Source organism: Gordonia polyisoprenivorans, assembly GCF_017654315.1.
Taxonomy (GTDB): Bacteria; Actinomycetota; Actinomycetes; order Mycobacteriales; family Mycobacteriaceae; genus Gordonia; species Gordonia polyisoprenivorans_A.
This window is the reverse complement of sequence record NZ_CP072203.1, coordinates 1,552,991-2,014,363: the sequence shown is the minus strand read 5'-3', so window position 1 is coordinate 2,014,363 and position 461,373 is coordinate 1,552,991. Positions and strand designations below refer to the sequence as shown.

Sequence of the window (461,373 nt, the reverse complement as noted above, 5' to 3'; positions counted from 1 at the left end):
CGCAGCACGCTGATCGCCAGCGGGAACAAGCCGAAGCTCGCACCCTGCAGGACTCGTCCGACGATGAGCACGTCGATCGAATCGGCCAGCGCGGCAACGAGACTGCCGGCCAGAGTCAACGCCAGCGCGGCCAGGATCACGCGCTTGTGACCGTAGACATCACCGAGGCGACCCAACAGCGGGGTGAACGCCGACGCGGCGAGCATCGTCGCGGTGGTCACCCAGCCCACCGTGGTCAGCGAGACGTCGAGTTGCTCGCCGATCTGCGGCAGTGCGGGCACCGCGAGGGTCTGGATCATCGAGAGCAACAGGACCGACGCCGCAGCGGCGACGATCACGAGCGCCGGGGACACCGGACGCCGAGTGGTCGAAGAAGACATGCCGACCACCATAGAACAAAAATCGACATGGTGTCGATTCTGATCGACGTGACGTCGATTATGTTCCGTTCCCTACGATGAACCCATGAGTTCCGCCAAGACCGCGCCTGCGGGGCGTCGGCGCGGCGCCCCGACCAAGGGCGACCGACGCGAGGAGCAGATCCTCGACGCCACCCGGCGGCTGCTGTCGCACCGGCCGATCGGCCAGGTCACCATCGATGAGATCGCCTCGGCGGCCGGGATCTCCCGCACGAGCTTCTACTTCTATTTCCCGTCCAAGCAGGCCGTCCTGGCCACACTGATGGAACAGACCTGGAACGAATTCACCAGCACCCATGAGTGGTTCGACTCCGACGGCCCCGACCTCGACGGCCTGCGCGCCCAGCTGGCGGCGGTCGCCGCGATCTGGCGCGACAACGGTCCGATCCTCGCGTGCGCGGCACAATCGGGGCAGTCCGACTATCCGCCGCTACAAGAATTCCTCGGCCGCGCGAGGGAACGCTTCGTGGCCAGGCTCGCCGCCAAGATCGAGCGCGACCGCGCCGCCGACCTCGCCCCGGACGGGCCGGCCGCCGCCGAACTCGCCACCCTGGTCGCCATCGTGCGTGACGGGCGGCTCGCCGAACTCGCACAGGGCGACCCCGACGACGCGCGTGATGCGCACGCCCTCGACGCACTCACCCAGACGATCGGCCGGATGATCTACGGGCGGGTGGGCTGACGCAGCGTTCGCCTCAGTGCCCGCCGCACTGCCAGGGCTTCCGCGGCTTCTCGCCGCGCTCTTTGCGTTTCACATCCACCCCACCCATCAGTGCGAAGCCGGTGACGTGAATCGTGGGTGCACCCGGCGCACCCGGCCCCGATGCCTTGTTGCTGAATCCGCCCATGATGGCGCCGCCGCCGACCTCCACGGCCACATCCGGCGGCACGGTGATGTCGATGCCGCCCATGATGGCGACGCACTCGACCGTCAGATGCGGTGCGGTGAACTCGACCTCCCGCAGGTCGATCTCCACGCCGCCCATGATTGCGGTGGCCGAGAGCTGATCGGCGACGGCCGCCTGCCCCTTGAGCTCGGTGCCCGACATGATCGCCAGACGGCTGCGGATCGGTTCGCGGCCGCTTCCGGTCGTCACCGTCGAGGGATACGGCGCGTCGGGCTCCGGTAGCGCCACCCCGAGCTGGGTGACCGGCAGATCGTCGGTGAGAGCGTCGAGCTCACCGAAGGTCTTGGCCATCAACGCTTTTCCCGCCCGCTCCTCGTACTCGGCGGGGGTCAGGCTCCCCTGCTCCATCGCCGCCGACAAGATCTCGTGCACCAGTTCACGATCGGCGTCGGCGGCGCGCATCCGCGATCGACGGTCGTCGTCGTAGGTCGGGTCCTCTGCAGTGCTCACCGGTTCAGACTAGGCCGGTCGAGCCGGCCCCGACATTGGTGAACACCCTGAGATCCGACCCTGAGATCGCCACCGGAGTGCCCGCGGTCTGGCACGATCGGGCCATGCGGCGAGTGGGCAAGGTCTTGATGTGGCTCGGCATGATCGCGGTGGTCGTCAGCCTGGGCGCGGGCATTCCGATCGCGGTGATCGGGCTGTCGAAGGTTTCCGACACCTCGGCGCGGGCCTTCGAGATCCGAGGGTCGGCGACACACAACCTCGACGCCGGCGACACCCTGGTGCTCTACGCGCCGGGAACACAATCCGACGCGGCCGAGGACGCCTTCCCGTCGTGCGCCGTCAACGGCCCGGGAGCCCAACGACGACAGTCGACTTCGACGTACTCGTTCACCTACCGGAACACCACCGTGCGGTCCTTCGCCCAGTACTCGATCACCAGCGGCGGTGTGTACGCGCTCGATTGCGGCGACTCCTACGTCGTCGGTGCCCCACCGGTGTCGGTGGGCGGGCTGTTCTCCGGCATCGGCGGCATCCTGCTCGCGGTGTTCGGCGGCGTCTTCGGTCTGGCCGTCGCGATCACCGGTCTCGTCCTGTGGCTGATCGGCCGGCGGCGTATACCCCCGGGCGCATCACCCACTGCGCCGTCAGCCCCGCCGTGGCCCCCGGCGTGAGCGCAGATAGTCGCCGACGACCGCCGCGCCAAGACCGTCGACGTCGGGGGCGATGACCCGGCCTCCGATGCGACGGGCGATCTGATCCATGAAATGCGCCAACCCGGGATCCTCGCCGAGCCGGAAGAACGTGACCTGCGCGCCGAGACGGGCAACGTGATCGAGCTCGCGGACGGTCAATGCGATGGTCTGCGGGTGCGGCGGATAGAAGAAGAACGGCTCACCACTGGGATCGAGGTGCGCGGTCGGCTCACCGTCGGTGACGACGAGCACCACCGGTTGCGCATTGGGGAACCGACGCAGATGCCGACCGGCCAGCAACAGCGCGTGATGCAGGTTGGTGCCCTGCTCCATCCGCGGCTGCAACCCGGTCAGTTCGGCGATGTCGATCGACCGGGCGTAACGGCCGAACGCGATGAGATGCAGTTCGTCGCTGCGGAAACGGGTCGAGATCAGATGATTGAGCGCAATCGCCGTGCGCTTCATCGGAGTCCAGCGGCCCTCCATCTCCATGGAGAACGAGGTGTCGACGAGCAGCACCACCGCGGCCTGTGTGCGCGCCTCGGTCTCGGCGACCTCCACGTCGCGCACGTCGATCCGCACACCCGGATGCAGGTCGCTGGTCGGATGTCCTTCTGCGGCAGTGCGCAACACGGCGTTGGCGACGGTGCGTGACACATCCCAGGGGTCGGTGTCGCCGTAGGCCCATTCGCGGGTCGAGCCGGTCGGCTCGCCGAGCAGACCACTGTTGCGGGTCTGGCGGTCGCCACGCGCGCCCATCTGGTCGGCGATGTCCCGGAAGATCGCCTGCCCGAGTTGACGCATCGCCTTGGGGCTCAGGCGGAGTCGGCCGTCGGCGGTGCGGTCGAAGAAGCCCTCCTCGCGAAGCGCCTTCTCCAGTTCCTGCAGGGTGCGGGCGTCGACGCCGGCCTGCTCACCGAGTTGCCGTTCCAGTGCGTCGATGTCGATGTCGTCCATCTGCGCGCCGGCGTACTGCTGGGACAGTTGTTCGGAGAGCGCCTCGAGTTCGGAGATGTCGCGCAGTGCCGCGGCCCCCTCCCCCAGGCCCATCTGCTGATCACCGGAGAACTCCTGGGCGTTGTCCCAGTCGAGCCCCGGCCGCGCCTGCCGCAGCGCCGAATCCATTTGTGCGAGTTGACTCATCAGATCCGGCGACCCGAATGCCTGCTGCGCGAGCTGATCGAGTTCGGCCCGCTGCTCAGGCGTCAGCGAGTTGTAGAACTGCTGGGCCGCGGCAGCCCGCTGCGCCAGCGAATCGATGAGTTCCTCGGTGTTGCGCGGGTTCTCGGGAAAGTACTCGCCGTGTTTGTCCATGAACTCGTCGAACGCCTGCGACGTGTCCTCACCGCGGTTGTGGGCGTTGAGGAGGTCGTTGAGGTCGGAGAGCATCTCCGACACCCGCTGCCGGTCGGCGTCGGTGGCGCCCTCGAGCGCCTCCTTCATCCCGGCGAAACGCTGATCGAGCAGTTCGCGGCCGAGGAGGTCCTTGATCTTGTCGTAGTCCTGCTGCGCCTCGGGGCTGCGCCACCGGTAATCGGAAAGTTCCTCGACGGCCTGCGCCGTGGAGGCCGGGAGACTGCCGATCTGCATCTCGGCGAACCGTGCCTCGTCGTCGAGGTCGCGGGCGAGTTGTTTGCGCTCGTTGAGCACCGCCCGGTCGAGGAGTTCACGGATCTCGGTGAAGGTGCCGTCGAGGTTGCGCTTCTTGAGCAACTCCTGACGCCGCCGGTTCACCTGTTCACGCAGTTTGTCCAGACCCCGCATGTCCTGCGACCCGCGTCGCAGGAACTCCTGCAGCGCCCGCTGCGGGCTGACGCCGGCCATCACGTCGTCGCCGATCTCGCTCAGCGCCTCCCGCAGATCCACCGGCGGCGCCAACGGATCCGGCCCACCGGTGTAGCGCTGATACCGAGATCGGTGAAAGTTCTTCTGCACCATGGGTTTCTCCGGAGTTGGTCGAATCCGCCGGGACGGTGCCCGGCCGTAAATCGCAGGAATGCGTGGATCGGCGGTTGATCAGCCGTAGATCGTCTGCCCCGACTCGTCGGCCTCTTTGCCGATGCGTCGCGCGAGGAACAGCCCCTCCAGGGCGAGTTCGACGGCGCTGGCCCGCTCCCCATCTGAGCCGGCCTCGAGTCGTTCGGCGATCTCGTCGATCACCGGTGCGGTGGTCTCCGGCGACGGCAGGGAGCCGAGGAAGTCCGCGGCGGGCACCCGGTCACCGGTGACCACGAGCTCACCGGCCTCCAACGCCGACACCAGCGGCGCCATGTCGATGCCGCCGAGATGGGCGCGCACCGTGTCGGCGACGGACTTGCGCATCAGGTGCTCGAGGATCTCGAGTTCACGCCCCTCTTCGCCGGACTCGAACTCGATCTTGCCGCGCAGCACCTCGATCACCGATTCCAGGTCGACGACGCGGGCCACCGGCACCTCTTCGCCGGTGACGGCCGCGCGATGCAGCGCCGCCGCGGCAACGGTCTCGGCGCCGGCGATCGAGAACCGCGCCGAGACACCCGAACGCTGGTCGATCGACGGGTGGTCGCGGGCATAGCGGGTGAACCGCGCGAGGATCTCGGTGATGAAGGTCGGCACCGTGGCGGTGAGGTCGGCCTCCTGCTCGATGACGGCGACCTCGTCGTCGAGTTCGATCGGGTAGTGCGTACGGATCTCGGCGCCGAAGCGGTCCTTGAGCGGAGTGATGATCCGCCCGCGGTTGGTGTAGTCCTCGGGGTTGGCGCTGGCCATGACGAGCACGTCCAACGGCAGCCGCAGCGTGTAGCCGCGGACCTGGATGTCGCGTTCCTCCATCACGTTGAGCATCGAGACCTGGATGCGTTCGGCCAGGTCGGGGAGCTCGTTGATGGCGACGATGCCGCGGTGTGCGCGCGGGATGAGCCCGAAGTGGATGGTCTCCGGGTCACCGAGGCTGCGGCCCTCGGCGACCTTCATCGGGTCGATGTCGCCGACGAGGTCGGCCACCGAGGTGTCCGGGGTGGCGAGTTTCTCGCTGTAGCGCTCGTTGCGGTGACGCCATTCGATGGGCAGGTCGTCGAGGAGGTTGGCGGCCTTGCGGATCGATGCCGGGGTGATCGGCTCGTAGGGATGTTCACCGAGTTCGGAGCCGGCGATCACCGGCGTCCACTCGTCGAGCAGGCCGACGAGAGTCCGCAGGATGCGGGTCTTGCCCTGACCGCGTTCGCCGAGCATGACGACGTCGTGCCCGGCGAGCAGCGCACGTTCGAGCTGCGGGATGACCGTCGCCTCGAACCCCACGATGCCCGGCCACGCATCGCGGCCCTCGCGCAGCGCGGTCAGCAGGTTGTTGCGGATCTCGTCGCGGATGCTGCGCTGCACATGACCGCTTGCGCGCAGTTCACCAAGGGTGCGAGGAGAGGGATGACGGGTTTCGGTGGTCGTTGAACCGCCGGTCGGGGCGTCGGTCGTGAAATCCCCGGATGTGAAGTCTTCTGCCACCTCCCCCACGGTACGCCGGAGAGCCGCGGTCGCGCCCGGTTCGCCGACAGCGCCCCTGCTTTCGCCGACAGCGCCCGCCAGCCCGCCGACAGCGCCCGCCACCTCGCCGACAGCGCTTCGGCGAGCGCTGTGGGCGGTGGGAAGAGCGCTGTGGGCGGTGGGAAGAGCGCTGTCGGCGGTGGGAAGAGCGCTGTCGGCGGTCGGAAGAGCGCTGTCGGCGGTGGGAAGAGCGCTGTCGGCGAGGTCCGGCTACCCGGTGGTGGCGGTGTGGTGCCGGCCGGTGCGGTGGCCGCCGAAACCGGCGCTCGGGGCGGTCGAGCCGGGAGTCGCCGACCCGGAGGTGGCCGACCCGGTGGTCGTGCTCGCCGTTGTCGTCGTCGACGCCGGCTGCGGTGACGGCGCCACGGTGAGGTTGTAGACCGTGTAGTCGCCGATCGTGGTGCCGTGGAAGTTGGCCTCCACCCACTGCTGGATCTGCGTGGTCACCGAGGACCGTCCGCCGCCGAAACCGGTGCTGCCGAAGGCTTTGGTGATGGCGCTCATCAGCTCCGCATTGGCGCTGCCGTTCTGCGACGAGGTCTCCGGGGCGAGGTAGTAGCCGATGTCCTTGGCGGCGACGTACTTCTGGAATTGCGCGAGGCTCGGCGCCGGGTCGTTGGAGAATCCGCCGACACCCATCACCGGCACGTGTGCGGCGAGTTCGACCCCGGCCGCGGAACTGGTCCGCGACACCGCCGCCGCCCAGCGTGCATGGCTGCTCTGCAGCATGGTCTGGAGTTGGGTGGGCAAGGTCGTGGAGCCACCGCCGAATCCGCCGAACCCACCGAATCCGCCTGCACGGTTACCCGTCGTCCCGGTGCCCGAGGACCCGGTACCGCCGCGGCCGGAGTGTGTCGTGCCGCCGAATCCGCCGTGCCCGCCCGCGGTGCTGCGTTCGGGCAGCACCGACGGGCTGCCGCCGGTGTGGGAGATGGTGTCGCCGGTGATCGCATATGCCGCCGGCGCCGCGAAGATGCCGATCACGCCGAGCACCCCCACCGCCAGCGCGATCCGACGTCCGAAGGTCGACGGCAATGCGACGAGCACGGCGGCGACGATGCCCGCGACCAGTACCACCCACCGCAGCCAGGGCTGCCAGTTCGGCTCGTGATCGAGGAGCACAAACGACCAGATGGCTCCCGCGGCGATCATCGCGGCCAGACCGAAGCGCGCGGTGTAGCGCTGCCAGCTCACCGAAGCATCACGCGCAGTCCAGGTTTGGTGGACACCAAGACCGATGAGACCGGCGATCGGCGGAGCGATCGCCAGCGAGTAATACGGGTGCGCGATACCGCTCATGTACGACAGCACCAGTCCGTCGACGAGCAACCACAGACCGAACAGCAGGGTTGCCGCCCGCACGAGGTCGGTGCGGGGACGACGCCCACGCAACGCCAGGACGACGATCAGCGCAATGAGCGCGGTCGGCAACAGAAACGAGATCTCGGCACCGAATTCGCCGCTGAACAACCTCGTGATCCCCGGCTGGGCACCGAACATTCCGCCGCCGAATCCGCCACGGCCGCCGCCACCACCACCGAAACGCTCTGCCAATTGCGGGTTCTCACGCGCGAAGTCCGCGATCGCATTGGCCGGGTTGCCGTGGGCACCACCGCCACCGCTTCGGCCCTCGACACGTTCGAGCCCGTTGTAGCCGATGACGAGGTTCATGAAGTTGTTGTCGGTGGAGCCGGCCAGATAGGGCCGCGACGAGGCCGGCCACAGCAGCGTCAGCACCACATACCAACCCGCCGAGAGCACCAGTGCCACAGCGGCAATCACCAGATGCCACATACGCCGCCAGAACGTCGGCGGGGCCGCGATGAGGTAGACCGCGCCGAGCGCGGGCAGCACCATCAGACCTTCGAGCATCTTGGCCAGAAACGCGAATCCCAGTGCGACACCGGCCAAAGCGAGCCACCGCGCCGACCCTCGCGCGGTCGCGCGCAAGGTGCAGTAGGCCGCTGCGGTCATCAGCAGCACCATCGCGGCGTCGGGGTTGTTGAACCGGAACATCATCGCCGCAACCGGGGTGATCGCGAGCGCGAGGCCCGCGATCAATCCGGCCGACCGGCCGGCGACGCGGGTGACCATCGCATACATCAACGCGACGGCGGCCACTCCCATGAGGGCTTCGGGGATCAGCATGCTCGCCAAGGAGAACCCGAAGATCTGGCCGGACAAGCCCATCACCCACTGCGACACCGGCGGCTTGTCGACGGTGATGAAGTTGGACGGGTCCACCGAACCGAACAGCAGCGCCTCCCAGTTGCGCGACCCGGCCCACGCCGCTCCGGCATAGAAGGTGTTGCCGTACTGATTGGTCGTGATGTTCCACAGGTAGAGGACGGCCGTGGCGATGAGGAGTGCTGCCAGCCACAGCCGGTCGCGCGCGGTGGCCGGAGGCAGCGTCGAATCCGCGGAAACCGACAGATCGGATCCTCGATGGCGGCTGCTCGGAGCATCATTCGCAGTGGTGTCGAACGGAGCGACACCGGGTTGGGTTGCGGTCACGATGATGATCGTGCGCCGGATGCACTGGCTTTCCGGTGTGGGCAAGCTGTCAGCTTGCTGTGAGGCACCTAGTTCCTTTGCGGGAGTTGAGAGAATGTCGTATTCGCCGGGGATGCCGTGTCGGTTTCACCCGATTGGACGCCACGCCGGGTCGCGCCCGATGAAGCCCGCGAGCCGGGTGACGGGATCGGCGTCGGCGGGTACCGGCACCGCCGGACCGTACTGTCCCGACGACCGGAGCATGTCCTCGATGCCCTGCATGCCCGAATGGACCTGGGCGGCGAAGTCGGTGTCCAGCTGCGGATCCCGACCCGCGGCGGTGGCGAGATCCCAGGTGTGCAGAAAGATGTCGGTGGTGTAGAACCGGTCGACGGCATCGGCCAGACGCAATTCCCCGACCATCGGGTGGGTGAAGGTCGCCTCCGCGTCGGGGCCGTCGAGGAGTTGCTGTACCGCCGCACACCGGGCATCCCATGCCGCTGCGGGATCGTCGGCGACCCGTGGGCCCGCGGGCAACTCGACGTCGCCTGCCGCCAGGAACGCCGCGAACCAGTCGACGAGGTGCGCCACCACGTCTCGGGCCACCCACCCGTCCACCGGCGTCGGCGCGTCCCAGTCCTTCACCGCCGCAGCGTGTTCGGCGAACACGGCAGCCACGTCGCGGTGGCGGTCCGAGGCGCAGAGTTCGGCGAGTCCCCTGCTCACAGCTCACCGGCGGCGAGCATGCGGTCGAGGCCGGCATAGCCCTCGTTCACGCCGACCTCCATGCCGGAGGCGAGCCAGCCATCGCGCGCTTCGAAGCTGTCACACAGGGATTGGGCATGCAGCCGGGTGTGGCCGTCGCCGAGGTCCTCGAACCACAGGGTCTCCAGCGACACCTGGTCGGGCATCCCCTCGAAGGTGAAGGTCTGCACGATCTTGTCGTCCGCGACGGTGTGGAAGCAGCCGCGGAAGCCGAATTCCTGGCCGTCGTGGGTGGAGACGTACCGCCAACTGCCACCGTCGCGAGCATCCCACTCGATGATGCGGCTGGAGATCGCGTCGGGGCCGACCCAACGCACGAAGAGGTCGGGATCGATGTGCGCCTTCATCAATTGCGCAGGGGTACCTCGGAAGTCGCGGGTGATCCGGATGACGGGGACCTTCGGGTCCGCCTCGATCGCGGCTTCGGGATAACGGGTGCTGGTGGTCATGATGCCTGTCCTCTCGTGTCGGTGTTGATTCTCTTCGGGTTGCTGTTCCGGGTTTTCTCGGTGCCGCCGGCGGTTGCCGCCGGACCGTCGTTCATCTCCGCCAGCACGGCGTCGAGGCGCGTATAGCGCTCCTCCGCACGTCGGCGATACCGCTCGATCCACTTGGTCATGAGGTCGAACACTTCTGCTTCCAAATGCACCGGGCGCGTCTGTGCCTCACGGGTTCGGGTCACCAGCCCGGCGTCGGCGAGCACCTTCAGATGCTTGGACACCGCCTGGATGCTGACGTCGTAGGGTTCGGCGAGTTGACTGACCGTCGCGTCGCCCACCGCGAGCCGGGCCACCATGTCGCGCCGGGTCGGATCGGCCAGCGCCGCAAAGATCTTGGACAACTCGTCGGACACCGGAGCCAATCCCCTTTCTTCAACCGTTCGGTTGAATACGAGCATGCTCCCCTCCGCAACCGCTGTCAACCCATCGGTTGAATATCGGCCCGGGTCTGCGCACCGCTGCGTGCGCCGCGACGGCGTCGACCTCGGGTTTCAGCGTCCACACAGCAACGCCGGCGCACCGTCGGGGTCAGGGGGTACGAGGTGAAGCAGGCGCCGCGGCAGAGGTGAGACGCACCAAGGAGTGAGAGGGCATCATCATGAAGACCACAGCAAGAACACGTGTGCCGCTGGCATCGGTCATGGCGTTGGCGGTCACCCTCGCGGTCGGCGCACCCGCACTCGCCGATACCCCGGCGGCACCCGCGTCGTTGTCGATCCAGGGCGACCTGCACCTGACGCCGACGATCAGGGTCCTACGGATCGACGCCCAGGGATCGCGCACCGCAGGCGCAACCACCGGCACCTACACCGCGACCCTGCTCGACGGTATGAATCCCACCCCGATCCAGGTCCGCGGTCCGGTGACCTGCATCAGCGTCGACGGCAACGCCGCCTCACTGATCTATCCGATCAGCGACATCCGCCCCTTCGGGCTCCCGGCCGCGGTCAAAGATGCTGCCGCGATCCAGATCTCGGTGCGCAAGGGCGTCAACGGAGGGCAGTCGATGGTCGGCGTCAACGGCCCGATGCCCACCGGCAGATTCCACGGATGTGCCCCGGCCGCAACGCCGTTCGCGTTCGAAGGAACGATCAGGACCAGCGGCTAGGGCGTGTCTCCCAATTCCTCTGCGATGGATTTGCGAGGTCGATGGTTTCCTGGCAAGGCGGAGGAGGCGCCGTCCTGAGGTGCGAGGCACGAGCCTCGAAGGGGAGCGATAGCGGAGCTATCGTGACCGACGACAACGCCGCCAGGGGGCCATCGAGCCGCAAAGACGCGCAAAGGGAATTGGGAGACATGCCCTAGCTCGCTCGCGGCCCGATCGGCTCGTCACCGCGCAGCGTGATGCGGTGCATCACACGGCGATTGTCGCCATAGTCACGGTTGGCGTAGTGCAGGGTGTTCCGGTTGTCCCAGAGGACCAGATCACCCAGGCGCCACCGGTGGCGGACGATGTGTTCGGGCTTGGTCAGGTGCGCGTAGAGCAGGTCGAGGATGCCGCGGCTCTCGGCATCGGAGACACCCTCGATATGTGAGGTGAAGCCGGGGTTGACGAACAGCGACTTGCGCCCGGTCTCGGGGTGCACGCGCACCACCGGGTGGGTCACGGGCGGAAGGTCGGTGACTTCCTTTCCGTCCCAGACATTTCCGCGTCCACCGCGCCGCTGCTTGAGGTAGTAACCGAACTCACGGCTGCCGTCGTGGACCGCCGACAGCTTGTCGACGAGTTCGCGGATCGGCTCCGACAACGACCGGTAGGCCAGCTCGGCGTCGGCCCAGTTGGTGTCACCGCCGTTCCGCGGCAACACCACCGGGCGCAGGATCGATCCCATGGGCGGGCGCGGCATGAAGGTGACGTCGGTGTGCCAGACGTCGGCGAAACCGTTGTCGGTGCTGTCGAGCGAGTAGACCTCGGCGGGCACGTCGCCGCTGTTCCAGACGGGATGCCCGGTGGTGAGGTCGCCGAGGCGCCGGCCGAATTCGATGTGTGCGGCGTCGTCGAGGTCCTGACCGCGCAGCACGATCACCTTGTAATCGATGAGGGCGGCGCGGATGGCGCGGACCTCGTCGTCGGTGGCCGACGCGACGTCGACACCGCGGATCTCGGCCCCGAAATGAGGACCGAACTCGTCGATGTCGAATTCGACGCCGGAGGCGACGGTACCGGTCGGGACGGGCGTGGACAGTACGGGAGTGGTCAGAGCGTGCTCAGGCGTGGCGGGGCCGGAAGTGGAGATGGTCATCGGTGGTGTTCCTACTCGGATCGTGGTGTGAGATGCGGGGTCCGAGTACCACCGGCGGGGAACCATGGTGCGAACCGTCCGAGAAGCTCATCGAGTGGCCGACGAGGCGGGCGGTGGCGGTTCCGGTCATGTGACCTGTGTAGTCGCCGACGACCCGCTCCCCCAGGGTTTGCCGCACGGTGAGTACAACCTCGGCGAGTACAGCCTCGAGTACCAGCGCGCATCGCTCGATCACCCCGGCACCGGCCGCCCGGTCGGTCACGCCGGCGCGGCCCCGGCCACCGCGGCCTCCTTGACCGCCGCGGCGACCTGCGCGCGTAACACCGTGTACTCCGGGGAATCGCGGATCTCCTCGGGGCTGACACCGTGTCGCGGGATCGGCGAGGTGATGTCGAGGGCGACCCGACCCGGCCGCGCTGTCAGGACCACGATGCGCGAACCGAGGAAGGCCGCCTCGTCGGCGCTGTGAGTGACGAAGACGTTGGTCCGGCCGAGGTCGGCACTCACCGACCGCAGGTCCTCCTGCAGCGTCTCGCGGGTGAGAGCGTCGAGGGCGGCAAACGGCTCGTCGAGCAACAGCAACGACGACTCCCCGGCCAGCGCGCGGGCGATCGCGACCCGCTGCTGTTGCCCTCCGGAGATCTCCCAGATCCGCCGATCTGCGGTGTCCCCCAGGCCGACCCGACGCAGCAGTTCGTCGCGTCGGGTTCTGCGCTGCGCCTTCGGTACTCCGGCATATCGCAGCGCGAGGTCCACGTTGCCACCGACCGTGCGCCATGGGAACAGCCGCGGTTGCTGGAACACCACCCCGGCGCCGACCCCGGGAGTCGGGGACTTTCCGGCCACCGTGACCCGGCCGGAGGTCGGGGTCTCGAATCCGGCGATCAACCTCAGCAGGGTCGACTTGCCGCACCCCGAGGCGCCGACCAGAACGAGGAACTCACCCGGATCGACGCGCAGATCAACCGGCCCCACCGCCGTGACCCGGTCGGCCTTGCTGCCATAGGTCTGCACCACCTTGCTCAGCGTGATTGCCGCCGACGACTCCGAATTCGGAGTCGACACCGCAGGGCTGTGTTCGACGACGGCGTCATTGCGCGGAGAAAACACCGGGTAGCCCCTTCGTGTAGATGGCCTGCTGGAAGGTCGACAACGGCGGAGCGCTCGGGATCTGCTGTTGCGCGGCGAGGAATTCCGCTGCGCTGTGCAGGTTCTCGGCGAGATTGCCCGGTTGTCCGTCGACGCCCAGCCAGGTCGGTGAGGTCAGCTCGGCAGCGGTCAGGAAGGTTCCTTGCTTGAGTTGGTTGGCGGCGTCGGTGGGCGTGGTACCCAGTTGCGCCGCAACGGCGTTGGCTGCCGCCTGCGGATCGTCGTGGATCAGCGCGAGAGCGCGGGCCTGCACCTTGCGCCAGGTGTCGACAACCGAGGGGTTGTCCTTGGCGAATTGGGTTGCCACGACACCGAGGTCGAGGGTCGGCTTTCCGGCGGTGGCCAGTTGCCGGCTGGCGATGAGTGTCTTGCCGGTCTTGCGGAGCTCGTCGAGCGTGGGAAGCCAGGTGTAGACGGCGTCGACGTCACCGCGCTGCCACGCGGCCAACGACGCCTGCGGCTGCAGGTCGATGATGTCGACGTCGGCGGGGTTCACCCCGGCCTGCGCGAGTGCCGCGAGCAGACTGTAGTGCGCCGTCGAGGCGAACGCCGTGGCCACCCGCTTTCCGCGCAGGTCGGCGACGGTGTTGATGCCGGTGCCGTTGCGGGCCACGAGGGCCTCGTTGTCACCGGCGACGTCGAGGACGAACGCCACCTGATACGGGATGTTCAGTGGTGCCGAGAGTCCTCGTGCGACCGGACTGGACCCGATGGCGCCGAAGTCGATCTGCTTGGCGATGAACGCGGTGTTGATGTCGGCGCCGGAGTCGAACTTGGTCCACTTGATATTGTAGTTCGGCAGGGCGTCCTCGAGCCAGTGGTTGTTCTTGACGATCAGGTCGCCACTCGGGAACGACTGGTAGGCAATACGAATGGTGGGCTTGTCGGAGTCCTGACCGGAACGGTCGACCGAGCAACCGGCCACCGCCAGCAGCGCGGCGACGAATGTCGCGAGGAGTACGGACGCCGCGCGCAGCGGTCGTCGACGATCAGATGTCATGTGTAGTCAGGCCTTTCCACGCCAGGGCACCGCGCGGTGCTCGATGACCCGCAGGACACCGTCGATGACCAGACCGGAAAATCCGATCAGGGCGATACCGACGAGCACCACGGGAGTGTTGTTGTAATTGCTTGCGTCCTTGACGACTCCACCGATGCCCGGGATGCCGTTGAACAGTTCGGCGGCCACCACCGACGAGTAGGCGATGCCGACCGAGAGCCTTATGCCGGTGAAGGTTTCGGGGAGGGCTGCCGGGATGATGACGTCGCGCAACACCTCACGGCGCGAGGCCCCGAGCGCACGAGCCGCCTCGACGAGCGCCACCGGCGCCGCGCCGACCGCCGCGGTCGTGGCAACGGCCGCCGGCGGCAGTGCCGCCAGGGCCAGCAACGTGATCTTGGGTGCCTCGTCGATTCCCAGCCAGATGACGAGGAGGAAGAAGTACGCCAGCGGAGGTAGCGCGCGCAAGAAGGTCAGCCACGGCTCCAGAACTCGCCGGATCACCGGCACCGAGCCCATCACCAGCCCGAGTACGACGCCAACTCCCACGCCGATGATCACACCGACAACGACCCGCCGCAGGGTCATGTAGAGGTGCTCCCACCAGTAATAACCGGCGTAGCCGATGACCCCGTCGTGCGTCGTCGACATCTCGACGAAGGCGTGCCACACGGTACCGAGCCGGGGCACGAACACCTCGCTCCACACACCACTGACCGCGACGATCTGCCACAGCACCAGGAACACGACCAACGACAACAGCGGCAGACCCACGTGCAGCCCCACCGCTTTCCAGCGGGATCGGCCGGCGCGTCGCCCGATCTCGGGTTCCCCGCCCTGCTCCTGCGGGGTGATGTCCACGAACAAGGTCATCAGCATTGTGTAATCGCCGCCCGGGGGCCGGGCGAGAGATTCCCTCACGCTGAGGAGAAGTGCCGAGCGAATTGTCCGACAACCGGCGCCGTGGTCTAATCCCGGCCGAGATGCCGATTCTGAAGTATCGCATTACCTCCGTGCACGAATGGCGAACCTCGCCTGCTACGAAGATTCGGCGCGCGGTGAGTGCGACCCCACGCTGCCCTCCCCGGTGGCGCAATGGCGGTCCGAAACGCCGACAACGCAGGTGAACCCGCCGGCAATGACCACCGCGGTGGCGCATTCCGAACACCCAGACCATCGCACGTCCCAGGCCTCTCGGGGCCCTCTGAACAGCGGTTATCGTCTGTACTCATGCAGTCCGAACCCCTGCCGTCCCGACGCCCGGCGCCGCCCGGTCGCGTCCGCGCCGACAACGCCCGCGTCGTCGCCGACGTCCTTCGGCGAGCCATCCATGACGGCGCCATCGGTGAGGCGCTCGACGAGCGCGCACTGATCGACGAGTTCAACGTCTCCCGCAACACCATCCGCGAGGCACTCGCCGCGCTCACCGACGAAGGACTGATCCGGCGGTCGCCTCGGGTCGGAACGCACGTCGTGGCGCGCAAACTCGATCACGGCCTCGACGCCCTGCTGGGCCTGCAGGAGACCTTCCGCCGACACGGCGCGGTCCGCAACGTCGTCAAGATCGCCACACTCGTCGATCCGCCGCGGCTCGTCGCGCGCCGACTGCGTCTCGACGATGCCCAGGCCGTCTACATCGAGCGTCTGCGATACCTCGACGACGAGCCGATCAGTCTCGACATCACCTACCTCGTACCGGATCTCGGGATCGCCGTGCTCGACCACGACCTCGAATCCCAGGATGTCTTCACGGTGCTCGAGGAGGTCGCCGGGGGCCGGCTCGGCCGCGCCGACATGACCGTCGAGGCCGTCGACGCCGACCCCCACTCGGCCGCACATCTCGAAATCGCCTCGGGGAGTTCACTTCTTCTCCTCGAACGACTCACCCACCTCGCCGCCGACGACCGGCCCGTCGATCTCGAGTACATCCGCCTGCGCAGTGACCGGGTCGTTCTGCGCAGCACCGCCTACCGAAACGAGCAACTCCCATGAGCCCAACTCCCATGAGTCAGGTCACCTTCCGCGCCGACGTGCCGGTCACCATCGACGAATCCCTGTGCATCGAGGGCTGCACCCTGTGTGTGGAGGTCTGCCCCCTCGACTCGCTCGCGATCAATCCCGACTCGGGCAAGGCGTACATGCGCGTCGACGAATGCTGGTACTGCGGGCCGTGTGCCGTGCGGTGTCCCACCGGAGCGGTCACCGTCAACATGCCGTATCTGCTGCGCTGAGCGCCGCGTGCACTCGCCCGCATCATCCTCGACACCCGGAGAACCGATGGAGCCCATGGACATTCCCGACCTCGCCGACAGCACCCGGCGCGACTGTGACGTGTTGGTGATCGGCGGCGGCACCGCCGGAACCATGGCGGCGTTGACCGCCGCGGAGCACGGCGCGTCGGTGCTGCTGCTCGACAAGGCACATGTCCGTCATTCCGGCGCCCTCGCGATGGGGATGGACGGCGTCAACAACGCCGTCATCCCCGGCAAGGCCACACCGGAGGACTACGTCGCCGAGATCACCCGCGCCAATGACGGCATCGTCAATCAGAAGACCGTCTATCAGACGGCCACAAGGGGTTTCGCGATGATCGGACGCCTCGAGCGCTACGGCGTGAAATTCGAGAAGGACCGGTACGGCGAGTACGCGGTGCGGCGGGTGCACCGCTCCGGGTCGTATGTGTTGCCGATGCCGGAGGGTAAGGACGTCAAGAAGGCCCTCTACCGGGTACTGCGCAAACGCGAGATGCGCGAACGGATCACGATCGAGAACCGGTTGATGCCGGTGCGCGTGCTCACCGACGACGGACGGGCCGTCGGCGCCGCCGCATTGCACACGCGCACCGGCGAATTCGTGGAGATCGCGGCCAAGACCGTAATCCTCGCGACCGGACCGTGCGGCCGGCTCGGCCTTCCCGCCTCCGGCTATCTGTATGGCACGTACGAGAATCCAACCAACGCCGGTGACGGCTACTCGATGGCCTACCATGCCGGAGCCGAGCTCAGCGGCATCGAGTGCTTTCAGATCAATCCACTGATCAAGGACTACAACGGACCGGCGTGCGCGTACGTGGCCAATCCGTTCGGCGGCTACCAGGTCAACGCTGCCGGCGAGCGCTTCGTCGACTCCGACTACTGGTCGGGCGAGATGATGGCGGAGGTGAGCAACGAGATCGACTCGGCGCGCGGCCCCATCTACCTCAAGGTCAGCCACCTGCCGGAGGAGACCCTCGGCGCCCTCGAATCGATCCTGCACACCACCGAACGCCCCACCCGCGGTACCTTTCACCGCAATCGCGGACACGACTACCGCACCCACGACATCGAGATGCACATCTCCGAGATCGGTTTGTGCAGTGGGCATTCGGCGTCGGGGGTGTGGGTCGACGAGAACGGTCGCACCACCGTCGACGGCTTGTACGCGGCCGGAGACCTGGCGTGCGTGCCGCACAACTACATGATCGGCGCCTTCGTCTACGGCGAACTCACCGGCACGCATGCCGCCGAGACCGCACGGGAGCTGCCGATGCCTACCGACCTGCCGTCCGACCAGCTCGCCGCAGCCCACGAACTGATCTACCGCCCGTTGCGCAACCCCGACGGGCCACCGCAACCCCAGGTCGAGTACAAGCTCCGACGCTTCGTCAACGACTATGTGGCGCCGCCGAAGACGTCGAACAAACTGGCCATCGCCATCGAGACCTTCGAGCGTATGCGCGCCGACATCGAGCAGATGGGTGCACGCACGCCGCACGAGCTGATGCGGTGTGCCGAGGTGACGTTCATCCGTGACTGCGCCGAGTTCGCGGCCCGCAGTTCCCTCACGCGCACCGAAAGTCGTTGGGGCCTCTACCACCAACGCGCCGACCTGCCCGACCGACGCGACGACACGTGGGGTTATCACCTCAATCTCCGCAAATCGGCCGACGGCACAATGGAGTTCGTGGGCCGCCCCGTCGAGCCCTACCTCGTCGGCGTCGAGGGTCTCGACCACATTCCGCCGACGGACCGGTCGGTGATCGCCATCGAGGAGCCCCCGATCGTCAGCGGACCGGGATATCGGGGAGTCGAGAGCCCGGTGCGTCCACCGGTATCGCCACCGCCGGCCGCGGCCTCACCGCGCATCGTCGAACTCCTGGCACTGTCCCCCGCGCACGCCGCCGACCTCGACACCTACCTCGACGATGACGACGCGACCGTGCGCCGCACCGCGATCTCGGTGCTCGGCGAGACCACACCCGAGGCGTTCGACACCGCCCTCGTCGCGGCGCTCGCCGACGGTTCGCCCGACGTCCGCGCCGCGGCCGCGCACGGGCTGCGCGAGCTCGTCGAGATCCTCGAGCCCACCCCGCAATTGCTCGGCGCGCTGCGAGAACACGTCGGCTCGTCGGACCCCGTGGTGCGCGCCACCGTCGTCGACCTGTTGCGCGCGTTGCGTTCCGGTGATCGTGACCTGTTCACCCGCGCTCTGTCCGACGCCGACCATCGCGTCCGGATCGAGGCCATCGGCGCCCTCGTGTCCTTGGACGCGGCCGCCCCCATTGCCGAACTGGTCGTCGACGACAACCGAGAGGTCCGTATCGCGGTCGCCGAGGGGCTCGCGACCATCGGGGTCGGCGGCAGCGGGGTTGGCGTCGAAGCCATCCGCATCCTGGCGGGCGACCGGGATCCGCTGGTGCGCGCCGCCGCGCTGGCCGCGATGGCTCACCTCGGCGACGCCGACATCGACGGGCCGCAGCTGGTTAAGGCGTTGCGCGACAGCGCCTGGCAGGTCCGTGTCGGCGCCGCGCGCGGGTTGGCCGCAGCACGTACCGAGTCGACCGTTGCGGCATTGTCCGGCGCGCTCGACGACGTGCATCACGACGTCCGCAGAGCCGCGGCCCTGACCCTGTCGCTCTGGGCCGACGACCCCGACGTGCGGACGATTCTCGAAAGTGCCGCCCACGATTCCGACGCCGATGTCCGCGCGGCGGTGCGTCGCAGTACGGTTCGGCCCAGTACGGTTCGTGCGAGTACGGCAGGTGTGTGAGGCGTACCCACGTCGAGGCGGTGTGCCACCCGCGTGCCGGCGAGACTATCCGTTGACGCCCAGCCACACCGCGAGGCCGAGCCCGGCGATCCCGACGGCGATCCGCAACGGCGCCGCCGGTAGACGTTTGACGGTCGGCGGCCCGCACCAGCCACCGGCGAGGCAACCGATCGCCATGGCCAGCGCCGCGGTCCAGTGCACGGGCCCCGAAACGGCGAACAGCAGTGCCGCCACGAGGTTGGCGATCCCAAGAAACAGAGATTTCAACAGCGTTGCCCGCCAGAGTGATTCGCTGGTGAAGATGAGTGCCAGTGCCAGCAGCATGATTCCGGCGCCGGCACCGAAGTAGCCGCCGTAGATGGAGACGACCGCCAGACCGACGTACCAGATCCAGGGCCGGTCGACGTGGTGGGATGCCAGGTCGCGCAGCCGGGGTTGCAGGAGCAGCGCGATCGATGCGATGGCCACGAGGTAGGGCACCGTGACCTTGAAGCTGTCGGCGGGCGCGAGCAGCAGGACGACCGCGCCGATGGAGCCGCCGATCAGCGCGGCCACACCCCCGCCGACGAGGCGTCGGCGGTCACCGTCGAGCAGGATGCGACCGGACTGACCGAGGCTGCCGATCCCGACGGACACCAGTGCGACGGTGTTGGTGACGTTCGCCGCGATCGGCGGCAGGCCCACCGCCAGGAGTGCCGGATAGCTGACCACGGAAGCCAGGCCGGTGACGTAGCCGATGAGGCCCGCCCCGAATCCGGCGACGACGAGCAGGAGATAGTCGAGGATGCTCATCGGTCGCTGCGCACGGTCGACGAGATGAAGCGCCCGATCGACGCGATAGAGCGCACGGTCGACGGGATAGAGCGCACGGTCGACGCGATCTGGCGCCGACCGGGCGTCATGTCAGTGCGCGAAATGCCGTGCACCGGTCAGGTACAAGGTGATGCCGGCCTCGTTGGCGGCCTCGATGACCTCGTTGTCGCGGATCGATCCCCCCGGCTGCACCACGGCACTCACGCCACCGGCGATGAGGACCTGCAGGCCGTCGGGGAACGGGAAGAACGCATCGGAGGCGGCTGCGCTGCCGGCTGCCCGCTCGCCCGCGCGAGTGACGGCGAGGTGCGCCGAATCCACCCGGTTGACCTGACCCATGCCCACGCCCACCGAGGCGCCGTCCTTGGCCAGCAGGATCGCGTTGGACTTCACCGAACGGCACGCACGCCAGGCGAATTCGAGATCGCGCAGGGTGTCCTCGTCGGCCGGGGCGCCGGCCGCCAGCGTCCATGCGGCCGGGTTGTCACCGGCGGCGTCGAGGATGTCGCGGTCCTGCATCAGCAGGCCACCGGAGATGGGCCGCGTCTCGATTCCGCCGCGCTTGGGCGGGACGGCGCGCAGGATGCGAATGTTCTTCTTGCGCTGCAACACCGACAACGCGCCGTCGGCGAATCCCGGGGCGATGAGCACCTCGGTGAAGATCTCGGCGACCTGTTCGGCCATCTCGACGGTGATCTCGCGGTTGGCAGCGATCACCCCGCCGTAGGCGCTGACCGGGTCGCAGGCGTGGGCCTTACGGTGCGCTTCGCCGATGTCGGCGCCGACCGCGATGCCACAGGGGTTGGCGTGCTTGATGATCGCCACGGCCGGAGCGTCGAAGTCGTGCGCACTGCGCCACGCCGCATCCGAGTCGGTGTAGTTGTTGTAGCTCATCTCCTTGCCGTGCAGCTGTTCTGCCGACGCCAGACCCTCGTGGTCGGCGGTCGACAGGTACAGAGCCGCGGCCTGATGGGGATTCTCGCCGTACCGCAGCACCGCCGAACGCGCCCATGTGGCGCCGGCCCACTCGGGAAATCCGGTTCCGGTGGGCTCGTGTTCACCCTGAGCGGTCGACGCGGGCGGGGCCACCACGTTCGACATCCACGAGGCCACCGCCACGTCGTAGTCGGCGGTGTGCCGGAAAGCCTTGGCTGCCAGTTCTTGTCGCTGCCGCAACGAGAACCCGCCGTCGGCCACGGCAGCGCGCGCGGCGTCGTAATCGTAGGGGTCGACGACGACGGCCACACTGGGATGGTTCTTGGCCGCGCCACGCACCATCGACGGACCGCCGATGTCGATCTGCTCGATGCACTCGTCCGGGCCCGCACCGGAGGCGACGGTATCGGTGAACGGGTAGAGGTTCACCACGACGAGATCGAAAGCCGCAACGCCCAATTCGGTCAACTGATCGACGTGCGAGGGTTTACGGGTGTCGGCGAGGATACCGGCGTGCACCTTGGGGTGCAGCGTCTTGACCCGGCCGTCGAGGCACTCGGGAAAACCGGTCACCTCCGACACCTCGATCACCGGGACACCTTGTGCGGCGATGGTCTTCGCGGTCGACCCGGTGGACACGATCTCCACGCCGGCGCCGTGAAGCGCGGTCGCCAGCTCCGCCAGCCCGCTCTTGTCGTAGACGCTCACCAGAGCCCGGCGAATGGGGCGGCGGGAGGCGTCGGTGCTGGGTGCGTTCACGGAATGTGGGCCTTTCGTCCGTCGATGACAACTCCTCGGGTGACGAGATCCGTCACCACGTCGGCGAGCAGCACGCGCTCCACCGATTTGATACGTGCGTGCAGGGAATCCGTGGTGTCGCCGTCCTCGACGACAACCGGGACCTGGGCGAGCACGGGACCGGTGTCGACACCCTCGTCGACCAGGTGCACCGTCGTGCCGGTGACCTTGACTCCGTAGTCGAGGGCGTCGGCGACGCCGTGCGCACCGGGAAATGCCGGCAGCAGCGCGGGATGCGAGTTCACGATCCGCCCCCCGAAGCGTCGAAGGAATTGGGGACCAAGGATTTTCATGAATCCGGCGGTCACGATCCACTCCGGGGAGAATTCGGCGACCTGCGCGGTCAGCGCCGCATCCCACTCGCCTCGATCGGCATACCCGGCCATCCTGCACATGACGAGCGGAATGCCCTCACGCGCCGCGATCTCGCCGGCGCGACACTCCCGGTCGACCGCGATGGCCGCGACGACGAACGGCGCGCCCGGTTCTGCGGCGCGGGAGAGCAAGGCCTCGAGCAGCGATCCGGTCCCCGACGCCATCACGACGATCGCCACACGATCGGCGGTCGGGGTGTCGGAGAGAGCGCCAGTCACACGTGCGAGCCTAGTGGGCCGGTCACCGACCGACGGCGTCGGGGCGGCAACTGCCACCGCGTTCGGTCACGTCACAAACCCACGCCGGAAGCGACGGTCAGCGTTTGGTACGGGTCACGGCATCGGAGCGGTCGAACGTCCAGGCGTCCTCGGGATCATCGACGTCGTCGGGGTCGATCCGGGCCGCCCCGGGCCGGCGCGGGCGTGCTGTGGGCGCCGCGTCGATGTCGTCGCCGCCGTTGTCTGCGGGGTCGGTGCCCGCTGCATCATCGGCGCCGGCTGCATCGTCGCCGTCGTATTCGGCGCTATCACCGTCGAGGTCGCCGTCCACGTAGTCGTCCTCGGCGTAACCGTCATCGACGTAGGCCTCGTCAGCGTCCTCGCCGGCGGAGTCTGTGCCCTCGTCGGCATAGCCGTCATCGATGCCGTCGGCCAGATCGTCCTCGGCCAGATAATCATCGATGTAGTCGTCTGCCGCGTCGTCATCGTCTGCGTCGACGGCGTCGATCCAGTCGTCGGCGTCGGTGCCGGATGCTGCCGATGTCCGGGACCGCAGCGATGGCAGGAAGTTGAGGAGGAGGCCGATCACGAGTCCCGACAGCCCGATCCACCCCAGCGTGTACACACCGGCGGTGACCAGCGTGATACCCGCGGCGCCGATCTCCCCGAGGGTGCCGCCGGCCAGCCAGCCGAACACCACCATGGTTGTCGCGGCGACCGCGGCAGCCATGCCGATCGAGCGCGCGTACCGCAGTGGGTCGGCGGTGCGGCAACGCCAGGCCACGACGCCGGCGATCGCGAGCGGAACGAGCAGACCCCACACCGCCCACCACACCGTGTGGTCGGGCAGGACGGCCAGTGCCGGCAGAGCGGGCACCGATCCGCCGCGGGCGGCGAAGAGGTCGACGGACGCTGCGCCGACGTGCGCCTCGGACCCGACGAGGACGGCGGCCGCTCCGATGATCAGATTGGGCAGATACAGCACCGAGAGCAGCGTGAGCCCCAGGTAGCCGTCGAAGTCGTAGCCGCCGGAGACGAGGTCGCGCAGCGCGTCGAATCGCAGGATCAACCGCAGCAGGATCAACAGGCCACCCGCGGCGAACAGCGCGAGCACGGCCACGAATCCGTAGCGGATGCCGCGGCGGTCGGCGGCGCTCAGACGGCTGGTGACCAGCTCACTCCGGCCGAGAACGACCCCGGCGGTGGCGGCGAGACCTTGCACGACGAGGGTGAGGCCGAACGCCTCGAGGGCGTTGGGGCTCTGGATGGGCAGCACCGATGAGCCGTCCATGACGACGGCGAGTGCGATGGCCGTCATGAGCAGCGCACCGGCGACGGCCGACGCGCCGACGGCGACGTACTCGGAGAGGGTGTGCCGGGACCGGCAACTCGACGCCACCACCGCTGCGGTTCCGCCCGCGACGAGCAGGGTCGGCAGCAGCGGGAGTATGCCGATACTCACCCCGGCGATGCTGACTGGGACCTGATTGATGGCGAGCCAACAGGTGGCGACGGCCGTTCCGATTCCCGACAGTCCGCTGCCGGCCATCGCCAGCACCGCGAACACGATCACCAGCGTGACGAGGATCGTGATGACCGGTACGGCGAAAGCGATCAGGATCAGCTCGCGCGGGCCACGTTCGGGTCGGTCATGATGGGCGCGACGGGCCTGCCGAGCGTCGCGAAGTCGGGTCGCGAGGTTGTCGGCGGAGGCAACTGTTCTCAGCGTGGGCATTGGTTCGAGCGTGGCACGTGGGGCGTGTGAGGTGTCGCAGACGCGCCGCAGTGGAGTCAGAAAGCGATCAAACGCACGCTCTGCGTGCAGACGTAGCAGAAGGTCACGCTCAGGGCGAACGTTCTGCTACGTCTGCACGAGACTGCTGAAGTCAGCTGTTGGCCTGCGGGGGCTCCGGCTTCTGGAAGATCGAGGTGCTCTCCGATCCGGAGACGGCCTCGGATCCGGCCTGCGGAATCGCCGCGGTCGCCCCGGGAGCCGCGCCGGCCGACGGAGCGGCGTGCGCGCCCTGCCCGTATCCGGCATACGACGACGGGTCATAGCTCGGCGCAGCGGTCGGCTGGGCGCCCGACGGTTGGGCGCCCGACGGTTGGGCGCCCGACGGCTGCGCGGTGGTGGCCGGGGCACCCGACGATGCGGTGCCCGCGGTCGGGTAGGCGGTCGTGGCCTGGGTCGCACCCGGGATCACCGCGGTCGCTCCCGGCACAGAGGCGACGCCCTGCGCCTGCGAGGTGACCCCCGGAGTGGAGGCGCCGTAGCCGTAGGCAGTGGCAGCCTGCGCCGAGGCGGCCGCGGGGTCGGTGGCCTGCGCCGCGGCACCGATCTCGGGAGCGGCAGCGGTCTTGACGACACCGAGATCGAGGAGCAACCAGCCGACGGCGAGCAGGAAGATCAGGATCGAGAGCACCAGCAGGATGATTGCGCCGGCACCGTGGCCGAGCGAGTAGTTGCTGGACTCGTCAAGATCGGCACCGGCGTACATGATGATGGTGAGCAGCACGCCCGCGGTCGCACCGGCCGCGACGAGCGGAGCCACCCGGTAGGACTTGATCAGCCCGGTGAACGCGAGGAACCCGGTTGCCACGACCAAGACGTATGCGGCACTGAGATCAGAAGCGAAGAGCTTCTGCGTGTCGTTGACCACGTTTCCCTCGATGGTGTATCCGGCCGCGAACCCGCAGAACAGCAGCACGACGCCGAGCACACCGATGGTAGCCGCGAGGACGGGTGCGACGATCGGCGGAACGCCTGCGAACGGCTGCTTGGGTGCGGCGGGCTGGCCATACCCCTGCTGGCCGTAACCCTGTTGCCCGTAGTCCTGCTGGCCGTAGCCCTGTTGCCCGTAGCCCGATCCGTAGCCCTGTTGGCCGTACCCGGACTGCTGTCCATACCCCTGTTGACCATAAGCGGACTGGTCACCGTAGCCCTGCTGGCCGTAGCTCGGCTGACCGTAACCCTGCTGGGCGGAGGCCTGTCCGTAGCCCTGACCGTAGGTCGACTGCTGCGGGTAGCCCTGCGGCGAGGATGCCTGGCCGGGCTGCGAATAGCCCGCACCCTGGCCCTGGGTCTGTCCGGACTCGGGCTGCTGCCCGTAGCCGCTTCCTGGCTGGTAGCTCATGAGATTCTCCTACCGAATACGGTTTATGTCGCTTCTCCCCCGGCGCGCACAGTTGTCGCACCCCGAGCGCACTCTCCCGACCACGCTAATACATCGCGCGGACACGCCACAGGGTCCCACGCCCGGTTGTGGATGACGCCGAGGTGCCGGACGGCCGGTTGTCGGTTGGATGAATGACGGGGTCGGCGGGGTTCAGTCGGGGTTGCGCGATGCGGGCTGTGGGTCGGAACCAGCTGTGGCGCAGGGGGTCTCGAGGCTCGTCGCTAGCGCTCCTCGCACCTCGACCACCGATCCAAAGGAACCAGCGCTACCGAAAGCTCGACCACCAATCCAAAGGAACCAGCGCTACCGAAAGCTCGACCACCGATCCAAAGGAACCGACGCTGCCGAAAGCTCGACTACCGACCAAAACAGAATCGACGGTCCGGAACCACCGACCAACCCCCGTTACCAGGCGTGTTTCGCTCCTTGCTCTTCGTACCAGGCGATCAGCGAGTAGTCGTCGACCGATCGTGGATCGATGTCGACCGACCGGCCGGCGAGGACCGAGGTGACCGGCACCTCGAGTTTCTTGCCGGTGCGGGTGTGCGGAATGGCCGGGGCGACGATGAGCTCGTCGGGCACGTGGCGTGGCGAGAGCCGGGACCGGATCTCGCTGACCACCCGGGTGCGCAGGTCGTCGTCGAGTTCGGCTCCGGGGACGAGGGTGACGAACAGCGGCATCCAGTACGCGCCGTCGGGGCCGTCGACGCCCAGGACGAACGCCTCGGCGATCTCGTCGATGCTCTCGACCACCTCGTAGATGTCGGCCGACCCCATCCGGATGCCGTGTCGGTTCAACGTGGCGTCGCTGCGGCCGTGGATGATCAGCGATCCCCGGTCGGTGACGGTCACCCAGTCGCCGTGTCGCCAGACCGGCGTCGTCGGCCCGACCGAACTCCATTCGTGCTCGAAATAGGCGGCACGATAACGAGATCCGTCGGGGTCGTTCCAGAATCCGACCGGCATCGACGGCATCGGGGTGGTGATCACCATCTCGCCCACCTCGTCGATCACCGGCGTGCAGTCGGGTGCCCAACTCTGCAGCGCGACACCGAGATAGCGGACAGACAATTCCCCCGGAACCACCGGTTCGCCGACGGAGCCGCCGGCGAAGGCGGTCACCACATCGGTGCCACCACTGATCGAGGACACCGGGAGTCCTTGTGCCACATTGTCGTCGATCCACTCGAACAGGTCGCCGGCCAGCGACGACCCCGTGCTGCCGATGGTCCGCAGTGCCGACAGATCATGATCGCGCCCGGGCACGAGCCCGGCCTTGCGGGAGGCCTGCAGCTGTCCGGGGCTGGTACCGAAGTAGGTCACCTTCTCCGCGGCGACGATCTGCCACAACCGATCTGCGTCGGGGTACAGCGGAGAACCGCTGTAGCAGACGATCGTCGAGCCGCACAGCAGACCGGCAACCTGGAAGTTCCACATCATCCAGCTCAACGCCGTCTGCCAGAAGAACACATCGGACTCATCGAGATCGGCATGAAGCGCAGCAGCTTTGAGATGTTCGACGACGACCCCGCCGTGGCCGTGCACGATGCCCTTGGGCCGACCGGTGGTACCGGAACTGAACAACACCCACAGCGGATGATCGAACGCCACCGGCACCGGCTTCACGGTGGCCGCACCGCTGATGGCGCTCGCGTAGGACAGAACCCGCGGACCCGATTCCGGGCGGTGGTCGGTTCCGCCGACCACGATGTGCCCGGTGAGCTCGGGCAGCGCTGCGGCGAGCTCGGCACTGTCGGCGGTCTTGTCGATGTCCTTGCCGTTGTAGCGATATCCGTCGGCGGAGAACAACACCTTGGGATGCAACTGCCCGAGCCGGGCCGACGCCCCCTCGGGGGCGTAATCCTGTCCGCACCCCGACCAGATCGCACCGAGCGACGCGGTCGCGAGGAACGCGATGACCGCCTCGGGGACGTCGGGCAGGTACGCGGCCACCACATCGCCGGCGCCGACCCCGAGATCGGTCAGGGTCGCCGCCAGCGCCCCGACCATCTGCGGTAGCTCCGACCATGCGATCGCCGTCCGGTCACCACTCTCGCCGATACCGACGACGGCGGCGCGATCGGCGGCTGCTCCGGTCTCGACCGCGCGGGCGTGCCGCAACACCTGATCGACGTAGTTCAGCCGAATCTCGGGAAACCAACGCGCGCCGGGCATGTCGGCCGAGGCCAGCACCGCGGCATCACCGGCCGCGAGCGGCGCGGCGATCTCGGAGAGCTCGACGAACTCCCACAACGACCGCCAGAACGCGGCCGGCTCGCTCGTCGACCACGCCCACAACGCCGGATAGCCGGACACGTCGATGCCGTGTTGCCGTGAGACCGCGTCGACGAATCGAGCCATCTGCGAACGCTTGTCGGTGGTGATCACCGACCCGACGCCATCGGTCATCGCAGCGTTCCGAGGATCTCGATGGACTCCTCGCGCATCTGGACCTTGCGGACCTTGCCGGTCACCGTCATCGGGAACTCCTTGACCACGTGGACGAAACGCGGGATCTTGTGGCGGGCGATCTTGCCGGTCGCGAACTCGCGGACGTCGTCGGCGGAGAGTTCGGATGCGCCGTCACGCAGCTGAATCCACGCCATGAGCTCCTCTCCGTACTTCTCGTCGGGGACACCGATCACCTGCGCATCGAGGATGTCGGGGTGGGTGTAGAGGAATTCCTCGATCTCGCGGGGGTAGATGTTCTCCCCACCGCGGATCACCATGTCCTTGATGCGCCCGGTGATCCGGACGTATCCGTTGGGATCCATCACCGCGAGATCACCGGTCCGCATCCACGGTGAGCCCTCCGGATCGGTCGGTTCGGGGATGAGTACCTCGGCCGACTTGTCCGGCTGATTCCAGTAGCCACTCATCACGCTGTAACCGCGAGTGCAGAATTCACCGGTCTCGCCGCGTCGCAACGTCTCTCCGGTGACCGGGTCGATCACCTTGATCTCCAGATGCGGACCGACCCGACCGACGGTGCCGACCCGCAGTTCCAGCGGATCGTCCATTCGGGTCTGTGTCGACACCGGTGAGGTCTCGGTCATGCCGTAGCAGATCGACACCTGCCCCATGTGCATACGGTCGACCACCTGGCGCATGACGTGTTCCGGACACGGCGAGCCCGCCATGATGCCGGTACGCAGCGTCGACAGATCGAATTCGGCACCCGAATCGAGCAGGGCGAGTTCGGCGATGAACATCGTCGGCACGCCGTAGAGGCTCGTGCACCGGTACTGCGCGACTGCGCGCAGGGCGGCTTCGGGGTCGAAGGTCGGCGACGGGATCACCATGGTCGCACCATGACTGGTGGCAGCCAGATTGCCCATCACCATGCCGAAGCAGTGATAGAACGGCACCGGAATGCAGATCCGGTCGTCGGCACTGTAGTCGAGGAGCTCGCCCACCAGGTACCCGTTGTTGCCGATGTTGCGGTGCGAGAGCGTCGCACCTTTCGGGAATCCCGTTGTCCCCGAGGTGTACTGGATGTTGATCGGGTCATCGGCGGTGAGCCCGGCGGCCCGATCGGCAACCGCGGCGAGTTCGTCTGCGGTGGGTGGCGCGGTGAGCTCGGCCCACTGCGAACTCTCTAACAGCACGACCTCGCGCAGGTCGGGCGCGGCCGGACGAGCGGCGGCGAGCATGCCCGCGTAGTCGGAGTCCTTGTACCGTTCGGCTGCCACCACCACACTGGTGCCCGATTGCGTGAGCGCGTACTCGATCTCGTGCTGGCGATATGCGGGATTGAGGTTGACCAGGATCGCACCGATCTCGGCCGTCGCATACTGGGTCAGCACCCATTCGGCCCGGTTGGGCGACCACAGGCCGACCCGATCTCCTGCGGCGACGCCGAGTCTGCACAGTCCGGCGGCGAGCGCGAGGACGTCGCGGCGGAACTCGGCGTAGGCCCACTGGGCGCCGGTCGGGGCGTCGATGAGGGCCATCCGGTCACCGTGGAGTTCGGTGATGCGCGCCAGCGTCGCCCCGATCGTCTCGGTCAGCAGCGGCGGCGCAGCGTCGCCCCGGGCGAAGCTGCGCTCGGAGTCGTCTCTCGTGGAAGCCGATTCGGTCATGGTGATCACTTTCCTCCGATGTGGCGGGAACTTACGTGGTCGGTGCGGGGGAACTCTCGGTGCTCGACATCTCCGAGGCGGCCGCACGCGAGAGGACGGCCTCGGCCTGGCGGAACACCGGGCCGTCGATCATCTGTCCGTCGATGCTGAACACGCCGCCACCGAATTCGGCGGCTCCGTCGATCACCCGTCGCGCCCACTGCACTTCCTCGTCGCTCGGCGAGTAGCCGGCGCGGATGATGTCGACCTGGGAAGGATGGATGCAGGCGGTGGCGGCGTATCCGAGTGCAACGGCGTCGGTCACCTCGTCACGAAGCCCGTCGATATCGCGGAAGTCGATGTGTACGGAGTCGACGGCGAACTTGCCGTTGGCCGCCGCCGCGAGTCGCACCGCCGAACGCGCGTAACGCGCCACATCGCGATAGGTACCCGAGCGCGGCTCGTCCGGGCCGAATCGGCTGGACTTGCCGCCGAGCCCGGCGACGAGATCCTCGGCGCCCCACATCAGTCCGATGCAGTTGACGCTGGCCGCGATGTCGTTGACGCGCACCACCCCGGTCGGGGTCTCGACCAGTGCGATGGTCTGCAACGCGGTCTCGGTGATCGACTCCGCCGTCTCCGCCTTGGCCTGCATGACGACCCGGTAGTTGGTGTCCGCGAGCGCGGCGAGGTCACGCCGGTAGTCACCGGTACCGGCCGGATTGATCCGCACCACGGTCCGATCGGGGTCGAGCGGGTGGGCGATCAGCGCCTCCCGTGCGGCGACCCGGTTCTCCGGGGCGACGGCGTCCTCGAGATCGAGAATGACCACATCAGCACGGTCGGCGGCCTTCTGGTAGCGCTCGGGTCGATCCGCAGGACAGAACAGCATCGCAGGTCCTGCGGGCGCCCAGGCATTTCCGAACGATTCCGCCACTGGCAAGGTCATGATCTCCATCGACTCCTTCGTCGTCGCTACGCTGGCTTCTCGACGCCCTTCTCGGACTCAGGTCGCGGACGACTCCGTCGGGCGCCTGCGTACCAGTGTCGCGCGTGCCGCCCTCGCGACGATCACCCCGTCCTGGTTGCGGCCGATGTGGGTGAGGTGCACCACCCCCTCACCGGGCCGCGACCTGGACTCGCGTTTGCCCGTGCACTCGGTCTCGGCGTAGAGGGTGTCGCCGGCGAACAGCGGTGCGGGAAAAGCGACTTCGGAGAAACCGAGATTGGCCACCAGGGTGCCCTGGGTGAGCTGCGCGACGGACAAGCCGACGATCGTGGAGAGGGTGAACATCGAATTGATCAGTCGCTGCCCACCGAATCCCGGTTGCGTCGCCGACCACGCCGCATCGAGATGCAACGCCTGGGTGTTCATCGTCAGCGTGGTGAACAGGACGTTGTCGGCCTCGGTCACGGTGCGACCCGGTCGGTGCTCGTAGATCGTGCCCTCGGCGAACTCCTCGAACCACAGTCCGCGCTGCACCACCCGGACCGGCGACGACGACGCGTCGGTGGTCTCACTCATGAGAACCCCAGCTCGCGGGCGATCAGCATGAGCTGGACCTCGGTGGTGCCCTCACCGATCTCGAGGATCTTCGAGTCGCGGTAATGGCGGGCCACCGGATACTCGTTCATGAAGCCGTATCCACCGTGGATCTGGGTGGCGATGCGCGCATTGTCCATCGCGGCTTCGCTGGCGATCATCTTGGCGATGGAGGCTTCCTTCTTGAAGGGTTTGCCCGCCAACATCTTTGCCGCCGCGTCGTAGTAGGCGGTGCGGGCGACGTGGGCGCGCGCCTCCATCCGGGCAATCGCGAAGGACACCGACTGGTACTCACCGATCGGTTTGCCGAAGGACTGACGTTCCTTGGCGTACTTCACACTCTCGTCGACGCATCCCTGTGCGACGCCGGTGGCCAGTGCGGCGATCGCGATCCGCCCCTCGTCGAGGATCGACAGGAAGTTCGCGTAACCGCGGCCGCGCTCGCCGAGGAGGTTCTCCTTGGGGACCCGGACGTCGGTGAAGGTCAGCGGATGGGTGTCGGAGGCATTCCACCCGACCTTGTTGTAGGCCGGCTCGGCGACGAAACCGGGTGTGCCCGAAGGCACGACGATCGTCGAGATCTCCTTGCGGCCGCCGCCTTTCACACCGGTCACGGCGGTGACGGTGACCAGCGAGGTGATGTCGGTGCCGGAGTTGGTGATGAATTGCTTGGCGCCGTTGATGATCCACGAGTCCCCGTCGTCCCGCGCGGTGGTGGCGGTGGCACCGGCATCCGATCCGGCGCCGGGTTCGGTGAGCCCGAAGCCGGCCAGCGCCCGGCCTGCGGTCAGATCCGGGAGCCACCGCTCCTTCTGCTCGGGGGTGCCGTACTTGTGGATCGGCATGGCGCCCAGACTGACCCCCGCCTCGAGGGTGATGGCCACCGACTGGTCGATCTTGCCGAGTTCCTCCAGCGCCAGTGCGAGCGCGAAGTAGTCGCCACCCATGCCGCCCTCCTCCTCGGGGAAGGGCAGGCCGAACAACCCCATCTTGCCCATCTGGGCGATCACGTCGTACGGGAAGCTGCGCTCGGCATCGTGTTTCGCCGAGACCGGGGCGACGACCGATTGCGCGAAGTCGCGCACGGTGGCGATGAGGTCGGTGTATTCCTGTGTCAATTCCATGGGCGGGAGTCCTTTTCGTGCGTCAACGTCTGCGAGCTTGTCATGCGGCGTCGGGTGTGGGGGCCGGGCTGTCGATGTGGGCGAGTTGCTGACCGGCGGAGACCTTGTCGCCCACGGCGACCGAGACGGTGGCGGTCCCGTCGATCGGTGCGGTCAGGGTGTGTTCCATCTTCATCGCCTCGACCACCACGATCGCGGTGCCCGCACCGACCTCGTCGCCGGTGGCGGCTGATACCGCGACGACGGTGCCGGGCATCGGGCTGACGATGGTGCCTGCTGTTTGCCCGGCGTCGGCGTCGAGGACGGTGCGGGTCAGTTCGACGATCCACGTGCCCGCGGGCCCGGAGGCCCACCACTGGTCGCCGATCTCGGCGAGCGACCACTGCTGACTGATGCCATCGACGATCAGCCGTGCGGTCCGGCCGCTCGTGGTGGCGTGCTGGGCAAGGTATTCCACGTGCGCGGTCCACGGCTGTGTCATGTTCTCGTCCGCGCCAGTCTCGTTCGCGCCAGTCTCGTTCGCGGCCGGGGTGCCCTCGTCGGGATCGGGTGTGGTGGTGATCGTGACGTCGGCGGTGACCCAGCGTTCGTCAGCGCTGTGGACCTCGGCCGACACCTCGCGGCGGTGGGTGCCTGCACTGAGCCTGCTGACGACCGGCGCGTGCGCGCCGAGCCGGAAACCGACCTGACTGTCCCACACGTCGTCGGCGCGCCGGTTGCCGACGCGGGCGAGGCCGACCAGCGCCAGCGCCTCCGGAACGGGCTCGGGCGCAGCGTAGTCGGCGGCCAGCCGGTCGAGCAGCTCGGTGTCGAGGCGAGCCTCGCGCACCTCCGGGCGGGCCAGCACGAAGCGGCAGAAGTCGATGTTGGTGACCACACCGAGGACACGGGTTTCGCTCAACGCGTGGTCGAGACGTTCGATGGCCTCCGCGCGATCGCCGCCGTGGGCGATCACCTTGGCCAGCATCGGGTCGTAATCGCTGCCGACGACGAGGCCGGGCAGCATCGCCGAATCCACACGTACCCCTTGGCCGGCCGCGGTGTCGGGCTCGGCGAGCGAGACGATCTCGCCGCCGGTCGGCAGGAAGCCGTTGGCGGGGTCCTCGGCGTACACGCGGGCCTCGATCGCATGACCGACCAGCGTCATCTCCTCCTGCGCAATCGCGAGCACCTCGCCGCGTGCGACCCGAATCTGCTGTTCCACCAGATCGATTCCGGTGACCATCTCGGTCACCGGGTGCTCGACCTGCAGGCGGGTGTTCATCTCCATGAAGAAGAACTCGTCGGGCCGGTGGGCGGACACGATGAACTCGACCGTCCCCGCACCCGTGTAGCCGACGCTACGGGCGGCATCGCAGGCGGCCTGTCCGATCCGCTCCCGCGTCGCGGCATCGAGCAACGCCGACGGCGCCTCCTCGATGACCTTCTGATGACGGCGCTGCAGCGAGCACTCGCGCTCGCCGAGATGGATGACGTGGCCATGGGTGTCGGCGAGAACCTGCACCTCGATGTGACGCGGGGTGTCGACGAAGTGCTCGAGGAACAGCGCGTCGTCACCGAAGGCCGCCGACGCCTCCCGCCGGGCCCGGGCCAGCGCGTGGGGCAGGGCGTCGGGGTGCTCGACCCGGTGCATGCCCTTGCCGCCGCCGCCCGCACTCGGCTTGATCAGCACCGGGAAGCCGATTTCCGGTGCGGCGGCGATGAGATCGTCATCGGTCAGTCCGGGCCGCGACAACCCGGGTACCACCGGCACCCCGCGTTCGGTGACCGCCGCGCGTGCGGTGATCTTGTCGCCCATCGTCGCGATCGCCGATGCCGGCGGTCCGATGAACGCGATGCCGGCCTTGGCCAGCGCGTCGGCGAATTGTTGGTTCTCCGAGAGGAATCCGTAGCCCGGGTGCACGGCGTCGGCACCGGTGGCCTGCGCGGCGCGCACGACCGCGGCGATGTCGAGATAGTTGCCTGCCGAGCGCGTTTCTCCCGGGGCCACCAGCGATCCCAGATGCACGGCGGTGTCGGCCTCGCGGACGTGGCGGGCGTGCGCGTCGGGGTCGGTGTAGATGGCGACGCTACGCAGGCCCAACCGGCGCAGCGTCGCGATGACCCGGCAGGCGATCTCGCCGCGATTGGCGACGAGAACGGTCCGGATGGGCGTCGCCACGGCGGCCGCGGGGTCGGCCGATTCCGTGGTCGGCGTGGACTCCGTGGTCGACGTGGACGGTGTTGCGCTGGAACGGATGTCAGAAGTCGTGGTCATGTGTATAGCCCTCACATCCGGAAGACGCCGTAGCGCGGTTCGGTCAGCGGCGCGTACCGGCACGCCTCGAGCGCCAGCCCGAGCACAGTACGGGTGTCGGCGGGATCGATGATGCCGTCGTCCCACAGGCGCGCGGTCGAGTAGTAGGCGTCGGATTGTTGCTCGAACTGCTCCCGGATGGGTTGTTTGAAGGTCTCCTCCTCGTCGGTCGACCATTCGCCGCCGGAGCGTTCGATCTGGTTGCGGCGCACGGTGGCCAGGGTGTCGGCGGCCTGCGGACCACCCATCACCGAGATCCGCGCGTTGGGCCAGCTCCACAGGAACCGTGGCGAGTAGGCGCGGCCGCACATCGAGTAGTTGCCGGCCCCGAAGGAGCCGCCGATCATCACCGTCAGCTTGGGCACCCGGGCACAGGCGACCGCGTTGACCATCTTGGCGCCGTTCTTGGCGATTCCGCCCTCCTCGTAGGCGCGTCCCACCATGAAGCCGGTGATGTTCTGCAAGAAGATCAGCGGGATGCGTCGCTGGTCGCACAGTTCGATGAAATGTGCTCCCTTGAGCGCGGATTCGCTGAACAGTACGCCGTTGTTGGCGATGATGCCGACCGGATGACCGTGCAGATGCGCGAACGCGGTGACCAGGGTGGTGCCGTAGTTGGCCTTGAATTCGGTGAATTCGCCTGCGTCGACCAGGATCTCGATCACCGAACGCACGTCGTAGGGGGTGCGCGGATCGGTGGGCACGACGTCGTAGATGTCGGTCTGCGGTCGTGTCGAGGGGCGGGCGGCGGTCAGCTCCCACTGCGCGGGATCGCGAGGACCGAGGGTGGCGACGATCTCGCGTACCTTCGCCAGGGCCTGCTCGTCGTTGTCGACGAGGTGGTCGGTCACCCCGGAGACCGACGAGTGCATCGCGCCGCCACCGAGATCCTCGGCCGACACGTCTTCTCCGGTGGCCGCTTTCACCAGCGGCGGGCCGGCCAGGAAGATGGTGCCCTGGTTGCGCACGATTACGGTCTCGTCACTCATCGCCGGCACGTAGGCGCCGCCGGCCGTCGACGAACCCAGGACCGCCGAGATCTGCGGGATACCCGCGGCGCTCATGGTGGCCTGATTGAAGAAGATGCGACCGAAGTGCTCACGGTCGGGGAACACCTCGTCCTGTTGCAGCAGCATCGCGCCACCGGAGTCGACGAGGTAGATGCAGGGCAGGCGGTTGGCCGCGGCGATCTCCTGGGCGCGCAGGTGCTTCTTGACGGTCATCGGGTAGTACGTGCCGCCCGAGACCGTCGCGTCGTTGGCGATGATCATGCATTCGCGCCCGGCGATCCGCCCGACCCCGGCGACGACCCCCGCCGAGGGGACCTTGCCCTCGTACATGGCCTGCGCGGCAAGCGGGGCCACCTCGAGGAACGGCGAACCGACGTCGAGCAGGCCGTCGACGCGGTCACGCGGGAGGAGCTTGCCGCGCGAGACATGCCGTTCGCGGGCCCGCTCGCCACCGCCGCGCGCGGCCGTGGCGAGGGCCTGCCGCAGGGCGGTGACATTGGCCAGGTGTTCATCGCGCGACGTGGACCGGTTTTGCGGTGCGGTCTGCGCCGGGCTGGTGACTGTGGAACCCACCGACCCACCTTTCAGTTAGTGGCAATTAACTGAACTCACTGTAACGCACCCGCCTGCGCGGTGTCACGCAGATGCCATTGTCCCAGCCGACGTGACGACGATCACGATTTTTCGTATCGTGATGGTGAGCCCACCACCCACGGGCCGCAAGCACCTGCGTCTCCCCACCCATGGGAGTCGCGCGCCACAACTACAGAAGGCCAGGTAGAACCCATGACCCTCGCCCCGCATGCCCCCGCGACCAGCGGTCTCGAAGACCGCTACGTCCGTGAATCGGGCACCGTCTTCCTCGGCGGCATCGCTGCCCTCGTCCGCATGGTGCGCGATCGAGCGCTCGTCGATCGCCGCATGAACCAGCGCACCGCGTCCTTCATCTCCGGATACGAGGGCTCTCCCCTCGCCGGTTACGACCTCGAACTCGCCAAGCGTCGCGGACTGCTCGAGCCCCTCGACATCGTTCATCGCCCCGGCCTCAACGAGGAGCTCGCCGCGACCTCGGTGATGGGGTCGCAGGTGGCCGCCCAGGTGACCGGACTCGCCCCGGACAACGCCGGCAAACCCCGCTCGGGCGTGGTCGGTTACTGGTACGGCAAGGCCCCGGGCCTCGATCGCGCCTCCGACGCACTGCGGCACGCGAACATCATCGGCACCCACCCCGACGGCGGCGCGGTCGCCCTCGTCGGCGACGACCCCGGCGCGAAGAGTTCGACCGTGCCGTGCGCCTCGGAGATGGCACTGGCCGACCTCTACATTCCGATCCTGTATCCGGCGGACTCCCAGGACATCCTCGACCTCGGTGTCCACGCCGCCCACCTGAGCCGCGTCAGCGGACTGTGGACGTCGCTGAAGATCTCCGCACATGTCGCCGACGGCGCCTCGACGGTGCAGCTCGACCCCACCCGCATCACCCCGGAGTACGGCGGCCTCGGACGTAGCCCGCACGTTCCCTCGGGGCGTCTTCTCGGCGCGAATCTGATGGAGCTCGAACAGAATCAGCTCACCATCCGGATGCCGCGCGCCCACGAGTACGCGCGCCTCAACGGCCTGAATCGGATCACCGTGCGCTCGGGCGACGATCGCATCGGCATCGTCGCCGCGGGCAAGACCTACCTCGATGTGCGCGAGGCCCTGCACCTGATGGGTCTGACCGAGGCGGATCTCAACCGCCTCGGAATCCGCATCCTCAAGCTCGGCATGGTGTACCCGCTCGAGCAGGAGATCTTGCGGCGCTTCATCACCGACACCGCATCGGGACGCCTCGACGAGGTGATCGTCGTCGAGGAGAAGCGCGACTTCATCGAAACGATGATGCGCGACATCTTGTTCCGTGACCCCATCGCCCCGCACATCGTCGGCAAGGTCAACGAGGACGGGTCCACCCTGTTCTCGCGCTTCGGCGAACTCGACGTCGACGCGGTCACCCGGGGTCTGGCCATGCGGTTGGCGCGACACCATCACGTCGACGCTGCGATCGACTGGCTCGACCGCTGCAGCCGCCGTCGCACACGGATCGAACTGCCGCTGGCCGTGCGCACCCCGTACTTCTGTTCCGGATGCCCCCACAACAGTTCGACGCACGTGGCGGAGAACACCCTCGTCGGCGCCGGAATCGGTTGCCACGCCATGGTTCTACTGATGGACCCCCACCAGGTCGGCGATGTCGCCGGGGTCACGCAGATGGGTGGTGAAGGCGCGCAGTGGCTGGGCATGGCCCCGTTCGTCGAGGCCGATCATTTCGTGCAGAACATCGGCGACGGCACCTTCACCCATTCCGGGTCACTGGCCATCCGCGCGGCGGTGGCCGCGGGTGCGAACATCACCTACAAGTTGCTCTACAACGGTACGGTCGCCATGACCGGCGGCCAGAATCCCGTCGGCGGCTTCAGCCTGACCGAGATCACGAATCTACTTCTCGCCGAGGGTGTCGGGCGCATCGTCATCACCTCCGACGACCCGTCGCGCACCAAGGCAAACGCCTTGCCGTCCGGGGTGCGCGTGCGTGATCGCTCCGAACTCGCCGACGTCCAGCGCGAACTGGCGGCCGTCGAGGGCGTGACCGTCCTGATCCACGATCAGGCGTGCGCCGCGGAGAAGCGCCGCAAGCGCAAGCGCGGCACCCTGGACACCCCGACCACTCGGGTGATGATCAACGAGCGAATCTGTGAGGGTTGCGGCGACTGTGGCACGAAGTCCAACTGTCTTTCGGTGCATCCTGTTCCGACGGAGTTCGGCCGCAAGACCCGCATCGACCAGAGTTCGTGCAACCTCGACTACTCGTGCCTGAAGGGCGACTGCCCGTCGTTCGTCACCGTCACTCCCGGAACCGCCGATCGCACACGTACCGCGACGGCGGCCGAGCTCACCGGCGATTCCTTGCCGCGCCCCTCTATCGCTCGGACACTCACGGGTCCGGGCACCGATGTGGCGACGCTGCGGATCACGGGCATCGGCGGGACCGGCGTGGTCACCATCTCCCAGATCCTGGCGACCGCAGCCACTCTCGACGGCCACGCCGCACGCACCGTCGACATGACCGGGCTGGCCCAGAAGGGTGGTGCGGTGGTCAGCGACGTGAAGATCTCCAACCGGCCGATCGAGCTGGCCGCCAAGGTCGCCTCCGGGACGTGCGACCTGTACCTCGCGTGCGACTCTCTGGTGGCTGCCGACGCGGTCAACCTCAAGGTCACCGCTCCTGACCGGACCACCGCCGTGGTGTCGACCACGCGTATCCCGACCGGTTCGATGGTCGTGGACACCTCGGTCGGATTCCCCTCGGACGCACAGATCCACGACGTGATCGACTCCCGGGTGGCACGCGCGGTCTACCTCGATCCGGGAGCGCTCTCGACAGAGCTGTTCGGTCACGAGCAGTATGCCAACATGCTCGCTGTGGGCGCCGCCTATCAGGCCGGCGCGCTGCCGATCAGCGCCGAATCCGTGGAGCGCGCAATCTCTCTCAACGGCGTCGCCGTGGCGGCCAACACCCAGGCCTTCCGCCGCGGGCGTCAGGTCGTGGCCGACCCGGATGCCGTGCGCACCGAAATCGCACGGCTGCATCCGGTGGTGACCGCACCCGAGCCGAGCGCGTGGGCGCAGACGCAGGTGGCCGCTCTCGGCAGCACCGACGACGAGTTGGCACACACCATCGCGGTGCGCGTCGACGATCTAGCCGGTTACGCCGACGAGCGTTACGCCCGTGAGTATCTCGACGCCGTCGCACGAGTACATCGCAGCAGCGCTGGCGACGAGTTGACCGACGCGGTGGCTCGCAATCTGTACAAACTCATGGCCTACAAGGACGAGTACGAGGTGGCTCGGCTCACCGCCGACCCGACGTTCGCCGCGCAGGTAGCCGACCAGTACGGCGCAGACGCGAAGGTCGCGGTGCGTCTGCACCCGCCGACCCTGCGGGCCGTGGGCATGAAGGAAAAGATGTCGCTCGGCGCGTGGGCCAAGCCCGGTCTCGGCACCCTGGCGAAGATGAAGCGGCTGCGCGGCACCCGCCTCGATCCCTTCGGCTACAACGAGATCCGTCGGACCGAACGCGCCCTCATCGGCGAGTACCGGTCACTGGTCGATTCGATCGTCGCAGCCTGGGAATCGGGTTCGGTGACACCGCAACAGTATTTGTCGATCGTCGAGCTGGCGGCCCTGCCGGACATGGTTCGCGGCTACGAAGGCATCAAGATGGCCAACGTCGCGCGTTATCGCGAGGCCGTCGCCCAGATGCGTTCCACCCTCGGACTGTAACCTCATCGGCCACGGGTGCCCCTCGCTCCTGCGAGGGGCGCCCGTGGCGTCTGCATCTCCTCTCCGCCCGATAGCCGAACACCCTTCCCCCGACGGTCGACCAACCCACCCAACCCGACAGCCGAACGCCCCCCGATGGTCGAGGTGCGAGCCGCGTGCGGCGAGCCTCGAGACCCGGTGAGACAACAGATCTCCCAACCACATCCGCCGTCCGCGAGCCGAACTCGCAGACGCCCCCGCTGCACCAGCCGCGTCCGCAAAGTGAAGCCGCGAACTCATCACTCCCGACGGCCAAGCCCGCCCCACCCGATGGTCGAGGTGCACGGCGCCCCAGGCGCCGGGCCTCGAGACCCGGCGAGACAACCAGCCTCCCAACCACATCCACCAACCACAGCGAAACCCGCACCCCCTAACCACACCCCACCGACAGAGAACTGCCGCCAGCCCACCCCCGAAACCCGTTGTCCACAAGCACCTTTCCCTCCCCAGAATTATCGAACACCCTTGCCTTACTTCAAATGTTCGAGTACCATGGAGGCATCGCACCGATCAGCCACCGGGGAGGGGCCATGATCGACACCACCACAACTCTTGACATCAAAGATGTTGACGCCGAATCATTCTTCGCCGCCATCGTCACCCAACTCAGCGACCTGCAATGGAATCCCGACATGACCGGACCCCAAGCCTTCGGCGCCATGAAACAAGTCCTCCTGCTCCGCAATCTGGTCGATCACCACGCCACCACCCTCACCGGCGAAATGGACCGGTTAGGGGTGGCCGACCACAAAACCACCCGACTTCGAGAACTGTTGATCAGCATGGGCTTCGCACCCGCCGTCGCAGGTCGGTATGTGCGGATGGCCGGCACCACCGATATCGATCTGTTGTTGGCGCATGCCGCGGACGGGTCCATCTCCTCCGAACACACCGACGCCATCGTCCGCGGACTGGCCCACATCGACACCCGCTCCCCCGAACCCCTCGACACCGTCCAACGGTGCGAGCTTCTGCGGAAACTGCTGTCCCACTATTTCGCCGGCTTCACCCCCGCCGAGATCAACCTCTACGCACGGCAGCTGGGCAACGAGCTCGCCGCGGAGACGCCCGGCGGGTTACCTGCCGCCGAAGACAAGAACATCAACTCCTACACCGACCGCATCACCGACGACGGACGGCTGGAAATCTCGGCGAACCTAGCGCTCCTCGGCACCTCGACCATCGGGATGGGGCGGCCATCGGGCACGAAACCCGGGGTGGGAACGCCCCCCCGATGGTCGAGGTGCGAGCCGCGTGCGGCGAGCCTCGAGACCGACTGCACTGGTGCTGGATTCGGTCCACGGTGGCCCGGAACCCGAGTTCAGATCACCGTTCGACGCAGCGACTCGCGAAATCGATGATCTCTCCGGCTACTTCGTCACGGATCTCGGGCTCGTTGTGAACCTCGTGCCGGAAACCGGTGTAGATGCGTGTCCGGACGTCCGGATGTCCGCTCAGCGCAAGCTGATTGGCCACATGGTAGGCCCCCTCACCGAAGTTGGTGACCGGGTCGCCGTCGCCGGCGAGGATCAACACCGGAAGATCAGCACGTATCGACCGGTACCAGTCGGCAGCATTGGCGGCGTCGTAGAGGTCGACGAATCCGCGGAGAAACCGCACCGACATCGGGGCGCCGAAGTTGTTCAGCGGGTCGACGGCGTGATCACGGACGACGTCGTGGTCGCGGGCCACCCACGCCGTCGGGCCGGATCCCGGCTCGTAGCGGGAGATGAACCCGTCGAACATCGACACCACGTACGCCTCGGACGCCGGCGCAGCAGTATCGGTCTCGGCGGCGAGAGCCTGACGGTCGAGCAGATTCTCGATGCCGTGAATCCCTGCGGCGATTCCACACAGAATCAACCCGTCGACCTGATCACTGTCCCCACTCACCAGTCCGCGCGCGATCATCGACCCCCACGAGTGCCCGAAGATCACATACGGCAGATCGGGATGACGTTCGCGCACAATCGAACGCAGCGAGCGTTCATCGTCCACGACCACCTCATCGGCCCGATCACCGGCGTCGGCCCAGATGCCCGACGACATCGCAGTCTTGCCGTGCCCGGCGTGGTCGTCGGCCGCCACGACGAATCCCGCATCCAGCAACCGGGTGATCAGCGGGAGATAGCGTCGCGAGTGTTCGCCCAGACCATGGATCAGCTGGATGATGCCCCGGGCCGGGCGTACCGGTTCGTAGATCCACCCGTAGATCGTGTCCCGTTGATTGCTCGAGGTGAACTCGACTTCGCGGAGTGACATCGTTGGCTCCTTCGGCGCGTGATCGGTGACGTCGTAACGCTAACTGACAGCGTCGCCGGACGTGCCGGCGAAATCGCTGGCGCAGCGCCGCAGCGAATGACAACAGCTCACACGACAACACCCCCGATCGCCACCAGAGCGATCAGGGGTGTGGGATGTCGAACTCGCTCAGGCCTGCGCAGGCTCGGCGAAGTTGCGGGTCACCGCCGGGTCGACCGGGATACCCGGACCCGTGGTGGTGGAGACGGTGACCTTCTTGATGTAGCGGCCCTTGGCAGCCGACGGCTTGGCTCGCATGATCTCGTCGTAGGCGGCACCGTAGTTCTCGGCCAGCTTGGTGGCGTCGAACGAGGCCTTACCGATGACGAAGTGCAGGTTCGCAGCCTTGTCGACGCGGAAGTTGATCTTGCCGCCCTTGATGTCATTGATGGCCTTGGTCACGTCCGGGGTGACGGTGCCGGTCTTCGGGTTCGGCATCAGACCACGCGGGCCCAGGACGCGCGCGATCCGGCCGACCTTGGCCATCTGATCGGGGGTGGCGATCGCGGCGTCGAAGTCCAGCCAGCCGCCCTGGATCTTCTCGATGAGATCCTCGGCGCCGACCTCGTCGGCACCGGCGGCCACGGCCTCGGCGGCCTTGTCGCCGGTGGCGAACACGATCACGCGGGCGGTCTTACCGGTCCCGTGGGGCAGATTGACGGTGCCTCGAACCATCTGGTCCGCCTTGCGGGGGTCGACGCCCAGCCGGATCGCAACCTCGACGGTCGCGTCGGTGTTCTTCGACGACGTGTCCTTGGCCAGCTCGGCAGCCTCCAGCGGGCTGTAGAGCTTGCTCTTGTCGACCTTCTCGGCCGCGGCCGCGTAGGCCTTGCTCTTCTTGCTCATTGCTCTGTTCTTTCTCCGTGAAACGATTCGGGTTGGTGGTGCGGGCCGAGCCGGCCCTCCCACTACATCTGAAGACTCTCAGCCTTCGGTGACATCGCGAGATCGGGAGCTCACTCGAGGTGATTCTCGCGAGATCGCAAGCTCACTCGACGGTGATGCCCATCGACCGAGCAGTACCGGCGATGATCTTCGCGGCCTGATCGATGTCGTTGGCGTTGAGGTCTTCCTGCTTGGTCTTGGCGATCTCGCGGACCTGGTCCATCGAGACCTTGCCAACCTTCTTGGTGTGCGGCTCGCCGGAGCCCTTCTGCAAGCCGGCAGCCTTGAGCAGCAGCTTCGCCGCCGGCGGGGTCTTCAACTTGAAGTCGAACGACCGATCTTCGTACACGAAGATCTCCACCGGAATGACGTTGCCACGCTGCGACTCGGTCGCGGCGTTGTACGCCTTGCAGAATTCCATGATGTTCACGCCGTGCTGACCAAGCGCCGGACCCACGGGCGGGGCCGGGTTGGCCGCGCCTGCCTGGATCTGGAGCTTGATGATCCCGGCAAGCTTCTTCTTCTTGGGAGGCATCTCTAGTTCCTTGGTTGTTCTCTTGCTGATCCACGTCCGCTGGAGGCGTGGAAGTTGTGGTGGTCAGCCTGTCGGGGCTGACGGGCGAATCAGATCTTCTCGACCTGATTGAAGCCGAGCTCGACGGGCGTCTCGCGACCGAAGATCGACACCAGCACCTTGACCTTGCGCTGCTCGGCGTTGACCTCCGAGATCGAGGCCGGCAGCGTCGCGAACGGTCCGTCCATGACGGTGACCGACTCGCCGACCTCGAAATCGACCTCGATGGTCGAGGTGACCGCGGCTGCGGCGGCCTCGACGCTCTCGCCGGCCGAGGCGGCCTTGGCGGCGGTCTTCTTGGCCTCGGTGCGCGGCATCAAGAACTGCAGCACCTCGTTGAGGCTCAACGGCGACGGCTTGGAGGTCATTCCGACGAACCCGGTGACACCCGGGGTGTTGCGCACCGCGCCCCACGACTCGTCGTTGAGATCCATGCGCACCAGGATGTAGCCGGGCAGCACCTTGCGGTTGACCTTCTTGGGCTGGCCGTTCTTGATCTCGGTGACCTCTTCGGTCGGCACCTCGACCTGGAAGATGTAGTCGCCGACGTCGAGGTTCTGCACGCGGGTCTCGAGGTTGGCCTTCACCTTGTTCTCGTAACCGGCGTAGCTGTGGATGACATACCACTCGCCGGGCGCGCGACGCAGTTGCTTGCGCAGTTCCTCGACGGGGTCGGTCTCCTCGGGCTCGGCGGGAGCGTCGGCCTCTTCGGTCACCTCGTCGGTGGCTGCCTCGTCGGCCTCGACCGCGGCCTCGCCGCCCTCGACGGCAGCGGCCTCGTCCTCGGCAGCCTCGGCCTGGGCCTCGACACCGGGGTCGTCGGTCTCGTCCACGAGGGTCTCGTCGGTGACGGCCTCGTCGGTCACGACGCCCTCGACGTCAGCCGCTTCGGTGTTCTCCGGGGTGCTCACTGCAGCCCACGCTCCTCTTTCTCACAGTTTCGGTCAGGTCTCACGTCGTTCGCCCGGTCGTCACTCGACCGTGCCGTCCGCCGTGCGCCGACGACCGGTTCGTCGGGCGCCCCGAGATGGTCGGTGCGCTCACTCGAGGTGAACCGCTAACCGAACAGCCAGAGGACGCCCTTGGCGAAGCCGAGGTCGATACCGAAGATGAAGGCGGTCATGATGATCACGAACACCAGCACGACGGCCGTGTACACGACCAGGTCGCGGCGGCTCGGCCAGATGACCTTCCTCAGTTCGGTGACGACCTGCTGCAGGAACAGCCAGATCCGAACCAACGGATTGCGGCTCTCCGCAGGCGACGCCTTCTTCTTCTTGCGTTCCTTGACGGCAACCGCGGTTCCGCCTGCGGAATCCGAATCGCCGTCGGAGGTGCCGGTGGCAGACGCCGAACGGCGACCACGACCCGAACGCTTACCGGACGGGCGGAGCTCGGTGTCGGCCGACTTCGTCAGTGACGTCGTGCTCTCGCCGTCGGAATCGTCGGTGGCATCGGAGACCTCGAGCTCATCGGCCGCCGACGCGGCGGTGTCCCCCGCGGCATCCTTGGCACGGGCTGCTCGATCTCGCTTGCTCAACTTCGAGGTCCTCTCGTCAACGTGTGCCCTCACCAGGGCAGGGGCGACAGGACTTGAACCTGCAACCTGCGGTTTTGGAGACCGCTGCTCTGCCAGTTGAGCTACGCCCCTTTGCGGCCGTCACCTCCCGGCGAGAACTCCCGCCGGGCCACTCGGGCCACCATCTCGATCCACCCTACGGACCGGTGCGTCGTCACCGTCCGGCCGAGGCCGTCGGGTACCGATATTCCGTCGTTCCACGGATCAACCGTCCGACAAAACCAACGCGCCACCCTATGGGTAGCGCGCAAGTCAAAGTCAATCGAGACACTTCAGTGTAGAACATGGGCCCCGCCGAACCCAAAACGCCCCAAGAACACCCCCTCGACGTCAAAGACTTTCCGAGAGAATCTAGAGGCTGTCCGAGAGAATCCGGACGGCGTCATCGTATCGATCCGGGGTGACCGCCGAATAAGTGAGCCGGACGAACAGGCCGGTCGGCTCCGCGGGAAACCACTCGGCACCCGGCGAGATCGCGAGACCGTTGCTCAGCGCCCGCGCGACGACGGTGTCGGCGTCGGGCAGCGCGTCGCCCGCCCTGCCGACGCCCAGGTCTACCCAGAGATGCAAGCCACCGGCCGGCCGGCGCGGATCGAAGCCGGCACCACGCAGCGCGGCCAGCAGGGCGTCGCGCCGGTCCCCCAATGCGCCGGCGAGCGTCTTGCGATGTGTGCGCCATGCCGGCCTGCTCACCACGTCGAGGGCGGCCCACTGCAGTATCGGCGAGACGAAGAGATCCGAATGCGCCAGCGCCTGCTCGATGCGCACGCGTGCCGGTCCGCGCGCGAGAATCCCGGCCACCCGCATCGACGGCGACATGCTCTTGGTCAGCGACCTGACGTAGACGACGTGCCCGTCGCGGTCGGCCACGGCCAGCGGCCGCACCGGCTCGTCGATCCCGAGGTCGTGCGCCCAGTCGTCCTCGACGAGGAATGCCCGGTGCGCGGTGATCACGTCGAGGATCGCCGATCGCTGTCCGGCATCCCAGCGGTCGCCGGTGGGGTTGGCGTGGTTGGGCTGGGCGTAGAAGACGCGTGCCCCCGACGACGCCAGCGCCGCGTCGAGGTCGTCGGCCCGGGGTGCGCCGTCGGACCGGGGCACCGGCACGATCACCAGACCGGCCTGCCGGGCGGCACCGATCGCACCCCAGTAGGTCGGCGATTCCATGACGATCGGCTCGCCGGGGGCGGCGAGCGCGCGGAACGCCGCGGCCAGTGCCGCCTGCCCACCCGAGGCGACCATCACATCGGAGGAGTGCCAGGATTCGGCGGGCACACACCCGGACGTGTCGGCCCCCGGAGAGTCACTCCCCGAGGAGTCGGTGGTGGAGAGCTCGTCGGCGAACCAACGCCGCAACTCCGGAATCCCCGCTATCGGCGGGCGGCGATAGCACTCCGGCCGACGTGCCACGCGGCCCAGTGCCGCACCGACCTCCCGGATCGGGAGCAGCGACTCGTCGGGGTAGCCCGAATGCATGGCGATCGTGTCGTGCGGCACCTGCCGCAGGGTCGAACCGACCGGCGAGGCCCCACCTCGTCGGGGTCCGAGCGCGGCCGTCTGCCACGCCACGTCCGCGCCTCGCCGTTGCGTCGGACGTGCGCGGACGAAAGTGCCACGGCCGGGTCGGGTGTCGACGAGTCCGTCGGCCACCACCATCGCGAGCGCCCGCTGCACGGTCACCGGCCCGGCTCCGAACCGGGCCGCGAGTTCACGGGTGGACGGCAGCTTGGCCCCCGGGCTCGCCGCTGCGGCCAGCGACCGCAGGTGACGGGCAATCTGCTCACTGCTATCGTCGGACATGAGAACACATAGTAGCGCTATCGGATCAACGACGCGTCCGCTATCGGCGCAGGGCCCGACGACCGTCCACGGACTCGCCTGGGGGCTCGTCGGGGTGATCGCCTTCTCGTTCACCGTCCCGCTGACGCGCATCGCGGTCGGGGGCACCGGCGGTGCGGGACTCGACCCGCTGTTCGTGGGCTGCGGGCGGGCCGTCGTCGCGGCCGCTCTCGCCACGGTGGCGCTGATCGCGTTCGGCGCTCCGCTGCCGACCCGCCGGCAGTGGTTTCGGCTCGTCCCGGTGTCGGCGGGCGTGGTGGCCGGCTTCCCGATCCTGACCTCCCTGGCCATGCAGCGCACCACCGCCGGACATGCCGCAGTGGTGATCGGCCTGCTGCCCGCGGCGACCGCGGTGGTCGCGGTGCTCCTGACCGGCGAACGACCGTCGTCACGTTTCTGGTTCGGTGCGGCCCTCGGGGTGGGAGCCACCGTCGTGTTCAGCCTGCTCGCCCACGGCGGGTCCGTCGGTAGCGGACCAGGGGTCGCCGACGCCCTGCTCGCTGCGGCGGTGGTGCTCGGCGCGATCGGATACGCACAGGGCGGGCTGATGTCACGGGAACTCGGTTCGTGGCAGACCATCTGCTGGGCACTGGTGCTCGCAGCGCCGGTGATGGTGGCGGTGTCGGCGTTCAGCGTGGTCACCCATCCACCGCACGCCGGCGCCGGCCAGTGGACGGCGTTCGCCTACCTGGCCGGCGTCAGCATGTTCCTCGGATTCTTCGCCTGGTATCGCGGTCTCGCGATCGGACCGATGACCACGGTCAGTCAGATCCAGCTGGTGCAACCGGTCCTCAGTGTCTGCTGGGCCGTCGTCATGCTCGGCGAGCACCTCACCGCGCCGCTCGTCGTCGGCGGGTGCGCGGTGATCGCTTGTGCCGCTTTCACCGTGCGCTCCCGCGTCGGGGCAGCCCCGCATCAGCGCGAGTGTCCCGAAAACGAGTGCCCAGCCGACGAGTGCACCGACATCTCGACGACGTGACCGATTTCGTGGCGCCCGTGCGGGGCCGAGTCGTTCGCCGCGTCGGCCTCATCGGCGCCGGCGGTGTCACCGTGTGCCGCACCGTCGATGCCGATGACCTCGTCGATGAGTTCGTCGTCCTCACTGACGTCGGTCTGACGCCACAGTGCGATCGCGTAGAGACCCAGCCCGGCCACCAGCCACACCGTGAGCACCACGATCGGATGAATGATGTTGTGGCCATTGAAGAATCCGACGTTGCGCAGCAGTGTGCCGGTGGCCCCGGGCGGGAGGAGCTGACCGATCGCACCCCACGGAGAGGGCAGCAGATCCGGTGAGCTGCTCAGCCCGGACAGCGGATTGCCCAGCACCACAAGCAGAATCGCGGCGATCCCGAGGCCCGCTCCGCCGAGTAGTCGCCGCAGTCCGATCACCCCGAACGCGGTGGCGGCGATGCCCAGGATTCCGCTCAGCACCAGATACCCGAAGGCGGTGTCGAAAGTACCCAGCACGTAACGCATCAGGAGGTTGATCGCGAGCCCGGCCAGCACGGCGAAGCCCAGTGTCGCCAGCACGAGGTTGCGTGGCCGTCGGATCATCATCATCAGTGCCACACCACCGATCCAGCCGCCCAGGGCGAGCGGCAATGCTCCGGCGGCCAGCCCGACGCCCTTCGGGTCGCCGGTGCCGAACCCGCGGACGTCGACGACGGTGACCGGCGAGTGCATCTGCGTGCCGATCTGTTGCCCGATGGTCTCGATGAGCGTGGCCACTGCCGGACTGCCCGCGGTGGTCACCAGCACTCGCGTCGAATCCCGTTGCACGACAAGCGCTCCCTCGACCTCGCGGTCGAGGATCTGGCGGCGCGCCTGCGCCTCGTCGCCGACGGCGGTGACCTCGAAGCCGCCGGGCTGACGCTCCTCGAGTGCATGGGTGATCTGCTCGGTGGCCGCGGCGGGCGCGACCACCGCGAGCGGGATGTCATTGGGCTTGGAGTGCACCCCGGGGAGCGCGAACGCCAGCAGCAGGATCGATACCACCGCGGTCAGGCCCAGCACCAGGGCGAGGGCCTTCCCTTCGTCGGACATCATCATCACATTCCCCTTAAGATACGTGGCGTTTCTTACTGTCTGCGATGCTAGTCTGACCCAACAAGAAACGCAACGTTTCCTATCCGGGCCGGCTCGATCGGCCGACTGTCGGAAGGTGGCAACAGATGGCAGCGACCCGACGCCGCGGCGCCGAACTCGATGCGGCGATCTTCGACGCAGTGCTCACCGAGTTGCGCGACGTCGGATTCGCCGACCTCACCGTGGAAGGGGTCGCGCGGCGTGCGGGAACCAGCAAGGCCGTGCTGTATCGACGATGGGCGACCAAGCTGGAGATGGTGATCACCGCCCTGGCCAACACGCGCCTGGCCGACATCACTCCCCCTGACACCGGCTCTCTGGCCGGTGATCTACGGGGCACGATCCACGAGTTGCTCGAGCGGCTGGCCGCACAGGGTCGTGAGGTGGCGCTCGGCATCATGGCCGGCGCCGCGTCGGAGCCCAATCCCGCGGCCATGACGGTGCTGCGCACCAAGGCCGAGGATCTGTCGGGGGTGATCATCCGACGGGCACGCGCCCGCGGTGAGATCGGCGCGGGGCCGGTGCCCGCGACGGCCGCCACGCTGGCGTTCGACCTCGTGCGCTACCGATTCCTGATGGAGGGCTCACTGTCGGCCGAGGCGATCGACGACATCGTCGAGACCGCGGCGGTGCCGCTCATCCGGGTGCACGCCGCCGGCGCACAAGGTTCTGGCGCAGAGGGATCCGGCGCAGCGGAATCCGGCACTGGGTGATCCGGCACTGGGTGATCCGGCACTGGGTGATCCGGGAGCGCCCCGACCTCAGTTGAACTGGATGACGGCCTGTGCGCGGCCGAAGATCTTGCGGTCGCCCTGCTTGGCGACGATCGCGATCGTGCCACGGCGGGTGTTGGGGTCGAGGGATTTGATCTTGCCGGTGAAGTCGACGGCGGCGCTGTCGTCGGCGGGCACGTAGACGGGGCTGGTGAAGCGAACGTTGTACTCGCAGAACGCCGCCGGATCGCCGATGTGCTCGGAGATGAAGGTCGCGCCGAGGCCCATCGTCTGCATACCGTGCGCCACGACGTCGTCCATGCCCGAGGCCTTGACGAGGTGGTCGGAGAAGTGGATCGGGTTGGGGTCTCCGGCCACACCGGCGTAGTTGGTGAGGTTGCCGCGCGTCAGCAGGAAGCGCTTGGCCGGTAGTTCCTGGCCCACGGTCAGGGTGTCGAAGTCCACCGCGCCGTAGGCTCCGGGACGTTCGGTGGGGTCGGGGCGGTCGTAGCGTCCCGGCTCGGGCTCGACGGTGCGTCCGACGGTGCCGGTGCGGTCGACCTTCATCATCACGTGGTCGAGCGATTCGGCGAGCTCGGGATCGATCTCCATGCCCGGCCGCGCGGCCAGCGAGGTGTAGGTGGTCATCACCGGCTCGTTGCGCTGATTCCAGATGACGTTCTTGGTGACCATCAGATCGATCGTCTCGGGGCTGGTGACGTGCCGGAACGAGTCGAGCGACACGTCACACACCAGCTGATCGCCGACTTTCATCGGCTGGTGGTAGATCAGCCGCTGGTCGGTCTGCATGATCTGCCACAGGTCGTATCCGGTGATGACGTCCTCGAACAGTTTGCGCTGGGCGACGATGCCCAGCACCGACACATAGGTCGGGGCGGCGATCAGGGTGTCGTGGCCGAGGCGGCGCGCTGCGGACTCGTCCCAGTGCGTCGGGTGCGGGTCCTGCACGGCCAGGGCGTGTTTGCGGACCTCTTCGCGACCGATTTCGTAGTAGTCGTCGACGGTGTAGTTGAAGCCGACGAGCGACTTGGTGTGCTCGGCGATCTCCTCGGGGGTGAGCTTCTCGCCCGCGGTCTTCAACTCCGAGGTCCGCTGCTTGATCTCGGCGTCGCTGATCTGTGACGACATGCGGTTCGCTCCTTACCTGTGCCACGTCCCGGTGGCGTCGATCCATGACTGCCGATGGCTGGTGCCGCGCGGCGCGCGAGACGAGTCTTGCGCGGGCGCCGCACATACCACTGCGGACCGCCTCGTCGAGGCGGTCCGCAGGTATGTCTGTATGTCGCCGGTCGCCGACGACGGCGTCAGCGAGACTCTTTGTGTGCCTGGTGCTTGCCGCAGTTCGGGCAGAACTTCTTGATCTCGAGACGATCGGGATCGTTGCGACGGTTCTTCTTGGTGATGTAGTTGCGGTGCTTGCACACCTCGCAGGCCAAGGTGATCTTGGGCCGCACATCAGTTGAGGAAGCCACTGTAATCCTTCTTTCACGGGGGTTTGCGTGTTCTCGGCGCTCGTGCCCCCGTGTCCCGGGCCGCCGCGGGCGCTGCGTGTTGTGTAGCGGTGGAGGGGCTCGATCCCTCGACCTCACGATTATGAGTCGTGCGCTCTAACCAGCTGAGCTACACCGCCTTGGCGGCCTGAGCACCCGCGGGGGCGATCAAGTCCTCCCGAGCCCCCTGACGGAATCGAACCGTCGACCTTTTCCTTACCATGGAAACGCTCTGCCGACTGAGCTAAGGGGGCGTTCACCCGTGCTGCCCGGTCATGTGTCCGGGCGGCTCGAGAGCCTTAACGAGATTACACACCGACTCGGCGGCGCACCAAATCGCCTGTTACAGCGGTTTGACGGCGCGTCGCGAACGACGATTTTCCTCGTTTGTGGCAGGTATAGGATTCGAACCTATGTAGCTTGCGCGACGGATTTACAGTCCGCTCCCTTTGGCCGCTCGGGCAACCTGCCGTGCCATTCTCTCGACCGTTTCGGGCCGCGTGAACAACGCCGTGAAGAATACAACGACTACCGCTGGTTCACGCAAACCCGCTGGTCAGCGACGCCGCACCGAGCGCGCTCCCCTCCTCGCCGACAGCGCCCGTCTCCTCGCCGACGGCGCCCGTCTCACCGCCGACGGCGCTTGCCCTGGCGCCGAGAGCGCCCGTTTCACCCGCGAGCGCGCCCACTAGGCTGTACCCCATGGCTGATTCATCGTTCGACGTCGTGAGCAAGGTCGACCGCCAGGAGGTCGACAACGCCCTCAACCAGGCCGCCAAGGAACTGTCCCAGCGCTACGACTTCCGCGGCACCAACACCGGTATCGCGTGGTCCGGCGAGGAGGCGATCGTCATCACCTCCGACGCCGAGGAGCGTGCCGTCGCCGGCCTCGAGGTGTTCAAGGAGAAGCTGATCCGTCGCGACATCTCCCTCAAGGCATTCGACGCCGGGGAGCCCGCCGCGTCGGGCAAGCAGTTCAAGATCACCGGATCGCTCGTGCAGGGCATCGATTCCGAGCACGCGAAGAAGATCTCCAAGAAGATCCGAGACGAGGGGCCCAAGGGCGTCAAGGCTCAGATCCAGGGCGACGAGTTGCGCGTCTCCAGCAAGAAGCGCGACGACCTCCAGGCCGTCATCTCGCTGCTCAAGGGCGAGGACTTCGGCATCGCGCTGCAGTTCGTCAACTACCGGTAAGCGGGTGGGGTGACGGCGGCCCTCAGCTGATCCCGCGCCGCGCCATCTCCTGCAGCCGGGCGATGCGCTCCTCGGTCGGCGGGTGTGTGGAGAAGAGCTTCGCCATCCGGTCGGTCGCGCGGAACGGGTTCTCGATCATCGCGTGGCTCTGGGCGGCGATGTCGGGCTGCGGCGGCAGGGGCGCGGCCTGGATGCCGCTGGAGATCTTCGCCAGCGCCGACGCCAACGCCAGCGGGTCCCTGGTGAGTTCGGCGCCCGAGGCGTCGGCCTGATATTCGCGTGAACGTGACACGGCGAGCTTGATCAGCGTCGACGCGATCGGCGCCACGAACGCGACGACGAGCATCAACAGCGGGTTGGCGTTGTTGCGGTTACCGCCGAAGAACAGCGCGAAGTTCGCCAGGCCGCTGATGATGGCTGCCATGGCGCCGGCGATCGAACTGATCAGGATGTCGCGGTTGTACACGTGCGACAGTTCGTGGCCGAGGACCGCACGCAACTCCCGCTCGTCGAGCAGCCGCAGAATCCCGGCGGTGCAGCACACCGCGGCGTTCTTCGGATTGCGGCCGGTGGCAAACGCATTCGGCGACTCCGTCGGGCTGATGTAGAGCGCGGGCATCGGCTGATGCGCCGAAGTGGCCAGCTCGCGGACGATGCGATAGAGCACCGGCGCCTCGACCTCGGTCACCGGCTGCGCATGCATCGCCTTGAGTGACATCTTGGCGCTGTTGAAGTAGACGTAGGCGTTGACCGCCACGGCGAGGATGACCGACCCCCACAGGATGACGGGGCTGCGGAACATCGCGCCGATGCCGACGATGATCGCCGACATCACGCCGAGCAGGAGCGCGGTCTTCAATCCGTTGAAATGCATCAGGTCCTCGTTCGAGTCACGGCGTCGGTGTGCGCTCCGGCAGGCTGCCGGGCGGGGGACGCCCTGTAGTTTCTCAAACGATCCAGACCCCGTTTCGGTTTCCGGGCGGGGTGTGAGCCATCCGACCGCTCGACTATCCGGTTCGGTCGATGGTGTAGCTGACCAACGAGCTCAATGCCCCGTGCGCAGGCCCGGTCGGCAACTGGGCGAGTTCGGCGCGAGCCTGCTCGGCGAATTCGGCCAGCTTGTCCTTGGCCTGCACCATGCCGCCCGAGGCATTGAGCAGATCGAGCGCCTCGGCGACCTCGGCATCATCGGTCAGCGGCCGCGCCGATCCGTCGTCGGCGAGCAGCAGCGCACGCAGTCGATCCGACGACGCGTCGTCCTCGCGCAGCGCGTACAAGACCGGCAAGGTGTGCACACCCTCACGCAGGTCGGTACCCGGCGTCTTGCCGGAATCGCCTGTGACAGAACTGATGTCGATGATGTCGTCGGATACCTGGAAGGCGGTACCGACGATGTCGCCGATCCTGGAGAGTCGCTCGATGTCGTCGGCGGTCGCGCCAGAAGCCATCGCGCCGAATCGGCCCGCGGCGGCGATCAACGACCCGGTCTTCTCCCACACCACCTTCAGGTAGTGGTCGATCGGGTCGGCGCCCCGCGTGGCACCAACGGTCTCACGCATCTGCCCGGTGACGAGTTCGGCGAAGGTCTCGGCGATGATGCGCACGGCGTCGGGGCCCAGCGTCGAGACCAGCCGGGAGGCACGGGCGAACAGGAAGTCACCGGAGAGGATCGCGATGCTGTTGGTCCACCGGGCGTTGGCGCTCTGCGCACCACGGCGCATCGGCGCCTCGTCCATGACGTCGTCGTGATAGAGCGTCGCGAGGTGGATCATCTCGACGACGGTCGCCGACGTGATCACCTCGTCGGCGTCGGCGTTACGCCCGAACTGCGAGGCGAGGATCGCGAACATCGGCCGGAATCGCTTGCCGCCGGCGCGCGCGAGATGTGTCGCGGCCTCGGTCATGACGTCGTCGCCCGAAGCCAGCTCCGTGAGCAGCAGGTCCTCGACACGGGCCAGCGAGGACCGCACGGTCTCCGCGAACTCATCGGTCCCGAGGTCTACTCCGGTGAATGTCGACTTCACGTGTTTGCGCCGCTCCGTTTCGAGAAGGTCCGTTTCGAGAAGGTCAAGGCCATCGGCGTGACGCATCGGGCGCCACACCCCAGGGCACTACCTCTGTGCAGCCTAGCGTCTGGCACCGACGCTGCCCGAGCAGCATCGCCCGACGGTGCGCCGACATACTGGTCGGGTGAGCAGCCAAGTGCCCCCCGTCGAGGTCCCCGACGCCACCGACGTCCTGGTCGTCGGCGCCGGACCCGCAGGTTCGGCGGCCGCCGCCTACGCCGCAGCGGCCGGTCACCAGGTGGTTCTCGTCGACGCGGCGGTGTTCCCGCGCGACAAGACCTGCGGCGACGGGCTCACCCCACGCGCCGTCGCCGAACTCGATCGCCTCGGTCTGGGACATCTCCTCGACACGCGGCCGCGTCTGGACGGTCTGCAACTCAACGGCTGGGGCCGCAGCGTGTTCGTGCCGTGGCCGTCGGGCCGGTTCCCCGCCTACGGCAGCGCCGTCGCGCGCCTCGAACTCGACGACGCGATCCGCGAATTCGCCGTCTCGCGTGGCGCACGAATGGTGTCGGGCGCCAAGGCCGTCGACGTCGAGCGCGCCGGGGACCGCATCAGCGCAGTGGTCCTCGACACCGCCGATGGTCGGCGGACGATCCGCGTCGGGCAGGTCATCGTCGCCGACGGTGTGCGCTCGGGACTCGGCAAGATCCTCGGCCGACAGTGGCACCGCGACACCGCGTACGGCGTGGCCGCGCGCGCCTACGTCCCGTCCCCGCGTGCAGACGCCACCGTGATGGGATCGCACCTCGAACTCCGCGGACCCGACGGTGAACTGCTGCCCGGATACGGTTGGGTGTTCCCACTCGGCGAGGGGCTGCTCAACGTCGGCGTCGGCGCCCTGGCCACATCAAAACGACCGGCGCACATGGCACTTCGGCCGATCCTCGAGCATTACTCGCACATGGTCGCCGGCGAGTGGCAGATCACCGGCGAGCCGGTGCGCATCGCCTCGGCGCTGCTTCCGATGGGCGGTGCGGTCAGCAATGTCGCCGGCCGCAATTGGATGCTCATCGGCGACGCCGCGGCGTGCGTGAATCCCCTCAACGGGGAGGGCATCGACTACGCACTGGAGACCGCCCGGCTGGCGGTTGACCTTCTGCCCGGCGACGACCACACGCACGCCTGGCGCACTCTGCTCGTCGACCATTACGGGCTGGCCTTCTCCGCTGCCCGTCGGCTCGCCGGCCTGCTGACGATGCCGCAGACCGTCCCCGCCCTCGGCCGCCCCGGAATCCGGTCGGCCCGGCTGATGTCTCTGGTGGTCCGGGTGATGGGCAATCTCATCACCCCCGACGACGCCGATCTCGTCGCCCGCGCCTGGCGTGGCGTCGGCCATCTGTCGACCCGCATCGACGAGCGTCCGCCGTTCAGCTGAACGCTCCCGACAGCGCCCGCCCCGTCGCCGACAGCGCTCTCCTTGGTGTCGACGGCGCCCTCCATATCGCCGACGGCGCTCTTCCCCACGCCGACAGCGCCCTCTGAATCGCCGACAGCACTCCGCGCGCCGCTCGTCCACATTGGATTGAGACAAAACCGATGGTATGTTTCAAACATCTGATAACGGCCACCTCAGGAGCGTCATGCCGTCCGTTTCGTCCGTCGCCTCGTCGGTCTCGCATCGCATCAGTACCCGCCGCGCGGAGCGCTATCAGCTGCGCGACGACCTCGCCCGTGTCGACCCCGCGGCCGATCCAGAGCAGTTTGCCCGCAGCCTCGGCACTCTCGAATACCCGTGGGGCATCACGATGGCGCTGAGCTTCGCCCTCTTTCGCACCTACGCCGTACCGTCGATCGGCGAGTTGCTTTATGAGACCGGAGAATTCACCGAACGCACCCAGAAGCGTTACGACGACACCGTGCTGCTCCTCGACGCTCCCGTCGAACACGGCTTCGCTGACCCACGCGCCCGCGATGCGGTACGGCGGATCAACCAGATGCACGCGATGTACGACATCTCCAACGACGACATGCTCTACGTACTGGCCACGTTCGTGGTGTGTCCGGTCCGCTGGGTGGCCGACTACGAGTGGCGCCCGCTGGGACGCAACGAGATCGACGGTCTCACCGAGTACTACCGCAAACTCGGCAAACACATGGCGCTCAAAGACATCCCCAACACATACGAAGCCTTCGAGCGCTTCCTCGAAGACTACGAGCGAGAACATTTCGCCTACTCCCCCGGATCACGCAAGGTCGCCGACGCCACCCTGGATCTGCTCACCACCTTCATGCCGTTCCACCTTCTCCCGGCGTGGCTCGTCCGACGTCTGTCGTTCGCCCTCATGGACGACCGCTTGCTCGACGCCTTCGGCTACCCCAAGCCCACCGCCGTCGAACGTGTTGTTGCCCGCAACGGGCTCAAGGCTCGCGGTCTGGCCATCCGGTTCTTCGCAGGCCCCCGTACCGTCCCCCAGTTCGGGCGCGACATGCCGCAAATCCGCTGTTATCCGCGCGGCTATGAGGTCGACGAGCTGGGCACCTTCGCCCCTGGATGTCCCGTCCGCCACGCCGGCTGACCCTTCATCCACAACCTTGACGCCAACCCTCCCAAACCCGACGATCCTGGCTACAATCCTCTACACGCTGTAGATCTGGCCGGGGCCAGAAGGGGGAGGGATGACGGAGTATTTCGTACAACCGGGCACGCGTGTGCCACTCGGCAGTGACTCCACCTCCCCACCCGACATCTCGGTTCCCCGCGGGAACCCCGAACTCGGCGACGGTGGAGTCGTACAGGTCATCGACGCCGAATGGAAGCGGCGGGCTGGGGTGGCGCGCAATCTGGCGGCGGAGTTAGCGGAGGTCTCGTCAAGGCTCGGCATTGCGGGACAGAGGAACCATTATGGCACCGTTCCCGAGGGAATCGAGTTCAGCGCCCGCGCCATCGAGTTTATTTCGATGCTGTCATCCGCCATTACAGACTTCCATGAAGAACTCGATGCTTTAGCAAATAGATGCGAGAGCGCCCATGTTGAGCTGGAGACGATCGACGATAGCAATGGCCGTGAGTTCCGAGCATAGAATTTCCCACCTGGCACGCTATTGCATGGCTTCATTCACCACCTTGGCAGTTATCGGCTGCTCGACCCAAGTAACGGGCACAATTGAATCGACCAACATTGCGTCCGCGACCGCACCATCAACTATCCGACAAACCGACTCGTCAGGAAATCCCCTACCTTTCGCGACAAAATTTGAGGACCGATGGAGTGACTTGAATGATGGGTCACCATATGAGCCGTGCACCGCGCTAACCGGGCAAGAGCTGCTTTCAATGGGCCTCGCCCCAGATTCCGTCGATGATGTCGCGCTCGCGAACCATCAAACCGCAAGGGGCTGCCTGTGGCGATTCTCAAACTCCCCGACCTCGAACCTCAGCCAGGCCGTCGGAAACTACTCGTCGCTGGCACGCTACAAAGAAGAGTATGACAGCACGATTGAGTGGCAGCCGGATCTCACCATCGACGGACGAATGGTGGCAATCGGAATATGGCTCGGACAGAAGAGCTGCGTCACCAACGTACAGTCAGGAACCGCGATCGTAACGACATCGGTGGCCGTTGTCGGCGCTCCGCTATCCGAAAAGTGCGCCAAAGCCATCGCCTTCACCAAAGCTACGATCGACAAAATGCCACCCTGACCCAGCACCACAGCGGCCGGTCTCGAGGCTCGTCGCTATCGCTCCTCGGCACCTCGACCACCGATCTGGCGGGCCACGTCAAAACCGATGCGATGTCGCTCCTCGGAACCTCGGCCCACGTAGGTGTGAAGTCAGACGCGAATACCGGAGTGTATTGCCGCGATGCCGCCGGTGAGGTTCTGCCAGCGGACGTCGGTGAATCCGGCGTTGCGAATGAGGTCGCCGAGGCCGAACTGGTCGGGCCAGGCTCGAATCGATTCGGCGAGATACACGTACGCGGCTGGGTTGCTCGACACCTTGGTCGCCACCGCGGGCAGCGCTTTCATCAAGTACTCCATGTAGACGGTGCGAAATGGTCGCAGCGTCGGTGTGGAGAACTCGCAAATGACCAGGCGGCCACCGGGTTTGAGCACGCGATGCAGCTCGGCCAGGGTGGTCGGTACGTCGTGGACGTTGCGCAGACCGAACGAGATGGTCGCCGCGTCGAATGATCCATCGGCGAAGGGCAGGGCCATGGCGTCGGCGGCGACCTTCGGTACGTCTCGCTCGGTGCCGGCCTTGAGCATGCCGAGGGAGAAGTCGGCGGCCACGCACATCGCCCCCGACGTCGCCAGCTCGACGGTGGATACGGCGGTGCCGGCGGCCAGATCGAGCACCACGTCGTTGCGAGTGAGCGCGAGCGCTTTGCGGGTCGCCTTACGCCACCGCCGGTCCTGCGCAAACGACAGCACGGTGTTGGTGATGTCGTAGCGCTTGGCGACGCCGTCGAACATCGCCGCGACCTCGGCCGGGTCCTTGTCCAGACTCGCACGATCGGGGGTAGCCATGGCGATAACGCTACCTGCCCGCCAACGCCGCCCGACCAAGCGTCCGGCGGGCCCGGTGGCCCAACTCACATCTGCGCGAAACCGCAGGTGACACCCGGTCATCGCGGCACATTCACCGACCGTTCGCCACGACGGGGTTTCTTCCTCACCAACCGGGGAACACCGTGGACACGAGAGCTCGTCCCCAACATCTGGAGGGAACATGACCGTCTCCACCACCACCATCCACCAGCAACTGCGCGCGATCCTCGCGCTCACCCACACCGAGATCCAGATCGCCGAAACCCGGCAGGCACAGGCCCGCACCGAGGCGGTTCGTGCCGAACTGGCCGGCAATGCGCGCAAGGGCCGCGACCGCGCTGCAGCCATCGAGAAGGCGCTGCGCGAGCGCGACGGCTTCGCCGATGTCCTTCGGCCGGCGCTTGGCCGCGTGGCCGCGTCGGTCAAGACCCTCGCCGAGCAAGCCCAGCCACTCGATGAGGCACTCCTCGGCGACCTCGCACTCGAGCAGCAATTGCTCGGCCGCGCAACATATCTCAAGGCCCTGGCCACCGGTGCCGACGACACCGACCTCCTCGCTCTGGCCGAGCGCCTCATCGACGCCCACACCGAGACCGTCGACTGGATCAGCACGGTGCTGGCCGAAGAAGCCCTCGGCGGGCCGGCCGCACTGCGCCGCAGTCCCACCCAGTGGGCCAGCGGCCTCGCCGCCCGCGCGGTGACGCTGCCGGCAATCGCCGCATCGCGCGGCGCCGACCGTGTCGCACACGCACTGCGTCAGGTCCCCGACGCCGTCTCCGGTCTGCGCAGCCGCATCGGCAACACCGTCGACGACGCCACCGAAGCCGCAGAACAGGCCGGGCAGAGCCTCGTTGAGGCAGGAACGGCAACCCTGCGCACAGCGACCGCCGCCCGTGACGCCGCACTCGAGGCCATCGAGGACAACGCCCGGATCAACGGCGCCACCGGTGTCGCCGACACCGTGGCCTCGGTCCGCGAGGCCACCGGCACCGTCGACCCCGACGACCTGCCCATCCCCGACTACGCCGACCTGAACATCACCGACGCCGTCGCCGCCATCAAGGAGCTCGACGAGCCCGCCGACATCCGCGTGACGTTGCACTTCGAGGAAGCCCACAAGAACCGGCAGCGCGTCGTCAATGTCGCCGAGGCGCGCATCGCCGAGATCGCCAAGGATGTGGTCGGCGTCGAGTAACCCTCGCCGCCGGCACCACAGCGCCGTTCGCCCCACCACCCCGGGGGCGGACGGCGTCGTCTCTCCGCAGGGTTTCAGTGACGCCCCACGCGGGAACACGACCTCCGACGACAGGAGACAACCATGGCCGACCGAGACAAGAACTCCACCACCGACGACGACAAGCTGCATCCCGGACCCACCGACAACCACGGGTCCGGCGGCATGGCCACCCGCGAGGTGACGCCCGAACTCGTCGGTGACGACCACACCGACAGCACCCCCGACACGACCGACGACGGCGAGGACACATGACCGGAGACAACACCCCGCACACCGACGAGTCGCGTGCTGCCCGCGAGACCGTCGACGACCTCGAACGCAAGATCACCCACAACCCCGCCGAGGACGACGACACCGTCGTCGACCCGGAGTCGGCGACCGAACAGCCCGGCACCGGCGACCCCGACTCCCCCGCCGCCGGCGACGCCGAGCCCGCCGATTAGCGGTTTACCCAGCTCACCGAACGGGTACACCGGACCTATGCATACGCGCATTCCCACCGCGACCGTCAGCCGCGCGCTGCCCTCATCCCGAGGTCTGCTCTCGGAACGTCTCCTCACCGCGCTGCGTGACGGCACCGACGTCGCTCCCGACCTCGTCGCCGACGTCGACCCCTTTGGCGACGACCTCCAACTCGCCCTCTACGTCGCCTACGAGTTGCACTACGCGGGCTTCACCGACGTCGTCGGCGACCGCGAGTGGGATCCCGGCATCATCGCCCTGCGCACCGCACTCGAACGGCTCTTCCTCGACGCGGTGCGCGCCGGCCTCGATACCGCATCAACGACGGCCGAAGCGTTGATGGACGAGTTGAGCGTCGAGCCCGTCCACGGCGACGGCCTCTCGTTCCGGTTGCGCGACAACGGAACCTGGCAGCAGTACCGCGACCTGTTCGCTCTGCGGTCGCTGTATCACCTCAAAGAGGCCGATCCGCACGCCTGGGCCATCCCGCGCCTGCGGCGCACCGCCAAGGCGGCGTTCGTCGCGGTGGAATTCGACGAATTCGGTGGCGGCCGTGGCGAATCCGTTCATCAGGAGCTGTTCGCCGACCTCCTGGCGGCTGCCGACCTCGACCCCGCTTACCTGGCCTATCTCGACCGCGCTCCGGCGTGGGCGCTCGCCCCGGTGAATCTGATGTCCTGCTTCGGTTTACACCGATCGCTGCGCGGTGCGACCGTCGGACACCTGGCCGCCACCGAGATCACGTCGTCGCCGGGATCGTCCCGGCTGCTCAGCGGGCTCGAACGGCTCGACGCCCCCGAGCCGTGCCGGCTGTTCTATCGCGAACACGTCGAAGCCGACGCCGTCCATGAGCAGGTCCTGCGCCGCGACGTGGTGGGCTCACTTCTCGCCGAGGAGCCCGAACTCGAAGACGATGTGATCCTGGGCATCCGAGGATTCCTGTTCGTCGAGGACGCATTCGAGGCGGGGCTGACCGCCGCATGGGGGACCGGGCCGGTACTGGCCGGAGTCGCATCTGTGCCGGTCTGACCGGCCCGACGCACTCTCACCCAGAGCGCACTATTCCCGCCGACGACGCCGATGACTGGTGTCGCACAACGGATATGTGCGGCTGCGTCCACAGGCACACACCGCCACCATGAACCGATCCGAGCGCACGTGGGTGCCGTCGGGGAGTTCGATGTCGACGGGCCCGGGCACCATCACCGGTCCACCGCGTGTCACCCGGATGGGGGTCGCGTCACTCATGCCGCACCTTTCCTGGTCGCTCGTACCACGGCGAGTTCCTCTGTCCGCCGACCCTTTTCGAGCAGTCCGAGACCTTCGAGCCACTCGGCGCGCGCGGTCATCACGGGCCCGAACGGCACCCACCGCGCCGCCATCAGGTGCGCGTCGAGGCCGTTGGCGCGCAACGCATTCACCGTGGCGTCGACGTCGGCGAACTCCGACTGCACCGCCAACAGGGTCCCGCCGGGCTCGAGGAAATCAGATGCGTATGCGCACAACGGATCCAGGACGTCGCGCCCGGTCGGACCGGCGTCCCATGCATGTCGGGGGCCGGGACTGATCGCCACGCCGTCGTCGATGCCGGGAGCCGGCACGTACGGCGGATTACAGGTCACCACATCGAACCTGCCGCGGCCGACGAGGTCCTCAAACCGCCCGTGGTGCACCCGAACCGGACACGGGGCGTCGGCGCAGAGACGTCGCGCGTGATGCACCGCCAGGTCGGAGGCATCGACGGCGGTGACCGACGCAGCTCCCGCATGGGCCGCCGCCAGCGCCAACACGCCGCTGCCGGTGCACAGATCCAGTACCCGGCCACCGACGACCTGCGGAACCCGGCGCAGACAGTCGGCCAACAGCAGCGAATCCTCTTGTGGCTGATACACACCACCGGCGTACGACGGTTCGGGACTGATCTGCTCGAAGCTGAGGGTCATGTGCGCCTTCCGGGGCCGATGAGCGGGCGAAACACGTGCTCACGCAGCATTCCCCGATCATGCCCAGGTCAAACCACCGTCCCGGCCCCGGCCGGCAGCAGCCGATCGACTCACCCGGCGAGCCGTTGCCTCCCCAACGCGATCCGCGCGTCGCCTCCACGCTCGGCAATGACCTCGCCATAGTGGCCCAGTAATTCCTCACACAGCGCCGGCCAGGTCCGCGCGCGCACCGCGGCCAACCCGGCCCGGCCCATCGCCGCTCGTCGCGCGGGCTCCCGCAGCGCGGCGACGGTGTCGGCGATGCGATCGGTGTAGGTCGCCGGATCGAGGAGGAATCCCGTCGACAGCGGGGTCACCAGGTCCCGTGGTCCACCCGCATCCGGGCCGATCACCGGAACCCCGCTGGCCATCGCCTCCTGGATCGCCTGGCAGAAGGTCTCGTGCTCGCCGGGATGGGCGAACACGTCGAGGCTGGCATAGGCGCGCGCCAGCTCTTCGCCGCGGAGTTCGCCGGTGAACACCGCATTCGGGCAGAGTCGTTGCAGGCGTGCACGTTCCGGGCCGTCACCGACGATCACCAACCGCACCGACGGGTCGCCGTCCAGTGGGGCGAGTCGCTCGACATGCTTCTCCGGCGCCAGCCGGCCCACGAATCCGACGATCAACCGGTCCGCACCCCAACGCGCGCGCAGGTCGTCGTCGCGTCTGGCGGGCGAGAACTGGGCGGTGTCGACGCCGCGCGCCCATCGATGCAGTCGCGGAATCCCGCGGGCGGCAAGTGCTTCCATCGTCGCCGTGGACGGCGCGAGGGTGCGGTCGCAGGCCAGGTGCACCATCCGGGTGTATCGCCACGCCGCGCGACCGGCCACCTGGAGCCGATACGCCTCGGCGAATCCGGCGACGTCGGTCTGGAACACGGCCACCGTCGGCACCCGTAACCGCTTGGCCGCCAACGCACCAGCCCCGCCGACCACGAAGGGCGAGGCGAGGTGCACCACGTCGGGGCGCACGTCGCGCAGGGCGCGATACATGCTGGGCATCGGCACCCCGACGGGCAGCGACGTGACGCCGGGGAATCGCATCGAGGGCACCGTGTGCACGGGGGTGTGCCGCCCCACCAGCCGGGGTGCCCGCAGACCGTCCCGCTCGGAATCCGGTGCGATCACCACGGCATCATGCCCGGCGTCCTCGAGATGCTCGACGACTCGTAGAACCGAGTTGACCACCCCGTTGACCTGCGGAAGAAAACTCTCGGCGACGATAGCCACGCGCATGGCGCCAATGGTCGTTGTCTTCGATGACCTCGGCGACGACCGCATGTGACCTACGCGCGAACTCCGCGCGAACCTCTGGTCGCCGCAGCGTCCTCACGCATCGACGGTTGCCCGGTCGTCGGCGGGACGCGGTGACGGGTCGTCGTCGGGGTGATCGCCGCCGTCACCGTCGTCGGGGCCGGAGTCGTCCTCGTCGGCGCGACGCGCGGCCCGGCGCAGCAAGCGGCGATTGGCCTCGGCAATCAGCACCATCACGGCGAGAACGATCAGCCACGTCAGCGCGGCCACCGACAACGCCGGGATGATCGCCAGCGTCGCCCCTCGCCCGGCTGGCTTAGCCAGGTCGGGGTTGCTCTGGTCGTATTCGACGCTGATGCGTTGTCCAGTACCGAGTTCGGTCGGATACAGCAGCCCAAGCCGCGGGCTGTAGATCTGCCCGTCCGGCGTCTGGAAGTAGGCTACGGCGTGCAGGCGGTCGGCCGAGACGATGTCGGCCATCACGGTGCCCTTGTCGCGGTTGATCGCCGCGTCGTTGCGGAAGGCCGCCACGACCATCGCGCCGGCCATCACGGTGACGATCAGCCCGATCACCAGCAGCGTCTTCTGCACGCGCCGCAGGATGACCGGATTCATGCACCTCAGAATACGTGCCCGCTACCGCAGTCGGCCCACGATCCCCGCGTGCACCGATCGCAGGCGCTCGCGGTCGGTGATCACCTCGACGACCTCCACCCCGTCGGTGCCGGGCTCGGCCAGCACCGCGGCCAGGTCGGCCAGCTCGACGCGGCGGTGCGGCAGATGGAATCCCGCACACAGCGAGGCCAGGTCGGTGCGATGCGGCGTGCCGAACACCCGCTCGTAGGCGCCGGCATACGGGCCGGAGTTGAATCGCGGATCGCCCTGCTCGAGCAGCCCGAAGATCCCGCCGCCGTCGTCATTGGCAACGACGATCCGCAGTTGCCGCGGCCGTGGCTCCGACGGTCCGAGGATCAATCCGGTGGCGTCGTGAATGAAGGTGAGGTCCCCCATCAAGGCGACGGTCCGCGAACCCGGATGGTCGACGTCGTGGGCCAGTGCCGCGCCGATCGCGGTCGAATTCGTCCCGTCGATACCGGCCACGCCACGGTTGGAGAGCACCCGCACGCCCGGCGAGACGCGCCCGGCCAGCGCGACGTCGCGGATCGGGTTGCTCGCGCCGACGACCAGTTGCTCGCCGGGCACCATGGCCGCGCTGACCGTCCGCGCGACGTGCAGGCCGGTCGCCGGGCCGCCCGCATCGAGTTCGGCATCGACCGCACCGAGGACGCGTTGATGAACCTCGGCACACCTCTTGAGCCAGTCCTCGGCCGCCTCGCCGGTCGCCTCCACCCGGGTGCCGGTCGCGAACACATTGCCCGACACGTCCGGCCACCGCGGTCCGGTGGTCACCGCGTAGACGCGGACCTCGGGGTCGGCAAGCAGCCGCGCCACCCCGCGGTGCAGGGTGGGCCGACCGCAGATGATGGCCTGTTTCGGGGCGAGCGCATCGAGTGCCAGCGGATGCAGCGGGGTCGCCGCATGCGGTGCGGTCGGCTCGGCCACCGTCGGGATCCCGTCCAGTTCCGGATAGCGACCGGCCCCATGACCTGCGACGACGACGGTGTCGACGGACAGGTCGATGGGCAGTGGGATGTCGAGTTTGCCGACCGGGGCCTGCGTCCACGGCAGCCCACCTGGGCGTCCGGCGAAGACCCCGAGGTCGGACTCGGGGCCGGTCTGCGGACCGGGGACGAGCGGCTCGCGCAACGGGATGTCGAACTGCACCGGTCCGGCGTTGCCGGTCCGCGCACCCCGCGCCGCCGCCAGCACGCGACCGACCGCCGAGCGCCACTGACTGTTGGTGTCGACGTCGGCCTCGGCCAGGCCCAGACTGATCGCCGCACGCACCTGCGTACCGAAGATCCCGAACTGTTCGACGGTCTGATTGGCCCCCGACCCGAGCAACTCGTACGGCCGATTCGCGCTGACCACCACCAGCGGCACCCGGGCATAGTTGGCCTCGAAGACCGCCGGGCTCATGTTGGCCACGGCGGTACCGCTGGTCATCACGATCGGCACCGGCCGCCCCGACGACGCCGCCAACCCCAGGGCCAGGAATCCCGCCGACCGCTCGTCGATCCGGACGTGCAGCCGCAGCGCACCCGCGGCGTCGGCGGCATGGAGCGCGAATGCCAGTGGCGCATTGCGTGATCCCGGGCACAGCACCGCGTCACGGACGCCGCCGCGGACGAACTCGTCGACGATGACCCGCGCCTGCAGGGTGGACGGGTTCGGCGGCGCGGATTCCGGGGAACAACTCATGGTTTCCACACTACGATGCCGCTTTTCCGCACCGATCTCCACCGATGGATGCGCCGTGGCACCCCGGCTCGCCTGTTTTCAGTCATTCCGGGAGTAGAGATTCGACAAAAGCCCAGGTCGGAGGATGCGGTGTACTCGGCGAATGACTGAAAACAGGCGAACGGCACCATCATTCGTCGTCGGGAGGCGGCAACCGGTGCCGATCGTCGTCGAGGGTGCGGGTGATGTCGGCCAGTGTGTCGTCCCAGCCGTAGAGAACGTCGTCGTAAGTCAGGCGCATCGTCGAGTAGCCCCTGGCCAGCGATTTGCGGTCGCGGCGACGATCCTTGCGGTAGTTCTCCAGGCTGGTGTGATGAAGCTTGCTGTCGCACTCGATCAGGAGTCGGCCCACTCGCAGGTCGAACCAGCCCAACCCGATGAGATTCGGTTGGACCACGACGTCGTCGCCCCGTCGTCGTAATCGGGTCCGCACCATGGTCTCCGTGCCCGACTGGGATCGGGGATCGCACTCGGTCAGGAGCATCTCGATGGTGGCGTTGGGTCGCGGCAACATCGCCAGCAGCAACTCCACATCGAGACCCTGACTGTTCAACACCGAATCGGCGACGACGATCCAGTCATCGGGACTCATGCACCCGACTGCACTGCACAGGGCCAGCGGAACCGGGTCGAGGATCGAGTGCACCGGCAGCGGCGGACCCGGCGGTCGACAACAGGCACCGCCTCGCCTCATCGCATCCTTGCCCGTCCGGATGTGCACCGCCTCGTAGCCCGGCGGAACCCAGATCCCGTGTTTGTCCAGCGCGGTCGGACCCGACAACGCGCCGTAACCCCGTGCGGCCAGCAGTGCGTCGGAGTCGGCGCCAGGTGTCGAGTACCAGCCTCGACGTTCGACGAAGAGTTCTCCTCGGCGCACCATCCGCCGCAGGTCGTTGTCGGTCAGCCCGCCCGCGATCAGCTCCGTGCGGCTCTTCACACCCAGCTCGATGATCCTGTCCACGGGAATTGGACGCAGCGGGACCCGTTCTGGCTCCCTATCGCCTGTTTTCAGTCATTTCCAAAGTAGAGATTCACCAAAAGCCCAGGTCAGCGCACCTTGTGTATCCGGCAGATGACTGAAAACAGGCGAGCACCCGGGCCGGCGGACCTATCCTCGGCTCATGGGCTCCGGTTTCTACGACCGCCACCTCCTTCCGCGACTGATCAACCTGACCTGCGGGTCGTCGCTGATGGTCCCGCTGCGCAGACGCGTCTGCGCACCGCTGACCGGCCACATCGTCGAGGTCGGGTTCGGCTCGGGCCACAACATCGAGGCGTATCCGCACACGGTGACCCGGGTCAGCGCCATCGAACCCGCCGACGACGGCTGGCTCCTCGGTGCCAACCGCATCGCGGCGTCGACGGTCCCGATCGATCGCGCAGGGCTCGACGGACAGTCACTGCCCTTCCCCGACAACACCTTCGACGGCGCCTTGTCGACGTTCACGATGTGCACCATCGCCGACCTGCCCGCCGCCCTCGCTGAATTGCGCCGGGTCCTCAAACCTGCTGCCTCCCTGCGATTCCTGGAACACGGTGACGCGCCCGACGCCCGGGTCCAGCGGTGGCAGCGCCGCCTCGAGCCCGTCCAGCGTCGGGTCGCCGGTGGCTGTCACCTCACCCGCGACATCCCCGCCGCCCTCACCGACGCCGGATTCGAGATCACCGACCTCGACCGCTTCTACCAACGCGGCACCCCCAAGACCTTCGGCGCGATGAGCCTGGGAGGCGCCCGCGCCCGCTGACCCGGGCCCGCCTACGCTGGGGCCAGTGCGTCGTTGGATCGGATTGGCCCTCGTCACCGCGATCGCCGCATATCTTCTCGAACTCCTCGACGTCGACGCCGCCGCCCTGTTCGCCGGCCTGGTGGTCGCCGCCGTCCTCGCCATCGGCGGACTCGCCCCGCGCGCTCGTACCGATGACCCCGACGCCCCCGTCGTCCCCCGACCCCTGTTCCTGGCAGCGCAGGGGGTGCTCGGTGTCTACATCGGCACCATGGCCGACCCGAGCACACTGTCGGGACTGGGATCGGCGTGGTTACCGGTACTCGTCATCGGGCTCGGCACCTTGGCCCTGTCGGTGGCCGGCGGAGCCCTGCTCGGACTGCACCGACAAGTCGATACCCTCACCGGCGCACTGGCTCTGGTCGCCGGCGGCGCGTCCGGACTGGTGTCACTGACCCGTGAACTCGGCGGCGACGAGCGGGTCGTCGCCGTCGTCCAGTACGTGCGCGTGGCGTTGGTGACCCTCACCATCCCGCTGGTTGCATCGGTGGTGTTCGGTGCGTCGGCGAACGGCGTGGCGCAAGCGTCGCCGAGCTGGTCCGATCAGGGCTGGGGGCTGGTGCTGCTGGCGGTGTGCGCGGGCATCGGCGTGCCCGTCGGCCGGCTCATCCACCTCCCAGCGGCCGGCCTGCTCGGTCCGATGGCGTTGTCGACGACAGCCGAACTGACCGGACTGGCCGGCGACGCCGCGATCTCACCGATCCTGCTCGCGATCGCCTACGCGTTGATCGGCTGGCAGGCCGGGCTGGGGTTCACGATAGAGCGGCTCAAGGCGATCGGGCGCATCCTGCCGCCGGCGATCGGTCTGATCCTCGCGATCGGGGTCGGCTGCGGACTGCTCGGCGTGCTGTTGTCGTGGTGGACCGGCGAATCGATGTTCGACTGCTATCTGGCGACCACCCCGGGCGGCATCTACGCGGTGCTCGCCGCGGCCACCGCGGCCGGCGGCAATGTCGCCTTCGTGGTGGCCGCGCAGATCCTGCGAGTGCTGTTGATGCTGTTCGTGGCACCGTTCGCCGCGCGCTGGGCCGCCCGACGGCGCCCCGGACCAGCCGCGCTGTGACCGATCTCGCACGACGATTACCCTCGACGCCATGAGTGGGGAGAATTCGTCCGAGTCCGGCACACCTGAACCGACAACCACCACGCCCGCCCGCGAGTTCGACGTCGTCGTCTTCGGCGCCACCGGCTTCGTCGGCGAGCTGACCGCCCGCTATCTCGCCGAGCACGCGCCCGCCGGCACCAGGATCGCGCTGGCCGGCCGCACCGAGACCAAACTCGCCGAGGTCCGCCGACGCCTTCCCGCCACGGCTTCGAGCTGGCCGCTGATCGTCGCCGACGCCTCGTCGCCGAGTTCGCTCGACGCGATGGTCGCCCGCACGCGGGTGGTCTGCACGACGGTCGGCCCCTACCTGCGCTACGGCGAGTCGCTCGTCGTCGCGGCCGCCACCGCGGGCACCGACTACGTTGACCTCACCGGCGAGGTACCCTTCGTCCACTTCTCCATCGACAAGGCCCACGAGACCGCGCAGGCCACCGGTGCGCGCATCGTCCACTCCTGCGGATTCGATTCGGTCCCTTCCGATCTCGGCACCTATCTGCTCTATCGCAAGGTCGCCGACGACCACGCGGGCACGCTCACCGACACCACGATGGTGGTCAAGTCGATGCGCGGCGGCGTCTCCGGCGGCACCATCGATTCGATGCGGGTGATCGCCGAGGAGGCCAAGGACCCGCAGAAGCGACGACTGCTGCTCAATCCGCAAGCACTGTCCGGGGATCCGGGCGACACCCCGAAGGTCAGCATGTCCTCGGAGCCCAGTGACATCGCGGTGGTACGCGCCCGCACCGTCGACCCGTCGTTGTCGGGGACCCTCGCGCCATTCTTCATGTCGTCCTACAACACGCGCGTCGTGCGACGCTCGAACGCGTTGCTGAACAACGCCTATGGCCCTAATTTCCACTATGCGGAAACCATGAACGTCGGCGGCATCCCGGTTCTGTCGGCGTTGATCGCCGGCAGCGTCAGCGTCGGCACCGGAGCGTTCCTGGGCGCGATGAGCTTCGGCCCGACGCGCCGGCTCCTCGATCGCGTGCTGCCCAAGCCGGGTAGCGGTCCGAGCGAAAAGACCAGGGAGAAAGGCTTTTTCGTCACCGAAACCTACACCCGCACCAGCACCGGCCGTCGGTACCGCTCGCAGATGAGGCTGTCGGGCGACCCGGGATACAAGGCCACCGCGGTGATGCTCGGCGAGAGTGCGCTGACCCTGGCCCTCGACCGGGGTCAGCTCCCCGCCCGCAGCGGCGTCCTCACCCCCGCCGCCGCGATGGGCGATGCGCTCGCCGACCGTCTGCGGGCCGCGGGAGCGAGCTTCGACGTCCACGAGTTGACGTAACCGAGACGCCTACGGCTGCCCCGGCTTCAGCGCGATGAACAGCGCGTCGAGGTCGGCACACAGCCGGTCTCCGTCGTGCAGTGTGCCCTTGACGAAAGCCTTTCGGCCGTCCAGGTTCTCGACCCAGGTGTGCATGCGCAGCGGGGTCCGCAGCGGCGTCAACGACCGGTAGCTGACGGTGAGATAGGCGGTGCGGGTGATGCCCTGCACGGCCAGTGCCGACGCCATACCGCCGAGGTCGTCGAAGGCCACCGCGACGTGACCGCCGTGCGCGGCGTCGTTGCCGCCGAGGTGGAACGGACGGAAGGTCACCGAGGCAACCACGCCGTCGGGGCCGCCCTCGCTGATCTCGTACGGCGGCAGCGTGATGTTGCCTCGCGCGGGCAGATCGATGCGGGTGCCCGCGGGCGAGCGCCATTCGTCGATCTGCACGTCCTCGAGGCGCTTGTTGAGCGCCCGCACCTGGTCGATGAGTTCGTCGGTGATCTCCGGCGTCGGGCACGCGTAGCGCGCCAGGTCCATCAGCCGCCGGATCTCCTCGCTGAATTCGCCGTAGCGCGGGCCGCCGCGGTCGGTGGTGATGTCGATGCGGGCGCGGAATCCGCCCTCGTGCGGCGAGTCCGCGTCGGCGGGCACGGCCCAGCCCGATTCTGGCGAAGAAGTCATGCCAGACACCGTATCGGCGCCGGTCATCGGCGTCGCAGTCGGCGCGGCCTAACGGTGGTGGTGACGGGTGCTGCCGACGGCGTGCAGATCCACGTGCGCGGTCGCGGTCGGCGCCTCGCGACGGTCCCGGAGTTTGATGATCGCGCCGATGAGCAGGGCGAGCACGACCGACAGCGCCACCCACACGGCGACGACGATCAGCACGATCTCCCACACACCCACGTCGCCAATATGCCAAAAAGCGCTGGTGGGTGGCCACTCATCCGAGAAGAAACCCGCCAAATTCTAAGAAACCGGCGTTCGGGCGCCCCGAACGGCCGCCGCCGAGGTGTTCGCGGGCGGCCCGAGATCGGTGTCCTAACCTGAACTCCATGAGCACCGATGCCGCTTCCGCCACGCCGACTCCCTTCGATCCGAGCCAGTGGCGTCCAGTGACCGACCTCGGCGAACTCACCGACATCACCTATCACCGCCACGTCGGTACCGCCCGCGCCGACGGCATCGTGCGCATCGCCTTCGACCGACCCGAGGTCCGCAATGCGTTCCGGCCGCACACCGTCGACGAGCTCTATCGGGCCCTCGACCACGCACGGCGCACCCCCGACATCGGCACGGTGCTGCTCACCGGCAACGGACCGAGCCCCAAGGACGGGGGGTGGGCGTTCTGCAGCGGCGGTGATCAACGCATCCGCGGTCGGTCCGGCTATCAGTACGCGACCAGCCACGACACCGACGTCGCGGCGGCCGGTGCCGAGGGCGTCGACGAGGCGCGCGTGAAGGCGGAGGGCGGCCGCCTGCACATCCTGGAGGTCCAGCGCCTCATCCGCACGATGCCCAAGGTCGTGATCGCCGTCGTCAACGGTTGGGCCGCCGGTGGCGGTCACTCCCTGCACGTGGTGTGCGACCTCACCCTCGCCTCACGCGAGCACGCCCGCTTCAAGCAGACCGACGCCGACGTCGGTTCCTTCGACGCCGGCTACGGCAGCGCATACCTCGCCAAGCAGGTCGGCCAGAAGTTCGCGCGCGAGATCTTCTTCCTCGGCGAGGCGTACGACGCGAAGACGATGCATCGGATGGGTGCGGTGAACCGGGTGGCCGATCACGCCGACCTCGAACGCACCGCCATCGAGTGGGGGCGCACCATCAACGGCAAATCGCCCACCGCGCAACGCATGCTGAAGTTCGCCTTCAATCTCACCGACGACGGGCTCATGGGCCAGCAGGTGTTCGCCGGTGAGGCCACCCGCCTGGCATACATGACCGATGAGGCCGTCGAGGGCCGGGATGCGTTCCTGCAGAAGCGCTCTCCGGAATGGGACGCTTTTCCGTATTACTACTGAAGCACCGCCGATCCCACCGGCTGATCACCACAGATGACAGCGGCACAGATCACTACGTCGGTACGGTGCGCGATCACCGATCCGCGGCCACAATGGGTCGGGTGAACCCGAGGACACCCGAGCCCACCGTGTCCTCGTCGGCGACCGATCCCGATCCCACGGCCACCCGGCACTCCGACTCGCCGGACCGGCCGGTCCGTCGACGCCGACTGCTGCGCCGTGTGGTGATCGCCGTGGTGATCGTCGCCGTGCTCGCGGGAGCGGCGTTCTACGGGTTGGGCTATCAGCTGTTCTACCGCGACCATTCCGACCCGCTGCGCAAGGTCGACGCCATCGTCGTGCTCGGTGGGGAGCACGACGGCCGTGAGGATTACGGTCTACAGCTCGCCCGCGAGGGATACGCCTCCACGGTCCTCATCTCCGACCCGTACATGAACGACCACTATCACCGCACCGGCGCCGAATTGATGCAGCGGGTGTGTTCGTCGAGCACCGCATCGATCGAGGTGATCTGTTTCGACCCCGATCCGTCGACGACGCGGGGCGAGGCGATGGAGACCCAGCGACTGGCCCGCCAACGCCACTGGCACAGCGTGATCGTCATCAGCTGGCGGTTCCACCTGGTTCGCGCCCGCTACATCTTCGGCCAGTGCTTCGACGGCGACGTCGTCATGCGCCCGGTGCCGCGGTCATATCCGTCGTCGCTGCGGTACTGGAGCTTCCAGTTCGCCTACCAGTTCGGTGGTCTCGCCAAGGCCGCCGTCCTCGGCTGTGACAAGTAGTCCGGGAGACGACGCTCAACCGAACAGCGCCGACGACGACGCGGGCCGCCCGAAGTGGTATCCCTGCGCATAGTCGAATCCCAGGTCGACGAGCAACGGTACGACAGCCGCGTCCTCGACACCTTCGGCAACCGTCTTCGATCCCGTCGCACGGGCGACGTCACAGATCGCGCGGACCACCGCCACCGTGGTCTCGCTCTCCTCCTGACAGTCGCTGTCGAGGGAGTTCACCAGGTCTCCGTCGACCTTGAGGACGTCGACCGGCAGATCGAGCAGGTAGCTCAGCGCGGAGTACCCCGACCCGAGATCGTCGACGACGATGGTGCACCCGGCCTCGCTCAGCGCGGTGACGGCGTGGGCGGCGTCGCTGGCGATGCGGATCACCTCGTCCTCCCGCAACTCGATCCAGAACCGCGCCGGATCGGCTCCGCTGGCGCGGACCTGCTCGATGGTCGACTCGACGATCGCCGGGTTGAGGAGTTGGCGCTGGGAGAAGTTGATCGACACGAAGGAGTCCGATCCGGCCGCCGTGGTGATCCCGCGTGGGAGTTCGGCGACGGCCGTCGCGATCGTCGAGGTGCTGATCGGCCCCAGCAACGCGGTGCCCTCCAGGATCGGGAGGAACTCACTCGGGCCGGCCTCGTTGCCGTCCCGCCAGCGCATCAGCGACTCGTACCCGGCGACTTCGTGCGACGGTAGATGCACGATCGGCTGATAGTGCGGCGCGAAGTCGGCAACCTTGGCCCGCGAGAGCCGCAGCACGGTGGTGCGCAACCGGTCGACGGTGGCGAGCATCTCGTCGTCGCACACCTCCAGTGGTGTCTGCCGATCGATCGCCGCCGTGAACGCGCATTCCGCGCACCATTTGCCCACGCCGTTGTTGAGGTCGCGGGACAGATAACGGGGGGAGGCCACCCCGGTTCGCGTGTCCAGGAAATACCGTTCACCGCCCAGTTCGACAATGTGGGCGCCGCCGCGGAGTTCACCGATGAGGATGTCGAGTTTCTCGTCGCCGGATGCGGTAGGAACCAATTCATAGTCGAGGTCGGCCACCCGCAGCATCGCGATCGCGGGCCCGACACGCGCCATCAAACCCTCGATGAACCGAGCGGCCACCGCTCCGGCCAGCTCTCGGCCGAATGCCCCGGTCAGTCGGCGGAATGGATCCGCTTGGACAACGATATGTCCGTGTCCCGGCACGCCCAGACCACCCTTGCTTCGGTTTGCGTTCGACCCGGAGTTCCGGATGATCGGATCATAGACGCTGGACATAGCCGGGAGTCGCTTTGGCTGCGCACGTTACCTCCACGACACCTCACAACATTACCGGCCGTGACCAGCCTCACCGCACCATAAAATAGGAAATATGCGGTTGCCGAGCCGGGTTCACGAATACGACTATTCCAATAGGTCAATGCCAACGCCGAATTGTTTCGCCTGGCCCGAATTCCGACTGTTCCGTTCAGACCGATTTCTCAGATTCGCCCAATCCGCCATCTGGTATCTTCCTCCTACGGGGGTTGCACACAGCGTCGAGAGTTCGCCTGGCGAAAGATCGAATCCACTGCGGCGGATCTCGATCAATCTCGACCAGACCAAGTGGAGTGGAGTGACTTTGCGGCTCGTCGGTGCGTTAACCCCTCATCACCGTCCGGTCACATTGCGATCCGCGTAACCCCGTCTGCGCCCTCCACAACGACTGGTCGACCCCACTCCCCGATGAGACTTCAGCCTCCCGACAATTCGAACACCGGATTCCGCTCGTCCGAGCTGGTCCCGGCCACCAAGGGTGTCGACGGCCCCTCGTTCGCCCGAAGCTTCGACCAGCGCACCATCGGCGTGCTGGTCAGCGAGACCGGAGCGATCCCATTGATCCTCCTCGGACTGCTCTCCTCGACGTTTCTCAAACCCCATTGCCAATGGGTGCTCGTGGTCATCGGCATCTACACCCTGCTTTCGGTTGCGATTACCGTCTACGCCCGACGCCTGTCCGACCGCGGATTCGCCCTTCTGAGTTTCGGCGGCATGCTCGGTGTGGCGGGATCCGCACTCGTGATCGCCGACAACGGGGCAGCATTGGCGGTGCTCGTCCTGCTCGCGGCGATCCCCGCGCTGTCGGCGATGGATTCCTCGTTACCCGTGGTCCTGGGGTTCGTGCTCACCGCAGCGGTCCTGGTGTGTGTGGTCGTCTCCGTCCGGGCAACCTCGACGACCGCATTGATCGTGGGTGGCGGAGCCGCACTGATGGCCATCGCGGTGCCGACCTATCTGGTCACCAGCCTGCGCCGGCGACTGACTGCGCTGCTACACCAGCAGGCACAACTGAGCGTGACCGACCCGCTGACCCTCGCACTCAACCGCCGCGGACTGCTCGATGGTGCGATCCATCTATTCCGTAGCGCGGCCACCGCCGGCAAGCACGTCGCGTTCTTGGTGGTCGCCGTCGACTACTTCAAGAAGTACAACGACACACACGGACATTCGGCGGGTGACGCCATACTGGTCGAGATCACCAACGCCATCCAGAACGCAGTCCCGCCGATTTCTCTGGTCGCCCGCTCCGGCGGCGAGGAATTCGCGATTCTGACCACCACCGACGACGCCGTTGGATTGTCACGGCTGGCCGAAGAGGTTCGACTGATGGTGGCTTCCACCACCGATGCCACGGTGAGCGTGGGCGGGGTCTGCGCGACGATCATCGAAGCGACCCACGACTCCGACCATCCGACGCTGTCCGAGCTGATGGACCGTCTTTCGGCCCAGGCCGACCAACTGCTCTACGCCGCGAAGGGTTTGGGCCGCAACCGCGCCGAGACCGCGTACGTGGCCCCGTCTTATTGGCGACATCTGCATTCGTCGCCAGACGAGCCTGATGACGGCCGCTGACCCTCGAACAGCCGACCTGCTGTCCGTACCCAGCATGACCCTGTCCGGGGATCAAACCCGGCCGATCCCGGAGGTGCCCGTGGTAGAAATTCTCGATCCGACCGACGACCGGCTTCGAATCACCGAGTTGCACGAATCGCCGACCATCTCGTTCGTCGATGGATGGACACACGCGGGTCCCGAACTCTCGGTACTCGATCGACTCGATCACGTCGATCCTGAGGTGGCGGCACCCGAGCCGGTGAACCTCTCCGACGAGCACTCTCGCGAACGCCTCAGTCGCTACATCCTGTTCCCCTGGCGCGCGACGTTGGTACGGCTCCCCGACGCCGACATCTACCACCGGCTCAAGACCGCCCGCAACCGACATCTGTTGACCGGCCGCGAACAGCAGCTCTGGGGCAGCGCAGTGATCGCTGTTGCCGGCCTCAGCGTCGGCTCGTCGGCCCTGACCGCCGCCGCGCTGACCGGGGCACGCCGATTCCGCATCGCCGACTCCGACGAGCTCGCGCCCACCAACCTCAATCGCATCGTCGGGTCGGTGACCGATCTCGGTGTCAGCAAGGTCGAGCTCGCGCGCAGGCGCATCCTCGAGGGCGACCCGTATGCCCAGGTCACGACGTTTCCCGACGGTTATCGTCCCGACCTGGCCGAGGCGTTCCTGGGCTCGGCGGCCTTCGCGGGTTCCACCGAGGAGCTACCGGCCTCGGTGATCATCGAGGAGATCGACGACGTCGCGATGAAGATCGACATGCGGCGACGCGCCCGTGCGGCCGGGGTGCCGGTACTCAGTGCCACGGATATGGGCGAGGACGTCGTCCTCGACATCGAGCGCTATGACCTCGACCCGGACTATCCGATCTTCCACGGCCGCGGTGAGGGCTTCTCGGCCGGCGACACCGCCGACCCCGCTCAACGACTCCGGATGGCACTGGCCATCGTCGGTGACGAGGTCACGCCTCGGATGGCGTTCTCCGCAAGCCAGCTCGGACGCAGCGTCGCCTCGTGGCCGCAACTCGGGTCGACCGCCGCGATGGCCGGGGCACTCGTGGCGACCGCTGCACGCAACATCGTCTGCGGTCGGCCCGTCCGCTCCGGCCGCTATCGGTTCGGCATCGAGGAGATTCTTCTCGGTTCCGATGCGGGGGCGAGCGAAGGATGGAACGAGCTCGGCCGGGCCGAGTTCGCCTCAGCGGCGCAGGCCATGGGCGAGGGCACCGGAACGAGCTGACGCCGAACGGTCGTGGTGACGCACCGGCGGGCGGGCGCCCCACGCCTGCGAGTTCGGGTAAATCGCGGCCAGCCGGTCGGCCTCGTCGCGCATCCGGTCCCAGACCTCCGGCGTCGTCGCCGACTCCAACGTGGCCCGCTCCCACCACATCAGCTGGGTGCGATAGCGCTCGTCGGGGAACGGGGTGGCGGGCACGCTCGGGTCGACCCGGCCACCACCAGAGGTCCAGCGCTTGAGAACGTGGTCGGCGGCCGTGGCCATCATGTGCTCGACGCCACACATCTCCATGATCGGCAGCCCCAGCCGGGAGAGCTGTCCGACGACCTCCTTGGCGATGGGTGACCGCTCATCGGTCCAGGCCGTCTTGACCTCGACGATGCCGCCGTCGAGACGTTCCTCGATGGCGTTGACCAGGTGGACCTGCCCCGGTTGACCTGCCCACTCCTCGAGCGCGTGCGTCTGTGCCGCGGCGGCGAAGCGGGGCTGCACACGCAACCCGCCGACCACCTGATGCGCGTTGTCGAGGACGACGAAGAACATCACCGTCTCCTCTCCCCCCACCACCCGCTCGTAGTCCAGAGCGGCCGCACAGCCGTACCGCGTGTAGGCGTTCTCCGCACCCCGCAGGTACTCCCGCCAGAGCGCCGGATGCATGGCCGGGGTGGCCGCCCGCAGGGTGTAGTTCGGTGTCACCATGCCGCGGATCGCGGAGTCGTGACGGGGAGTGATGGTGCGCAGAGATGCGTCCATGAGGCGTGCTTCTTTCTGAGAAGGTCGACCACGGCGCTGTCTCTGCACGACGCGGTCTTGATTATGGTGAATACAATTCCCGTTCGGGGGACGTCGAACGGAAAATGGACCATCACAGATCTTTTAATGCATCCGGTGAATTCCCCGCGCTTCACAGGAGGCGTCTGTTGTGGCGCCATTCGGTCAGAATACGGGTACAGCCGCGTTCGGAGAACTTTAAGCTGAGCTAAAGATGCCCGTCAGGGTCGGTAGGAACCTCAGTCCTGCGACCGAAGAGATCGGCGGCTGCCGCGGGACGGCCGAGCAGATAGCCCTGACCAAGGTCGAAACCGAGGTCGTTCACCTCGGCGAGTTCGGCCTCGGTCTCGATTCCCTCAGCGACGACGCGCAATCCGGTGGCTTTCGCCATCGTGCAGATCGCATCCACCACAGCACGGTCGGCGGTGCTATCGGCCAACGGGGTCACCAGGGTGCGATCGACTTTGAGGATCTCAATCGGCAAATCCCGGACATACCGCAACGCCGAAAATCCCGAACCGAGATCGTCCACGCAAATCGTGCATCCAAGATCATGCAACGCAAAGAGCGTGCGCGCAGCAGCCCCGGCGGGCCGAATGACATCGATCTCGCTGACCTCGATCCACACCCTGCGAGGATCCACTCCATAGTCGTCGACGAGTTCGGCGAAGTACGTGGGTAGCGTCTCGTCCCACAATTGCTTGGCGGATAGGTTGATCGAGACGAATGCCTCATCGCTGTGCGCGCCACCGATCCGACTGCCGAGGTCGGCAAAGACCGCCCGGATGGCACGGCGACCGATTGGAATGATCAGTGAGGTCGCCTCGGCGACCGGCATGAAGACATCCGGACTGCGGACAGTACCCGCAGTCGTCCAGCGCAGCAACGACTCCCAGCCCACGGTGACGTTATCGGACAAGCGGACGATCGGCTGGTAATACACCGGGAAATCGTCGTCACCGGACGCAATGAGTGCGTTCGCCACGGAGATCTCACGCCTAAGTGATTGGGCCAGAGAAGGACTGGCGATCACTGCACTGAGACCCTCGACGAGCGCCCGGGACAGTGCCGCGTCCGCGGCGGAGACGATCTCCTCCTCGGTAGCGGCCGCGGGGAAGTCCGCGGCGCGCACGATCCCCATGGCGACCTCCAGGAAATGCGCCGAGCCATCGACATCCACAGCGTGCGAACCGTAACTCCACGGCTGGTTCAGCAATTGTGAGGCGGCGTCGTCGGTGTCGTCCAAGTAGGCGAGCCACTCAAGATCGGCACGGCGAACATACTCGACGGCGGCCCCTATCCGAATCGAAATGTCACTTATGAACGCCTCGGCGATGTCCACCGAGCGCTCCCGGCCGTAAGCCACAGCGACCCGGTGATACGGGTCGGCCGAAATCGCCACTACCAGGACGGTCCGGGTCACGCGTCATCACCGCGACCCCCTGGTCCACCCCCAGACCGGTCAGCCATCATGGACCCAGCCTACGGGCCGGGGTGATCTCCAGAAAGCATTCCGGACCGCCACAGTGTCAAGGTGGTGTGAAATCTGACGGGCCGGACGATGCCGGACCCACCCGAGATATGTCCGCTCAACTGCACAGACGGCGCGGCGCCGCACTACGCCGCATCGCGGGGGCGACCGGGCGGCCGCGGAGAAATCTGTCCACTGAGCCCGCTTCCAACGCCCGCGAATATATGGGCAATGCCCCGCACACCGCCTCGATCGTCGCATCCACGTCGGCGTCGGTATGTGCGGCAGAGGTCACGAACGACTGGCCGAGCACTCCGCGTGCAATTATCTCCTGCAAGAACAAGGTGCGGTACTCCTGCGACGGCAGACCGTCTGGACCCCGGGTGACGAACACCAGGCACGACGGCCTGCCAATCACCGACACTGCCTCTGCTACGGAGTATTCGGCGGCGGCCGCATTGACCCCGTCGGCAAGTCGACGGCCCGCCGACTCCATTGCCGCCACAGGATCTGTATCACGATAGGCGGCCACCACGGCCCGGAAGGCGGCGAGCGACGCGGTCTCGGGACCGTGCGTCGTCGACAACAGGAACACGCGATCGGCGTCGGTGTTCAACCCGCCGAGCTCCATCAGTTCACGCGAGCCCGCAAGCGCAGAGATCGGGAACCCATTGCCCATCGCCTTGCCCCAGCACGACAGATCCGGTGTAACGCCGTACACCGACTGCGCACCGTGCTCCGACCAGCGGAATCCGGTGATCATCTCGTCGAACACAAGGACCGCGCCGTGTCGGTCGCACAGCTGACGAACGCCCTCGAGAAAGCCCGGCTTCGGTTCTGCGGTGGCCGTGGCCGCCTCAAGGATGACCGCCGCGATCTCATCGGGGTGCTTGTCGAACACCTTGCGCAACGACTCGAGATCGTTGTAGGTGAATCGCGGGTTGTTGGCATAGGCGTTGTCCGGGACACCCGCGGACATCTCGGTGGTCCCGATGAACCAGACGTCCACCGAGAAAAAGGGGTGCGAGCAGATCGCCACGCGATCACGACCGGTCGCCGCCCGCGCCAGCCGGACCGCCGCGGTGGTGACATCGGAACCGTTCTTGGCGAACTTGACCATGTCAGCACCCGGGACGAGCGCCAGAAAGTCCTCGGCGGCAGAAGCTTCCAGCGTTGTCGGGCGGCTGAAATTCATACCGTTCAGGCTCGCGGCGTACGCCGCGTCGACCACTGGCCGATAGCCGTGACCCAAGGAGACCGAACGCAGCCCGATACCGTACTCCACGTAACCGTTACCGTCGGCGTCCCATACCCGCGCGCCGGAGCCGCGCACCAGAATCGGAGCCATGCCGTCGGGATATTGATCGGCTCCCCGGGCATAGGTGTGTGCACCGCCGGGGACCATGTGATGCAGCTGTGCCTGCAGACGATTCGATTCGGTGAAGACTCGGCGCTCGATCATGTGGACGTCCTCTCACCAACTCCAGGCGGTATGTCGTATGCATCCGGCCCATCGACGACCCATCGGCCCGCCAGTGCCGGATACCGGCCCGACACCTCACCCAACAGGTCGGGCACGGTGAGCAGCACCTGGTCCGGAGCGGCGGCCACAAGATCATCGGGCGAGATGATCGGAATGTTGCAGCCGGGCATGCGCCGGCCCTGCTTGTCAGGCGAGGCGTCAGCGATCGCGCTCAGCAATGACGAATCGACCCCGGCCAGGCTCAGCAGAGCCACCACTCGCGACGACGCACCGTACCCATATACGCGCACCCCCGCGGTGCGTTGCGCCCGAAGCCATGCAACAAGACCATCGACATGACCGTTGATCGCCGACTGCAGGGTTCGCACAATCGCGGGTTCGGTCATGTCGGCTTCACGTTCGAGGATCTCGGCGGCCTTGCCGTCCGGCTTCACATCGCCGGGCACTGCGGCAACCATGATGGTGCCGCCGTAGAGGTCGTAGGTCCACGCGGTGGCCACACTCATCCCGACTGCTCCGAGGAGGCGCTGCAAGGACGGCAGCGAGTAGTAGGCGAAGTGCCCGTGCCGTAGAGCATTCCACTGTCCTTGCGTGACGATCGTGTGCAGCGAATGGAATTGCAGCAGCAAAACCCCGTCTGGAGCAGTGACCGCGGCGCGACGAACGAACGCCGCCGCTTGGTCAGCGTCGTGCATGATGCCGAGCGAATCGATCACCACGTCCGCCCCGCCCGGATGATCGTGGGGCACCTGGGCGAAACCCCGATCGGTCAGATGGGGTATCCAGGTCCCGCCGTGCGGGCTGCCGAATTCGGTGACCGTCCGACCACGGAGGAATCCTGCGGCCGCAGCGTCGGCCACCGCTGCAGCCGCTTGATCGATCAGGGCCTGCGGTTCGATGCCGCGCGCCTCCTGGACCACGGTGTCATCGTCCACCAACTGCGCCAGACCGCATCGGCCGCACAGCGCCATCGCCGCCGGATGAGCGGCCTCCGCGGGCGACACCGGTTGCGCGGCAGGCGGAAAGTGGTCGGCGGCGGGCACCGACCCCAGTTCGAGTACTCGCGTGAGTTCGGTTCTGGCACACGCCCGGCAGCCGCTCATGCGACGATGACCTCGTGCGAATCGATACCACCGAGTTGGCAGATGTGCTTGTGATGACGCCCGATGTGCATCGCGACGATCGAGGACTGTTCACTCGCACCTTCGACGCCGAGATCTTCGACGCGTACCTCGACCGTCCCGGTGCTGCAGCGACTTTCATCCAGGACTCGCAGTCGCGCTCGGCGGCCGGGGTGATCCGAGGAATGCACGGGCGTTCCGGCCGCGGCGAGGCCAAACTCGTCCGCTGCGCTCACGGAGTCGTTCACGACGTGGTGATCGACATCCGGCCTGGCTCCCCGACATTCGGCCATCATCAGTCCTTCCGTCTCGACGATGAGGAGTTCGCTCACCTCTACATCCCAGCGGGATTCCTCCACGGATTCCAGGCTCTGGTGACCGCCGACGTGTGTTATCGCATTGACCGCCCGCACGATCCCGCCGAGGACATCGGCGTTGCCTACGATGATCCCGATCTCGTGATCGCCTGGCCGGCACCGGTCACCATGATCTCCCCGCGCGATCGGTCGGCGGGCAGCTGGCATGACTTGCTCACGCACCTGCGGTGATCCGGCGCATCGTGGGATCGAGATGGCCGCCGTCGCGCAGCGACTGCAGGCGGGCCAGCCTGGTGAACCGTCGGGTGAACGCGTCGGCGGTCAGTCCGTAAGCGGTGTATGCCTCGAACAATTCTTTCGCGCCCGCCGGGATCGTCCACTGCGCCTCGAAGCCGAGTTCGTCACGGGCACGCGAGAAATCGACGCGATACGACCGCGGATCCGGCCCGCTTTCACCGGTGATCAGCAGGGTCGAACCGGGCACCGTCTGTGCCACCCCCTCGGCGATCTCGGCGACGGTCAGGTTGTTCGCCTCAGTGCCGACGTTGTAGGCGCGGGCACCGACCACCTCGGCCGGCGCGGTCAGACAGACGATGAATGCCCGCGCGATGTCCTGTGCATGCACCAGCGGACGCCAGGGCGTCCCGTCCGACAGCACGCGCACGTCACCGGTGAGGACCGCGTGGCCGACCAGATTGTTCAGCACGATGTCCGCGCGCAAGCGCGGGGAGAAACCGAAAGCCGTTGCGTTGCGCAGGAAAACCGGAACAAAGCTCGAGTCGGTAAGAGCGGCGACATCGGCCTCGACACGCACCTTGCTCTCGGCGTACGGCGTTAATGGGTGCAACGCAGCGTCCTCACCGACGAGTCCCGCACCGGCCGCGCCGTACACCGAACACGTTGACGCATAAAGAAATCGTCCGACACCGGCATCCTTGGCCGCGCGTGCCAGTCGCACCGATGCGTGATGGTTGATCTCATGAGTGACGTCCGGTTCGAGCGCGCCGAGCGGATCATTCGATAGTGCCGCAAGGTGGACCACCGCATCGAATCCGATGAGCTGATCGGGCGTCACGTCGCGCAGGTCGGCACCCACCAGCGGCGGGTCGGCGGGCACTGGCCCCAGGATACAGTCGGCGAAGTAGCCGTTGTCCAGGCCCGCCACCTCGTGTCCGGCCGCGATCAGCATCGGGACCATCACGGTACCCAGGTATCCCTGGTGTCCGGTCACCAGAACACGCATGTCATTCTCCTATTCGCAGGATCGCTTTGTCGAGGACGAAGGCCTCGGCATGATCGTTGCGACACTGGACCCCACGCAGCCGTGACAAACCCAGGAAGGACGCCTCGTCGAACCAGTCGTGCGGCAACTGCGATCGATAGTGTTCGTGCAGCAGCCGAACCTTCTCGCGGGCAACATCTTCGGCGATCGGAACGAACACGGTCGGGGTCGGGGTGTCGGTCTCCCATTTGAGGATCTCGTATCCCAGTGTCAGATGATCACGGAACTCGGTCGGCACGAGTTCGGCGAGTAGTCGGTGATCCTGGTGCGCGTCGCGGCGTTGCGGCGCGAATACCAAGCTCGGATCGGTATCGCGCCGGAACGCTCCGAGAGCATCTTTCACCTCGTTCCACTGTGCCGGCGTGCGACCGTCGGGGAAATCGAGGATCGTCAGATCGATGTCTGCGCCCGGGCAGAACGCCGCGAGCGCCGCACGTTCCTCGACTTCCCGCGCAGTACCCGCACCGGTGAGGACCAATGCGCGGACACGCAGACCCGGGTGGGCGCGCGCCATGGTCAGCAGCGTTGCGCCCATCCCGATCGGGATGTCGTCGCAGTGCGCGGCCAGCAGCGCGACCTCAGCAATGATTCCGGTACGCACGTCGATCATTGCGCCGCCGAAATGTCCTCGGGGAGATCCTGATCGGACTCCCGACCCTCCCAGAGCATCCACGGGCAGTCGCCGCGGTGGTAGCGGGCATCGAGTTCGGCTCGCTCCTTGAACGTGTCGGCGGGCTTCCAGAATCCGGTGTGGCGGTATGCGAACAGACGGGCTTGCCGGGTCAGCGCACCACACACGTCGGCGACCAGGTCGCCCCCCTCGGGAAGGTGATCGAAGATCTCCGGCGTGAGTACGAAGAATCCGCCGTTCTCCCAGATCGGGAACTCCGACACGGGCGTGATCGCCGTGACGACGCCGTCCTCGGTCGCCTCCACGCAGTGGAAGGACGACTGCGGCGGGACAAGCATCATCGATGCCGCCGCACCACGGCGTTTCACCTCGTCGATCATGTCGTTGAGCGGCGCATCGGTGAGCACGTCGGCATAGTTGGCCAGGAAGTACTCGTCATCACCGAGAAAACGGCGTACCCGACGCAATCGCTCACCGATAGCCGAGTCGATCCCGGTGTCGACGAAGGTGATCGACCAGTCACTGATGTCGGCGTCGAGTAGTTCGACCTCACCATCGCGCATGACGAAATCGTTGGAGGCGGTCTCCCGGTACTCGAGGAAGTACTCCTTGATGTGGGTGGCTCCGTATCCCAGGCACAGGATGAACTCGGTGTGCCCGAAATGCGCGTAGTACCGCATGACGTGCCAGATCAGTGGCCTCGGACCCACCATCTGCATCGGCTTGGGGACGAAATCGTCGACGCTGTTGCGCATGCGCATTCCATGACCACCACAGAACAACACGACCTTCATGAGCAACGACCTCCGGCGGACTCGGCATCGTGGGAAACTCTTCGAAGCTGCGGTAGCGGGTACACCAACTCGGCGCCCCAGTCGGCGACGTGGCGCAGTTGTGCGGTGATCTCGGTCTCGAGGTTCCACGGCAGGACCACCACCACATCCGGTTTATCCTCGTCGATGCGGCCAGGCGGATGAATCGGAATCCGGGTGCCCGGTGTGAATCTGCCGTGTTTGTAGGGGTTTCGGTCGACCGTGTACTCCAACAGGTCGGGACGGATGCCGCAGTAGTTGAGAAGGGTGTTGCCCTTGCCCGGCGCCCCGTACCCGACGACCCGTTTGCCCAGCGCGCGCTGATCCAGAAGGAACCGCACCAGTTCCTGGCGAATCGACTCCGCCTTGTTTCGCAGTCCGAGGTATCCCGCCACCTCGTGCAGGCCTGCGGACCGCTCGATCTCGAGCGCGATCGCCACGCTGGTCTGCGGCACCGCGCCGACGGCATCGGGTCTCGCCCACAACCGGATCGAGCCACCATGGGTGCTCAGCATCTCCACGTCGACGACGACCAATCCGGCGGTCGCCAGTGCCCGCGAGGCGCTGAGCACCGTGTAGTACTGGAAATGCTCGTGGTAAATGGTGTCGAACTGCCCCAGCGACACCAGGTTCAGCGCGTGATGGACCTCGATGCTCACCCACCCGTCATCGGCAACCAGGGCACGTAGCGAGCGGGTGAATCCCAGCAGGTCCGGGACGTGCGCGTAGACGTTGTTGGCGACCACGAGATCGGCGGGCCGGCGCTCGACCCGGAGACGCTCGGCGAGTCCCTCATCGAGGAACGCCGTCTCGGTCGGCACCCCCTTCGCGCGCGCCGCCTCCCCGACATTTGCCGACGGTTCGATTCCGAGACAGGCGATTCCGTCGTCGACCACGTGACGTAGCAGATAGCCATCGTTACTCGCGACCTCGATGACGAACGAATCGCGGTCGAGTCCGACGCGCGTCGTCGCCGCATCGACGAATGAACGAGCATGTGCCACCCAGGAATCCGAGTACGACGAGAAGTACGCGTACTCGGTGAAGGTATCCTCCGGGGTGATCAGAGCGGGTATCTGCAGCAGCAGGCACTCCTCACACAGGCGCAGGTGCAGCGGGTAGGTCGGTTCCATCTGGTCGAGACCACTTGCGGTCAAGAACCGTTCGCAGGGCGGAGACGCCCCCAGATCGAGGATGCTCCGCAGGCGGGAACTGCCGCACAGCCGACAGATCATGGGACCATCGGTGAGCTCATGCATCAGCCACCGGTTCCCTTCAACACCGATCCGACCGTGCGGACGATGATCTTGATGTCCAGCCAGATGCTCCAGTTCTCGATGTAGAAGTTGTCGTAGAGCGCCCGGTCGGCGATCGAGGTATCACCCCGAAGCCCGTGAACGGCAGCCCAACCGGTCAGACCGACGGGCACTCGGTGCCGGTCGGCGTAGCTCGGTACGGCGCCTTCGAACTGTTCGACGAAGTGCGGCCGTTCCGGACGAGGACCGACGATCGACATGTCACCGCGAAAGACATTCCACAGCTGCGGGAGCTCGTCGAGAGATGTCTTGCGCATGAATCGTCCGAGAGTGCCGATCCGGTCGGCATCGGCGGGCTGCCACTCCGAATCGGATGCCGCGGCGGGGACCGGCCGCATGGACCGGAACTTGAGGACGTCGAAGGAACATCCGTTGCGACCGATCCGGTGCTGACGAAACAGGATCGGCGCCTTCGGGTCGGAGATCTTGACCGCACAGGCGATACCGGCGAGGAACGGACTCGCGACAATCAGTGCGACGCTCACCAAAGTCAGGTCGAAGACCCTCTTGAGCTTCCAATACCACGTTCGGACGGCGTCGCGGCGCAGTCGGATCAACGGGATCGTGTGGATGCGGTCCATATCCTTGTTCAACGCGGTGAACTCGAAAAGTCGCGGTACCACGAAGATTTCACAGTCGAGTTCGTCACACTCACGCAGCGGCGACACGAGGGACGAATCCGGTACCGAACTGAACGACACGAACAACGCGTCGATGTCGTACTCGTCGACGAGTTTCCGTATCCCGGTGCCCGACTGCTCGATAGCAACGCCGGTCGCCGCGAGCTCATCCATCGGGTCGACACTGACCGCCAACACCAGATCGACCCCGAGACCGGGTTGCTCGCGAGTCGCCTCGATCAGTTCGACTGCGATCATGCCGTCCCCGATCACGGCGGAACGCATGCGACGCGAGCCACTGCGGCTGCGCCGCGTGCGGACGGCGGCGTAATAGAACACCCGCAGGGCGAACAGGACGAAACAGATCGCGGCGGTGTAGAGCATCGCGCGCCCGATCTCGACTCCCGGTCGGATCACCGTGACGATCAGTGCACACGCGACGATCGACCAACCGGCCAATCGCGGCAGGTCGTCGAGGGCCGAGAGGGTCAGGCGTGGCCGGTACAGTCCGGCCATGTCCAGAGCCGCGACAACGGCCGCCGCAGCGGCAATCCCCAGACCCAATTCCGTTCCACCCGAATGGAGGCCGGCGAGTACCGCCAGCGCGATCAGCACAAATGCATCCAGGGCGGCGAGGACCGGATCATGGCGGTGGGGAGCCAGCGCCGAGATCCCACGACGGCCCGCGCCTGCGGTGTTTCGGGACATGCGGGAAATCAATTCTCCCGGCTGAACCGGGGCAGACAGATGTGGGTTATTCAGATGTTCGTGCATAGCCTTTACCCGTTGATCGGTCCGATGCCTGTCGGCGCCAGGTGGGCTCGATGATCGCCCAGAGTTCATGGTCTCCGTGTCGTCCTCGCAGATCGATGCTTGCGTGGGCCGATCCCTCGCGAGTCATCCCGACGTCGTCGACGGCTACGAGTTCCGCGGTATCGGACGGCAGGAGCAGGAGGGCAGCACGGTGCATGCCGAGATCGTCGAACACGTGACGCAGGAGGATACCGAGGACACGTGCGTGGAGGGGCTGCGCAGCCTTCTCATTACGCGCCGTCTCATCACTTCCCACCGCATCACGCTCTGCCGCTTCGATGTCCGCGTTTCGGGCCCCGGACGAGATCGACAACCAGAGTTCGGCGGTCGACCGCACCCAATCGGTCGTGCGTAGACCGCACCGACCGACGAATCGGCCGTCGACGAGCACGTCGTAGTCGGTCCCCGTCGCGTTCCCCCCGCTGGTCCGGCGCTGCGCACGCAAGATGATCGGGTCCACGCCGGGACGTCCGAGGTCGGGCGCGGTGGGTTGCCTTCGGTCGCGCCACTCGCGCCGCAGTTGTCCGGCGAGGTACCGAAGTCGTTCCCGCGCAATCAGCATGCCGACTCCGAGATGCGCGCGGCGAGGACTGGGCGCAGGGTGCTCTGAGCTGCTGCGAGTGGGCGCATTCTCGTACATGCCGAGCACCGTGTTCGCCAAGCCGTTCGGCGGTAGGTCGTCTGAACGCAGCGACCACACAGTGTGGTCGCTGCGTTCGCCGCCCACGTGAAGGGCCTCGGCCATCACCGCCTCGACCCGAGCACCGAGCCGTCTACATTGGCGTCCCGCGGGGGACTCCGCACCGCGATTGATGGCGATGACCCGAGTAAGACCGCACTCCCGCGTAGCGTGATCGATGAGCATGGCCACCGCGAGCGCACCGGCACCCGGCAGTTCGGCATCCACCCACGCACCGAGTTCTGCGCTGGACTGATGGAAGTCGACCTCGCTCAGGCCGCATTGCCCACGAAGCCGCCCGTCCACATCGATGACGAGCGACAGTGCGTTCTGTTGTTTTGCCGCGGTGCGTGATTCGAGGCACTCCCGCACCCAGCGACGCCGGGTGTGGCGCTCACTCCAGGGTGCCGGGTCGGTGATCCAGAATGGCTCGATCCGTGACTGGTCCCGGAGCCGGATACACCGCCAGTCATCGAAATCGTCGAACCGAGCCGACCGCAGGGTGATCTCGTGTCCGGCGAGCACTCGCGGACCGATCCGTACGTTTACAAAATCTCGAAAGTCATTGTGCGCCATGATTCACCATCCTTGCCACGCGCGCCCCCACACGCGTCAACCCAGCGTTGAACAATCGAAGATCCCCGAGTAACACGTCCGCCGCGGACACCAGATCGGGATGCTCCGCGCGCAGACGACGATTGCCGTGGAACATCTCGGCCACCTTCGACTGCGACGTCGTCTGCGCGCAGAGATTGAACCTCGAGTTGCGCCACGAGGCGAGCGCGCCCGGATCACCGTAGAACCGGCCGAACGCTGCGATCCGTGCGAAGAGATCGACATCCATCGGGAACACGAGGTCACCACGGAATCCGCCAACCCGATCGAACAGTTCTCGCCGGAAGATGGCGCTCGCCGTCGGGCCGAAACCGGCCGGTCCCTCACGGACGACGGTGCGGAACACCGCACGTGCGTCGCGATGCCCTTCGAGCCCTTGCAGTCCGAGTCCCGATTCCTCGAGGTTCCCGAACTCATCGATGACGTCGTAACGCGACGCGGCCAAGGTGACCGAATCGTCGGCCATGACCGACGACTGCCGGTCGAGGGCATCGGGCTCGATCAGGTCGTCTGCGCAGACGACCTTCACGAGGCTGCCCGTCGAGAGCGACACCGTTCTGTTCCATGAATGGCCGATGCTCAGGAACTCGTCGGTGGAGTGGACGACGACCCGCCGATCCGACACCGACCTGGCGATCTCCTCGGTGGCGTCACTGCTGGCGTTGTTGACGACCACCAACTCGAACTCCGCATCATTTTGCAGGACGGAGTCGAGCGTGGCCTGCAGGGTACGGGCAGCGTTGTGAGCGGGTATACACACCGAGAGTGACATCAGAACCTCGCCGACCGATCGACTATGGCACGCATCTTGTTTCGGAAATTGCGCCGCGAGAAGCCCTCGGCCCATCCGCGCACGCGGCTCGGGTCGTAGTCCGACGGACGAAAAGTGGTGAGTGCGTCAGCGAACGACTCGATCACTTCGTCATCGGTACCCGGAGCGACGAGTTGACCGCTGAGCTCCGGGATGACCGAGTCGAGGGCGCCACCTGCGCCGAGTGCGATGACCGGTGTGCCGGTGGCCATCGCCTCGACCGGCACGATCCCGAAGTCCTCGATCCCCGGCATGAGCAGGGCACGAGCCGAGCGATGAAGACGGAGGAGTTGCTCATGGCTGACCCGTCCCAGGAACGTGGTGTCGTCGCCGGCGAGCCGCCGACATTGTTCGGCGGCCCGTCCGTCTCCGGCAACCACGAGTCGCACCCCGGCACGCCGCGCAGCGGTGATCGCGATGTCGGGTCGCTTGTAGGGCACCAGCCGGCCTGCGAGAAGGAAGAAATCCTCGCGGTCGACACCGGGATCGGGAGTGTAGCCCTCGGTATCGACGGGCGGGTGAACCACCTCGGACTCCCGGCCCCACCAGCGCGAGATCCGTTGTTGTACCTCATGGGAATTGGCCACCAGCACCGTCGCGCGATCCCGTGCGGACAATTCCCCCTTGCGCGCCGCAGCCGCCAAACCCGCCAGGACGGCATCCGCGACGCGCCCACCGGCCTCCTGCTTGCGGAACTCGACGTCCCAGGCCCAACGCGCGGGGCTATGGACATAGGCGACGACCGGCGCGGAGGTGGCCAGTGCCGCCTGGACGGCGAAAGCGTGATGGCTGACCACGACCGCGTCGAAGCCCTCCAGTGGCAGAGTTCGAAATGCCTTGCCCATCAAGGGCATACACGGCGCATATGACCGCTCACCCAGTGCTCGGTAGGCCCGCTCGAGCGCGGTCGTCGTGAGTCGGTCACGGATCGGTTCGGGTACGCCGCCCGGTCTTGACAACGATGCGAACACCGGGGCATCGGGCCATTGCAGCGCCAATTGCTCGACGACGTGCTCGGAACCCGCGATCTCGGTGAACCGCTCGTGCACCAGCGCGACACGTGGCGTGCCCGTTCCGGCGCTCATCGTGGCCTCACCGATCCCAGGGAGTCGGTGGTCATCCGTCCATCCGGCGTCACGACAAGGCGCCAGTAGCCACCCTTGGCATCCTTGAGGACGATGCCGGCGCTCGGATCATCGGACAGCCACGTGCCATTGGACAGGACCGCAGCTTGCACACCGCCGTCCGTACCCCGCACCTGGACTGCGTCCTGACCCACTCGACCACCCTGCGTCACCAGGGTCCCACTCACCGGTGCAGGCGAAAAAGACCTGCGTCCCAGCACATTCCACCCACTGGGAAACACCGATCCCGCAATGGTGTCCGACGACGACGAGATCAGATTCACCGCGGTTCCCTCAGGGCAGTCACCGGCGTCGATGCGCAATTCTTCGGGTGCGGTGCGGTCGTCGCTGTCGAAGATGACATTCGCGAGATAGGGCTGACGACAATGATCGAGCTCGATGCAGCGGGTCCGAGCTGCCACCTTGCAATTGACCATCCCGAACTGGCTCGGGCCACCCACCCCCGATCGACCGATCGAGAGGGCGATGTCGGCGCCCTCGAACCACACGTTGGTGAACCACCAGTCGTTGGCCGCCCCGTCGACGCGCACATGGTATTGGGTCGTGTTCGCGCCGGTATCCGAGACGAACTCGGAGTTGGTGACCGCCATCCCGGCGTTGTCGTCGTTACCCGTACCCAGGATTCCGGTGTGATTGGTGGCCAGTTTGGACGACGTGAGGTAGTTCTGAATGCACGAGGTCTCGATGCCCACCCCGAAGTTGTTGATGTCGCAGTCGATGAGAGCGGTGCCGCCAGTGTTGCCGCTCAACACAATTCCTCGCTGTCCGAGATAATCCGGATAGGTGTCGCCGGTATGGCCGCCGCGAACGACCACCCCGGTGAAAGTGCAACGGAAACACCCGTCGAGTTGTAACGCCGTCGCCTTGGGGTGGGTCACCCAGATCCCCATCCGGTCAAACCGGATCCGCTGCTTGCCGGACATGGAGATCAATGTCGAAGATCCCTCGTAGAGAACGAGACTGAGGTCCCCGCCGTCCCCGACGATCGAGAGATGGTCCGGCATCTCGGGCCAGGACGTCACCCGGTAGGTCCCGGCCGGGAGATACACGGCGCCGGGTTCGCCCGACGCCACGGCCTTGCCGATCGCCGCGGTGTCATCGGCCTTTCCGTCGCCGACGGCACCGAAACTCTTGACATTACGCAACGCCCCCACGACCGGAAGATCGGCGGGCTCGGCGCTGCTCACCCCGGTGTCACCGTCGGCACACCCGGCGAGGCCGGTCGCCACAGCGCCGGCGATCACGGCACCGAGTACACGTCGGCGTCCGAGACCGCGGTGCTGTTCTTGATCAGCGTTGATCACCGAGTGCTCTCTTCACATACCTCGGCGGAGTTTTCGAACTCCTCCTCAACCGGCGACTCCCGATCGACGGAGTCTTCGTCCGGGACGATCTTTGCTGCGGCGTCGTCCTGGACCGCTTCTGCTGCGGCATTCTGTGGTTCGACGTGATCCTCCACGGGCGACGTCACCGCGTCGGGGTCGTCGGCCGCAGGCGCCGTCGCCCGCTGCGGGCCGGCGGAACGCTTCGGCGCGGCGGCGGCCACCACCAGGGCACGCAACGACACCCCGGACTCGACGAGTTGCGTATAGGCGCGACGGAGTGGGCCACGCCGCGCAGCCGTGGCGGGTACCACCCCGATCACGAAGTCGCACAACGAGGCCGGCGGTAGCTCGATGACTCCGTCACGTACCCGCGGCGTCACCATCAGCACGATGTCGGCACGCTCGGCCAACCCGGCGACGGCATCGGCGAACGCCCGTCCAACGATGACGTCCGCGACCTCACCGCGGTCGACATCGAGTCGGACGATGGTCACCTCGGACTCGGGAATCCGTTCCGGCAGTGCCGCTCCTGCGTCGGGCGCCCACGTCACGGCGTCCCGATGATCATCGTCGGCAGCGTGGTCGGCGACGCCCCGGTCGGCGTCGATCACCACCACCGCCTTGCCGGATCGGGCGAAGGCCTCCGCGGTGTCGCGCGCCACCCACATCACATCGGCGTCGGCGAGACCGACGATCCCCACGCAGGACGTGGCGCCGGTGCCACCCCGGGAGATCAGATCGCGGAGACGACGCGATTGGGTCCGCTCCGCATCGTCGGAGGACGGCGTCATCGTCAGCGCGATCGGCGCGGAAAGAGCCTGCTCGGCCGCGGATGCCGTCCGTATGCGGTTGTCGAATCGATACGCGAGCAGCGCCAGCAGAGCGCCGAGGAGCAGCCCGACGAGACCACCAGCACCGAGCGCAGGCCCCAGGCCGGAGGCGCTCGGTCCGGACGGCTCCAGCGCCGGATTGACGACCTTGATCTGCGCCGCAGGCGCCGCCCCCGCCACCGTGCGCTCCAATTGCCCGACGAGGGCGCGGAACTGCGTGACCACGGCGTCATTGACCGCCTTCGCCTCTGCCGCGCTGTCTTCGGTGACGTTGATGGTGATCAACGCCGTACCCGGCGTGAACGATGCACTGAGGTGGCCCTGCAATTCCGCCGGCGTCTCCGGGAGGGACAGTTCGTTGATGACCGCTTCGGCGACGGAGGTGCTGGTGACCAGTTGTGTGTAGCCGACGACGCGCTGTTGCGCCGCGAGTGCACCTTGGTATGCGTCGTTCACCGACGTTCCGGTCGCCATCGTCACATAGACCTGACTGGTGGCCTGGTAACTCTTCGGTGTCGTATGCGCGTAGCCGTAGCCGGCGACCAAGCCCACCAGGGTCGTCGCTGCCACAATCCACCAGCGGCGCCGCACGATACGCCAGATTTCCACTCCACTCACAGCTTTACTCCTTCGCCGACCCTTTCGGTCAGCGCATCGCAATCGGAGACGAACCCACTCCCGACGTCGTCGGTGGGATGGTGTCCGTCGTCAAGGTCATTCGGACCGAGGAGTCCGTCGATGTGTGGCACCGATGCCGGTCGGGTCAGCAGCCGGACCCCGATGCCGATGATCCAGACCGCGATGCCGGCCTGCAACGTCTTGCCCAGGTTCTCCATGATCCCGAGGTAACCGCGCTCGAACAGGATCGGATACTCGACCATCGCCATCCCCACGGCGACGATGAGCACAATCCGACCCGAACCGAGGCTGTACACCCCGAATACGAGCAGGGCGAAGGTCGCCGTCATCACGAAGACGATGCCCGGATAACCTGCGACCGCGTATCCCTCGTTCACATTGCCCTCGGCCAGGGAGACCGAGATATCGGTCATGTCCACCGACACCCCGCGCACCTGCTGCGCCCACGCCGTGCCGGACTGCAGTTTTTCTGCACCGAGCAACTGACTGGGGATCAGACTCTTCAGTCCGGTGCTCAGATACAGACCCGGCGTCAACCAATGTTCTCCGGCGAGATAGTAGGTATCGGTCGCCGCCTCGAGGAGATCGAATCTCCGAAAGATGCTGAGATACGGTCGGACCGAGGCCGGGTAGGCGGCATCGACCATCGTGGCGGCCAGGCGGTCCTCCGGCGTGGCCTTGAACGACTGCAGCCAACCGAATCCACCGATACCGAGCACCGCGATGACGAGGATTCCCACGGTCTTACGCCAGTTCCAGCCCTGAGCAGCGAATCGCACCGCAATGGCCAGCGCCGCACCGAGTACCGGGGTCTTCGATTCGGAAAGCACCGACCACAACAGTTCGCCCGCGGAGAGCCCGCAGATGACCGTCACCGTAACCCACCGCCGCGGTGAGTCGACGTACACGATCAAACCGAGCGCCCCGACTGCAGCGAAGAAGCCGACGAGATCGAGAACCGGGTTGCTGGACTGTGTTTCACCGGCGCTGCCCGCTACGCCGCTCGCCCACGCCGAGAGTCGTGCGGCCGAGCCTATGCCGTAACAGACCCACATGGTGAGGATCAGATTCCGGTTGCCGGTCAGCGGTCGGGTCAGAAACGCCCACATATTCGGCCGCAGGCGCACCCAGAGGGCGAATGCAGCGACGAGCAAAGCGTAGAACCACATCCCGAATGCCACGGGCCGCAACGCGTGCGCGATCCCGAGGTCGTATCCGATCGAATAGAGACGCGGATCGGCGACGTTGTCGCCGAATTGCGGCTGGGGCGCCACGACCAGCAACAGGACCGGCCTGGCGATGTAGGACATGCTCCAGTACAGGACCTGCGCCAGGAGAAAGACCCGAGTGATACCCGGAATGGCGAACGCAGCACCGGCCAGGACGGCAAGTGCGGACGCCACGATCCAGACCTCTGCCACACCCCCGGGAAGCCACGTCATCATGTGACCTCCTCGACGATACGCCGTGCGCGGTCGAGGTACCGATGGCCGCCCTCGGTGATCCGCCGATGCCCTGCGCGGGCGATACCGCTCGCGCGCTCCGGGTGTTCCCTGACCAAGGCCAGCTGCGAGTGCAACTCGTCCTCGTCGGAGAAGAGCAGACACTCTGTGCCGTCATCGAGCAACTCGGCGTGTTCGTCGGTCCGCTCGCCCACGAAAAGTCCACCCGCCGCGGGGATCTCGAAGGTGCGGCACGTGTGTCTATCCCGGTTGTCGGAGTTCAGGAGGACGAGGTTGGCCTCGACCTTGGCGACGGCGACGGAGAACTCCTGCCCGTAGGCGGGACCGGTGACCACGGCTTGGGTTGCCTGCAGGGCGGCCACCCTTCGCCACCCCGGACCCTGCACCAGCAGGTCGTCTCCGTAGCGGCGCCCGAGACGAATCATCAGGTCCCGCCGGTCATCTCGACACGCGCCGATGAAGCCGATGCGGTGGTGGTCTCGGCCCCTTCGGGCGGCCGGAAAGTGCCACGCCGGATCGTATGCGCTCCAGACGAAGAGGGCGGCCTTGCCACCTCGACCGAGCACTTCGGGTACGTTGTAGCGCTTGGTGGTGACGATCAGGTCCCACAGGTGTTCGGACTTCAGATAGGCGTCGGTGATGTTGTACGGGTTGGCGACGTCGTCTGCGCTGTAATGAACACGAAGCGCCGCCGGGATATTGAGCAGCCGATCCTGGTCGAGGTGGACAGTCTTGTAGCAGAACAGCATGTCAGGCCGGAAATCGTGCGCCACCGAATCGATCTCGTCATGGAGACGGTCGACCACCCACGGCGCTCGGCGTCGGGCCGCCTTCGAGTAGGTCCAGGACGCGGAGAGGCGGGCGGGCAGGGTGACGCGTGTGCTGTCGATGACGACCACGTCGTGGCCTGCGGCACGGAAGCCATCGGCGAGCGAACGTGCGTTGCTCCCGATCCAGTCGTCACCGACGAAGAGGATTTTCATGCATTCCTCATTTCGCCCGGTGCCACTCCGGCGGGCTCCACGGGCTCTGTGACCACCTGCCGCGGAGTTCGGTTGTTCGCGGCATGACGCCACAGTCGGAAGGCAAACCACGCCGCGACACAGCATTCCGCGGTGATGGTTCCGTAGACGAGTGTCCACACCGACCGCGTCTGGATCGTCATCAACACCGAACAGATCGTGATCACCGTGCCGATGACAGCACCGATGAGAACGCCGATGGAATCCTCGAGCACCGAGAGCACCGCGGTCGTGGAGAACGAGGTGATCGCGGTGGCCGGGAGAATCAGCGATTCGAATCGCATGATGGGTATCGCGCCGGCGAACTTGGCACCGAACACCACGTTGACGATCAGCGGCGCCGCCACCCAGACGCATACCGTCGCGGCCGTGGCCACGCCGACGATTGCCGCCAGCGCGCGCATCGATCGGCCCCAGAAACGCTCCTCGCCGGTCTGCGCCATTCGCGGCAACAACGCCAGCCCGATCGGATCGAGCATCGCCTGGATGGCACGCACCACCCGGTCCGACGCCGAGTACAGTCCCAGCGACGCCGCGTCGAGCACCGATGAATACACCGCGGGTGCTCCCTGCCCATAGGTCGACACCAGCAATCGGGAGGCGAACACCGGTCCGCCGATCCGCAGGATCCACCCGACGTCGCGCGGTCGCGGGGGAAGACCGAAGTGGCGCAAAGAATCCCACCAGGTCAGCGAGACCGACAGGATCGATGAGTAAAAGAGGCACATCAGGGCGGTGGTCGCCGTGGGGAACTGCGGGAGGAGGGTGAACAGCAGGACCAGATACACGATGCGTCCCGACGCCTGATACAGGATCGACGATCCGAAACGTCCCGCACCGATCAGCAACCAATCCTCGGAGATCGCCGAGAAGCCTCCGACGAACAAGCCCAGCAGGATCATCCAGACGTGTGTCCCCGCGTGCATCATCAGGCCCACCAACAGGCTGATGCCCACCGCGGACAGCACAGTGGCGCGAATCGCGAAGTAGTTGCCCCGGATCTGGTTGATGTCGTCGTCGCCGACGCGCGCGGCCAGGAACGAGGTGATGCCCAGGTCGACGACGAGTGAACCGATGAAGTATCCCGACATGCCGATCGCGAGGTGGCCGACTCCGGTGGTGCCGAGAATCCGGGCCGTCAGGGGCAGCGTGACCAGGGTGACCACGTACTGCCCGTACTTGCCGAGCATCACGAAGATGATGTCGCGGGCGATCGCGAACACGCTGAATCGAGCGCGGACGCGCTTCTCTCCGGTCATCGGGCCACCTTCGGCGTCGCGATCCAGGCAAGGAATTCGGTGACCTCGACGGCCGATCGGCGAACGTCGAAACGCTCGGCCCGCCGGCGGCCGTTGGTACTCAGCGTCGTACGCAGACCGACGTCTGCGATGAGCCTCGCCAGGGCGTCGGCCAGCTGCGAACGGTCACCCGAGTCGACGAGGAGTCCGTTCACACCGTCCTCGACGATCTCGGTGGTGCCTCCCGGCCTCGACGCGATGACCGCGCATCCCGCGTTCATGCCCTCGACGACGACTTGGCCGAAGGGCTCGACCATCACCGAGCAATGGACCAGGATGTCGGCTTCGCTCATGTACTTCTCCGGATCGTCGACATGTCCGGTGAACTCCACGGGTATCCCTGTCGACGCGACGTACTGCTCGAGTTCGTGCCGGTACTCGGGCTCCTCGAAGAACGTCCCACCGACCAGCAGCACCCGCCGAGGTTCGATCGGCTGGTCACGGATCGCCCGCAAGAGCAGATCCTGGCCCTTCCATCGCGTCAGCCGGCCCACCATGGCAACCACCACGTCGTCGGCCGGCCGCTGCGGTGAACGCTCGAGATCGTCGCGCAGGGTGACACCCGGGTAGGCGACCGCCGTCGGCCGGCGCCACCGCGCGAGGGTGTTCGCGGTGCCTTCGCTGTTGGCGATGTAGGCCGAACTCACCAGCCATCCGAACAACCGGACGACCACGGCGAGCGGCGCCCCGAAATACTCAGCCGTCACTCGGTCGTGCACGTGCCAGACCACCGGAATCCCGGCGCGACGAGACGCGATCGCGGACATGATCAGCGCCTTGGTCGTCTCGGCCACGAGGACCGAGGCGCGCTCTTCGCGCGCCAATGCACCGAGTTCCCATCCGACGCGTGCCAGGCCGAGGGCACCGACCACCAGCCGGCGGATCGACCGGCCCGCGATCGTCATGGCGCCACTGTTGTGCTCTGTAGCGAGCAGGTGCGTACGAATCCCCTTGGCCCGCATACGGTCGGCCACGTCTCCGTCGGCGGCGAAAGCCGCAGCGACCTCGACGGTGCCGGCGGCCGAGGACGCGGGGGCCGCGGACATCTCGTGCATCGCCACGGCCAGGCGCAGCGCGGCCAGCTCGGCCCCGGAGGACTCGGCGGTATGGAGGACGAACAGTGCGCGGGTCATTCAGCACAACTCCCGATACATCGCGATGTGCCGGTCGACCGCCACATCCCAGGTGAACTTCTCTGCCTGCGCACGGCATCGTGCGGGGTCCGGCAGATCACCGGTCAGCGCTCTACACAGCCGGTCGGCGAGGGCATCGGCATCACCGGGTGCAACGATCAGCGACGGATCGAAGTCGCGGACCGAGTCGGGCAACCCGCCACAATCGGTGACGATCGGCGCCCGCCCGGCGGCCATCGATTCCAGGGCGATCAACCCGAAGCCCTCCAGCGAAACCGTCGGGACCACTGTCGCCAGGGCCTCGCGGTACAGCTCTGCAAGCCGCTGATCACTCGCATTGCCCTCGAAGGTGACCGACCCGGTGAGCCCGTGATCGTGTACCTGGCCACGAAGCGACGATTCCTCACTTCCGGTTCCCACGATGACGAGCTGGGCGTCGGGGTATCCGGCGACCACTTGCCGCCAGGCATCGATGAGCACATCGATACCCATGCGCTTCTCCAGCCGACGCACGCACAGAAACATCGGCCGCCGCGACGACGGGGCAGGAACAAACCGGGTGAGATCGACCCCCGGCGGCACGACCCGAATGCGCTCGGGACGTACGTGGTAACGATCGGCGAGAAGGGCTCGGAAATGCTCGGAGAGAACGACATACCGATCGGCACCGGAATAACGAAGCCGCTCGAGAAGATACTTGGCCCGAACAGCCCGCTCACTCTCCCCCGACATTCGACTCTCGTCGGCCCAGGGACCATGGAAGTGCACCACCAGTGGTCGTTTTCCGCCGAATCCGCGACGCGGCGGACCGTAGAGCGCGAAATGCCGGTCCAGAACCGCGTTCTCCGACGCCCCGATCCGATCACCGAAGGCGGTGCGGACCCGCCGGAAGGTGGACCCGGTAGCAGGTCCGAGAGAATTGCCGCCGTCGCTCGGGGCACCGAAGGCACTGCCGCTGACGTCCACGCCGGGATGACGCTTCATCGCGTCGAAGAGGTCCGTGAAGTAGCGGTTGAGCCCACCCCTGGTCGTTGCGAACCACTCCGCGCCGGTCATGTGAACCCGGACCGGCGCGACGGCCGAGTTCGGGGTCGCCACGCTCTCGGTGGTCGCCGCATCGCGTGATGAAGCGGCCACAGGGTGGGGGGTGTGTGCCATCGGGGTCCATTCCGGATCGAATCCAGAGATGAGACCCCCGTCCATCCCTCAAGATTCCATTGTTCTATTGCCGTCTTTGCCTACATCTAATTGATGAGTCCTCGTAGACTCTCGCATTTTCAGTGCAGAATCGGCAACCCAAGAGAGCAAATTCATAGCTGATCGCATTGCAGAATGGCGCGCCGAGTGGACTGCGGAGCGCGATGCACGGTATCCAGCGCCCACAACCGGACCGCTGATGTGTTATACATCACAGTTCCGATGTTCGGTGCGAATAGTCCGATCAGGTGATCCAGACAGAGCTGCCCCTTTCCCGCTGGTGCGGAAAAGGGGCAGGACGAATATGCGCTCGGGCCTTCTTCGAGCTCGGGCTCGAGGTCAGCCGGCGAGGATCTCCGACAATCCTTCCATGGTCGCCACCCGCTCCGCGTGCGTGGGCGCCAGCGGCCCCGCGAGGACGACGGTGACACCCGACTGGGCGAACGCCTCGACGCGTTCGGCCACCAGCGAGCGCGGACCGATCAGGCTCATCGCCCGCACCAGGTCGTCGGGCACAGCGGCCGCGGCCTCGGCCTTCTTGCCGTCGAGGTAGAGATCCTGGATCAGCTTGGCCTCGTCGGCGTAGCCGTAGCGCACCGCCAGGGTGTTGTAGAAGTTCTTGCCACGCGCACCCATGCCGCCGATGTAGAGAGCGGCGTGGTTGCGCACATGCTGCATCGCCACCTCGATCTGCTCGGTGTCCTCGGAGATCAGTGCGCTCGCCTGTACCACGATCCCCAGTTCGCCCAGCGACGGATCGCGCTTGGCCTTGCCGGCCGCAAGCGGCTCACCGAAGGCTGCCTCGACGTACTCGGGGTGGAACAGGAACGGCTGGAACTCCTCGAACAGCTCGGCCGCCAACTCGGTGTTCTTCGGGCCGATCGCGGCAAGGAGCATCGGAATGCGATCGCGCACAGGGTGATTGATGATCTTGAGCGCCTTGCCCAATCCGGTGCCGCCGTCTTCTTTCGTCAGCGGCAGGGTGTAGTGGCGGCCCTGGTAGTCGGTTTTCTCCCGGCGCCAGATCTTCCGGCAGATCTCGGCGTTCTCGCGGGCCCGGCCAACGGGGTAGTCGTACTTGACACCGTGGAAGCCCTCGATCACCTGCGGCCCCGACGCCCCGATGCCCAGGATGAATCGTCCGCCGCTGATGTAATCCATTCCCGCGGCGGTCATCGCGAGATTCGATGGGGTACGCGAGAACATCGGCAGGATGCCGGTCTGCAGTTCCATCTTCTCGGTCTTGGCGGCGATGTAGCCGAGCTGACTGACCGCGTCGAAGCTGTACGCCTCGGGGACGGTGACCCGGGCGACGCCGGCCTTCTCGAAGTCGGCGAGATTGTCCATCGTCTCGCGGAAGTCACCGGCGTAGTTGATCGGCATGCCCAGTTTCATCGACGTCATGACGGCGAATTCTTCCACATCGCGACGCGCACCCAGAGCCCCGTCCGATCGTTCGTTCGCATCGGTTTAGATGTACCGGCGGGTGCAGTTGGATGAACAGTAGATGAATAACCCGACGAAGACGGCAAACATGCAGGTCATGATGCCGATCTGCACAATGGTTGGCAGAGCGGAATTTATGCGGATCGGCACCCTCGGACGCATGATATTGCCCATGAGCGGAGAGATGCTGATTCTCGTGCTGTTGATCATCACAGCACTGGGCTTCGACTTCACCAACGGATTCCACGACACCGGCAACGCCATGGCGACCTCCATCGCCACCGGCGCACTCAAGCCCAAGGTCGCCGTCGGGTTGTCGGCGATACTGAACCTGGTGGGTGCGTTCCTCTCTGTCGAGGTCGCTGCCACCATCACCAAGAACGTCCTGCACCTGCAGAGCAAATCGGGCGGACTCGTCGGCGGCATCAGCGCCAACGAAGCCCTGCTGATCATCTTCGCCGGCCTCATCGGCGGCATCCTGTGGAACCTCTTCACCTGGCTGTTCGGCCTGCCGTCGAGCTCCAGCCACGCCCTGTTCGGCGGACTCATCGGCTCCGGTATCGCAGCCATGGGCACCAGCGGCATCGACTGGCACGGCGTGCTCTCCAAGATCATCATCCCGGCGCTGGCATCGCCGTTCATCGCTTGCGCGGTGGCCGCGGTCGGCACCTGGCTGGTCTTCAAGATCACCGCGAAAGTGCTTGTCTCACGCCAGGAAAGCGGTTTCCGCTCCGGCCAGATCGTCACCGCCTCGCTGGTCTCACTGGCCCACGGCACCGGTGACGCACAGAAGACGATGGGTGTCATCGCCCTCGCCCTGATCTCCACCAACCACCTCGACGCCTCCTCGGTCAAGCACGGCCTGCCCATCTGGGTCGTGTTCAGCTGCGCCGCGGCGATCGCCCTGGGCACCTACCTGGGCGGCTGGCGCATCATCCGCACGCTGGGCAAGGGACTCGTCGAGATCACCTCCCCGCAGGGCATGGCCGCCGAAGCCTCCTCGGCCGCGATCATCCTGACCTCGAGCGCCGCCGGCATGGCCCTGTCGACCACCCAGGTCGCCACCGGCTCGATCCTCGGTTCCGGTGTCGGCAAGAAGGGCGCGCAGGTCCGCTGGTCGGTCGCGGCCCGCATGGTCGTCGCCTGGGTCACCACGCTGCCGGCCGCCGGCATCGTCGGCGCCGTCTGCTATGGACTGGGACATCTGCTCGGTGACGTCACCGGCGCGATCGTCATCTTCCTGCTGCTGGTGGCCGCGTCGAGCTACATGTACTGGCGCGCACAGCAGAACAAGGTCGACTCCAACAACGTCAACGCCGAATGGGACGAGTCCACCAACTCGATCATCCCGGCTGACGACACTTCCGCCGACAAGCCCGCCACCCTCGCCTGACGGCCGGGAAGGACCTCACTCTCATGGACATCCTCGAAGCCATCCTCAAGGTTCTCGTCATCGGCATGATCTTCGGTGCCGGACTGCCCGCCCTCTTCGCCGTCGGCATGCGGTTGCACTCGGCCGGCGCCGGTGACGCCAATGCCGACGGCACGATCATCGCACCCAATCCGGCGCTGAAGGCCCTGGGCTATCTGTTCTTCGCCATCGTCATCGCCGCGATCGTCGTCGGTCTGCTGTGGGTGACCCGCCAGACGCTGTCCTATTACTTCGACTGGCAGATCTTCCCCGACTGGGCCTACAGCTGATCCTCCCGACATCTCGTCCACATCGCGAAAGGCGATCATGTCCTCACTGTTCGACTCTGCCGTCAACTGGATTCGCAAGGGTTATCCAGATGGCGTTCCGCCCACCGATTTCCCGCCCCTGCTCGCCCTGCTGATGCGGACTCTCACCGAGGAAGAGGTCACCAACGTGGCGCTCGTCCTGGCCAAGGATCGCGCCGCCGACTCCCCGGTGACGCCCGAGCGCATCAAGCAGGCGATCCTCGAGGTCACCGAGACCCAGCCGACCGATGCGGAGATCAATCAGGTGGCCTCTCGACTGGCCGCCGTCGGTTGGCCACTGGCCGCCTCACCGGCAACGGCCTGAGTTCCATCCAGCGCCCACGCGGCGCCGAACAACCCGGACGACCTGCTCGCCAGGCGCCGGGTTGTTCGCTGCATATCCATCAATCGGCCCACGCGCCTTGCGTCCTACAATCGGCGAAGGGTTGGGCCCGCAGACGAGAAGGGGGTGTGTGATGTCCGATCGACCGCTGGTCGCCAGGATCATCGCGTGGTTGCGCGCCGGATACCCGCAGGGCGTGCCCGACCACGACTACGTACCGCTCCTGGCCATCCTCCGACGCCAACTGTCCGAGGACGAGGTCGAGCACGTGTCGGGTGAACTGATCAGCGAGGCGGCCCCACCGCCGGAACCCATCTCGAAGATCGACGCCGGGGTGAAGATCTCCGCGGTCACCCAGGAACTTCCGCACGAGGCCGACCTCGCCCGCGTGCAGCAGTACCTCGAAGAGCACGGCTTCCCCTTCGACGACTCCCCGCTGAATCCACCCTCCCCGACCGACTCCGATGCTCCCCGTTCCAGCGACGAGCCGTTCCCCGATGGTCGAGGTGCGAGGAGCGCCAGCGACGAGCCGTTCCCCGATGGTCGAGGTGCGAGGAGCGCCAGCGACGAGCCTCGAGACCCACCCACCCCCGATGAGGACCAGCCCTGAAACCCCTGCGTCCCCTCCCCCTACCGCCCGGCCCGCGGGTCCTCGACCATCTCGACGACCTCCGCGCCATCCTCGACGGTTCGGCGGCCTTCGCTCCGGTCCCGGCCTCAGATCATGAGTCGCGAATCCTGCACGACGCCTTCGGAATCGGGGCCGACGTCGCCGACGACGTCTCGCTGATCATCGCCACCTCCGGCAGCACCGGCACCCCCAAGGGCTCGCAGCACACGCCCGCCACCCTCGCCGCCTCGGCCCACGCGACCGCCGACCATCTCGGCGGCGAGGGCAATTGGCTGCTCGCGCTGCCGCCGCACCACATTGCCGGACTGCAGGTGTTGTTGCGCGCGTTGGCCGCCGGGCACATCCCCGCCGTCCTCGACCTGTCGGCGGGTTTTGATCCGGACGCCTTCGCCGACGCCCTCGATCGTTTCGAGGGTCCGCGCCGCTACACCTCGCTGGTGCCCACCCAACTCGTCAAGGTCCTCGACTCGCCGCGCGCCGCTGCCGCGCTCGCCGCCGTCGACGCCCTGCTCGTCGGCGGCGCGGCCACTCCACAACCGTTGCTGCACAGGGCGATCGAGGCAGATATCCCGATCGTGCGCACCTATGGGATGAGTGAGACAGCGGGCGGTTGCGTCTACGACGGCATTCCGTTGCACGGCATGCAGATCACCCTGGACGGGGCGAGCGCCGACGGCATCGGGCGCGTCGAACTCACCGGACCGATGGTCGCGCACGGCTATCGCCTGCTCCCCGACCATCCGGCCTTCGCCACGCCAGGCACCTTCCGTACCGACGACCTCGGACGTGTCGACGACGGCGTCCTACGGATCATCGGCCGCGCCGACGAAGCCATCTCCTCCGGCGGGCTCACGATCCTCCCGCAGGTCGTCGAGGCAGTCATCGTCGAGGACCCCGCGGTCGCCGAATGCGCTGTGATCGGGCTGCCCGACGCTCGTCTCGGCGAGAAGGTGGTCGCCGTCGTCGTGGAGTCCGATTCGGGTTCGGTGGACGCACAACGCCTTCAGGACGCGGTCACCGAGCGGCTCGATCGCTACGCCGCACCGCGCGAGGTGATCGTCGTGGCAGAGTTGCCCACCCGCGGCCCGGGTAAGGTTGATCGCAGGACGCTGCGGCACCGATTCGAGTAGGCCTCGTTCTCCGACCATTCACCCACGAGAGCACTCCATGCCACAGCGAACCAACGACGGATCGCGTCCGAGACGCCGACGAGTCGCGGCATTGTCGGCATTGGCCCTGGTGGTGGCGCTTGTGGTCGGCTATCTGGGGGTAGGTCACCGTCTCTTCGACGTCGACCACAGCGATTCCCTGACCCGGGCGGACGCGGTCATCGTCCTCGGTGGCGAACACGACGGTCGCGAGGAATATGGTCTGTCCCTCGCTCGCGAGGGCTACGCGAAGACCGTCGTACTGTCCGATCCCTATCCCGCGAACGATCCGGTCATGCGCACCGCCTGTCGCCCGCAACCCGACATCGACATCATCTGCTTTCGGCCGTCACCGTCGACCACGCGCGGCGAGGCGATGTTCACCCAACATCTGGCCGACCAACACGGCTGGACCCGGGTGATCGTCGTGACCTGGCGCTATCATCTGGTGCGGGCGCGCTACATCTTCGGACAATGCTTCAACGGCGCCGTCACCATGCGCTCGGTGCCCAGGGAGTATCCGGCCGGGCCGTCCGACGTGATGTACAACTACGCCTACCAATTCACCGGTATCGCAAAGGCTTTCGCGCTCGGCTGTCCGGCGTCGACGACATCGACGAACCCACGCACGTAACCGCGGACTGGGATCGGTGGATCACTCCCGAACGAAGCCCATCACGACCGCCATCGCCTGTGAGCCCGTGTGCGACAACGACACCGACGAGCCACTCCAACCACATGCGTCGGCCCACCGCGCGACGCCACCGGAGAGCACGACCGAGGGCACGCCGGCGCGCGACACCACTTCGATCTCTCGAAGCGGCGTCGGGACGTCGACCATACGCAGCGCCTTGATCACGGCTTCTTTCGCCGCGAACCTCGCAGCGAGCCGCTCGGCGAACGCCGGACCCTCACAAGCAGCGACTTCCTGCTCGGTGTAGACACGGTGGAGATAGCGGTCCCCAAACGTGTCGACGGACTCCGCGACATCGGCGACGTCGATGAGGTCACAGCCGACCGAGATCCTCATGACTCCACCGCATCGATGAGCACAGCCGTCTCGCGGGCGTCCACGGAGGTGACCTTCCCGTTCGGCACGCGCCCCGAACCATCCTCGGCTCGATCGCCCGTACCACGCGACGGCGCGGCCGGCATGGCCTCGATGAGATGAGGTTGCCCGGCGGCGAGATGAAAACAGTTGTCCGACAACACCCAGCCCGGCGCATCGACACACACGTAACGCACACTCGCCTCGGCACGCACCTCGATCTGCCAGGTATCCGAACCATACAATCTGCGCCGAACCGCCGTCAGGCCAGATCGTATCGGGGAATCGGATGGGTGGAGGACCAGCACGTCATTGCAGATCAACTGCTCGTCGACGACGAACTCGGCGAGCAGAGCCGTGGCGACCGGTGGCCCGAAACGATAGGCGTGGGACAGATCGGTGAAGTGTCCGATGAGATCGGTATCGACTCGTGTGACCGAGGCGTGGGGCTTGATGACGATCGCAGCCTCGCCCTGCGCAACGACAGTGCCCGCGTCGTCGACAGCGCGCAGTTGCAGGGCACCACTGAGTTCGGCCCCCGTGTCGTTGTACAGGTCGATCCGGATCCCCTGCTGCCCAGCGTCATCGAGCAGCAGAGCGACCGGCGCCCAGACGCGGGTGAGAGCGGCGAGCGGCAGTTTTGCGGTTCCCCGGTGGTCGAGCAGACCCCATCCCGCCCCGGGGCGCAGGTCCTTGGCGTTCAGGACCAGTGCACCGGCGCAGCCGGAGTCGCGACGGCGCCAAAAGCGATAGCAGGCCGCCATCGCCTCGGCAACGGCCAAGCGGCCGAGTTGCAGATAGCGGGCCGGGTCGGTCCGACGGACCTGCAGCGGGTCCACGCCGAAGACCTCGCGGACGTAGAAGTCGCGGACGTCCTCGAAATCCCATGTGGCAGTGCGATCTCGGGGTACCCGACGCTTCCAGTCGGGGTGGTGCCCCGCGACGGCCAGCGACCCGAAATCCGCCTCGATGGCGTCGTCGGACGGTGGAATGGCGAACGCCAACGATTCGGCGGCAAACCGCACCCCGGCGGTACGGACCGCGTCGAGTGGGTTCAGGTATCCGCCGACACCGAACCAGTGAGCGATTCCGGTATCCGATCTGATCGCGAGCGGCGTTGTGTCGTCGGTGTTCTCACCCCATGACGATGGACTCGCCACGACATAGGGCACACCCGCGAGCCGGCCGGCGACGTCGCGCAGCATGGTGTCTATCAACGGTATCGACAGCGAACCCGCGTCGAGTCCCATCATTTCCGGTTGCTGCAGGCTCTCGCTGCCGCCGCTGACGACCGCCAACGCGGGATTCCCGGAGATCCCCGTGAGCAAGTGCTCCATTTCGGCGCAGACCACGTCGTCGAGTTCTGCCGGCGGGTCAAAGGTGGTCAGCATGGCGTCCTGCCACACGAGAATCCCGAGTTCGGCGCACAGATCGTAGAACTCGGGCTGTTCGGGAACGAAGCCGCCCATGACGCGGACCATGTTCGCGCCGGCGTCGCGCAGCACGAGCAGTTGATCCTCGATGTGCTGCCTCGACGCCGTCATCGTGCACGGTTCCGGCGGCACCCAGACCGCTCCGCGGCAGAAGACGTCGATACCGTTGACCGACAAGGCGAAAGCCCCGTCGTGCTGATCCGCCGTGATTGTTCGGAAGCCGATGATTCGTTCGCTGCTCACTCCCCCGGCGGTGATCCGCACGCGGTAGGTGATGGGTGCGCCATGACCGTGCGGATACCACCGGCGGTGCCCACCAACGGTGACCTGTCCCGTGAGGTCGTACCCGGAGCCGTCGAAGAGGTCAACCGACAGTCCCGACGCGGCCAGCACGGTCCCCGAGTCGTCGAGGATTTCCACGATGGCTCCGGCCATCTCGGGTACCGCGTCCGTGGTCAGTAGGCGGCCGCGTATCGCCACCGCTCCCGAGTCCGCATCGACCGACAGCGAGATCTGATCGAATCGCCCTGCGGGAGCAAAGGTGAGCGGCCTCCACGCTCCCACCACCGGCGGGACACCGCCGTAGACCGGAGCACGCCCGAGCAACGAGGTCCGCGCCCATCGCATGCCCTGGGCCGCCACCAGCGTCGAGCGCCAGCGTCCGCGAGGACGTCGGCGCGACAACCACTTTCGCAGCGATCCGGACCAGATCGCGATCTCATGCACGCCGACCGGCACGGTGACGCGTACCGGCAGGAACATCGACTCGACGTCGGCGGCGTGCTCCCTGTCGACGAATACCGCGCCCGGGGGCGTCAATCCCGCACAGTCGAGGACGACCGGCGCTTCGACAACGACGTCGGCGACCAGCCACCAGTCGAGGTCGTCGACAGTGTCGGGCCCGGTCGGCTCGAGAAAGGTGCCGGCCACCATGTGGGCGACCGGGCCGGGCGCGGTCACCTCGATCGACGACGACATCTCGTCGTCGAGAACTCCCGGGTTCGGGTCGGCGGTCGGTGCACACCGAACCAGCCGCCACCGCGCCTCGACCATCAGCGGCGCACGCTGGTGTCGATGATATCGAGTGCGGCCTGCCAGTTCTCGGCCATCGCGGTCATTGTCGCGGCCACGTCGACCGTACGGCCGCGAGCGGCACGCGCCATCTTGAACTGCACCGCCTTCGCACTGGTCGCCACCTCACGCAACAGCGGGGCGGCGGACTCACCGCCATCGGCGCCGAAACCCGGCAGCCGTTCGGCGAGGTCCGCGGCGATCTCGGCGGTCGCGCCGCATTGACGCAAGGTCGCGAACGCCCAGACGTGGAACACCTCGACACCTGCCTCGGGAAGCCACTCCACCGCTGCCGCCACACTCCGGCCGAGTGCCTCGACGGGATTGACCGACGGGCGACGGTTCAGATGTGCGCGGACGATCGTCAACGGGTCGACCACGGCACCGGCGGGGACCATCCGGCGCACCTGCTCGACGTAGGGCAACAGCACCCACTCCGAGGTCGGACCGAGATTGAACACCCCGGCGAAGTCGTCGCCCTCGAGCCGGTGCACCCCACCGTTGTGGACGTAGGTCATCTGCGCCGCGGCACGGTCGACGCGCAACGGAACGATCGTCGTCTTGACGTGGCCCGACCGATAGTCGGTGCCCGCGGTGTCCGGCAACCACCAGCTGTCGACCTCGACGGTGTGCAAAAGCCCCCGCGCACGGCCGCTCTCAACGGTGTCGAGGACCGGGCGCCACAGGGTCTCCTCGGCGACCTGCAGGCCGTAGAGGTCTCGAAGGTCGGCGGGGTCGGGCTTGACGAAGGTCCACTGCTCGCCGTCATGATCGGCCGACAGCGCACACGCGTACATCGGCACCGGATCGTGCCCGAGCGTGTGCAGGAGTTCGATCCACAGATCGAGATAGCAGTTGGTCTCCGGCCAAATCCGGTCACCGGAGTGACTGGGGTGCGAACCGCGATCCTCGATGATCTCGAGAAGAGCGGGTGCCTCGGCGGTCATGCCGCCTCGGCCACCAACTTGCGGACGACCGCTGCCATCGAGTCGATCGACGTGAAGGTGGCCTTCTTCAGCGCTTCGTCGGGGAACTCCACATCGAACTCGTCCTCGAGCGCGAGCATCACGTTCACACTGGCGTGTGAGGTGAAGCCGAGTGTGAACAGGTCGTCGGCGGTTCCGAATGAATCCGCGGCCACGGCAAGTTTTCCGTGTGCCGCAACGATTTCGCGGATCTTTTCTTCCATTGATTTGGTCCTCAGGGTAGGGAGCGAGGCTGCGCTTCATCTGTCGATTCGGCGGACGATTACGTTACTTTCTGCGCCGCAGCAGAAAACAATTCCAACCAAAACACAGTGCCGAAAGTCCCCAAAACCCTTCGTCACCTTGGCAATCGTTGCCGATGTCGCAGGTAGAAGATACACTAACCCTCGCTGCGTGGTTCTACTCGCGCCGTGACGACGTCCGCGACGTGGGGATTGCCGGACCGTTTCTCATCCATAACCATTTTCTCTGGAGTACAGCTATGCCCGCGCGCCCATCCGCCCTTCTCGACGCATCCGCCGTCGTCAAAGCCGCTGCTCCGGCAGCGGCCGACGTCGACCGGAACGCCCGATTCCCCCACGAGGCCGTCGAGGCCATGCGCGACGCGGGGCTCCTGTCGTGTTCGCTGCCCACCGAACTCGGCGGTCGGTCGGCGTCGATCACCGAGCTCGCGGCCGTCGCACGCGCGATCGGGGCCGCCTGCAGCTCTGCGGCAATGATCTTCGCAATGCACCACACTCAGGCCCTTACGCTGCGCTTTCACGGTGCTCAAGGCGACATCGCCGAGCTGACGAGGCAGGTCGCCACCGACGAATCGTTGCTGGCTTCGGCGACCACCGAGATCACCACCGGCGGCGATGTGCGGTCGTCGACGTGCGCTGTCGAGGTCGATGGCGAGCGTGTCCGTTTGGAGAAGAATGCTCCGGTCATTTCGTACGGGGAATACGCCGATTTTATCTGCACCACCGCACGCCGGTCCCCTGACAGTCCGCCGAGTGACCAGGTTCTTGTGGTCTGTCCGAAGGACACGACCGTCCTCGAACCCACATCTTCTTGGGACACTTTGGGATTCCGAGGCACATGCAGTCCGGGCTTTATCCTGAAAACCGAGACATCTGTAACGAATATTGTTCCGGTTGATTACGCCACAATATCCGCGCACACCATGCTCCCCGGTTCACACACCCTCTGGTCGTCGGTCTGGCTGGGTATCGCCGACGCCGCGATCGCCAAGACACGCGACCAGGTGCGCGCGGCAGCCCGCAAGAGCGCGGGCTCCCCGCCGCCCCAGGCGCTGCGCTTTGCCGATCTCCTCGTCGAGCATCAGTCGTTCGAAAGCGCGGTGAGCACCGAAGTCCGTCGCTACCAGGCATTTCTCGACAGCGACGAAGACGAGACGACGATCGGTTTCGCGCTCGCGATGAACAATCTCAAGATCATGGCCTCCACCCGCGTCGTCGATGTGGTGGCCGGCGCGCTGGCGATCTGCGGGATCAACGGCTACCGCGAAGACCACCCGGCGTCGATGGGTCGGCTGCTGCGTGACGCTTACGGTCCGGCACTGATGGTGTCAAATGAGCGTATTCGAGCCAATAACTCGCAGCTCGTTCTGGCATTGCGCAAATAGCGGTGCAACGCCCATGATGTGTTTTGATCCAAACGGGCAGAACGCACATGTCCCCCCAGTACTGAAAAAAATGGAGCACGACAGGTGAATGACCTCGACAATGCGCGGACCGAGTTTCGCGATCGACTGATCGCAGAGGGGTTACTCATCCCGACCGGTGTCGACGGACTCTACGGCCGTAGCGGAACGTTCGAAGACATCATCGACGGTATCGACGGCGTGGTCCGGCGCACCGGCCGGTCCGTATACGGCACCGACGGCGCGAAGCGACTGCGATTTCCCCCGGTGTTTCCGCGGACGTCGTTCGAGAAGACCGATTACATCGCGTCATTCCCCCAATTGACGGGCGCGATCTCTACGTTCCTCGGCGACAACAAGGAGCATCGGGCGCTGTTGGCCGACCGTGACGAGGGTCGGCCCTGGGACGGACACCTGGCATCCGCCGGAACGATGTTGGTGTCGGCGGCGTGCCATCCGCTCTACAACACCATCTCCGGCGAACTCCCCGACGGCGGTGCACTCTTCGACGTCTACGGCTACTGCTTCCGACACGAGCCCGCCATCGACCCCGCGCGTATGCAGGCCTTCCGGATGCACGAGTACGTTTACGTCGGCGACGCTGAAACAGCTGCCGCGCACCGTGATTCGTGGATTCCACGTGGACTCGACGTACTGGCGCGGCTCGGTCTCAAACCGGAGGCGGTGCCCGCCAACGACCCGTTCTTCGGTCGTGCCGGACGTCTGCTGGCCACCAACCAGATCGAGGAGAACCTGAAGACCGAACTCATCGTGCGTCTCTATGACGATCTCGACGACGGCACTGCTGTGGTGTCATGCAACTGCCATCGCGAACACTTCGGCGAGAATTTCGACATCCGGACGGCCTCCGGCGACGTCGCACACAGCGCGTGCGTCGGATTCGGCATGGAGCGAATCGCCCTGGCACTACTGGCCAATCATGGGACCACCGTGGCGAATTGGCCCTCGGACGTCCGCCACGAACTCGATCTGTGATCCGATGGACATCGTCAACACCCCCGGCTACATCGATGGCGCCCACGGACCGCTGTTCGTCGTCGCGTCCATGCCGAAGTCGTCGTCGGTCACCGGGGCGGTCATCATCCTCCCCTCTCTGGCTAAGGAAGCCGGGCACACCGCCCGCGCCCTGAAGCAGCTCGCCGAGCGGCTTGCATCTCGAGGTCTCCTCGCCGTCCGCATCGACTACGCGTGCACCGGCGAGTCGGCGGGAGACCAGCGGCACCCGGGGGCAACCGATACATGGCTGGACAGCATTCGGTCCGTCATCGGCTTCGTCGGTGACCTCGGTGTCGAACGGGTCGCACTGGTCGGGCACCGGGCGGGCGCTCTCCTGGCACTGCAGGACTCGTCCGTGATCGGCGGGGCCGACGCAATGGTGTTGTGGGACCCGGTGATTCGTGGTCGCCACTTCGTTCGCGCGCAGAAGGCGCTGTATTCGGTCATGACGGCGACCCACGATGAGGTCCCCGCGAACGTGACGGCTCGGCCTGCCGAGCAGCACGTGCACCTCGTCGGTCTGACGCTGCACGACGCCGCGGCCAAGTCCCTCTCTGCGATGGCGCTCAACGCCGACACGGCGGGCGCGCTCGCCGGCACGGCCGCCCTGGCGCTGCTGCGCGACTCCGAACGGGAATCCGATCTCGGTCGTATGTTGACCGAGGCGCCGTCGGTCCGGGTCGAATCCCTTGGAGATCAGACCGATTTCCTGGAAGCGGCGAATCCCTGGGTCATCACCCTTCCCGACGAGGTCGACACCATCGTCTCCTGGCTCGGCGAACATCTCACGGGCCCAGCGGTTCCCGTGAACGTCGATCTCTCGCCTCAGGCAGCGGTCTCGACCTCGGCCGATGGCCGCGAGATCGTCACGCGAGTTCGCGTGCTGGCCGGCGACCGCCTCGTGTGGGATACGGCAATGGCCGGTCGGCACGGGCAGGCCCGCGAAATCCTGGTCACGCACTCGATCGGCCACGACATCCGGACCGGACCCGGGCGACTCTTCTACGAGCTCGCACTCGACATCGCCGAACGAGGCGGTCGCGTGATCCGATTCGACCGTGCAGGTGTCGGCGAATCCGGCATCGTCAGCACCGATGACACCTATATCCAGCTCTACAAGCGCGACTACGTCCGCGAGGGCAACAGGATCATCGACGCGATCGACCCGCCTGCCGGCGCAACGATCGCCCACGTCGGTATCTGCCTGGGCGGGTGGATGGCGTCACACGCTGCTCTCGAGACGCACCGTAGGAGACCAGATTCAATTCGGTCGCAGGCAGTTCTGGTGAATACGCTGCGATGGCGGCTGCGTCCCGCCAGATTCACCGGGGTGGTTGAACGCCGACACCGGACTGGCTTCTTCAGCGCCGGCCCCGACGACGCAGCATCCGCGGAACCAGCAGCGTCGTCCGCGAGGCGCCTCGGCAAACTCGACAAGAAGATCACCCGCCTCGTCGTCGGCGCCCTGCCTAAGTCGCTCTACACCTATCTGAGCCGAACGGTGATGGCACGCAACCCCGACGCGCTGGTCGGTTCGCTTCGCCATCAGGGCACGGGTGTCCGGATCGTTCTCGGCCCGGAGGATTACCGCACGTTCGACAAGTGGGGCGGCCCTGCGGGGTTCGCGAAACGCGGCTGGAAGGTACCGCTGTACGTGACGTCCTCCGGAGATCACGTCGCCTATCACGCCGACGTCCAGCAGGCCACGAAGGCGGCGTGTCTCGATGCGCTCGACCTCCCCGAGGTCGTGGTTCGTGTCGAGCAGGTTCCTCGCCGGATCGTCACGACGACGACGTAGGAGATGGTCTCGCCCACAGCGAACCGTCTACCACGTTTGCCGAGGGGATGGGGAACGTGACGGTGCTCGCGTGCGTCCAATGACGCATGAAATTGCCTCCCGGGCTCCTTTCCGTCGCGATGCGCCATGACGGAGTACTCACCGCTGCCGACTTCCGGGCCTTCGGGCTCAACCGCGCTGCGGTCCACCGCATGGTGGCTGCCGGCCAGCTGATCGGTGTTGCCCGCGGTGTGCACCGGCTGGCCGCTCATCCGCTCACCGCCCGCACACGTCTGCGGACGACGGTGCTACGCGTGGGTATGCAGCCCGTCCTATTGGGGGTCTGCGCGGCATGGTGGTGGGGACTCGTGGATCGGCATCCGCCGGTCATCACACTGACGATGCCGTCCGGGACTCGGCGAAAGCGGGTGCCCGGGAAGCGGATTCGCTACCGTGAGCTCGACACCGACGACGTGACCGTGCACTCCGGTCTGTCGATCACCGCGCTCCCGCTGACGGTCCTCGAGGCAGGGGTCGAGCAGGGCATCGAGATCGTCGACCGCGCGTTGCTCCGACGTCGGATGAGTGAGCAACAGTTGGTCGACGCATATCGACGGCGGCGCGGTCGTCGGAACGCGGCGACGATGGGAACCATCGTCACCTTGATCGGCGCCGGCGGCCGTTCATACGCCGAACGCATGGCGATCGACATCTTCACCGCACATGGCATCACCGGCTGGGTTGCGGGTCATCCAGCACCTCCCTACGAGATCGACTTCGCCTTCCCCGTGCATCGCGTCGCCGTCGAGATCGACGGGATGGCCCACCACAGCGACGCGGAGGCCTTTCAGCGAGACCGACGACGCGGCAACGACCTCAGCGCCGCCGGCTGGAATGTTCTGCACTTCACCTACAACGACCTCCTGTTTCGGCCCGACTACGTCGTCGAGCGGATTCAGCGGGCGTTGGCCGCCGCAGACGTAGTAGAAGGTATCGCGTAGGGCGAACCTTCTACTACGTCTCCAGCTGTGGTTGGCTCCGCACTCGGGGCCTCGGCTGGGGTGGTCGGCTGGGTGGTGGTCGGCGCTATCGGGGTGGGCTGGGCAGCCGGGGTCTCGGTGGCCGCTGTGGTGGGCTGCGACGTCGCCACCTCGACAGCGGGGGCCTGAGCGAGAGCCGGGGTTGGCTGGGACGTGGTCACCTCGGTGGCCGCCGCATCCTGTTGCACCTCCGCAGTAGATTTCTGCGCTGCCGACTTCTGCGCTGCCGACTTCTGCGCTGCCGACTTCTCCGCAGCCGCCGCCAGATCCGCTTCGATCTGGGCGGTGTCCGATGGCTGGGTCGACGCCCAGGAGAACCAGTTGTGCCCGCCGTTGGAGTAGGTGAACTCGACCGGCAAGTCCATCCGCTGGGCGGCGGCGTTGAGGATCACCGTCGAGGTGAGCGCACCGACCTCCAGTCCGACGCCGAGTAGCTCGGTGACGAGGGCGCCGGGAATGAGGATCGGCCACAACACAAGTGGTTGTTGTTGCAGCGTTTGCCAGGCGAGTTGGAGTTCACCGACTGACGGGATGCCGTTGCCGGTGGAGATGATGATGGTCTGCCCGTGGGCCTTCGCCTCGGCGATGCGGCTCAGGACGTCGTTGTCGGCCCAGGTGTTGCCCGCGCTCAACGGGAGTCCCCACATCGCCGACAGACCGTTGTCGATGTCGGCGCGCGCGGTCTGGATGATCGGGATGAGCACCCACCCCAGCGGGTTGTTGGTCTCGTAGAAACCCGAGTACGAGCGCGCCACGGCGAACACCTCGGGGTGGTTCAGCGCGACGATGACCGCCGGCGCCCCGGACATCGAGACACCGACGATCGCGTTGTCCGACGTCCCGATGTCGAAGTTCTCGTTCAGGTAGGCGGGCAATTCCTCGCCGAGGAAGGTATCCCATTGCGGTGCAGTGGTACTGCCGGTCGGCGCCGACTGCCAGTTGGTGTCCCACTCGCCCTTGCCACCGGCGGGCATCACCAGGTTGTAGCTGGTGCTGTAGGCGGCCAGCGCACCCGAGGTCGGCGTCGCCCAGTTGTTGTACTCGTCGTTCGACCCCAGGCCGTCGAGGAAATACACGGCCTGCTCGGTCTGGCCCGGTGCCTGATCCGATGCCCGCACCTGCACGACGACGTTGCGACCCAACGCCTCCGAGTAGAGGGTGCAGGTCTGGATGTGTTGGGCCTCCTCGTCCGGGGTCCGCCACTCGCATCCCGGACGAAGGGTGTCCGGGTCGACCGCACGCGCCTGTCCCGCCACCCCGATCAGCGCTCCGGCCGTCGAGGTCACCACCACCAGTGCGGTGACCACACGACGCCGCACACCGAATCCCCCACCACGCATGACTGAGCCTTCCGAGATCTCCCCCGACCCGGATCGACGACAACGATCTGCTCGTCATCGCAGAAAACAATACGGACAGCACACCCTCTACGCAGCACAAACGTCGACTTTGCTGTACCGATGCTCCTGGTCGCGTCGGCAAAGACGCGAGCGGTGGGTCGGGACTCAGCGCCCTCGGTCGGCGGCACGGTCCGCGACCAACTGCGCGACCCGCGCCATCACATCCGGCTCCCCCAACTCGGCGTGGGAGACGTCGAGCCGCGCCACCCGCGGCGTCGTACTCACCAACGACTCCCACCCGGAGATGTCACCGGTCTGTGCCGACGCGACGTAGAGCACCTCGTCGACGTCGACGCGACCGGTCCGATGCGCACGCACCGCAGCGATGAGAGCTCGCAACCGTTCGGCGACAACCACATCGGTCGTCGTGCCCTCCTGCGCCGGAGCCAGTGCCAACTCGTCGGGAGTCCGTGCGTCCATCAACACCAGCAGCTCGACCCGCTCACCGAGGTGGGTGAGTTGGCGGGCGATCTCATGGGCCAGGTTCCCGCCGATCGACCACCCGATCAGCCGGTAGGGTCCCGACGGCTGCCGACTGCGGATCGCGTCGACGTGACGCCGCGCGATGTCGGCCATACTGCCGGGCATCTCACCGGAAAGCAGTTCGGGGAGCTGAAGTCCCACGACCCGATGTCCCGACGTCGCAGCCAACGGGCGGAACGGTGTCGGCATGCCGCTCACGCCGTGCACCGCCCACAGGAGCGGCCGTCCGGGATCGTGGCCGGCACAGTCGAAGTCGACGACGCGCTCCTGGTCGGTGCCGACGCGCGCGAGTGCGGCGGCCACCCCGCGTGGGGTCGGATGGGCCACGAGATCGGCCAGATCCGGACACAGTCCGGTGTGATCGACAATCTCGGCATGCAGCCGCAGCAGCAGGAGCGAATGCCCGCCGAGGGCGAAGAAGTCGTCGTCGACGCCGGGTTCGCAGCCCAACACCGCATCGAACGCGGCGATCACCTGACGCTCCAGATCAGTCGCGGCACTGCAGCTTTCGACATCGATGCCACGCGATGAAGGCCCGGCGGGGTCAGGCAGCCGGGAGGTGTCGATCTTCCCGGTCACGGTGCGTGCGATCTCGTCGACTGCGATCACCTGGGCGGGCACCATATGTCGCGGTAGTCGCTGCCGGCAGGCTCGGCCCGCCTCGGCACCGCCCACGCCCGCCACATAGGCGACGAGCATCGGCCCCGCGGGTCCCGGCCGCATGACGGCCGCCGCCTGGGTGGCGCCCGCACCCATCAGGACGGCCTCGATCTCCGACGGCTCCACCCGCTGGCCCCGAAGCTTCACCTGCCGGTCCGTCCGGCCCACATACGTCAGCGCACCGTCGCCCTCGAGACGCACCCGGTCGCCGGTGCGATACATGCGGCCGCCGCCGGGGCAGGCCACAAAGCGCACCGACGTCAACGCGGTGTCACCCAGATAGCCCTGTGCCAGGGTATCTCCCGCGAGATACAGCTCGCCGTCGACGCCGGGTGGTACCGGTCGCAGCCAACGGTCGAGGACAACGACGGTGGTGCCGTCGACAGGCCTGCCGATCCGTACCGCCCCGTCCGGACGCACGGGTGCGAAGGTTGCCGCGACCGTGGCCTCGGTCGGGCCGTACACGTTGACGAGGTCGCAGCGCGCAGCCCACGTACGCGCGATCGACGGCGACAGCGCCTCACCCCCGACGAAGACCAGCCGTACCGATGTGAGGCGCTCGACGTCGACCGTCGCGAGTACCGACGGCGTTGCGATGAACACCGTGATCCGTTGCGTGACAAGCCACTCGGTCAACTCCGTCCCGGCGGTGATCCCGGCGGGTGCGACCACCAACCGCGCAGCGGCCGCCAGCGGCAGTACCATTTCCATGATCGACGGGTCGAAGCCGACGCTGACCATCGCCGCCACCCGGTCGTCGGATCGGATCGGGGCGATGGTCGCGAGCCGCCGTAACCCGCGGTGCCCGACGACCACCGCATTCGGTGTGCCGGTGGTACCCGACGTGGTGATCACATACGCCGCGGATGCCGGCGACACCCGCGCGACCGGCACCTCGGTCACCGACGCTCCCGACGTGGAGGGGCGCGGCGGAACATCGTTGTCGTACAACGGATATGCGCCGGTTCGCTCGAGAACTGCGCCGATCCGCGCCGGCGGATGTGCCACGTCGACGGGGACGGGCACCGCGCCGATCCGGGTGACGGCACGGAAGGCGACCTGCTGGCGTACGGACCGTTCGATGAGAATCGCCACCCGCTCACCACTGCGGATACCTCGCGCGCGCAACGCGTGTGCGGTCACCGCCACCCAGTCGTCGAGGTGCCGATAGCTCAGCTGCGTCGTGCCGTCGTCGAGGGCGATGCGCTCCTGCTGATGTGTAGCGGGTTCGGCGAACATGTCACCGAGTGTCGCGGGATCGGTGTACGGCGCTCCGTGCGCACTCGCCTCGATCAGCGACTGCTCGTCGGGCAACAGCAGATCGACCGAGGCCATGCGTGTTTCGGCCTCATCGACGAGGACCTGCAGCGCCTTCTCCATGCGCGCCATCAGGGTCTCGACGGTCGCACGAGCCGCCCACTGCGCCCGATGCGCGCAGAGGAGCATTCCGTCATCGACGATCACGCGCAGCGCGAAATCCCCCATCGGCGTGAGGGACTCGTCGACGTCACCCATCGCGGCAGGATCGAGGAGCGTCTGATCGGACGCGTCGGCACCCACCGTCAACGCCACCTCCGCCAACGAAGGAGCGGCCGACCCGGCGGTGACCCCGATCTCTCGCATCACCTCATCGAACGGAACCCACGAATGCTCAAGCGCCGCGATGTCGTCGTCTCGAACCCGATTCGCCCACTCTGCAAACGTCATTCGCGGGTCGAGACGTGTCCGCAGCACGACGGTCGCGACCAGCATCCCCACCACCTCGGACAGATCGGGGTCCCGTCGCAGGGACGTGGTGGTCGCGACGACGACGTCGTCGGTGCCCGACTGCACGGCCAGCGCCCACGCCAAGGCTGCGTGGACAAGGTGGAATCGGCTGACCCGCAGGCTCTGTGCGGCCACGTCAAGCTGCGGCCACAGCTTCGCCGGGAGCGCGCGCCGAGTGTGGACGATCCCGCCCTCGGCGTGAGGCAGGTGATCGAGGACGAGGGGCGCGGGCGGATCGGCCAGCACACGTTGCCAATACGCCAGTTCGCGGTCACGCGCAGCGGACTCGGCGGCCAGCAACCGGCGGCTCACCCACGCGGACGACGGAGCCGCCGCAAGCGTTCTGCCGGTGCAATTCGGCCCGCTCGCTGCGCTCCCGGCGCCGGGATGATTCGGCCCGCTCGCTTCGCTCCCGGCGCCGGGATGATTCGGCCCGCTCGCTTCGCTCCCGGCGCCGGGATGATTCGGCCCGCTGAGCAGCGCGGCCAGTTCCCGCTGCAACACCACCGCGGACTCACCGTCGAGCGCGATGTGATGCGCCACCACCAGCACCGCAGACACCGTCTGCTCATCGGAGGCGATCAGGCCCACCCGAACCGGTGGAGATGTGGCGAGCGAGTCGAACGGAGTCGCGAGCATCTCGCCGACCGCACCGGCGTCGAGCAGATCGATCGTCGGCTCCCAGGTGTCGAGCACCCGCTGGCGCGGCCCGTCGTCGAACATCGGATACACGGTGCGCAGCGCGCCATGCCGACCGATCAACGTACGCACCGCAGTTCGCACGTCCAGCACGCAGGGAAAATTCGGCCCACTCGCTTCGCTCCCGGTGCCGGGAAAATTCGGCCCACTCGCTTTGCTCCCGGCGCCGGCCCCACCGGGGATCGGCAAGAGCACCGGCACGTGATAACCGGGTTTGCCGAGTTCCGCGGCCATCCACATCCGTCGTTGCGGCCCGGTCAACGGGACGTCGCCGCCCTCGGTCGCACTCTGTTCAGTGTCGGGCGCAACACGCACCTCGCCGTCGTTCGCCGTCTCGGCGATCCGGCGATCCAGGCGCGCGGCGAACTCGCCGACGGTCGGATGATCGAACAACCACTTCGCCGACACCGTCCACCCGAGCTCCCGGGTGAGCAGCGAGGCCACCCGCGCCGCCGACAGCGAGGTACCGCCGAGATCGAAGAAGTCGGTATCCGCACGCACCGACGCGCGATCGACGGCCATGATCTCCGCGAACGCCGCGGCCACCGACTCCGAGGTGTCCGTGCCGCCGACGGTCTCCTCGCCGACGAGCTCACCACCCGCGCCCGCGAAGCCGACCAGTCCGTCGACGAGTTGGTCGGCCACCTCGTTCGCCGTCCGGGCACTCACCCGGGCCGAATACACCACCGTGAGCACCAGCGCCCCGTCACGGTCGCCGACAATCACCTCGAGATCATGGCCGGCGGCCTCGCGCTCGGGTACCACCTGCACCGGCTCGGCGCGCACCACTTCGCTCCCGGCGCCGGCCACACTCGGCCCGCTCGCTTCGCTCCCGGCGCCGGCCACACTCGGCCCGCTCGCTTCGCTCCCGGCGCCGGCCATAGCCGCGTCGGGCTCCGGCACCACGTCTTGCCCCACCAACAAGATCGACGTCAAGGGATCGTGAGTGGACCGGGCATTCGGGCACACCGCACGCACCACCGACTCGTACGGCACTTCCTGATGGCCGGCGACCCGCAGATGCGCCTCCCGCGCACACGCCACCGCGTCGGCGACAGTCGCACCCGGCTGCAGCCGGGTGCGCACCGCGACGGTGTTGACGAACATACCGACGACGCGCTCCCACTGCGGCGCCGAGCGCCCGTGCACGGGGACACCGACCACGACATCCCACTCCCCGGTCAGTCGCCCCAGCGTCGCGATCAGTGCGCCGTGGACGGCGTGAAAGACGCTCGTGCCCAACGCCGACGTCCGTTCCCGGAGCGCGAGGATCACCTGCGCGTCGATGTCCCGCACCACCCGGCCCCCGGTGTGGCCGGGCGGGCCCAGCACGACGGGTGCGCTCGCATCACCGAGTTCGGTGGTCCAGAAGGCGATGTCGCGGGTGAAGCGACTGGTGGGATCGTCCGGGTCGCCGAGGATGTCGCGCTGCCACCGGGTGTAGTCGGCATAGTCGGGTGCCGCCTCGGCGGGTAGTTCCGTCCGGTAGGCCGTCATCAGGTCGTCGAGCAGGATGCGCATCGACCATCCGTCGACGGCGATGTGGTGCAGGGTCAGCACCAGGTAGCCGCCGCCGAGGCCGGTCTCCCCCTCGTCACTGTCGTCGCCGCTGACGAACAGCCGTGCCCTGATGGCGGTCTCGCGTTCGAGGTCGAAGGGACGTGCGACTTCCGCCGCGATGGCGGCGCGGACCGCCGCAGTGCTGACCGACTGCACGACGAGGTCGGGAACGTCGATGGTGAGACGTTGTTCCGGTCCGCGACCGGTATCGGGAAAGACGGTGCGCAGCGACTCGTGCGCACCCACGACCGCGCGATACGCCCGGACGATCCGCGCGGGATCGTAGGATCCGCGAATCCGAAGGACGAGCGGGATGTGGTAGGTGGTGTCCTCGGGATCGAAGCGGTGGTGAATCCACATGCGCCGCTGCGGATATGCCAGCGGAAGATGCTCGGGACGCGGCGCGTGGTGCGGTATCGGGCCGGTGAGGTCTGCCGCGCAGTCGATCCGTCGGGCCAGCTCGCCGACGGTACGCGCGCGGAACACGACGTCGGCGTCGAGGTCACGAGAGGTCCGCGCGATGAGTCGGGACCGGACCCGGGCCGCCGACAGCGAGGTTCCGCCGAGCGCGAAGAAGTCGGTGTCCGAGCCGACCTCGGCGACCTCGCACTCGAGAACCTCGGCGAGCACCTCGGCAACCAGAAGCTCGTTCCGGGTTTCCACCGAATTCGCAGGCATCATTCGCTCCGCTCCCGGCGCCGGCTCCTGCGCGGCAACCGGATTCGGCAGCCGGTGGTGATCGATCTTGCCGCTCGGTCGGGTCGGGAAGCGGTCGACCACCGCGATCGCGGACGGAACCATGGTGCGCGGCAACACCGCGCGCGCTTGTTCACGCAACCGCTCGGGACGCGGCCGGTCGCCGGGCGCCGGGATGACCCACGAGACCAGCAGTGGCTCACCGGCCCGGTTGGTGCGCACCGCACTGGCGGCGGCCGCCACCCCAGGCAATCCGGCGAGCACGGCGTTGATCTCCTCGGCCTCCATCCGCACACCACGGATCTTGAGTTGGTCGTCGGCGCGACCGTGGATCACCAACGAGCCGTCGCCGCGCCGGTGGACCAGATCGCCGGTGCGATACATGCGGTCACCGTCGCCGAAGGGGCGCGCGACGAATCGCGAAGCGGTGGTGGAGGTGTCGGCGAGATACCCGCGCGCCAATGCGGCTCCGGCGACGTACAACTCGCCGACGGTGTAGTCGGGAACCGACTGCAGCGACGAATCCAACACCAGCGCTTCGATATTCGGGACGGGTGTGCCGATGCTCACGGCACCGGTGGTGTTCTGACGGTAGGTGGCGCTGCTGATCGCGACGGTCGTCTCGGTGGGCCCGTACTCGTTGGTCACCGACACCGACGACGTCCACCGGCTCAGGAGCGTGCGCGGCAACGCTTCTCCACCCACCACCACATGCCGCAGCCGCGCCACCTGGGCCGGGTCGAGGGTGCTCAGCACCGATGGTGTGGTCATCAGCACCGTCACCGCCAACCGTATGATCTCGGTGGCGAGTTCGGTTCCGGCCATCACCTCGGGTGGGCAGATGACGATGCATGCGCCCACCGCGCGCGCCGGCACCACACCCATCAGGTGGGCGTCGAATGCCGTGGTGTGGGTGTGCATCACCCGGTCGGTGGCGTCGAGTCCGAGTCGTTCGGCGGTGGTCAGCGCCCACGCGGCCAGCCCGCGATGGGTGATCTCCACACCCTTGGGTGTCCCGGTCGTCCCGGAGGTGAACGCGAGGTAGGCGACGTCGTCGAGTTGCAGTGTGCGGGTGCGATGTCGGGGTTCGAACTCGGTGACGCGGCGGGAGCGGTAGAGGTCGGGGTCGTCGAGTGCCACAACCGCGATCCTGACGGGCAGTCGGGGCGGACGATCGGCGCGCAGCGTCAGGATCGTCCGCGCCCCGGACCGCTGGATCAGTCGCTCCCGGCGTCGGGGTGGGTCCGCGGGGTCCAGATTGACGAATGCGGCGCCGACACGGGCCAGCGCCATCGTCGCGATCACATCGAAACACGATCGCGGCAGATGCTTCGCGACGACGTCCCCGGGGCCGAGGCCGCGATCCCGCAACGCCCACGCGAGAATCCGCACCAGCCGCTCGACGTCCGCGTGGTACAGGACCTCGCCGTATCCGGGAAAGCTATGTGTCACATCGATGATCGCCGGCCGCGTGGCGTCCGGCACGGGCTGACGATCGAGGAGCTCGGCAAGAGTGTGCGGCGCACGGGAGTGGGCAGAGATGACCGGCGTCTCCACGCTCGGCTGCGGCACCGGCGCGCGTGTCAGGGCGCGTACCGGCAGCGCGGGGTCGGCGGTGCCGTTTTCCAGGGTCTCGGTGATGGCGGTCAGGAGCGCATCGAGACGATCGCAGTCGGCGACCGAGTCCCGGCATGCGGCAACGAGATACGTCCGATCGCCGTCACGGCCGAGCATGATGTCCAGTGCGGCCTGAGTTCTGCCGGTCGTATCCAGCCCAGTCGTATCCAGCCCGGTCACGCTCAAGTCCGGTGGTATCTCCCCGACCACGACGTCGACGAGGGATCGGCCCGCACGTTCACGCTCCGGGTCGGCGATCGCGGCGATCTCGGACAACGGCAGATCCGAATGGTCGATCGCCCCGAGAACGCCGAGGGTGTTGCGGCGCAACAGTGTGGCGAAGGTGTCGTCCGGTTCGATGCGGGTGCGCAGCGGGACTGCCCGCGCGAAGAGCCCGCAGACCGTGCTCCATCGAGGATCGGTCCGTCCCGACACCGCCGTGCCCACGGTGCATTCCGACGCACCGCCGGCGGTCATGACGCGTTCCGCAGCAGCGGCCTGCCGAGTCAGGACCACGGCGATCGCGGTGTGCACCACGATGAACGGGGTACTCCCGACCGCGGCCGCGCACCGATCGATCCGCGTGGTCAGCTCCGTCGGAAATACCACTCGCCCGTGATGTGTGGCTCCCGATCCCGTCGCGGCGAGGTCCATGTCGGTCACGGTGAGCGGCACGATGGGTTCGGCGAACACCCGCGACCAGTAGCCGGTGAGACGGTCGCGGTGGCTGCGCACCATCGCTTGTCGCCATCTGCTGTACTGCCGGTAGTCGAGACGACGCGCGGAGTCGGTCGGTGGACCGGTTGTGAGTTCTCGGCGCAGCATGCGTGCGGTCTCGCCGTCGGCGCTGATGTGGTGGATCACGCACACCAGCCGATACCCGCCCGGCGTGTCGACGAGCCGCGCCCGCCAGGGCAGGGACACGGTGAGATCAATGGGGCGGCGAGCGATCTCGGCGAGGACCTCGTCGGCGGTGACGTCGGTGAGGGGATCGAGCGCACCGAGGTAGGCGTCGACTTCGTCGTCGGTCCACAGTCGTTGATAGGGCACCCCGTCGAGTTCCGGGAAGCCGGTTCGCAGGCCGTCGTGTCGGCGGACCAGTTCGGACACCCGACGCCGGATCTCGCGGGCGTCGGTGCCGGGTACCGGGACGATGCCGGCGAGCACGTAGCCGGGTTGGTCGGGGTCGGCGTGCCAGCGCAGCCACAGATCGAGTTGCTCCGGTGTCAGCGCCGGGTGATCGGGGTCGGTGCTCTCCTCCTCGACCTCCCACAGGTCCGGGACCGCGTCGTCGTCGACGATCGGCGAGGTCGACAACAACTGCGCCAGCCCGGCGATGGTGGGATGGGAGAACACCTCGGTAACACCGATTCTGCTGCCGTGCAGAGACAGTCGGGCGGCCAGGCGCGCCGCGGTCAACGAGTTGATGCCGAGGGTGACGAGGTCGGTGTCGGGGTCGAGCGGTGCCGATGCCGCTGGGTCGTCGCCGCTGTCGAGGCACTCACGAATCGCGGCGGCCACCATCTCCTCACGCGGTGTCAACGGCCGGCCGATACCGCTGGAGGAGTGCATCTTTCGGAGGAGTTCAGTCTGGTCGACCTTGCCGTTGGCGATCAGCGGCCACTCGTCGACGACGAGGATGCGGCTGGGCACCGCATAGGCGGGCAGTCGTTGCGCACACCACGAGATCAGGGCCGACTCAGAGGGTACCGCCTGCGCTGCGGCGCCCACGCGGACGGCCGCCAAGAGACGCGCTGCACTCGCGACTCCGTCCTGCAGCACCCGGCAGTCGAGGACGCCGGGCGCCGCGGTGAGCGCGGCAACAATCTCGGCCGGTTCGATGCGGAATCCGCGGATCTTCAGTTGGTCGTCGACGCGCCCGAGGAAGGCGATCCGCCGATCGGGCAACAGCCGCACCTGATCACCCGTGCGGTAGCGGCGGATGCCGTCGGGGCCGGCCACGAATCGCGTCGCGGTCGTCGAGGGGTCACCGAGATAGCCAAGCGCGAGTTGCGGCCCGGAGAGCTGGAGTTCGCCGCGTCCACCGAGCGGTACGGCCCGCCCGTGCCGATCGCAGACCTCGGCGTGGACGCCGTCAAGTGTTGTGCCGATGATCGGGCGGTCGTCGTCGAGGTCGATCTCCCCGCAGAGCACCTGCACGGTGGTCTCGGTGGGCCCATACATGGTGACCAGCCGTACCTCGGGGTACGCCGACGCCCATCCGCGCAACCGCGCCGGGTCGACGGCCTCACCCGCGAGGATCACTGTTCGCAGCGACGCCAGTGACACGTCGGCAGTGCCGGCGAGCGCTTGGAGCACCGAGGAATCGGTCAGTCGCGCAAACGCACTCGGGGTTTGCGCGCAGTGGGTCACGCGATGTCGGGTCTGGCCGGCGGCGAAGCGCGCCGGGTCGCGGACGTCGTCGTCGGAGAAGACGACGACCCGTCCGCCCGCGGCGAGCGGGCCGAACATCTCCCACACGGAGGCGTCGAAGGACAATGCGTGCGACCAGCTACCCACCATTTCACCGGTGCACCCGAGACGGGAGAGTGAGGCGCCGAGCATCGCGGCCATCGCGGTCCGGTCGACGACCACGCCCTTGGGTGCGCCGGTCGATCCCGACGTGTGGATGACGTAGGCGGCGCCGGGCACCGCGGGGCCGGTCCCGCTGTGGGCGGGGCTGATCTCGAGGCCCTCGCGAATCGTCGCACCGGGCCCGATTCGGCGGTACAGCAACCGTTGTCGCGCCGGTGGCAGGTCCGGGTCGACGGGCGCGAACACCGCGCCCGCGGCGAGCACACCCAGCGCGGCGACGACCGCCTCACTCCCCCGGCGCAATGCCAGCACGACCGTGGTCCCCGGGCGGGTCCCGGCCGCAAGCAACTTCTCGGCCACCTGCTCGGCACGACACCACAGATCGCGGTAGGTGAGCACATCCTCGGAGTCGACGATCGCCACGCCGCCGGAGGCGACAATCGCCACAGCGTCGGGCTGACGCGTCGCCATGGCGCGGACCGCGTCGACGGGATCGATCGACTGCGCAGAAACATTGGGGTGAACAGAAGTGGGCTGGGCGAGAACACCGGCAGGCAGACACTCGGCCACACACCGCACCGACCCGTCGGCCAAGCCGTTGAGGGCGGCGACGAAATACTCGAGCATCGGTTCCACCGCTGCGCCGTCGACCCAGGCGGGTGACGCCGTCACCTGCACCGACAGCGCTCCGTCGTCGACCGTACGCACCGTGAATTCGAGTGCGGTGCGGGTGATTCCCACATTGATCGGTGTGATGTCGGTGATCAGCGGTCCCGGTGAGTCAGGCAGCGCGGCGGCATGGTCGAGCAGCACGTCGGGCAGGGTCGCCGGCGCCGACGCGGCGTGAGCGGCAGCATCGGCGATCGTGCGGTGTGCGTGCGCGAGTGCCTCGTCGATCGGCAGCGCAACGACGGGGCGCCGGTCCGCCGTAACTGCCGACCACCGCACCGGAACAGTGGTGGCGCGCATACCGACGCGGGGTCCGCCGGGCAGGGCAACCGGGATCGCCGCGACGACGTCGTCGGAGTCGGTGACGGCGGCGAGTGTCGCGGCCAGTGCCACCCACAGTGCCGAATACAGAGTGGTGCCGGCTCCGGCCACCACCTCGTTGACCGCGGCGGCGGTGTCGGCGTCGATACGGCCCTCGTGGACCACTGCGGGTTTCTCGGCCGCCGGGCGCCGTCGGGGCGGTTCGGGGAGGGCGAGGTGTGCGGGTGCTCCGTCGAGAACCGTTCTCCAATAATCGGTGTCATCGTCGCGTACCGAGACCTGCAGCTCGTCGGGCTGCTCGACCCAGCGTGGGCTGCGACCGCGCAGGCGTGCCGTCAGCGCCGTGTGCAGGTCGTCGAGGAGTATCGGTACCGAGGCGCCGTCGACGGCGATGTGGTGGGCGACGAGCACGATGCCGGTGCCCACGGGTGAGTCGGCGAGCACCGCGCGCCATGCCGGGCGGGTGGTCAGATCGAAGGGGGCATTGACGATCTCGGCGGCCTGACTGGTGTCGGGGACCGTATCGCGTTGGTTGATCGGCGGATTCCCGGCGAGGGCGTCGGCGTGAAGGATGACGACCTCCGGAGTTGCGTCCCCGCGATCGGGAAACACCGCGCGCAGCATCGGATGCCGGTCGGCGAGATCGAGCAGCGCCGCCCGCACCACGGGCGCCTCGGCGCGAACCGTGAGTCGCAACGCCAGATGGTAGGCGGCCGAATCAGGCTGTCCGCGATGGGCATCCCACAGGGCGTGCTGGGCCGGCCACAGGCCGTCACGTGACCGTCTCCGTGGTGTGAGAGCGTCGGCGGCGATGAGTTCGGCCAGTCCGGCGATGGTCGGCGCGGCGAGGATGTCGGCGACCGTGACCGGCGTGCCCGGGCTCGACAGGCGTGCGGCAAGTCGCGCCGCCGACAACGAGTTTCCGCCGACGGAGAAGAAGTTGACATCGGGTCCCCACTGCTGAGGTCCCCACTCGAGCGACGCCTGCCCACCTGCTTGCGGCCCGGGTTCCCCGATGATCTCTGCCACCACCTCGGCGATGCGACGCTGTGCCGCGGTCAGCGGCACCGGGGTACCGGTGATCGTGGGCAGTCCCGCGATCAGCGCGTGCTTGTCGAGTTTGCCGTTGTCGGTGAGTGGCCAGCGCTCGACGACGCCGATGCGTGCGGGCATCAGATACCCGGGCAGCCGAGTGGCGCACGCGCGCTGCAGAACTGCTTCGCGCTCGTCGGCCGACACCTCGCCGGCGGTGGTGCCGTCGTCGGTGGTGTCGTCGTCGGCGGTGGTGCCGTCGATGACGAAGGCGAGGATCTGCTCGTCACCCGGTCGTGGCCCGCCGGCGATCACCACGCGTGCGTCGCGGACGCCGGGTGCCTCGACGAGGGCCGCGGCGATCTCGGCGGGCTCGACGCGATGGCCGCGCACCTGCATCTGATCGTCCGACCGGCCCAGGTAGACAAGCCGATCCGGTGCGATCAGCCGCACCACGTCGCCCGTGCGGTACATCCGTGTGCCGCACCCGTCGGGGTCGGCGACGAAGCGGCTCGCGGTCAGGGCCGGCGCGTGCAGGTAGCCGTCGGCGAGTTGCGCACCGCTGACGTACAGTTCGCCGAGTCCGCCCACCGGCACCGGACGCAGGTGCCGGTCGCGTACCGACCATCCGACACCGGCGAACGGGGTGCCGATGATGCTGCGGGCGTCGGCGGTGTCGACGTCGGCGGCGGTGAGGTGCACGGTGGTCTCGGTGATGCCGTACATGTTGATCAGGCGCACATGCGGATTGGCCTGCGCCCAGTCGTGCAGCGCGGGTGCCTGCAGCGCCTCGCCGCCGAACACGACGCACCGCAAGGCCGGCAACCGGGACCCGCTACCGTTCGATGCACCGGGATCGTCCGGTGCGGCGAGCCGAGCGAACGCGGTCGGGGTCTGCGAGAGAATGCTGACGCCACAGTCGTGCAGGGTTGCACTCAGCAGCACCGGATCCCGGCTCACCGGGCGGTCGACGATCACCACGCGGCCACCGGAACAGAGTGCGCCGAAGATCTCCCACACCGAGAAGTCGAAGGTGTGCGAGTGCGTCGCACTCCACACATCGGCGGGGGTGGCGTCGACGACGTCGAGGGCGGCACCGAGCATGGCGGCCAGCGCGGTACGCGACACCGCAACACCTTTAGGCCGTCCGGTCGATCCGGACGTGTGGATGACGTAGGCGATCCCCGGTCGGCGGGGCGCGGTCCCGAGGCCCGGGCCGGGTTCGATCAGCAGGTCGTCGCCCACGATCGCCGCCGGGGAGGTTCCCGCGATGAGTTCCACGGTGCGCGCGGGCGGATGCTCCGGGTCGAGCGGAACGTAGGCGGCGTCGGCCATCAGGGTCCCGACCATCGCCACCACGGTCTCGGCGCTGCGACCGAGTAGCAGGGCCACCCGGTCGCCCGCCCGGACCCCGATACGACGCAGGTCCATCGCCATCTCGAATGCGCGCGTGGACAGTTGCTCGTAGGTCATCGACGTTCGGGCGTCGGTGACGGCGATGGCGTGCGGGGTGGCGCCGACGTGTGCGAGTAGTGCGTGGATCGGGTCGGTGCCCGCCACCGGGCATTCGGGGGCGACGGGATGTCCGCTCGGGGTGCACGACCCGACGAGGGTGTCCGGGTCTGCGAGTGCCAGCCGGGTCAGGGTGCCGACCACGTGGTCGAGGAGAGTCGCGGCGCCGTCGGGGTCGACGCGGTCGGGTGCCACCGTCAACGACAGGCGCAGAGCGTCTCCGCTCTCGTCGACGACGAATTCCAGTGCGGTGCGGGCTTTCCCGGTCCGGATCGGCGTGGCCGAGCGGATCAGTGCGCGCCGCGACAGCCCGGTGTCACGGCCGAGTTCGGTGCCGTCCATCGTATTCGCCTGCGCCAGCACCACATCGGCGAGCTGTGCGGGCGCGGTGTCGGCGTGGCGCATCCCGGCCTGCAGTGCCGCCACCGATCCCGCGAGCGCCTCGGCGACGGTCTGCGAGCCGAGTGCGCGGGCCCGTACCGGGACCGTGCGGACAAACATGCCGACGCGCTCGAGATCGGACGAGCTGGAACGTCCGGAGGTCGGCACCGAAATGACGACGTCGTCGGCGCCGGCAACACCGGCGAGAACGGCGGCCACGGCCACCCGGACCAACGCCTGCAGCGTGGCGCCGGCGCCGGCGGCTTGGGCGGTGGCCGCCACCGAGAGTCTCGCGTCGATGACCCGTTCCAGATGAACCGCCTCGGTATGCCCCTCACGGGTCGTGCGGGCCTCGGGCAGTGCGAGTCGCGTGGGTGCACCGGCGAGGGCTTCGCGCCAGTAGCTGTGTCCCGCATCGGAATCGGTGACGGCTCGCCCGCTTCCGAAGTCGCCCGGTCCGGGGAACTCCGGCAGCCGGCGGCGGGTGCGTGCGGTGACCGCGATCAGCATGTCGCGCACCAGGATCGGGATCGACCACCCGTCCACCGCGATGTGATGGACGACGAACACCATCGACACCGCGCCGCGGCTGTCGTCGAGGACGGCGCGCCACGGCGGATCGACGGTGAGGTCGAAGGGGGCGGCCACCACGGAGCGAACAGTGCTCGGGTTCAACGTATCCCGGGTGATCGGCATCGCGTCGACCATCGCCTGGGTGGGTAGTAGACGCATGGTCGGGGTGCCGTCGGGCCGGGCGGGGAAGACGCGGCGCAGCGCCTCGTGATGCAGGGCGAGATCGGTCAGCGCCGATGTCACAAGATCCGCGGTCACGGGATCCGCGGTCATGGGATCCGCGGTCACCGGCCCGGTTGCCGTACCCGGCGCGAACTCGACGCGCACGGCGAGGTGGTACACGTGGTCGGCCGGGTCGGTGCGGTGCAACGCCCAGATCTGGTGCTGCACCGGCGTCACGACCGGCGTGGTCGCCGGCGCGGTGGCGGCGGTGAGGTCGCCGGCGCCGACGCGTGCGGCGATCTCGGCCAGGGTGGTCGCCGGGGTCAGCTCGCCGATGCGCAGCGGACGGCCCACCCGTGTGCCGAGGCGCGCCATGATCTCCAGCATTGTCAGCGAGGTGCCACCCAGGTCGATGACCGCGGCGGCCATCGACACCCGTTCCACCCGAAGCACATCGGAGACGATCTCACCGAGCGCGCATTCGACGTCGGAGGTGGCGGCCACGAATTCCGGTTCGTGCAGCGCGATCCCGGCCACGACACGTGCCACCGCGTCGCGATCGATCTTGCCGGTCGGTCCGGTCGGCAGCCGATCGAGCACCAGCACCCGCCGCGGCCACATGACCGACGGCAGGGTCGCGATGAGATGCGCCCGTACCGACCGCTCGAGACCGTCGTCGCCCGGTACGGCATCGGTTCCCACACAGGCGATGTCGAGAGCCAGGTCGCCATCGGGTGCGCGGTGGGCGACGACGACCGCGGCACCGACTCCGTCGACCTCCGTGGCGGCGTTCTCGATCTCGGCCGGTTCGACGCGGACCCCGCGGACCGAGAGTTGGCCGTCGGCGCGGCCGACGAAGACGAGATCGCCGGTGGCCGGGTCATGGCGGGCGAGATCGCCGGTCCGGTACATCCGGACGCCGTCGCGCCACGGGCAGGCGAGGAATCTCGTCGCGGTGAGGCCGGGACGACTCCGATATCCCTGCGCGAGTTGCGGTCCGCACAGATAGAGTTCGCCGATCACTCCGTCCGGCGCGGGGCGCAGCCGGTGATCGAGGATCAGCGCGGACATCCCCGGGACCGGCCGTCCGATGGACACCGGCCGGTCGAGGTGGACGTCGGCGGTGATCGGCGCGGCCGTCGCATACAGCGTCGCCTCGGCGGGACCGTAGGTGTTGAACACCCGGCGCCCACCACCCGGGCCCGTTTGTCCACCCGTGATGCGGGCCGCCAGCGCCGGTGAGAGCACTTCCCCGATCGCCGAGACCGTCTCCGGGAGCGTGTGCGCGGGAATCCGGTTCAGGAAGGTCGGGGTGGCCATCAGGTGGGTGATGCGGTGATCGAGCAGCGCGCGGCCGAGGTCGGCGTCGAGTCCGGCGGCCGGGATCAGGGTGTGCCCCAGTGCGGCACACACCAGCATCTCGAAGTGGGCCATGTCGAACATCGGTGATGCCACCGAAAGCCAGCGCGCCCCATCCTTGTCAGCTCGATACCCGAGGTCACCGGTCCCGAATCGGGCTCGCATGTCGCGCGCGATGGCGGCCGGCCCGGTGTGCGGGACGACGACGCCCTTGGGTTCGCCGGTACTGCCGGAGGTGAACACGATGTAGGCGGCGTCGGCCGGATGCGGTGCCGGTAGCCGGCCGGCGCGTGGGTTGACGTGGGCGAGGTCGTCGAGGGTTATCGACGGAATGCCCGTCCGCGCACCATGTTCGGTGTTGGTGGCGAGGATGAGGACCGGAGTGGCCGTCGCAAGCATCCGGTCGATCCGCGCGCTCGGCTGCGCCGGGTCGATCAGCACGATCGTCGCACCGCTGCGCGCCACCGCCCACCAGGCGATGACCTGATCGACGCCGCGGCGCATCAGCACCACCACCCGGGTGCCGGGCCGGGCCCCGAGCGCCGAGAGCCGGGGCGCGAGGTCGGCGGTGCGCCCGTCGAGATCGGCGAAGGTCACCACGGGCTCGCCCAGGAGGCTGCCGTCGACGGCCACGCCGTTTCCGGCGCGGGCGACCGTGGCGGCGATGAGGTCCGGCATTGTGTCCGTGGGACTTTCGGTGCCGGGCACCTCGGGTGTACGCGCGGGCAGTGGCAGGTCATCGATGATGACGCGCGCGGCCCCGGGGGCGGTCAGTGCGTCGGCGAGTGCGCCGAGCATCGCGAGCAGTCCGTCGTGGAACGCCGTCACCTCGGCCGGGTCGTAGCGGCGCGGGTTGGCCTCGATCTCCACTATGAAGGTGCCGGTGTCGGTGGATTGGGCGAGAGTTCCAGACGGGAACACGTTGATGGCCAGGTCTTCTGCCGGCCCGGTGGTCACCGAGGAGAATCGGACGGTCGTCTCGCCGAATCGCATCTCACGGTCGAAGAGCATCAGGTTGAGGACCGGTCCGCCGGTGTGATCGCCGTGTTCGGTGACGATGTCCTCGAACCGGTACCGCTGATGACGTAGTGCGCCGAGCATCGCCCGCTCGGTGGTGCGCACGGCGGCGTGGATCTCGGTGCGTCGGCCGACGCCGGCGCGTAGCGGCACGAAGTTGATGGTCGGCAGTGGTGTGGCGCGCAGTGCGGCCGTCGTCCGTGCGGCCACGGCGAGGGTCAGCGCCCCGTCGGCGTCGCCGGTGCGGCGGCTCAGATAGCCTGCGGCGGCGGTCGCGATCAGTGTCGGCAGACTGGTGGGAATGGCCGTGATAAGCTCGCGGATCGTGTCCATCGTCGCCATCGGGATCGGTGCCGCCACCGTGTGATTGCGGGAGGCCGGGCCGCCCGAACGGTGCGCGGGCGAGGTCGCGGGGTCGCGGCCGGCGAGGGCCTCACGCCAGTAGTCGGCGTCGCGGGCGCGGCGCGACGAGCTCTGGTAGGCGTGGTCGGCGGTGGGTGCGGCGGCGAGGTCGGCGACGGGCACCGGCGGTGCGCTCGAGTCGCGGGTCAGGCAGCGGCGCAACGTGATCAGGAGGTTGTCGCGGGTGGCGACGCCGTCGGTGGTCAGGTGGTGGGCGCGGTTGTAGAGCAGGTGGCGATGGTGCCCGAGCCGAAACAGGATGGCCCTTGCGAGCCGGTCGGCGGTGACGTCCACCGCGCGGTGTAAGTCGGCGTCGATGATCTCGCACGCGGCGGCGCGCGGGTCCGACTGGTCACCGACGTCGACGTATTCGGTGTGATCGTGTAGTGCCGGATCGTAGACGCAGCGGGGTCCGTCGGGCCCTTCCTCGAAGCGCAACTGCATCATCCGCATCCGGCGGGTCTGCTCGGCGAGTTCGGTGAGGAAGTACTCGCGGTCGAGCGGACCCTCGATGTCGGTCACCTGCGCCATGTTCAACGGCACCGACGGCATCGCCTGCTGCCGCAACCAGAAGAAGCGTTGCGCCGCGGTCAGTTCGGTCACCTGGATCTTCTCGGTCATGGCGATCCCTGTGCCCTCTGCCCGGTCGCTGCACCGCACGACGGCACCGACACATGCACGAGCGGGGTGTCGACGAGCGGCTGCACCGGCACCTGTGCCTCGCCGCGGGCCGAGGTGGGTTCGGTCAGTGTCACCTCGAGGACACTGCGCTGACCGGGTGCCAGTGGTACGCGGGTGCGGACCATCGGACGACCGTGGAGTTCGCTGGTGCCGTAGAGCACCGATTGTCCGTCGAGGGTGACCTTGCGGACCTGCGCGCCGCGCGTCAGCGCGATCTGCACGCCGGCCGCATTGGTGCCCGGTGGCAGGCCGCTGCCCACCGCTCCCATCGAACCGATCACGTACTGCGGCAACGAGAGATCGGTGACGGTGTTGGTCAGCGTCACCCGTGCGGTCGCATCACGCATGTCGGCAGAGCAGTCACCTGCGGCGTAGCTCAGTTCGCGGCGCAGGTAGTAGTCGAGTTTGTTACCCGCCGCATTGGTGATGGTCGCGTCCATCAGCGGGGCCGAATCGTCGGGTAACTGATGTGCCAGCGGAGTGGAAGCGATGATGTCCTGCTCATCGGATCTGCTGCTGTAGAGCATGATCCGACGTTCCTCCACGCCGCGGCCGAGTGCTTCCAGGAGCCGTCCCGCATCGGCGTGGGCGCCGAGGACGTCGGCGACGACGGTGCGGGAGATGGTCTGCAGGTAGGCCTTGCGTGCGGTGTTGTCATCGGCGAAGCGGGTGTAGACCTGCGACAAGGTGAGCGGGACGACGTTGTCGGCGGTGATCTGTTCGCCCGACGGCAACCGCACCGGCCCCGTCACGCGGAGTACGTAGCTCAGGGCGATCGGGTCGAGTGCCGCTGCCCCGTCGAGGGCCATGCCGGTCTGTGCCTGCCAGTTGGCCATCCAGATCTTCGCGGCGTCGGTGAAGTCGGGGCTCAGGTTGCTGTTGCGGAAGTCGGTGTAGGGCTCGACCGTCGAGTACAGGGTGTCGAAGCCGTCACCGAGGTCGATCTGCGGGCTACTCGGGCGGAACATGTCGATGTTGCGGCCGGTCTCGGCGGCGCGCAGGTGCCCGTCCTCGGCGCGGATGACGATGAATCCGCCGACCAGTCCGCCGGTTCCGCGGGCCTCCGACGGTGTTTGCAAGGCCACGAAGTAGTTGCGGGGGCCGTCGGCGCCGAGCATCGCCGGGGCCAGTCGCGCCGCGACCGAGGTGCCCTGCGCGGTGCGCGCGGCCGAGTCCAGTTGCGCTGCGAGGTCGGTGCGCGCCTTGGCGACCGGCCCGAGCCAGCTGCCGTCGATACCGTGGGCGCGCTGCGCGAGACGGGTGGCGTCGTCGGCCATCGCGGTGATGCGCGGGGCGGCGCTGCGCAGGGCCGTGACGTCGACGCCGTTGTCGGCGGTGCGCAGCGTCGACGGTCCGATCGTGCCGGCCAGTGCAGCGCTCGGGACGAGCACCTCGTCGCTGAATCGGGTGACGGTGTCGGTCATCTCACGCACGCTGGCCAAGGGCCGGCCCAACCACGGTACCGCTGCCGTGGCCCGCCAGAGGGGGTCGTTGGTGGCGGCGTAGGCGTCGGCCGCCGAGTCACGTACGGCCGACGCCTCCCCCGACGCCTTCCGCGAATCACCGGACAGCAGCGACGCTTTCGCGGTCACCGCGTGATCCTGCGCTTCGTGGAGGGCCGACCGCGCCTGTTCGGCGCGGACACCCAGATAGCAGCCCACCGCGACCAGTGCGGCCAGCAGGAGCGCGCTGCCGAGCCAGACCCGCCGCGATGGCCGCAGCCGATGAACCCTCGTCTCGGGTGCGCTCATCTCACCGCCGTGCACCCAGCCGGCCGCGCGTCGCCGAGCCCGCGGCGGGTGCGGTGGAGTTGGGCTTGCCCAGATCATTGCTGTAGTAGGTGTAGCCACCGGAGTAGGCGCTGGTGCCGCGTCGGACACCGTTGAGCACGAAGCCCAGCAGCGCGACACCGGCCACCTCGAACTGGCTGGTCACCGCACGCAGATCGGGTGCCAGTGTCTTTCCCGAACGCACCACCAGCGCCACGCAATCGACCCATTGCGACATCACGACGGCGTCGGTGACCGGCAGCACCGGCGGCGAGTCGATGATGACGAAGTCGAAGCGTTCGCGTAGTTCGGCGATACCGTCGGCGGCGCGGCGGGAGCCGACGAGTTCGGCCGGGTTGGGTGGCACGGATCCGGCGGCGAGAATGCTGAGCCGCTCGGTGCCGCTGGGCTGGACGAACTCCATGATCGAGCCCTCGCCGCCGAGGTAGTCGGTGAGCCCGACGTGCGGGTTGATCTCGAGGGCGGTGGCCACCGCCGGGCGCCGCAGGTCGGCGTCGACGAGGATCACCGTCTTGCCGGCCTCGGCGAGGCAGCGTGCGAGGTTGACCGCGGTGGTCGTCTTGCCCTCGGCCGCACCACCACTGGTGATCAGGATGGCGCGGACCGGGTCGTCGACGTTGGCGAACGCGAGGTTGGTGCGCACCATGCGGAACGCCTCGGCCAGTGCGGAGGCCCCCTTGTTGAACGGCACCAGGCTGGTGTCGCGCAGGTCCGTCGAGTACGGCAACGACCCGAAGATCAGGCTCGACCCGATGTCCTCGAGGTCGGCGGTGGAGCTGACGGTGCGGTCGAAGCGGTTCTTGACGAACAGCACCACCAGTCCGAGCACGATACCGATCAGGAAGGCCAGCAACGTATCCCGGACGGGTTTGGGTGAGACGGCCTGGGTTTTGCTCTCGGCGTGGGTGACCGGGGTGACCTTGGCCAGTGGTTGACCGCCGGCCGCCGGACTCTCCAGCGTCGCCACATATCCCGACAGGCTGTCGGCGACCGCGTTGGCGATCTGCGCGGCCTTCTCCGACGAGCCGGCGTCGGCGCTGATGTTGAGCATCACGGTGTCGGGTTTGGCGGAGGTCTGCAATGCCTCACGCACCTGGTCGCGGGTCATCCCGAGGTTGCCCTGGCTGATGGCCCGGTCGATGACCTCGTCGGAGGAGGCCAGTTCGGCGTAGGAGGCCACGCGCTGTTGGGAGGCCAGCGATCCCTGATAGGCGGTTTGCGCCGAGGCCTCCGATCCGGATGTCACATACACCGCAGCGGTGGCCCGATAGACCGGGCTCTGCAGCATGGAGTACCCGAAGCCGCACAGAGCGACCACGATTCCGCAGGCCAGGACGATCCACCAGCCGCGGCGTACCGCGTCCAGCACGGGAGCGACCCGTCCTGGGTCATTCGTGTCCACCGACACCGACTCGACTCGCATGGTTGCTACCTCTCTTGTTGAAGCTCTTGGGTGAGCGACCCACCGCGTCATCGCGGTTGGGCTGCAGGGATTGTGGGGATGGCGGCGATGCGGGCGCACCGGCGGGCACGCGGGAGAACAGCAGCGCGAACAGCGCCGCGATCAGTACCCACGACATGACGATCATCGCGACGAATGCACCGGTCACCGAGCCCAGCCAGGCGCCGAGGGGGCAGACGATCAGGGCGAGCGCGCCGACCATGGTGCGTACCCGCACCACCGACCAGGTCTGGCGCGCGGCACGCACCAGCACTCCGGGGACGGCTTCCATCGCCGCGGAGAACCGGGCCAGGCCACCGATGAGGATGAAGGGTGCGGCGTACGCCCAGGTGTCGCCGAGCAGCGCACGGCCCAGCGAGTCGGGCAGCATCAGCAGGATCAGCATCGAGGTGCCGATGGTGACGGCGATGGTCGCGGTCATGCCCACGGTGTCGGTGCCGATGTCGGCGCGGGTGAGCCGGCCGCGGGTGACGATGTGCGACAACACCACGCTGCGCAGGTAGTTTGTGACGACGTTGGTGAGTCCGAAGATGACGATGACGCTGCGGAAGGCGGCGACGTCGGCGACTCCGGATACCGCGGCGATCACGAACACCAGCGCCCATTGCAGCAGCGCGCCCCACACCGACTCGTAGAAGAAGCTACCCAGGTACGGGCGCGCCGTCGTCACCCACCGGCGCAGCGGGTGCACCGGTAGTCCGCCGCGGATCAGGTGGATCACCAGGGGCACAACGGGTGCGGCGAACATCACCAGGATCGCCTGATCGGCGCTGCCGCCGCCGGCGAGGGTCGCGGCGAGCAGCGACAGTTGGGCGACCGCGACGACGACGTCGAGCAGCAGCAGAGAGGCGGTGTCGAGCCGGGAGATGTAGACGAAGCGCAGGGTGTCGTAGCCGAGGATGATCGGCGAGACCACCAGGCACAGGCAGCAGATCTGCACCAGCCGGTTGTCGATGACGGCGAACCCGATCCCACCGAGCACGGCCAGGATCAGCGGAACGATCAACGAGACCCACACGACTGCGCGGCGGAGCTCGCCGGCGTCGATGTCGTTGTCGCCGTTGCCGTTGCTACCGCCGCTCTTGTCGCCACACAGGACGACGAGCGGTTCGCCGGTGACCGAACGCGCCATGGCCGTGAGCGCCTGGTAGAACACCATGGCTCCGGCGAACAAGCCGAGTTCGGCGGTGTCGAGGTAGCGGGCGGCGATCACCAGGAACAAGAAGCTGGCCAGACTGACCACGGCCTGGTCACCGGCACCGAAAACCATCGCCCGGGCCCGTGGGCCCGGCCGGGACAGCTTCTGCCGCAGCGACTTACCCGGAGGCATGGATCTCCCGGCGTTTCGGCCCGGGCAGCAGGACAGCGATCACCAACAGTGCCAACAGGATCGGGATGAACCGGCCCTGGGACCAGTAGATGATCCGGGACACCTCGAGCAGACCCATGATGGTCAGCGAGTAGGCCAGCAGCGACACGAGGCTGCCCTGGGTGGCGCGGTAGAACAGGTAGCCGACGGCGAGGCCGAGGAGAAACCAGTACAGCATCGACAGCGGTGTGCCGAGGTCGGCGTCGGTGATCAGGAAGGTGCCCTGGTTGTTGAACTCGGGGTTGGCGCTGTTCTCCAGCATCATCTTCCACCACTGTTGGGGGTCGAGTCCGGCGATCTCGGGTCGTCCGGCGATCATCGACATCCCCGGCCCGTCCCACACCGCGGCGAACGAGTAGTACGGGTCGTGTGGTTTGCCGGCGACAGCCGCGTGGTACATGGCGCTGTTGTTGGCGGTGGTGACGTAGTAGCCGGCCAGTCGGGTGGAGATGTATTCCGTGAAGCTCGTCGTCACGATGTTGCGGTAGTACAGCCAGCTGCGGGAGTATTCGAACACCGCGAACAGACCCCAGATGGCCGGGATCGCGAAGAATGGTGCGGTCTTTCGCATCACGCGTTCGATGGGTCCGCCCCGCGCGATCTGTGCGCCCGGCGCCGTGCCCGTGCGCATCGGTTGCACCGCGAAGTACAGGAAGATCAGCGGCAGACCGACCTCGATGATCGCGAGGCGTTCGCCGTAGAAGAACGAGCGGTAGACGGCCAGGGCGACGAGGACCACCATCTGCCAGGTGTAGGCGCGCACACCCATGCGGCGCAGCATCATCATCACCCCGGCGGCGACCGGCCCGAGCTGGGTGAAGGTGGTGATCCCGGCGACCGGCGGGTTCATCTTCTTCAGCGCGCTGATCGCCCCCTGCTGCAGGGTGATCACGTTGACGAAGTCGGTGACGGTGGTCCCGCGCAGGAACGACAAGGCGATCCAGATGCCGTATCCGAAGAGCGCCAACACGAATGCGCCGACGGCGATCGCCCGCAGGCGGGCCACGGCCGAGGCACTGACCCGCACGATCGTCACCCCGGGCCGCACCCGCAGCGTGAACACCGCCAGACCCACCAGCAGGCTCAGGCCGGACAGGAAGCCCGTCATCCCGATGGTGGCGTCGATGTAGCGCGGGGTCTTCCACAGGGTGAACGCGCTCGTCGGGATCAGTGCAGCCGAGATGGGTAGCAGCGCAACGAAGATCGTGGCGATCCAGAGCGGGTGGAACCACCACGGGATCATCAGCCGGAAGCCGTGTTCGCCCGGCGCCAACCCGGCCGGTGCGCTGCGCGACTGCTCTGCCCGCCCGGGTGGGCCGGCCTGCGGTGCGGCGAGGTCGGGTGCCGTCATCCCGGATGCCCCGCCAGTGCGTGTAGCTCGGGGGTGAGGCCGACGCTGGTGCGCAACCGGTCTCGCAGTTCGCGCCACCGGGCGCGGTGGGCGTCGGCGCGCTGGGCGAGCAGTCGGTCGTAGGTCGCGCGTTCGGCGGGATCGTCGAGGAGTCGGGCGACCTGTTGTTCCACCACGGCCGGGGTGAAGCTGCGGAAGTGGTGGACGTAGGCGTCGAGCCCGAGGTCGGCGAAGGCTCCGAAACCCTTGCGTTCGTAGGCGAGGTGGATGACGTAGTGGCCGGCTTCGAGGGCCATCAACGCCGCGTGTAAACGCATCGCCACCACCACCCGCGGTTCGGCGCGCGGGTCGAGGAGTTCACGCGGGGTGAGGATCTCGGCCGGGCCGAGCGATTCCATCACGGTGGTGTCGTTGTTCCCGGCGACCGCGCTCTGCACGTAGCCGTCGAATTTGCCGAGCATCCCGGCGAGTTCGGTCACCGGACGCGGCAGCGTGCCGCGTACCGAGCGGACCGAGAGCACCACCCGCGGCATGGTCGTGCGGCCCGGGGCCGCGGCGTCGTCGGTGCCGCGGTCGGCGACCGAGCCGCTGATGATCGCGACGTCGGGGATGCGCGCGATGTTGGGGGCGGTGCCGAGTTCCTCGATGCTGCGGTCGTCGCGCAGGCACACGGCGTCGAGTGATCCGATCATGGTGCGCACCAGGCGTCGTGCGGCGCCGCGGCTGGGTCCGATGCTCTGCGGGAGGTACACCGTCGGGGTGTGGGTGCGGCCGGCGGCCAGCAGTTGTGGTCCGTGCACGATGGCGGTTTTGGCGGATTCGACGCTCGACCCGAATCGCAGGTAGCCGCCGCCGACCCCGACGACGAGGTCGTAGGCGTCGAGGTTGCGCAGTACCTGCAGGTAGCGGCGTGCCTCGCCCAGTGATCCCGGTTTACTCGACACGCACCGAAGGCCCAGATACTGAAAGGATTCCGGGTATGCCGCGACGAGGTCGATGTCGGTGTCGGGGCCGAGTGCCTCGGTGATCAGGTCCACGGCCCGGTCGACGAGCATGCCGTCGCCGAGGTTGTCGGAGCTGTAGCAGTGCAGCAGAACGACTTTCATGTCAGTAACTCCTCGTAGACAGCCAGGTGCGCCTCCGCGCTGCGCTGCCAGTTGAACTGTCGGGCCCAGTCACGTCCGGCGTCGGCGAGCCTCGTGCGGGTGTCGTCGTCGGCGACTGCGGCCAGTGCGTCGGTGATGCCCGCGGCGATGGCCGACTCGTCGATCTCGGCGAGTTCGAAGGCGGGACCGGCGACCTCGGCGAGCGCGCCGCGCCGCGAACACAGCACCGGGCAGCCGTGTGCCAGCGCCTCGAGGACCGGTAGCCCGAAACCCTCGTAGCGGCTGGGGAACACGAACAGCCGGCAGTGACGCATCAGGTGTTCGCGCTCGGAGTCGCTGACGAATCCGAGGTGGATGACCCGGGGTGAGTTGGCGACCTCGGCCATGATCGCGTCGGCGGCCCACGCCGGTTTGCCCGCGATCACCAACGTCACCCCGGCGGGGACGTCATCCATGGCCCGGATGAGCGCGGCGACGTTCTTTCGGGGCTCCAGGTTTCCCAGATACAGGATGTAGGCGTCGAGGTCGCGGACGGTTGTGCGGACCGGTGGGTCGTTCTCGTCGGTCTGCGCGGGCGGCGGGTCTTCTGTTCCGGTGTGTTCGGTGCCCATGTGTTGGATGCCCGTGTGTTCGATGCCGTGGTAGATGACGTCGATGCGCGATGGGTCGACGTCGAAGACTTCCGCGACGTCGATGGCACTGGCCTGCGAGACGGTGATGATCCGGTCGCAGGAGTCGATGGCACGCGCGACCCGGGTGCGCCAGATCCGTTCGGCCATCGGGGTGCGGCCGGTGTCGATCCATCTGCTGGCCACGCCGTGGACGGTGACCACCGACGGCACGCGGGTGCGCACCAGCGGACCGGTATCGGCGACGTAGTGGACGAGATCGAGTTCGGCGGAACGGATTCCGGCTGCGGTCTCACGCACGGTGTTGGCCAGGGGGTGGCCGAGTCCGCCGAATCCATCGACGGTGTGGCCGCGGTCGCGGAGTTGCCCGGCCAGTGATCGCGCGTAGGTCGTGTTGCCGCCGACGTGGCGGTCGAGGATGCGCCTCGGCATACCCACCCGCACCGCTAAGCCCCCTCGGCGAGGCAGGCGTCGTAGCAGTCGACGAAGGCCTGACGCTGCTTGGTCTTGTTCATCGTCGAGAGCACGCGCACGGTACGGTCGACGACCTCGTCGTGGTAGTCGTTGTCGGCGACGATGTGGTGGATCTGTTCGGCCACCTCGGTGACCGTCGATTCGCAGACCAGTGGGGTGCCGTCGAAGCAAGGGATGTCGCGGACCACGGTCGGGATGCGGTAGCTCGCGGCGTCGAGGACCGACAGCGGAAACCCTTCGTACAGTGCGCTGTGCACGTAGACGTCGATCGATCGGAGTAGCGCGTCGAGTTCGTCGTCGCCGACCCAGCCGGTCACCGTCACCCCGTTGTGTTCCAGCAGGCGCTTGGCGTCGGGGTCGCCGTCTCCGATCCAGATGAGCTCGGCGTCTTCGTGTTTGCGCTGTAGCGCCTTGGCGAGCTGGGCGAAGAACCGCGGGTCCTTCTGTGGGCAGATCCGGCCGATCATCGCAACCCGGGCCCGCTCATGCCACGGCTGCGTCGCGGTGCGCAGCGGGTCGGCGGGTTCTCGGTGCGCCGCGTTGGGTACACGCACCACCTGGGCGCGGCCGAGACGGACGCCGATCATGCTGCGCGCCACCGACTCCTCCTCGGGGGTCAGCACCACCATGGTGTGTTTGCGCAGACTCAGCAGTTGCTCGGCGGCGCGGAACACGCCTTGTTTCCAGCCGGCGCGTTGCGGGTCCTGCAGCACAAAGCAGTGTGGCTGGTAGATCGTGTGCACCGGCAGGGCCGCGGCGCGACAGAAGAATCCGGCCCAGCTGGAGTGCGCATGCACGAGATCGGGTTGCAGTTGATGGGCCCGGGTGCGCAGGTCGCCGATGGCGCGCAACGGGTCTCGGGAGAGTTCGGTGACCGACGCGAACTCGGCGGCACCGGAGCCGACCGATCCGCCCGCGGCCAGCAGATGATGCTCGTATTGCGGGGTCAGTGAGACGATCTTCTCCACGGCCCGGCTGATGCCGCCGTCATAGACGTTGGTGGTGTGCAGGATTCGGGGCGTGTGGGTCGGGTACGACATCGGGTTCTCGTTTCTCGAAGCGTCGGTCTGGATGTCGGTGGTGTGCGTCTTCTGGGGGTGTGGAATGGACCGGACGGCGTCGGCGGGTACTCGCGGGGGTGGGGTTACTCAGCACCCGACGGCGCCGTCCGGGGTCTTGGGGCGTCCAGGTTGGGGGGCGATCAGTAGGCGCCGGTCTTGTCGAAGACCGCCCGGACGGTGCGCCACAGGATCAGCACGTCTTGCATGATCGACCAGTTCTCGACGTAGGAGAGGTCGAGGCGGATCGAGTCCTCCCAGGACAGATCGGAGCGGCCCGACACCTGCCAGAGCCCGGTCATCCCGGGTTTGACCAGCATGCGTCGTGCGATCCGCCCGTCGTACTGCTCAACCTCGTCGGGCAGCGGTGGGCGCGGGCCGACCAGGCTCATCGTGCCGCCGATGACGTTGAACAGCTGGGGCAGTTCGTCGAGGCTGTAGCGGCGGATGATCTTGCCGACCCTGGTGATTCGCGGGTCGTCACGCATCTTGAACAGGACGCCGTTGCCCTCGCTGCGGGCGCGGAGATCGGCTTTGACGCGGTCGGCGTCGACCACCATCGACCGGAACTTCCACATCTGGAACGGCGCATTGTTCACCCCGATCCGGGTGGCGCGGTAGAAGATCGGGGCGCCGGTGTCGAGCACGATCGCCAGCGCGACCAGGCACATCGCCGGCGTTAGAGCCAGGATCAGTACCGCCGCACCCAGCCTGTCGACGAGCGCCTTGCGGAACCGGTTGGCGCCTTCGTAGCGGGGTTTGTCGATGTGCAGCAACGGAAGTCCGGCAACCGGGCGCACCGTCAGTCGGGGGCCTGCGACGTCGGCGACGCCGGGGGCGACGAGCATGTCGACGTCGACACGCTCCAGACCCCAGGACAGTTCCTGCATGGCGTCGGGGCCGAGGACCTCGGCCGAGCTGACCGCCACCACCGATGCGTCGGCGGAGTCGACGGCCGCCAGTACGTCGTCGAGGTCACCGTGGACCGGGATCGCATGCTCCCCCACCTCGATGTGTGGGGGCAGCGGCGCGACGGTGCGGGGGAGGCACACCCCCACGACGTCGTACCCGAGCTGGGGTGTGTGGGTGAGCCGGCGCACGAGCGATGTCGCGGTGTCGTGGCTGCCGACGACCAGGAGCTTTTCCATGTTCAGCCGGTTGCGGCGTTGACGAGACAGGTTGCGACGCCACAGATATCGCGACACGAGCAAGGCGACGGTGCCCAGCGGCAGCGCGAGCAGTAGGAAGCCGCGGGCGATCTGCAGCCGGAAGATCTGGTCGACGATCGCCAGTGCGCCGAAGACGGCGAAGCAGGCCGTGGCCACGCGGCTGTACTCCTGCGGGCCGGAACCGACGACCCGACGATCTAGCGCGTGGTTGACACGTAATGCCATGAGCCACAGGATGATCAAGATGAGGGCCACGCTGGTGGCCGGGATCTCGACTTGTCCGCGCTGACCGAACGGGTTGCCGGTGCCGAACCGGAGAAGGTGCGCGGTGGCGACCGCGGCGATCACGATGACCGCGTCGGAGATGGCCAGCCGGGCCAGGTACTTCTTGCTCCATTGGGGGCGACTGCGACGTGCGCCGATGTCGGGATTGCTGTCTTGTGTTGCGCCTGAACTCCACACGTTCAGCGCCGATGCTTGCCCTGACGGACTCACCACACCTCCCACGATCAGATCTCGGTGGGGCGATGTCGGCCGAACGGTCGCGTCATCGCCACCGCCGGCCTCCTCGCGGCCCAGCCTCTTCGCCGAGCCAACCCGCACGCTTCTTGCGCGGGCCCATGACCGCCCCGAAACACTCTTCGGCCATGTTCACGTGGATCAATCAATGCGGGACAGTTGACAAGCTCCCGTTGATCTTTAACACGGGTCAACATTAACTCCCGTTTACCCGGACCACAACGCCGGATTGGAATTCTTTTGTGACTTCCCTACCATTTGACAGCCACAGCAATCGGGATTACCGAGGATTCTTCGCTTTGCTCAATAAATATCCGTCCGCCGGCCGCCGGCAAGTCCGTGACCAGCACGCACAGACCAGGTGTTCCATGTGGTCACGAACCCGCGGACCAGAGTCCAGATTGCTTCACCAATCCAAGTGTGACGGCCTTCACAGTACTTTCCTGCAGGCTGTCACGAGTATTTCGGGAATGTAAACCAGCAGATGAAGGCACCTTCTGGCGTCATTCCGCCCAGATCCAGAATGCCTGATTTGCGAGATTGGATTCCGGATTCTCGTGAATCCACCATTCTGCGATTCCGTCTCATTCAAAGAATGCCCAAGAACCCGGCATGAATGACGAGGATGCCATCAAAGAATGTCGTCAAGAATGCATAGACCCCCGCCGAGCGCCCCTCCTTCGATGGTCGAGGAGCGTCACCTTTGATCCGCCGAGCGGGATCCCCCTTTCCCGACGGTCGAGGAGCGCCACCCTTCAATACCGCCGGGCGCCTCCCCTTCGCTCGTCGAGAAGCGCCACCCCTCGATACCGCCGAGCGCCGCCCCCTCCCGTTGGTCGAGGAGCGCCGAGCGAGCGCAGCGAGCACGACGCGTCTCGAGACCACCGCACGCCAACACCGCAACCCGGCCGGACTACGAATACAACATCCACCGCAGCGGACCACCGACCCCGAAAAACACGGTTTTCGGCCCGATTCCGTGGAAGTTATATTCGTACCGGGCCGGCACCCAGCACCGGGTCGCCACGTCTCGAGGCTCCTCGCCTAGCGGCTCGTCACACCTCGACGACCGGGGGAAAGGGCCGACCTTACACCCGCACCGAGCACGATCCCCCTTGCCCGCTGGTCGAGGAGCGCCGAGCGAGCGCACCGAGCACGACGCGTCTCGAGACCACCGCAACATGACGCTGGAAATTCATACCCAGCACCGGGTCACCGCGTCTCGAGGCTCCTCGCCTAGCGGCTCGTCGCACCTCGACGACCGATCATGGGAGTCGCCCAGAACGGGACCACTCGACGACCGAGGAAAGCCGGGGCGATCACCGGCAGGCCGGGACATCCACCTTTACCTGTGGGGTGTCGACGAGGGGCTGGATGGGGACGTCGGCGGGGCCGTGCGCCGACGTCGGCTCCTCCAGGTTCATGGTGACGGTGACCTTCTGACCGGGCGGCACGCGCACCAGAGTCGAGACGTAGGGGCGGCCGTTGAGGGTTTCGTTGGTGTAGAGCGGGCCGACGCCGTCGACGGTCAGGGAGGTGACGGTGGCGCCCTTGGTAGTCAGCATCGCGACGTTGACCAGGTTCGTCCCGCGGGCCACCGACAGGTTGGTGCCGTTGGGTGCGACGACGTAGTCGGGTAGCGACAGGTTGTCGAGGGTATTGGTGAGCGTGACGGTCACCGTGCTCTTCCGCGAGTCCCCGCTACATCCGGCGGCCTGATAGGAGATCTCCCGGCGCAGGTAGTAGTCGAGCTTGTTACCGGCAGCATTGGACAGGGCGACCTGAAGATACGGTGCCGACGTATCGGAGATCTGGTGTCCGAGGTCGGTGGACTCCAAGATCTTCTGCTCGGCGGGATCGGCGCTGTACACCATGATCCGACGTTCATGCACCCCACGACCGAGCGCCTCGAGGAGTGCGCCGGTGTCGCCGCGGAAACCGGAGATCTGGCCGACGACGGCTCGGGAGATGCTCTGCAGATACGCTTTTCGCGCATCATTGTTGTCGGCAAAGCGCTGATATGCCGTCGACAGCGTGATCGGAACGATGTTGTCGGCGGTGATCTTCTCCCCGCTCGGCAGCGTGACCGGCCCGGTCACCTTCAGGACGTAACTCATCGCGATCGGGTCGAGGGCTACGGCACCATCGAGTTGCTGACCGGTCTGCGACTTCCAGTTGGCGATCCAGATCCGGGCGGCGTCGGGAAAGTTCGGGCTCAGATTGGAGTTGCGGAAGTCGGTGTAGGGCTTGAACGAGTCGAACAGCCAGTCGTACTCCTGCCCCAGATCGATCTGCGGACGCGCCGGATTACGGAAGTCCGAGTTGGCACCCAACGTCGGCGCGGTCACCCGGCCGTCGCTGGCGTCGATGATCGCGAACCCGCCGACGAGCCCACCGGTCCCCCGAGACTCCGACGGTGTCTGCAGGGCGAGGATGTAGTTCCGCGGCCCGTCGGCGCCGAGCATCGACGGAACCAGTTGCGCAGCAACATCGGTGCCCTGCACGGTGGTGTTGGCACGGTCGAGCAGATCGACGAGCTGGTTGCGGGCGTCGGCGACCGTACCCGACCAGCTCGGATCGATTCCGGCTGCACGGGTGGCGATCGCGTCGGACTTCTCCGCGATCGCCGCGAGCTGTGGTTGCGCCTGCCGCAGCGGGGCGGTGGAGATGGTGTCACCGCGGCGCAACTGCGACGGCGAGAGCACCGACGACAGATCCGCCGACGGCACCAGTACCTGCGAGGCGTAGTCCGACACCGCGGAACTGATCTGCGTCACCGAGTCGAGTGGTTTGCCGAGCCACGGGATGGCCGCGGCCGCAGACCACACCACCCCGTCGGTGCGGTCTGCGGCACCACCCGCCTCGTCGGCCGCCGACTGCGCGGCCTGCTTGGCCGTCTTCTGGTCGCCGTCGAGGATCGCGGTACGCGCGCGTTGCGCGTCGGTGCGCGCCGACTCCAACTCCCCCTTCGCCGCGAACGCCGAATAGGCAAGCCACGCAACACCGATCACCACCACAGCGATGAGCACACCGATGATGATCCACAGCCACCGATTCCGCCACCACCGGGCGCGCGGTGTCTCGTCACCCGACGAGGCCGACCCCGGGTCCTCCGGCGGCGGACCGTCGCCACCCTCCGGCTCGACGGGTACCGGCTCCGGCACGCGACCACCGGGCAACTCGACGGCCGCACCGCCGGCCAGCCATGACGCCACGTCGAGCACCCGCGGTTCGATCTCGGCGAATACCCGCTCGAACGCCTCCTTCGGCTGCCCCATCGGGTCGACGATGTCGAGGCGCTCGGCGTTGGTGTCGATCCGTGCTCGCGAGTCGATCACCGTCGACAGGCCGGCACTGTCGAGTTCACCGACCAACTCCACGAACTCGTTGAGCGTGAACATCCGCTTCCACCGCGCGGGTGTCGTCCGCTGGCATGCGGCGCGGTGTTCGCGGGTCATCGTCAGCACCAGGTCGGCGCCGTCGAGGATCTGCGGGCGAAGGTAGTGGGCCTCGAATCCGGCTGCGTCGTAGCCGTGTTCGTCGAGCACCTCGACCGACAGCGGATGCATCGGCGCACCGTTCTGCGCGCCGACACCCGCGCTGGTCACCGTCACCGACACCCCGGCGGTACCGGCGAGTGTCCGCAGAATGCGCTCGGCGATCGGCGACCGACAGATGTTGCCCGTGCACACGAACAGAATCGACTGGGGCCGGTCGACCACTCCCGGACTGCTCTGTCCTTCGCTCACCAATGCTCCTCGAGTAGTTCCGCGATCTGCCGCATCGACGCCGGGCCACCAAGATCGGCGTGCGCGCGACCGGTCTCGATCACCTCGACGTCACCGTCGAGATAGGGCGCCCACGCCTGCTCCTTCACGTCCACATCCACGTCGCCGTCGTTCGACGCCAGGTACAGGACCCTACCTGCGGTCACCGACGACGGCTGATGTCGGCGTAACCCGTCGACGACGATCCCGATGCGGTGGGTGACGGTGGCCGCCAGGTCGGGGTCGGCGGCGGCGAGCGGCTGCAGCAGCGCGTGGAGCCGGGCCGCATCGTCGTCGGCGACGCGTGCGAGTTCGGCGGCGTCGACTTCGGCCGGGGTCCGCGGGTCGAGAAGCACCAGGAGCGCGATCTCACCGCCACTCTCGACGATCTGCCGGGCGATCTCGTGGGCGAGCACCCCACCGTACGACCAGCCGATCAGTCGATACGGACCGTCGGGCTGGCGCTCGCGGATCGCGGTCACGTGACCTGCTGCGATGGCGGCCAACGACTCCGGCATCGGGTGCGCGGTGTCGAGGAGCTCGGGCAGCTGGACGCCGAGCACACGGCGATGCGGCATCGCGTGGGCCAGCGGGGCGTAGTCGGTGACGATTCCCGTCACGGTGTGCACCACCCACAGCGGAGCAAAGTCGGACGCACGCTCCCCCGACAACTCCACCACCCGGTGATCCAGCAGTCGGTCACCGCCGGCGACGACACCCGCGGGTGTCGCGTGCGCGAACAGCTCGGCAACCGACATCCGCAACCCGGTACGGTGCTCGATTTCGTCACGTAACGCGATCAGTGCCAACGAGTTTCCGCCGGCGTCGAAGAAGTCGTCGTCCATGCTGACCGGCACCCCGAGGACGGACTCGAACGCCGCGCACACCGCGTGTTCGTGGGCGGTGGCCGGTGGTCGACCGGATCGGGTCCACTGGGGCGGTGGGAGCGCAGCGTCGTCGAGTTTGCCTGCGCTGGTGTGCGGTAACGCGGCGACGGCGATGATCTTCGCGGGCACCATGTGCCGCGGTAGCGTGCGGCCGGCCACTCGGCGCATCTGCTCGACGTCGACCGCGTCACCGACGACGTACGAGATCAGGGCGGCGCCGGCCGGACCCGGCCGGACGACGGTTGCCGCCTGTACCGCCCCCGATCCCAAGAGCACGGCGTCGATCTCGGCGGGTTCGACGCGTTGCCCGCGGATCTTGATCTGCCGGTCGACGCGCCCCACATAGATCAGGCCACCGCCGCGCCGATCCCAGCGCACGAGATCACCGGTGCGATAGAGCCGTTCGCCACCGGGGCCGGCGACGAACCGTGCGGCGGTCTTGCCGGGATCACCCAGATATCCGCGCGCCAATCCGGTTCCGGCAACGTACAGTTCGCCGACCACGCCGGGGGCGACAGGCCGCAGACGCCGGTCCAGAATGATCGTTCCGATGCCGGGCAGCGGGTATCCGATCCGATTCGGTTCGTCGGATCGATAGGGGGCGCCGGTCACCCAGACGGTCGCTTCGGTGGGGCCGTAGACGTTGTCGACCTCGGTGTGCGCTGACCACTCGTCGGCAAGGGTGCGCGACAACGCTTCTCCCCCGATGAAGACGCGACGCATCGACGGCAACACCGCGGGGTCGACGGTTTGCATCACCGACGGAGTCCCGAGCATGACGGTGGCGCTGACCTCCCGTAGCCACGCGGTCAGTTCGGTGCCGGCGCGCACCGTCGACGGCGCAACCACCAGTGCCGCACCCGCCCCGACCGCCGACAGGATCGTCATGATCGACGCGTCGAAGGCCGGTCCGGTGGTGAGCGCGACCCGGTCCAACACCGAGATGCCACTCACCCTGGTGCAGCGGTGCAGCCCACGATGGGTGACCGCGAGCGCACTGGGGGCGCCCGTGGTGCCGGAGGTGGTGATGATGTAGGCGAGCGCATCGGGTGAGACACGTTGTGCTGGAACATGTGTAACCGGACCGACGGGTTGGGGTGGGATATCGTGACGGGTCACCGGTCGGGCCTGCGCGAGAGCGAGGGTCTTCTCGATGCGGGCGGCCGGATGATCCGCGTCGACGGCCACGATCACCGCCCCGAGCCGGCTCACTGCCCACCACGCCACCACCCATTCGACGGATCGGTCGATGAGCAGCCCGACCCGATCCCCGACGCGCACACCGCGGTCGGCGAAGCTGCGGGCGGTCGCCGAGACCCAGGCGTCGAGCTCGGCGAAGGTGAGATGGCGTGCACCGTCGTCGACGGCCATCACGTTCGCATGCCGACGCACGGCCGCGTCGAGAATGTCGTGCAGCAGTGGCGGTTCGATGCTATCGGGGGTGGCGCCCGCATGCTCGAGGATGAACTCCGACTCGCGCCGGCTCAGCAGACGGGTGGGGTCGAGGCGCTGTGTGCCGTCGCCGGTGACGATCTGCAGTGCGGTGCCGATTCTCCGGACGATCGTGTTGATCTGAGCCTCAGAGAACAGTTGTCGCGCATAGATCACGTCGATGCGATGTCCCTCGGGGTCGAGTGTGATGATCACCTGCAGATCGAATTCGCTTCTCGGGCTGAACTCGTCGATGCCGGGCACGGTGCCGGCGGCTGCCGCCGCACCCGACGCCATGGCTCCGTCGACCACGGAGAACATGATCTGCACCAGGGGATGTCGGCCGACGACGCGGGTGACGCCGAGATGGTCGACGACGTCGTCGAAGGCGACGAGGGCGTGGTCGGTGGCCGCGAGGTCGTCGTCGCGCACCATATCGATGAGTTCCTCGACGGTGCCGACGGCTCCGATCCGGGTGCGCAGCACCACGGTAGAGACGAGCATGCCGACCACCGAGCGCCACCGGTCGTCGCCACGCAGTGAGACGGGGGTGGCCATGGCGATGTCGTCGGCACCGGCCTGCACGCTCAACGCGAATGCTGTGGCCGCGTGCAGGATGTGGAACTCGGAGGCGTGGTGGGCGCGCGCGGTGCTGCGGATCTTGTCGGTGAGGTGGCGGGTCAGGGTGCGACGCACGGTTGCCGTCGAGAGGTCACGCACGACGGGCCGGTGTTCGACGAGGCCGAGGTCGTCGGCGTATCCGTCGAGCGCTTGCTCCCAGAACTCCAACAGGTCAGCACGTTCGGTACGTTCTCGCGCGTCGAGATCTGCTGCGGCACCGAGGAAATCACCCGTCAGGGCACCGAGCGGGGTGCCCATCACCGCGGCGGTGAGGTCGGCGGCGATCATGGCCGCGGATTCGCCGTCGATGCTGATGTGGTGGGCGAGGATCCCCACCGCGAGGGGCCGCTCGCCGGTGTCCGTGAGCACGCTGACGACGAGCGCCCGCACCGGCGGTGTGCCGGCGGAGTTGGCGGGCGAAAGGTGCAGCAGGCCGGTCAACACATCGGCGTCGAGTGAGTCGGCGGCGAGGTTCTCGACATCGGGTGACCAGCCCTCGACGACCCGCTGGCACGGGCCACTCCCCGTATCGCCGTAGGCCAGACGCAAAGCCGGGTGGCGGGCGATCACCGCGCGCAGAGCATCGGCCGCCTGTTCGACGGTCACGCCCTCAGGTACCGGCACCACGACGGGTACCGCATAGAGGGGTGCGGCCTCGGCCATGAATGCCGCGGTCCACAGTCGCCGTTGCGTCGGCGCCAGCGGCACCCACTCCCCGCCGACAGCGCCCTCCCCACCCGCGACAGCGCTCATTTCTCCGCCGACAGCGCTCTCCCCAGCGCCGACGGCGCTCACCACACCCTCGACAGCGCTCGCCAGGGCACGCGGCGTCGGATGGTCGAAGACGAGGGCGGTCGGCACCCGCATCCCCAGGCCGCGTCCCAACCTCGACGACACCTGCGTCGCCGACAACGACGTCCCGCCGAGCGTGAAGAAGTCCGCGTCGGCCGCGACGTCGTCGACGCCGAGGATGTCGGCCATCACCGCGCGCACCGCGTCCATATCGTGCGAGTTCGCCTCGCCCACAACCACAGTCGGCAGCGGCGTCACCTCGGCCACCACCCCGGTCGGTAGCGCCATCAGCTCGGGGAACGGTCGGTCGAGGTCGTCGGCCATCGCCGCGAGTGCCGCGCACACGTCGGTGAGCAGCGCGTCGGCCACCTCAGCCGGCACCCGTGGTGAATACACCGCGGTCGCCTCTAGCTGCCCGTCGACGACGGTGATCACCAGTTCGGCGTCGAGTTTGGCGGCCACCGCATCTCCGTCGAGTGGCACGGGCTCCGCGCGCACCCCCTCGGCGAGGACCCCTGCGTTGAACACCCCTGCCCCGTCGAGCGCGGGCACCACGTCCTGGCCGACGAGCAGGATCGAGGTGAGCGGGTCGATGCCGTCGCGAACACCGGGCCGGACGGCTGCGGCGACCGCCTCGTAGGGCACCTCGGCGTGGGCGAGGGCGTCGAGCGCGACGTCGCGCGCCTGCTGCACCGCCGACCGCATCGACGTGGTGGCGTCGATCCGGATGCGCAGGGCGACGGTGTTGACGAACATCCCGACCACCGACTCCCACTGCGGTGCCGACCGCCCGTGCACGGGCATCGCGATGACCACGTCGTCGCGTCGTGCCCAGCGGCCGAGTACCGATGCCAGCGCCGCGTGGGCCGCCTGGAACAGGGTTGCCGATTCATGTTGTGCCGCAGCGGTGATCGCGGTGGCGACCTCGACGTCGAGGCGGTGGGTGATACGGCCGCCCGGTCCGATGTCGCCACCGACACCGGGCGTGCGGAACGGGGCGATACCGGCCAATGTCTCTTGCCAGTGCCGGATCTCTCGGGCGTATCGGCTCGACGGATCGTCCGGGTCGCCGAGCAGCGCGAGGTGCCACTGGGTGTAGTCGCCGTAGGTGAGTGCGGGCGGGGCAGGCTCGGTGCCGGTGTAGGCCTGGGCGAGCTCGCCGAGGAGCAGTCGCACCGACCAGCCGTCGAGCGCGATGTGGTGTGCGGTCATGGCCACATCGATGTGGTCGGCGCTCTCGAACACGACTGCGCGGACGCCGATCTCGTGTTCCAGGCCGAAGGGCCTGGTGATCTCGTCCCGAATCGCCGCGCCCACATCACCGTTCACCTGGACGATACTGACGTCGGCGCCGTCGGCGAGTCGCTGCCACGGTCCGTCGTCGATGACGGTCCGCAGGCTCTCGTGGCGCCCGAGTACCGCGACCATCGCCTTGACGAGCCGGTCGACATCGACGGCTCCGGTGAGCCGCACCACCAGCGGCACGTGGTACGCCGTCGACAAGGGTGCGCGCAGGTGTTGAATCCAGATGCGCCGCTGCGGGTATGCCAGCGGCAGCCGCTCGGGTCGTGCCAAGTGGCGTGGCACAGCGACCGGCGCATCGGAGCCCGCCGGGATCGCCGAAGCGAGGGCGGCGACGGTCCGGGTGTCGAACAGGGTGCGGACCGCGATGTCGGAGCCGAGGCGTTCGGAGAGCCGTGAGGCGACCTGTGTCGCCGACAACGACGTACCGCCGAGGGCGAAGAAGTCGGCGTGCGCGTGCACCTCGTCGACGCCGAGGACCTCGCCGTACGCGGCCGCCACCATCCGCTCCACATCGGTGCGTGGGGCGACAATCTCTGCGACATCACCGGCAAGGTCCGGGGCGGGCAGGCGGCTGCGGTCGATCTTACCGGTCGACCCGAGCGGCAGCCGATCGACGAGTGTGATCGACGCCGGAACCACGCTGCGCGGCAACACCGTACGCACCTGTTCCCGCAGGCTCGCACCGTCGACAGGGGAACCCGGTGCCGGAATGACCCACGCGGCGAGCACCCGCTCACCGGCCGGAGTGCGACGGGCGGCGACGACGGCTTCGCTCACATCCGCAAGACCGGCCAGCGCGGCCTCCACCTCGGCCGGTTCGATCCGGATGCCGCGCACCTTCAGCTGATCGTCGCCGCGTCCGTGGATGACGAGGTCGCCGTCGGCGCGCCGGTGGACGAGGTCGCCGGTGCGATACCGGCGCGTCCCGTCGGGGCCGGCCGCAAAGGCGGTCGCCGTGCCGGCCGGGTCGTCGAGATAGCCTCGCGCCAGAGCACTTCCGCCGATGTACAGTTCGCCGATCGTGTAGTCGGGTACCGGCCGCAACGCGTCGTCGAGGATGACGGCGTCGACTCCGGGTATGGTGGCGCCGATGGTGATCGGACCGTCGGGGCGGCACCGCGCGCTGGTGACGGCGACCGTCGTCTCGGTGGGCCCGTACTCGTTGCTGACGGTGTGCCCGTGCGCCATCCACGTTCCGGCCAGCCGGGCACTCAGCGCTTCCCCACCAACCGCGACGTGCCGAACCTCCGGCACCTGCGTGGGGCTGATGGTCGACAGCACCGACGGCGTCGTCAGCAGCACGGTGGTCTCGGTGTCGGCGATGTGGTCGGCGAGGTCGTCGCCGCCGATCACCTCCGGCGGGCAGATCACCACGCAGGCTCCCGCGGCGAGGACGGGCACGATGCCCATCAGGTGCGCGTCGAAACCGACGGCGTACGTGTGCATCACGCGGTCGAGGGACGTCAGCTCGAGGCGTCGGACGGTGTCGCGGGCCCAGCCGGCGAGTCCGCGATGGGTGACGACGACGCCCTTGGGCCGGCCCGTGGTCCCCGAGGTGAAGGTGAGGTAGGCGGCGTCGTCGATGTGCAGCGGGCGCACCCGGTCGGCGCGGGTGAATCGTCGCCGTTCGACCGGATACAGGTACGGATTGTCGACAGCGATCACCGGCACCGCACCCACGTCCGGCACCTCGTCGGCGACGAGTGTGAGAACCACGGCAGCGCTGGCGCGTTCGAGGATGTCGCGGCGTCGGGCTGCGGGGTCGGCGGGGTCGACGGCGACGAATGCCGCGCCGGTCCGGGCGATCGCCACGGTGGCCACCACCCCGAATACCGACCGCGGTAGGTGACACGCCACCACCTGGCCCGGTCCGATCCCCTGCTCGCGCAGCCGCCACGTCAGCGCGTCGGCGAGACGGTCGACGTCGCCGTAACGCAGCGCGGCACCGCATCCGGGGATGCGGTGCGCGGCGTCGTCGACGGCGATCGCCGACGGTGTGGTGAGCTGCGCGTCGAGCAGCTCGGCCAGCGTCTCCGGCGGTGGTGGCTCCACCCGCCGCACTGCCGGGCCACCGAGGAGGTCGGCGCCGGTCCGTTCGGGTTGTGCCACAGCCTGTTCGAGCACCGACCCGAGGAGCGAGGCGAGGGCGTCGAGTCGAGGTTGGTCGGTGACACGTTCCCCACAGGTGAGATCGAGGTGCGCGCGTCCGTCGCTGCGATGGCTCATCACGTCGATGCCGAACAGTGGTGCGGTGGCGCCGGAGTAGCGCGACGCCACGTCGTCGGGGACGGCGCCGAGGACGACGTCGAACAGTGGGCGTCCGGCGCGGTCGCGGCCGGGGTCGGCGATGCGGCCGATCGCCGACAGCGGCAGGTCGGCGTGGGCGAGCGCACCGATGTCAGTGGCGGTGACCCTGGCGAGGAGGTCGGTGAACGGGATATCGAGGTCGATGCGGGTGTGCAGCGGGACGGCGCGGGCGAAGAGTCCGGGGACGTCGGCCAGGCGCGGGTCGACCCGCCCCGACAGTGCGGTGCCGATGGTGACGACGTCGCTGCCGGACTGTCGGGCGAGGATCATCGCGAGGACGGTGTGCAGCACGATGAACGGGGTGCTGCGCGCATCGGCGGCGAGCGCGTCGAGTTGCGCGGTGGTCTCTGCCGAGAGCACCACCGCGCTGTGGCGGGATCGGCCGCCGGCGGGTGCACCGAGGTCGATTTCGGGGAGTTGCAGTGTGGCAACGGGTTCGGCGAACACCGACGTCCAGTAGGCGGTGAGTTCGGCTCGGCGGGCGGCGAGGGTGTCGAGCCGCCACTGGGTGTAGCGCCGGTAGTCGACGGCCGGACGGGTGGGCGCGGTCAGCGCCGACCGCAGGATCGGCAGCGTTTCGCCGTCGGCGACGATGTGGTGGACGACCACGAGAATCCATGTGGTGGCGTCGTGTTCGACGAGGGCGAGGCGCCACGGGAGGTTGGTCGTCAGGTCGATGGGCTCGGCCAACGCGGCGAGTGCCTCGCCGACATCGGCGACCTCGGTGACCGCGAGCGCACCCAGATGGGCGCGGACGTCGGCGTCGGCCCAGCGCTCTTGGTAGGGCGTGCCGTCGTCGGCGATCGGAAAGCTGGTGCGCAGCGCGTCGTAGGTCAGGGCCATGGAGGTGAGTGCGCCGCGCAGGTCGTCGATGCTGCCGTCCCAGATCTCGGCGACCGGGATCGCCATGGTCATGAGGTATCCGGTGCGGTCGGGTTCGGCGCGCCACCGCAGCCACAGGTCCTCTTGCTCGGGTGCGAGCGGAAGCCGATCGGGTTCAATGCGAACACCATCCAGATCGAGAACGCCGTCCGTCACCACGGCATCCAGCGCGGCCAGATCTCGCACGGTGGGTGCGGCGAAAACGTCGGTCACCGAAATCGCGAGTCCGGCTCGGGACAACCGGCTGGCCAGGCGTGCCGCCGACAGCGAGTTCCCGCCCACGGCAAAGAAGTTGATATCAGCGGTAATGGGCGGTGCATCGCCGAGGGTGGCGGCCATCGCGTCGGCAATCACCTGTTCGCGATCGGTCAGCTCTCCCGGCTCACGCACCCCGGTCGCTGTGAGGCTGAGCAGCAACGCTTCCCGATCGAGCTTGCCGTGTGCGGTCAGCGGCCACAGGTCGACGACTCCGATCCGCGCGGGCATCTGATGCGCGGGAAGCGCTGCGGCACAAGCATCCAGAAGGGTTGTCTCATCGGTGTCGCCGATCACGAATCCGACGAGCCGCTCATCGCCGGGCTGCGCACCCGAGTCGACGACGACCCGCGCGTCATTAACGCCGGGCACGGATCGGAGTACCGCCACGACGGCGGCGGGTTCGACGCGGTATCCGCGGATCTGCACTTGATCGTCGGTGCGGCCGAGGTAGGCAAGTCGGCCGTCGAGCAGGCGACGCACCAGATCGCCGGTGCGATAGCGGCGTGTGCCGTCGGGTGCGGCGACGAAGCGTGCCGCGGTTTCGGCGGGGTCGACGTATCCGCGAGCGAGTTGTGTTCCGGTGAGGTACAACTCGCCGCATCCGCCGACCGGGACCGGTCGGCCCCGGGCGTCGAGGACTTCTGCGCCGACGCCGGCCAGGGGTCGGCCGATGAGGGGTCGGTGGTCCCCGACGTCGAGGTCGCCGCCGGTCACCTGGACGGTGGTTTCGGTGGGCCCGTACATGGTGACGAGCCGGACGTCGGGATGCCGAGCCGCCCACTGCTGCAGCGCGGTTGGGTCGAAGGCTTCGCCGCCGAGCACCAGGCACCGCAGCGTGCGTAGCCGGTGTGCGCCGATCGTCGGGTCGGTGAGCCGGACGAACGACGTGGGCGTGTGGGCGAGGATGGTGACGCCGTGGTGGTCGAGGGCGTCGACGAAGCGCTCGACGTCGACGACGTCGTCGCGGCGCACGATCGCGATGGTGCCGCCCGAGGTGAGCGCCCCGAAGATCTCCCACACCGACACGTCGAAGGTGGGGGCATGGGTGCACGCCCACACGTCGCCCGGTCGGGGGTCGATGAGGTCGCGGGAGGCGGCGAGCATGGCAGCGAGTCCGGCGCGGGTGGCGATGACGCCCTTGGGTGTTCCCGTCGAGCCGGAGGTGTGCATGACGTACGCATCGCCCGGGGCCGTCGCCGTCTCGCATCGCGCGAGCATCGCCGCGACCCGCTCCTGCGGTGCGGCCGGGTCGATCGGCACGACCACCGCGTCGGCCATCAGCACGCCGACCATTGCGACGACCGCATCCACCGACGGCGGCAGCGTCAACGGCACCCGATCACCGGCCCCCACGCCGCTGTCCGCAAGATCCGCGGCATACGCGCTCGCCCGCGCCAGCAGGTCCGCATACGTCAGCGAATCATGTTCGTCCGCAACGGCGGTCGTCTCCGGGTGACGTGCGGCCGCATCACGCAGGAGGTCGAGCACATCGGCAGGTTCGGCGATGTGGGCAGACGACTCGATCGGCTCGGCGGCAGGCAACAGATCTTCGACGCGAGCATCCGTGGCCGTCGCCAGACCGCGTATCACCGCGACGAATCGTTGCAGCAGAACAGGTCCCGCGGAGGGATCGACGTGGTGCTCCGCGACTGACAGCGCGATGGTCATGCCGGTGCCGGTGTCGCGGACGGTGACTTCCAGTGCGGTGCGCGCCTGCCCGGTGGGCAGAGCCTCGTACTCGGCGATGCCCGGCGGAACCGGCGGCGTGACGTCGTGGTCGAGGAGCACGGGTGGCACGGTGAGCGGTGCGGTCTCGGCGTGCGCCATGGCCGCGGCGAATGTTGTGTGCGCCTGCGCCAGCGCGTCGTCGACATCCGACGATCGAATGCCGCTGGCGCGCAGCGGAACCGTGCGTGCGAGCATCCCGACGAGGCCGTGAGTGGCCGGGTCGTCGCGGCCTGCGACAGGGATGCCGATGACGGTGTCGTCGGTGCCGGTGATCTCGGCGAGCGTGGCAGCGAGGGCCACCCAGAGCAGCGCGTACACGGTGGTTCCGGCGTCGGCGGCCCGCTGTGCCAGGGCGGCGGCGGTGGCCGCGTCGAGCGTCGAGTGCACCACCACCGCCGGTCCGGCCGTCAGCCCGGTGGGATGCGGGTCGGACGGCTCGGGCAGTGCGAGGGTGGTGGGGGCACCGGCGAGGTGCGTGGTCCAGTAGTCGGCGTCGGCCGGCACACGCCGCGCGGCCAAGAGCGGTTGCGGCTCGGTCCAGTGCGGCGCCACGCCGTTGCGTCGGGCGTCGAGGGCGTGCAGGAAGTCGGTGACCAGCACCGGCACCGACCATCCGTCGACGACGATGTGGTGGGCCACCAGGATCAGCTCGGCGCCGTCCGCGGAGATCACGGCCCGCCAGCCGCAGTCGGTGCTCAGGTCGAACGGTGTGTGCACCGCCGAGCGCTCATCGAGGTCGGTGATCGGCGTGATCTGTTCCGCCGAGAGCACCCGTGGCACAGGCTCCCCGTCGACCTCGGGGTAGATCGTCCGCAGCGCCTTGTGCCGGTCGGCGACGTCACGCAGCGCAGTCTCGAGCACTCCCCGACTGGTGCTGCTGGTCAACCGGATGCGCACGGCGAGGTGATACGCCGCGGACGGTTCGACGCGGTTGAGAATCCACAGCGCCCGTTGTGCCGCAGTGAGTTGCGCCAGCGGCTCACCCCCCGCCACCTCGGCGGGCCGGCCCATCAGCGTGGTGAGCGCCGACACCGTCGGATGGGCGAACACGTCGCCGACGGTGACCCACCGCTGCGGTCCGCTGAGCTTGGCGGCCAACCGTGCCGCCGACAGCGAGTTGCCGCCCAGCACAAAGAAGTTGGCGTCGGCGTCCACGGCGTCGAGGCCGATGACCTCGGCGATCACCGCGGCCACCTGCTGTTCGGCGTCGGTGAGTGGTCGCGCGGGTGCGGCTGTTGCAGTGATCGCCGTGAGGAGTGCTGCGCGGTCGAGTTTCCCGGTGTCGGTGACGGGCCACGAGGCGACGACGCCGATACGCGACGGCACCGCATAGGCGGGCAGGTGGGCGGCGCACTCGGTGCGGAGGACGGCTTCGTCCAACGGGTCAGGGCCGGTGACCGCGGCGACGAGCCGTTCGTCGCCGGCAAGATTGCCGGGTTCGACGAGGACGCGGGCGTCGGTGACGCCGGGTAGTCGGCGCAGGACGGCGGCGATCTCGGCGGGTTCGATGCGGTGGCCGCGCAGTTGGATTTGGTCGTCGGTGCGGCCGAGGTAGGCGAGGCGTCCGTCGGGCAGGATGCGCACGAGGTCGCCGGTGCGGTACATGCGTGCGCCGGTCTGTTCGGGGTCGGCGACGAAGCGGGTGGCGGTCGCCGCGGCCGCGTTGAGGTAGCAGCGGGAGACCTGCCGCCCGGAGACGTACAGTTCGCCGCGTCCGCCGGCGGGGACGCGGCGTCCGCGGGCGTCGCGGACCGAGAGGTGCACTCCGTCGAGCGGTGTGCCGATGATGCTGCGGGCGTCGGTGGTGTCGACGTCGGCGGCGGTGAGATGCACGGTGGTCTCGGTGATGCCGTACATGTTGATCAGGCGTGTACCGGAATGGGCTGCCGCCCAGTCATGCAGCGCGGTGGGGTGGAGGGCTTCGCCGCCAAAGACGACGGACCGCAACGCTGGCAGATCGCCGTCGTCGCCGACGATCTCGGGGTCGGTGAGCCGGGCGAAGGCGGTGGGTGTCTGCGACAAGATGGTGACGCCGTGGGTGGCGAGGGCATCTAGGAGTAGGCGTGGGTCGCGGACGGTGGTGCGGTCGAGCACGGCGATGCGCCCGCCGGAGGCCAACGCCCCGAAGATCTCCCACACGGAGAAGTCGAAGGCGTAGGAGTGCGCCCAGCTCCACACGTCTGCGGGGCCGGCGCCGACCGCGTCGAGGGTGGCGCCGAGCATGGTCGCGAGGTTGTCGCGGCTGACGCTGACGCCCTTGGGTGTTCCGGTGGAGCCGGATGTGAAGATGACGTACGCCTCGCCGGGCGCGCGGCGGCCTGTGCTGCGCGCGCTGGTCGAGGGGCCGCGGGCTTGGACGTGCAGGTCGTCGCGGATGATCGCGACTGGGGTTGCGGCGTCGAGGAGTTCATCGATGCGTGACGGCGGGTGGTCGGGGTCGATGGGGACGTAGGCGGCGCCGGCCATCAGGACGGCGACCATCGCGATGATGGTGTTTGACGATCGGCTCATCTGTAGGGCGACGCGATCGCCGTCGCGGACCCCGTTGCGCAGCAAGGTGATTGCGAGCGAGCGAGCGCGGGCGGCGAGTTGGCTGTAGGTGAGGTCGCCACGTACATCCGTCACGGCGATGGAGTGCGGGGTGCTGCGGGTGTGCGGGATGAGTGCGCGGATCGGGTCGAGGGTGGGGGTGCGTCGCGGAGTCGGTTCGGGCGTGGCGACCGGCGGTAGCTGATGCCCGATCACCGCGTCGGCGGTCGCGTCGGCGAGATGGGTGACGGCCTCGACCAAGGTGTCGAGGAGTAGCACTGCACCGGTCGGGTCGACGCGGTGCTCGTCGACGGTCATCCGGATGTCGATGCCGTCGGTGGTGTCGGTGATGGCGAATTGCATCGCGGTCTGGGCGAATCCGGTGTCGAGGGGGCGGACGGTGCGAATCAGCGTGCCGGTGGTGTCGGTGACGTCCGGGAGTGTGACGGCTGTGGTGAGGAGTACGTCGGCCAGGCCGGCGGGTGCGGCGTCGGCGTGACGTACCGCCTCGGCGAGGGTGGCGTCGGTGCGCGTCAGTGCCTCGCCGAGCCGCTGGTCGAGGGTGGCGGTGTGTCGTAGGGGCAGGGTGCGCACGAACATGCCGACGCGGCCGAGGTCGGCGGTGGTGGCGCGGCCGCTGGTCGGCACCGACAGCACGACGTCGTCGAGTCCGGTGATTCGGGCGAGTACCGCTGCCAGCGTGACCCGCAACAGGGCTGCGACGGTGCCGCCGGCTGCAGCGGCGGTCTGCGCGAGCCGTTCACGCGAGGTGGTGTCGAGGTGGCGGTGGTGATAGCTCACCGGCCCGGGCCGCGCGGGTTCGGGCAGTGCAGAGTGGTCGGGTGCGCCGTCGAGGTGGGTACTCCAGAAGTTCTGCGCCGCAGCAGTATCGGTGGGGTTGGAGGTGATCGACGCGCTGAATGGTGCTGCCGGACTGGGCCAACTGGGTGCGTGGCCGTCGCGGCGGGCGTCGACGGCGGTGAGGAAGTCGGTGACGAGGATGGGGAGGGAGGCGCCGTCGACGGTGATGTGGTGGGCGACGAGGACCACCGAGATGGCGTCGCCGGAGTCGTCGATGGTGGCTCGCCAGGCGGGGGCGGCGCTGAGGTCGAACGGCGCGGTGGCTGCGGCGTGGATGCCGGCGTCGTCGAGGGGTGCGGTGGTGACCGGTAGGTGGTCGGCGAGGTGCGCGGCGGAAAGGACTCGTGCGGTAGCTATTCCGTCGTCGGCGGCGTCGAAAACGGTACGCAGCGCCTCGTGTCGGGTGGCGACGTCGGTGAGCGCTGCGGTGAGGACGGATGTGGTGATCGCCGGCGCGAATTCGAGGTGGACGGGCAGATGGTAGGCGGCGTCGGCGGGGTTCAGGCGGTGTGCGAGCCAGAGTTCTTGTTGGGGGGGGGTGGGTCGGTAGTGGTCGTGGGCGGTCTGCGGGGTCAGTGCGGGGGCGGTGTGTGTCGGTGCGGCGGCGAGTCGGGCGGCGATGTCGCGCAGTGTGGTGGCGGCAGTGATGTCGGCGATGGTGAGGATGCGGCCGGTTGCGGTGGCGAGGCGTCCGACGATCTCCATCACCGACAGCGACGTTCCGCCGAGGTCGATGACGGAGGCAAGCATCGACGGCTCGTCGACGTCCAGCACAGCAGATACCGTTGCAGCGACCAGAGTTTCGTCAGCACCGGTGGGTGGCTCGTAGGCGATCGGTGCGATCGGGATCTGCGCGAGGAGGGTGGCGACGGCTCGTCGGTCGAGTTTGCCGGTGGTGCCGAGCGGGAGTTGTTCGACGGCGACCACGCGGCGTGGCCACATCATCGACGGCAGTGTCGCGAACAGTTGCTGGCGCACGGTGGCGGCGAGTGCGGTGGGGTCGTCGGCGTCGGTGGTGATCGCGACGTCGATGGTGGTGCCCTGTGTGCTGTGGACGGCGATGGCGACGGTTGCGTCGACGCCGTCGACATCGGCTGCGGTGCGTTCGATTTCGGCGGGTTCGATGCGGACGCCGTGGACGGAGATCTGGTCGTCGTTGCGGCCGTGGAATTCGAGTAGCCCGGTGGTGGGGTCGATGCGTGCGAGGTCGCCGGTGCGGTACATGCGGGTACCGGGCTGCCAGGGGCAGGCGACGAATCGGGCGGCGGTGAGGTCGGTGCGGCCGAGGTATCCGAGCGCGAGTTGCGCTCCGGCGAGATAGATTTCGCCGATCATCCCGGTCGGTTGTGGGCGGAGCCGGTGATCGAGGAGGTAGGCGGCCATCCCGTCGACGGCGGTGCCGATGGGGGTGGGCCGGTCGGTGGGGATCGGTGCATCCAAGGTGGCGACCGTCGCGTACAGCGTGGCCTCGGCCGGCCCGTAGGTGTTGCGCAGGATGCGTTGTGGCGAGACCTGATTCGCGACGGCCGGCGGTAGCGTCTCGCCGATGGCGCCGACCACCCACGGCAGTTGATGGGTGGGGATGCGCGCGATGAGCGACGGGGTGGCGTACAGGTGGGTGACGGCGTTCTCGACGAGTGCTGCGCCGAGGTCGGCATCGATCGACGGGATCGGCACCAGGGTGTAGCCGAGTCCCGCGCAGGCAAGCATCTCGAAGTGCGCGATGTCGAAGGCCGGTGACGCCACCGCCGCCAGCCGTCCCGGCCCGTTCCCGTCGTCGAGAAGCGACTCCGCATCCCGAATCAGGTTCGCCAGTCCCCGATGCGGTACCGCAATACCTTTGGGCTCCCCGGTCGTCCCCGACGTGAACACCACATACGCCACGTCGTCCACCCCCGGCTTATCGCCGCTGCCCTCCCCTCGATGGCCGAGCCCTTCCCCCCGATGGTCGGCGCTATTTGATCGATGGTTACCAACCCCCCAATCGCCGACGCCTTCCATCCGATGGTCGAGGTGCGAGGCGCCCCCAGGCGCCGAGCCTCGAGACCCCCGCAGCCCACCGCTGGAACCCGCCGAATCGCCGACACCCTCCCCCCGCTGCTCGGCGCTACTTGATCGATGGTCGAGGCGATCGCCTTGATCGTCACCTTCCCCCCGCTGCTCGGCGCTACTTGATCGATGGTCGAGGCGATCGCCTTGATCGTCACCTTCCCCCCGCTGGTCGGCGCTATTCGATCGATGGTCACCATCCCCCAAGTCGCCGACACCTTCCATCCGATGGTCGAGGTGCGAGGCGGCCCGAGGCGCCGAGCCTCGAGACCCCCGCAGCCCACCACCAAACCGAAACCCCTCCTCCGACACCACACACACCGGCTCCGCTACCCGCAGAATCGTCTCCACTCGCACCCGCATGAGCGAAGGATCAACGAGCAGTATCGCCGCCCCAGTCCGCGCGACCGCCCACCACGCAACCACTTGCTCCACCCCGCGCGGCAGCGTGATCGCCACGGTCTCTCCCGGCCGCGCCCCATACCCGCGCAACTCCTCCGCGAACTCCTTAGCCCGCTCATCGAGTTCGGCGAACGTCAACGCGTCCTCGCCACACGCTTCGCCGTCGACGGCAATCCGATCACCGAACCGCTCGACGGTCTCATCGAGAATCTCCGTCCACACCCGCGGCCGCGCCGGTATCGACACCGCAGTCGGCTCCTCCACCACCAGAGGCAGATCGTCGACAGCCACCTCCCCACCGTCGACAAGAGCCGTCGCCACTTCCCCCAACAGCGCGACGATCTGCCGATGGTGTTCAACGACGTCGGCGTCGTCGTACCGATTCGGGTTGGCTTCGAGTTCGACGACGAGCGAACCGTCCACGCTCGGGTCGCCTTCAGTGTCGGGATAGATGTTGAGCGACAGGTCGTCGACGGGTCCGGTGGTCAGGGAGTGGAAGGTGGCGGTGACCTTTCCGAACTGGATCTTCCGGTCGAACATCATGATGTTGAGGACGGGGCCGGTGATGGGGCTGCCGTGGTCAGCGACGATGTCGTCACGCCGGTACCGCTGATGCCGCAGCGCTCCCATGAGCGCGCTTTGCGTGGAGCGTAGTGCACCACCGACGGTGCTTGCCGAGCCCACCCCGGTCCGTACGGGAACGAAATTCAGCGTCGGCAGCGGGGTATTCCGTAGAGCAGCGACAGTTCTCGCTGCAACCGCGAGATCGATGACGACGTCATCACTGTCGGTGATGCGCGCGAAGTACGCGGCCAAGGTGGTGGCGATGACCGCTGGGAGCGTGGTGGAACGCTCCTCCGCGACAAGCCGCAACATCGTCATCGTGCCAGCGGGAATCGGCGCAGACAACCTCCGGTTGATCGGTGCCGGCGGTCCCATACGCAGCGACGAGGAGGGTGTTCCGCCGCCGACGCCGTTAAGCACGTTGCGCCAATAGTCACGGTCGGTCTGGAAGCGGCGTGAGGCGCGGTAGTCGGCGTCCGCGCGGGCCGGGGCGCGCAGGTCGGGAATGACTCGCGAACTCACATCTGCAACTCCATCGAGAATCTCACCGATCCTCGCGAGCCCGCGGATCATGTAGTTGACGGCACCGAGACCGTCGGTGACGATGTGGTGCGTCCGCTGGAAGAGGACGAATCGAGTGCTGCTCAGCTCGAACAAGACTCCGCGAGCAAGTCTGTCGGCGAATGGATCGACAGGTTTAGACGCGTCCTCGCGCATAGTTGCCAGCGCGCTGCCGAACGGATCTGTCTCGCCTCGAAGGTCGACGTACTCGACAAAGTCGTGCAGAGTCGGGTCGTACACCCCGGTTGGGCCGGATGTGTCTGACCGCAGCGTGATCTGCAGCGATCGGCCTGCCCGAACCTCTTCGCGCAGTGCACCCAGGAACCGAGGGACATCGAGCGGTCCGTCAAGAATGATGTAGTTCGCGACACTCAGCGGGACGCCCGGCATCGCGGATTGCCGCTGCAGCAACGATTTCTGTGCATCGCTGAGCGGAAAATCGTATCCAGACTCGGGGTAGGCGGTGGTCATGCGCCACCCCTGCAGGGGTTCCGGATGGACGCGATCGTCATCAGTAGCGCGAGGCCACTCGTGCTGCTGTAAGGCCGCAAGTGCAGTGCCCAGGTTCGTGGACGGCACGAACTCACCGTTACCTTTCCTAACGTGCTAGCTAAGACGACCACGGGCGTCAGACCCTCGGCCAGCCATACCCCAACCTCATCGAACAAGTGCCTCGACGACACCGCAGAAACGACTGGAATGCCCACGCGCACAATCTCCAGAAGACCTGAGCCGCCCTTGTGTTCGCTTTCCGCGCCACACACCCCGCGGGCCACGTATGCACGCAACTGAAATTGATACGCCGCGACGGCTGCTCGACTGGCTCCTGGAGGCTCGGCAAAGCTCAGGTGGACGGCATCGGAGCCTAAGTCGTGTCTGAGGCTGCCAGCACAGCTACCCACGCATAGCTTTCCACCTACCCTGATCTCGAGCCGATCCGAGAAATGTTCGACCACAGCGAGGTACTGGTTGGCCGACAGCCGAGCAAATCCTTTATCTTCCCTTTCGCGGATCAAGCACAACAACAGTGCGGCCAGGCCGACAGGGTCGAGGCCGGCCCTCGGATCATCGCGGCCGTGGACCGGCGGACCGCTCACAGCACCACAGATGACACCAAAGCCAGGAAAACTACGTCCTGCGAGTGCCTCCAAAATACGGATGCCGTACTTCACGACTTCACCGACAAGATCAACACAACGTCCCACACAGCACCGGCGATAACATAACCGCAAACATAGTCAACCCAATTCTATCCACTAGCTCGTCCGTCTATAAACGCATTCATCAAGTCTACTATCCGGCAATATCGGATATATAAGTTACGCCGTGTCCGACGATCTCAAGAATCGGGAAAACTCAAAGCAACAAAGAGCTAATAACGGAACCCACTCATACGATCGACAAGCACGCCACCTCAGGAGGGGGACCTCGATTTGCCGGGATCAGCGTACCTATTGTAGTTTGAGTACAATGTCCGGCCAGGATCAATACTGTTCAATACGATCCTTGTATCGAAGTCACCAGCTTCCCTAAACGAGTCAACCGTAGCTAGCAACTCGTCTTTGCGCGTTCGATCACACCGAACTACTACCAACGCAAAATCGCACCACTTCGATAACACAAGCGCGTCGGCAAGTCCCAATACAGGCGGAGTGTCAACCACAACGACGTCAAATCGGAGCCTTAACGAGGAGATCACATCGGCACAACGTTCTGACCCAAGCAATTCGGTCGGATTCGGAGGAGTATCTCCAGATGAAACACAGTATAGATTCTCAGTGCCAGTCTTCTGAACAACATCATCCAAGCCCACCACACCTTTTAGGCAGTCGGTCAGCCCCGGCAGGCTCCTTACGCCAAGCGCAGCACAAACGGCTGGCCTCCGCAGATCGGCATCAACGATGACTACAGACTTACCGTCCTCAGCGAAAGCAGCAGCAACATTAAGGGCAGTTGTCGTTTTCCCGTCACCAGGGCTCGAACTAGTCACGAGGAATGTATTCACAGTCGAGTCCACATTGACGAAGCCGATATTTGCACGAAGGCGCCGGAAGTCTTCGCTTGCGGGGCTAGAACCCGAACTAAAATCCAATAAGGACCGCTTACCGAGGGAAACATCGCGCGAAATCACTCCCAGGACAGAATTTCCTACCTGGTGCGGCAGATCCGCAAGCCGTCTTATCCTTGTATCCCAGCGTCTCCACAAGAAAAGCGCACACAACCCCAATATCAAACCACCGGCCGCACCCAAGAGAAAATTAAAACGTATTCGGGGGGAAACTGGATCTGAGCTAGGTGTGCCATACGAAATTACCGTCAATTTAGCCAACGGCTCCGAGGATGCATCAGGCTTTTCGAGTAATCTTACGTACTTCACCATTGAAGACGACACCGCGTTAACTAAAGAGGCAGACTTCTGCGGATCGTCTGTCTTGGCGCGTATCGTTAGCAAGACTGTTTGAGGAGTTGGCGCCGAAGATAGCTCTCTCCGAGCCTCGTCCATAGATATCCGACCCCCGAAATTCGAAAGGGCATCTCGCAAAATAACGTCAGATGTGGTAAGTCTGGAATACGATCCCACTCGTTGCTGCGACGCAAGCGATCCTTGATACGCAGACTGACTATTCGAATCAGTACTCGAGGTCACATACAGAGTCGCCGCAGATGAGTAAACCCGTGTCTGTACCTCACTAATCGCAAACGCAACGACACTGCCCACAAGTGCACATACGACAATCACCCACCAACCCTTCACAAACGTTGGAATGTAGGCTTGAGCCACAGGTCTGTTCTCAATCAATTACATGCTCCAATCAATCATTCCTCGCCCACTCTAGGGCCGAGAAGTACGGCGATCATGTTCCATTTGGTCACGTGCAGCTGATCATGTCCGAATCTCATTTTCATCTCATCGGCCCAACAACCCCTCTTCGCGGAGTTTGTCAAATCGCCGCGCGGCGCCGTCATGGAACTCAAGGTGGCCTGAACAGGACAACCTCGCCGTTAGTTCTCGGTAATCCTGAGGTTTCGATCGAATATCGATCACATATCGTTCAAGCTCCATATCGCGCATCAAAGCAAAGTGCTTCTCTTCATAGGCCAGGAGGCCAACTCTCGCGCCACGGCAAAGCGCGGCAATACCGGCATGCATTCGCGCGGATAGAACTATCTCAGCAAAGTCGCAAACATTGCACACATCAGCGTACGACCCAGCGTCGACTATCGATACGGTCGAAATCCCTTCATTCCTAAGGCGTTCCACTATCGATAAAGACATGGCCAAGTCGCCCCCTATATTTGATGAGTCTATCCTTCGATGCATAGCCAAGAACCGTACCGGCCGGGGCACCAGTGAGTTCTTCACCAACTCCACTATTGTGCTTTCCAACTCACGTTGCTCCACCACCGATAGGTAATCGGCCCCCACCAGGCACAACACCGATCCCACACGTGATTCTGCCGCGGTGGCACAATAATTCGCAAAAGCAAGGTCGGGAACTAGGGCCGCATTCACGCCGAGGCGAGCCAGTGAATCAACCGTCGAAGAATCTCGAGCCCGCCATGATACATTCCGTGCCGTCAGCCGAACAATTATGCCCAGAAACCACGACCGTATTTCGACACTAACCGGCATAGTCTCGACTGAGACTCCAATTCGCGAAGCCCACCACCAAGTCCAAACTGTCAACAAAGTCTCTTTAAAGTATTGATCACCCAGATAACCACCGCCAACAGCAATTACACTCGAGGCGCGAGTATATAGTTCCGCAGACGAAGGCAGCAGTCCGATTCGCACTAGCCACCGCACTGATCGAGCCTGAACTCGCCTCGGCGCGAATGCGAGCGTAGATAGAGCAATCCACCGAACCGCCCACGCCAAGTAGATCTGGACTCTCTTGCTCCCCCGCGTCTCACGCAAGTCCAGCCTCGAAAACAATTTCGGGAAGAACGATACGCCAGGTATCTCAAATGACTCAGGATCGACAGCCAAACACACGACCTCTACACTCGCGCGCGCACTACGCGCGTAGCTCAGGGTCCGCTCAACTAGCTCCAGATCACCCAGATTCCTCGCACTGTAAGCCTCCGTAACCAGCACAGTTCGCACGGGTTCACGGTTCTCCTTGCCAGGTTCGTAAATCAACGCGCATTCCTTTCCAGAAGTACCAGAAACAGCATGAAAACTCCGGCCGCCAAACACGAACCGAAGAACGAACCGATAGCTGCTCCCCTCGCACCACCTAATACAGCCCCCGAAACACCAAGAGTAAGGGTGATCGGAGTGCTGACAAACCGCGCGTAGAGCAACACCCTCGAGTGCCCCGAAGCTTTAATCGCCAAACTACAAATGAACGTCACAGTTATAGGAGCCAGCGATAGCACCACGAAAGGGAGCACCGGCGATACAACCGACCAGCTCTGACCTAGCAGCGCAACTCCGGCCTTCGCTGGCAGTGCCCATGCGCAGATCGCTCCTAGCGAAGCACCTATCCATAACACACCTCCGAACTTGGCTATCGCACCCGCGCGAGACTGAACGCTATCTGACCATCGGCGCAAGAGCAGCGCCGGCAGAGTCTGGAGTACTACCCTTGCGGGCCCTATCAGGGAATCAGAGCCGCGAAGTGCGGCTGACGCCGCGGGGCCAGCAAGCGTTGTAGCTGCCCAGAATGTCCCCTGCAGCGACAAAACGCCAAGTAAATAGTCAGATCCAAACGGTAAGTTGAGCCTTCCGTAGCTTTTCAGATCATCGGCCGAATTCGCTGCCTGGCACTTCTTGGCGACGGAGCGGCTCATGAAGATCGGACCTGCGATTGCAGCCAGAGCGAAGCCGCACATGTAAAGATACGCATCGCCAACGTGCGCAGAAGACAGAATTATTAAAGTCGATACTTGGCAGGCTCCGCTAACTCCATCTGAAATCACCATTTTCAGCGATTCACTCTTGAGATACAGAAGGTATCTCACGAGGTCTTGCATGAACGGCCCCGCCAGCGAGGCACCCAGAGTTGCTACGGCCCAGTCCCCCGTTTCAATCCACACCCAAGTAGCACCACAGACGGCAGCCGCAACACAGAACCCCGCAGAACGCCAGCACGCTGCGCGCAACAACTCAGGAGACGGGCCTCGACTACCTAGAACAACAATTAGTGGCTCGACTACCGCCGCTCGCTGTAGTCCAACAACGAGCACGATAATAGTGAATACTATAGAGAACTGCCCAAACTGATCGATGCTGCTAGCTCGAGCCACGATCACCGTAGCCAGAAAGCTAGAGATCGAGTATACCGCCTGGTCCACCCCGACGCTTATTCTGTGGAGATTTGTCGCGGTTACTCGGCGCCGAAAAGACGACGGTTGGATGATGCGGCTTCGAATTCGAGATTGACGTTCAGCATTTATGTGACCCATTCGCAGCCCTTCAGCAGGTTCCTCCGCGGCAAGAGTAGATCCGCAACTTCTGTATCACACCTTGCCAGTTGATCTCTCGGTTCTATTTCTCGATCCACTTGCCAAGCGAGAAACTGCCCATACCGCGACGGCCAACCAAACGACGGTCATTGAGACGTTTCCAATCCCACCTCGAACCGCTACAAACAAATAGTAAATGAGAAGTATCGAGATGATAAGAACATCTACCCTGCCCGTTATCTTTAATAGCGCATGGATAAGAGTAGCGAATGCACCTATAATCACCATACCAATGGCTACGCCCGAAGTTCCGAAATTTAAGTACAACTCGCCGATCAACGTCGGCGGGAGCCCTCCCCCTGCAAACCCCTGACCGGCCGCATCCTTCAATACGAAATCGAAGGGCTGCCGACTTTCGCCCGGAAGCAACGCCAAGTAATTCCAAACTATGGTTTCGCCACCTTTGAACGGTATTATATCTGGAAATAGCGAGTAAACAGCGCCGATGTTAAGTCCGAAGGCGTTAAAGTATGTGGTCAGATATTTTGATATCGCACCGCCGTAGTTTCCGGTTGAGAGTAGCTGGAATGTCTCATAGTTCGCGAGACCTGAGCTGTAGACACGGTACAGCCCAATTGCGACCGCACCCAGAATCGCCAATATTCCCGCTACCAGAATCGATATCGTCCTTATCGGCCTTGTATATTGCCGGATCATCAGGAGCACCACAATGAACGCAAAAACCGTGTTTCGCCAGCCCGTAGAAGTTAATAGCAGAACGGTCATCAGTACCAAAGTGCACCTTACGCCTGTGCTTGTTCTAGTACATGCAGGCGAGCACAACAACCAAACTGAGACCATCATCAACATCGAGAGGTAGAAGGGCAGACCGCCACCTGTCAGGGCCGCCAATCTTGCGTTCTCTACATCTGGTTCAAGAATCGGTATTCCTCCAGCACGGTACCAATACCAGATCATCGCGAAAGCGCCAGTGCCGTATACGGCATACAGTATCCCGGGATCGAGTTCGCCTCGAATTCTCCGGCTCCCAACGTCAGGCGGCCTAGGCGTTGGAATAGCAAGCGAAGCTGCCACGGCGCCTAGTAAGTACGCGAGCATCCCCCAAGCAAGACCACGACCTACTTCAGATGCTGTTTCCGAGTATCCCATGAAAGCAAGAAGAGACGGCGCCGAGCCGAAGACGATACCCATTGTGAGCGGAACAAGAACGAATGGTGAAAGCGGGTCGAGCTCACGAATTCCGCGCTCCGTGGCAACAATAGCGATGACGGGGGGCCCGAACGATCCAGCAATGAACACCAGGTAGAAAGTGTCTGCAGCATCAACGCTGGCGGCGATGAAAATGTACGCGCAGACTATTATCGCGACGAGAATAATCGCGGTAACCGGTAGCCAACGCCTTGCAACGTAATCGAGAACTAATCCCACGCGTGTCTCAGGACTCAACATCCGCTGATATGACGATCCAACACTCATACGCTGACGCCTGCTACACTGAAGGCCTCCACCATATTCCTCTCCCAGGCTTTGAGAGACCATGCTGTGGCAGCATGCTGCCGAGCCCGCAAACTTCTTGTTCGCGCTTCCTCTGGGTTAAGCATGATTGCACGAAGCGTATCGGCCAAGTCGCCAACCGCGCCTGGGCGTACCAGGTACCCCCTCGATCCGCCCAGCTGGTCAACCATTCCACCAACTTCACTTGCCACGACCGGTAAGTCTTGCCTGATCGCCTCATATACGACGAGCGGGCTGACCTCATGCCATATCGAAGGAACGATCAGAGCGCGAGATTCTCTCATAAGTTGTTCGATTCGCTTCCTGTCAACTTGCCCCAGGAAGATGGCGTCCACACTTAGCTCATAGGCCAACCTTTGCAGTTCGTTCCGGGATCGCCCATCGCCCGCGATCGTTATTGACGACCGTGACTTGGCAGCCGCCCTGATCAAGACATCTACGCCCTTCTCAGGCACGAGGCGTCCGACGTATAGAAACCGCGCACCGTTGTCAGGGCATTTCTGATTTCCATGTGATAGTGGCACCGCATGCGGAACCGCCATTATTCGACTTTCGGGCACCCCCGCTCGAAGCACTGCCGTCCGCTGTAGGCTATTTAGTACCGTTACGACATCCGCCAGCTTATAGCTTCGTTGCACTTTTGTCGATATTGCCTCGATGGTGAGCGCAGCTCCCGAAGCTACACTCCCACCCCAGCAATTTTCGCGGACGGGAGCGATAAGAAATCCCATCCTTCTGTCGAGACATTTCGTGCATATCCTATTAGTCTTCTCCGAGAAGAGACGATAGTTGGGACACGCTATTTTATAGTCGTGCAGGCTTAGGACAACTGGCACTCCGTGACGTTTCAGTTCGTTAATTATCCCCATTCCCAGCTGATGATAAACGTGTAGTACGTATGCAGCGTCGGGCTGCTCTCTTTTGATAAGATCCCGAAGGGAATCCCGAGAGTCAAGCGAGATGGTGGCCCGGATAAGTCCTTTTAGCGCAGGCCCGAGCGAGCCGCCGCGAAAATCGACCTCCGGCGGAAAGTTCTCGATTTCATTGTTGGGTAACGTGTCCTTTTCGCGCATAGCAAATGGAATCACCTCATGGCCACGAGCTGCGAGCCAACGCGCCACTTCGAATGCGTGTACTTCAACACCTCCGGCGATCCGCCAGTACTTATTGATAAGAAGGATCTTCATGCTGTCAACCTTTTTCCATTGAGGCTGTCTGAGCGATGGTAGGTATATCTCGGGTATCGTAGATTCTCGAGTATCGGAGCTAGTACGCTCCGGTCTTGTTGGCGGTTGCGCGGATGGTTCTCACAAGAATGGCGATATCCTGCATGATCGACCAGTTCTCGACGTACGAGAGATCCAGTCGCACAGATTCTTCCCATGAGAGGTCGGATCGGCCAGAGACTTGCCAGAGACCAGTGATGCCCGGCTTGACCAGCATCCGACGGGCGACACGCCCATCGTACTTCTCCACTTCGTCCGGCAGCGGCGGGCGCGGCCCGACGAGGCTCATGCTTCCCGTCACGACGTTGAAGAGCTGGGGAAGCTCATCAAGGCTGTAGCGCCGGATGAACTGGCCCACTCTTGTCACGCGCGGATCGTCGCGCATCTTGAACAGCACACCTGCCCCCTCGTCGAGGTGTGCCAGTTCGTGCTTGCGCTTGTCGGCGTCCTGCAGCATCGAGCGGAACTTCCACATCTCGAACGGCTTGTTGTTCAGCCCGATACGGATAGCTCGGTAGAAGATCGGGCCGGCGGAGTCGACTTTGACGGCGACGGCGACGGCGACCATGATCGGCGCAAGCAGCAGCAACGCGGTGAGTGCCCCCACCCTGTCGAGTGCAGCCTTTCGGAACCGGTTGGCACCCTCGTACCGAGGCTTGTCGATATGGAGCAACGGCAAGCCAGCGACAGGTCGGACCATCATGCGCGGGCCGGCCACATCGGTGACTCCGGGCGAAACGAGCATCTCCACGTTCATGCCCTCGAGGTCCCACGACAAGTCCTGCATCGCTTGATGTCCCAGCGCCTCGGTGGAGGTCACCGCGACGGTGGTCGCGCCAGTGTGTTTGACCGCCAACGTCACATCGTCGAAGTCGCCGAACACGGGGACATGGCGGTCGTCGATGCGCAGTTCCTCGGGTGTGCCCCTCCTACTGGGCGGCAGGCACACACCCATTACGTCGTAACCCAGGGTGGGTGTGTTCAGCAGTCTCTTGACCAAGGGAGCGGACGCTCCGACCGAGCCGACCACGAGCAGTTTCTCTAGGTGGCGTGCCCGTTGGCGCTGACGTGTGAGTCGCTTTCGCCAGTACCAGCGTGCTGCGACAAGGCTGAGGGTGCCCACCGGCAGCGCAATCAGGAGGAAACCGCGTGCGATGTTAAGCCGGAACAAGAGGTCCACCATGGCCAGCACGCCGAACACCGACAAACACGCGGTGACGACCCGGCTGTACTCGTCGGGTCCCGAACCAATGACCCGACGATCGAGCGTGTGGAACACGCGAAGCGCTGCCAGCCACGCGGCTGCGAGCACCACCGAAACAAGCGCGGCGGGAATACCCAACTCGCCGTTGGCTTCCAGGGGATCGTCGGAGCCGAACCGCACCAGCTGGGCCACCACGATCGATGCGACCACGATGGCAAAGTCACCCCAGGCGACAGTACGCAGGTAGCCGAGCACCCATGACTGTGGCGTGCGGACGTCACTGTCGTCGCCCGCTCCCAGCGGCCGACGACCAATCCTCAGATCGCGATTAGCGGTCACGACTTCCCCCGAAAAGTCCAACCGAACGCGCTGACAGTACACACAGTGCGCACCTTCTGTCGTGTTGAACTGGGGACAAGCGTAGGCAACTAGCCCATTCCCATACGCCGATGTCCCTGCAAAGTGATCTCAATTTTCCGCGAAAGCGTCATGACGCTTCGGACATGTACGAAAAATATAGCTTGCTCTCAGGTTTCGCACAATCTGGAAGCGGAAGAACATTAGCAGAAGAGATGTGACCAATGTCATAGGTTGCGTGAAATCGTCCTGCCCCGTCTCGAAATCCGCTGTTGCGCGGGCTATTCATCGTTCACCCGGACGACCGCGCGCCACAGCCACTGGAGCGTTCACGCCGTTTTCGGGCATGCGAATGTGGACGAAATAATAACCCGTCGTCCTCGTCATTGCGCGAATTCCCCCTACCGAACTACAGCACTTTCATCTTCTGCGCATTCCACACCTAAATCAGACTTCCGTCTCGCAAATTAAAAGTTTACGATCTCGCAAGGTCGCTTATATGAGATAGCGCCAAGATCGAGTGAGTAGACGCACACACGCGCTCATGCGCAGGTACGGGGGGAGTCCCGATTGGGCTGATCACCCGCGATCGATCAGGGCCCGCAAGTAGTCGCCGTACCCAGACTTGCGCAGCTTCTCAGCCCTGGCGACGAGCTCATCGTCACTGATGTAGCCCTGCCGCCACGCAACCTCCTCCGGCACAGCAATCTTCAGTCCTTGCCGCTGCTCCACGGTCCGCACAAAGTTTCCTGCATCCAACAGCGAATCGAAGGTACCGGTGTCGAGCCATGCAGTGCCACGGGGTAGCACCCGGACTGCCAGCTTGCCCTCAGCCAGGTAGTGAGCGTTGACGTCGGTGATCTCGTACTCGCCGCGTGCACTGGGCTGAAGATTGCGCGCGATCTCAATCACGTCATTGTCGTAGAAGTAGAGGCCGGGCACAGCAAAGTTCGACTTCGGTTCACTCGGTTTCTCCTCGAGCGACACCGCAGTGCCAGCGTCGTCGAACTCCACGACACCATACGCGGTGGGGTTGGCAACCCAATAGGCGAATACGGCACCGCCGTCCAGGTCATCGAAGCCTTGGAGCTGGGTGCCGAGTCCCGGTCCGTAGAAGATGTTGTCGCCAAGCACAAGTGCAACCGACTCGTTTCCGATGTGGTCCGCTCCGAGGACAAACGCCTGTGCGAGTCCATCGGGCGATTGCTGCGGCACGTAGGTGATGCTGATCCCGAACTGGTCCCCACTACCCAGCAGGCCTTGGAACGCCGCGGCGTCGCTCGGGGTCGTGATGACCAGGACGTCTCGGATGCCCGCGAGCATGAGCGTGGTCAGCGGGTAGTAGATCATCGGCTTGTCGTACACCGGCACCAGCTGTTTGCTGACGCCCTGAGTGATCGGATGCAACCGAGAGCCGGTACCACCGGCAAGAATGATGCCGCGCATTGCCAGAGGTTAAAACGTGGAGTTGTCGATCGCACCCTGAGGGACGTCGATGTGTTGATGCCCACGAAGATTGGTCCGAACGGAGGACTATTGAAGCGATTGGGTGGTTTCGTTTCGCCAATCGCGGACGATGGCTCCATAATCACCTTCATGCCAGCTTCCTCATCTTCGCCGGCTCGCCGTCTGCATGTTGCCCTCATCGGTACCCGCGGTGTGCCAGCCGCATACGGTGGCTTCGAAACAGCCGTCGAAGAGGTGGGCCGACGGTTGGTGTCACGCGGTCATCGTGTTAGCGTTTACGGCCGCAATGAAAGTCAAATCGGCAACGTGTATCTCGGAATGCGACGCGTAACCCTTCCGGCTATTCGCAAGAAGGCGCTTGAGACACCCACTCACACAGCTCTCTCCGTCGTTCATGCTATCTCTCGCCGATGCCCTGATGTCGCCATCGTATTCAATGCGGCAAATTCACCTTTTATCCCCGCGTTGCGATTTCGCGGTATCCCAACAGCACTTCACGTCGACGGACTTGAGTGGAAGCGGAGCAAGTGGGGTGGCGCCGGAAGACATTATTATCGAATCGCAGAGTCCTTTGGAGTGCGAACTTCTGATGCATTGATTGCAGACTCACCGGGCATTTCGGACTATTACCGTCATCAGTTCGGAGCTACTACTGAGCTCATCGCGTACGGAGCGCCTCACATCGAAGCTATGGATAGTGCACGTGTGGCAGAGTTGACGCTCGCCCCAGGTGCCTACCATCTGGTTGTCGCGCGCTTTGAGCCAGAGAATCATGTCTTGGAAATCGTGGAGGGCTACCATGATTCGGCGGCATCCAAGCCTCTGGTGGTTGTGGGCTCAGCACCGTACTCAGAGGAGTACACCAAGAAGATTCAGGCGATCGCGGACAACGATTCGCGCATTAGACTCCTGGGAGCCATCTACGACCAGGAGCAGCTCGACTCGCTCTACTACCATGCTTGTTCCTACATTCACGGACACTCTGTGGGTGGCACCAATCCGTCACTACTTCGCGCGATCGGCGCCGGTACCGCTGTCGTCGCCTACGACGTGTCATTCAACAAGCACGTACTGAACGGCCACGGCTGGTTCTTCTCCGACTCTAACGATGTCGCCAAGTGCGTTCAGACCGTCGAGGAGTCAACGTCGAGAGTCGCCGAAGTCGGAGCGCAACTGCAGCAACACGCACGCGAGAACTACACCTGGGAAGACGTGACCAACGAGTACGAGGCTCTCGCGCTTCGTTTGGCCGACGGTTACAGCCACCGCTCCTCGCATCGGCGAGCCCGGCGGAAACTGGTGGAATGGACAGGCTGACGGACCCGATCGCTCGACCAATCGATCATGGCTCGTTTTGCGTCGAACCATCAAGACACTGATATCTGCATGCAGGCGTAGCAGCTAAACCTGCGGTCGTCCCGGCGCGGATACAGTTGTCGAGCGATCCATAGGACCGACTCAGAGGCCACCGAAGGCTGGCTGTCGGCCAAAACCTGGAACGCCATCCAGAGCTCGAAGCCGATCTGCTGCGTCCGAGCCCTGAGCAAGCAGAACAGTTCTTGATGGCCCGCCACTAATTGCGCCTCGACGCCGCCGAGCCGTTCGGACTTTGGCGCTCCACCTGGCTCCTCGTCGCGTCGGAGTTGAGTTGATGAGCAGAGCACAGCCCCACAGCACGCCGACCGGTGAAAGCACAGCACCAGACTTCGCCTCCGAGGAATTGACCGATCGTCCGCTGGCGGCACACTTCTTGGAGGCAGTGGGACGAATTGCGCGACACGTACTCCATTGCACCGCACATTGCTACATTGATCGATGGCGCAGTGAGTCGGTCGAACGAGCCGTCACGATCCCCACAGTTCCGATCCCGTGTATCACTCCGCCGATCCACGAGCTGGACGTCTCATAGTTCTCGGATCGTGCTCGCCAGCATCATCATTCAGCGATTGCGAGTATCGAGAAAGTGATCGAGTTCACTCCGGAGAATTTGTTTCACGCTTCCGCAAGAGCCTCTGTGCCATACCGACTGGATTCGTCCGAGATAGTTGCAGGTTGGTATGCATTTCCTTAGTCAAATAAACAGTATCGGGACCTTGGTCCTACTCGCTATTGACCGAAGCGTCGTTAAGAATGGCAAAGATGGACGGCGCGAACATCGAACGACGGCAGCACATCGTGGACGTGGCGATCCGCATTCTCAACGAGGACGGGGTCGACGCCCTCAACATGCGCCACCTCGCCGCCGAGCTACACCTGCGACCCATGGCCGTGTACTACTACGTGCCCAACAAGAGCGCCCTGCTCACGATGGTGCTCGGTGAAGTCGTCCAGCGCGTCGTGTGGTCGCGCTACTCAGGTCCCCCGCGAGAGCGACTGCTCAGCCAGTCGGTGGACCTCTACGACAAGCTGAGTGTCATCCCGTGGATCTCCGACGTGCTGCACGAGGGCACCAGCGTCGGCATTCCCTCACTGTCCCAGGCCGAGAACTTCCTATCCGCCTGCTAGGAACTGGGATTCGACGACGACGAAGCCTTCGGGTTGTGGCGCACGACGTGGTTCGTCATCTCCTCGGAACTGCAGTGGAACGGCGAGGCACGCGTGCGCCGCGGCGATCGCATGCCCACCCCCGAGTTCACCGACGCAGTTATGGACGCCCACCCGTCGGCGGCACGCGTCTTCGGGCAATGGGAATCGTTGTCCGAGGGATACAGCGTCGTCCCCTACCTCGCCGCGCTCATCGACGGCGCCATCGCCAACGCGCGCACCACAGTTCCGGCCACCACCCGCAAGGCAATTCGCGCGCAGGCGGGGCGGAAGGTCAGCGGGTCGGCGGAAGTGGCGTCGGCCTGAGGTCGCGCTCGACTGACTCGGCGGTGCGTACCAGCTCAACGGCATCCAGTAGCACGGTCCGGTGGCGAGAACTTCGAAGATCCCGTCGGCTACATCCTCTGTCGATGTACGCGCGATCAGCCAGGTGCCCAAACGGAAGCGCACGCATGCTCAAGTCCAGGAGCAGCAGATCCGGGCGTATATGGGGCGGTAGCTTCCATACTCACCCTGTTCTGAATTTGCCTTTCGCGACAGCTGCGGCGAGCAGCGCGATAGCCAGACTGGCCGCGCCGGTGATCGCAGCAGGCAAAGGCCACTCCCAGATCACGAAGATGGACAGTGCAACGATCGACACCAAGAGTGCAATGCTTGAAACGACTAGGGCTAGAACTCCTTTGGGTGTTCCCTGTTGCTTGGCGCGAGCGACACCCGACTCCGCCGCCGAGCGCTTCGATATCCACTGCGACAGTTCCGTTCGTGTCGCGGGGTTCTGCTGGATCACCGGCCGGAGTTCCGGGGTGTGCAAGGCGATCTGGGCCAGCACGAAGTCAGGTGTGTGTGGGTCACGCGCGAGGGCCGCAGCTTCGGGAGTAGCCCGGATATACGCCGGAGCATCTCGATCGGTGCGCATAGGAACCGTCCCTTCGGTTGACAGTGGACTCATTTGACGCCATCGCGGTGCATCGAGTCTGTAACCCGAAGAGATGAAAAAGTCGCAGAGGCGTTCTGGGGCGAAGACTTTCCCCGATTCGGCTTTACTCTTTACGGCTATGGACAGCGAGCGTTACGAGGGGCCGGTGTCGAGCACGCCTCCGTTCTACAAGCCTCTGCCGTCGACCATGACCGCACACGCACCGCGGGTACGCCAGCGCCGGCCTCGAAGCGGATGGATTCCGGTGGTCGTCACCCTGACGCTGGTGCTCTTGCTGGGCGGCCCTCCGATGGTGCTGTTCGCGCTGGGTGTCAGCAAGGAATCGGCCGAGCAAGCCGTCAGAGGGTTCTACGATGCCTACAATTCTCGGGATCGCGATGCTGCGCTGGCGGCCACGTGCGGCATCGAGCACGACGTCATCAGCAACGTCGGTGGCGCTTACACAGATGACCCGATCCAGCAATGGTTCAATCCTCCGCCGCAACAGCCTTCACCCGACCCCGACGACGACTCCGGGCCTGGTTTGGGGATCAACGACGATCTCCTGCGCAGTCAGACGTCGCTGGATATCGTGCAGCGCGTCAACCCTTCGATCGACCACTCAGAGATCAAGGGGTCGGCAACATCTTCGTGTGGTTGAACGCCTCGGAAATCGGAGACCCTCACCTGATGGTGGTCCACCGAGACGGCGGCGAGTGGAAAGTATGCAATATCAAGACGTAGTACCCGCGCTCGAGTACCGCGCCCCGCTGAAGGAGCTCACAGTGGCAAGTCCGCCGCCAACCGCCGACCGTCCTCCTACGACACGGCGAGGAATGCCGATCATCCCGTTGATAATGATCGGGCTTGTGGTGACCGCGGTGCTCCTCGCGATTGTCGATGCCGCGAGAGCGGATTCGGGTTCGCGCGTGACCAATGACGGAATCTCGATACCTGAATTCGGCCGTCCCGGCACGGGACAGCCCGTCTCCAGTACCACCGAACTGTGCAGTGCCTTCGATGAGGCCCGCGACTACTTCGATGAGCGAAATACGGTCAACTTCGCCACTGGACTGAACGCGATCAGCTACTACGTCGACGTTGCGCGTCTTTACCCGGCCGAGAGCATCCAGTGGGGTGCCCGCAATATTGGTACGGCCGTCTCATCGGGGGCCGTCAGCATCGAAACCTGGTATTCCAACACCCGCGACGTCCGGGTGGTGTGCCGGTGATACCCGACCATGGGGCGGCTCCCCGGCCGGCACGACCCAGTATTGCGGCCACGATCGCCGGGCCTCTCGGCTTCGCATCAGCTGTTCTCGTGGGCTTCTTGTGGACACCGATCGCGGGGATAGTCGTCGCGGCACTGACTTTGCTCTACACCGCGCTGCTGCTCGCGGGCATGCCGGCAATGTCGAGCGGCTCCAGCGTCGATCCGTATCTCGCGCAGGTGATGCGATGGAAACTCGTCATTTTGCCACGACCTTCTGGTGCACCGGGGATCGCCGCGATCGGCCAGGCTGTGCGGCGGATCATGTTCTCGGTGCAGACGTGGATTCTCGCGGCCGGAGCGGTGCTCTTGTTTGGTGCGATCGCACTGTTTGCATTCGACAAGATTGCTGGAGAGCTGTCCTCAGCAGCCCTGTATGTCACGTTGGTGATCCTCTATACAGCATTTGCGCCTCCCTTGATCGCCGGGTCACTCGCTGAGCTCGAAGGGAAGCCATTGTCTGCGGCCGCGTTCATTCCGTCACGAGGCTGGCCGGCAGCAACGATGTGCTCACTCATTACGATCGTCTGTCCGTCGGTCGCTGCGTATCTGGCGCTCGACGTGTATGCGTCCCTATTTGACTTCCACATCGCCTGGGAGCAGCGGCTAACCGGTAGCACAATCGTCATCGTCCTTGTGGGACTTGTTGCGGCTCTCGTCGCCGCGACGATGTTCGTCCCGCTTCGGTGGGCGGCGTACTTCGCGATCAAGTACGACATGCCGATCGGTGGATGCATCGTGGAGAGTATTCGGGCTGCCCGTGATCACAGGTGGCGTCAGGTGCTCCAGGTGGCGGCGGTCACGATGATCACCGTCATTCCAGTTCTTATCGGCCGCGCACTCGATCAATCGGCAACTTCTTGGATGATCTTTTTCGCCGGACTCGCTGTGGTTCCGCTGGCTCTGGTGATATTGACGCTCGCCGGGGGCATCGACTTCAAGAACCTTTGTGCAGAGGAGTCGGCGCCAGTCGACAGGCAGAGGCATCCCGTGACGTACCCAATCCCTGGCGTCGCCGACGCTGTCCCACAGCCGCCATTGTCCACAGTGCAGGTCCCACGTTCGCGCCCGGCGCCCCGTGGATCGCTGTTGGCGATCGCGGCGCTGATTCTGTATCCGGTGCTCAATACAGTGGCGTTGAATGTGAACGCGCAAATCCAGACGAGAGCAACCCGTTTCACGGCATCGCTCGCACCCGACACCGCTCTGTTGCTCAGCATCGCGATGGGAGTCGTATCCCTGGTTCCCGTGGTGTTTGCCACGATGGCCGTACTTCGGTCTCGCCAGGACTTCGAAGCACCGCAGGGATGGATCCGAACCTTGATGACGCTTGCAATACTCGCTCAAGTCGGTGGTGCCATCGCGCAGGCGGTCACAACGGGCTCACTGGCGGCCGCAGACGCCGGACCGTACTTGTACCTCGCTGATTTCATCTCCGCGAGTTCATTACTCGCTGCGTGGCTACTCGGTCATCGGCGTGTCCGCCCGACCGCTGGTCTTGCGATCGTCGGCGGATTCGTCACAGCGCTGGTCCTGGCGCGACTGAACGAACAGCTCGGCATGGTCGATGCTCGGTTCCCCAACACTTTCGTGGAGGTCACGACCATCGACGCCGCCGTTCATTTTTCGGTGGTGTCTGTAGTCTTCGCGCTGACCGCATGGATCGCATACGCTATCGAGCTGGCTGCGCTCCGACACACATCCTCCCGGGACACCTACTGACCAGGTGCCACACAACCACTCTCAGAACGGCGGCGGATGCGCGTCATCCCAACGCTTCAGGGCACGCTGGTCCGCGGCGCGTGCCTTGGCGTGGCGCGCGTCGATCGCTTTGCGGGCGGGATGATCGGGTGGTTTGTTCTTGAGGTACCTCAGTTTGTGGGCACCCTTCAGCCCGGGGAACATGTCGACACCGCGGAAGGCGTTGCCGACAAACCAATGCCCGGTCGGTGACTGGAACATCGCGGTCATCATGGTGTCCTGGAAGTCACGCCACCGGCCGAAGGTCTTCATCCGATGGTGAAAACGGCATAGTGGCTTGATGTTCCACGCTTCGGTCGGACCACCACGCTCGGGATGCTGATGGTCGAACGGCTCGCTGTGGTCGAGATCGGTCTTCCAGACCGGCTCGTTGCAGCCCGGCCACGTACAGCACAGCTCACCCACCCGGACGAAGGCCTGCAGACGCTTACCCGGTCGATACTTCAGCCCGTCAATGCCCTTGAGCGCCGACTCCCGTGAGATCCCTACCTTGCGGGTGAACTCTGCCTCGGCGAGTTGACGGACGGAATCGGCGTCGATCGGACCGTATCCGTCGATGAGCGCGTCATCGTCGTCCTCGCCGGCCAGCGTCGACTCGTTGGCCACGACAAAGATCGTCCCGCGGGGGCCCGCCGGATCGTGGCGATGGTCGGCGCACTCGCAGGTACACTCCGCCTGCGCCTCCTCTGGGGTTTGATCTTGCTCTGCGAGGTGCTCCGCTTCTGGAGCGTGCGCCTCATCGGTATTCGGATCATTTTGCGGCGCTTCGGCATCGATCACTGCTGAGTCGTCGGGTGCGTCGTCACTGTCGCTGTCATCCGCGACCGCGGTGCAGTCCTCGCACTCGCAGGCGAGGCGATCGCGTCCCTGGGTCAGGGCGATCAACGCGTCGGCTCGCCGCTGCTTCTTGGTGCGCGGGTCACCCTTGTGAACGCCCTCGGCCATCGCATCGAGTTGCGAGCCCACCAGAGCGCCGTCGGCGGTGGGCAACTGCGCGGTCATCCGCGCCTGGCCCGGCCGGAATCGATCGGGCCCGATCGCGACGCCCCGGTCAGATTGTGCCCGCTCCCGATGACGCCGAGACACCGACCGGTCGACCTTGGAGACCACCCGCTTGACCATGTTGGTGAACCGTTGCGTCGACATCTGATCACGGGACCCGATCATGTCGGACAACTTCACGTCGATCTCCGGAAGCAGCTCCGGATCACACAGTTCGGTCACAGCAGCGACAATCTTGAAACGCTGCAGGTCAATTCGACCGAATCCGAGCATCGCACCGGTCGACGGCAGCCGATAGCGGGCAACCTCGGCCAGCTTGATCATCTCCTTGGCGGCGGCCGGAGACATCGACAGTACGGCCCCGACGTCGGCGACCGTCCGGTCCAAACCGTCCGGACCGAACTGCTCGCGCGGATCGACTCCGCAGACCGCCTTCGCCGCCGACTCGGCGATTTCCGCAAGACTCGACTCACCGGAGGTCTTCTCGGCGACCTCGCATCCGTACTCCTCCTCGTGCGCCTCATGAAGCAGCGAGATGCCCTGCAGCATCCGGTAGTGCGCCGCCGAGATCGTCGCGGCGCTATGCGCGATGACCTCCACCAGATCTCTCTTCGAGAGGTCCTCATCCTCGGGAATCTGCTCCAAGAACGACTTCGGCTGCTCGTCATGCGCGCCCGCAAGCCACAAATCCGTTGCGCTCGGCACGCCGACGGCATCGGCGTCGGCGTCGCGATCGAGCGGGATCTCGGAGGACATGAATCGAACATACCGTCGGGGTCTGACAAAGCTGATCGGCACTGGTCAAAGGGACTTCTCGCGATTCTGGGCAACGAAGGGCGTGTCCACAGGACTGGCGTCTGCACAGCCAACAACTCACGACGAAGAACGCCGGACCCGATACACGGAGTTTTCGCCTGGCAATCAGCCAGAAACACAGACGGTATACCGTTTTGCCTCATGAGCTTCCCCGGACGCGATCGCACCATCGCGCGCCCACCCCAGCAAAGCAAGGGGACCAACTGCCGACCTGCCACTCCGGCCGGCCTGCAGACACGGCCCTCGATCATGGTGGTCAACCCCAACACCTCGACAGCGATGACTGCGCTGTGCCTCAAGTCCTGTGAGCTGACGTTCGGCGAGAAGCTGCAGTTTATTGGCAGTTCTGGCACTGAGAGCGTGGCAACCGTCGAGAGCTGTGTCGACGAGGTCCACGGCGCAATGTCGGTGATCGATCAAGTACGCGCCGGTGAGGCTTCCGGCGTCGACGCCTACGTCATCGCCTGCTTCGGTGACACCGGCTTGTGGGCCGCGCGGCAACTGGCGTCGGGTCCGGTGATCGGCATGAGTGAAGCCGCACTGTATACCGCTTCAATGGTCGCGGCACGGTTCAGCATTGTCACGATGCCTGTGCGGACCCGAGAATCTGCTGTTCGCGTGGTTCACGAAGCAGGGCTCGCCCATCGCTGCACCGTGCGGGCCATCGACGAGCCCGTCGCCGCCACACTGGTCGACAGCAACTCCGAGCTCCTTCACCAACTCACCGCGGCAGCTAAAGCCGCCATCGCCGAGGACTACGCCGAAGCCATCATCCTGGGATGCGCCGGACTCGGCGATCTGGCAACTGCGCTCGAAGCCGATATCGGGGTTCCCGTCATCGACGGCGTCGTCGCCGGTGTGGCCCTCGCCGATGCCCTCCTCACTGCTCGGATCACCACCTCCCGCGCAAACACGTTCGCGCCCGAACCCGATGCAGGAGAGCAGCAATGACGGCGGCAACTCTGTTCTCAGGTGTCTCGGTGTGGGACGGGCACTCCGTCATCGGGCCAACCGACGTGCTCGTCGAAGCACCGTTCATCCGATCCATCGGGTCGGCAGCACACACGTCGGCACCGCTGGGGTGCACCGTCATCAGTGGCGCGCGCAAGCTACTCATCCCCGGTTTGATCAACGGACATTTCCATTCCTCCACCAACCATCTCAAGGGACGGTTCCCCAGTCGACCACTGGAGACGTTCATGCTCTTCGAGTCTCCACTGGACACTGTCAATCCGCCCACACCGCGCGAGGTATATCTGCGAACGGCTTTGGGCGCCATCGAAATGCTGCAATCGGGAACCACCGCGGTCGCCGACGACGCGTTCTTTCTCCCCCACCCGACGCCGGAGCTGATCGACGCGGTCATGCAGGCGTACGCCGACACAGGAATCCGGGCAACGGTGGCCCTCGACCAGCCAGAGCTGCCGGAAGTCGAGAAGCTTCCCTTCCTTGACGCGCTGGCCACCGGAACACCGTACGACGACCGGCTTCGGACACGCGGCGCGCCCGCAGAGCAGCTGCTCGACGCCTACGACCACCTGTTCTCGCGATGGCACGACACGTCGGACAACCGACTCCGCGCGGCAGTCTCCGTCTCAGCGCCCCAACGTGTTTCGCTGGACTATCATCGCGCTCTGATCGACCTCAGCGAACGGCACCGGACGCCGCTGTACGCGCACATCCTGGAAACCAGGACCCAACGCGTGCTCGGACACCAGAGCAGCCGGTTCAGTAGCGCCTCACTGATCCGGTACTGCGCCGAGCACGATCTGCTCACCCCACGGACCGACATCATCCACGCAGTCTGGGTCGACGACGACGACATGGATCTCATCGCAGCATCCGGCGCAACCGTTGCACACAACCCGGTCAGCAACCTCCGGCTGGGAAGCGGCATCATGCCGTTGCGGCGCATGCTCGATCGCGGCATCCCTGTCGCGCTCGGCGTCGACGAGGCGGTCTGCAACGATGCCATCGACATGTGGAGTGTGGTGCGGATGGCCGGCCTCATCCACAACATCACAGACGCCGACCCCGCACGGTGGCCGCAACCGCAGGAGATCCTCGACTGTCTGTGGCGGGGCGGGGCACACGCCTTGGGACTCGACGGTTCTCTCGGCCGCATCGAAGCCGGCGCGCTGGCTGATCTGGCGCTTGTCGATCTCAGCGGACCGGCGTTCACCCCACTCAACGATGCGGCCGGTCAACTCGTCTACTGCGCATCCGGAGCCGACGTCACACTGACGATGGTCGCCGGACGGGTGGTGTGTGCCGACCGGCATCTGACGCTGGTGAATCAGGGAGACCTCCTCGCGGAGTGCCGGGAACTCTACGCCGCCCGCGCTGCCGAGCAGGAACACATGGATAGCCAAGCTGCGCAGTATCTTTCGATCTACTCCGCGATGCTTGATCGCGCCCGGCACACAGAAGTGGGAATGAACAGGTTGGCCCTATGAACGACGACGACACCACGAACCGCACACAGCGGTTGACTCCATGGCCCAACGGGGCCCGCCTCGCCGTCTATTTCATTGTCGCCGTCGAGGACTATCGACCCGACGACGGCCTCACCGAGGATATTGTGCCCGGCGTCCCGGCGCCCGATCTCGTCAACCGCGCGTGGCGCGACTACGGGAACAACGAAGGCGCGCAACGGCTCATCGATGTCGCCACGACCGCCGGCATACCGGTGACCACCATGCTCAACACCATGCTCTACGACTCGATGCCCGACGTTCTCGAGGGTTTCCGGACCGTGGGAGCCGAGTTCGTGGCACACGGACACTCCAACTCCGACACCCTCGCCGGAATGTCCCCGGACGAGGAATTACGTTATGTCAGTGGCATTTCCGAGCTCATCGAGAAATATGAAGGCCAGTCCCCACGCGGGTGGTCGAGCCCATGGCTCACCCACACCCCCAACACGACCACGCATCTGGCGCAGGCGGGGTACCAGTATCTGCTCGACCTACGCAGCCACGACCGCCCGGTGTGGATCACCACCGAACAGGGCCCGCTGCTGTCGATTCCCTACTCGACGGAGATCAACGATTCCACGTCGATGATCGGCCGCCAGGTCGGGGCTTCGGATTTCGCGGACATGATCATCGACGAGTTCGATGAACTGCTCACCACCGGCGGCGAGGGCCCGTTGGTGATGAGCGTGATCAGTCACGCCTTCATTTCCGGTGCACCTTTTCGCACACGACACCTGCGCCGGGCTCTCACCCACATCACCGCACACGCCGGCACCGACGTGTGGTTGACCCGGCCGGGCGAAATCTACGACGCCTTCAGCGCCCTGTCACCGGCACCCGACACGAACGGAGTTCACCCATGACCGAGCATGCCGAACCCGTCGCCACCGTGACCGACCTGCGGGTCACGTTTGGTTCGGGCCGCAGCCAGGTCGCCGCTCTGCAAGGCGTCTCACTCGCCATCGACCGGGGCGAGATCCTCGGTGTCGTCGGTGAATCCGGCTCCGGCAAAAGCCTCCTCGGGCTGAGCCTGCTGGGACTCCTCCCCCGCACCAAGACCATCGAGGTGTCCGGATCAGTGGTCGTCGCCGGCACCGACATGGTATCGGCCGACCCGAAAACCCTTCGGAACATCCGCCGCAACCATCTCGGCGCGATCTTCCAGGATCCGATGACCTCACTCGATCCGACGATGCGTGTCGGCAAGCAGATCGCCGAAAGTGCCTCCGACAAGGTCGATCCGGCCGAGCTACTCGCCGCCGTTCATGTGCCGAACCCGGACCTTCGCGTCCGCGCGTACCCGCACGAACTGTCCGGGGGGCTTCGGCAACGCGTCATGGCGGCGATGGCCATGAGTTCACGTCCCGCGCTGATCATCGCCGACGAGCCGACCACCGCGCTGGATGTCACGGTTCAGGCCCAACTGCTTGCCCTTCTCGCCGATCTGCGTGCGGATTTCGGTTGCAGCGTCTTGTTCATCACCCACGACCTCGGGGTGGCCGCACAGATCACCGACCGCATCGCGGTCTTCCACCAGGGCAGCATCGTCGAACTCGGTGCGACCTCCGAGGTGCTCAACACCCCGCAGCACCCGTATACCCGCACGTTGCTGGCCGACCGGTTGTCGCTCGACACGTCGCTCCAGAACGGCGAGACCACCAAATCACCCACCGGCACATCACCATCGGACCAGCGGCGCATCGTCCTCGAACTCCACCAGGTGTCCAAGCATTACGCCACCCGCCGGGGATTCGGCAAGCGCACGGCCCTGCACGCCGTCGACGGCGTCGACCTTCAGGTCACCGCCGGTGAATCGATATCGATCGTCGGCGAGAGTGGTTCCGGCAAATCGACATTGCTGCGAATGATGGCCGGTCTCGAAACACCCGACGACGGCCGGATCACGGTCGACGGTGACGTACAGATGGTCTTCCAGGATGCCGGGGCATCGCTGACGCCGTGGCTGACCGTGGAATCACTGCTACGCGAACGCCTTCGACGCGAAACCCTCACCAAGACCGAGAAGGTGACGAAGATCAACGAGGTGCTCGCGCTGGTTGGGCTCCCACAGTCGGTCCGGGGACGCAAACCCGCCGAACTCTCCGGCGGTCAACGTCAACGAGTCGCGCTCGCGCGTGCGCTGATCATCGCGCCCGCCATCCTGCTGTGCGACGAACCCACGTCGGCGCTCGACGCCTCGCTGGCCTCGGTGGTGTTGACGTTCCTCGCCGAGGTCCGCGCCCGCCTGGGATTGACCATCGTCTTCGTCACCCACGACCTTGCCGTCGCACGGCTCATGGGCGAACGCATCGTGGTGATGGCGGGGGGACGGATTGTCGAATCCGGTACCGCCGAGCAAGTGATCTCCACTCCGACAAGCGACTACACCCGCACGCTCATCGACTCGGTGCCCCGGTTGCCGCTGGACGAGGCGAGCTGACATGGCGACCTCCGTGGTGCCGCGCCGCCGATACTTTCCCACATTGCTCCGCCCCCGTGCCGGTTACCGCAGTGCCGGATTCACCACCGTCATCGCACTTGTCGGACTGACCGCACTGATCCTCCTCGGCCCGATTCTGGCACCACACGACCCGGTGCAACCCATCGGTGCCGCCAACCAGGGACTGTTGTCACCGAACGCTCTGCTGGGTACCGATGCCGTCGGACGCGACGTGTTGACACGCACGCTCTACGGGATGCGTACCAGCTGGCTGGCTGCCCTGACCATCGTGGCCGTCGGGTTGACGGTCGGGGCCGTCATCGGCGCCGTGGCCGGCGCGATCGGCGGGTGGGTCGATGCCGTACTCATGCGGACGACGGATCTATTCCTGGCGTTACCAGGTGCGCTGGTCGCCATCGCCGTGGTGGCCGCACTCGGTCCGAGCCTGAGCAACACGATCATCGGAATCAGCCTCGTGTGGTGGCCGTACTACGCCCGGGTCATTCGCGGTGAGGTCCGAGCGCTGGCCGGGCGACCGCACGTCGCAGCGGCACAACTGGCCGGAGCCGGCCGGCTGCGGGTGATCACCCACCACATCGCGCCCGGCGTTGTGCCGACCGCGGTCGTCGCCGCCAGCCTCGACATCGGCAATGCAATTCTCCTACTGGCCGGGCTGTCGTTCCTCGGCCTCGGCCAACGCCAACCCGCGCCAGAGCTCGGCGCAGACACAGCCACCGGGATGCAGCAGATCCTCACCGAATGGTGGGTGCCAGTCGTCCCCGCCGTTGCGGTTCTCGTCCTGAGTCTGATCGCCAATCTCGCCGGCGACGCACTCAGCAAGTCGGTCAGGAGTTCCCAATGACCACATTCGTCCTGCGCCGACTCGTCTCGGCCACCGCCCTGCTCATCGTGCTGACCGCAGTGGTGTTCACCCTGCAACAACTCAGCCCAGCCGACGGGGTCAAGGCCTACCTCGGGACCGGGGCGTCACCGGCAGCGGTGGCCGCGGCACGCCACCAGCTGGGCTACGACCGCCCGCTGATCGTGCAGTACCTGCACTACCTCGGCGGAATCGCACACGGCGATCTCGGGTTGTCGCTGCGGACTCGCGACCCGGTGACCACGGACCTGGCGTCCGCGGCACCGGCAACGCTCGAATTGGTGTTCACCGCTTTCATTCTCGCGATCGTGGTGGCCCTGCTGTATGTGGTGTCCAGCGCTGTCCTCGGCGGCTCGGTCTTTCGCACCCTGCTGCTCGTGGCGGCCTGCGCACCGCCGTTCCTGCTGGGTATCGCCGGATTGATCACCTTCTACGCGCATCTGCGCTGGTTGCCCGGCGGTGGCCGCGGGACCGTCGGCGGCCCCACCGGCTTTACACTCGTCAACGCGATCCTGCACGGCGATCCGGCGCAGTTCGCCTCGGGCGTAAGCCATCTCGTGTTACCAGCGCTGACTCTGGCAATCGCCCCCGCCCTCGCGATCGGCCGCGTCTTGCACAACAGCGTCGATACGACGATCCGCGCCGACTACATCAGGACCGCCAACGCGACCGGTATCAGCCCTTGGCGGGTCTACACCGGGCACGTCGCCCGTAACTCGATCGGCCCCGCCCTGTCGATGGCCGGACTCCAACTCGGTTTCATGTGCGCGGGAGTCGTTGTGGTCGAACAGGTCTTCAACTGGCCGGGCGTCGGGAACTACCTGGCCGAGAGCATTCCCGTCGCCGACTTCAGCGCGATCGCCGGAGTCACACTGCTGCTCGCCACCGTCTACATCGTCGCCAACGCCGCCGTCGACATCCTCCAAGCACTCGCCGATCCCAGAATCGCTCTGTGACGTTGTCCCCCAACACCCCTCGAAGGAGTACTCGGGTGAAGAAACTCATCACACCACGCCGCGCGACCGCCATGGCCGCCACCGCGGTCGCAGTCGCGCTCGGACTGTCTGCGTGCAGTTCGACCACGTCCGGCGGCGGTAGTGCCGCACCAACCGACGGGACCCTTGTCCTCGGACTCAATGGTGACATCGGACAGCCACCCGACCCCGACATCTACTACGCGAACAACGGTGTCGCGATCATCCAGAACGTCTACGAAGGGCTTGTCAAGTACAAGGACGGTGCCGACAGTCCCCAGATCGCACCGTCTCTGGCCACCTCGTGGTCGGCTGACCCCACCAACACCGTCTTCACATTCCACCTGCGGGACGGGGTGACCTTCCACGACGGCACACCGTTCACCGCGGACGCAGTCAAGGCCTCGTTCGATCGGCGCCTTGCGGTCAACGGCGGGCCCGCATACATGGTGGCCGGTGTCGAGTCGGTGGCCACGCCTGACGCGCATACCGCCGTGATCACCCTCAAGGCACCCAACTCGGCGTTCCTGGACTATCTGGCCTCACCGTTCGGTCCGCGGATGGAATCTCCCACGGGGCTCACCGCGCACGCCGGAACCGACCACGCGCAAAGCTATCTGGCGAAGAACGATCTCGGTACCGGCCCCTACCGGCTGACCAAGGCCACCACCGGTACCGAGTACGAGCTGTCGGCCTACCCCGGTTACTGGGGCCAGAAGTCACCGTTCACGACGGTCAAGCTCCCCGTCTACAACGATGTTTCTTCGCTCGAGCTGGCCATCGAGCAGGGCGATGTATCCGGTGCGGTCAACGCGTTGCCCTCGTCGGCATTGTCGCGGTTCGGCTCCAACGCGCAGCTGAACAGCTACTTCCTGCCCACGCTCGGTGCGGCACTGCTCACACTGAATCCGCACGGCTCGTTCTTCTCCTCACAACAAGCTCGAGTGGCGTTCCTGCAGTTCGTCGATCGTCAACAACTCGTGAGCAGCGTGATGGGCAAGACCGCCGACCCGGCGACAACGATGTACGGCCACGGGATGATCCCCAACGGCGCCGACAAACAAACCATCACTCATGACCCGACGGTGCTCACCAACTACGCCAAGACTCTGCCTGCGGGCACGCCGATGACCGTCGGCTACGCAACATCCAACGACAACGCGCAGAAGATGGCCAATATCGTTGTCGCACAGCTGCAAGCGATCGGCATCAAGGCCTCCGCGCAGGGCTACACCACCGCGACCGTCTTCTCCTGGCCCAACGACCCGACCAAGGGACCCGACGCCTTCATCGACGGCTCCAACGGACCCGACGGCGGCAACCCGTATATGTGGGGCCACGTCTTCTGGGACAAGTCCGGAGGGATCAATTACTTCCTCTGTGACAGTCCCGCTGTCGATTCCCTGCTCAACTCTGCCGTCGCCACCGGTGACACAGCACAGTACGTCACTGCCGGCCAAGAGTACGAGAAGACCGGCTGCTACATGAACCTCGCCAACAACAAGGACTGGGTCGTCACACAGAAGTGGTTGACCAACGTCCCGGCTGCACACAACGTCGGTTCCTTCGAACTGAACTTCAACCAGCTGGGTATCAACTCCTCGAACTGATCGAACACCACACCAGAAAGAGAACCATGAACACCTCCGATCACTCATTGGCGCCGAGCGCCGAATACCGGACCACCGCCGGGGTGGACGACACGCCCAGCGAGGGTGTCTTCGAGGTCGAGGTCGTCGACATCTCCCTCGCCGTATCGCCCACTGCCAGTGCCGCCGACGTGCATTCCGTCGCAACCACGTTGCTGAACTCGTTCACGCAAACCGGTTTCGCCGTGGTGACCGGTCACGGGATCAACGAGTCCGCGTTCGCCGACATGTGCACGACGTCGACGGAGTTCTTCGCACTGCCCCGCGAAGAAAAGATGAGCGTGGGATTCCCGGCGCCGGAGATCATCCGCGGCTACGAGCCGGTTCCCGAGGCCGCCGAGGGCGCACGAACCTTCAACGCGATGGAGTCGTTCCTGATCAACAGGATTGATCCGGTCGACGACTTCGCCACCGACACCGGGCAGGGCCGCCTCTGGCGGTGGCCGAACCTGTGGCCCGAGCGTCCCGAAGACATGCGGCAGGTGTGGGAGACCTATTACCGGGCGATGGACGCACTCGGCGCACGCCTACTGGAGCTGATCGCCGACGCATATGACCTGCCGCAGAACACCTTCACCGCCATGTTCGACCGGCACTTCAGCAATCTCGCCTACAACAACTACCCGCCGCGTGATGCGGTGGCCCACGACGACATCATTCCCAACGGCACCCACACCGATCACGGAGCCCTCACCCTGCTCTACCGGCCGTCGGAGCCCGGCGGCCTAGAGGTGTACGCCCAAGGACACTGGTGGGTGGTGCCGTGGATCGAGAACTCGTTGGTCCTCAACGTCGGCGATGTCCTCGAGTTCTGGACGGGCGGCCGACTGACGGCGACCCCGCATCGCGTCACGTGGTCGTCGGGCGCGAACGCGGGCGCCGGGCGGCAATCGGTGGTCTTCTTCCAACAGCCCAACCCCGACGCCCCGCTGACCCCGGTTCCGGGTCTCGCCGCGACGCAGACCCCATCCACAGCGAATACGTCGGCGGGAATGCACATCTCACGCAAGGAGCTCGGACAGCATACGCTTGATGCCCTCGGAGTCTGATCCCGGGCGAGATGTGTACCGACCGAGCACGGAAGGAAGGAACTGACCCATGCCGAGGGGACACAATGGTGTGGACCAGACGGATTCGCTTGCCGCGCAGATTTATTCGACGCTGAAGGAATCCATTATCCGGGGTCGGCTCCCTCAGGGATCGCGGCTGGCCGAGCAACGACTCGCCACCGAGCTGAAGGTCAGCCGCGTTCCGTTCCGTGAGGCGATACCCCAGTTGGAGATCGACGGTTTCGTCCGGACCGAGCCGAGACGCAGCGCGATCGTGTCATCGTGGACAGTGACCTCGGCCCACGAGTTGTTCGATATGCGGCTCTGCCTCGAAGTGGGTGCGGCTCGCTATGCGGCGCGGCAGATCGCCGGCGGAGCGTCATCGGATGCGCTCCGCCGCGCGCTCGAAGACGCCGACGCAGGCCTCACGACCGGCGACGCCTACCTCGTGGCACAACAGAGCACGGAGTTCCACGAGACGATTGCCGACCTCACCGGCAACGCACTCATGCGTTCGATGATGCGCTCGCTCGCCGGGCGCATGATGTGGCTGTTCTACATGACCTCCGACCTCGACAGTGCTCGTGCGCACTGCGATCACGGAGAGATCGTCGAGGTCATCGAGACCGGCAACGAGCGTCTGGCGGAGAGCGTGGCCTACGCCCACATCGAACGCGATCGTCAGGAGTCGATCGAGATGCTGACCCGCCACCATCTGTTGACCGACTGACTACTGTGAGTCCTCGTGGACACCCTCGGACTTGGCACCAACCGCACGGCCCGACTCCTCACCGGTTCGGTGTGGACCCAACTCACTCCCCTCATCGCCGCTCGACAGCATTCGGTGACCGCGGCGATCGCTCACGTGGGCGCCGACGCACACACCCACCTTCCGCTGCGATCCGGGTCGTCGATCATCGTCGACGCCACGGTCCGGGCCGTGGAACAGAAGTCGACCAACCCCCATTCGCTGTTGGCGTGGCTCAAGGCCGACGTGCGGGTGTATTCGCTGCCGCATCTGCACGCCAAGATGCTGCTCTGTGAGGCCACCGACGACTCCGATGCCTTCGTGGCCGTCGGGTCGGCCAACGTCTCGGACCGCTCGCAGGCCGTGCTGCAGGAGGCAGTCGTGCTGACCGACAGTCCCGACACGGTCGACGAAGCGCGCTCGTGCCTCGCCGACTGGAAACAGCGAGCCACACCGCTGACGATCGCCCGGGTCCGCGAGCTGTGCGACATCTTCGATCAGTCGACCGTGACCCTCCCGGGCGACGAGGAGTTGCCGGACGAGCAGGCGCCCGAGGAGCACACCCACGAGGTCCACCAATGGCCTCGACCGTCGACACTGTTCGTCACGCAGGTGTCAGCGGTCGACGACATGTCTGCCGAAGCGGAGTTCGAGCGCGACCTGCTGGTCGAAAAGCACGACGCGACAACCGAAGAGAACGCCACCGTCGGCAAGCCCTACATCGCAGTATTCTGCAATGACGGCGACCGCACGACGGCTCAGGACGTCTACGCCGAGGGCAACCACGTGGTGCTGGTGTGGAAGGTCCGCGGCCGGGCAAAGCGGCGCTGCATCGCATCCGAACCCGGGCAGGTGATCCACAAGTGGATCGACTACGACGCCTCACCCGCGCGCACCTACTACTACGTTCTCGTGCCGCATTCGACGGCGGAAGTGACTTACGGCGACATCGCCGACGGACTCGACACCATCGGCGTCACGCTCGACGACGACATCGGGTATCTGCGCCGCAGCGTCATCGACGCGATCCTGGCGCAGTGGCCGGATCTGGAATTCGTTGCCGGATAACAGCCTTCGCTGGTGACCCCGACCGGCTCAGCGGTGCGTCGAGGTGATCGCCGGCGCCAGATGCGGAGCCAGCGACCCGATGGCCGTGGCCGCAGTATCGACCGCGTCGCGCACGGGTGCGGGAAGCGTCGCGGGCAACAACGAGAGCTCGCGCTCGACGTTGGCCGGGCTCACCAGACTCGCCGGCGTGGGCGAGGTGGGCGCGACTGACGGGGATTGAGTCGATGTCGTCGAGGTACCGGCCGCTGCCGCATCCAGCGCGGCGTCGACCTCCTCTGCGTCGGCGTGCGCGTCGTCGCCCCACGCGAGCCAGTTGTGACCGCCGCTCGAAAAGCGGTAGCGCACCGGAAGCCCGACAGCGGTGGTCGCTGCCTGCAGCAGCAGTGTGGAGCCGAACGCCGCCGATTCGAGCGCTCCGCCGACGATCACACCGTCGGCCGAGGAGAGCAGGAATGCCGGGAGTTGTTCGGGATGCTCACGCAAGACGGTGGCCGTGGCAGCGTTCTGCGCGGCGATCTCGGCCGGTGAGAGGGTGCCGTTGCCGGTCGACACGATGATCGTCTGAGGTGGGGCGGGCTCGGTGACGAGTCGGCGCGCCACACTGTTGTGCGCCCAGCTGTTGCCGGGGCTCAACGGAGCACCCCACATTCCCCACAGCCCGTTGGTGATGCCCGATCGGCTGATCTGGATCAGTGGGATCGCGAGCCAGCCGAGCGGACTATCGGTCTCGTAGTAACCGGAGTAGGCGCGCATCACCGAGAACGTCTCGGGGTGATCGAGTCCGGTGATGATCGCCGGTGCCGCCGACATCGACACCCCGACGATCGCGTTGTTGCGCTGTCCGACATCGAAATTCGAGTACAGGTAAGACGGGAGCTCCGAACTGAGGAAGGTCTCCCATTGGGGCGCGGACGCGGCACCGGTCGGCGCGGTGCGCCAGTTGGTCATCCACTCCCCCGACCCGCCCGTCGGCATCACCAGATTGTCTGCGGGACTGTAGTTCTCGACCGCACCGGCGATCGGCAACGACCACGAGCTGTAGGCCGGGGTAGAGCCGAGCCCGTCGAGGAAGTACACGCCTCGTTCGGTCTGGCCGGGTTGCTGATCGGACGGACGTACCTGCACGGTGACCTCGCGGCCCAGCGACTCCGAGTGCCAACTGCAGGTCTGCACATGATTCGCCTGATCCTCGGCGGTGCGCCACACGCATCCGGACCTCAGCCGATCGGGGTTGACCGCGTGCGCCGCTCCGGCACCGACCACGGCCGCTCCGCTCGACGCGAGACACACGGCAAGCACCGCGGCGGCCACTCGGCGCGACGTGGATCGCTTGGTCGTGGCGTGTCGCCTCATGCGGAGCCCCTCACTTGTCGCATCAACTCCACCGTACGGGCCCCGACGCAACGGGCGGCGACAATGCGACATCGGTCCCCCAAAAGGTGGACAGACGCGCGGGTGATCTCACTCCGCCGACAACGGCACCGACCGCACGATCACCTTCCTCGCCGAGTCGAGCGCCTCGGTCTGGTAGTAGCCGGAAGCTTTCTGCGGCAGCGTGATCGGCGTCGACGCGCCGTTCCACGCGGCGGTCGTCAGCGGTGTCAGGTTGGCGGCGGTGCTGCCGTGCAGCACTCGCCACTGGGTGACGCGGGTCGCGCCGTTCCAGGCGGCGCGGATCGTCATGCCGTCGTGGCCGATGACGGCCTCGGGCACGCCGGTCGGCTCACCGGTCCACGGTTGGTAGTAGGCGCGGTAGCTGCCCGTCGGGGCCAGGGGGTGAATTCATCGCGCAGGCACGCGTCGAGCAGAGTGTTGATCCGCTTCAGTAGTCGCCGGTCAGCGGTTTGCCAGTGCACATAGTCTTCCCACGCCGATTGGTCCCAGACCAGACGCACTCAGCCGTCCTCGTCAGTCCGGTCGAGGTCATGCACCTCGGTCTGCCCCACGGAGGCACGTGTGTAGGACTCCAACAGTCGGCGGGCGTTGGCCGGGGACCTGATCAGGTAGGCCGTCTCCTGCCACGCCGCGTACTCGTCGGCCGACATCAGCACCGCATTGCCCTTCCGAGACACGATTTCGATCGGACTCCGATCGTCGTTGACCTGCTCGATCACAGCGCTTACCGGGTGGTGCACCAAGCGCGTATCTCATGGACGAAACAGGTTGGTGGCCAGAGTTATCCACAGGCTTCGTCACGACCCGCCGATGGCCGATGTGCGCGTTATAGGCTTCCGGCACGCATTGCTCGGCACCGGGGGGACGACATGACTGTGGCAGCAGATCTCGACAGATTGCGGTCGCTCGGAGGTGAATTACACGGTCTGGCGGGTGCGGCGATGATATTGCCGGCCACGTCCGGGCAAGACGCCGTCAGCGCGGCCCGCCCGGGTCTGGTCAAGGCCGTCGACGAGGCGCTCGACATCGCTCACGCCGTCGTCTCCGGTGTGCTGATACCGGGAATCCGGGAGCGGCTCAGCGAAACCGGTGACGTGATGATCAACGTGGCGCGGCAGTTCGAGGCTTCCGATGAGCAGAACGCGGAACAGATCGCGGCGCTCTACACCGCGGCGACCGGCGAGTGGGATGTGACGGACCCGGCATGATCTGCTCGCTGACGAAATCCGAGGTCCTCGCCTACGACGCGTCGGCACTGCTCGACCTCGCCGGGGCCTGGACGACGATGGGTACGGGTATCGAGGACCTGTTCACCCGCTACCGGTCCACGGTCGCGATGAACAACGGCACCCACTGGACCGGCGCTGCCGCCGATGCCGCGGTCGCTCGCGCCGAATCCGATCTGCGGGCTTCGCGTACCGCCGCCCAGACGTTGACCGATCTGGCCGATCGAGCGACACAGGGGTATTGGAGTATCGACGCCCCGCTCCGGCGTGCACGCGCCGCGATCGCGACCGCCGAGGCGTCCGGGTTCACGGTCGACGAGCACCTCACGGCGCACCCACGCGCCGCCGGTCCGATGACAGTGGCGATCCGGGATGCGATCGTTGCCCACACCCAGGCGATCACCAGCGCCGTCGCCGATGTGATCACCGCCGACACCGACGTCCGAAACGGCCTCGCGGGCATTCGATCCGGTCTCATCTCCGGATTCACCAGTGCCGACTCGATCGGCAGCACCGAGGGCGGCGTCGACGGCCGAGCACTCGCGACCGATCCGTCGACGCTGTCGCCGGAGGCGTTGCGCCGACTCGTCGAGGCCGGAAGGCTCGATCCGCAACAAGTCACCGCACTCGAAGCCGGAGCGCCGGTGACCATTTCGGCGTCACACATGGAGTACATGAACACGCTGTTGCGGGGACTCGACGGGAAGTCACCGCAAGAAATCGAAGCCATCCTGGGTGCCCTCCCACCCGAAGCCCAGAGCGGGTTGGTCAACATCATGCAAATCTCGTCGCATCACGATGTGACGGCAAGTGTCACCGGCGATCCGGAGGTTCCGACGACCGGCGGCCTGGCCGTCCTCCCCGCGCAGATGCGCGCCTCGCTCACGCGCAAGGATCTCCTCGTCTTCGGGACGAAGAGCACTCCGGGACTCCCTGGTTCCAGCGTGGGCGGCAACTCCTACAGCCTGAACGGGGTCGCCGACAATCAGGCGATCAGCCGCATCGTCGGCATGGGCGAGCGGCAGTACGGGATGGGCACCGACCTCGACCACGCGCTGATGCACGCCACGAAGACCTATCTGCACGGACAGGTTCTCGCCGAACAGGATCCGAACAATCCGTCGTACACCGTCGACGGCCGTGGCCGCATGCGCGACGAGTCACTCACCACGGGAATGATCGGGGCGCTCTCGTCCGACACGATCGCCATCAACGCCGCTGTCGCCGACCCGCAGACGGGCATGCAGTTCGTCACCGACGTCCTGACCCACCAGTGGGATGACGACGGCCGTAATGCCGCGCTGATGTTCACCTTCGCCGACACCGAGATGCGCGTCGAGAACGCCGACGATCCGCTTGACGTGATCCGCGCGACCCGGGCCGGCGACATCATGGAGTCAGTGGCCCGCGCCACCGCCAGTGATGCTGCATGGAAACTGATGTCGGCGATCCCGGGCACCGACGGGCAATCCCTCGGCGAGGTGAACCCGGCACTGGTGCGCGGCCTGGCGCTCAGCATGGGTGAATACCTGCCCGATCTTGTTGGCACAGACGAGCATCCGGGGTTCGATGTCAAGAGTCTCGATCGAGACACGTTGCGGGGCGCGTCGAACATCATCGCCGCCCTGAACACCGATCCACAGGCCGGCGAGGCCATCAACAGCCGCGTCATGCTGACGCAGCTCGAGCTCGAACGCGACTTCGGACAGAACCCTGACGCCAACGAAAAGCTCATCACCGCAGGGCGTCTGGAAGGAATCGTCGATCGTGGGATCAAGCTGGCCACCCTCGACGAATACGGCCGCGAGGCCGCAGCCGAAGCCTATCAACGCAAGTCCGAGTCCGTTGACCAGATGTTCACGCTGCTGTCCACCGCGGGTGGGTATGCGCCGTTCGGCGAAGACGCCACCGGTCTGGCCGACGCCACCGGCCTCACCGGGCGACTCAAGGACCTGCTGATCGGTCCACCGACCGATACGTCGGTCACGATCAACCCCGACGGGACCGTGGCCCATCTCCACGGCGACAACAGCAACACCGCCTTCTACAACGTGCTCAGCGGAGTCGGTCCGCTGCCTCCGCACGTGGCCGCGGCTTACACAGACTTCGTCGATCCCGAGAGCGGGTGCATCAAACCGTATGCGGTGATCGCGAACGGCGAGAACGACGTTGCCGTCACCAGCGGGCTGGCGGCGATGATGCGAGCCCTCGCCGGCGAGGACGCGATCGCCGACTTCATCGCCGGCTACGGAAAGGTGATCGTCGAGTAGGTCAGTGAACATGAACAGTATCGAGAGTCGAGTCTCCTCGAGTAGATTCAGACCACCGCCGCTCCACTGAGGAGGCACCATGTCGATACGCCGAACGGCCACAGCCACTGTGGTCGCACCGATCGTGGCTGCGACCGCCGGGCTCGCCGCGGTGGTGGCCACGGGAGCGCACCGCCGGCTCGGCGCAACGGCTGCCGAAGCCCGGGCAGCGTTGCCAGGCGACGACCTCCTGCCGGGCGCGCAAGTGCAGAACGACCGCGCGTGCACCATCGCGGCGCCACCGTCGGCGGTGTGGCCGTGGATCGCCCAGCTCGGACAGAACAAGGCAGGCTTCTACTCATTCGAAGGGCTGGAGAACCTCGTTGGCTGCCAGATCACCGGCGCCGACCGCATCCATCCGGAATGGCAGGACGTGGCCGTCGGCGACCGATTCACACTGCACCCCGACGTCGCCCTGCGCGTGGCCGAGGTGCAACCCGGACACGCGCTCGTCGTGTCCTCCCAGGGCGCGGATGCCCCGGGCGACATGGACTTCGAGACCACCTGGGTGTTCTGCCTGAAACCCGTCACCACCACGACCGGATCGTCCGCAACCCGCCTGCATCTGCGGGAGCGTTACGCCACGAGCAACCGCGCCACGCGGGCCATCATCGAGGTCACCGGCGTCATCAGCGCGGTGATGACCTGGCGGATGATGACCAACCTGCGGGCCCTGGTCGGCCGAAGCGTCGATGCCCCAAGATGATTCCGGTCGTCGGCCTCAGCCCCGCGCCTGCGCCGCGGCCTCCCGCCGCTGGTCGATGACCGCTCCAAGACGGCGCGCGAGCTCGGGATGCTCACGCACGGCGGTCTCCACCACCTCACGCGGTATGGCGATCACCGCGGTCTGGGTGACGGCCAGCGCCCGAGTGAGCACCGGCTGACGGGTCAAGGTGGTGACGCCGAGGAAGTCGCCCTCGGACAGTTGCGCCACGGGTAAGGTCTCGCCGCGCGCGTCGACGACGAGATCGACGGTGCCGTCGATGATCACCAACAGTGCACCCGGAATCTGTCCGACCGGTTGGACGGTCTCACCGGCGGCGTGGCGCAACATCTGCGACGCCGCCGCCAGCGGCTCGGCGGACTGCACCGGGATGCCGAGGCTCACCGCGATCCGACGGACACCGGTGACGGTGGGTGGTTCCGGGTAGACGTACTCGGCCTCGTCGAGGTGCAGCCCGTGACGCCTGGCGGCGTACCACACGCGTTGGCAAAGATCGGCTTTGACTCGGCCGGCGTCGGCGGGCCCGCTGATCGGCAGTGTCACCCGGAACTCGCCAGCGGCGTCGGCGCGGACCGTCGGTGCGGCGTCGGCGGTGGCGATCTCGGCGGCCACGGCCATGAGCATGGCGCACACCTCGTCGGGACGATCGTTGACGGCAAAGGTCAACGTCTGCGCGGTGGTGTAGCGGGCGCCGGTGGTGCGGGACAGGTTCTTGAACGACTCGGTGGCCAGTTGCGCGTTGGGGATGATCTGCAGACCGGTGCCGGTATCGATGTGTACCGCACGCCAATTGACCTCCACCACACGCCCGCTCGCGGCAGCGGTCTCGAGCCAGTCACCGATCTTGAACGGCTGCTCGAACAGCAGGAACAAGCCTGCGATCACCGGCCCCACGGCACCTTGCAGCGCAAGGCCGATGACGATGGAGGTCACACCGAGCGCGGCGAACAAGCCACCGATGTTGGTGCCCCACACCGTCGATAGCAGAACACCCAACCCGATGACCACCAGGATCAAACGGGCGATGTCGATGAAGATGCCCGGCATCCGGTCGCGCCACGTTCCCGGTTCCGGGTTGCCGAAGAGCACGGCGTCGATACCGTACAGCAGCAGCATGATCACCGCGAACCCGAAGACGGTTGCCACGATTCGGGTGAACGTCACATCGACGTCGGCGCCGTCGATCTCACGCAACAGAAGCCATAGGGCGAGAACCGGAATGACGAATCCACGCAGCCACGCGACCGGTCGGGCAAAGGCGCTCTGCCGTCGCGACAGCGCACCATGGAGCTCACCGAGCAGGATCAGGCTGATCGGTAGTCCGACGACGATGACGACCGCGGGCCAGAACCAACTCTGCCCGGTGATGCCACTCATCGCGCGGCGTCCTCGTCGAGAGCCCAGACGGGTTGGCCATCGGCGGTTCCAGCTTCGGTGAACGGGTAGATCGCGGCGAGGGCTTCGTGGACCCGATCGCTGACGAAGATGCCCGGCGATCCGGTGACCCCGTGCACCCGGTACGCCAATTCGAGTGCTTCACCCCATAATTCGTAGACCATGGACTTGCTGCCGACGAGTCCGGCCGAGACCGGACCGGAGTCGATGCCGGCGCGTAGGGCGAATTCGGTACCGAACTGGGCGTTGAGACGCCGCACGGTCTGCTCGACGTCGAGGGCGAAGCGGATGCTGCGGTCGATGTGGTCCACCCGTGAAACGGTCAGCCCGCAGCAGGTGAGGAATCCGCCGCGCAGGGTCTGGACGCGTTCGAGGCCATGGGCGCGCGCGGCGGACTCCACGCTGTCGGCGAATGCCGAGCGGATGGCGACGGCGTCGTCGGCGGGCAGAGCGTTGGTGTAGTCGTCGAGACCGGCGAGCTCGGCGAACACCACCGTCACGTCGCGATGGTCCTCGGTGATCTGGGTTTCGCCCTCACGATAACGTTGCGCGACGGTCTCGGGCATGAGGGTGGCAAGAAGTTCGTCGTTCTCCTCGCGCTGCTTGTCGATGAGCGCCTGCTTGGTCTCCAGACTGCGGCTCATCGCGTTGAACGACGCTGCCAGATCACCGAGTTCGTCGCGGCTGCGCAGGGCGACCGTGCCACCGTAGTTGCCGGCACTCACCTCACGCGCGGAGGCGTTGAGGGTCCTCAGCGGTCGGGTGAACACGCGCGCCAGCAGCAACGACAGCAGGCACACGATGACCACGATGGCCGCGGTGGCCAGCGCGATGTTGCGGGCGAAATCGTCGACCGGGGCAAGTGCCTCGTCGGTGGTGATGGTCGCCACCAGCACCCAGTTGAGGCCGGCGATGCTGACCGGCCGATAGGCGGTGAGTACCTGGTTGCCGAGATAGTCGGTGGTCTCGGTGAGTCCGGTCTTGTTGGCGAGCGCGGTCGTGGCCGCACCCGAAACCGGTTGCAGCAGAACCGGATTATTACTGGCCACGATGCGGTCGGCAACGCTCGCGGGGGTGCCGGCATCGATCACCTCGGAGCGGTAGCGCTGCGGGTCGGTCACGAGCATGCGTGAAGTGGAGCGCATCAGATGATCGGAGCCGACGAGGAAGGTCTCACCGGTCTCACCGAGCCCGTCCTGTGACCACTGGCCGTCACCCGTCATCACCGCGTTGATCCCGTCGAGCGGGATCTGCACGGCCATCACCCCCTCGACGTCGTTACCCGCGCCGACCGGGGAGAGCACCCATGCCACCGGCTTGCCCAGTGCCGGTGGGTAGAACGAGAAGTCGGTGACCACGGTGGAATCGGCGGAGGTGGCGCTGAGAGCCTTGGCGAATCCGGCGGCCAGCGTGCTGCTCTGGAAGGGACCCGAGCGCAGGTCGGTACCGAGATCGACGCCCTTGTAGGCGCTGTAGACGACGCGGCCCTGCCGGTTGATGAGCAGGGTGTCCTCGTACTCGAAGCGTGTCGTCAGATCCTGGAAGTAGGGCTGGTTGCGGGCATGTACCTGCGACCACTGGCTCGCATCACCGGCCGACTGCACCGCGATCGCCTTGTCCCAGTCACCGGCCGGCGGAACCGTGTACCTGGACTGCAGGTAGGCCTGCGCCGGATCGGTCGGGAGGAACATCGCCGGGTCGACGGTGCTGCCGGTCGCCTTCTGCAGCGTCGGGGCGAACACCGTGCGGTAGTAGTCGGCCAGGCCTGCCTGATCGGCGGACGAGAGTGCCGGCGGGTCGGATTCGAGCTGGTCGAAGGCGGCGCTGAAGTCGCGGGTCGCGGCGATGACGGTCTGCCCGTGGGACACGGTCGCGACGGTGTCGGTGGTGGTGCGGAAAAAGGTCTCGATCTGCGAGGCCCGCGACTCACGGACCTGAGTGAGGTTGTCGTTGACCGACTTACGCAACGACGACGTCCCCGACAGGTAGCCGATGATGCCGCACGCCACCACCGAGGCGACCGACACCGTGAGCAACATCACCAGGAGCTTCGACTGGATACTCAGGGACCGTGCGCCCCATCCGCGTATCCGAGCACCGATACCGTTCGACGCAGCCGCCACCGGGCCACCTTTCCAGCTCAGGCCCCCGCCACTTCACAGAATGCGTCGAGCATATCGGCGGTGAGCCCGATGCGCAGTTCGATTGCCCTCATTGCGGAATAGCAGGATTCCGCGCGCACCGGACATTCCCTCGTTTGGAGGAATACCTCCGCAGAACGCGCAGCACCGTGCGAGAATCACTGTCACTCGTGCGACGAAAGCAGACCACCTTGACAAACTCGCTGGTACCGCCGCCCGGCTGGTATCCCTACGGTGCCGCATCGACCACCGCACGCTGGGACGGAATGGGATGGACCGGCGAATCCACGTCTGATTCCTCGGTATCCTCGCCACCTGCGTGGCATCGCCGTCCGTGGCGTTTTCTGACACATCAATGGTTCTGGTGGATCGTCGCCGGAATGGTGGTCGCCATCGGTTTCGGAATAATCGGCAATTCGGGTTCCGGGCATTGGTGGGTGTGGCCCGCGGCGATCGGCGTCGTGCTGGTGATGACGGGCATCGTCACACTCCTCGCGCCACATCTGCGGTTCACCGAGCTCAGTCGGCTCCCCCTGACGATCGTCGTCGGCGTGGTGTCGGGGGCGGTGGCGATCGGCGTCGCGACGGCCATCGAGGGGCTCCTCGAACCGCACCTGCACCTGCCCTTCGCGGTCGACCTGTGGCTGTCCGGGCCCATCGAGGAAACCTGCAAGATCGCGGTGCCGCTGATCCTGTTGATTTGCGCACGTTCGGTATTCGGCGACCCTCGGCGTGGGGTGCTGATGGTGCTGATCAGCGGGTCGGTGTTCGGCATCGGCGAGGCCATCCAATACATGGGTGGCGGCAACGGCACCAACTCGCATCTGCTGCAAGCGGTCACGCGTCCGCTCACCGAGATCGGACATCCGCTGTGGGCCAGCATCGCCGCCGCAGCCATCTGGCTCGGAGCACACCGATCCGGGCGGGTGCTCACCAAGATCGGCTTCCTCGGATGGCTCACCGCTGCAGTGCTGCACTCGGTGCACGACGGCATCGGATCATTCGGCCGGCACGGGTCGACCAACACCGTCACCGACCAGGACTTCACCCTCACCGACGTGGTTCAGGAGGGCGTGGCGCTCAACGTCTTCTCCATCCTCGTCGCCGTCGTCTCCTACCTGATCCTGCGCCGTGTGCTGCGCGAACTCGTCCCCCCGACCGCAATCGCCACCAACGCGCCGCGCTGGCGGCCCCGGCTCGTGCAGTGGGGTGTGCCGGAGGGGCGGGTGACGCCGGTGGGGTCGGCGGCGGGCTGAGTGGGCGAAGGTCACCTCGACCATCGGAGGAAAGGGCCACCGGTATCGGCAAGCGGCTCACCGCCCGATGGTCGAGGTGCGAGCCGCGTGCGGCGAGCCTCGAGACTGCCTGTGCCGAAGCTGGTTTCGGATCGCCTCCTACACCGACCACCGGCACAGACATGACGCGACGACGGGGACGTCGGCGACTGTTTGGGCGAATTCGAGTTGCTGCCGGATATTCTCGGCGTCCCCATGGTGACCGAGGCGGGTCAGGCACTCGTGGTATCCGTGCAGCGCCCAGATGTTGCCGGGGTGACGCAACGGCCGCGGAAGGGTGTCGTCGAGGCCGAGATCGGCGCGGTACACCGCGGCCGCTTCGGAGACGTGATCCTGCTCGAGCAAGAGTGCACCGTAGGCGTGCCGGGTGGGTTGCATCCAGCCCCACGGCTCGTCGTAGGGCAGGGTGTCGTCGAGTTCGATGGCTCGTCGAAGATGCGCGAAAGCATTGTCGTGGTTTCCCTTACGGTACTCCAGCTCACCGTCGAGCATGGCCCCGGCGACGGCGAGGATGTCGCTGCAGGTGTTGTTGAACAGCGTGCGGGTCGGGGCAACGCGGCTGAGGGCCGCGATGAACCGCTCACGCTCGCGCTCGGCGTCGTCGACGTGCCCGAGCGCCGAATGGGCGACGCCCTTGCCGTAGTGGACCATTGCGGTCGTCGCGCAGTAGAGGTCGGGGTCGGCGGGTAGCGCCCTGTTGATGAGGTGCTGCCATCTGCCGAAGCGGACGTCGACGTGGATGCCGACGCCGAGGAATCCCTCGAGCCAGTCGGCCATCGGCGGATTCTCCTCGCGCAGCAGCTCTTCGGGGATCGTGGCCTCAAGCCGCGCCGCGACGTCGAGCGCCACCTGTAACTGCGCGGAGAACATCGCACCGTACACCTGAAAGTGATAGTCGTGGCAGCGGTATAGGGTGTAGAAGTTCATCGGGCCCTCGCGGCGCAGGAACTTCTCGTCGGCGAGCACGGCGCGGGCATTGGAGGTGACCACGCGTCGGTAGTCGCCGCACAGTACGTCGAGATGGGTGGGCATGTGCTGCAGGTGCCCGGCGTCAGGGACGAGGTCACGCAGGGCATCGGCGTGGGCGAGGCCCGACTCCGGACTCGCCGACATCTCGACCAGATGAATGTACATGTGCAGCAACCCCGGATGTGTCGCACCACCCGGTAACTCGAGGGCGGCATCGAGCACCTGCTGCGCCTCGACGGCATGTGAGCCGGGTGCCGGCTCGCCGGTCCGGATGTCCCATAGTTCCCACGGCGTGAGGTTCATCAGGGCGTCGGCGAACAGTGCGGCGACGTCGAGATCCTCGGGGAAACGTCGGTGGACCTCGCGCATCGCGATCGCGTAATCGTGGTTCCACACGCTGCCGGTGTCTGCATCGCCGGCAGGACCGTCGAGCGAGGCAGCCGGATAGCGGAACTGCAGGGCGCCGATGAGCGCCGCCTCGACGGCCGTCGCCGACGACGCCAGCTCTTGCGCCCTGGTCACCGCCCGGTGGGATCGTGCGACGGTATCGGTGAGGTCGTCGGCGTCGAAGAACTCCCATGGTTTGTTGTAGTTCGGTCCCAGTGCATAGGCGATGCCCCAATGGGCAAGCGCGCAAAGGGGATCGGCGGCCAGGGCGCGCTCGAAACAGGCAACCGATTCCTCGTGATTGAAGCCGTAACTCCAGATCAGGCCGCGATCGAACCACAGTTGCGCGTCCGGCGACGTGGTGGTCACCGCCCGGGTGTAGCTGCCGAGGTCGTAGTAGTCGTCCATCTGTCGCTCCTCATCGCTCGCCGCACCGCTACACACTCACCACCCGCTCCACCAGGCCGTCGGCGGCCAGGCTCTCACGGCCGACGACGGTGTTGGTGGCCGCGACCAGCCGCACCCGATCGGCGCGGAACAGGTCGTTGCCGTACTCGAAGGGCTGTCCACGCTGGTCACGGGTGACCCGGCTGACCGCGAGCAGCGGCCGATTCCGCGGGATCTGCAACCAGTGCGCCTCCCGCGGATTGGCCATCACCACCTCGATGGTCTCGCATGCCGTCGTCGGACGGAACCCATAACGCTCGTCGAGAAGCGAATACAGTGATCCCCCGAGTGGCTGGTCCAGCAGATCGGGCACCAGTCGGGCGACGACGCAGGCGGTGTCGACGGACAGTGGCACGCCGTCGGCGAAACGCAACCGCCGCACGAGAAGGACCTCGTCGCGTTCGTCGATGTCCAGCGATCGCGCCTCGACCATGGTGGGCGGGCGCCGTTCGGTGGCCAGCACCTGCGATCGGCTGGTGTGCCCACCGGTGAGCAGCCGCTCGGGCAGGCTGCTCAGTTCGCCCGCGACACGTTCGACCACTCCGGCGCGCACGAAGATGCCGCCGCTACGCCCTGGACGGCGTTCGACGATGCCGGCTTGGGACAGGGTGAGCAGGGCACTGCGCAACGTCGACCGCGACACCGAGAATGCCTCGGCCAGATCACGTTCGGAACCGAGTCGCGAGCCCGGACCCATCTCACCGCGCCCGAGCATGGCGAGGATGCGGCGTCGGACGTCCTCGGCGACCGGGCCGCCTTTCGTCTCCTCCATCAGGAGGTCGCGGAGTCGAGGGACAGCACCGCTTCCGGGGTTTCGGGCAGCACCTGTCCACCGTCGACACTGATCGCCTGACCGGTGATGTAGGCGGCCTCGTCGGTGGCCAGAAATGCGGCGAGATATCCGATGTCGTCGGGGCGGCCGAGGGTACCCGCAGGGATGCTGCGAGTCATCGACGCGATGTAGTCCTCCCCCATCTCGACGAGCCCTTCAGTCAGGATATTGCCCGGCAGAACCGCATTCACGGTGATGCCGTGTGGCGCGAGCTCAACGGCGGCGGTCCGCATGAAACCGAGTTGCGCAGCCTTGGAGGCACCGTAATGCGACCACCCGGGAAAGCCGGTGAGCGGACCGGTGATCGACGAGGTGAGGATGATCCGGCCCGCCGACGAGGCTCGCAAACCGTCCAGACAGGACTGCACCGTGTAGACGGTGCCCTTGACGTTGACGTCGAGAACCTCGTCGAGTTGCTGCGGGGTCATCGTCGCCAGCGGCGCTTCCGGAAAGATCCCGGCGTTGGCGCACACCACGTCGATGCCGTCGAATGCGTCGATCACTGTGCCCGCCATGGCTATACAGGATTTCGGATCGCACACGTCGGCTATGACCCCGATCACTCGTCCGGTGCCGAGCGCGTCGAGCTCGGCCGCGCAGGTAGCGACCTGCTCATCATTGCGGGCGACAACGGCGACACTCGCGCCGGCGCGGGCGAACACCGACGCGATACCTTTCCCGATCCCCTTGCTGGCTCCGGTGACCACCACGGACTTACCCGCGAGCGAGAACATCGGCTACTCCTTTCGCTCGCCACCCGGGACGAGGGTTGTTCGAGAAAACAATCGTCATACCAACTGACACGGCTCGGCCAACCACGTACGATCTCGGCAGTAGCGGTCGGCGATCTCCGCTGTGCCCGAGACGAAGTCGCCTGCGGCCAACGCGGAGTCGGCCTCCGGATGGCTGCCGATCCAAGCGGTGAGCATGACGCGGCGCAGCATCACAAAGGTCGGGATCATTGCGCGATGCTCGGCGTCGAGTGCCCGCACCGACCGGTAACCGCACACCCACTCGCCGATCATCGTCTCGGCCTGCGGAGTGTGTTCAACGAAGGAGACCACCGCGCCGAGATCGGCGAGATACCAGGACCATCCGGAGTCGTCGAAGTCGATGACGGTGATCGTTGCGTCGTGCACCATGAGGTTGGCAAGCCGGAGATCGGCGTGCACGAGTCCGAAGCGGTCGCGGCCCATACCGTAGGCGTCGAGCCGGGCCGAGAGCGTGTCGACCGCGTGGCCGATCCGGATCTGTTGATCGCGGGTGAGACCGGGTGCGGCACGCCAGTCACCCCAACGCGCTTGCGGACCGAGCGTGGCGTCGAGATCCCATCGGAATCGGGTGAAACCGGCCGGCATCCGCCAGGTTTCGACATGCTCGTGCAGCTGGGCGGTGATCACCCCGAGGTCTCGGAAACCGACGTCGGCGGTCGGGGCCTCGCCATTGACGCCCTCGACGAACTCGAAGGCACTGACGAAGCGCCTCTCGGCCCCGAGTTGAATCGGCGTCAACAGTGAACCATCCAGCCCAGCAACCACTCCCGGCGTGGAGATCGGCGTCGACTCGGCGAGCGCCGCCATCCACGCCAGCTCCGACTCGATGGCCTCACGCGAGTGATAGCCCGGTCGGTGCACGCGCATCACCAGCTTCCGGCCGTCCTGGTCAAGAAGAAAGGTGCCGTTCTCGCTGATGCTGAGCAGCCGCACATCCGCCCTGTCGAACCCGTACCGCGGTGCCGCCGCCACCGCGAACGCACGGTAGCCGTCGGCGAGTTCGGTCCGCTCACGTATCTGAGCCGTCGCCTCCTGCATCGGCTCAGGATGAGCGAACCCGCGGTCTTCAACAACCGGAGAACAGACCAAATAGTGAGCACTTCACCGAATCGTTTCATCAACCCGACATCGGCAATCTACGTGTAACACACGTTGTCTCCGCGGCGATCTCAGCACTTGACCAGCGCCGACTCGTGTGCCAATAATTCGTGATCGTGTCGATCGACCTCGTGCACGACAACCTCCAATCGGTCCGGTCATCACAGTCGCTAACCAGACCAATTCGACTCCCAGCCCTCGCCCTGCCACCAGGCAGCCAGTTGCGAAAGACCCTCAGATGAGCGACACCGTCGATTCCTCACCCACCTCTACGACACCCACCGACGCGAGCGCCGTCCAGCGACTCAAACCCAACGCCGTCGGGCTCGTCGGCGTACTGTTCATGGCGGTCGCCACCGCTGCACCAATCACCGCCATGGTCGGCAACGTGCCGATCTCGGTCGGATTCGGCAACGGCGCCTATGCGCCGGCCGGATACATGGTCGCCACCATCGTGTTGACCCTGTTTGCGGTCGGCTATGCGGCGATGTCACGTCACATCACCGCCACCGGCGCGTTCTACGGCTACATCTCGCACGGGCTCGGAAGAATCGTCGGACTGGGAGCGGGATTCCTGACGGCGTTGGCGTACATGGTGTTCGAGGCATCGTTGGTGGGCATCTTCTCGTTCTTCGGGGAGGATCTGCTCAACACGTTCTTCGGTGTGCACATCCCGTGGATCCTCCTGGCGTTGGCGATGCTCGCCGTGAACGCCATCCTCAGCTACTTCGACATCAACCTGGCCGCCAAGGTGCTGGGCATCCTACTGATCACCGAGATCGCCATGCTGACGCTTCTCGCGGTGTCGGTCCTCGCCACCGGCGGCGGACCACAAGGCTGGTCATGGGGATCGCTCAACCCACTCAACGGCTTTCACAGCCTGAGCGGCATAGTCACCGGCGCCGGCGGATCACCGATCGCCGTGGCCGGATCGGCCGGCGTCGGACTGTTCTTCGCGTTCTGGTCATGGGTGGGCTTCGAGTCGAGCGCGATGTACGGCGAGGAGTCCAAGGACCCGAAGAAGATCATTCCGATCGCGGTGCTCAGTTCGGTGATCGGCATCGGCGTGTTCTACGTGCTGGTGTCCTGGTTGGCGATCGTCGGCACCGGACCCGACAATGCCGTAGCCCTGGCTCAGGATTCGAACACGGCCGGCGAGATATTCTTCCTACCGGTGCGTGAGCACCTCGGAGTGTGGGCCGTCGACATGTTCCACATCCTGCTGATGACCGGATCGTTCGCGTGCGGCTTGGCTTTTCACAACTGCGCGGCCCGCTACATCTACGCGATCGGCCGTGAGGACGTCATCCCCGGCATGCGCAAGACGTTGGGCGCGGCGCACCCGGTGCACGGCTCACCGCACATCGCCGGATTCCTCCAGACCGGAGTCGCGACCGTGATCGTGGTGTTCTTCGCCGTCACCGGCCGCGACCCCTACACCGGGCTGTACGGTTTGATGGCGTTGCTCGGGACGACTGCCATCATGATCGTCCAGGCACTCGCAGCATTCGCAGTCATCTCGTATTTCCATGTGCAGAAACAGCATCCGGAGACCGCCAACTGGTTCCGAACACTGGTCGCCCCACTGCTGGGCGGGCTGGGCATGCTGTACGTGATCTATCTACTCGCGAAGAACGCGTCGTTCGCCGCCGGTACCGCGTCGACCGACTGGGTGTTCCATGCGATCCCGTACATCGTCGGCGTCGTGGGTATCGGCGGGATAGCGCTGGCGGTGATCCTACGGGTCCGCTCCCCGCGCCGATACTCCCAACTCGGGCGGGTCGTCCTGCAAGAAGCCCACGAACGCTGAACACCACCCAACCGCTCCACCATCCGAAAGGCACGGCGATCGTGGGCTACTCGAACATCATGGATTCCAACAGTTTTGACGGAACCCAACCCGTCGATCCCACGATCGCCGAGCTCATCACCGACCGCGAGCGAGTCCTCGGACCCGCCTATCGACTGTTCTACGACGATCCGGTACATCTCGTCCGCGGTCAAGGCACCCGGCTGTTCGACGCCGACGGCCGCGAGTATCTCGACGCCTACAACAACGTTGCCTGCGTGGGGCACGCCCATCCACGGGTCACCAGCGCCGTCGCAGAGCAGATCGGCACCCTGAACACCCACACGCGATACCTGCATTCGGGAATCGTCGACTATTCGATCAGGCTGCTGGAGACGTTGCCCGGCGGGATCGATCAGATCATGTTCTGTTGCACCGGTTCCGAGGCCAACGACCTCGCCCTGCGGGTGGCCGCACAGTACACAGGGGCACGCGGGGTGATCATCACCGCCAATGCCTACCACGGCAACACCGCTGCGGTGACCGAGATCTCGCCGTCACTGAGCTCGACCATCGGCGTCGGCGAGCACGTCCGGACCGTGCCCATCCCCGACACCCACGTGCTCACACCGGTGGATGCGGCACAGTACTTTGCCGCAAACGTCGCCGCGGCCGCCGCAGATCTACAGCGGGCCGGCTTCGGGGTGAGCGCGCTGATCGTCGACACGCTGTTCTCCTCCGACGGGATCTTCGTCGACCCCCGTCTGCTCGGACCCGCGGTGGCAGCGGTCCGTGCCACCGGAGGTGTATTCATCGCCGACGAGGTGCAGCCCGGATTCGGACGGACCGGCGCAGGAATGTGGGGCTTCGACCGGCACGCGGTGGTCCCCGACCTCGTCACCATGGGCAAACCCATGGGCAACGGCATTCCCGTGGCGGCAATGGCCGCATCGTCGAGAGTGCTCGCGCCCTTCGCGACGGCGGTCCCCTACTTCAACACCTTCGGTGGGAGTCCGGTGGCGGCAGCGGCCGCCACCGCAGTGCTCGACATCATCGAGGAGGACAAGCTCATCGAGAACGCAGCCACCGTCGGCGGCGAACTCCTCGATGGCATCCTCGACGTCACCCGTGACGACGAGAGGGTGGGTGACGTGCGCGGCAGCGGACTGTACATCGGCGTCGAGATCGTCGCCGACGAGCGCACCCGCAGCCCGGACCGCGTATTCGCCCGACGCCTCGTCAACGATCTTCGTCGTGAAGGCATCCTGATCTCGGTGTGCGGAGCGGACTCGAACGTACTCAAAATCCGCCCACCACTGGTGTTCTCGTCCGCCGACGTCGACTGGCTGTGTGCGGGGCTGGGGAGGGTGTTGGGGTGAGGGGCGTTTTCGTCTCACCGGGTCTCGAGGCCCTCGCCCCAGCGGGGGGAAGGGCGCGGCTGCGATCGGGGGATCATCATCCGATGGTCGAGGTGCGAGCCGCGTGCGGCGAGCCTCGAGACCGCCTGCGCCGAAGCTGGTTTCGTCAGTTCGCGGTGGTTGCGGAAACATTCGACTCACCGGGTCTCGAGGCCCTCGCCCTGGCGGGCTCGGGCACCTCGACCATCGGGGGGTAAGACGCGGCCGCGATCGGGGGGAAGGGCGCGGCTGCGATCGGGGGATCATCATCCGATGGTCGAGGTGCGAGCCGCGTGCGGCGAGCCTCGAGACCGCTTGCACCGACGCTGTTTTCGTCGGTCAACGTGGCTGCGGAAACATTCGACTCACCGGGTCTCGAGGCCCTCGCCCTAGCGGGCTCGGGCACCTCGACCATCGGGGGGGTAAGACGCGGCCGCGATCGGGGGGAAGGGCGCGGCTGCGATCGGGGGATCATCATCCGATGGTCGAGGTGCGAGCCGCGTGCGGCGAGCCTCGAGACCGCTTGCACCGACGCTGTTTTCGTCGGTCCGCGTGGCTGCGGAAACATTCGACTCACCGGGTCTCGAGGCCCTCGCCCTGGCGGGCTCGGGCACCTCGACCATCGGGGGGTAAGACGCGGCCGCGATCGGGGGGAAGGGCGCGGCTGCGATCGGGGGATCATCATCCGATGGTCGAGGTGCGAGCCGCGTGCGGCGAGCCTCGAGACCGCCTGCGCCGACGCTGTTTTCGTCGGTCAACGTGGCTGCGGAAACATTCGACTCACCGGGTCTCGAGGCCCTCGCCCTGGCGGGCTCGGGCACCTCGACCATCGGGGGGGTAAGACGCGGCCGCGATCGGGGGAAGGGCGCGGCTGCGATCGGGGGATCATCATCCGATGGTCGAGGTGCGAGCCGCGTGCGGCGAGCCTCGAGACCGCTTGCACCGACGCTGTTTTCGTCGGTCCGCGTGGCTGCGGAAACATTCGACTCACCGGGTCTCGAGGCCCTCGCCCTGGCGGGCTCGGGCACCTCGACCATCGGGGGGTAAGACGCGGCCGCGATCGGGGGGAAGGGCGCGGCTGCGATCGGGGGATCATCATCTGATGGTCGAGGTGCGAGCCGCGTGCGGCGAGCCTCGAGACCGCCTGCGCCGAAGCTGGTTTCGTCAGTTCGCGGTGGTTGCGGAAACATTCGACTCACCGGGTCTCGAGGCCCTCGCCCTGGCGGGCTCGGGCACCTCGACCATCGGGGGAAGGGCGCGGCCGCGATCGGGGGACGATCACGGGAAGGCGTGACCGCCATCCGCAGGGAAGGCGCGATCGGGGGAAGGTGTGGCCTATGCGGAGCGGCAGGCGGGCGGGCTGATCGGTTCGGTGATGACCACGCCGTGCTCGGCGGACATATCCAGCTGACGCAGGATCGAGGCCACGTGGTCGGGAGTCCAGGTTGGTCGAGCGGAGTGGGTGAGCGAACGCCAATCAGCGTCGCGCAGGTACAGGACGACGTCGGTGTCGCCGGCGATCGTGCTGATCAAGGCGGCGTCGAGCCGGTCGCGGCAGTCACAGCCGAGCGCGCCGAAGGTATCGGCCACCGGGCATTCGCGGTGCACCACCACCCTCATCGGACCGGCATTGTCTGCACGCGCACCGCAGGCGAGTAGCGCGAGGTGTTCGGCACGGTCGGCGCCCAGGGTGAAGCCGATGCCGCGGAACTCGCCGTGCGGCAGCGGAAGCCGCACGTGCACCGCGGTTCCCACCACGCCGTCATCCGCAGCTGTCAGAACATCGTCGTCGACAACGCACACGTCGCAGCCGAGATCGCCTGCGATCTCGCGGAGTTCGCTCCCCCGGGCCGGCTCTCCCGGATACCTGCGACTGCCGAGCCTGCTCACGACGACCGCATCGGATTTCCAGCGTCGGCGACCGACGATCAGGGCGGCACGGTCGGACCACGGACCGTCGTGGCGCTCGCCGTGACGGACCCTCACGTAACCGTGTGTCGAGAACCGCACGTCGCTCCCACCGCCGGCGATGGCGCTGATCGTCGCGGCCCGGCCTCGCACGGTATCGGTCTCCCCCGACTGCACGAGATCGATCATGACGCCGGCGATGTCGAGGGAATGGACGCCGGCCACGGCGGACATGATCTGCTGCCACCGCACATCGGTCACCACGACGCTGACGCTGCCGGTCCCCACGGCACCGACACCCATCAGCGTCTGCGCCGACACCTCACCGGCGTCGACGACGAGATGACCGCCGCCGGTGGCGTCGTCGTCGGCGACGACCACGACCGCGTTCTGCCCGACATCCATTCCCTCTCCCTCCTCACAGCGGCTGGACCACCGCCGACCGGCTCAGAACGCGCGCAGATTCTCCTTGAGCGTGGAGCCGGTGTATTCCTCCCGGATCAGTCCGCGGCGCCGCAGCTCGGGTGCGAGACCGTCGGCGACCAACGCGAAGTTGTGGCGGGTGGTCGGCAGGTAGAACAGGAATCCGTCGCCGCCGGCCTCTTCCATGATCTCGCCCATCTTCGCCGCGACCGTCCCCGGAGAGCCGATCAGTCCCATGTCCTTGACCTGGTGGCTCTTGGCGACCACCTCACGCAGCGTCTCGTCCTCGTGACCCTCGAAGAGTTCCTTGATGGAGGTGTACTCCCCGTTCTGCTTCGACAGATCGATGTCGCGAATCTTGGTGTCGGGATCGATCCCACCGAAATCGATACGCCCACCGGACGTGTAGGACATGTTCCACAGGTTGTATTCGATCGCCTTGTCCGACGCCCGGGCCGCCTGATACGCCGCATACTGTTCCTGCGCTTCGGCGTCAGAGGCGGCGATGGTGGGTGTGGCGATGAACAAGAACTTGACGTCGTCGGGGTTGCGACCCAGTGCCGTCACCCGAGACCGCATGTCCTCTCGATACTTTCGTGCGGCCTCGGCGTCACGGACGATCGCGATCTGGGTGTCGTCGTAGGCTGCGGCCAACGCGCGGCCGGCGGGTGAGCTACCGGCCGAGCACACCGGGGTGGTGCGCTGCGGGCCGGGAATGGTGTTCAGCGGTCCACGGCACTTGAAGTACTTGCCCACGAACTCGATCGGCGTGACCTTGGTGTGATCGGCGTAGACGCCGCCGTACGGGTCGGCGATGACCGCGTCGGGCTCCCACGATTCCTGCAGCTGCTTGACGACGTCGATCCACTCCATCGCCATGTCGTAGCGCTCGTCGTGCTCGAGATGCCGCTCGTATCCGAAGTTCTGGGCGACCCGATCGGTCACGCTGGTCACCACGTTCATGCCGACGCGGCCCTCGGTGAGGTGATCGAGGGTGGTGAAGGCACGGGCCGCGAGGTACGGCGGGTACTGGATCGTCGACACGGTGGGAATGATCCCGATGTGCCGGGTGGCCTGGGTCATCAACGGCACCAACGGCATCGGGTCGTTCTTCGGCGCCATGAACCCGCGGCGCAGTGAGGTCTCCGCGGACTGCTTGTAGGAGTCCTCGACCATGGACGTGTCCTCGATGAGGATGTAGTCGAAGCCGGCGCGTTCGAGGCTGCGTGCCATGTCGATGTAGATGTCGGGGCGCATCCAGTCGGTCGCGTTGGAGCCGATCCACGGGCCGTCGCCGTTGGCGGGACTCCATGCGTGGATTCCGAATCCGTCTCCGAGGAACCATCCGAGATGAAACATTGCCTACTCCTTTACTTCTGCGGTGTGTGGTGGGTGCCCGGTCGGGGCGACGAGCGAGATCATGCGGCGCTCATGTCGATCCGCCGGTAGGACTCGACGAGTTGTTGGGTGTACGGGTGCTGCGGATGATTCAGAACCGTGGCGGTCGAACCGGATTCGACGATCGTCCCGGCGTTCATCACGAGCAGCTGCTCGGTGAGGAAACCGGTCGCCGGCAGGCCGTGGGAGATGAACACCAGACCGAGGGAATGGGTGCGCACGTAGCCTTTGAGGAGGTTCAGCACCACCGCCTGCGCGGAGATGTCGAGTGCACTGACGGCCTCGTCGCACACCAGGATCTCCGGGCGCACCACCAGTGCCCGCGCGATCGACAGTCGTTGGCGCTGACCACCGGAGAGCTGATCGGGGTAGCGATCCAGGAGTTCGGCGTCGATGCCGAGTTCGTCGACGATCTCCTCCACCGCGGTGTCGGCGGCCCGTCGGTCCATCCCACCGAGCAATTCGGCGGGCCGCCGGACTGCGTGGCGCACGCGGTGGCGCGGATCGAACGTTGTGGTGGTGTCCTGCGCGACGAGCTGAACGGTCTGCAGATACTCCGTGCGTCGCGTCCGCCACTTCAACAGATCGGCGAGATCGTTGCCGTCGACGAGCACCTGACCGGCACTCGGCTCGGACAGGCCGACGATCATCCGGCCCAATGTGGATTTGCCCGAGCCACTTTCGCCGACGATCCCGGTGGCGACACCGGAGGCGAACCGTGCGTCGACACCGTCGAGTGCGCTCACCCCGCCGTAGCGTTTGGTGACGCCCACCAGTTCGATGGTGGTGCTCATGCGACCATCTCCGCTCGGATGAGGTCGTCCACGGTGGGCAGCCGGTCGCGGTCGCACGACTGAAGCGTCGGCATGCACGCGAACAGCCCGCGGGTGTACGGGTCGGTGGCGTCGGTGACGTGATCGGGATCGAGGTGTTCGACGATCCGCCCGGCGCGCATCACCAGCATCCGGTCGCAGTACCTGCGGGACAGCGGCAGATCGTGGGAGATGAAGACCAGCGCGGCTCCTTCGTCGGCGGCCAGACCGGTCAGCAACTCCATCACGGTGATCGCCAGGGTGACGTCGAGCGCACTGGTCGGCTCGTCGGCGATGAGCAGTTCCGGCTCACCGGCCAGGGCGATTGCCATCATCACCCGCTGGCGCATGCCGCCCGAGAGTTGTTCGGGCAGAGCGCCCATGACGCGCCTCGGATCAGTGATCCCGACCTGCCGCAGCCGCTCCTCGGCGATGCCGCGCCGCGCTCGCCGCGACCCGTGCCTCGCCGACGGCAGTACGGCCAGGAGCTGGCTACCCACACTCCACACCGGGTCGAGGCTGCTCATCGCGTCCTGGAAGATCATCGAGATCCCCTCCCGGCGTACCGGAATGCGCTTGGCGGGCGCGTCGAGCAGCGAACGGCCCATGCAGGTCAGTGTGGTTGCGCTGACGGTGCCGGCCTCTGGGCTGATGAATCCGCCGATCGCGTTGGCGATGCTGGACTTTCCCGATCCCGACTCGCCGACGATCGCGAGGCGTTCACCGCGCCGGACGGTGAAGCTGGTCGGCTCCACCTTGACCGCACCGTGGTAGGCGACGGTGAGGTCGGCGACCTCGAGAACCGGCATGTCGGGTCGGGCTTCGGCGATATACGTTGTGCCGGAGTCGGTGTGCGGCGTGTCGGCGGCCAGGCGGGGTGCGTGATCGAGTGTCATTGTTCGAGCTCCGAGTAGTCGATGACGTTGTCGGTGCGGAACACATAGCCCTTGAGGTTGTTGGCGAATGCGTTCAGCGGCTGGACGTATCCGACGTAGACCGTCGGCATCTGGTCGGCGAGGATGCGGGTGGCGTTGTTCCATTGGGTCCACGCCGCCGTCGAGAGCGGATCCCCGGCGGCGTTGCCGGCGGCGATGGCGTCGTTGAGCGGTGCGTAGTCGAAGTCGGGCCAGTTGATGGGCGATCCGGGGGTGTAGAACAGCGACAGCACATACGGCGGCGACTGGACGACGGCGTAGTCACGGCCCATGGACGCCTGGAAGGTCTTGTTGGCCAAGCCCTCCTGGAACACCGCGGAGTTGACCTCGTTGATGGTGACCTCGAATCCTGCACTGGCGGCTGCGGTTTGAATCTGGACCGCGGTCTCCTCCAGGTCGGGCACGGCGTTGTTGACGGTCAGTGCGAACTTGACCGGTGTGCTGATTCCCGCGTCCCGCAACAGTTGCAGGGACCGTTGCGGGTCGGTGCTGTTGGGCTGCAATCCGGACGCGTTGTAGCCGGGCAGCGTGCCGTTGAGGATCGACGTCAGCGGGCCCAGGCGACCGTGATAGACGTTCTTCATGATCGACTCGTACGGCACCGCCGAGGCGAACGCCCGCCGCACCGCCGGATTGTCGAACGGCGCCTTGGTGGTCAGCAGCGGGATATAGACGTAGGCGTTGGTGGGCACGGTGAACACCTGCGCGGCGTTGGCCTGCTGGAGCGCGACCTGATCGGCCGGCCGCAGCTGCGTCGCGATGGACGCGCCGCCGCTCTTGACGAGGTTGCTGCGCTGGCCGGGGTCGGCGACGACGCGTTGCACGATGCGCTTGACCTTGGGTGCGCCGAGCGCGAATCCCGGATTGGCTTCATAGACCATCTGCTGGCCGGGGGTGTAGTCGGTGAGCTTGTAGGCACCGAACCCGAAGCCGGCGTTGGTCTTCGACCATTCGACGCCGTACGGGTCGGCGGCGGTGGCGTGGGACTTGAGGACCTTGGCGTCGTAGATGGTGTACGGCGTGTTCGCGAGGAGCGAGAGCAGCGTGAAACCGAAACCGGGGTCGGCGATCGAGATCTCGACAGTGGCGTCGTCGATCTTGCGGACCTGGGTGTCGGGGTCGGTGAGGACGGGTTTGCTGATGAACGGGATGATGCTGGTGTCGACCTTGAACTTGCGCTGCAAGGAGAAGATGACGTCGTCGGCGTCGAGGGCACTGCCCGCCACGCTCTTTGCCGCGGTGTTGAGATGGAAGGTGTAGACCTTCTTGTCGGCGCTGACGTCGTAGCTCTTGGCCAGCTCCGGCTCGAATTCGAACAGCTGCTGGTGGGCGGCCATCCCGTTGTCGCCGGCGACGTAGGGGTTGCGGATCAGCGTGGCACCGGTGTTCATGAAGAACTCCGCCGACTCATACCCGGTGGCACTGGTCTCGTAGCTGAAGCTCTGCGGCTGAGCGGCCGTCACCAGGACCAGGCCGCTCTCCTCCGAGGACCCACCGCCGCATGCGGTGAGCACCATCGCCGAGGCGAGCATGGCGGTCAGGCCGAGTACCACCTTCTTGGGAATCTTCATCTCAGAACTACTCCGTTTTCTCTCAACAGGGATATGACGCAACGTGATTCGTGGACTCTGGTCGGTGTGGGAGGTCAGCGGCGGCGAAGGGCGCCTGCCGCGGTGGTGAACGTCGAGGCGGCCCAGACGGCGTAGGCGAGGGCCAGCGCCGGGAACAGGGCGGGCCACCAGCGGCCGACGGCGGCGTCGGGTGCGCCGGAGGAGAGCATGTTGCCCCATTCCGCTTCGGGGAGTGGGATACCGACGCCGAGGAAGCCGAGCCCGGCGCAGAAGATGATCGCCATGCCGAAGATCGCCGAACTGTTCTCCAGCATCGGCCCCCACGAGTTGGGGATCACGTGTCGAAGCACGACGCGCAGTTCGGATTCGCCGCTCATGCGGGCGGCGGTGACATAACCGTCGGTGCGGGTGCGCATCACCTCGGTGCGCATGAGCCGCGCCTGGAACGGCATCACCACGATGCTCAGTGCGATCGTGATGACGACGGCGTTGCGGCCGAAGAACGACACGATCACCAGTCCCGCGATCATCACCGGCAGCGCCTGGATGAGATCGATGAGACGTCCGACCGTCGAGGCGAGGAACCCGCGGACGCCCGTCGAGGTCGCGTACATCCCCGAGAAGGTGCCGATGAGCACCGCCACCGCGGTCGCGAGGACGGTGACCGCGATGGCGATCATGACGTCGAGGCGGAAGCCGGTCAGGGTGCGGGAGAACACGTCGAAACCGTTGGAGTCGGTGCCGAACAGGTGCGCTCCCGACGGACCGACCGACGGTGGGCCGACGACCATCGTCGCCGATTGCGGCGCGAGCAGCGGTCCGATCACCGCCAACAGCACGAGCACGCCGAAGGGCAGAAATCCCCAGTAGCGACGCAGGATTCCCGTGGCGGCCGCGGTGGTACGTCGACTCTCGGTGGCGGCCGGGATGACGAGATCGGCGGTGGCGTGGGTGCCGGTCGTGGGTGTGACAGTGGGGTCGGCGGCGGTCATCAGATCTCCTGGTTTCGGGCGGAACGGCGTCGCGGGTCGAGGAGGCCGGTGGCGATGTCGGTGAGGAAGTAGGCGGCCAGACACAGCCCTGCGGTGACGACGAGGAACGAGCGCAGGGCGTAGACGTCGGAGGCCTTGACCGCGTCGACGGCGTATTGGCCGAGGCCACCGAGGCCGAACAGCGATTCGAGCACCACCGCCCCGCCGAGCAGGAGCCCGAAGACCATGCCCAGCATGGCGACCGCGGTCGGCAGGGCGCGACGATAGATGCTGAGCAGTACCGTTCGACGTGGGGCGCCGGAGGCGATGCGGAAACGTGTTGCCGGGCTGTCGATCTCCTTGTCCAGGGACAGGATCAGGGTCTTGACGAGGATCGCCGAGTGCGCCACGACCATCACGACGACCGGTAGGAAAAGGTGGGCCACATAGGAACTCGCGGCCGGCATGTCACCGGCGATGAGTGCGTCGAGGATCGGGAAGCCGGTGACCTGCGGCGGTGGCATCAACAGCGGGTCGAGCCGTCCCGACGGCGCAGGCACCCAGTGCAGCGTCGCGAAGAAGATGAACAGGAATGCGATGCCGATGACGTACTCGGGGACGGCTCCGGCAGCTCGGGCGTAGCCCCGCACGGCGCCGGCGATGAGGTTCTTGGGCCGTGTGACAACGAAATACGAGAGTACAAGGCTCACCAGCGCGCCGAAGAACAAGCCTGATCCGACGAGTTCGATGGTCGCCGGTACGCGGGTGGCCATGTCGTCGGCGACCGGCCGGCCGGTGGCGATCGAGCTTCCGAGATCGAAGGTGGCGAGTCCGTGCAGGTAGGTCCCGAACTGCGAGATCCAGGAATCGTTGAGGCCGTAGCTGTCTCGTGCGGCCTCCAGTGCCGCCCCGGACAGCTGACCACCCGAGGCGGACACGAGCGGATCGCCCGGGATCATCTTGACGAGAAAGAACGCGAGGACGACGAAGATGAGGAAGTTGACGATCGCCGTGCCCGCCGCACGTGCGATCCACAGGTTGGAGCGCAGGCGTGCGATCACTGCCCCGGAGACGTCGCGCGACGGCGCATTCTCGTGCGTCTCAGTGATGACGATGGTGGTTTCGGCGGTCACCGGCACCCTCCCGATTGATGTTGCCAAGGACGATGCGACGATCTTCGGGGCGCTTTGTTTCGGTTCCTGCGCGCTTTCGTGACTCGGCTATTGCGCCGCTGACACACCGGCGTCGGCGTGCATCGGTGCAGTTCAGAGTGTTTCTGTGGGAAACCTGAACGCAATTCCGCCGACTGTGACCCCGACTACTTGACAACGCAAGGACTCGGGTTCGGCCCTAAACTCCCTGCAAGGGGCCAGCACAACCGGACCGGAGTCCAGAGCTTTCGAGGGACTGTCATGACACGATCGACCGAATACCATCCACGCGCACGCGGCGGGTCCGCCCGAGGTCGGCAGGTGTCGTCCCGGCGTGTGCGCGACCTCATCTTGGCGTCGATTCGCGAGGGCAGCCTCGATCTCGACACCCAACTCGTCGAGGAGGACCTCATCCGGATGTTCAATTCCAGTCGCGCAGCCGTCCGTGACGCCCTCAACGAATTGAGCGACGCCGGATTCCTGGTACGCAGGCCGCGGCTCGGCACGCGGGTTCATCGTCGTGACCTGGGCCTGGAGCTCACCGCGATCTCCGGGATCGGCGGAGAATCGGTGGAGATCGTGATCCGCGAACAACGACTGGTCCCCAACCTCCCCCTGGTCCGGACCCGACTGAACATCCACGACGACCACGTTCGGCTGGTGGAGAACACATTTCACGCATTTGGTGAAACCATCGGTTTGCGCAGCGCCTATTTCTCGGCGTCCTATGATGCCGACCCCACCGAACTGGCCGGCATACCGCTGACCATGGAACGGACCGCGGCAGAGTTCTTCGGCACCGATCCCGGCGACGCCTGGGTGTCGATCGGCGCGGAGCGCTGCGACGAGCGGACCGGACAGATTCTCGGTGTTCCGGCCGGCAGCACACTGCTCATGCGCGAGATCACCTACACCACCAGTGACGGCGCCCCGTTCCAGATCGTGTTCGATCGATTCCGCGCGGACTTCGTACGGTTCGAGACCCGCCACGATCATCGGGGTCTGGCGTGATCGTCCGCGGCGCAATCGGGTCCGCGCCGACGTCGATGACGCGGTGACCAGCGCCGTCATCGGTGTCGGTGGAGGTGTCGTCGGCGCGAAGTCGCGCAATGGGGGCGTAACGATCAGGTGACCGACGGTTAATCGTCGGCTCGCACCCTTCGTCTCGGAGTAGTTGTCCGTCACGAAGATTGGAGAGGTGTCACGTGATCGTCACCGTAGTCGCGGGGAATCCGAAACCGGCCTCGCGCACCCTGCATGCGGCCACTCGACTGGCCACCGAGCTCACCGGGCAACAGCCGGACCACGTCATCGACGTGGTGGACCTGGGGCCGGGGTTGCTCGGGTGGGGTGATCCCGCTGTCGCCGAGGCGGTGAGCACCGTCGCCTCCAGCGATCTGGTGGTGATCGCGTCCCCGACATTCAAGGCCACCTACACCGGGCTGTTGAAGCTGTTCCTCGACCAGTTCTCCACCGACGACGGCCTGCGCGGGGTCACCGCCATCCCGCTGATGCTCGGCGCCGGACCGGCGCACTTCATGGCACCGGAACTGCTGCTCAAACCCGTTCTCGTGCAATTGGGTGCCATCACCCCCGCGGCCGGGCTTTACGTGATGGACAAGTCCTACGACCAGCCCGACGCGTTTGCCACCTGGATCGAACGCTGGGGCCAGGTCGTCCTGCGCTCTGCCACCACCCTCGCCACGGAAGGACGATGACCATGATCCCCACCACCGACCTCGACCCCACCGAACTACGAAAAGCGTTCTCGGCCTTCCCCACCGGAGTGGTCGCACTGGCCGGAACCGTCGACGGCGAACCCACCGTTCTGGTGGCATCCTCGTTCGCCGTCGGCGTCTCCCAGGACCCGCCGCTGGTCATGTTCGCCGTGCAGCACTCCTCGACCACCTGGCCCGTTCTGCGCGAGGCGCCGGCGCTGGGTGTGTCGGTGCTCGGCGAGCAGCAGGCCGACGCGATTCGGCAGTTGTCATCGAAGGACAAGGCGGCTCGCCTCGCCGGCGTGAGCACTCGCGTGTTGCCCACCGGCGCAATCCTTCTCGATGCAACACCAGTGCACTTCGAGTGCACCATCGAGAACATTCACCGCGCCGGGGACCACGACATCGTCGTGCTGCGGATCGTCAGCGTCGGCAGAGACCACAGCATCCGTCCGATCATCTGGCACATGTCGTCGTGCACGACGATCGTTGCCTGAGTGCGAGACGACACTGGCTATCTCACCGGGTCTCGAGGCCCTCGCCCTGGCGGGCTCGCGCACCTCGACCATCGGGGGGGAGAGATCGGCACCGCGATCGGGGACCATCATCCGATGGTCGAGGTGCGGGCCCGCCAGGGCGAGCCTCGAGACCCCTTGCGCCGATGCTAGTTTCGTCAGATTGCGGTTTCTCTACCGACAGACGCGCTCGTTGAGCCTGACCTTGTGCAGGATTTCCGCATCCCACTGCACGTACTCGATCACGGCTCCGTCGGGGTGACGAACATAAGCGAACGTGCCCGTCGCGCTCCGCGACGGTCCGCCTACCACTTGCGAGCCCAAGTCTCGCAGGCGATCCATCGTCTCGGTCAGGTCATCAACAACCAGCGGACCGACCGTATCGCGGAAGCGATCCGTCACCTCAGGCGGACCGCCGATCAGCAGGAGATCTCCCACGGCGGCGAGCGACGCTCCCTCGAACTCAAAGCGAAGGTCGGCGGTCTGCCCGACGAGCGTCTCGTACAACGAAAGCGCCGAGTCCAGATCGTCAACGAAGCATCGTGCATAGGTTTTCCGAATCGACATACTCTGAGGTTAGGAACACGGCCACCCACCGGGAAGTACGCACTTGAAAGTAACCACACTTACAGACGTCGAGAGCAACCCCGACGTGCTCGCCGCCCAGACGATTGCCCGCGAGGTGTTCGCCGCCGTCTCCACCAAATGGGGCCTGCGAACCCTCGAATACCTCGACGGCGCGCCCAAACGCTTCGCCGATGTATGCCGATCGGTCGGTCCGGTCAGCCACAAGGTGATGACTCAGACTCTGCGCACGCTTGAGCACTCCGGCCTGGTCGCGCGGCGGGATCATGGACGTGCCAGTCCGCACGTCGACTACTCGCTCACCCCCGCCGGCGCAGAGCTGCTCGCCCTTCTACACACCATGTGCGCCTGGTCCAGGGCACATCTCGATGAATTGATCGAGGGCGGCGCGGCTCACGCATCACGTGACGTCTGACGTTGATGCCGAACGAAGCACGCTGGATTCGCCGGAGTTGACGTGGTTCCGATTCCCATCGTCTCACCGGGTCTCGAGGCCCTCGCCCTGGCGGGCTCGGGCACCTCGACCATCGGGGGAAAGAGCCGGCCCACGGCAAGGGGCAAGGGGCAAGGGGCAAGGGGCAAGGGGCAAGGGGCAAGGGGCAAGGGGCAAGGACGGCCCCGCAATCGGGGGGCATCATCCGATGGTCGAGGTGCGAGCCGCGTGCGGCGAGCCTCGAGACCGCCTGCGCCGATGCTGGTTTCGTCAGTCCCGCGGTGGATACGATACCTCTCATCTCACCGGGTCTCGAGGCCCTCGCCCTAGCGGGCTCGGGCACCTCGACCATCGGGGGAAAGGCCGGCCCACGGCAAAGCGGAAGGGCAGCCCCGTGATCGGGGGCCGTTATCCGATGGTCGAGGTGCTAGCCGCGTGCGGCGAGCCTCGCGACCGCTTGTGCCGACGCTGGTTTCAGGCCATCGGCCGCGCGCACACCCGCGTGACGAGCGCTGCGGTGTCGCGCCGCAAGACATCTTCGAGATCATCGGCGCGTCCGGCGGAGAGGAGACGTGAGCGGGCTGTGGCGTCGGGATCGGGGATGACGACGAGCACGTCGTCGGTGGCGGTGAGGCCTTCGACGTAGTCGGTGATGGCCTCGACGATCGAGTCCTCGTCGACGGCGTACAGGGTTTCCAGCGGCACCATCGGATGCCGCTCGCGCCAGCACGTCGCGAAACCTTCCTCAGGGGACACCGCGACCTCGACGTGCACCACCCGGACCTCCCGCCCGAAGGATCGGGCCCGGCGCAGCGCGTCCTCGACCGCGATGCACGGCTGCGATACCGGCACCACGGCGATCCCCTGCCCGGCAAAGGAGCGGTGGGTGAGCGTCTTTCGTACGAGATCGGCGTGATGGTCGGCGGCAGCCGCGGCGATCCGGCGCTTACGGTATGCACGCGAGACCGCCGACATCGACGCAACCAGCACGACGAGCACCACGATGACCCACAGCGACCCCTCGTCGGCCTTCATCACGGTCACCACCACGGTGGCCAGGCCGGTCGCTGTGGCGCCGATCGCGTTGAGCGCCAGACGCCATCGCCACCCGCGAGTGCGCGCTGACCACCAGTGCCGCACCAAACCCAGTTGGGCGAGCGTGAATCCGATGAACACGCAGATCGCGAACAACGGCACGAGCAGATTGACGTTGCCCTCGGTCACCGCGATCAGGATGCCGGCGGCAACAGCGAGTACGAGCACGCCCTCGCGGTAGACACCATGGGTGGCGCGGGTGAGCCGATGCGGCAGGTAGTCGTCGGCGGCGACCACCTTCATCAGCTGCGGCAGTCCACCGAAACTGGTGTTGGCGGCCAACGCGAGCAGGATGACCGTCGCCGCCTGAATGACGTAATACAGTGCACCACGCCCGAAGACGCCCTCGGTGATCTGCGAGAGCACGGTCACCCCGTCGCGCGGTTCGATGTGCAGCACCTCCACCAGCGCGGCCACCCCGAGCATCATGGCACCCAGCAGCACACCGAGTGCCACCTCGGCATGCTGGGCACGTCGAACCCGGTTCTGCCGGAACTGCGGGGTGGCGTTGGCGATGGCCTCGACACCGGTCAATGCGGCGCATCCGTTGGCGAATGCCTTGAGCACCAACAGGAGTCCCACGGTGGTGAGGGTGCCGGTGGTGTGCTCGACCGAGGAGTGGGTGGGGTGCCCACCGGTGATCAGTCCGACGACGATGAGCGAGAGGATCGACACGATGAAGATAACCGTCGGCGCCATGAACACCATTGCGCTGCTGACGATGCCGCGGAGATTGACCGCGGTGATGAGCACCAGAACGCCCAGACCGATCCACACCGTGTACGGCCGTGCCGCGGGGATCGCCGACGTCAGCGCAGCGGTCCCGGCCGCCACCGACACAGCGACGTTGAGCACGTAGTCGATGACCAGGGACGCCGCCGCCACCAGCGCCGGACGCCGGCCGAGATAGCGCTTCGACGACGCATACGCCCCTCCCCCGTCGGGGAAGACTGCGATCAGCTGCCGATACGATGCGATCAGGATGGCCAGCAGCGCAACGATGGCCGCGCTGACCGGCAGCGTCAGCCCGAGGGCGTGGCTACCCGCGGCGGCCAGGACAACGACGATCGCCTCCGGGCCGTAGGCCACTGACGCCATCGCATCCAGCGATAATGCGGCGAGCCCGGTGGTCGCGGTCAGACGCCGTTTCTCGGCAGGGTCGGGCGGTTCCGGGGTCTCCGGTGTCGGTCCGGAATCCGTCGGGGCGGTGCGGGTCGCGATGTTCAGCACTGTGCCGTTCTACGTCCGCCAAGCGAGCGATACCGCGTTCCATACGATCTTTTGACGCTGCGCCGGTGATCGTTCACGGCAGCATGACGGTCAGCCCACCCGATACCGCGTGAAGCCTTCCCGGGCCAGGGTGAAGCCGTAGCCGTTCGGGTTCTCGCAGGCGAGACCGGCCGACCGCGAGTAGCAGACGATCGTCAGGTTGGGGCGGGGCTGCCAGGTGACGGCGGTGCCATAGGGCAACGTCGCTCCGACCTGGCGATAGGCGCCCTGCAATAACGACGCGCACACCGGTTTGTCGAAGTCCGCCCAGCCGAACATCGTCGCATTCGTCTCGTCCTGTCGGTCGTACACACCGCAGGTGTCATCGAGGGGTACCGGCACGCTGAACTTGGTCTCACACAGCAGACTCGTCGATGTGCCGGAGCAGATGACGTTTCCCGACGGCAGGGCGAAGCCGAACGTCGAACCCGGTCCGCCGTCGGCGAACTGGGATGCGGGCAGCATTCGGTAGCTGCCTCGATCGAACACCGGACCGGCTGCGGTGGTTGTCGTGGTGGCTGGTGTCTGTGGGCTCAGTTCCAGCCAGAGCCTACCGTCGGCGATGGTATCGAGATCCGGAGTGGCCGTGACAGTTCCGCCCGAGACGGTGAACGTGGCGGACTTCCACGCGGGTTGCTCGACACCGCTGGATCGGGTGTCGACCGACGCGACGATGCGATCAGGGGTGGCCGACGAGATCCGGATCTCGCGGAACTCGTACGGGCGGATCGTCGACAGTTTGCCGTCGACGAAGATCGCGAGTGCCTCGAACAGGCTCGAGCCGGTACCTGCGGGCCGGTCCCGGTCACCGTTCTGGCCGGCCAGGATGGCGTAACCCAATCCCTTTTGGCAGGCATCGAAGTTGGTGGCCTTCGGATGGGTGTCGAGATGGCCCCATGTGTCCGGAGACGGCCCGCCGGTGGGCACCACGCTGCCGGCCAGCCAACTCGGTGTGGGCGCACACGACGTGCTCGACGACGCGGTGGCGGTTGCCGTCGCAGTGCGAGTGATCGTTGATGGCTCGGCCCCTTGCGAGCTGTGACAGCCCGCCACCAGCACGACAGCCGCGACTATCACGGCCATGACACTGAGTCGCCGGATCACGGGGCCTCTCCTTCATCGACGCGTGTGGTCACAGTAGCGCCATTTCGCGCGGGCGTATTCTCGATTTGGTTTCTCGCGTGTCGCCCGTCGATCTCTCCGGACGGCAGCGACGGTCCAAACCAGCCCTGACACAAGCGGTCTCGAGGCTCGGCGCCAGCGCGCCTCACACCTCGACCAGCGAGAAGAAGGGCCCGGCAGACAAGTAGAAGTCAGACAACCGAATGACGCTCATGATGCGGAAACAGCAGCGGCACAGGATGTCTCGAGGATAGTCGCTGCCGCAATGGCAACGTTCAACCCGCATCCTTGCGACCATCACGGCGTCGACGCTTCTGGGACAACATTTCGCGGTCCGATTCGGCAAGCAGACGCGTCAACGTGGTCGTGGCACCCGGCTCCGGCGCAGCCCACCCGATCGACGCCGACTGCGGTAGCGCGGAAATCGATTCCACGACCCGATTCTGCAACTGCCGGACGCCTGTGTCACTGTCGCTGACGATCAGGACGACGAACTCGTCACCCCCGATGCGAGCGGCGAGCTGACCGGCGTCGAGCAGCCACCGCAGCGACCCGCCGGCGGCCTGGATCATCCTGTCGCCCTCGGCGTGACCGCGAGTGTCATTGAGGTGCTTGAGTCCGTCGATGTCGATGCTGCCGACGACGACCGGTCGAGCGCGGGTGAGTGCTTCATCGAGCAGAACGTGGCCGCGGGTCGTCAGTCCGCGGCGGTTCAGCAATCCGGTGAGGTCGTCGGTGATGGCCAGGGCCCGAATGGTCTCATTGGCACGGTGCAGTCGACGCTCGGTCCGCTGCCACGTCAGCGCGATGATAAGCGCGAGTACATCGGCCTTCACGAGTTGCAGAATGACCGAGCCGAAACTGACATCGGTGGTGAAGTGGATGGCGTATGCAGCGGCGGCGACATTGACCAGCGCGATGAGGACCACGGCGATGCGCGGATAGGGAACCAACGCACCCAAGGCGACGATCACCAGCAACGTACCGATTGCGGGGTAAGCGATACCAGTGAACGCGATGTACACGAGCGGGTTGATTGCCACCACGACAGCGGTCGCGGTCACCACAATCGGTGCGCTGACACGTTTGATCACGTCACGGCGGCGCCACAGCAGCAAACCTTCGGCACCCAACACGGCAGCGGTGAAGATCGCGACCCACGACGGTGCCCAGACATTCGGTGCCGTGTCAAACAGAAACTGTGCCACGCCGACAGCCAAGAACAGCAGAGCACCGAGTCCGACCGTAAGCGCAAGTCGATCGTCAACGAGCGCGTGGACACGCTCTGTACTCGACATCGTGATCACACTCCCGACAATCGTCGCAGATGCGACCCAGTGTAGGCCCGTGCACAAGCTCCGGCATCGTGCAGGTTGATCGTCGGTGGCTACGATCAGACACGTCTGCGCATCCATTGCGCCGAGTCGACCGAGCCACACGCACGCGCTCAGCGCGGCCGATGGCGCCGAACGCAATGTTCCGAGCATCGCGGTGGGTGGGTCGATTCCCATTACCACCTGGATCACGCTCTCCACCACATCGAGATTCCCCGGTGTCTCGCCGATGAGAGGCAGAGCTTTTCCGCCGATGGTCGAGGTGCCCGAGCCCGCAAGGGCGAGGGCCTCGAGACCCGGCGACACGACAACGGGAGTACGGAACCAGCAGCGGCACAGGAGGTCTCGAGGCTCGGCGCTGGCGCGCCTCACACCTCGACCAGCGAGAGGAAGACGCGGCAACCATACGGCGCGACAGCGGGAGTACGGAACCAGCAGTGGCACAATAGGTCTCGAGGATCGACGACCGATTATAGGGGACGGGGTCAGTGACCGGGGGTCGGGGGGCGACGGAGGATGAGGGATTCGACGGCCTCATGAGGGACGCGGTCGTGCCATCGGGCGGCGTTGGTGTCGTAGAGGCGTTCGCCCTCTTTGCGAGCCATCTCGGCGTCGAGGAGGTATTCGCGGCAGCGGGCCACGAATTCGGCATCGTCGTCGTACGGGGTGAGTCCGAAAACCGGGCCCAGGGAGCCGATGGCGGCCGAGGTTCCGACGACGGGCAGACCGATGCTGGCGGAATCGAGCAGCTTCACCCGCACTCCACCGCCGGTGCGCACGGGGGCGACGAGCGCACGACACGTGCTCAAGAACGCGGTGATGTCGTCGACGAAGCCGAGGTCGCGGACGCCGTCGGGCAGCGGCGGTTGTTTCGCGCCGGCTTTCGGGGCGCCGATGACGCAGAGTTCTGCGCCGTCGATGCCCTTCGAGATCTCCGGCCACAGACGCAGCGCCTCGAGGAAGGCCTCCTGGTTCGGCGGCCATCCTCGAGTACCCATGAATGCCAGTCGTGGGGGCGCGATGTCACGATGAGCGGGAACACCGGGCGGCAGGGTGAGATCGATCCATCGCGCGTTGGGTACGCCGTTGTCGCGGTAGTACTGCGCTTCCTCGAGGTCGTAGCCGCCGAGGGCGTCGGCCTTGCGGGCAACCCGCAACTCGTCGGCGGTGATGCGCGGCGCCTCGAGCCTGCCGATGGTGCCGCGGGTCAGCTTCCACACCGACGACTCCGGGTTGACGGTGCTGATGACGAACGGTGCCGACACACTGTGTCGCGAACGCAGAAATGCTTCTGCCATATAGGAATGCTCGGCGACATAGACGTCACTGCAGGTGGTGTCGATGGCGTCGACCAACTCGTCGACGTCGTAGCGGACGTGGCACAGACTGCGACGCGTCGTCACACTTCGCCACGCCAGCGACGGCCCTTTCACTGCCGGCTTGGGTACCCGCACGACGCTGCCGTCGGCGTTCGGGCCAACCCCGTTGCCCGACAGGCACACCGCACGCACATCGAAGTTCTCCCGTGCGATGTCCATCACGACCCGCGACAGGGCGATGTCTCCGCCGTGCTCGTGCTCGGGGTCCTTCGACAGCAAGAACGTCACCGACGTCATCTCATTCACCCTCTCTGACAGTCTGTTCCGGAACCATCGCAGCCTGCTCGGCTTCCACCGCGGGAATCGGACGGCGCACCGCGACGAGATAGATGACCAGCAGCAGCGCATCGGTCACCACCGACGCGATACACGCACCGATCGATCCCCAATGCGCCAGCGCGAACACCAACAGCAGCTTGATCGGGGCGAGCACGCCGGCGGCGACGCTGCGGACGATATCGCGGCGCTGCACGTACAACACCGTCATCAGAACGAAGTTGACCACCCGCATGGCCACGAACACCCCGATGATCACCAACGACCACGCCAGCTGCGTCGAGAACGGTGTGGCGAGCATGATCAGCCCGGCGGCGATCACCGATCCGGACGTCGTCACCGCCACGGCAGCAATGTGTTTGGTGGGTGGGCCGGCACTCAGCGCACCACCGGCTGCACGGAGCGGCTCGTGATAGGTGTTGCCCAACGCCATCCCGAGTTGGGCTGCGGCCCAACCGACGGTGCTCGCGATCGCGTAATACCCGGCGATGTCGGAATCGGTGAGGGCACCGAGCAGCAGGATGTCGCCCTGCATGTACGCGGCATTGGCCAGGTGCTCGGCGAACAGCACCGCGATCAGCCGGGGATGGCCGGGAATGCCGGGACGGTTGCCCGGCACCAGCATCAGCCCACGCGCGGCGACCACCACGTACGGCAGGGCGTAGAGCACACTGGCAGCGGTCAGGTTCGGATGCGGTGCCACCAGAAGGTATCCGGCGCCGAGGACGATGCTGGAGAACTGGCGGATGGTGTCCATCCGCATCACCCGATCGGGGTGTCCGTCGCGCAGCGGGGCGCTCTTGACCGCGTTGAACACGATCTCGCCGCCACCGACGACCAGCGCGAACCATGCGAGATAGGAGAACGGCGAGCACGCCGCGCCGGCGATCATCAATCCGATACCGAGCAGGGCTCGGGAGGCGCGCTCGGTGAGGAAACGTTCCCTGGACTCGCGGATCGCGCGGACGTTGAACGGATTGTCCAGTGGAGCAGCGATGATCGCGCCCAACGCGAAGCCCATCGCGTACTGCCCGTAGGACCCGACGCCGAGATGGGCGACGACCACGATGGTCCACAGCAACCCGGAGGCGCGGCCGCCGTAGGCCCAGCCGGCGGCGACCACCGCTTTGATCACATTGCGGCGACCATCGACGGGAGTCGGGGCGTCGGTCACCGTCACCGCGACCCCGCAGGCTTCGTTGAACTCTCTGACACCGACGACGTCCCCAACACCGACGACCACACCGAGACATAGCCCCCGATCACGGTGTCGGGTTCGCGCAGCTTGCGCATACCTTCCACGCTCGCGGCCATCATCGCCAAACGCTCCGTGTCATCGACGATCTCGACGATCGTGCCGGCGAGCGCGGCCGGTGTCTGCTCGGGACTGACGCCGTCGTCGATCGCCACGGCCCCACCCTCGGCCCCCAACTCGCGCAGCGCACCGTGACCGGTGGTGACGATCGGCGTCAGATGACTGATGGCATCGGCGACCACACCCGAGGACGGATAGGCGGTGCCGTACGGGCTGCGATCGCCGTAGGGCACCACCAGCGCCCGAATCGAGGCGAAGTACCCGGCCATCTCCTCCTCGGCCAGCCCGCCGAGGATCTCGATGCCGTCACGGCTCGGCAGGTTCTCGGTGCCGCGGCCGGCGATCCGAATGGCGATGTCGTCGGGTAGTTCGTCGCGCAGTCGTTCGACATGCTCGAAACCCTTGCCCCGGTATACGAGTCCGAAAAGCCCGACGGCTCGCGGACGGTCGGGGGCCGGCGGCATCTCCGGCATCGCCCGCACCGTCAGGGGCGCAACGTGCACCGTGGCGTCCGGATAGCGCTCCCGCAGCGATTGTGCGCCGATCACGCTGGTGCCGAACAGAATCCGATCACCGAACACCCCCCGCTCGACGCGGCGGGAGACCGCACGCATCGGGAAGTGCAGGCCGTGATTGAGTAACCGCCGACGCTGCAGGAATCGCGTGCGCGCGGGCCACCACACCAGTCCGGGCGGATCGTGCACCGTCGCGGAGATCGCAAGCTTGTCCGATGCCACGAGACCGGCTGTGGGCCAGAAGGATTCCACCGATCCGCCGGAGAACTCGGCGTGCAGCACGGTCGGCCGGTCGGACGCCGCGATCAACTCGGTCAGGTGTCGACGCCGCCGACGCAGGTCGGCCACCGTGTCGGACCCGGGGCTCCCGTGTCGAACCTCGATCACCTCGGCCACATGGCCACGTAACGTCTCAGCAAAACGCACCGAATAGGAGCCCACCCCGCCACATTCGGCGCGCGGGCCCACGTGGATCACCCGTAGATCCGCCAACTCTGCCATCACTGTCGGCGTCAGTAGAACAGCGGCCGGTACTTCGGCCGGTATCGGAGTGCGGTCTCGGGACGTTTGGAGATGACGCGAGCGGGCACCCCGCCGACGATGTCGAGATCGGCGACATCCTTGCCGACCATGGCACACGCGGCGACCACCGCACCGCGTCCGATGCTGACACCACTGACAATGGTTGCGCGACTGGCGATCCACACGTAGTCGCCGATGTAGACCGGCTCGATGACGGGCACGAACTCCGGGCTGGCCGGGTCGTGTTTGCCGGCGATGATCTGGGTGTCACTGGCGATCACCACATTGTCACCGATGCAGATCCCCGACCGGGCGTCGAAGAGCACCCGGAATCCGATGGAGCAGGCCTCACCGATCCGGATCTGATCGATGTCGAAGACCTGGCAGCCCCGCAGGATCGAGGTGTCCTTGCCGATCTTGGCTCCGAACAACCGCAGGAAGCCCTGCCGGATCGTATGCGACGGGATGAAGGTGATGAGGTTGTTGTACAGCAGGATTCCGACGCGATTGCGCGTCTTGGCGATCGTGGAGATGTCGTTGAACGAATACCTCGGCGTGAAATCGTCCCGTTCGGGGACGGTGACGCTCGCCGGGGCGGCCACGGTCTCGTTGTCGCTCACACCATCTCCTTTGCCGATGCCGCCGGTCCTAGGTCGGTCGTTCCGGGTGCTGCCGATCTGTAACCTGGCGCACTCTCGTCGATCACCCGTCGGATCTCGCCGATGAACGCGCTCTCGTCGAACTTGTGTACGTGATGGCGGATGACGTCGGTATCCCAGTCCATCGCCACCACCCGGTCCACCGCATCACGGATCTGCTCGGGTTCGGGCTCGTCGAAGAAGTCACCGTTGATGCCCTCCACGACGGTGTCGAGGAATCCGCCCCATCGCAACACCACACACGGTTTGCCGTACATGCCACCCTCGAGCGGGGTCAGCCCGTAATCCTCGTAGCTCGCCGCCACGACCGCGGTGCAGTGCTGATACAGCCACGCCATCTCGGTGTCGGCGAGATCCTGGAGCATGGTCACATTGTCGGGGCAGATCGCTTGCAGCGCATCTTTTTCCGGACCACGGCCGACGACGACGAGGCGACGCCCGCTACCTCGGAAGGCCTCGATGACCTTGTCGACGTTCTTGTAGGACAGCAGCCGGGAGATACACAGGAAGAAGGGGGCGTCGGTCAGCGACGCGTCCGGCGATACCGCGCCCTCGACCGGGGCGGGTGCGGTCACCGGTGCGGAGACCACGGTGGAGCTGAGTCCGTAGGTGGTGCGGATGCGGTCACGGACCGCGTTGGAGATCGCCAGGTACCGATCGCAGTCGTAGGCGGCCCGACGGTCCCACCGCTTGAGTCCCGGTCCCATCGCCGCCATGGCAAACCGTTTGAGTCCGCTCGGCGACTCCCCAAGGTACACGTCGGTCTGGTAGAGCCATCGCGCAGGCGAATAGCAGTAGACTATCTTGGTTCCGGTCGTGGAGAAGCCGTGCGCCCACCCGCTGGTGCTGGTGAGCACGATGTCGGCGTCGATGACCATCCGTGATGCAGCAAAGGGCAAGAGCGGCAACGCGGCCCGGTGGTTCTTGCGCAGGAATCCGACCCGGTTCACCGGCGAGGTCACGACGGTCTTCTCGGCGAACTCCGGATAGGTCTGATCGGGTTCGAAGAGCAGTGTGTGGATCACCGCCTCCGGGAAGGCCCGGCTCAGCGACAGCACCACCTTCTCTGCTCCACCGCGTTGGGTCAGATAGTCGTGCGCAATGGCGATCCTTGGACGTGGAGCGTCATCAGTAACCACGGGTCCATCCATTCTCTGTGAGTACGCAGCCCGAAGATCGCCGCGGCAAGACCAGACAGAGGCACACGACCGCCACCTACGGCCACGTGCACAATTCTCACCACGGAATCAGTCAGAGCGTGCTGGGAATGCCACCGCATCCCTGGGACAGGGAAACGCTAACACCGCTTCCTGAAATCGGCATCTCGAGTGCATTGTGACCGGGATCTCGCGCGCATTCTGTAACACTGCTTACACGATGATCGAAAACCATTCTTTGTTTCGCATACGGAGTCGGAAGAATCCGACGGTCACCCCGCGAGAACCGAGGCGGCGTATTTCGGTGCCCAGTCGTAGGTGAACAGCGCCCCGAAGTTCTGCTCGCGGTCGGTGGTGCTGGTCCCCGAGTCGCGGATCGTGTAGATCAGCGTCGGACCGGCGAACCCGCAGTTGGCGGCGTACCAGAGCATGTCGGTGATCTGTTTGGCCTGCTCGACCTGGCTCACCCCGTCGGGGGAGGCGGACGCGGTGGGTGCACCGATCTCGGTGAACCAGATCTTCTTGGCGCCGTCACCCCGGGCGATCATCAGATTGCGCAGGCCGACGGTGTCGCTGATGACATTCTCCGGGTTGGTCGTGATTCCGCCGGGAAAGACATACGGGTGCATCGCGGCCGCGTCGAAGTAGCCCTGCGCGCCATTGTTGTACATCGCGGTGTAGTACGAGAGCGGCGAGTACGGACCGACCGAGCGCGCCAGACCCGCGCTGATGACGGTCGCGCCGGGCTGGGCCGCCTTGACCGCCGTGTATGCGGACTTCAGCAGCGAGGTATACCGCGCGGCGTCGACACTGCCGCCGAAGAACAGCGGCAGGTTCACCTCATTCCAGATCTGATAGTTCGACACGTTGGCCTTGTACCGAGCGATCAGGGCGCGCAGGAAGGTCGAGAGGTCACCGTTGTCGGTGGGCGGCGCGGTGAAGAAGCTACCCGCCGGACGCGACCACGCCGGCGACGACACCACCGTGGCCAGCACTTTCAGACCGTGCGCCCGGGCCGAGTTGATCAGTCGGTCCGGCGTCGACCAGTTGTAGGTGCCCTCGGTCGGCTCGATGGAGTTCCAGTCGATGACCACTCGCAGCCAACTCGCCTTGGTCTTGACGACGCCGTCGAGCTCGCGGTTCAGGTCGGCCTGCGACAGCCACAACAGGTCGCTGCCGCCGGCGAACCCGTAGCCGTCCGGCGGCATGGACACCTCGGCGCTCGCGCGGCCCGGTTCGGCGCCGACCATTCCCACACCGAGAACAGCGAACACGACGAGAACGATCGAGAACACCCGCAAACGGCACACCGCGCTCGGCAAGACATGTTTCATGCACGCATCGTAACCAGAGCTTCTTACATATTCTCCCTCGGAGATGAAATGCGTGTGAATTGCGTGACAATCGCCCCAATGATGTCCAATTCAGGTGTCTCGACGCGCCAATTCTCGCGGCCCATGCGAACATCTCTTTGTCGGACCCGAGGCACGGGCTCGCCGACGATGCTGCGTCCACGGCATCCACTCTCATCAGAAAACGGGGTTGGCATGAAAACCGCGCTCATCACCGGTATCACCGGTCAGGACGGCCTCTATCTGTCCGAACTGCTGCATTCCAAGGGCTACCGAGTCGTGGGACTGGTTCGGGGGCAGAACAACCCGAAGGCCGACGCGCTGGCCATCTCACATCCCTTCGTGGAGATCGTTTCCGGGAATCTGCTCGATTTGTCGAGCCTGATGCGAGCGATGGCCTTCGCCGATCCCGACGAGGTGTACAACCTCGGCGCGGTCTCCTTTGTCGCGTACTCGTGGCAGAACGCCCGCCTGACCAGCGACGTGACCGGTACGGGCGTGCTCAACGTGCTCGAAGCCGTGCGCCTGCACCAGGACACCACCGGCAAACAGATCCGCTTCTACCAGGCCTCGAGCTCGGAGATGTTCGGCAAAGTGCAGGAGGTTCCGCAACGCGAATCGACGCTGCTGTGGCCGCGATCGCCGTACGGGGTGGCCAAGGTCTTCGGTCACTACATGACCATCAATTACCGCGAGTCCTACGGAATGCACGCCAGTTCCGGCGTGCTGTTCAATCATGAATCACCGCGTCGCGGACCGGAATTCGTCACCCGCAAGGTCAGTCGCGCGGTCGCACGCATCCATCTCGGCATCCAGGATTCGCTGGCGCTGGGCAACCTCGACGCCAAACGCGATTGGGGTTTCGCCGGCGACTACGTGCGTGCGATGTGGCTGATGCTGCAGCAACCCGACGCCGACGACTACGTGATCTCCACCGGCGAGACCCACTCCATCCGAGAACTCCTCGACGTGGCCTTCGACGAGGTGGGCATCAGCGACTGGGAGCGCTTCGTGCACATCGATCCGCGCTTCTTCCGGCCGGCCGAGGTGGACCTGCTGATCGGCGACTCCAGCAAGGCACGTGCACAACTCGGCTGGAAGCCGGAGGTCGACTTCGACGCCCTCGTCCGGATGATGGTGCGGTCGGATGTCGCGGCCGAATCCGGTTCCGTGACACGCGAAGTGGCGTGATGCCCCACCGCGCGCTCATCACCGGCGCGAGTGGCCAGGACGGTCGGCTGCTCATCGCGGCACTCACCGAACGCGGATGGTCGACCACCGGCGTCATCGGGCCGGGCCGCAGTCCGGTGCGCGACACCGACCTGCACGCAGACGCCGAGCTGGTGACGGTCGACCTCGGCGATGTCGATGCGTGCGCATCGGTGGTCGAGATGGTGCGACCCGACGTCATCTTCCATCTCGCCGCCGTGTCATCGGTCGGCCAGAGCTGGCAGGACCCGGTGCACACCGGTCAGATCAACGCCCAGGCGACGGCCGCATTGCTCACCGCGGCCAGGGATCTGGTGCGTGACGGCCACCCGGTGCATGTGGTCAACGCCTCCAGCGGAGAGATCTTCGCCGGCACGTGCACTGCACCGCAGGACGAGACCACCCCGCTCTGCCCGACATCGCCGTACGGGGTGTCCAAGGCCTACGGCCATCTGCTTGCCGCGGCGTTTCGTGCACAGGGGGTGGGCGTGTCTAACGCGATCCTCTATCCGCACGAGTCGCCGCTGCGGGCCCCGCACTTCGTCACCCGCAAGATCACCCGGGCGGTCGCCGAGATCGCGGCCGGCACGAGAACCGAACTCGCGCTGGGCAATCTCGCCGCCCGACGGGACTGGGGCTGGGCGCCGGACTATGTGGAGGCGATGATCTCGATGGCCACCGCGCGGGTCGACGACGATTTCGTCGTCGCCACCGGCGTCTCGCACAGCGTCGCCGACTTCGCCGGCGCAGCGTTCGCGGCCGCGGGCATCACCGACTGGCATCATCACGTCCGCACCGACAAGTCGTTGTTCCGGCCCGCCGACAGCATCGACCTCGTGGGTGACAGCACCCGCTTGCGGACCACGCTGGGCTGGCGCCCCACCAAGACCTTCAGCGAGGTGGTGGCGGCGATGGTCGAGCACGACATGGCGTCGGTCGACCATGACGTCGCCACGGCTCAGCCCGCCGGGTCGAGCCGGACCGTGGCGTAGGCACGGAACATCCGCTCCCCCAACACCTGGGCGCCGGCCGCGTCGTAGTGGATGGCCTCACCGGGAATGTGCATCCCCTCGGGGCCCTCGACGAAGGCGCACATCTCATGCCGGGACGGTGTATCGCGGTGTACCGCATCGATTCCGGGATAGCGGTCGTGACCGGTCGTGATCTCCTCGGGCACCATCTGCCCGAGGAGGAACGGCACGGTGCCGAATCGGTCACGCAGGCGCCGAATCAGGGTGTCGAGGCGGTCCCGATAGACCTCCGGTGCCGTCAGCGGTACATCGCTCTCCCCCTGATGCCACAGCACCGCAACGAGTTCGGATTCGGGACCGGCGGCCCGGAGCGCGCCCGCGATCTGGGTGACGGCCCGGTCGAAGAGGTTGACGCGCACCGAGCGCTCGTCGGGGTCCCAACTGAACCCGTTCTTCGGGTGGAAACTCGTGTCGCCGCGCGCCGCGGGGACGAGCAGGACCGCGCTGCCGGTGTCCTCGGCGAGCAGCCGACCGAAGGTGGTCCCGAATCCGACTCCCGCACCGGGAATTCCGTGCAGGAGCGGATCCTCGGCGAGCAGAATCCGTCCACGGCGACGTCCGCATCCGGGCCACTGATGCACTCGCGGATCGACGACGGGTGCGGCCGCGGCGTCGACGAGCCGACCCGCACCATGGGCGTTGGACTGGCCGAGGACGGCAACGACCTGATAGGGCGGGGTCGGGGTGACCGGTGTTCCGGACGCCAGCGCCCGTTTGACGATGTCCTTCGCCCGGATACGCCACTGCACGGCTTTCGCGGCGTCACCGTGGATCCGCAACTCGGCGGCCGACGGCGCCCACTCGGTCTGATCGGTCATGTGGTCATCCTCCTGCGCAGGTATCGGGAGCGGTTGCGCCCGTGAATCTCTGGCCGATCCATCCCAGTACGGCATCACCGTTGAGGTCGCCGTGCCCCTTGTCGGGCTGGAAGTCGGCGTCGACGACGGTGCCGGCGGCGCACAATTCACCGATGTAGGCGCGGGTCCAGTCCGGATCGATGAAGGTGTCCTTGCCGCCGTAGGCGATGAGCATCGGCACCGGTGTGCGGGTGACAGGCACGCGGGAACGCATCAGGCGGGCGACGAGACGGTTCTGCGCGTCGGTGGTGCGTGGCGCGATGTCGGTGGAGCGCAGCTGTGCGGCCACCGCCTCGCGGCGGGCACCGGCCGAGGGGGCACACTGCGACAACGCATCCCAGCCCGCCACGGCGGCGCCGGCACGGTAGTCGTCGAGGGCAACACTGTGGTCGGCACGCGCCCACGATTCGATCACCCACTGCAGCATCAGTCGCTGATCGGGGGTGGCGGTCCCGGCACGCGCCTTGCCCACGACACCGACGACGTCGGCGGCCGGGGCGAGCGCGGCGGCACCGAGCATCTCGAGCCCCGCACCGTAGGTGGGGAATTCGGTGGCGGCGGCGACCACGGCCCCGCCACCCTGGGAGCCGCCGTAGGCGACGAACCGTGACGAGGTGTCGGCGAGTACCGCGCGCGCGGCACGCACACTGTCGATGACGTTGAAGCCGGCCGTCGGCGCGTCGAGATACGGGTGTACCCCCGGCGCTCCGAGACCCTGATAGTCGGGCAGCGTCACCACATATCCCTGTCGGGCGAGATTGCCGGCGAGCGCCCCGAGACCGTACATGCCGGTGGCGACCGACGGGGCACACGGCGTGTTGATCCCGGTGGTGCCGTGGGCGAAGGCGATCACCGGCCGGCCCCCGCGCGGTGCGTCACCGGTACCGGCCACGACGACGGCGCTGACCACCGTGGGCGCGTTCGTGGTGGCGTCGGTGGAGCGGTAGGTCACGCGAAAGGCCTTGACCCCGGCGAGTTTCGTCGAGATCGGCAGACCGTTGAACGTCTCGGCCGACACCACCGATCCCGGACCCTGCCCGGGCCGGAATCCCACCGCCTCCTTACCGACGACGAGGACGGCGGCCAGACGCACCGAGATCACCACCACCAGCACGAGGAGCACGATCACCGCGAACGCGAGCAGACCGAACAGCACCCGGTGCCGACGGATGACTCCCGTCCGGCGACCACGGATCACTCCCGTCATCGCACCTTGAACCGGCGCGCATAGGTCATGGCGGGTTTCTCCACGAAATGGAAGGTCACACTGGCCAGGGCGAAGCTCACCGCACTGCATGCCACGATGTTGACCGCCAGTCCGGCCCAGGAATCCCCCTGCAGCACACCCAGTCTGATCAGCACGATGATCACCGGGAAATGCCACAGGTAGATGCTCAGCGAGATCCTTCCCAGATACTCCAGGGGTCGCCAGTCCAGGGCGCGGGCGAAGACGCTGTCGCCGCCCGCCGCCATCGGCAACACGATGATCAGGATGAGCAGACCGGAGGCGAGTGCGGTGAACGTGGACTGAAAGTTGGAGCCGGCGGCGATGAGTACCAGCATGATCAGCAGGCTCGGAACGATGGCGATGATCGCCGCGACCCGGATCGGTCGCACCCGGCGGGCGTCGATCATCCCGACGCCGACGGCCACGAACACCACCGTCGCCAGCATCCCGAAGGCGAAATTGTCACTCGAGGCCACAAAGCTGCGCAGAACCACCGCCGCCCAGTTCGGTCCCCAGTTGGCCTCGATGGTGGTGGTGATGCCCGCGCGTTCGGTGAGCCAGGCGGCCAGGACCTTACCGGCGATCCCGAGCACGATGAGGATCGCCGGTGGTGCGAGGACGAGCGCGGCGAGGTTGGTGCCGAATCGCCGCCGCAGGAACCACATTGCCGCGCCGAACACCGGAAGGCAGGCGTAGAAGACGAGTTCGAGGGTCAGCGACCAGGACGGGCTGATACCGGTTTGCAGGTAGTGCGGGAAGTAGGACTGCAACAGGGTCAGGTTGGTGGCGAGTTGCCCGGGATCGGTGATCATGCCGGTGCCCGCGTCGGTGCCGGTGTGGCTCGACGCCCACTCGTTGTGCAGGAACGAGGCCTGCAGCGCGAAGTTCACGATGAGGAAGATGACGAGATAGCCGGGGAACACCCGCAGCAGCCGATGGATGACGTAGGCGCGGGTGTCGGGCTGGGTCTGCTTGTGCTGCAGCAGGGCTCGCACATACGGCAGGTACAGCAGGAAACCCGAGAGTGCGAAGAAGAAGATCAGTGCCTGACCGAGCAACGCCAGACCGCCCTTGGCCATCGTGTCCGGGGAGCACTGATTGGCCACGTGCACGATGAGCACCGCCCAGCACGCCACACCGCGTGGTCCGTCGAGCCCGCGGATGCGGCCGGCCTTGTAGGCCGGGGGGCTCGTGGGGGTCGGGTCCGCCGGTGTCGCGGCGGGCGTGACTGGTGGTTGCCGTCGGTCGGCGAGTTCTTCGGTCATCGTTGCTCACTCCCGGGGGGCGGTACCGCATGTGGAGAACGCCGGCTCGTCGTCGAACCTGTTGAGCATCCAGCCGACGACGATGTCGCCACTGACGCCGCCGTGGTCGGCGTTCGGCTGGAATTGCGATTGCAGTGTGGCGCCGCCGGCACACGCCGATCCGATGGCCGCGGCGGTCCACCGGGAGTCGATCAACTGATCGCGCCCGCCGTAGAGCACCAGCATCGGTGCGGCCGGGCGCTGGTCGGGCACCCCGCGACGGGCCAGCAACGCGGTGAGCGAGGCGGCGTCAGCCGGTGAGTCCGGTGTCAGATCGTCGGGACTCAACGATCGCAGGATGCTCGCACGCGCTTGTGCGTGCGCCGGAAGGCATTGGGCCAGTTCATTCCAATGGCTCTGGGCCGCGCCGCGTACGTATTTGCCGATGTCGAATCCGGGGTTCTCCTGTTGCACGGCGAGGATCAGCCACGTGTAGAGGCCGTACTGGTCGAGGGTCAGTTGTCGGCGGGTCGCGAGATCGACCAGACCGGAGAACTGCGCGGCCGGTGACAGGCTCGCTGTCCCCCGCAGATCGAGTCCCGTTCCGTAGGTGCCGGCCAGCGTGTTGGCCGCCCATACCGCTTGTCCGCCTTGGGAACCGCCGAGTGCGGCCCAGCGGGTGGAAACCCCTGGCACCAGTGCCCGGGCTGCCCGGACTGCGTCGATGACGTTCATCCCCTCGGTCCGCGCGTCGAGATAGGGGTGGGTGGGATCGCTGCTGCCGGGGTAGCCGAGACCCTGATACTCCGGCACGACCACCACGTAGCCCTGCTCGAGCCACGCCGCGGCGGTGGCGGCGAGGTCGCCGAGAGCCGGGTCGAGGGTCACGCCGCATTCGCCGAGGAGTCCGGTGGTCCCGTGGGCGAGAACGACGGTATCCCACCCGTCGGCCGGTCGGGCCGAGGACGGGACGAACACCGCGCCCCACACCGTCGTCGGGGCTCCGGTGCGGCCGTCGGTGGACACATACCGGATGCGCAGGGCGGTGCTCGCCTGTGCGGTCACGCGGCGGTCGAGGTACGGCATGGTCTGGGCGGCGCGCAGTGCGCCCGGTCCGGTGCCACTGGTGTTGACGTCGTAGGCCACACCGAGGTCGTCGGAGCCGGTGGGAGCGGAGTCCGGTTTCGACGAACATCCGGTGGCGACGACGGCGACGATCACCAGGATCGCCAGCCACCATCCCGCACGTCGGCGCGATGGTGGTGCCTCGGCCGCCATCCGAGGAGTCGGTTCGTGAGTGTCTGTCATCGGTCGGCCCCCATCGCCGGTTCACGCACGCGGACAACTGCTTCCCGCGGCGTCTCGATGACGTCGCGGGAGATCCCGACACCCACGACGCACACGCTCGAGAGCACCACGCCGAGCACGAGCGCGGTCAGCAGCGTCGTCGAGATCCCGGGAGACACCGATGCCACCGACGAACCGGCGTCGATGACCTCGGCGTCATACTGCGGCATGCCGTCGGTGCGGCTCCATTCGAGTTCGGTGACCAACGCGGCGAGGTTCGTGCCGACCCCGCGGGCCAGCGTCTGCGCCGCGTCGGCGGTCGGGCCCTTGGCGACGATCGTGATCACGGCGCCGTCGCCGTACGGCAGCACCGTGATCCGGCTGCGCAGCGCGGCGATGTCGGCGCCGCCGAGGGCGCCGGTGGCATCGGCGAGGCTCGTGCGTCCCAGTACCTGGTCGGAGACGGCGAGGTCGCTGTAACTCGAGATACGCAGTCGCCCGGCCAGATCGGAGGCCTGTGCCGCCGACACCGTCGCCGGGCCGGTCGCGGTGACCAGCAGCCGTGCCTGCGACTCGTAGGCGTGCGGCAGGAAGATGAAGGCCACGAGTCCGGCCACGATCGCCCCGAGGGCGGCGGCGGCGATCACCGGCAGACCCCGGACCCATAGTGCGGCGTAGTCGGCGGGTGTGCGGTCGCTGGGTGACCTCATGGAAGGTCACCGCAATTCTCCGGTGGGGTGGGTCCGCCGTTCGCGAGACTGCGCATCCAGGCGACCGACTGGCTGGAATCCAGGGTGGAGTGGGATTCACCGATACGTTTGATGGCCTGTACGTGACCGCCCTGCCGGCAGGACTGCGCGATCACGCGGGCGGTCCACGGCCAGTCGATCAGCGGGTCGTCGGAGCCGTACATGATGAAAAACGGTTTGCCGCCGAAGTTCCCGGTGCCCAGCGGGAGGCCGGTGCGATCGAGCCAGTCGTAGAGGCGTTGCCCGGCGGCGGCGGTCCTGGGTCGCAGATCCTGCGGTCCCAGCGATGCGGTGGCGCGGAGCTGACCCTCGAAATCACCTGCGGGGATGCAATTCAACACGTCTTCCCACACCGACTTGGCGTACGGCGAGCGGTAGTCGTCGGCGTTGAACTCGTCGGGGAGCACCCGCGACAGCGCGTCGATGAGGTACGCGAGCAGCGGGTACTGGTCGCGGGTGAGGGTGCCCGCCTCGGCCTTGGTGACCAGATCCCGCATGTTCGACACCGGAACCAGCCCGACCGTACCCAACAGGTCCAGGCCGCCGCCGTAGGAGTCGGCGAGATCGCCTGCGGCCCAGGCGGCCATCCCACCGAGTGACACCCCGTAGGAGATCCACTTGTCCGACAGCGACGGGTAGGTGGCGCGGGCCGCGCGGACCGCGTCGATCATGTTGTACCCGTAGGTGCGCGCATCGAGGAACGGGTTGTCGACGTCGTTCATGCCGAGACCCTGATAGTCGGACATGGCAACGGCGAAACCGTTGTACAGCAACGCCGCGATGATCACGTCGTTACCCAACAGGTTGGTGTAGAGCGACGGAGCGCATTTGTGGCGGACGCCGGAGTTACCGTGGCCCAGTGCGACGGTCACCCATCCCCCGGCGGGGGGTCGGCCGCCGGGAACCGCGACGACCCCGGACACGACGGTCGGCCGGCCGGTGATCCCGGAGGTGGAGCGGTATTCGACGCGATGTACGACGGCACCGAGTTCGGTGATGGGTGCGATCTCCTCGGAGCCCGCCATGCCCACGGTCAGCACCGAGCCCGGTGCCGATCCGCCGGCCGCACGATCAACACTCGGGGCGGGCAACGGGGTCACCAGTGGCGACCCGGAAACGTCGGGGGCCAGGGCGATCGCCCCGGGTTGGTCGTCATGGGCGGCGCACGCCGACGCACCGAGAATCATGGTGGCCGCCAGGACGATCACCGTCCTCCATCGACGTCGCGGCCCGCCCGAGGTGCTGTGCGGCCGGTGCTGTTTCACCGCGACTCACGCAGCGCGGGTTCGGGCAGACCCGACCCGGTTTCCCCCGAACCGGATACCACCGACCCGGATGCCGTGCCCGCGGGCGTCGGCTCCTCGGAGTCCGCGGACGATCGGGCGGCGTCGGTCCTCGCCGGGGTGCCGGCGTCCGCGGACGACGCACGGCGGGCCGGGGCGCCGAAGGTCAGAACCGTGCCGATCACCGTGCCGACGGTGCCGACGGACTCCACCGCGGTGCGCAGCGCGGAGCGCGTGGTGCGGCCACGACGGGCGACGACGACGACACCGTCGGCCAGACCGGCGATGGCGCGCGCGTCCGGCCCGAGCGCCCCGGCGTCGACGACCACCACGTCGAAGTGCTGACGTGCTTGTGCGAGAACCATTTCCAGCCGACGTGACCCCAGGAGTTCGCCGGGTGCCGGCGGGACGGGGCCGGCCGGCAGGAAGGCCGGCGTCGTGGTGGTCTGGACCTGCCCGAGCAGGTCGGACTCCCCGGTCAGGATGGTCGAGAGGCCCGCGCTCGCACCACCGCCGAGGCGCGCCGTGAGGGACGGGTCGCGCAGGTCGCCGTCGACGAGCACCACCGATTGGCGCGACCCGCCGATCTCGGCGGCGAGATTGGCGGCAACAGTCGACGTGCCGACCTCGGAACCGGCGCCGACCACCGCGACGAGCCGCGGTGCCGTGCCGTCGGGAGTACGTTTCGCGCCGATGAATCTGACATTGTTACGCAGGTCGCGGTAGCCGTCGCCCTGCGGATCGTGCGCGAGGTCGGTGATGAGAACGGCCTCGGCTCGGGCAGGTTCGTCGGCGATCACCGCGAGCACCGGAAGATCTGTGGTATCAGCAAGTGCGAGTGGATCATTGACACGTCGGCGCGCCCGCAATCCGAGGAGCAGTGCGACGACGACACCGACGATCAGACCCACCACGGCACCGAGGGCGGTCAGCAACCACCACGCCGGCCCGGAGGGGGCACCGGGAAGCGACGCCTCGTCGTAGACGATGGCGGTGGCCGCGGGTTCACCACCGCGCCGCGAGGTCTCGAGTTCCTGCACGACGGCGACCGTCTCGCGGGTCACCGCCGCAGCCTCCGACTGGGCACGGGCGGCCGAGCCGGCGCTCACCGAGATGTCGAGGATGACGGTCTTGTCGACCGGGGTGGCCGTCGTCGAGGCCTTCAGGTCGGCAGCACTCACCTGACCGTTGAGGGCACGGGAGGCGCGTTCGGCGACCTGGTCACTGGTGGCGACCTGGGCGTAGGAATTGACCCGCGCCTCGGCGAAGAGGTTGTTCTGGTAGGACTCCCCGACCGATGTGCCGCCCTCCGCGGACACGAAGAGCTTTGCCGTCGACACATATTTGACAGGCTGGATGAACATTCCGTAAACAAATCCGGCAGTGGCGAGAATCACCATTCCGGCAATCAGCACCCACCAGAACTTCACGAGAATGTGGACGTATTCCCGAACAGCCACCGGGCAAACTCCTTTCAGTCGGCCGGACCCACCTCTAAGCCTCAGCCGCAGTGACCTTTTCGGGCCTATCCGGTGAACTCAGACATTCGCCGACCCTGATGGCACTTTCGCAGACCATAGTCGACAACCGCCGCCAACGCACTCGGAGAGTTGAATGCCCAAGAAAACGCACTCACCGATGCGCCGGGCGCCATTGGTTCGGCATTCTTCGGCGTGTGACCCGGGCCCGGTCATGTAAAGATGCTCACCGTGGGAACAGTGCGCGCAGCGACAATCGTGGGTGCGGTGTCGGCGATCACTTTTGCCGCCATCTTTGCCGGGCCGACGCCGACCCAACTGGTGATGCTGCTCGCCATCGTCATCGCGGGCACCTACATCGGGCTGGCGCATCCCACCTGGCTGTTGTGGACGCTGGCCGCCGTGATCGCCTGCCTACCCGCCGGGTATGTGCCCGGCGTGCATCTGCCCCTCATCTTCGCCATGACCTCGGCGGTGTTGCTCGCCACCGTCATCCACCCCCCAGCAGGGCCGTCCCCAGCTCGGTCGTCCACAGCCGGGTCTTCCGTTGCGCGCTACCGCAGTTCGCTGCAGCCGCTGGACCGGTTGCTGATCCTGTTCGCGCTGATCGCGATTCCGTCGGTGGTGTTGACCATGACCGGCCTCGCCGACATCGTCGAGTACGCGAAATGGGCGACGGCGGTGTTGTTGATCGTCGCCCTGCGTCGGCTCACCGGATCGCAACTGGCCACCTTCGGGCGGGTGTTCGTCGGCGCCACAGCTGTGTCCGGCCTGATCGGCCTCGTCATGCTGACCGTCGACAGCGGCGGCAAGACCTTCAGCCTGCTCTCACCGTTCGGGTACACCCCGGCATCGGCGGGACGTTTCGTCTACACCGGCGCCACCGCGATCCCGCGCCTGTCGGGGACGTTCATCGACCCGAACGCCGCGGGCATCGGACTGCTCGCGGCACTGATGATCTGCCCACTGGTGTTTCGCGGACGCACCCGCTGGCTGTTGGGACTGTTCCTGCTGGTGTGCATCGCCGGCACCCTGAGCCGGGCGGCGTTGTTCTCGGTGGTGCTCGGGGTCATCCTGATGCTGTTGTTCCACACCATGACCGGGCGCGCCCGCGGATACATCGCCGGATCGATGGTCGCGGGAATGGTGGTTCTCGCCGCCGTCCCGGCCTCGCGGCACCGGATCTTCTCGTCGTTCGGTTCCGGTGACACCGGATCGTCGGCACGTGGCGACGCGCTGCGCGACTACCCGGCCAACATGGCCGGCCACTGGCTCCTCGGGCACGGATGGGGCATACCGGAGTTCAAGGATCCCTCGTTGGCGTTCACCATCAACTACGTCGCCAACGCACCACTGCTCGCGATCTATCGTGGCGGTCTGTTCGTCGGGGTCGCCTTCACCGTCGTCATGCTGTACTGCTGCTGGCTGGCGTATCGCTGTCTGCGACACACCCGCTGGGAGCCGGCCTTCTTCGGCGGATGTTTCATCGGGTTCTTCGTCCTGGGCATGCAACTCGACTTCAGTACCGTCACCATCCCGGTGTCGGTGACCGATTTGTCGGTGATGATCGCGTTTCTCGTGTTCGCCCAGCGGTTTTCGGCGTCCGATGAGCCCGCCTCGGCGCACGCGACGGTCCGGCCGGCCCCGGTCGGCGCCGGCTAGGGCCGAATGCGCGCATACCTGCGGCGGCATCGCACCCTGCGTCGGGCGTTGATCGTCGGTGTGGTGACCGCGCTCCTGCTCGGGTCGGCGTTCTGGGTGGTCGGGTATTTCCTGTTCTACCGGTCCCACGAGGACGCCCTGCGCCGCGCCGACGCCATCGTCGTCCTCGGCGGCGAGCACGACGGGCGCGAACAGTACGGCATCGACCTCGCCCGACGCGGCTACGCACCGGTGGTGCTGCTCTCGGACCCGTACAACCGCTTCGACGGGAAGGTCCCCGACCCGGTCATGGATCGCGCGTGTGCCTCGAGTACCGCTGCGGTGCAGGTGATCTGTTTCGTTCCCCAGCCGGGCACCACCGTCGGTGAGGCCATGTTCGCGACCCGCATGGCGCGCGAGCGCCGATGGCATTCGATGATCGTCATCAGCTGGCGCTTCCACCTCGTGCGCGCCCGGATGATCTTCGACCAGTGCCGTGCCGACGGGGTGGTGATGCGGGCGGTGCCCCGCGATTATCCGTCGTCGGTCCTGTACTGGGGTGCCAATTTCGCGTATCAATACGCGGGTCTGGCGAAGGCTGCGGCCGTCGGGTGCGATCGGTGAAATCACACCCACACCCATCACGAGTGGTGAGATCACGAGCAAGGGGATCAGTCATGCGACGACGACGCACATCCAGCGTGTCCCGACGAGTGCTCCGGGCCGGCACCGCCATCGCGGTCTGCGGCGCCGCGGCGTTCGCGGCGGCACCCCCGGCCGCGGCGGTCAGCCCGGATCAGTTGCGCCCCAACTGCACCTGGGCGAGCGCCGCCGACGAGGCCGCCACCGTACAGACCTGCGCGGTGTACTCGGCAGCGATGAACCGGATCATCCTGGTGCAGATACGGCCGTCGGCGCTGGCGGCCGGGTCCGCCGAGCACGCCGTCTACCTGCTCGACGGCATCAGTGCGCCCGATACCCGCAGCACCTGGGCCGACGCCGACAGCGGCGCACTGGCCGCCTACAGCAGCACCTACAACCTGGTGATGCCCGCCGGCGGGGCCGGAACGTGGATGACCGACTGGCAGAGCACACCGGAGGGCACGGGCGGCACCCCGGGGGCGTCGGCCGAGTGGGAGACCTTCCTGTCGACCGAATTACCCGCCTACCTCGCCGACGACTTCTCCGTCGAGCCCGGCGGCAATGCGATCGTCGGCCTGTCGATGTCGGGTGGGCCCGCGCTCACCCTCGCACTCGATCACCCCGAGATCTTCACTGTCGCGCAGTCACTTTCCGGTTTCTACCAAACCGATAATCCCATCGGGTGGTTCGTGATCCCGGCCATCCAGAGTTTCGTCACCGGCATCGCCAACGGCAACACCGCGATGTGGGGTGATCCGCTCGGCCCGACGAGCACGTGGTCGGCGCACGACGTCTCGGCCCGAATCGGCGAGATCACGGCCTCGGGTCAACGGATACTCATCAGCACCGGAATTGGAGTGCCCCTGCCGCAAGACTTTCTGATCATGGCCATCACCGGCAATCCCGTGGCCTTCGTCAGCGGCGTGGCCATCGAACTCGGGTCGCTCGCCTCCACGCTGGCCCTCAACGCCCAGGCCGTCATCTACGGGCTACCCGTCGACTTCTCCTACCACGTCGGGCTGCACAGCTGGACCCAGTGGTCGGCGAACGCCGGGGCCGATGCGACGGCGGTGGAGTCCGCTCTGGCCGCGGCGGATTCACCGAAATCGCCGGGTACGTCGTCCCGGACATCAACTGCGGGCATCGCGGCGATCGTGAGCACCACGGCCGAGACCACCGTGCAGACCGGTGAAGCGAACAGTTCCGCGGGGACCGGTACCACGGGGAGCCGGGCGTCGACCGACGACACCAGCCCAGCGGTGACCTCGGAGTCGTCGGAACAGTCGGAGCCGTCGGAGTCGGCCGTATCGACCACGGCGAGACAGACATCGACGACACCCTCGGTACCGACCGTCGCTCCGACCGCCGCACCCGGCGCCGACTCCGCGTCGGTCCCCACGGCTTCGGTGGCCCACTGATCCCACCGGTTGGGGCGCACCGGCATTCATTTCCTGTTCACGAAAAACAACAGCAATGGGCGGCTCTCGATACCGCACATCAATTCGCAGCAATCCGTGTGGCACATTCCGACGCCATTTGATATCAATTGACATCAGAGGCGGACCGTCAGTCCACGAACGGTCCATTCATTTGAGGACAGTCCATGCGGAATCGTAGTCCAGTCATGTCATCGACACGTGTTGCCGCATTGTGCGCGACCGCAATTCTCGGCCTCGGAGCCGCGTCGAGCGCGCCCTTCCTCACGATCCCACCCGCGGCGTCGGTGATCACCCAGGCGTCACCGGTACCGATTCACCTGGTGGCGGTGATCGATCAGAGTTCGACGACCATCGGCGTCGCCGATTCCTCGCTGTACGGCCTCGACTCGTCCACGTTGAACACCACGCTGGACCACATCGCGTCACTCGGGGTGACCAGCGTCCGGGTGGCGATTCCGTGGATGAGCGTGGAGGCCAGGGAGGGGACCTACGAATGGACGCAGCTCGATGCGCTCGTATCGGCGGCACAATCGCGCGGAATCAGTATTGTCGCCACCCTCACCGGAACGCCGGCGTGGGCGGGAAATATCATCAGTGGTCATTTCGACCCGGACGAGTACGCCGATTTCGTGAGTGCGGTGGCCACCCGGTACAAGAATGAGATCAGCGGCTACGAGATCTGGAATGAGCCGAATGCTGCTCTGTTCTACAATCCGATCGACCCGACGTCCTACACCGAATTCCTCAAAGAGGCCTACACCGCGATCAAAGCCGCCGACCCGAAGGCCCTCGTGATCGCGGGAGTTCTCGGTTCGACGACCACCACCGGCGCCTCACTCGATCCCGTGACATTCGTCCAGGAGATGTATGCGGCCGGGGCCGCGGGCTACTTCGACGCGTTGTCGTTTCACCCATACCAGTTCTCCGAGGAGTACAGCGAGAACGATCACGCAGACTCCCCCGCCAGCCAGGTGACCGCCATCCAGGCGCTGATGGCCCAGTACGGCGATGCGGCGAAGAAGATCTGGATCACCGAGTACGGTCAGCCGACCACCGGGAGCTACACCCAGGCCCAGCAGGCGGCCTTCATCCAGGACTTCATCGAGGCCTGGCAGAACCAGACCGGTGCCGGACCGATCTACATCTACACCACGCGCGACGCGGATACCGGCTCGTCGAACATCGAGGACAACTTCGGGTTGTTCGAGACCGATTGGACCCCCAAACCTGCCGCCCAGGTACTCGCTGATCTGATCGCCCAATACTCCGGAAATGGTTCGCCCACCCTGAATCTCGGACAAGCGCTGGCGACCGCGCTGCAACAGTGGGTCACCCAGCTCGCACAGGCACAGCTCGCCGCGATACAGCAGCTGTGGCAGGACCTGACCAGTGCACTCCAGTCGATGTTCGGTGTCTCCGCGACGACCACGACCCAGGCGGTGGCCACCGCCGCCGCCCTGAGCACCACGGCCGGAGCCACCGCAACCGATGCTGCGGTGGCGCGGACGTCCGCCACGACGGCGTCTGCGGCCCCGACAGCGACGTCCGAGGCATCCACTGCGGCATCGACTGTGGCATCGACGACCGAGAGTTCTGCACCGGCCGCCGGCGAATCGTCGGCGGCTTCATCGGCGCCCACGACCACGAGCTCGGCGCCGGCCACGACGACCGAGGCCGCCACTCCGGAGACGACCGTTCCCGAGACGACTGCGCCGGAGACCACCGTTCCCGAGACCTCGGCTCCGGACAGCTCGGCGCCGGATACCTCGACCCCGGCTGTCGACGCGGCCCCCTCGGCCGCCGACAAGACCTCCGTTACAGGCGAAACGACCTCACCCACAGGAGGTTCGGCGGCCGTGCCCACCGCGTCGAGCGCGTCGTAGGGGCGCGTCGGCGGCGGGCGCGCGTCAGCAGGCGGGTGTCCGTCGTCGGGCGATGACCCGGTTCAGCGGGCGGGCGCGGCGACGGTGACGATCGCCGACGGTTCGCTGTTCGTGCACAGGGCCGAGGTCATCGTCCGCTGATTCGCGGTGCCGTGGATCGGACCACTGAAGCACAGCCACGAACCCGTTTTGTGTCGGTGATCGCCGTCGCCGCGAAGTGCGGCCGCGAAGACCCCGTCCATCAATCGGTTGGCCTCGTCGCACGTCACACCATCGGCGACGACCACATGCCCTGCGGGATCGCCGTGTAGCGGGTTACAGGTCGTGGGCGTGCCGACCGCGATCGTGGAAATGGCTGTGTCGGAGGCATCGTCGGCCCTCGTCGGCGCCGAACACGACGCCACGGCCAGAGCCACGGCCGCCGCCGCCGTCAATGCGGCGACGCTCCGCGATGCCGTGGAGACGGGCGAGGAACGTCGCGACATGTCAGCGTCGCAGCACCGTCGCCGCATACTTGGGCTTCCAATCGACCGTGAGCAGGGCACCGAAGTGATCCTCACGATTGGCCGGGGAGGTACCGGTGTCACGCACCGAATAGATGAAAGCCGGTCCGCAATAACCGGTTCGGGCAGCCGCGGCCAACACGTCGGTGATCTGGCGGGCCTGCGCACGCTGCGTCACCATGTCGGTCACCCCGAATCCGATCGGCGCGGTGCCCCCGGCGGGCAGGGTGGGTGCGCCGATCTCGGTCAGCCAGATCTTCTTGCGGGCGTCGCCGTGGCGCACCATGATCGCGCGGATTCCGCCGACCTCGGTCCACCCGTTGGGTGTGGCGGCGATGCCGCCCGGGAACACATAGGGGTGCATGGCAAGTGCGTCGAAGAATCGTTGCGCACCGGCGGCATACATCGCCGAGACGAATCCCGTCGCACCGGCAGCCGGGCTCAGGCCGGCCGCGACGACCGTCGAATTCGGTTGCACCGCTTTGATGGCCACATATGCCGCGCGCAGGAGCGCGGTGTAGCGGGCGGGATTGGGCGCCTGCGCACCCCAGAACAGCGGCAGGTTCGGCTCGTTCCAGATCTCATGGTCGGTGACGTCGGGATATCGCGCGATGAACGCCTTCATGAACCTGCCCAGAGCGGCCGGATCGGCGGGCGGGGCATAGATGCCGAGCGGAGCAGAACCACGGGCCCACTGCGGGGTGGTCAGCACGTTGGAGAGCACCCGGAGATGATGCCGGCGGGCTGCTCCGATGACGCGGTCGGGGACACTCCAGTCGTACTGTCCACGAACGCGTTCGATGGTGGACCAATCGACCATCACCCGCAGCCAGACGGCACCGGTCCGCGATACCGCGTCCAACTCCCGGTTGGTGGTCGGTGCGGACTGGGTGAGGGGCGAACTCCCCTGCGCGAAGCCGTATCCGGCGGCCGGTGCGAGCACCGAGGCCTGCGCGCGAGGCGCGCCGGAGACCATGCCGGCCACGATCACCAGGACCGTGGCACAGACCATCAACGGGGCAGCGATTCTCCGAAGTCTCGACGTATGACGCGGTCGACACGATCCTCTGAGGTGTGGCACGCCGGACAGTGTATCGGCGACGAGATGTTTCGTCGCGCCGGGACGGTGTCACCAGACCGATATCGGCGAGACCTATCTCACTGGATTTCCTCACTCATTCCCGTAACGTTCGCACCCCCACCGACGAATGCCCCGCGCGGTGGCCGCCACCTGTCTCCGGTTTGGCCGGTTTTTCCTGTACAGGGACCGCATTTTCGGCGTCGGCGTCCGAGCTGGCGTTGTTTTTGGGGTGGCCGTGGATCGGCAATCGAACATCATATTCGGCGGCCCGCCGGTTGCATTCCCGAGAATCGATTGTCCCGGCTTTTTCCATCCGCGTTCCAGCGGTTGAGGAAACCCCGTGCCCCTCGTAATCTTCACTCGTAAGGCGGACGTCGCGGGGTGACGCCGCATCCGTTTCTCCCGCACGACTCCACCTGCACCAAGGCGCATGGTGGCGGCTGTCGGGAACCGACTCGCACCCGGAGGTCGTCATGGCTGGTGATCCCGCACTCGAGTGGCCGGCACCCGACCGGTCCTCACGCGAGGACGTCGCTCGTCGGATTCGGTTCGGCATGCGCAAACGAGAGACCTCACGGTCGTGGGCTCACCGTTACCAGCGACTGCTCACCATCTCCGATGTGCTCATCGTCTGTGCCACGGTGACCGGCGCCCAGGCGGCCCGATTCGGTTGGGGCAGTGGCCCGGTGCTCAACGGCGTCAGACTCTCCGCCGACGCCGTGTCACTGTTCCTCATCGTCGCGTGGGTCGTGGCGCTGCGGGTGTTCCAGACCCTGGACCGCCGGATTCTGGGTGCGGGAGCGCAGGAGTACAGCCGGGTGATCACCGCATGCCTGACGGTGTTCGGCACGCTCGCGATCGTCGACCTCCTGTTCCGCCTCAGCGTCGCGCGCGGATATGTGGCCGTCGCCCTACCCGTCGGGACAGCCGCCCTGGTGCTGTCACGGTGGTTGTGGCGACGACGTCTGGTCTCGGCTCGCAAAGCCGACCCCGATACCGCGCACGCCTACCTGGACCGGCTCCTGGTGATCGGTGAGATCCCCTCGGCGACAGCGTTGATCGGCCGACTCATGCGCAATCCTGCATTGGGGTACACGGTCGTCGGATTGTGCTCTCCGGACAACGGTCGTCTGGGCAAGCCGGGTGTGGGGGCATCGGTACGTGTCGACGACCACGAGGTTCCCCGGTGGGGCGACTTCGACGACGTGGCTGCCGCCGTGGACGAATGCGGCGCGACCGCCGTCGCGGTGACCTCCGCGGAAGCTCTCGGACATGAGGCGATGCAGGAGTTGTCGTGGGACCTCGAGGGACGTGACGTCGAGATGCTGGTCGCGCCCGGCGTCACCGACGTGGCCGGGCCGCGGATGATGGTGCGACCGGTTGCCGGACTTCCCCTGCTCCATATCGACAAGCCGAGATATGAAGGGGCGAACCGCTTCCGGAAGGCCACCCTCGACCGCATCGGGGCATTGTCGGCGCTGGTGATGTTGCTGCCCGTGATGGTGGTGATCGCGATTGCCGTGAAGCTGGATTCGCGGGGGCCGGTGTTCTATCGCGCCACCCGCATCGGGCTGAACAATGCGCCGTTCCAGATGTGGAAGTTCCGATCGATGGTGACCGACGCCGACGCATTGCGAACACAGATCGCCGCCTTGAACGAGGGCGCTGGTGTGCTCTTCAAGGTTCGGGATGATCCGCGGGTCACCCGGGTCGGCAAGATCATCCGGCGCTACAGTCTCGACGAACTCCCGCAGCTGTTCAATGTGGTCGGCGGATCGATGAGCCTGGTCGGCCCGCGACCCCCACTACCCGACGAAGTGGAGCGCTACGACGGCCGCGTTGCCCGGCGAATGCTCGTCAAACCGGGGATCACCGGGCTGTGGCAGGTGTCGGGGCGCTCGGACCTGTCGTGGGAGGAATCGGTGCGGCTGGACCTCTCCTACGTCGAGAACTGGTCCATCATGCAAGATCTCACCATCCTGTGGCGGACCGTCTGGGCGGTGGCCCGCAAGGACGGGGCGTACTGACCGGGTCCCGGCACCAGCACCGGCGCACCACGTCTCGAGGCCCCCTCGGCGGCTCATCACACCTCGACGACCGGACAGGAAATCGCCGAGTACGAATACAGATGACACCGGAGCGGGCCTGCGACCCCGAAAATCGCGGTTTTCAGCCTGATTTGGTGGAAGTTATATTCGTACTCGTCGGGCAGTGGGCCCGCGACCCCCACTACCCGACGAAGTGGAGCGCTACGACGACCGCTTCGCACGGCGAATGCTCGCCAAACCGGAGATCACCGATCCATGTGGCATGTGGGCGGCGGCTCGCAAGGACGGGGCGTACTGACCGGGCCCCGGCACCAGCACCGGCGCACCACGTGTCGAGGCTCCTCGCCTGGCGGCTCGTCACACCTCGACGACCGGACAAGAAATCGCCGAGTGCGAATACAGATGACACCGGAGCGGGCACCCGACCCCGAAAATCGCGGTTTTCAGCCTGATCCGGTGGAAGTTATATTCGTACTCGAGGGGCTACGCGGCCAGCGGCTCGTGCCTCGCCTGTTTTCAGTCATTCAGGATGTAGCACCCGGCTCGCGACCTGGGGTTTTGCCGTCAAGCTACTTGGGAAATGACTGAAAACAGGCGAATGGTCACTGCGCCGGGCTTACCTGCCCGCCGGACAACACGCGGTAGGCGTAGGTCGAGGCGATGAGGGTGACCGGACCGGTCACCAGGAGTCCGATGCCGCACAGGAGGGCGCCGACGAGGTTCAGGACAATCACCACGATGGCCAGCAACAGCAGACTGCCGACGTTCTTCGACGTCAGTTCGAAACTGCCCTTGATCGCATCGGTCGCTGACAGATTGCGGTCGATCGCGAAAGCCAGCGTGTACCAGAGCAAGAACGTGGCGATGAGTCCCGGGATGATGATGAGGATGAAGCCGATGGTCGTGATGACCCAGACGAGAATCGCGGCAATGAACACCTGAGCCAGGTTGTTCCAGGTGAAGAAGTCCGCGAAAGACGGCTTGTTCCCGTCGAGTTCGTTGAGCGCACCTCGGGTGAACGCCGCCTGCACGAGCACGCCGAGGATGCCGGAGACGAGTGACCCGATGATGCCCGGCGCGCTGAGCACCGACGCGTCGTAGTTGAACCCGCGCGCCGCGCTGTCGATCAGCCCGACAACCACAAACGTGACGATGGCGAACAGAATCCAGTTGAGCGCGTTGGCCTTGTACTTGTTCCAGCCGTAGCTCAGAGCGGCGCCTAGGTCGAGTTGGGCGGGCGCAGGCGCGTAACCGGGTGCGCCACCCGACGGCGGATACTGGCCGGCCGGCGGCGAATACGCCCCTGGCTCGGGTGGCGGAAAGGAGCCGCCCTGGGGCGCCTCGTACCCACCTGGAGGAGGTGTGTAGCCCTGATTCTGCGGGTCCTCCCCTGGATACGGGGGTTGGCCGGGTCCGCCTGGCGTACTGGTCATGACACTCCTCGCGTTGATCAGTGACTGACAGCGACAGTGACACGAGCCCGAGGAGAAAGCAATGACATGGGCAAGAAATGCCCATGACGAAATAATCAAGAATGCGCCACAGGTGGTAGACCTGCCGGTCTGTTACGGCGACAACGATTCTCGTTCGTCTACCTAAGGAACGGGGCTGCGGGAACGGAATCCGCGCTAACCGGTCCCGAGTATTTCGCGGCACTCATCAGTGGTGTGTGTCTGAATGCACTCGGTCCATTCGCGTTGATTGTCGGCCCACGGATGTTGGGGTGTCTGACCGGTGTCGGGCACCCATTGGTAGTCGTCACAGACGATCGCTGTGCCGTTGGGATCGGTGGCGGTGCGGCCGATGTCGGCGCCGATGCACGACTGACCGATGGTCGGTGCCGCGGCCGTCGTCGGCGTCTGCGTCTGGGGTGGAGCGGGATTCGGCGTGCCGGGATTCGAGGCCACAGGGGTGGTACCCGTCTCGACCGTGGTCGGCGGAGCCGTGGACGGGACGGAACTGCTCGGCGTTGTGGAGGCCGTCGCGTACACCGTGACCGTCTTGCGTGGTGAGGACGGCGTGGGCTCGCCCGACGTCGCACATCCGGCCGACGCCGACACCACCATCGCGAGACATACCGCGACGACGACCCGTCTCATGCGCTCTGTTCCCTGCCCATCTCCACACCGTAAGCATGACGACCGCGGATCGTCACGACACGTCAGATGGCCGAATGGTGCGTCCACCGACCTGAATCGACATACTTGTTCACGATGCGTTCACCCGACCTTTTCCACGCCCTCGTCCTGCTCAACCTGCTTTTCGCCTGCGGATTGTGGACACTGCTGCGTCCGACCGTGCGGGCGGCGGTGGTGTTGGTGGTGGTCGGCGCGGCCTGGCTCTACTGGAACAAGCCGTTGGAGGGGGCCACGCTGATCAGCATCACCGGACGCCACGGCATCACCGAATCGGATCTGTTGTCGTTCCTCGCGGTCGGGATCGCGGTGTGGGCTGTGGCGCGTTCGCGCAGGCGAGCACCGCTATCTGGCGAGGATTGACGCCGTGATCTTGGGTTTCCAGTCGTGGGTGAGCAGTGCGCCGAAGTTGTCCTCGCGGTTGGTGGCCGAGGTCCCCCAGTCGCGCACCGAGTAGATGAACGCGGGTCCGCAGTAGCCGGAGTCGGCGGCGGCGCGCAGCACGTCGACGATCTGCGTGGCCTGCTGTTGCTGGGTCACCATCTCGTTGACCCCGAACCCGACGGAGCCGGTCGACGCCGACGCTCCTTCCGGAATCGTCGGGGCACCCATCTCGGTGAGCCAGATTTTCTTCGCGGCGTCGCCGTGGGCGACCATGACCGCGCGGATCTGTTGGGTTTCGGTCCATCCGTTCGGGATCGTGCCGATCCCAGCGGGAAATACGTAGGCGTGCATGGCCGTGGCGTCGAAGTAATTCTTGGCGCCGGCCGCGTACATCTTGGTGTAGAAGTCGGCGGCACCGGCCTGCGGGCTCATCCCGGCGGCGACGACCGTCGAGTCGGGCTGAACCTGCTTGATCGCGGTGTAGGCAGCCTTCAGCACGTTGGTGTACTCGATGGCGTTGGCCGGGGCAAAACCCCAGAAGGCGGGCAGATTCGGTTCGTTCCAGATCTCGTGATGAGTGATGTCGGGATAGCGCTCGACGACCTTCTTCATGAACGCACCCAGGGTTGCCGGGTCGGCGGGTGGGGCGTACATGCCCAGTGCACCGGGTGCTGCGGCACGTCGCGCCCAGGTCGGGGTGGTGGTGACCAGCGACAGGATCTGGAGGTGGTGGGCGCGGGCAGCGTTGATGACCTGGTCGGGGTTGGACCAGTTGTAGGTGCCCTTCGACGGCTCGATGCTCGACCAGTCGATGCCCACCCGCAACCACCGGGCGTCGGTTTTGGCGACGGCGTCGAGCTCGCGGTTGAGGTCGGCGGAACTGAGGAACAGGGTGGCTCCACCTTGGGCGAAACCGTATCCGGCAGACGGTGCGACGACGGCGGCTCTGGCCGGTCCGGCCGTGCCGAGCGCCGCGGCGATGATCGCCACGATCGACGACAGCACGACCAGCGTGCGCAACGACCTTCTCGAATCCATGAGTGTCTCCCGATGACGCCAGGTGGTGCGGTACCGGAGGAGTCTATCGAGGTGGCGGCCGACTCATGGCCGGGTTCGCCGGTCCGGCACACACAGCGTGCATCGGTCGGTTCGGCTTAGCATGACCGGGTGACCCTTCCGGCGCTCTCGCGACGCGACGTGCTGCGGCTGGCACTGCTCGGGTCGGCAGGTGCGCTCGGCGCGTGCACGTCGACCGAACCCGCGACGGCGCCGTCCCCGTCGCCGGTCTCGCCGGACGATCGGCGGTGGGGCGCGTTCATCCCATCGGTGACGCCGGTGCAGGGTGCGACACGCACTCCACTGCAGCAACTGACGAATCTCGCGGGTACGGCACCGAGATACGTCCACCGCTTCTGTGCGCTCGGCGATCCGGTGCCCGTCGACGACCTCGACACCGTCGTCGCCTTCGGCGCCACCCCGCTGCTGACGTTGGAGCCGTGGAAGCCCGACGGCGGGACCGAACAACCCGAATTCGCGTTGTCGCGCATCGCCTCCGGTGACTTCGACACCGAATTCGCTCGATGGGGAACAGGACTCGCGTCGTGGGGAAAGCCGGTGCTGTTGCGCTTCGCGCAGGAGATGAACGGCACCTGGTACCCCTGGGCGGTCGGGGTGAACGGCAACACCGCCGCCGACTATCGCGCCGCGTGGGCGAGGATGCGTTCGGTCATCGCCGACCGACACCCCGACAAGGTACGTTTCGTGTGGGCACCGAACGCACTCACCCTGGGCACCAACAATTTTGGAGACTATTACCCCGGGCGTGACCAGATCGACGTGCTGGGTCTCGACGGCTACAACTGGGGTGAGGCGCCCGGCCACCACTGGCAGTCGGCCACCGACCTGTTCGTCCCGAGCCTCGAAACGCTGCGCGCGCTCGACGCCACGCACCCCATTCTGCTCACCGAGGTCGGATGCGCCGACGGACTCACCGCTCAGGACAAGGCGTCGTGGATCCGCGACTTCTTCTCCATCGTCGGAAACCAGTCGCGCGTCGAAGGTTTCGTCTGGTTTCAGATGGACAAGGAGCGTGACTGGCGATTCAACTCCACCACCGCGAGTACGGCGGCGTTTCGGGCGGGGGTGGCAGGCTGGTGAGGGGCCTGCCCATCCTGCGGACACCGCTCAGCGGGCGTTGTAGTCGAAGCGGCGTTTGTCCAGCTGACGGGTGAGGGCGGGTTCGAGAACATGTGCGGCGGTGGCGGTCAGGTGGGATTCGTCGCGGTAGAGCAGGATCTTGTTGCGGGCCGGCACACAGGTGTCGTTCTCGCAGAGCAGGTTGTTGACCGACAGGGTGATGATGTCCTTGTCGCGGCCGCGGGCCTGTTCGGTGAGGATCGGTTCGTGGCGGGTGACGTCGTCGAGGCGGAAATCGCATCGGGCCCAGTCGTCGAGGGCACCGGACATGCAGTCGGCGATCTGGAAGTTCGGGTACGGCGTGTCGGCGATGTAGACCAGTCGGGCACCGGTGGCGCGCAGTGCGACGAGTGTGTCGTCCCACGCGCGTGCCGACTCGGCGTAGTCGGGAACGTAGGTCGACAGTGACGAGAAGATGATGATCTTCGGTGCGAGCGCAGCGATCTGGTGCAGCGCATCCTCTCGCCACCGGACACAGTCCTCGGCGTTGAACGGGTCGGGGCGACCGGTCCTGGGCCGGAGGTTCTGCGCCGGACACGCCGCCTTGGTGAACTGGTAGATACGCCAGCCGTGCGCATTGCCGATGTCGCGCACGGTTTCCGACCATTGTTCGGCATGCGAGTCGCCGAAGAGGACGACGGGGATGCCGTCGCCGGGGCCGAAGGCGCACTCGCGTCCGGGCCCGTACTCGCCGACCCGGACCAGGCAGTCGTTGGGCTCGGGTCGATCGTCGTAGGCCTGGAATGGGTTGGGCACCACAGGCCCCGACGTGGCCGTATTCTCCTGCCCGAACACCGACTGATAGCTCAGCGCGGCGTTGCTGACGGTGTCACGACTGGCGACCTTCACGGTGATCACCCCGGCGGTCATCGCCACCGCGAGGCCGACGACGAGTCCGGTGAGCCCGACCGACAGCGACGCCGAATGATTGCGGCGCAGTTCGGTATTGGCGATGATCGGTTCCTCGAAGAACAGTGTCGAGGCGGTGGCGATTGCCAGTGACACACCGCTGACACCCAACAGCGCCGGCCACGACGTGATGCCGGTCCGTGTTTCGAACAGCACCAGCGCCGGCCAATGCCACAGGTACCACGCGTAGGAGATGCGTCCGAGGAAGCGGATCGGCGCCAGCGACAGCAGAAATCCCGGGGTGAACATGTTGCCCGCACGGGTACCGATGTCGGCCGGGATCACCTGTCCGGACGCGATGATCAGGGCCGTCGACACGGTCGGGAGCAGAGCGGCGGTGCCCGGGTACGGGGTGCTCGCGCTGATCGTCACCACCGAGACGACGATTCCCGCGAGCCCCACCCAGCCCAACGCGGCCGCCGGCCATCTCGCGGGGCGGGCACGTCGGACCACACCGATCAGCAGCGGCTCGGCCACGGCAAGCAGGCCACCGACACCGAACTGCCACACCCGTGTGTAGGTGGCCATGTAGGCGGTGGCCGGGTCGACCGGGGTGAGCCGGATCGCCCAGACGAGTGAGCCGACGGTGACCGCACCGACCACCAGCAGGATCGACCAGCGGATCGAGACATGATTGCGCAGTGGGGTTCTCGCGACGAGAATCGCGGCACCGAAGATGGTCAGCGGCCAGACGAAGTAGAGTTGCTCTTCGATCGCCAGGGACCAGAAGTGGGTGGCGAGGCTGCCGTCGATGGCGCCCGAGAGATAGTCGGCATTCTGGGCGATGAAGTGCCAATTGGCCAGATTCGCTGCCGCGGCAAGCAAATCGATCGACTGTTTGAACACCCGGAGCAGCGGCATCGTCAGCGCAGCACCGATCAACGACACCACGATCACCAATGCTGCCGCGGGAATGATGCGTCGGGCGCGGCGTGCGTAGAACCCCTTGAACGACAGGGTCCCCGACCGCTCGAACTCGCGGATGAGCAGGCCGGTGATGAGGAAACCCGAGATGACGAAGAACACGTCGACGCCGACGAAGCCGCCGCCGAAGCCGGGTACCCGGGAGTGGAAGACGACGACGAGAAGTACCGCCACGCCCCGCAATCCGGCGATGTCGGTGAAGAACGCCGAGGTCTGGGGTCGGGTCACGAGGCGGTCCACGGCAGCATGATGTCGAAGACCCCGAGCGCCACGGCGGCGAGAAAGACGATGGCCACGGTATAGCCGACGACCTCCCACGCGGTGATCCGGTTCCAATTCGGTACGCTCGGACGGCGTTCGGTGATCGGTGGGCGCGGCAGGCCGTCCGGAACCGGCAGACGATCGGTGGTGGGACCGCTCGCAGGACCGGGATCCAGGGTGCTGAGATCCGGGGCGCTGGGGTCCGGTGGGCGCACATCCTCCGGAGACGTCCACTCCCCTGTCATGCGAGGGTCCTTCGGTCGCGCGCGATGAGTACCCGCAGGAATTCGACGAGCAGCGGCACCGCCAGATAGCTGTAGACACCGGCGAACCCGATCATCATCCAGAACATCGGCAGTCCGCGGTCGGCGACGTCGATGATCGCGAACACCCAGAACGCGACGAGCGAGACGCCCAACGACACCGCACCGAGCGCACTGATGCTGCGTGCGAGCGTGTTGCTCACTCCGACGGCACCGGTGGGGACCCAGCCGATTTCGCGTCCGAGGAGCTTGTGCACGATGGCCACCGCGTGCGCGAAACTGTAGGCCATCTGGATGCGCAGCACCTCCAGACGCCAGCGTGTCCGCGACACCAGCGGGAACACCACCAGATACACCCAGAAGCCGACGAGGAAGGGAACGAGCTGAGCCGGCCGGATGTCCTCGGGGAATGCCGCCAGCATGATGATGCCCGGCACGAAGAACAAGAAGACATTCAGCGCCGTCGTCAGATAGTAGAAGACACCCGCCCAATGGGCCATCGACTGACCGAGGGTCATTCGCCGACGATCCTGCGCCAGAGCGGGATTGGCGATCCGCGACAGTGACCCCATACACCAGCGGTACTGCTGGTTCAGGAAGCCGGCGAGATCGGTGGGACACAACCCGCGCGAAAGCACCACCGGCACATAGCGAATCCGGAATCCGGCCTGCTGCAGGTGTCGGCCGGTGTGGAGGTCCTCGCTGTGTTCGATGGGCGCGAAACCGCCGATACGCTCCAGTGCCGAGCGGCGATAGAGCGCCGAGGTGCCCACACAGTTGGCGGCGTCGAGACGATCTCGCGACGGCAACACCCATCGGTAGAAGAACTCCTGGGTCGCGCCGGCGGTCCGCTGAATCCAGCCCATCTGTTCGGTGGTGGCAAAGCTCTGCGGGCTCTGCACGACAGCGACCAGCGGGTCGTCGAGATAAGGCATCAGATGTGCGAGAAAGTCTCGGCGCGGACAGAAGTCGGCGTCGAAGATGACCACGACGTCACCATCGGTGCGGTCGAACGCGTGTCGCAGATTGCCCGCCTTGCGCAGATGTCCGCGGTCCCCGCGCACGTGGTAGCCGAAACCGAACTCGGCCGCGAGACCGGCGACCTGCGGTCGATCGGCGTCGTCGAGGACGTGGACCGCGAGAGTGCCCGGCCATCCGAGTCGACGGACGTGGGTGTAGGTGTTGCGCAGGATGTCGAGGCTCTCGCCGCAGGTCGGCAGGAACACATCGACCGAGACGAACCGTCCGCCGTCGGGAACCCATGTGGCAGCGAGCCGTTGGTGTGTGCGCCAGGTCACGCGTCGGGTGCCGAGTCCGGTGACCAGGGACGCCACGGTGCCGACGACGTTGACGGCGAGGACGATCAACGCCGGCCACAGCATGGGGTGGGCCGTGGCGAACGCGGTCAGCGACCACGCTGCCAAACCGAACGCGACGAGCATGACGAGGTGAATCCAGCGCATCTGCGGGCCGAGATACTCATAGACCTCGTTGTCGGCGGGCGGGGTGACCGCGTGCGGCGGCGCGGGGTCGGGTGGCGTGCCGGCGCGGCGACGCGTGGGCGCGCTCGCGGCGGCATCGAGTGTCGCGGCGTCGACGTCTGTGCCCCCGAGCGTGAGTCCCACGCCCAACAGAATCGGTTACCGGCAACACCAATGCAATCCGGGACGCCTCCGGGCGCTACCGTTCTCGTGTGGTGTGGCCCGTTCCCCCGATTCGACGCCGAGCGATCCTCGGCGTCGTCGCCGCGCTGTGCGCTCCGGCGCTCGGTGCGTGCACGCCCACCGCGACGACCGTCTCGTCGGCATACTCCTCGCCCGCGCCGAGCGCCGACGCGCTCGCCGTCCGCGGGCAGGTCGTGAGCACCACCGAGGCGCCGACCGAATGGGCGACGAGTCTTCCGTCGGGAACACGGGCGAGCCGTATCGTCTATCGGTCGGTGTCGGGTGTCGACGGGACGACCGCGACGGTCTCCGGTGCGGTGTTCGTGCCCGGCGGGGCCCGCCCGGCCGGCGGCTGGCCGTTGATCGCCTACGCGCACGGCACGACCGGGGTCACCCGCGACTGCGGGCCCTCCGACCGGCCGGACATGCTCGGCGATCTGAACACGGTTGCGGCATTCCTCGACTCGGGCTACGCGGTGGCGACTACCGACTACCAGGGACTCGGGTTGCGGACCACCACGGCACCGCATCCCTACCTCGAACCGCGGACCGCGGCCTTCAACGTGATCGACGCGGTCCGCGCAGCCCGGTCCAAGGAACCGACGATCGGTGCGCGCTGGGTTGCCGTCGGCGCGTCGCAGGGCGGCGCGGCGGCGTGGGCGAGCGCCGAACAGTTCGCCGGGTACGGCCGCGGCAGCGGTTCGATGCTGGGCGCGGTGGCCTCGGTCCCGCTGCTCGACGCGGGCTACCTCGTCGACCGTGCCCAATCGGGTGAGCTCACCCCCGCTCAGCGCTGGCTGTATCCGATCCTCATCGAAGGTGTGGCACAGGCGAATTCGCGAATCGACCCCGACGACTACCTGCACGGCGTGGCCGCCGAGCGGGAGGCCACGCTGGTGTCGTGTACGGCGAACACGTCGTCGTTGACCGCGCGAATCCAGGCCGCCGACACCTCCGTCTTCACCGCGAGTACCACGGCAGCCGCGAATCTGCGTGGTGCCCTCGAGTCGATGTCGTTGCCCCACAGCCACACTGACGTTCCCATCCTGGCGATGTACGGCAGTGTCGACGAGATCATCCCGGTCGACCGCATGGAGGCGACGTTGCGGAAGGGCTGCACACTCGGCGACTCCGTGCAGCGCGTCCGGCGCGAGGGCGCCGGCCATTCCCTGGACCCCGGTCCACTACTGGGCGAGTGGATCGCCGACCGCTTTGCGAATCGTCCGGCAGCGGGGAATTGCTGAGAACGAATTCTTCCGACCGGACGACAATGTGGTCGGAGCACCGATCGCGACGCGCGAGCGGCCGCGGTGGCCGCTATCGTGATGACCACTTGTCGTGAGTTGTGGGTGTGAGTGGAGTCAATGCGCGGATGAAAAACCTGGTGAAGCGAATTTACGACTCTGCACCGTTGTGGGCGTGGATCGTGATGATCGTATGCGTGATCGTGTTGGTGGTCGGCCTGGTGATCTCGTCGAATCGCACGGCACCGGCGTCGAGCGCTGCGAGTACCCCGGCGGTCCCGAGTGCCACCGAACCGGCCGGCACCGCGGCGACCGTCGAGTTCATCGACTCCGCCAAGGCCGATCAGAAGCAACCGAAGACGCTGCTGCTCCTCGGTGATTCGACGAGCGGCTCGCCCAACGGATGGGCACCCCAACTCGGGCAGGTGATCAGCACATCGCTCGACCGTCCCGTGGCGACCGCCTACTGGAACACCCAGACGGCCAAATACGGCGCTCCGGTCGGACTCGGTTCGGGCCCCAACGGCGCCGTCGGATACTGGAACGGCTCCGCCCTGGGCAAGAACGTGCAGTATGCGGTCGACAACCTGACCGCACTGACCACCTCGCCAAACGGTACGGCGATCACCCCGGACCTGATCCTGGTGAACTTCGGGCTCACCGAGGACGCGAACGCGCCGTTGGCCACGAAGGTGCAGCCGCTGATCGCGGCGTTGCAGAAGAAGTTCCCCGACGCCGGCATCGCCGTCGTCAAACAGAACCCACCCCGCGACTTCGACAACAGCGATCAGGTGTCGGGGTATGCGTCGGCGATGGATGCGCAGGGCATTCAGGTGATCGACGTGTATTCGGCGTTCCCCGCCGATCCGGCGGCTCGGGCGTCGCTGATGTCTGACGGCGTCACCCCCAACGCGGCGGGCCAGAAATTGTGGGCCAAGTCGGTGCTCGCGGCGTTCGGTCTCCCCACTCCCACCTGAGAAAATTCGGCGGGGCGTGCATTTCCCCCGGCCGAAGGACACCCTGTCACTTCCGTGGCGGGCGCTTTTACGGAACAATTCTGAGGAACGTCCACATCGAACCTGAGAAAGTCCTGTCATGCACGCGCTCGCCACGCCTCTTGCGCGCCGGACCGGCGCGGGTGTGTTGGCGGTCGGCATCGCCGGGACGATGGTCGGGGCGACAATGTGGTCACTGCCGAGTGCCGAGCCGGCGACCACCACGAACCTGCAGGTGGCGCTGTCCTCGGTGGCCGAGGAACCGACGCAACTCGGCATCACCGACGACCAGATCTATCGCATGTCCGACGCCCAGCTCAACGCCACGCTCGACGATCTGCAGGCTCTCGGCGTCACCGACCTGAGGGTCGGAGCCCCGCTGAGTTTCCTCCATCAGGACGGCGACGGGTGGGCGCGGCTCGACGCGATCGTTGACGGGGCACACGCGCGCGGGATGACCGTGGTGATCGTGGCCTCACTGAACTCCCCGTGGACTCCGTCGTCCGGCCCGGCGGCATCGTCCACCGCCGACTTCGCCGACTTCGCGAAGCTGCTGGCCAGCCGATATCGCGGCAAGGTCGCCGGGTACGAGGTCTGGAACGAGGTGGGCACGACGATCAGCGCGTTCGTGCCGGCCGACGTCCTGCAGGATCTGCTCGATGCGGCCAGTGCCGCGATCCAGGCCGCCGACCCCGGCGTGCTGGTCCGAACCCAGCAGGTACTCAGCCTGCTGTTGCCCTCGGCGCCGGTGCCGGACATCGCGCACACCGTCGTACCGATGCCGCCCAGCGCGCCGGCGGTGCCGTCGGTCGCGCCCGCGCCTACCCCGGAGACCACACCGGACACCGATGCCACCGAGGCGCCGGTCGGTGGCGGTGGTGACAGTGCCGGGGGTGTCGGTGCCGGGGGTGACGATGCCGGGGCCGCGTCGACCACGACCGCCACGACGACGCCGAGTGAGACCTCACAGACGCCCGCGGCGAGTTCACCGGTGACGAATTCCCCGGCGCCACAGACCATTACGCCCGACAACGACCCGCCCGACGGCCAGTCCGGCAACGATCCCGGCGACACCGCAACGCCGAACGGCACAGTCGTCGACGGTCCGACCCCCGAGGTGGCGGCCGCGCAATAGCGGGTGCGAGACAGAGCGGCAACACCAGCGGCGCAAGACATCGCGGCGCCCAATTGCTGCGCTCGGCGATGTCCTCGGGTGATGATTCTCGACAGGCACGGCGCGCACCGTGGACGTACCGAGAGCGAATGAGGCGAGATGACCACATCCCGAGACCGCCGCGTCGACCTGCTCGCCGGGTGGGAGCACCGCGCCGAGTGGCCCCTGGCGATCATCGCCACGATCTTCTTGGTTGCGTACTCCTTTCAGATCCTCGGCCATCCCGACAGCGTGTGGCTGACGGCACTGCACGTGGTGCTGGTGGTGTCGTGGCTGGCCTTCGCCGTCGACTACGTGGCTCGACTGGTGATCGCTCCCGAACGAGGACGCTGGTTTGTCCGACATCTGTTCGACCTCGCGGTGGTCGTCCTGCCGATGCTGCGGCCACTGCGACTGGTCAGTCTCGTCGTGTTGGTCGGGGCGTTGCAGAAGGCGATCGGCGGGGCCATCCGCGGAAAGGTGATCGTCTACACCGCGGCGAGCTCGGTGTTGCTGATCTACGTTGCCTCCCTTGCCGTTTACGACGCCGAGCGTGGGCACGCCGGTGCGACGATCACCTCGTTCGGCGATGCGGTGTGGTGGTCGTTCGTCACCGTCACCACCGTCGGCTACGGCGATTTCGCGCCGGTCAGCATCACCGGGCGAATCGTGGCCGTGCTGTTGATGATCGGCGGGATCAGTCTCATCGGCGTCATCACCGCCACCATCGCCTCCTGGATCGTGCAGCGGGTCGCCGAGGAGGACGACGCCGAACGCGCGGCGACCGCCACCGAGATCCGGGAACTGCGGGATGAGATCCGTTCGCTGCGTGATGCTCTCACCGAGGGCGGCGGCGCCGACCGCGGATGATCCGCGTGCGGATTTCCCCTGATCGACGGACACGGATAATGCCGACAGACCGCCCACGGCGCGGCACAATGACGACGACATCGCCTTTTCTCGAGAGTGGACACATGAGCAGGATTCGTCGAATCATCATCGGTGCGAGTCTCATCGGTGCCGGAATCGCAGGTTCGGCACTCGCCGCCGGCCCCGCCCAGAGCGCACCGTATTACTCGAATTGTTCTGAAGCGCGCGCGGCCGGGGCCGCACCGCTCTATCGCGGTGACCCGGGCTACCGCTCCGCGCTCGATCGAGACAACGACGGGATCGCCTGTGAGACCGGCTCCGGGTCGGGTTCACGTCCGCCCGCCACGCCGCCTGCGCCACCAGCACCATCGGCCCCGTCGGCTCCGCGTCAGGCACCTCCGCAATTACCGCCGCAGCCTGCCCCGCGAACCTCTCCGTTCGCGTCGGTGGACTGGTGGCCACCGTTCATCCCGGTCCCCGATGTCCGATTCGGCGACTATTGCAGCTCGTTCAAATGGCAAGAGGGCCATACGATCACCAACAAGCGAGCGTTCTGTGTCCAGGTCCGTGGTACCGGCACATATGTGTGGGCACCGGAACGCCGTGTGACGCCGCAGAATCCGAATGTCGTGCTGGCGGCGTCCGGTCAATCCTGTGTCAACACCGATGCGATGGCGCGTGACTCGAGGGCTCGGACCCTGTTCTGCAACGCCGCGCGCGGCGGCAGCCGATACTCGTTGCAGCCGTACTGACGTCGAGATGCGCTGACCCGGCGGAATTCACCTGATCGGCCGAGTGTGCCGTGCGGGCCGGGCTTCTATGCTGGGCGGATGCATCGGAGGATCGGCCTGGTGATCGCCCTGATCACCGTCGCACTCGGCGCCGCCGCATGCGCCTCCGACGACGAACCCGTGCTCGGAGCAACGACATCGGCTCCCGCGGTCACCGAGATCGTGCTGGCGCCCCAGCGCGACAGGCTCGCGACGACGTCGGTGGCCGACCTGTGCCGGGCGTATGACGCCGCGGCGGCGGTGACCGTCGAGAACGGCGGTGCCGATCGGGCCGCGATCGGTCCGGCGCTGCGTCACCTGGCAGACCTCGCCTACGCGTTCCCGGATGCTGCGGTGCGACAGGACGCCGGATATGTGCAAAGCGTCGCCCACAACGGCTACACCTACCCGCGCGACTTCTACGGCAGTACGACCGCGATCAGCACGAGATGCCGCTGAGGCGTATCGGATTCAGCCGACGGCCAACGCGATCGCGGCGAGGATCGACCACACGAGCATCGCGATGCCGGTGGCACCCAGGGAGGGAATGAGACCCGGGCCCAACGCCTTTCGCAGAACCGGGCGGGCGGCGAGCCAGATGACGGGCGCGACCGCGACACCGATCAGTGACCACGGGGTTGCCAGGGCGAGAACGCAACTGGCGACGAGTGGTACCGCCAGCAGGCCGACGTAGAGGCCACGGGTACGCCGATCGCCGAGACGCACGGCGAGGGTGATCTTGCCCGACTCGGTGTCGCTGGGGATGTCGCGCAGATTGTTGACGACGAGCACCGCCGTCGAGATCGAGCCCACCGCGATCGCGCACACCAGACCCACCCAGTCGACCCGGCCCGAGGTGACGTACTGCGTGCCGAGTACGGCAACCAGACCGAAGAAGGTGAACACGGCGATCTCACCGAGGCCGTAGTAGCCGTACGGTTTGGACCCGCCGGTGTAGAACCACGCCCCGGCGATGCAGATCGCGCCGAGGACGACCAGCCACCAGGCCGTCGTCACCGCGAGGACCAGTCCGGCGATCGCGCCGATCCCGAAGCACACGAAGGCGGCGGCCTTGACCGCCGACGGCTGGGCGGCCCCCGACCCGACGAGCCGCATGGGGCCGACCCGCTCGTCGTCGGTGCCCCGGATACCGTCGGAATAGTCGTTGGCGAAGTTCACGCCGATGATGAGTGCGATCGCGACGACGAGCGCCAACGCGGCCTTCCACCAGACGACATCGGCCGACGAGTCGCCGCCGGCGTAGAGCGCGGCGCCGACCCCGGCGACCACCGGGGCGATCGCGTTGGGGAGGGTGCGCGGACGGGCGCCTGCTATCCACTGCGTTGCGGTTGCCACGCACTCGATCGTGCCATGCGGATCACGGCGCGGTACTTGCGACCTCATGCCGCGGCAAGACCGCCCAGGCGACGACGCTGCCGGCGAGCAGGAAGGCGGCCCCGACGGCGAATCCGAGGTGATAGCCGTCGGCCGGGACGGCCTGACTCGCCGCGATCGTCACGAGCACCGCCAGCCCGATCGTGCCGCCGAGTTGCCGCGAACTGTTGAGCACGCCGGAGGCGACACCGACCTCTGCGGAGTCGACGCCGCTCGTGCCCACCGCGCCGACGAGGACCATCGATCCGCCGATGCCGATCGCCGCGACGAGCGACGGCGCCAGGATTCCACGCCAGAAATCGAACTCGTCGGGCATCACTGCGAACAACCCGAGTCCGGCGGCGCCGAGGAGGCCCAGGACACCGATGCTGTTGCGGGCACCGATCTTCGGCGACAGCTTTCCCGAAAGGACAATTCCGACAACGACTCCGCCGCAGAACGGGAGGAACAGCAGCCCGGCGATGTCGGAGTCGACGTTCCACACGGTCTGCACGTAGAGCGAGGCGAAGTAGAAGGCGGCGAGCTGACCGGCGGCGAGCATGAACCCGAAGATGTTCGCGCCCACGATGCTTCGGGTCGTGAGAAGCCGAGGCGGCATGAGCGGATGGTCGGCGGTGCGCTCCACGATGGCGAACCCCACGAGCAGTAGTGCCGCAGCGGCGAAGCCGATCAGGGCGCGCGCCGAGGACCACCCGTGGTCGCCGGCGGCGGCGACCGCGAACACCAGACAGGCAACTCCGGCGGTGACGAGGACCGCACCGGGCACGTCGAGACGCCCGACACTGCGCCGATGCCCGGCGTCGACACCGCGCAGAGCGGCGAGGAGTGCGATGACGACGATCGGCACGTTGACGAAAAGCACTGCACGCCACGACCACCAGTCGGTGAGCAACCCGCTGAGAACCACACCGACGGCACCTCCGGCAGCTCCGGCACCGCCCCAGAACGCCATCGCGGTCTTGCGAACGGCCGGGTCGGCGCTCGAGGCGAGCGCCAGTGATGCGGGCGCGAGCAGGGCGGCCGCGACTCCCTGGATCGCTCTGGCAGCCACGAGAATGGCTGGGTTGGTGGCGAATCCGCCAACGATGCTCGCGACGGCGAACACCGTGAGTCCGGCGAGGATGACGGTCCGGCGGCCCCAGAGATCGCCGAGGCGGCCGCCGAGGAGCATGAACCCGGCGAAGGTCAGCAGGTAGGCGTTGACGACCCACTGCAGCCCCGAGGCGGTGAACCCGAGGTCGGCGCGCATGGCCGGCAGGGCGATGTTGACCAGCGACATGTCGAGCGCGACCAGGAACTGCAGGGTGAAGATGGTCCCGACCAGGGCGCGGTGATGGGTGGGTGTCGTCGTCGGCGTGAGGGTCATTGACGGTGAGGCCTCTCGACTAGGATTAAGTACGCGTACGTTTACGTACGCGTACTGAAGGCTAGCCTGGGTACCCGTGGATGTCGAGAGCGCTCTGGTTGGCGTCGACAGCGCCCTGGTTCGCGTCGACAGCGCCCTGGTTGGTGCCGACAGCGCCCTGGTTGGTGCCGACAGCGCCCTGGTAGGTGCCGACAGCGCCCTGGTAGGTGCCGACAGCGCCCGGAGATCCGGCCGGTCGGGTCAGTCGTTCAGATGGGACAGCACGCCGTCGATCTGCGCCGCCACCGCGTCGCGAACCCGGAACTCGCGCGAGTACTCGATCAGATGCGGCAGCAGCCGCGCGATGGTGGGCACGTCGGTGAGGAGGTCGGGGTCGATCGTTTGATGCCACGACTTCTCACCCGGCCGGCGTCGGGCCAGAGTGTCCTGCCACTGCAACTCGGAGGCGACGATGTACCAGACCGAGCGCCACGTCGACATCGCGGTCACCTCGTCGACGCCGAGTTCGATTGCGGCAGAGACGAAGGTGTCGGCAAGGACGAGTGCAGGCGCACCGACTGTGGTGCCCTCACGCAGGATGGGGACGATCCAGGAAATCGCGGCGAGCTCGTTGTACATGTCGACGGCGACGGCGATCATCCGCTCGCGTGGTGGCCCCTCGGGACGGGACCACGGGATGCGCGCGGCGACCTCGGTGAGAACGAGCTGCAGCAGTTCGGACTTGTTGTCGACGTAGTTGTAGAGCGTCATCGGTTTGGACCCGAGTTCACTCGCGAGCCGCCGCATGCTCAGGCCCTCGACTCCATCACGTTCGATGAGTCGGATCGCGGCGTCGACGATGTCGTCGAGCTGCAGGGATGGTGCGGGCGGCATGATGACCAGTTCTACCAGCCTCCGCCGAACCGGGCGCTGTCGGCGAGGTGAAGGGCGCCGTCGGCGTCTGGGAGGGCGCTGTCGGCGTCAGGGAAGCCGCTGTCGGCTAGATCGGCGTCAGCCGGGCTGGGTCGGCGACAACTCGAGACACTCGACGCCCCAGCCGAGAGCAGTGGCCGAGGCGACGGACCAGCCGGCGGCGCGCGCGAGGCGTTTCAGGTCGGCACCGGTGCGCGGCGGCGCCCCGACGGCTCCGAGCGCCACCACCGCCATCTCGGCGGCCCGGGCGTTCAGGGCGTCGGCTTCGGTCGACTCGATCAGCAACAGGGTGTCGGCGGCGGCACGCACGCTGTCGAGATGGTCGATGATCTCGTCGTCGGTGCGATGCTCGACGGCACCTGCAAGCACGACGGCATCCGGGGTGCCCCAGTCATCGGCGAAGTCGACGCCGGGCGGAGGGTCGTCGCTGCGCAACGCGGCCAGCGGCGCCGGTTCCTCTACCACGGTCAATGCGGCGCGAACCCCGCCGGTGCGCAGTCCGTCGGCGACGACGAGCGCGGCCGGGCCGCCGATCGAGATTCGAGAATACTTGGACCACAGGGGAAGTGCGGCGAGTGCGGGCATCAGGAAGACAAGCCCCTCGGCTTCCTCGACCAGTTCTGCATAGTTCTCCGCCGACGTCGCCACATGTGTCCTCAGGGTGTCACCCGTATGCTCCGCCCAGGCCGGTCGCCCGGCTTGCAACGCGTCAGCGAGTCCGCCGAGGGCGAGCACCTGCTCGGCGTAGAGACCGTCGAACTCCTCCCGGGCGTGCTCGTCATCGAGGAACCGCTCCCCCACCGGGCCGAGGACGACCTCGTCGTCGCGAACTCCCAGGACACCGCAGGGAACGAGAACACCCAGCAGCGAATCCAGGCTCGCCGCAGGGATTGTGGCGGCCGAGGCGACCGCTCCGCGGGAGCGGCCCCCACCGGCGAGTGCGTCGATCACCCCGAGTCGCAAGGCCGCGCGCGTGGCCATCCACGCCACCGGCGACCCGATCGGCATGACGGGTACACCCGCAGTGGGTGATTCGCCGTCTGCCGCAGCATCGGCAGGTTCGTCACGGATGTGCCAATAGCCGGTGATGTCGGTGTGCGACTTGGGGATACCCCAGTCCCGGGTCACGAGTCGGCGCAGCGCGAGCAACGCCCGACTCTCCGCCGACGCCCACACATAGGCGGGTCGATGCACCGGCGCAGCCTCGGCTACCGCGGCCAGCAGCGCGTCACGGTCGCCGGGCGCACCGATCACCCAGTCAAGTCGGTCGCCGTCACCGATCACGATGTCCTGCACAGCATTCCGTGACGCGACGACGAGGATCGCACGAGTCGGCACATGCAGCGGACGCTCGGCGAAGAAGCGGGCAATCGCGGGAATCGCCGTCTCGTCGCCGATGAGCAGCAGTTCGGCGACGTCGTCGGGAATCACGCTGGAGGCCTTGGGGCCGGCGAACCAGAGATCGTCGCCCGGCTGCGCCGAGCGCACCCAGTGTTCGGCTGGACCCGACGCGTCGCCGTCGGTGTGGACGACGAAGTCCAACTGCATCTCGAGCGCCTGCGGATCGTGGTGGTGCGGAGTGTAATCGCGCGTCACACGATGCTCCGACGGCAGCCAGTCGATGCCGTTCTCCTGCTGGCGCGGCAGCGCATCGGTGATGTCGGCGCCTGGAGCGAAGATGAGCTTGATGTGGTCGTCGAACGCGGGAGCGGCGAAGGCGGGGAACGACATTCCGTCGCGGGTGAAGGCGCCGAGTTGCTCACCGCCGACGGTGACGCGCCGCATGCGCGGGGTGACGTCGGTGACCGCGCGCACCTGAACGCATCGCAGGACGAGCGGGTGGGCGCGATATCGGGACCGGCTCATCGGTGGTGCTCATCTCCTGGTGTGGGGTCGTCGGATTCGGGCGTCGGCGTGACCGACGAGTCCGTGCGCCCATCACCGTACCCGCGTGCGCAGGCGTCCGATACGCCCGGTTCCGGCGCAGCGGACACCGAAAGCCGGCCGTACGCGTGGTGCGTACGGCCGGCTTTCTCCTCGGCGCGGCGGGGATCAGACCCCGGCCGGCGCCTCCGGCAGGCTCGCGAGGATCGCGGCCTTGAGATCGTCCGGCGTGGTCGCCGAATTGATCACGGCCACCGACGCGGGGTCGGCGACCTCGATGATGCCGAGCAGCAGGTACTCGGCACGCAGCCCACGATCGTTGCGTTCACGGGCGATACCGACCGCCGCCTCGAGCGCCTGACGCGTCTCGGGGGCGAAACGCGGGCGCATGCCGCGACCGCGCGGACCGCGTCGGCCGCGTCCGGGCTCGAAGGGTCCGCCGGGGCCGAATCCGGGTCCGTCCCAGCCACGTCCGCGGCGGTCGGGGCCCCAGCCCTCGGACTGTCCGTCCTCGGCGTCGGCGTCCTGCGGGGTCCAGGGCGTCGGACCCCAACCCTGCGGTCCGTACCCCTGCGGCCCGAAGCCCTGGGGTCCCCAGGCTTGCGGCCCCCACGGTTGTGGGCCCCAGGCCTGCGGTCCGAAGCCGCCGCGTCCGCGACCACGACCGTGGCCATGTCCACGACCCCGGCCTCCTCGGGGGCCGCAGTCCCCGCGTCCACGCCCGCGGCCTCGTTGCGGGCGCTCGGCCCAGCCGTCGGCGAGGTCGTCGCCGAAGCGGTCGCGGACCGCGGCACGTACCTTGTCCAGGTCGATTCCAATGGAGCGCAACGCTTCTCGGTCTTCCTCGTAGCGGTCGGCGGCGCTCTGCTCGGCAGCGGCGTCGTCGTCGGTGTCGTTCTCGTCGTGATAGGCGCGGGAGGCGTCTCGCGCGTCGATCAGGTTCAACCCCGCCTCGGTGAGCACGCCGTACAGCGGCGTACGTGCGTTACACAGCATCCCGAGGATGAGGTGGTCGTTGCCGAGCCGGTGGTGTTCCAGGTCGGCGGCTTCTTGCGTGGCGAATGCCAGCAGCATCTTGTCGTCTCGAGTGAATCGACCGAACATGATGGTTCTCCTTACGAAGTCGTGCGGCCCATCACTGGGCATCGCGTTGTGAGTGCTTCTGGTGCACGGCCTGCCGGCTGATCTGCAGAACATCTGCGATCGCCTGCCAGCTCCAGCCCTGGTCACGGGCGTTGGCGACCTGAACTTCCTCGAGGCGGTCGGCCAAGGTGCGCAGGGCGCGTACCGCGGCCAGACCTCGAGAAGGGTCGTCGCTCGCGGCGGCCCCGGCGAGGCGGTCGGCCTCGGTGGGTTCGTTGGTCTGTTCGTCGTGCATGTTGTCAGGTTATGTTGACGTCGTGGTGTTGTCAAGAATTATTGACGAGAAGTTTGACGGGGTGGCGACGTCGGCGGCGGTGAGGGCGCTGTCGGCGATGGGGAGGGCGCTGTCGGCGATGGGGAGAGCGCTGTCGGCGATGGGGAGGGCGCTGTCGGCGCGATGGGGAGAGCGCTGTCGGCGCGATGGAGGGCGCCGTCGACGGGGTGACGAGCGCTGTCGGCGGTGGGAAGGGCGCTGTCGGCGGGGTGGCGAGCGCCGTCGGCGGGGTGACGAGCGCTGTCGGCGGTGGGCAGGGCGCTGTCGCGAGAGTGGGGCGCTACTCGTTGGCGATGGATTCGGTGATGTTCATGCGTGCGGCCCGGCGGGCGGGCACCAGCGCGCCGACGAGACAGAGCACCACCGATACCCCTACGAACACGAGGGTGATCGGCCGGGGCGAGTAAGCGATATCCAATGAGGTGGTGGCACTGAGTATCTCGTCGCTCAGCACGTGCAGGACCACCCCGATGACGAGTCCGAGGAGGGCGCCGACGACGGCGACCGCGCCGGCTTCGGCGAGCACCATCTGGGAGAGGAAGCGTCGGGAGGCGCCCATGGCGCGCAGGACGCCGAGTTCGCGTCGGCGTTCGATCACCGACAGCAACAGGGTGTTGAGCAATGCCACGGCGGCCGCCACCGACACGATCCACTGGATGGCGACGGTGAAGCCGCCGGCCTGCTGGGCTTGGCGTTGGGTGGCGGCGAGCGCCTCGGCCCCGGTGTAGACGTGGGCGTGCACTCCGCCGTCGAGCGGGATCTGTGCAGCGATGCGGTCGAGGGCCGCGCGCACCTGCGCCTTGTCGGCGCCGGGCGCGGTGATCACCTGGAGGTAGGTGTCGCCGGGCCGGTCGAACCAGCGGCCGAGCACGGCGCTCGACACCGCGGCGGTGCCGGAGTCGATGGCGACGTAGTCGACGGTGTCGCGCACCACCGTCTGCTGGAAGCCCGTCGGCGTGGCGATGCGCAGGACGTCGCCGGTGTGGACGCCGAGGGCGCGGGCCAGCACATTCGACAGGATGATCCCGTCGCCGGCCAGGACCTGCCGGACCGCGTCGGGGCTCGCCTTGCGCATGAACGGGGCGCGTGAGCCGGGCACCAGGCCCTGGACGAGCGCGCGGTCCTCACCGATGTTGACGTTGGCCCATTGCCCGCCGATCACCGCGCTCACCCCGGGTACCGCGGCGACCTCGGTGGCGATCTGCGGCGGCAGGACAGGGCCCAGCGGCACCTCGTCCTCGGTGGAGGAGGAGACGTAGAAGTCCGGATCGCCGAGGCCGTCGAGGGAGGTGGAGATCGACGAAACGAGATTGTCCAGGGCTCCCGAGGTTCCCATGCCGACGGCGATCGCGACGGCCACCGTCATCAGGGTGGCCCACGCACGGCGCGGGGCGCGCCCGGTGTTCACCGAAGCCAGGCGACCCGGGCCGCGGAATACCTTGGCCAACAGCACGACTGCGGTGACCAGCGGTCGGGTGAGCGCGAAGCAGATCAGCAACGCGCCGACGGCGTAGACCGCCCCGGCGACGATGGCCGGCCTACCGGGGACGGTGAGCACGATGATCCACGCGCCGATCACCGCGGCGACGCCGACGATTCCCGCCGCCCACACCGCCACCCCTCGGCGGGGCACACCGTCGGCTACCTCGCCGGGACTCATCGCCTCTACCGGGGACACCGAGAACACCGACCGCGCAGCCAAACTCGTCGCACCGACGCAAGAGACGACGCAGGCGAGGATCGCGACGACCGGTACATACGCGGGCAGATGGTAGGTGATCGCGATGGTCACCCCGTCGCGGGTGGTCTCCGGGACCCGAGAGACCGCCCAACGTCCGGCGAGAACGCCGACGGGTACCCCGATCGCACCGCCGACAATGCCGAACAGCGCTGCCTCGCCGAGCATGTCGCCGACGAGGTGGGTGCGGCGGGCACCCAATGCGCGCACCATCGCCAGAGACCGGCGCCGGGAGGCCACCGCCATGTTCATCGTGTTGAAGACCAGGAACGCGGCGATCACCAGCGACACCAACGCCACCAGCAGCGTCGAGTCGCGGGTCACCGAGCTCGCCAATTCCGCTTGCTTGGCCCGGAAGTCGGGGTTCACCACGACAGCACGGCCGTCGACGACCCGGGTGGCCTCCGCGCGCAGATGTCCGACGTCGGCTCCCGGCTTGGCGACGAGGAGGATCGAGGTCACCCGCCCCGCGGTGCCCGCCGGGCCGGCCAGGTCGGTGAGACGTTGCGCCAGCGGCAGATACGCGAACGCGTACCTACCCTCGTTGAGCTTGTCGGCGTCGGGTCCGGTGACCACCCGGGCGACGCGTACCTCGTCGTCACCGATCGTGAGTTGTTGTCCCTCACGTAGTCCGGCGGCGGGTCCGGCGATGATCCCGTTCTCCAGGTCGGCCGGTGAGATCGACACCCCGCCCTGCGCGGCCGCGAGATCCCCCGACAACGCCGTGACCCGAAAGTCGGAGCCCAGCAACGGGATCTGCGTGCCGCCCACGGTGATCGACCCGCGGATCAACGGGACCACGGCCTTGGCGTCGGGCAGGTCACGACGCAGTTCGGCGGCCAGACCCGCGTCCACACCGGAATCGGCGATGGCCGCGACCTCGAGGTCGGCGGCACCGGAGATCGCCGAGTTGAATGCCCGCACCGAGGCGGTGAACGAACCGTAGGTGCCCAACACCGCGACCAGCAACGCCGAGGACACCACGACCACACTGAGCGAGGTGACCACGCGCATCCGGTGGGTCCGGATCTCCCGCAGATTGAGCACCCGGATGCGGGTGAAGCCGGCGAGGAAGCCGGCGACGAGACCACCGGCGCCTGCGCTCACGCGATCTTTCCGTCCCGAACGGTGATCGTGGTGTCGGCGACCGCCGCGGCGTGCTCGTCGTGGGTCACCATGACGACCAGCCGGCCACTGTGCTCATCATGGGCGCCGGAACCGTGGGCGACGTCGGAGAGCAGTTGCAGCACAGACTGACCGGTGGTGGAGTCGAGATTGCCGGTCGGCTCGTCGGCGAGCAGGATCGCCGGCTCCATGATGAGCGAGCGGGCAATCGCCACGCGCTGCATCTGCCCGCCCGACAGCTCCGACGGCCGGTGGTTGATGCGGTCACCGAGACCGACCCGCTCCAACAGCTCGACCGCGCGGGGTTTGGCCCGGCGCAGCGACTTGGAGTCGAGAAGTTGGGGCAGCGCAACGTTTTCCCACGCCGACATCGTCGGGACGAGATTGAAGAACTGGAAGATGAAGCCGACGCGATGCCGCCGGAACTCGGAGGCGGCGTTGTCGTCGAGGGCACCGAGATCGACGCCGTCGACGCGGATGGAGCCCGATGTGGGGGTGTCGAGTGCGCCCATCACGTGCAGCAACGTCGATTTGCCGGCGCCCGAGGGGCCGACGATCGACACGAACTGCCCGCCGGGCAGTGTCAGGTTCACCCCGTCGAGGGCGCGTACCCGCTCCTGTCCCAACTGGTATTCACGGACGACGTCGACTGCCTCGACGAGGTTGCGCTCCCCCACGGCCATGGGTCGATGGTAGCGAGCGCGGTGGCGCGGGCGTCGGTGTACGTCGGCCCCGGATCAGCCGGTGAACCGGCCGGTGGCGAAGAACTCGTCGAGCACCGTGGTCGGTGCGGTGAGGTCGAGCTGCTGAGCGGTGAGCCAGTCGTCGTCGAAATATGTTGTGCTGTAGCGCTCTCCGGGATCGCACAGCAGGGTGACGACGCTGCCGGACTGTCGTCCGCCAACCATCTCCGAGACCAGTTTCAATGCGCCCCACATGTTGGTGCCGGTGGACCCGCCCACGCGGCGGCCCAGACGTTCGCTGACGCAGCGCGCGGTGGCGATGGAGGCGGTGTCGGGAACCCCGATCATGCGGTCGATGACCTGGGAAACGAAGGAAGGCTCGACACGCGGGCGGCCGATTCCCTCGATGCGCGAACCGATCTCGGAGGTCAGGGTGCCGTCGCCGCTCTCGTAGGCGGGCAGGAACACCGAGTTCTCCGGGTCGACGACGGCCAGCCAGGTGGGGTGACGGCGGTAGCGCAGATAGCGGCCCAGGGTCGCCGACGTGCCGCCGGTGCCCGCGCCGACGACGATCCACGTCGGGATCGGGTGCTCCTCGTCGGCCATCTGCGCGAAGATCGACTCGGCGATGTTGTTGTTGCCACGCCAGTCGGTGGCGCGCTCGGCCATCGTGAACTGGTCGATGAAGTGTCCGCCGAGTTCGGCCTCGAGACGCAACGCCTCGGCGTACACCTGCGCCGGCCGTTCGACGAAATGGCAACGGCCGCCTTCCCTTTCGATCAGGGAGGTCTTGGCGGGCGAGGTCGACGACGTCATCACCGCGAGGAACGGCACACCGATCAGATGCGCGAAATAGGCTTCGCTGACCGCGGTCGATCCCGACGACGCCTCGATGACGGTGGTGCCCTCGGTGATCCAGCCGTTGCAGATCGCATACAGGAACAGCGATCGCGCGAGTCGATGTTTGAGCGAGCCGGTCGGGTGGGTGCTCTCGTCCTTGAGGTACAGGTCGACGCCGCCCGGCGTGCCGTCGGCGTCGGTCCAGCGCGACCACACGGGTAGCTCCACCCGCAGCAGATGGGTGTCGGCGCTACGGCGCGCGTCGGCCTCGATCAGCCGGACCGCGTTGTCGGCCCACGAGCGGTCGGCGCGACGATCGATGTCGATGGTGCGTGCGGGGCTCATCGTCTCGGGTCGGCTCGGGTCAGCTGCCACGCAGCTTCGACTGCAGCTCGTCGTGGCGCTTGCGGCGCTGCTCGTCGACGGCGGAGATCTGGGTGTTGACGCGGGTGCGCAGCGACTTGAACACGACCATGCCCAGCGGCAGCGCGATCAGGACCCCGAACACCGCGGCCACCAGCAGTGGGACGTTGACGCCCGCGAGCTTGCCGATGCCGATGATGATCGCGGCCACCGCGACCACCAACACGAGACGGGCCAGGGTGTACAGGCCGATGGACGCCAGGAGGCTGCCCATACCGACCTGCGGTTTACGCTCTTCACTCACGGCGACCAGCGTACGTTGTGGCGCGGCCCGGCGACCCGCCGCGGTCTGCCCGCTCGGTGAGGGGCGAGCGCCCGATCGACGCGAATCGACGCACAGTCGGCGCGAATGAGCGCACGGTCGACGCGAATGAGCGCACGGTCGGCGGGATTGAGCGCACGGTCGACGGGATTGAGCGCACGGTCGACGCGAATGAGCGCACGGTCGACGCAAAAGTGCACCCGGTCGGCGTGCACGTCGAGGAGCGGTCGAGGGCCCACTTTGTACCAAGGGTGTCACCGGGGTCGGCAAAGGGGACGTAAAAGGCACTGGTCGGACGTGTGCGCAGGTCACAGGCTTCTTTGCACTCTCTTTACCTACCGCTGACGGTTCGAGTACCTGGGCGTTTTGCGTGTATTCATTGAGTCAGCGCGCGACTGCGCGCGAAGGGTCCGAGAGCGTCAGGTTCTCGGCACGGACACACGAGGGAGTCCTCCCATGACCGCAATTCACTCCAACCCGCTGTCGATGATCACCCCGGGCATGGCGAGCCAGCACACGCTGACCCCCGGACAGGTGGCGTCGATGTTCAATGTGAATCCCAAGACCGTCGCGCGGTGGGCCAGCTCGGGAATCCTCGGCTCGATCCGTACCCCGGGCGGGCATCGTCGCTTCCGCGAGGAAGACGTCGTCGCCCTGCTGAACCGCCGCGTGCCCTGAGAGACAGCACAGCCTCGGCAGGCTCGGTCGGTGTCGCCGTCCACACGACGCCGACCGGGCCACGCCATCGGCGCATACGTGCGCACGCCGTACCACCTCAGTGCCGCCCAACACCTGCACTTTTGACGTCGGTCGGACGACGCATCTCGCGTCTACCGTCGCGTAATGTGGTGAGTGGGAGGTTGCCATGGCATTTCTGCTCACGTTGGTCGGCATCATGGCCGTCGGTTTTCTGTTGTGGCGCGTTTTCGGTTCCAGCCTGATCGATGACGACGGCACACGCGTACCGGCCGCCAAACGCGGTCCGGTCGGCCCCGACGACGATCCCGAGTTCCTGATGGATCTCGACCGTCGCAGCCGCGGTACCAACGGGTCCGACCCAGACGATCACCAGCACTGACGATCACTGATCGACCTCGTCCCGATACAAACAACGAACGCGCCCCCGGAGTTCTCCGCTCCGGGGGCGCGTTCGTGTATGCGTGTTGCAGAAGTGCTGCGCTACTCAGTCTGCGCTACTCACAGGCCTGCATAGGAGTGCAGACCGGAGACCACCAGATTGATGATGAACAGGTTGAAGAGCATCGCGACGAAGCCTGCGACGTTGATCCAGGCGGCTGCGGTGTTGCGCCAGCCGGCCGTGGCACGCGCGTGCAGGTAGGCCGCGTAGATCACCCACGCGATGAACGAGACGGTCTCCTTGGGGTCCCAGCCCCAGAAGCGTCCCCACGCGGATTCGGCCCAGATGGCGCCGCAGATGACGCCCAGGCCGAACAGCGGGAAGCCGAAGACGACGCATTTGTAGGCGAGGCGGTCGAGGGCGTCGGCGCCCGGGATGTGCGCGACCAGCCGCATCACCGCACCCTTGGCACCGGTCTCGGTGCGTTCGAGGGACTCGGCCTTCTCGCCCCACTGCATTTTGACGAGATAGAGCATGCTCGACACCCCCGACACCAGCAGGACTCCGGAGCTCACCGAGATGATCGAGACGTGGATGGCCAGCCAGTACGACTTGAGCGCGGGCACCACCGGGGCGGCCTGGGTGTAGAGCTCAGTGCCGGCGATGAACATCAGCAGCGCGACCGGGACCAGCACGAACGACAGCAGCGGTCGGTTCGCGGGTTTGCGGAGCACGACGACACCGGCGACGACACCGGCCGCACAGGTCAGCGAGATGAACTCGTACATGTTGCCCCAGGGCGCGCGATCGACGGCCATCCCGCGGCAGACGATGGACGCGATGTGCGCGGCCAAACCGACGAAGACCACCGGATAGGCCATGGCGCCGAGGGTCTCGGAGAAGGTCCGGCGGCTCGCGGTATCGGCGATCTTGCCGGGGGTGCGGTCCCCGGAGGCACCGGTTGCGCCGGCACCCGATCCGACGCCCGCCCCGACGAGTTCTTTGGACGCCAGACGCCTGGTCCGCGCGCCGGCGAGGGCCGCGAGGAACAGCAGCATCGCCAGTACGTAGACGGTGATGGCGGTTCCGAACAGCAGGTCGGAGTACCGGGCGAGCGTCTCGTCGACGTGCTCTGTACCAGTGTTCATCGATTCACCTCATCAGTCCTGCGGAAGAACATGCGGCCGCCGTGGGTGCGCCCGTGTCAGAGTTTGCGCCATCTCGACATGCGTTTCGCCGAGCCAGCGCCGGGCTCCACCAACCCGGCCGCCTGCTCGTCGAAACCCTCGCCCCAACCGGCCTGATCGGTCCGGGCGAGGCCGCCGATTTCTACTACCGTACGTCGTTTGCCGTTGTCGGTGCCCGTCCGGTCCGGATCGGCCGGCACCAGCCGCACCCAGATCCGGCGTCGGCGCACCAGCAGCGACACCAGCAGACCGATCAGCATCGCCACCGCCGACACCAGCACCCAGTCCTGGGCGGGGTCGTGCGAGACCTGCACCGACACCCAGCGCTGGTAGCCGTCGAAGCTGACGACGGTGCCGTCGGCCAGGGTCGTGCTGGCGCCCTTGGCGAGGTTCACCTGGGCCTGTCGTTGCAGCCTGCCCTGGTTGATGAGGCTCTGGTCGAGCGAGTAGGCGTTCTGCGGGAGGCCGGTGTCGAGTCCGGTGTCGCCCTTGTAGATGCGGATCGCGACCTGCGGGTCGTTGGGCACCGGCGACGACGAACTGAGCAGGGTCCCTTGGTAATCCGCGGTCGGGGCGAAAAGTCCCTCGATGGCGATCTGGTTCTTGCGGCGCACGTCCTCGTCGGGGTAGAGGCCGGCCGGGGTGTCGAAGCGCACCGCGCCCGAGGAGAGCATCGTCTGCAGCTCGTCGGGGATGAACAGGGCGGTCTGGGTGCGCTTCTCCCCGTTGGGAAAGGTGACGGTGAACGTGGGGGCGAATCCGTTGCCGAGGACGTAGACGCGGTCGCCGGCGACCCGCAGCGGGTCGTTGACCTTCACCGACCTCTGATGCCAGTCGCCGGCGGAGGTGCCGGCGCCCTTGGTATAGGACATCTTCGCGTCGTACATGTCGGGCTGACCGTTGGGCAGGAAGGTCGCCGAGAACGCGTCGACCTTGAAGCAGAAGTGGTTGAGGTCGGTGCCGTCGACCATCGCGCCGGCCCGGAAGGAGTCGTACACCGCGGTCGAGGTGTTGCACAGGCCCTCGCCGTCGGCGACGAGACTGCGGGTGCCCTCGTAGCCGTAGAGCTTGCCGAGCGCGATCGACACCAGCAGGGCGAGGAGGGCGAAATGGAAGACCAGGTTGCCGAATTCGCGCAGATACCCCTTCTCCGCCGAGACCTCGACGACCTTGCCTGTTGCCGCGTCGTCGCCTGTTGCCGCGTCGTCGCCCGCTGCTGCGTCATCACGGACGACGATGTTGCGGCGCCAGCCCCGCAGGTTCGACGAGACCCGCTCGGCGATCTCCTCGGGATCACCGTCGACGGTGGTGGTGAGGTGACGCGGCAGGCGACTCAGATTGCGGGGCGCGGCAACCGGTTTGGCGCGCAGGCTCTTGGCGTGCTCGATCAGTCGCGGGGTCAGGCAGCCCACCAACGACACGAACAGCAGCACATAGATCGCGGTAAACCAGGCGCTGGAGAACACGTCGAACAGCTGCAGCTTGTCCATCCACATGCCCAGGGTGCCGTGGTCGGAGATGTACTTCAGTGTCTTCTGCTCGTTGAGTTCGCGCTGTGGGAGCAGGGCTCCGGGGATCGCGGCGAGCGCGAGCAGGAACAGCAGCACCAGCGCGGTGCGCATCGAGGTCAGCGACCGCCACAGGTTGCGCAGCGGCCACAGCACCCGGCGCAGCACCCAGTGCGGGCGGCGCGGCGGGGTGGGTTGGGCCGGGTGGTCGGCGAGCGCGGTGTCGGCGCGGGTCATACCGGCAACACCTGATCGGTGATGAAGGCGTCGCGCACCCAGACGATGAACTGATCCCACAGTCCGGTGACCAGCGCGATACCGACGAGGATCAACATGACACCTCCGAAGACCTGGATGGCGCGGGCATGGTTGCGCAGCCAGCCGAGGCTGCGCAACGCCCACGCCGAGGAGAACGCGAGCACCACGAACGGGATGCCCAGACCCAGGCAGTACGCGATGATCAGGGTGACGCCCTTGGCGGCGGTCGCGCCCTCGGTACCCGACGCGGTGGCGATGACCGCGGCCAGCGTCGGCCCCAGGCACGGCGTCCAGCCGAGCGCGAACACCGCACCGAGCAACGGGGCACCGACGATGTTGGACACCATCCGCGGGGCCATCCGGACCTCGTGCTGCATCATCGGGATCAGACCGATGAACACCAGCCCCATCACGATGGTGACCACCCCGCCGATGCGTTGCAGCAGTTCGTGATTGACGATGACGGTGCTGGTGAAACCGATCACCGTCGCGGTGGCGGCGACAAAGACGACGGTGAACCCGAGGACGAACAGCAGGGCGGCCACCGCGACGCGCGAGCGACCGCGTTTGGCCGGTTCGCCGACGGTGACCGCGGGGGCCTCGGCACCGACGAGTCCGGCGAGATACGACAGATACCCCGGGACCAGTGGCACCACGCACGGCGAGGCGAACGACACCATCCCGGCGACCGCCGCCGCGGCCACCCCGAGCAGCAGCGGCCCGGAGGACACCGTGTCGGCGAAGGTCTGTCCGATACCGCTCACTGGGGCACCTCGGCAGACGACGGAGCGGCAGACGCAGGGGTGGACGACGCGGGCGCCGTGGAAGTACTCGATGCCGGGGAACCACTGGGTGCCGGGTCCTCGGCGATCACCTTGCCGACCATCGCGCCGAGTTCGTCGGCGCTGACCGCGCGCAGGAACACCGCGGCCGGGCGATGCTGCCGGTCGAGCACGATGGTCGTCGGCACCACCGACGTCGGGGTGGTCAGCGCGGCCAGCGAGGCCCCGGCAAAGTCGTAGATCGACGGATACCCGACGTGGCGGTCGTCCACGAAATCCTGTGCCGATTGCTGATTGTCACGCAGATTGATGCCGAGGAAGTTGACGCCCTGGTCCTTGTACTGCTCGTAGACCTGCTCGAGGGCCGACGCCTCACCGCGGCACGGGCCGCACCACGAGCCCCACACATTGATCACGACGGCTTTGTCGGCGAACTCGGGGTCGCTGAGCGACAACGGCTTTCCGGTCGTCAGGTTCTCGCCGGAGACGTCGGCGATGTGTTTGCGGTCGGCCTGATCGTAGGTGATGACGGTCTGCCCACCGGGTGAGACGAACTGGAAGGTGTCGCCCTGCGAGACCGCGTCGTCGCCGGTACCGCACGCGGTCAACGCCACCCCGAACGCCAGTGAAACCAGCAGCGCGGCAACGATTCTCACGATCGGCGCGTTTGCGACAAGTCGGGCGCGGGGTCGCGAGGGGTGCCGGTGGCCTCGTTCCGACGGGGTCGGACACACGTCACGACCACCACGATCTCGCACCCTCACGCGTTCAACACTCTCCTGCTCAGGCCCCGGTCACGAGTGGATCCGACGCACCGGCCGGCTCGGAATAGATGATGTCGACGAGGGCGTCGTCGTCGTAGATGAGGCTGGTCAACGACGCGAGCGAGCACTGGCGACGACGCGGATCGTGCCAGAGGCGCTGGCCCTCGAGGAAGCGGCGCAACGTGTACACCGGCAGCTGATGACTCACGCAGACGGCCTCGTGGCCGCGGGCGGCGTCGCGGGCCTTGTTGGCCGCGGCCAGCATCCGGTGCGCGAGCTGGATGTACGGCTCGCCCCACGACGGGGTGAACGGGTCGCGCAGCTTGGGCCAGTGCCGCGGCTTGCGCAACGCGCCGTCGCCGACCGAGACCTTGAGTCCCTCGAAGATGTTGTCGGCCTCGATGAGTTCGTCGTTGGTGAGGATCGGCAGGTCGTGGGCGGCGGCGATCGGTCCGGCGGTCTCCTGTGCGCGCTGCAGCGGGGAGGCGAACACGGCGGTGATGTCGTGGTCGGCCAGCGCGTCGGCGACCTTGCGGGCCTGCGCGCGACCGGTGTCGGAGAGATGGAAGCCGGGCAGCCGTCCGTAGAGGATGGCGTCGGGATTGTGCACCTCACCATGGCGCATCATGTGAACGATCGTGTGCATCAGCTCTCCCCGGGAGTGGGCGCGGTTGCCGCGGCCCGCGCAGCGGCCGGCAACGCGTCGGCAATTCGAGTGAAAGCATCCTCGTCCAGCGCCGCCGAGACAAACCAGGCCTCGAACGCGCTGGGCGGCGGGTACACACCGGCGTCGAGCAGGGCGTGGAAGAACGGTGCGAAACGCCAGGTCTGGGTGGCCTTCACGCCCGCGTAGTCGACGATGCTGGTGTCGGCGGCGTCGTCTGTGGTGAAGAACACACTGAGCAGGTTGCCGGCCTTCTGTACGCGGTGGGCGACCCCGGCGGTCTGCAGGGCGTCGGTGAGCAGGCCGGCGAGGCGGTCGGCGTTGGCGTCGAGGGCCGAATAGACCGCCGCGTCGGCGGTTCGCAGCGTGGCCAGGCCGGCGGCGACGGCCACCGGATTCCCCGACAACGTGCCCGCCTGATAGACGGGGCCGGTCGGGGCGAGTCGCTCCATGACGTCGGCGCGACCGCCGAAGGCGGCGGCGGGCAGGCCACCGCTCATCACCTTGCCGAAGGTGTAGAGGTCGGCGCCGACACCCTCGAGTCCGTACCAGCCGGCCGGGCTGACCCGGAATCCGGTCATCACCTCGTCGATGATCAGCAGGGCACCGTGACGGCGGGTCAGCTCACGCAGGCCTGCGTTGAAACCGTCGACCGGGGCGATGGCGCCCATGTTGCCCGCGGCGGCCTCGGTGATCACCGCGGCGATGTCGTCACCGAACTCCTCGAAGGCCTTCGCGACGGCCTTGAGGTCGTTGTAGGGCAGCACGAGGGTGTCGTGGGCGGCGGCACCGGTGACGCCGGGGCTGGTCGGCAGGCCGAGGGTGGCCACACCCGAGCCGGCGTCCGCGAGCAGTGCGTCGACGTGGCCGTGGTAGCAGCCGGAGAACTTGATGATCTTGGGGCGGCCGGTGAAGCCGCGGGCCAACCGGATCGCCGACATGGTCGCCTCGGTGCCGGAGTTGACCAGCCGCACCCGCTGCACCGGGTCGACGCGGTCGATGATCTCCTCGGCCAGCTCGATCTCGGACTCGGTGGGCGCGCCGAACGACAGTCCGCCCGCGGCGGCTCGCTGCACGGCCTCGACGACGGCGGGGTGGGCGTGACCGAGGATCATCGGCCCCCACGACGACACCAGGTCGACGTAGTCGTTGCCGTCGACGTCGGTCAGCGTGCAGCCCGTGGCCGACGCGATGAACCGGGGATCGCCGCCGACGGCGGAGAACGCACGCACCGGCGAGTTGACCCCACCGGGGATCGCATGTTGCGCCCGTTCGAACAGCTCACTGGACTTCACGGCGACGTCGGCGGATCTGCTCACGGCCTCCAGTGTTCCAAATGGCACCGAGTGAGAGAAATTCGGCCTGGTCAGGGCGCTGCCGGGACGTGCTCACCGCCCCAGCGCAGCCTCGATCCGCGCCGCGATGGCCTCGTGGCCACGGGCGTTGGGATGCACCGTGATCCGCGCCGTGGTGCCCTGCTGCGGTTCGATCCAGCGCGCCGCACCCGCGCACGCGTCGTGGCCCTGCGACACCTGCGACATGTCGACGAAGGTGACGCCGGTCTTCTCGGCGGCGCGACGCACTGCGTCGTTGAGGTCGGCCTGCAGTCCACGCAGATACGGCACGTCGCCGGGCGCGACACGCATCGCCGGGTAGCAGCCCTGCGTGGCGGGCAGAATCCACGGATAGCCCACGATGACGACGCGGGCGTTAGGGGCGCGGGCGCGAATCCGGGCGAGGCCGTCGACGAGAGCGGGGTAGATGTCGGCGTCGATGGGTGCGGTCAACTCCGAGCCGTAGCGATCCCGGCACGGCGAGCCCGTGGGGACGCCGGTGCTGCCGGCGATCGCGTCACCGCACTTGCTGATCGCGCCGCCGAAGGTGTTCTCGTCGTTGCCGCCGAGCATCAGCGTCACCAGGCGGGTCTGCGGCCCGAGTGCGTCGAGTTGTGGTGGTATGCCGAAGTATTGGCTCGTGGTCAGGTCGGCGGTGTCGGCACCCGAGCAGCTCACGTCGGTCAGCGGCAACCGGCGTTGCGCGGCGACGAGGTGGGCGAAATTGATCGCCGACCGCTGACACAGGAACGGTGAGTCCGCTTGCACCGGAAGCGCTCCGGCGCCCGCGGCGTAACTGTCGCCGAGGTTCACATATGGGGTCGCGGCCGGGGCGGTGCCGGTCGAACTCGGGGACGACGAGGACGACGAGGACGGCGCGGGAGATCCGTCGTCGGCGCCGCAGCCGACGACGAGGATCAGCAGCGCCGCGAGCATCGTGGCGAGCACCCCGCGCCTCATGCGTCGGCCCCGAGCATCATCAGCAGCAGTTCGGCGCGGGTGCGGGCATCGGCGAGGTCGATGGCGAGCATGTCCTCGACGCGCTCGATCCGGCTGCGCAGGGTATGTCGGTGCACGCCGAGTGCGGTGGCGGCACTCCCCCAGTTTCCGTTGGCCTCGAGATACGCCAGCAGACTTTGATGCAGCGTTGTGCCCTGAAGACGATCGTGGTCGAGGATCGGCGCGAGACGCCGATCGTGGTTGTCGGCCAACGCTTGTCGGACCGGGTCGACCGCCAGCAGCGACTGCGCGTCGTCGAGGTCGACGAGTTGCCCCACCGCGGCCGATCGACAGGCCATGCGGGCCTGCGTGACCGACGCGGCGACCGCGGTGGTGTCGGGCGTCCCCGCCGCGTCGGCCAGGCGGACCGGCGGGCCGATCCCGCCGCGCACCGTCGCCGCGGTCGCGAGCACGCTCAGCAGGCCGATCGCCACATCGACGGGGTCGTCGCCGCGCAGCAGGGTCGCCACCTCGGCCCCGGCGCGGTGCACGAACACCGGGCGCCACCGGCGTTCGAGTTCGTCGGTCAGGCGTGCCTGCCCCCGCTCGGCATCGGCGTCACCGGCGAAGGTGAACACGACCGCCCGCACCGCGTCGTCGGGGCTTGCGGCGCGCCGCAACACCCGCAGCGCGGTGGGCCCGACGACTCCGTCGAGTGCCGATCCGAGCACGTCGGTTTGCAGCAGGGCCATCTCCCGACGCACCTCCTGCGGTTTGGCGTATTCGATGGCCAACAACGAGGTGGCGTGGCCGACCAGCATCCGGTTGACCTCGTCGAGCGGCGCACCGACGACGCCGAGGAATCCGAATGTCCTTGTGGCCGAGCCGATCCGGGTGACCATGAAGGTGACGTCGTCGGCGACGAACACCGCACCCGCCGACGCCGGGTCGCGGGCGACGAGGGCACGGACCCGGGCGAGATCGTCAGGGTCGGGCGGGGCGGGCGCGGACGCCACCTCGGCGTGGTTGGCGTCGAGGAGCAGCACCCGACGCTCGATCGCGTCGCCGAGTTCACCGACCACCGCGGCCGGGCCGCGAGCCACCGCGGCACGTGTCATGCGGGGTTGCGCGCGTGTCGCCGACACCAGGCGGGCCGAGCGGCCGGCGGCGATCTGGTCGAGCAGGGCGCGGGTGATCGCCGAGAACGGGATGTGCAGCGGAACCTCGAACAACGGAAGGCCCACGTCGTCGGCGGCACTGATCATCGCCTGCGGTATCGCGTCGAAGCCCAGGCCCACCCCGAAACCGAGGGCGGCGACCCCGACCTCATCGAGGGAGCGGACATAGCGTTGCTGCTCGGCGGGGTCCTCGGTGAGTCGGAGTCCGGTGGTGAGCAGCACCTCGCCGCCCACCATCCACTCGGCAGCAGTGAGCAGCTCGGAACTGACCGCGCTGTCGATGGGGCGTTCGAGGCCCGCACCGCCGGCATGCAGCACCAATTCGAGGCTGCGTTGGGCGATCAGCCAGCGAACGGACGTCGACACCCGTTCACCGTACGCCCGGACTGGACATCGTGGAGTGTCACCAGGAAATCGATGGACATATTGTCAGGCGCGTGAACCGGGTCACTGGGCGAACACTGATCACCAGCAGCGCCCAGTGCGGCCGCACACTCCAGGCCCCCACACAACAGGCCCCCACACAACGAGCACGAGGTGACACCCGATGACCGCTTCCGCCACCGAAATCGTCTACCGCCTGCCCCAGGAGCGACGGCTGGTGACCGATCTGCCGGGCCCGCGGTCGATCGAGCTGGGTGCTCGCCGCTCCGCCGCGGTGGCCGCCGGGGTGAGTTCGATCCTGCCGTCCTACGCCGCCGACGGTGACGGTGGCGTCCTCGTCGACGTCGACGGGAACTCGCTGATCGACCTCGGCTCGGGTATCGCGGTCACGTCGGTGGGCTCGGCCAACCCCGCGGTGGCCGCAGCCGTCGGCGGCCAGGCCGCCCACCTCATCCACACCTGCTTCATGGTCGCGCCCTACGACAGCTACGTCGCGGTGGCCGAGAAACTCAACGCGCTCACCCCCGGTGATCACGACAAGCGCACCGCCCTGTTCAACTCGGGTGCCGAGGCCGTCGAGAACGCGGTGAAGATCGCGCGCCTGGCGACCGGGCGTGACGCGGTGGTCGCCTTCGACCACGCCTATCACGGCCGCACCAATCTGACGATGGCGTTGACCGCGAAGAACATGCCGTACAAGGCGCACTTCGGTCCGTTCACCCCCGAGGTGTACCGGATGCCGATGAGCTACCCATTCCGTGACCAGTTCGGCGCGGACGGCAAAGCCGCAGCCGAACATGCGATCTCGGCGATGACGACACAGATCGGCGCCGACTCGCTCGCCGCCATCATCATCGAACCCATCCAGGGCGAGGGTGGATTCATCGTCCCCGCACCGGGATTCCTGACCACCCTGGCGCAGTGGTGCCGCGAGAACGGCGTCGTCTTCATCGCCGACGAGGTGCAGGCCGGATTCGCCCGCACCGGAACGTGGTTCGCGTGTGAGGACGAGGGCGTCGTCCCCGATCTGATCACCATGGCCAAGGGCATCGCCGGCGGCATGCCACTCTCGGCAGTGACCGGCCGCGCCGAACTGCTCGACGCGGTGCACGCCAGCGGACTCGGCGGCACCTATGGCGGAAACCCGGTCGCGTGTGCCGCGGCCCTCGCCGCGATCGAGCAGATGGAAACCCTCGATCTGGCCGGGCGGGCCCGCACCATCGGCGAGATCATCACCTCCGTCCTCTCCGAGACGGCCGATGAGCTTGCCGCGCAGGGCAAGCCGGTGATCGGCGAGATCCGCGGGCGGGGCGCCATGATGGCGATCGAACTGATCCGCCCCGGAGGGCGGGAAGCAGACCCGGACCTCACCAAGGCGGTCGCCGCGGCATGTCACGCCCAGGGCGTCATCGTCCTGACCTGCGGCACCTATGGCAACGTGATCCGGCTGTTGCCGCCGCTGGTGATCGGCGACGACCTGCTCCGTGAGGGCCTCGGCGTGCTGAGCGACGCCATCAAGTCCCTCGTCTGATCGCCCCCGCCCGATACGCCCCAACCGTCCACTTCCGAAAACCGCTGCGAGACAAAGGACACCGTATGCACCCGCTCGATCCACTCTCCGCCGACGAATTCCGGGCCGTTTCCACGGTTCTCTCGCGCGAGCAGGGCGTCGGCGACGGATGGCGGTACGCCTCCATCGAACTCGCCGAGCCGGGTAAGGCCGAACTCGCCGCGTACGAGGCCGGCGGCACCGTCCCCGCACGACGGGCGATCGTCATCTGTCTCAACAGTTCCGAGAACCTGACGTACAAGTCGGTGGTACGCCTCACCGACGAGACCGTCGAATCGTTCGATCTGGTCCCGGACGTGCAGGCAAACTTCACCGTCGATGAGTTCGAGGAATGCGACCGGGTGTTGCGAGCACACCCGGAGGTGCAGGCGGCGCTCGCGCGACGCGGGATCACCGATCTCGACCTGGTCTTCATGGACACCTGGACCTACGGCGGCGCGCTGATCCCCGAGGAGTTCAAGGGCCGGCGACTGGGCTGGTCGGACACCTGGGTGAAAAACGCCGAAGGCGCCAATCCGTACGCGAATCCCGTGTCGGGGCTGCACTGTGTGATCGACGTGAACACGATGGAGTTGCTGCGCATCGAGGATGCGGCCGCCGAGAGTGGGGCCGATGGCTCCGGCAGCTTCGAGCGTCCGCAGGTGATGGGCGAGTATGTGCCGCGCCATATCCCACAACGCATACGCGACACCTTCGAGCGCCCGCCGCTCAAGCCACTGGAGATCACCCAGCCCGAGGGGCCGTCGTTCACCCTCGACGGCAACCGGCTGACGTGGCAGAACTGGTCGCTGCGAGTGGGTTTCAACTACCGGGAGGGCATGACCCTGCACTCGGTGACCTACACCGACGCCGGGCGCGAGCGGTCGGTGGCGCATCGCATGTCGTTCGCCGAGATGGTCGTCCCCTATCGCGACCACTGCGAGGACCATTACCGCCGTACCGCTTTCGACATCGGCGAGTGGGGTCTGGGCTTCATGACGACCTCGCTGGAACTCGGCTGCGACTGCCTCGGCGAGATCCGCTACCTCGATGCCGTGTTGCACAACAGCGCCGGTGAGCCCTACACCATCACCAACGCCATCTGCATCCACGAGGAGGACAACGCCGTCCTCTGGAAGCATGTCGATCACGATGCCGGGGCCGAGGTCCGGCGTATGCGGCGACTCACGGTCAGTTTCCATGTGACCGTGGCCAATTACGAATATCTGGTGTACTGGCGGTTCTATCAGGACGGCAACATCGAGTGCGAGGTCCGCGCCACCGGCATCATGGTGACCACACCGATGCCGCCCGGGGTGACCAGCAATCCGCACGGCACCGTCATCGACGATCGCACGTATGCACCGTTCCACCAGCACTTCCTCGTCGCGCGCCTCGACCTCGACATCGACGGCACCGACAACACCGTGTTCGCCTCGGAGACCGTCGCCGAGCCGATGGGTCCGGGAAATCCGCTCGGACTGTCTTTGACGCAACGCAATACGGCACTGCGCACCGAGAGCGAGGGCATGCAGGACCCGGACTTCGCGACGCAGAAGAGCTGGAAAATCGTCAACACCAACCGCACCACCGAACTCGGTCACCATCCGGCCTACAAGCTGTCCCCGACCGGCGCGTTCCCGGCGATGTTCGATCCCGCCTCGCCGGTCTTCCAGCGTGCCACCGTCATCGGCCACACCCTGTGGGTGACGCCGAACAGTACCGACGAGCGTTGGCCCGCAGGGGAATTCGTCAACCAATCCGAGCGCGACACGGGTTTGGCGGAGTGGACCAAGAACAATCGGTCGATCGAGAACACCGACGTCGTCCTCTGGTATGTGTTCGGCATCCACCACATCACCCGTCCCGAGGACTGGCCGGTCATGCCGGCCGACGTGGTCTCGTTCTGGCTCAAGCCTTTCGGCTTCTTCGACCGCAACCCGGCACTCGACGTCGAGCCGTCGCCATCGGCGCACTGCCACGCGTCGAACACCGAGCACCACTGAATCGGCAAACACCACCGAACACCGGCGCATCCAGCATCGCAGCGAGAGGACCTTCCATGAGCACCACCGAGATCATCGACACCCAGGCCGTTCTCGACGGCGTACCCACCGGCTTGTGGATCGGCGGTGAGTCGGTCGACGCGTCGGATGCGGGCACGTTCACCGTCTACGATCCGGCGACCGAGGAACCGTTGACCCAGGTGGCCGATGCGACCGTCGAGGACGCCCGCCGGGCACTGGACATCGCGACCTCGGTTGCCGACGACTGGGCGGCGACCCCGGCTCGCGAACGTGGCGAGATCCTGCGTCGCGCTTTCGGTCTCGTGGCCGACCGCACCGACGATCTCGCGATGCTGATGACCCTTGAACTCGGCCGCGCGCTGCCCGACAGCCTCGCCGAGGCGCGCTACGGCAACGAGTTCCTGCGGTGGTTCGCCGAGGAGGCGGTACGCATCGACGGCCGGTTCACCCATTCGCCCGCCGGGACCGGCCGGATCGTGGTCACCCACGCCCCGGTCGGGCCGTGCCTGGCGATCACGCCGTGGAATTTCCCGCTGGCCATGGGAACGCGCAAGATCGGTCCCGCACTCGCCGCGGGCAACGTGATGCTGGTCAAGCCGGCCCATGAGACGCCGTTGACGATGCTGGCGCTCGCCGAGATCTTTGCCGAGGCCGGCCTGCCCGCGGGCGTGCTGTCGGTGTTGCCGACGATGCGGGCGCGGGAGGTGTCGTCGGCGATCATCGGCGACGACCGGATTCGCAAGATCAGCTTCACCGGCTCGACCCCGGTCGGCAAGAACCTGCTCGGCCAGGCCGCCGAGCGGGTACAGCGCACGTCGATGGAGCTCGGCGGCAACGCGCCGTTCGTCGTGTTCGACGACGCCGACGTCGACAAGGCCGTCGAGGGTGCCTTCCTGGCAAAGATGCGCAACGGCGGCGAGGCGTGCACAGCGGCCAATCGCTTCCTGGTGCAGTCCGGTGTGGTCGAAGAGTTCACCGAGAAGCTTGTCGAGAAGATGTCGGCGGTCCGGATCGGGCCCGGCTACGACGACGGCGTGACCCTCGGCCCGCTGGTCAGCGCGGCGCAGCGCGACAAGGTCGCCGAGGCCGTGGAGACCGCCGTCGCGCACGGCGGCAGGGTTCGCCTGGGCGGCAAGGCTCCCGGCGGAAAGGGCTTCTTCTACCCGGCCACCGTCGTCGACAACGTCGACGCGTACGCGCCGGTCACCCGCGGCGAGATCTTCGGCCCGGTGGCCGTGATCAGCTCCTTCGACTCCGAGGACGAGGCGATCAAGGCCGCCAACTCTACCGAATTCGGTTTGGCCGCATACTTCTTCACCCGCGACCTGGATCGGGCACTGCGCGTGTCGACGGCGCTGGACTCCGGCATGGTGGGGGTGAATCGCGGAGTGATCTCCGACGTCGCCGCACCGTTTGGCGGCGTCAAGGAGTCCGGCATCGGTCGCGAGGGCGGTTCGGAGGGCATCGAGGAGTATCTGACGGTCAAGTACGTGGCCTTCACCTGATCCGCGCGAAGTGATCATTCGAGGCCAAAGAGACAATTAGTACGGCTAATAGTCTGCGCTATGCTACATCGCATGCGGCTTCGGGTGGTGGCATTAATCGTGGCAGTGGTTCTCGCGGTGACCGTCGGCGGCCTGGTGTCGTCGCCGGCCCGCGCGGACAACGGCTCCTCGGATTGGAGCAGTTCGGGTCTGGGCAGCTCGGATCTGCTCTCCCCCACCAGCCTGTTCCTGTGGCAGAGTCCACCGACCCGTTACATCGTCGTGCTGGGGGCCAAGATGGGAACCTTCGGTCAGACGCCGACGATCCTGAATGAGCGCCTCGACACCGGCGCGGCCTTGGCTCGTTCGCATCCGTTCAATCGGGTCATCGTCTCCGGCGGCGATACCTGGTGGCTGCCGGTGTCGGAGGCACAGTTCATGAATCTCGGGCTGATGAGGCGCGGTGTGCCGATGTGGCAGATGGTCAACGAAGGCCGCTCCACCGACACCGTGGAGAACGCCACCTACACCGTCGCCATGCTCAAGGCCATGGGCGCCACCGGCGCGCTGATCGTTACCAACGCGTTCCACATGCCCAGGGCCATGCGCGATTTCCGGGCGGCCGCGGCCAAAGAGCACGCCGCTCTGCAGTTCCAGCCGAGCTACGCCTGATCGTCTTTCGCCGACCGGGCGCTCGAATCCATCGACCGTGCGCTCATTTTCGTCGACCGTGCGCTCACGAGTAGTAGCCGCCGCGTGTGCGGATGGCCTCGGCGATCTCGTTCACCACGCCCATGGGATGGGTCCTCATCCGATGCTTGTTCGCGCGGATGACCTTCCAGCCGAGTCTCGCCGACTCCGCGTCGCGCGCGGCATCGCTCGCTCGTTGTTCGGGACTGGAATGGTATTCCTCACCGTCGTACTCGATGCCGATCTTCAGCTCAGGGTAGGCCCAGTCGTGGCGGGCAACGAGGATGCCGTACTCGTTGAAGACCTCGTATTGCACGACCATCGTGGGAAGTCCGGCGTCGTCGAAGAACAGGCCGCTCGAACTCTCCTGCGGCGACTCCGAGCGTGAATTGATCCGCGGGATGAGACCTTTCAGCTGGCGTACGTATCGGACGCCCTTCTGCGTCTCGGCGTAGTCGGCGAGTTCACCGAGGTCGTATGCGGTGGCCGCGGCGAGCGCGTCGAGATGGCCGATCGCGCGCATTCTCGGCTGAATCCTCCCGACGTCGAAGGCGGTCCGGATCGGCGAGGTGACCGCGATGCCATCGATGACCTCGATGTGTTCGGGCGGCAGATCCACCCTGCGGGGGATGGAGCCCCGCGCCGCACGGCCAGAGGCGCTGGCACCTCGGATGAGCAATATCGGGAAATCCGAATCGAACCACCGGGAACCGTGCATGACCATGGCGGCCTGACCGCCGACCACGGGATCTCCCTGCGCCGCAGAGGCGATCGCGATCACCCGCTGACGTGCAGTGAGCATCTCGCCGCGCCCGATGTGCGCTTCGCCGCGAAGGAGCCGGAATTCCGCGGCGAATCGTTCAGGCGACATTCCCGGTTCCGAGAGGGCGTCGCGTCGAAGTACGAGTTCGGGTGTCGCTGTGGGTTCATCGATGGTCATGGGAGATTCGACGCAGCCGTCGCCTCGATGGTTCCGTCGAAATCGGCACATGTGCGGAAGAGTGGGCTCGGGGGACGCCCGGTCGGTGAATTCGAGCGCACGATCGACGCGTTTGAGCGCACGATCGACGCAATTGAGCGCACGGCCGACGCGAAACGGCGCCCGATCGACGAGTCGATGGGGCGCCGTTTCGGCCGGGACGGGCTCAGCGCAGCAGTGCGCGGCTCATCACCACACGCTGAATCTGGTTGGTGCCCTCGTAGATCTGGGTGATCTTGGCGTCGCGCATCATCCGCTCGACCGGGAAGTCACGGGTGTAGCCGGCGCCGCCGAAGAGCTGCACGGCGTCGGTGGTGACCTCCATGGCGACGTCGGAGGCGAAGCACTTCGACGCCGAGCTGATGAAGCCGAGGTTCTTCTCGCCACGCTCGGCGCGGGCGGCGGAGGTGTAGACCATCAGCCGCGCGGCCTCGACCTTCATCGCCATGTCGGCGATCATGAACTCCACGCCCTGGAACGAACTGATCGGCTTGCCGAACTGCTTGCGGTCCTTGACGTAGGCGATGGCGTTGTCGAGCGCCCCCTGGGCGATGCCGACGGCCTGCGCACCGATGGTCGGGCGGGTGTGGTCGAGGGTCTGCAGCGCGGTCTTGAAGCCGGTGCCCTCGTCGCCGATGATCCGATCCTCGGGAATGGTGCAGTCCTCGAAATACAGTTCGGCGGTGGGCGATCCCTTGATGCCGAGCTTCTTCTCCAGCGGGCCGACGGTGAAGCCCGGGTCGTCCTCGTGGACCATGAACGCCGAGATGCCGTTGGCCTTCTTCTCGGGGTCGGTGACCGCCATGACGGTGTACCAGGATGACTTGCCGCCGTTGGTGATCCAGCACTTGGAGCCGTTGAGCACCCAGTTGCTGCCGTCCTTGCGGGCGCGGGTCTTCATCGACGCCGCATCCGAACCGGCCTCACGCTCAGAGAGGGCGTAGGACGCCATCGCCTCACCGGAGGCGATCGACGGCAACACCTTGGCCTTGAGTTCGTCGGAACCATTGAGGATCAGTCCCATGGTGCCGAGCTTGTTGACGGCCGGGATCAGCGACGACGACCCACACACGCGCGCAACCTCTTCGATGACGATGCAGGCGGCCACCGAGTCGGCACCCTGTCCGTCGTACTCCTCGGGGACGTGGATCGCGTTGAATCCGCTGGCGACGAGCGCGTCGAGGGCCTCCTGCGGGAAGCGCGCATTCTCGTCGACGTCGGCGGCGTGCGGTGCGATCTCCTTCTCCGCGAGCGCACGGATCGCCTCACGGAGCGCGACATGCTCCTCGGGCAGTTCGAAGACGTTGAATCCGGGATTTCCAAAGGCCATGGGGGCTCCTCCTCGATGCGCGCGAAGTGGCGCGCGACGGTGATCGATGCTCGTCGGGGTACCGGTCGTGCGACGGATGCGGGCACCTCAGACGACGACACTGAGTGCCAGGATACTCCGTCGGTAGTGCGGATGTCGACACTACGTGCCACTCGCGTGAAGGGAGCGCGTCGGTGGAGTGCCGTCACGTCCGGCGGGATCGGTGGGCCCGGATCTCCTCGGCGACCGCGCGGGCGATCTGATCGGCACCCGCGTCGATCGGGTGCGTGACGACGGTGATCGCGGTCGCGGCGTGCTCGTCGCCACCGGCGTCGGCACCCAGTGCCAGCCGGATGCGGCGGAGTTCGCGCCGGAGCGTGGTCACCGTGGCGTCGGCGTCGCCACGAATCATCGACCGCAGCAGGTAGTTGTGCACCGAGGTCACCGCGGCGGCGAAGGCGACGATGCGCTCGGGCGACTCGTCGGGCAGGCGCCGGCGCAGAAACTCCTCGAAGACCCGCTGGTAGCGGTAGGTGGTGACGAGTTCACGGTCGCGCAGTGCCGGTACCCGGGTGACGACGTGGAGCCGCCGGACGGCGAGGTCGCGGGTGGCGAGGAAGTGCGTGAAGACGATCTCGGCGGCATCGCAGACGTCCGTCCACGGGTCCGGGCCGTCGGCCGCCTCGTCCGGCGCGAACTCGTCGGCACCGAGACGCTCGGCGACCTGGGCGATCAGCGCCTCGTGATCGGCGAAGATCATGTCCTCCTTGGAGCGGAACTGCCGAAACAGCGTGCGTCGGGAGACCCCGGCGTCCGCGGCGATCTGATCGACGGTCGTCGACTCGTACCCGTACTCGCTGAAGAGCCGGATCGACGCCGCGACGACCTGGGTGCGCAGATCAACCGGATCGACCGTCGTGTCACTCGGTGCCATCTGTTCAGTATGGCGCGCGATGCCGCGAGTGCGACAGTCGACGGCTTGCGGAAGCGGAAGCCGGTAGTATCTTTCCCATGTCAAATCCTGAGTTCGTCGTACGGAATCCCGGGCAATGGGATACGCCGGCGATCCCGGCCCACCCGTCGACCATGGCGCCGCCCACCTTCCACGCGACGATTCCGGTGGACTCCCAGGTGCGCCGGCGCTTGACACGGGCGACGTTGCTGACCCGGACCCGCTGCAACGTCCTGGCCGCCCTGGCCTTGGTGATGCTGATCGTGCTGATCGGCCTTGCCATCGCACTCCCGACCTCGGCGGACCCGCTGGGATTTGGACCCATGCTCGTCGTGGCCATCGTCATCGTGCTCCTGGGGCCGGGGGTGAGGTGGCGGCGAGTGCTCCCCGATGAATCCGCGCTGTCGTCGGAGATCACGCACAGCCGGATACTCGTGGACTATGCGGGCCTGATCAACGGCGTGGACATGACACAGATCAGCGACGTCACCTATCGCTGCGGCATCGTCGTGCTGCGCACCGATCGCGGACTTCGGTTGACCGTGCCGGTGGAGTTGCTGCCACCGCATCTCGCGACACAGTGGGCTTCCGGCGCCCGGTGAAGTCGGGCGCGGCAGGGTCATTCAGACCGCCGACCGGGGCGGCTTTTCGGGGCGGAATGCGGTCCAATCGTGATGTGGCCTACCAGTTCTCGCCGTCGTCGTTCTCACCGACCGCACCCCCGCCGTACGCGGGGGCCGGACCCGACGGGGTGCTGCGCACACACCTGATCGCCGACGACTCGCTCGGTCCCCGACTGTGCCGGGGCGCCCTGCTCACGCCGGGATGGATGCTGCGGCAATCATTGCCCCTCGTCGTCGGTGCGTTCCTCGCGGCGATCGTCGCGTCCTCCACCGACTCCTGGCCGTTGGCCTTCGTCACAACGGTCTTCGTCCTCGGGCTGGTCCTGCTCGCCCAGGCCACGATGCTCACACTGGGCATCGTGCTGGGCCAACGCCGGATGCGTCGCATCATGCCCGCCGGGACACCGGTGGGCGCGGAGTTCACCCCGTTGTGGATCGGGCACCGGGTGGGAGCGACGTACTCGCAGATTCCGCTCGAACGGTTCGATCGGGTCGTGATCAACTCGCGGGTGGTGCTGCTCTGCACGGGTCGGCGCACCGTCGTACTACTGCCGCGGGAACTGGTGCCACCGCAGGTGATCGCCGATTACCGGGCCCGTTACGGGCGGCGCCGGCCCCGTTGACCGGGATGCTCAGTCGTGCTGGGCGTCTTGACGCAACTCGAATTTGAGCACCTTGCCGGTGGAGGTGCGCGGTAGCTCGTCGGCGAAGACGATGTCGCGCGGCACCTTGTAGCCGGCCAGCAGGGTCCGGGCGTGGTCGATGAGCTCTTCGGCGCTCAGCTGCGCCCCGGGGTTGAGCAGGACGTAGGCGCGCGGACGCTCACCCCACTTCTTGTCGGGAACGCCGATGACGGCGACGTCGAGGACCGAATCATGGCTCACCAGAGCCTGTTCGACCTCGATGGTGGAGATGTTCTCGCCGCCGGAGATGATTACGTCCTTGGCTCGATCGCGCAGCTGGATGTATCCGTCGGGATGCATCACCCCGAGATCGCCGGTGTGAAACCAGCCACCGGCGAATGCCTCCCGGGTGGCGGCCGGGTCCCGGAAGTAACCGGCCATCACGTTGTTGCCGCGTAACACGATCTCGCCCATGGCTTCTCCGTCGGCGCGCACGTCGACGAGCGGCAGGACGTCACGTTTGACGACGCGCGCCGCCTCGGCCTGCACCATGCCCACGCCCTGTCGGGAGAGCTTGGCCGCGCGCGCATCGGCGGGCAATTCGGTCCAGGCGTCCTGGAATTCGCAGATCGTGTACGGGCCGTAGACCTCGGTTAGACCGTAGACGTGGACCACGGTGATGCCGAGCGCCTCGAGCTGACCGATGACGGTCGGGCTCGGTGGCGCGCCCGCGGTGGTGATGTGCAACGGCCGGTCGAGGCGATGTGCGCGAGGCGATCCCGCGATCGTCGTGCACACCGTGGGCGCCCCGCACAGGTGGGTGATGCCGAGATCGTCGATGGCGTCCCACACGGCGTCGGCACGCACCGCTCGCAGGCACACATGGGTCGCCGACGCCTGGGTGACCGCCCACGGGGTGCACCAACCGTTGCAATGGAACATTGGCAGCGTCCACAGGTAGCGGCTGTGACCGGTGAACTGGTTGTGGAAGGTCTCGCCGAAGGAGTTCAGGTACGCCCCGCGGTGGGTGTACATGACGCCCTTGGGTTTTCCGGTGGTCCCCGAGGTGTAGTTGATGGTGATGACGGTGTCCTCGTCGTCGACGGTCCACGGGATGGGATCGCTCTCGACGTCGGGACCGTCGGCCAGTGCCAGGAAATCGGCATAGGTCTGCAGGCCGGTGATCCCCGACGCGCCGACATCGCCTGGCGTAGGACCGAATTCGGGGTCGGTGATCTCGACGGTGGTGGCCATCTCGGGCACCTCGTCGGCGATGAGCGAGACGGTGTGCCGGAATTCGGCGTCGAAGAACAGCGTGGTGACGCCGGCGTGATTGAGGATGTAGACCAGTTCGGGTCCGGCCAGGCGGGAGTTGAGCGCGACGAGCACACCGCCGGCCAGCGGCACCGCGTAGTGCGCGACGAGCATCTCCGGGATGTTGGGTGCGAGATAGGCGATCCGCTCCCCGCGCGTGATCCGGCTCTTGAGGACCCGGGCGAGGCGCTGCACCTCGTCGGCGAACTCCGCGTAACTCGCACGACGACGCCCGTAGATGATGGCGGTGCGGTCGCCGAAGACCGTTGCGCTGCGTTCGAGAAACCGCAGCGGACTCAGTTCGGACCGGTTGGCGGTGCCGCAGTCGATCCGGCCGAAGTCGGCGTCGAGGGCCAGTGCCTCGGCAAGGGTCGTATCGGTGTCCGAGACAGACATCGTCTCCTCCAGATCGTCGTGCCGCGGCCGGTGCGAACACGGGTGAGGGCCGCGACGTTTGTCGTCCCGCAAGCGTATGAATCACACTAGTGCCGGTACCACCCCCGAAAGTAGGTGGTTTCGGCCCCGGTGGCGATATCGAACCGACAGGTGCGGGCGGCAACGAGAAGGGGTGAGGAGGCAAAGGACGGAGGAGGCAAAGGACGATGGTCACCGACCCCCGGCGTCCCAACGACGCCGACGCCGTGCGTGCCGAGCTGCGCCGGGTACATCGCACAACGGGCCTGCCGGTGCTGTTCGGCGGGCTCGTGGACGGTCCGGGCGCACTGCTGTCGGGTTTCGTCGGAACCCGCACCGGGCTGCTGCGTGATCTCCTGATCGGTTCCGATCGTGGACTCGGCGGCCGGACCATCGTCGAGCGCCGCCCCGGCGCCGTCGCCGACTACTTCCACTCGACCGAGATCACCCACGACTACGACCGTGAGGTGTCCGGGGAGGGCATCGAATCACTGGTGGCCGCCCCCGCGGTGGTCGGCGGGCGCACCCGGGCGGTGATCTACGGCGGCCTGCGCGCACCCGAGCGCATCGGGGATCGGATCGTCGCACGGGTCGCGGTGGCCGCGCGTCGGCTCGCGCACGAGATCGAGGTCCGCGACGACGTGGATCTGCGCGTGAAACAGATTGAGACACATTCTGATCCGACGACGATGCCGGCGTCGGTGGCCGACGGGATCATCGAAAGCTATCTGGCGCTGCGGGATATCGCCGACACCACCACCGATCCCGCACTGGCCGAACGGTTGCGCGGCGTCGAGCAGCGGCTGCGCGGGCTGGGATCGGAGGCCGAATCGAGAACGTCGGTCTCGTTGTCGACCCGCGAGACCGACGTGTTGGCGCACCTCGCACTCGGCTGCAGCAATGCCGAGATCGCCGATCGGCTGTCGCTGCGGCCGGAGACGATCAAGGGGTACGTCGGCAATCTGATGCGCAAACTCGACGTACACAATCGTCGCGAAGCGGTGGTGCGGGCGCGGCGAATCGGCTTGTTGCCCTGAGGCACCCATCGTTGTACTCCACATCGGCGACTGTCGGTTTCCTGGCAATGTGGCCCAGGGGGGTGGCCGGAACCGGCTGCAGTGCCTACGGTGCGAGGAGGCCGGGGAAGGCACGAGGGGGCACACGTGGGGTACACATCCGCGGCCGGAGATCGATCGGGTCAGGCGGCCGGGCGCATACTGGCGGCGGTGTCGACGGCGCTGATCGGCGCGGGAATCGCTTCCGCGGCAACACATGCTGCGCCGCCCACACCGGTCGCCGAAGCGACACCCGCGGCGTCGACCGTCGCGATTCGACTGTCCGCGGACTCGGTGGCCAACATTCCGGTGAACCTGGCGCAGACGATCGCCAACATGCCGGCCTACGAGTATCAGGGCGTGAACCTGACCACTGCGGCACTGGAGGATTCGGGCAATTGGTGGCTCTACATCCCCACCAACGTCGTCGGCTTCGACGAGCAGGACAAAGAGAAGCTCAAGGGCATGACCCTGATGATGGTGCCGATTCCGTTGGTGGCACAGGCGAATGACGATCAGTGGTGGCTGTCGCTGGCGGCGTTTGCGCCGATGACCCCGGACTGTACGGGCATTCCGGGCCCCTGCTCGGACGTCTTCTATTTCACCCAGTACGGTCAGGTTCCGACGTGGCGACTGGTCCTCGGCTACACCTTTCCGACCGTCCGCAACACCATCGACCCGACGGATCAGACATACACGACCGCAGACGGCCGGGTCGTCGACATCCAACCGGACTGGTCGGGCAAAACGTACCGACTCGACCCGTTCGGACCGTGGAAGGCCGTCTGGCAGACCCTCACCCAGACCCCGACCGGCTACGTCGCGGCGCCGTCGGGTGGCCAGTGGGCCACGGCGTTGACCGCGTTGGGGGCGGCAACCTGGCAATCGCTCGACCCGATGGTGCCGGGCACCTACTGCCTGCCCTGCCAGATCGGCGGCGCCGCGGTCGGCGCACCGGACTCGCTGCCGAAGATCTATCTGTTCGGCAAGTACTACACGTTGTTCGACTTCGGGCAACCACTCACCGCGCACGACTGGGTGACCCATCGGCCCGACTACGACGAGACGACGCGCCCGGATCATGCGGTCACCGACAACATCTGGACCAAACAGTCCCAACAACAGATCGGCACCGACCTCGCCGCTGCCACCACACCGCAGGCGTTGCGGGCCAGTGTCGCGCAGTTCGACGCGACCCTGCAGGCGGTGCGCGTCCAACTCGGGGAGAACATCGGCGCCAACATCAATGGACTCGAGCAGGCCCTTCCGGTGGCCGCGGGGTCGGGACGGCAACTGCTCGACTCGATCGCCGATTCATTTGCGCCACAGACACCTGCGCGCACAACGGCCACGCACGTCACGGTGACCGCGAACCGGGCGCTGCACGGTACCGATACCCCGACCACTCCCGTCCGGGTCGCCGCCGCGGGCGGCAGGCATCGGATGCCGGAGACGGCCACGCGGACCACACGCACCGTGGGAGCGTGAGAGCGCACACCAAATCACCCCTCTCGGGTGCGCCGGGTCCGTACCGTGGAGTCATGTCCACACCCACGCAATCGCCGACCGCGAACCCCGACGACACCACCAGCAGTCGCAGCACCGCGGAACCGACGGACATCGACGTCCCCGGCCGCGAGGGATCGACCGAACTCGATGAGGCGACCCGAGAGTTACTCGTCGAGGGCCTGCGACGCACGCTCGACGGCCGCTGGCGGGCCACCCGCGACAGCGTGCGCGAACGCGCCAACCGCTCCGACCTGCTACCCGACCCGTCCCGCACACTCGACGAGGCCCGCGCCCGCGTGCTCGAGGAGATGCGCGACCTGTCGTCGCAGGGATTCGCGGCGGCCGGTTTCGCGAGCGATCACGGCGGCACCGGTGACGTGGGCGCATCGATCACCGCCATCGAGATGCTCGGCTACGCCGATCTGTCACTGATGGTGAAGGCCGGCGTGCAATGGGGTCTGTTCGGCGGGGCCGTGGAGAACCTGGGCACCAAGCGCCACCACGACAAGTACGTCTCCGACATCATCAGCCTCGATCTGCTCGGCTGCTTCGCGATGACCGAGACCGGCCACGGCTCGAATGTGCAGGCATTGGAGACGACGGCCACCTACGACCCGCAGACGCAGGAGTTCGTCATCGACTCCCCCACCCCGTCGGCACGCAAGGACTACATCGGCGGTGCCGCACAGCACGCGCGGGTGGCCGCGGTCTTCGCCCAGCTGATCACCGCCGGGGCGGGCCAGGAGCCGGAAAGCCATGGGGTGCACTGCTTTGTGGTGCCGATCCGCGACGACAACGGCGACGACCTACCGGGTGTGACGACCAGCGACTGCGGCTACAAGGGCGGCCTCGCCGGCGTCGACAACGGACGAATCCTGTTCGACCACGTCCGGATTCCCGCGGAGAACCTCCTCAACCGCTATGCCGACGTCGACGCCGACGGCACCTACCGCTCCCCCATCGAGAACCCTAATCGGCGGTTCTTCACCATGCTCGGCACCCTGATCCGGGGTCGGGTCTCGGTGGCGGCGACCGCAGGCGCAGCCGGACGCAAGGCACTGGCGCTCGCCACGAAGTACGGGACGGTCCGCAAACAGTTCGAGGCACCCGGCGCCGACGACGAGATCACCGTGCTCGACTATCTGGGCCATCAGCGAAAACTGTTGCCACTCATCGCGAAATCCTATGCCATCACATGCACCCAGAACGAGCTCGTCGCCGAGCTACATGAAGTGCAGTCGGCCGCACCCGACGATTCCGACGCCGGACGACAGCGCCAGCTCGAGAGCTCGGCGGCCGGGTTGAAGGCCTACGGCACCTGGCACGCGTCGCACGCGATCAACGTCAGCCGCGAAGCCTGCGGCGGCGCAGGCTATCTCGATGAGAACCAGCTCTCGATCATGCGCGGTGACATCGACGTGTTCACCACCTTCGAGGGTGACAACACGGTCCTCACCCAGCTGGTCGCCAAGGAACTGCTCTCCGCCTACGCCGACGACGTGCAGGGCCTCTCGGCCGGCGGGTGGGTACGATTCATCGCCGGTATGGCGCGCGACGTCGTCGTCGAGAAAACCGCTGCGCGCCAGGTGATCCAAACCCTGCTGGAAAGCTCCGACGAGGACACCGAGAAGTCGACGCTGACCGATCGCGGCACGCAGATCCGCTTGTTCCGCAACCGCGAGGATCATCTCGTCCGCACCTGCGCACAGCGGCTACGACGGGCCACCGACGACGACAACGACGCCTTCGAGGTGTTCAACAACGCCCAGGATCACCTGTTGAAGGTCGGGCGGGTACACACCGAACGCGTGGTACTCGAATCGTTCATCGAGGCGATCAACGACTGCGACTCGAAGGCCGCGGCCGAACTGCTCGGCAAGGTCTGCGATCTGTTCGTGTACTCGGCGCTCGAGGACGACCTGGCATGGTTCCTCATGCACCGACACGTGTCGGTGGAGCGCGCCAAGGCGATCCGGCGCGGCGTCAACGAACTGTGTCTCGAATTGCGGCCCTACGCAGACATTCTCGTCGATGCCTTCGGCATTCCGGAGAACCTCCTGGTGGCGCCGATGATCGAGAACGGGTAGTCGTGATGTCCCGGGAGGTTGGTCGTTCGGGTGACGTGCGGCCGGTGTGACGTGTGCGCCACGGCGGGGTGATCAGCCGGGGTGATCAGTCTGTGCCGGAGGCCCGCGGCGGCAGGCCGAGCGCGACCGCGGTGTGGGCTTCGGTGAGCTCACGCCGGAACCTCTGCACGTCCCGCGCCCACGCCTGGGCGAGCGAACCGTCGGCGAGTTTGAGTCCGATCCCGCGCCGACGACGAGGGACGCCGTGGAGTTCTCCCAGGGCGCGAGCACTCTCCCAGTCCTTGGCGTCGGGGCCGTTGTTCTCGGGATAGATGGTGTCGATCTCGTCGAGTGCGATGATCCGAACACCTTGTCGCAGAGTCAGTTCGGTGAGTTCGACGGACACATGCCTGCGCGCGGCGATCACCTGCACGACCGAGAAACCGAGGATCACCAGACCGAAGATGCTCAGCACCGGCCAGTGCACCTTCCCGGGGCCACTGATCTCCATCGCAAGCACCGCTCCGATCAGCACCGGCCCGATGGCCACCACCCACCAGCTCCCACCCGGCTCGGAGAAGAGCACCTCGCCACGGTCCTCGGGGATGGGATGGGGGTCGGGGGTGGGGTTCTCGGTGTCGGCGGACTCGGTGTCGGGGGTCGACTCGATGGCATCGGCCTCGGTGTCCGGCAGGTCGGGCTCGGTGGGGTCGTCGTCGGGCACCGGCGGTCGATCGGTCACCGCCTCGACCGTCCACGCTTCTTGCCCGCAGGCTTTGACATCGGAGTTTTCTTCGCCTGCCCCTTCTTGGTATCCACCGGGCCCTTGCCGGTGAACCAGGCGTCGCCTTCGGGTCGGTAGGCCAGCAGGGAGCCGAACAGGCCGATGACCGCAGCCAACAGTGCGAACGCGAGCAACGGCACCAGGAAACTCAGGATGAGCAGCATGATGACCGCCACGAGAGTCAGCGCGGCGAGCGAGGAGCGCCAGCGTTCGTCACCGGTGTAGGCCTTGGTGCCGATGAACGCCTCGGCGGCACCGATCGCCGCGATCAGGACGCCGATGCCGACCGGCAGCAGCGTCGGACCGGTCACGATGACCGCCAGCACGGCGTAGACGACGCCCAGGGTCACCAACAGCGCACCGGCCAGCAGCCAGCAGCGATACGCCCAAACAACGACGCGAGGGCGTTGGGCGGGATCAGGTTTCGTCACGGTGGCGCTGTCCTTTGTCGAGCGAGACGGTGTCGTCGGGGTGGCTGTCGTTGTTGCGGTGGTTGTCGGATGTGCTGTCGGGCGTATCGACGTCGCGCTGGGCGGAGTCGGGCGGCGAGGGGTTCGGGGTCGAGGGGTTCGGCGGGTAGCCGGTCGACGGCGGGTACGGGCCCGGCGTCGGATAACCCGGAGGCGGATACCCCTGAGAGGGCGGATAGCCCTGCGTCGGTGGATAGCCCTGCTGGGGGTAGCCCGGTTGGGTTGGATAACCAGGCGTCGGTGGGTACGGACCGAACCCCGGCACCGGTGGATACGGCGTACCGACCATCCGGGGTGCGCGGCGGTACTGCGCCATCTTCTTGCAGTAGGTGTCGGACTCGCGGCGCAGCAACAGCACCACAGCACCCAGGGCGGCCACGCCACCGATCACGTTGGGGATCATCGCCCAGCGCGGCGCAACATCGCCGAACAGGGAGAAAAACGTGCTGATCACCAGGTACAGGCTGATCGCACCGAGGATGAAGCGCGCCCAGTTGTAACCCTTGCGGGTGAGGATCAGCAGCGCCACCGCGACACCGATCTCGACGATCGTGGTGACCACGACCAGGCCGATGATCACGCCGCCGGAGGTGATCATGTCGTACTCGGCGGAACCCGGGGTGTAGCTCTGCTTCGCGACCTGGTGATACATGTCGCGCGTGGCCCCGAACGTGGCGATGACGGTGACGACGTGTGCGACGATCACCACGAGCCACAGCTCGGAGGCGATCACAATCGACTCGACGAGCTTCGGTTTCGCACCCTCCGGCGAGTCGGGCTGCGGCCCGGTGCCGTGGCCCGGGTCGATGGATGCTGACATGGGTACCAGGGTAATGAACTCGGTGCCGACAACGCCCTCCCTCCTCGTCGACAGCGCCCTCCTCCTCGCCGACAGCGCCCTTCTCAACGCCGACAGCGCCCTACCTCCCACCGACAGCGCCCTCCTTTCCGTCGACAGCGCTCTCCTCCTCGTCGACAGCGCCCTCCCTCCCGCCGACGGCGCTCCCGCTGACGCCGACAGCGCCCGACGCGCTCCGACCACGTCAGTAGGCTCCCCGAGCATGGAGGGCGGCGGCGATCTCCCTGATGATCCCCATCGGGTCTCGGAGCCGAACCTTGTCGATGTAGATCATGATCCATCCGGCCGCCTCCAGCATCCTGCGGCGCCGTTCTCCGTACGCCACCTGGTCCGGCGTCGAATGGAACTCCTCGCCGTCGTACTCGATACCGATCTTGAGTTCCTCATAACCCAGGTCGATTCGCGCGTAGACAATCCCATCGGCGTCGGACACCTCGATCTGGATGTCCGGAGTGGGTAGCTGCCCGCGGACGGCGATCAGAAAGAGCCAGGCCTCGGGCGGGGACTCGAATGCCGGATTGATGTACGGCAACATTTCCCGAAGCTGACAGACACCACGTCGTCCGGGCCGGTCGTCGACGTATCGACCCAGCTCGGCAACAGAGAAGTCGGTTGCACGGGCCAGGGCACAGAGATATCCCAACGCGCGCCAGTCGGGAGCAACGCGCCCGATGTCGAATGCGGTTCGCACCGGCGAGGTCACGAGCACCCCGTCGACGTCGACGATGTCGTCGTCGGTGAGGTCGGTCCGGGTGATCTGCGTGAGGCCGGTCCCACGGTTGCATCCTGTGGGATGACGGATCAGTTCGATGGCGAAATCTGCGTCATACCAACGACTTCCATGCAGAATCGTGGCGGCCGTCACACTGACGATCGGCTGACCGCCGGTGTTGGCGACGACTGCAGCGATCCGCTGCGTCGCTGTGAGAAATGTGTCGCGCGGAACCAGTGCGTCACCGTGCAGTCGCCGCAGGCCGACGTCGAGTTCGTCGGCTGTCAGCCCGGAGCGTGTCAGCGCCTTCTCTATTCGTTTGTCCGAGGTGCCCGGTGTCGTGAGTCTTCGTCGCATGGGGGTTCGACGCACCGCAGGGGCAAATAGGTCCATCGCATGGCCGATCTGTGGAAAAACTTCAGCGCGGTCGACAGGAACGCGGGCGCTGTCGGCGAGAGGGAGGGCGCGGTCGGCGATGAGGAGAGCGCTGTCAGCGTTGAGACGGGCGCTGTCGGCGTCGAGGAGGGCGCTGTCGGCGGGGGCGAGAGCGCGCTCAACCCAATCGCGCGGCGACCTCCGCGGCCCAATAGGTCAGGATGATCTTGGCGCCCGCGCGTCGAATCGAGGTGAGGGACTCCAGAATCGCGGCATCGCGGTCGATCCAGCCGCGTTCGGCGGCGGCGGTGATCATCGAGTACTCGCCCGAGATCTGGTAGGCGGCAACGGGAACGTCGGACATCTCGGCGATGTCGCGGACGATGTCGAGGTAGCTCATCGCCGGCTTCACCATCACGATGTCGGCGCCCTCGTCGAGGTCGAGTCGCACCTCGCGCAACGCCTCGATCCGGTTGGCACCGTCCTGCTGATAGGTTCGCCGATCACCTTGCAGTGACGACCCGACCGCCTCACGGAACGGCCCGTAGAACGCCGACGCGTACTTGGCGGCGTAGGCGAGAATGCCGGTGTCGGTGAAGCCCTGCGCGTCGAGCGCCTCACGGATGGCTGCGACCTGACCGTCCATCATCCCGCTCGGCCCGAGCAGATGAGCACCGGATCGCGCCTGCGCCAACGACATCGACACATACCGGTCGAGCGTGGCGTCGTTGTCGACGCGACCCGCCTCGTCGAGCACACCACAGTGGCCGTGATCGGTGAACTCGTCGAGACACGTGTCGGCCATCAGCACGGTGCGATCACCGAGGTCCGACCTCAGCACCGACAGTGCGCGGTTGAGCACACCGTCGGGGTCGTCGGCGCCCGAGCCGACGGCGTCCTTGTCTTCGGCCGCGGGCACCCCGAAGAGCATCAGCCCGCCGACGCCGGCGCGCACGGCCTCGTCGGCCGCCTTGCGCAACGAGTCCAGAGTGTGTTGGACCACGCCCGGCATGGACGTGATCTCGCGCGGGGCGTCGATGCCGTCGGCGATGAACATCGGCAGCACGAGATCGCTTGGGGCCAGCGTGGTCTCGGCGACGAGACGACGCATGGCCGCACTGGTGCGCAGTCGGCGCGGACGGATCACCGGGGCCATCGTCACCCTCCTAGGACCGCGACCGCCGCGACTTCTTGCGCGGCGGGGGCAACGCCCCCTCGGCCCGCAGTCGGGCGGCATGCTCGGCGAGGGCATCCACGAGTTCCGGGATGGACGCATTCTCCGGCTGCACGTCGACGCGAAGCCCGAATTCCGTTGCCGTTTCCGCGGTCTTGGGGCCGATGCACGCAACAATGGTGCGCGCGTGCGGCTTTCCGGCGATACCGACGAGATTGCGGACCGTCGAGCTCGAGGTGAAGCAGACCGCGTCGAAACCACCGGTCTTGATCATCTCGCGGGTCTCGGCGGGCGGCGGGGCCGCACGCACGGTGCGGTAGGCGGTGACGTCGTCGATCTCCCAGCCACGCTCACGCAGCCCCTCCGAGAGGGTCTCGGTGGCGATGTCGGCCCGCGGCAACAGGATTCGGTCCACCGGATCGAACACGTCGTCATACGGCGGGAAGTCCTCGAGCAGACCCAGCGAGGACTGCTCCCCCGACGGCACGAGTTCGGGGTTGATCCCGAAGGCCCGCACCCGCTCGGCCGTGGCCTCTCCGACGCAGGCGATCTTGACCCCGGAGAATGCTCGCGCGTCGAGTCCGAACTCGGCGAACTTCTCCCAGACCGCGCGCACCGCGTTGGTGGAGGTGAACACCACCCACTGGTAGCGTCCATCCACCAAACCCTTGACAGCCCTTTCCATCTGGGCCGGGCTGCGCGGCGGCTCGACCGCGATGGTCGGTACTTCCTTGGGGATCGCGCCGTGTCCGACGAGGCGTTCGCTCATGTCGGCGGCCTGGTCCTTGGTGCGTGGCACCAGCACCGTCCAGCCGTAGAGCGCGCGCGACTCCCACCAGGAGAGCTTGCCGCGCTGGCTGACGACCTTGCCGACGGTGAGGATCAACGGACCGCTCAGCGCATTGCCCTGCTCGTTGAGCGTGGCCAGCGTCGCCTCGATGGTCCGCTGCGCGCAGGTGGTGCCGTTGATGGTGATCGCGACCGGTGTCTGCGGGGCCAGCCCGTGCTCGGTGAGCGCGCTGGCGGTCTCGGCCAGGTGCCCCGACGTCGCGTGCAGCACCAACGGCCCCGGCGAAGCGGCCAGCGCCGCCCAGTCGACGCCCTCGGCGCGGACGTCGGCGACGGTGTGGCTGGATCCGAGCGGCATGCCGGCATAGCTGGGCACCACCGACGCGGCGGGCAGGCCCGGCAACACCTCGAAGGTGACCGACGTACGCGCAACGGCATGGACCTCGGTGAGTACCGAGTCGGTGGTCAGCGGATCCCCGGAGACCACGCGCACCACGTCGTCGCCGGCCTTGGCGGCCGCGACGAGGGTCTTGGCGACCTCACCGGGATCGCCGAGCGCCGGGCGTACCACCTGGTCGGCATCGGTATCGGCGTGGTCGGCCTCGCCGTGATGGTCGGCGGCCGACTCGGAGTCGGCGGGCTTGGAATCGGTCGCGGCGATGTCGGTGACACCGTCGGCGACCGCGTCGGAACCGGGCTTGTCGGCGCCCGCTTTCTCGGTGCCCGACTTTTCCGAGCCCGACTTTTCCGAGCCCGACTTTTCCGCGCCGGCTTTGTCAGCGGTCTGTTTGGCCGGTTTCCGCCGGTCGTCGGCGGGCTCCTCGCGGTGCGCGGCACCGATCATGGCGACCACCGCGGCCGGTACGTCGGGGTCGACGTAGGCAGTGGTCGCAGAGGTGATGACGCTCCGTGCCCGGACGGTCAGCAGGTCCGGGTCCCCGGGGCCCGATCCCACGAAAAAGATCCGCCCCGGATTGGCCTTCTTGGTCGTACGGCTCATGCGTTCGCACTCTCCTGCCCTCATCCGCTGAGAGCTGTGTGTTCCTCACCGGAACTAGGGAGAGTAGACGAGCTCGCCCGCTCCCAGTTCCAGCAGTTCGGCCGCGAGATCCCTGCCCAGTTGGTCGGCACGATCCACCGGACCCACCACCGAAGCGCGGATCACATCGGATCCGTCCTCGGCCGCCACCGCCGCCCGTAGCGACAGTTCGACGAAGATGCGCCCGTCGTCATCGAGCGACTCGACCACCTCGGCGATCGCCCCGACCGGAGCGGTGCACCCGGCTTCCAGCGCCGCGAGCACCGCGCGTTCGGCGTCGACCGACGCACGGGTGGACTCGTCGTCCAACTCGGCGAGAGTTCTCACCAGTTGGGCATCGTCGGAGCGACACTCGACGGCCAGCGCCCCCTGCGCCGGTGCCGGCAACAGGACCACCGGGTCGAACGCCTCGGTGACCTCATCGGCCCTTCCGATTCGAACGAGTCCGGCACGCGCGACGACGACCGCATCGAGTTCGCCGCTGGCGACTTTGCCCAACCGAGAATCAAGGTTGCCTCGTAGGGGGCGGATTTCCAAACCGAGACCCAATGCTTTAAGCTGTGCCGCCCGCCGCGGGGCCGAGGTACCGATCGTCGATCCCGGCGGCAGCTCCCCGAGTACCTGCCCCCCCTTGCTGACCAGGGCATCTCGCGGATCCTCGCGGGGCGGGACGGCCGCGATGACCAGCCCCGGATCGGGTGCCGTGGGCAGATCTTTGTAGGAGTGCACGGCGACGTCGATACGCCCGTCGTGCAGGGCGTTGCGCAACGCGGTGGTGAACACGCCGACACCGATCTCGGCGACCGGGGCCGCCGACGCGTCACCCGCGGTCTTGATGATCACCGATTCGGCCGGATGCCCGGCCGCGATGAGGGCGTCGATGATCGTCTGGGTCTGGGTGCGGGCCAGCAACGACCCCCGGGTGCCGACGCGAATGACGGCCCGGTTCTGCGAATCGCTCAACGTTCTCCCTGGTTGGGGGTGGAATCGAGACCGGTGTGACGTGCATCCCCAGCTTGGCTCGGATTCCCGGTCTGGCCCGAGTCCCCGGTCTGGCCCAGGTTCCCGGTTTGGCCCAGCCCGGTCTCGGGGGCACTGACGGCCTCGGCCGAGCCCGGCTTGAGCTCGAACAGCTCCCGCAGCGCCTCGGCGTAATGATCGCCACCGGGCGTCGAGGCGAGCTGCTTGACCCGCACCGTCGGCGCGTGCAGCAACTTGTCGACGACCCGGCGCACCGCCTTGGCGACCTCGTCGCGCTGCGGATCGTCGAGCCCGGGCAGTTTGGTCTCCAGGCGCAGGATCTCGGCCTCCACCACATCGGCGGCCCGCTGCCGCAGCGCCGCGACGGTCGGGGTGACCTCGGCCTGGCGCTGCGCGGTGAGGTAGTCGGCGAGTTCGCCGGCGACGATCGAGCGGGCGGCGAGGGTGTCGTCCTCGGCGGCCTTGGCCTCGGCGTGCCCGCGGAGTCCGGCGATGTCGACGACGTGCACGCCGGGCAGACGCGCGGCGGCCGGATCGACGTTGCGCGGCAGTCCCAGATCGCAGATGACCAGCGGGTTGTCGGCGTCGGCTCCGCGCGCGGCGAGGGCCGAATGCACGTCACCGACCCCGATCACCGAACCGACCGAACCGGTGCACGCTACGACGACGTCGGCCTCGGCCATCACCGCGGGCAGGTCGTCGAACCCGACGCCGTCCACATCGATGCCGTGGTTGGCGGTGACATTGCCGGCCAGGTGCTCGGCATTGGCCACGGTGCGGTTCACCACGGTCAGGTGGGTGACGCCCTCACGGGCGAGTTGCGCGGTCGCGAGTCCGCCCATCGCCCCGGCGCCGACGACGACCGCCGAGGTCATGGGGCTGTTGAGCAACGACTGGGCACGGTGCAGGGCCACCGACACCACCGACGCACCGGCCCGGTCGATACCGGTCTCGGTGTGCACGCGCTTGCCCACCCGCAGCGCCTGCTGGGCCAGTTCGTGCAGGACGCGGCCGGTGCTGCGGTTGGCGTCGGCATCGAGGTAGGCGTTACGGATCTGGCCGAGGATCTGCTGTTCGCCGACGACGAGCGAGTCGAGACCGGCCGCGACGGTGAACAGGTGCTCGACGGCGGCCTCGGAGTAGCGGACGTAGGCGTGGCGGGTGAGGTCGTTGACGCTCATGCCCGAGTGGTCGCCGATCACCTTGCCGACGGCCTCGAGCGCGGGGTGGAAGGCGTCGACGACGGCGTAGATCTCGACGCGGTTGCAGGTGGAGACGAGCATCGCCTCGGAGATGGCCAGCGAACCGAGCAGTTCGTCGACGAGTTTGGGCCGGTCGTGGTCGGAGACCGCGATCCGCTCGAGCACCTCCACGGGTGCGCTCCGATGCGAAACACCGAACAACAAGACACTCACGCCGTCACCGTTTTCATATCCCCTACCGGTCCGCCACTGCGCGCAACTGATCGGCGTTGCGCGCGCCGAGGGGGCCGCGCGACGCCGTGAAGGCCAATACCTGCAACTCCAAGGCTAGATCAACCTGACGGACGACGACATCGGAGTCGACGACGAGACCGACCGGCGTCACGTTGAGAAGCTGTCGCACGCCGACCGCGGAAAACGCGTCGGCGACGCGTTGTGCATGCTCATCGGCGGTGGCGACCACGCCGATGTCGACCGATCCGAGCGACGGATCGGCGCACACGGTCTCGATGTCGTCGAGCGCGGCCACCACCGGCGTGTCGGCGGTCAGGCGCCGACCGATGGTGTCGGGATCGTCGTCGAACAACGCGGCGACGACGAAGCCGCGTCCGACACCGGTGTGGGCGAGCAGCGCGCGGCCGAGACGGCCGGCGCCGGCCAGGACGACCGTGGCGATGGTGTCGGTGTGCAGCGCGATGGAGATGCGGGCGGTGAGCTTGCCGACGTCGTATCCGACGCCACGCACCCCGTTGGCCCCGACATAGGACAGATCCTTACGGAGGATCGCCGGATTCACACCCGCAGCGGTGGCCAGCTGGCCACTGGAGGCGACGAGAACGCCGCGCCGGGAAAAGGACCGCAGAACGTAGAGATAACTCGCGAGACGGGCGACGGTGGGGTCGGGGATGTCGCCGGACTCCGAACTGACGCTCACTGCCGCACACCCACTCCCACACACCCGGGCGGGCGGCCGTCGTCGCCCGCGTCGATGCCGATCAGCGTATACCCGGGTCACGTCGCGGCCGGGCACGACCCCGCCGATCTCCCCGCCCGCGCCGCGATCAGCGTCGGGCGAGATCGGCACGCAGCCGGGGCTCGTCGACCTCCCAATACCCGTGTTCCTCCCCGTCGAGCAGGATCACCGGCAGCCGATCGCCGAACTCGGCACGCAACTCGACATCGCCGTCCGCCGCGGCGGCATCGACGTCGACGATCTCGAGATCGGCCCCCTCCTCCGTGCAGATCCGCGCCAGATCGTCGGCGGCGCGCGCACACGCCGCACACCCGTCGCGGCTGAGCAGGGTGATCGTCATGATGGGCTCCTTCCGGCACCGGCCCCCGGCAGGGACGACATGCCTCTCATCATCGACCCCGCGGGTCGATGACCACCAGTCTGCCGTCGTGGCGCCGCGGCCCCCCGCTAGGCTGTACCCGTCGAGCCCCAACCGCCCGTACGGGCCGTCGCGGAGGTGTGAACTGTGGGTGTGACCGCTGACGGTGACACGAATTCAACCGGGGACACGAATTCCACCGGGGACACGAATTCCAACCGGGACACGAACCCCACCGGGCTGCCCGGTGCCGACACGAGTCCCGCGGAGCCGTCCGGCGACGATTGGGAGGCCCACGCCGACCTCGTCGACGGTGGTGTACACGCCGAGGACGATGATCACGGCGACGATCCCGACGACCACGACGCCGACGACGAAAGCCATCGGGTCACCGCGTGGCTCACCGAACGCGCCAGTGCCGCCGGTGGCCGCTTCCGGCAGACCGCACAGGAGTTGCGGCAGTCACTCGCCGGTGAGGCCAGCGCGAAGGCCGCCGTCGACTCACTGCGCGCACGCCCACCGGCCGACGACAGCCCGGAGGCACCGCGCGATCTCACCGCCGCCGCATTCTTCGACGTGGACAACACGCTGGTGCAGGGCGCCTCGATCGTGCATTTCGCGCGCGGCCTGGCGGCCCGAAAGTACTTCTCCTACAGTGACATCGTCGATTTCGCGTGGACCCAGGCGAAGTTCCGGATCACCGGCAAGGAGAACGCCAACGACGTCGCCGAGGGGCGCGAGAAGGCGTTGAGCTTCATCGCCGGACGCCCCACCTCCGAGCTCGTCGAACTCGGCGAGGAGATCTACGACGAGTACATCGCCGACAAGATCTGGCCGGGCACAAAGGCTTTGGCGCAACGCCACCTCGACGCCGGTCAGCAGGTGTGGCTGGTGACGGCCACACCCGTCGAACTCGCCCAGACCATCGCCACCCGACTCGGACTGACCGGCGCGCTCGGCACCGTCGCCGAGAGCCACAACGGGGTGTTCACCGGACGCCTCGTCGGCGACATCCTGCACGGCCCCGGCAAGGCGCATGCGGTGCGCGCGTTGGCCATTCGCGAGGGCCTGAACCTCAAGCGGTGCACCGCCTACTCCGACTCACACAACGATGTCCCGATGCTCTCGCTGGTGGGCACCGCGGTCGCCATCAATCCCGACGCCGATCTGCGTGACGTCGCCAAGGTTCGCGGCTGGGAGATGTACGACTTCCGCACCGCCCGCAAGGCCGCGAAGTACGGCGCCGGAACGGCGTTGGCCCTCGGGGCGGCGAGCGGCGGGGTGGCCGCGGTCACCCGGCTGTGGCGGCGGCGCTGAACCCTCCGGGGCCACTCGACCCCCGACCACCCACGGCCCCGACCCCCCTTGCGGTCAGAGTGCAGCGGTCAGAGTGCGACGACCTCGCTGGCCGGGTCGATGAGGACCTTCGCGTGATGTTCGGCCGAGCCGAGGGCATCGAAAGCCGCTGCGACACCGTCTAATCCGATGGTGGCGGTGACGAGCGGGGTGACGTCGACGTCACCGCCGGCGATCATCTGCAACGTGTCGTGGAACTCGGCCGGGTCGTAACCGAAGACGAACCGCAGCTCGAGTTCCTTGTTGATGCCCATCGCCGGGCGGAAGGCGTCGGATTCCATACAGACCCCGACGACCACGATCCGCGAGCGCAGCGGCGCGCCGGTCATCACGTGCTCGATCATGCCGGGCACACCGACACATTCGAAGACGACCGGCCCCTTCGGGGTGGCCCCGAGTTTGTCGGCGAGATGAAACACCGAGGCCCACGGCACCACCGGGATTCGGCGCAGCGTGCGCATCCCGTCGAAGGCGGCACCGAACAGATCCGAGGCCCGCGACATGTACCGGCCCTTCTCGACGACGGCGTCCCACGGCGAGTCCACGGTCGGGTCGATGACGACGTCGGCACCGACCTGTCGCGCGAGATCGCGCCGGCCCGCCGAGAGATCGCTGGCGATGACGGTCCGCACCCCGGTGGCCTTGAGCATCAGGATCACAGCCAATCCGATGGGGCCGCAACCGATCACGACGGCGACGTCACGACGGCCAACCTCACCGCGGCGCACCGCGTGATAGGCGACGGCCATCGGTTCGGTCAGGGCCGCCTCATCGAGAGAGACGTTGTCGGGGACCTCCATCGTCATGTCCTCGGACACGATGACAAAGTCGGCGTACGCGCCGGGGGCGTGTTCGGACAGACCCGTCAGGTGCGGATCCGAGCCGTGGCGCACCATCGGCAGCGAGACCACGGCGGTGCCCGGCTCCCATTTCTTGCGGCACTTGGGGCCGTAGGCGACGACCTCGCCGACGAACTCGTGGCCCATGATCACCGATTGTTCGGACCGCATGAACGCGTCATAGCCGACGGCGGCGGCCACGTCGGCGGTCTCGTCACCGTGCAACCGGGCGTGCAGATCCGACCCGCAGATGCCCGCCCGGCGGACCCGCAGCAACACCTCTCCCCGACCCGGCTCGGGTGCACTCACGTCCTGCACACTCAATTGCCCCTGGTGACAGACGACGGCGCGCATCAGGCGAAGATCCTTCCGGAGATCGCGGCGAACTCGGCGTCGGTGACGACCCCGGCGTTGCGCAGTGCGGTCAGCGACACCATGAGTTCCGACCGCGCATCGCCGGCCGGTGCCGGGGGCGCTGGTGCCGGGGGCGCTGGTGCCGCGGCCGGTGCGGGTGCCGGGGGCGCGGGCGCGGGTGCGGCCGGTGCTGCGGCACCCTGGGCAGCCCAACGCTGCTGCTGGCGGCGCTGGACGCGCCCGTGTACCGAACTGGCGACGGCCGCCCGGCCGGCGGTCCTGAGCAGACTCATGTCATTTCCCTTCGGTGGCTTCGAGTGAGTCGGTGGCGTCGAGGGTATCGGGGGTATCGGTGGCGTCGAGGGCATCGAGGAGTTCGTCGACGACGATGGGCCCCTCGGCGACGACGATCCCGCCGTCGGCCTCCCAGCGGCGCACCGGCTCGACGATGGACAGGTCCTCGTAGACGACGACCACGGCCACGCCCCCGGGTCGCAGGGTCTGTGCCGCGGTCGCGACATCGTCGGCATCGATGAGTCCGGTTGTGGCACCGGTGAAGTCGGGCATTCCGGCCTCGGCGGCATCGATCACCGCAACCGCACCGTCGGCGGCGCGCCGGACGAACTCCACGTCGAGGATTCGGATGCGCCCGGCGTCGGCGAGACCGGCGAGCGAGGTGAATCCGGCGGCCGGAAGCGGAAGCGATTCGAAGGTGACGACGACGTAGTTGAGCGGACCCAGTTCCGCATCGAAGGACATGCGCCCAATCTATACCGGCCCGCATACGCCCGGATGCGGGCTTCGAGGGACCGCGTCAGCCGAAGTAGACGCTGCCGCGCCGCGAGAGCATACGGAACAGCGTCTGCTGGATCTCTTCGCGAACGTGGTCGGTGAGGTCGAAGACCACCATCGGGTCGTCGGCGGAGGAGGCGTCGTAGCTGTCGGTCTCGATGGGCCGACCGAAATGGATGTGCCACTTGGACGGCAGCGGGATCAAGCCCAGCGGGCCGAGCCACGGAAACGTCGGTGTGATCGGCACATAGGGCAACCCGAGCACCCGTGCGAGCGGCTTGAGGTCGCTGATCATCGGGTAGATCTCCTCGGAGCCGACGATCGACACCGGGACGATCGGCGCGGCATTGCGCAGCGCCGTGGTGACGAAACCCCCACGGCCGAACCGCTGCAACTTGTAGCGATCCTTGTAGAGCTTGCCGATGCCCTTGTATCCCTCCGGCCACACCGCGGTGAGCTCGCCCTGGCGCAGCAGGCGGTCGGCGTCGGCGGTGCACGCCAGGGTGGCACCGATCCGGCGTGCCACCTCACTGACGCCCGGCGAATCGAATGCCATGTCGGCGGCCAGGATTCGCAGATACCGGCCGGTCGGATGATTGTCGCGAACGGCCAGCGAGGTCATGATCGCGTCGATCGGGATCGACCCGGCGTGGTTGGCCACGAGCAGCGCCCCGCCGTCGACGGGCAGATTCTCCACCCCGGTGACCTCGACCCGGAACCACTTCTCGTAGACCTGCCGGATCGCGGGGAACCACACCGACTCGGTGAAGTGCGGATCGAAACCGAAATCGTCGACCTCGTAATCCCCGGTCATCCGTTCGCGGATGAAACCCGCTGTGGCGGTGAGGGAATCGGCGACGGCGTTGCGGATGCCGCCGAGACTGAACAGCGGCGAGGGCCGCACGCGCCCGTGCTCGACGCCGAGACTGTCGTCCACGGCGATCTCGTCGCTGATGGGTGTCACCGACGCGGGCTCCCGACCGAAACCGTCGGTGTTGGGATGACCCGGAATGTCACGACGTGCCGGCTCGGCCGGACGGACCGGGCCCGGCTGCTGACTGGGATGGCGTCCCTTGCCGGCGTCGAGACCGGGCTGCCGCTCGGACGAGGGTGCCGAACTCGCATAGAGCTGAATGACCTTCGCGGTGCGCGTATCAGGTACCGAACCACCCGCCACGCTCTCACCCCACAACCTAGATTTCGACATGCCCAACGGAAATTGTCTTCACGGTCTACCCGACAACGATAGCCCTGCCACGGGCGGTGCGTTCGACGCCCGACGAACTGCTGACCACCCATGGTACGCGGGTTGCGAAGGGGTTGCATGTCCTACGCGGACACTCGCCGAGAATCGTGACATCGCTTGTCACACCGGACTTTCCCGTCACATCCATCACCTCCGGCGCGTAGCCGACCCGACGGTCACCGCAACTGCAGGGCGGTCCGCACGACGCTGCGTTCGAGTCCGCGCCACCGGTCGGCGCTGATGACCGGGGTGACCCCGCTGCGCGCGATGTAGTCATCGAGGGTCTCCAGGGTCGTGTAGCGCGGCGCGAATCCCAGTTCCGATCGCATCCGGGTGGTGTCGAGCACCCGCCCGTAGGTGAGGAACTCGGTTTGCGAGCTACGGAGTTTGGCCGACCGGAGATCCTGCAACACCCCGGTGATCGGTGCGAGCAGACGCCCGGGCACGGGCAGTTCGAGATGCCCGGTGCGCCGCACCGCCTGCGTCAGGGTGACCACGCCGTCGCCGGCGACGTTGAACGTGCCCGGCCGGCTCGCCAAAGTCGCGTGTTCCATCGCCGCGAGCGCATCCTCCTCGTGCAGGAACTGCAGCCGTGGCTGGAACCCGAACACCGTCGGCACCACCGGCAACGAGAGATACGAACTGATCCGGGTGTTGATGCGCGGCCCCAGCATCGCCTGCAGCCGCATGATGGTGACCTCGATGTCCTGGCGCCTGCGCCCGAGGCCGCGGAAGTAGCCCTCGACGTCGAGCAGATCGCGGCCATAGCTGCGGGTGGGTTCACGCTTGGCGGGGATCTCCTCGGATAAGTGCGACGGATCGCTCGCGCTCGCACCGTAGACCATCGCCGTGGACCGCAGGATCACACGCTTCACCGACGGACTGCGCTGACAGGCCGCGCACACCTGCATGGCGCCGACGACGTTGAACTCCTTGATCGCGGCGGAGTGCGGCGCGGTGTCCATGATCGACGTCGCGGCATGGACGACGGTGTCGACGTCGTAGTTGGCGATGGCCTTGGCGATCGCCGGCCTGCGGATGTCGAGGCGTAGGAACTCCGCGCGACCCATCCGTCGCATCAGGTCCTTGCGCGGCACGCGCGAATCGACGGCGATCACCCGGCGGATCTCGGGGTTGGCGGCGAGCCGGGCCACCAGGTAGCCACCGAGGAAGGTCGAGGCACCGGTGACCAGTACGGTCCGCGGCGTCGGATCGGTCGCGTCGGTCATGGCTTCAGGCTAACCCGAGAGACCAGCAGTCCACCGGGCGAGCAGTGCACCGGGCGAGCGGTTTGCCGGGCACGGTGTCGCGCTGCCCCGGTCGCGGAACGACAAGAACCCGCGCGAGGCGGGTTCTTGTGGTGCGTGGCCGGGCCACACCGGATGCTGCGGCGCCGAAGCCCTCGAGAGGGCCCGGCGATCAGCTCACTTACCGAGTTTGCGACGCTGCACCCGGGTACGACGCAGCAACTTGCGGTGCTTCTTCTTCGACATGCGCTTGCGGCGCTTCTTGATCACTGAACCCATGGGGTGCTTCCTCACTTCACGTGCAATGTTCATCGAGCCCGCAAGTGCTGCGGGACGGTCGCCGTGCGTCGTGACCGCCGTCGTGGTGAATCTCGACGGATATCCGACGCGGACGGGCGAGCCGGTGCGGCGTAGCCGAAGTCCCACCTTACCGGCCGGACCCCGTCAAACCGAAATCACCGGAGTCCGACCATCGCGGCGTGGAGCGGGCCGCACGCCCGAGGGTCTAGCCGGCGTCGAAGTAGGACGTCTCCAGGTAGTCGTGCACAGCCTTGGCGTGCACACGGAACGACCGGCCCACGCGTACGGCAGGCAGCTCACCGTTGTGTACCAGGCGGTAGACGGTCATCTTCGAGACCCGCATCAGTGATGCGACCTCGGCGACGGTCAGGAACTGCGACCCGGAAGCCGCGTTGCCGACCGACGCCGACCTGTCTCCTGGAGTCTCTGCAGGTGCCATGAAATTCTCATACCTCCGGAGCACGCGTCGCGGCCGCCGGCTTCCCCTCCGGCGGACACCAGACACGCACGTGCTTAAAGGAGCTTAGCGTGGCTGATGTGAAAAAAGCGACGTGAGTGGCCAGGAAATTACCGTTTTGCCGTACTCAACCACAACATACTGGGGTTTTTCGAGGAACAACCACTAATCGTGGGGCCGACGGGTCGGCGTGTCAGGACTATGAACCCTCAACGTCAGCTCGACGTCCAGCGCGCGCGCTGGCCTCGGCGGCCGCTTCGGTCGCCTCGTAGAACGCCCCGCGCAACCCCTGCATCTCCAGTGTCCGCACCGCCGCGGCGGTGGTTCCGCCCGGCGAGGTGACCGCCGCGCGGAGATCCACCGGGGAGAGCCCGGAGTCGCTGAGCAGTACGCCGGCACCACGGATGGTCTGCACGACCAGGGTCGTGGCCTGTGCGCGAGTCAGGCCCAACGAGACCGCGGAATCGATCATCGCCTCGGCCATCAGGAAGACATAGGCGGGCCCGGACCCGGAGATCGCGGTGACCGCATCCATCTGCTTCTCGGGCACCACCGCGACGCGGCCCACCGACTCGAGGAGCCCGACGACCGCCCGCAGTTGCTCGTCGTCGACGTGGCGTCCGGCCGCGACCGCCGACATGGCCTCGTTGACCAGCATCGGGGTGTTGGGCATGACCCGCACGACCGGCGACCCCGCCTGCAACATCTTCTCGTATCGCGCGAGCGGAATGCCCGCGGCGAGGGTCACCGTCACGCGTTCGGACTCCGCGTCGTCGTCGGCGGCGGCGAGTTTGCGCAGCACACCCTCGACATCGTCCGGCTTGACCGCCAGGAAGACGAACTGCGCCGAACTGACGGCGGTGGTGACGTCATCGGTGACGAGGACCCCGTACTCGTCGGCGATCTCGGTGGCCCGCTCGGGGACACGTTCGACGACGACGAGGTTCTTTGCTTGTTTTCCGGCCGCGATCAGCCCGGCGAGCAGGGCCTCGCCGATCTTGCCGCCGCCGACGATCGCGATGCGCTCGGTCACTGGTGGGGTGTGCCTTTCTCGTTCACAGGTCTGCTGGGGTCGGGTCTGGTGCAGTCGGGTCTGGTCAGAACTCCTCGGCATTCACCCGGCCGGGATCAGGGCGAGCTGGCGCGACTGCGCCACGACCGCACCCGTCGAGTCCACCACGAGGTGGTCCTCCTCGAACATCCCGGGGCCCACCTCCAGGCTCGTCGCGGCGAATCGCAGCCAGCCCGGGGCCGGCTCGCGACGGATGTAGGTGGTCAGCTGCACGGTCGGCGCCCAGCCGAACACCGCGAGGTTCATCACGACCGGCGGCGAGATGTCGCACACCAGCACCGCGAAGTCCGCGTCGGGTTCGGCGCCCTTGGGACGGCACCAGCCGCGCACCACCGGATCGCCGGTCTGCCCGCGGGCCGCCGGGAAACTGTGCGTGTCGAGAGCGGTGTCGAGCGCCGCCCCGAGATGGATGATGTCGGCCATCGGCGAGTCCCGGATGTGGAGGGCGTCGGCGGCCGGGGTCGGGGCGAGGTCGTCGAGCACGTGCGGAGACGAGTGTCGCGAGGCGCCGGTGTCCGGGCGGGCCAGCGTCACCGACGACGACACCATGGTCCGGCCGTTCTGGGCGAGATCGACGTGCAGCAGGGTCACGGTGCGTCCGCGTTTGCGGACGGTTGCGGTGACCTGCACCGGCGCCGGGTCCGGCGCGGCGAGATAGTCGCTGGCGATGGCGACCGGCACGAGGTCGGCCGCGTGCAGCGAGGTGTCCGGGCTACTCGGTGCGAGATCGTCGAAGGCGCGTGAGGCCGCCCGCGCGATGATCATCTGCATGGTCCCGCCGTGCACCTTGGGGCCGATGGTGAACGCCGGATCGATCGAGGTGGTGTAGGTGATCGACGGTTGGTCCGCCGGTGCCGTCGGCGCCGCGACCGGACCGCCCATCGCGGTGAGGTCGAGCAATTCGGTCAGCTTCGGGCTCATGTCACCTTTCCGGCAGTCACCGGGTCCGGCTCGTCTCACGCTTGAGGTGCTGCCGGGCAAAATCTAGCGAACGCGCGAGCATCGCCTGCCGTTCGGGTTTGGTCCGCGCAGAGGAGGTGGTGACCTCGAGGATCACCGCGCCGGAGAAATCACTGCGGGCGATCCGGTGACACACCTGCGCGCACGGTTGGGTTCCGTCGCCGGGGATCAGATGCTCGTCGGTGGCGGCCCCGGAGCCGTCGGCGAGGTGCAGGTGCGTGAGGTTGGCACCCATCCGCTCGTACAGGGCCACGGCGTCGGTACCCGCGGTCGCGGTGTGCGAGAGGTCGAGGGTGTAGTGGTCGTAGCCGTCGTCGGTGGGGTCGATGGACTTGCCGAACGCCGACGCCGCGGGGCCCGGCGTCCCGCCGCGGCGGACGAGGCGGCGCGCGGAGCGTTCACCCGACCCGAACACGCGGTCGGCGCGCATCGGGAACATGTTCTCGACCGCGACCGAGACGTCCGACTCCGACAGCTCCCCCACCAGATCGTCGAAACCCTCGACATAGGCGCGCTGCCAGCGGAACGGCGGATGCACGACGACGGTGGCGGCACCGAGCGCCTCGGCGGCATGCGCGGCGCGGGCGAGTTTGCCGAGCGGATCGCGTCCCCACACCCGCTGGGTGATGAGCAGGCACGGAGCGTGGATCGACAGGACCGGCACCTGATAGCGCTCGGAAAGGTGCTCGACGTGCCGGATGTCCTGGCTGACCGGGTCACCCCACACCATCAGCTCGACACCGTCGAAGCCCAGGTCGGCGGCGTAGGCGAAAGCCGCCTCGGTGTTCTGCGGGTAGACCGACGCCGTGGAGAGTCCGATCGGGATCTCCCCGGCCACCTGCGAGGGACCGAGGGCTTCGCGCGACTCGCTCACGTCGACAACAGCACCAGCGGGCCGATCGTGACGATCAGCCCGACGGCGAGCGCGAGCAAGGTGGTGATCAGATCCGACGTCCGGCGCACCAGATGGGTGAACGTGACGATGCCGAAGATCACCAACACCGCGAGCACCAGAGCGAAATACGGGTTCCACTTCCACAGCTCGGTGAAGCCCCAGAACAGACCCACGCCGATCGCCAACCCGGCGACGACCTCGGCGATCACCGCGAGCCACGCCAGCACCGGCTTGCGTTCGGCCCACGACTCGCGTCCATCGTCCTTGGCGGGCTTGGCTTTTCGTGCCTTGCGCGCCTTCGAGGCGCGATCGCGGGTCTCCGGGTCGGCGGTCTCGTCGGCGACGGGCCCACGCTCGGCGGGGTCGGCGTCGGTGGGGTGGGCCGCGGCATGGTCGGCGTCGGCATGGTCGTCGAGGACGTTTGCGGCCACGGTCTCGGCGGGCTCGTCGGTGGAGTCGGTGTCGCGGCCGGCCCGGCGGCTCGCGGCGACCAGCCCACCGAGTCCGGCGGCTGCGGTCACCGTTCCTGCGGTGTCGGCGGCGGAGTCGTCGTGGCCCGCCTCATCGCGGTACGACTCGTCGCGGTACGACTCGTCGCGGTGCGGTTCGGGCTCGTCGGCCGGGTCGAGGACGTTCGCGGCCACGGTCGGGGCGGGCTCGTGATCGGCCTGATCGAACGGACCGTGCTCGGCGCCGAATGACCCGCTGGGTGCGCCCAGGTCGGCGCCCTCGACGTCATCGGCGTCGAGAACGTGCACGTCGTCGCCGAGCTCGCTGTCGTCGACGATCGGGATGATGCCGGTGACGGCATCGGCGGCGACGTCATCGGGCTGGTGGGTGATACCCGCGCGGCTCCCGGTGTCGGTGGGCTCGTCGGTGTCGGCGACCTGCGAGGTCGCAGAGCTCGTCGCGGCGGCCGCACCTGCAGCGGCCGCGCTCGTTGCCTCGGCGCCCTGTTTCTTGCCGCGGCCGAACCAGCGGCGCTTCTTCTTCGGTTCCTCGTCGGTGTGCTCGACGTCGGCGAACGAGCGATAGGCCTCGAAGTCCTCGTCGAAGACCTCCTCGAACCGCCCGCTGCGGGGCGCTGTGTCCTCGGTGTCGTCGCCGGTGCCGGCGTCGGCATCGTCGACGAGCGGGATGATGCCGGTGACCGCGTTCGCGGTGGCCGGATCGTGGCTGGTCGGATCGGGGCCGCCGGCGGCCGAACCGGCGGCGGCCGGGGCGGGATCGGCCGGCTGGTCCCGCAATCGACGCGATACGTCACCCGAGGTGAAGTCCCGGGTCGGGGGCGGAGCGAAGCTCGGCATGCCGCTCGCCGCTCCCGAACTCGCGCCACGACTGACCCGTGGGCCGGGCTCGGTGACCGGACCGGTCGCCGGGCCGCGTGCGGCGAGCGGACTCTGCGAACGGGGGAACGCGCCCGAGGTCGGTGACGGTGACCAGGGTGCTGTCTCCGGGCCGTCCGGCGTGGGGGCGCTCGGTGCTGGCGCACTCGCGGCCGGGATGCTCGGGGCCGGGTTGCTCGGGGTAGCAGTGGTCGGAGCTGGGGTGCTGGTGGTGTCGGGAGTCGTACCGGGGGTGTCAGACGCGGCAGGCCCCTCGACCCGGGGGATCTCACCGGTCAGCTCGGACACCGAGACGGCACCGGCACGCCCCGCGCGCCGACGTCCCCGGTCCCGGCGCGAGCCGGTTGTGGCGTCCGCCGCATCTGCGGCCTGCGTGCGGGCGAGCAGCTCCGACACCGAGATGGGCCGGGAGTCGGTCGCCCCGTCGGGGTCGCTGCCACCGGGGTTGCGGCCGCCGGGCTCGTTACCGCCGGGTGTGTTCGCCATCGAAGTGCGCTCTCCGTCCTCACCAATCTCGCCGCGCCGCCGGGAGTGGCGGTACGGCGACTCGCGTCGTTCGCGTGTCAGTGGACGTCGCGTGCACCGATGCCTGATGCAGCCGGATCCGAGGTGTCGGCCGGCTCCGCATCGAGGCGACGAAGGATGACCCCCTCCCGCAACGCCCACGGGCAGATTTCCAGTGTATCGACCCCGAGTCCGCGCATTGCCGCCTCGGCCACAAGTGCCCCGGCGACGAGCTGTCCGGCCCGATCGGCGCTGACGCCCTCGAGTTCGGCCCGGTCGTCTCGGGTCATGCGCGAGATGAAGGCGATGAGCTGCCGCAGTCCACCGGCGGTGAGGGTCCGCTTGACGCGGGGACCTGCCCCCGACGGGGCGGCTCCGGTCAGGCGGGCCAGGCTGCGGAAGGTCTTCGACGTGCCGACCGCGATATCCGGCTTACCCGGTCCGAGGAGTTCCTTCGCGGCCGGCCGCATCTCGGCGTCGAGCCAATCACGCAGGACCCCGACACGGCGCCGGTCCGGCGGATCGTCGGGTAGCCAGTCGCGGGTGACGCGGCCGGCACCCAGTGGCAGCGACAGCGCGACGTCGGGTTCCTCGTCGACGCCGTTCGACATCTCCAGCGAGCCCCCGCCGATGTCGAGCGCCAGGATGCGTCCGGCGCTCCAGCCGTACCAGCGGCGCACGGCCAACGACGTCAGCCGGGCCTCGTCGCGACCGGTCAGCACCTCCACCTGGACGCCGGTCTTGGCCGCGACCCGCGCGAGGACGCCGTCGGAGTTGGTGGCGTCGCGGACCGCGGAGGTCGCGAACGCCATCATCTGCTCGCAGCCGGAACTCTTGGCGATGAGGGTGAACTCCTCGATCGAGTCGACGAGCCGTTCGGCGGCACCGTCGGTGAGACGCCCGTCGGCGTCGATGTGCTCGGCGAGGCGCAATACCGCCTTCGTCGAACTCATCGGGGTCGGATGTCCTCCGCGGTGGGCATCGACCACCAGCAGATGAACTGTGTTGCTGCCCACGTCGAGGACTCCTAAACGCACGGATACACGGTAGTGCGTCGCGGGTTCGGTTGTCTGCGGCGGGTCGCTGTGGTGCGGCGATCGGGCGGTGGCGGTTACCGTTGGCGTGTGCCCAAGCCCAGCGCAGCCCCGCGGATGACGCCCACTCCCGAGGTCGATCTCGACTTCCCCCGGGAATGGTACGAATTCGCCGATCCGGCCGATCCCGAACACGTCATCAACGCCGACCTCACCTGGCTGTGTTCGCACTGGACGTGCGTATTCGGCACGCCCGCCTGCCAGGGAATCGTCGACGGCCGCGAGACCGACGGATGCTGCACACACGGCGCGTACCTGTCGGACAAGGACGACCGCAAACGGCTGGCCAAGGGTGTGGCGATGCTGACCGCCGACGACTGGCAGTTCCACAAGAAGGGGTCGGGCAAGGACCCGCTCGGCCCGCGCGGGTATCTCGTCGAGGACGAACTCGACGACGAGCCCGCCCTGAAGACCCGCCAACACAAGGGCGCGTGCATCTTCTTGAACCGTCCGGACTTCGAGCGGGGTCCCGGCTGTGCGCTACACGCAATGGCGCTGCGGCGCGGTCTCGAACCGCTGACCGTGAAACCCGATGTGTGCTGGCAACTTCCGGTGCGTCGCGAGCAGGACTGGGTGGAACGGCCCGACGGCACCCAGATCCTCAAGACCACCATCACCGAGTACGACCGCCGCGGCTGGGGCGAGGGCGGTCACGACCTGAAGTGGTACTGCTCGGGGTCCCCCGACGCGCACGTCGGGGCGACCCAGGTGTGGCAGTCCTACGAGCCCGAACTGGTCGAGCTGATCGGCCGTCCCGCCTACGAGGCACTCGCCGATGCGTGCCGACGCCGAAACGGACTCGGGCTCATCGCAATCCACCCGGCGACCCGGGCCGCGACCAGCCGCCGCGACACCGACATCAAGTACGAGCTGCTCGACACCGACGCCGACGCCGCGGGCTGATCACGGCTCGAACTTGTAACCCAATCCACGCACCGTCACAAGGTGTTTCGGCGATGCCGGATCGGGCTCGATCTTCGAGCGCAGCCGCTTGACGTGGACGTCGAGGGTCTTGGTGTCCCCGACGTAGTCCGCACCCCACACGCGGTCGATCAACTGCCCGCGGGTGAGTACTCGCCCGGAGTTGCGGAGTAGGTACTCGAGGAGATCGAACTCCTTGAGCGGCAACGTGATCGACTCACCGTTGACCGCGACGGTGTGGCGTTCGACGTCCATCCGGACCGGTCCGGATTCGAGGACCGCCAAGGCGAGGTCGTCGTCGCCGACGTCTCCCCCACGACGCAGGACCGCCCGGATGCGTGCGATGAGCTCACGCGCCGAATACGGTTTGGTGACATAGTCGTCGGCACCCAGTTCGAGTCCGACGACCTTGTCGATCTCGCTGTCGCGGGCGGTCACCATGATCACCGGCACGCTCGACCGGGCGCGCAGTGATTTGCAGATCTCGGTCCCCGACACCCCGGGGAGCATGAGGTCGAGCAGGACGATGTCGGGGCTGATGCGCTCGAACACCGAGATGGCCTGCGCGCCATCGTTGACGACGCTCGCCTCGAACCCCTCCTTGCGCAGGAGGAAGGCCAGCGGATCGGCCAACGACTCCTCGTCCTCGACGATCAGTACATGCGTCACTCGTGAAGCTCCTTATTTCTCAGACGTTCTCGTAGTTGCGTGGTCACGTGACTCTCGTCGTCCTCCTCCGAGGAGGTCACGCGATCTGGGGGTCGGCTCGGTGGGACTCCTTCTCGGATTCCCCGGACGCATGTGCATTCTCGGCGTCGAGGTCCTGGGGAATCGAGAGGGTGAACGTCGACCCGGTACCGGGTTGACTCCACAGGTTGATGGTGCCGTCGTGGGTGGCCGCAACGTGTTTGACGATCGCCAGGCCCAGACCGGTGCCGCCGGTCAGGCGTGAGCGCGCCTTGTCGACACGGAAGAAACGTTCGAAGACGCGCTGCTGATCGGACGGGTTGATGCCGATACCGCGATCGGTGACCGCGATCGACACCATCGGCACGCCCGCCGACTTCGTGACCCGTCGGCTCACCGAGACGGTCGTGTTCTCCGGCGAGTAGGCGATGGCGTTGACGATCAGGTTGCTCAACGCGGTCAACAGCAGCATCCGATCGCCGCGCACCCAGGTGTGGATGGGTTCGTCGGCACGCAGGACGATGTTGGCGGCCTCGGCGCTCACCGCGGCCCCGTCGATGGCGGAGTCGATGAGTTCGTCGACGTCGACGGCCGCGAAGTGCGGCTTCTCACCGCCCTCGAGTCGCGACAGCGCGATCAGTTCGGACACCATGTTGCCCATCCGGGTGGCCTCGGCGACGACGCGGTGCCCGAAGTGCTCGACGGATTCGGCGTCGTCGGCGGACTCGATCAGTGCCTCGGCCAGCAGACCGATCGCGCCGACCGGGGTCTTGAGCTCGTGGGACACGTTGGCGACGAAGTCACGGCGGGTGGCCTCCACCCGCAGGTTCTCGGTGTCGTCGGTGCCGTAGATCATCGCGTAGCGCTCGTCGCCGTGATAGCCGAGTCGTGCCAGGCAGCGCACCGATTCGGCGTTGCGCTTGGTGGCGCGCCCGGTGGAGAGGAATCCCAGCGTGGAGGTCGGCGGGACGAAGTCGAAGCGCGCCTGCTCGCCCGTCTCGAGCACGGTCAACGATTGCTCCCACACCGGTTCGGCGAGCAGATGCTCGGAGACGAGCCCGAGTTCGACGGCCCGATGGTTGTAGAGCACCACGTCGCGGAACTCGTCGACGACGGCGACGGCGACCTCGGAATTACGGACGATGAGGCTGAGCAGCCCGGCCTTGGTCATCTGACCGTCCGGGGTGACCACGGGGAGATCGGATTCGCGCAGGGCCGCCGAATCCGGGACCTCGCGGGGACGGTCGGCGACGACGGGTGCGCCGCTGGGGATCACGTCGGCGTCGGAGTGGACGGATGCGGGCTGGACGGATTCGGGTGGCTCGGGCGCGGCAGCGCGGGTGAGTCTCCGAAACCACCGACCTCGTACGTCGCCACGACCGAACTCGTACCCGAGCAACAACGCGAGCACAGCTGCCACGATGGCCCCGGCAATGAATGCAGCGGTCACACTGGCAGCTTACGGTCCCGGAAACTTCGCGAACATTCCCGACGGCACAATTCGACTTCCGTTCACGCGGTGTTCCACCGAAACGTGACCTGAGGCACCGAAATGGCCTACGAACGGGTCCCGACCGGGATCGCCAGGGCACCACCAGGGCTCACCAGCGCCGAGCCGGGGTGGCATAGGCGCATTCTCACTGCGGAACCGGTACCGCCATATCGGCGTATTCCGGGTGACGATCGATGAAGCGCCGCACATACGAACACACCGGCACGACCTGCTTTCCGGCTTTGCGGATGTCGTCGAGAACCGCTTGCACGAGCTGTCCGGCATATCCGCGACCGGAGTACGCATCCGGGATGACGGTATGGGTCAACACCACCTGGTACGGCTCGGAGACGTAATCGACATATCCCACCGTGATCTCGTCACCGTCGGAGTCGGTGGTCAGGATTGCTTCGTATCGCTCGCGCGCAGCCGAATGAGCAATGCGCAGGTGCCCCGGATCTGCCATGCACCCAATGTAGCGCCTGTCACACAAGCGTCGCCATGACGATTGTGTTACAGATCACAACACGCGGCTATTTCTGTCCCTGCGCCGCGACCGCTGCGGCTCCCGCCGCGGCGGCCTCAGGGTCCAGGTAGGTACCCCCGGGATTGAGTGGCTTGAGGTTCTCATCGAGGTCGTAACGCAGCGGATTGCCCGTCGGGATGTTGAGACCGGCGATGTCGGCGTCGGAGATCCCGTCGAGGTACTTGACCAGCGCGCGCAGCGAATTACCGTGCGCCGCAATGAGAACGGTCTTGCCGGCGGTGATGTCGGCGGCGATGGTCTCGGTGAAATACGGGATCAGCCGATCGACGACGTCCTTGAGGCATTCGGTCAGCGGCACCTCGGCGAGGTCGGCGTACCGCGGATCATGGGTCTGGCTGTACGCGGCGTCGGGGTCGATCGGCGGCGGCGGGGTGTCGTAGCTGCGGCGCCAGAGCATGAACTGCTCCTTGCCGTACTTCTCGAGGGTGTCGGCTTTGTTCAGGCCCTGCAGAGCACCGTAGTGACGCTCGTTGAGACGCCAGTCGCGGACCACCGGAATCCAATGCCGATCGGCGGTGTCCAACGCGATCTGCGCGGTCGCAATCGCCCGGCGCAGCAGTGAGGTGTAGAGGACGTCGGGCAGCAGATCATGGTCGACGAGGAGCTCGCCGGCGTGCTTCGCCTCGGCCTCGCCCTTGTCGGTGAGCGCGACGTCGACCCAGCCGGTGAACTGGTTGGACGCGTTCCACTCGCTCTCGCCGTGCCGCATCAGGATCAGGGTGCCGTTGCTCATGGTCGATAGTTTGTCACACCGGTCGGGTGGGTTCAGCGCTTGCTCGGCCGCATTGCGTCGAGGCCGTCGACGGCCCAGATCGTCAGATAAGCCAGCCCGAAGAACAGGGCGACGGCCACCGCGACACCGGTCGATTCGACGTGGGAGAACGGCGAACCCACCCATCCCAGGGTCGAGCGGACGACGTATCCGGGCCGGGTCAGCAGATCCCAGGAGTTCCAGCGCTGGAACCGCCCGATCACGACGCCGATCGCGCAGAGCCCGACCGAGCACACCACCGCCAGCCAGCCGAAGATCGGGCCGAACTCCCGACCGAGGCGGCGGTGCACCAGCAGCAACGACACCACTCCGAGGATGATGCCGGTCCACGCCGCGAAGCCGTACTGCAGGATGTGCCGCCACAGGTCATAGCCCTCGCGCAGATGCACGAGGTCGGTGACGAGGTAGGGCGCGTTGGGCAGGAACGCCAGCCACCCGACACCGAGCGGGATCAACCACACGCGCCGCCGGACGACGGCGAATCCGACCGCGAAGATCATCGGAATCCAGGCAAGAAACAGATTCCACACCAGAAACCGCGTCGGATAGTAGAGCGGCGTGGCCGGGTCGGTGACGCCGAGACCGACGGTCAGGGCGGTGGTGGCGATCAGCGACGCGGCGAGCACGAGGTGGCGGATGGGGATCACCGCAGCGATTGTGCCCGATGACCCGCCGGTCGCCTACTTGCGCAAGTCCTTTCGGAGGATCTTGCCCGACGCCGACTTCGGGATGGCGTCGATGAACTCGACGGCGCGAACCTTCTTGTGCGGCGCGACCTTGGCGGCGACGAACTCGATCACCTCGTTCTCGTCGAGGTCGGCATCGGGCTGGGTGACCACGAACGCCTTCGGGATCTCCTCGCCGTCGGCGTCGTTGACCCCGATCACCGCGGTGTCGGCGATCTTCGGATGCGTCAACAACAACGCCTCCAACTCCGCCGGCGGCACCTGATAACCCTTGTACTTGATCAGTTCCTTGAGCCGATCGACGATGTACACACACCCGGTCGGGTCGACCTGCGCCATGTCACCGGTGTGCAGATAACCCTCGGCATCGATCGTGTCGGCGGTGGCCTGCTCGTTGTTGAGATACCCCAGCATCACGTTCGGGCCCTTCACCCACAGCTCACCGGGCTCGGACAACCCCTCGACGGGAAGCTCGATCTCCGCACCGGTCCCCGGATCGACGATCTTGTTCTCGGTGTTCGGGATCGCCCACCCCGTCGACGACAACGGCGGCTCCTCCACACCCAACGCCGCAGTCGTGTCGATCGGGATGAGGTGACTGACCGGCGAAAGCTCACTCATGCCGTAGCCCTGCAACATGTGCAGATCCAAACGCTTGGCCACCGCCTTGCCCAACTCGTCATCAAGCGGGGCCGCCCCCGACATCATCACCGTCAGCGACGACAGATCGTAGTTGTCGACGATCGGGTGCTTGGCCAACGCCACGGCGACCGGCGGCGCGATATAGGCGCTGGTCACCCGATACTTCTGGATGTTGTCGAGGAACTCGACCAGATCGAAGCGCGGCATGATGACCAGACGACCACGGTTGTACAACGCCGCGTTGAGTAGCACCGTCATCCCGTAGATGTGGAAGAACGGCAGCACCGCGATCACCACGTCGTCTGGTGTCATCCCCTGCAACGGCTTGATCTGCGCCACGTTGGCCACCAGGTTGCGATGGCTCAGCGCAACACCTTTCGGATTCCCGGTGGTGCCCGAACTGTAAGGCAACGCCGCGACGTGGGTCGCCGGATCGAAGGTGACGTCGGGGGCAGCCAGATTCGGTGCGAGCAGATCGGCGGCGTTGGGATGGCCGGTCGCGTCCTGCCCCTCACCGTCGAGAACGATCACGTTCTCCCCGGCGATACCGACCTCGGTCGCCGCCGCGAGCGCCTGCTCGGCCATCGGCGAGATCGTGACCAGCATCTTCGCACCCGAATCCCGAAGCTGCTTCGCGATCTCGGTCGCGGTGAACAACGCATTGATCGTCGTCGCAGTACCACCGGCGCGCAGGATGCCGTGGAAGACGGTGGCGAACGCGGGGATGTTCGGTGACAGCACCCCCACGACGTCACCGACGGCGATACCGCGCGCCGCGAGCGCCCCGGCCGCCGCGTTGATCTGACCGATCAGCTGGCCGTACGTGGTCTCCGCGCCCGACTTCGGATCAACAAGCGCCACCCGCTCCAGATCGGCGTCAGCAATCGACCCGAACAGAAACTCGTAGAGGCTCACATCGGGGATCTCGACATCGGGAAAAGGACTCGCGAAGCTCATGGCACCTCCGTTGGACAGGATGATCAGCGCAATCGTATCAACAGTCATTGCCACGTTGTGACGCAGACCTCGGTCCGGTATGTCGCTTTCGCCGAAGCTGGAACAGATCCCGAAAGATGTTTCTGATAACGTCTGTTTCCACATTTGAATCACTCCGTGGATCGAGGCGTCATGCAGCGTGAATCAGCCATCCGTAAGACGGTCGCGGTGGCGGCGGCAGCCGCGATCATCGCCGGTGCCGGCATGGCATCGGCGGACCCCAACATCCAGACCCCCGGCGTGGATGACGGCGTGCCGAACTGCGCGGTGCTCAACGCGCGCGCCGCCGCCGGCTACATCGGCACCGGCGCGCCACAACCCTCTCGCCCGATGGACGAGAACTTCGCCCATCCGCCTCGCGACTGGTGCAACACCGACGTCGGGTACAGCCGCCTGTCGTTCGGCCCGAAAGGCGCCACGTTCTCCGTCCCACCGACGGTGCAAGGCCTGTTCCCCTACAACAACGCCGAACTCCTCGCCAAACCCGTCTTCGAGCCGGGCCAGACCATGACGATGAGAGTGACCGGCGCACAACAGATCCCGACGTGGAACGGCACCACCGGTTGGGGGATCTCGAATCGCTCCATCGATCCGCTGGGCCTCGAGGTCGCGTGGTTCATGTGGAACGGTTCGGCAGGATTCATGGGCCAGGCCAGCCAGCTCCTCACCACGCCGCTGTTCCATGCGTTCGCGCAGGACATGCCGCGCGGCTTCTTCATGATGGTCAAGAAGGCCGGAACCCTGCTCCCGCAGATCGTCCTCCTCGACCCGAAACTACTTGCCAATCCGCATTATTACTCCATCAAGCTGGACAAGGAGTATGTCAACTTCTTCGTCGACGGACACAATGTCGGTACGTTCCGGGATGCTCCGATCGGTACGTGGCACGACATCTCCGGTGGTCCGGTCCCCCTCCTCGGCCAGATGTGGCTCGACTCGAGCTATTGGTTCCCGCTGCCGATCCCGGAGTTCAACGGACGTTGGCAGTCGGTCGACCTCGCCCGATATCGCCAGGGCCCCAGCACCACCACACCACTGACCTTCTGACGCTCCTCCCGCCCGGCGACCCTCCCCGTCCGGTGGTCGAGGTGCCGAGAAGCGTCAGCGACGAGCCTCGAGCCCCCTTGTGCCGAACGGATTCCGGGCCACCGTGGTCCGAATCCAGCACCAGTGCAGTCGGTCTCGAGGCTCGCCGCACGCGGCTCGCACCTCGACCATCGGGGGAGACGGCTCGCCGTGGAAGGATGCTGGCGCTCATCCCGCACGGCCACCCTCCCCGCCCCGGCGGCCCTTCCCACCTGGTGGTCGAGGTGCCGAGGAGCGCCAGCGACGAGCCTCGAGACCCCCTGTGCTGACGACTTTCCGAGCCATCGTGATCCGAATCCAGCACCGGCGCAGTCGGTCTCGAGGCTCGCCGCACGCGGCTCGCACCTCGACCATCGGGGGATGACGATGCCATCGAAGGACGCTCCGCCTTCTCGCCCGGCGACCCTCCCCGTCCGGTGGTCGAGGTGCCGAGGAGCGCCAGCGACGAGCCTCGAGACCCCTTGTGCCGAAGGCATTCCGGGCCACGGGCGCGACCACCTCGACCATCGGGATGGGACTATCACTATGGAATTCTCAAACAACAGATGCGGTCCCGGCCACGCCGGGTGCAGGGAATCAGGTAGTGGGCAGCGCAGGTCAGGCTGCGGCGTCGTCGAGCCGCATCGTGCGTCGGTGATACGACGGCACGGGTCGTCGTTTCGGATCGACGCTGGCGGGTGGGATCAGCCAGGGGTGTCGGTCGAATCCCATGATGATGTCCCATCCGTGGTGGTGCACATCGTCGTGGCAGCTGGTGCACAGCAGGCAACCGTTGTCGAGGTCGGTCGGACCACCATCGGCCCAGTGATGCACATGGTGTGCTTGGCAGCGTCCGGCGTGTGCTCCGCATTTGATGCATCCGCGATCGCGGAGGAGTAGTGCTTTGCGTTGTCCTGGGGTGAAGAAGCGTTCTTTGAGTCCGACGTCGAGGGGTACGCCGTCGGTGTTGAGGATGATCTTGGTGATCGTGGTGTCACACGACAACATCCGCGCTGTGGCTTCGGTGATGGCGCCCATGTTCTGCAACTCGCCGCCGAGTGCCGGGTTGTCCGCCGACCAGGTCCACAACAGGCCGTTGGTGGGTTTGGCTGAGAAGGTGGTGTCCGCTAGTCCTTGTGCCGCCAACTCCACGATCGTTTCGAACGCGGCAGCACAGATCTGTTCAGGTGTGCGGGGGTCGGGCGAGCCGTCGGGCTGAGGCTTGGGCGTCGACAAGGTTTCCATCAAAGTTCTGGTTTTCTCGCCGGCGACGATGTCGAGGTTCGCCGAGATCTCCAACCGTCCGTCGTCGGTGATGCGGTCGGTGTAGGAGTTGATCTTCTTGTCCTCGGCGGCCGGTAACCCGCCCGGTGTTTCGGCCGCCAACTCGTTACCCAGCTGCCGCGCGTAGAGGTTGATCTCGGCGGGAGTGAAGCCGGCGAAGTAGTGCGACAGCAGTTTCCGCAGGAACCCACACCGTTGGACGGTGTCCATAGGTTCCGGGCATCGGGTATCAATGTGCGCCAACCCACGCACGATGGCATCGGTGTGTTCTGAGGAGATGGACCCGTCCGCAGCATGCGCCAACAACAGATCAATGTCGCTGGTGGCCGAGATCCGCACGTACCGACCTGCGACCGAGGGTGCGAAACCCATGCTGATCAACAGTTCTCGCAGTCGGGTGGTTTTGTGGTCAGCCACGCCCAGCCGGTCCATTTCACCGGTGAGGGTGGTGGCGTGATGATCAACCAGATTCCGCAACAACAGGACTTGCTTCATTGCGCCGAAAGCCTGCGGTCCGGTCATCTCCGGATCCCATTGCAGGTCGCTGAGTCGGGTGACGATGGCGGCGAAAACTGCTTCGGCTTCGACAGTTCCAGGGTCGAGAGTTTCAGTGGTGTCGATCATGGGCCCCTCCCCAGTGGCTGATCGGTGCGATGGATTCAGTCTACATCGCCAGCGTGTTCGATGCAAGGGGAATATTGATCAATTCTGCTTGTGGACAACGTGTTTCGGCGCTGATTTTCTGTCGGTGGGGTGTGGTAGGGGTGCGGCTCTTGTTTGTCTTGCTTTCGATGTGGTTGGGGGGCTTGTTGTCTCGCCGGGTCTCGAGGCTCGCCGCACGCGGCTCGCACCTCGACCATCGAGGGGGAACAGTTCTCGACCATTGAGGGGAGGGTTCTCGATCATCGGGGAGGGCGGGTTGTTCAACCTTCGGGGGCAAGGGTTCTCGACCATCAAGGGGGAACAGTTCTCGACCATCGAGGGGAAGATGCTCGACCATCGGGCGAAGGGGCGCTCGTCCGTCGGGAGTGATGAGTACGCGGCTCCACTGTGCAGACGCGGCTGGTGCAGCGCGGGCGTTGACGAGTTCGGCTCGCGTTCGGCGCTGCCGGGAGCGGATGTGGTTGGGAGGCTGGTTATCTCACCGGGTCTCGAGGCTCGCCGCACGCGGCTCGCACCTCGACCACCGGAGGGACCTCGACCAGCGGGGATCGAGCGGAACGCTCAGCTACCGGACGCGTCGTCGATCACCGAGGTTTCGCCGGGAACGTACCTGTCCGGCAACGGTTCCCCGGGTTCGGGCAACGAGTCCTTGTCGATGAGGTGCTCGAAGGCGAGTAGGTTGCGCAGCGATTCGCCGCGCGAGACGCGCCACGCCCATTCGCGACGGATCGAGGTGGCGAAGCCGATTTCGAGCAGAGTGTTGAAATCGCCGTCGGCGGCCTCGAGTACCTGTCCGAGAACACGGTCCACCTCATCGGCGGTGAGCGCATCTCCGGAGATCCGGCCGATCAGGTAGATGTCGCCGATGTTGTCGATCGTGTACGCCACGCCATAGAGCCGGCGATTGCGTTTGAGCAGGAACTTGAAGACCTCTTCGTGTTTCTCGTCGGGGTGGCGGCAGACAAATGCCTCCACCCGCACACCGTAGGTGCCCGCGGTCAGCAGCACCGTCGTCTTGAGCTTGCGCTCCCCCGGCAGCTCGAGCACGATGTGCTCGGCCTGGGCTGCGCCGGAACTCTTACGGGTGAACGGGATCTCCCGTTCGGAGAGCACCTTTTCGAGTAATTCGATGTGGTCGGTGTGACTCATCGTCTTCCTTCCGCTTCGACGGTTGTGGCCTCGAGAATCTCTCAGGACACCAACATTCAGAGGGGCATCCGCGCCCGACGGCGTCGCCAGCGGCGGGTCGCCCGCACCAGCGGGGTCACCCCGACGGCCGGGACACGGTTACCCGCAAAGGAATCCATCGCTCGCGCGTAACTCGCCAGCAGCGCGTCGGTGGTGTGCTCCCACGAGAATTGTTCGGCATGCTCGCGTGCGCGGCGTCCCATCGCGGTCAGTTGATCTGGACTGCTGAGCATCTTCTCCAGCGCGGTCGTCCAGTCCCCGATCTGATGACCGTCCACGAGCATCCCCGACCTGCCGTCGGCCACGGCCACCCCGAGTCCGCCGACGTCGGCGGCCAGCACCGGGACGCCACACGCCTGCGCCTCGATGGCGACAAGACCGAAGCTTTCCGAATAACTGGGCACCGCAACGAGATCCGATGACCGATAGACCTGCGCCAGGCGCGTCGCGGGCTGCGGAGGCAAGAATGTCACGGCGTCGGAGATGCCGAGTTCGGCGGCCAGATCGATCAGCGCGGTCGGCCGGTCGAGTCCACTGCCCGACGGTCCGCCGACGATCAGCACGTGGACCGGCCGACGGCCGGTCGCCCGCTGCCGCTCGATCAGCGGCGCCGCGGCGGCGAGCAAGACGTCGGGAGCCTTGAGCGGCTGGATACGACCGACGAATGTCACGATGCTCGCATCGGCGGGCAGCCCGAGTTCCGCGCGCGCATCGGAGCGCGAACCCGGTGTGTAGCAGTCGAGATCGGCACCGGGCGTCACGATGTCCACTCGGCCGGGGTCGGCGTCGTACATGGTGATCAGCTCGTTGCGTTCGGTGTCGGTGTTGGCCACGAGCCGATCGGCCTCCGCGACCACCTGCTGCTCGCCGATCACCCGCAGCCGCGGTTCGGCCGCATCCCCCTTGGCCAGCGAGGCGTTCTTCACCGCGGCCAGCGTGTGCGCGGTGTGCACCAACGGCACGCCCCACCGCTCCCGGGCGAGCCACCCCACCTGCCCCGACAACCAGTAGTGCGAATGGATCAGGTCGTAGTAGCCGGGCCGCTGCATCGCCTCGGCGCGCAGCACCCCCGCGGTGAACGCACAGAGCTGGGCGGGCAGATCCCGCTTGTCGAGCCCCTCGAACGGACCCGCCACGATGTGTCGGACGGTGATCCCGTCCGCGGCCGCCACCGTCGGCGCATCCGCCGAGGACGTCGCCCGCGTGAAGATCTCGACCTTCACCCCACGCCGGGCCAGACGCTGCGCCGTCTGCCAGACGTAGACGTTCATCCCGCCCGCGTCGCCGGTACCGGGCTGCGCCAACGGCGAGGTGTGCACCGAGATCAACGCGATGCGCCGGGGCCGTGACGAACTCATCCCTTCAGCTTAGAGAAGCACACGGCAATGGTTCGGGTCAGCGCCCCGGTCCGGACGGCCCCGACCGCCCACCATGTTTCACCCGCATGCCCCAGACCTCTCGACTCGGACATTGACACTCAAGCAATAGTGTCTCACTATCACTACATGATGACCACCACGTCTCATGAGTCGCTTTTCCATCTGCGCTCGGGCGCGCAGTGGCGCGACCCGTTCGGCATGTACGCGCGCCTGCGAGCGGAGTCACCGGTCCATCACGTCACCGACGATCCGTCGGGCGCGGACTTCTGGGTGCTGACCCGGCATGTGGACGTCATGGCCGCGGCCACCGACCCGTCGACGTTCTCCTCGGCGGCGGGACTCACCGTCGTCGACGGGGAGATCGAGGCCATCGGCATGGCCGACAACCCGCCGATGGTCATGCAGGACCCGCCTGGTCACACCGCCTTCCGCGCACTGGTCGCGCGCGGCTTCACTCCTCGTCAGGTGCAGTCGATCCGGCCTCGGATCCAGGACTTCGTGACCAGCCGCCTCGACGAGATCGCCCATCGCGGACCCGCCACCCCGGTCGACATCGCACACCTGCTCCTCAAGCCGTTGCCGAGCATGCTGGTCGCGCATTATCTCGGTGTGCCGGAGAGGGATTGGGCGCGATTCGACGAGTGGACCGAGGCCATTGTCGGCGCAGTCGGCGGGGCCGCGGACCCGGGTGCGGGGACCGCGGGCGCCGCGACCGGCGAACTGCTCGGTTACTTCGCCGACCTCATCGCGCAGCGCCGCACCGAAGGCGCCACCGGCTCCGACACCGTCTCCACCCTCGTTGCCGCCGGACGCGCCGACGACGACGCCGGCCTCGTCTCGATCCTCGCATTCGTGTTCACCACGATCGCCGGCGGCAACGACACCACGACGGGCTTACTGGGCGGCTCGCTGGCGCTACTGTCCGAACATCCCGATCAGCGTGCACAACTCGTCGCCGAACCCTCCCTCATCGGCGACGCCGTCGAGGAACTGCTACGACTGACCTCCCCGGTGCAGGGGCTGTGCCGCTCCACGACACGACCGGTGCGTTACGACACCCCCGACGGCTCGGTCGAGATCCCCGCCGGCCGCAAGGTGCTGCTCTGCTACGCAGCGGCCAACCGAGACCCGGAGGTCTTCGGCGCCGACGCCGAGGCCCTCGACGTCACGCGTCGTCCGCGCGGCATCCTCACCTTCAGCCATGGCGACCACCACTGCCTCGGCGCGGCCGCCGCGCGGATGGCGGCCGACGTCACGCTCACCGAACTCCTCGCCCGCTTCCCCGAGTTCGAGGTCGATGTCGACGGAATCGAATGGGCGGCAGGACATTACGTCCGACGACCGACCCGCGTCCCGTTCCGGGCCGGCCCGGTCCACCGATGACCTCGCCCACCGACTGGCTGGCCGCCGACCGCGCCGATCTGGCGGCTACGCGCATCCTCGACACCGCCGAGTCGCTGTTCGTCGCGCGCGGGGTGGCCTCGGTGACCATGCGCGATGTGGCCGACGCGGTGGGCTGCTCGCGCGCCACCCTGTACCGCTACTTCCCCGGTCGCGACCGCCTGCTGGCCGCCTTCGTCGAACGCACGGCGACGATCATCGGCGCCGACGTCGCCACAAGTATCGGCGAGGTCGGCGCACCGGCCGATCGGCTGGTCTCCGCCATCGAGACCGCACTGTCCGGGGTGCGCCGGAACCCGGCGCTGTCCGCATGGTTCGACGCCGAGATGGCCGGCACGTCCACCCAGCTGGCGTTGCTCTCGCCGGCCATCGACGCCCTGGCCACCGGCATCCTGGCCCGGCTGGCACCCGAGCCTGCCGACACCGAGCCTGCCGACACCGACCTCGCCGATCGCGCCGGCTGGCTGGTGCGGGTGATGGTCTCCCTACTGGCCGCCCCGGCGCCCGACGCCGACACCGAACGCGACCTGCTCACCCGCTTCGTCGTGCCGGTCGTGCTGCCCGCGCACTCTCCCGCATAACACGCGCTCACCGGCGAGTGAGCGCCGATTCGTCGCGAAGAATGACGTCCCCTACACTGCATTCGGTAACGATTGTCGTTTTCGCGAAGGGTGCTACTCCATGAAGCGTGCATTGGTCGCCACCGCCGGTCTACTGACCGCCGCGGCGCTGGTCCTGTCGGGTTGTTCGGACGACGGCGGCGACTCGTCGAGTGGCGGTAAGCCGACCGTGGTCACCTCGACCAATGTGTGGGGTTCGGTGGCCTCCGCGGTCGCCGGGAACGACGCCGAGGTCACCGCGCTGTTCACCAACAGCGCCGACGACCCGCACGAATTCGAGCCGTCGGCGTCGGACACCGCGAAGGTCGCCGACGCCTCGGTGATCCTCATGAACGGTGGCCACTACGACGAGTACATGGAGCAGGCCGCCAAGAACAGTTCCGGCACGGTGATCAACGCCTTCGACATCATGGAGGGCGGCCACGAGGAGTCCACCGAGGAGACCGGCACCGAGGAGGGTGAGGGTCACTCGCACGAGGTCAACGAGCACGTCTTCTACAACCTGGCGGTCGTCGGACAGGTCGCCACCGAACTCGGTGAGGCGTTGGCCGCCAAGGACTCCGCCCACGCCGAGACCTACCGCGCCAATGCGCTGCGCTTCAACACCGAACTCGCCGCCGTCCGCAATCAGGTGAGCCAGATCAAGGCCGCCCACAACGGGACCAAGGTCGCCCAGACCGAGCCGCTGGCCGGCTACCTGCTCACCGAAGCCGGACTCGTCGACGTCTCCCCCGCAGGCTTCACCGCAGCCGTCGAGGAGGGCCAGTCGCCGTCGGCCGCCGACCGCGCCGCCCTGCAGGACCTGCTCACCTCCCGCACCGTGAAGGCCTTCATCTACAACACCCAGGCCGTCGACTCGGTGACCGAGGCGTTGCTCACCGTCGCCCAAGGTGCGAAAGTACCGGTCGTGAAGTTCACCGAGACGCTGCCCGACGGTGTCAGCGATTACGTTGTCTGGCAGCGCGGTCAGGTCGAGGCCCTCGCGAATGCGTTGAACTCGTCCGGAGTCTGATGACCACTCCGATCCCGGCCACCCCGAGCCCCGCCACACCGAGCCCGGTCGCGTCGTTTCGCCACGCGCGGCTCGCCTTCGGTGAGCGGGTGCTCTGGGATGAGCTGAACCTGACGATCGAGGCCGGCGAGTTCGTCGCCGTCCTCGGTCCGAACGGTTCGGGCAAGACGTCGTTCCTGCGCGCCCTGCTCGGCCAGTACCCGTTGAGCGCCGGTGACCTCGAGGTCACCGACGCCGTCGGTTACATCCCGCAGCAGCACGCCGACGACGCCGACACCATGGCCCTGCGTGCTCGCGACCTGGTCGGATTCGGCGTGGACGGGGCTCGGTGGGGTATCGGTCTGCGCGGGCGGGGCGAACGTCGGCGCATCGTCGACGCCGCGCTCGCCGAGGTCGGGGCAACCGCCTACGCCGATGCCCCGGTCGGGGTGCTCTCCGGTGGTGAACAGCAACGACTGCGGGTGGCGCAGGCCTTGACCACCGATCCGCGGTTGCTGCTCTGCGACGAGCCGCTGGCCAGCCTCGACCCGGCCAGCCAGGAACGTGTGGTCGAGCTCATCGATCGCCGCCGGCGCACCGCGGGCACCGCGGTGGTGTTGGTGACGCACGAGATCAACCCGGTGATGCCGTATGTGGACCGGGTGCTCTACCTCGTCGGCGGCCAGTTCCTCGCGGGGCCGCCGGAGAAGGTGATGACCACGGCGACGCTCTCGGCGCTCTACGGCAGTCACGTCGAGGTGGTGCGCGTCAACGGCCGCCTCCTCGTCGTCGGCGGCGAAGAGGGCATCGCACACTGCCACGCCGACGAGGAGCATCCGGCCCTGTGAGTACCGTTCCGGCCACCAGTACCGTCTTGGCCGCCGATGTCGAGCTCCGCGACTTCTGGGACTTCGCCGAGACCGCGCGGCTGCTGCACTACGACTTCGTCTGGCAGGCGCTCATCGCGCTGGCCCTGCTCGGCGCGCTCTCCGGCGTCCTCGCCCCGCTGATCGTGTCGCGGCAGATGTCGTTCGCGGTGCACGGCGCCAGCGAACTGTCGGTCACCGGCGCCGCCGCCGCGTTGCTGGCCGGTGTCAGCATCAATCTCGGCGGGGTGATCGGCGCGGTCCTCGCCGCCGCCGTCTTCGGATTCATGGGAAATCGTGCCCGCGAACGCGATTCGGTGATCGGCGTCGTGATGGCCTTCGGGTTGGGCTTGGGCGTGCTGTTCCTGGCGCTCTACGGCCGCATCGGTGCCGGTTTCGCGTTGCTGACCGGGCAGGTCGTCAGCGTCGGCGTGCACGGGATGACCGCCATCGCGATCACCACCGCCGTCGTGCTGGTCGTGCTCGCCGTCATCTACCGTCCGCTGTTGTTCGCCTCGCTGGACCCCCGGGTCGCGCAGGCACGCGGCGTGCCGATGCGGGCGCTGTCGGTGGTGTTCGCGATCCTCGTCGGCCTCGCCGCCGCGCAGGGCGTGCAGATCATCGGCGCGCTCCTGGTGATGTCGTTGATGATCACCCCCGGAGCCGCCGCCGCGCGTCTGAGCGCCAACCCGACGGTCGTGCTGGCGCTGTCGGTGCTGTTCGCCGAGATCGCGGCGGTCGGCGGACTGCTGCTCTCGTTGGCGCCGCAACTACCGGTCTCGGTGTTCGTCACCACGATCTCGTTCGTGATCTACCTCGTGTGCCGGGCGATCGGGTCGCGACGCCGCCACGCCACCCGCGCCTGACCCGGCCCCGGCACCGGCACCAACGCCGGCGCCGGGGCGTCACTCCTCCGGACCGCCGGGATTGCACATCGTATTGATCATCTCCTGCTGCGACACCACCGAGCGGTCGGGTTCGATGTTCCAGCTCGGCTTGTCGGGCGCGACGATCCGCGCGTAGGTCCAGTGGCAGTCGAACTGGGCGCGCATACCCGGGGTGTCGGCGTTGGGCGCCAGCGCGAGCACCTCGGCCCACGCGACGTCGGCGCCGTTGTCCGAGGTCGTCTTGCGACCCGAGGGCGTCGGATAGATCTGCAGGCTCGGCCCGACCTGCGTCTGCACCCACTGCACGTGATCGATATAGGGCGGGACGTGCACCGGATCGAGCGTCGGGGACGCCGTCGGCTCGATCCACGACGACTCCGTGGGCGCAGCGGACGAGGACGCAGCCGACGAGGCGGATGGCGACGGGGACGCGCTCGGCTCCGAACCCGTCGCAGAGGACGACTCGTCGCCGCAGCCGGCCACGCCGACGAGCAGGACGGCGCAGGCAACGGCGCCGACGACGGAAGCGAGTATTCGGTGCCACGGTTCACGTCTCACCTCCGCGACAATAGTCACCGGAGTAGGCTGCGCGGTGTGCCGAACGGTCGCACTCGCGTACGAACCACGGTCATCAGCATGGTGCTGGCCGTGGTCCTGTTCGGGCTCAACGCCTGCAGCTACCTCAACCCGGGTTCCGAATCCGGTGCCGAGACCACACATTTCGCCGGACGTGTCGACACCACTCCCACCGGTCTACACCTCGACGGAACACCCTGGTGGCCTTCGGGTTTCAACGCCTATCAACTCGGCACCAACTGGGCGGTGAACGCCGGGTGCGGGGCCGAGGTGGATCTCGATCGCTACTTCGGCGCACTGCCGCCGCGCGCACTCACCCGCTTCAACCTGTACTCGATGTTCGCGGTCAACAAGCACACCGGCGGACTCGATTTCGGGCCTCTCGATGCCGTGTTCGCCGCAGCCAGGCGGCACCACCAGATGGTGCTGCCGGTGCTGACCGGTTCGTCGGGCGATTGCGAGGACGGGGTGTTCAAGGACCGTTCGTGGTACGCCGACGGCTGGCGCACCACCCGCGCCGTCGGTGGGATGACCTACGCCGAGTGGATGTCGATCGCGGTCAAGCGTTGGGCCGGCGAAACATCGCTCGCCGGTTGGGAACTCGTCGGCGAACCGGAGACCAGTAGCTGCGGCACGGGCGGTTGTGACCTAGCGCATCGCACCTGTCAACCCGGGGCGGCACAGGTCCTGCGCGACTTCTTCGACTCCGCCGGGGCCGCGTTGCGCGACATCGATCGGCGCCACCCCATGTTCGCCGGCTTCACCGGCGGCGACCAATGCGGCACCACCGGCACCGACATGGACATCGTCGCGCAGTCGCCGCATCTCGACGTGCTCGACTACCACGACTATCGCAACGACGAGGGCATCCCACCGACGGGCAGCGACCTGCGCGCGCGAATCGCGTTGGCGCAACGCCTCGGCAAGCCGATCGTCGTCAATGAACTCGGCATCAAGGCCGGTTCGTGCTTGTCGACCTCGACCCGCGCCGCCGAATTGCGGACCCGTCTCGCCGACATCCGACGAGAAGGCGTCGCCGGGGTGTTGTTGTGGGCGTTCGTCCCCGATCCGCGTCCCGACGAGTGCACCTACGACATCGGCTACGACGACCCCGCGTGGCAGGTGGTCGACGACACGATCGTCTGAGTCCCCGGCCGCGTCGCGCCGGCGGGGCTGACCTCAGCCCGACCGACTCCCCGTCACCCGATACACCCGCCAATCGGGCAGATCGGCACCCTGGTTGCGCACGTCGAGGACCCGCACGGCGATCTGCGCGCCGCTCTCGTACAGCGTCGGATAGCGTTGATTGAGGGCGTCGGACAGGCCGCGCCCGGACGCAGGTACCGCCAGCATGTACTGCACGCCTGCGGCTTTGGGATCGTTGAGGACCTCGACGAAGTCAGAGTCGGACGGGATGACGAACTGTTTGGGCCGTCGCGACTGCACGACGACCGCGAATCCGTAGACGGTGTCGGTGAGCACGCTGCCATCGGGTAGGTCGAGTGAGTCGAGATAGCGCGCCAGGGTACGTTCGGTGGAGAAGCTGCGCACGATCCGTCGTTCGTCGAGATAGCGCTGCGAGACCGAGTCGGGGCGCGGCCACACCACCGAGGACAGCGCGAACTCCTGCGGCGCGTATTTCGGCGAGGTCATCCCGAATGCCGTGGTAGGCAACGACACCAGCATCACGATGACCGCGATGGTGCCGGAAAAGACGTACCGGGTGATCGGACCGCCGGTCCAGTGGGCCACCACAGTGGTGCGCGGCCCCTGCCTGCGATACGGCGACTGACGCCGGGCGGGCACCGCCAGCAGCGAGACCAGTGCGGCCAGCAGGATGACCGTCATGTAGAACCGCAGGAAACCGAAGGTCGAACCCTTTGCGTAGGTGTAGATCTGAAACGCCAGCACCGCGCCGATCATCGCCAGCGGCACCAGCACCGCGTACACACGGCGGTGCCGGGCTCGCACGACCAGGACGAGCACCGCCAGCAGCGGCAACAGGGGCGCGAGGATCGCCAACTCGGTCATCGAGAATCGCAGGGCCTCGCCCGCACCGCTGGATCCACTGCCACCGGATTGCTCGATGATGGCCGCATTGCCGTATTCGGAGGAGAACTGCGCGAACGCATTTCCGGTAATGAGCCATCCGGTGATGGCCCATGCGATGAACGCCACCCCGGACGGCGCGGCCACCAGCACCGCGTCGAGGAAGGTACGGCTGACCCGTTTCGTGCGATCGGCCCGGAAGAAACTGACCCAGGCGACCCCGATCGCGCTCGCCAACGCCGCCGCACCACCGTCGTAGCGGGTGAGGTAGCTCAACGCCAATGCTATTCCGGCGACCGACAATTCGTGGACGTCGTCGGTGTCGACCCACCGCATGAGCCGCCGTGCCGCCCACGCGAGGCAGAACAGGTACGGCGCCTCACTCATGCCGTTGGCGGCGTAGAGCACGATCATCGGGTTCAGCGCGTAACACGCGGTCGCCAGCGTCGCCACCACCGGATCGAGGCCGCGGTCGCGGGCGACGCCGGACACCTGGACAACCGATCCGGCCATGAACGCCGAGGACATGATCACCGCCGAGACCGCGTCGGTGGTCATCTGCGGAATCCACGGGGTCAGCGCGGTGAGCGGGAGTTGCACGATCGCCGTCAGCGGCGTGAAGACGAATCCGATGGCCGCCAGATGCGGACTGCGACTGAACAACACCGACTGCGCGGACTGCACCCGCGAGAGCGCGTCACCGAAGTACAGGTGCACATCGACCGCCAGGTACAACCCCACCCCGCAGTAGAGCGCGAACATTGCCACGAACAGCACCAGCACCCGATTGCGGGTCATGCGCCACCGCCGGTTTCGGGACCAGCCACACCGGTACCACTCGCCGGCCCGGTCTCCTCACCGCCGGAAGCCAACCCGTGCACCGTCTTCTCCCAGTACGACGGATTGAACAGGATCTGCCACATCCCCTTGATCGCGGCGATACTCATCAGCACCCAATACGCCGGCACCAACAGCGCGGAGACCACCAGCTCGCTGCGGTCGTCCTCCCGAATGGCCATCAGGTTCATGTAGAGCGCCGAGCCGTTGCCGAAGATCAGCGAGATCAACGACAGATAGTAGATCGGACCCCAGAACAGGTGCGCGACAACGGGTGGCTGGCCGGCGATCCACATGATCAGGATCAACCAGAAGATCATGTTCATGCACGCGATGAGGGGGGTGCCCGCGATCAGGAAGGTGAACCGGGCCCACGCCACCGGACCGAGGATGTGCCACAACGTGATCGGGTGGCGCATGTGCACCAGCCACGTCTGCATGTAGCCCTTGTACCAGCGTGATCGCTGCCGAACCCAGTTGATCGCATCGACATTGGCCTCTTCGAGGGTCACCGAATCCAGGACGGCGGTGCGGTATCCGCTGTCGGCGATGCGCACGCCGAGGTCGGCGTCCTCGGTGACGTTGAACGGATCCCACGCGCCGATGTCGTCGAGCACGTCCCGCAGGAAGTGATTGGACGTGCCGCCCAACGGGATCGGGGCGCGGCTGACCATCATGCCGGGCAGCAGGAACCCGAACCAGATGCCGTAGTCGGCGGTGAACCAGCGGGTCAGCAGGTTGTCGGTGGCGTTGTGGAAGCTGAGCTTGCCCTGCACGCACACCACCGAGTCGTCGCCGATGGTGCGGAAAACCCATACCGCCCTGCGTAATTGGAGCGGGTCGGGTTTGTCCTCGGCATCGAAGATGGTGACGATGTCGCCGGTGGCGAAGTGCAGACCGTAGTTGCACGCCTTGGGTTTGGTGCGCGGCTGCGCCGGCGGGGTGAGCACCACCGTCACCACGCCGCCCTCGTCCTCCATGGCGCGCGCAGCCCGGATGGTGGGTTCGTCGTCCTCCTCGAGCAGCAGGAGTACCTGCAATTTGTCGCGCGGATACTCGATCGATTCAACCGCCTTGATCAGGTCGCCGACGACCTCGGGTTCACCGTAGGCGGGCACGAGCACGGTGTAGGGCGGCAGGTCGTCGTCGGACAGGGCGCGGGCCTGCTCGTCGGAGACGGCGATGGCCCCGTTGACCAGGCCGCGCCGGAAGATGACGAGGCGGTCGATCAGCGTGACCACGTAGGCGACGGTGGCGATGCCGATCAGGGTGGCCAGCGTCGGGATCGGGAAGAAGCCGACCAACACGACGATGACGAGCAGCAGGGCCAGGCCGCCGTACTGCTGCGGCCGGGAGAACGCGGTGGAGGCCGAGGCGTCGGCGTCGGCGTCGCGGAGTCGTTCGACCGCGTCGTAGAGGGCCTGCTGCCGATAGTCCTCGTCGACGAGCAACTCGGCGACCGGACGCGTCGGCCGGGTGCAGCGGCTCCGCGGGTCGACGTCGGAGCGATGCCGGGCCCGCACGGGCGCTCCGGTGTCCTCGGCACTCACGTCCCGGCCTCTCGTCGGGCCGCCTCGACCTGGGCGTCGACGATGCCGGCGGCCAAGCCCACCAACAGATCCCGGTCCTTGTAGGTGGGGGTGGTGTCGCGGATGGCCGCGTTCCCGCGGAACAGGACGGTGAACATGGTGTTGACGTTGCCGGTGACGGTGTAGGTCGGCGCCGGGAAGTAGGCGTCGGTCTCGTGGTTGTCGACCGACCACAGCACGACCTGCTGGGTGAGACGACCGTTGTTCCACCACCACGACACGACCGTGTAGCTGAGGTAGCGGGCGTCGTCGATCACCGTCCACATCCAGGCACGCACACCGTGCGGCATGGGCACCTCCACCGAGGGACCGAACCGGTCGCCGACCATGTCGTAGCGAAAGATGTAGGGATAGGTCTGCAGCGACAGCGGCCGCCCGGTGTCCACGGAGTCGACGGCCACCCGCCGCGACCGGGACTGCTTGTCGAACCGGGGACTGCCCTGCCGCTGCACCACCATCTGCCGGTACATCACCGATCCCGAGCTGTAGAAGCGCTCGGCCCAGTCGTACCGGGTGACCGACTCCTGCCGCCAGTCGGTGGGCAGGGCCAGCGGCACACCCACGGGCATGCCCGGAATGGTCGCGCTCGGCCAACTCGCCGCCGTCACGGGAACCGGGATGAAGGCGATGACGACGGTCGCCAGCAGCAACAGCAGCCCGGGCCTACGGACCCGGGCCAGCGTCGGCGGATGGACGTTGCGTCCCAGCGGCGACCAGCCCAGCCGATGCCGGTTGCGGTAGTCGAAGTACATGACGAGCGAGGACATCAGCGCCGCGGCCACCGCCGGCACCACCACCAGCAGAACACGCTGCAGGCCTTCGACATAGACGTGCATCACGATCAGGATCACCAGGCCGGTGACCAACGACAGCGCGGCGCCGATGAAGGCCCGTCGACGGTTGCGTCCGACGGCGATGAGCGTCGCGATCGCGGCGACGACGACCATCACCGCGCCCGCGGCGACCGGGCCGCCACCGGCGGTGAGGATCACCACCCGCATCGGCACCGGCCAGATCAGCAGCGCCAGCGCCCAGGTCCATCGGAAACGCATCACCGGGCGCAGACCGAACATCACAATCGCCCCGCCGAGGACGAACAGCCACAACGCCAGCAGGTCCATGTGGGCGGTGATGTAGGCCTGCGAATACCGCGGATTCACCATGAACTGCACCGACACCGACACCAGCAACACGATCGACCCGACGATCGTGTCGGTCTGCCGGTCGTAGATCGGCGGTTCCGGGGTGGGACGCCAGGACTTGCCGATCCCCGCGATCAACACCAGCGCCAGCAGCACGGGAACGTAGATGATGAGCGTCAGCGCGTGCATCTCCGCCAGCACCGCGAGGAGGGTGACCCGGAAGGCGATGACGGTGAGCGCGGCCAGGACCAGCCAGCGCACCGCGAGCACCACCGACGGGTGATCGGCCATGCGCAGGGCCACCGCACCCGGGCGGGCGGACGCGGGTGTGGTGGTCGGCTCGGTCACCGTCATGGTGGGACCATCACCGCTCGTCCGGGGCGCTGTCCGCGTCGCCGCCGGACCGGCGGCGACGCAACACCAGGATCACCGCACCGGCCACGACGACCGCGGCGACGAGCACGCCGACGATGATGCCGATCGTCGCCTCCGTACCGGGCCCCGACGATGCCGACGGACGCGGGGTCGACGCCGCGGCGTCGACGTAGACCGGGTCCTGATCACGCACCTTGATCAGCGCGTCACCGGCGATCGAGGTCCACCGGTTGTCGTCGTCGAGCCAGCGCAGCAGGTCGTCGAGGTCGGAGCCGTCACCGGTGGACGTCGCCACCAGAACCGTCCGACCACCGACCTGCGTCGCCTGCAACGATCCGTACCGCAGCGCCGGGTTCAGCGTGATCTGCGCCGACGAACCGGTCGCGGCAAGCACCGTCACCGTGCCGCCCGATGAGCTGACCGGCAAGGTCAAATCGGGCAGGCCCCGGCCGTCGGCCGAGATCAGCACGGCCGGCTGCTGCGACGACGCGGCGTCGGCCATCGACACCACGTCGAGGCCCAGCGGGATGACCGACAGCCTCTGCAGACCGGCGGCGATCTCCACACCGCGACCGACATCGCCGACATCACCCCTGGTCCAGGCCAGCTTGGCCCACGGCATCAACGATTCGGGGACCGACCCGAGTCCGGCCGGCTGTGGCGGATCGGCGACGTCGCTGGTGATCTCCCCGGCCGAACTCAACGACAGACTCGAGCGGGAACCGTTGCCGCAGCCCTCGTTCACCCCGCCGCGCTCGAGCGTCACGGTGAGTTGGGTGAAGCGGGTGACCGCGTCGTCGGGCAGGTCGACCCAGCTGTTGAAGGTGCCCGAGGAGTCCGTCGGCAGCGTCGAGATGACCCGCCGGCCGATGCGCACCGAGATCACGGCATCGTTGCCGCCCGCCGGCGCATACGAGCCGATGAGCTGGACCCGGATGCTCTCGGACGGACGGCCCAGACGGGTCTGATCGATCCCGACCGAGATCGACGGCCAGGTGTTGGAGACGATCTGCTGATCGCCGATGCCGAGGTCGGCGAGGGTCTGCACGTCCGGCGCGAGCTGCGGGGCGTCGAAGAGGGGGCCGCCGACCGCCGACGAACTCGCGGCGATCGAGGCGAGATTGCTGGTCAGCAGGCGCGCCTGGGCGACGAGCTGATCGGCGGGACCCCCGACGACCAGGTACGCCGAACCCTGCGGGCCGCCGCGCAACGACAGCCCCGCCGGCGCCGAGGAATCGATCACGATCTGGCGTTCGAGTGGTCCGGGAGCCGTGGGCGGCGCGAGATCCGCGCGTGGACGCGCGACGGTGGTCACCGGGACCGACGCGGTTCCGTAGTGCGCGACGACGGCCGCGGCGAGGTCCACGGCCGCCGCACCCTCGGCCTGCTTGACGTCGTCGGGAATGACGAGGGTCAGTTGCCGAAGAATCGGGGGCAGGAATTGTGCGACGGTCTGCGGAATGGCTTCTCGCCCGGTGAACGAGACCACCGCATCGGAGATGGTGAATGCATTGTCGGGGTCGAATTGGCATATTCCCTGAACGGTCAGATAGGCGCGCAGGGTGATGTCGGCGGCGCCTGCGCTGACCGTGACACCGCCCAACGGCAGGACGATCTGCGCGTTCGGCGCGGTCGGAATCGGGGTCCGCGAGATCAGCCGCGAACCCTGCACGACGTCGACCGTGCCGCCGGTGACGAACGACGGCAACGACACCGCACCGCGGAGTTCGTCGGGATTCAGATTGTCGGGCACCGGAATCGACAGCGACACCTCCCCTTGCTGGCCGGGAAAGGTGATGGTCGGCGACGACCCGATCTGTTCGAGGGACATCGGCGGAGGCGGGTCGCCGGGTGCCGCGCGGACCAGTGCTGCGGGGCCGCCGGCGAGGCCGAGGACGAGCAGGCACACGGTCACCGCGCGGACAATGGGGGTGACGCGCACACGAAAGATCATGGTTTCCTTCGACCGCCGGTATTGGACGATGGCGCGATCATCCGAGAATTCTCGCGGTTATCGAGACTGGTGAAGTCACCGTATCGGTAAAGACCGCCGCATGTGCACCTTCGGTCGGGTCGACATACGTGGCGGGGCGCGGCGCGCGGCGGTCCCGACTCGTGCGCGAGAGGACCGATGCCGTTTCGACTCTCAAACGTTCTCACCGCGCTACGGGGACTCTGGGAGCATGGGCGCCATGCCCTCCGAGTCCCGCATCCGACACAGCGCGCCATGTCCCCGACGGCCGCGATGACCCATCCCGGGATCCGGGTCGGCGACCGCGTCGATGCCGGCTGCTACATCGACGTCGACGGCACCTTGATCTGGCATTCTGTCGGCGGTGATCCGGCCGGGGCGCCGACGGTCCTGTTACACGGTGCGTTCGCCTCGGCGGCGACGTGGGGTGCGCAGATCGCGGGTTTCACCGACGCCGGCCTGCATCTGTTCGTCCCCGAGCGCAGCGGCCACGGCCACAGCCCGGATATCGCCGGGCCGTGGTCGATGGACGCGATGCTCGCCCAGGTCATCGGCTATCTCGAGACGGCGGTCGGGGTGCCGGCCAACCTGGTCGGCTGGAGTGACGGCGCGATGCTCGCGCTCCTCGTCGCGCGGGTGCGCCCCGATCTGGTGTCCCGGGTGGTCCTCACCTGCAACTACATCAACTCCGCGGGACGCGATGCACCGGAGTTCTTCGCCCGGATGACCAACCGGGACCCGGATCTCGTCGACTTCCTGCGCGGCACCTACAACGAGGAAAGTCCGGACGGCCCAGAGCATTTCGACGCGGTGTACGCGAAAACCGAGGACTTCCTGATCAACGGACCGGATTACGCGGTCACCGAGTTCGCGGAGGTCGACGCACCGGTACTCGTCGTCGCCGCCGACCGCGGCGTGGTGCACCTCGAGCAGAGCCTGGAACTGTCCCGCACGTTGCCCCGCGGGCGGCTGGCGATCCTGCCGGGCACGCACATCCTGCCGATCGAGTCGCCGGAACTGTTCAATCCGCTGGTGCTGTCGTTCCTGATGTCGGACCCGCCGCGTCAGTGGACTCCGTGAAACAGCGGACTCCGTACATCACCGGACGCCGTGACCGCTGGGTGAGCCGGTCCGCTCAGCCGGTCCGCTCAGCCGTCGAGCGCGGCGACGTCGGACGGTGCCTGCGGTGAACCGCCGGACGCGACGAGGAGTTGGCGCCCCCGATCCCACGCCTGCCGGCGCGACGCGTCCGGGTCGGACTCGACGTGGCTGGTGCGGTCGAGGACCATCACCGGCCGATGCGCCGCGTCGTAGACCGGCCAATCCGGCCCGGGACGCCGCCCGCGGGCGAAATCGCCCCACCGGGACTGCATCTCGTCGACCATCGCGCCGGCGGCACGCCAGTCGGCCGTCGCCAGCCCGGCGAACACCGGCATCCGGTAACCGCCGAACACCGCGAACAGCTCGGTCGCGTGCGTGGCACCGAGCCCGGCGCGCGCGAGGGCACGTGTGTGGAAGTCGAAGCGGTACACATACGTCGGTGCCACCTCGCGATGCGCGTCGGCGAAGGCGGTGACCGGAGCCCAGAAGATGCTGTCGGCGCTCAGCCGCAACTGATCGTCGGCGCCGCCAGCGTACTGGTTCATGATCTCGTCGCGCGCGGTTTCGTCCTCGATGGCCAGCAGTGTCCGCTGGGTGTCGGGGAGCAGATTCCAGAACTTGTCGAAGAGTTTGCCCTCGTCGCGGTTGGTGCCGATGATCAGCGGGACCGGCGCGGTGTTGCCGTCGCGGGCCGCGGCATACGGCGACTGCGGTAGGGACGGCACGCCGTAGACCGGCCCGAACGGGGTCGGTTCGACGCTGTCGGCGTGGCGGGCGAAGCCCATCAGCCGCCCGCCGGCGCGGTGGAGTTCCTCCGGTGAGGCGGCGTCGAGAATCCGGGCCGCCTCGTGCGGGTCGATCGGCTCACGCACGCTGGTGGTGTCGGTGCTGCGCCGCTTCGGGTCGAGCAGCAGTCGCAGGTACTCGTCGGCGAACAGCGCGGCGCTCTCGCGGGAGATCGCCAGGTCGGTGGCCGGGCTCTCGGCGATCGCACGGTGGAACAGTCCGCGGGCGCCGGGCGCGGCGAGCAGGCACAGCACCGAGGTCCCGCCTGCGGACTCGCCGAAGATGGTGACGTTGTCGGGATCGCCGCCGAAGGCCGCGATGTTGCGCTGCACCCACTGCAGGGCGGCGATGTGGTCCTTGAGACCGGGGTTTTCGTCGAAGTGCCGCTCCGGCGTCGAATAGCCGCTGAAATCGAGCATCCCGAACGGCCCGAACCGGTACTGGATGGTGACCACGACGACGTCCTGCGCACGTGCGAGGTGCGTGCCGTCGTAGAGCGGGGTCGCGGCGGTGCCCAGGATGTAGGCGCCGCCGTGGATGAACACCATCACCGGTCGTGGAGTGCTCGCCACGGTGTCGGGGGCGACGACGTTGAGGGTCAGGCAGTCCTCGCTCACCGGCTGAAATCGTCCGAGGCCGGTCGCGGTGAGCAGTTTGTCCTGGATCGCGGCGTCACCGAAGTTCTCGCAGCGCCGCACGCCGGGCCAGGGAGCTACCGGCTGCGGCGCGTCGAACCGCCCACCGCCGACCGGCGGCGCCGCATACGGAATGCCCCGCCAGGCGACGGTGCCACGCCGTGAACGCCGGCCGCGGACCCCGGACACGATCCCCTCCGCGGTCGAAACCCTGGTGTCGGCCACTGCGGTGTTCGGAACTCCCATGGAGTCGAATCTACAATGCGGCAGTGACGTCGAACACTGCGCGTGTGGCCGCCGGGCAAGAGGTCGGGCGGTCGGTCGACCTCAACGCCGACCTCGGCGAGGGCGTCGGCGACGACGAGGCGATGCTGGCGATCGTGACCAGTGCCAACGTCGCCTGCGGCTTCCACGCGGGCACCCCCGCCGAGCTGCGCGCGACGTGCCGCGGGGCCGCGGTGTCCGGGGTGCGCGTCGGTGCGCAGGTCTCCTACCCCGACCGCTCCGGATTCGGGCGGCGCTTCATGGACATCGCCCCGGCGGAGCTCACCGCCGACATCCTCTACCAGATCGGCGCACTGCAAGGGCTCGCGAGATCCGTCGGGGTCGAGGTCACCTACGTCAAACCCCATGGGGCGCTGTATAACTCGATCGTGCACCACACCCGGCAGGCCGATGCCGTCATCGACGCGTTGCGTGAGCTCGGCGCCACCCTGCCGTTGATGGGTCTCGCAGGATCGCCTGTCCTGCACCGCGCCCGCGACGCGGGGCTCCCCGTCATCGCCGAGGCGTTCGCCGACCGCGCCTACACCCCCGACGCCACCCTGGTACCGCGCACCGAACCGGGCGCCGTGCTCACCGACAGTGGCGAGATCGCGCAGCGCGTCGTACGGCTCGTGTCCGAGGGCACCGTGGTGGCCGTCGATGGTTCGGTGCTGCGCGTCGACGCCGAGTCGATCTGTCTGCACGGCGACACCCCCGGCGCCGTCGGACATGCCCGCGAGGTGCGGGAAGCGTTGCGGCTGGCCGGGATTCGGGTCAGCGCCGGGTCATAGCGCGTTACGTCAGGCGCCGCTGCCGTGCGAATTCGGCGAGCACGACGCCCGCGGCCACCGACGCGTTGAGGCTCTCGACGTCGCCGGCCATCGGGATGGACAGGATCGAGTCGCAGGTCTCGCGCACCAGCCGCGACAGCCCCTTGCCCTCGGAACCGACGACGATGACGGTGGGCCCGGTGCCGTCGTAGGCGTCGAGCGTCACGTCCCCCTCCGCGTCGAGACCGACGAGCTGCGCACCCGACTGCGCCCAATCCTTGAGCGTACGAGTCAGATTCGGCGCCTGCGCGACGGGCAGCCGGGCCGCCGCACCCGCCGAGGTCCGCCACGCCACCGCGGTCACCGAGGCGCTGCGCCGCTGCGGGATGAGCACCCCGTGGCCGCCGAAGGCGGCGACGGATCGGATGACCGCACCCAGGTTGCGGGGGTCGGTGATGTTGTCGAGTGCCACCAGCAGCGGCGGGGTGCCGCTGTCGAGGGCATCGCGCATCAGATCGTCGGGGTGGACGTAGCTGTATTCGGGGACCTGCAGGGCGATGCCCTGGTGCATACCGTTGGCCGACAACCGATCCAGCTCACCCTTGCCCACCTCGAGGATCGAGATGGCGCGGTCGGCGGCCAGCTTGACCGCCTCGGCGACCCGGTCGTCGGGATCACTGCCGGTGACGACGTAAAGGGCGGTCGCCGGCACGTCGGCACGCAGGCACTCGACGACGGGGTTGCGACCCAGGACGTACTCGGGTCCGTCGTCCTTGCGCGACCTCGGTCGTCCCGCAGTGGTTTTCGCGGCTGCCTTGGCACGCTTGTGCGCCGGATGGTACGGACGGTCCACGGCTTTCGGGGTGGCCCCACGCCCTTCGAGTCCGCGGCGTCGCTGACCGCCGGAGCCGACGGTCTGCCCCTTCTTGCTGCCGTCCTTGCGTACGGCGCCTTTGCGTTTCGAGTTGCCCGCCATCTACTCCCGGCCTTTCAAGCTCCATTGTGCCCCGTCGGGGGTGTCGGTCACCTCGATACCGGCCTGCGCCAGTCGATCCCGTACCGCGTCGGCGGTGGCCCAGTCCTTGTCGGCGCGCGCCTGCGACCGTCGGGCCAGTTCGGCCTGCACGAGCACGTCGAGTGCCGACGTGGCCGCCGAGTCGTCGGCGGCATCGGAATGCCAGTGCGGGTCCAGCGGATCGACACCCAGGATGCCCGTCATGGCCCGCACCGCCGATGCCGCGGCCAAGGCCCCGGGCCCGTCGCCGCCTTCGAGGGCGGTGTTGCCCTGGCGCACGGTGTTGTGCACGACGGCCAGCGCCGCCGGCACACCCAGATCGTCGTCGAGGGCGGCCGCGAACTCGGCGGGCACCTCACCCACACCGACCTCGGCCACCCGCGAATGTACGCGCTCGACAAAGGATTCGACGCGTCGATAGCCCGCGGCCGCCTCGGTCAGGGCGCCGTCGGAGTATTCCAACATCGAGCGGTAGTGCGCGCTACCGAGGTAGTAGCGCAATTCCACCGGCCGCATGCGCGCGAGCATCGCCGGGATCGACACCACGTTGCCCAACGACTTGCTCATCTTCTCCCCGCCCATGGTCACCCAGCCGTTGTGCAGCCAGTACCGGGCGAACGGGTCGCCGGCGCCGTGTGCCTGCGCGATCTCGTTCTCGTGGTGAGGAAAGATGAGATCCATTCCGCCGCAGTGGATATCGAACTCCGCGCCGAGCAGCGAGGTGGCCATCGCCGAGCACTCGAGGTGCCAGCCCGGACGCCCGGCACCCCATGGGGTGGGCCAGAACGGCTCGTCGGGTTTGGCCGCCTTCCAGAGCGTGAAATCGCGCGGGTCGCGTTTGCCGGTGCCCGCGCTCTCGCCCTGATGGACGTCGTCGAGTTTGTGACCCGAGAGCGCGCCGTACTCGGGCAGGCTGCGCACGTCGAAATAGACGTTGCCGTCGGCGGCGTAGGCGTGGCCGCGTTCGATGAGACGCTCCATGTAGGTGACCATCTGCGTGACGAATCCGGTGGCCCGCGGTTCCCCCGACGGCGGCAGCACGCCGAGCGCGTCATAAGCCGCGGAGAACTCCCGCTCGTGGGTGGCCGCCCACTCCCACCACGGGCGTCCGGCCTCGGCGGCCTTGCGCAGGATCTTGTCGTCGACGTCGGTCACGTTGCGGACGAACAGCACGTCGTCGCCGCAGTGCAGCAACCAGCGGCGCAGGATGTCGAAGGCGATGCCGCTGCGGACGTGACCGATGTGCGGAACTCCCTGGACGGTGGCGCCACACAGGTAGATCGACACGTGCCCGGTGTGCAGGGGCACGAAGTCGCGTACCTCCCGGGTGGCGGTGTCATACAGGCGCAGGGTCACGACGTGCGATTCTACCCGGCGGCGCGAGCCGAACCGTCGTCGACCAGCGCCGTGGCCACCGCGGCGATACCCTCGCCCCGTCCGGTCATGCCGAGCCCGTCGGTGGTGGTCGCCGACACCGACACCGGTGCGCCGAGCGCGGCCGAGAGCACCTCTTGCGCCTCGGCGCGCCGCGGGCCGATCTTGGGACGATTGCCGATGATCTGCACGGCACCGTTGACGACGCGCAACCCCGCCTGCGACACCAGCTCGGCGACATGGGTGAGCATCTGCACACCGGACACGCCCTCCCATTCGGGGCGGCCCGTCCCGAACACGGAGCCGACATCGCCGAGTCCGGCCGCCGAGAGCACCGCGTCGCACAGCGCGTGGGCGCCGACGTCACCGTCGGAGTGGCCCTCGCAGCCGGCGTCGTCGGGGAAGTGCAGCCCCACCATCCAGCATGGCGCGCCCGACTCGACGCGATGGGCATCGGAGCCGATTCCGACCCTCATGTGACGACCTCTCCGGAGTCCAGGATCTGACGGATGACCCGTAGGTCCCAGGGGGTGGTGATCTTCATGGCCATCGGATGGCCCTCGACGACACACACCGGGATCCCGATGCGTTCGGCCAGACCGGCGTCGTCGGTGGCCAGGCCCTCGTCGTCGGCATGTGCGGCGACGAGCGCCTCGCGGGTGAAGCCCTGCGGGGTTTGGATCGCGCGAAGCAGATCTCGATCGACCGTCGTGGTGACCCGTGCGAGATCGGTGTCGAACTGCTCGATCTGTTTGAGCGTGTCGGCCACCGGAATCCCGGGGATCACGGCGCGATGTCCGGCACGGATCGCGTCGATGACCCGACGGAATACGCCGGCCGGGGTGAGTGGACGAGCGGCGTCGTGCACCAGGATGATCCCGGCGTCACCGGCCGCGGCGAGTCCGGCACGCACCGAGGTGGAACGATGCGCACCTCCGGCGACCACCTCGACGTGCGGCGGCAAAAGCAATCGTGCCCGACCGACGAGGTCGGCGGGCACGACAACCACCACATGAGCATCGAGATCGAGAACCTGATCAACACACCGTTCGAGAATGGTGCGCCCATGGAGATCCACAAAAGCCTTGGGAATCGACTCACCGAGCCGAGTTCCCGAACCGGCGGCCGGAATGATCACGCAGACCTGCGAGTTCACACGGCTGTCCTGGGCCGACGACGCCGACCCGGGTGTTGCGGTCACAGCAGACGACGTCTACGACGCCGCGGCGAGAACCTCGTCGAGAATGCTCGTGGCCTTCTCGTCGTCGGTGTTCTGAGCAAGCGAGAGCTCGTCGACGAGGACGCGACGAGCGCGGGTCAGCATGCGCTTCTCGCCTGCCGACAGTCCACGGTCCTGTTCACGACGCCACAGGTCGCGGACGATCTCGGCGACCTTGATGATGTCGCCGGAGATGAGCTTTTCTTGGTTGGCCTTGAACCGGCGAGCCCAGTTGGTGGGCTCCTCGGTGTGCGGGGCGCGCAAAACCTGGAAAACCTGATCGAGCCCCTCCTCGCCGACAACGTCACGCACGCCGACGTACTCGAGCTTGGATGAGGGAATCTGGACGGTCATGTCACCATCGGCAACCTTGAGAACCAGGTATTCGATCTGTTCGCCCTTGATGGTCCGAATCACGATGTCTTCGACCCGAGCAGCACCGTGATGGGGATAGACAACGGTGTCGCCAACTTTGAAATTCAATGTTCCGTGCCCCTTTCGAGTATGGCCAGTCTAACACGGGCGCCCCAGACGGCCCAGACAACGGTGCAGGTCAAGGCCATGATGGGTGCTCGGCCTCGGCGTTTGGGCAGGTGAGGCACCACCCCTTAGCAAGCGTGTCGCCTCTGCGCAAGCGCGGCATCCACAGCCACACTCGCGCCCGCTGTCCGGGTCCGCTCCGTCGGCGACCTCGACGCGACACGGGCCAATCTGGCACCCCGCCGGGATTTTGTGACGCGCGCCCACTACGCTGCGTAGTGCAGCGTTCGTTCACTGCGTTTATGCGTTCGACTACCTGGGAGGAACGGGTGTCCGTGCCAACTCGACTTCGGCGACGACCTTCGACTGCACGACGCTTGGCGTCGGCGACCGCCATCGCGGCTGCGGGCGTCGCCATTGCGCTGGGCACCACCGGTTGTGGTGCGGGACAGATCGCGCAGACCTCCAACATGATGCCCGGGGTCAACGGTGGCGAGGCCACCGCGACCTGGGACAAGGTCGAGATCCGCAACCTCCAGGTGGTCTACCCGGCCGATCAGGCCGACACCGTGTTCGACAAGGGCGGGCCGTTCGAGGTGTCGTTCACCATCGCCAACAGCAGCCCCACCAAGACCTACAAGCTGACGAAGATCGCCGTGTCCCAGCAGGGTGCACCGTCCTCGGCGACGGTCACCATCACCGGCGAGCCGACCATCGCGCCCGGACAGGCAGTGCGCGCGGGCAACCCGGCAAACGTCCTGCCGGACGGCTCGGAGCCGAGCGCCTCCGACGAGTCGCAGAGCAGCACGGCATCGACCACTGCGGAGGCTGGCAGCACCGAGTCCAGCGCGACCACGACCAGCGCAGCCCGGCCGACCTCCGTGCTGCTCGGTGAGTCGGCGATGATGGCCGAACTCGACGGCGCCGGCAAGGCGGTCGCGCCGGGACTGACCACCGAACTCACCTTCTACTTCCAGGTGCAGGACGACAACGGCAACTGGGTCGACGCCGGCACCATCAAGGCCGATGCCGCGGTCGACGCGACCACCCTGGAAACCCGGGTCGATGAGCCGCGCGGCGGCCATGAGGCCGAGGGCGAAGGCGGGCACTGACGCTCGTCCCGGGCGAGAGCGCCGGGCAAGAGGCGCAGACAGATTCGCGGGCCGCACCCTTTCGAGGGTGCGGCCCGCAGTCTTTTCCGCGGGCGTGCGCGGACGTCGACGCCGACGGTCTAGACTCGCCTTCGTGCCCTCCTTCCGCCCACTGGAGTGGCCGGTGTTCCGCCAGCTGCGCACCGGCGACAGGTTCGGCCGGGGTCCGGCCGTGCAGTCGGCGCAGACGCGCGACCTGACACCGCGCACCGCCGACGCCGACGAGGTCGTGCAAAGTGTCTGCCCGTTCTGCGCTGTCGGATGTGGGCAGAAGGTCTATGTGAAGGACGGCCGGGTCATCCAGATCGAAGGTGACCCCGACTCCCCCATCTCGCGCGGACGGCTGTGCCCCAAGGGCGCGTCGAGTGAGCAACTGGTCAACAATCCGATGCGGCAGACCACGATTCGCTATCGGGCGCCGTATGCCACGGACTGGACCGACCTCGACCTCGACACCGCGATCGACATGATCGCCGACCGCTTCGTCGAGTCCCGTCGACGCACGTGGCAGGACACCGACGAGCAGGGCCGGATACTGCGCCGCACGATGGGTATCGCCTCGCTGGGCGGGGCGACGCTGGACAACGAAGAGAACTATCTGATCAAGAAGCTCTTCACCGCGGCCGGTGCCATCCAGATCGAGAACCAGGCGCGTATATGACACTCCGCCACGGTTCCCAGTCTGGGGACCTCGTTCGGACGCGGCGGCGCCACCCAGTCCTTGCAGGACATGGCCAATGCGGATTGCATCGTGCTCATCGGCGGCAACATGGCCGAGGCACACCCGGTGGGCTTCCAGTGGGTGGTCGAGGCACGCGCGCGTGGCGCTCGGGTGATCCACGTCGATCCCCGCTTCACCCGCACCTCGGCCAACGCCGACAAGCACATCTCGATCCGTGTGGGCTCCGACGTCGTGCTGCTCGGTGGGCTGATCAACTACATGCTCACCCATGAGCGGTACTTCCGGGAGTACGTCGTGGCCTACACCAACGCCGCGACGCTGGTGACCGAGGACTACCGCGACACCGAGGATCTCGGCGGTCTGTTCTCCGGGTTCGATCCCGACACCGGCACCTACGATCCGACGACATGGGCCTACGACGACCCGTCCGACGGCAAGGTCGCCTCGCCCGACGGCCACGAGCACGGGGCGTCGGCCTCGGCCCGCGCCGCCGGCGACGAACACGGTTCGGGCGGCCCACCCCTCGAGCACGCGCGGGTACGCCGTGACGAGTCGTTGACCCACCCGCGCAGCGTCTTCCAGATCCTCACACGCCATTTCGCCCGGTACACACCGGAAATGGTGCGCGACATGTGCGGCATCTCGATCGCCGACTTCACTTATCTGGCCGAGGCGATTGCCGACAACTCCGGACGCGAGCGCACCACCTGCTTCGGCTACGCGACCGGCTGGACGCAGCACACCCTCGGGGTGCAGTTCATCCGTACCGCGGCGATCCTGCAGTTGTTGATGGGCAACGTCGGTCGGCCCGGCAGCGGGATCATGGCGTTGCGCGGGCACGCCAGCATCCAGGGGTCGACCGACATCCCGACGCTGTTCAACCTGTTGCCCGGTTACCTGCCGATGCCGTCGGTCGGTAAGCACGACACCCTCGCCGATTACCTTGCCGCCGTGGGTTCCCCACAGCAGAAGGGGTTCTGGGCCTACGCCGACACCTACATGATCAGCTTGCTCAAGGCCTGGTTCGGTGACACGGCGACCGCCGAGAACGACTGGGCCTACGATCTCCTGCCACGTCTGTCCGGTCCCGCGGGGACCTATCAGACGACCGTCGACATGCTCGCCGGCAAGGTCGAGGGCTACTTCGTGCTCGGGCAGAATCCGGCCGTCGGGTCGGCCAACGGCCGCCAGCAGCGAATGGCGATGTCGAAGCTGAAGTGGATGGTGGTCCGCGACCTCAACATGATCGAGTCGGCCACCTGGTGGCGCGACGGACCCGAGATCGCCTCGGGTGAACTACGCACCGCCGACATCGGCACCGAGGTGTTCTTCATGCCCGCGGCCACCCACGTGGAGAAAGCCGGATCCTTCACGCAAACACAGCGAATGGTGCAGTGGCGCCACCAGGCCGTATCGCCGCCCGGGCAGACGCAGAGCGAGTTGGACTTCTTCTACGAGCTCGGCCGGCGTATCCGGGAACGGCTGGCCGACTCGACCGACGAACGCGACCGTGCGCTGCTCGATCTGACGTGGGACTACCCGCTCGACGAGCACGGCAACCCGGAGCCGGAGGCGGTGCTCTCGGAGATCAACGGGTACTTCACCTCCGGGCCGCACGCAGGCGAGAACCTCACGTCGTACACGCAGATGGCGGCCGACGGATCGACCGCGGGTGGTTGCTGGATCTACACCGGTGTGTATGCGCACGCCACCAATCAGGCGGCCCGCCGGGTACCGCAGGGCGGCGATTCGGTCAGCCAGCACGAGTGGGGTTGGGTGTGGCCGGCCGATCGGCGCATCCTCTACAACCGCGCGTCCGCCGACCCCGACGGCCGGCCGTGGAGTGAGCGCAAACGCTACATCTGGTGGGATGCCAAGGCCCGCAGGTGGACCGGCGACGACGTGCCCGACTTCCCGGTCGACAAGGCGCCCGACGCGCGGCCCGATCCGAACCTCGGCGGTGCCGAGGGACTCGCCGGTGACGACCCGTTCATCATGCAATCCGACGGCAAGGCATGGCTGTTCGCGCCGAAGGGGCTCGTCGACGGACCGCTGCCCGCACACTACGAGCCGCACGAGTCGCCGGTGGCCAACGCCCTGTATCCGCAACAGCAGGCGCCGGCGCGGATCACGTTCGCGCGCAAGGACAATCTGGGTGCGCCGAGCGCCGGTGACCGGGGCGACGAGGTCTACCCGTTCGTGTTCACCACCTACCGACTGACCGAGCACCACACGGCCGGCGGGATGAGCCGGTGGTCGCCGTTCCTGGCCGAGCTGCAACCGGAGTTGTTCTGTGAGGTGTCACCGGAATTGGCGGCCGCGCGTGGACTGGTGAACGAGGGGTGGGCGACGATCATCTCGCCCCGCTCGGCGATCGAGGCGCGGGTACTGGTGACCGATCGGATGACGCCGCTGCGCATCAACGGCCGTGAGGTGCACCAGGTGGGCCTGCCGTATCACTGGGGTCAGGGCGGCGACGCCGTCGTCACCGGCGACGCGGTGAACGACCTCCTCGGCGTCACCCTCGACCCCAATGTGCAGATCCAGGAGTCGAAGGTGGCCTCCTGCGACGTGATCGCGGGCCGGCGCCCACAAGGTCCCGCGCTGCTCGACCTCGTGCGCCGCTACCAGGAACGCGCCGGGGTCACCGTGGAGACCGACAACACCCGGATCACCGACCCGGCACACGAAACGGTGTATCCCGAACCCGGCGAACCAGGGAGGTCTGACTAGATGGGCCAATTGTCCGGACCGACCGACCCGACCGCGGACGCCCACTGGGGCGATCGCGAACGGCCACGGAAGGGATTCTTCACCGACACCTCGATCTGTATCGGCTGTAAGGCATGTGAGGTCGCCTGCAAGGAGTGGAACGGAAATCCTCGCGACGGTGATCTCGAGTTGACCGGGATGTCCTACGACAACACCGTCGCCCTCGGCGCGAGTACCTGGCGGCACGTCGCCTTCATCGAGCAGAACCGCGAACAGATCAGTGCCGCACGTGAATCCGGCCGCGCACTCACCGATCTGGGGATGCCCGCGGTGCCGGGCGCCGCCGGGGCACCGACGTCGACCGACAACCCGCGGGAGGTCGGTGAGGTGCAGGGGGTCGCCGGTGTACAGGCTGATGTCGGTCCGCCGGATACCCCCGAGTTCCGGTGGCTGATGTCCTCGGATGTGTGCAAGCACTGCACGCATGCCGGATGTCTGGACGTCTGCCCCACTGGCGCGTTGTTCCGCACCGAATTCGGGACGGTCGTCGTACAACACGACGTGTGCAACGGATGCGGAACCTGTGTTGCCGGTTGCCCGTTCGGGGTCGTCGAACGCCGCTCGGACGGCACCGTCGAACCCACCACCCGCGAGGGCCAGCGCAAGGGTGAGCAGCCCCCGGTGCCCAAACGTGGTGTCGCACAGAAGTGCACGCTCTGCTATGACCGTCTCGTCGACGACGAGACCCCGGCCTGCGCCAAGACCTGCCCCACCACCTCCATCAAATTCGGCGACCACGACGACCTCATCGACGCCGCGCATGAACGGGTGGCACATCTGCACGCACAGGGCATGACCGAGGCACGGCTGTACGGGGCGAACACCAACGACGGCGTCGGCGGTACCGGGTCGGTGTTCCTGCTGCTCGACGAACCCGAGGTGTACGGGCTGCCGCCGGACCCGCGGGTGTGCACCGCCGACCTGCCCAGCATGTATCGGCGTGCCGGGGTCGCAGCCATGGGAATGCTTGCCGCCGCAGCGGTCTCATTCCTCACCGGGCGCGGGCGGTGAGCACCCGATGACCTCCGAGTACGACGCACTGCGTCCGCCGGAGCCGCCACGACGCCGCGACCGCATCCGCAATCGGGTCGCGCGGCGACGGCGTGGCGCCGGCGGGACCGACGGGTCGCGTGAGATGTCGATGGTGCCCGACGCCGAGTTCGAGAAACTCACCGGCGAGGGCTACTACGGCCATCCGGTGGTCAAACCCCCGCCGTGGGGCGACGAGATCGCGCTGTATCTGTTCCTCGGTGGCATCGGCGGCGGGTCGGGTGTGCTGGCTGCAGGAGCCCAACTGACCGGGCGGGATACGTTGCGCCGCAACGCCCGGCTGGGCGGTCTGGCGGCGGTGGGGCTGGGTGCGGTGGCCTTGGTCGCCGACCTGGGTCGGCCGGACCGGTTCTACAACATGTTGCGGACCTTCAAGGTCACCTCCCCGATGAGCGTCGGATCGTGGATTCTCACCGCCTTCTCGGGCGGCATCGGGGTGGCCGCCGCCGCCGAGGTGGACCGGATGACCGGTGAGCGACTTCCGTTGGGGCCGTTGCGGACGGTGCTGCGTCTGGGAGAGGCTCCCGCCGGTCTCGTCGGTGGCGCGTTCGGGCCGCTGCTCGCCGTGTACACCGCAGTCCTGCTGGGCGACACCGCCACTCCCACATGGAATGCGATGCACCGCGATCTGCCGTTCGTGTTCGTCAGTTCGGCGAGTCTGGCGGCGAGCGGACTGGCGATGGTCACCACGCCGGTAGCCGAGGCGCGACCGGGCCGCCGCCTCGCCATCGTCGGCGTTTTCGCCGATGTGGCGGCGACCCGACTCATGGAACATCGCATGGATTCGGTTGCGGCCGAACCACTTCACCACGGCCGGCCCGGTACGCTCATGCGCTGGGCGGAGCGGCTCGCCGTCGTCGGCGGTATCGGCGCACTGTTCTCGGAACGGTCCCGCACGGCGTCGGCGGCCTCGGGTGTTACGTTGCTGGCGGCGTCGGCCTGTACCCGCTTCGGCGTCTTCCACGCGGGCATCGAATCGGCAAAAGATCCGCGCTACACCATCATTCCGCAGAAGCGCCGCCTGGCGGCCCGCCGCGCGGCGGGCATCACCGACGATTCGATCACCACGGGTTACTGACACCGTGGGTCAGGCTCGGCGCCGGCCACTGCCCATTGAGGTGGTGCCGACTCGGGTACTGCGGTGAGCAGATGAACCTATTGCCACCCTGGCGTTTCGCCTCGTACATGGCCAGATCCGCGTCGCGGAGGAGATCGTGGAGATTCCACGACGCGGCGGGCGCACCGGCCACCCCGACACTGATGGTCACCGGCGGCGGCGCATGTGCGTGGACATCACGGCAGAGGTCGGCGGCGATCCGGCATCCGTCGTCGATGTCGCCGTCCAGGACGACGACGAATTCCTCGCCACCGATCCGCGCGGCGATCGTGGCCCGGCCGGCGACCTCCGCCCGCGCCGCAACGTCGGCGATCCGGTTCGCGATCTGCACCAGCACCAGATCCCCGAGTTGATGACCTCGGGTGTCGTTGATCCGCTTGAACTCGTCGACGTCGATCATGATCATCGCGACCCGACCAGTGGTGCTCTGCAGGCGTGGTGCGAACCGTGCCAGCCCACGCCGATTGACCAAGCGAGTCAACGGATCATGTTGGGCGACCATCGCGTCGCCGCCCAGGCGCCAGAACATGAACTGCGCCATCGGGAGCACGAACAGGACGTGAGCAACCGGGGCAACGCCCTTCGACACCGCCAACGCCAGGTGCCCGGCACCGGGCTCGTCCGCCATCCGGATGACGATCGCACACATGACGATCGCAGCGAAGACGGCATGCAGCGCGTGGACCGCCGACGCGCAGTAGAACGCTGCCAGCACACTGACCACGAGGAACACCGAGGTGAGGTGCCAGCGAGTCCGAGCGCGGGATCGGGATGACTCATGCACGCCAGTGCGATGATCACGGCGGTGACCACGAGGATGATGGCCTCGCTGCGTCGACGCGGCGGCAACACCCACCAGCGCACGACGTAGGTGGCCCCGAGCACCACGCCGACCGCGAGCAGCGAGCGAACCACGTCGGTATATTCCCCGGCAGGGCTGAACACACCCCGGCGGCGGCGATCGTCATGATCAGCGTCCCGAGAGAAAAACTGAGCTGCTCGAGACGCATGTGGCCGATCCGCTCCCAGAACGGCAATCCCCACTCGACCTCACCATCACCGACAAACCATGATGCGAACGTCGAAGTGGGCGTGTTCAACCCATCTGGTACCCGCTTCCACCGAAATACCTGCGGACCGCGCGTACGACGCGCCGAGCGGGCGCACGTGGGTCCAAAGACCCCTTCTCCGCATCCGGAGATTCTCGGAGCCTCAGCGCACGCGGATTCCCGCACCGACCACGGTCTCACCGATCACCGGAAAACCCGGCACTTCACCGATCAGCAGAAGTCCGCCAGAGGTTTGTGCGTCGGCGAGGAACAGCAGATCGTCGTCGGTGACGCCGCCCGCGGCGTCGAGATGCGGCCGCACCCAATCGAGGTTCCGTCGGGTACCGCCGGACACGAATCCGTCGCGCAGTGCCTCGAGTGCGCCGTCGATAGCGGGCACGGCCGCCCGATCGATGACGGCACCCACCCCCGATGCACGCGCCAGCTTGTGTAGGTGTCCGAGCAGCCCGAAACCGGTCACGTCGGTCCCGGCGCGCACCCCGGCCGCCAGCGCCGCCTGCGAGGCGGCGTCGTTGAGCGCGGTCATCGTCGCGATCGCAGCCTCGAAGACCTCACCGGTCTGCTTGTGACGATTGTTGAGCAGCCCGACGCCGATCGGTTTGGTCAGGGTGATCGGCAATCCCGCCACCGCGGCGTCATTGCGGATCAGCCGGGCCGGGTCCGCGGTTCCGGTCACGGCCATCCCGTACTTGGGCTCGGGATCATCGATGCTGTGTCCGCCGATCACCGGACATCCCGCCCGCCCGGCCACGTCGAGACCACCCCGCAGCACCTCGGTCAGTAACTCCATCGGCAGCGTATCCCGGGGCCAGCCAACGAGATTGATCGCCACGACGGGTCGGCCACCCATGGCGTAGATGTCCGACAACGCATTTGCGGCGGCAATGGCGCCCCACGTGAGCGCGTCGTCGACGACCGGGGTGAAGAAGTCGGCGGTCGACAGCACGGCGAGATCGTCACGCACCCGAACCGCGGCGGCGTCATCGCCGTCGTCGAGACCAACCAGGATGTCCTCCCCCACCTGCCCGGTCAGCCCGGCCACCGCGGCCTCCAACTCGCCCGGCGGGATCTTACACGCGCACCCGCCGCCGTGCGCGAACCCCGTCAGCCGCAACGCCCCGATGTCATCCACAGCGCTCATGCCCCGATGCTACGGCAATGGACAAAGGCACCCTCCCATTGGTCGAGCACCCTCCCCGATCGACGGGGAACCGTTCTACCCGACGCTCGAGAACCCTTCCCCCCGATGGTCGAGGTGCGAGCCGCGTGCGGCGAGCCTCGAGACCCGGCGAGAAAACAAGCCTCCCAACCACATCCATCAACCACAGCGAAACCCACACCCCTACCACGCCGTACCGACAGAAATTCGGCGCCGAAACACTTTGTCCACAAGCAGAATTGATCAAAATACCCCCTGCGTCGAACATGCTGTCCCGTAGACTGGACCCATCACACCGATCAGCCACCGGGGAGGGGCCCATGATCGAATCCACTACAGTCCTTGACACCGAATCCGTTGATGCCGAAGCAGTCTTCGCCGCCACCGTCACCCAACTCAGCGACCTGCAATGCAACCCGGACATGACCGGACCCCAAGCCTTCGGCGCGATGAAACAAGTCCTGCTACTCCGCAATCTGGTCGATCACCACGCCACCACCCTCGCCGGCGAACTGGACCGACTGGGGGTGGCCGACCCAAGACCACCCGGCTGCGAGAACTGTTGATCAGCATGGGTTTCGCGCCCTCGGTCGCAGGTCGGTACGTGCGAATCTCGGCCACCACCGACATTGATCTACTGCTCGCACATGCTGCTGACGGGCCCATCTCCTCCGAACACACCGACGCGATCGTGCGCGGGTTGGCGCACATCGACACCCGCTGCCCCGAACCTATGGACACCGTCCAGCGGTGCGAGTTTCTGCGGAAGCTGCTGTCGCACTATTTCGCCGGCTTCACCCCCGCCGAGATCAACCTCTACGCGCGGCAACTCGGTAACGAGCTCGCCGCGGAGACCCCCGGCGGGTTACCTGCCGCCGAGGACAAGCGAATCAACTCCTACACCGACCGCATCACCGACGACGGACGGCTGGAAATCTCAGCGAACCTCGACACCATCGCCGGCGAAAAAACCCGCACCCTGATGGAAACCCTGTCGGCGCCAAGCCTCAACCCGACGGCTCCCCCGACCCGCGCACACCCGAACAGATCTGCGCCGCCGCGTTCGAAACGATCGTCGAACTCGCGGCACAAGGATTGGCCGACACCACCTTCTCGGCCACACCCACCAACGGACTGTTGTGGACCTGGTCAGCCGACAACCCGGCACTCGGTGGGGAGTTGCAGAACATGGGTGCCATCACCGAAGCCACCGCGAAACTGCCGTCGTGTGACACCACCATCACCACGATCATGCTCGACCCCCACGGTGTACCGCTCAGTGTTGGCGAAGCAAAACGCTTCTTCACCCCCGGACAACGCAAAGCACTACTCGTCCGGGATCGTGGATGCATCAAATGCGGTGCCCACGCCGGACGCTGCCAAGCACACCATGTGCACCACTGGGCCGACGGCGGTCCCACCGACCTCGACAACGGCTGCCTCCTGTGCTCCAGCTGCCACGACGACGTCCACCACCACCACGGCTGGGACATCATCATCGGCTTCGACCGACACCCCTGGCTCATCCCACCCGCCAGCATCGACCCGAAACGACAACCCGTGCCGTCCTACCACCGACGCACTATGCGCCTCGACGACACCGCAGCCTGACCTACCCTGCCCCACAACCTGAATCCCCTGCACCCGGCATCGCCGGGACCGCATCTGTTGTTTGAGAACTCCATGGAGAAATCCCCGCCCGATGGTCGAGGTGTTCGAGCGTCCGTGGCCCGGAAACCCGTCAGCACAAGGGGTCTCGAGGCTCGTCGCTAACGCTCCTCGGCACCTCGACCACCGGGATGGGAAGGGCCCGTCCATCGGGTAGGTCGGCCACCGGGCGGGAAGGGCGTCAGCATCCGATTGTCAGGCGGGGAAAGGCGCGAGCATTCTTCGATGGCGAGTCGCCTTCCCCCGCTGGTCGAGGTGCGAGCCGCGTGCGGCGAGCCTCGAGACCACCTGCACCAGAGCTGGATTCAGCTCACAGCGCTACCTCAACGGAAGGCGAGGATGTCGTTGCCCCAGGTGGCGCGGAGGTTGTCGTCGAGCCCTTGGACGACGCGATCGTCCTCGTCGATCACCAGGGAATGACGATCGTCGCTGCGATATCGGGGCCACGAGGGCGTCGGACCCGAGTCGAGCCGGACGTCGGGAACACCTTCTCGCACAAACGATCCCCATCGACCGAGGAGGCGTTCGGCAATCTTTTCACCGGTTGCCCGTCCGCCCAGCTTGTAGGTGATGTCCTTGCGTCCGGCGGGCAGATTGCCCCAAGTGTAGTTGAGCTCTGTGCCGTGCGTGGCGCCGAGGCGCAGTACACGGAACATCCTGGGAGCCCAGTCGAATCGGTACATGTACACCGGCGCCACCTCGGCGTGCGCGTCGGCCACCCACAACGTCGGCATCCGGAAAGCCAAGTCCCGCGCAATCCCGAGCCCGGCGGCTTTGGCCTTTCGTGGATACGCCGCGAGTACGGTGCGCTCATCGGGTACACGGAGTTCGGGTTGTTCGAGCGCGATCCGCTCGAACATGGTGCGGATCGTCGGCAGATCGATCGGCATCAACGGGGACTTCATGTAACGGAAAAGCGCGGACTCGTCGCGGTTCGTTCCGATCAGCAGCGGCACCGGGATCGATTCACCGGCCCGGTACACGTCGATCGGATGATGCGGAACCAGATCCCCGTCGACCGTGACCGTGAAGGCCAGTATTCCCGGATTCTCTTGCGGCACTTCGGCGAAGACCTGCATCTGCGCGTCGACAAACTGCGCCGACGACGCCGAGCGCAGATCGCCGGGAATAGCGGCGGCGATACGCTCGGAGACAATCCCCATCCGCTGCGCCGAGGCGACCGCCGTCGCCGGTGAACTCTGGGCGATCGCCCGATGGAACAGTCCGCGCGCGGCCGGGATCGTGAGCAGCGTGGTGACGATCCCACCGCCAGCCGACTCGCCGGCCACCGTCACCTGCGCCGGGTCGCCACCGAACCCGGAGATGTTGTCGCGTACCCACGTCAACGCGGCCAACACATCCGACAACGCGACATTGGTTTCCACGCCGTCGATCACCGGCCCCATGTCGGCGAAGCCGAAGGCGCCGACGCGGTAGTTGATCGTCACCACAACGACGTCACGCTGTGCGGCCATCCGGGTGCCGTCGTACAGCGGTTGGCTGCCGGACCCGAAAACGTAGGCGCCACCATGTACCCACACGATCACCGGTCGCGGTGAGTCGGCGCCGGCCACCGGGGCCCATACGTTGAGGAACAGACAGTCCTCGTCCATCACCGGATCACTACCCAGACCGATCGCCGGATTGCGCGACTGCGGGCATACCGCACCGAACCGGTCGGCGTCGACGACCCCAGTATGCGGAGTCGCCGGACGCGCACGACGCCATCGATTCTCACCCACGGGTGGCGCGGCGTACCGGATGCCCTTCCACAGTTGAATCCAGTGGTCACGAACACCGCGATAGGCGCCCGAGGTGGTCTCCACCACCGGAGCCGAAGAGTCGCCGCCGCCCTGTGTGTCACTCATGCTCAGGCCTCACGCTCAATCGGACAGGACATGCACCGCGGCCCGCCTCGACCACGCCCGAGCTCCGACCCCGACATGGCGATAACCTGAATACCGTTGTCACCCAGATACTTGTTGGTCGTGACATTGCGCTCGTACCCGACCACGACACCCGGCGACACGGTCAAGAAGTTGTTGCCGTCGTCCCACTGCGCCCGGGCCGCCTCGAGCCGATCGATCGGCGCCTTGAGAACCCGCAACGTGTCCACCCCGAGCGCCTCGGCCACCACGGCGAACAACTCGGCATTCTCGGTCACGGTGAAGTGGCCCTGGTCATTTCGCGGGACCAGAGTGTAGGAGCGCAACGTATCCGGCAGATACGGGTAGACACTGAACGCGTCGCGATCGACCTGGGTCATGGCGGTGTCGAGATGCATGAACGCCCGCTCCATCGGGAGTTCGACGACGATGACCTTGTCGACGGCCCCCGACTTGAACAGGTTTTCGGCGAGTACCTCGATGCCCTGCGGGGCGGTGCGTTCACTCATGCCGACCATCACCGTGCGGTTGCCGATGACGAGAATGTCCCCGCCCTCGATGGTGGCCGGTGTATGCCGCATCGGATCGTTGCCGTTGTAGAAGGCGAACTCCTCCGCGGTGAACATCGGATGGAAGTTGTAGATCAACCGCGAGTTGATGGTCTCGCGTTGTCGTGCCGGTTTGGCCATCGGGTTGAGGTTGACCCCGGCATAGATCCACGCCGAATTGTCGCGCTGGAAAAGGTGATTGGGCAGCGGCGCGAGGAGGAAGCCGTCGTCGTCGAGGCTGTGGAGCAGCAGGCTCGACACGCCACCGAGGTGTGGCGCCGCCTCTCGCTTGAGCATGCCGCCGATCAACAACTCGGCCAGCTGATCGGGTGTGCGCTCGTCGAGCAACTCCTGCAGTGGTCCGTCGAGTTCGGTACCGAACTGGGTTTCGGTGATCAGCTCGGCCGCCAGCTCATCGCGCGCACCGCCCTGGGCGAGCGCCTCGGCGAGCAGGTCCTGGTAGAGATGCACCGTCACCCCGAGGTCGCGCAGGATCTGCTGGAACTGCTCGTGCTCCTCCTGCGCCTTCTCGGCCCACATAACGTCGTCGAACAGCAGTCCCTTGACGTTGTCGGGTGTGAGGCGCAACAACTCGATCCCGGGCTTGTGCAGGATGACCTGGGTGAGCGTCCCCACTTCGGAGTCGACGTGGAAAGTCATACGCGAACTCTAATCGCGCACACAGGCCGGCGCGGGACGATGGCAACTCGACGACATCCACTGCGCACCCACCCACACCGACGGCCCGTCCGAAATCACACCGGACGGGCCGCGGTCTGCAGGCGAGCCCCCTGTCAGGATTGAACTGACGACCGCTCGCTTACAAGGCGAGTGCTCTACCACTGAGCTAAGGAGGCATGCTTGCGCGAGTATATCCGCCGCACCGCCCGCCGCCTCATCGGCACCAGCCAGGCCACGATCGACACCATCGAGCCCGGCAGCATCATGGTGGCGCCCCGGCGCCCGATCGATCGGTTCGACGTCGGGGCCATCACCGAGGTGCTCGACCTGGCGACCAAGATCGGCGCGGTGCTACTCGACTCGGGAACCGGCGCGATCGACACCGGTAGCCAGATCCAGTTCGTCGCGAACATCTACGGCATCGAGGACGTCGATGTGGATGTCACCTACAACACCATCGTCGTCAGTGCCCGACGCGGTGCGACGTTGCCGCCGATCACGACGATGGAGACCGTCCACTACCGTTCGCTGGACTTCACCCGACTCGCGCAGGTCGACAAACTCATCCGCCGCATCCGGGATTCGGCGATCACCCCGGCCACCGCGCACCGGATGGTCGACGCGATCATCGCCGCCCCACACCCTTACCCGTACAAGGTCGCGACTCTCGCGTGGGGCCTGATGGCCGCAGGCATCAGCGTGCTGCTCGGCGGTGGTCCGCTGATCGCGCTGTTGGCGTTCGTGACGACCGGGGTCACCGTCACCATCAATCGGCTGCTCAATCGGATCGGCACCCCGATCTTCTTCCAACAGGTCACCGGCGGCTTCATCGCGGTGGTACCGGCGGCGCTGGTGTTCGAGGGCGGCGAGAAACTCGGGATCGAGATCATGCCGTCCCAGGTCATCGCTGCGGGCATCGTCGTGCTGCTGTCTGGGCTGTCGCTGGTGGGCTCGGTGCAGGATGCCATCACCGGCGCACCGATCACCGGTGTCGCCCGCTTCTTCGAGCTGTTGCTGATGACCGGTGGCATCATCGCCGGCGTCGGCATGGCGCTGCGGATGCTGTCGGCGGTCGGCATCTATCTGCCCGCCATCACCACCACCACCGAGTTCGCCGCCGTCGACATCCCCGCGCGCGTGGCCGCGGGCGCCTTCGCCGCATTCGCGTTCGCGTTGGCCTGTTACGCCGAGCGGCGCGCGCTGCCGGTCGCCTTCATCTCGGGCGTGATCGGTGTCGGCGTGGCCGCGGGCGCCTCGTTCATCCCGGTCGGCGACGTCATCGGGTCCGGTTTGGCCGCGGTCTGCATCGGCATGCTCGGCGGTCTGCTGGCCCGCCGCGCACTCACCCCACCACTGGTCGTCGCGGTTGCCGGTATCACGCCCCTGCTGCCGGGTCTCGCCGTCTACCGCGGTCTGTACGGGCTGCTCAACGATCAGACCCTCGACGGACTCACCTGGGCGGGCAGCGCCCTGGGCGTGGGCTGCGCGCTGGCCGCGGGGGTGACCCTCGGCGAGTTCATCGCCCGCACACTGCGCCGGCCCCAGATCGTCCGGCCCGAATGGGCACACCGGCGCCGCCTGCGCCGACGCCGCCGGATCGAGTGGTGACCGCGAAGCCCTCAGCGGGTGACCGGGTACCATGGGAGGTCGCGCGCACCACACGACGGTGCGACAACCACGACATCCGACGACCGCGGCGCCCCATCCGGGGCCACGACCGAGGGGACATGATGGCAGCAGCCAAAACCACCGACATCGCCGACGAAGAGCTCGAGCCGGTGGCCGACGAGACCGCGATCTCCGCGCGACGCGTCGTCGCCGCCTATGCGACAGACGCCGACGAGTGCCGGATGCTGCTGGCGATGTTGGGAATCGCACCGGGCGAGAACGCCTGACCCGTGACCTCGGAGAGCCGAGCGATACCCGAATCCGGCGCCGAGTTCGTCGTGGTGGCCAACCGGCTGCCCGTCGACAAGTCGGTCGACGCCGACGGCGAGATCACCTGGAAGCGCAGCCCCGGCGGTCTGGTCACCGCTCTCGAACCCATCCTTCGCTCCCACACCGGTGCCTGGGTGGGATGGTCGGGTATCGCCGACTCCGAGGAGAACCCTGAGGTCGAAGGCATCGGCATCCAGGCGGTGCCGCTGTCGACGCAGGAGATCGCCGAGTACTACGAAGGCTTCTCCAACGCCACCCTGTGGCCGCTGTACCACGACGTCATCGTCAAACCCGAATATCACCGCGAGTGGTGGAACACCTACGTCGAGGTGAATCGTCGCTTCGCCGAAGCCGCCTCGAAGGCCGCCGCCGAGGGTGCGGTCGTGTGGGTGCAGGACTACCAGCTGCAGCTCGTCCCGAAGATGCTGCGGATGCTACGCCCCGACCTCAAGATCGGGTTCTTCCTGCACATCCCGTTCCCGCCGGTCGAGTTGTTCATGCAGCTGCCCTGGCGCACCGAGATCGTCGAGGGACTCCTCGGCGCCGACCTCATCGGTTTCCACCTCCCCGGTGGCGCCCAGAACTTTCTCTATCTCGCACGGCGTCTCGCCGGTCAGGCCACCAGCAAGGGCACCGTCGGTGTGCGGTCGCGGTTCGGTGTGGTGCAGGTCGGTTTCCGTACGGTACGGGTCGGGGCCTTCCCGATCTCCATCGATTCCGGCGAGCTCGACACGAAGGCGCGATCCAAGGAGATCCGCAAACGTGCCGCCGAGATCCGCAAGGAACTCGGCAACCCGAAGACGATCATGCTCGGCGTCGACCGACTCGACTACACCAAGGGCATCGACGTTCGACTCCGAGCGCTCCAGGAGTTGCTGGAGGAGAAGCGGATCGACGCCGCCGACACCGTCATGGTGCAGCTGGCGACACCGAGCCGCGAACGCGTGGAGAGCTACATCCAGATGCGTGCGGGTATCGAACAGCTCGTCGGCAACATCAACGGCCGCTACAGCGAGGTCGGCCGGCCGATCGTGCAGTACCTGCACCGCCCGATTCCCCGCGACGACCTCATCGCCTTCTTCGTCGCCGCCGACGTCATGCTCGTGACGCCCCTGCGTGACGGGATGAACCTCGTCGCCAAGGAGTACGTGGCGTGCCGCAGCGACCTCGGTGGCGCCTTGGTCCTGAGCGAGTTCACCGGCGCCGCAGCCGAATTGCGGTCGGCGTATCAGGCCAACCCGTACGATCTCGACGGCGTCAAGGACGCGATCGTCGCCGCCGTCGAGCAGGCCCCCGAAGAAGGCCGACGCCGTATGCGCGCCCTGCGCAGGCAGGTTCTGGCCCACGATGTCGGCAAGTGGGCGGCGAGTTTCCTCGGCACCCTGGCCGATACCACGGAAACCGAGGCGTCGGCGAACCGCGGTGTGCGCCTGCTGGATTCCGAGTCCGACGAGACCGGGACCGACGGGACCGGGACCGACGAGTCGGCCGACCGGCGATGAGCGCCGAGGGCATCCCGGCACCACTGTCCGACGCGCTGCTACGGGCGAGCACAGTGGAGCGGCTGCTGCTCGCATCGGACTACGACGGCTGTATCGCACCCATCGTCTCCCGGCCGCAGGACGCGGTCGGTCTGCCCGAATCGATCGAGGCGTTACGGGCCGCCGCCCGACTCGACCGCACCTCGGTGGCCGTGGTGAGCGGCCGGGCGCTGTCGGATCTCGCCGCGCTGTCCGGTCTCGCCGACGACCCGATCACCCTTGTCGGCAGCCACGGCAGCGAGTTCGACACCGGCTTCGGCCAACCGGTCACCGCCGAGCAGCGCCGGCTCCTCGCCCGGATCATCGACGAGTTCGACTCCATCGCAGCAGAATTCGACGGTGTCACGGTGGAGATCAAACCGGTCAGCACCACCCTGCACGTGCGCAATGCGAGCCCCGCCGACGCCGCGACCGCGCTCGACCGCGCTCGTCTCGGCCCGGCCCGGTGGGACGGGGTCGAGGCCACCGAGGGCAAGGCGGTCATCGAGCTCGCCGTCATCGAGACCAGCAAAGGCCTGGCGCTCGACCTCCTGCGCGACCGCACCGGCGCCGACGTCGTCATCTATCTCGGTGACGACGTCACCGACGAGAAGGCCTTCGCCCATCTGCGCCACGACCACGACATCAGCATCAAGGTCGGTGCCGGTGAGACCGCCGCCCAGTATCGCGTCGGCGATCCGGCGGATGTGGCCGCCGTCCTCGAATTCGTTGCCGCCCATCGCCGCGAGGCGCTCGGCTGACCCGGCGGCCGGGCCACTGGAGCTGCGTCACGACACCGCAGGCTCGGCGACCATCGGGTCGGTGACCGGATCACGCTTGGCCGACTCCCGGATCACCCGGTGGACGAAGCCGAGCTTGCGCACCACCGGTTGCGGGATGTCGAACGGATACAGCGGTGGGCTGCCCATCGCCTGGTTGACGCGATTGAACATGGTGGACAGCCACTTCCAGTCGTACAGCAGTTTCTCGATGGGCTGATCGGCGTACGTCGCCAGCGGCACGATGTCGCGGTCCATCGAGAAACGCACCTGATCACTCTCGAGCATCAGCCCGGACTCCCGGGCGGTGTCGATGGTCCCGGTGATGTGCAGGTAGTGGGCGAAGCACTCAGCGAAGTCCTCCCACGGGTGCATGGTGGCGTACTCGGAGATGAACGAGTCACGCCAATTCGCCGGTGGCCCTTGCCGATAGTGCCGATCGAGCGCGTCGCTGTAGCTCGCTCGTTCGTCGCCGAAGATCTCGCGGCACCGGTCCAGATAGCGGTCGGCCCCGTCGCCGGTCTCGACAAGCACATGCTGGTAGTAGTGCCCGGTCTCGTGGCGGAAGTGCCCGACCATGGTGCGATAGGGCTCGCCGAGTGACACCCGCAGCCGTTCACGATGTGCGTCAAGGGTTTCGGCGAGATCGATGGTGATGACACCACCGGCGTGCCCGATGATCACCTGCTTGCCCTCCGACAGGCTGGACAACAGGTCGAAGGCCAACCCGCCCTTGGTGCGCCAGTAGGGTTCGATCGGCAACCCCAGATCGGCGAGCTGATAGATCACCATCCGCAGATCGAAGGTGGTCGGCGCGAGCTTCTCCACGGCAATGGTGTCCGACGGATCGGGTTGGCGGCGCACCAGCGAATCCGGGAAACACAGTCCCCGCAAACCGATCTCGCCCTCCCCCACCTCCGAGGGCGTCATCCAGTTGCAGCCCGTGCGCGACCAGCTCGAACACCGCTCCCAGCGTCGGCCGTCGATGTCGACGCCGTCCTCGGAGGCCACCACCAGTGATCGGCTCGGCAGGTGCACTCCGACGGAGGTGCCACAACGGGGACAGTTCTGGTTCTCGAATCCCGACAGCGCGTTGCAGATCGGGCACGTCAGTGCGCGCACACCGCTCAGCCTATGCTGATGCGGCCCGTTCCGTCGTCGATGGGCAGATCACCGCGCACCACCGCGGTCACCTGGTAGGAGTCGAGGTTGATCGACCCCTCGTGGTTGTCGAGGAATGCGGTGTCGGCGGCGTCCCGCCCGGTCGAGATGCGCACCAGCCCCTGGCGAGGAGCGAGCCGCGTGGCATCGACCACCACCCAGACGCCGTCGATGAGCGCCTCGGCGACCGCGTGGAAGTCCATCGGATCGCAGCCCGGCGCGTACACGGCGACCAACCGGGCCGGGATGTTCAACGCGCGCAGCAACGCCACCACGAGATGCGCGTAATCGCGGCAGACGCCCGCACCGGCCAGCAGGGTGTCGGCGGCGCCGTCGATCGGGTCACTCGCACCGGGGATGTAATCGAGGCGATCCTCGACGAACGCCGTCACCTGGTTGAGGAGTTCACCCTTCGGCAACGAGCTGTCGAACTGTCCCGCGGCGAATCCGAAGAACTTGTCGGCCTCGGCATATCGGCTGGGGCGCAAGTAGATCGAATGATCGGTGACGGCGACCTGGGCCGGATCGGCGGGCGTGGTCACCGCGGCCCGATAGTCGACGTCGAGCCGACCGGACTCCACCGACAGCCGATGGATACGGCCGCCGTAGTTGTCGACGATCTCCTCCACCGACACCGGTTTGCCGTCGAGGGTGACCTCAAGGGTTTCGTCCAGGGACAGCCCGGGCATGCGGGCCACCGCGATCTGCATCTCGATCTCGGTGGGTGCGGTGACGGAGATGGACATGGTCGCGGCAACGTCGCGAGGGGGGATCGTCATGACTGTCACGGTAGGGCAAAACGCCGGACTCTGCGTCACGGGCACCCGGGCCGCTACGGCCGAGCGCGGCAGTGGCTCATCGCGGAGACCGGATCGGCGTAGATCACGCTGAGCGCCACCACGATTGCCGCACTCTCCTGGACCGACAACCCGAACCGCGACGCCGTGAGCTCCAGCGGCCAACCGATCCTGGACGCGGAGTCGAAGGCCGCCTGCACCGGTCCGAGCCCCTGCGGATGCGCGGCGAACGCATCACCGGCGACGATCACCTCGTCGGGATTGACCGCGTCACGGAAGACGGCGACCACCTCCCCGAGGATACGGGCACGTTCGTCGGTGATCACCGACGCGTCCGGGGAGACGCCGAGGCGCTGCGCAGCGCGGCGTGCGACGTCGACTCCGATCACGTCCTGCAGGGTGGCCGCACCCCCGCACAGGGTCGGGGCGTCGACACCGATGTGGGCGATCGTGCCCGCCCCACGGTCGGGGACCACCACCTGCCCGCCGACGGTCAGGGCCATACCCGTGGTTTCGCGCGCGTAGAAGAAAAGTCCCGTATTCGCGCTGCTGCGAGCCGAACTCAGCAACAGTTCGGCTGCGGCCATGGCCTGCACGTGCTCGCACACCGACACCGGCACGCCGAGCGCCTCGGCGAGTTGCGCCCCGACGGGGACGTTGCGCCAGCCGAGGACGGGATGGTCGACGACACCGCTGGCACGTTCGACGCGCCCGCCCAACGCGATACCGGCCCACAGCAGGCGGCGCCCGGAGAACCGGTCGGCGAGTTCGCGCAAGGCGTGGCAGAGTTCGGCCGCCGACGCGTGCGGCTCGTCGCGCGGGGTGAGTACGGCGTGGCTGTAGAGGGTGCGCCCGCCCAGGTCGGCGATGGCCAGCAGGGTCCGTCGGGCGCCGATGTGCATCCCCGCGACGCAGAGGCTGTCGCGGTCGAGGGTCAGGGGATGCTTCGGCCGACCGATGCTTCCGGCATGGACCAGGTCGCGGCGTTCGACGACGAAGCCCAGTTCGGTCAGCGCGGTCACCTGGCGGTTGATGGTGGCCGGGGACAATCCGGTCTCGGCGGCGAGGGTGTCACGGGTGATGGGCGCACCGACCCGGATGCGCTGCAACACCTGCGCCGCGGGGGTCGTCCCGACACCGAGCGTCGCCGGGATGACCGTGTGCATGACTGCAGAATCTAGCATCGCCGTCGGTGGGCACAGCCCGATCGGCGTCGAAACCGAGTCCGGGCTCGGTGCCGGGCCGGGGCCGCAGGGCCTCACCCGACCCGGCACGTAAACTCACGATCATGAGTGAGTCCACCGCCTCCGAGGTCACCCGCGTCGCCGTCGTTACCGGTGCGAGTTCCGGGATCGGCGCGGCCACCGCCCGCGCCCTGGCCGCACAGGGCTTCCACGTCGTCCTCGGCGCCCGCCGGGTCGATCGGGTGGAGGCGCTGGCCGCCGAGATCGGCGGTACCGGAAAGCAACTCGACGTCACCGACGACGAGTCGGTGGCCCGATTCGTCGACGGTCTGGACTCGGTGCACGTGCTCGTCAACAACGCCGGCGGCGCGAAGGGCCTCGACCCGGTGGCCACCGCCGACCTCGACGACTGGCGCTGGATGTGGGAGACCAACGTCCTGGGGACGCTGCGGATGACCAAGGCGCTGCTCCCGGCGCTCGAGGCGTCCGGCGACGGGCTGATCGTCACCATCACCTCCGTCGCCGCCCTGGAGGCCTACGACAACGGCGCCGGTTACACCTCGGCGAAACATGCTCAGGGCGTGCTGCATCGGACGTTGCGCTACGAACTTCTCGGCAAGCCGATCCGGCTCACCGAGATCGCGCCCGGCATGGTCGAAACCGATTTCTCGCTGGTGCGTTTCGAGGGCGACAAGGAACGCGCCGACGCCGTCTACCAAGGCCTGACGCCGCTGACCGCCGACGACGTCGCCGAGGTCATCGGCTTCGTCGCCTCCCGGCCACCGCACGTGAACCTCGATCAGATCGTGCTCAAACCGCGCGATCAGGCCTCGGCGCGGCGCAACATCAAGACCGGCTAGGCGGACGGGGGCGAGACCCTCAATTCGGGGCGCTCACCGACGAGGGTGCACCGCTCGGGGTCGCGGGCACAGACGCCGACTGCGGGGTGCCCTTGATCGCCGACATCGACTTCCAGGTATCCCAGTCGTAGGTCCAGTCGAAGATGTCGCCGTCGGCCTCGGACAGATCGATCCGGGTACCGGTCACCTCGACGGGGTCACCGTAGATCGCGGTGGCGAAGTACTGCTGCGCGTTGTCCAGCGACAGGTTGATGCAGCCGTTCGTCACATTCGACGAACCCTGCACGCCAACGGTTTCGGGGTTGGCGTGGATGAACTCACCGTTGTTGGAGATGCGCACCGCCCAGCGTTCGTGGACGTTGAAGTACCCCGCAGCCGGGTTGGACATGTAGAAGTCCTCGTACTTCTCGCTGACCACATGGATACCCGAGCGGGTCACGTTGCGGTCGACGTCGCCTTCGCCGTAGCTGCACGGCAGGGTCATCAGCGTCGATCCGTCACGGACCACCACGATCTGGTGGCTGGGCGCGTCGGCCTTGACGATCTGCGATCGGCCGACGGTGTAGTCGCTGGTGACGTCGGCGGCACCGTAGGCCCCGTCGCCGTGATCGAGCCCGTACAGCTTGGCCGACATGTGGATCTTGGTGCCCGGGGTGAGGTACTCCTTGGAGCGCCAGTGCACGCGTGAACCGTTGTCCTCGCCGAGCCAGGCCCAACTGCCCTCCGCAGGGGGTGTGGTGGTCAGGGTCAGTGCGCGCTCGACGGCTTCCTTGTCGTCGACGGTCCCGTCGAACTTGAGGATCAGCGGTGCGGCGATGCCGACTTCCTGCCCGTCGGCGATGTTCACCACGACGTTGAGTTGTTGCTTGGGATCGAGGGTGGTGAACGATCCCTTGACCGGCACCGTCAGTCGATCCTGCCCCACGGCACTGCCCTGCCAGGTGTAGGTGGTGCCGTAGCCGAGCACCTCGTTGACGGTGAAGGTGGTGCGATCGTCGGAGAGCGTGCCGGTGACCGCCTTGCCGCCGGCGTTGACCAGTTTGACGTCGGGGTTCAGCGTGCCGCCCGACGCCTTGACCTCGACCTTGGCGGTCGGGTTGGGTGCGGCGGGGTCGTCGAGCGCAGGCGTGTAGGTGACCTTGACGGTCGGCTGCTTCGACTTCTGGGCGGAGGTGGTGTCGTCGGATCGTCCACAGGCGGCGGCCACGAGGCCCGCGGTGGCGATGCCTGCCGCCGCGAGAACGGTGCGTCGGCTGGGTGTCGGCTGCGTGTTCATGTCGGGACCAGGGTACCGAGACCGGCTGATGAACGGCTCTCTGCCTGCTGTGATTCGGTCAAGACAGCGATGCCGCCGACGCCGGCGACCCACGCAGATGGGCGCGTTCACCGTCGTGGTCGAAGATCGAGAGGACCTCCGCGGGTCCGTCGTCGGGCGCCAACGAATGCGGAACCGTGCATGCGAACTCGGCGGCGTGGCCTGCGGGAATGATGATCGTCCGTTCGCCGAGCCGGAGCCGGATCGTGCCGCTGAGCACCGTGAACCACTCGTGTCCGGGGTGCACCCGCAGCTCGCGGGCGGCGTCCCGAACCGATTCGTCGAGTCGCATCTTTGCCACGGTCACACCGGCCGGGGTGTTGTCACGTGACAAAGGCCACACCGTGATGCCCTCGTTGGAGTGGGGTTCGGGACGGATCACCACGTCGGCGTCGCCGACCGGCTCGACCAGGACATCGAGTGAGGTGCCCAGCGCGCGGGCGATCGGGACGAGCTGATCGAGCGCGACCCGCCGATGCCCGGTCTCGATTCGACTCAGCGTCGACGGACTCAGGTGACAGCGATGTGCCAGCGAATCCAAGGTCCACCCCTTGGCGACGCGCATCGCGCGGATGCGCTGACGGACCACCACATCGATTTCTTGCTCCATGGGCAAGATCGTATGCTCCTTGCGCATCAGATCGCTAGCCTCGACATCATGACCAGCACGCACGGACCAGATCATCGGCACCACGGACGGCACTCGCATGGGACACATGATCATGACGGCACCGACATCGGCGCTCTGCTCGAACTCGATGCCGCGGTCACCGGCACCTACCTCGCCGAGGCGATCTCCCTCATCCGCACCGAGGCCACCCGGCCCATCGAGGTCATCGTCGACGCCGGCGCCGGTACCGGGGTCGGCACCCGCGCCCTCGCAGCGGCCTTCGGTGACGCCGAGATCGTCGCCATCGACGGCTCCCCCGAGATGACCGCACGCATCGACGCCGCCGGACCGGGCACCGTGCGGACGGTGACCGCCGACCTCGACGCCGGCTGGCCGGCGAGCGTCGGGACCACCGACGTCGTGTGGGCGTCGGCGTCGCTGCATCACATCGCCAACCCCGCCGCCTTCCTGCGCACCACACGGAGCCATCTACGGCCGGGCGGCGTGCTGGCGGTCATCGAAATGCCGCATCAGCCCCGCTTCCTGCATGCCGAACCGCCGCACGCCGACCTCGGTGACCGGATCGAGGAGCTCATGCGGGCCAAGGGCGCCAACAGCTTTCCCGACTGGACCGACACGATCACCGCCGCCGGCTTCGAGATGCGCACACGGCACACCGTGAGCATCGACGTTCCCGAACCCACCGCACTCACCCGCGCCTACGCGCAGGCATGGCTCTCCCGGGTGCGCACCGGACTCGCCGACGACCTCACCGACACCGACGCGGCCACCCTCGACGAGTTACTCGGCGACGGACCCACCTCCCTGCGCTGCCGCCCGGACCTGGCTGTACGGGCCGCGCGCACGATCTGGATCGCGACCGTGCCCGCATCCACCACCGAAACGAACCAGGAGATCTCATGACCACCACGGCAACCGAGACCGTCGACGTGGCCATCATCGGCGGCGGCGCAGCCGGGCTGTCCGCTGCGGTGACCCTCGCGCGGTCGCTGCGCACGGTCGTCGTCATCGACGCCGGCGCACCCCGCAACGCACCCGCCGCCGGTGCGCACAACCTCCTCGGCCGGGAGGGCATCGCCCCGATCGAACTGCTGCGCGCCGGACGCGCGGAGGCCATCGGATACGGCGCGATCATCCGCGAGGGCACCGTCACCGCCGTGGCGCGAGCAGAACCCCGGGCCGACAACGCTTTCGAGGTGCACGGCACCGGTGGCTTCGAGGTGCACAGCACCGGTGGCCCCGCCGTCGTCGCCCGCCGACTGCTGATCGCGACCGGACTCGTCGACGAACTCCCCGACGTCGCCGGCCTCACCGAACTCTGGGGCCGCGACGTGCTCCACTGCCCGTTCTGTCACGGCTACGAGGTGCGCGGTCGGCGGGTCGGCGTCCTCGGCACCGGGCCGATGGCCATGCACCAGGCAATGCTGTTCTCCCAGTTGACCTCCCACATCACCCTCATCGATCACGGCATGCCACCACTCACCCCGGAACAGCGGTTGCAGGCCGAGGTACGCGGGATCGAGATCATCGGCGGACCAGTGACGCGGGTTGACGCCGACGCCGACAACCGTTTGCGCGCAGTCCTGTTCGACGACGGACGCGAGCTGGAGCTTGATGCACTCGTCGTCGCACCACGAATGCGCGCGCGAGCCGAGATCTACACCTCGCTCGGCGGCACACTCGAGGACAACCCGATGGGCAGCATCATCCCTGCCGACCGCACCGGACGAACCCCGGTCGACGGGGTCTGGGCGGCAGGCAATTCCGTGGATCTCGCGGCGATGGTCGGGGCGTCTGCGGCCGCCGGGGTGCAGTGCGGCGCGATGATCAACGCCGACCTCATCGAGGAGGACACCCGGCGGGCGATCGGGAGCCGGGTGGCCGGCTGAACACCACTCTCAGCTGAACCGAACTCAGCTGAACACCACGGTCTTGCGGCCGTGTACCAGCACTCGATCCTCGAGATGCCACCGCAAACCCCGTGCCAGGACCAGGGTTTCGATGTCGCGGCCCTGCCGGACCATGTCGCGCACACTGTCGGAGTGGTCGATCCGGGTGACGTCCTGCTCGATGATCGGGCCGGCGTCGAGGTCGGCGGTCACGTAGTGACAGGTCGCGCCGATCAGCTTGACGCCGCGGGCGAATGCCTGGTGGTACGGCCGCGCGCCGATGAAGCTGGGCAAGAAGCTGTGGTGGATGTTGATCGCGCGCCCGGCCCACGCCTCGCACAGTTCGGGGGGCAGGATCTGCATGAAGCGTGCGAGCACCACCGCGTCGGGCGAATGACTGTCGACGATCTCCTCGACCCGATCGAAGGCTGCTCGTTTGGCGCGCGCACCGGACTTCCCGTCGGGTCCGGTGAAGGGCACGTGATGAAACGGCACCCCGAAGCGTTCGGTCAGTCCGCCGAGGTCGGGGTGGTTGCCGATGACCGCGGACACCGTCGCCGGCAGTTCACCACGGTCGGCCCGACCGAGTAGGTCGGTGAGGCAATGGCTTTCCTTGCTGACGAGCAGCACCACCGACTTCTCCTCGCCGGTGTCGGTGACCTTCCACTCGGTCTGCGGTCCCCATTCGGCAGCGATGTCGGCGAATCGGGCCCGCACCTCGTCGAGGGGGATCGTCACCGTGTCGGCGCGGACGGCCTGCCGGGTGAAGAACCATCCGGAGTCCTCGTCGGAGTGGTAGGCGGCCTCGGTGATCCAGCCGCCGATCTCGGCGAGGAAGCTCGAGATCCGCGCGACGATCCCGGTCTGGTCGGGGCAGCCAAGGGTGAGCACATACCGACGGTCGGCACCGGAGGCGTCGGTGGTGGGTACCGCGGTGGCGGGGACTGAGCTGGATGGGACAGCGGTGGCGGGGGTGGTCACGGTCCTTCAGTGTGCCAAGCTCGTCTGTGTGACGATCACCGACCTACGCCGAGCCGATGTCGCGGCCCTCGTCGACCACACCCTGCTCAAGCCCGAGGCCACCCGCGCCGACGCCGAGGCCACCATCGCCGAGGCCGCGGAGCTCGGCGTCTACGCGGTCTGCCTGTCGCCGTCGATGCTGCCGATCGACACCGGTGACCAGAAGTCCTGTGTGGTCGCCGGCTTCCCGTCGGGCAAGCACCATTCGCTGGTCAAGGCCGCCGAGGCGCGCCTGGCCGTGGACTCCGGTGCCGACGAGGTCGACATGGTCATCGACGTCGGCGCCGCGCTGGAACAACGATTCGACGAGGTCTTCGCCGACGTGCTCACCGTTCGTGAGGCCGTCGGTGACGAGACGGTCCTCAAGGTGATCGTCGAGTCGGCGGCGCTGCTCGATCTCGCCGGCGAGGACACCTTGACCGAGGTGTGTGCGCACGCGGCCCGCGCCGGGGCGAGTTTCGTCAAGACCTCGACCGGGTTTCATCCGGCCGGCGGCGCGAGTGTGCGGGCGGTGGAGATCATGCGGGCCGCCGTTCCCGCCCGGGTCGGGGTGAAGGCGTCCGGCGGAATCCGCGATGCCCGCTTCGCCGCCGAACTCATCGCCGCCGGCGCCACCCGGCTTGGGTTGTCGGGCAGCCGTGCGGTGCTGGAGGGCTTCGCCGAATAACGTTCGGCCGCAGACGCTCGGCCGCAGACGTTTCGGCCCGGAGCAACCCGGCGGGATCAGCCCGGAAGAGTTGGGCGCATGGGTGATTCGCGGTCAGAATCCGCCGAAGTCCCCGCCGCCGAAGTCGCTTCCACCACCGAAGTCGTTGCCGCCACCGAAGTCACCGAAACCGCCGCCGTAGTCACCACCGCCCATGTCACCACCGCCCATGTCGCCACCGGCGTCACCGCCACCCATGTCGCCCCCGCCCGCATCGCCGTAATCCCCGGCATCGAGGGCTCCGGCGTCGGTGCCGTCGCCGACACCGTTCTCGAAGGCGGCCGCGTCGTAGTTGACCCCGGCCATGCCGGAGAACAGTGCCGAGAACAGGAACATCGAGCCGACACCCCACGCTCCGGCGACGAGCGCCGGTTTCCACCACGGTTCGGAGTACCAGCCGGCCGGAACCGGTCGGCCGGCGACGCGGCCACCCGGGTAGTAATTCGGGGTGGTCGGCGACGGCGCGGGCGAGGCCTGCACGGTGCGGCCCTCGAAGTCGATCTCACGGTTCTCGGTGACCTCACCCGCACTTTTCTGACCGTCGAGTTCGGGGATCGCCGGTCCCGGGTCCATGCCCATCGCGGTCCGCGCGGCGCGGATGTAGTACAGGCCCTCGATGGCGGTCTGTTTGGCGAGTCGGGCCTGTGCGGGGCTGGTGGCCTGGTCGATCTGTGAGCCGGCAGCGGTGTGCCGTTCGGCGGCGTCGGCGAGCGCCTGCTTGGCCGCCGGCGAGTCACCGACCAGCATGTACACCTGACCGCCGAGCCGTTCGATGGCCTGTCGGGCGTCGGCCTTCGCGTCGTCGAGGGTGCGGGCGGTGTTGGCACCGGAGCGCCGCTGCATCACCACCACCACGCCCACGACGAGCAGGATGACGACGGCGATCAGGAGCAGCTGGCCCACGGGTTCCTCCGGAACGGGGTCGGGAAATCGGACATCTCCCAGCGTACCTGCGAGGTGGTGCGACCCGTCCGGCTCAGAGGATCGAGCAGGTCGGCGCCGAACCCGAGCTCGACGTCGACGCGGCCGCCGACCCGAGATCGACGTTGCTGCCGGTGACGGCGAAGTCGACGCCCTGGTCGGTGACCTTCAGGGAGGTGACCTTGATTTGCTTGGTGAGGTCACCGAAGAGACTGTCGCCGAAGCCGTCGACGAACTGCTGGGCGAAGTCGGCGGGAATCCCGAAGACGAAGGCGCTGGCCTGCTCCACCTGGAAGCGCACCTTGCCCTGGTCGAGGACCGGCTTCATGGTGAGGCTGACCGGCACCGGGAAGATCGCGACCTGTACCGCGGCGTCCACCTTGATCGTGCCGTCGGCGGCGTTGCCGGTGACCGAACTGACCTGGGTACTGCCCAAGATGCCGGAGCCCTCGGTTCCCGTGCCGCCGTTGTTGGTGCCACCGTTGGTCCCGCTGTTGTCGGTCGAGCCACCGGAGAGTTGTCCCTGCTTGCTCAGCTCGATCACCCGCTGGAACGGGACGTACCCGGTGCCCGCGAGCGAATCGACCTTGACCGAGTTCCCGTCCTGGCTGACCCCATCGGCCCGGACGTGCAGTTGCATCTGCGTCGAATTGGAGTCGCTGGTGTCCACCTGGACGTAGGGGTAATCGTTCGAGAACTTTTGCAGCAGAATGGGTTTCTTGCTGATCGACACGTTGGTGGACTGACCGGTCAGCGCGCCAAACTGTTTCTCCAGGCAATCGGTCGCCCGGCTGCGCAAGAAGAGTTCGGTGCCGACGAGCGCGATGATGATCACCAACACCAGTCCGACCGCGCCGAGCGCGATGAACTTTCCCTTGCCGCGTTTCGTCGGCGCGGTCGTGACCACGCCGTCGCCGGTCGGGGGAACCGCATGCGCACCCGTTCCCGGATCCCCTCCGTCCATCGGGTTCTCCCCGGTGGTGAACTGCGCGGTCTGCGGGTGCGCCGCGGGTGGTGGCGGCGTCACCGGGGTCGTGGTGGCGTCGGAAATCTGCGAGTAGGCGCGCGCGTGGCGGGAGGTGGTGGTCGGCTCCCACTGCTCGGTGTCGGGGGCGGGATTCTCTCCCGCACCATGCTGGGCTGAAGTCTGATCCGCCCCCGTCTGCTGTGCCGGAGCCTGCTCGGCCGGTAGCTGCTCGGCCGGTGGCTGCTCGGTCGGCGCGTCTCCTCCGGCGGAGTGGTCGCGCGGCGCGTTCTCCCGACCGACCTGCTTGGTGGCATCCGGATCCTCGGGACCACGAGGGGTCTGCGGATCGTCGGTCGTGTCGTCGGCCATGCACTCCGTCCTAGGGGCGTCGGTCTTGCGTGATCACAGTTCGTACGCGACGGGCGTCGGTTCGATTCGGAATTCCCGCTGGTTGGCGAGGACCGCGAGTTGCTCGCGAGCCTTGGCGACAACACCCAGGTCGAGGTCGTGTACACCCAGCCGTTGCTCCCCCGTGTACGACGCGACCACGCTACCGAAGGGATCTGAGATTTGGCTATGTCCTACGCCGGTCGGCGCTTTCGACGCGCGGAGCTCGTCGTCGGCGGGTTCGGCCTGGCCGACGGCAACGACGTAGGACGTCGAGTCGAGGGCACGTGCGGTGGCCAGTGTCCGCCACTGCTCGACCTTGCCGCGCCCGGCACCCCAGGACGCGGGCACGACGATCACCTCGGCCCCTTCTCGGGCGAGTGCGGTGAACAGTGCCGGGAAGCGGATGTCGTAGCAGGTGGCCACACCGACGCGGACGCCGTCGACCGTCACGGTCCGCGCGACGTCTCCGGGTGCGACAGTGGCTGATTCCCGGAAGCCGAAGGCGTCGTACAGGTGGATCTTGTCGTAGCCGATGCGGGTGCCGTCGGGTGCTGCGACGAGCAGGGTGTTGGCGACCCGCCCGTCGTCGCCGGGGGTGAACATGCCCGCGATCACGGTCACAGAGTTCTCGCGCGCGATCTGCGAGACGCCCGTGGCCCACGGCCCATCGAGGGACTGGGCGACCGGGCCCAGCGGCACCCCGAACCGGCACATCGTCGCCTCGGGGAACACGACGAGAACGGCTCCGTCGGCGGCTGCTGCGGCCGTGTGTTCGGCGACCAGACGCAGATTGTCGTCCGGGTCGGTGCCGGAGGTGATCTGGGCCATCGCGATGCGCATGTGGCCAAACTACCCGCGCGGTGCGACGGTCTCCCAGGGCACGGTCAACAGATTGTCGACGACGCGCCGCCGCGGAATCGCGACGTCGATGCCAGCCTCACGCATCAGCGTGAGGGTCTGTGCCCAGCGTGCGCGTGGCCCGAATACCGTTTGACCGGCGGCGTTGTCCCAGCAGCGGTCGGCGGTGACGAGTAGCTCGTGGATACGCTCACCCGGCACGTTGCGATGGATGAGCGCTTTGGGGAGCCGTTCGGCGAGGTCGGAGGGTCGCGCGGTGTGCGCGGGCGACCAGCACAGGGTCAGGGTGCGCGGCCCGTGGGCATCAAGCAGGACCCAGGCGCAGCGACGGCCGATCTCGTCGCAGGTGCCTTCAACGATCAGCCCGCCGGGTGCCAGTTGCGTCATCATCTGCGACCACGCGGGAGCCACCTCGTGCTCGTCATACTGTCGCAGGACGTTGAACGCGCGAACCAGTTGTGGCCGCACCCCGGCGAGCTCGAAACCGCCGAGTGCGAATCGCACGCCGTCGATCGGGGCGACGATGCGGTCGGGATCGATCTCGAGGCCGATCATCTGCAGGTCGGGCGCGACGGGCCGCAGTCGCCGAGCCATCTCGACACACGTGTCGGGCCGCGCGCCGTATCCGAGATCGACGACGATCGGCCGCGTGACGGCGGCCAGCGCCGCAACGATCGACGGTTCGTGCGCCATCCACCTGTCGACGCGGCGCAGGCGGTTGATGTTGGTGGTACCCCGGGTCACCCGACCGTGAGGTCTCGGGGTGGGTGTCACGCGGTCAGAGGTTCTTGTCGATCCAGTCCTTGGAGTACTCGGCCTCCGCGCGGAACAGATCCACCAGGTTGACCAGCATGAGCTGCTCCAGTTTGCCGTTGACGAACGGGATGAAGACCTTGACCTCGGTGGTCTTGCGGATCGTGCAACCGGTCTCGGTGGGGAACAGTTCCTGCCAGCCCTGCAGATTACCGGGTCCCGCGGGTATCGACGCCGTGTAGTTGCCCTTGGTGTTGTCCGGGTCGAACGGCCCGAACGATTCCTCGCGGGTGATCACCATGTCCTTCATCAGGACGGTCTGGGCGATCGGGGGCAGCTGATCGCGGCCGATGTGCTGTTTGAGCACCACTTTCAGGCCGGTTTCGTCGGACCGGAAGTCCTCCACCTCGCAGTGCGGCGAGATCATCTGGAAGCCCGCCATCATGTCATCCCAATACTGCCGGGTGCTCTGAGCTTCGTAGAGCTTCTCCACCGGATGCGCATAACGCGCGGAGTAGCTGAGACGTCGTGCCATGACGGCCAGGTTACGTCAGCGGTGATCGGCCTCCCAAGTCACCGTCTTCTCCCGTTCGTTGTCGAGCAGGTCCACGAGCTGCTCGATGACGGCGCTCTCGATCTTGCCGCCGACGAAGGGAATCCCCACCTTGGCGCTGCCCGTGTACTCGACGCCGGCCGGGTCACCGGAGACGACCAGGGCGCCCTCGACGTCGGCCGGGGCGCCCGACACCGAGGCGTGCATCGTGCCGTTGACCGCATCCGCGGCCCGGGTGAAGGTCATCGTGCGGGGGATCTCGAGGTCACCGGGGCGCACCTTGGTCACCACCGATGGCAGCCGGTCCTCGGGCACCCCCTGCAGCATTGTCACGGTCACCGTGGTGCCGTCCGATGCGAAGGATTCGAGCCTGCCGTGGCTGGAGTTGGTGGCCTCGAGCAGGTCGTGCCAGTACTGCTCGGTCGATACGACGTCCCAGTAACGGGCGGTTGAGAACGGATAGGACACCGAGTGCTGCAGCGGGCTCGCCATGGGATGAGAGATTACTCGACGCGCGTGCACACGGAACGGGTGCAAACACCGAACTCCGGCAAGTCGGTGGTGCGGTGCCGTCACGGGTTACCGTTGGCCCCGTGACCGAGACTTCGTTGCCGCCCGGCGTCCCACTGGCCGGGCTGACCACCCTGCGGGTCGGCGGCCCGGCACGGGCGCTGCTCCGCTGCGAGGACACCCGATCGGTCGTCGAGGAGATCCTCGCCGCCGACGCCGCCGCCGAGCCGGTTCTACTCATGGGCGGCGGCTCGAATCTCGTCATCGCCGACGCAGGCTTCGCCGGAACCGCCATCCGCATCGAGAGCGGCCGCATCGAGTTCGGGACCGGGCGCGAATCCGGTCGAGCCCACGTCACCGCCGACGCCGGGGTCACCTGGGACGATCTGGTGGCCGCGACCGTTGAGGCCGGTTTCGGTGGGCTGGAGTGTCTCTCCGGGATTCCCGGATCGACCGGTGCGACCCCGGTACAGAATGTCGGCGCCTACGGTGTCGAGGTCGCCGACGTCTTGCGCGAGGTCCAGGTACTCGACCGTCGTTCGGGAACCCTGCGATGGGTCGCCCCGGGTGAACTCGGTCTGGCCTACCGCACGTCGCGGCTCAAGCATCGCGACGAGATGGTCGTCGTTGCGGTGTCGTTCTGGCTCAACGACGATCGCGCCAGTCAGCCATTGCGGTATCGCGAGCTGTCCGCCGCCATGGGGGTCGAGCCGGGCGGCCGCGCCGACGCCACGACGGTCCGCGAGGCGGTCCTGGCGCTACGCGCGGGCAAGGGCATGGTGCTCGATCCCGACGACCACGACACCTGGAGTGCCGGTTCGTTTTTCACCAACCCGATCGTCGGAGCTGATGACGCACCGGCCATTCTCGACCGCATCGCCGCCCGCCTCGGCGCCGACGTCGCCGTCCCCACCTATCCGGCAGCCGATGGCGTCAAGTTCTCCGCAGGCTGGCTCATCGAACGCGCCGGCTACGCCAAGGGCTATCCCGGCCCCGACGCCCCGGTCCGCCTGAGCACCAAACACACACTGGCCTTGACCAATCGTGGTGGCGCCACCACCGAAGAACTTCTCGCCCTGGCCCGCGACGTGCGCGACGGCGTCGCCGACACCTTCGGCATCACCCTGCACCCGGAGCCGGTTCTGGTGAACTGCGCCCTGTAGACCCCGCCCGACGATCGACCCCGCTGGTCGAGGTGCCAAGCCTCTGCGAGCCGCCTTCGTACGCTGGTCGAGGTGCGAAGGAGCGATAGCGACGTAGCCTCGAGACCCGTTGCACCGATGGGTATCTGGGCCACCGTGATACGAATCCAGCGTTGGCTCAATTGGTCTCGAGGCTCGCCGCACGCGGCTCGCACCTCGACCATCGGAGGGCCGTTCCCACCCCGGGTTTCGTGCCCGATGGCCGTCCCATCCCGGTGGTCGAGGTGCCGAGGAGCGTTAGCGACGAGCCTCGAGACCCCTTGTGCCGACAGGATTCCGGGCCACGGACACTCGAACACCTCGACCACCGGGTGGGTTTCTCTATGGAGTTCTCAAAGATCAGATGCGGTCCCGGCTAGGCCGGGTGCGGGGATTCAGGTAGTGGGGCAGGGTAGGTCAGGCTGCGGCGTCGTCGAGTCGCATGGTTCTGCGGTGATACGACGGCACGGGTTGGCGTTTCGGATCGATGCTGGCGGGTGGGATCAGCCGGGGGTGTCGGTCGAATCCCATGATGATGTCCCAGCCGTGGTGGTGCACATCGTCGTGGCAGCTGGTGCACAGTAGGCAGCCGTTGTCGAGGTCGGTGGGACCGCCATCACTCCAGTGGGCGAGGTGGTGTGCTTGGCAGCGTCCGGCGTGTGCTCCGCATTTGATGCATCCGCGATCGCGGACGAGTAGTGCGTTGCGTTGTCCTGGGGTGAACAGCCGTTCTTTGAGTCCGACGTCGAGGGGTACGCCGTCGGTGTTGAGGATGATTTTGGTGATGGTGGTGTCACACGACAACAACTTGGCGGTGGCTTCGGTGATCGGACCCATGTTCTGCAAGTCCCCGCCGAGTGCCGGGTTGTCGGCTGACCAGGTCCACAACAACCCGTTGGTCGGTTTCGCGGAGAAGGTGGTGTCCGCTAGTCCTTGTGCCGCCAACTCCACGATCGTTTCGAACGCGGCAGCACAGATCTGTTCCGGAGTCCGCGGATCCGGGGACCCATCCGGCTGCGGTTTCGGCGCCGACAGGGTTTGCATCAAAGTCCGTGTTTTCTCGCCGGCGATGATGTCGAGGTTCGCCGAGATCTCCAACCGGCCGTCGTCGGTGATGCGGTCGGTGTAGCTGTTGATCTTCTTGTCCTCCGCAGCAGGCAACCCGCCAGGCGTCTCGGCGGCGAGCTCGTTACCCAGCTGCCGAGCGTAGAGGTTGATTTCGGCGGGGGTGAATCTGGCGAAGTAGTGCGACAGCAGTTTCCGCAGAAACTCGCAGCGTTGGACGGTGTCCATAGGTTCGGGGGAGCGGGTGTCGATGTGCGCCAGTCCGCGGATGATGGCGTCGGTGTGTTCGGACGAGATGGACCCGTCAGCGGCATGCGCCAACAACAGGTCGATGTCGCTGGTGGCCGAGATCCGCACGTACCGACCTGCGACCGCGGGTGCGAAGCCCATGCTGATCAACAGTTCTCGCAGTCGGGTGGTTTTGTGGTCGGCCACGCCCAGTCGGTCCATTTCGTCGGTGAGGGTGGTGGCGTGGTGATCGACCAGGTTGCGGAGCAGCAGGACTTGTTTCATCGCGCCGAAGGCTTGGGGCCCGGTCATCTCCGGATTCCATTGCAGGTCGCTGAGTTGGGTGACGATGGTGGCGAAGATTGCTTCGGCGTCAACGGTTTCCGCGTCGAGAGTTTCAGTGGTGTCGATCATGGGCCCCTCCCCGGTGGCTGAGCGGTGTGATGGGTCCAGTATACCTCGCCAGGGTGTTCGACGCAAGGGATATTTTGATCAATTCTGCTTGTGGACAACGTGTTTCGGCACCGATTTTCTGTCGGTGGAGTGTGGTAGGGGGTCCGGATTTCGTTTGTCTTGCTGTCGATGTGGTTGGGAGGCTTGTAGTCTCGCCGGGTCTCGAGGCCCGGCGCCTGGGGCGCCGTGCACCTCGACCAACGGGAAGAGGGGTGCTCGACCATCGGGAAGAGGGGGTGCTCGGCCATCGGGGGGAGGGCGACTAGATCGTCGGGAGTATGCGTCCGCGGCCCCAATGTGCAGAAGCGGCTGGTGCAGCGGGGGCGTCTGCACATTCGGCTCGCGTTCAAGTCGTGCGACGGTCGATGTGGTTGGGAGGCTTGTTGTCTCGCGAGGTCTCGAGGCCCGGCGCTTGGGGCGCCGTGCACCTCGCACCATCGAGGAAAAGGCACTCGGCCATCGGGGAGGACGGGTTGCTCGACCATCGGGCAGCGCAGGTTACTTGAACCCCACCCCACCTACAGAAACCCGACCGCCCGCCGTCCCGTCCCCACCGACGTAGGGTCGGTGCCGAGGCCGGTTCCCAGGAGTTCGGCGTAGATGTCGCGGAAGTCTGTGGTGGACTTGAGGTCTCCGTCGTCCAGGTCGGTCAGACTCGGTTCGTCACCGTAGAAGCCGCCGCGGACGGGGGCGCCGGCGACGAAGACCGGGCCCGCCGTTCCGTGGTCGGTGCCCTGAGAGGCGTTGGCGCGCACGCGACGACCGAACTCCGAGTAGGCCATGACGATGACGTCGCGGCCACGCGGGTCACCGGCCATCCGGGTGAGAAACGACGACAGGGCCGAGTCGACTTCACCGAGCAGATTCTGCTGTGTCTCGCGTTCGTCGGCGTGTGTGTCGAATCCGCCGATGCTCACCGAGTACACCTTGGTCGGCACTCCGGCGCTTACGCACCGGGCGACCGTATCGAGTTGTTCGGCAAGCGCTTTGCCCTGTGCGCCCGCCGACCCGGTCGTCCCCTTCGACGCCGCTCGGACCCCACGCAGCGCCGACGCCGCCTTGTTCTCGGCGGCGTAGGACGTGCAGACCATCTGCTCCGCGGGACTGTCCGGCGCCGACGGCGCTCCCAGTTGCGCCAGCCGCGCGACGACCGGCGCAGCGAGCGGGCTGCCCGTGGGGTCGAGGGCAGCCGCCGTCGACTTCTCCCCGATCGACAGCATCGGCAGCACCGGCCCGATGTTGAGGGCGCGCAATGGATCATCGCCCGTCGCGTCGAGCCATCGTCCGATCCATCCACTCGGCACCGCCGACCCCGGCGACGCGGTCTGCCAGATGTCCATGGAGCGGAAATGACTGTGGTCGGGCTGCGGGTACCCGACACCGCGCACGATCGCCAGGGTCCCGTCGCCCCACGCGTTATGCAGTCCCTTCATCGCCGGGTTCAGCCCAAGCGAGTCGTCGAGGTGCAGCACGTCCTGTGGGGCGTAGGCGAGTTCGGGCCGGTTGTCGTGGTAGGCGCTGTCCGCGTATGGGATCAGCGTGTTGATGCCGTCGTTGCCGCCGTACATGGTGAGGATGACCAGTACTCCGTTGCCCACGACTCGAGGATGCTCCACGCTCGCCCGGTGCAGATCGTCCCAGGTGACGGTCGCAACCCCGCCAGCGGCGCCGAGTGCGGCCAGCACACCGGTGCCGACGAGGAATGTGCGGCGATTGACGTCGATGGTCTTCATGTGGTCCTGCCTCGGATCGCGCGAATGGTGTTCAGACGGTCAGGTATTCGGGGCTGTTGAGGGCGATCGCGGTGAGCGTCACCGGATTCTTGACCGACCCCTGCATCACCTTCACGGTCCGGTCGGAGAATCCACCGATACCGAGCAGATGCGCTGCGGCGTCGATACGCTCGCCCGCGGCGGCGTCGTGGATGGTGGTGACCTGCGCGTCGCGCGCCAGGCGCGTCGCTGCGTTCCAGCGTGTTTCGGCGCCGGCGGTCGACAGCCACGCCTGCCCGGACGGCCAGCCCCCGACGTCGGGTGGGTAGAAGGGCTGCTGGCCCAGCGTCTTGAGGGTGGAGGTTGTTCGTTTGAGTTCGGCAGCACCGGTTTTCGGTTGTAACGCCCGGGTGGCGCCGATGAGCCACTGCACGGGGGAGACCACTCCTGAGGAGTTTCCGAGCTCGGGATCGGTGACGATCGCGGTCACCAGACCGCGCAGATCGCGGTCGGGGCCGTACGCCGAGGTCAGCCGGGTCTGCGCCGCAGCCGACGGTGGTGTATCCCCGGCGAGATGCTGCCACACCCTGGTGGCGACGTAGCCGGCAGAGGTCGGGTGATCGAGCACGGCGTCGCAAAAGCTCGCGGCGTCCAGATCGCCGGTGACGCCCAGGACGGTCTTGGTGCCCGAATCATGCAGCGCCGGCTTGAGTATCGTGCCACCGCGGTTGTCCGGTCGCCACCCGGTCAGGGCCCGTGCACCCTCGCGGACGTCGGTCTCGGTGTACCCGTTGCCGTGTCCGAGGGCGAACAGTTCCATGAATTCGCGGGCGAGGTTCTCGTTCGCGGCGCCCTTGACGTTGCTGGCGCCGTCGAGCCAGCGCAGCATCGCCGCATCGGTCAGCATGGTGTAGGCCAGTGGACGGAATTGTCCGAGTCCCATCGTGCGCAGCTTCTCGTTCTGGGCGAGCATCTCCGCGGCAGAGCCGACCTTGGCGATCGACGTGGCGAAGTGGTTGTGCCACATAAAGGTCAGCTTCTCCCGTTCGGGAACCTCGGCGGCAATCATCCGATTCGTCCACCAGGTCACCAATTGCGCTGTCTGCGCCGAACGTTCGGATTGCACCTTCTTGCGCACCGTGGCCGACGCGGTGCGCGGCACGCGCGCCGGCATGCCGAAGTGCGGTGCCGGGGTGGCATCGACCCCAGGATCGAGCGCGGGTGTGGGCGTCAGCACACGCTGGAGGTAGGAGTCGATCCCCGAGGCCACCACGGCATCGACCTGGGTTCCGGTCGCGCCGAACCCCAACCGCCGCACCACTCTCGCCGCCGCCATCCAGTCGGCCGATTGCGTCATGGCTGCCAGTCTGGCCAACCCCGGTGCCGCCAACCAGGCCATGACGCCGGTCCTTCAGGGAGTCTTCAGCACGACCCTCGCAGATCCGGCATCCCGCCCGTAGCCGGACTGATCGGACCACAGGGCAAACCGTCGGTCCTGTCGGGCCAACCTTCAGAAAGCCTTCAGTTGCCCCGTACTCCCCCGCCCTACGGTGGTCGCCATGTCAGACACCGAGAACCCACAAGAACCCGACAGCCAACCGCACGACGCCACGCCCGACGACCCCACCACCCAGTTCGGTACCGAACCGATGTCGCAGGGGGCGAACCCGACGACGCCGATCGCACCGATCCCGGGTCATCCCGGCCCGTACTCCGGCCCGCCACCCTCCGGACCGCCCCCTTCCGGACCGCCCCCTTCCGGCCCACCACCGTCCGGGCCACCACCGTCGATGCCACCGCAGGGACCGGGCACTCCCGGTCCGGCACCCAAGCCGTCGTTCTGGCACAGTCAGCGCACCGCGCTGCTCACCGGGGTCGCTGCGCTCATCATCGGCGGTCTCATCGGCGGCGGTATCGGGTGGGCGACCGGACACGACGACTCGCACACACAGCCCGTCGCGGCCACCGCCCAGCACGGCAAGAAGACCCACCGTGAGGCCACCTCCGCGGCAAGCCGACGTGGGGTGACCGGCCAGATCACCGCGATCAACGGCCAGACCTGGACGGTCCAGACCCGCGGCGACAAGACGGTGACCGTCGACATCACCGGCGACACCCATTTCGGGACCGAACGGAAACCGCAGCAGCAGAGCGACTTCGCCGTCGGCGACCGGGTCGTTGTCGCCGGGACCCGAAGTGGCGACACCGTCACCGCGCGCATCGTCGCGAAGCGTCCGACGCCGGCCGGCTCCGCGACGCCACAGACCACTGGCGCACCGGCCCCGACCTCGGCGCAGCCGAGTTGATCGGGCACGGTGATCGATGATGACCGAGACGTGACCGCGGGCTGGCAGAATCACCTGACATGAGCGCCACGGTCCTCGTCATCGAGGACTCGACCCCGATCCGTGTCGCTGTGGCCGCGGCACTGACCGAGGCCGGGCATCGGGTCCTCGCATGCCCCGACGGTTCACGACTCGAACACGATCTGGCACAGGCGCGTCCCGACGCGGTCCTGCTCGACGTCATGCTGCCCGGTTCGGACGGTTTCACCCTGCTCGATGTGGTACGGCGGCGCAGCGACGCCGGCATCATCATGGTGACCGCCCGCGACGCCGTCGCCGACCGATTGCACGGCCTCACCGAGGGCGCCGACGACTATGTGGTCAAGCCGTTCGAGATGGCGGAGTTGGTGGCGCGCGTCGGCGCCGTGTTGCGCCGACGCGGCGGGCGCACCGACATCCTCTACGTCGACGACCTCGAGATCGACCGCGACGGCGGGACGGCAACACGCGCAGGTGAGCGAATCGCGTTGACGCCCACCGAGTTCCGGGTACTCACGTACCTCGCGCAGCGCCGCGGCAGGGTGGTCACCAAGACCCAGATCCTCACCGGCGTCTGGGGTTACGACCACTACGACCCGAATCTCGTGGAGGTCAACGTCAGTGCGTTGCGCCGCAAGCTCGAGGCCCACGGTCCGCGACTGTTGCACACCGAACGCGGCCGCGGCTACACCCTGCGCCCGTCATGACGACGATCCGCACTCGACTGACCGGCAGCTCGTTGCGCAGCCGGGTGACTGCTCTGGCCGTCGTGGTGCTCGCGGTGTCGTTGGTCGCCCTGATCGCCATCGGCAGCGCACTGTTCGCCGTCGCGGGCCATCGTGCCGCCGGGGCATTGCTCAGTGATCGGGCCACCCTCGCCCAGCAGTACGCCCGGACCTCACGCACGCCGGAGATCTTCCTGCAGCGCATCGAGGGCCGTTCGGTGCGGGCCCGACTCGAACTCGCCGACGGCGAGGTGTTCGGCCACCCGACCCGCGACGCGGTCGCCCGCCGCGCGATCACCCTCAAGGCGCCCAACTCCTCCTGGGCCGACGGCGCGACGCTGACGCTCGCCGTAGACGGCGATCTGCTCGGCGGTGTGCAGTCGCGTCTGCTGATCGGGATGGCGATCACCGGGTCGGGGGCGCTCGTCCTCACCGCGTTGCTGCTGTGGTTCGGGATGCGTTATGCCCTGGCGCCGTTGGACACCATGACCGATGTGGCGCGCTCGATCGCACGTGGCCGACGCGGTGAGCGCCTCGCCCCGACGCGGACCGACACCGAGCTGGGGCGTACCGCAGCGGCTTTCGATGACATGCTCGACTCGCTGGAGGGTGCCGAGGCCAATCAGCGTGCCGCACAGCAGTCGGTCCGGCAGTTCGTCGCCGATGCGGCCCACGAGTTGCGCACCCCGGTCACCGGGGTGCAGGCGATCGCCGAGACCCTGCTGCAGATGGATGCCGACGCATCCGCCGACGACCGGGAACAGTTGCTGCTGTTGCTCGTTCAGGAGACCCGCCGCGCCGGACGACTCGTCGGCGACATGGTCGATATGGCCCGCATCGATGCCGGACTGGCGCTGCATCCCGAGGCGGTCGACCTCGTCGCCCTCGCCGAAGATCAGTGTCGGCGGGTGGCGATCCTGCATCCGGAGCTGACGGTCGTCGCCACCGGTGACGCCCCGCCGACACTCGCCGACCCCGGCCGGATCTCGCAGATCCTGGCCAACCTCATCGACAACGCCTGTCAGGCCACCCCGGCCGGCGGGCACGTCGAGGTGGCGGTCGCGCACGTACCCACCGAGTCCGGCGGGTGGGTGACCGTGACGGTCAGCGACACCGGACCGGGCGTCCCCGACGCCGACCGCGAGCGGATCTTCGATCGCATGGTGCGCCTGGATGATTCACGAGATCGACGCTCGGGCGGCGCCGGTCTGGGACTGGCGGTGGCGCGCGGGCTGGCCCGCGCCCACGGGGGCGAGGTGCGCCTGCTGCCGCGCACACCGGACGGCGCGACACAGGGTGCGGTGTTCCGCCTGGAGTTGCCGCTCAGACCGACGGGACGCGATCGGTCTGCGGGTTCGGCTGCTCCGCATCCGCGATGACCGCCGCGAGGGTGTCGTCGACGACGGCCCCGGCCTCGATCGTCGACATGTGCCCCACCCCGTCGAGTACGACGAGATCACGCAGGGTTCCGTTGCGCCGCAACACCTCTGCCATCTGCTCGGCGTGTGAGGGCGGGGTCAGACGGTCGGCGCTGCCGACCACGATCGTCGTCGGGACCGTCAACGCGTCCAGCCCCGCGGTCACATCCAGCTTGCCCATCGCCGCACCCCAGCGGGCCCGTGCGCGCGGCGGGCAGCTCATGATCATGGTGTCCACGAACTCGACGTGCGAGGCGCGAGCGGTGGAGCCGAGCGCGATGTACTGCGACATCCGCGGCCCATACGAGCTGCGCGGCACGGGAAGTGGCGCCGAGGTGATGAGCTTGGTGACCGCGGGCGCGAACGGTTTGCTGTAGCGCGGCAGGTCGAGCGGGATGAGCAGGTGATTCTGCATGACCGCCTTGGCCGCGGTGGAGGCGAGGACCACCGCCGACACACGATCGGACACCTTGTGCGGGTACTGCGCCGCCCACGACATGATCGTCATGCCGCCCATGGAGTGGCCGATGAGGATCGCTCGGCGCCCGGGCGGGACGACGGCGTCGAGTACGGCGTCGAGGTCCTGACCGAGGGTCGCGACGGTGGGTCGTTTGCGGCCGAGCTCACTGGCTCCGTGTCCACGCTGATCGTAGGTGATGACGGTGCGTTCACCGGCGAAGGCGTTGATCTGGGGATACCAGTAGGTGGTGTTGCACGTCCATCCGTGCACCGCGACGATCACATCACCGGCGGTGTCGTCACCGCGCGCACCGGGACCGTAGATGACCACGTTGAGCCGGGTGCCGTCGGCGGCGCGGACGGTTCTGGTGTCGCTCGGGGCCGTCGGGGTGGCCAGCAGATCGTCGGGCCCGTCGTCGACGGCCGGATCGCCGTGTAGTGCTTCGCGTACCAGTCCGGCACCGATGGTGCCCACCCCAACCCCGATCAGACCTGCACCGGCGGCAACGCCACCGATGGCCCACCCACGACGACTCATGTGTCCACCCTCTCCCCAGGACACCGGCCGGGCGCGGCGATCAGGACGATCGCGGAGTCGGACGGTGTGTTCGCGGCGTGTCCACCGGCTCCTCGGTGCCCGACGCAGGGCCCTCGGACGTGTCGGGGGACACAGTATCTGATGTAACACTACCCGTTGTCATGTTCTGGGCGCCATCGCCTGCGGCCTCGGGATCGATGCCCGATGCGGGTCCGTCGGCGACGTCGGCGCCGGGAACATCGGTGGCTGGGTAATCGGTGGCCGGAACATCGGTGTCGGCGACGTCGAAGTACGTCGACGCCTCGCCGATCGCCCGGGTGATCTCGTCGTCGAGCGCCTTGCGGAACGTGGTCTCCACGATCTCGTGGGCCATCGGCCGGACCGTCTGGATCAGTTCGGCCATCTTGCTGACCTTGGCCTCGCCGAGGGTCGGCAGGTTCTCGTTGAGGTACTTGTCGGTGATGATCGAGACGAAACTGCGGGCCGCATCCTCGAGATCGTCCTGCACACGCACGAAGCGGTCGAGCAGCACGTCGATGTCGACGCCGCTCTTGACCAGCACCTCGGCACCCTCGAGGACCTCCGGGTTCTTGATCGCGTAGTGGGCGCCGTCCTTGACGAGCAGCCCGAGTTTCTGGCTGAGCGCGATGGAGCGCTCGCTGGCGTTGAGGGTCTTGCGCAGCTCGGTGAAGGTGATCGTGGCCGCGCGCTTGAAGTTGCGGAACCGCCCGCCCTTGGTGGGCGCGCCACGCAACACATGCTCGACCTTCATCCCGTAGTGGGCCGCGTGCAGGAGCTCACTGATGGTGGCAAAGGTGTATCCGCGTTCGAGCATCCGCGAGATGAGATTCAGGCGATTGAGGTGATCGTCGGAGTACCAGCCGGTGCGACCGCGGATCGTCGGCGGCGGCAGCAGCCCGCGATCCTGATAGACCCGGATGTTGCGGACGCTGACGCCGGACGCCTCTGCCAGGTCGTTGATCCGATACTCAGCCACGAATGACAGTGTATTCGCCGGATGTCGTACGCCCGGCGACCCGCGCCCGACGACTCGTGTCTCCCGTCGGTCATCCGGCAAAGAGCGCTCTAGTCATCCGGCCAGCAGCACGACGCCGGTCGCCACCAGCACACCCACCTTGACGACCTCGGCGGCCACATAGATCAGGTGCGCGTGACTGCGCGGGCCGTCGGCGTCTCCGGCGGCGAGCACCTCGTCGGAGCGACGGTTCAAAGCGGGCCGGATGCCGACGAGTTGGACCGCCAGGACCACCACCGCAACCACGGCGAGGATGCCCGCGGGTTGCCCCACCCAGCCCCCGGCGACCGCGCACACGATCAGCGCGAGCGCCGCCCCTGTCTCGACGGCGTTGAGCGCACGGAACACCAACCGCCCGATCCCCAGACCGAGCGGGATGGTGATGCCCGGAGCACGGAACTTCAGTGGCGCCTCCAGGAACGAGATCGCGAGCACCATGCCCAACCAGACGAAGGTGACCGCGGTCGCCACCGCGTATGACGCACTCATCGAGAGGTGCCGGTGCGCAACAATTCCGGCCCGAAGGTCTCGAAGTGGATGTGTTCTGACGGCACATTCCGGTCGAGCAGCTGGGTGCGAATCGAGTCGAGGAATCCGGTGGGGCCACACAGCATGGCGTGGACGCCGTCGGCGAGATCGATACCGTCCAACGACATCCGGCCGGTGCGCACCGCGTCGGACACCAGATGGTCGGCGCCGTGCTGATACCACTGGTAGAGCCGTGCCGAATCGATCTGCTCGACGAGGGCACCGAGTTGTCCACGATGAGGCTGACCGGCCCGCGAGTGGTCGGCATGCAGGACCGTCACCGGGCGGTCGGTTCCGGACTCGGCGAGTGCGGTCAGTAGCCCGATCACCGGTGTGCACCCGATACCCGCCGATGCCAGCAGCAACGGCGAATCATCCTCGGGCAGAACGAGATCACCGAACGGCATCGAAACGTGCACGGAGTCGCCCTCGAAGACGTTCTCGTGCAGATACGCCGACACCTCGCCGGCGAGTTTGACGCTGATCCGCCACTCGTCGCGCGCTCGCGGCGTGCCGATCAGGCTGTACTGGCGGATCTGATGCGCGCCGTCGGCCAGCGGCACCTGCACCGAGATGTACTGCCCGGGAGAGAATGCCGGAAGATCCGCGCCGTCGGGCGCGGCCAAGGTGAACGACACCGCGTCCGGGGCCACCTGATCGCGTCGGGTCACGACGAGATCGCGCCACACCGCACCGGGTTCGACGCCGGCCGCGGCGTACAGGTCGGCTTCTTCGCGGATCAGCACATCGGCCATCTCCCAATACAATTCGTCCCACGCATTGGCGACCTCCGGGGTCACCGCGGCACCGAGCACCTCGACGATCGCGGCAAACAGGTGCTCGTGGACAATCGAATACTGATCGCGGGTGACCCCGAGGGACGCATGCTTGTGCGCGATGCGGTCGATGATGAAGCGCTGGCGCCGCAGATCGGGTTCGAGTTGCAGCTTGGCGAAGGCCGCGATCGACCCGGCCAACGCCATCGGCTGTTCACCGGACCGCTGGTGGGTGCGGTTAAACATGTCATCGAGCAACGTCGGGTGAGCTGCGAACATCCGCGCGTAGAAGTTCGGGGTGATCTCCCCGAGTGCGCCGTCGACGGCGGGCAGGGTGGCCGCGATGACCTCGCGAGTGGGCATGGTGAGCACGACGACTCCGATCTGATCTGTTCCGCCCGGCGGCGGAATCGTTTGTTGCCGAACCTATTCGGCTTGACTGTAGGGTTCGGCCCGAGGGGGTTCGGCCTGACTGTGGGACGTCGCCTCGGCGCGACGCGGGATGTCGAGGGAGAGCAGGACCGCTCCGGTGGGGTCGGTCACGAGGTCCCCGACGGTCACGTCGTCGAGGCTGTCGAAGAAGGCACGGCGGGCGGCGGCGAGCGCACCGCGCAGTCGGCACGCCCGGCGCAGTGGGCACGGCGTTTCACCGTCGCAGTCGACGACCTCCCCGTCACCTTCGAGACTGGCCGCGAGCCAACCGATTCGGGCCGTGCGGCCCAGCTCGGTGATCACCAGCCCACCGGAGCGACCCCGCCGTGAGTGGACGACGCCGAGTTCGGCGAGACGGCCGGTCACCTTGGTGACGTGCGTATAGGGCACGGCCATCTCCTCGGCGAGGACCCGAGTGGTCATCGACCCGTCCGAGACGGCCAGGCGCATCACCACGCGCAAGCCGATGTCGGTGAAGCGGGTCAGTTGCATGTGATCATCAGATCATAATTTGCATCCGAGATGCATATTAAACGCCTGTGGTGCTCGTCACTCGTCGGTGCGGGCCATCGCCGGCGTCGTGGCATACGGGAACCGCCCGCGACCGTCACGAGGACGGTCGCGGGCGGTTGGCGAAACCTGCGCGGCGCAGACGGGTGGGCGGACCCCGGGTTCAGCTCACCGGATCTTGCGGAACCAATGCTTGTTCTGAATGGAGTCGACGCGCGGCCGGACGTCGACGAGGTACACGATCAGCGCGACGACGCCGATGAGGTAGAACAGCGTCGGCGCCTGGAACAGCCAGATGAACAGGGTCGCGAGGGCCAGCAACGACACCCAGAGCACCTTGCTCTGCTTGTCGACCGCAGGGAAGGCGTCTTTGCGCTGCATGGACGCGTGGACGAGGGCGACGATGGCCGCGACACCGGCGACCACGGTCAGCACCCACAACACGAGGTTCTGACCTGCGGCGAGGACGTTGACGAAATTCACGCAACCACTCTAGCTTTCCCTGTCGGTTTTGTCGGACGCGCGCGAGCTCAGGAGCGCGTCGACTTGCGTGCGGACGTCTTCTTCGCTGGGGTCTTCTTGGCGGCGGTGGTTTTTGTTGCGGTGGTCTTCTTGGCGCCGGTGGTCTTCTTGGCTGCCGTCTTCTTCGCCGGGGTGGTCTTGGCCGCAGTCTTCTTGGCTGCCGTCTTCTTCGCCGGGGTCTTCTTGGCGGGAGCTTTCTTCGCAGCGGTCTTCTTGGCCGGAGTCTTCTTGGCCGGAGCATTCTTGGCCGCCGTCTTCGTGGCCGCCGTCTTCTTCGCAGGGCTCTTCGTGGCCGCTGCCTTCTTCGCGGCACTCTTCGTGGCCGCTGTCTTCTTCGCCGCTGTCTTCTTCGCGGGCGCCTTCGCGACGACGGCAGCCTTCTTCGCCTCGGCTTCCTTGGCCGCAACCTTGACCGGTGCGGCCCGCTTCGCCGGCGCCGTCTTCGTCGCCGGCGCCGTCTTCTTTGCCGGCCCAGCCTTCTTCGCCGCGGGCAGCGCCTTGGTGGCCGAACCCTTTGCGCGAGCGGCTTTCTTGGCGGTTCGCCGCGAGGTCAGTTGTCCCACACCGGTTCCGCGGGCGGCTTGACCGCTGATCAGTTTGGTCTGCGTCGCGAGGGTGCCCAGCGCGTCTTCGGTGAGGGCGACGGCGTCGTTGTAGACCTTCTCCAGTTTCGGGAGGTTCTCACCGACGAGAGGTTGGGCCTTGAGTCGGTCGACGACCTCTTCGGTGCGTTCGGACAGCGATGCCAGCAGCGCGGCCGCAACCGCGAGGTAGGCGTCGGCGACCTTGCGCAGTTCTTCCGGGGAGAATCGCGCGCGTAGTTCTTCGATCTCGGCGGGCAGTTCGACGGGCAGGGAGGCGAGTTTGCTCTTGGCCTCCTCGAACGTCGCCAGCGCGGCGGCCAGCGTCTCGTCGAGAGTGGACTGCGCGGAATCGACTCGCTCGGCGACGCGTTCGGTGAGATCCTCACGCGACTCGGTGATCCGCTCCTGGGCGGACTCGATGCTCTCGGCGATCTTGGTCTGGGCCTGCTCGGTGGCGGCCTCACCGCGCTCACGAAAATCGTTGAGCAGGGCCGACACTTGACCCAACGCTGTCGACAACGGGTTGTCCGGCATGATCGGAACTCCTCGATTCGCTTGTGCGGGTGGTGAATCGACCGCCCGAGTCACCCAGTGGTCACTCGTCGGGGATCGGCTCGTCGGTGGCGTTCTCCTTGCGGAAGGACTCGTAGATCTCGAGCAGCATCTGCTTCTGGCGTTCGCTGATCGAATCGTCGGCGATCAACGCATCGCGCACCGGGCTGGCCGGACGTTCTTCGAGGATCCCGGCCCGAACGTACAGCACCTCGGCCGACACCCGCAGGCCCTTGGCGATCTGCGCCAACACATCTGCCGAGGGTTTGCGGAGTCCGCGCTCGATCTGGCTGAGGTAGGGATTGCTGACGCCGGCCCGTTCGGCCAACTGCCGCAACGACACCTCTGCGGCCATTCGTTGGGATCGGATGAACCCACCGATGTCCTGTGCCGCGGTTGCGACCGCATCCGAGGCCACCGCGGTGACCGCGGTGACGGCTTCCACGGTGTGTCCGACGCCGCCGGTGTCGCGGTCGTCCTCGTCGGGGCTCGACGCGTCGTCGACGGGATCGTCGCCGTCCGAGCGGTGCTCGTCGGACGTGCTCTGGTGGGGCCTCTTCGCTGTCATGTCACCTCCCGTGGCTCGCCGAGCCCAGTATCGACCCCAGTGCTAACACGTGCAAGCACAGTGCATGCAGCGCGGCGCGGCGTCGTGGCCCTCACTCGGGACCGGTCAGGGGAAGATGAGCACCGAGATCGTGTAGATCGCCAGTCCCGCCAGTGATCCGACGACGGTGCCGTTGATGCGGATGAACTGCAGGTCGCGCCCCACCTGGAGTTCGATCTTGCGGCTGGTGTCCTCGGCGTCCCAGCCGCGCACGGTCTCGGTGATGACGGAGATGATCTCTCGCGAATAGTTGGTGGCAACGTGGTTGGCGACACGTGCGACCCACCAATTCATCTTCTCCTGCAGCGGCCGGTCGTCGCGGATCCGCTCGCCGAGGTTGATCGCGGCGTCGGTCAGGGTGTTGCGCAACGTGCTGTTCGGGTCGGCGAGCATCTGCTCGATGACGGCCTTGCCGGTGTTCCAGGCGGTCGATGCCGCGCCGGCCACCTCCTCGCTGCCCACGAGTTCGCGTTTGATGTTCTCGAACCGGGCGACCATCTCCGGGTCGTTCTGCAGGTCGTCGGCGAACTGCTCGACGAATTCGTGCATCGACCGACGCATCTCGTGATCCGGGTCGGCACGGACCTTGTAGGTGAAGTCGACGAGTTCGCGGTAGATCCGATCGCCCATCAGGTTGGTCACGAACTTCGGTTTCCAGGCCGGTCCGACGTCGCTCTCCACCACCCGGTCGATGAGGTCCTGGCTGCCCAGCGCCCAGTCGTGGGCGCGGTCGCACAGGAGTTGGAAGACCGGCTCGAGGCGGTCCTCGGCGATCAGCTGGTGCAGGATGCGGCCGATCGGCGGCGCCCACTCGGGTTCGGCCGCCCACCGCAGGGTGGCCTGGATGAACTGCTCGATGTCCTCGTCGCGCAACATCTCTGACGCGAGCTTGATGGCGCGGGCAGCCTCGTCGGACACCCGTGGGGCGTTGTTCGGATCGGCCAGCCAGGTCGCAACGCGACGCGGCAGATCCAACTGCTCGACGCGCTGCACGATCACCTCGGGCGTCATGAAGTTCTCTTCGATGAAGCCGCCGAGCTGATCGCCGATGTCGTCCTTCTTCTTGCGAATCAGGGCGGTGTGCGGGATCGGGATGCCCAGCGGGTGCCGGAACAGCGCCGTCACCGCGAACCAGTCGGCCAGCGCGCCGACCATGCCGGCCTCAGACGCCGCACGCACATAGCCGACCCATGCGGCGACGTCGGCGCCGTCGCGGTGTTCGAGGTAGCGGGTGAACAGGTAGATGACAGCAGCTACCACGAGGAAGCTGGTTGCCAGCAGTTTCATCTTGCGCAGGTCGCGGCGGCGGCGTTCGTCGGACGCGGAACCGCCCGAGGAGAACCCGGGCGCACTTGCCGACGCGGCCCGATGCCTGCCGGTACCGGAAACGTCCGTAGTCACAGTTGACACCCATCCATTTCTACCCGCCGGCAGCGACTACGCTGGCCGGGTGATCGCAAATCGTCCCAGTCCGGCCGCGGCGGCGCGCGCCGCGGTGTCGGCGGCGACGAACGTGACCCGCGGAATCGAGCAGGCGCTGCTGGGCGGGTCGGTCGAGGAACGCGTCAAACCCGACGGTCGTCGGCAACGCTGGGAAAACCACAAACGGGAGCGCCGCACCGAGCTGACCGACGGCACGATGGCCGCCGTCCGTGAACTCGGCGCCGACGTCGGGATGGACGAGATCGCCCGGCACATCGGCGTTTCCAAGACAGTGTTGTACCGCTATTTCACCGACAAGAACGATCTCGGGGTTGCCACGACGGTGCGGTTCTTCGAGACCACCCTGATGCCGCGGCTGATCGAGACCATCACCGACGAGGTCGACGAGTACACCCTGACCCGCACCGTGATCAACGTCTACGTCCGTGCCGTCGCCGACGAACCCGCGTTGTACCGGTTCGCGTTGTCGGCGTCGCCGAGTTCGTCGGTGACCTCAGCGGAGTCGGAGAAGCTGGTGGCGCAGTTGCTCACGTCGACCATCGTGATGCGGCTGGCTGAACGCGACGGTGATTCGGCGGGCGCCCAGGTGTGGGCGTACACCCTCGTCGGCGGTATCCAGCGTGCCGTCGATTGGTGGATGGGCGAACGATCCATCGGCGTCGACGATCTCATCGACTATCTGACGATGATGGTGTGGAGTTCGATCGTCGGGGTCGCCGCGGTGAACGGTTCCCGTACCGCATTCATGGCCGATCCCCCACCGCTGCCCGATCACGACGGGACCGAAGGACATCGGGACAACCACGAGCGCGGTTCGGCCGACGACGAGGCCCCACTCCGGTGAGTCGGGTGGCATTGGTGACCGGCGCCAGTCGCGGTGTCGGTCTCGGGGTTGCCACCGCACTTCTCGACGCCGGCTGGACCGTCTACACCACCGCGCGCAGTGGGCGCGGTCCCGACGGAGCCCGGGTGATCACCTGTGATCACACCGACGACGCGGCCGTCGGCGAGGTTTTCGAGACGATCGACGACGCCGAGGGTCACCTCGATCTGCTGGTCAACAACGTGTGGGCGGCACCGCGCGGGTTCGGCGGATTCAGCGAACCGTTCTGGCAGCGGCCGGTGAGCGACTGGGATTCGTTGATCGGGGTCGGACTGCGCGCCCATTACGTGGCGTCGGTGCACGCCGGCCGGATCATGGTGGCCGCCGGGTCGGGTCTCATTGTCAACATCTCGTCGTTCGGGACACGCGGTCACCTGCACTCGGTGCTCTACGGCATGAGCAAGGCGGCACTGGACAAGATGGTCGCCGACATGGCCGTCGAACTGCAGGGCACCGGCGTTCATGCGGTGTCGTTGTGGTTGGGCCTGATCCGCACCGAGTTGCTGCTCTCCCTCGGCGTCGACGAGTTCGCGGGCTTCTCGTTACAGCGCGCCGAGGATCCCGAGTTCGTGGGTCGGGTCATCGCGGCGCTCGCCGACGACCCGGCGCTGGCCGACCTGACCGGACACACCCTCATCAGCGCGGAGTACGGGCGCGAGCACGGAATCGTCAACAATGATGGCGCGCAGCCCGATTCGCATCGCCAGGCGTTCGGCGGCGGACCACTCTACCCGCCGACTTGACCCGCGACCCTGGTCGTGTTGGGTACCCTCTGGATCACACGACGAGGAGGTTGAATCATGGGCAAGCGCGGCAACGGTTCGACGAAGGGCTGGGCACAAGAACCGATCGACGCGTTGCGCGTGGGTACTGTCGGGCCGATCGCCGATTTCGCCCCCGACAGCACACCGGGATTCGCCGGTGGTCGTCGCCTCGGCGAGGAGTTGCTCACCGAACGCGGTGAGATCCTCGCAAGCCTGCAGGAGTTGCTCTTCGCCAACGGCAGAGCCGGCGACCACCGCTCGGTACTGCTGGTCCTGCAAGGCATGGACACCGCTGGCAAGGGCGGGATCGCACGACACGTCGGCGGCCTGCTCGACCCACAAGGCCTGAGCATCAAGGGATTCGGCAAGCCCACACCCGAGGAGCTCTCCCACGACTTCCTGTGGCGCATCCGCAAGGCACTGCCCCCGGCCGGACGCATCGGCATCTTCGACCGCTCCCATTACGAGGACGTCCTGCCCGTACGCGTGCATTCCCTGGTACCGCAATCGGAGTGGGAAGCACGCTACGACATCATCAATCGATTCGAGCGGGAACTCGTCGACGCCGGCACGACGGTGGTGAAATGCGCTCTGGTGGTGTCGAAGGACGAGCAGAAGGCTCGACTGGCCGAACGCCTCGACCGTCCCGACAAGTACTGGAAGTACAACCCGGGCGACCTCGACGAGCGCGCCTACTGGGACGACTACCTCGAGGCCTACCAAGCCATCTTCGACCGCTGCGACTCCGACGCCACCCCGTGGTATCTCATCCCCGCCAATCGGAAATGGTTCTCCCGCCTGGCAATCTGCGAACTACTCATCGATGCCCTGTCAGGTCTCGACCTCGATTGGCCCGCCGCCGATTTCGACGTCGCCGCCGAGAAGAAACGTCTGGCCGCCCTCCCCGACTGACCTCCCGTTGGTCGCGCAGTTCCCCTCCCGATAATCGAGATCCTCACCCGATGGCTCCCTCCTCCCCCGATGGCCCCTCCCCCGACGGTCAAGGCGCCTTCCTCGATGACCGAGTGCCCTTCCCCCGATGGTCGAGGTGCGAGCCGCGTGCGGCGAGCCTCGAGACCCGGCGAGACAACAGGCCTCCCAACCACATCCACCATCACACGACCTGAACGCGAGCCGAGTTCGCAAACGCCCCCGCTGCACCAGCCGCGTCTGCACACTGGAGCCGCGAACTCATCACTCCCGACAGTCAGGGCGCCCTCCGTGGTCGAGTAACCCGCCCCACCCGATGACCGAGTGCCCTTCCCCTCGCTGATCGAGGTGCGAGCCGCATGCGGCGAGCCTCGAGACCCGGCGAGACAACAAGCCTCCCAACCACATCCACCATCACACGACCTGAACGCGAGCCGAATTCGCAAACGCCCCCGCTGCACCAGCCGCGTCCGCACAGTGGAGCCGCGAACTCATCACTCCCGACAGTCAACCCCTCCCCCGACGGTCGAGCGCCCCTCTCCGCCGATGCTCGAGCACCATTCCCCTCGCTGATCGAGGTGCGAGCCGCATGCGGCGAGCCTCGAGACCCGGCGAGACAACAAGCCTCCCAACCACATCGAAAGCAAGACAAACGAAAACCGCACCCCTACCACACCCCACCGACAGAAAATCAGCGCCGAAACACGTTGTCCACAAGCAGAATTGATCAAACTTCCCCTTGCGTCGAACACCCTGGCGAGGTACACTGGAGCCATCACACCGATCAGCCACCGGGGAGGGGCCGATGATCGACACCACCACAACTCTTGACGTCAAAGATGTTGATGCCGAAGCAGTCTTCGCTGTGATCGTCACCCAACTCGGCGACCTGCAATGGAATCCGGAGATGACCGGACCCCAGGCCTTCGGTGCCATGAAACAAGTCCTGCTACTGCGAAACCTGGTTGATCACCACGCCACCACCCTCACCGGCGAAATGGACCGGTTAGGGGTGGCCGACCACAAAACCACCCGACTGCGAGAACTGTTGATCAGCATGGGCTTCGCGCCCTCGGTCGCAGGTCGGTACGTGCGGATCTCGGCCACCAGCGACATCGACCTGTTGTTGGCGCATGCCGCTGACGGGTCCATCTCGTCCGAACACACCGATGCCATCGTCCGCGGGCTGGCGCACATCGACACCCGATCTCCCGAACCTTTGGACACCGTTCAACGGTGCGAGTTTCTGCGGAAACTCTTGTCGCACTACTTCGCCGGCTTCACCACCGCCGAAATCAACCTCTACGCGCGACAGTTGGGGAACGAGCTCGCCGCGGAGACGCCGGGCGGGTTACCGGCCGCGGAGGACAAGACGATCAACTCCTACACCGACCGCATCACCGACGACGGCCGGTTGGAGATCTCAGCGAACCTCGACATCATCGCCGGGGAGAAGACCCGGACTCTGATGGAAACCTTGTCGGCGCCCAGGCCGCAACCCGATGGGTCACCGGATCCCCGTACACCCGAACAGATCTGCGCTGCCGCATTCGAAACGATCGTCGAACTCGCGGCACAAGGCTTGGCCGACACCACCTTCTCCGCCAAACCCACCAACGGCCTGTTGTGGACCTGGTCGGCGGACAACCCGGCACTCGGCGGCGATTTGCAGAACATGGGCGCGATCACCGAAGCCACCGCGCGGATGTTGTCGTGTGACACCACCATCACCAAAATCATCCTCAACACCGACGGCGTACCCCTCGACGTCGGACTCAAAGAACGGCTGTTCACCCCAGGACAACGCAACGCACTACTCGTCCGCGATCGCGGATGCATCAAATGCGGAGCATGAACATCCCCGGGTTTGGTGCACACCTCTTTGTGAGGGAAGGTTGGCATCATGCCGAAGAAGTACGACGAGGCGACGCGGGCCAAGGCTGTGCGGTTGGTCGTTGAGCATCGCGGGGAGTATCCGAGTGAGTGGGCGGCGATCACCGCGACCGCAAAGCGGTTGAAGATCACCTCGGAGACGTTGCGGAAGTGGGTCCGTCAACACGAGATCGATTCCGGGGACAAGCCGGGGGTGACTCGGGAAGAGGCTGCGGAGGTGCGGGCGCTCAAACGCAAGGTGTCCGAGCTGGAGGAGACAGTCGAAATCCTCAAAGCGGCAACGTCTTTCTTCGCGCGGGAGAGCGACCCGCGACATCGGTAGTGTGCGCGTTCATCGCCGAGCATTGTGCTCGGTTCGGGGTCGCTCAGATCTGTCGTGTGCTCACCGAGCACGGTGCACCGATCTCCCCGAGAACCTACTATGCGTGGCGCTCACGGCCGCTGTCGAAGCGGGCGTTGTGGGACATCACGATCACCGAGGTGCTGGCCGGCTACTACGAGCCTGACGCGGACGGTGAGCGCACACCAGAGTCGCTGTACGGGGCGGTGAAGATGTGGGCTCACCTGCGCCGTGAGGGTATCGAAGTGGCCCGGTGCACAGTGGAGCGACTGATGCGCGCCAACGGCTGGCGCGGGGTGACCAGACGCAGGAAGGTTCGCACTACGGTTGCTGACCCGGCTGCGGCGCGGGCTGCGGATCTGGTCAAACGCCAATTCGCGGTACCCGCACCGAACGTTCTGGTGGTGGCCGACTTCACCTATGTGCCGCTGGCGGATGGTTCCTTCGCGTATACGGCGTTCGTGATCGATGCGTTCGCCGGCCGGATCGTCGGCTGGGAATGCTCGCGCTCGAAGACCGACAGGTTCGTGCGGACCGCGATCCGCCACGCCGCCAACCTGCGAGAGGAGGAGGGCAATCCGATGTTGGGCAACACTATTCATCACTCGGATGCCGGGTCGCAATACACGTCCGTGCGGTGTGGGGAGACTCTCGAGTTATCGGGGCTCCTCGCCTCGATCGGCACCGTCGGCGACGCCTATGACAATGCGTTAGCCGAAACGACGATCGGGTTGTACAAAACCGAAGCGGTACGCGAGGATTCGCCGTTTCGGACCGGCCCATTACGTCGGGTTGGCGACGTCGAGCACCTCACCGCCCGGTGGGTCCACTGGTACAACACCCGTCGACTGATGCACCGTCTCGGACGGATCCCACCGATAGAAGCCGAAAGGAACTACTACACTCAAGTTGTCGCCACACCCGTGGAGACACACCAGTAACCAGGTGTGCACCAAACCCGGAGCGATTCAGCACACGCCGGACGCTGCCAAGCACACCACCTCGCCCACTGGAGTGATGGCGGTCCCACCGACCTCGACAACGGCTGCCTGCTGTGCACCAGCTGCCACGACGATGTGCATCACCACGGCTGGGACATCATCATGGGCTTCGACCGACACCCCTGGCTGATCCCACCCGCCAGCGTCGATCCGAAACGACGACCCGTGCCGTCCTATCACCGCAGAACCATGCGACTCGACGACGCCGCAGCCTGACCTACCCTGCCCCACTACCTGAATCCTGCACCCGGCATCGCCGGGACCGCATCTGTTGTTTGAGAACTCCATAGTGACAACCCCACCCGATGGTCGAGGCGTTAGAGCTGCCGTGGCCGGGAAACCCCTTCGGCACAAGGGGTCTCGAGGCTCGTCGCTGGCGCTCCTCGGCACCTCGACCATCTGGATGGGATGGACCGTCGGGTGGGAAGGGCGGAGCATCCTTCGATGGCCTGCACAATCCCCCGCTGGTCGAGGTGCGAGCCGCGTGCGGCGAGCCTCAAGACCGCCTGCGCCGCTGCTGCATTCGGACAGCAGTCGCCCGGATATCAAACGGCACAGAGAAGCCAGGCTCACAAGTCACTGAGCGCTACGCTGCCGATCCTCAACTCCGCGATGCCCGTCGGGTCCGGACACTGGCCCTCGACGACGCAGCACACCGTGGGACACGAGCCCGACGACGATGGCCCAGAAGGCGCCGCTGATCCCCCAGAACGTCACGCCGGCGGCAGCGGTGACGAACGTCAGACCCGATGCGATCCGAAATTCTTTGTGGGTGAACGCACCAAGTAAAGCGTTGGCGAACGTTGCCAGCAATGCGAGCCCGGCCACCGACTCCAGCAACCCCTGCGGCGCAATCGCGGTGATGGTGACCAGCGCTCCGGAAGCCACCGCGAGCACCAGATAGCTGATGCCGCCGGACACCCCGGCGATCCATCGCCGGGTTCGGTCGGCGCCCGCCTCCTCGCCCGCGGCCAGCGCCGCCGACAAGGCGGCCAGGTTGATGGCATGCCCACCGAACGGTGCGCCGAATACCGTACCGATCCCGGTCACGAACATCGCAGGACGCCAAGGGGTGTCATATCCGAACGACTTCAACACCGCCACGCCGGGAACATTCTGTGACGCCATCGTCACCACGTAGAGCGGGATGGCCAACCCGACGATCGCCGACACATCGAATCTCGGAGTGGTCCAGGCGATTTGCGGCCACCACTGCGTCGTCACACCCGCGCCGACACCGTGCACCGCGACGTAGATGCCGATGACGACGAGGGCGGTCACCAAGGCCAGAGGCAACGCCCAGCGGGTCAGCCATCGAGTCGCGATGAGCCACACGGCGAGAATCGGCAGGGTCAGCAGCGGCTGCGCTGCAAGCGATTTCATGGGTGCCAGACACAGCGTCAACAGGACGCCGGCCAGCATCGCCTGCGCGATCGGAGTCGGTATCCGGCCGATCAGATCACCCAGAGCCGGGATCAGCCCCGTCGCCAGGATCAGGATTCCGACGACGAGGAAAGCCCCGACCGCAGCCCGCCAGCCGGCGTGATAGTCCGCGCCCGCGGCCACCAGCATCGCCGCTCCCGGAGTCGACCAGGCCAGGGTGATCGGCTTCCGCGTGGCCACGCACAAAACGATGATCCCGACCGCGAAGGTCACGGTGAGCGCGAGCAGACCCGACGCCGCCTGCCCGGGATCGGCGCCGACCGCACACAACCCGGCGACCACCACGACGAACGACGACGTGAAGCCGACAAGCGCGGTGATGATTCCCGCGGTGATCGGCTCACTGATCGACGATGCCGGAGAGGTGGTCATCGGGCCACCATAACGCTATCGTTCTGTTTATGGAACACCCGGGGAGATCTGCGGTCGGTGCGCGTATCACCGCGGCCCGCGAGGGGCGCGGCATGAGTCTGTCGGCACTCGCCCGCGCCGCCGGCATCGGCAAGGGATCGCTGTCCGAACTCGAATCCGGCAGGCGCAACCCGACTCTCGACACTCTCTACGCCGTCGCCGGCCCGCTCGGGGTACCGCTGACCGCGTTACTCGGCGAGGACTCGGGCACCGAGGGCTCGGGCCCGCACCTCTCGGCGCGACTCCTGCACGTCGAACACCATCCCGGCGGTGCCACCACCGAGGTGTTCTGGCTCGCGGTTCATCCGGGCGGCACCACGATCTCCCCCGCCCACGGACCCGGCGTCGTCGAACACGTCCGGGTGGTACGCGGGCACGTCACCGCCGGCCCGCTCGGAGCCGAGAAGACCGCCGGCCCAGGCCGCTCCCTGCAGTGGGTGTCCGATTCCGACCACAGCTACCGAAGCGACGACGGCGCGCTGGCGGTGCTGACCATCGACTCGCCCGAGCCGCCCGACACCCCCGATACACGACCACCCGACAGACAACGACCCCCACGGCCGAAGCCGTAGGGGTCGTTGAGAATTCGGTTCAGTCCGGATCAGCTCAGCTGGTCGCCCGGCCGGGAGCCTTCTTGGCCGGGGCCTTCTTCGCCGGAGCCTTCTTGGCGGCGGCGATCTTCTTGGCGGGCGAGTCGTTGGCGGTGCGCGCCTTGCCCTCCACGGTGCCCGCGGCCCCGTCGATCTTGGATGCGGCGGTCGCGGCCTGCGCCTTGACGGTCTCGCCGGCCTCGGTGAGAGCCTCGGCGGCCTCGTCGAGCTTCTCGCCGGCCTCGAGTGCAGCCTCGTCGACCTTGTCGCCGATGGCATCGGCGGCGTCGTCGAGCGCGTCGCCTGCCTCACCGACGCGGGCTCCGACCAGACCGGCGATCTTGGCGGCCTGCTCGCCGACCGAGCGGGTCTGGGTCGACACGACCCCGAGGGCATCCTCGGTGAGATCGACGGCGTCGTTGTAGGTCTTCTCGGCGCGGGTCAGACCCTCCTGGACCAGCGGCTGCTGACGCAGGCGCTCGAGGGTCTCCTCGCCGCGCTCGGCGAGCGAGTTGTAGAAGCTGGTGGCCAGCTCGACGTAGGGCTCGGCGACCTTGCGCAGCTCTTCGGGATTCAGCTTGGCACGCAGCTCATCGATACTCGGGACCTCGTCGGGCAGGTTGTTCAGCCGGCTCTTGGTCTCCTCGAAGCGGGTGCTCGCGGTCTCGGTGGCGGTTTCGGTCCGCTCGCGCAGCTGCGCGACGGCGTCGGTCACCTGCGCGATGGCCAGATCGCCCGCGCCGACGACTGCATAGAAGGGGTTTGCCAGTGTTCGTTCGGCGGTGCTCATTGCGGCCTCCTTGGTGGGGTTGTCAGAAGTTCAGCAGCGCAACGAATGTCGATTCTCGAGATCAATGAATGATCGTCGGGACGGTGAAAGCTGGTCGAGATCGTCGGTGTTGCGGCGCTTCCATCTACCAGTATCCACGCTTCGCTAGCAATTGCAAGCGCTTTGTTAGCACGGTCATAGCAAACGACGCCCGCAGCGCTACGCGTCGGCGATTCCTTCGGGGTAGGAGTAGAAACCACGCCCGGCCTTCTTGCCGATCCGACCTGCCTCGACCATGCGCAACAACAGCGGTGGCGGCGCGTAGAGCGGTTCCTTGAACTCGTCGTACATCGAATCGGCGATCGCCTTGACGGTATCGAGGCCGACGAGGTCGGCCAGCCGCATCGGCCCCATCGGGTGCGCACAACCGAGCACCATGCCCTTGTCGATGTCTTCCACTGTCGCGAAACCGGTGTCGACCATCCGGATCGCCGACAACAGATACGGCACGAGCAGCGCATTGACGACGAACCCGGAGCGATCGGCCGATCGGATCACCTGTTTGCCCAACACGTCGTGGGCAAAGGTCTCGGCGCGCTCGCTCACCTCGGTCGCGGTCTCCAATGTGGTGACCAGTTCGACGAGCGGCAGTACCGGCACCGGGTTGAAGAAGTGCATGCCGATCACCCGTCCGGCGCAGTGGGTTGCCATGCCCAGCTTCATGATCGGGATCGACGACGTATTGGAGGCGAGCACCGCATCGGGATCGGTGACGACCTTGTCGAGTTGCGCGAAGACCTGGGTCTTGACCAGTTCGTCCTCGACGATCGCCTCGCACACGATCTGCCGATCGGCGAAATCCCCGAGATCGGAGGTGAACCGTAGTCGGTACGAAGCTTGTTCACGTTCGCGCTCGGTGAGCTTGCCGCTCGACACACCGCGGTCGAGGGAGCGCAGGATGCGCGACCGCCCGGCACTGGTCAGTTCCCGAGTCGCCTCGTAGACCAGGACGTCGGCGTTGGCACGGGCGCACACCTCGGCGATCCCGGCACCCATCTGTCCCGCGCCGACGACACCCACGCGCGAGATGATCTCACCGGACATTGCAGCACTCCTAGCGACAGATCGATAAGAACCCAGCACTCGATGTCGTTACACGACAACGAACTTCGGCGACGGCCCGTGACTCCTGGGCGGGCGACCACACCCCGTCCGTACAGGAACAGGCGGCCCGCAACGTGAGTCGCGGGCCGCCTGTCTGGTACGCACAATCGCGGACAGTCGAGTCCTAGTGGAACTGACCTTCCTCGGTCGAGCCCTTGAGGGCTGCGGTCGAGGTGTTGGGATCGACGGTGGTGGCGATCTTGTCGAAGTAGCCGGCGCCGACCTCACGCTGATGCTTGGTGGCGGTGTAACCGCGCTCCTCGGCGGCGAACTCGCGCTCCTGCAGCTCGACATAGGCGCTCATCTGGTTGCGGGCGTAACCGTAGGCCAGATCGAACATCGAGTAGTTGAGGGCGTGGAAGCCGGCCAGCGTGATGAACTGGAACTTGAAGCCCATTGCGCCGAGCTCGTTCTGGAACTTCGCGATGGTCGCGTCGTCGAGGTGCTGCTTCCAGTTGAACGACGGCGAGCAGTTGTAGGCCAGCAGCTGGTCCGGGAACTCGCTCTTGACGGCCTCGGCGAACTTGCGGGCCAGCTCCAGGTCGGGCTTGCCGGTCTCCATCCAGATCAGGTCGGAGTACGGGGCGTAGGCCTTGGCACGGGCGATGCAGGGCTCGATGCCCTTCTTCACGCCGTAGAAGCCTTCCGCGGTGCGAGTGCCGTCGAGGAACGGCTTGTCGCGGTCGTCCACGTCGGAGGTGATCAGGGTGGCGGCCTCGGCATCGGTACGGGCGATGACGACGGTCGGCGCGCCGGCGACGTCGGCGGCCAGGCGAGCCGAGGTCAGGGTGCGGATGTGCTGCTGGGTGGGGATGAGCACCTTGCCACCGAGGTGGCCGCACTTCTTCTCCGAGGCGAGCTGATCCTCCCAGTGGGTACCGGCGGCACCCGCGGCGATCATGGCCTTCTGCAGCTCGTAGACGTTGAGCGCGCCACCGAAGCCTGCCTCGCCGTCGGCGACGATCGGCACGACCCAGTTGTCGACGGAGGTGTCGCCCTCGACCTTGGCGATCTCATCGGCGCGCAGCAGCGCGTTGTTGATGCGACGCACGACCGACGGGACCGAGTTGGCCGGGTAGAGCGACTGGTCGGGGTAGGTGTGACCGGAGAGGTTCGCGTCACCGGCGACCTGCCAGCCGGAGAGGTAGATGGCCTTGAGTCCGGCGCGCACCTGCTGAACGGCCATGTTGCCGGTGAGGGCACCGAGCGCGTTGATGTAGTTGTCGCCGTTGACACCCTCCCAGAGGATCTCGGCGCCACGCCGGGCCAGGGTGGGGTCCTCGACGACCGAGCCCTGCAGCTCGACGACCTGTTCGGCGGTGTATTCGCGGGTGATGCCCTTCCAGCGCGGGTTGGTGTCCCAGTCCTGCTGGATCTCCGCGGCGGTACGGGGCTTTCCGACGTTGCTCATTAGCCACTTCGCTTTCGTTGTACTACTCGGCCCGACGTGACCGATGGTGGTGCGGCCCGTGCCTGGAGCCAGAGCCGAAATCCCTTGCTGACAGACGCCCGGATTCGGTGAGTGAGGCAATCGATGGCCGCGACCCACGGGCCGCCGTCACTTTTGCGAACTCGCCGAAGCGATCCGGTTGTGTCTGCAACCAAGAGTGCCACAGGGCAAAGCCGCAGGTCCAGTGAGGTTTGTGGTGTGAACACTGGCCACGATTCCCCTCGGTTTTGCAAATTCTGCAAAAGGCGGCGTGTGAAGGTCGCGCCCATCTCATAAAAAAGTACGCGCGTACTGGGATTTTCGGCGATCTCAACGTCGCCCTCGATGCGAGGGCCGACGACCAGCGAGCGCGCCAGCCGGCCTCGCGCGGCCGCGCGGGTGTGACGACCTTCACACGAAATCGAAAAGGCTCTCGCCGGCGGGATACCGCAGAACGCCCCGGCGCGACGCCGTCGTCAGCTCTTACGGCCCGCCGTGGCCACCGACAGCGCACTGCCGAACAGCGTCACGAAGTCCTGTTCGGCGAGCGGGGGCTGGGCGGCGGGTGGCGCTGCGGGTGGCGCGACGGCATCGGTCGGGTCACCGGACACCGTGAGACTCACCGAGACCGGAGCGGCCCCGCCCGGGCGGGCGACGATCGCGTAGCCCACGTAGTCGATACGGGTACGGACCGACCGATCCGCCAAGGTGGTCGTGGTCGCCGACTTCACGAGCAGCATCTGTTCGACCTTCTCGACGTCCTTGCCGAGTTCGGGTGCGGCCATCTCGGAATGCACGGTGACGATGCCCGTCCCGGCGAGATTGCCCGTCGTGATCATCGTCTGCGTGCGCGCACAGGCACCGGTCATGGCGGCCACGTCGGCGCCGATGTCACGCATCTCGTTGGTCACCAGCTCGACGAGCCCCCCGAAGGAGGCCTGCGCGGCCAGCACCGCCGAATTCGCCTCGGTCAGGGTCGGATTGAGCTTCGCATCGGCGGTGGGCCGGCACTGCTGCGGAGTGACCTCGGTGGCGTCGGCCGCCTTGAGTTGCGTGGAGTTGGCGTCGACGAGCTGGGACACCGACAACTCGGTGGCGGTGAATCCGACCGGCAACGTCGACGGGTCGAGCAGCAGGTCGGCAGGTACGGCCGCCAGATCGGGGACGGTCGTCGGCGCATGCCCACACGCCACGGTCACCGTCGCGACGAGGCCCAGCAACACCGCCGCCGGCCCCGCCATCCTCCCCCTGCGCCGATGAGCGCGCCCTACCCGCACGCCGTCACCGTACCCTGAAGCTCATCGACTCCCCCGGGATCGGGCGCATCGGCCGGGGGTCCCGGCGATGGTGAGCAGCGGAGGTGTGCGGTGACCAAGACCTATGCGGGTGCGCGAACCTACGTAGGTTCACGCCTGCGCCAACTGCGTTCCGAGCGCGGCCTCTCGCAGGTCGCGCTGGCCCAGACCCTCGAGATCTCCCCGTCCTATCTCAACCAGATCGAGCACGATGCGCGGCCACTCACCGCCAAGGTGCTCGCCCGGATCACCGAGACCTTCGGCGTCGACGCCGGATTCTTCGACTCCCAGGACGACGTCCGCCTCGTCGCCGAGCTGCGGGAGGTGCTGCTCGACGACGATGTCGAGGCCACCGACACCGCGCTCGATCCGCAGGAGATCAGCGCGATGGTCGCCGGACACCCCGACATCGCGAACGCGATGGTCACGCTGTATCGGCGCTACCGAAATTCCTCCGATCAGCTCGCCGCGGCGACCGACGAGCGCGGCGACGGATCGATGCGTGGCGCGATCACCGCACCACACGAGGAGGTGCGCGACTACTTCTACCAGCGCCGCAACTACATTCACGAACTCGACGTCGCCGCAGAGGAGATGACCACCCGGATGCGCATGCACTCCGGTGATGTGCGCCGCGAGATCATCGATCGCCTGGAGAAGCGTCACGGGGTCACCGTCGTCCGCCGCGTGGACCTGGGTGACTATGTGCTGCACCGGTTCGACCCGGACACCCGCCGACTGGAGGTGTCGGCAGCGCTGTCGTCGGGGCAGCGCGCCTTCAAGCTCGCGACCGAATTGGCGCTGCTCGAATTCGGTGATCTCATCGACGAGCTCGTCGAGGCCGGCACCTTCACCAGCGACGAGGCCCGCTCGCTGGGCCGGTACGGCTTGGCCAACTACTTCGCGGCCTCAACCCTGTTGCCCTACAGCCAGTTCCACGGTGCGGCCGAGGATTTCCGGTACGACATCGAACGGCTCTCGGCGTTCTACGCGGTCTCCTACGAGACGATCTGTCACCGGCTCTCGACGTTGCAGCGACCCAATCTGCGGGGCATCCCGTGGTCGTTCGTGCGCGTCGACCGGGCCGGAAACATGTCGAAACGCCAGTCCGCCACCGGATTCCACTTCTCCTCCTCCGGGGGCACCTGCCCGCTGTGGAATGTGTACGAGACGTTCGGATCACCGGGCAAGATCCTCACCCAGATCGCCGAGATGCCCGACGGCCGTGAGTATTTCTGGATCGCGCGGACCGTGGAGCGCCGGGCGGCACGCTTCGGCCAACCCGGTAAGACCTTCGCGATCGGCATGGGGTGCGAGCTACGACATGCTGCGCGCGTCATCTACTCCGACGGGCTCGAGATCGGCCCGCAAGCGCGGATCACCCCGATCGGCGCCGGATGCCGTGTGTGCGAGCGCCAACACTGCGCACAACGTGCCTTCCCCTCGCTGGGCACGCGTCTGCGGGTCAACGAGCACGGGAGCACCGTCTCGCCGTATATGAACATATGACCAAAGTCCCGGGCGTCGGCGGGGCCTGCCCCGCATAATGATCACGTGCGCAGCGGTGGAGCGGTCGACACGCGGGCGGCCGGGCCGCTCCGGGACGTCATCTGGCGCCGTGCCGACCCCCACCGCACGACCTCGATGGCCGCAGGGGTCGACTCGGCCCTCATCCGTCTCGCGCTGGGCATGGCCGTTGCGGCCCCACTCGTCCCCTTGTCCATCCGGCACGGTGCCGACGATCACGTCGGACTGTGGTGCGGCTACGCGATTCATCTCGTGGTGGGTGTTCTCGCGATACGAGGGCACGCGCGTCCCGGCGCCGCCCTGCTGAGCTGGATGGGGTTGGTGGTGGCGATCGCAGCCACCACCACGGTTCCCGACACCGCACACCTTCGCGCTGTGGTCGACGCGTGCATCATGTTCGGCATCGGCGCCGCTCTCGTCTTGCCTGCTCGTCGAGCACTGGCAGCTGCGGCAGCGACCACTCTGGCGGCGACGGCCTGCACCGCGGCGCTGCTACCCGCAACCACAACGGTTCTGAGGTATCAGCTCGCGACACCCGTCTACGCGTTGTGTGGCGCCGCGGCCGCCGCGGTGATCGCCGCGTCGCTGCGGCGGGTGGCCCTGCTCTCCGACCGCGCCGCGCGCGCCGGCCTCGACGCCGACCGCGCACTCGACGAGACCCGGCTCGCGGCCCGGCGTTCACGGCTTCTCCACGACACGGTCATCAACACGTTGGGAGCCATCGCGCGAGGACGCCTCACGGGCCGCGAGGACGCCGCGGCCCTTGGCGTGCGGGTGCTGATCGCCGACCGGGCCCCCGTCGACGCATTCCTCGCCGGTCAACCACCGTCGCGCCGCTCGGAGATTCTCGCACTGATCCGCGAGGCGCTCACCAACGTCGCCAAACACGCACAGGTGCCTGTGGCCCGCGTGTGGTCGACACCCGATTCGACCGCGGTGCACGTCGACGACGACGGTGTGGGCTGCGCAGACCCCCGGGCGCTTCGCACATCGATGGACGCACGCGCCGCCCACACCGGCGTCGCGATCACGGTGAACACCCGCGCCGGCACCGGCACCTCGGTCACGATCACCCCCGAGGTCGATCGGCCGGGCTCACAGGCCGGCACTCTCGTCGCGAGCACCGGACCTCTTGCCGCTTCGGTATCGGCCATCATGCTCACGCAGTTCGCCCTGATCTCGATCATCACGTTCGTCGTCGACCGCCGCGGCACCCCGCCGGGCGCGGTGTCGACCGCGATCCTCGTCTGGACACTCACCGCGGCATGTCTGGTCGCGGTCATCGGCACCGCGGCACGGTCCGGTCGACTGTCATCACCGGTCCTGGCGATCATTGGCGCAACGGTGACCGCCTCAGCTGTTCTCGTCGGCACGAACGGCATGCCCACCACCTGCGGTACCACGTCGATCGTCGGCTGGTCCGGCGACGCCGCGGCGACCCTGTGCGTGGTGGTGATCCTGGTGGACGGGCGCGTTCGCGTCGTCGGACCGGTCATCGCGATGGTCGTCGCCGCGACCACGCTCCTCACCCTTCTCGGGCCACAGGGCTGTGCATCCTCCGCGCCGGTGCTGCTCGTCGCCGACGTGCTGGTCGTGGCTGCCGTCGTCTGGCTCCGCCACCGCCTGGTGACCATGTCACGGGCCATCGACCACCGGCAGATGCGAATGCGGTCCATCCGCATGGCCCGTGATCAGGCGGCGGCCACCGAGGCGTTGCGCGCCGACGGTGTGGGTGACACGCTGATCGCCGCCGCCGCACTCCTGCGCCGGATCGCCGCCGACCCCGCTGCCACCGAGCACGCGAGCGTCCGGGCCGACGCCGAGCGCGAATAAGGGTACCTGCGCTGCATCGCCGGATTACCCACCGCCGCACCGATTCTGACGCGGCTTCTGGTGGATCTCATCGCGATCGCCCGTCCGCACGAGGTGCGCCTGTCGATCATCGCCGCCGCTGATGTGGACGAACGCACCGCCGCACGGGCTCGGGAGGTCGTGGCGCGGGTGATCATCGAGTCGGCACCGCACGATGCGGTGTCGATGGGCTTCTTCGACGATGAGGACGGCCCGAGCCTGACCGTCGTCGCACCCGGCGTCCCCGATGGTGTTCTGGAACAGCGGGTGTGAGATGCCGGTGATGGCCCTGGTCGACGACCACGAACTCGTCCGTGAATCGATGGCCGCTCAGCTCTCGCGAGAGGGCCACGAGATCGTCTGCAGCACAGACAGTCTCGATGACGTCATCGAACGCACTGACCTTGACCTGGTGATCGTCGACCTGGATCTCGGACCGGCCGGCCTGGTCGACGCCGACAGCGTCGCCCGGATCATCGCCGCGGGAACCCCGGTCCTGGTTGTCTCCGCGCTCGGCAGTCCCCGACACGTACGTCGCCTGGTGGCGCCCGGCGTGTGCGGCGTGGTGGGCAAGAACGAAGGCATCGTGGATCTGCTCGCCGCGGTGCGCGCGGCCTGTCGGGGCGAGCCGGCGACGAGCCCGCTGCTGGCCCGGGCGTTCATCGACGACACCGCCTCCGACCGTCCTGCGCTGTCCGACCAGGAGGTTCGTGCACTGCAGCTCTATGCCTGCGGGCTCAAACTCGACAGTGTCGCCCGCCGCATGGGGGTGGCGCCGAGTACGGCGAAGCAGTACATCGATCGTGTCCGGGCCAAGTATGACCGGGCCGGGCTGCACGCGCGGACCAAGTCCGAGCTGTACGCGGCCGGCGTCGCCGACGGATTCATCCCCCGCGAATCCTCCGCCGACGCCGACCGCTGATCTCAGGCGGGCAACGGATCCCGGATGATCGGGCAGGTCATGCAATGCCCACCGCCGCGTCCACGTCCGAGTTCGGCACCGACGATGGTGATCACCTCGACGCCCTCCTTGCGCAGCAGCGCGTTGGTATGGGTGTTGCGGTCGTAGGCGAACACGACTCCCGGCTCGACGGCGACGAGGTTGTTACCCGAATCCCATTGTTGCCGTTCGGACGCGTACTCCGTACCTCCGGCCTCCACCACGCGCAACCGGTCCAACCCCAGTGCCTTCTCGACCACCTCCACGAACGGCCGGTCCTCGGTGGTGACATCGATGCCGATGCCGGAATCGTTGGGCCGCAACGTGAACGTATCGATGGAGTTCACGATCTTCGGGTACACACTCACCACGTCACGATCGGCGAAGGTGAACACCGTGTCGAGGTGCATCGCGGCCCGCAACTTGGGCATCCCGGCGACGATGACCTTCTCGGCAGCGCCATTGGCGAACAACTCCGCGGCAACCTGGGTGACCGCCTGCCGCGAGGTGCGTTCGCTCATACCGATGAGCACCACGCCGTTGCCCGGGACGAGAACATCACCACCCTCGATCGTCGCTGCGCCCCAGTACTTCTCCGGGTCACCCCACCACACGGTTGCGCCGACGAAGTCGGGATGGAACCGGTAGATGGCCTTCATCAGCAGCGTCTCGTCATGGCGCGCAGGCCAGTACAGCGGGTTCAGGGTAACGCCGCCGTAGATCCAGCACGTGGTGTCACGGGTATAGAGCGTGTTGGGCAGTGGCGGCATCAGATACTCGGCGGGACCGGTCTCCTCACGCGCCAGTGCAATGTAGTCCGAGCGCAGGTCCGACGGCAGGTCCCGGGTCGACATCCCGCCGATCAGCAGAACCGCCAGCTCCCTGGCGGGTAGTTCGTCGAGATAGCCGCGAGTCTGTGCCACGAGTCCGAGACCGACCTCGTTGGCGACGATCTTGCGGTCCAGCAACCACGCGCGCGCGGCGTGGTCCTCCATCGTCTCGGCCAACAGATTATGCAGTTCGACCACCTCGACACCCCGGTCACGCATCTTCGTCATGAAGTCGAAGTGGTCGCGCTTGGCATTCTGCACCCACAGCACGTCGTCGAAGAGCAGGTCGTCGGCGTTGGTGGGGGTCAAGCGTTCGTGGGCAAGCCCAGGGGCGCACACCAGGACCTTGTGCAGGCGCCCCACCTCGGAGTGAACACCATAGGCAGCAGAAGCGTTGGCCATCGGAACAATTCCTTTCTCACAGCAGAATCGGGACAATCGGGGACGACGCCGATCCGGGCGGCGTCAATGCGCGGGCTGGTCGGCGCCCTCGACGTAGGTCGCGTGACGCTCATGGTCGGGGTGTTCGTGGATGTCCTCCGAACCCGTTGCCAGATAGATGATCCCGCCGATTGCGCCCACCAGGACCACCCCGAAGACCATCGCCTCGACACGAGTGAAGATCCGCAGTCGTTGTTCGCGTCGCGCGAGCACGTACAGAACGGTTCCCACCGCGTACAGAATGCAGGACAACAAGAGTTTGTCCAGGCCGGCCGCCCACACCAGGAACGCCGTGTAGACGACCGCGACACACGCGATGATCATGTCGGAGGTCCGCGATCCCCCGGACTCGTAGGTCTCGCGGGTCACGGTCAGTTTCAGCATGAATGCGGCGGCGAGCAGATAGGGCAGCAACGCCAGCGCAGAGGTCAGGTCGAGCATGAAGTCCAGCCCGTCGTCGACGAACAGCACGACGATCAACAGGATCTGCACCAGCCCGGTGGCGAAAACGAGCGCGAAGATCGGTGCACCCGACTTGTTCTCGCGGCCGAGGAAAGCGGGCATGTCCTTGGCGCGCGCGGGGATGAACAAGATCTCGGCGGCCATCAGAGTCCACGCAAGATAGGCGCCGAGCACCGACACGACGACCCCGATGCGGATGAAGATCGAGCCCCACTCCCCGACCAGGTGCGCGAGCACCGAGGCCACCGATGGCTGATCGATCGAGGCCAACTCACCCTGCGGCATGGAGCCGTAGGAGACAAGCGTCACCAGCGCGAATACCCCCAGTACCCCGAGAAACCCGAAAACGGTTGCCTTTCCGACATCTTCACGCTTCCTGGCGAATCGCGAATAGACGCTGGCGCCTTCGATTCCGAGGAACACGAACACCGTGATCAGCATCGTTCCGGTGACCTGGTCCCACAGCGAACCGACATCGATTCCGTTTCCGCCCCAGAAGTTGTCGGCGAAGTAACCGGCGTCGAACATGATCAGCGCCAATACGATGAAGACCACCAGCGGGACGATCTTGGCGATGGTAGCAATACGGTTGATGATTGCCGCCTGCTGCACGCCACGGCTGATGAGCACAAAGAACAACCAGACGCACACCGACGAGATGAGCACGGCCGCAACCGTTGTGCCGTCTCCCAACCCGGGGAACAACGCGCTGGTTGTCGTCATGATGAGCACCCAGTAAGAGCAGTTGCCTGCGCATGCCGACGCCCAGAAGCCGAATGCCGACGCGAAGCCGACGTAGTTGCCGAAGCCGGCCTTGGCGTAGGCGTAGATCCCTGCGTCGAGCTCCGGCTTGCGGGTGGCAAGGCGCTGAAAACAGAACGCCAGCATCAGCATTCCGGTTCCGGCAATGGCCCACGCGATGATCGCGCCGAATACCCCGGTTTCGGTGCCGAATCTGCGGGGCAGCAGGAAGACCCCCGATCCGACCATCGAACCGACGACCATCGCCGTCAGCGTTGGCAGGTTGACCTTGCTGCTCTGCTCGCTGGTTGCGTTCTGGCTCACGCGGAGGTCTCCGTTCCGATGGTGGGCTGGTGGACGATCTTGAATCCGGTGAAGCCGTACACGATGCTGAGCAGCGGGCTGAAGATGCAGAACAACGCGAAGGGGAGATACGACAGCGTGGCAACCCCGAGGACCGCACCCATGAATGCACCGCACGAGTTCCAGGGCACCAGCGGGGAGGTCACCGTCGCGCTGTCGGCGCACAATCGCGAGAGGTTCTGCGGTGCCAACCCACGTCTGCCGAACTCGGCGCGGTAGATGCGGCTGGGCAGGACGAGCGCGATGTATTGATCCCCGGCGACGAGATTCAGCCCGAATGCGGTTGCGAACACCGTCAGATACAGGCGGCCACGGGTTCGAGCCGCGGCGATGGCGGGCACGATGAGGCGATTGATGAGTCCGAAATGCTCGAGAAGCGCACCGAAGGTGACCGCACCGATGATGAGCCAGATCGTGAACAACATGCTGTCCATGCCGCCTCGCGACACCAGACGGTCGATGTCGGCGATTCCGGTGTTGACAGTGAGTCCGTTGGCCATCACCTTCCAGATGGCCTGCATCGCACCGACAACCACGTTCGGCGACCCGCCGATGTCTCCGACGAACTCGCGAACCAGCGACGCCTGGGTGAATGGCGCAAGCACTCCGGCCACCAGGGCCGCGCTCAGCAGAGCCAGCGACGCGGGGACCTTGCGCGCGGACATCACCACGAGCACCAACAGCGGAATCAGATTCACCGGGCTGATCCAGTAGATCTGGTCGAGTTTGGCCAGTTCGACCTCCTCGCCGGGAGTCGCGGTGACCGCTGGTCCGGCGATCCCGAGGATCATGAAGACCACACACGCGAGCCTGAAAGCCGGCAGCGACGACCATGCCTGCGAGCGGATGTGGGTGTAGAGGTCGACCTTGACCATCTGCGCGGTGAGGATCGTGGTCTCCGACAACGGCGACAGCTTGTCACCGAGGTAGGCGCCGGAGATGACGGCGCCGGCCGTGATCGCCGCCGACACACCCAGCAACGTGGCGATGCCGACCAGCCCGACCCCGATCGTGCCGACGGTGGTCCACGAACTCCCGATGGACATCGCGACGATGCCGCAGATGACGGCGGTGGCGATGTAGAAGTATCCGGGGGCGAGTACCTGGATGCCGTAGTAGACGAGGGTTGGGATGGTGCCGGACAGATTCCACGTCCCGATCAACGCACCCACGGCGAGCAGGATGAAGATGGCACTACTCACCGATGACAGCGCGCCCTGCCCGGCAACCTGCACCTGCGACCACGGATGGCCGTTCTTCAGCGCGATGAGTGCGGCGACGGCACACGCGAATATCAGCGCAACCTGGATCGGACCGTCAAGTGCGTCGAGTCCGAAGAGCGCCAGCGATCCGGCGATCAACACGGCCAGTGCGAGCATCGGCACGACGGCGTCGGCGACGCTGGGTTCCCTGGTGGGTGCGGCCTGGCCGTTGGGCTCGTCGGGTTCGGATCGTTGCCCGTCGTCGTCCATACGCGCCCTCTCCGAGACCACGGACGCGATTGCGCCGCAAGACAATAGTGCTCGGAGAAGGGGCACGGCGCCGACGGTCCGCCGTCCCCTCTTCGGGGGTCACGATCTGCGTGACGTGGCCACGCAGCCGTGAACGCGCCGGGGTCAGTACACCATCACCCGGACGTTCTCGGCGACGCATGCGGGCTTGTCGGCGCCCTCGATCTCGACGGTGTTGCGCACCACCATGGTCACGCCCTTGGGACCCTCCTCGACGGAGGTGATCACGGCGTTGGCACGGATGCGGGAGCCGACCGGCACCGGATTGGGGAAACGCACCGTGTTCATGCCGTAATTGATGACGAGCTTGGGGCCCTCGACGGCGAAGATCGACCCGGCGAGCATCGGCAGTAACGACAGCGTCAGGAAGCCGTGTGCGATGGGCGCACCGAACGGCCCGGCCTTCGCGCGCTCCGGGTCGACGTGAATCCACTGATGGTCGCCGGTGGCCTCGGCGAACTGGTTGACCCGTTCCTGGGTGATCTCGAGCCATTCGCCGGAGCCGAGGTCTTCGCCGATCGCGGCCTTGACGTCATCGAGGGAGCTGAACACGCGCGGTGTGATAGTCGTCATAATCGCCGTAGTCTACCGTGATGCCATGAGCACCCCTCGGATCGCTCCCGGTGGATTCCGCGACCTCGGCCCCGCCAACTGGGCCTTCACCCGCCTCGCCGCGCGCGTCACCGGTGTCCACGACACCCACGTCTTCTCCACGCTGGGCCGCACCCGTGGTCTGTTCCGGGCGTGGCTGTACTTCGGGGCGCGGCTGATGCCGTTCGGGACGTTGTCGCGCAAGGACTCCGAGATGGTGATCATCCGTGTCGCGCATCTGCGCGAGTCGGCCTACGAGCTCGACCACCATCGTCGGATCGGCAAACGCGCGGGCATCACCGATGATGAACTCGCGCGCATCCTCGACGGTCCCGACGCCGGATGGGGGGATCGCGAACGCGCCATCCTGCGCGTGGTCGACCAACTGGTGACCACCCGCGACGTCGACGACGTCGCGTGGGAGGCGCTGCGCCGCCACCTCGACGAGCGCCGCACCATCGGCTTGCTTCTGCTCGTCGGCCAATACGACATGCTCGCCACCACCCTGCACACCTTGCGGGTGCAGCTCGACGTCCGCGCCTGAGGGCGTTCGGCGATGGGGTCGTTTGCCGCGCGGATGATGCGTAACCCGCTGTTCTCCCGCGTCTACGAGCATGCATGGCGGCCGGTGTTCACCCGCGGCTTCAGTCTCGGCAGTCCCGAGACCGCCGACTACGACGCCGCATTGCGCGCCTACCTGTGCCGGCCCGGGGATCGCATGGTTCTCGACATCGCTTGCGGACCCGGCAATTACACCCGGGACATTGCTGCAGGCCTCACCGGCGACGGACGGGTGGTCGGCATCGACTACTCACCGTCGATGCTGCACACCGCGGTCGCCACCAACAGCATCGTCCGCGCGAGCTACCTCCGTGTCGACGCGCACGCGATCCCGTTCGCCGACAACACCTTCGACGAGGTGATCTGCCTGGCCGCGCTCTACCTGATCCCCGACCCGCTCCCCGTGCTCGACGAGATGCTGAGGGTGGCGCGCCCCGGTGCGCTGCTGGTGGTGTTCACCTCGGTGGCCGGACCGGTCTCGACGGTGCCCGGCGTGAAGACACTGGCGGCCATCGGCGGCTACCGCGTCTTCGGGCGCGACGAGATCACCGGCGCACTGCGCCGTGGCGGCGCCGAGCACATCGAGCAGACCGTCATCGGGGAGGGGCAGTATGTGCTGGCGCGGGCTCCCGGCGGGAACTGACCGAACGCACCAGCGGCGCAACGCCTTCGGCGAACCAGAACGCCTCCTCGATGTGCGGTTGCCCGGACAGGATGAAGTGGTCGATGCCGATCGCCCGGTACTGGGCGATGAGGTCGGCCACCTCGGCGTGGCTGCCGACGAAGGCGGTTCCGGCTCCCGGGCGAACCAGGCCGTAACCCGCCCACAGCCCCGGGTACACCTCGAGGTTGTCCAGGTCGGCGTTGAGGGCGAGCTGCCGGCGTTGCCCCTCGGACTCCGACTGCGAGAGCCGTTGGCGGGCAAGCTCGATCAATGCCGGGTCCATCCGCGATACCAGCTTGCGGGCCTCGGCCCAGGCCTCCTCGCGGGTGTCGCGGGTGATCACGTGCGCCCGGATTCCGAAGGTCAGTTCCCGACCGTGCCGGGCGGCGCGGGCACGCACGTCCTCGACGAGTGCGGCCACCTTCTCCGGTGGTTCGGTCCACGTGAGATAGGTGTCGACGGTGGCCGCGGCCACCTCGCGCGCATACTCGCTGGCACCACCGAAGAACACCTGTGGCACCGGGTTCGGCGGATGGCCCACCACCGCGCCGGTGACGTCGTAATGCTCACCGGAGAAATCGAACGGCGTCCCCGACCAGGCGTGCCGGACGATCTGCAGGAACTCCCCGGTGCGGGCGTAGCGCTGTTCTTTGGTGAGCCGGTCACCGAACCGCGCCTGCTCCTGCGCGTCACCGCCGGTGACGATGTTGAGGGCGAGACGGCCGCCGGAGAACTCGGCGAAGGTCGCGGCCTGCTGGGCGGCCAGTGTCGGGGTGATCAGCCCGGGCCGGAAGGCGACGAGGAACTTCAGGCGGCTCGTCTCCCGAATGAGTGCGGCGGTGGTCAGCCACGCATCGTGGCACCAGGTTCCGGTCGGGGTCAGCACCGACTCGAAACCCAACCGTTCGGCGGTCTTCGCCACCAACGCGAGATAGTCGAGATCGGGTGGCCGGATCGCCGACGCGGTGCCCAGGATGCCCGCCGACTGCAATCCGCCGATGACCTCACGTCCGTCGCCGGAGGTCGGCAGGAACCAGTGAAAGTGAGCGTCGCGCTGGGCTTCTGCGGTCATTGCGTACTCACCGCGTAGGGCGCCACCGCGGAGTTGAAGCGCTTGTCGACGAAGTCGGCGATGACGGGCTTGTGGTCGAGCTGCCCGGCGGCGGCGAAGGCGTCGGCCAGTTTCTGCTCCGAGGCGACCACGGTGTCGTCGATCTCGATGGCCGGCCGGACGCTGCGCTGCTGTGCCGCCAGGGCGGCCTGCGGATCGATGCCGATCGCCTTCGCGTACTGCTGCGACCAGGTCTCGACGTTGGCCGACGCCCACTTGCTCGCCTTGGCCAGGTGTTCGACGAAGATCCGCAGTGCGGTGTTGCGCTTCGCGTCGGCAAGAGCCTCGTTGGACGCGATGCCGAAGCCGTAGCCGTTGACCACCCCGGTCCCCGACGCGAGAATCTTCGCACCCGAATCCTGTTGCACGATCGCGGTATACGGGTCCCAGATCGCCCACGCGTCGACCGCGCCGCTGGAGAAGGCCGACAGCGCGTCGGCGGGCTGCAGGAAGACCGGGGTGACGTCCGTGCCGAGCTTCAGGTTCGCCTTGCCCAACTGCTCGAGGAGATTGCCGTGGGCCGAACTCCCCTTGGCCACAGCGACTTTCTTGCCCTTGAGTTGTTCGACGGAGGTCAGGGTGGAGCCGGCGGGCACGAGGATGACGTCACCACCGGCGTTGTTGGTGTAGGCGGAGACGATCTTGATCTTCGCGTTCGACGCCGCACCGAAGATCGGAGGAGTGTTACCGGTGACGGCGAAGTCGATCTTGCCCGCGGTGGCGGCCTCGATCTCCGGCGGACCCGAGGTGAACGTCGAGAACTCGACCTTGAACGGCAGCGAATCGAGTTCTCCCGCAGCGCGCATGAGCGATTCGGTGCCGCCCTTCTGGTCGCCGACGCGCAACGTCAGGCCGGACAACTGTGCGGGGTCGACGCTGGCGTCGGCGACGGCGCCGGTCGAATCCTCTTTGCTGACACAGCCGCTGAGCGTCAGCGCGAGAATCCCGGCCAGGACGACGAGTACGGTCGCACGCCCGCGGACCCCTCCGGCGGACATGCGTGAACCACGAGACATTTCTTCCACGAGCCTTTCGATGATGCCGACCCGACAGACGTCGGGCCAAGAAAACTGTTGAGCGTGAACGTGCAGTGAGCGCCCTATTCGCCGAGAGCGTCGAGCAGTCGGGTCCGCAGATGTGCGGTCTGCGCGGCGCCGTCGGGATCCCGCGGCGCGTCGACGGTGACGTCGGCGGCGATGTGCCCGTCGGCGAGCACCACCACCCGGTCCGCGAGGCGCAGTGCCTCGTCGACGTCATGGGTCACGACGAGAACGCTGAATCCGTGGGCCTGCCACAGATTGATGAGCAGCCGGTGCATGGCCGCCCGGGTCAATGCGTCGAGGGCGCCGAAGGGCTCGTCGAGCAGTAGGAGTTGCGGGTCGGCGACCAGGGCGCGCGCCAGCGAAACCCGTTGGGCCTGACCACCGGACAGCTGCGCCGGCCACGCGTCGGCCTTGTCGGCCAGCCCGACCTCGGCGAGGGTGTCGCTGACCCGGGCGGCTGCCGCCGCACCCTTGAGTCGGGAACGGACGACGCCGAATTCGACGTTGCGTCGCACCGTACGCCAGGGGAACAGCCGTGGCTCCTGAAATGCCACCGCGGGTGCTCCGGACGTGGTGACGTCACCGGTCGAGGGTTGCGACAGGCCGGCGAGCAGCCGCAGCAGGGTCGATTTACCGCTGCCGCTGCGGCCGATGATGGCGACGATCTCGCCGGTGCGCACGGTCAGGGACACGTTGCGCAGCACCGGTTCCGCGTCGCCGTAGGCGAAGGTCGCCGCCGACACCTGCCCGGCGATCTCGGTCGATTGGGTTGTCCGCGTGGCGCTCGCGGCATCGATGATGGCGGTCATGGGGCAGCCTTCCTCAGTTGGTCCGTTGGTAGCGCGTGGTGTATCGCTCCAGCGCCCGCACGATGGCGTCGGTGATCAATCCCAGTGCCGCATAGATGATCAGGCCGAAGAACACGACGTCGGTGCGCAGGAAGTCGCGCGCGTTGTTGATCAGGTATCCCAGCCCGGAGGTCGCCGCGATCTGCTCGGCGACGATCAGACTGAGCCAGGCGATCGCCAGTGACTGCCGGAGCCCGACGAGGATCTGCGGCATGGCACTGGGGATGACCAACTCCCGAATCGTCTGCAGGCGGCCGAATCCGAGGACCTTGGCGTTCTCGCGGAGCTTGGGATCGATCTGTCGGATCGCCGCCGAGGTGTTGAGATACAGCGGGAAGATCGCGCCGAGGGCCACCAGCAGGATCTTCGGTGTCTCCTCGATCCCGAACCACAGGATGAACAGCGGGATGAGACCGAAGAGCGGAAGCGCCCGGATCGCCTGCATGTTGGGGTCGATGATCGCATCGGAGATCCGGCTCAGTCCGACGATCACACCGAGCCCGATGCCGATGAGCACGCCGAGCCCCAGGCCGATCGCCACACGTTCGGTGGAGGCCACGATCGCGTCGGTGAGTTCACCGCTCTGCAGCTTCTCCCAGCCGGCCTCGGCGATGAGCGAGGGTGCGGGCAGCTTGTCCTGCGGCAGGAACCCCAGAGCGCTTCCGAGTTGCCACAGAGCGAGCACCCCGATGGGTGAGAGGACCCGGATCCACGTCAGCACACGTGAGCGTCGAGCCGCACGGATCTGCGCCGCCGACCTGGTGCCCGGCGGTCGCCCGGATGACGACGCCGAGGAACTGGAACCCGGGATAAGAGAAATTGCCATGATGGTGGGCAATGATGCGGCAGTTCCGGAGCGGGCAGAACGGTTGCGCTCAGCATGACGCGAAGTGGCTTCGGCCGGATCCGGACTCGACACCGATGTTCGCACTGTGTGATGGGTGCATCGCGCGATGGGTCGGCGCCGGGTGCTTGTTCTGCGGTCAGAACGTGCGATAGTCGCGCACGCTCATCCGGTTGCCCCGCCGCTCGGGACGTGAGCCGTGCATCTCGACCATCCGGATGATCCGATAGCGGTGTCCGGCATAGGGTTCGAGGAGTTCGAGCATCCGCGCGTCATCCACCGGCTCCCCGATGAGCGTCTGCCCGACCGCCGAGGGGATGTGGTAGTCGCCGACGGGGACCGCGTCGGCGTCGCCGACCGCTCGCGCCCGGGTCTCGGCGACGGTCCACGGGCCGACACCGCGCAGGATGTCGAGCCGGTCGGCGTGCCGGTCCACATCGAGTGAGGTGGCGCCTCGGATGGTGCGCATCCGCACCGGTTCGGCGCCGCTGCGATGCCAGTCCCACACGGGGATCGAGGGCCACTGCTCTTGCGGCGGCGGGACACGCATGTCGTCGGGCACCGGCCCGGGCGCACGGGAACCGTGGCGGCGCACCAGGTATCGCCACGCCCGCCAGGCCTCGGCGCCGACCACCTTCTGTTCCAGAATGGCCGGCACGAGCGCTTCCCACACCCGCCCGGTGGCCCCGATGCGTAACCCGGGTGAGCGGGCGACGAGTCCGGCGACCACCTCGTCGTGGACGGGCATGGCCTCGGGGGCGTCGTCGCCGCCGAGCATCGCGGGCATCGATTCGAGCAGCCAGTCGGCGCCGTCGCCCCACGCGCGGCCGACGATGCGCTCACCGTCGACGCGCACGGTCAGGGTCGCCGGTCCGTCCGGGGTGTGGCTCGTGCGCCACACCGACCCGTCGCGGCCGTAGCGGAATGCCGGATCACCACCGCCGCGCCGGTGCAGTCCCAGCGTGTATCGCAGATCCACCGGTCCCGGCGGCATCCACACCCTGGTGCGCTCGGCGTTCATCGTCCTCGACTGTATCCATTGACGCCGACAACCCGGCGGGGACGAACCACCGCGGACGAGACGTTCAACCGAACGACCATCCGTCGAGCGGACGCCTCGCCTGCCGTTACCCTCATCGGTAGCTCCGGTGTGCCCGGAAGCATCGACACAGGGGGCATTTCATGCGCAATACGATCCGCGGTGGCGTGGCGGCCGCGACGGCCACCACCATGGTCCTGCTGATCGCCGGCTGCACGACGTCGGGGACACCACAGGCCGCTGATGCGTCGTCGGCAGGTCCGTCGACGGCGTCGTCGAGCGGTGCGTCGACGAGCAGCGGCGATCCCGCGAAGGTCAAGGCCCTGGTGGTCACCGCGGCCGATCTCCCGGCCGGATTCACCCTCACCCCGCTGCCGGAGGATCAGTTCCAGAAGGCGGTGTCGCAGTTCCAGGGCACCACCCGCAACGCGACGATCGTCCCGGCCGCGTGCGCCGATCTGCAGAAGCTGCCGGACGTGGATGCCTCGAAGCTCGGTGTCGCGGTCGCGACCTCCACGAGCGGCGGCATTCTCAGCGAGGGCCTCGCCGCGCAACCGAGCGACGTCGCCGCGGCACGGGCGAGGGCGACGGGGCCCTGCAAGAACTATTCGATCACGATCAACACCGGCGCGGCCGCAGGAACCACGGCGACCGCGACCAACACGGTGGTGCCTGCGCCGACCACCCAGGCGGAGCCGAGCGATGTCCTGGTGCTGCGTCAGGATCAGAAGGTCTCCACGGCCGGCCAGGTGGTGACCGTGACCACCTACACCGGTTTCGCGTCGGTGAAGGGGTACAGCGTCTCGGCCCTCTACACCGCCATCACACCGGGCTCCGCTCCCGACGACGCCGCCTTCCGGCAGTTCTTCACCGCGGCGGTGAACAAGGTCGCCACGCAGGGCTGAGCGGGGCCGGGCGCTCCGGCATCGAGGGCTCGCGACACACACACGCGGCCCGTCTCGGTCCGCGCCGGTGGTACACCACGGGCGTTGGCCGGGACGGGCCGCGTTCGTCGCGTGACTCAGAGGTTGATCATGTGCCCGATCGCGCCGTGGAACGTTTCCTGCAGCGCTTCGCTCATCGTCGGGTGGGTGTGGACGTTGCGTGCGAGTTCACGCGCGGTGAGATCCCACTTGTGGGCCAACGTGAGCTCGGGAAGCATCTCGGAGACGTTGTCGCCCACCAGATGTCCGCCGAGGAGTTCCTCGGTCTCGGAGTTGGTGAGGAGTTTGACGAAGCCGGCGGTCTCGCCGAGTCCCTGCGCCTTGCCGTTGGCGGAGAACGGGAAGGTCGACACGGTCACGTCGTAGCCTTCGTCCTTGGCCTGTGCCTCGGTCAGACCGAACGAGGCGACCTGCGGCTGACAGAACGTCGCGCGCGGCATGAAGCGGTAATCGCCCAGCGTCATCGTCTCCGCGCCGGCCATCGTCTCGGCGGCGACCACACCCTGCGCCTCGGCCACGTGTGCGAGCTGCAACTTGGCGGTCACGTCGCCGATGGCGTAGATGCCGTCGACGTTGGTGCGCATGTGGTCGTCGATCGCGATGGCGCCGCGTTCGGTGAGTTCGACGCCGGTCTTCTCGAGGCCGTAGCCGTCGACGCGAGGGGCGAAGCCGACCGACATCAGGACCTTGTCGACGGTCAGTTCGCCGTCGTTGTCCTTGGCGTCCTTGTAGGTGACGGTCACGCTGTCACCGTTGTCGGTGACGGTCTGCACCTTGGTGGAGGTCAGCACCTTGACGCCGAGCTTCTTGTATTCCTTGGCGATGGCCTTGGAGACGTCGATGTCCTCGTTGGGCAGGACCCGATCGAGGAACTCCACGATCGTGACGTCGACCCCGTAATTGGCCAGCACGTATCCGAATTCCATGCCGATCGCGCCGGCGCCGACGATCACGATCGACTCGGGCAGCTCGCGGGTGAGGATCTGGGTCTCGTAGGTGACGACGTTGTCGCTCAGCTCGACGCCCGGCAGCAACTTGACGGTCGAGCCGGTGTCGATGATGAGGTTGTCCCAGGTGATCTCGCGATCGCCCACCTTGAGGGTCTTCGCGTCCTGGAACACACCGTATCCGTCGATCTCGGTGATCTTGTTCTTCTTCATCAGGAAGTGGACACCCTTGACGATGCCCTCACTGACCTTGCGACTGCGGTCGAATGCCGGACCGAAATCGAAGGAGACCTCACCGGACATGCCGAAGGTCTTCGCCTGATGGTTGAAGATGTGCGCCAGCTCGGCGTTCCGGAGAAGTGCCTTCGACGGGATACATCCGACGTTCAGGCACACACCGCCCCAGTACTTCTCTTCGATGACGGCGGTTTTCATGCCCAGCTGGGCGGACCGGATCGCGGCCACGTACCCACCTGGACCAGCACCCAGGACAACTGTTTGGAAGTGTTCAGCCACGGCCACCACCCTACGACGGCGTCGGGTACCAGCGCAGAGCGTCCCCGGTACTGGCCGGTAACCACCTCGGACACAGCCATTTTCCATCACTGATTGAATCGGTGATGGGGATCTGCTTTGATCGATCGGTATGGCACCGACACGCTCCCGGGTGACGCGCGAACACCTGCTGATCGCCGCCGAGCGACTGTTCCTGACCGACGGCCCCGACGCGGTGTCGGTGCGGGCCATCTGCACCGAGGCCGGGGTCAATCCGGCGGCCGTGCACTATCACTTCGGATCCAAGGACGACCTGGTCGCGGCCCTGCTGGAGGACCGGTTGGCGCCGCTGTGGGCCGACACCCTCGGCGGCAGCGACCTCGCGGTTCGCACCATTACCGACCTCATCGATCTCGTCGTCGACCCGCTCGCCCGACTTCGGGCCGATCCCGTCGGCCATCTCCATCTGCAGCTACTGGCACGCTTCGTCGATGCCCATCCCGACGCGGCGTGGACGCGCCGCTGGTTCCGTCTGGACGACTGGGTGGATCTGCTCTCGCCGCTGGTGCCCGGCCTCGACACGCGCGCCGCAGGACGCCGGTGGGCGCTCGCGTTCACGCTGATCCTCCACCGCTTCGGTGGGACCGGAACCCTCTCCGACGAGGCAGTCGCGGCGCTGCGCGGGTTCGTGGTCGCCGGGCTCGGCGCACCGGTTGTCTCGAAGGAGTTGCCATGACCACCAACACCACTGCGTCGGACCCATCAGCGCCGGACCCGTTCGCGCCCGCCCGCCTCGGTCCACTGCAGTTGCGCAATCGCCTCATCAAGTGCGCGACCTTCGAGGGCCGCACCCCCGACGCCCTCGTCACCGACGATCTCATCGAGTTTCATCGGGAGGTCGCCGCGGGTGGGGTCGCGATCAGCACGGTGGCCTACTGCGCGATCTCCCCGGAGGGCCGCACCGACCGTCATCAGATCTGGCTTCGCCCGGAGGCCGCGCCCGGTCTGGTCCGGCTGACCGAGGCCATCCATGCCGAAGGTGCCCGTGCGGCAGCACAATTGGGTCACGCCGGTCCGGTCGCCAACTCGGTGTCCAATCGGGCTCGGGCGCTGGCCGCGTCACCGATCCCGGCGCCGATGGGCATGTCGATGACGCACTCACCCACCGTCGAGGAAATCGCCGCGCTGCGCACCACATTCGCCCGCGCGGCGCGCATCGCGGTCGATTCCGGCTTCGACGCACTCGAAATCCATTGCGGCCACAACTATCTCCTCAGTAGCTTCTTGTCTCCGCTACTCAACCGCCGGCGCGACGAGTACGGCGGCTCGGTGGTCAATCGCGCCCGGCTGGCCCGCGAGGTGCTCGAGTCGGTGCGCGAAGAGGTCGGCAGCGAGGTCGCGATCTGGGCCAAGCTCAACATGTACGACGGCGTCGGTGCCGTCGGCGCACCCGCGCGCCGGTGGCGCGGTTTCAACGTCGACGAGGCGTGCGCGGTGGCGCGGCTACTCGAAGCAGACGGATACCTTGATGCGATCGAACCCACCGCGGGCAGTTCACTTCTCAACCCGATGTACCTGTTCCACGGGCAGGCGCCGCGAGCCGCATTCGCCGACGCCTTCACCGGACCGATGCGGTGGGGACTGAAGGCCGCAGGCCCGTTCTTCCTGAAGCACTACGAGTACCACCCCGGCTACCTGCTGCCGCTGGCACGCCGACTACGGGAGGCGGTCGATCTGCCGATCATCCTGCTCGGTGGCATCACCGACCGTGCCACCATGGACTCCGCGCTCGCCGAGGGCTTCGACTTCCTCGCCATGGGCCGCGCCCTACTCCGCGAACCCGACCTGCCACAACGGATCAGCGCCGACCCGTCGACGTCGTCGCAATGCATCCACTGCAACCTGTGCATGCCGACGATCTACACACGCACCGAGTGCCCGGTACGTGGGTGAGACCACCGCACACAATGTGACTCCTGGAAATTGGCGATGAGCGACGCCGTGGTCAGGTGCCCCTTCGCCCGATGGTCGAGGTGCATTGCGCCCCAGGCGCCGGGCCTTCCCCCGATGGTCGAGGTGCGAGCCGCGTGCGGCGAGCCTCGAGACCCGGCGAGACAACAAGCCCCCCAACCACATCGAAAGCAAGACAAACGAAAACCGCACCCCTACCACACCCCACCGACAGAAAATCAGCGCCGAAACACGTTGTCCACAAGCAGAATTCATCAAAGCACCCCTTGCATCGAACACCCTGGCGATGTACACTGGACCCATCACAACGATCAGCCACCGGGGAGGGGCCCATGATCGACACCACCACAACTCTTGACGTCAAAGATGTTGATGCCGAAGCAGTCTTCGCCGTGATCGTCACCCAACTCAGCGACCTGCAATGGAACCCGGAGATGACCGGACCCCAAGCCTTCGGCGCGATGAAACAAGTCCTGCTGTTGCGGAACCTGGTCGATCACCACGCCACCACCCTCACCGGCGAACTGGACCGACTGGGCGTGGCCGACCACAAAACCACCCGACTGCGAGAACTGTTGATCAGCATGGGCTTCGTGCCCGCCGTCGCAGGTCGGTACGTGCGGATGGCCGGCACCACCGATATCGATCTGTTGTTGGCGCATGCCGCCGACGGGTCCATCTCGTCCGAACACACCGACGCCATCGTCCGCGGACTGGCGCACATCGACACCCGCGCCCCCGAACCCATGGACACCGTCCAACGCTGCGAATACCTCCGGAAACTCTTGTCGCACTACTTCGCCGGCTTCACCACCGCCGAAATCAACCTCTACGCGCGACAGTTGGGGAACGAGCTCGCCGCGGAGACGCCGGGCGGGTTACCGGCCGCGGAGGACAAGACGATCAACTCCTACACCGATCGCATCACCGACGACGGCCGGTTGGAGATCTCAGCGAACCTCGACATCATTGCGGGCGAGAAAACCAGAACTTTGATGGAAACCTTGTCGGCACCGAAACCTCAGCCGGATGGGTCACCGGATCCGCGGACACCCGAACAGATCTGCGCTGCCGCGTTCGAGACGATCGTCGAACTTGCGGCACAAGGCTTGGCCGACACCACCTTCTCCGCCAAACCCACCAACGGCTTGTTGTGGACCTGGTCGGCGGACAACCCGGCACTCGGCGGCGATTTGCAGAACATGGGCGCGATCACCGAAGCCACCGCGCGGATGTTGTCGTGTGACACCACCATCACCAAAATCATCCTCAACACCGACGGCGTACCCCTCGACGTCGGACTCAAAGAACGGCTGTTCACCCCAGGACAACGCAACGCACTACTCGTCCGCGATCGCGGATGCATCAAATGCGGAGCACACGCCGGACGCTGCCAAGCACACCACCTCGCCCACTGGAGTGATGGCGGTCCCACCGACCTCGACAACGGCTGCCTGCTGTGCACCAGCTGCCACGACGATGTGCACCACCACGGCTGGGACATCATCATGGGCTTCGACCGACACCCCTGGCTGATCCCACCCGCCAGCGTCGATCCGAAACGACGACCCGTGCCGTCCTATCACCGCAGAACCATGCGACTCGACGACGCCGCAGCCTGACCTACCCTGCCCCACTACCTGAATCCTGCACCCGGCCTGGCCGGGACCGCATCTGATCTTTGAGAACTCCATAGAGAAACCCACCCGATGGTCGAGGTGTTCGAGCGTCCGCGGACCGGAAGCCTGTCGACACAAGGGGTCTCGAGGCTCGTCGCTAACGCTCCTCGGCACCTCGACCACCGGGGTGGGACGGCCATCGGGCACGAAACCCGGGGCGGGAACGCCCCCCGCTGGTCGAGGTGCGAGCCGCGTGCGGCGAGCCTCGAGACCGACTGAGCCAGAGCTGGATTCGAATCACCGTTGCCCGGTGACTCATCGGCGCAACCGATCTCGAGGACCTCGACCATCGCCTGGGAAAGTCCGAGCATCTCCGTTGTGGGTCACCTCGGCCACGGCGGGGCGGGAAGCGCCCGGCCTCATTGGGCGAGGCGGACGAAGTCGGAACGTTCGTCGTCCTCGCGCGAGCTCTGTATGCGGCGTCCGGCATGTGGGACGCGGCGGCCGCGGCCGGGTACGTTGGCGAGGTGACCGACAGCAGCACCACCACCTCCGCCGACGACCCGTACCTGTGGCTCGAGGACGTCACCGGCGACGAGGCACTCGCCTGGGTGCGTGACCACAATGCGCCCACCCTCGCAGAACTCACCGACTCGGACCGGTTCTCCCAGCTCGAAGCGCAGGCCCTGGAGATCCTCGACACCGACGACCGCATCCCCTACGTGCGGCGCCGGGGTGAGTATCTTTACAACTTCTGGCGCGACGCGGCGCACCCCCGCGGACTGTGGCGGCGGACGACGCTCGAGCAGTACCTCACCGATTCCCCGGACTGGGACGTCCTGATCGACGTCGACGCCCTCGCCGCCGCCGAGGACGAGAACTGGGTGTGGAAGTCGGCGACCATGAACCGGCCCGAGTACGACCGTGCCCTGATCTCGATGTCGCGCGGCGGCGCCGACGCCGCCGTCGTCCGAGAGTTCGACGTCGCGACCCGCACCTGGGTCGACGACGGCTTCACCCTCCCCGAGGCGAAGTCGTCGATCTCCTGGATCGACCGGGACACCGTCTACGTCGGCACCGATTTCGGGGTACAGCCCGATGGCGACGGATCACTGACCACGTCGGGGTATCCGCGCGTCATCAAACGGTGGACGCGTGGCACGCCGGTCGATGCGGCGCCGACGGTGTTCGCCGGCTCCGTCGACGACGTGGCGGTGAGTGCCGGCTACGACCACACACCCGGATTCGAGCGTCATCTCGTCTCGCGCGCAACGGATTTCTTCAACGAGCTCACCTACGAGCTCCGCGGCACCGAGGAGATCCTGCTCGACGTGCCGACCGATGCCCACGTCAGCGTGCACCACGACTGGATGTTCGTCCGCCCCCGTTCGGACTGGGAAGTCGGCGGAACCGGTTATCCCGCAGGCACTCTGCTCGTATTCGACTACCCGTCCTACCTCGCCGGGGCGCGCGAACACACGGTGCTGTTCACCCCGGACGCGCACACCAGCCTGCAGTCGTTCTCCTTCACTCGGTCCCACCTGATCGTGCTCACCCTGCACGACGTGCACACCGAGGTGACCGTCCGCACTCTCGGCGACTGGACGGCCGTGCCACAACCCGGGCTCCCCGAACTCGCGACCGTCTCGGTCCTCGACACCGATCCCGACGACAGTGACGAGGTGTTCTGGTCGGCAACGTCGTTCACCGCACCACCGAGCCTGCTGCACGGCGACAGCGGCACCGAGGTCACCGTGATCAAACAGACCCCGCAGTTCTTCGACGCGGAATCGGTGGTGGCCGAACAGTTCTTCACCCCCTCCGACGACGGCACCCCGATCCCCTACTTCGTGATCCGGCGCCGCGACGTGACCAACGGCCCCACACTGCTCTACGGCTACGGCGGCTTCGAGAACTCGCTGACTCCGGGCTATCTGGCGCTCTCGGGCCGCAACTGGATCGAACGCGGCGGCATCTATGTCATCGCCAACATCCGTGGCGGCGGCGAATACGGCCCGGCCTGGCATACCCAAGCCCAAAAGGCCGGTCGGCACCTGGTGTACGAGGACTTCTCGAGTGTGGCCAAGGACCTCGTCACACGTGGACTGACGACCCCCGCGCAACTCGGCGCGCAGGGCGGCTCCAACGGCGGCCTGCTGATGGGCGTCATGCTCACCCGGTACCCGGAGCTGTTCGGCGCGTTGGTGTGCCAAGTCCCACTGATCGACATGCGTCGTTACCACCTGCTGCTCGCGGGCGCGTCGTGGATGGCCGAGTACGGCAACCCCGATGACCCCGACGAGTGGGCCTACATCGGTGAGTACTCGCCGTATCAGAACCTCACACGCGAGAAGACCTACCCACCGATTCTGGTCACCACCTCCACCCGCGACGACCGCGTTCATCCCGGACACGCCCGCAAACTCGTTGCGCGACTGGAGGAATACGGTCACGACGTCCGCTACTACGAGAACATCGAGGGCGGACACGGCGGTGCCGCCGACAACAAGCAAGCGGCCTTCAAGTCGGCACTGGCGTACGAATTCCTCTGGCGCACCATTGGATCGGCCAACGGCTGAGCCGTCAGCGGTAGACGATGACCGCCGCGGGGCGCACCGACCGCGACCCGACGTCCAGCCCCGGCCGCAGAACGCCGGCGACCGTCCGTGACCGGTCGGCCGCGCCGGTCTCCCGGGTGTCGACGGCGTCCATGGTGGTGGCGTCGAAGTCGTCGCCGACCCGCGGCGTCACCGGCGTGCCGCCGTGTCCGACGATCAGGCGTTCGAGGCCATCGGCCAGCGCGGTGAACGCGGCGCGATCGGCGGCGTCGGCCGAAGATGAGGCGCAACCCGAGGCGTCGCCGAACAGCGCCAGCAGGTCCACCAGCAGGGCCAGGTCCGCACCGGCCGCATCGCGCGCCGACCGCTTCTTCTCGGCGTCGAGGAGCCGCTCCAACGACTGCGACTGGCGGGCGATCACCCGCCCGAGATCCTCGACCCGTTCGTCGAGGCGACGGACCTGCTCGGCCACCTCATCCGCACCGGCACCCTTGCCGGTACCGGCCACCTCGTCTGCACCCTCGGTCATCCGACCAGCGTAGAACCCGGCGTTCCCGACATCGAGGCGCCCGCCCGGCGCGCGTCGCGCTGTTACGATCCCCGACCGTGGGCGTATACGGCATCGATCTGGGCACGACGAATTCGGCGATCGCGGCGATCGACCGCGACGGACGGCCCGAGGTGATCGGCGACTGGAACGGTGCACCGACGACACCGTCGGTCGTGCTGTTGCCGTCGGCGCACGACCACGTCGTCGGCGAGGGCGCCCGCAGGCAGGCGCGACTCGACCCCGACAATGTGTGTGCGCTCGTCAAACGTCGCATGGGCGAAGTAGATTGGCGATTCGTCGCGCACGGCCGGAGCTGGTCGGCACCGGCGATCTCGGCACTCACCCTGAAATCGTTGGTCTCCAACGCCGAGTTCGCCGGCGAGAAGGTGGAGCGTGCGGTGATCACCGTGCCCGCCTACTTCGGGGACGAGGAACGCCGCGCCACCATCCAGGCGGGCACCTACGCCGGACTCGACGTCGCCGGGGTGTTGTCGGAGCCGATCGCGGCAGCACTGTCCTACGGATTCAGCCGGTTGACCGACACCGCCACCCCGGCCACACCCGACGAGACGGTCCTCGTCTACGACCTCGGCGGCGGCACCTTCGACGCCACGGTGATCGAACTCGCCGACCGGCGCATCTCGGTACTCGCCGTCGACGGCGACCATCAACTCGGCGGCGCCGACTGGGACGAGCGGCTCGCCCTGCACCTGTCGCGGAAGTTCTGCGAGGAACACCCCGACGCCGAGGATCCCCTCGACGACTCGGCCGGTTCGCAAGCCCTGATCATGGCCGCCGAGCGCGCGAAACACGAACTCAGCGAATCCGACTCGACATCGGTGATCGTCTCGCACGACGGTGTGCGGTCGGTACTGAGCGTGACCCGCACCGAACTCGAGGAGCTCACCGCCGGACTCCTCGCACGGACCCTCGACCTCACCGACTCGTGCCTGGCCGGCGCGCGTCGACGCGGGGTGGCGCAAGTGGATCGGGTGTTGCTGGTCGGCGGCTCGTCGCGGATGCCTGCGGTGACGCGCGAGATCAGCGCGCGGCTCGGGATCACCCCGGAACTGCGTGATCCGGACCTGGCGGTGGCGCGCGGCGCGGCGATCTACGGGGAGAAACTCGAGATCGAGCGCCTGGTCACCGCCGACCTGACCACCCGGGGTCGATTGGCGCCCGGTGCGACGCTCGTCGACGCCGCACCCGCCGATGTCGACGAGGCCGCCGCGCGGGTGGCCGCGGCGTTCGCGATGCCGGTCGCCGGAGTCCGTCGAATGCTCCAGATCAGCGTCGACACCGTGGTCTCACGCGGCTTCGGGGTACTCGCGGTCAGCGGACGCAACGGCGAACTCGAGGTCACCTGGCTGGTGCATCGCAACCAGCCTTTGCCGATCCGGGTCCAGCGCTCTTTCGGGACGGTGCGCGCCGACCAGCGCCGCATCGAGCTGACCGTGGTCGAACAACTCGGCCAGGAGGCCTCGCCCTCACCGCGGGACGCGAAGATGCTGATCGAGGGCGCCATCGAGGACATCCCGCCCGGCCACGACGAGAACAGCGAGGTGCGGGTCACCTTCGAGATGGGATTCGACGGCGTGCTGCACGTCAGAGCCCATCATGTCGAGGCGGACATGCCGCTGACCCTCACCGCGAAAACCGGTGCGACGCTCTCCCGGTCGGAGGTCGCCCGAGAACTCGACCAGGTCCACCGCAGTCGACGCCGGGACGTCTGAGCGCCGTGGAACCCTTCGTCGGCAACGACTACCGCAAACGCGTGCTCGCCGCGGTGGAACGCCGCGGCGGCGTGGAGGAATCCGACCCCTTCGAGCTGTACGACATCCCGATCGCCGAGACCGCCACCCTCTCCGATTCCGAGGTGATCACCCGGATCGACGAGGTGTGGGCGTTCTGGCAGAAACAACGCGACCACCCCAAGTACCGGGTACTCGTGGAGCAATTGGTCGCCGAACACGCCGACCGCAGTGCACCGCTACGTGAATCGGTTCGCCGCGCGGCGCTGGCCCGGTCCGTGCAGGCGCGCCGCACCGAGCTCGATGAGCAGCGATATCAGTTGCTGAACAGCGCGATCGAGCGTCTCGTCGCCCGCTACGGCGGCATCCCGGAAGGAAAGCGTGCCGGTCTCGACGAGATCGGCGCGATGGGTGGACTCAGCGCCGATGAGGTCGCGACCCGCCTGCGCAGGCACCGGATCGTGCCCGACACCCCTTCCGGGACAACCGCACCCACCGCCTCCCCGCCGCAAACGCTGTCAGCCCACAAACTCTCCCAGATCACCGAGCTGCTCACCGAGTTCAGCCGCCGCCGCAGCGGGCCACCCACCCACACACTGCTCGCGGTGCTCGAACTCACCACCGACAACGCCGCCGACCGCGGCGAGATCCGACTGCGCGTCGACGGAATGCGCCACCGCGCACGGGAATTGCCCGCCGGCCGCATGCGCGCGATCGTCGACGAACTCCTCATCGACATCGAGCAGATCCTGCTCGGGCCGGCCGAGGTCACCGAGGCCTACCTCGCCTCGGTCGCCGACCGGGTCGCCGACCATCTGCGGCCCCGTATCCGGGCGGCGATCCTCGTCGAGGATCGTCTGCACCCCGACGATCATCAGTTCATGCTCGACGAGGCGCGTGAACTCGGTCTCGGTACCCGGGACGCGCGGCGGCTGATCGCCACGATCGCAGCCGAGTACGGTGGTGCCGTCGAGGAGCCCGCCCCCGCACCGGCCGCAGCCCGAACCGCACCCGCCGCACCGGCTCCGACGCCGCACACCCCGGCAGCAGGCGACTGGCAGCGCGAATTGCGCTCGGCCCGACAGGCTTTGCGCAAGGGCCGCCCAGAGGAGGCCCGGCGGCGATGTGCCCAGGCGCGCGCGGCCGCCGGCGACGACCCCACCGCACTCCGTCAGATCGATGCGGTCGCCGACGAGGCGCAACGAACCCTGGACGCCGCCACGCCGGCACCGGCACCACCCGCAGCACCGACACCACCTCCAGCACCGACACCGGAGCCGCCGCCGGCACCGGCCACCGGTCTGCCTCCGACAGCGCCGTCGACGGTCCGGGCCGAGACGGTCGACGGGACGGTGCGGGTGAGCTGGGACCCGTCACCCACCGCCGGGGTGAGCTATCGGGTCACCCGAGTCGAGCGCAACGGCCGCAGGCAGGTCGTCGGCCGCACCGCGGAGACCGAACTCGACGACGGTGGCGCCGGCACCGCAACCCCGCTGCCCACCTACGAGGTCACCGCGACCCGTGCGGGCGTGCACTCCGATGTCGCGATCTCCGGCAACCCGCCAACCCCGGCCCGACCCCCGGCTCCTGCACCCACAACACCCACCCCCACCGCGCCACCGGCCGATGCCCTGCCCGCCGTCACCGACGTCCGCGTCGACGGCAACCGGGTGATCTTCGCGTGGCCCGACGGCGTCACCGAGGCCCTCGTCGTCATTCGGGCGGATGCACCTCCGCAGTCGCCGACCGACCCGGCGGCGTGGACGAAAAAGATCACCAACACCCGCTACGACATCGACGGCGGGTTCGCGATCCCCGGTTCCGTCGCACGTCCCGGGTACGTCGCGGTGGCGGCATGCCGGCGCGACAGCAGCGGAGCACTGACCGTCGCGGCCGCCTTCGATCCCCGGGCGCGCGCGGTGCTGCCGACGACGAACGACAACCCGCGCCCGTGATTCGCTAGGCTGAATTCGCCGAATCGGACATCACCGACCTCGACCACCAGATTCAGAGGGGAATCACCTGCCATGGGAATCGACTACACCAAGCGACCAAAGACGCCGCCGGCCCCCCAGCCACAGCCGACTCCACAGGCACAGCCCTATCAGCAGCCGCCACAGGGCTACCCGAACCAGGCTCAGCCGCCGGTGTCGTTGTCGAAGGTGACGCTGACCAAGTCCGCACCCAGCGTGTCGCTGACCAAGCAGGGTTCGGCGACCGGCCAGGTCAGGGTGAACCTCAACTGGACCGCCGGCTCCAAGGGCGGACTGTTCAAACGCGCCACCGGCGTCGACCTCGACCTCGCCTGCCTCTGGGAGTTCGCCGACGGCAGCAAGGGCATCGTGCAGGCCCTCGGCAACTCGTTCCAGGCGCCGTACCAGGGCCGTCCGATCATCTGGCTCGACGGCGACGACCGCTCCGGATCGAACACCGGCGGCGAGAACATGTACATCGACCTGTCGGCGTCCAACCAGATCCGTCGCGTGCTGATCTTCGCCTACATCTACGAGGGCACCCCCAACTGGGCGAGCGCCAACGGCGTGGTGACCCTCTTCCCGGCGAATGGACCGCAAATCGAGGTGCGTCTCGACGAAGCCGATCAGGGTGCCATCTCGTGCGCGATCGCACTGCTGGAGAACCGCGGCGGCGAACTCGTCGTCAATCGCGAGGTGCGCTACATCCGCGGCTCCCAGTCCAAGGTCGACGAGGCCTACGGCTGGGGACTGAACTGGAAGGCCGGCCGCAAGTAGCGCACACCCTCCGCTCGCACCGCACAACGCACACCGCCTGCCGCACGCCATCGCCGACCGCGCCCGGGCGGTGTGCGTTCGCTCACCACCACCGACCACGAGCCCGCCGCGTGCCGTAAGGTCTGCGCGGTCATGCCGACACCACCCCTGCGGGTGACGTCGGCCCGTCGGGGGCGACCGTGCCGGACGTCCCCGGGCACTCAATCGGGGGATGGTGTGCTGAAGTTCTCGACCTCGCGCGTTGCGGCGCACTGCCGCCTGCTCGCTCCGCTTGTCGCCGCCATGATCACCGTCTCGGTGATCGCCGGCGCTCTGAACGCCGGAGATGCTGCGGCACAGCCGAATTCACCGCTCGATCTGGGTGCGATCGCCGATGCCGCGATGCGATCGGTCATTGCCGATCCCGATCCGTTCTACGCGCACACGCCGCCGGCCGGCGACGCCCGTCTCGGCGAGATCCTGCGGATCGAACCGATGGCTGCGCCCGCAGTGGAACGCGCGGTGGCAGGTGTGCGCGGGTTCCGGATGCTGTACGTGACGACCGGACCTCTCGGCGGCCGGACCACGGCGAGCGCGTCACTGTTCGTCCCGTCGGCAACTCCGGCGCACGGCACGCGTGCGTTGATCGGCATGGGTGTGGCCGACGAGAGCATGGGCTCCTATTGCCGGCCGACCTCGTCGATGTCACGCAACTCGGTGATCGATCAGGTTCGCGGTATGGGCCCGGTCGATTCGGCATCGACAGCGCTGCGCGCGGGCCACACCGTCGTCGTCGCCGATCTCGCCGACGACGGCGGGCCGTCGCCCACCCCGACGCTACTGCCCCGCTTCGACGGCCACGCGCTGCTCGACGCGATCCGCGCCGCCCGCTCGGTGCCCGCGGCCGGGTTGACCGCGGCGTCGCCGATCGGTATCCACGGTCCGTCCGGCGGCGGGAGCGGCGCGGCCGCGGTGGCCGCCGAGCAGGCCGGAACCTATGCACCCGAACTACAGATCGCGGCGATCATGATCGGTCAGATGGTGCCCGATCACCGCAACTTCATCCGCCGAAACAGCGGCACGGTGGGAGCCGGATTCGCGTTCGCCGATCTGCTGGGTCTGGAGACCGGGCACCCGGAGATGCGGATCGATGACAAGCTCACCGCGGTCGGCAAGAGGATCGCCGACGCCTTCCGGCACTCGTGCGCGGTCCCGACCTATCTCACCCTGTCGTACGTACCGCTGCCGGCATTGTTCCGGCCGGGTCATTCCCCGTGGGCCGACCCCGACTTCCGGCGCGCCTTCGACGCGGCCGCGCTGGCCACCCCCACCTCGCCCACCCCGACCGCACGGTTGCGTATGACGCGGTGCGACTCGAACCTCTCGCCGGTGTCGGTGACGCCCGTCGATGACCTCGCACGCGCCGCGGCGACCTATCGTGCGAAGGGTGCCCGCGTCACGACCCGCGTCGTGAGCTGCCTCGGCGGACCCGGTGACGTCTACGCCCCGGACCTTCGGTGGCTACTCGCTGCACTGTGACCGGCGCCGGGAACCGAGATACTGTCGAATCGCCCGGAGCACGACCATCGGATCCCACTGCTGCCCGCCGAGGCCGCGGGTGAGTGGGTACCAGGCGAATCCGATCAGCGCCGAGCATGCGTGCCCGATGTTGGTGACCGTGATGTGCGTGAGCAGTGGGACGAGGTAGATCACCACGCAACCGGCGATGTACACCCACCGCCACGGGCGGGCGATGTGATAGGCCAGCACCGCCGCGACCGCCGCCAGAAAGTAACTGACGCCGACGTCGTGGATGCGGATCAGGTCCGCACTCGCATCACCGGATGCAATGGCACGTCGCAGCAATCCCTCGCTGACGTAGGTGGCGACGACGTGCGCGCTGAGACCGACCACGACGAAACGTGCGGTGCCGAGCCATCGTTCGGCCGGGATCAGGAAGATGCAGAAGAGGATCAGATACGGAAACCAG

At 67.0% G+C, this 461,373-nt stretch carries 378 protein-coding genes, 5 tRNA genes and 6 pseudogenes (2 of these 389 only partly in view); 141 read left to right on the top strand and 248 right to left on the bottom strand.

The window, feature by feature from the left end:
• On the bottom strand, positions 1-380 hold the start of the coding sequence (locus J6U32_RS08980) for an MFS transporter (protein ID WP_244332732.1). Its footprint begins 1,120 nt before the window's first position; only the first 380 of its 1,500 coding nucleotides appear in the window; its start codon is at positions 378-380; its stop codon lies off the left edge, out of view.
• Between the two features lie 85 nt (positions 381-465).
• Between J6U32_RS08980 and J6U32_RS08975 the strand changes: the two genes are divergently transcribed.
• Positions 466-1,101, top strand: a complete 636-nt coding sequence (locus J6U32_RS08975) for a TetR/AcrR family transcriptional regulator (RefSeq protein WP_208794816.1) — start codon at positions 466-468, stop codon at positions 1,099-1,101.
• A gap of 13 nt (positions 1,102-1,114) precedes the next feature.
• Here the strand turns inward: J6U32_RS08975 and J6U32_RS08970 are convergent, their stop codons facing one another.
• A complete protein-coding gene (locus J6U32_RS08970) occupies positions 1,115-1,777 on the bottom strand; it encodes a DUF1707 SHOCT-like domain-containing protein (protein WP_208794814.1) in 663 nt (220 codons plus the stop codon).
• Between the two features lie 104 nt (positions 1,778-1,881).
• Between J6U32_RS08970 and J6U32_RS08965 the strand changes: the two genes are divergently transcribed.
• Positions 1,882-2,448: a hypothetical protein gene (locus J6U32_RS08965; protein WP_244332730.1), complete on the top strand. Its 567-nt coding sequence runs from the start codon at positions 1,882-1,884 to the stop codon at positions 2,446-2,448.
• Here J6U32_RS08965 and J6U32_RS08960 read toward each other — a convergent pair.
• The 6 genes from J6U32_RS08960 to J6U32_RS08935 all read right to left on the bottom strand — a co-directional run bounded on the left by J6U32_RS08960 (position 2,422) and on the right by J6U32_RS08935 (position 10,096).
• On the bottom strand, positions 2,422-4,407 hold the full coding sequence (locus J6U32_RS08960) for a vWA domain-containing protein (RefSeq protein WP_208794810.1): 1,986 nt from the start codon (positions 4,405-4,407) through the stop codon (positions 2,422-2,424). The two genes, J6U32_RS08965 and J6U32_RS08960, sit on opposite strands and share 27 nt — an antisense overlap.
• A gap of 78 nt (positions 4,408-4,485) precedes the next feature.
• Entirely contained in the window at positions 4,486-5,946 is a 1,461-nt protein-coding gene (locus tag J6U32_RS08955; RefSeq protein WP_244332727.1) for a sigma 54-interacting transcriptional regulator, read from the bottom strand.
• Between the two features lie 249 nt (positions 5,947-6,195).
• Complete coding sequence (locus J6U32_RS08950; protein WP_208794808.1) at positions 6,196-8,544, bottom strand: glycosyltransferase family 39 protein; 2,349 nt, start codon at positions 8,542-8,544, stop codon at positions 6,196-6,198.
• A gap of 81 nt (positions 8,545-8,625) precedes the next feature.
• Positions 8,626-9,204 (bottom strand): TIGR03086 family metal-binding protein, encoded by a 579-nt coding sequence (locus J6U32_RS08945; protein ID WP_208794807.1) that lies wholly within the window; start codon positions 9,202-9,204, stop codon positions 8,626-8,628.
• Entirely contained in the window at positions 9,201-9,695 is a 495-nt protein-coding gene (locus tag J6U32_RS08940) for an SRPBCC family protein (protein ID WP_208796026.1), read from the bottom strand. Before J6U32_RS08940 ends, J6U32_RS08945 begins: the two co-directional genes overlap by 4 nt.
• A complete protein-coding gene (locus J6U32_RS08935) occupies positions 9,689-10,096 on the bottom strand; it encodes an ArsR/SmtB family transcription factor (RefSeq protein ID WP_208796025.1) in 408 nt (135 codons plus the stop codon). Before J6U32_RS08935 ends, J6U32_RS08940 begins: the two co-directional genes overlap by 7 nt.
• A 245-nt stretch (positions 10,097-10,341) precedes the next feature.
• Between J6U32_RS08935 and J6U32_RS08930 the strand changes: the two genes are divergently transcribed.
• On the top strand, positions 10,342-10,851 hold the full coding sequence (locus J6U32_RS08930) for a hypothetical protein (RefSeq protein ID WP_208794805.1): 510 nt from the start codon (positions 10,342-10,344) through the stop codon (positions 10,849-10,851).
• 193 nt (positions 10,852-11,044) lie between these two features.
• Here the strand turns inward: J6U32_RS08930 and J6U32_RS08925 are convergent, their stop codons facing one another.
• From J6U32_RS08925 to J6U32_RS08905, 5 genes are read right to left on the bottom strand one after another with little or no spacing between them, the layout of a single operon-like run.
• Positions 11,045-11,986: a TauD/TfdA dioxygenase family protein gene (locus J6U32_RS08925; protein WP_208794803.1), complete on the bottom strand. Its 942-nt coding sequence runs from the start codon at positions 11,984-11,986 to the stop codon at positions 11,045-11,047.
• Positions 11,952-12,248 carry a hypothetical protein gene (locus J6U32_RS08920; protein ID WP_208794801.1) on the bottom strand — a complete coding sequence of 99 codons (297 nt, stop codon included), beginning with the start codon at positions 12,246-12,248 and terminating at the stop codon, positions 11,952-11,954. The genes J6U32_RS08925 and J6U32_RS08920 overlap by 35 nt, the downstream gene beginning before the upstream one ends.
• Positions 12,245-13,096 carry an ABC transporter ATP-binding protein gene (locus J6U32_RS08915; RefSeq protein WP_208794799.1) on the bottom strand — a complete coding sequence of 284 codons (852 nt, stop codon included), beginning with the start codon at positions 13,094-13,096 and terminating at the stop codon, positions 12,245-12,247. The genes J6U32_RS08920 and J6U32_RS08915 overlap by 4 nt, the downstream gene beginning before the upstream one ends.
• Positions 13,077-14,135, bottom strand: coding sequence for a taurine ABC transporter substrate-binding protein (locus J6U32_RS08910; RefSeq protein WP_208794797.1), 1,059 nt, complete (start codon positions 14,133-14,135; stop codon positions 13,077-13,079). The genes J6U32_RS08915 and J6U32_RS08910 overlap by 20 nt, the downstream gene beginning before the upstream one ends.
• A gap of 6 nt (positions 14,136-14,141) precedes the next feature.
• Positions 14,142-15,008, bottom strand: coding sequence for an ABC transporter permease (locus tag J6U32_RS08905; RefSeq protein WP_208794795.1), 867 nt, complete (start codon positions 15,006-15,008; stop codon positions 14,142-14,144).
• Positions 15,009-15,365: 357 nt separating this feature from the next.
• Here J6U32_RS08905 and J6U32_RS08900 point away from each other — a divergent pair, with 357 nt between their 5' ends.
• Genes J6U32_RS08900 through J6U32_RS08890 form a run of 3 tightly spaced genes read left to right on the top strand, consistent with a single transcriptional unit; the run spans position 15,366 to position 19,163 of the window.
• On the top strand, positions 15,366-16,127 hold the full coding sequence (locus J6U32_RS08900; RefSeq protein WP_208794793.1) for a GntR family transcriptional regulator: 762 nt from the start codon (positions 15,366-15,368) through the stop codon (positions 16,125-16,127).
• Positions 16,128-16,138: 11 nt separating this feature from the next.
• Positions 16,139-16,366 (top strand): 4Fe-4S dicluster domain-containing protein, encoded by a 228-nt coding sequence (locus tag J6U32_RS08895; RefSeq protein ID WP_208796024.1) that lies wholly within the window; start codon positions 16,139-16,141, stop codon positions 16,364-16,366.
• A 55-nt stretch (positions 16,367-16,421) separates the two neighbouring features.
• Entirely contained in the window at positions 16,422-19,163 is a 2,742-nt protein-coding gene (locus tag J6U32_RS08890; protein WP_208794791.1) for a fumarate reductase/succinate dehydrogenase flavoprotein subunit, read from the top strand.
• A 45-nt stretch (positions 19,164-19,208) separates the two neighbouring features.
• Here J6U32_RS08890 and J6U32_RS08885 read toward each other — a convergent pair whose 3' ends face one another.
• The 12 genes from J6U32_RS08885 to J6U32_RS08830 all read right to left on the bottom strand — a co-directional run bounded on the left by J6U32_RS08885 (position 19,209) and on the right by J6U32_RS08830 (position 36,086).
• Entirely contained in the window at positions 19,209-19,955 is a 747-nt protein-coding gene (locus tag J6U32_RS08885; protein WP_208794789.1) for a sulfite exporter TauE/SafE family protein, read from the bottom strand.
• Positions 19,956-20,066: 111 nt separating this feature from the next.
• Entirely contained in the window at positions 20,067-21,671 is a 1,605-nt protein-coding gene (gene purH, locus J6U32_RS08880; RefSeq protein WP_208794787.1) for a bifunctional phosphoribosylaminoimidazolecarboxamide formyltransferase/IMP cyclohydrolase, read from the bottom strand.
• Positions 21,668-22,249, bottom strand: a complete 582-nt coding sequence (purN, locus tag J6U32_RS08875; protein WP_244332907.1) for a phosphoribosylglycinamide formyltransferase — start codon at positions 22,247-22,249, stop codon at positions 21,668-21,670. Before purN ends, purH begins: the two co-directional genes overlap by 4 nt.
• 151 nt (positions 22,250-22,400) lie before the next feature.
• A complete protein-coding gene (locus tag J6U32_RS08870; RefSeq protein ID WP_208794783.1) occupies positions 22,401-24,038 on the bottom strand; it encodes a cell division protein PerM in 1,638 nt (545 codons plus the stop codon).
• Between the two features lie 151 nt (positions 24,039-24,189).
• Positions 24,190-25,437, bottom strand: a complete 1,248-nt coding sequence (locus J6U32_RS08865; protein ID WP_208794782.1) for a DUF5336 domain-containing protein — start codon at positions 25,435-25,437, stop codon at positions 24,190-24,192.
• Positions 25,438-25,884: 447 nt separating this feature from the next.
• Positions 25,885-27,888, bottom strand: coding sequence for an acetoacetate--CoA ligase (locus J6U32_RS08860; protein ID WP_208794780.1), 2,004 nt, complete (start codon positions 27,886-27,888; stop codon positions 25,885-25,887).
• The gene (locus J6U32_RS08855; protein WP_208794778.1) at positions 27,885-29,561 is read right to left on the bottom strand and encodes an AMP-binding protein; all 1,677 of its coding nucleotides are present in this window, start codon (positions 29,559-29,561) and stop codon (positions 27,885-27,887) included. The genes J6U32_RS08860 and J6U32_RS08855 overlap by 4 nt, the downstream gene beginning before the upstream one ends.
• 31 nt (positions 29,562-29,592) lie before the next feature.
• Positions 29,593-30,489, bottom strand: a complete 897-nt coding sequence (locus J6U32_RS08850; RefSeq protein WP_208794776.1) for an HpcH/HpaI aldolase/citrate lyase family protein — start codon at positions 30,487-30,489, stop codon at positions 29,593-29,595.
• Positions 30,490-30,546: 57 nt separating this feature from the next.
• A complete protein-coding gene (locus J6U32_RS08845; protein ID WP_208794774.1) occupies positions 30,547-31,065 on the bottom strand; it encodes a MaoC family dehydratase in 519 nt (172 codons plus the stop codon).
• Positions 31,062-32,207, bottom strand: coding sequence for an acyl-CoA dehydrogenase family protein (locus J6U32_RS08840; RefSeq protein WP_208794772.1), 1,146 nt, complete (start codon positions 32,205-32,207; stop codon positions 31,062-31,064). Before J6U32_RS08840 ends, J6U32_RS08845 begins: the two co-directional genes overlap by 4 nt.
• A gap of 40 nt (positions 32,208-32,247) precedes the next feature.
• Positions 32,248-34,368 (bottom strand): acetyl/propionyl/methylcrotonyl-CoA carboxylase subunit alpha, encoded by a 2,121-nt coding sequence (locus J6U32_RS08835; protein ID WP_208796023.1) that lies wholly within the window; start codon positions 34,366-34,368, stop codon positions 32,248-32,250.
• A 107-nt stretch (positions 34,369-34,475) separates the two neighbouring features.
• Positions 34,476-36,086, bottom strand: a complete 1,611-nt coding sequence (locus J6U32_RS08830) for a carboxyl transferase domain-containing protein (RefSeq protein ID WP_425324118.1) — start codon at positions 36,084-36,086, stop codon at positions 34,476-34,478.
• A gap of 213 nt (positions 36,087-36,299) precedes the next feature.
• Between J6U32_RS08830 and J6U32_RS08825 the strand changes: the two genes are divergently transcribed.
• Both J6U32_RS08825 and J6U32_RS08820 read left to right on the top strand, forming a co-directional pair.
• Positions 36,300-39,836, top strand: a complete 3,537-nt coding sequence (locus J6U32_RS08825) for an indolepyruvate ferredoxin oxidoreductase family protein (protein ID WP_208794771.1) — start codon at positions 36,300-36,302, stop codon at positions 39,834-39,836.
• A 569-nt stretch (positions 39,837-40,405) separates the two neighbouring features.
• Positions 40,406-41,149 (top strand): annotated as a pseudogene (locus J6U32_RS08820) (HNH endonuclease); the annotation flags it as partial.
• Between the two features lie 52 nt (positions 41,150-41,201).
• Here the strand turns inward: J6U32_RS08820 and J6U32_RS08815 are convergent.
• From J6U32_RS08815 to J6U32_RS08785, 7 genes are all read right to left on the bottom strand, one after another.
• Positions 41,202-42,137 carry an alpha/beta fold hydrolase gene (locus tag J6U32_RS08815; RefSeq protein WP_208794769.1) on the bottom strand — a complete coding sequence of 312 codons (936 nt, stop codon included), beginning with the start codon at positions 42,135-42,137 and terminating at the stop codon, positions 41,202-41,204.
• A gap of 168 nt (positions 42,138-42,305) precedes the next feature.
• On the bottom strand, positions 42,306-43,022 hold the full coding sequence (gene rplA / locus J6U32_RS08810) for a 50S ribosomal protein L1 (protein ID WP_006370805.1): 717 nt from the start codon (positions 43,020-43,022) through the stop codon (positions 42,306-42,308).
• 142 nt (positions 43,023-43,164) lie between these two features.
• Positions 43,165-43,596 (bottom strand): 50S ribosomal protein L11, encoded by a 432-nt coding sequence (rplK, locus tag J6U32_RS08805; protein ID WP_006370804.1) that lies wholly within the window; start codon positions 43,594-43,596, stop codon positions 43,165-43,167.
• Positions 43,597-43,685: 89 nt separating this feature from the next.
• Entirely contained in the window at positions 43,686-44,546 is an 861-nt protein-coding gene (nusG, locus tag J6U32_RS08800; RefSeq protein WP_208794767.1) for a transcription termination/antitermination protein NusG, read from the bottom strand.
• A gap of 146 nt (positions 44,547-44,692) precedes the next feature.
• Positions 44,693-45,175, bottom strand: coding sequence for a preprotein translocase subunit SecE (secE, locus tag J6U32_RS08795; protein ID WP_208794765.1), 483 nt, complete (start codon positions 45,173-45,175; stop codon positions 44,693-44,695).
• A 38-nt stretch (positions 45,176-45,213) separates the two neighbouring features.
• Positions 45,214-45,286: transfer RNA gene (locus tag J6U32_RS08790), tRNA-Trp, on the bottom strand.
• 279 nt (positions 45,287-45,565) lie between these two features.
• A complete protein-coding gene (locus J6U32_RS08785; protein WP_208794763.1) occupies positions 45,566-47,014 on the bottom strand; it encodes a PLP-dependent aminotransferase family protein in 1,449 nt (482 codons plus the stop codon).
• Between J6U32_RS08785 and J6U32_RS08780 the strand changes: the two genes are divergently transcribed.
• Positions 47,013-48,032 (top strand): DMT family transporter, encoded by a 1,020-nt coding sequence (locus J6U32_RS08780; protein WP_208794761.1) that lies wholly within the window; start codon positions 47,013-47,015, stop codon positions 48,030-48,032. The genes J6U32_RS08785 and J6U32_RS08780 overlap by 2 nt on opposite strands.
• Here the strand turns inward: J6U32_RS08780 and J6U32_RS08775 are convergent.
• Positions 47,969-49,099 carry an ABC transporter permease gene (locus J6U32_RS08775; RefSeq protein WP_244332725.1) on the bottom strand — a complete coding sequence of 377 codons (1,131 nt, stop codon included), beginning with the start codon at positions 49,097-49,099 and terminating at the stop codon, positions 47,969-47,971. The two genes, J6U32_RS08780 and J6U32_RS08775, sit on opposite strands and share 64 nt — an antisense overlap.
• A gap of 128 nt (positions 49,100-49,227) precedes the next feature.
• On the opposite strand from J6U32_RS08775, the gene J6U32_RS08770 reads away from it, so the two are divergent.
• Positions 49,228-49,854 (top strand): TetR/AcrR family transcriptional regulator, encoded by a 627-nt coding sequence (locus J6U32_RS08770; RefSeq protein WP_208794760.1) that lies wholly within the window; start codon positions 49,228-49,230, stop codon positions 49,852-49,854.
• Positions 49,855-49,902: 48 nt separating this feature from the next.
• Here J6U32_RS08770 and J6U32_RS08765 read toward each other — a convergent pair whose 3' ends face one another.
• The 5 genes from J6U32_RS08765 to J6U32_RS08745 all read right to left on the bottom strand — a co-directional run bounded on the left by J6U32_RS08765 (position 49,903) and on the right by J6U32_RS08745 (position 51,836).
• Positions 49,903-51,003 (bottom strand): fused (3R)-hydroxyacyl-ACP dehydratase subunits HadA/HadB, encoded by a 1,101-nt coding sequence (locus tag J6U32_RS08765; protein WP_208794758.1) that lies wholly within the window; start codon positions 51,001-51,003, stop codon positions 49,903-49,905.
• A 176-nt stretch (positions 51,004-51,179) separates the two neighbouring features.
• Entirely contained in the window at positions 51,180-51,347 is a 168-nt protein-coding gene (rpmG, locus tag J6U32_RS08760; protein ID WP_003929651.1) for a 50S ribosomal protein L33, read from the bottom strand.
• Positions 51,348-51,431: 84 nt separating this feature from the next.
• Positions 51,432-51,505: transfer RNA gene (locus J6U32_RS08755), tRNA-Met, on the bottom strand.
• A gap of 41 nt (positions 51,506-51,546) precedes the next feature.
• Positions 51,547-51,619, bottom strand: a tRNA-Thr gene (locus tag J6U32_RS08750).
• Positions 51,620-51,755: 136 nt separating this feature from the next.
• A tRNA-Tyr gene (locus J6U32_RS08745) sits at positions 51,756-51,836 on the bottom strand.
• A 231-nt stretch (positions 51,837-52,067) separates the two neighbouring features.
• On the opposite strand from J6U32_RS08745, the gene J6U32_RS08740 reads away from it, so the two are divergent.
• A complete protein-coding gene (locus J6U32_RS08740; protein WP_208794756.1) occupies positions 52,068-52,559 on the top strand; it encodes a YajQ family cyclic di-GMP-binding protein in 492 nt (163 codons plus the stop codon).
• A 22-nt stretch (positions 52,560-52,581) separates the two neighbouring features.
• On the opposite strand, the gene htpX is transcribed toward J6U32_RS08740, so the two are convergent.
• Entirely contained in the window at positions 52,582-53,433 is an 852-nt protein-coding gene (gene htpX / locus J6U32_RS08735; RefSeq protein WP_208794754.1) for a zinc metalloprotease HtpX, read from the bottom strand.
• Between the two features lie 133 nt (positions 53,434-53,566).
• On the bottom strand, positions 53,567-54,583 hold the full coding sequence (locus J6U32_RS08730) for a polyprenyl synthetase family protein (protein ID WP_244332723.1): 1,017 nt from the start codon (positions 54,581-54,583) through the stop codon (positions 53,567-53,569).
• A gap of 178 nt (positions 54,584-54,761) precedes the next feature.
• Here J6U32_RS08730 and J6U32_RS08725 point away from each other — a divergent pair, with 178 nt between their 5' ends.
• The 4 genes from J6U32_RS08725 (at position 54,762) to J6U32_RS08710 (ending at position 58,268) form a co-directional block, all read left to right on the top strand.
• Positions 54,762-56,003: a geranylgeranyl reductase family protein gene (locus J6U32_RS08725; protein ID WP_208796020.1), complete on the top strand. Its 1,242-nt coding sequence runs from the start codon at positions 54,762-54,764 to the stop codon at positions 56,001-56,003.
• A gap of 205 nt (positions 56,004-56,208) precedes the next feature.
• Entirely contained in the window at positions 56,209-57,144 is a 936-nt protein-coding gene (locus tag J6U32_RS08720) for an oxygenase MpaB family protein (protein WP_208794751.1), read from the top strand.
• A gap of 100 nt (positions 57,145-57,244) precedes the next feature.
• A complete protein-coding gene (locus J6U32_RS08715) occupies positions 57,245-57,649 on the top strand; it encodes a hypothetical protein (RefSeq protein WP_208794750.1) in 405 nt (134 codons plus the stop codon).
• A gap of 25 nt (positions 57,650-57,674) precedes the next feature.
• Positions 57,675-58,268, top strand: a complete 594-nt coding sequence (locus J6U32_RS08710; RefSeq protein WP_208794749.1) for a DUF3558 family protein — start codon at positions 57,675-57,677, stop codon at positions 58,266-58,268.
• Between the two features lie 131 nt (positions 58,269-58,399).
• Here J6U32_RS08710 and J6U32_RS08705 read toward each other — a convergent pair whose 3' ends face one another.
• Complete coding sequence (locus J6U32_RS08705) at positions 58,400-59,095, bottom strand: demethylmenaquinone methyltransferase (protein WP_208794748.1); 696 nt, start codon at positions 59,093-59,095, stop codon at positions 58,400-58,402.
• 202 nt (positions 59,096-59,297) lie between these two features.
• On the opposite strand from J6U32_RS08705, the gene J6U32_RS08700 reads away from it, so the two are divergent.
• The 4 genes from J6U32_RS08700 (at position 59,298) to J6U32_RS08685 (ending at position 61,844) form a co-directional block, all read left to right on the top strand.
• The gene (locus J6U32_RS08700; RefSeq protein ID WP_208794747.1) at positions 59,298-60,311 is read left to right on the top strand and encodes a ferritin-like domain-containing protein; all 1,014 of its coding nucleotides are present in this window, start codon (positions 59,298-59,300) and stop codon (positions 60,309-60,311) included.
• Positions 60,312-60,434: 123 nt separating this feature from the next.
• A complete protein-coding gene (locus tag J6U32_RS08695; RefSeq protein WP_208794746.1) occupies positions 60,435-60,605 on the top strand; it encodes a hypothetical protein in 171 nt (56 codons plus the stop codon).
• Positions 60,602-60,796 (top strand): hypothetical protein, encoded by a 195-nt coding sequence (locus tag J6U32_RS08690; protein WP_208794744.1) that lies wholly within the window; start codon positions 60,602-60,604, stop codon positions 60,794-60,796. Before J6U32_RS08695 ends, J6U32_RS08690 begins: the two co-directional genes overlap by 4 nt.
• Positions 60,797-60,833: 37 nt before the next feature.
• Positions 60,834-61,844, top strand: a complete 1,011-nt coding sequence (locus J6U32_RS08685; protein WP_208794742.1) for an iron-containing redox enzyme family protein — start codon at positions 60,834-60,836, stop codon at positions 61,842-61,844.
• A 30-nt stretch (positions 61,845-61,874) separates the two neighbouring features.
• Here the strand turns inward: J6U32_RS08685 and J6U32_RS08680 are convergent, their stop codons facing one another.
• The 6 genes from J6U32_RS08680 to J6U32_RS08655 form a co-directional block, all read right to left on the bottom strand.
• On the bottom strand, positions 61,875-62,063 hold the full coding sequence (locus J6U32_RS08680; RefSeq protein WP_020172155.1) for a CDGSH iron-sulfur domain-containing protein: 189 nt from the start codon (positions 62,061-62,063) through the stop codon (positions 61,875-61,877).
• Positions 62,060-62,758, bottom strand: coding sequence for a HemK2/MTQ2 family protein methyltransferase (locus J6U32_RS08675; protein ID WP_208794740.1), 699 nt, complete (start codon positions 62,756-62,758; stop codon positions 62,060-62,062). The genes J6U32_RS08680 and J6U32_RS08675 overlap by 4 nt, the downstream gene beginning before the upstream one ends.
• A gap of 110 nt (positions 62,759-62,868) precedes the next feature.
• Positions 62,869-64,032, bottom strand: a complete 1,164-nt coding sequence (locus J6U32_RS08670) for a glycosyltransferase family 4 protein (RefSeq protein ID WP_208794739.1) — start codon at positions 64,030-64,032, stop codon at positions 62,869-62,871.
• Between the two features lie 93 nt (positions 64,033-64,125).
• On the bottom strand, positions 64,126-64,665 hold the full coding sequence (locus J6U32_RS08665; RefSeq protein WP_208794737.1) for a DUF3592 domain-containing protein: 540 nt from the start codon (positions 64,663-64,665) through the stop codon (positions 64,126-64,128).
• Between the two features lie 21 nt (positions 64,666-64,686).
• The gene (menD, locus tag J6U32_RS08660; RefSeq protein ID WP_208794729.1) at positions 64,687-66,372 is read right to left on the bottom strand and encodes a 2-succinyl-5-enolpyruvyl-6-hydroxy-3-cyclohexene-1-carboxylic-acid synthase; all 1,686 of its coding nucleotides are present in this window, start codon (positions 66,370-66,372) and stop codon (positions 64,687-64,689) included.
• A gap of 169 nt (positions 66,373-66,541) precedes the next feature.
• Complete coding sequence (locus J6U32_RS08655; protein ID WP_208794727.1) at positions 66,542-67,372, bottom strand: hypothetical protein; 831 nt, start codon at positions 67,370-67,372, stop codon at positions 66,542-66,544.
• Between the two features lie 160 nt (positions 67,373-67,532).
• Here J6U32_RS08655 and J6U32_RS08650 point away from each other — a divergent pair, with 160 nt between their 5' ends.
• The 3 genes from J6U32_RS08650 to J6U32_RS08640 are packed head-to-tail and all read left to right on the top strand — an operon-like array spanning position 67,533 to position 70,591.
• Positions 67,533-68,156, top strand: coding sequence for a class I SAM-dependent methyltransferase (locus J6U32_RS08650; protein WP_208794725.1), 624 nt, complete (start codon positions 67,533-67,535; stop codon positions 68,154-68,156).
• A gap of 25 nt (positions 68,157-68,181) precedes the next feature.
• Complete coding sequence (locus tag J6U32_RS08645; RefSeq protein ID WP_208794723.1) at positions 68,182-69,258, top strand: AbrB family transcriptional regulator; 1,077 nt, start codon at positions 68,182-68,184, stop codon at positions 69,256-69,258.
• A gap of 31 nt (positions 69,259-69,289) precedes the next feature.
• Positions 69,290-70,591, top strand: coding sequence for a saccharopine dehydrogenase family protein (locus J6U32_RS08640; RefSeq protein ID WP_208794721.1), 1,302 nt, complete (start codon positions 69,290-69,292; stop codon positions 70,589-70,591).
• Positions 70,592-70,600: 9 nt separating this feature from the next.
• Here the strand turns inward: J6U32_RS08640 and J6U32_RS08635 are convergent, their stop codons facing one another.
• Positions 70,601-71,257: a PaaI family thioesterase gene (locus tag J6U32_RS08635; RefSeq protein ID WP_208794719.1), complete on the bottom strand. Its 657-nt coding sequence runs from the start codon at positions 71,255-71,257 to the stop codon at positions 70,601-70,603.
• A 48-nt stretch (positions 71,258-71,305) separates the two neighbouring features.
• The gene (locus J6U32_RS08630) at positions 71,306-71,479 is read right to left on the bottom strand and encodes a hypothetical protein (protein WP_208794717.1); all 174 of its coding nucleotides are present in this window, start codon (positions 71,477-71,479) and stop codon (positions 71,306-71,308) included.
• Between the two features lie 149 nt (positions 71,480-71,628).
• Here J6U32_RS08630 and J6U32_RS08625 point away from each other — a divergent pair, with 149 nt between their 5' ends.
• A complete protein-coding gene (locus J6U32_RS08625) occupies positions 71,629-72,597 on the top strand; it encodes a 1,4-dihydroxy-2-naphthoyl-CoA synthase (RefSeq protein ID WP_208794716.1) in 969 nt (322 codons plus the stop codon).
• 128 nt (positions 72,598-72,725) lie between these two features.
• The gene (locus J6U32_RS08620) at positions 72,726-73,379 is read left to right on the top strand and encodes a YdcF family protein (RefSeq protein WP_208796019.1); all 654 of its coding nucleotides are present in this window, start codon (positions 72,726-72,728) and stop codon (positions 73,377-73,379) included.
• Between the two features lie 15 nt (positions 73,380-73,394).
• On the opposite strand, the gene J6U32_RS08615 is transcribed toward J6U32_RS08620, so the two are convergent.
• The gene (locus tag J6U32_RS08615; protein WP_244332719.1) at positions 73,395-74,495 is read right to left on the bottom strand and encodes an EAL domain-containing protein; all 1,101 of its coding nucleotides are present in this window, start codon (positions 74,493-74,495) and stop codon (positions 73,395-73,397) included.
• A gap of 603 nt (positions 74,496-75,098) precedes the next feature.
• On the opposite strand from J6U32_RS08615, the gene J6U32_RS08610 reads away from it, so the two are divergent.
• Together J6U32_RS08610 and J6U32_RS08605 are read left to right on the top strand one after the other, a co-directional pair.
• A complete protein-coding gene (locus J6U32_RS08610; RefSeq protein ID WP_208794712.1) occupies positions 75,099-76,265 on the top strand; it encodes a GGDEF domain-containing protein in 1,167 nt (388 codons plus the stop codon).
• 79 nt (positions 76,266-76,344) lie between these two features.
• On the top strand, positions 76,345-77,496 hold the full coding sequence (locus tag J6U32_RS08605; RefSeq protein WP_208796018.1) for a ThiF family adenylyltransferase: 1,152 nt from the start codon (positions 76,345-76,347) through the stop codon (positions 77,494-77,496).
• Here J6U32_RS08605 and J6U32_RS08600 read toward each other — a convergent pair.
• From J6U32_RS08600 to J6U32_RS08585, 4 genes are all read right to left on the bottom strand, one after another.
• Entirely contained in the window at positions 77,455-78,246 is a 792-nt protein-coding gene (locus J6U32_RS08600) for a hypothetical protein (RefSeq protein WP_208794710.1), read from the bottom strand. The genes J6U32_RS08605 and J6U32_RS08600 overlap by 42 nt on opposite strands.
• A gap of 226 nt (positions 78,247-78,472) precedes the next feature.
• Positions 78,473-79,606, bottom strand: a complete 1,134-nt coding sequence (locus J6U32_RS08595) for an EAL domain-containing protein (RefSeq protein ID WP_244332717.1) — start codon at positions 79,604-79,606, stop codon at positions 78,473-78,475.
• Positions 79,607-79,853: 247 nt separating this feature from the next.
• A complete protein-coding gene (locus J6U32_RS08590; protein ID WP_208794706.1) occupies positions 79,854-81,197 on the bottom strand; it encodes a glutamate-1-semialdehyde 2,1-aminomutase in 1,344 nt (447 codons plus the stop codon).
• Positions 81,194-82,321 (bottom strand): transferase, encoded by a 1,128-nt coding sequence (locus J6U32_RS08585; protein ID WP_208794704.1) that lies wholly within the window; start codon positions 82,319-82,321, stop codon positions 81,194-81,196. Before J6U32_RS08585 ends, J6U32_RS08590 begins: the two co-directional genes overlap by 4 nt.
• Before the next feature lie 14 nt (positions 82,322-82,335).
• On the opposite strand from J6U32_RS08585, the gene J6U32_RS08580 reads away from it, so the two are divergent.
• On the top strand, positions 82,336-82,887 hold the full coding sequence (locus J6U32_RS08580; RefSeq protein WP_208794702.1) for a dTDP-4-dehydrorhamnose 3,5-epimerase family protein: 552 nt from the start codon (positions 82,336-82,338) through the stop codon (positions 82,885-82,887).
• Here the strand turns inward: J6U32_RS08580 and J6U32_RS08575 are convergent.
• The 16 genes from J6U32_RS08575 to J6U32_RS08500 form a co-directional block, all read right to left on the bottom strand.
• Positions 82,871-83,899 carry an NAD-dependent epimerase/dehydratase family protein gene (locus J6U32_RS08575; protein ID WP_208794700.1) on the bottom strand — a complete coding sequence of 343 codons (1,029 nt, stop codon included), beginning with the start codon at positions 83,897-83,899 and terminating at the stop codon, positions 82,871-82,873. The genes J6U32_RS08580 and J6U32_RS08575 overlap by 17 nt on opposite strands.
• Before the next feature lies 1 nt (position 83,900).
• On the bottom strand, positions 83,901-84,548 hold the full coding sequence (locus J6U32_RS08570; protein WP_208794698.1) for a PIG-L deacetylase family protein: 648 nt from the start codon (positions 84,546-84,548) through the stop codon (positions 83,901-83,903).
• Entirely contained in the window at positions 84,545-85,363 is an 819-nt protein-coding gene (locus J6U32_RS08565) for a glucose-1-phosphate cytidylyltransferase (RefSeq protein ID WP_208794696.1), read from the bottom strand. The genes J6U32_RS08570 and J6U32_RS08565 overlap by 4 nt, the downstream gene beginning before the upstream one ends.
• Positions 85,360-86,616, bottom strand: coding sequence for a class I SAM-dependent methyltransferase (locus J6U32_RS08560; RefSeq protein WP_208796017.1), 1,257 nt, complete (start codon positions 86,614-86,616; stop codon positions 85,360-85,362). Before J6U32_RS08560 ends, J6U32_RS08565 begins: the two co-directional genes overlap by 4 nt.
• A gap of 23 nt (positions 86,617-86,639) precedes the next feature.
• A complete protein-coding gene (locus J6U32_RS08555) occupies positions 86,640-88,025 on the bottom strand; it encodes a sugar transferase (RefSeq protein WP_208794694.1) in 1,386 nt (461 codons plus the stop codon).
• 46 nt (positions 88,026-88,071) lie between these two features.
• Positions 88,072-89,385 (bottom strand): GNAT family N-acetyltransferase, encoded by a 1,314-nt coding sequence (locus tag J6U32_RS08550; RefSeq protein ID WP_208794692.1) that lies wholly within the window; start codon positions 89,383-89,385, stop codon positions 88,072-88,074.
• Positions 89,372-90,196: a glycosyltransferase family 2 protein gene (locus tag J6U32_RS08545; RefSeq protein ID WP_208794690.1), complete on the bottom strand. Its 825-nt coding sequence runs from the start codon at positions 90,194-90,196 to the stop codon at positions 89,372-89,374. Before J6U32_RS08545 ends, J6U32_RS08550 begins: the two co-directional genes overlap by 14 nt.
• On the bottom strand, positions 90,196-91,320 hold the full coding sequence (locus J6U32_RS08540; RefSeq protein ID WP_208794688.1) for a glycosyltransferase: 1,125 nt from the start codon (positions 91,318-91,320) through the stop codon (positions 90,196-90,198). The genes J6U32_RS08545 and J6U32_RS08540 overlap by 1 nt, the downstream gene beginning before the upstream one ends.
• Positions 91,317-92,684, bottom strand: a complete 1,368-nt coding sequence (locus tag J6U32_RS08535; protein WP_244332716.1) for a glycoside hydrolase family 55 protein — start codon at positions 92,682-92,684, stop codon at positions 91,317-91,319. Before J6U32_RS08535 ends, J6U32_RS08540 begins: the two co-directional genes overlap by 4 nt.
• Complete coding sequence (locus J6U32_RS08530) at positions 92,681-94,153, bottom strand: Wzz/FepE/Etk N-terminal domain-containing protein (protein WP_208794687.1); 1,473 nt, start codon at positions 94,151-94,153, stop codon at positions 92,681-92,683. The genes J6U32_RS08535 and J6U32_RS08530 overlap by 4 nt, the downstream gene beginning before the upstream one ends.
• Positions 94,150-95,619, bottom strand: coding sequence for a hypothetical protein (locus J6U32_RS08525; protein WP_208794685.1), 1,470 nt, complete (start codon positions 95,617-95,619; stop codon positions 94,150-94,152). Before J6U32_RS08525 ends, J6U32_RS08530 begins: the two co-directional genes overlap by 4 nt.
• Positions 95,616-96,620, bottom strand: coding sequence for a CgeB family protein (locus tag J6U32_RS08520; RefSeq protein ID WP_208794683.1), 1,005 nt, complete (start codon positions 96,618-96,620; stop codon positions 95,616-95,618). Before J6U32_RS08520 ends, J6U32_RS08525 begins: the two co-directional genes overlap by 4 nt.
• Positions 96,617-97,918 carry a lipopolysaccharide biosynthesis protein gene (locus J6U32_RS08515; protein WP_208794682.1) on the bottom strand — a complete coding sequence of 434 codons (1,302 nt, stop codon included), beginning with the start codon at positions 97,916-97,918 and terminating at the stop codon, positions 96,617-96,619. The genes J6U32_RS08520 and J6U32_RS08515 overlap by 4 nt, the downstream gene beginning before the upstream one ends.
• On the bottom strand, positions 97,915-99,090 hold the full coding sequence (locus J6U32_RS08510; protein WP_208794680.1) for a glycosyltransferase family 4 protein: 1,176 nt from the start codon (positions 99,088-99,090) through the stop codon (positions 97,915-97,917). Before J6U32_RS08510 ends, J6U32_RS08515 begins: the two co-directional genes overlap by 4 nt.
• Positions 99,091-100,146: a glycosyltransferase family 4 protein gene (locus J6U32_RS08505; RefSeq protein WP_208796015.1), complete on the bottom strand. Its 1,056-nt coding sequence runs from the start codon at positions 100,144-100,146 to the stop codon at positions 99,091-99,093.
• Between the two features lie 480 nt (positions 100,147-100,626).
• The gene (locus J6U32_RS08500; RefSeq protein WP_208794678.1) at positions 100,627-101,691 is read right to left on the bottom strand and encodes an LLM class F420-dependent oxidoreductase; all 1,065 of its coding nucleotides are present in this window, start codon (positions 101,689-101,691) and stop codon (positions 100,627-100,629) included.
• 214 nt (positions 101,692-101,905) lie between these two features.
• Here J6U32_RS08500 and J6U32_RS08495 point away from each other — a divergent pair, with 214 nt between their 5' ends.
• From J6U32_RS08495 to J6U32_RS08470, 6 genes and pseudogenes are all read left to right on the top strand, one after another.
• Positions 101,906-103,126, top strand: coding sequence for an inorganic phosphate transporter (locus J6U32_RS08495; RefSeq protein WP_208794676.1), 1,221 nt, complete (start codon positions 101,906-101,908; stop codon positions 103,124-103,126).
• A gap of 23 nt (positions 103,127-103,149) precedes the next feature.
• Positions 103,150-103,434: a hypothetical protein gene (locus J6U32_RS08490; RefSeq protein ID WP_208794674.1), complete on the top strand. Its 285-nt coding sequence runs from the start codon at positions 103,150-103,152 to the stop codon at positions 103,432-103,434.
• A gap of 34 nt (positions 103,435-103,468) precedes the next feature.
• The gene (locus J6U32_RS08485) at positions 103,469-103,777 is read left to right on the top strand and encodes a DUF3349 domain-containing protein (protein WP_208796014.1); all 309 of its coding nucleotides are present in this window, start codon (positions 103,469-103,471) and stop codon (positions 103,775-103,777) included.
• Positions 103,778-103,928: 151 nt separating this feature from the next.
• Positions 103,929-104,255: pseudogene (locus J6U32_RS08480) on the top strand (DUF3349 domain-containing protein); the annotation flags it as partial.
• Between the two features lie 146 nt (positions 104,256-104,401).
• A complete protein-coding gene (gene menE, locus J6U32_RS08475) occupies positions 104,402-105,556 on the top strand; it encodes an o-succinylbenzoate--CoA ligase (RefSeq protein ID WP_208796013.1) in 1,155 nt (384 codons plus the stop codon).
• A 37-nt stretch (positions 105,557-105,593) separates the two neighbouring features.
• Complete coding sequence (locus J6U32_RS08470; protein ID WP_208794669.1) at positions 105,594-106,208, top strand: YdcF family protein; 615 nt, start codon at positions 105,594-105,596, stop codon at positions 106,206-106,208.
• A 21-nt stretch (positions 106,209-106,229) separates the two neighbouring features.
• On the opposite strand, the gene J6U32_RS08465 is transcribed toward J6U32_RS08470, so the two are convergent.
• Genes J6U32_RS08465 through J6U32_RS08450 form a run of 4 tightly spaced genes read right to left on the bottom strand, consistent with a single transcriptional unit; the run spans position 106,230 to position 110,315 of the window.
• Positions 106,230-106,604, bottom strand: a complete 375-nt coding sequence (locus J6U32_RS08465; protein WP_208794668.1) for a holo-ACP synthase — start codon at positions 106,602-106,604, stop codon at positions 106,230-106,232.
• The gene (locus J6U32_RS08460; RefSeq protein WP_208794666.1) at positions 106,601-109,108 is read right to left on the bottom strand and encodes a hypothetical protein; all 2,508 of its coding nucleotides are present in this window, start codon (positions 109,106-109,108) and stop codon (positions 106,601-106,603) included. The genes J6U32_RS08465 and J6U32_RS08460 overlap by 4 nt, the downstream gene beginning before the upstream one ends.
• Positions 109,108-110,073 (bottom strand): DUF1839 family protein, encoded by a 966-nt coding sequence (locus J6U32_RS08455; protein WP_208794664.1) that lies wholly within the window; start codon positions 110,071-110,073, stop codon positions 109,108-109,110. Before J6U32_RS08455 ends, J6U32_RS08460 begins: the two co-directional genes overlap by 1 nt.
• Entirely contained in the window at positions 110,070-110,315 is a 246-nt protein-coding gene (locus J6U32_RS08450) for an acyl carrier protein (RefSeq protein ID WP_079932054.1), read from the bottom strand. The genes J6U32_RS08455 and J6U32_RS08450 overlap by 4 nt, the downstream gene beginning before the upstream one ends.
• Before the next feature lie 278 nt (positions 110,316-110,593).
• On the opposite strand from J6U32_RS08450, the gene J6U32_RS08445 reads away from it, so the two are divergent.
• The 4 genes from J6U32_RS08445 to J6U32_RS08430 all read left to right on the top strand — a co-directional run bounded on the left by J6U32_RS08445 (position 110,594) and on the right by J6U32_RS08430 (position 115,552).
• Positions 110,594-111,739 carry an acyl-CoA dehydrogenase family protein gene (locus J6U32_RS08445; RefSeq protein WP_208796012.1) on the top strand — a complete coding sequence of 382 codons (1,146 nt, stop codon included), beginning with the start codon at positions 110,594-110,596 and terminating at the stop codon, positions 111,737-111,739.
• 84 nt (positions 111,740-111,823) lie between these two features.
• A complete protein-coding gene (locus tag J6U32_RS08440) occupies positions 111,824-112,753 on the top strand; it encodes an amino acid--[acyl-carrier-protein] ligase (protein ID WP_208794663.1) in 930 nt (309 codons plus the stop codon).
• A gap of 4 nt (positions 112,754-112,757) precedes the next feature.
• Positions 112,758-114,572, top strand: coding sequence for a hypothetical protein (locus tag J6U32_RS08435; RefSeq protein ID WP_208794661.1), 1,815 nt, complete (start codon positions 112,758-112,760; stop codon positions 114,570-114,572).
• Between the two features lie 86 nt (positions 114,573-114,658).
• Complete coding sequence (locus J6U32_RS08430) at positions 114,659-115,552, top strand: type IV toxin-antitoxin system AbiEi family antitoxin domain-containing protein (RefSeq protein ID WP_208794659.1); 894 nt, start codon at positions 114,659-114,661, stop codon at positions 115,550-115,552.
• Here the strand turns inward: J6U32_RS08430 and J6U32_RS08425 are convergent.
• The 19 genes from J6U32_RS08425 to rfbA form a co-directional block, all read right to left on the bottom strand.
• A complete protein-coding gene (locus J6U32_RS08425) occupies positions 115,507-116,931 on the bottom strand; it encodes an alpha/beta hydrolase (RefSeq protein WP_208794658.1) in 1,425 nt (474 codons plus the stop codon). The two genes, J6U32_RS08430 and J6U32_RS08425, sit on opposite strands and share 46 nt — an antisense overlap.
• 165 nt (positions 116,932-117,096) lie before the next feature.
• On the bottom strand, positions 117,097-135,057 hold the full coding sequence (locus J6U32_RS08420) for a non-ribosomal peptide synthetase (protein ID WP_208794657.1): 17,961 nt from the start codon (positions 135,055-135,057) through the stop codon (positions 117,097-117,099).
• Positions 135,054-136,868, bottom strand: a complete 1,815-nt coding sequence (locus tag J6U32_RS08415; RefSeq protein ID WP_208794656.1) for a DUF4012 domain-containing protein — start codon at positions 136,866-136,868, stop codon at positions 135,054-135,056. Before J6U32_RS08415 ends, J6U32_RS08420 begins: the two co-directional genes overlap by 4 nt.
• A 1-nt stretch (position 136,869) precedes the next feature.
• A complete protein-coding gene (locus tag J6U32_RS08410) occupies positions 136,870-138,330 on the bottom strand; it encodes a polysaccharide biosynthesis tyrosine autokinase (protein WP_244332715.1) in 1,461 nt (486 codons plus the stop codon).
• On the bottom strand, positions 138,296-139,699 hold the full coding sequence (locus tag J6U32_RS08405) for a hypothetical protein (RefSeq protein ID WP_208794655.1): 1,404 nt from the start codon (positions 139,697-139,699) through the stop codon (positions 138,296-138,298). Before J6U32_RS08405 ends, J6U32_RS08410 begins: the two co-directional genes overlap by 35 nt.
• Entirely contained in the window at positions 139,686-141,089 is a 1,404-nt protein-coding gene (locus J6U32_RS08400) for an oligosaccharide repeat unit polymerase (RefSeq protein ID WP_208794654.1), read from the bottom strand. Before J6U32_RS08400 ends, J6U32_RS08405 begins: the two co-directional genes overlap by 14 nt.
• Complete coding sequence (locus J6U32_RS08395; RefSeq protein WP_208794653.1) at positions 141,086-142,195, bottom strand: polysaccharide pyruvyl transferase family protein; 1,110 nt, start codon at positions 142,193-142,195, stop codon at positions 141,086-141,088. Before J6U32_RS08395 ends, J6U32_RS08400 begins: the two co-directional genes overlap by 4 nt.
• Positions 142,192-143,256 (bottom strand): glycosyltransferase family 4 protein, encoded by a 1,065-nt coding sequence (locus J6U32_RS08390; RefSeq protein WP_244332712.1) that lies wholly within the window; start codon positions 143,254-143,256, stop codon positions 142,192-142,194. The genes J6U32_RS08395 and J6U32_RS08390 overlap by 4 nt, the downstream gene beginning before the upstream one ends.
• A 14-nt stretch (positions 143,257-143,270) precedes the next feature.
• On the bottom strand, positions 143,271-144,338 hold the full coding sequence (locus J6U32_RS08385; RefSeq protein ID WP_208794651.1) for a glycosyltransferase family 4 protein: 1,068 nt from the start codon (positions 144,336-144,338) through the stop codon (positions 143,271-143,273).
• Positions 144,339-144,499: 161 nt separating this feature from the next.
• A complete protein-coding gene (locus tag J6U32_RS08380; protein WP_432276995.1) occupies positions 144,500-145,987 on the bottom strand; it encodes a sugar transferase in 1,488 nt (495 codons plus the stop codon).
• Between the two features lie 1,376 nt (positions 145,988-147,363).
• Entirely contained in the window at positions 147,364-149,793 is a 2,430-nt protein-coding gene (locus J6U32_RS08375; RefSeq protein ID WP_208794648.1) for a DUF4012 domain-containing protein, read from the bottom strand.
• Positions 149,790-167,459, bottom strand: coding sequence for a non-ribosomal peptide synthetase (locus J6U32_RS08370; protein WP_208794646.1), 17,670 nt, complete (start codon positions 167,457-167,459; stop codon positions 149,790-149,792). Before J6U32_RS08370 ends, J6U32_RS08375 begins: the two co-directional genes overlap by 4 nt.
• The gene (locus J6U32_RS08365; protein ID WP_208794644.1) at positions 167,456-168,160 is read right to left on the bottom strand and encodes a hypothetical protein; all 705 of its coding nucleotides are present in this window, start codon (positions 168,158-168,160) and stop codon (positions 167,456-167,458) included. The genes J6U32_RS08370 and J6U32_RS08365 overlap by 4 nt, the downstream gene beginning before the upstream one ends.
• Before the next feature lie 242 nt (positions 168,161-168,402).
• Positions 168,403-169,707, bottom strand: a complete 1,305-nt coding sequence (locus J6U32_RS27830; protein WP_432276994.1) for a polysaccharide biosynthesis tyrosine autokinase — start codon at positions 169,705-169,707, stop codon at positions 168,403-168,405.
• Between the two features lie 189 nt (positions 169,708-169,896).
• Positions 169,897-171,087: a polysaccharide pyruvyl transferase family protein gene (locus J6U32_RS27825; RefSeq protein ID WP_425324146.1), complete on the bottom strand. Its 1,191-nt coding sequence runs from the start codon at positions 171,085-171,087 to the stop codon at positions 169,897-169,899.
• A gap of 1,367 nt (positions 171,088-172,454) precedes the next feature.
• Positions 172,455-173,849 (bottom strand): O-antigen polysaccharide polymerase Wzy, encoded by a 1,395-nt coding sequence (gene wzy / locus J6U32_RS08350; protein WP_208794638.1) that lies wholly within the window; start codon positions 173,847-173,849, stop codon positions 172,455-172,457.
• Between the two features lie 44 nt (positions 173,850-173,893).
• Complete coding sequence (locus J6U32_RS08345; protein ID WP_208794637.1) at positions 173,894-175,123, bottom strand: glycosyltransferase; 1,230 nt, start codon at positions 175,121-175,123, stop codon at positions 173,894-173,896.
• Between the two features lie 79 nt (positions 175,124-175,202).
• Complete coding sequence (locus J6U32_RS08340) at positions 175,203-176,705, bottom strand: sugar transferase (RefSeq protein WP_432276986.1); 1,503 nt, start codon at positions 176,703-176,705, stop codon at positions 175,203-175,205.
• A gap of 597 nt (positions 176,706-177,302) precedes the next feature.
• Positions 177,303-178,169 (bottom strand): glucose-1-phosphate thymidylyltransferase RfbA, encoded by an 867-nt coding sequence (gene rfbA, locus J6U32_RS08335; protein ID WP_208794636.1) that lies wholly within the window; start codon positions 178,167-178,169, stop codon positions 177,303-177,305.
• Between rfbA and J6U32_RS27310 the strand changes: the two are divergent.
• The 4 genes and pseudogenes from J6U32_RS27310 to J6U32_RS27295 all read left to right on the top strand — a co-directional run.
• Positions 178,125-178,805: pseudogene (locus tag J6U32_RS27310) on the top strand (DUF1972 domain-containing protein); the annotation flags it as partial. The gene rfbA and the pseudogene J6U32_RS27310 overlap by 45 nt on opposite strands.
• Positions 178,806-178,895: 90 nt before the next feature.
• The gene (locus J6U32_RS27305; RefSeq protein ID WP_244332901.1) at positions 178,896-179,507 is read left to right on the top strand and encodes a glycosyltransferase; all 612 of its coding nucleotides are present in this window, start codon (positions 178,896-178,898) and stop codon (positions 179,505-179,507) included.
• Between the two features lie 813 nt (positions 179,508-180,320).
• Positions 180,321-180,695 carry a TetR/AcrR family transcriptional regulator gene (locus J6U32_RS27300; protein ID WP_244332710.1) on the top strand — a complete coding sequence of 125 codons (375 nt, stop codon included), beginning with the start codon at positions 180,321-180,323 and terminating at the stop codon, positions 180,693-180,695.
• A 33-nt stretch (positions 180,696-180,728) separates the two neighbouring features.
• Positions 180,729-181,040 (top strand): hypothetical protein, encoded by a 312-nt coding sequence (locus J6U32_RS27295; RefSeq protein ID WP_244332708.1) that lies wholly within the window; start codon positions 180,729-180,731, stop codon positions 181,038-181,040.
• Between the two features lie 202 nt (positions 181,041-181,242).
• Here the strand turns inward: J6U32_RS27295 and J6U32_RS08320 are convergent, their stop codons facing one another.
• Positions 181,243-181,563: a hypothetical protein gene (locus J6U32_RS08320; RefSeq protein ID WP_208794634.1), complete on the bottom strand. Its 321-nt coding sequence runs from the start codon at positions 181,561-181,563 to the stop codon at positions 181,243-181,245.
• Positions 181,564-181,723: 160 nt separating this feature from the next.
• On the opposite strand from J6U32_RS08320, the gene J6U32_RS08315 reads away from it, so the two are divergent.
• From J6U32_RS08315 to J6U32_RS08305, 3 genes are all read left to right on the top strand, one after another.
• Positions 181,724-182,311 (top strand): hypothetical protein, encoded by a 588-nt coding sequence (locus J6U32_RS08315; protein WP_208794633.1) that lies wholly within the window; start codon positions 181,724-181,726, stop codon positions 182,309-182,311.
• Between the two features lie 175 nt (positions 182,312-182,486).
• Complete coding sequence (locus J6U32_RS08310) at positions 182,487-182,882, top strand: hypothetical protein (protein ID WP_208794632.1); 396 nt, start codon at positions 182,487-182,489, stop codon at positions 182,880-182,882.
• Between the two features lie 89 nt (positions 182,883-182,971).
• Entirely contained in the window at positions 182,972-184,642 is a 1,671-nt protein-coding gene (locus J6U32_RS08305; RefSeq protein ID WP_208794631.1) for a hypothetical protein, read from the top strand.
• Between the two features lie 21 nt (positions 184,643-184,663).
• On the opposite strand, the gene J6U32_RS08300 is transcribed toward J6U32_RS08305, so the two are convergent.
• Positions 184,664-186,439: an HNH endonuclease signature motif containing protein gene (locus tag J6U32_RS08300; protein ID WP_208794628.1), complete on the bottom strand. Its 1,776-nt coding sequence runs from the start codon at positions 186,437-186,439 to the stop codon at positions 184,664-184,666.
• Between J6U32_RS08300 and J6U32_RS08295 the strand changes: the two genes are divergently transcribed.
• From J6U32_RS08295 to J6U32_RS08250, 10 genes are all read left to right on the top strand, one after another.
• Positions 186,350-187,450 (top strand): aspartate/glutamate racemase family protein, encoded by a 1,101-nt coding sequence (locus J6U32_RS08295; protein WP_208794626.1) that lies wholly within the window; start codon positions 186,350-186,352, stop codon positions 187,448-187,450. The two genes, J6U32_RS08300 and J6U32_RS08295, sit on opposite strands and share 90 nt — an antisense overlap.
• The gene (locus J6U32_RS08290; protein ID WP_208794624.1) at positions 187,447-188,955 is read left to right on the top strand and encodes an amidohydrolase family protein; all 1,509 of its coding nucleotides are present in this window, start codon (positions 187,447-187,449) and stop codon (positions 188,953-188,955) included. Before J6U32_RS08295 ends, J6U32_RS08290 begins: the two co-directional genes overlap by 4 nt.
• The gene (locus tag J6U32_RS08285) at positions 188,952-189,839 is read left to right on the top strand and encodes a polysaccharide deacetylase family protein (RefSeq protein WP_208794622.1); all 888 of its coding nucleotides are present in this window, start codon (positions 188,952-188,954) and stop codon (positions 189,837-189,839) included. The genes J6U32_RS08290 and J6U32_RS08285 overlap by 4 nt, the downstream gene beginning before the upstream one ends.
• Entirely contained in the window at positions 189,836-191,416 is a 1,581-nt protein-coding gene (locus J6U32_RS08280; RefSeq protein ID WP_208794620.1) for an ATP-binding cassette domain-containing protein, read from the top strand. Before J6U32_RS08285 ends, J6U32_RS08280 begins: the two co-directional genes overlap by 4 nt.
• Before the next feature lies 1 nt (position 191,417).
• The gene (locus tag J6U32_RS08275; protein ID WP_208794619.1) at positions 191,418-192,278 is read left to right on the top strand and encodes an ABC transporter permease; all 861 of its coding nucleotides are present in this window, start codon (positions 191,418-191,420) and stop codon (positions 192,276-192,278) included.
• Positions 192,275-193,252, top strand: coding sequence for an ABC transporter permease (locus J6U32_RS08270; RefSeq protein WP_208794617.1), 978 nt, complete (start codon positions 192,275-192,277; stop codon positions 193,250-193,252). The genes J6U32_RS08275 and J6U32_RS08270 overlap by 4 nt, the downstream gene beginning before the upstream one ends.
• A 35-nt stretch (positions 193,253-193,287) precedes the next feature.
• Positions 193,288-194,880, top strand: coding sequence for an ABC transporter substrate-binding protein (locus tag J6U32_RS08265; protein ID WP_208794615.1), 1,593 nt, complete (start codon positions 193,288-193,290; stop codon positions 194,878-194,880).
• A gap of 26 nt (positions 194,881-194,906) precedes the next feature.
• The gene (locus tag J6U32_RS08260; protein ID WP_208794613.1) at positions 194,907-195,968 is read left to right on the top strand and encodes an isopenicillin N synthase family dioxygenase; all 1,062 of its coding nucleotides are present in this window, start codon (positions 194,907-194,909) and stop codon (positions 195,966-195,968) included.
• A gap of 70 nt (positions 195,969-196,038) precedes the next feature.
• On the top strand, positions 196,039-196,698 hold the full coding sequence (locus J6U32_RS08255; RefSeq protein ID WP_208794611.1) for a GntR family transcriptional regulator: 660 nt from the start codon (positions 196,039-196,041) through the stop codon (positions 196,696-196,698).
• A 15-nt stretch (positions 196,699-196,713) separates the two neighbouring features.
• A complete protein-coding gene (locus J6U32_RS08250; RefSeq protein ID WP_208794609.1) occupies positions 196,714-197,784 on the top strand; it encodes a phospholipase D-like domain-containing protein in 1,071 nt (356 codons plus the stop codon).
• A 27-nt stretch (positions 197,785-197,811) separates the two neighbouring features.
• Here J6U32_RS08250 and J6U32_RS08245 read toward each other — a convergent pair whose 3' ends face one another.
• From J6U32_RS08245 to J6U32_RS08230, 4 genes are all read right to left on the bottom strand, one after another.
• Positions 197,812-199,137, bottom strand: a complete 1,326-nt coding sequence (locus J6U32_RS08245; protein ID WP_244332706.1) for an alpha/beta hydrolase — start codon at positions 199,135-199,137, stop codon at positions 197,812-197,814.
• A 108-nt stretch (positions 199,138-199,245) separates the two neighbouring features.
• Positions 199,246-199,497, bottom strand: coding sequence for a hypothetical protein (locus J6U32_RS08240; RefSeq protein ID WP_244332703.1), 252 nt, complete (start codon positions 199,495-199,497; stop codon positions 199,246-199,248).
• The gene (locus J6U32_RS27820; protein WP_244332899.1) at positions 199,464-199,640 is read right to left on the bottom strand and encodes a type II toxin-antitoxin system YoeB family toxin; all 177 of its coding nucleotides are present in this window, start codon (positions 199,638-199,640) and stop codon (positions 199,464-199,466) included. The genes J6U32_RS08240 and J6U32_RS27820 overlap by 34 nt, the downstream gene beginning before the upstream one ends.
• A 39-nt stretch (positions 199,641-199,679) precedes the next feature.
• Complete coding sequence (locus J6U32_RS08230; protein WP_208794608.1) at positions 199,680-199,922, bottom strand: type II toxin-antitoxin system Phd/YefM family antitoxin; 243 nt, start codon at positions 199,920-199,922, stop codon at positions 199,680-199,682.
• Between the two features lie 126 nt (positions 199,923-200,048).
• Between J6U32_RS08230 and J6U32_RS08225 the strand changes: the two genes are divergently transcribed.
• The 3 genes from J6U32_RS08225 to J6U32_RS08215 all read left to right on the top strand — a co-directional run bounded on the left by J6U32_RS08225 (position 200,049) and on the right by J6U32_RS08215 (position 203,420).
• Complete coding sequence (locus J6U32_RS08225) at positions 200,049-200,387, top strand: hypothetical protein (RefSeq protein WP_208794606.1); 339 nt, start codon at positions 200,049-200,051, stop codon at positions 200,385-200,387.
• A complete protein-coding gene (locus J6U32_RS08220) occupies positions 200,384-202,675 on the top strand; it encodes a hypothetical protein (protein ID WP_208794604.1) in 2,292 nt (763 codons plus the stop codon). The genes J6U32_RS08225 and J6U32_RS08220 overlap by 4 nt, the downstream gene beginning before the upstream one ends.
• Positions 202,676-202,754: 79 nt before the next feature.
• Positions 202,755-203,420, top strand: a complete 666-nt coding sequence (locus tag J6U32_RS08215; RefSeq protein WP_208794602.1) for a hypothetical protein — start codon at positions 202,755-202,757, stop codon at positions 203,418-203,420.
• Positions 203,421-203,435: 15 nt separating this feature from the next.
• Here J6U32_RS08215 and J6U32_RS08210 read toward each other — a convergent pair whose 3' ends face one another.
• The gene (locus J6U32_RS08210; protein WP_208794600.1) at positions 203,436-204,815 is read right to left on the bottom strand and encodes a mechanosensitive ion channel domain-containing protein; all 1,380 of its coding nucleotides are present in this window, start codon (positions 204,813-204,815) and stop codon (positions 203,436-203,438) included.
• Positions 204,812-206,956, bottom strand: a complete 2,145-nt coding sequence (locus J6U32_RS08205) for an adenylate/guanylate cyclase domain-containing protein (RefSeq protein WP_208794598.1) — start codon at positions 206,954-206,956, stop codon at positions 204,812-204,814. Before J6U32_RS08205 ends, J6U32_RS08210 begins: the two co-directional genes overlap by 4 nt.
• A 209-nt stretch (positions 206,957-207,165) precedes the next feature.
• On the opposite strand from J6U32_RS08205, the gene J6U32_RS08200 reads away from it, so the two are divergent.
• Positions 207,166-208,230, top strand: coding sequence for a PrsW family glutamic-type intramembrane protease (locus tag J6U32_RS08200; protein ID WP_208794596.1), 1,065 nt, complete (start codon positions 207,166-207,168; stop codon positions 208,228-208,230).
• 138 nt (positions 208,231-208,368) lie between these two features.
• Here J6U32_RS08200 and J6U32_RS08195 read toward each other — a convergent pair whose 3' ends face one another.
• Genes J6U32_RS08195 through J6U32_RS08180 form a run of 4 tightly spaced genes read right to left on the bottom strand, consistent with a single transcriptional unit; the run spans position 208,369 to position 212,715 of the window.
• Positions 208,369-210,033: a tetratricopeptide repeat protein gene (locus J6U32_RS08195; RefSeq protein ID WP_208794594.1), complete on the bottom strand. Its 1,665-nt coding sequence runs from the start codon at positions 210,031-210,033 to the stop codon at positions 208,369-208,371.
• 28 nt (positions 210,034-210,061) lie between these two features.
• Positions 210,062-210,844 carry a GntR family transcriptional regulator gene (locus J6U32_RS08190; RefSeq protein ID WP_208794592.1) on the bottom strand — a complete coding sequence of 261 codons (783 nt, stop codon included), beginning with the start codon at positions 210,842-210,844 and terminating at the stop codon, positions 210,062-210,064.
• On the bottom strand, positions 210,844-211,638 hold the full coding sequence (gene fabG / locus J6U32_RS08185; RefSeq protein ID WP_208794590.1) for a 3-oxoacyl-ACP reductase FabG: 795 nt from the start codon (positions 211,636-211,638) through the stop codon (positions 210,844-210,846). Before fabG ends, J6U32_RS08190 begins: the two co-directional genes overlap by 1 nt.
• A gap of 54 nt (positions 211,639-211,692) precedes the next feature.
• Complete coding sequence (locus J6U32_RS08180; protein ID WP_244332701.1) at positions 211,693-212,715, bottom strand: phosphotransferase enzyme family protein; 1,023 nt, start codon at positions 212,713-212,715, stop codon at positions 211,693-211,695.
• A gap of 298 nt (positions 212,716-213,013) precedes the next feature.
• Between J6U32_RS08180 and J6U32_RS08175 the strand changes: the two genes are divergently transcribed.
• Together J6U32_RS08175 and J6U32_RS08170 are read left to right on the top strand one after the other, a co-directional pair.
• The gene (locus tag J6U32_RS08175; RefSeq protein WP_208794588.1) at positions 213,014-214,585 is read left to right on the top strand and encodes an APC family permease; all 1,572 of its coding nucleotides are present in this window, start codon (positions 213,014-213,016) and stop codon (positions 214,583-214,585) included.
• A gap of 41 nt (positions 214,586-214,626) precedes the next feature.
• Positions 214,627-215,943: an aspartate aminotransferase family protein gene (locus J6U32_RS08170; protein WP_208794580.1), complete on the top strand. Its 1,317-nt coding sequence runs from the start codon at positions 214,627-214,629 to the stop codon at positions 215,941-215,943.
• A gap of 1,353 nt (positions 215,944-217,296) precedes the next feature.
• Here J6U32_RS08170 and J6U32_RS08165 read toward each other — a convergent pair.
• The 7 genes from J6U32_RS08165 to J6U32_RS08135 form a co-directional block, all read right to left on the bottom strand.
• Entirely contained in the window at positions 217,297-218,274 is a 978-nt protein-coding gene (locus J6U32_RS08165; RefSeq protein WP_208794578.1) for a hypothetical protein, read from the bottom strand.
• 42 nt (positions 218,275-218,316) lie between these two features.
• Positions 218,317-219,651: an NtaA/DmoA family FMN-dependent monooxygenase gene (locus J6U32_RS08160; RefSeq protein ID WP_208794576.1), complete on the bottom strand. Its 1,335-nt coding sequence runs from the start codon at positions 219,649-219,651 to the stop codon at positions 218,317-218,319.
• 59 nt (positions 219,652-219,710) lie between these two features.
• Positions 219,711-220,484, bottom strand: coding sequence for an ABC transporter ATP-binding protein (locus J6U32_RS08155; RefSeq protein WP_208794574.1), 774 nt, complete (start codon positions 220,482-220,484; stop codon positions 219,711-219,713).
• The gene (locus J6U32_RS08150) at positions 220,481-221,398 is read right to left on the bottom strand and encodes an ABC transporter ATP-binding protein (RefSeq protein WP_244332699.1); all 918 of its coding nucleotides are present in this window, start codon (positions 221,396-221,398) and stop codon (positions 220,481-220,483) included. The genes J6U32_RS08155 and J6U32_RS08150 overlap by 4 nt, the downstream gene beginning before the upstream one ends.
• Entirely contained in the window at positions 221,395-223,008 is a 1,614-nt protein-coding gene (locus tag J6U32_RS08145; protein ID WP_208794572.1) for an ABC transporter substrate-binding protein, read from the bottom strand. Before J6U32_RS08145 ends, J6U32_RS08150 begins: the two co-directional genes overlap by 4 nt.
• A gap of 74 nt (positions 223,009-223,082) precedes the next feature.
• Positions 223,083-224,000 carry an ABC transporter permease gene (locus J6U32_RS08140; RefSeq protein ID WP_208794570.1) on the bottom strand — a complete coding sequence of 306 codons (918 nt, stop codon included), beginning with the start codon at positions 223,998-224,000 and terminating at the stop codon, positions 223,083-223,085.
• Positions 224,000-225,112 (bottom strand): ABC transporter permease, encoded by a 1,113-nt coding sequence (locus J6U32_RS08135; protein ID WP_208794569.1) that lies wholly within the window; start codon positions 225,110-225,112, stop codon positions 224,000-224,002. Before J6U32_RS08135 ends, J6U32_RS08140 begins: the two co-directional genes overlap by 1 nt.
• Positions 225,113-225,466: 354 nt before the next feature.
• On the opposite strand from J6U32_RS08135, the gene J6U32_RS08130 reads away from it, so the two are divergent.
• From J6U32_RS08130 to J6U32_RS08120, 3 genes are all read left to right on the top strand, one after another.
• Entirely contained in the window at positions 225,467-226,141 is a 675-nt protein-coding gene (locus tag J6U32_RS08130; RefSeq protein WP_348273370.1) for a GntR family transcriptional regulator, read from the top strand.
• A gap of 194 nt (positions 226,142-226,335) precedes the next feature.
• Positions 226,336-226,848, top strand: a complete 513-nt coding sequence (locus J6U32_RS08125; protein WP_208794565.1) for an NADPH-dependent FMN reductase — start codon at positions 226,336-226,338, stop codon at positions 226,846-226,848.
• Between the two features lie 2 nt (positions 226,849-226,850).
• Complete coding sequence (locus tag J6U32_RS08120) at positions 226,851-227,345, top strand: flavin reductase family protein (RefSeq protein ID WP_208794563.1); 495 nt, start codon at positions 226,851-226,853, stop codon at positions 227,343-227,345.
• Positions 227,346-227,537: 192 nt separating this feature from the next.
• Here J6U32_RS08120 and J6U32_RS08115 read toward each other — a convergent pair whose 3' ends face one another.
• A complete protein-coding gene (locus J6U32_RS08115) occupies positions 227,538-227,930 on the bottom strand; it encodes a VOC family protein (protein ID WP_208794561.1) in 393 nt (130 codons plus the stop codon).
• Positions 227,931-227,973: 43 nt separating this feature from the next.
• Here J6U32_RS08115 and J6U32_RS08110 point away from each other — a divergent pair, with 43 nt between their 5' ends.
• Entirely contained in the window at positions 227,974-228,363 is a 390-nt protein-coding gene (locus tag J6U32_RS08110) for a winged helix-turn-helix transcriptional regulator (RefSeq protein WP_244332697.1), read from the top strand.
• 492 nt (positions 228,364-228,855) lie between these two features.
• Here J6U32_RS08110 and J6U32_RS08105 read toward each other — a convergent pair whose 3' ends face one another.
• The 9 genes from J6U32_RS08105 to J6U32_RS08065 form a co-directional block, all read right to left on the bottom strand.
• The gene (locus J6U32_RS08105) at positions 228,856-230,706 is read right to left on the bottom strand and encodes an APC family permease (protein WP_208794559.1); all 1,851 of its coding nucleotides are present in this window, start codon (positions 230,704-230,706) and stop codon (positions 228,856-228,858) included.
• 90 nt (positions 230,707-230,796) lie between these two features.
• Positions 230,797-231,828 carry a hypothetical protein gene (locus J6U32_RS08100; protein ID WP_244332696.1) on the bottom strand — a complete coding sequence of 344 codons (1,032 nt, stop codon included), beginning with the start codon at positions 231,826-231,828 and terminating at the stop codon, positions 230,797-230,799.
• Positions 231,829-232,142: 314 nt separating this feature from the next.
• Positions 232,143-233,165 carry a GGDEF domain-containing protein gene (locus J6U32_RS08095; protein ID WP_208794555.1) on the bottom strand — a complete coding sequence of 341 codons (1,023 nt, stop codon included), beginning with the start codon at positions 233,163-233,165 and terminating at the stop codon, positions 232,143-232,145.
• 521 nt (positions 233,166-233,686) lie between these two features.
• The gene (locus J6U32_RS08090) at positions 233,687-234,817 is read right to left on the bottom strand and encodes a glycosyltransferase (protein WP_208794553.1); all 1,131 of its coding nucleotides are present in this window, start codon (positions 234,815-234,817) and stop codon (positions 233,687-233,689) included.
• A gap of 1 nt (position 234,818) precedes the next feature.
• Entirely contained in the window at positions 234,819-236,036 is a 1,218-nt protein-coding gene (locus J6U32_RS08085; protein WP_244332695.1) for a lipopolysaccharide biosynthesis protein, read from the bottom strand.
• A complete protein-coding gene (locus tag J6U32_RS08080) occupies positions 236,033-237,187 on the bottom strand; it encodes a glycosyltransferase (protein WP_208794551.1) in 1,155 nt (384 codons plus the stop codon). Before J6U32_RS08080 ends, J6U32_RS08085 begins: the two co-directional genes overlap by 4 nt.
• 11 nt (positions 237,188-237,198) lie before the next feature.
• Positions 237,199-237,828: an acyltransferase gene (locus tag J6U32_RS08075; RefSeq protein ID WP_208794549.1), complete on the bottom strand. Its 630-nt coding sequence runs from the start codon at positions 237,826-237,828 to the stop codon at positions 237,199-237,201.
• A complete protein-coding gene (locus J6U32_RS08070) occupies positions 237,825-239,006 on the bottom strand; it encodes a glycosyltransferase (RefSeq protein ID WP_244332694.1) in 1,182 nt (393 codons plus the stop codon). The genes J6U32_RS08075 and J6U32_RS08070 overlap by 4 nt, the downstream gene beginning before the upstream one ends.
• Before the next feature lie 290 nt (positions 239,007-239,296).
• A complete protein-coding gene (locus J6U32_RS08065; RefSeq protein ID WP_208794546.1) occupies positions 239,297-240,358 on the bottom strand; it encodes a beta-galactosidase in 1,062 nt (353 codons plus the stop codon).
• Between the two features lie 213 nt (positions 240,359-240,571).
• On the opposite strand from J6U32_RS08065, the gene J6U32_RS08060 reads away from it, so the two are divergent.
• Both J6U32_RS08060 and J6U32_RS08055 read left to right on the top strand, forming a co-directional pair.
• A complete protein-coding gene (locus J6U32_RS08060; protein ID WP_208794544.1) occupies positions 240,572-241,567 on the top strand; it encodes a GDP-mannose 4,6-dehydratase in 996 nt (331 codons plus the stop codon).
• Positions 241,567-242,577, top strand: a complete 1,011-nt coding sequence (locus J6U32_RS08055; protein ID WP_208794542.1) for a GDP-mannose 4,6-dehydratase — start codon at positions 241,567-241,569, stop codon at positions 242,575-242,577. Before J6U32_RS08060 ends, J6U32_RS08055 begins: the two co-directional genes overlap by 1 nt.
• On the opposite strand, the gene J6U32_RS08050 is transcribed toward J6U32_RS08055, so the two are convergent.
• From J6U32_RS08050 to J6U32_RS08020, 7 genes are read right to left on the bottom strand one after another with little or no spacing between them, the layout of a single operon-like run.
• Positions 242,544-243,434 carry a sialate O-acetylesterase gene (locus J6U32_RS08050; RefSeq protein ID WP_208794540.1) on the bottom strand — a complete coding sequence of 297 codons (891 nt, stop codon included), beginning with the start codon at positions 243,432-243,434 and terminating at the stop codon, positions 242,544-242,546. The genes J6U32_RS08055 and J6U32_RS08050 overlap by 34 nt on opposite strands.
• A 4-nt stretch (positions 243,435-243,438) precedes the next feature.
• Positions 243,439-244,680, bottom strand: a complete 1,242-nt coding sequence (locus tag J6U32_RS08045) for an alpha/beta hydrolase (protein ID WP_208794538.1) — start codon at positions 244,678-244,680, stop codon at positions 243,439-243,441.
• On the bottom strand, positions 244,677-245,966 hold the full coding sequence (locus J6U32_RS08040; RefSeq protein ID WP_208794536.1) for an acyltransferase family protein: 1,290 nt from the start codon (positions 245,964-245,966) through the stop codon (positions 244,677-244,679). Before J6U32_RS08040 ends, J6U32_RS08045 begins: the two co-directional genes overlap by 4 nt.
• Before the next feature lie 6 nt (positions 245,967-245,972).
• Entirely contained in the window at positions 245,973-247,253 is a 1,281-nt protein-coding gene (locus J6U32_RS08035; RefSeq protein WP_244332693.1) for a lipase family protein, read from the bottom strand.
• The gene (locus tag J6U32_RS08030; protein WP_208794534.1) at positions 247,250-247,942 is read right to left on the bottom strand and encodes a polysaccharide biosynthesis protein; all 693 of its coding nucleotides are present in this window, start codon (positions 247,940-247,942) and stop codon (positions 247,250-247,252) included. Before J6U32_RS08030 ends, J6U32_RS08035 begins: the two co-directional genes overlap by 4 nt.
• A complete protein-coding gene (locus J6U32_RS08025) occupies positions 247,939-249,189 on the bottom strand; it encodes a lipase family protein (RefSeq protein ID WP_208794533.1) in 1,251 nt (416 codons plus the stop codon). Before J6U32_RS08025 ends, J6U32_RS08030 begins: the two co-directional genes overlap by 4 nt.
• Positions 249,190-249,242: 53 nt before the next feature.
• A complete protein-coding gene (locus tag J6U32_RS08020; RefSeq protein WP_208794531.1) occupies positions 249,243-250,724 on the bottom strand; it encodes a polysaccharide biosynthesis tyrosine autokinase in 1,482 nt (493 codons plus the stop codon).
• Between the two features lie 258 nt (positions 250,725-250,982).
• On the opposite strand from J6U32_RS08020, the gene J6U32_RS08015 reads away from it, so the two are divergent.
• From J6U32_RS08015 to J6U32_RS08000, 4 genes are all read left to right on the top strand, one after another.
• Positions 250,983-252,404 (top strand): O-antigen ligase family protein, encoded by a 1,422-nt coding sequence (locus J6U32_RS08015; RefSeq protein WP_244332691.1) that lies wholly within the window; start codon positions 250,983-250,985, stop codon positions 252,402-252,404.
• A gap of 6 nt (positions 252,405-252,410) precedes the next feature.
• The gene (locus J6U32_RS08010) at positions 252,411-253,007 is read left to right on the top strand and encodes a YdcF family protein (RefSeq protein ID WP_208794528.1); all 597 of its coding nucleotides are present in this window, start codon (positions 252,411-252,413) and stop codon (positions 253,005-253,007) included.
• A gap of 53 nt (positions 253,008-253,060) precedes the next feature.
• Entirely contained in the window at positions 253,061-254,443 is a 1,383-nt protein-coding gene (locus J6U32_RS08005; protein ID WP_208794526.1) for an alpha/beta hydrolase, read from the top strand.
• A gap of 206 nt (positions 254,444-254,649) precedes the next feature.
• Positions 254,650-256,347: a cellulase family glycosylhydrolase gene (locus tag J6U32_RS08000; RefSeq protein WP_208794524.1), complete on the top strand. Its 1,698-nt coding sequence runs from the start codon at positions 254,650-254,652 to the stop codon at positions 256,345-256,347.
• 62 nt (positions 256,348-256,409) lie between these two features.
• On the opposite strand, the gene J6U32_RS07995 is transcribed toward J6U32_RS08000, so the two are convergent.
• Together J6U32_RS07995 and J6U32_RS07990 are read right to left on the bottom strand one after the other, a co-directional pair.
• Positions 256,410-256,832: a hypothetical protein gene (locus J6U32_RS07995; protein WP_244332689.1), complete on the bottom strand. Its 423-nt coding sequence runs from the start codon at positions 256,830-256,832 to the stop codon at positions 256,410-256,412.
• Position 256,833: 1 nt separating this feature from the next.
• Complete coding sequence (locus J6U32_RS07990; protein ID WP_208794520.1) at positions 256,834-257,862, bottom strand: hypothetical protein; 1,029 nt, start codon at positions 257,860-257,862, stop codon at positions 256,834-256,836.
• Positions 257,863-258,404: 542 nt separating this feature from the next.
• Here J6U32_RS07990 and J6U32_RS07985 point away from each other — a divergent pair.
• Both J6U32_RS07985 and J6U32_RS27635 read left to right on the top strand, forming a co-directional pair.
• On the top strand, positions 258,405-259,958 hold the full coding sequence (locus J6U32_RS07985) for a sugar transferase (protein WP_208794518.1): 1,554 nt from the start codon (positions 258,405-258,407) through the stop codon (positions 259,956-259,958).
• A 184-nt stretch (positions 259,959-260,142) separates the two neighbouring features.
• The gene (locus J6U32_RS27635; protein WP_280118977.1) at positions 260,143-260,277 is read left to right on the top strand and encodes a hypothetical protein; all 135 of its coding nucleotides are present in this window, start codon (positions 260,143-260,145) and stop codon (positions 260,275-260,277) included.
• A 304-nt stretch (positions 260,278-260,581) separates the two neighbouring features.
• On the opposite strand, the gene J6U32_RS07980 is transcribed toward J6U32_RS27635, so the two are convergent.
• Entirely contained in the window at positions 260,582-261,412 is an 831-nt protein-coding gene (locus tag J6U32_RS07980) for a hypothetical protein (protein WP_208794516.1), read from the bottom strand.
• A 195-nt stretch (positions 261,413-261,607) separates the two neighbouring features.
• A complete protein-coding gene (locus J6U32_RS07975) occupies positions 261,608-262,078 on the bottom strand; it encodes a hypothetical protein (RefSeq protein ID WP_244332687.1) in 471 nt (156 codons plus the stop codon).
• A gap of 114 nt (positions 262,079-262,192) precedes the next feature.
• On the opposite strand from J6U32_RS07975, the gene J6U32_RS07970 reads away from it, so the two are divergent.
• The gene (locus tag J6U32_RS07970; RefSeq protein ID WP_208794515.1) at positions 262,193-262,477 is read left to right on the top strand and encodes a hypothetical protein; all 285 of its coding nucleotides are present in this window, start codon (positions 262,193-262,195) and stop codon (positions 262,475-262,477) included.
• On the opposite strand, the gene J6U32_RS07965 is transcribed toward J6U32_RS07970, so the two are convergent.
• On the bottom strand, positions 262,460-263,536 hold the full coding sequence (locus J6U32_RS07965) for a glycosyl hydrolase (RefSeq protein WP_208794513.1): 1,077 nt from the start codon (positions 263,534-263,536) through the stop codon (positions 262,460-262,462). The two genes, J6U32_RS07970 and J6U32_RS07965, sit on opposite strands and share 18 nt — an antisense overlap.
• A 129-nt stretch (positions 263,537-263,665) precedes the next feature.
• Between J6U32_RS07965 and J6U32_RS07960 the strand changes: the two genes are divergently transcribed.
• Entirely contained in the window at positions 263,666-264,655 is a 990-nt protein-coding gene (locus tag J6U32_RS07960; protein ID WP_208794511.1) for a glycoside hydrolase family 26 protein, read from the top strand.
• A 27-nt stretch (positions 264,656-264,682) separates the two neighbouring features.
• On the opposite strand, the gene J6U32_RS07955 is transcribed toward J6U32_RS07960, so the two are convergent.
• Genes J6U32_RS07955 through J6U32_RS07945 form a run of 3 tightly spaced genes read right to left on the bottom strand, consistent with a single transcriptional unit; the run spans position 264,683 to position 268,682 of the window.
• A complete protein-coding gene (locus tag J6U32_RS07955) occupies positions 264,683-266,755 on the bottom strand; it encodes an acyltransferase family protein (protein ID WP_208794509.1) in 2,073 nt (690 codons plus the stop codon).
• Positions 266,752-267,033 carry a hypothetical protein gene (locus tag J6U32_RS27285; RefSeq protein WP_244332685.1) on the bottom strand — a complete coding sequence of 94 codons (282 nt, stop codon included), beginning with the start codon at positions 267,031-267,033 and terminating at the stop codon, positions 266,752-266,754. Before J6U32_RS27285 ends, J6U32_RS07955 begins: the two co-directional genes overlap by 4 nt.
• Positions 267,030-268,682 carry a glycosyltransferase family 2 protein gene (locus J6U32_RS07945; RefSeq protein ID WP_208794507.1) on the bottom strand — a complete coding sequence of 551 codons (1,653 nt, stop codon included), beginning with the start codon at positions 268,680-268,682 and terminating at the stop codon, positions 267,030-267,032. Before J6U32_RS07945 ends, J6U32_RS27285 begins: the two co-directional genes overlap by 4 nt.
• Before the next feature lie 62 nt (positions 268,683-268,744).
• On the opposite strand from J6U32_RS07945, the gene J6U32_RS07940 reads away from it, so the two are divergent.
• The 6 genes from J6U32_RS07940 (at position 268,745) to J6U32_RS07915 (ending at position 274,206) form a co-directional block, all read left to right on the top strand.
• Complete coding sequence (locus tag J6U32_RS07940) at positions 268,745-269,959, top strand: alpha/beta fold hydrolase (protein WP_244332683.1); 1,215 nt, start codon at positions 268,745-268,747, stop codon at positions 269,957-269,959.
• 128 nt (positions 269,960-270,087) lie between these two features.
• Complete coding sequence (locus J6U32_RS07935; RefSeq protein WP_208796001.1) at positions 270,088-270,936, top strand: SGNH/GDSL hydrolase family protein; 849 nt, start codon at positions 270,088-270,090, stop codon at positions 270,934-270,936.
• A 118-nt stretch (positions 270,937-271,054) separates the two neighbouring features.
• The gene (locus tag J6U32_RS07930; protein ID WP_208794505.1) at positions 271,055-272,089 is read left to right on the top strand and encodes a cellulase family glycosylhydrolase; all 1,035 of its coding nucleotides are present in this window, start codon (positions 271,055-271,057) and stop codon (positions 272,087-272,089) included.
• 138 nt (positions 272,090-272,227) lie between these two features.
• Complete coding sequence (locus J6U32_RS07925; RefSeq protein WP_208794503.1) at positions 272,228-272,977, top strand: potassium channel family protein; 750 nt, start codon at positions 272,228-272,230, stop codon at positions 272,975-272,977.
• 104 nt (positions 272,978-273,081) lie between these two features.
• Entirely contained in the window at positions 273,082-273,729 is a 648-nt protein-coding gene (locus J6U32_RS27280) for an excalibur calcium-binding domain-containing protein (protein WP_244332682.1), read from the top strand.
• 78 nt (positions 273,730-273,807) lie between these two features.
• Positions 273,808-274,206 carry a hypothetical protein gene (locus J6U32_RS07915; protein ID WP_208794501.1) on the top strand — a complete coding sequence of 133 codons (399 nt, stop codon included), beginning with the start codon at positions 273,808-273,810 and terminating at the stop codon, positions 274,204-274,206.
• Between the two features lie 12 nt (positions 274,207-274,218).
• On the opposite strand, the gene J6U32_RS07910 is transcribed toward J6U32_RS07915, so the two are convergent.
• The 11 genes from J6U32_RS07910 to J6U32_RS07860 form a co-directional block, all read right to left on the bottom strand.
• Positions 274,219-275,103, bottom strand: coding sequence for a 1,4-dihydroxy-2-naphthoate polyprenyltransferase (locus J6U32_RS07910; protein WP_208794499.1), 885 nt, complete (start codon positions 275,101-275,103; stop codon positions 274,219-274,221).
• Between the two features lie 22 nt (positions 275,104-275,125).
• Positions 275,126-276,508 carry an MFS transporter gene (locus tag J6U32_RS07905; protein ID WP_208794497.1) on the bottom strand — a complete coding sequence of 461 codons (1,383 nt, stop codon included), beginning with the start codon at positions 276,506-276,508 and terminating at the stop codon, positions 275,126-275,128.
• Between the two features lie 240 nt (positions 276,509-276,748).
• Positions 276,749-277,381 carry a TetR/AcrR family transcriptional regulator gene (locus J6U32_RS07900; protein ID WP_208794495.1) on the bottom strand — a complete coding sequence of 211 codons (633 nt, stop codon included), beginning with the start codon at positions 277,379-277,381 and terminating at the stop codon, positions 276,749-276,751.
• 117 nt (positions 277,382-277,498) lie between these two features.
• Positions 277,499-279,286 carry a siderophore-interacting protein gene (locus tag J6U32_RS07895; RefSeq protein ID WP_208794493.1) on the bottom strand — a complete coding sequence of 596 codons (1,788 nt, stop codon included), beginning with the start codon at positions 279,284-279,286 and terminating at the stop codon, positions 277,499-277,501.
• A gap of 186 nt (positions 279,287-279,472) precedes the next feature.
• Positions 279,473-280,408 (bottom strand): Clp protease N-terminal domain-containing protein, encoded by a 936-nt coding sequence (locus tag J6U32_RS07890; protein ID WP_208794491.1) that lies wholly within the window; start codon positions 280,406-280,408, stop codon positions 279,473-279,475.
• 31 nt (positions 280,409-280,439) lie between these two features.
• Complete coding sequence (locus J6U32_RS07885) at positions 280,440-280,682, bottom strand: helix-turn-helix domain-containing protein (protein ID WP_006372671.1); 243 nt, start codon at positions 280,680-280,682, stop codon at positions 280,440-280,442.
• A 319-nt stretch (positions 280,683-281,001) separates the two neighbouring features.
• Positions 281,002-283,566, bottom strand: a complete 2,565-nt coding sequence (locus J6U32_RS07880; protein ID WP_208794489.1) for an FtsX-like permease family protein — start codon at positions 283,564-283,566, stop codon at positions 281,002-281,004.
• Positions 283,563-284,267 (bottom strand): ABC transporter ATP-binding protein, encoded by a 705-nt coding sequence (locus J6U32_RS07875; protein WP_208794487.1) that lies wholly within the window; start codon positions 284,265-284,267, stop codon positions 283,563-283,565. Before J6U32_RS07875 ends, J6U32_RS07880 begins: the two co-directional genes overlap by 4 nt.
• A gap of 54 nt (positions 284,268-284,321) precedes the next feature.
• Complete coding sequence (locus tag J6U32_RS07870; RefSeq protein ID WP_208796000.1) at positions 284,322-285,452, bottom strand: PLP-dependent cysteine synthase family protein; 1,131 nt, start codon at positions 285,450-285,452, stop codon at positions 284,322-284,324.
• Positions 285,453-285,471: 19 nt separating this feature from the next.
• On the bottom strand, positions 285,472-285,744 hold the full coding sequence (locus tag J6U32_RS07865) for a DUF4229 domain-containing protein (RefSeq protein WP_208795999.1): 273 nt from the start codon (positions 285,742-285,744) through the stop codon (positions 285,472-285,474).
• Between the two features lie 26 nt (positions 285,745-285,770).
• Positions 285,771-286,031 carry a hypothetical protein gene (locus J6U32_RS07860; protein WP_208794485.1) on the bottom strand — a complete coding sequence of 87 codons (261 nt, stop codon included), beginning with the start codon at positions 286,029-286,031 and terminating at the stop codon, positions 285,771-285,773.
• A gap of 217 nt (positions 286,032-286,248) precedes the next feature.
• On the opposite strand from J6U32_RS07860, the gene J6U32_RS07855 reads away from it, so the two are divergent.
• Both J6U32_RS07855 and J6U32_RS07850 read left to right on the top strand, forming a co-directional pair.
• Positions 286,249-286,470, top strand: a complete 222-nt coding sequence (locus J6U32_RS07855; protein ID WP_079928894.1) for a BldC family transcriptional regulator — start codon at positions 286,249-286,251, stop codon at positions 286,468-286,470.
• 187 nt (positions 286,471-286,657) lie between these two features.
• Positions 286,658-286,870 carry a hypothetical protein gene (locus J6U32_RS07850; protein ID WP_079928893.1) on the top strand — a complete coding sequence of 71 codons (213 nt, stop codon included), beginning with the start codon at positions 286,658-286,660 and terminating at the stop codon, positions 286,868-286,870.
• Between the two features lie 119 nt (positions 286,871-286,989).
• Here J6U32_RS07850 and ccsB read toward each other — a convergent pair whose 3' ends face one another.
• The 8 genes from ccsB to J6U32_RS07810 all read right to left on the bottom strand — a co-directional run bounded on the left by ccsB (position 286,990) and on the right by J6U32_RS07810 (position 295,850).
• Positions 286,990-288,018, bottom strand: a complete 1,029-nt coding sequence (gene ccsB / locus J6U32_RS07845) for a c-type cytochrome biogenesis protein CcsB (protein WP_208794483.1) — start codon at positions 288,016-288,018, stop codon at positions 286,990-286,992.
• Positions 288,019-288,074: 56 nt separating this feature from the next.
• On the bottom strand, positions 288,075-289,802 hold the full coding sequence (gene resB / locus J6U32_RS07840; RefSeq protein ID WP_208794481.1) for a cytochrome c biogenesis protein ResB: 1,728 nt from the start codon (positions 289,800-289,802) through the stop codon (positions 288,075-288,077).
• On the bottom strand, positions 289,799-290,587 hold the full coding sequence (locus tag J6U32_RS07835; protein ID WP_208794479.1) for a cytochrome c biogenesis CcdA family protein: 789 nt from the start codon (positions 290,585-290,587) through the stop codon (positions 289,799-289,801). The genes resB and J6U32_RS07835 overlap by 4 nt, the downstream gene beginning before the upstream one ends.
• Complete coding sequence (locus J6U32_RS07830; RefSeq protein ID WP_208794477.1) at positions 290,584-291,261, bottom strand: TlpA family protein disulfide reductase; 678 nt, start codon at positions 291,259-291,261, stop codon at positions 290,584-290,586. The genes J6U32_RS07835 and J6U32_RS07830 overlap by 4 nt, the downstream gene beginning before the upstream one ends.
• A 127-nt stretch (positions 291,262-291,388) precedes the next feature.
• Positions 291,389-292,015: a histidine phosphatase family protein gene (locus J6U32_RS07825; RefSeq protein ID WP_006372682.1), complete on the bottom strand. Its 627-nt coding sequence runs from the start codon at positions 292,013-292,015 to the stop codon at positions 291,389-291,391.
• Positions 292,015-293,352, bottom strand: a complete 1,338-nt coding sequence (gene hemL, locus J6U32_RS07820; RefSeq protein ID WP_208794475.1) for a glutamate-1-semialdehyde 2,1-aminomutase — start codon at positions 293,350-293,352, stop codon at positions 292,015-292,017. The genes J6U32_RS07825 and hemL overlap by 1 nt, the downstream gene beginning before the upstream one ends.
• Before the next feature lie 69 nt (positions 293,353-293,421).
• The gene (locus J6U32_RS07815; RefSeq protein WP_208794473.1) at positions 293,422-294,327 is read right to left on the bottom strand and encodes an SGNH/GDSL hydrolase family protein; all 906 of its coding nucleotides are present in this window, start codon (positions 294,325-294,327) and stop codon (positions 293,422-293,424) included.
• Entirely contained in the window at positions 294,324-295,850 is a 1,527-nt protein-coding gene (locus tag J6U32_RS07810) for a PucR family transcriptional regulator (RefSeq protein ID WP_208794471.1), read from the bottom strand. Before J6U32_RS07810 ends, J6U32_RS07815 begins: the two co-directional genes overlap by 4 nt.
• 181 nt (positions 295,851-296,031) lie before the next feature.
• On the opposite strand from J6U32_RS07810, the gene gabT reads away from it, so the two are divergent.
• The 4 genes from gabT (at position 296,032) to J6U32_RS07790 (ending at position 301,600) form a co-directional block, all read left to right on the top strand.
• Positions 296,032-297,399 carry a 4-aminobutyrate--2-oxoglutarate transaminase gene (gabT, locus tag J6U32_RS07805; protein WP_208794470.1) on the top strand — a complete coding sequence of 456 codons (1,368 nt, stop codon included), beginning with the start codon at positions 296,032-296,034 and terminating at the stop codon, positions 297,397-297,399.
• 65 nt (positions 297,400-297,464) lie between these two features.
• Positions 297,465-299,423 (top strand): primary-amine oxidase, encoded by a 1,959-nt coding sequence (locus J6U32_RS07800; RefSeq protein ID WP_208794468.1) that lies wholly within the window; start codon positions 297,465-297,467, stop codon positions 299,421-299,423.
• 56 nt (positions 299,424-299,479) lie between these two features.
• Complete coding sequence (locus J6U32_RS07795) at positions 299,480-300,949, top strand: NAD-dependent succinate-semialdehyde dehydrogenase (protein WP_208794466.1); 1,470 nt, start codon at positions 299,480-299,482, stop codon at positions 300,947-300,949.
• 72 nt (positions 300,950-301,021) lie between these two features.
• Complete coding sequence (locus J6U32_RS07790; RefSeq protein ID WP_208794464.1) at positions 301,022-301,600, top strand: YdcF family protein; 579 nt, start codon at positions 301,022-301,024, stop codon at positions 301,598-301,600.
• Between the two features lie 64 nt (positions 301,601-301,664).
• Here the strand turns inward: J6U32_RS07790 and J6U32_RS07785 are convergent, their stop codons facing one another.
• The 3 genes from J6U32_RS07785 to J6U32_RS07775 all read right to left on the bottom strand — a co-directional run bounded on the left by J6U32_RS07785 (position 301,665) and on the right by J6U32_RS07775 (position 304,840).
• The gene (locus J6U32_RS07785) at positions 301,665-302,558 is read right to left on the bottom strand and encodes an endonuclease domain-containing protein (protein ID WP_208794462.1); all 894 of its coding nucleotides are present in this window, start codon (positions 302,556-302,558) and stop codon (positions 301,665-301,667) included.
• A 205-nt stretch (positions 302,559-302,763) separates the two neighbouring features.
• Positions 302,764-303,927: an acyl-CoA dehydrogenase gene (locus tag J6U32_RS07780; protein WP_208794460.1), complete on the bottom strand. Its 1,164-nt coding sequence runs from the start codon at positions 303,925-303,927 to the stop codon at positions 302,764-302,766.
• A gap of 184 nt (positions 303,928-304,111) precedes the next feature.
• Positions 304,112-304,840: a TetR/AcrR family transcriptional regulator gene (locus J6U32_RS07775; protein ID WP_208794458.1), complete on the bottom strand. Its 729-nt coding sequence runs from the start codon at positions 304,838-304,840 to the stop codon at positions 304,112-304,114.
• Positions 304,841-304,917: 77 nt separating this feature from the next.
• Here J6U32_RS07775 and J6U32_RS07770 point away from each other — a divergent pair, with 77 nt between their 5' ends.
• Entirely contained in the window at positions 304,918-305,460 is a 543-nt protein-coding gene (locus J6U32_RS07770; protein ID WP_208794456.1) for a hypothetical protein, read from the top strand.
• Positions 305,461-305,534: 74 nt separating this feature from the next.
• Complete coding sequence (locus J6U32_RS07765) at positions 305,535-306,104, top strand: hypothetical protein (RefSeq protein ID WP_244332681.1); 570 nt, start codon at positions 305,535-305,537, stop codon at positions 306,102-306,104.
• 9 nt (positions 306,105-306,113) lie between these two features.
• Here J6U32_RS07765 and J6U32_RS07760 read toward each other — a convergent pair whose 3' ends face one another.
• Positions 306,114-307,814 carry an AMP-binding protein gene (locus J6U32_RS07760; protein WP_208794453.1) on the bottom strand — a complete coding sequence of 567 codons (1,701 nt, stop codon included), beginning with the start codon at positions 307,812-307,814 and terminating at the stop codon, positions 306,114-306,116.
• 206 nt (positions 307,815-308,020) lie between these two features.
• Between J6U32_RS07760 and J6U32_RS07755 the strand changes: the two genes are divergently transcribed.
• From J6U32_RS07755 to J6U32_RS07745, 3 genes are all read left to right on the top strand, one after another.
• On the top strand, positions 308,021-308,869 hold the full coding sequence (locus J6U32_RS07755; RefSeq protein ID WP_208794451.1) for a helix-turn-helix transcriptional regulator: 849 nt from the start codon (positions 308,021-308,023) through the stop codon (positions 308,867-308,869).
• 126 nt (positions 308,870-308,995) lie between these two features.
• The gene (locus J6U32_RS07750) at positions 308,996-310,375 is read left to right on the top strand and encodes a hypothetical protein (RefSeq protein ID WP_244332680.1); all 1,380 of its coding nucleotides are present in this window, start codon (positions 308,996-308,998) and stop codon (positions 310,373-310,375) included.
• A 53-nt stretch (positions 310,376-310,428) separates the two neighbouring features.
• On the top strand, positions 310,429-312,483 hold the full coding sequence (locus J6U32_RS07745) for an acyl-CoA dehydrogenase (RefSeq protein WP_208794449.1): 2,055 nt from the start codon (positions 310,429-310,431) through the stop codon (positions 312,481-312,483).
• Between the two features lie 85 nt (positions 312,484-312,568).
• Here J6U32_RS07745 and J6U32_RS07740 read toward each other — a convergent pair whose 3' ends face one another.
• From J6U32_RS07740 to J6U32_RS07695, 10 genes are all read right to left on the bottom strand, one after another.
• Positions 312,569-313,204 (bottom strand): hypothetical protein, encoded by a 636-nt coding sequence (locus tag J6U32_RS07740; RefSeq protein WP_208794447.1) that lies wholly within the window; start codon positions 313,202-313,204, stop codon positions 312,569-312,571.
• A complete protein-coding gene (locus tag J6U32_RS07735) occupies positions 313,201-313,677 on the bottom strand; it encodes a hypothetical protein (RefSeq protein WP_208794445.1) in 477 nt (158 codons plus the stop codon). Before J6U32_RS07735 ends, J6U32_RS07740 begins: the two co-directional genes overlap by 4 nt.
• On the bottom strand, positions 313,664-314,536 hold the full coding sequence (locus J6U32_RS07730; RefSeq protein ID WP_208794443.1) for a hypothetical protein: 873 nt from the start codon (positions 314,534-314,536) through the stop codon (positions 313,664-313,666). Before J6U32_RS07730 ends, J6U32_RS07735 begins: the two co-directional genes overlap by 14 nt.
• 223 nt (positions 314,537-314,759) lie before the next feature.
• Positions 314,760-315,644 (bottom strand): hypothetical protein, encoded by an 885-nt coding sequence (locus J6U32_RS07725; RefSeq protein WP_208794442.1) that lies wholly within the window; start codon positions 315,642-315,644, stop codon positions 314,760-314,762.
• Between the two features lie 196 nt (positions 315,645-315,840).
• Complete coding sequence (gene hemB / locus J6U32_RS07720) at positions 315,841-316,818, bottom strand: porphobilinogen synthase (RefSeq protein WP_208794440.1); 978 nt, start codon at positions 316,816-316,818, stop codon at positions 315,841-315,843.
• 10 nt (positions 316,819-316,828) lie between these two features.
• Complete coding sequence (locus tag J6U32_RS07715) at positions 316,829-318,625, bottom strand: uroporphyrinogen-III synthase (RefSeq protein ID WP_208794438.1); 1,797 nt, start codon at positions 318,623-318,625, stop codon at positions 316,829-316,831.
• Positions 318,626-318,679: 54 nt separating this feature from the next.
• A complete protein-coding gene (hemC, locus tag J6U32_RS07710) occupies positions 318,680-319,627 on the bottom strand; it encodes a hydroxymethylbilane synthase (RefSeq protein WP_208794436.1) in 948 nt (315 codons plus the stop codon).
• The gene (locus J6U32_RS07705) at positions 319,624-321,060 is read right to left on the bottom strand and encodes a glutamyl-tRNA reductase (protein WP_208794434.1); all 1,437 of its coding nucleotides are present in this window, start codon (positions 321,058-321,060) and stop codon (positions 319,624-319,626) included. The genes hemC and J6U32_RS07705 overlap by 4 nt, the downstream gene beginning before the upstream one ends.
• Positions 321,061-321,082: 22 nt before the next feature.
• A complete protein-coding gene (locus J6U32_RS07700) occupies positions 321,083-321,781 on the bottom strand; it encodes a redox-sensing transcriptional repressor Rex (protein WP_208794432.1) in 699 nt (232 codons plus the stop codon).
• A gap of 127 nt (positions 321,782-321,908) precedes the next feature.
• Positions 321,909-322,160, bottom strand: coding sequence for a glutaredoxin family protein (locus tag J6U32_RS07695; protein ID WP_208794430.1), 252 nt, complete (start codon positions 322,158-322,160; stop codon positions 321,909-321,911).
• A gap of 165 nt (positions 322,161-322,325) precedes the next feature.
• On the opposite strand from J6U32_RS07695, the gene J6U32_RS07690 reads away from it, so the two are divergent.
• Positions 322,326-323,495: an HAD family hydrolase gene (locus J6U32_RS07690; RefSeq protein ID WP_208794428.1), complete on the top strand. Its 1,170-nt coding sequence runs from the start codon at positions 322,326-322,328 to the stop codon at positions 323,493-323,495.
• Between the two features lie 68 nt (positions 323,496-323,563).
• Here the strand turns inward: J6U32_RS07690 and J6U32_RS07685 are convergent, their stop codons facing one another.
• The 12 genes from J6U32_RS07685 to J6U32_RS07630 form a co-directional block, all read right to left on the bottom strand.
• Positions 323,564-324,727 (bottom strand): zinc-binding dehydrogenase, encoded by a 1,164-nt coding sequence (locus tag J6U32_RS07685; protein WP_208794426.1) that lies wholly within the window; start codon positions 324,725-324,727, stop codon positions 323,564-323,566.
• A complete protein-coding gene (locus tag J6U32_RS07680) occupies positions 324,727-325,020 on the bottom strand; it encodes a hypothetical protein (protein WP_208794424.1) in 294 nt (97 codons plus the stop codon). Before J6U32_RS07680 ends, J6U32_RS07685 begins: the two co-directional genes overlap by 1 nt.
• A 1-nt stretch (position 325,021) precedes the next feature.
• Positions 325,022-325,486, bottom strand: coding sequence for a DUF6325 family protein (locus tag J6U32_RS07675; RefSeq protein WP_208794422.1), 465 nt, complete (start codon positions 325,484-325,486; stop codon positions 325,022-325,024).
• A gap of 55 nt (positions 325,487-325,541) precedes the next feature.
• Positions 325,542-326,726, bottom strand: a complete 1,185-nt coding sequence (locus J6U32_RS07670) for a lysophospholipid acyltransferase family protein (RefSeq protein WP_208794421.1) — start codon at positions 326,724-326,726, stop codon at positions 325,542-325,544.
• Between the two features lie 215 nt (positions 326,727-326,941).
• On the bottom strand, positions 326,942-327,994 hold the full coding sequence (locus J6U32_RS07665) for an NAD-dependent epimerase/dehydratase family protein (protein ID WP_208794419.1): 1,053 nt from the start codon (positions 327,992-327,994) through the stop codon (positions 326,942-326,944).
• A 195-nt stretch (positions 327,995-328,189) separates the two neighbouring features.
• Positions 328,190-328,291: a 30S ribosomal protein bS22 gene (locus tag J6U32_RS07660; protein ID WP_003402602.1), complete on the bottom strand. Its 102-nt coding sequence runs from the start codon at positions 328,289-328,291 to the stop codon at positions 328,190-328,192.
• A 226-nt stretch (positions 328,292-328,517) separates the two neighbouring features.
• On the bottom strand, positions 328,518-328,751 hold the full coding sequence (locus J6U32_RS07655) for a helix-turn-helix domain-containing protein (RefSeq protein WP_006372728.1): 234 nt from the start codon (positions 328,749-328,751) through the stop codon (positions 328,518-328,520).
• Between the two features lie 217 nt (positions 328,752-328,968).
• The gene (gene proC, locus J6U32_RS07650) at positions 328,969-329,802 is read right to left on the bottom strand and encodes a pyrroline-5-carboxylate reductase (RefSeq protein WP_208794418.1); all 834 of its coding nucleotides are present in this window, start codon (positions 329,800-329,802) and stop codon (positions 328,969-328,971) included.
• A gap of 81 nt (positions 329,803-329,883) precedes the next feature.
• The gene (locus J6U32_RS07645; protein WP_208794416.1) at positions 329,884-330,762 is read right to left on the bottom strand and encodes a thioesterase family protein; all 879 of its coding nucleotides are present in this window, start codon (positions 330,760-330,762) and stop codon (positions 329,884-329,886) included.
• A 16-nt stretch (positions 330,763-330,778) separates the two neighbouring features.
• Positions 330,779-331,675, bottom strand: coding sequence for a sugar phosphate isomerase/epimerase family protein (locus J6U32_RS07640; protein ID WP_208794414.1), 897 nt, complete (start codon positions 331,673-331,675; stop codon positions 330,779-330,781).
• A complete protein-coding gene (locus J6U32_RS07635) occupies positions 331,672-333,528 on the bottom strand; it encodes a DoxX family protein (protein ID WP_208794412.1) in 1,857 nt (618 codons plus the stop codon). The genes J6U32_RS07640 and J6U32_RS07635 overlap by 4 nt, the downstream gene beginning before the upstream one ends.
• Positions 333,529-333,605: 77 nt before the next feature.
• Entirely contained in the window at positions 333,606-334,583 is a 978-nt protein-coding gene (locus J6U32_RS07630; RefSeq protein ID WP_208794410.1) for a Ppx/GppA phosphatase family protein, read from the bottom strand.
• A gap of 114 nt (positions 334,584-334,697) precedes the next feature.
• Between J6U32_RS07630 and J6U32_RS07625 the strand changes: the two genes are divergently transcribed.
• Positions 334,698-335,543: a hypothetical protein gene (locus J6U32_RS07625; protein WP_208795998.1), complete on the top strand. Its 846-nt coding sequence runs from the start codon at positions 334,698-334,700 to the stop codon at positions 335,541-335,543.
• Here J6U32_RS07625 and J6U32_RS07620 read toward each other — a convergent pair whose 3' ends face one another.
• From J6U32_RS07620 to J6U32_RS07595, 6 genes are all read right to left on the bottom strand, one after another.
• Positions 335,544-336,230, bottom strand: coding sequence for a response regulator transcription factor (locus J6U32_RS07620; RefSeq protein WP_006372735.1), 687 nt, complete (start codon positions 336,228-336,230; stop codon positions 335,544-335,546). It lies immediately after the preceding gene.
• 76 nt (positions 336,231-336,306) lie between these two features.
• Positions 336,307-337,698: a sensor histidine kinase gene (locus tag J6U32_RS07615; RefSeq protein WP_244332679.1), complete on the bottom strand. Its 1,392-nt coding sequence runs from the start codon at positions 337,696-337,698 to the stop codon at positions 336,307-336,309.
• A gap of 187 nt (positions 337,699-337,885) precedes the next feature.
• Positions 337,886-338,206, bottom strand: coding sequence for a GNAT family N-acetyltransferase (locus J6U32_RS07610; RefSeq protein WP_208794408.1), 321 nt, complete (start codon positions 338,204-338,206; stop codon positions 337,886-337,888).
• 67 nt (positions 338,207-338,273) lie between these two features.
• Positions 338,274-339,020, bottom strand: coding sequence for a phosphoglyceromutase (locus J6U32_RS07605; RefSeq protein ID WP_208794406.1), 747 nt, complete (start codon positions 339,018-339,020; stop codon positions 338,274-338,276).
• A 32-nt stretch (positions 339,021-339,052) separates the two neighbouring features.
• Complete coding sequence (locus J6U32_RS07600; RefSeq protein WP_208794404.1) at positions 339,053-339,706, bottom strand: DUF1361 domain-containing protein; 654 nt, start codon at positions 339,704-339,706, stop codon at positions 339,053-339,055.
• 33 nt (positions 339,707-339,739) lie between these two features.
• Positions 339,740-341,344 carry an AMP-binding protein gene (locus J6U32_RS07595; protein ID WP_208795996.1) on the bottom strand — a complete coding sequence of 535 codons (1,605 nt, stop codon included), beginning with the start codon at positions 341,342-341,344 and terminating at the stop codon, positions 339,740-339,742.
• A gap of 171 nt (positions 341,345-341,515) precedes the next feature.
• On the opposite strand from J6U32_RS07595, the gene J6U32_RS07590 reads away from it, so the two are divergent.
• Entirely contained in the window at positions 341,516-342,430 is a 915-nt protein-coding gene (locus tag J6U32_RS07590) for a hypothetical protein (RefSeq protein ID WP_208794402.1), read from the top strand.
• Between the two features lie 636 nt (positions 342,431-343,066).
• Here J6U32_RS07590 and J6U32_RS07585 read toward each other — a convergent pair.
• The 3 genes from J6U32_RS07585 to mshA form a co-directional block, all read right to left on the bottom strand.
• Entirely contained in the window at positions 343,067-344,356 is a 1,290-nt protein-coding gene (locus tag J6U32_RS07585) for an HNH endonuclease (RefSeq protein ID WP_208794401.1), read from the bottom strand.
• Positions 344,357-344,956: 600 nt separating this feature from the next.
• Complete coding sequence (locus tag J6U32_RS07580) at positions 344,957-345,544, bottom strand: YbjN domain-containing protein (protein ID WP_208794399.1); 588 nt, start codon at positions 345,542-345,544, stop codon at positions 344,957-344,959.
• Positions 345,545-345,600: 56 nt separating this feature from the next.
• Positions 345,601-346,941: a D-inositol-3-phosphate glycosyltransferase gene (mshA, locus tag J6U32_RS07575; RefSeq protein WP_208794398.1), complete on the bottom strand. Its 1,341-nt coding sequence runs from the start codon at positions 346,939-346,941 to the stop codon at positions 345,601-345,603.
• A 147-nt stretch (positions 346,942-347,088) separates the two neighbouring features.
• Here mshA and J6U32_RS07570 point away from each other — a divergent pair, with 147 nt between their 5' ends.
• From J6U32_RS07570 to J6U32_RS07550, 5 genes are all read left to right on the top strand, one after another.
• On the top strand, positions 347,089-348,345 hold the full coding sequence (locus tag J6U32_RS07570; protein WP_208794396.1) for a cytochrome P450: 1,257 nt from the start codon (positions 347,089-347,091) through the stop codon (positions 348,343-348,345).
• Entirely contained in the window at positions 348,342-348,944 is a 603-nt protein-coding gene (locus J6U32_RS07565; protein WP_208794394.1) for a TetR/AcrR family transcriptional regulator, read from the top strand. Before J6U32_RS07570 ends, J6U32_RS07565 begins: the two co-directional genes overlap by 4 nt.
• A gap of 100 nt (positions 348,945-349,044) precedes the next feature.
• The gene (locus J6U32_RS07560) at positions 349,045-349,995 is read left to right on the top strand and encodes a metal ABC transporter solute-binding protein, Zn/Mn family (protein WP_208794392.1); all 951 of its coding nucleotides are present in this window, start codon (positions 349,045-349,047) and stop codon (positions 349,993-349,995) included.
• On the top strand, positions 349,995-350,822 hold the full coding sequence (locus J6U32_RS07555; protein WP_208794389.1) for a metal ABC transporter ATP-binding protein: 828 nt from the start codon (positions 349,995-349,997) through the stop codon (positions 350,820-350,822). Before J6U32_RS07560 ends, J6U32_RS07555 begins: the two co-directional genes overlap by 1 nt.
• Positions 350,819-351,706: a metal ABC transporter permease gene (locus tag J6U32_RS07550; RefSeq protein ID WP_208794387.1), complete on the top strand. Its 888-nt coding sequence runs from the start codon at positions 350,819-350,821 to the stop codon at positions 351,704-351,706. Before J6U32_RS07555 ends, J6U32_RS07550 begins: the two co-directional genes overlap by 4 nt.
• 39 nt (positions 351,707-351,745) lie before the next feature.
• Here J6U32_RS07550 and J6U32_RS07545 read toward each other — a convergent pair whose 3' ends face one another.
• Positions 351,746-352,285 (bottom strand): DUF2599 domain-containing protein, encoded by a 540-nt coding sequence (locus J6U32_RS07545; protein WP_208794386.1) that lies wholly within the window; start codon positions 352,283-352,285, stop codon positions 351,746-351,748.
• 78 nt (positions 352,286-352,363) lie between these two features.
• Here J6U32_RS07545 and J6U32_RS07540 point away from each other — a divergent pair, with 78 nt between their 5' ends.
• Positions 352,364-353,449 (top strand): beta-mannosidase, encoded by a 1,086-nt coding sequence (locus J6U32_RS07540; protein ID WP_208795995.1) that lies wholly within the window; start codon positions 352,364-352,366, stop codon positions 353,447-353,449.
• Positions 353,450-353,482: 33 nt separating this feature from the next.
• Here the strand turns inward: J6U32_RS07540 and J6U32_RS07535 are convergent, their stop codons facing one another.
• From J6U32_RS07535 to J6U32_RS07520, 4 genes are read right to left on the bottom strand one after another with little or no spacing between them, the layout of a single operon-like run.
• Positions 353,483-355,150 (bottom strand): glycosyltransferase family 39 protein, encoded by a 1,668-nt coding sequence (locus tag J6U32_RS07535; protein WP_208794384.1) that lies wholly within the window; start codon positions 355,148-355,150, stop codon positions 353,483-353,485.
• Positions 355,147-356,712: a glycosyltransferase gene (locus tag J6U32_RS07530; protein ID WP_208795994.1), complete on the bottom strand. Its 1,566-nt coding sequence runs from the start codon at positions 356,710-356,712 to the stop codon at positions 355,147-355,149. Before J6U32_RS07530 ends, J6U32_RS07535 begins: the two co-directional genes overlap by 4 nt.
• Positions 356,713-356,735: 23 nt before the next feature.
• On the bottom strand, positions 356,736-358,274 hold the full coding sequence (locus J6U32_RS07525) for a hypothetical protein (RefSeq protein ID WP_208794382.1): 1,539 nt from the start codon (positions 358,272-358,274) through the stop codon (positions 356,736-356,738).
• 10 nt (positions 358,275-358,284) lie between these two features.
• A complete protein-coding gene (locus J6U32_RS07520; RefSeq protein ID WP_208794380.1) occupies positions 358,285-360,249 on the bottom strand; it encodes a hypothetical protein in 1,965 nt (654 codons plus the stop codon).
• A 291-nt stretch (positions 360,250-360,540) separates the two neighbouring features.
• Here J6U32_RS07520 and J6U32_RS07515 point away from each other — a divergent pair, with 291 nt between their 5' ends.
• Positions 360,541-361,347: an alpha/beta fold hydrolase gene (locus tag J6U32_RS07515; protein ID WP_208795993.1), complete on the top strand. Its 807-nt coding sequence runs from the start codon at positions 360,541-360,543 to the stop codon at positions 361,345-361,347.
• Between the two features lie 68 nt (positions 361,348-361,415).
• Here the strand turns inward: J6U32_RS07515 and J6U32_RS07510 are convergent, their stop codons facing one another.
• Complete coding sequence (locus J6U32_RS07510; protein WP_208794378.1) at positions 361,416-363,035, bottom strand: carboxylesterase/lipase family protein; 1,620 nt, start codon at positions 363,033-363,035, stop codon at positions 361,416-361,418.
• A 23-nt stretch (positions 363,036-363,058) separates the two neighbouring features.
• Here J6U32_RS07510 and J6U32_RS07505 point away from each other — a divergent pair, with 23 nt between their 5' ends.
• Entirely contained in the window at positions 363,059-363,844 is a 786-nt protein-coding gene (locus J6U32_RS07505) for a LamB/YcsF family protein (protein WP_208794376.1), read from the top strand.
• A 4-nt stretch (positions 363,845-363,848) separates the two neighbouring features.
• Here the strand turns inward: J6U32_RS07505 and rlmB are convergent, their stop codons facing one another.
• From rlmB to J6U32_RS07480, 5 genes are read right to left on the bottom strand one after another with little or no spacing between them, the layout of a single operon-like run.
• Entirely contained in the window at positions 363,849-364,799 is a 951-nt protein-coding gene (gene rlmB, locus J6U32_RS07500; RefSeq protein ID WP_208794374.1) for a 23S rRNA (guanosine(2251)-2'-O)-methyltransferase RlmB, read from the bottom strand.
• The gene (gene cysS / locus J6U32_RS07495) at positions 364,800-366,194 is read right to left on the bottom strand and encodes a cysteine--tRNA ligase (protein ID WP_208794372.1); all 1,395 of its coding nucleotides are present in this window, start codon (positions 366,192-366,194) and stop codon (positions 364,800-364,802) included.
• Between the two features lie 11 nt (positions 366,195-366,205).
• Complete coding sequence (gene ispF, locus J6U32_RS07490) at positions 366,206-366,688, bottom strand: 2-C-methyl-D-erythritol 2,4-cyclodiphosphate synthase (RefSeq protein WP_208794370.1); 483 nt, start codon at positions 366,686-366,688, stop codon at positions 366,206-366,208.
• Complete coding sequence (gene ispD, locus J6U32_RS07485; RefSeq protein WP_244332677.1) at positions 366,685-367,413, bottom strand: 2-C-methyl-D-erythritol 4-phosphate cytidylyltransferase; 729 nt, start codon at positions 367,411-367,413, stop codon at positions 366,685-366,687. Before ispD ends, ispF begins: the two co-directional genes overlap by 4 nt.
• Before the next feature lie 12 nt (positions 367,414-367,425).
• Positions 367,426-367,914, bottom strand: coding sequence for a CarD family transcriptional regulator (locus tag J6U32_RS07480; RefSeq protein ID WP_006372593.1), 489 nt, complete (start codon positions 367,912-367,914; stop codon positions 367,426-367,428).
• A gap of 374 nt (positions 367,915-368,288) precedes the next feature.
• Between J6U32_RS07480 and J6U32_RS07475 the strand changes: the two genes are divergently transcribed.
• The 4 genes from J6U32_RS07475 (at position 368,289) to nrfD (ending at position 374,644) form a co-directional block, all read left to right on the top strand.
• Positions 368,289-369,023, top strand: a complete 735-nt coding sequence (locus J6U32_RS07475) for a hypothetical protein (RefSeq protein ID WP_208794368.1) — start codon at positions 368,289-368,291, stop codon at positions 369,021-369,023.
• 133 nt (positions 369,024-369,156) lie between these two features.
• Complete coding sequence (fdh, locus tag J6U32_RS07470) at positions 369,157-372,477, top strand: formate dehydrogenase (protein WP_208794367.1); 3,321 nt, start codon at positions 369,157-369,159, stop codon at positions 372,475-372,477.
• Complete coding sequence (locus J6U32_RS07465; RefSeq protein ID WP_208794365.1) at positions 372,478-373,527, top strand: 4Fe-4S dicluster domain-containing protein; 1,050 nt, start codon at positions 372,478-372,480, stop codon at positions 373,525-373,527. It abuts the gene before it with no gap.
• A gap of 7 nt (positions 373,528-373,534) precedes the next feature.
• Positions 373,535-374,644 (top strand): NrfD/PsrC family molybdoenzyme membrane anchor subunit, encoded by a 1,110-nt coding sequence (gene nrfD / locus J6U32_RS07460; RefSeq protein WP_208794363.1) that lies wholly within the window; start codon positions 373,535-373,537, stop codon positions 374,642-374,644.
• On the opposite strand, the gene J6U32_RS07455 is transcribed toward nrfD, so the two are convergent.
• A complete protein-coding gene (locus J6U32_RS07455; protein WP_244332675.1) occupies positions 374,628-375,407 on the bottom strand; it encodes a GGDEF domain-containing protein in 780 nt (259 codons plus the stop codon). The genes nrfD and J6U32_RS07455 overlap by 17 nt on opposite strands.
• A gap of 488 nt (positions 375,408-375,895) precedes the next feature.
• Complete coding sequence (gene selD / locus J6U32_RS07450; protein ID WP_208794361.1) at positions 375,896-376,894, bottom strand: selenide, water dikinase SelD; 999 nt, start codon at positions 376,892-376,894, stop codon at positions 375,896-375,898.
• Between the two features lie 338 nt (positions 376,895-377,232).
• Between selD and J6U32_RS07445 the strand changes: the two are divergent.
• A pseudogene (locus J6U32_RS07445) lies at positions 377,233-378,523 on the top strand (DUF222 domain-containing protein).
• A 380-nt stretch (positions 378,524-378,903) separates the two neighbouring features.
• Here the strand turns inward: J6U32_RS07445 and J6U32_RS07440 are convergent.
• From J6U32_RS07440 to J6U32_RS07430, 3 genes are all read right to left on the bottom strand, one after another.
• The gene (locus J6U32_RS07440; RefSeq protein ID WP_208794359.1) at positions 378,904-380,448 is read right to left on the bottom strand and encodes a carboxylesterase/lipase family protein; all 1,545 of its coding nucleotides are present in this window, start codon (positions 380,446-380,448) and stop codon (positions 378,904-378,906) included.
• Between the two features lie 2 nt (positions 380,449-380,450).
• Complete coding sequence (locus J6U32_RS07435) at positions 380,451-381,674, bottom strand: arginine deiminase (RefSeq protein ID WP_208794357.1); 1,224 nt, start codon at positions 381,672-381,674, stop codon at positions 380,451-380,453.
• A gap of 125 nt (positions 381,675-381,799) precedes the next feature.
• Positions 381,800-381,871: transfer RNA gene (locus J6U32_RS07430), tRNA-Thr, on the bottom strand.
• Positions 381,872-381,875: 4 nt separating this feature from the next.
• Here J6U32_RS07430 and J6U32_RS07425 point away from each other — a divergent pair.
• The 4 genes from J6U32_RS07425 to otsB all read left to right on the top strand — a co-directional run bounded on the left by J6U32_RS07425 (position 381,876) and on the right by otsB (position 385,914).
• Positions 381,876-383,303 carry a threonine/serine ThrE exporter family protein gene (locus J6U32_RS07425; protein ID WP_208794355.1) on the top strand — a complete coding sequence of 476 codons (1,428 nt, stop codon included), beginning with the start codon at positions 381,876-381,878 and terminating at the stop codon, positions 383,301-383,303.
• A gap of 122 nt (positions 383,304-383,425) precedes the next feature.
• Positions 383,426-383,590, top strand: coding sequence for a hypothetical protein (locus tag J6U32_RS07420; RefSeq protein ID WP_172398723.1), 165 nt, complete (start codon positions 383,426-383,428; stop codon positions 383,588-383,590).
• Positions 383,591-383,593: 3 nt separating this feature from the next.
• On the top strand, positions 383,594-385,135 hold the full coding sequence (locus tag J6U32_RS07415) for an alpha,alpha-trehalose-phosphate synthase (UDP-forming) (protein WP_208794354.1): 1,542 nt from the start codon (positions 383,594-383,596) through the stop codon (positions 385,133-385,135).
• The gene (gene otsB / locus J6U32_RS07410; protein ID WP_208794352.1) at positions 385,132-385,914 is read left to right on the top strand and encodes a trehalose-phosphatase; all 783 of its coding nucleotides are present in this window, start codon (positions 385,132-385,134) and stop codon (positions 385,912-385,914) included. The genes J6U32_RS07415 and otsB overlap by 4 nt, the downstream gene beginning before the upstream one ends.
• Positions 385,915-385,941: 27 nt before the next feature.
• On the opposite strand, the gene J6U32_RS07405 is transcribed toward otsB, so the two are convergent.
• From J6U32_RS07405 to J6U32_RS07395, 3 genes are read right to left on the bottom strand one after another with little or no spacing between them, the layout of a single operon-like run.
• Positions 385,942-387,054 (bottom strand): zinc-binding metallopeptidase family protein, encoded by a 1,113-nt coding sequence (locus J6U32_RS07405; RefSeq protein WP_208794350.1) that lies wholly within the window; start codon positions 387,052-387,054, stop codon positions 385,942-385,944.
• 5 nt (positions 387,055-387,059) lie between these two features.
• Positions 387,060-387,872, bottom strand: coding sequence for a transglutaminase-like domain-containing protein (locus tag J6U32_RS07400; RefSeq protein WP_208794348.1), 813 nt, complete (start codon positions 387,870-387,872; stop codon positions 387,060-387,062).
• A gap of 53 nt (positions 387,873-387,925) precedes the next feature.
• Positions 387,926-389,056, bottom strand: a complete 1,131-nt coding sequence (locus J6U32_RS07395) for an ROK family transcriptional regulator (RefSeq protein ID WP_208794346.1) — start codon at positions 389,054-389,056, stop codon at positions 387,926-387,928.
• A gap of 122 nt (positions 389,057-389,178) precedes the next feature.
• Between J6U32_RS07395 and J6U32_RS07390 the strand changes: the two genes are divergently transcribed.
• A complete protein-coding gene (locus J6U32_RS07390) occupies positions 389,179-389,934 on the top strand; it encodes an SDR family NAD(P)-dependent oxidoreductase (protein ID WP_208794344.1) in 756 nt (251 codons plus the stop codon).
• A 19-nt stretch (positions 389,935-389,953) separates the two neighbouring features.
• Here J6U32_RS07390 and J6U32_RS07385 read toward each other — a convergent pair whose 3' ends face one another.
• Positions 389,954-391,210: a L,D-transpeptidase gene (locus J6U32_RS07385; protein WP_208794342.1), complete on the bottom strand. Its 1,257-nt coding sequence runs from the start codon at positions 391,208-391,210 to the stop codon at positions 389,954-389,956.
• Positions 391,211-391,268: 58 nt separating this feature from the next.
• Complete coding sequence (locus J6U32_RS07380) at positions 391,269-391,859, bottom strand: helix-turn-helix domain-containing protein (protein ID WP_208794340.1); 591 nt, start codon at positions 391,857-391,859, stop codon at positions 391,269-391,271.
• 48 nt (positions 391,860-391,907) lie between these two features.
• On the opposite strand from J6U32_RS07380, the gene J6U32_RS07375 reads away from it, so the two are divergent.
• Positions 391,908-392,783, top strand: coding sequence for a class I SAM-dependent methyltransferase (locus tag J6U32_RS07375; protein ID WP_244332673.1), 876 nt, complete (start codon positions 391,908-391,910; stop codon positions 392,781-392,783).
• Positions 392,780-393,769 (top strand): NAD(P)/FAD-dependent oxidoreductase, encoded by a 990-nt coding sequence (locus J6U32_RS07370; protein WP_208794337.1) that lies wholly within the window; start codon positions 392,780-392,782, stop codon positions 393,767-393,769. Before J6U32_RS07375 ends, J6U32_RS07370 begins: the two co-directional genes overlap by 4 nt.
• A gap of 24 nt (positions 393,770-393,793) precedes the next feature.
• Here J6U32_RS07370 and purU read toward each other — a convergent pair whose 3' ends face one another.
• Positions 393,794-394,750 carry a formyltetrahydrofolate deformylase gene (gene purU / locus J6U32_RS07365; RefSeq protein WP_208794335.1) on the bottom strand — a complete coding sequence of 319 codons (957 nt, stop codon included), beginning with the start codon at positions 394,748-394,750 and terminating at the stop codon, positions 393,794-393,796.
• 28 nt (positions 394,751-394,778) lie between these two features.
• Between purU and deoC the strand changes: the two genes are divergently transcribed.
• A complete protein-coding gene (deoC, locus tag J6U32_RS07360) occupies positions 394,779-395,456 on the top strand; it encodes a deoxyribose-phosphate aldolase (protein WP_208794333.1) in 678 nt (225 codons plus the stop codon).
• A 93-nt stretch (positions 395,457-395,549) separates the two neighbouring features.
• Here deoC and J6U32_RS07355 read toward each other — a convergent pair whose 3' ends face one another.
• The 6 genes from J6U32_RS07355 to J6U32_RS07330 all read right to left on the bottom strand — a co-directional run bounded on the left by J6U32_RS07355 (position 395,550) and on the right by J6U32_RS07330 (position 400,429).
• A complete protein-coding gene (locus J6U32_RS07355) occupies positions 395,550-396,398 on the bottom strand; it encodes a DUF1542 domain-containing protein (protein WP_208794331.1) in 849 nt (282 codons plus the stop codon).
• 73 nt (positions 396,399-396,471) lie between these two features.
• Positions 396,472-397,752, bottom strand: coding sequence for an LmeA family phospholipid-binding protein (locus tag J6U32_RS07350; protein ID WP_208794330.1), 1,281 nt, complete (start codon positions 397,750-397,752; stop codon positions 396,472-396,474).
• A 33-nt stretch (positions 397,753-397,785) separates the two neighbouring features.
• Entirely contained in the window at positions 397,786-398,613 is an 828-nt protein-coding gene (locus J6U32_RS07345; RefSeq protein WP_208794328.1) for a carbon-nitrogen hydrolase family protein, read from the bottom strand.
• A gap of 9 nt (positions 398,614-398,622) precedes the next feature.
• Complete coding sequence (locus J6U32_RS07340) at positions 398,623-399,375, bottom strand: class I SAM-dependent methyltransferase (protein ID WP_208794326.1); 753 nt, start codon at positions 399,373-399,375, stop codon at positions 398,623-398,625.
• Positions 399,376-399,409: 34 nt separating this feature from the next.
• Entirely contained in the window at positions 399,410-399,919 is a 510-nt protein-coding gene (locus tag J6U32_RS07335; protein ID WP_208794324.1) for a DUF2505 domain-containing protein, read from the bottom strand.
• Positions 399,920-399,934: 15 nt separating this feature from the next.
• On the bottom strand, positions 399,935-400,429 hold the full coding sequence (locus tag J6U32_RS07330) for a DUF2505 domain-containing protein (RefSeq protein ID WP_208794322.1): 495 nt from the start codon (positions 400,427-400,429) through the stop codon (positions 399,935-399,937).
• A 101-nt stretch (positions 400,430-400,530) separates the two neighbouring features.
• Between J6U32_RS07330 and J6U32_RS07325 the strand changes: the two genes are divergently transcribed.
• A complete protein-coding gene (locus tag J6U32_RS07325) occupies positions 400,531-401,610 on the top strand; it encodes a UDP-N-acetylmuramate dehydrogenase (protein WP_208794320.1) in 1,080 nt (359 codons plus the stop codon).
• 435 nt (positions 401,611-402,045) lie between these two features.
• Here the strand turns inward: J6U32_RS07325 and J6U32_RS07320 are convergent, their stop codons facing one another.
• The 3 genes from J6U32_RS07320 to J6U32_RS07310 all read right to left on the bottom strand — a co-directional run bounded on the left by J6U32_RS07320 (position 402,046) and on the right by J6U32_RS07310 (position 406,443).
• Complete coding sequence (locus J6U32_RS07320; protein WP_208794319.1) at positions 402,046-403,335, bottom strand: HNH endonuclease; 1,290 nt, start codon at positions 403,333-403,335, stop codon at positions 402,046-402,048.
• A 557-nt stretch (positions 403,336-403,892) separates the two neighbouring features.
• Positions 403,893-405,107: a DUF1501 domain-containing protein gene (locus J6U32_RS07315; protein WP_208794317.1), complete on the bottom strand. Its 1,215-nt coding sequence runs from the start codon at positions 405,105-405,107 to the stop codon at positions 403,893-403,895.
• A 31-nt stretch (positions 405,108-405,138) separates the two neighbouring features.
• Positions 405,139-406,443, bottom strand: a complete 1,305-nt coding sequence (locus J6U32_RS07310; RefSeq protein WP_208794315.1) for a DUF1800 domain-containing protein — start codon at positions 406,441-406,443, stop codon at positions 405,139-405,141.
• Positions 406,444-406,645: 202 nt separating this feature from the next.
• Between J6U32_RS07310 and J6U32_RS07305 the strand changes: the two genes are divergently transcribed.
• From J6U32_RS07305 to J6U32_RS07295, 3 genes are read left to right on the top strand one after another with little or no spacing between them, the layout of a single operon-like run.
• Positions 406,646-407,392, top strand: a complete 747-nt coding sequence (locus J6U32_RS07305; RefSeq protein WP_208794313.1) for a DUF5666 domain-containing protein — start codon at positions 406,646-406,648, stop codon at positions 407,390-407,392.
• A 59-nt stretch (positions 407,393-407,451) separates the two neighbouring features.
• Complete coding sequence (locus tag J6U32_RS07300; protein WP_208794311.1) at positions 407,452-408,117, top strand: response regulator transcription factor; 666 nt, start codon at positions 407,452-407,454, stop codon at positions 408,115-408,117.
• Positions 408,114-409,514, top strand: a complete 1,401-nt coding sequence (locus J6U32_RS07295; protein WP_208794309.1) for a sensor histidine kinase — start codon at positions 408,114-408,116, stop codon at positions 409,512-409,514. Before J6U32_RS07300 ends, J6U32_RS07295 begins: the two co-directional genes overlap by 4 nt.
• Here the strand turns inward: J6U32_RS07295 and J6U32_RS07290 are convergent.
• The 9 genes from J6U32_RS07290 to J6U32_RS07250 all read right to left on the bottom strand — a co-directional run bounded on the left by J6U32_RS07290 (position 409,459) and on the right by J6U32_RS07250 (position 417,498).
• On the bottom strand, positions 409,459-410,550 hold the full coding sequence (locus J6U32_RS07290) for an alpha/beta fold hydrolase (protein ID WP_208794308.1): 1,092 nt from the start codon (positions 410,548-410,550) through the stop codon (positions 409,459-409,461). The genes J6U32_RS07295 and J6U32_RS07290 overlap by 56 nt on opposite strands.
• A gap of 40 nt (positions 410,551-410,590) precedes the next feature.
• Positions 410,591-411,547, bottom strand: a complete 957-nt coding sequence (locus J6U32_RS07285; RefSeq protein ID WP_208794306.1) for a MerR family transcriptional regulator — start codon at positions 411,545-411,547, stop codon at positions 410,591-410,593.
• Between the two features lie 93 nt (positions 411,548-411,640).
• A complete protein-coding gene (locus J6U32_RS07280; protein WP_208794304.1) occupies positions 411,641-412,075 on the bottom strand; it encodes a hypothetical protein in 435 nt (144 codons plus the stop codon).
• Positions 412,072-413,262, bottom strand: a complete 1,191-nt coding sequence (locus J6U32_RS07275) for an FAD-binding oxidoreductase (protein WP_208794303.1) — start codon at positions 413,260-413,262, stop codon at positions 412,072-412,074. The genes J6U32_RS07280 and J6U32_RS07275 overlap by 4 nt, the downstream gene beginning before the upstream one ends.
• A 54-nt stretch (positions 413,263-413,316) precedes the next feature.
• Positions 413,317-413,814, bottom strand: a complete 498-nt coding sequence (locus J6U32_RS07270) for an RrF2 family transcriptional regulator (RefSeq protein ID WP_208794301.1) — start codon at positions 413,812-413,814, stop codon at positions 413,317-413,319.
• Positions 413,815-414,000: 186 nt separating this feature from the next.
• Complete coding sequence (locus tag J6U32_RS07265; RefSeq protein ID WP_208794299.1) at positions 414,001-414,315, bottom strand: DUF2516 family protein; 315 nt, start codon at positions 414,313-414,315, stop codon at positions 414,001-414,003.
• A gap of 47 nt (positions 414,316-414,362) precedes the next feature.
• The gene (locus tag J6U32_RS07260; RefSeq protein ID WP_208794297.1) at positions 414,363-415,472 is read right to left on the bottom strand and encodes a histone H1-like repetitive region-containing protein; all 1,110 of its coding nucleotides are present in this window, start codon (positions 415,470-415,472) and stop codon (positions 414,363-414,365) included.
• Positions 415,473-415,533: 61 nt separating this feature from the next.
• A complete protein-coding gene (locus J6U32_RS07255) occupies positions 415,534-416,058 on the bottom strand; it encodes a helix-turn-helix domain-containing protein (protein WP_280118976.1) in 525 nt (174 codons plus the stop codon).
• Positions 416,059-416,163: 105 nt separating this feature from the next.
• A complete protein-coding gene (locus tag J6U32_RS07250) occupies positions 416,164-417,498 on the bottom strand; it encodes a DUF445 domain-containing protein (protein WP_208794295.1) in 1,335 nt (444 codons plus the stop codon).
• A gap of 52 nt (positions 417,499-417,550) precedes the next feature.
• On the opposite strand from J6U32_RS07250, the gene J6U32_RS07245 reads away from it, so the two are divergent.
• From J6U32_RS07245 to J6U32_RS07220, 6 genes and pseudogenes are all read left to right on the top strand, one after another.
• Positions 417,551-418,384: a TetR/AcrR family transcriptional regulator gene (locus tag J6U32_RS07245; protein ID WP_244332898.1), complete on the top strand. Its 834-nt coding sequence runs from the start codon at positions 417,551-417,553 to the stop codon at positions 418,382-418,384.
• Positions 418,381-419,166 carry an SDR family NAD(P)-dependent oxidoreductase gene (locus J6U32_RS07240; RefSeq protein WP_208794294.1) on the top strand — a complete coding sequence of 262 codons (786 nt, stop codon included), beginning with the start codon at positions 418,381-418,383 and terminating at the stop codon, positions 419,164-419,166. Before J6U32_RS07245 ends, J6U32_RS07240 begins: the two co-directional genes overlap by 4 nt.
• 57 nt (positions 419,167-419,223) lie before the next feature.
• Complete coding sequence (locus J6U32_RS07235; protein ID WP_208794292.1) at positions 419,224-420,099, top strand: polyphosphate kinase 2 family protein; 876 nt, start codon at positions 419,224-419,226, stop codon at positions 420,097-420,099.
• Positions 420,100-420,922: 823 nt separating this feature from the next.
• Positions 420,923-421,969, top strand: a pseudogene (locus J6U32_RS07230) (DUF222 domain-containing protein); the annotation flags it as partial.
• A gap of 51 nt (positions 421,970-422,020) precedes the next feature.
• Positions 422,021-423,291, top strand: a protein-coding gene (locus tag J6U32_RS07225) for an IS3 family transposase (protein ID WP_208794290.1) whose coding sequence is annotated in 2 segments (ribosomal slippage) — positions 422,021-422,294 and positions 422,294-423,291 — 1,272 coding nt in all. Because the reading frame shifts where the segments join, the coding sequence is not laid out codon by codon here.
• Positions 423,292-423,321: 30 nt separating this feature from the next.
• A pseudogene (locus tag J6U32_RS07220) lies at positions 423,322-423,567 on the top strand (HNH endonuclease); the annotation flags it as partial.
• A 360-nt stretch (positions 423,568-423,927) separates the two neighbouring features.
• Here J6U32_RS07220 and J6U32_RS07215 read toward each other — a convergent pair.
• Positions 423,928-425,166, bottom strand: coding sequence for a benzoate/H(+) symporter BenE family transporter (locus J6U32_RS07215; protein WP_208794288.1), 1,239 nt, complete (start codon positions 425,164-425,166; stop codon positions 423,928-423,930).
• Between the two features lie 29 nt (positions 425,167-425,195).
• On the opposite strand from J6U32_RS07215, the gene J6U32_RS07210 reads away from it, so the two are divergent.
• Positions 425,196-425,777 (top strand): helix-turn-helix domain-containing protein, encoded by a 582-nt coding sequence (locus J6U32_RS07210; protein WP_208794286.1) that lies wholly within the window; start codon positions 425,196-425,198, stop codon positions 425,775-425,777.
• Positions 425,778-425,811: 34 nt separating this feature from the next.
• On the opposite strand, the gene J6U32_RS07205 is transcribed toward J6U32_RS07210, so the two are convergent.
• From J6U32_RS07205 to J6U32_RS07190, 4 genes are all read right to left on the bottom strand, one after another.
• Positions 425,812-426,585 carry a heparin-binding hemagglutinin gene (locus J6U32_RS07205; RefSeq protein WP_208794284.1) on the bottom strand — a complete coding sequence of 258 codons (774 nt, stop codon included), beginning with the start codon at positions 426,583-426,585 and terminating at the stop codon, positions 425,812-425,814.
• 198 nt (positions 426,586-426,783) lie between these two features.
• Positions 426,784-427,668, bottom strand: coding sequence for a 3-hydroxybutyryl-CoA dehydrogenase (locus J6U32_RS07200; protein WP_208794282.1), 885 nt, complete (start codon positions 427,666-427,668; stop codon positions 426,784-426,786).
• A 184-nt stretch (positions 427,669-427,852) separates the two neighbouring features.
• Positions 427,853-429,139, bottom strand: a complete 1,287-nt coding sequence (gene aceA, locus J6U32_RS07195; RefSeq protein ID WP_208794281.1) for an isocitrate lyase — start codon at positions 429,137-429,139, stop codon at positions 427,853-427,855.
• Between the two features lie 494 nt (positions 429,140-429,633).
• The gene (locus J6U32_RS07190; RefSeq protein WP_208794280.1) at positions 429,634-430,398 is read right to left on the bottom strand and encodes a hypothetical protein; all 765 of its coding nucleotides are present in this window, start codon (positions 430,396-430,398) and stop codon (positions 429,634-429,636) included.
• Positions 430,399-430,524: 126 nt separating this feature from the next.
• On the opposite strand from J6U32_RS07190, the gene ramB reads away from it, so the two are divergent.
• From ramB to J6U32_RS07175, 4 genes are read left to right on the top strand one after another with little or no spacing between them, the layout of a single operon-like run.
• Positions 430,525-431,961, top strand: a complete 1,437-nt coding sequence (gene ramB / locus J6U32_RS07185; protein ID WP_208794279.1) for an acetate metabolism transcriptional regulator RamB — start codon at positions 430,525-430,527, stop codon at positions 431,959-431,961.
• A gap of 45 nt (positions 431,962-432,006) precedes the next feature.
• Positions 432,007-433,812 (top strand): histidine kinase, encoded by a 1,806-nt coding sequence (locus tag J6U32_RS07180; RefSeq protein ID WP_244332669.1) that lies wholly within the window; start codon positions 432,007-432,009, stop codon positions 433,810-433,812.
• 60 nt (positions 433,813-433,872) lie between these two features.
• Positions 433,873-434,103 carry a hypothetical protein gene (locus J6U32_RS27275; RefSeq protein WP_244332667.1) on the top strand — a complete coding sequence of 77 codons (231 nt, stop codon included), beginning with the start codon at positions 433,873-433,875 and terminating at the stop codon, positions 434,101-434,103.
• A gap of 1 nt (position 434,104) precedes the next feature.
• Positions 434,105-434,752: a response regulator gene (locus J6U32_RS07175; RefSeq protein WP_244332665.1), complete on the top strand. Its 648-nt coding sequence runs from the start codon at positions 434,105-434,107 to the stop codon at positions 434,750-434,752.
• A 2-nt stretch (positions 434,753-434,754) separates the two neighbouring features.
• Here the strand turns inward: J6U32_RS07175 and J6U32_RS07170 are convergent, their stop codons facing one another.
• The 4 genes from J6U32_RS07170 to J6U32_RS07155 form a co-directional block, all read right to left on the bottom strand.
• Positions 434,755-436,002, bottom strand: coding sequence for an arginine deiminase (locus J6U32_RS07170; protein WP_208794275.1), 1,248 nt, complete (start codon positions 436,000-436,002; stop codon positions 434,755-434,757).
• A gap of 63 nt (positions 436,003-436,065) precedes the next feature.
• Positions 436,066-437,508, bottom strand: a complete 1,443-nt coding sequence (locus J6U32_RS07165) for a basic amino acid/polyamine antiporter (protein ID WP_244332897.1) — start codon at positions 437,506-437,508, stop codon at positions 436,066-436,068.
• Positions 437,509-437,564: 56 nt separating this feature from the next.
• On the bottom strand, positions 437,565-439,079 hold the full coding sequence (locus tag J6U32_RS07160; protein WP_208794271.1) for a Na+/H+ antiporter NhaC family protein: 1,515 nt from the start codon (positions 439,077-439,079) through the stop codon (positions 437,565-437,567).
• A gap of 144 nt (positions 439,080-439,223) precedes the next feature.
• Positions 439,224-439,691 (bottom strand): MaoC family dehydratase, encoded by a 468-nt coding sequence (locus J6U32_RS07155; protein ID WP_208794269.1) that lies wholly within the window; start codon positions 439,689-439,691, stop codon positions 439,224-439,226.
• Between the two features lie 25 nt (positions 439,692-439,716).
• Here J6U32_RS07155 and J6U32_RS07150 point away from each other — a divergent pair, with 25 nt between their 5' ends.
• Both J6U32_RS07150 and J6U32_RS07145 read left to right on the top strand, forming a co-directional pair.
• Positions 439,717-440,253, top strand: a complete 537-nt coding sequence (locus J6U32_RS07150; RefSeq protein ID WP_208794268.1) for a carboxymuconolactone decarboxylase family protein — start codon at positions 439,717-439,719, stop codon at positions 440,251-440,253.
• A 12-nt stretch (positions 440,254-440,265) separates the two neighbouring features.
• Positions 440,266-440,913: a class I SAM-dependent methyltransferase gene (locus J6U32_RS07145; protein ID WP_208794266.1), complete on the top strand. Its 648-nt coding sequence runs from the start codon at positions 440,266-440,268 to the stop codon at positions 440,911-440,913.
• On the opposite strand, the gene J6U32_RS07140 is transcribed toward J6U32_RS07145, so the two are convergent.
• From J6U32_RS07140 to J6U32_RS07120, 5 genes are all read right to left on the bottom strand, one after another.
• Positions 440,864-442,006 carry an LLM class flavin-dependent oxidoreductase gene (locus J6U32_RS07140; protein WP_208794264.1) on the bottom strand — a complete coding sequence of 381 codons (1,143 nt, stop codon included), beginning with the start codon at positions 442,004-442,006 and terminating at the stop codon, positions 440,864-440,866. The genes J6U32_RS07145 and J6U32_RS07140 overlap by 50 nt on opposite strands.
• Positions 442,003-443,043, bottom strand: a complete 1,041-nt coding sequence (locus J6U32_RS07135) for an ABC transporter substrate-binding protein (RefSeq protein WP_208794262.1) — start codon at positions 443,041-443,043, stop codon at positions 442,003-442,005. Before J6U32_RS07135 ends, J6U32_RS07140 begins: the two co-directional genes overlap by 4 nt.
• A 101-nt stretch (positions 443,044-443,144) precedes the next feature.
• On the bottom strand, positions 443,145-443,897 hold the full coding sequence (locus J6U32_RS07130) for an ABC transporter ATP-binding protein (protein ID WP_208794260.1): 753 nt from the start codon (positions 443,895-443,897) through the stop codon (positions 443,145-443,147).
• Positions 443,898-443,910: 13 nt separating this feature from the next.
• Positions 443,911-444,762 (bottom strand): ABC transporter permease, encoded by an 852-nt coding sequence (locus J6U32_RS07125; RefSeq protein ID WP_208794258.1) that lies wholly within the window; start codon positions 444,760-444,762, stop codon positions 443,911-443,913.
• A 157-nt stretch (positions 444,763-444,919) separates the two neighbouring features.
• Positions 444,920-445,801, bottom strand: a complete 882-nt coding sequence (locus J6U32_RS07120; RefSeq protein ID WP_208794256.1) for a DNA-3-methyladenine glycosylase family protein — start codon at positions 445,799-445,801, stop codon at positions 444,920-444,922.
• Between the two features lie 161 nt (positions 445,802-445,962).
• Here J6U32_RS07120 and J6U32_RS07115 point away from each other — a divergent pair, with 161 nt between their 5' ends.
• Entirely contained in the window at positions 445,963-446,724 is a 762-nt protein-coding gene (locus J6U32_RS07115) for a hypothetical protein (protein WP_208794254.1), read from the top strand.
• Between the two features lie 116 nt (positions 446,725-446,840).
• On the opposite strand, the gene lpdA is transcribed toward J6U32_RS07115, so the two are convergent.
• On the bottom strand, positions 446,841-448,226 hold the full coding sequence (gene lpdA / locus J6U32_RS07110; protein ID WP_208794252.1) for a dihydrolipoyl dehydrogenase: 1,386 nt from the start codon (positions 448,224-448,226) through the stop codon (positions 446,841-446,843).
• 130 nt (positions 448,227-448,356) lie between these two features.
• Between lpdA and J6U32_RS07105 the strand changes: the two genes are divergently transcribed.
• From J6U32_RS07105 to J6U32_RS07090, 4 genes are all read left to right on the top strand, one after another.
• A complete protein-coding gene (locus J6U32_RS07105; RefSeq protein ID WP_208794246.1) occupies positions 448,357-448,941 on the top strand; it encodes a TetR/AcrR family transcriptional regulator in 585 nt (194 codons plus the stop codon).
• A complete protein-coding gene (locus tag J6U32_RS07100) occupies positions 448,938-450,158 on the top strand; it encodes an NADH:flavin oxidoreductase (RefSeq protein WP_208794244.1) in 1,221 nt (406 codons plus the stop codon). The genes J6U32_RS07105 and J6U32_RS07100 overlap by 4 nt, the downstream gene beginning before the upstream one ends.
• Positions 450,159-450,508: 350 nt before the next feature.
• A complete protein-coding gene (locus J6U32_RS07095; RefSeq protein WP_208794242.1) occupies positions 450,509-451,798 on the top strand; it encodes an HNH endonuclease in 1,290 nt (429 codons plus the stop codon).
• Positions 451,799-452,283: 485 nt separating this feature from the next.
• Positions 452,284-454,374, top strand: a complete 2,091-nt coding sequence (locus tag J6U32_RS07090; RefSeq protein ID WP_208795989.1) for a prolyl oligopeptidase family serine peptidase — start codon at positions 452,284-452,286, stop codon at positions 454,372-454,374.
• A gap of 4 nt (positions 454,375-454,378) precedes the next feature.
• Here J6U32_RS07090 and grpE read toward each other — a convergent pair whose 3' ends face one another.
• Positions 454,379-454,882: a nucleotide exchange factor GrpE gene (gene grpE, locus J6U32_RS07085; RefSeq protein ID WP_208794240.1), complete on the bottom strand. Its 504-nt coding sequence runs from the start codon at positions 454,880-454,882 to the stop codon at positions 454,379-454,381.
• Between the two features lie 77 nt (positions 454,883-454,959).
• On the opposite strand from grpE, the gene J6U32_RS07080 reads away from it, so the two are divergent.
• From J6U32_RS07080 to J6U32_RS07065, 4 genes are all read left to right on the top strand, one after another.
• A complete protein-coding gene (locus J6U32_RS07080) occupies positions 454,960-456,636 on the top strand; it encodes an Hsp70 family protein (RefSeq protein ID WP_208794238.1) in 1,677 nt (558 codons plus the stop codon).
• Between the two features lie 5 nt (positions 456,637-456,641).
• Complete coding sequence (locus J6U32_RS07075) at positions 456,642-458,609, top strand: hypothetical protein (protein ID WP_208794236.1); 1,968 nt, start codon at positions 456,642-456,644, stop codon at positions 458,607-458,609.
• Between the two features lie 72 nt (positions 458,610-458,681).
• On the top strand, positions 458,682-459,404 hold the full coding sequence (locus tag J6U32_RS07070) for a TerD family protein (protein WP_208794234.1): 723 nt from the start codon (positions 458,682-458,684) through the stop codon (positions 459,402-459,404).
• Between the two features lie 216 nt (positions 459,405-459,620).
• Entirely contained in the window at positions 459,621-460,922 is a 1,302-nt protein-coding gene (locus J6U32_RS07065; RefSeq protein WP_208794232.1) for a lipase family protein, read from the top strand.
• On the opposite strand, the gene J6U32_RS07060 is transcribed toward J6U32_RS07065, so the two are convergent.
• Positions 460,905-461,373 carry the 3' portion of a rhomboid-like protein gene (locus tag J6U32_RS07060; RefSeq protein ID WP_208794231.1) on the bottom strand. It continues 239 nt past the right edge of the window, so only the last 469 of its 708 coding nucleotides appear in the window; the start codon falls outside the window, past its right edge; the stop codon is at positions 460,905-460,907. The genes J6U32_RS07065 and J6U32_RS07060 overlap by 18 nt on opposite strands.

Excerpts from the sequence above, each read along its gene's own strand:
- J6U32_RS08975 (WP_208794816.1), top strand. The coding sequence starts at position 466 with ATGAGTTCCGCCAAGACCGCGCCTGCGGGGCGTCGGCGCGGCGCCCCG.
- J6U32_RS08965 (WP_244332730.1), top strand. The coding sequence starts at position 1,882 with ATGCGGCGAGTGGGCAAGGTCTTGATGTGGCTCGGCATGATCGCGGTG.
- J6U32_RS08960 (WP_208794810.1), bottom strand. The coding sequence starts at position 4,407 with ATGGTGCAGAAGAACTTTCACCGATCTCGGTATCAGCGCTACACCGGT.
- J6U32_RS08930 (WP_208794805.1), top strand. The coding sequence starts at position 10,342 with ATGAAGACCACAGCAAGAACACGTGTGCCGCTGGCATCGGTCATGGCG.
- J6U32_RS08925 (WP_208794803.1), bottom strand. The coding sequence starts at position 11,986 with ATGACCATCTCCACTTCCGGCCCCGCCACGCCTGAGCACGCTCTGACC.
- J6U32_RS08910 (WP_208794797.1), bottom strand. The coding sequence starts at position 14,135 with ATGACATCTGATCGTCGACGACCGCTGCGCGCGGCGTCCGTACTCCTC.
- J6U32_RS08905 (WP_208794795.1), bottom strand. The coding sequence starts at position 15,008 with ATGACCTTGTTCGTGGACATCACCCCGCAGGAGCAGGGCGGGGAACCC.
- J6U32_RS08900 (WP_208794793.1), top strand. The coding sequence starts at position 15,366 with ATGCAGTCCGAACCCCTGCCGTCCCGACGCCCGGCGCCGCCCGGTCGC.
- J6U32_RS08895 (WP_208796024.1), top strand. The coding sequence starts at position 16,139 with ATGAGTCAGGTCACCTTCCGCGCCGACGTGCCGGTCACCATCGACGAA.
- J6U32_RS08890 (WP_208794791.1), top strand. The coding sequence starts at position 16,422 with ATGGACATTCCCGACCTCGCCGACAGCACCCGGCGCGACTGTGACGTG.
- J6U32_RS08885 (WP_208794789.1), bottom strand. The coding sequence starts at position 19,955 with ATGAGCATCCTCGACTATCTCCTGCTCGTCGTCGCCGGATTCGGGGCG.
- purN (WP_244332907.1), bottom strand. The coding sequence starts at position 22,249 with ATGGCGTCGGGGACCGGATCGCTGCTCGAGGCCTTGCTCTCCCGCGCC.
- J6U32_RS08870 (WP_208794783.1), bottom strand. The coding sequence starts at position 24,038 with ATGCCCACGCTGAGAACAGTTGCCTCCGCCGACAACCTCGCGACCCGA.
- J6U32_RS08865 (WP_208794782.1), bottom strand. The coding sequence starts at position 25,437 with ATGAGCTACCAGCCAGGAAGCGGCTACGGGCAGCAGCCCGAGTCCGGA.
- J6U32_RS08860 (WP_208794780.1), bottom strand. The coding sequence starts at position 27,888 with ATGACCGATGGCGTCGGGTCGGTGATCACCACCGACAAGCGTTCGCAG.
- J6U32_RS08855 (WP_208794778.1), bottom strand. The coding sequence starts at position 29,561 with ATGACCGAATCGGCTTCCACGAGAGACGACTCCGAGCGCAGCTTCGCC.
- J6U32_RS08850 (WP_208794776.1), bottom strand. The coding sequence starts at position 30,489 with ATGACCTTGCCAGTGGCGGAATCGTTCGGAAATGCCTGGGCGCCCGCA.
- J6U32_RS08845 (WP_208794774.1), bottom strand. The coding sequence starts at position 31,065 with ATGAGTGAGACCACCGACGCGTCGTCGTCGCCGGTCCGGGTGGTGCAG.
- J6U32_RS08840 (WP_208794772.1), bottom strand. The coding sequence starts at position 32,207 with ATGGAATTGACACAGGAATACACCGACCTCATCGCCACCGTGCGCGAC.
- J6U32_RS08825 (WP_208794771.1), top strand. The coding sequence starts at position 36,300 with ATGACCCTCGCCCCGCATGCCCCCGCGACCAGCGGTCTCGAAGACCGC.
- J6U32_RS08815 (WP_208794769.1), bottom strand. The coding sequence starts at position 42,137 with ATGTCACTCCGCGAAGTCGAGTTCACCTCGAGCAATCAACGGGACACG.
- rplA (WP_006370805.1), bottom strand. The coding sequence starts at position 43,022 with ATGAGCAAGAAGAGCAAGGCCTACGCGGCCGCGGCCGAGAAGGTCGAC.
- rplK (WP_006370804.1), bottom strand. The coding sequence starts at position 43,596 with ATGCCTCCCAAGAAGAAGAAGCTTGCCGGGATCATCAAGCTCCAGATC.
- J6U32_RS08780 (WP_208794761.1), top strand. The coding sequence starts at position 47,013 with ATGAGAACACATAGTAGCGCTATCGGATCAACGACGCGTCCGCTATCG.
- J6U32_RS08785 (WP_208794763.1), bottom strand. The coding sequence starts at position 47,014 with ATGTCCGACGATAGCAGTGAGCAGATTGCCCGTCACCTGCGGTCGCTG.
- J6U32_RS08775 (WP_244332725.1), bottom strand. The coding sequence starts at position 49,099 with ATGTCCGACGAAGGGAAGGCCCTCGCCCTGGTGCTGGGCCTGACCGCG.
- J6U32_RS08770 (WP_208794760.1), top strand. The coding sequence starts at position 49,228 with ATGGCAGCGACCCGACGCCGCGGCGCCGAACTCGATGCGGCGATCTTC.
- J6U32_RS08765 (WP_208794758.1), bottom strand. The coding sequence starts at position 51,003 with ATGTCGTCACAGATCAGCGACGCCGAGATCAAGCAGCGGACCTCGGAG.
- J6U32_RS08740 (WP_208794756.1), top strand. The coding sequence starts at position 52,068 with ATGGCTGATTCATCGTTCGACGTCGTGAGCAAGGTCGACCGCCAGGAG.
- htpX (WP_208794754.1), bottom strand. The coding sequence starts at position 53,433 with ATGCATTTCAACGGATTGAAGACCGCGCTCCTGCTCGGCGTGATGTCG.
- J6U32_RS08720 (WP_208794751.1), top strand. The coding sequence starts at position 56,209 with ATGCCGTCCGTTTCGTCCGTCGCCTCGTCGGTCTCGCATCGCATCAGT.
- J6U32_RS08715 (WP_208794750.1), top strand. The coding sequence starts at position 57,245 with ATGACGGAGTATTTCGTACAACCGGGCACGCGTGTGCCACTCGGCAGT.
- J6U32_RS08710 (WP_208794749.1), top strand. The coding sequence starts at position 57,675 with ATGGCTTCATTCACCACCTTGGCAGTTATCGGCTGCTCGACCCAAGTA.
- J6U32_RS08705 (WP_208794748.1), bottom strand. The coding sequence starts at position 59,095 with ATGGCTACCCCCGATCGTGCGAGTCTGGACAAGGACCCGGCCGAGGTC.
- J6U32_RS08700 (WP_208794747.1), top strand. The coding sequence starts at position 59,298 with ATGACCGTCTCCACCACCACCATCCACCAGCAACTGCGCGCGATCCTC.
- J6U32_RS08695 (WP_208794746.1), top strand. The coding sequence starts at position 60,435 with ATGGCCGACCGAGACAAGAACTCCACCACCGACGACGACAAGCTGCAT.
- J6U32_RS08690 (WP_208794744.1), top strand. The coding sequence starts at position 60,602 with ATGACCGGAGACAACACCCCGCACACCGACGAGTCGCGTGCTGCCCGC.
- J6U32_RS08685 (WP_208794742.1), top strand. The coding sequence starts at position 60,834 with ATGCATACGCGCATTCCCACCGCGACCGTCAGCCGCGCGCTGCCCTCA.
- J6U32_RS08680 (WP_020172155.1), bottom strand. The coding sequence starts at position 62,063 with ATGAGTGACGCGACCCCCATCCGGGTGACACGCGGTGGACCGGTGATG.
- J6U32_RS08675 (WP_208794740.1), bottom strand. The coding sequence starts at position 62,758 with ATGACCCTCAGCTTCGAGCAGATCAGTCCCGAACCGTCGTACGCCGGT.
- J6U32_RS08670 (WP_208794739.1), bottom strand. The coding sequence starts at position 64,032 with ATGCGCGTGGCTATCGTCGCCGAGAGTTTTCTTCCGCAGGTCAACGGG.
- J6U32_RS08665 (WP_208794737.1), bottom strand. The coding sequence starts at position 64,665 with ATGAATCCGGTCATCCTGCGGCGCGTGCAGAAGACGCTGCTGGTGATC.
- menD (WP_208794729.1), bottom strand. The coding sequence starts at position 66,372 with ATGAGTTGTTCCCCGGAATCCGCGCCGCCGAACCCGTCCACCCTGCAG.
- J6U32_RS08650 (WP_208794725.1), top strand. The coding sequence starts at position 67,533 with ATGGGCTCCGGTTTCTACGACCGCCACCTCCTTCCGCGACTGATCAAC.
- J6U32_RS08640 (WP_208794721.1), top strand. The coding sequence starts at position 69,290 with ATGAGTGGGGAGAATTCGTCCGAGTCCGGCACACCTGAACCGACAACC.
- J6U32_RS08635 (WP_208794719.1), bottom strand. The coding sequence starts at position 71,257 with ATGACTTCTTCGCCAGAATCGGGCTGGGCCGTGCCCGCCGACGCGGAC.
- J6U32_RS08625 (WP_208794716.1), top strand. The coding sequence starts at position 71,629 with ATGAGCACCGATGCCGCTTCCGCCACGCCGACTCCCTTCGATCCGAGC.
- J6U32_RS08610 (WP_208794712.1), top strand. The coding sequence starts at position 75,099 with ATGAGACTTCAGCCTCCCGACAATTCGAACACCGGATTCCGCTCGTCC.
- J6U32_RS08600 (WP_208794710.1), bottom strand. The coding sequence starts at position 78,246 with ATGGACGCATCTCTGCGCACCATCACTCCCCGTCACGACTCCGCGATC.
- J6U32_RS08590 (WP_208794706.1), bottom strand. The coding sequence starts at position 81,197 with ATGATCGAGCGCCGAGTCTTCACCGAATCGAATCGTCTGCAGGCACAG.
- J6U32_RS08585 (WP_208794704.1), bottom strand. The coding sequence starts at position 82,321 with ATGAGCGGCTGCCGGGCGTGTGCCAGAACCGAACTCACGCGAGTACTC.
- J6U32_RS08575 (WP_208794700.1), bottom strand. The coding sequence starts at position 83,899 with ATGCGTGTTCTGGTGACCGGACACCAGGGATACCTGGGTACCGTGATG.
- J6U32_RS08570 (WP_208794698.1), bottom strand. The coding sequence starts at position 84,548 with ATGATCGACGTGCGTACCGGAATCATTGCTGAGGTCGCGCTGCTGGCC.
- J6U32_RS08565 (WP_208794696.1), bottom strand. The coding sequence starts at position 85,363 with ATGAAGGTCGTGTTGTTCTGTGGTGGTCATGGAATGCGCATGCGCAAC.
- J6U32_RS08560 (WP_208796017.1), bottom strand. The coding sequence starts at position 86,616 with ATGATCTGTCGGCTGTGCGGCAGTTCCCGCCTGCGGAGCATCCTCGAT.
- J6U32_RS08555 (WP_208794694.1), bottom strand. The coding sequence starts at position 88,025 with ATGTCCCGAAACACCGCAGGCGCGGGCCGTCGTGGGATCTCGGCGCTG.
- J6U32_RS08550 (WP_208794692.1), bottom strand. The coding sequence starts at position 89,385 with ATGGCGCACAATGACTTTCGAGATTTTGTAAACGTACGGATCGGTCCG.
- J6U32_RS08545 (WP_208794690.1), bottom strand. The coding sequence starts at position 90,196 with ATGTCACTCTCGGTGTGTATACCCGCTCACAACGCTGCCCGTACCCTG.
- J6U32_RS08540 (WP_208794688.1), bottom strand. The coding sequence starts at position 91,320 with ATGAGCGCCGGAACGGGCACGCCACGTGTCGCGCTGGTGCACGAGCGG.
- J6U32_RS08525 (WP_208794685.1), bottom strand. The coding sequence starts at position 95,619 with ATGATGACGTGGCTTCCCGGGGGTGTGGCAGAGGTCTGGATCGTGGCG.
- J6U32_RS08520 (WP_208794683.1), bottom strand. The coding sequence starts at position 96,620 with ATGAAAATCCTCTTCGTCGGTGACGACTGGATCGGGAGCAACGCACGT.
- J6U32_RS08515 (WP_208794682.1), bottom strand. The coding sequence starts at position 97,918 with ATGACCGGAGAGAAGCGCGTCCGCGCTCGATTCAGCGTGTTCGCGATC.
- J6U32_RS08510 (WP_208794680.1), bottom strand. The coding sequence starts at position 99,090 with ATGACCCGCGCACTGTTCGTCCTCCATACCGCCGAGTCCTCCGGGGCC.
- J6U32_RS08505 (WP_208796015.1), bottom strand. The coding sequence starts at position 100,146 with ATGACCGGCGCGGAGTGGTTCGCAACGACCAGGGGTGGGCTCAACCGC.
- J6U32_RS08500 (WP_208794678.1), bottom strand. The coding sequence starts at position 101,691 with ATGACGTCGATGAAACTGGGCATGCCGATCAACTACGCCGGTGACTTC.
- J6U32_RS08495 (WP_208794676.1), top strand. The coding sequence starts at position 101,906 with ATGAGCGGAGAGATGCTGATTCTCGTGCTGTTGATCATCACAGCACTG.
- J6U32_RS08490 (WP_208794674.1), top strand. The coding sequence starts at position 103,150 with ATGGACATCCTCGAAGCCATCCTCAAGGTTCTCGTCATCGGCATGATC.
- J6U32_RS08470 (WP_208794669.1), top strand. The coding sequence starts at position 105,594 with ATGCCACAGCGAACCAACGACGGATCGCGTCCGAGACGCCGACGAGTC.
- J6U32_RS08465 (WP_208794668.1), bottom strand. The coding sequence starts at position 106,604 with ATGAGGATCTCGGTCGGCTGTGACCTCATCGACGTCGCCGATGTCGCG.
- J6U32_RS08460 (WP_208794666.1), bottom strand. The coding sequence starts at position 109,108 with ATGGTCGAGGCGCGGTGGCGGCTGGTTCGGTGTGCACCGACCGCCGAC.
- J6U32_RS08455 (WP_208794664.1), bottom strand. The coding sequence starts at position 110,073 with ATGACCGCCGAGGCACCCGCTCTTCTCGAGATCATCGAGGATCGCGGT.
- J6U32_RS08450 (WP_079932054.1), bottom strand. The coding sequence starts at position 110,315 with ATGGAAGAAAAGATCCGCGAAATCGTTGCGGCACACGGAAAACTTGCC.
- J6U32_RS08445 (WP_208796012.1), top strand. The coding sequence starts at position 110,594 with ATGCCCGCGCGCCCATCCGCCCTTCTCGACGCATCCGCCGTCGTCAAA.
- J6U32_RS08435 (WP_208794661.1), top strand. The coding sequence starts at position 112,758 with ATGGACATCGTCAACACCCCCGGCTACATCGATGGCGCCCACGGACCG.
- J6U32_RS08430 (WP_208794659.1), top strand. The coding sequence starts at position 114,659 with ATGAAATTGCCTCCCGGGCTCCTTTCCGTCGCGATGCGCCATGACGGA.
- J6U32_RS08425 (WP_208794658.1), bottom strand. The coding sequence starts at position 116,931 with ATGCGTGGTGGGGGATTCGGTGTGCGGCGTCGTGTGGTCACCGCACTG.
- J6U32_RS08420 (WP_208794657.1), bottom strand. The coding sequence starts at position 135,057 with ATGACCGAGAAGATCCAGGTGACCGAACTGACCGCGGCGCAACGCTTC.
- J6U32_RS08415 (WP_208794656.1), bottom strand. The coding sequence starts at position 136,868 with ATGAGCGCACCCGAGACGAGGGTTCATCGGCTGCGGCCATCGCGGCGG.
- J6U32_RS08410 (WP_244332715.1), bottom strand. The coding sequence starts at position 138,330 with ATGCGAGTCGAGTCGGTGTCGGTGGACACGAATGACCCAGGACGGGTC.
- J6U32_RS08405 (WP_208794655.1), bottom strand. The coding sequence starts at position 139,699 with ATGCCTCCGGGTAAGTCGCTGCGGCAGAAGCTGTCCCGGCCGGGCCCA.
- J6U32_RS08400 (WP_208794654.1), bottom strand. The coding sequence starts at position 141,089 with ATGACGGCACCCGACCTCGCCGCACCGCAGGCCGGCCCACCCGGGCGG.
- J6U32_RS08395 (WP_208794653.1), bottom strand. The coding sequence starts at position 142,195 with ATGAAAGTCGTTCTGCTGCACTGCTACAGCTCCGACAACCTCGGCGAC.
- J6U32_RS08390 (WP_244332712.1), bottom strand. The coding sequence starts at position 143,256 with ATGCCGAGGCGCATCCTCGACCGCCACGTCGGCGGCAACACGACCTAC.
- J6U32_RS08385 (WP_208794651.1), bottom strand. The coding sequence starts at position 144,338 with ATGTCGTACCCGACCCACACGCCCCGAATCCTGCACACCACCAACGTC.
- J6U32_RS08370 (WP_208794646.1), bottom strand. The coding sequence starts at position 167,459 with ATGACCACCGCCTACCCCGAGTCTGGATACGATTTTCCGCTCAGCGAT.
- J6U32_RS08345 (WP_208794637.1), bottom strand. The coding sequence starts at position 175,123 with ATGAAGATCCTTCTTATCAATAAGTACTGGCGGATCGCCGGAGGTGTT.
- rfbA (WP_208794636.1), bottom strand. The coding sequence starts at position 178,169 with ATGCGCGGCATCATTCTTGCCGGTGGTACCGGCTCTCGGTTGCATCCG.
- J6U32_RS27300 (WP_244332710.1), top strand. The coding sequence starts at position 180,321 with ATGGCAAAGATGGACGGCGCGAACATCGAACGACGGCAGCACATCGTG.
- J6U32_RS08315 (WP_208794633.1), top strand. The coding sequence starts at position 181,724 with ATGAAAAAGTCGCAGAGGCGTTCTGGGGCGAAGACTTTCCCCGATTCG.
- J6U32_RS08310 (WP_208794632.1), top strand. The coding sequence starts at position 182,487 with ATGCCGATCATCCCGTTGATAATGATCGGGCTTGTGGTGACCGCGGTG.
- J6U32_RS08295 (WP_208794626.1), top strand. The coding sequence starts at position 186,350 with ATGCGCGCCCGCAAGCCACAAATCCGTTGCGCTCGGCACGCCGACGGC.
- J6U32_RS08300 (WP_208794628.1), bottom strand. The coding sequence starts at position 186,439 with ATGTCCTCCGAGATCCCGCTCGATCGCGACGCCGACGCCGATGCCGTC.
- J6U32_RS08290 (WP_208794624.1), top strand. The coding sequence starts at position 187,447 with ATGACGGCGGCAACTCTGTTCTCAGGTGTCTCGGTGTGGGACGGGCAC.
- J6U32_RS08285 (WP_208794622.1), top strand. The coding sequence starts at position 188,952 with ATGAACGACGACGACACCACGAACCGCACACAGCGGTTGACTCCATGG.
- J6U32_RS08280 (WP_208794620.1), top strand. The coding sequence starts at position 189,836 with ATGACCGAGCATGCCGAACCCGTCGCCACCGTGACCGACCTGCGGGTC.
- J6U32_RS08275 (WP_208794619.1), top strand. The coding sequence starts at position 191,418 with ATGGCGACCTCCGTGGTGCCGCGCCGCCGATACTTTCCCACATTGCTC.
- J6U32_RS08270 (WP_208794617.1), top strand. The coding sequence starts at position 192,275 with ATGACCACATTCGTCCTGCGCCGACTCGTCTCGGCCACCGCCCTGCTC.
- J6U32_RS08260 (WP_208794613.1), top strand. The coding sequence starts at position 194,907 with ATGAACACCTCCGATCACTCATTGGCGCCGAGCGCCGAATACCGGACC.
- J6U32_RS08245 (WP_244332706.1), bottom strand. The coding sequence starts at position 199,137 with ATGAGGCGACACGCCACGACCAAGCGATCCACGTCGCGCCGAGTGGCC.
- J6U32_RS08225 (WP_208794606.1), top strand. The coding sequence starts at position 200,049 with ATGACTGTGGCAGCAGATCTCGACAGATTGCGGTCGCTCGGAGGTGAA.
- J6U32_RS08220 (WP_208794604.1), top strand. The coding sequence starts at position 200,384 with ATGATCTGCTCGCTGACGAAATCCGAGGTCCTCGCCTACGACGCGTCG.
- J6U32_RS08215 (WP_208794602.1), top strand. The coding sequence starts at position 202,755 with ATGTCGATACGCCGAACGGCCACAGCCACTGTGGTCGCACCGATCGTG.
- J6U32_RS08210 (WP_208794600.1), bottom strand. The coding sequence starts at position 204,815 with ATGAGTGGCATCACCGGGCAGAGTTGGTTCTGGCCCGCGGTCGTCATC.
- J6U32_RS08195 (WP_208794594.1), bottom strand. The coding sequence starts at position 210,033 with ATGGACGACTACTACGACCTCGGCAGCTACACCCGGGCGGTGACCACC.
- J6U32_RS08190 (WP_208794592.1), bottom strand. The coding sequence starts at position 210,844 with ATGGAGGAGACGAAAGGCGGCCCGGTCGCCGAGGACGTCCGACGCCGC.
- fabG (WP_208794590.1), bottom strand. The coding sequence starts at position 211,638 with ATGTTCTCGCTCGCGGGTAAGTCCGTGGTGGTCACCGGAGCCAGCAAG.
- J6U32_RS08180 (WP_244332701.1), bottom strand. The coding sequence starts at position 212,715 with ATGCAGGAGGCGACGGCTCAGATACGTGAGCGGACCGAACTCGCCGAC.
- J6U32_RS08175 (WP_208794588.1), top strand. The coding sequence starts at position 213,014 with ATGAGCGACACCGTCGATTCCTCACCCACCTCTACGACACCCACCGAC.
- J6U32_RS08165 (WP_208794578.1), bottom strand. The coding sequence starts at position 218,274 with ATGGATGTCGGGCAGAACGCGGTCGTGGTCGTCGCCGACGACGACGCC.
- J6U32_RS08160 (WP_208794576.1), bottom strand. The coding sequence starts at position 219,651 with ATGTTTCATCTCGGATGGTTCCTCGGAGACGGATTCGGAATCCACGCA.
- J6U32_RS08155 (WP_208794574.1), bottom strand. The coding sequence starts at position 220,484 with ATGAGCACCACCATCGAACTGGTGGGCGTCACCAAACGCTACGGCGGG.
- J6U32_RS08150 (WP_244332699.1), bottom strand. The coding sequence starts at position 221,398 with ATGACACTCGATCACGCACCCCGCCTGGCCGCCGACACGCCGCACACC.
- J6U32_RS08145 (WP_208794572.1), bottom strand. The coding sequence starts at position 223,008 with ATGAAGATTCCCAAGAAGGTGGTACTCGGCCTGACCGCCATGCTCGCC.
- J6U32_RS08140 (WP_208794570.1), bottom strand. The coding sequence starts at position 224,000 with ATGACCGCCGCCGACCCCACTGTCACACCCACGACCGGCACCCACGCC.
- J6U32_RS08120 (WP_208794563.1), top strand. The coding sequence starts at position 226,851 with ATGATCCCCACCACCGACCTCGACCCCACCGAACTACGAAAAGCGTTC.
- J6U32_RS08115 (WP_208794561.1), bottom strand. The coding sequence starts at position 227,930 with ATGTCGATTCGGAAAACCTATGCACGATGCTTCGTTGACGATCTGGAC.
- J6U32_RS08100 (WP_244332696.1), bottom strand. The coding sequence starts at position 231,828 with ATGGCCGTGATAGTCGCGGCTGTCGTGCTGGTGGCGGGCTGTCACAGC.
- J6U32_RS08095 (WP_208794555.1), bottom strand. The coding sequence starts at position 233,165 with ATGTCGAGTACAGAGCGTGTCCACGCGCTCGTTGACGATCGACTTGCG.
- J6U32_RS08090 (WP_208794553.1), bottom strand. The coding sequence starts at position 234,817 with ATGACGTCGGTGACGTTCTTGCTGTCGAAGGACCCCGAGCACGAGCAC.
- J6U32_RS08080 (WP_208794551.1), bottom strand. The coding sequence starts at position 237,187 with ATGGCAGAGTTGGCGGATCTACGGGTGATCCACGTGGGCCCGCGCGCC.
- J6U32_RS08065 (WP_208794546.1), bottom strand. The coding sequence starts at position 240,358 with ATGAAACATGTCTTGCCGAGCGCGGTGTGCCGTTTGCGGGTGTTCTCG.
- J6U32_RS08060 (WP_208794544.1), top strand. The coding sequence starts at position 240,572 with ATGAAAACCGCGCTCATCACCGGTATCACCGGTCAGGACGGCCTCTAT.
- J6U32_RS08055 (WP_208794542.1), top strand. The coding sequence starts at position 241,567 with ATGCCCCACCGCGCGCTCATCACCGGCGCGAGTGGCCAGGACGGTCGG.
- J6U32_RS08050 (WP_208794540.1), bottom strand. The coding sequence starts at position 243,434 with ATGACCGATCAGACCGAGTGGGCGCCGTCGGCCGCCGAGTTGCGGATC.
- J6U32_RS08045 (WP_208794538.1), bottom strand. The coding sequence starts at position 244,680 with ATGACGGGAGTGATCCGTGGTCGCCGGACGGGAGTCATCCGTCGGCAC.
- J6U32_RS08040 (WP_208794536.1), bottom strand. The coding sequence starts at position 245,966 with ATGACCGAAGAACTCGCCGACCGACGGCAACCACCAGTCACGCCCGCC.
- J6U32_RS08035 (WP_244332693.1), bottom strand. The coding sequence starts at position 247,253 with ATGACAGACACTCACGAACCGACTCCTCGGATGGCGGCCGAGGCACCA.
- J6U32_RS08030 (WP_208794534.1), bottom strand. The coding sequence starts at position 247,942 with ATGAGGTCACCCAGCGACCGCACACCCGCCGACTACGCCGCACTATGG.
- J6U32_RS08010 (WP_208794528.1), top strand. The coding sequence starts at position 252,411 with ATGCGCGCATACCTGCGGCGGCATCGCACCCTGCGTCGGGCGTTGATC.
- J6U32_RS08005 (WP_208794526.1), top strand. The coding sequence starts at position 253,061 with ATGCGACGACGACGCACATCCAGCGTGTCCCGACGAGTGCTCCGGGCC.
- J6U32_RS08000 (WP_208794524.1), top strand. The coding sequence starts at position 254,650 with ATGTCATCGACACGTGTTGCCGCATTGTGCGCGACCGCAATTCTCGGC.
- J6U32_RS07995 (WP_244332689.1), bottom strand. The coding sequence starts at position 256,832 with ATGTCGCGACGTTCCTCGCCCGTCTCCACGGCATCGCGGAGCGTCGCC.
- J6U32_RS07990 (WP_208794520.1), bottom strand. The coding sequence starts at position 257,862 with ATGGTCTGTGCCACGGTCCTGGTGATCGTGGCCGGCATGGTCTCCGGC.
- J6U32_RS07985 (WP_208794518.1), top strand. The coding sequence starts at position 258,405 with ATGGCTGGTGATCCCGCACTCGAGTGGCCGGCACCCGACCGGTCCTCA.
- J6U32_RS07980 (WP_208794516.1), bottom strand. The coding sequence starts at position 261,412 with ATGACCAGTACGCCAGGCGGACCCGGCCAACCCCCGTATCCAGGGGAG.
- J6U32_RS07975 (WP_244332687.1), bottom strand. The coding sequence starts at position 262,078 with ATGAGACGGGTCGTCGTCGCGGTATGTCTCGCGATGGTGGTGTCGGCG.
- J6U32_RS07970 (WP_208794515.1), top strand. The coding sequence starts at position 262,193 with ATGCGTTCACCCGACCTTTTCCACGCCCTCGTCCTGCTCAACCTGCTT.
- J6U32_RS07965 (WP_208794513.1), bottom strand. The coding sequence starts at position 263,536 with ATGGATTCGAGAAGGTCGTTGCGCACGCTGGTCGTGCTGTCGTCGATC.
- J6U32_RS27285 (WP_244332685.1), bottom strand. The coding sequence starts at position 267,033 with ATGACAGGGGAGTGGACGTCTCCGGAGGATGTGCGCCCACCGGACCCC.
- J6U32_RS07935 (WP_208796001.1), top strand. The coding sequence starts at position 270,088 with ATGAAAAACCTGGTGAAGCGAATTTACGACTCTGCACCGTTGTGGGCG.
- J6U32_RS07930 (WP_208794505.1), top strand. The coding sequence starts at position 271,055 with ATGCACGCGCTCGCCACGCCTCTTGCGCGCCGGACCGGCGCGGGTGTG.
- J6U32_RS07925 (WP_208794503.1), top strand. The coding sequence starts at position 272,228 with ATGACCACATCCCGAGACCGCCGCGTCGACCTGCTCGCCGGGTGGGAG.
- J6U32_RS27280 (WP_244332682.1), top strand. The coding sequence starts at position 273,082 with ATGAGCAGGATTCGTCGAATCATCATCGGTGCGAGTCTCATCGGTGCC.
- J6U32_RS07915 (WP_208794501.1), top strand. The coding sequence starts at position 273,808 with ATGCATCGGAGGATCGGCCTGGTGATCGCCCTGATCACCGTCGCACTC.
- J6U32_RS07905 (WP_208794497.1), bottom strand. The coding sequence starts at position 276,508 with ATGACCCTCACGCCGACGACGACACCCACCCATCACCGCGCCCTGGTC.
- J6U32_RS07900 (WP_208794495.1), bottom strand. The coding sequence starts at position 277,381 with ATGCCGCCCGCACCATCCCTGCAGCTCGACGACATCGTCGACGCCGCG.
- J6U32_RS07895 (WP_208794493.1), bottom strand. The coding sequence starts at position 279,286 with ATGAGCCGGTCCCGATATCGCGCCCACCCGCTCGTCCTGCGATGCGTT.
- J6U32_RS07890 (WP_208794491.1), bottom strand. The coding sequence starts at position 280,408 with ATGTTCGGTCGATTCACTCGAGACGACAAGATGCTGCTGGCATTCGCC.
- J6U32_RS07885 (WP_006372671.1), bottom strand. The coding sequence starts at position 280,682 with ATGCACGACGAACAGACCAACGAACCCACCGAGGCCGACCGCCTCGCC.
- J6U32_RS07875 (WP_208794487.1), bottom strand. The coding sequence starts at position 284,267 with ATGGCCGTGGGGGAGCGCAACCTCGTCGAGGCAGTCGACGTCGTCCGT.
- J6U32_RS07870 (WP_208796000.1), bottom strand. The coding sequence starts at position 285,452 with ATGAGCCCCGCACGCACCATCGACATCGATCGTCGCGCCGACCGCTCG.
- J6U32_RS07865 (WP_208795999.1), bottom strand. The coding sequence starts at position 285,744 with ATGGGCAGCCTCCTGGCGTCCATCGGCCTGTACACCCTGGCCCGTCTC.
- J6U32_RS07855 (WP_079928894.1), top strand. The coding sequence starts at position 286,249 with ATGACCGCAATTCACTCCAACCCGCTGTCGATGATCACCCCGGGCATG.
- J6U32_RS07850 (WP_079928893.1), top strand. The coding sequence starts at position 286,658 with ATGGCATTTCTGCTCACGTTGGTCGGCATCATGGCCGTCGGTTTTCTG.
- ccsB (WP_208794483.1), bottom strand. The coding sequence starts at position 288,018 with ATGAACACTGGTACAGAGCACGTCGACGAGACGCTCGCCCGGTACTCC.
- resB (WP_208794481.1), bottom strand. The coding sequence starts at position 289,802 with ATGACCCGCGCCGACACCGCGCTCGCCGACCACCCGGCCCAACCCACC.
- J6U32_RS07825 (WP_006372682.1), bottom strand. The coding sequence starts at position 292,015 with ATGCACACGATCGTTCACATGATGCGCCATGGTGAGGTGCACAATCCC.
- J6U32_RS07815 (WP_208794473.1), bottom strand. The coding sequence starts at position 294,327 with ATGAGGCGCGGGGTGCTCGCCACGATGCTCGCGGCGCTGCTGATCCTC.
- gabT (WP_208794470.1), top strand. The coding sequence starts at position 296,032 with ATGACCGCTTCCGCCACCGAAATCGTCTACCGCCTGCCCCAGGAGCGA.
- J6U32_RS07800 (WP_208794468.1), top strand. The coding sequence starts at position 297,465 with ATGCACCCGCTCGATCCACTCTCCGCCGACGAATTCCGGGCCGTTTCC.
- J6U32_RS07795 (WP_208794466.1), top strand. The coding sequence starts at position 299,480 with ATGAGCACCACCGAGATCATCGACACCCAGGCCGTTCTCGACGGCGTA.
- J6U32_RS07790 (WP_208794464.1), top strand. The coding sequence starts at position 301,022 with ATGCGGCTTCGGGTGGTGGCATTAATCGTGGCAGTGGTTCTCGCGGTG.
- J6U32_RS07785 (WP_208794462.1), bottom strand. The coding sequence starts at position 302,558 with ATGACCATCGATGAACCCACAGCGACACCCGAACTCGTACTTCGACGC.
- J6U32_RS07780 (WP_208794460.1), bottom strand. The coding sequence starts at position 303,927 with ATGGCCTTTGGAAATCCCGGATTCAACGTCTTCGAACTGCCCGAGGAG.
- J6U32_RS07775 (WP_208794458.1), bottom strand. The coding sequence starts at position 304,840 with ATGGCACCGAGTGACACGACGGTCGATCCGGTTGATCTGCGCACCCAG.
- J6U32_RS07770 (WP_208794456.1), top strand. The coding sequence starts at position 304,918 with ATGTCAAATCCTGAGTTCGTCGTACGGAATCCCGGGCAATGGGATACG.
- J6U32_RS07760 (WP_208794453.1), bottom strand. The coding sequence starts at position 307,814 with ATGTCTGTCTCGGACACCGATACGACCCTTGCCGAGGCACTGGCCCTC.
- J6U32_RS07755 (WP_208794451.1), top strand. The coding sequence starts at position 308,021 with ATGGTCACCGACCCCCGGCGTCCCAACGACGCCGACGCCGTGCGTGCC.
- J6U32_RS07745 (WP_208794449.1), top strand. The coding sequence starts at position 310,429 with ATGTCCACACCCACGCAATCGCCGACCGCGAACCCCGACGACACCACC.
- J6U32_RS07730 (WP_208794443.1), bottom strand. The coding sequence starts at position 314,536 with ATGTCAGCATCCATCGACCCGGGCCACGGCACCGGGCCGCAGCCCGAC.
- J6U32_RS07725 (WP_208794442.1), bottom strand. The coding sequence starts at position 315,644 with ATGCGACGAAGACTCACGACACCGGGCACCTCGGACAAACGAATAGAG.
- hemB (WP_208794440.1), bottom strand. The coding sequence starts at position 316,818 with ATGGCCCCGGTGATCCGTCCGCGCCGACTGCGCACCAGTGCGGCCATG.
- J6U32_RS07715 (WP_208794438.1), bottom strand. The coding sequence starts at position 318,625 with ATGAGCCGTACGACCAAGAAGGCCAATCCGGGGCGGATCTTTTTCGTG.
- J6U32_RS07695 (WP_208794430.1), bottom strand. The coding sequence starts at position 322,160 with ATGACGATCACCCTGCTCAGCCGCGACGGGTGTGCGGCGTGTGCGCGC.
- J6U32_RS07685 (WP_208794426.1), bottom strand. The coding sequence starts at position 324,727 with ATGCGCGCCGTCGTCTGTCACCAGGGGCAATTGAGTGTGCAGGACGTG.
- J6U32_RS07680 (WP_208794424.1), bottom strand. The coding sequence starts at position 325,020 with ATGAGTCTGCTCAGGACCGCCGGCCGGGCGGCCGTCGCCAGTTCGGTA.
- J6U32_RS07675 (WP_208794422.1), bottom strand. The coding sequence starts at position 325,486 with ATGTCCTTCGATGCGGAACTGGGTCCGCTCAACTACGTCGTCGTCACC.
- J6U32_RS07670 (WP_208794421.1), bottom strand. The coding sequence starts at position 326,726 with ATGTCGAAATCTAGGTTGTGGGGTGAGAGCGTGGCGGGTGGTTCGGTA.
- J6U32_RS07665 (WP_208794419.1), bottom strand. The coding sequence starts at position 327,994 with ATGACCGACGCGACCGATCCGACGCCGCGGACCGTACTGGTCACCGGT.
- J6U32_RS07660 (WP_003402602.1), bottom strand. The coding sequence starts at position 328,291 with ATGGGTTCAGTGATCAAGAAGCGCCGCAAGCGCATGTCGAAGAAGAAG.
- J6U32_RS07655 (WP_006372728.1), bottom strand. The coding sequence starts at position 328,751 with ATGGCACCTGCAGAGACTCCAGGAGACAGGTCGGCGTCGGTCGGCAAC.
- J6U32_RS07645 (WP_208794416.1), bottom strand. The coding sequence starts at position 330,762 with ATGAGCCCGAAGCTGACCGAATTGCTCGACCTCACCGCGATGGGCGGT.
- J6U32_RS07635 (WP_208794412.1), bottom strand. The coding sequence starts at position 333,528 with ATGGCGAACACACCCGGCGGTAACGAGCCCGGCGGCCGCAACCCCGGT.
- J6U32_RS07625 (WP_208795998.1), top strand. The coding sequence starts at position 334,698 with ATGACGCCCACTCCCGAGGTCGATCTCGACTTCCCCCGGGAATGGTAC.
- J6U32_RS07610 (WP_208794408.1), bottom strand. The coding sequence starts at position 338,206 with ATGGCAGATCCGGGGCACCTGCGCATTGCTCATTCGGCTGCGCGCGAG.
- J6U32_RS07605 (WP_208794406.1), bottom strand. The coding sequence starts at position 339,020 with ATGAGCAACGGCACCCTGATCCTGATGCGGCACGGCGAGAGCGAGTGG.
- J6U32_RS07595 (WP_208795996.1), bottom strand. The coding sequence starts at position 341,344 with ATGAGCTTCGCGAGTCCTTTTCCCGATGTCGAGATCCCCGATGTGAGC.
- J6U32_RS07590 (WP_208794402.1), top strand. The coding sequence starts at position 341,516 with ATGCAGCGTGAATCAGCCATCCGTAAGACGGTCGCGGTGGCGGCGGCA.
- J6U32_RS07585 (WP_208794401.1), bottom strand. The coding sequence starts at position 344,356 with ATGATCGACACCACTGAAACTCTCGACCCTGGAACTGTCGAAGCCGAA.
- J6U32_RS07580 (WP_208794399.1), bottom strand. The coding sequence starts at position 345,544 with ATGAGTCACACCGACCACATCGAATTACTCGAAAAGGTGCTCTCCGAA.
- mshA (WP_208794398.1), bottom strand. The coding sequence starts at position 346,941 with ATGAGTTCGTCACGGCCCCGGCGCATCGCGTTGATCTCGGTGCACACC.
- J6U32_RS07570 (WP_208794396.1), top strand. The coding sequence starts at position 347,089 with ATGATGACCACCACGTCTCATGAGTCGCTTTTCCATCTGCGCTCGGGC.
- J6U32_RS07565 (WP_208794394.1), top strand. The coding sequence starts at position 348,342 with ATGACCTCGCCCACCGACTGGCTGGCCGCCGACCGCGCCGATCTGGCG.
- J6U32_RS07560 (WP_208794392.1), top strand. The coding sequence starts at position 349,045 with ATGAAGCGTGCATTGGTCGCCACCGCCGGTCTACTGACCGCCGCGGCG.
- J6U32_RS07555 (WP_208794389.1), top strand. The coding sequence starts at position 349,995 with ATGACCACTCCGATCCCGGCCACCCCGAGCCCCGCCACACCGAGCCCG.
- J6U32_RS07540 (WP_208795995.1), top strand. The coding sequence starts at position 352,364 with ATGGTGCTGGCCGTGGTCCTGTTCGGGCTCAACGCCTGCAGCTACCTC.
- J6U32_RS07535 (WP_208794384.1), bottom strand. The coding sequence starts at position 355,150 with ATGACCCGCAATCGGGTGCTGGTGCTGTTCGTGGCAATGTTCGCGCTC.
- J6U32_RS07525 (WP_208794382.1), bottom strand. The coding sequence starts at position 358,274 with ATGACGGTGACCGAGCCGACCACCACACCCGCGTCCGCCCGCCCGGGT.
- J6U32_RS07520 (WP_208794380.1), bottom strand. The coding sequence starts at position 360,249 with ATGATCTTTCGTGTGCGCGTCACCCCCATTGTCCGCGCGGTGACCGTG.
- J6U32_RS07515 (WP_208795993.1), top strand. The coding sequence starts at position 360,541 with ATGACCCATCCCGGGATCCGGGTCGGCGACCGCGTCGATGCCGGCTGC.
- J6U32_RS07510 (WP_208794378.1), bottom strand. The coding sequence starts at position 363,035 with ATGGGAGTTCCGAACACCGCAGTGGCCGACACCAGGGTTTCGACCGCG.
- rlmB (WP_208794374.1), bottom strand. The coding sequence starts at position 364,799 with ATGGCGGGCAACTCGAAACGCAAAGGCGCCGTACGCAAGGACGGCAGC.
- ispF (WP_208794370.1), bottom strand. The coding sequence starts at position 366,688 with ATGAGGGTCGGAATCGGCTCCGATGCCCATCGCGTCGAGTCGGGCGCG.
- J6U32_RS07465 (WP_208794365.1), top strand. The coding sequence starts at position 372,478 with ATGGGCCAATTGTCCGGACCGACCGACCCGACCGCGGACGCCCACTGG.
- nrfD (WP_208794363.1), top strand. The coding sequence starts at position 373,535 with ATGACCTCCGAGTACGACGCACTGCGTCCGCCGGAGCCGCCACGACGC.
- selD (WP_208794361.1), bottom strand. The coding sequence starts at position 376,894 with ATGAGCGCTGTGGATGACATCGGGGCGTTGCGGCTGACGGGGTTCGCG.
- J6U32_RS07440 (WP_208794359.1), bottom strand. The coding sequence starts at position 380,448 with ATGAGTGACACACAGGGCGGCGGCGACTCTTCGGCTCCGGTGGTGGAG.
- J6U32_RS07435 (WP_208794357.1), bottom strand. The coding sequence starts at position 381,674 with ATGACTTTCCACGTCGACTCCGAAGTGGGGACGCTCACCCAGGTCATC.
- J6U32_RS07420 (WP_172398723.1), top strand. The coding sequence starts at position 383,426 with ATGGCAGCAGCCAAAACCACCGACATCGCCGACGAAGAGCTCGAGCCG.
- otsB (WP_208794352.1), top strand. The coding sequence starts at position 385,132 with ATGAGCGCCGAGGGCATCCCGGCACCACTGTCCGACGCGCTGCTACGG.
- J6U32_RS07400 (WP_208794348.1), bottom strand. The coding sequence starts at position 387,872 with ATGACGATCCCCCCTCGCGACGTTGCCGCGACCATGTCCATCTCCGTC.
- J6U32_RS07395 (WP_208794346.1), bottom strand. The coding sequence starts at position 389,056 with ATGCACACGGTCATCCCGGCGACGCTCGGTGTCGGGACGACCCCCGCG.
- J6U32_RS07390 (WP_208794344.1), top strand. The coding sequence starts at position 389,179 with ATGAGTGAGTCCACCGCCTCCGAGGTCACCCGCGTCGCCGTCGTTACC.
- J6U32_RS07385 (WP_208794342.1), bottom strand. The coding sequence starts at position 391,210 with ATGAACACGCAGCCGACACCCAGCCGACGCACCGTTCTCGCGGCGGCA.
- J6U32_RS07380 (WP_208794340.1), bottom strand. The coding sequence starts at position 391,859 with ATGGAGCAAGAAATCGATGTGGTGGTCCGTCAGCGCATCCGCGCGATG.
- J6U32_RS07375 (WP_244332673.1), top strand. The coding sequence starts at position 391,908 with ATGACCAGCACGCACGGACCAGATCATCGGCACCACGGACGGCACTCG.
- J6U32_RS07370 (WP_208794337.1), top strand. The coding sequence starts at position 392,780 with ATGACCACCACGGCAACCGAGACCGTCGACGTGGCCATCATCGGCGGC.
- J6U32_RS07350 (WP_208794330.1), bottom strand. The coding sequence starts at position 397,752 with ATGGCCGACGACACGACCGACGATCCGCAGACCCCTCGTGGTCCCGAG.
- J6U32_RS07345 (WP_208794328.1), bottom strand. The coding sequence starts at position 398,613 with ATGCGCATCGCGATGGCCCAGATCACCTCCGGCACCGACCCGGACGAC.
- J6U32_RS07335 (WP_208794324.1), bottom strand. The coding sequence starts at position 399,919 with ATGGCACGACGTCTCAGCTACTCCGCGCGTTATGCGCATCCGGTGGAG.
- J6U32_RS07330 (WP_208794322.1), bottom strand. The coding sequence starts at position 400,429 with ATGGCGAGCCCGCTGCAGCACTCGGTGTCCTATCCGTTCTCAACCGCC.
- J6U32_RS07320 (WP_208794319.1), bottom strand. The coding sequence starts at position 403,335 with ATGATCGACACCACTGAAACTCTCGACGCGGAAACCGTTGACGCCGAA.
- J6U32_RS07315 (WP_208794317.1), bottom strand. The coding sequence starts at position 405,107 with ATGAAGACCATCGACGTCAATCGCCGCACATTCCTCGTCGGCACCGGT.
- J6U32_RS07310 (WP_208794315.1), bottom strand. The coding sequence starts at position 406,443 with ATGACGCAATCGGCCGACTGGATGGCGGCGGCGAGAGTGGTGCGGCGG.
- J6U32_RS07305 (WP_208794313.1), top strand. The coding sequence starts at position 406,646 with ATGTCAGACACCGAGAACCCACAAGAACCCGACAGCCAACCGCACGAC.
- J6U32_RS07300 (WP_208794311.1), top strand. The coding sequence starts at position 407,452 with ATGAGCGCCACGGTCCTCGTCATCGAGGACTCGACCCCGATCCGTGTC.
- J6U32_RS07295 (WP_208794309.1), top strand. The coding sequence starts at position 408,114 with ATGACGACGATCCGCACTCGACTGACCGGCAGCTCGTTGCGCAGCCGG.
- J6U32_RS07290 (WP_208794308.1), bottom strand. The coding sequence starts at position 410,550 with ATGAGTCGTCGTGGGTGGGCCATCGGTGGCGTTGCCGCCGGTGCAGGT.
- J6U32_RS07280 (WP_208794304.1), bottom strand. The coding sequence starts at position 412,075 with ATGAGTGCGTCATACGCGGTGGCGACCGCGGTCACCTTCGTCTGGTTG.
- J6U32_RS07270 (WP_208794301.1), bottom strand. The coding sequence starts at position 413,814 with ATGCAACTGACCCGCTTCACCGACATCGGCTTGCGCGTGGTGATGCGC.
- J6U32_RS07260 (WP_208794297.1), bottom strand. The coding sequence starts at position 415,472 with ATGCCGGACAACCCGTTGTCGACAGCGTTGGGTCAAGTGTCGGCCCTG.
- J6U32_RS07255 (WP_280118976.1), bottom strand. The coding sequence starts at position 416,058 with ATGACAGCGAAGAGGCCCCACCAGAGCACGTCCGACGAGCACCGCTCG.
- J6U32_RS07235 (WP_208794292.1), top strand. The coding sequence starts at position 419,224 with ATGGGCAAGCGCGGCAACGGTTCGACGAAGGGCTGGGCACAAGAACCG.
- J6U32_RS07215 (WP_208794288.1), bottom strand. The coding sequence starts at position 425,166 with ATGACCACCTCTCCGGCATCGTCGATCAGTGAGCCGATCACCGCGGGA.
- J6U32_RS07210 (WP_208794286.1), top strand. The coding sequence starts at position 425,196 with ATGGAACACCCGGGGAGATCTGCGGTCGGTGCGCGTATCACCGCGGCC.
- J6U32_RS07205 (WP_208794284.1), bottom strand. The coding sequence starts at position 426,585 with ATGAGCACCGCCGAACGAACACTGGCAAACCCCTTCTATGCAGTCGTC.
- J6U32_RS07200 (WP_208794282.1), bottom strand. The coding sequence starts at position 427,668 with ATGTCCGGTGAGATCATCTCGCGCGTGGGTGTCGTCGGCGCGGGACAG.
- aceA (WP_208794281.1), bottom strand. The coding sequence starts at position 429,139 with ATGAGCAACGTCGGAAAGCCCCGTACCGCCGCGGAGATCCAGCAGGAC.
- J6U32_RS07190 (WP_208794280.1), bottom strand. The coding sequence starts at position 430,398 with ATGGCGGGGCCGGCGGCGGTGTTGCTGGGCCTCGTCGCGACGGTGACC.
- J6U32_RS07175 (WP_244332665.1), top strand. The coding sequence starts at position 434,105 with ATGCCGGTGATGGCCCTGGTCGACGACCACGAACTCGTCCGTGAATCG.
- J6U32_RS07170 (WP_208794275.1), bottom strand. The coding sequence starts at position 436,002 with ATGGCCAACGCTTCTGCTGCCTATGGTGTTCACTCCGAGGTGGGGCGC.
- J6U32_RS07165 (WP_244332897.1), bottom strand. The coding sequence starts at position 437,508 with ATGGTCGTCGGTTCGATGGTCGGATCGGGGGTCTTCCTGCTGCCCCGC.
- J6U32_RS07160 (WP_208794271.1), bottom strand. The coding sequence starts at position 439,079 with ATGGACGACGACGGGCAACGATCCGAACCCGACGAGCCCAACGGCCAG.
- J6U32_RS07155 (WP_208794269.1), bottom strand. The coding sequence starts at position 439,691 with ATGACGACTATCACACCGCGCGTGTTCAGCTCCCTCGATGACGTCAAG.
- J6U32_RS07150 (WP_208794268.1), top strand. The coding sequence starts at position 439,717 with ATGAGCACCCCTCGGATCGCTCCCGGTGGATTCCGCGACCTCGGCCCC.
- J6U32_RS07145 (WP_208794266.1), top strand. The coding sequence starts at position 440,266 with ATGGGGTCGTTTGCCGCGCGGATGATGCGTAACCCGCTGTTCTCCCGC.
- J6U32_RS07140 (WP_208794264.1), bottom strand. The coding sequence starts at position 442,006 with ATGACCGCAGAAGCCCAGCGCGACGCTCACTTTCACTGGTTCCTGCCG.
- J6U32_RS07135 (WP_208794262.1), bottom strand. The coding sequence starts at position 443,043 with ATGTCCGCCGGAGGGGTCCGCGGGCGTGCGACCGTACTCGTCGTCCTG.
- J6U32_RS07130 (WP_208794260.1), bottom strand. The coding sequence starts at position 443,897 with ATGACCGCCATCATCGATGCCGCGAGCGCCACGCGGACAACCCAATCG.
- J6U32_RS07125 (WP_208794258.1), bottom strand. The coding sequence starts at position 444,762 with ATGGCAATTTCTCTTATCCCGGGTTCCAGTTCCTCGGCGTCGTCATCC.
- J6U32_RS07120 (WP_208794256.1), bottom strand. The coding sequence starts at position 445,801 with ATGAACGCCGAGCGCACCAGGGTGTGGATGCCGCCGGGACCGGTGGAT.
- J6U32_RS07115 (WP_208794254.1), top strand. The coding sequence starts at position 445,963 with ATGCGCAATACGATCCGCGGTGGCGTGGCGGCCGCGACGGCCACCACC.
- J6U32_RS07105 (WP_208794246.1), top strand. The coding sequence starts at position 448,357 with ATGGCACCGACACGCTCCCGGGTGACGCGCGAACACCTGCTGATCGCC.
- J6U32_RS07100 (WP_208794244.1), top strand. The coding sequence starts at position 448,938 with ATGACCACCAACACCACTGCGTCGGACCCATCAGCGCCGGACCCGTTC.
- J6U32_RS07095 (WP_208794242.1), top strand. The coding sequence starts at position 450,509 with ATGATCGACACCACCACAACTCTTGACGTCAAAGATGTTGATGCCGAA.
- J6U32_RS07090 (WP_208795989.1), top strand. The coding sequence starts at position 452,284 with ATGTGGGACGCGGCGGCCGCGGCCGGGTACGTTGGCGAGGTGACCGAC.
- grpE (WP_208794240.1), bottom strand. The coding sequence starts at position 454,882 with ATGACCGAGGGTGCAGACGAGGTGGCCGGTACCGGCAAGGGTGCCGGT.
- J6U32_RS07070 (WP_208794234.1), top strand. The coding sequence starts at position 458,682 with ATGGGAATCGACTACACCAAGCGACCAAAGACGCCGCCGGCCCCCCAG.